Raw genomic sequence first — 461,373 nt, 5'->3', positions numbered from 1 at the left:
GATGTAGCGCGCCGACAGCTCCACCGCCGCCTTGATCGCGTCGGGGGTATATTTGACGTGGTGATGCTCCTCGAACGCGGTCCGAAGCCCGGCGAGGATCTTGATCGTATCCTCGACCGATGGTTCGTTGACGTCGATCTTCTGGAACCGGCGCAGCAGCGCGCGGTCCTTTTCGAAGTGATTACGGAACTCCTTGTAGGTGGTCGATCCGATACAACGGATCGTACCGCCCGACAGAGCGGGTTTCAGGAGGTTGGACGCATCCATTGCGCCGCCGCTGGTCGCGCCCGCGCCGATCACGGTGTGGATTTCATCGATGAAAAGCACCGCGTGCGGCATCTTTTCCAATTCGGTGACGACCGCCTTCAAACGCTCCTCGAAATCGCCGCGATAGCGGGTGCCGGCCAGCAGCGCGCCCATGTCGAGCGAGTAGATGACCGCTTCCTTGAGGACATCCGGCACTTCGCCTTCGATGATCTTGCGCGCGAGGCCTTCGGCGATCGCGGTCTTGCCCACGCCCGGATCGCCCACATAAAGCGGGTTGTTCTTCGAGCGGCGGCACAGAATCTGGATGGTGCGATCCACCTCCGCCGTGCGGCCGATCAGGGGATCGACCTTGCCGCGACCCGCCTTTTCGTTGAGGTTGACGGTGAACTGGTCGAGGGCACTGTCCTTCTTGGCCTTTCCGTCCTGCACCTTTTTTTCCTCCTCGGCGGCGCCCTTCGTCTCCTGACGCTCGGGCGTGGGCGTGCCCTTGCCGACGCCGTGGCTGATGAAGCTCACGGCATCGAGACGGCTCATATCCTGCTGTTGCAGGAAATAGACGGCGTAGGATTCGCGTTCGGAGAAGAGCGCGACGAGCACGTTGGCGCCCGTCACTTCATCCTTGCCGGACGACTGGACATGGAGGATGGCGCGTTGGACGACGCGCTGAAAACCGCTGGTGGGGGAGGGGTCGCTGGCCCCTTCGACCTTCAGGCTGTCGAGTTCGGTGTCGAGATAATGGGTGACGGCGTCGCCCAGCTCGCCCAGCTCCACGCCGCACGCCTGCATCACCTTTGACGCATGTTCGTCATCAATCAATGCCAGGAGGAGATGCTCCAGCGTGGCATATTCGTGCTTGCGCTCGGACGCGTGCGTCAGAGCGTTGTGCAGCGTGGTTTCAAGAGCGGGTGCAAATGAAGGCATGTCTGTTCTACTCCTGGCCCCAAAGAGGGGCGGTATCGAACCATATGTCGGCATTGCTCGACGCAGGATCAAGATGCGCATGTCGCGCGGCCCGACCAGCGGAATTGCCTGACTGCCAAAGCCCGGTGGAGCCGATCACGGCGCAGGGGGCATGGCGCGGGTTCATCGCCTGAATAACGCCTCGGCACTTGCCTTATGGTTAACGGCGTTTTCCTTCGTCCGTCTGGTCCGCGCCATTTCCGTTTCCAGGGCGGCGATGCGGGCATCCAGTTCGGCTACGGACAATGGCCCCAGATCCTGTTGCAACAGGCGGGTCAGCGGATCGTCGCCCTTGTTCGGCAGATCGTCATCCAAGTCCATGACGGCAATGTTGACCCTGCGGGCCACTCTGTCAATAAGGGCGCAAGCTCCGTCCGTCGATTTCTGGTGCGGTGCAATATAGTTAACGACCGGGGGCGGTATTATGTCTGATTTGGGCGCACTTGCTGGCGAGATGACGGCGATCGGGATTCCGGTGCCCGGCGGGCCGGACGCGCTGGTGGTGCAGCGGCGGTCGGTGCCGGTGCCGGGCGAGGGCGAGGTGTTGATCAAGGTGGCCGCAGCGGGCGTGAACCGGCCCGACGTGCTGCAACGACAGGGCAAATATCCGCCGCCGCCGGGGGCTTCGGACATTCCGGGGCTGGAGGTGTCCGGCACTATTGTTGCGGCGGGCGGCGGCGCGGACAAGCTGGTCGGGCAGAAGGTGTGCGCGCTGCTGGCAGGCGGGGGCTATGCGGAATATGCGGTCGCGCCTGCGGGCCAGTGCCTGCCGCTGCCCGACGATTATGATCTGGCGGAAGCGGCGGCGTTGCCCGAGACGCTGTTTACGGTTTGGACGAACCTGTTCGAGCGCGCCTATGTGGTCGCGGGCGACACGGTGCTGGTCCATGGCGGCACCAGCGGCATCGGGACGATGGCGATCCGGCTGTGCAATCTGTTCGATATCCGGATCATCGTGACCTGCGGGTCGGACGAGAAATGTGCGCAGGCCAAGGATTGGGGCGCGGATCATGCGGTCAATTACAAGACCCAGGACTATGTCGAGGAGGTGAAGCGCATCACCGGCGGGCAGGGTGTGCAGGCCGTGCTGGACATGGTCGGCGGCGATTATGTGCCGCGCAATCTGAACTGCCTGGCCGAGGATGGGCGGCATGTGTCGATCGCCGTGCTGGGCGGGGCGAAGGCGGAGATCTTCATTCCCGCGATCATGCAGAAGCGGCTGACGATCACCGGATCGACTCTGCGGGCGCGATCGGTGGGGTTCAAGAGCCTGGTAGCCGATGAGTTGATGCGCAATGTCTGGTCGTTCGTGAGCGAGGGCAAGCTGCGCCCGGCGATGGACCGGCAATTCGCGCTGGCGGACGCGGCCAAGGCGCATGCGCGGATGGATGCGGGCGAGCATTTCGGGAAGATCGTGCTGGTGGTTTGACGGGGTGCTTCATTGCCTGTCACCCCAGCCTTCGCCGGGGTGACGGGGCAGTGAAAATCCCGCAAACCGTAGCATTTCCGTCATATTCTCTGCGGTTTTGTAACATTGTCACGCTAGAGAATTGGTCCCGAGGACACACGTCTTGGGGATCGCACCATGAATGCCATCACGCGCCTGCCCTTTCTGAGCGATTTGGAAGAGGGCGTCGACGACCGCTTTCACATTCCCGAGCGCGAGGGGAAGCGGCGCCGCTATCGCACGATCTGGATTTCGGACATTCATCTGGGCACGCGCGGCTGCAACGCGGCGATGCTGATCGATTTCCTCGACAATGTGGACAGCGACACCATCTATCTGGTCGGCGACATCATCGACGGTTGGCGGCTGAAGAAGCGCTTCTACTGGCCGGCCAGTCATAATGACGTGGTGTGGCGGCTGATGAAGCGGGCCAAGCGGGGCACGCGGGTCGTCTATATCCCCGGCAATCATGACGAAATGTTCCGCCAGTTCACCGGCATGAATTTCGGGGGTGTGGAAATCCGTCGCAAGGCGATCCACCAGACGGCGGACGGGCGCAAGCTGCTGGTGCTGCATGGCGACGAGTTCGACACGATCATGCTGGCGCATCGCTGGCTCGCCTTCGTGGGCGACGCGGCCTACACGACGCTGATGCAGCTGAACGTGGTGGTGAACGCGGTGCGGCGGCGCATGGGCCTGCCTTATTGGTCGCTGAGCAAGATGGCCAAGCACAAGGTCAAGAACGCCGTGTCCTTCATCTCCCGCTTCGAAGAAGTTGTGGCGCATGAAGCCGGGGCGCGGGGCGTCGACGGCGTGGTGTGCGGCCATATCCACAATGCCGAGATGCGCGAGATCGAAGGCATCGACTATTATAATGACGGCGACTGGGTGGAAGGCTGCACCGCGCTGGTCGAGCATGGCGACGGTCGGATGGAAGTGCTGCACTGGGCCGATGAGATCACCAAGCGGGAAGAGGCGGAACAGGCCGAACGAGCGCGGATCGCGGCCTGAGGTGAAGACAATGGATGATCGTCATGGCTTCGCGCCGCGCGCAATGACGGATGAGTGAAAGGCTATTCTCATGCGCATAGCGATCTTCACCGATGCCTGGACGCCGCAGGTCAATGGCGTGGTCCGCACGCTCCAGACCATCCAGGGCGAACTGGAGCGGATGGGGCATGTGGTGAAGATCATCTCGCCCGATCTTTACGGCTCCATTCCCTGTCCGACCTATCCGGAAATCCGGCTGGCGCTGGTGCGGTCCGCCACAGTGGGGCAGGCCATCGCGGCGTTTCGGCCCGATGCGGTGCATCTGGCGACCGAAGGGACGCTGTGCCTGGCGGCGCGGCGCTGGTGCCTGCGTAGCGGAGTGCCGTTCACCACCGCCTATCACACCCATTTCCCCGATTATGTGGCGCAGCGCACAGGGCTGCCCGCTGCCTGGTTCTGGCGCTATATCCGCTGGTTCCATGGTCCCGCGCAGGCGGTGCTGGTGTCGACCCGATCGGTGCGCGAGCAGTTGCGCGCCCATGGGCTGCCCAATGTGCGGCCATGGGGCAGGGGGGTGGACCTGGCGGCCTTCACGCCCGATGCGCCACCGCCTGAACAGTTCGCCGATCTGCCGCGCCCGATACAGCTCTATGTCGGTCGCGTGGCGGTGGAAAAGAATCTGGAGGCTTTCCTGGCCACCGATCATCCGGGGACGAAGGTCGTGGTGGGCGATGGGCCGGCGCGCGCGGCGTTGGAGCGCGCCTATCCGCAGGCGCTGTTCATGGGGCCCTTGTTCGGCGAGCAGCTAGCGGGCGCCTATGCCGGGGCAGACGTCTTCGTCTTTCCCAGCCGCACCGATACGTTCGGCCTGGTGATGATCGAGGCGCTGGCGTGCGGCACGCCGGTCGCCGCCTATCCGGTGACGGGGCCGATTGATATCGTGACGGCGCAGAGCGGGGCGCTGTCGGACGATCTGGGGCAGGCCATCGCGCAGGCGCTGCGATGCGACAGGGATGCGTGCGCCGACTATGGGCGGAGCTTTAGCTGGGAACGGAGCGCACGCGAATTTCTATCAGGACTGCATGCCATTGCGGCGTCGCTGATCGAAAGCGCGGCCTGACGCGCCACCCTATGCTATTTTCTTGCCGGACGCGGCGGGATGCTCTATCTCCAAACGGTCGCGGCCGCCCTGATTGGGCGGCCCTTATCGTTTTTACGTGCCGGAGAAACCCCGTGTCCCAGCCCCTTATGCCCCATGCGACCGCCAGTTGGCTGGTCGACAACAGCGCTCTGAGCTTCGACCAGATCGCGGAATTCTGCGGGCTTCACATCCTGGAAGTGCAGGCGATCGCCGACGATACCGCCAGCATCAAGTATACGGGCCGCGACCCGGTGCGCGCCCATGAAATCACCATGGACGAAATCCACAAGGGTGAGAGCAATCCCGACTATCGGTTGAAGATGCTCAAAGGCCCCGAGCCGGTTCGCCGGACCAAGGGCCCGCGCTACACCCCGGTCAGCAAGCGCCAGGACAAGCCGGACGGCATCGCCTGGATCCTGCGCCATCACCCCGAAATTTCGGACGGGGCCATCGGCAAGCTGATCGGCACGACGCGCACGACCATCGCCGCGATCCGTGATCGCACCCATTGGAATATCTCCAACATCACGCCGAAGGATCCGGTGACGCTGGGCCTGTGTTCGCAGCGCGAACTGGATGCCCTGGTGGCAAAGGCCGCGAAGAAGGCGGGCATCGAGGCCCCGACTGATTCGCGCCTGGATGGCGACCGCGAGGCGCTGATCGAGGAACTGCGGCGTGAGCGTCAGGACACTTTGCGTCGCGCCGAGGAAGCGTTGAAGAGCGAAACCGACCTGATTTCCGCGACCGCCACGATCATCGACCCGTTCAGCAACAACAAGGGCGAGGTGTGATGCCGTAGCGTCATCGGCGGCTTATGCTAAGTCGCTGCGATGCAGCATTTTTAAGGGCCGCGTGGCGCACGTCACGCGGCCCTTTTTGCTGTGCTTGACGCTTGCGTAAAGCGGGCCGTGCCCATACACTTCGGGCATGGAGAGCATAGAAAAAACCTGGAGAGAGCGGTACCAGCACCCTACGGTCTGGGACCAGACATTCCCCCCGCTGTCGATGGGCGACATGGTCGTGAACAGCGCGACCGCCCATCCTGACGCGCCGATGATCGACTTCATGGGGCGGCGTTTCAGCTATGGCGCGATGCTGGAGCAGATACGCTCCGTCGCCTGCGGTTTGCAGCAGAAGGGCGTGCAGAAGGGCGACCGGGTCGGCCTCTACCTGCCCAACACGCCCCATTATGTCGCGGCCTATTATGGCGCGCTGATGGCCGGTGCGATCGTCGTCAACTTCTCCCCCCTCTACAGCGCCGCCGAACTGGAGCATCAGGTCGAAGATAGCGGCACTAAAATCCTTTTCACCCTGTCGGCGAAGGCGCTGCTGCCCACCGCGCTGGAGGTGCTGGAGGACAGTACGCTCGAAACCCTGGTGGTCGGATCGGTCGCCGAAGTGCTGTCGCCGGTGAAGTCGCTGCTGTTCCGCTGGTTCAAGGCCAGCGAGAGCGTCGCCCTGCCGGACGATCCACGCGTGATCCGCTACGACCGGCTCATCGCCAATGCGGGCGCCTGTTCGGTGCCGGAGATCGATCCGGTCAACGACGTGGCGTTGCTGCAATATACCGGCGGGACAACCGGCACGCCCAAGGGGGCGATGCTGACCCACCAGAATTTGACCGCCAATGCGCGGCAGGCGCAGGCCATCGACCCGCATGCGAACGAGGCCGACCGGATCATCGCGGTGCTGCCTTTCTTCCACGTCTTCGCCAATACCTGCACGCTCAACCGCACGGTCATCAACGGCGGCGAAATGGTGATGCTGCCACGGTTCGACGCGGCGCAGGTGCTTGCAGCGGTGCAGCGGGTGAAGGCGACGTCGCTGCCGGGCGTACCCACCATGTTCCAGGCGCTGCTGGATCATCCCGCGATCCGGAACATCGATTTTTCATCGCTGCGCGCCTGTATTTCGGGCGGCGCGCCGCTGGCGCTGGAACTGCGGCAGAAGTTCGAGGCGGCGACCGGAGCCAAGCTGATCGAAGGCTATGGCCTGACCGAAACCAGTCCGATCGTCTGCTCCAATCCCTATGAGGGGTTGAACAAGACCGGGACGGTGGGCCAGCCGGTGCCGGGGACGCGCGTGAAGCTGGTCGATCGCGAAGATCCGACCCGTCCCCCGCCCGAAGGCGAGCCGGGCGAACTGCTGTTCGCAGGGCCGCAGATCATGAAGGGCTATTGGAACAGGCCGGACGCCGATGCGGAAGTGTTTATCGGCGAGTTTGTGCGGACGGGCGATGTCGGCCTGATCGACGAGGACGGCTATGTGAAGATCGTCGATCGGTTGAAGGACATGATCGCGGTCGGCGGGTTCAAGGTCTTCCCCAGCCAGGTGGAGGCGGTGCTCTACCACCATCCCGCCGTCAAGGAGGCGTTGGTGATCGGGGTGCCCGATCATTATCGGGGCGAACAGCCCAAGGCGTTCGTGACCCTGAATGAGGGGGCGGAGATCGACGGCGCGGCCTTGAAGGACTGGGCCAACCCGCAACTAGGCAAGCATGAGCGGGTCTGCGAAGTGGAAGTGCGGCTGAACCTGCCCAAGACGTTGGTCGGCAAATTATCGCGCAAGGAACTGGTGGCCGAGGAGCGTGCGAAAGCGGATGCGGCGCGGCAGCAGGCTGGAACCGACGCCTGATCCTTCCTATCTGTGTTGGCAACATGGATAAGGACATGAATATGGCGCAGGAAATCGCGACGCTGGCTGGAGGATGTTTCTGGTGTACCGAGGCGGTGTATCAGAACCTCCGGGGTGTAGAGGGTGTGGAGAGCGGCTATATCGGCGGGGAGAGGCCCAATCCGACCTACGAGCAGGTATGTTCGGGCACGACCGGACATGCCGAGGCGATCCGTATAACCTATGACCCGACGGTTATAACTTATGCCGATCTGCTCGACATTTTCTTCGCCACGCATAATCCCACGACGCTGAACCGCCAGGGCAACGACGTCGGCACGCAATATCGGTCGGCTATCTTCCCGCATTCGCCCGAGCAGGAGGCAGATGCGCAGGCGGCGATCGAGCGGGCGCAGGCGGATCAGAGCGATCCGATCGTGACCACGATCGAGGCGGATGCGCCCTGGTATCCGGCCGAGGATTATCATCAGAAATATTGGGACCGGGTCGGCGACCAGAACCCCTATTGCATGGCGGTGATCCCGCCCAAATTGGCCAAGTTGCGCAAGGGCTTTGCCGCGCGCATCGAGGACTGATTTTTCCACCGACTTTTGTGTTTCGCGCCGTCCTTAGTGGGCGGTTCATCCGTCCCATGCTAAGGACGCGCGAACGCACAAGTCGGGGATGAACCATGAAGATGAAGTTGTTGCTGGGCGCGCCGTTGCTGCTGTTGACGCTGCCGGGCTGCGTCCGCACGGTTGCAAGCGTCGTGACCGCGCCGGTGCGCGCGGGATCGCAGGTCGTGGACTGGTCGACCACCAGCCAGGAAGAGGCCGACCGCAACTATGGGCGCAAGATGCGCAAGCAGGAAGCGCGCGAAGGCAAGGAACGCAAAAAGGCGGACGAGGCGCGACGTCGGCAATGCCGCGATGCGGGCTATGATAACTGCCGGTGAGATAGGGGGCAGGGCTGACGGGTGCTTGGCCCTTTATGGGCGTTTGGGCGGGAAGTGGCTCGACCATTGCATGCCGTTCGCGCCGAGCCTATCCTGAGCGCCTTTCTGGCAGGACAGTCAAAGGGTGTCTCTCTTACTAAAAGAGTAATGGGCTTCGACAAGCTCAGCCCGAACGTATGTTTGATGTTGGTAACTACCGAAACCACCAATCCCGTGCTCAAGCCGCCGCGCGTTTCAACCGGTCGTTAATGGCCGCGCCGATCCCGTTGTTCGGGATGGGGGCGACCGCGATGCGGGCGGCGGCGCTGGCGTCCGCGACATGCAGGGCCGCGAACAGATGAGCGGCGGCTTCCTGGATGTTGGCCTCCTGGCTCAGGTTGATGTGGCAGGGCATCAGGCCGAAGCCGATCAGATATTCGTCCTTCTCCGCTCGCAGCGCGTTTAGCCGCACCGGTTTTGACGGGGCGTAATGGCTTTCGAGCTGGCCCGGCGCTTCGATCTTTGCGTCATCGCCGACGATGACGGGCAATCCCGTCGCGTCCTCCAGCATGGCGGTGGTCACCGGACCGGGGCGGAGCAGGCGGATGCGATCCGCTTCAGGGGCGGCGATGGTGGATTCCAGCCCCTCGCTGGTCGGTCCTTCGTCCAGGATCATGCGGATCTTGCCGTCCAGGCTGGCCAGCACATGCTCGGCGCGGGTGGGGCTGATCGATCCGCTGCGATTGGCGGACGGGGCGGCAAGGGGGCAGCCGCTTGTCCGAATGAGCGCGCGCATCGCCGGATGGGCGGGCAGGCGCAGCGCGACGGTCGGCAGGCCGGCGGTGACAAGCGGGGACAGGCCGCTGTCCGCGCGGACCGGCAGCACCAGGGTTAGAGGCCCCGGCCAGAAGCGGTCGGCCAGAAGGTCCGCCACGGTAGAAAAATCGGCCAGCCGCCCCGCCATGTCGCGATCGGCGACATGGACGATCAGCGGATTGAAGCTGGGTCGCCCCTTTGCGCTGTAGATGGCGGCGACGGCGTTGGTGTCAGTGGCGTCGGCGGCCAGGCCATAGACCGTCTCGGTCGGCACGGCCACGGGTTCTCCCGCACGGATGAGCAAGGCTGCTTCCCGCAAGGACTCTGTGCCATAGCGGCAGGATCTGGTGGAAAAGACTGGATGAGCGATAGTCACAACCCCCGCGATATAGACCCCCATGTCCGCGAGTAAAAGGCCATTGCGTCAGGGGCATGACATCAGCCGCAGGCGCTAGTCCCGCCGCACCTTGCCGCCGACCCTATCCATGGCTAATCCCCCGGCATGACCGACGCACTTCTGACCCGTATCGCCGAGGCGCTGGAGCGGCTCGCGCCGCCGCCGCCCGTGTCCGCTGACCTCGACGCGTTCCCGGCCTATGTCTGGGACGGGCGCGCGATCCAGGCGGTGGAGGCGTTCGCGCCGGTGGACTATGCGCTGTTGGCCGGGATCGATGCGCAAAAAGGCGCGCTGCTGGACAATAGCCGCCGCCATGCGGCCGGGCATGCGGCGCATGATGTGCTGCTATGGGGCGCGCGCGGGACGGGCAAGTCGGCGGCGGTCGCTTCCGTCGTCGGTCTGTTGCAGGGGGAAGGGCAGGACATCGCCCTGATGCAGTGCGCGATCGACGAACTGGCGAGCCTCCCCGCGCTCTTTTCCTTGCTGCGGGGCACGACGCGGCCCTTCATCCTGTTTCTGGATGACCTGGGGTTCGAGGAGCAGGGCGTGGGCGACGCCCGCGCGCTGCGATCGCTGTTGCAGGGCGGGACGGCGGCGCGGCCGACCAATGTCCGGCTTTATGTGACGTCCAACCGCCGCCATATCGTGCCGCGCCACCTGTCGGAACAGGACGACCCCATCAATCCGCGTGACGTGGTGGACGACAAGATGGCCTTGTCCGACCGGTTTGGCCTGAGCCTTGGCTTTCATGCGCTGGATCAGGACGCCTATGTCGCGATCGTCAGCGGCTATGCGGGCAGGCTCGGCATCGCGTTCGACCCGTTGGAAGCGATCCAGTGGTCGACCCAGCGCGGCAGCCGATCGGGCCGGGTCGCGTGGCAATATGTCGTGGAACTGGCCGGGCGGAATGGGCTGACGCTTTAAAGCCGCCCGCCCGGCCCCGATTATTGCCCCTTCGTCACGCGCCAGATCACGCCGCCGACATCGTCGCTGACCAGCAGCGCGCCCTTGGCGTCGGCGGTGACGTCGACCGGGCGGCCATGGGCATCGCCATCCTTGTCGAGGAAACCGGTCAGCAGGTCCACCGGCTTGGCCTTGCCCGCTTCGCCATCAGCAAAGCCGACATAGACGACCTTGTATCCGGCGGCAGGCTTGCGATTCCAGCTGCCATGCAGGCCCACGATCGCGCCGTCGGTGAAGGGTGCGCCCAGTTGCAGCTTGTCGGCGAAGGTCAGGCCAAGCGGGGCGACATGATTGCCTAGCGCATAATCGGGGCGCTTGGTATATTCGCGAATTTCGGGGCGCTGCGGCTGGACGCGGCGGTCTTCATACCCGCCCCAATAATTCCAGGGCCAGCCGTAGAAGGCGCCGAATTCGACCCGGGTCAGATAGTCGGGGACGAGGTCTCCGCCCAGCATGTCGCGTTCGTTGACCACGCCCCAGAGCGCGCCGCTTTTGGGTTCGAAGGCCAGGCCCACGGGATTGCGCAGGCCCGAAGCGAAGATGCGATAGCCGTTGGTCTTGGGGTTCACTTCCAGCACCAGCGCGCGGTTGGCTTCGCTCTCCAACCCATTTTCGCCGATATTGCTGTTGGAGCCTACGCCCAGATAGAGCAGCCCCTCGGGGCTGGCGGTCAGGCTTCTGGTCCAGTGCATATTGGGGGCCTGGGCGGGCAGGTTCAGGATCTTGCGGCCCTTGGCCGTGATCGCCGTTTCGCCCGCCTTATAGGGGAAGGCCATCAGCGCATCGGTGTTCGCGACGAAGAGCGTGTCGCCAATGAGCGCCATGCCATAAGGCGAATTGAGACCGGTGAGGAACGCCGTCTTGGTTTCGGCGCGGCCGTCGCCATCGGCGTCGCGCAGCAGGGTGATGCGATTGGCCGACGGGACGCCCGCGCCCGCCTTGTTCATCAGATAGCCCATCACCTTGTTCACGATGCCGCCCTGCGGGCGGGGCGGGCTGTTGGTTTCGGCGACCAATATGTCGCCATTGGGCAGGCGCAGCATCGAACGCGGATGGGCAAGGCCGTTGGCATAGCGCGCGACGACCAGCCCCTTGGCCGCAACCGGCTTTTCGTTAGCGGTCCACGGCTTCACGTCGGCGATGTTGACGGTCGGAAACATCTCGTTGCGCGGGGTCGTGAACACCGGCTCCTTGCCCGTATCCGCGCCCGGGGGCAGTTGCGCGGTATTGCCCTGCGCGAGATACAGGAAAATACCGCCGCCGATCAGGAGGAGGATAAGGGCGAGGGCCAGGATATGCTTCTTCATGCGCCCACATCTATGCGGAGCCATGGCTGTGGGCAAGGCGGTCTCGGCGGCTTATTTACCGCGTTCGCGCAGCCATAGCAGCAGCGCGATCAGCACGCCCGCGCCCGCGCCGACCAGCAGCCCGATGCTGGGCTGGCCCAACAATCCACCGCCGATCGCGCCGCCCAGAATCAGGAAGGCGATGATCGCGCCAGCGCCGGTCGGTTCTTTCTTCCCCTTGGTCATCACCGCCCCTTGCCATGGACCGGCGAACAAGGCTAGCGCCTTGGGGCGTGATGCGCCTGTCACGGGCGATGGCCCGTTTCGGGATCGATCGTCCCGGCGCGGGACCGATGTGTCATATCGGGATTTGGCTAACGACCGATTCACCCTGTAATCCGGCCAGTGCCGCCAAAGCCCTGAAATGGCACGGCGATTGAAGGGCATGCTTCATAATAAGGTCGCCAAATAAAAGTCGGGGTTTGCTATGCAGTTGCCATATCTTTCGGGTCGAAAGAGCTATGATGATGCGGCCGAGTTGATCGCCGCTTTCGGCGACGACGCCGGCTATGAAGCCGCGGCGCGGGCCGACCGCAGCCTGGACATGGGCAATCACATCCATTTCTGCCATTGGCGGCAAATAGAGCGGCTGATCGTGTTGTTGACCCACGATCAGGCGCTTGGCACCATTCACTGAAAGACGCGTTAGAGGCGCAGGCCCGCTATTTCGGGCAGGCCCGCCAGGATGTTGAGATTCTGAACCGCCGCGCCTGCCGCGCCCTTGCCCAGATTGTCGAGGGCGGCGACCAGTCGCGCCTGACCGCTTGTCTCGCTGCCGAACACGAACAGCGCCAGCCGGTCAGTTGCGCCGACATGCTCCAGCGTTACCTGGCCCAGGGCCGCGCTATCCTCCAGCGACGCGACGCTGACGATCGGCGACCCGGCATAGGCAGCCGTCAGTGCGGCGTGGACGTCGGCGACCGTCGGCGAACCGTGCATTGCGCTCAACTGGAGCGGCACTTCGACGATCATGCCGCGATAGGCGTTGGCGACCGCCGGGGCGAACAGCGGCGGATGCGACAGGCCCGAATAGCGCGTCATTTCCGGCACATGCTTATGTCCCATCGACAGGCCATAGGGGCGGAAGGCGCTGGGCGCGCCACTGTCGCCCTCATATTCGGCGATCATCGCCTTGCCACCACCCGAATAGCCCGACGCGCCCGATACCGTCACCGGCCAGTCGACCGGTAGCAATCCGCCCAGCACAAGCGGACGGACGAGCGCCAGAAAGCCGGTCGGCCAGCAGCCGGGATTGGCGACGAAGCGGCTGTTCGCCAGAATGTCGCGATGGCCCGGCTCCAGTTCGGGGAAGCCATAGGTCCAGCCATCGGCCACGCGATGCGCGGTCGACGCATCGATGACCCGGCTATGGTCGTTGTCGATCAGGGACACGGCCTCGCGTGCAGCGTCGTCGGGCAGGCACAAAATCACGATATCAGCGGCGTTGAGCGCATCGCGGCGAGCGCCTGCATCCCGGCGCTGTGCTTCCGCCACGGTGAGCAGCGTCAGTTCAGGGCGACCGGCCAGCCGGTCGGCAATTTCGATGCCGGTGGTGCCATGACCGCCATCAATGAAGACGTTGATGCTCATGCGCTGATCCTCCGCCGCGCGATGATGGGCTGCGGATGGCTGTCGGCCAACCGCGCGACGACGTCGGCCAGAGGCTCCGCCACCACCGCCATCCAGTGGGCATTGGCGTGCAGCAGGGTCTTGGCGTCGGCCATGATGCCGACATGGCCGGAGAAGAAGATCAGGTCGCCGCGCGTGAGCGCCGCGTCGCTGTCGATCGGCATGCCAATGCCTTCGCATTGCAGATCGGTGTCGCGTGGGACGGCCATGCCTGCCTGGCCCAGCGCCACCTGCACCAGTCCCGAACAGTCGATGCCGCGATGGCCGCGTCCGCCCCAGATATAGGGCTGGCCCAGATAGCGTTCCGCGATGGCGACCCAGTCGGCTGGCTTGCTGTCGACCGGTTCGGCATGGCGGGCATGAATATAGCCTTCGGCGCAGGCGATGAAGGCGCCCTGCGTTTCGCCGGAGAACAAGGCACCGCTCGGCCAATGGTCGGCGATGGCAGACTTGATGTCCGGCGCGCTGAACAGCGGCGCGCTTGCCACCTTGATGCGGTGGTTGTGCGGCTCCAGCAGATCGAGCGCGTCGCGGCGGATATAGCCGACATAGCCGTCATGCCCGCAAAAGCCCCAGGCCCATTCGGTCATGACGTCGAGCGCGTGGAACGTTTCGCCGCGCAGTAGCTCGCTGACCGCTTCGGCCGTAGGCGCAGCGGCCGACAAGATAGTGGTGCCCGCCGCGACGCAGGTCAGCGGCACGGCGCGGGCATAGTGGGCGGAAAACAGAACCCCGGCGAGCGACAGATCGGCTAGGTCGCCGCGCGCGGCATGCGTGCGCCGATCCAGCGCGACCGAACGGCCGCCCAGTTCGAAACGGGTTCTTTCAGGCGGTGCGTTCCGCGCGGATGTGATCGTGCCTGTCATCGCGGGCGGTTCCTGCGATGAAATGGTGAAAGGCGTCAAGAAATTCCGCCCCTTTTGGCGTTCGGGTGATAAAAATATTGCGACGATCCGCCGCATCCCGCTCGCGGCGAAGATAGCCGAGCGCCGAAAGCTTGTTCAACGCGCGGGTGATAACGGGCTTTGACACATGCAGCGCTTCGGCCAGGCCGCGCACCGTATGCGGCCCTGACACTATATAGACCGTCATCATCAACGCCATCTGGCGATTGGTCAGATCGGGTTTTCCCGACCGAACATAATCGACGAGAGTGCGCATCCATTGGCCAATGGATTGAAGGCCGGAGCGATCGGGTTCGGTGGCGGAAAGCGCGTTCATGCAAGCTCTAACGCACGATTCACAATCCGGTTGCGTAACGGATAGCGCGCAAATTTCCCCGCTTATCCGGTACGTCCGTACCGATCCTGCAAGAGGCGGAAGACGGCCCGCAGCCCCAGCGCCTCGCCGCCCTTGGGACGGCCCGGCCTGGACGCGGGACGCCAGGCGAACGTGTCCAGATGCAGCCAAGGCGTATCGTCGGGCACGAAGCGCTTGAGGAAGAGCGCTGCGGTGATCGCGCCGGCAAAACCGCCTTCCCCGGCATTGTTGATATCGGCCAGGTCGGATTTCAACATATCGGCATAGCCATCCCATAGCGGCAGCCGCCAGCTCGGATCGTCCACGGCGCTGCCTGCCGCCGCCACATCGGCCGCCAGCGCGTCGTCATTGGCGAACAGGGCGGGCAGATCGGGGCCGACAGCGACGCGGGCAGCGCCGGTCAGGGTCGCGAAATCGATGATGAGGTCCGGCTTGTCTTCGCCCGCGCGGGTCAGCGCGTCGCCCAGAACCAGCCGCCCTTCGGCGTCGGTATTGCCGATCTCCACGCTCAACCCCTTGCGGCTGCGCAAAATGTCGCCGGGGCGAAAGGCATTGCCGGCGATCGCATTCTCCGCCGCGGGGATCAGCAGGTGCAGTCGCACCGGCAGGCGCGCCGCCATGACGAGCTGCGCCAGCGCCAGCGCATGGGCCGCGCCGCCCATATCCTTCTTCATGATGCGCATGCCCGACGACGGCTTGATATCCAGCCCGCCGCTGTCGAAGCAGATGCCCTTGCCCACGATCCCGATGCGCGGCGCGGTGGTGTCGCCCCAGAGCAATTCTATGAGGCGCGGCGCGAAGCTCTTGTCGGCAGCCTTACCCACGGCGTGGATCATGGGATAGCCCTGCTCCAGCGCATCGCCGCGCGTCGTGGTGACGCTTGCCCCGAAAGCCGCGCCGACCTTTTCCACCGCCGCTTCCAGATCGGGTGGCCCCATGTCGGCAGCGGGGGTGTTCACCAGATCGCGGACCAGCGCGACCGCCTGCGCCAGTTGCACGGTGGGGGCGATGCGGGCGACGTCTGTGGTCAGCAGGATGCGCGGGCCGACAGGGCTGTCATCTTTGCGATAGCGGTCGAAGCGATAATGGGCGGTCAGCCAGCCCAGCGCCGCCGCGCCCACCGAAACATCCGCTAGCCGATAGCTGCCCTCCGGCAGGGTCTCGGCCAGCCGCGCCAGGCACCAGGGGCCAAGCGCGTCGCGCGCCGCGACGCCCGCAACCACCAACCAGTCGTCGCCATTCTCACCTGGCAGGATCGCATGTTCGTGCGGCTGTCCCTTGAATTTCTGCGCCGCGATCATCGCCCGCACCGGCGCCGGTCGGCTCCCTAGCCAAACGTCATAACCCTTGGCGTCGATCAGTTGGATCGTTCGGGCTGGCTGCTGGTTATCGGCTTTGAGCAGGTCGGAAAAATCGGTCATTGCGCGGGTGTAAGGGAAAGGCGTCGGTCATGGAAAGCGCAATTTTTTCATCGCTCAACCGCCACGCCCGGCCCTGTCTCCATTTGCACCGTGCGTTTGCCGGGCCTACTCTTGATAGCATAATGATATAGGAGATGGACGATGACCTTAGGTAATGATCGCGGCCTTCAGGCCGCCAGGGCGCGGGCCTACACGCTCGCCGAAACCGGCAAGTTCGACAACAGTAATGCGGTGCAGCAGGCGCTGATCGCCGAAGGCTGGTCCAATGCCGGCGCGGCGCTGGATAGCGACTATGCGCGCAAGGCGATCGGCGAACGCTGTCGCGCTGCGCAGGCGCATTGATGCGAGGCAGGCAATGGATTCCGGCGGCGGCGTTGCTGTTTGCTGCCGCCTGCGCACCGTCGCAGGATGGTCGCAGCGACGCCGCTGGCAACAACGCGGCGGCAACTCGCTTTGCGGAAAAGATGACGGGCGCCGAAGAACCGCTTCCGCCCGCCAAGCCCTTTGCCGAGAAGGACAAGAGCGCTCTTCTCGAACAGGCCTATTCCTACCCGGCGCAAGCGGCGGCGATCCCGTTCCTGGTTGCCAAGTTCGACAAGGCGCGGGCGGCGGACAAGGCCGATGCGCTGAAAATGGCGCGGGAAGACAGTGCGGCCGCGAAGGAAGCGGGCTTTCCTTTCCGTCCTCACAGCCTGGAAACGGAATGGCACGTCACCGCCGACACGCCCCGTTTCCTGGCGCTGCAATCGCAGACTTATGTCTATACCGGCGGGGCGCACGGCATGACCGCCTATGATGCGCTGCTATGGGACAGGGCACGCAAGCGCGAGACGAGCATGAAGGCGCTGATGACGTCGCCCAACGCCTTCGCCGCTGCGATCGGTGATCGCTTCTGTGCGGCACTGGACAAGCAGCGGGCGGAAAAACGCGGTGCGCCGGTGGTGCGCGGCGACGACGAATTCACCCAATGCATCAACCCGATGGAACAGGTGCTGGTGCCGACATCGAAGGACGGAAAGCTGATCGACAGCGTGACCGTGGTCGTAGGTCCCTACAATGCCGGGCCTTATGCGGAAGGCAGCTATGACGTGCCGGTGCCGGTGGACGCGGCCATGCGCAAGGCGATCAAGGCCGAATATCAGGATGCTTTCGTGAAGCCTTGAAACAAAGCCCGTTCGCCCTGAGCTTGTCGAAGGGCCTTTCTTCTGAGCAGAGAAGGGCTTCGACAGGCTCAGCCCGAACGGGGGCTAGCTAAACAGGCACCCCGTACAGGTCATGTTCGTCGGCATCCTCGATCACCACGTCGAAGATGTCGCCCGCCTTGCGGCCTTCGCCGACATCGCGCAGGAAGACGCTGCCGTCGATTTCCGGTGCGTCGGCCTGGCTCCGCGCGGTTGCGCCGATGCTGCCGTCTTCCTCGTCCGGCTCGCCCACTTCGTCGATGATGACGGGCAGGACGCGGCCGACCTTCGCCTGCAACTTGGCCGCGCTGATCGCGGCGGTCTTTTCCATGATGCGCTGGTAGCGTTCTTCCTTGACCTCTTCGGGCACCGCACCGTCGAGCAGGTTCGCCGCCGCGCCTTCTACCGGTTCGAACCGGAATGCGCCGACGCGGTCGAGTTGCGCCTCGTCCAGCCAGTCGAGGAGATATTGGAAATCCGCTTCCGTCTCACCCGGGAAACCGACCACGAAGGACGAACGGATCGCGATGTCCGGACAGATATCGCGCCATTTGGCGATGCGGCTCAACACCTTGGCTTCGTTGGCGGGGCGCTTCATCGCCTTCAAAACCGACGGCGCAGCATGCTGAAACGGGATGTCGAGATAGGGCGTCAGCAGTCCCTCGGCCATCAGCGGGATGACCTGATCGACATGGGGATAGGGGTAGACATAGTGCAGCCGCACCCATGGCGCGATGCCCTCGGCCGTGCGCAACTGCCCCAGTTCGCGCGCCATGTCGGTCATGTGCGCGCGGACTTCGCGGCCCTTCCACATGCGGGGATCGTGGCGCGTATCGACGCCATAGGCCGACGTGTCCTGGCTGATGACCAGCAATTCCTTCGTGCCCGCCGCGACCAGCTTTTCCGCTTCGCGCAGCACCGCGTCGATCCGGCGCGACACCAGGTCGCCGCGGATCGAGGGAATGATACAGAAGGAGCAGCGATGGTTGCAGCCTTCGCTGATCTTCAGATAGCTATAATGGCGCGGCGTCAGTTTCAGGCCGCCCTCGGGCACCAGGTCGACAAAGGCGTTGGGCACCGGCGGTGATGCGTCATGCACCGCATTGACCACCTGCTCATATTGATGCGCGCCGGTGACGGCCAGCACCTGCGGGAACTTCGCGCGGATCAGTTCCGCCTCGTCGCCCATGCAGCCGGTGACGATGACCCGGCCATTTTCCGCCATCGCCTCGCCAATGGCCTCCAGCGATTCTTCCTTAGCGGAATCGAGGAAGCCGCAGGTATTGACCAGCACGACGTCGGCGCCGGCATAGTCGGCGGACATCAGATAGCCGTCGGAGCGCAGCTTGGTGAGGATGCGTTCGGAGTCCACCAGGTTTTTGGGACAGCCGAGCGACACCATGCCGACTTTCGGCGCTTCGGGAAATTTGGTTGCCATGATCGCCGCGCACATAGGGATAAATGCGCCAAATGTCACGTGCCGCCATCGACGGCGTCGATTCAGTCGGACGGCTGTGTCTTTGCCGCCCCGTCCCCTTCGGTCACTTCGATGATGAGGTCGCCGGTCTGGAGCGTGGCCGCGCCCGCTTCCCAAAAGCCGATCGGCTGATCCTGGCGATAGATGCGCAAGCCGATGCCGCTCCTGATCGCCGACAATGGCCTGCCGATTTCCTCCGGCATGACGGGGCGTTCGTTGAGCTTCACCCGCCCGCCCGACGCGGCGAGATCGGTCATATAATCGGCGATATGCCGTCCGCTGGTGCTGCCCGCCAGCAGCAATCCGGCGAAGCTGGTCGGGTTGATGACCGTCGTCGCGCCCGCCTGCCGCGCGGGCAGTTCATTATCCTCGTTGCGCACCACGATGCTGATCGGCAGGCGCGGGGCCAGATGCCGCGCCGTCAGCGTGATGAGGATGGAGGTGTCGTCGCGCCCCGCCGACACGATCATGCTGCGCGCGCGATGGATCGCCACGTCCTTCAGCGTCTTGTCGCGGGTGGAATCGCCGCACAATATGTTGCACCCCTGCGCTTCGGCCAGGGCGAGCGCCTTTTCGCTGCCGTCGATGACGACGATTTCGCGCGGGTCGGTGCCGCGCGCCAGCAGTTCGTTCACCGCTTCCTGCCCGCTTGTGCCGAACCCGGTGACGATGATGTGATTGTGCAGATCGGCCTGAATACGTGCCATGCGCCACCTGTAGAGGATGTTGCGGAGAAAGAGATTATAGGCCGTGCCCAGGAAGATGAGCCAGACGAACAGTCGGATCGGTGTGACCAGCAATGCTTCGAACAGGCGTGCTTCCGGGCTGACAGGGACGATGTCGCCGTAGCCGACCGTCGTCACCGTGACCGTGGTGAAATAGAGGACGTCGACGAAGCTGATCTTGTTGTCGAGATTGTCTTTCAGGCCGTCGCGCCCGACCCAGTGGATCAGCAGCACCAGTGCGATCAGGCCGAACACCACCCCGACCCGCCAGACCAGATCGACCCAGAGCGGCAGCGACGACCGCCGTCGCAGGAAGCCCGCCGTCGGCGACGCGGCGGTCGGCTGGGCGACCCTCATGTCGGGGGCAACTGGCCGATCGGGTTGACCGGCACACGGTCCTTGCGCAATTCGAAATGCAGCTTGGGTTTGCTGGCATAGCCGGTGTCGCCGACCAGGCCGATGACCTGCCCCTTTGTCACCTTCTGCCCGCGCACCACATCGACGCGCGACGCATGGCCATAGGCGCTGACCCATGCGCTGCCGTGGTTCAGCAGCACCAGTCCGCCGAACACTGCCACCTTGTCACCTGCATAGGCGACCACGCCATCGGCCGCCGCGCGGATCGGCGTGCCGGCGGGCGCAGAAATATCGATGCCATTATTCTTCGCGCCGCTTTCACCGGGGCCGAAGCGCGACAGGATCGTGCCCTTGACCGGCCAGGCGAAGCTGCCGGTCAGCTTGGTCGGCTGGGCGATCGGCACGTTGGAGGGGAGGGGCGTCGGCGCGCGCGATGCGACGGCCTTGGGCGCATGTTCGGCGGCGGCGGGCTGGCCGCCGGTCAGCACGTCGTCGATGTCGATGCGGAAGGCGGCGGCGCGCTGCTCCATATTGGGTGCGCGGGCAGGGGTGTCGCCGGGCAGCAGCAGCCGTTGCCCGCGCCGCAGGGTATAGGGTTCCTGCAATCCGTTGACGTCGACGATCTGTCGCCATGGCACGCCATAGGCCGACGCGATGGCGATGCCCGTCTCCCCCTCCGCCACCAGATGATAGCGGCCGCCGGGGATGGAGAGGCTCTGTCCGGCGCGGACGCTGTAGGGCGGCGTCAGGGCGTTGGCGCGCGCGATCGCCTCCGATCCCGCGCCGGTGCGATTGCCGATCCCGCGCAATGTGTCGCCGGCCTGCACGACGTAGGTGGATGCGGCCACCGTGCGCGCATTGGCGACGACCTGCTGCGCGGTCCAGACCGGCTGGGTTTCGGCCAGTTCCACGGTTCCGGCGTCCGCCCCCATCTGCGGCGGGGGCGTCGCAGCAGCGGCGGGCGGTTCGGCCTGATTGGGAATGCAGGCCGCCAGCAGGAGCGAGCCAAGCGGCAGCATCAGAAGAGACAGGCGCATCATCGCGCCGTGTGTATCCGATCCATCCATGGTTTCCAGCATTTTCAGCCTGAGAGCAGGTACAGTCATGCGTTTCGACTGTCGCGTTCGCTGTCTCAAAACCCCGTTCGTACGCGTTGTTCCCCGGTGACGGCTTCGATGAATCGCTTATGACAAAGTCCGGCAAGGATAGCGTCATGCAACTTCAGGCATGCGCGCCCGCATGGGCAGACGCTTATTTCGGCGTCAGCCTAGTAATCCCGCCCATATAGGGCGCCAGCACAGCCGGCACGGTCACGCTGCCATCGGCCTGCTGGTAATTTTCCAGCACCGCGACCAGCGTCCGGCCCACGGCCAGCCCCGACCCGTTGAGCGTATGCAGGAAGCGCGTCTGCTTCTCCCCCTCCGGCTTGTAGCGAGCGTTCATCCGCCGCGCCTGGAAATCGCCGCAGTTGGAAACGGAACTAATTTCCCGGTAGGTCTTCTGGCTGGGCAGCCAGACTTCCAGATCCCATGTCTTCCTCGCGCCGAAGCCCATATCGCCCGTGCAGAGCAGCATCTTGCGATAAGGTAGCCCCAGCGCCTGCAATATACCCTCTGCGGCCCCCACCATGCGCGCATGTTCCGCATCAGACTCCTCCGGTGCGCAGATCGCGACCAGTTCGACCTTCTCGAACTGATGCTGGCGGATGAAGCCGCGCGTGTCGCGCCCGGCGGAACCCGCTTCGGACCGGAAGCAGGGGGTCAACGCGGTCAGCCGGATCGGCAGACTGTCCGTCGGCACGATCTGCTGCGTGACCAGATTGGTCAGCGACACTTCGGCGGTCGGGATCAGCCAGCGGCCATCGGTGGTGCGGAACAGATCCTCGGCGAACTTGGGCAACTGCCCCGTGCCGAACAAAGCCTCGTCGCGCACCAGCAGCGGTGGGTTGGTTTCCTCATAGCCGTTCACGCCAGACTGAGTGTCCAGCATATATTGCGCCAGCGCGCGGTGCAGACGCGCCATCTGCCCGCGCAGCGCGGTGAAGCGTGCGCCCGACAGCGTCGCGCCGCCTTCGAAATCCAGGCCCAGCGCCGGACCGAAATCGGCATGGTCTTGAGCCACGAAATCGAAGTCGCGCGGTGTGCCCCAGCGGCTCACCTCGACATTATCCGCCTCGTCCGTACCCTGCGGCACATCGTCGGCGGGCAGGTTGGGGATGGCGGCCAGCATCGCCGTCAGCGCGTCGCCGACTTCCTTGTCCTGCGCCTCCAGCGCGGGCGTCCCTTCCTTGAGCGCTGCGACTTCGGCCTTCAAAGCTTCGGCTTTGTCCTTGTCGCCAGCGGCCATCGCCTGGCCGATCGCCTTGCTCGCCTCGTTGCGGCGAGCCTGCCCCTGTTGCAGTTCCGTCTTGAGCGCGCGGCTCTTCTCATCGATCGCCAATATCTCGACGGACAGCGGCGCCAGCCCGCGCCGGGCGAGGGCGGCGTCGAAAGCGGCGGGGTTTTCGCGGATGAAACGGATGTCGTGCATGGGGCAGTCCTATGCCGTCGCGCGACGGGCTGCGCAACCCTGTGCGCCGCCAGTTCGTTAGGCCTGAACCAATCATAAAGAAAAGGATCGAGCGATGCAGATCGAACATGACGCGATGGTGCTGGTGGCGGATGGCCGCAAGATGCTGTTCTTCCGCAACAAGGGTGACGAGGCCTATCCTCAACTGGAAGCCGAAGAGGTAAAGGTGCAGGATAATCCGGCCGACCGCGACCAGGCGTCCGATGCGGCGGGTCGCTCCTCTTCGCCCATAGGCGGTCGTCAAAGCTCGATGGAGCAGGTGAACTTCCACGACCTGGAAGAAGCCCGCTTCGCCACCGAAGCCGCCGACCTGTTGAAGCGTCGCGCCTTTGCGCAGGATTATGAAAAGCTGATCATCGTCGCGCCGCCGACTGCGCTGGGCGAGATGCGCAAACATTACCACAAGGAAGTGCAGAGCCGCCTGGTGGGTGAGATCGCCAAGGATCTGACCAATCACCCGGTGCTGGAAATCGAAAAGATCATCGCCGCCGCATAAGCCAGCGACCCAGGTCAAAGAAAAGGGCGACCCGGATGGATATCCGGGCCGCCCTTTTTCATGCGTGGCGCTGCACTTAAGCGGCGGCCTTCACCTTACGTTCGGCAAAGCGACGGCGGGCGACGAGCGCCACGGAGGCCGCGCCGAAGAGGAGCACCATGGGCGGCGCCGGCACGTCGGTGCCGCCGGTGCTGCTGCTCGAGCCCCCGCTCGAGCTGCTGGACGACGAGCTGCTGCTCGAAGAGGAAGAGGACGAACTGCCGCTCGATCCGCTGCTGCCCGACGAGCCACTGGAACCGCTCGACCCGGAGCTGCCGGTGGACCCGTTGCTGCCGAAGCTGGACGACCCGCCCGAAGACGAGCTGCTGGAAGAAGACGAGCCGGACGAGGACGAACTGGACGATCCGCCATCCGAGGACGATCCGCCGCTCGAGCCGCTGCTGCCGGACGAGCCGCTGGAGCCGCTCGAACCCGAACTGCCGCTCGACCCGGAACTGCCACCGTTCGAACTGCCATGGCCCGGCTTGTCCGGCTTGCCGCCGCTCGATCCGCCCGAACTGCTCGACGACGAACTGGACGAGGAGGAGGAAGAACTGGAGCTGGACGACGAGGAGGAACTGCTGACGCCCGAAGAGGTCGAGACGTTACCGCTCGACGTCGAGACATTGCCCGACGAGGTGGACACGTTGCCGCTGGAAGTCGACACCCCACCGGTCGAGGTCGACACCCCGCCCGTCGACGTGGAAACGCCGCCTGTTGTCGAGCTGGTCGAGCTGCTGATGCCGCCGGTCGAACTGCTGGTCGAAGAGATCACGACCGATCCACCGCCGCCACCGCCACCGCCGCCGAAGAAGCCGCCGATGAATCCGCCGCCGCCAAAGCCGCCGCCACCGCCCATCACGACCGGCACGGCCCCGCCGCCGCCCGACATCATCGGCATTTCGGCCATTGGCGCGGGCAGGGGAATGGGGGCGCCCTGGGTCGTGACGGTCACCACCTGCGGCGCGGCCGCCGTCCTGACGGTCTTGACCACCTTGCGCTTCACGGTGCGGACGGCAAGCCGCTTCTTGGGCGCTGCCTTCATGCTCTTGGTGCTCAGCACCACTGCGGGCCGCGCATTTTCGGCGACATGGACAGCGCCACCACCGATAATCGCCCCGCCGCACGTACAGGCGCACAATTTCGCCAAAGCCATCCGAACCGACATAGGATATTCTCTTCTCTCGTTACCCCCGTACCCGCAACCGGATGATATCCTGGAGCGGGCTGACGGGAACTTCCTATGCATATGAACGCAAAAGAAAGGGTTAACTGCAATCCCGTTAACCTTCAATATCAGGTTCAAGTCGCAGGAAAAGCTACTGTTTGTTGAAAGGACATGGTTAACGTCCCACTATGAAACGGCTGGCGGGGCAGGTCTGAACAACATGGTTGGAGAGCTGTATGGAAACGGCGCATATGAAGGCGTTGTGCGGCGCACGCTCTTTCTGACGAAAAAAATGGCCCGGATCAAGGCGAAAGCGGCATATTGCCCGCTTGTATCGGCCTGCGGCCATGGCTATGAGGCGGTCATAATCCAGTTTGGGCGCCCGGATCAATAAAGCGCCGGGGCCTTACGAGTTGGAGAGCCAGATGGCATCGGTCCTGAATCCCGATAAAGACGGCGTAAAGCCGCCCAAATCGACTGTGACGCTTCCCGCCGACTATCGGCCGTCGCCTGACGAAGAGTTCATGAACCCGTTGCAGCAGGAATATTTCCGGCTGCGCCTGTGGGACTGGAAGAAGCAGATACTGGCGGAAGCCGAAGGCACGCTCGCCGTCTTGCAGAACGAACCGCTGCGCGAACCCGACCTCAACGATCGCGCATCGAGCGAAACCGACTGGTCGATCGAACTGCGCACCCGCGACCGTCAGCGCAAACTGATTTCGAAGATCGACGCCGCGCTGCGCCGAATCGACGATGGCGAATATGGCTATTGCGAAGTCACTGGTGAGCCGATCTCCCTGGGCCGTCTGGAGGCGCGGCCGATCGCCACGATGACGGTCGAAGCGCAGGAGCGTCACGAGCGCCAGGAAAAGATTTCGCGCGACGATTAACGATTTTGCCATCACCTTGCGGCTAGGATATCGGCGTGTATCGCTATCTTAACCGCGGGTTTTTTCATGGACAAGAAACAGGATATCTCTGATCGGGGACCGGCACGTGCCGCGCCGCGCGACAGTCTGTTCCTGTTGACCACGCTCAGCACGCCCGAAGGCGCGCAGTTGGGCAAGGCCCGCGTCCGCAACCTCTCGGCCACCGGGCTTATGGCCGATTGCGAACGGGCCGTGCCCGCGGGCATCCAAGTCATCTGCGATCTGCGCGGCATCGGACCGGTGACGGGGACGATCGCCTGGTCGCGCGATGACAAGGTCGGCATCGCCTTCGACGCGCCGATCGATCCGCAATTGGCCCGCAAGCCGGTGGGTGTCGCGTCGCAGCAAAGTCTGGTGCCCGATTATCTGCGGGACCATCAGAGTGTCGTGAAGCGTCGTTAATATCTGTTGGCCGGGGCCGGTAGGGCTATCGGCAAATGCTGGTTTCGGTGACGACAGGCGCGCCACAGCCTATTGAATTCGGAGGGGACGGGTCGGACTGGCGGTCTGCGCCGCCACGTCCTGACCTCCTCCCAGAAAGACTAGGGTCAGCGCTTAATGCTGCGCCGACATTTCCTCTTTCAATCGCAATTTCTGCTTCTTGAGTGAGGCCACCAGAATGGCGTCGGGCATGGGCCAACTCGTTTCGGCCTTGAGTCGCGCATCAAGACCGGCATGCTTGGCCGAAAGAGCTGAAATATGGCTATTTTCCATGACATTCTCCTTACGAGGGCGATGGACAACCAAATAAATCATGATTCGCATGGCTTGTCTCGCGGCGATTCGCGCTTTGCGGTGGACTGCGCATAAATTTGCGATGGTCCGCATGGCCCCGCCGCGTTATCAGACGCTGATTGGACGTCTAAGTGGAGGCAAGGGGCGCAGTGAGCCGGGAAGACATCATGCGCCGACTGGAACTGCTGCGGGTCGAGCATCGCGATCTGGACAGCGCGATCGCCGCGCTCGTCATGGCGGGCGGCGGCGATCAGATGCAGGTGGCGCGCCTCAAGAAACGCAAGCTGCGTTTGCGCGACGAAATATCGATGCTGGAAGATGCGCTGGTGCCGGACATCATCGCCTGAGCCGATCGCCAACCGGAAATTTCGATTAACGCTGCGCTAACCGATCCAAAAATGGACAGGCGGCATGCAAAGCGGTGCAACGGGACTGACAAGGTTGCGAAAATATGGCAGCTAAATGCGATGCAAAGTCCCGCCTTTCTCGATCCCGGCCTTCATCGCCGACTGGTGGACGGCCTCTATATGGAAGCCATGGTCATGGCGGACGAGGCGCGATCCTATTTCGACGGCCGGGCTTCGCTGGACGATGGGGTGGACGATCCGTTGCGCCGCGTCGCGTTCGCCTGCGAATCGTTGAAGGTCACGACCCGGCTGATGCACATCATCGCCTGGCTGCTCAGCCAGCGGGCATGGCAGCGCGGCGAGATCGAGCAGATCGACCTTTCGGACGAAAAATATCGGCTGGGTCGCGCGTCGCACACCGATGAAGGCCTGGCCGCCAGCTTCCCCTTCGCCGCCCGCGCACTGATCGACGCCAGCCAGGAATTATACCAGCGCGTCGCACGGCTTCAGGACCGGCTGGACACGATGAGCAGCTCCGCAGCGACCGCCGTCGCCAGCCCCGCGCGCGCCCTGCTCGACCGGTTGAACACGGCATTCTGACGATTGACCGGCAATAGTCGGCAGTCCGGCTTTTCTAGGGCTGGCCTTTGCGCGTGAATCTGGTCTAGACCGGCCGCATGACCGATGGTTTGCGGACCTTACGCCGCTCTTCAGGCTGCCCGCATGCCGCCCGGCTTTTTCTTGCGCCGCTGCTGCTGGCCGCGCCCTGTGTGGCGCGGGCGCAGGACGCGCCATCGCAGGCTGTCGCCCAGCCCGAAACAGCCCCCAATCCGGCGACTGAGACGGCACCCGACCCATCGCTCGACGCCATGCCCGATATCGGCGTCGCCTGGCCGGACATGGGCCAGCCCGACAGCATCGCGCCCTTGCCGGAAGACCCGACTGACGGCCAGGCCCAGGCGAACGATCCCACCGCAAGCCTTGGTGCGGACGCCGCCATCGTGCCGACAGATGGCGTCGATCAGGCCCTGCCGATCGAAGATGCCGCCAGCTTCGCCGACGCGAGCGAGGAACGGCGCTACACCGTCCAACTGAACGGTATCGACGCGATTGCCGACGCGCAGTTCACGCAGCGCTTCGACGAATTGTCGGTGCTGCGGCAGGGGCAGGGCAAGCCCGCCAACCTCGCCCAGATCAACCGGCGCATGAAGGAGGATGGCGAACTGCTCGACCGGCTGCTGCGCGCGAAAGGCTATTATGCCGCCCGCATTCGCAGCGCAGTGGGCGCGCCACCGTCGGGCAGCGATCGATTGTCCGTCCGTTTCGACATTGTGCCCGGCACGCAATATCTGCTGGAATCGGTCGATGTCACCGGCCTCGCCGAAACCGGCGAGCGCGAGGCGAAGTTGCGCGCCGCCTTTCCGCCCAAGGTCGGCGACCCGGTGGACGCGGACAAGATCCTGGCCGGGCGCGACACGCTGGCGACGGCGCTGTCGGAAAGCGGCTTTCCGTTCGCGCGCGTGGACGAGCCGGAGGTGCGGATCGATCATGAGGATCGCAAGGGCGATCTGGACATCATCGTCGCGCCCGGCGGTTTTCGTCGCTTCGGCGCGATCCGTATGACGAACGACCGGCTGTTCGACGCGCATCATGTGCGGGAAATCGCGCGCTTCGATCCCGGCGACACCTATATGGCGTCGGATGTCGAGGATCTGCGCCGCGCCATCGTCGCCACTGGCCTCGTCTCCTCGGTGGCGCTCAAGCCGGTCGACGCGGGCGATGGCGAGCATGTCGATCTGGACGTCGACCTGCGTCCCGCACCGCTGCGCACCATCGCGGGTGAACTGGGCTATGGCACGGGCGAAGGCTATCGCGCCGAAGTCAGCTGGCAGCATCGCAATTTCTTCCCACCCGAAGGAGCGGTAACGTTACGCGGCGTCATCGGTACGCAGGAACAGACCGCGTCCTTCACCTATCGCCGCAGCAATTTCAAACGGCGCGACAATGTGCTGACCGGGCTGCTGTCCGTCAGCAACATCCGGCGCGACGCCTATGATGCGCGCACCGTCACCCTGTCGGGCGGCCTGGAGCGGCAGACCAGCATCCTGTTCCAGAAGAACTGGGTGTGGCGCGTCGGCGCGGAACTGGTCGCGTCGGATGAAGCCGACGCCTTTTCCGGCGGGGCAAGGCGCACATTCCTGATCGGCGCGATCCCGCTCAGCCTCACCTATGATGGCAGCGACGACCTGCTCAATCCTAGCAAGGGGTTTCGCCTGGGCGGTCGGATCAGCCCGGAACTCTCCTTCCAGAACAAGACCTTCGGCTATGCCAAGGTGCAGCTGGACGGCAGCCTGTACCAGCCGATGGGCGAGAAGGTGGTGGTCGCGGCGCGGGCGCGATTCGGCACGATCCTGGGATCGACCGTCGAGCAGATCGCGCCGTCGCGGCGCTTCTATGCCGGTGGTGGCGCATCGGTGCGCGGCTATGGCTATCAGGCGATCGGCCCGCGCTTCGGCGAGAATGACGATCCGGTCGGGGGCAAGAGCCTGGCCGAATTCTCGCTCGAAACCCGCATCCAATTCGGCAATTTCGGCGTCGTGCCCTTCGTGGACGCGGGCAATATCTCGACCAGCTTCCTGCCGCGTTTTCGCGACCTGCGGATCGGGGCGGGCATGGGCCTGCGCTATTACAGCAATTTCGGGCCGATACGCGTCGATGTCGGCACGCCGCTGAACCCGCAGTCGGGTGATCCCAAGATCGCGGTCTATGTGTCGCTGGGGCAGGCCTTCTGATGGCCGACGAAACTCTGCCCCGGTCGTTCCGCCGCCGCCTTCCCCCAGCCGCGCCATCGCCGCGCTTGGGATGGCCGCTGGCAGCGCTGGCTGGCCGGATTGCTGGCGACGCTGCTGCTGATTATGGTCGCCACCGTCGCCTGGCTCGACACCAGCGCTGGGCATCGTTTCCTTGCGAGCCGCATCGCCGCGATCAAATCGTCTTCGGGCCTGCGCATCGATGTCGGCGGGATCGAGGGCAGCATCTATCGCAAGGCGGTGTTGCGCAACCTGACCCTGTCCGATTCCAAAGGCAAATTCCTGGAAGCACCGCGCGTCGAACTGGACTGGTGGCCCTTCGCCTGGCTGTCCAACCGACTGGACATCGACCGGTTGGTCATTCCGCGCGCCACCCTGCACAAATTGCCGCAGTTCAACCCGACCCAGCGGCGCGGGCCGATCCTGCCCGGCTTCGACATCCGCCTGATGCAGTTTTCGGTCGGCCAACTGGATATCGCGCCATCCATCACCGGGCGAATGCAGCACGCGACCCTGTCTGGCGATGCGGACATTCGCGGTGGCCGCGCGATCATCGACCTGTCCGCGCGGACGCTGGACGGCAGCGATGCGCTGACCGTCGCGCTCGACAGCCGACCGGACCAGGATCGCTTCGCGCTGGACGTGACGGTCAACGCGCCCAAGGGCGGGATATTGGCCGCGATGGCCGGGCTGAAACAGGACGGCAATCTGCGCATCGATGGCAAGGGCAGCTGGCGCAAATGGGATGGCCGTCTGTCTGCCACGCTAGACGCCGCGCCGGTCGCCGACTTCGTCCTTGCCGCGCGCAGTGGCGCTTATTCGGCGCGTGGCACTGTTGAAGGGAATGCGATCGCCGGCAATGGCCTGCTTCGGCGTATGGCTGCCCCGCGTCTGGCCGTGCGCGCAGATGGTACGATGGTGGACCGGGTGATCGACGGGCGGCTTTCGTTGCGGTCGGCCGCGCTGGATCTGGTCGGCGACGGGGCGATCGACCTGCGCAACAATGCGCTCGACAATATGCGCGTGGACGTGAAGCTGGCCCGCCCCGAAGCGCTGCTCAAGAATATGCGGGGCCGGGAGGTGGTGGCGAAGATCCGCCTGGACGGTGCGCTCCCGACGCTCGGCTATGAATATCTGCTCACCGCACGGCAGATCGCCTTCGACAAGGCGGTCATCAGCGACGTACGGGCGGAGGGCAAGGGGCGCCGCGCAACGCGTGGTCCCGCGCTCATCCCGCTACGCCTGCGCGCCCGCCGCCTGGACGGGCAGGGCGATCTGGTCGAAGGGATCGTGCGCAATTTCCAGCTGGACGGCGTGTTGCAGGTGCAGGGGCAGCAGATCGTCAGCAATCCCATGCAGTTGCGGTCCGACAAGCTGCGCGGCAAGCTGGCGGTCATCGCCGACCTAGCGACCGGCCGCTATGATGCGGGCCTGGACGGTCAGATCGTGGGCCTGTTCATCCGGGGCCTGGGCGTCGTCGACCTGACGTCCAAGCTGCGCGCGGTCCCGCGATCCGATGGCGGCTTTGGCCTGTCGGGCAATGCGCTGGCGCGGGTGCGGCGGCTGGACAATGATTTCCTGCGGACATTGGGCGGCGGCCTGCCAACCCTGCGCACCAGGCTGGACCTGTTGAAGGACGGACAGGTCGCTTTCACCGACATGCGGCTGGAATCCCCGCTGCTCACCTTGTCCGCGCATGGCGTGCGTCACCGAGACGGATCGCTTCATCTGGAAGGCAGCGGTCGGCACGGCCGCTATGGCCCCGTCACCCTGACGCTGAATGGCATGATCGAACGGCCGGCAATCGACTTGGTGCTGGCCCGGCCGATGGATTCGCTCGGCCTGCGCGATGTGCGGGCGAAGCTGACCCCGAATGCCGAGGGCTATAGCTATACCGCCGATGGCGGATCGACGCTTGGCCCCTTCACCGGGCGCGGTGTCATCCTGTTGCCGCAGGGCGGGCAGGCGGTCGTACGCGTCGCCAACCTCGCCGTGTCGGGCGTCACTGCCAGCGGCGACATCCGGCCGGTTTCGGGCGGCCTTGACGGGCAACTCGCCGTGGTAGGGCCGGTGACGGGCTATATCAGTTTCAAGCCGGTGGACGCCAATCAGCAAATCCAGCTGAAGCTTGCGGCAAACGACGCCAGCTTCGAAGGGCCGACCGTCATAGAGGTGCGGCGCGGCACTTTGGACGGCACGATCCTGCTCGATCCGGCGGGCACCACCGTCAATTCGACGGCGCAGGCGCGGGGCTTACGCGTCGGCGGCGTGCTGCTCGGCCGCTTCGCCGCCAATGCCGAACTGGTCGATGGCAAGGGGAAGATACGCGGCAGCCTGTCGGGCCAGCGCGGTCGCCTCTTCGACCTACAGGGGGAGGCGCAGGTCGAACCCGACCGTATCCGCCTGACGGCCGGCGGCACGATCGACAAGCGCTCGATCCGCCTCACCCGGCCTGCCGTCCTGACGCGCGCCGACGCTGGCTGGCGGCTGTCGCCCGCGACCATCGCCTATGCGGGCGGATCGCTGCAACTGGCGGGCGAACTGGGCGGGGAGGCCACCCATATCGAAGCGCGGATGCAGAAGCTGCCGCTTGCCCTGCTCGACATCGCTTATGACAATCTGGGCCTGGGCGGGATGGCGACTGGATCGTTGAGCTATGCGCAGCCACGCGGCGGCGCGCCGACCGGCAAGGCGGAACTGCGTATTCGGGGCCTGTCGCGGTCCGGCCTGTCCTTAAGCTCCCGCCCGGTCGATGTCGGCGTCAACGCGGTGCTGACCGGCGAACGGCTTGCCACGCGCATGGTCTTCGTCGCCGATGGCAAGACGATCGGCCAGGCGCAGGCGCTGCTCAATCCACTGGGGACGGAGGGCGGCCTTGCCGCGCGTCTCAACCGTGCGCCCTTCTTCGCCCAGTTGCGCTTCAACGGCACGGCCGACACGCTCTGGCGGCTGACGGGGGTGGAGATCGTCGATATCGCGGGGATGGTGGGTGTGTCGGCCGATATGCGCGGCACTTTGGGCCAGCCGGTCATCACCGGCACCTTCGCCACGGACGACGCCGCGATCAATAGCCCGGTCACGGGCATGCGGCTGAAAGGCGTCAAGGCGCGCGGGCGCTTTTCCGGCGCGCAACTGGTCATTTCCAGCTTCGCCGCGACTGCGCAAAATGGCGGGAGCGTCAACGGCACCGGCCGCTTCACCTTCAACGGCATCGCCGGGGTCGGCATGGACCTGGCGCTCCAGGCCGACAATGCTGCCTTGCTGGATCGCGACGATATCGCCGCGACCGTCACCGGTCCCATCACGCTGAAATCCGATGGCGTGGGCGGCACGATCGGCGGCGACCTGGTCCTCAACAAGAGCCGCTTCACCATGGGCCGCGCCGCCGCCGTGGCGCAGATCCCCGAACTCAAGGTGGTGGAGGTCAACCGCCGCGGCGACGAGATTGAGCGGCCGCGCACCAACGTCCCCTGGGCGCTGGCGATCAAGGCGCGGGCGCGCAATCGCCTGACCGTGACCGGCCTTGGCCTCGACAGCGAATGGCGCGCCGATCTCGACATCGGCGGCACCGTCACCAGTCCCGCCATCGCGGGCCGGGCGCAACTGGTGCGTGGCGGCTATGAATTTGCCGGCCGCCGCTTCGAACTGCGCGAAGGCAATATCCAGTTCGATGGCAGGACCCCGGTCAACCCGACGCTCGACATCACGGCGGAGGCGGACGTCAGCGACCTGTCCGCGACCATCCATGTCGGCGGCACGGGCCTCAAACCCGACATCACCTTCAACAGCGTGCCCGCCCTGCCGCAGGATGAACTGCTGTCGCGCATCCTGTTCGGCACGTCGATCACCAACCTGTCCGCGCCCGAAGCGCTGCAACTCGCCTCAGCGGTGGGATCGCTTCAGGGCAATGGTGGCCTCGACCCGATCAACGCCGTGCGCAAGGCGGCGGGCCTCGACCGGCTGCGCATCATCGCCGCCGACCCGACCCAGGGGCAGGGCACGTCGATCGCGGCGGGCAAATATCTGACCCGCAAAACCTATGTCGAACTGATCACCGACGGGCAGGGCTATAGCGCCACCCGCATGGAATATCAGGTCACGCGCTGGCTATCGCTGCTGGCCGCCATCTCCACCCTGGGTCGCGAAAGCGCGAACGTGCGGGTTTCCAAGGATTATTGATGTGACGAAAAGCCGGATCGACGCGGCCGCCGCGATCAGCGTGATGGACCTTTTCACCATCGGCATCGGCCCGTCCAGCTCGCACACGGTGGGGCCGATGCGCGCTGCATTGATGTTCATGGACACGCTGCCGCAGACACCGGTACGGGTACAATGCGAATTGTTCGGATCGCTGGCGCTGACGGGCAGGGGCCATGCGACCGACAGCGCCATATTGCTGGGCCTGTCGGGCTATCGCCCCGAAAGCGTCGATCCCGATGCGATCGGATCGATCCTGGCCGCGATCCGCACCGACGGTCGCATCCGCGCAGGCAGCGCGGTGGATCACTGGGTGCCGTTCGAGGAGGCACGCGACCTCCTCTTCCGCATGGGCGAATTTCTGGAAGCGCATAGCAACGGCATGCGCTTCACCGCCTGGCTGGACGGGCGCGACGAACCGGTGGTGCGCGACTATTATTCGATCGGCGGCGGCGCGGTGTTGCCCGGCACCGTTCCGTCTAGCGACGCTGCACCACTTGGTCACAATGTCGTCCAGCCGCACCCCTTCTCCTCCGGCGCGGAAATGCTGGCGCAGGGGGACGCGACCGGCCTGTCGATCGCCACGCTGGTGCTGCGCAACGAAGGCGCATGGCGGGTCCAGAGCGAGACGGACGCCTTCCTCGACAGCGTCATCGACGCGATGACCGCCTCGATCGACCGGGGGTTGGAACAGGAAGGCCTGCTGCCCGGCGGCCTCAAGGTGCGCCGCCGCGCCCGCGCCATCCACCAGAGGCTGCGGTTGCAGCAGGATGCGTTGGGACCAGCACAGATTTTCGAATGGGTCAGCCTGTTCGCGCTGGCGGTGAATGAGGAGAATGCGGCGGGGGGGCGGGTCGTCACCGCGCCGACCAATGGCGCGGCGGGCGTCATCCCGGCGGTCCTGCACTATTATCGCCGCTTCGTGCCTGGCGCGGATCGTGATGGCGAGCGGCGCTTCCTGCTGACTGCCGCCGCCATGGGCTTCCTCTACAAGAAGCGCGCCTCCATCTCCGCTGCCGAAATGGGCTGTCAGGGGGAAGTCGGCGTCGCCTGCTCGATGGCTGCCGCCGGGTTGGCGGCGGTGCTGGGGGGCACCAACGGACAGATCGAAAATGCCGCCGAAATCGGGATGGAACATAATCTGGGGCTCACCTGCGATCCCATCGGCGGCTTGGTGCAGATCCCCTGTATCGAACGCAACACGATGGGCGCGGTGAAGGCGATCAACGCCGCCTATCTCGCGCTCCAGGGCGACGGCCGCCATATCGTCAGTCTGGATGCGGTGATCGAGACGATGCGCCAGACCGGCGAGGATATGGCGAGCCGCTACAAGGAGACCTCGCTGGGCGGCCTGGCTGTCAATGTCGTGGAATGCTGAAAAAAAAGATCCCGGCATTTCGTCGTCCGATCTGCACGGCAGCCGGGCGAATGGAGCCGATTTCGTGACATTAATGGCACATAATCAAGCGTTTATCTCCGGTTCATGAAACTATTGCGTTGGTGCGGGCTTCATCGCCTCACCCCGTGAGAGGGGCATGAATGAACGGAGAATAATCATGCGTAAGTTGATGGTCGCAACCCTTCTGGCCGGCGCTGCCGTCGCTAGCCCCGCTCTGGCGCAGGATGTCGGCCCCACCTTCACTGGCCCGCGCGTCGAAGCCATCCTCGGCTATGACCGCACCGGTGCAGGCAGCGATGTGGATAACGACAATGGCAATGACGATCAGAAGATCGACGGTCTGCTCTATGGCGTCGGCGCTGGTTACGACGTGAACCTCGGCAGCGCGGTCGTCGGCGTCGAAGGCGAATATACCGACTCCACCGCCAAGAGCAGCCGCCGCGACTTTTCCGACCAGTTCGGCTTTGGCCGCGTGAAGCAGGGCCGTGACCTTTATATCGGCGCGCGCGCCGGTATCCTCGCTGACCCCGCCACGCTGGTCTATGTGAAGGGCGGCTACACCAACACCAAGCTGGACGTGCTGGCCGGTGACAGCAACCAGGAAACCGACACCAATTTCAAGCTGGACGGCTGGCGCATCGGCGCGGGCGTGGAACGCGCGATCAACGCCAACACCTTCGCCAAGATCGAATATCGCTATTCGAAATATCAGGACGCCCATATCGACTTCGCCAATGGCGCGAACAGCGACGAATTCGGCATCGACACCGATCGCCATCAGGTTGTCGGCAGCGTGGGCTGGCGCTTCTAACGGTTAGTCGGGGAAAGGGGCCGGTTCCTGGGATCGGCCCCTTTTTCCATGCCCCCTGTTGGATTGCGGGCATAGCTGTTATTAACATCGCTGTGAGTAACGCGATTCCCCATAGCTTTCCGATCGGCATCGATCCGACCGACATCGACTTCATGGGTCATGTCAACAATGCCAGCTACCTGAAATGGGTGCAGGAAGCGGTGCTGGACCATTGGCGCGCCCTGGCGCCTGCCGAAGCGGTCGCCCAGCATCTTTGGGTCGCGCTCAAGCATGAAATCACCTATCGCAAGCCCACGTTCCTGGACGACGACGTGATCGCCACGGTGCTGTTGGAAAAGGTACAGGGCGCGCGCGCCTTCTACGAAACCATCATCAAGCGCGGTGAGGAAGTGTTGGCCGAAGTCAAGTCCAGTTGGTGCTGCATCGACGCCAGCAGCCTGCGCCCGGCCCGATTGACCCGCGATGTCATCCAGCATTTCTTCGCCGGGGATGAGGGCGAGGCGAAGCCGTAGGTTGCTTGTTTCCAAGGCCTCCGGTTGACCGCGATACCACTATTGTCATGCTGAACGTGTTTCAGCATCCATCGGGCGGCAACAAGCTATTGCTGTATTCCGAGAAATGGACCCTGAAACAAGTTCAGGGTGACGATGAAGTATAGAACAGAAGTTATACCAGAATGCGATGATGCTGACCCATAGGGCAGTTCCCCGGCGAAGGCCGGGGTCCAGTTCTGGGCGCGGGACTGGGCCCCGGCCTTCGCCGGGGAACAACTGGCTATAGGTTCCTATCAATGCATCTTGATATTACTTGATGCAGGTGGCGCGCCTCCTACAAGGTCGCCTCGATCTCCCGCGCCGCCAGATCCGGGTTCTCCGCCAGGCTGATCGGCCGCCCTACCACGAGTATCGACGCCCCCCGATCCAGCGCCTCACGCGGGGTGACTGGGCGTTTCTGGTCGCCCACCGCACTACCGACCGGCCGCACGCCCGGCACGACGAAGAAACCATCGGACCACTGTTTCTTCACCGCCGCGACTTCCTCGCCCGAACAGACGATGCCGTCCAGCCCCGCACTCTGCGCCAGATCGGCCAGGCGACGGACCTGATCCTCCGCTTTACCCCCAACGCCGATGTCCAGCAGGTCCGCATCGTCCAGGCTGGTCAGCATGGTGACGGCCACGACCTTCGTATGGATGCCGGCCGCCGCCTTCGCATCTTCCAGCATCGCCCGGCCGCCAGCGGCATGGACGGTCAGGATCGCAGGTTCCAGCATGTGCAGCGCCTGCACCGCCTTCGCCACAGTGTTGGGAATGTCGTGCAGCTTGAGGTCCAGGAAGATCGGCAGGCCGAACTTCGTCATTTCATGCACGCCATGATGGCCATGGGCGCAAAAAAATTCCAGGCCTAGTTTCAGCCCGCCGACATGGTGCCGCACCTGTCCGGCGAGCGTCTGCGCCTTGCCAAGGTCGGGCGTGTCGATGGCGACATAGATGGGGCTGCTCATGCTGGTCCTGTTGGATTGGGCGTGGGGTTAGGGACGTCGGGCGAAACACTGGGGGTGATGGCAGGCGCTGCGGGCGTATCCGGGAACGCCGCGCCCGGCGCCAGCGTCGGCGGCGGCGCTGCGGCGGCGGTGGCGACCACCAGAGCTTTTTCCGTGCTGTGAAGCCGACGCTTCAATCGCCAGCGCGTCGCCCGCGCCATGATCCAGAAGGGCAGCGCGCCCAGCAGGAACGCGCCGATCAACAGCACGGGCAGCTTGGTTTCCATCACCATGTCGCCCCACAGGCGCACGGTCACGGGGACGTAGTTCGCCATGCAGAAGAAGGCGAGACCCACGGCGATGACGACCCAGAAGGCTGTCCGCAAAAATTGCATAGGCTGAACCCTTTATGCTGTTTGGGACAGCTTAGAGCATTTTAGCGCCAAGTGGAAACAGCTGGTCGTCAGTAAATGCGCAAATCATGTGTCGACGGCCATAGCTGTCGATGATCGCCTATCGCGCCCGGTCGATGGCGATGGTCATCGACAGCCGCGCCGTGTCACCCGCCGCCAGAATCGGCATGCCGCCCCGATGGATCGCGTCGGGCATATGGCTGACCGGCTCCACGCAGAAGAACGCTTCACCGGGCGGGCGATAGACGTGCAGCCAGTCGGCACCGGTCGCCGTCAGCGTCAGGCGCAGGCCATCGCCGCGTTCGATCGTCGCTATGCCGTCCCAGTCGCTATAGGGATTGTCGATCAGGCTGTCCCCGCGGACAGAAGCCAGACGGGACCAGTCGCCCAGCGCGTCGGCGCGCGCTTCCCGGTCGGGCAGCATGTCGGGCGTGGACAGCCAAAGGCTGTGCGCGCCGAACTGGAGCAACGTCTCCGAATCCGCCAGGAAATAGGGGTGAAAGCCAAGGCCGATCGGCATCGGCGCATCGCCGACATTCGTCGCGGACAGCGACATGGACAGTTGTGACGGCGTCAGCATGACGCGCTGTTCGGCGCGATAGGGCCAGGGCCATCCGGCGTCGCCACCATGCTCGTGGACCAGCAATGCCGCCGTTTCAGCTGTCTCACTCGCTGTCCATGACGTCTGCCAGCCAAAGCCATGGATGCTGTGCGGGTGGTCGCCGAAATTGCGCGGCAGCTGATAATCCGCCCCGTCGAAAGTGAAGCGCCCGTCCGCGATGCGATTGGCATACGGGACAAGTGGAAAGCTCGCCATCGCCAGCGGATCGATGGCGTCGTCCGGCGCGCCCCGCATCAACTCCACGCCGTCCAGCGACAGCCGTAGCAGCGACCCGCCGACAGCGGGCGACAGGGCCGCTTCCAGCCCGCCCGCCCGCATCAGGATGATGTCGTTACTCAGCCTTCCATATCCTCAAGCTCGCGCCCCTTCGTTTCATGCACCATCTTGCGCACGAAGAAGAAGCTGATCGCCGCGAACAGTGCGTATCCGGCATAGGTCACGACCAGGCCCGGCGACACGGCGAGCGCCGGGAAGCTGACGGAGATCGCCGCATTGGCGATCCACTGCGCAAAGCCCGCCACGGCCAGACCCGACCCGCGAATCTGGTTGGGGAACATTTCGCCCAGCATCACCCACATGATCGGACCCCAGCTGAGATTGAAGAAGATCACATAGAGGTTCGCCGCAACTAGCGCCATCAGGCCGTTATGGCCGGGCAGGGTGACCGCGCCGTTCGCGCCCGTGACGGCAGTCGAGAAGGCGTAGGCGACTACCGCCAGCGTCACGGCCATGCCGGCCGATCCGACCAGCAGCAGCGGCTTGCGGCCGATCCTGTCCACCAGCATGATCGTGCCCAGGCACGCGCCGATCGACAGGACGCCCGACAGGATGTTGATCTGCAACGCATTGTCTTCGGAAAAGCCGACCGCTTCCCACAAGGTCGCGCCATAATAGAAGACGACGTTGATGCCGACCAGCTGCTGGAAGACGGCCAGGCCGATGCCGGTCCACACGATCGGGCGGATCTTGCCCGTGGTCTTGCTGATAAGGTCGGACAGTTTGGGGCGGTGATGGTCGGTGGCCAGGCTGGCGCGGATTTCGGCGACCTTGCGCGCCGCTTCCTGCGGTCCGAACAGGCGGGTCAGCACCACCAGCGCGCGATCGTCATGGCCGCGCGCGACCAGATAGCGGGGGCTTTCGGGGATGACGAGCAGCGCCAGGAAATAGATGGCGGCGGGGATCGCCTGCAACCAGAACATCCAGCGCCAGGCGGGGAAGTCCAGCCATAGCGGCGCGGTGGAACCACCGGCATAGCGAGCCAGCACGAAATTGGCGACGAACGCGCCGGTCAGACCCGAAATGATCATGACCTGCTGCACGCTCGACAGGCGCCCGCGCACATTGGCGGGGGTGACTTCGGAGATGTAGACGGGCGAAATCACGCTCGCCGCGCCGACGCCCAGGCCGCCGATGATCCGTGCGATGATGAAGATTACCGAGGAACCGGCCGCGCCCGCGACCAGCGCGCTGACCAGGAACAGGACCGCCGCCAGCATCATCACGCCGCGCCGGCCGATGATGTCGGCCATGCGCCCCGCACCGAATGCGCCGATGGATGAGCCCACCAGGATCGCACCGACATTGATGCCGATGCCCAGCTTGCCCAGGTCGAAGGCCGCCTCCAGCCCCTTCTGCGTCCCGTTGATGACGCCCGAATCATAGCCGAACATGAACCCGCCGATCGTCGCTACGGCGACGATGGCGGCGATAAAGGCCATGTTGACCCTTTCCGCGCTCCCCTCAGTCATCTCTCTTTCGTCCTTCCTGCTTTTATATCGTTGCGACATGCCCTGGCAGCCCGGCCACGCCGGGGTCGAAGGCGAAGAGATCGCCCGCCAGAGGTTGCTGTTCCAGTGCTGCGCTGTCCAGCCCCTTGCGCGCGGTCGTCGCATAGGCCGTGGTCAGGGCGTCGCCGCCAAAGGCGATCTTTGTGATGTTGGCGACAGGGAAGCGGATGTCGCGCATCAGCTTGCCGGCCGGATCGTAGCGGCGCACCGCCCACCCGCCGAACAGGCCGGTCCACAGGCATCCTTCGGCATCGACCGTAGGACCGTCCGGATAGCCCGCGCCATCCTCTATCTTCGCGAACAACCGGGTGTTGCCGACTGCGCCGTCGTCGGCCAGGTCCGTGCGCCAGATGCGCTTGCCCAGCGTGTCGGTGTGGTACAGCGTCCGCCCGTCGGGCGAGAGGGCAGGGCCATTGGTGATCGACACGGCAGGCAGGCCGCTTTCGACGCACACGCCCTTGTGGAAGCGATAGAAATAGCCGCTATCGGCTTCCTCCGCATCGTCCATCGACCCGAACCAGAGCGCGCCGTCGGGCGCGACGGTCGCGTCATTCTGCCGGTTGCCCGGTAGGTGCGCTTCGGGGGCATGGAGCAGCGCGAAGCTGCCCTGCTCGGGATCGAAGCGATGCACACCCGATTGCAGGCCCACGGCGAACAGCCCGTCGTCGGTCGGCACGATCCAGCCGACCTGGCCCGGCGCGGTCCAGCTCCGCGCGACGTCCAGCGCAGGATCATAGCGATGGATGCGATGACCCTTGATGTCCACGAACCACAGGGCAGCCTCGCGCGCGACCCAGACCGGCCCTTCGCCCAGCGTCGCGCCGACCGACACTATGCTTTGCGGATCGGCGGTCAGCATGTCATCGCCAGCCCGCGTCGATGAAATAGTCATGCGCGGTGCAGTAACGCGCATCGTCCGACGCCAGGAACATCGCCAGCGCGGCAACATCCACCGGCAGGATGCGGCCGTCCAGGCATTGCGCCGCCACGATCTCCGCTTCGCCTTCTGGCGTGTACCATTTTTCCTGGCGCAGCGTCTTCACATTGCCCGGGATGATGGTGTTGACGCGGATATTGTCGCGACCCAGGTCACGGGCCAGGCTGCGGGTCAGCCCCTCGATCGCGGCCTTGGCGGTCTGGTACAGCGTCAGTTCGGGCAGAGCGAGGTGCCAACTGATCGATCCGAAGTTCAGGATCACGCCGCCGCCCGCGCGCTTCAACGCGGGCACCGCCGCCTGCGCCGCGAAGAAGAGGTGGCGCAGATTGACCGCCATCCGCTCGTCCCAATAGGCCGGGGTCACTTCCGCGATCGTGTGGCGATCGTCATTGGCGGCATTGTTGATCAGTATGTCGATCCCGCCCAATTGCTGCTCGACCGTGCCGATCATCGCCTGCACCGCGTCGATATCCCGCAGATCGACGGGGTGGAAGATCGGCGTGAAATCCGCGCCGGACAGGCGGGCAACCAATGCCTCGCTCGGTTCCACCGCGATATCGCAGAAGGCGACATGCGCGCCCTGCGCCACGAATCCTTCGACCAGGCCCTCGCCGATGCCGCTGCCGCCACCGCTGATGAAAACCCGCTTGCCCTTCAGGCTGAGGTAGATGGCACGGCTCATGCGGTTTCTTTCTCTTGCACGGTCAACAGGCCGCGCGCTGCGAGATTGGTCATCAGGGCGGTGAGGCCCCAGGTCCAAGGCGCAGCGTCCTTCGAGGTGACGACCCTGTTGACCAGCTTGCCCAGGCGGGGGGTGGAGATGGCGACCACGTCGCCGACTTTGTGCGTGAAGCCGCGGCCCGGATCGTCGCGATCCTGCACCGGCGCGAAAAGGGTGCCCAGGAACAGCGTGAAGCCGTCGGGATATTGATGTTCCGACAGCGTCTGGCGCACCAGTTCCAGCGGATCGCGGCTGATTTGGTTCATGCTGCTCGCGCCCTCCAGCCGATAGCCTTCGGGGCCGTCGATAGTCAGCTTCACTTCGGCATTGCGCACGTCATCAATCGTGAAATCGGCGTCGAACAGGCGGATGAGCGGGCCGAGCGAGCAGGAGGCATTGTTATCCTTCGCCTTTCCCAGCAGCAGCGCGGAGCGCCCTTCGAAATCGCGCAGATTGACGTCGTTGCCCAGCGTTGCGCCAATGGCTTGCCCGGCGGCATTGACGATCAGCACGACTTCGGGTTCGGGGTTGTTCCAGGTGGAGTCGGAGCGGATGCCGATGTCCGCGCCCAGGCCGACGGTCGACAGGACCGGCGCCTTGGTGAAGACTTCCGCGTCGGGACCGATCGCGACTTCCAGATATTGCGACCAGAGGCCGTCTTCGATCAGCGCGGCTTTGAGGGCGGCGGCTTCGGGCGAGCCGGGGACCACGGCGCGGATCGATCCGCCCACGCGTTCCTCCAGGCGGCCGCGAATCTCCGCCGCAGCGCTCGAATCGCCGCGTGCGCGCTCTTCGATCACGCGCTCGATCGCCGACAGGGCGAAGGTCACGCCGCACGCCTTGACGCATTGCAGGTCGACCGGGCTGAGCAGCGGCAGCGTCAAGGTGTCGAGCGGGCCGAGCGCCTCGCCCACGTCACTGGCGACCGGCAGCTTTTCGACAAGCTGGGCGACCGTTGGCGCGACCGCGCTCATATCATGGGCGATGCCGTTGCGCACCAGGACCGGGCTGGGACCGGCGGCCGTGAGGATGCGGCCGACAAACAGGCCCGTCCGCCAATCGGCAGGCAGGCAATCAAGCAAGGAGAAGTCCCCCGGCATCATCAACTCCTAAAACAATGGTTGTTCATTGATAGCGCTACCAACATGGATAGGGGCGCTGAGTTAAGAGGGGACCGCAAAATGCAAAAGCGCAGGCGTACGACCAGTTCCGGCTTTTCCCCGCGCCCGCTTTGGGGCATAGCTATAGGGGTCATGAGCAAGACCGAAAACAGTCCGTCGGATACCGACGCAGCCGCCCCCGTCTCACCAACGCCCGCCACCGACAAGGGGCCGGACAAGAGCGGAACGCAGGATAAAAGCAAAGTGGATCTCGCCACCGCCGCGATAAAATCGGCAGGCAAGGGTGTGTGGGCCGGTGCGGCCGTGGGCATTGGTTCCGCCGCTATCGTCGCCGCGTTGCTCTACACGCGCAAGAAGGGCTGAACGGTCCCGCCTGATGGAAGCGGCGGGCGGCCTGTTCCGCCGCGCACCTGCGCCAGCGGCAAAACAACCCCACAAAGAAAAGGCGGCATGGCCTTCGCTCCATGCCGCCTTTCCGGGTGCGACCCCAGGCTCTACGCCCCGCCTTCGTGACAGGAGGGGATAGGTCTTCTTACCCTGCGCCGCCGCTCAGATAGCTGACCAGTTCAGGCTTGCTGATCGACGTGCTTTTATCCTTGTCGGCGGTCGCGAATGCGCCATTGGCCCAGGCCGTGACCTGCTCTGCGGGCAGGGTGGATCCGGTGGCTTTCATTTCCTGCCCCTTCAATGCGACCATCCAGCGGGTAAATTCCGGCTGATCCAGCTGCCCGTCGCTGTTGGCGTCATAAGCGGGGAATTCGCTGTCGACGATGGTGGCGACCGATGTCGCGGGATTGGCGGGTGTCGCCGGGGTTGCCGATTGCGGCGCGGTCGGCGCTGCGGGAGTTGCGGACTGCGGCGCGGCGGGCACCGTGCCCTGGTCCGGCGCCATGGTCTGCGCCATGGCAGGCGCGGCGACCGCTATGGCAGTCGAGAATAGGAACGTGCGGATCATGATAATCTCCTGACGCCGTGAATAGGTCGGGACGTCGAGCGCCCGATGAAGTCGTTATGATAGGATAATAATGAACCGGAACTGGCAATGTTCCTGAACATGCGTTCATGTGGGCGCATTCGTCTTGAAAACAACGTCGGTTCATCGAACTTCTTCATAGTGGCGGGAAAAAATAGCCGCCTGCGTCGATCGGTCTGCACTGATTTGCCCCGAGAGGGCGACGCTGCTAGGCGCGCGGCAACATTTCTTCTCCAACCGCAGGATTCGCTCATGGTCCCCCGCTATTCTCGCCCCGCAATGACCGCGCTCTGGGAACCGGAGGCGCGGTTCAGGATCTGGTTCGAAATCGAGGCGCACGCGACGCAGAAGCTGGGCGAACTGGGCGTCGTGCCGCCATCGGCGGCCAAGGCGTTGTGGGACTGGTGGGCGACGAACCCCGCCATCGACGTACCGGCAATCGACGCGATCGAGGCCGTCACCAAGCATGACGTCATCGCTTTCCTGACCTGGGTCGCCGAACAGGTAGGCGACGAAGCGCGCTTTATGCATCAAGGTATGACCAGCTCCGACGTGCTCGACACCTGCCTGGCCGTGCAACTGGCCCGCGCCGCCGACATATTGATCGACGACCTCGACAAGCTGCTGGAGGTCATCAAGCGCCGCGCCTTCGAACATAAGCTGACGCCGACCATCGGCCGCAGCCACGGCATCCATGCCGAACCGGTGACGTTCGGCCTCAAGATGGCGGAAGCCTATGCCGAGTTCAGCCGCTGCAAGGCGCGCCTGATCGCCGCGCGCGAAGAAATCGCCACCTGCGCCATTTCCGGCGCGGTCGGCACCTTCGCCAATATCGATCCTGCGGTCGAAGACTATGTGGCGGAGAAGCTGGGCCTGGTCGTGGAGCCGGTTTCCACCCAGGTGATCCCGCGCGATCGCCACGCCATGTTCTTCGCGACGCTGGGTGTCATCGCCTCGTCCATCGAGCGCCTTGCCGTGGAGGTCCGCCACCTCCAGCGCACCGAAGTGCTGGAAGCGGAGGAATATTTCTCGCCCGGTCAGAAGGGCAGCAGCGCCATGCCGCACAAGCGCAACCCGGTGCTGACCGAGAACCTGACCGGCCTCGCCCGCGTCGTGCGCGCCGCCGTCGTCCCCGCGCTGGAAAATGTCGCCCTGTGGCATGAACGCGACATCAGCCATTCGTCGGTGGAGCGCTTCTTCGGTCCCGACGCCACGATCACGCTCGACTTCGCGCTCGCCCGCCTGACCGGGGTGATCGACAAGCTGCTCGTCTATCCCGAACGGATGATGAAGAATCTCGACAAGATGGGCGGCCTCGTCCACTCGCAGCGCGTGCTGCTGGCCCTGACCCAGGCGGGCGTCAGCCGCGAGGACAGCTATCGCTACGTTCAGCGCAACGCGATGAAGGTGTGGGAATCGGACGGGAAACTGTCGCTGCTCGAACTGCTCAAGGCTGACGCAGACGTCACCGCCGCGCTGCCCGCGCAGCAGATCGAGGAGAAGTTCAACCTCGATTATCATTTCCGCCAAGTCGACACGATCTTCAAGCGCGTGTTCGGCGAAGCGTAACACTATCTTTTTAAGCCCGTTCGGGCTGAGCCTGTCGAAGCCCTGCTCTTCCTCAAGAAGTGCGGCCCTTCGACAAGCTCAGGGCGAACGGGTCCGATCCCGGGCGCGGCCGCAAGCGTGGCGCGGCGTCCGACTGTCGCCGGATCAGCGCATGGTCCAGCACCAGATGCTCGGCCGCGTCGGCGGCGCGCCCGCGGCGGCTTTTTACCTGTCGCACCAGCACTTCCACCGCCGCGCGCGCCATGGCGCTGATCGGCTGGCGTATCGTAGTCAATTCCGGCCATATCGTGGTGGCAAGCGATGTGTCGTCGAACCCGCACACGGTCAGGTCGCCCGGCACGTCCAGCCCGCTGCGATGCGCGATCGCGACCGTGGCGGCAGCCATATCGTCGTTGCTGGCGAAGATGGCGGTCGGCGGATCGGCCAGCGCCAATATATGTTCGGCCGCATCCAGCCCCGATCGATAGGTGAAATAGCCCTGCGCGATCAGCTCGTCATCTATCGCCAGGCCAGCTTCCTGCAACGCCGCCACATAGCCTTCGAACCGCCTTGTGCTGGCGCTCTGGTTCGGGTTGCCCCTGATGAAGCCGATGCGCACATGACCCAGCGCGATCAGGTGCCGCGTCATTTCATAGGCGGCCTGTCGGTCGTCGATGCTGACGGCGGACAAAGCGGATGGTGGGCGTCCGGTGGCGACCGCGACGGCGGGAATGCCCGCTGCGTCCAGCGCCGCCACCATTTCGTCCAGGTCGCAGAGCGGCGGCGGCAGGATCACCCCGTCGATCCGCCCACGCTGCAAGTGGGCGACGACTGACGGGATCGACGTTTCCTCGTCCCATTTTTCGACGACCAGATCGACGCTGCTGCGGCTGGACTGGTCCAGGCTGCCGACCAGAAATTCGCTGAGATAGGAAGAGGATGGGTTGGAATAGAGCAGGCCGATCCGCGTTTCTTCCCCACCCGCCAATGTCCGCGCGGCGGCGCTGGGCGCGTAGTTGAGCGCGGCGATCGCCGCCTCCACCTTTTCCCGGGTGGCCGCGCGCACGACCTGCTCGCCATTGATGACGCGCGACACCGTCATCGGCGACACGCCCGCATGGCTGGCGACGTCGTTGATGGTGGGCGCGTTACGCTGGCGGCGGGCCGATCGGGTGTCGCTCAATGCGGCTATGCTTTCGCTGGGATGATGTCGGTGCCGAAATGGGTGCGACATCATCCTGTAAAATTAAAGCAAATAATCAATTATGGCCCGGTGCATAGGGGAATTTCTGCGCCTTGTACCAGTTCAAGTCATGCGCGGGCGCGGCCGATCCGGCGGGCAGGGGGCGTTGCGACACCGACTGGAAATAGGCGATGCTGGCGTCGCGCCACCATTGGGCCTCGCGATGCTGGATCGTCAGGAACGTCTGCGTCTGCGCGAACCGTTCGGGGTCGACATAGGGTTTGAGCGACGCCCATGTCGTCTGCATGTCCGCGACATGGGTCACGCCCGCTTCATAGCGATGGACCAGGCCATTCCACAGCGTCTCGCCTGATCGCAGGCGATAGTCCCAGGGGACATGATGGAACCAGAGCAGGTTGCGCTCCGGCGTGGTTTTCACATTGGCCCACATATTGGCGATCGGCGGCGCATATTGGCTGACGGCGTCGCTGCCCGTTTTCGTGCGGTCGAAACCGATGCCGTTCGCATCCGCCTTATGATAATAGACCGGGTTCCATTCGGGCCGCGCCAGATCGGCGACCCATGGCCCCGGCCCATAATGGTGGCCGGTGTCCATGACATGGGCCAGCCCCAGCGGCGTCATGTAGTCGACCGCCGCCTCGCGCGAACCCATCATCATTTTGACCACCGGCTGCACCAGCCTGGGATCGGGGGAGAAGGTCATCTCCGCCCATTCCTTCGCGATTTCCTCCGCCGACAGGCTGGTGTCCCAGGCAAGTCGACCGAAAGCATACCAGTCCGCCTGATTGAAGATCGACCCGCTCCAGTCGCGATCCACCCCGATATTGGCGACGCCCGCAATGCCGGTCAGCCTGTGCCCGTCCAGCGATCCGTCGATCACCTTGGCGACCGTCGATCCTTTGCCTTTCGCGTAAGTATCGGCGTCCAGCGTCTCCTCGAACAGCGGGCCGAGATAGGTCAGGTGTGTCGACTGGCCCAGATATTCCTTGGTGATCTGGAATTCCATCATCAGCGGCGTCTTGGGCATCGCGCCGAACAAAGGATGGAAGGGTTCGCGCGGCTGGAAATCGATCGCGCCATTCTTCACCTGCACGATCACATTGTCGGCAAACTGCCCGTCCAGCGGCTTGAAGTCGCTATAGGCCTGCTTCGCGCGATCGTCGGGATTGTCGTGCGCATAGACGAAGGCGCGCCACATCACGATGCCGCCATGGGGCTTCACGGCCGCCGCCAGCATGTTCGCGCCATCGGCATGGGTGCGGTTATAATCCTGCGGCCCCGGCTGGCCCTCGCTGTTCGCCTTGACCAGGAAGCCGCCGAAATCGGGAATCGCCTTGTAGATTTCGTCGGCCTTCGCCTTCCACCAGGCCGCGACGGACGGGTCGAGCGGATCGGCGGTCTTGAGGCCATCCAGTTCCATCGGCGCGGTCCATTTGACCGAGAGGTAAACCTTGATGCCATAGGGGCGGAACATATCCGCCAGCGCCGCCGCCTTGGCGATATAGGGCGCGGTCAGGCTGTCAGACTTGGCGTTCACATTGTTGAGGACGGTGCCGTTGATGCCGATCGACGCATTGGCCCGGGCATAGTCGGTATAGCGCGGCCCCTTCCAGTCGGGCAGCCGCCACCAGTCCCAGATGGATTGCCCCGCATAACCGCGCTCCACCGTGCCATTGAGATTGTCCCAATGGTTGAGCAGGCGCAGGCCGATCTTCGGCGCGCTGCGGATGTCGAGCCTGTCCAGGCTCGCGCCGCTCTGCGCCAGCCGCAGCCAGTGATAGGCGCCATGGAGCAGGCCGATATCGCTGTTCGCAGCGATCAGCGTCACCGCCTTGCCATCAACGATGGTGGAGCGAATCGCATAGCCCTCCGCGCTCAGCCCTTCGGTCTTGACCGGTAGGGCAGGGGTGGACGTAGGGGTTGCGAGCCACAAGGCGCCCTGCTGGACCGTCGGCGACACAGTGGGCGACGTGCCGGTCATGCCGCCTATGCCGCGCTGCAATTCCCGGGTCGCAATCGCCAGGGTCGGGCTGTTGTCGGCCGCCACGATTCCCGTGGCGTGCGCCGCCAGCGCGGCTGCGCGCGATGAGTCCGCCGGGGCGTAGCGCAGCCACAGATCATAGCCGTCCTCGGCCTGCGCCATGGGGGCCGCCAACGGCGTCAGCGCGGTTCCGGCCGCGGCAATCATCCAGCAAAACAGGCGCGCTTTCACTTCCGTCCTCTCCCTTGGTCCCGACGGTCAAAGCCCATGCAACGGGCATTGACAAGTCTCTCTTATCGCATCAATGGTAACGTTATCAGTTGTAAGGCGGCAAGCGGAAAGATCGTCGCACGGTAAAAACTTGTGGAGAGGGGCCCCGTGATCCGTACCAGTAAAGTCCTCGCCGCCGCGTCGGTGCTGGCGCTTGGTTTCGCCTTGCCGATGGCCGCCGCCCAGTCCGCGCCGTCCGCCGCCGCATCTGCCAAAGCCGTCTATAAAGACGCCGGTGCACCGGTCGAAGCGCGCGTGGACGACCTCCTGTCACGGATGACGCTGGACGAAAAGATCGCCCAGATCACGACCGTTTGGACCGACAAGGTCAAGATTTTCGATGACCGGCTCCAGCTTGATCCGGCAAAGCTCGCCGCGCAATATCCCCATGGCCTCGGCCATTTTACTCGGCCCTCCGATGCGAAGGGTGCTTTCAGTCCCCGGGTTGCGCCAGGACGCAATCCGCGCCAGACGGTCGCGCTGGTCAACGCCCTGCAAAAATGGGCGACGACGCAGACGCGGCTCGGCATCCCGATCCTGTTTCATGAGGAAGGGCTGCATGGCTATGCGGCCGTCGGCGCGACCAGCTTTCCTCAATCGATCGCCATGGCGTCTTCCTTCGACACCGCCATGCTGCGCGACGTGAACAGCGTGATCGCGCGCGAAATCCGGTCGCGCGGCGTGCCGATGGTGCTGTCGCCCGTGGTCGATATCGCCCGCGATCCGCGCTGGGGCCGGATCGAGGAAACCTATGGCGAAGATCCCTATCTGGTGGGCGAAATGGGCGTCGCGGCGGTCGAAGGCCTGCAAGGCGTCGGCCGCAGCCGCACCCTGCGCCCCGGCAAGGTGTTCGCCACGCTCAAGCATCTGACCGGCCACGGACAGCCCGAAAGCGGCACCAATATCGGCCCCGCGCCGGTGTCCGAACGCGAACTGCGCGAAAATTTCTTTCCGCCTTTCGAACAGGTGGTGAAGCGCACCGGCATCGAAGCGGTGATGGCATCCTATAACGAAATCGACGGCGTCCCCAGCCACGCCAATCGCTGGCTGCTGGAAAATGTGCTGCGCGAAGAATGGGGCTTCAAGGGCGCGGTCGTGTCCGACTATTCGGCGGTCGACCAGTTGATGAGCATCCATCATATCGCCGCCAATCTGGAAGAGGCGGCGATGCGCGCGCTGGATGCGGGCGTCGACGCCGACCTGCCCGATGGCCTGTCCTATGCGACGCTGGGCAAGCTGGTGCGCGAAGGCAAGGTGAGCGAGGCGAAGGTCGATCTGGCCACCCGCCGCATGCTGGAACTGAAATTCCGCGCGGGCCTGTTCGAAAATCCCTATGCCGACGCCGCCGCGTCGGAAAAGATCACCAATAATGCGGACGCCCGCGCGCTGGCGCTGAAGGCGGCGCAGCGATCCATCACCCTGCTCAAGAATGACGGCATGCTGCCGCTCAGGCCCGAAGGCACGATCGCCGTCATCGGGCCGAGCGCCGCCGTCGCACGTCTGGGCGGCTATTACGGCCAGCCGCCCCACAGCGTCTCGATCCTGGAAGGAATCAAGGCGAAGGTTGGGGGCCGCGCCAATATCGTCTTCGCGCAGGGCGTGAAGATCACCGAGGATGACGACTGGTGGGCGGACAGCGTCACCCAGTCGGACCCCGCCGAAAACCGCAAGCTGATCGCGCAGGCGGTCGAGGCGGCGAGGGGCGTGGACCGCATCGTCCTGACGCTGGGCGACACCGAACAGTCGAGCCGCGAAGGCTGGGCCGACAATCATCTGGGCGACCGCCCCAGCCTAGACCTGGTCGGCGAGCAGCAGGCACTGTTCGACGCGTTGAAGGCGTTGGGCAAGCCGATCACCGTCGTCCTCATCAACGGCCGCCCGGCATCGACCGTCACGATCAGCGAACAGGCCAACGCCATATTGGAAGGCTGGTATCTGGGCGAGCAGGGCGGCAATGCCGTCGCGGACATACTGTTCGGCGATGTGAACCCCGGCGGCAAGCTGCCCGTCACCGTGCCGCGATCGGTCGGGCAATTGCCGATGTTCTACAATGTAAAGCCCTCGGCCCGCCGTGGATATCTGTTCGATACCACCGACCCGCTCTATCCCTTCGGTTTCGGCCTCAGCTACACGAGCTTTGCCCTGTCGCCGCCGCGACTGGCCGCGACGACGATCGGCACCGGCGGTAAAACGACGGTCTCGGTCGATGTCCGCAACAGCGGTGCGCGCGAAGGCGACGAAGTCGTCCAGCTCTATATACGCGACAAGGTCAGCAGCGTCACCCGTCCCGTCAAGGAATTGAAGGGCTTCCAGCGCGTGACGCTGAAACCCGGTGAAGTACGTACGGTGACATTCACCATCGATCCCGACCGCCTCCAGATGTGGAACGACGCCATGCATCGCGTGGTGGAACCGGGCGATTTCGAGATCATGACCGGGAACAGTTCGGTCGCGCTCCAGTCCGCCACGCTGACGGTGACGCCATGACGCTCGCCCGTCGGCAGGCGCTGGGCCTGCTCGCCTCCACATCCTTTCTCGCTGCCGCCCCGGCGGTCGCGGCGAAGAAGGACGGCCCGCTCTACAAGGATGCGTCCGCCCCCATCGACCTGCGCGTCCGCGACCTTCTGGGCCGCATGACGCTGGAGGAAAAGGTCGGCCAGATCATCGCGCTCTGGGCGACCAAGGCCGACATCATGGACGACCTGACCTTTTCGCCTGCCAAGGCGAGCGCGGCCTATCCACACAGTTTCGGCCAGATCACGCGCCCGTCCGACCGGCGCGGCGCGCCCAACGGTTCCAATCAGGCGGGTGGCGTCGGCGCGCGCTGGCGCACCCCGGCCGACACGGTCGCCTTCATCACCGCAGTCCAGACATGGGCGACGCAGGAAACCCGCCTCGGCATCCCCGTTCTCTTCCATGAAGAATTGCTGCACGGCTACATGGCGACCGACGCGACCATGTTCCCGATGGCGATCGGCCTGGCGGGCAGTTTCGACCGCCAGTTGATGCACGACGTCCAGTCGGTCATCGCCCGCGAAGTCCGCGCGCGCGGCGTCCATCTGGCCCTGTCCCCGGTGGTCGACATCGCCCGCGATCCGCGCTGGGGCCGGATCGAAGAGACGTTCGGCGAAGATCCCTATCTTTGCGGCGAGATGGGTGTCGCGGCGGTGCTGGGCCTGCAAGGGGAGGGCAAGCAGCTCGGCCCCGACAAGGTGATGGCGACGCTTAAGCATATGACCGGCCACGGCCAGCCCCAGAGCGGCGAGAATATCGCGCCCGCGCCCATCAGCCAACGCGAATTGCGGGAGAATTTCTTCCCGCCCTTCCGCGAAGTGGTAAAGCGCACCGGCATCGCCGCCGTCATGCCAAGCTATAACGAGATTGACGGCGTCCCGTCGCATCAGAATATATGGCTGCTCGGCGATATCCTGCGCGGCGAATGGCATTTCGACGGCGCGGTGGTCAGTGATTATGGCGCGGTCGAGGAACTCGACACCGTCCACCATGTCCAGCCCGACCCGCAGGCCGCCGCACGCGCGGCCCTGCGCGCCGGGGTCGATTGCGAACTGCCCGATGGCAAGACCTATCGGACGTTCGTGGAACAGGTCCGCAGCGGAAAAGTCCCCGTCGAGGCGATCGACATCGCCTGCACGCGCATGTTGACGCTGAAATTCCGCGCGGGCCTGTTCGAAAATCCCTGGCCGCGCAAGGATTATGACGCGCTGACCGGCAACCGCGAAGCGCGCGCGCTGGCGCTCAAGGCCGCGCACAGGTCGATCGCGCTACTCAAGAATGACGGCACGCTGCCGCTCAGCCCCGGCGCGCACAAGCGGGTCGCGGTTATGGGTCCCAACGCCGCCATCGCGCGACTGGGTGGCTATTCGTCCATCCCGCGCCAGAGCGTTTCCCTGCTGGAAGGCGTTAGGGCCAAGCTGAACGGCAAGGCGGAGGTCGTCCACGCCCAGGGCGTCTTCATCACCCGTAGCGAGGATCGGTCGGTGGACGAAGTGCTGCTGGCCGACCCGGTGAAGAACCGCCAGCTAATCGCCGAGGCGGTGGAGGTGGCGAAGGGCGCGGACATCGTCATCCTCGCCATCGGCGATACCGAGCAGACCAGTCGCGAAGGCTTTGCCAAAAACCATCTGGGCGACCGCACCGACATCGATCTGGTCGGGGAACAGAATGATCTGTTCGCGGCGATCAAGGCGACCGGCAAGCCCGTCATCGTCTGCGCGATCAACGGTCGCCCGCCCAGCTATCCGGCCGTGGCGGACGGCGCGAACGCACTGCTGAAATGCTGGTATCCGGGGCAGGAGGGCGGCACCGCCATGGCCGACATCCTGTTCGGCGATGTCAATCCGGGCGCGAAGCTGCCCGTCACCGTCGCGCGCGACGCGGGGCAGGTGCCGATCTTCTACAACCGCAAGCCGTCGGCCCGGCGCGGCTATCTGTTCGCGGATAACGCACCGCTTTTTCCTTTCGGATATGGCCTCAGCTACACGCAATTCGACATTGGAAAACCACGGCTTTCTTCCGCGCGTATCGGCGTCGGCGGCACCGTGACGGTGCAGGTCGAGGTCCGCAATGTCGGGAACAGGGCAGGGGACGAGGTCGTCCAGATCTACGTCCACGACCAGACCGCCAGCGTCACCCGCCCGATCAAGGAACTCAAAGGCTTCGAGCGCGTCACGCTTGCCCCCGGCGAGACGAAGACCGTGCGCATCGACATCGGCCCCGACGCCTTTTCCTTATGGAATCTCGACATGAAGGAGGTGGTCGAACCCGGCCTCTTCGACATCATGGTCGGGCCCGACAGCCAGAATCTTCAGACCATCACGCTCGAAATCATCTGAACAGGACTGCACATATGCCTAAAATCATTGATGCAAAAGTTATCGTCACCTCGCCCGGCCGCAATTTCGTCACGCTCAAGATCATCACCGAAGACGGTGTGTACGGCCTGGGTGACGCGACGCTCAACGGCCGCGAACTCTCGGTCGCCAGCTATTTGCAGGACCATGTCATTCCCTGCCTGATCGGCCGGGACGCGCACCGGATCGAGGATATCTGGCAGTATCTCTACAAAGGCGCCTATTGGCGTCGCGGCCCGGTAACGATGTCGGCCATCGCCGCCGTCGACACCGCGCTCTGGGACATCAAGGGCAAGCTGGCCGGCCTGCCGGTCTATCAGCTGCTGGGCGGCGCGAGCCGCGAGAGCGTGATGGTCTATGGTCACGCCAACGGCACCACGATCGAGGATACGGTCAAGGTCGCGCTGGAATATCAGGCGCAGGGGTACAAGGCGATCCGCATCCAGTGCGGCGTGCCGGGCATGGCGTCCACCTATGGCGTGTCGAAAGACAAATATTTCTACGAACCGGCCGACGCCGACCTGCCGACGGAAAATGTCTGGAACACCAGCAAATACATGCGTGTGGTGCCCGAACTGTTCAAGGCTGCGCGCGAAGCGCTTGGCTGGGACGTGCATCTGCTGCACGACATCCACCACCGCCTGACCCCGATCGAGGCCGGTCGCCTGGGCAAGGATCTGGAAGAATATCGCCCCTTCTGGCTGGAGGACGCGACGCCCGCCGAAAATCAGGAAGCCTTCAAGCTGATCCGCCAGCACACCACCACGCCTTTGGCCGTGGGCGAAATCTTCAACTCAATTCACGATTGCCGCGAACTGATCGAAAACCAGCTGATCGACTATATCCGCGCCACCGTGGTCCATGCGGGCGGCATCAGCCACCTGCGCAAGATCGCGAACCTCGCCGACCTGTATCAGGTGCGTACCGGCTGCCATGGCGCGACCGACCTGTCGCCGGTCTGCATGGCCGCCGCGCTCCATTTCGACCTGTCGATCCCGAATTTCGGGGTGCAGGAATATATGCGCCACACGCCCGAAACCGACGCGGTCTTCCCCCACGCCTACACCTTCGCCGACGGGGCGATGCATCCGGGCGAAGCGCCGGGCCTGGGTGTCGACATCGACGAGGAACTGGCCGCCAAATATGAATATAATCGCGCCTTCTTGCCGGTGAACCGGCTGGAAGACGGCACCATGTTCAATTGGTGATCGGGGTGATTGGGGCGTCCGTTGATCTGTCGTTTTTCACGGCATCCATATCCGTTCGTGCTGAGCCTGTCGAAGCGCGCGCGCGCCCTTTGGCAGGCGCAGGGCGAACGGATATGGGTGGTATGGGCGGGTGACTGAGCCAATGAATAGCGCCATCCCCAAACCCTCCGGCAAAATCCGCTGGATCGTCTGCGGCCTGCTCTTTGCCGCGGTCGTGCTGAGCTATGTCGACAGGTTGGTCCTGCCGACGCTCAAGCCCGACCTTCAGTCCCGCTATAACTGGAGCGAGAGCGGCTATGCCGACCTCGCCATCTGGTTTCAGGCGGGCTACGGCATCGCCTATGTCTTTTTCGGCCGCCTGATCGACCGGATCGGCGCGCGGGCGGGCTATGCGCTCGCCGTGTCGCTATGGACGATCGGCCATATCGCGCACATCTTCTTCACCTCGACGGCCGGGATGCTGATCGCCCGCATCCCGCTCGCCATGGGGGAGGCGGGGACGTTCCCCGCCGCCATCGCCGCCACCAACGAATGGTTTCCCAAGAAGGAACGGGCGCTCGCCATCGGCATCTTCAACGCGGGGTCCAATGTCGGCGCGATCCTGACGCCGCTGGTCGTGCCGATCATCGCGGTCACGCTGGGCTGGCGTTGGGCCTTCATCCTGACCGGGTTGTTGACGGTGGTGTGGCTGGCCGCCTGGCTGACCTTCTACCGCACCCCGCGTGAGAAGAAGAACCTGTCGCCCGAGGAACTGGCCTGGATCGAAACCGATCCCGTAGAACCGCAGCGTCCCGTCAAATGGGCGACCCTCTTCCGCCATCGCCAGACCTGGGCCTATATGTCGGGTCGTTTCCTGATCGATCCGGTCTGGTGGACCTTCCTCTTCTGGCTGCCCGATTTCTTCAACAAGCAATATGGCGTGAAGATGCTGGACTTCGGTCCGCCGCTGATCGCGGTCTACCTGCTCGCTGATGTCGGATCGGTGGCGGGTGGCTGGGCCTCGTCGCGCTTCATGGGGCGGGGCTGGAGCCTCAACCGCGCGCGCAAGAGCGCCATGTTCCTCGCTGCACTATGCGCCGTGCCGATCGCCTTCGCCGCCCACGCGCCGTCTATGTGGATCGCGGTCGGCCTGATCGGCCTGGCCTGTGCGGGGCATCAGGGCTTCTCCGCCAATCTCTATGCCTTGCCCGGCGACGTCTTCCCGCGCTGGATGGCCGGGTCGGTCGTCGGCCTTGGCGGCCTGTCCGGTGCGATCGGCGGCATGATGATGGCCAAGTTTGCCGGCATGATCCTGGAAACGGTCGGCAGCTTCGGCCCTATCTTCATGGTCGCTTCCGTCGCCTATCTGATCGCGCTCGGCGTGATCCACCTTCTCCTGCCGCGCTACCAGCCGGTCCTCGCGCCTCTTCCTGGAACCCCCGCATGACAAAGCCCCTGCATCTGCACCCCGATCGCCTGTTCCCCTCGGACCCGGCCACGCGCGACATCGCGCGCAGGCTCTATGCGAGCGTCAAGGATCTGCCGATCGTGTCGCCGCACGGCCACACCGATCCGCGCTGGTTCGCCTATGACGAACCCTTCGCCAATCCCGCAGACCTGCTGATCGTGCCGGATCATTATGTGTTCCGCATGCTCTACAGCCAGGGCGTGAAGCTCGACGACCTCGGCGTCCCCACGGTCGACGGCAGCGCGACGGAAAGCGACCCGCGCGCCATCTGGCGGCGCTTTGCCGAGCGCTATCATCTGCTGCGCGGCACGCCATCGCGCATGTGGCTGGACTGGGTGTTTGCCGAAGCCTTCGGCATCGACGTGCGGCTGGAAGCGGCCACCGCCGACCATTATTACGACATCATCGACGCGGCGCTCAAGACCGACGCCTTTCGGCCCCGCGCCCTGTTCGAACGCTATAATATCGAAGTGATCGCCACGACCGAAGGGCCGCTCGACCCGCTCGACCATCATCGCGCGATCCGCGCGTCGGGCTGGAGCGGCAAGGTCGTCACCGCCTATCGCCCCGACCCGGTGCTGGACCCCGACGATCCGCGCTTCATCGATAATGTCCAACGCTTCTGCGCCATGGCCGGTGAAGATCCCGCCAGCTTCGACGGATACCTGCGCGCGCACGAAAAGCGCCGCGCCGATTTCCGCGAAGCGGGCGCAACCTCGACCGATCATGGCCACCCCAGCGCCTTTACCGCCAACCTGCCGCGCGCGGATATCGAGGCGCTCTACGCCAGGGTCACGACCGGCCCCGCCACCGCGCGCGAAGCCGAACTGTTCCGTGGCCATATGCTCACCGAAATGGCGCGCATGTCGATCGCGGACGGCATGGTGATGCAGCTCCATCCCGGCGTCCACCGCAGCCATAACGCCGCCGTGCTGGCCCGTTTCGGCAAGGATAAGGGCGGCGACATCCCGACCGCCGGGGAATTCGTGCAGGCATTGAAGCCGCTGCTCGACCTCTATGGCAACGACCCGCGCCTGACGCTGATCCTCTTCACCCTGGACGAGGATGTCTATTCCCGCGAACTCGCTCCGCTGGCGGGCCATTATCCCGCGCTGCGCCTGGGGCCGCCCTGGTGGTTCCACGACAGTCCGGAAGGCATGCGCCGTTTCCGCGAGCGCACCACCGAAACCGCCGGCTTCTACAATACGGTCGGGTTCAACGATGACACCCGCGCCTTTCTGTCGATCCCGGCGCGCCATGATGTGGCCCGGCGCATGGATTGCGGCTGGCTCGCCCAGCTGGTCGCGGAACATCGGCTGGAGGAGGACGAAGCTTTCGAGGTCGCCAGCGCGCTGGCCTATGATCTGGTCAAGGCGGCCTACCGACTGTGACCCGCCTGTCCACCGCCACGCTGGCGGCGCTGCCCGCCGACATCATTCGCCCCGCCTATGATCGCGCCACCGTCACCTGCGGCGTCGTGCATATCGGCATCGGCGCTTTCCACCGCGCGCATCAGGCGGCGGTGTTCGACGATGCGCTCAACGCAGGCGACCTGCGCTGGGGCATCGTCGCCGCGTCGCTGCGATCGCCGGGCGTGCGCGACCAGATGGCGCTGCAGGACGGCCTCTACACCATACTGGTGCGCGACGGTTCGGCAGAGGAAGCGCGGATCATCGGCGCGGTGCAACGTGTCATCGTTGCGCCGGAAGACCCGCAGGCGCTCATCGCCGCGCTGGCCTCGCCCGACACCCATATCGTCACCCTGACCATCACGGAAAAGGGCTATAAGCTCGATCCCGCCACCGGGGCACTGATCGCGGGCGATCCGCAGATGGCCGCCGACCTCGCGTCGCTCGACAGCCCCCAGACGGCGCCCGGCTATCTGGTCGCGGCACTTGGCCTTCGCCGCGCAGCGGGCTTGCCGCCCTTCACCGCGATCAGTTGCGACAATCTGCCGCATAACGGCGCGCGTCTGCGGGGCGCGGTGCTGGCACTGGCGCGCCGTCATGACGCCGCCCTTGCTGACTGGATCGCGCAGCATGGCGCGTTCCCGCAAACCATGGTCGACCGCATCGTGCCAGCGACCACGCCCGAAGACATTGCGGCGCTCTCAGCGCGCATCGGTGTCGAGGATCAGGCGATGGTGAAGACCGAACCCTTCCTGCAATGGGTGATCGAGGACCGTTTCTGCGGCCCCCGCCCCGATTTCGGCGCGGGCGTGCAAATCACCGCCGCCGTCGCGCCCTGGGAGGAAGCCAAGCTGCGTTTGCTCAACGGCGCGCATAGCGGCATCGCCTATCTCGGCGGCCTTGCCGGGATCGACCATGTCCATGAGGTGCTGGCCTTGCCAGAAGCGCGCGCGTTCGTGGAATCGACCTGGGACGAAGCCCAAACCACGCTGTCGCCGCCCCCCGAACTCGACGTCGCCGCCTATCGCCACGCCCTCATGGCCCGTTTCGACAATCCCACGCTCCGCCATCGCACCCGCCAGATCGCGATGGACGGATCGCAGAAGCTGCCGCAGCGCCTGCTGGCCCCCATCGCCGCGCGGCTGCAGGCGGGGCAGGGGATCGACGCCCTGTCGCTCGCCGTCGCCGCCTGGATCCACTGGCAGGGCGGCCGGGACGACCATGGCGCGTCCTATCGGGTGGACGATCCGCTCGCCACGCCCATCGCCGCCGCCTTGGCCGATAGCGCAAACCCGGCCGATCGCGTCGCGGCGATTCTCCGTTTCGAAGCGGTCGTGCCGCCCGCGCTGGCGCAGGACGACGTGCTGCGGGCGTCGCTCGAACGTTGGCTCGGCATATTGGAAACCCAGGGCGCGCGTGGCGCTCTGGCCGCTTTCCGGGACTGACAACGTAGTCACCTATATCGTTACCATCTTCCTCCCTTCGATGTCTTGACAAAGTCGATGCCGGGTTTATTGAAGTCTTAGTGATAGCGCTACCAGTTACCGCCCACCGGATAGTCGGGGGCTGCGCTCAGGAGAGGGGTTTGTTCATGTCTTCACGCACCCATATTTTTCGTGCCGCCTTGTTCGCGGCGTCCGCGATCGGCTCGCTGAGCCTGGCGCAGGCCGCGTTCGCCCAGGACGCAGCGGCCCAGCCCGATGCCGCCACGGCCGCCGCGCCGCAGGATGGCGACGTCGCCGACATCGTCGTGACCGGCATCCGCGGATCGTTGCAGAGCGCTACCAACGCCAAGAAGGCCGCCGTCGCTTTCGGCGACTCGATCTTCGCCGAAGACATCGGCAAGCTGCCTGCGACCAACCTCGCCGAAACCCTGAACCGCATGCCCGGCGTCCGCCTCAACCGCGACATTACCGGTGAAGGCACGCAGGTCGCGATCCGTGGCCTTGGTCCCAGCTTCTCGAAGGTGCTGCTCAACGGTTCGCAGATCGCGGTCGCGTCCGACGGCGGCACGACGGGCGGCGGTGGCGGCAACCGCGAAGTCGATCTGGACTTCTTCCCGTCCGAACTCTTCACCCGGCTCGATCTTGCCAAGTCGGCGACCGCGTCCACGATCGAAGGCGGCATCGCGGGCACCGTCAACCTGCGCAATGCGCGCCCTTTCGACAAGCCGGGCACGCATGTCACGGTCGTCGCGCAGGGCCAATATACCGACACCAATGATCGTATCGGCCCGCGTGGCGCGCTGGTCGCCAGCCACACCACCGACACGTTCGGCATCCTGCTCGGCGTCGCAGGCGTGAAGACCAAGACCCGCGTCGACGGCTTTGAATTGGTTGGCTGGACCGACGGCGATCTGGGCACCGTCAATGGCGTCCGCAACGCTGGCGGCAACAATTTCAGCTACGCCTCGGTCGTGCCGCGCAACACCGGCCACGGCCTGGTCGCCGGACAGCCGGTCGATGTCGTCGCGACGTCGGGCCTTACCCGCGATCAGCTCAGCACCGCGCTGATCCCGCGTCTCGGCCGCAACACCCTGACGCAGGGCGATCGTTCGCGTATCTCGGCGCTGGCTTCGGTCGAATGGCGCCCCAGCGACGAACTGCACTTCGCGATCGATGGCATCTGGGCCAAGTCGAAGCGCGATTATAGCAAGGTCAACATGAACTGGCAGGTCCGCAATTCCGGACCCGGCACCAGCCCGCAATCGACCGGCGGCATGGTCCCGATCGGTCTGACCGTGGACGAAAACAATGTCGTCACCAGCGGCACCTTCGCCAACTCGTCCTTCTTCCTGGAATCCAGCCTGTTCAAGCAGACGACCCATTTCTGGAACATCAACCCCAGCGTCACCTGGCAGCCGACCGAAAAGCTGACGGTCGTCGCCAACCTCAACATGTCGAAGAGCCGCTTCTTCCGCGAACAGCCGACCTGGGGGTTCCAGACCACGCCGCAATCGGGCGTCGACGTCTATTATGACAATAGCGACGGCTATTACCCGTCGATTACGACGAATATCGATCTCAACAGCCCCGCCGCTGGTTGGCAATGGTATCGCCAGAACGTCCAGAACGTCCGTCGCAAGACGGAAACCCAGGGCGCGCATCTGGACCTGACCTATGGCGACGAATATCTGAACGTGAAGCTGGGCGGGGCCTATGACCGCGCCAAGCGTTTCGTGCGCGCCTTCGACAACAGCGCAGCCTATCAGCTGACGGTGTGCGGCACCAACTGCGCGGGTCTCACCGGATCGATCACCAACGCGCAGGTCTCGCAATATCTGCTGCCCATGTCGGTCAGCAACTTCGGTCATCTGGCGAGCGGCGACATCGGCTATACGTCCTTCATCCGGCCCGATTTCCAGAAGATCATCGACGCCACCAACTATAACCAGTTCCGCGACAATGCGCCCGAAGCCCGCGGGGCCGTCACCGGCGGCGCAACGGGTGACGTCGATGAAAAGGTCTGGGGCGCCTATTTCGAAGTCAACGGCAAGACCACCTTCCTGGGTCGCGATCTGGATGTGAATGCGGGCATGCGCTACGCCCGCACCCAGCAGAATGTCGTCGGCCCGAGCCAGGTCGGCACCGCGATCGTCGATATCGTGGCCAACTCCACCTATGAAAATTTCCTGCCCGCGCTCAACGTGACCTGGAGCGCGATGGACAATCTGAAGCTGCGTTTCTCCGCATCGCGCACGATGACGCGGCCGGAAGCGGGCAACATCCTGCCCGGCGTCACCTTCTCCGATCCGTCCGCGCTGGAGGCGGCCGCCGGCAATCCGGGCCTCAAGCCCTTCCTGTCGGATAATATCGACATTGGCGGCGAATATTATACCGGCGGGATCGGCTATGTCGGCGTGACGGGGTTCCAGAAAAATATCGATGGCTTCACACAGAACCAGCTTAGCGTCGTCAATTTCGGTTCGCTCAACATTCCGCTGGAGAGCCTGCAATCGACGCAATTGGGCGCATTGCGTGATCGCGCGACGCGAACCGGGGTAGCGATCGAAAATCTGCCGATCAACGTCAATCGCCCCGTCAATCTCCAGGCGCTCAGGCTGCGCGGCCTGGAAGCGACCTGGGTCCAACCGCTCGATTTCCTGGTGAAGGGCTTGGGCTTCTCGGCCAACGGCACCTATATCAAGCAGTCTTCCAATTCGTTCCTCAACGGGGTTCGGCTGGTGGCGACCGGCGTTCCGAAATGGTCGTACAACTTGCAGGGCTTCTACGAAAATGGCGGTCTGTCCGTCAGCCTGAACTATGTTTGGAACGACAAGACGGTAACGACCGGCCCGAACCAGAACGGCATCAGGACCGCAGCCCTGGGCAGCGACGCCCGTGGCCAGCTCGATCTGTCGGCCGGCTATCAGCTACCCTTCTTCAACAAGGCGCTGCGCCTGACGGTCGATGTGCTCAACATCACCAACGAGCCGATCCGCACGATCTTCGCCTACGACAATGCGGCCTATTCCATCTTCTATCCCGGCACCTCGGTCCTGGCCGGTATCCGGGCGAACTTCTGATCCTCCCCCAAGGACACCTCATGGGGTCGGCGGCGACGCCGACCCTTTTCTTGGGTGGATCGCCGGATGCAGGGTGAAGATTGCACCAGAAAAACCTTCCAATGTTGGATTTAATTTGGTCAACCCTGGCTATGAAACCGCATGTTCGCGGCGCCGCGTGACGTGAGTGGCGCGTCGGCGTGACCCGGGTGGCGCGTCATTGGTGCGTCGCTGTGGCGTAACAGGCGCGCAAGCGGTGCGTCGCTGGCGCGTCCCCGGCGCCTGTCATGGGAAAATGGCCGGGAAAGGCAAAGCAGCGACGGTGTGAACTTTCAACCCGTGACCCGACCGTGACCCTGATGAAAGCCAACGCGATGATGCGTCTCTCTCTCCTGTCCTGCCTCCCGCTCGCGCTGATCGTCACGCCGGTGCAGGCCAGGACCTGCGCGCCCGTCTGGGTCGCGGGCTGGGCCTCCGCACAATTTCAGCCCACCGGCGACGCGGCGCTGCCCGCAGGCACGCTGGCCGACCGGACGCTGCGGCAGATCGTGCGGCCCTCCATCGCCGGCAATCGCCTGCGCGTACGCATCTCCAACTTCGCCGGAACCCGGCCGCTGGCGCTGGCGGGCGTCAGCATCGCCAAGGCGATCGCGCCGTCGTCCGCCCGGATCGATCCCGGCACGCTGATATCGCTGCGCTTCGACGGGAAGCCCGACGTCATCGTGCCTCCCGGCGCGGACTATCTGTCCGACCCCGCCTCGCTCCCCGTCGCGGCGCTGGACGATATCGCCATATCGATCCGCTACGACGGCGACCCCGAACAGACGTCGCATCCCGGTTCGCGCGCGACATCCTGGCATCTGCCGGGCGATCACCTGACCGACCTGGCGATGGACGGCGCGGCCAGTTTCGACCATTGGTTCAACCTCGCCGCGCTGGAGGTCGAACGCTGCGCGCCTGCGAAACTGATCGTGGCTATCGGCGATTCGATCACCGACGGCAAAGGCTCCACCACCAACGGCAACGACCGCTGGACCGACATTCTCGCCCACCGCCTCCAGAGCGATGCCCGGCATCGCGACACTGCCATCGTCAATCAGGGCATAGGCGGCAACCGGCTGCTCGACGATGGCCTTGGCCCCAATGCGCTGGCGCGGCTGGACCGCGATGTGCTGGCCGAGCCGGGCGTCACGCATATGATCCTGCTGGAAGGGGTCAACGATCTGGGCATGCTGACCCGCGACGCGCCGGTCGGCGCGGCGGCGCATCAGGCGCACGTCGCCCGCATCATCGGCGCCTATCGTCAGATTATCGCCCGCGCCCATGCCCGGGGGATCAAGGTGATCGGCGCAACCGTCATGCCCTTTGTCGGCAACGGCTATTATCATGCCGATGCACAGAATGAAGCGGATCGGCAGGCGGTGAACGCGTGGATCAGGACGCCCGGCCATTTCGACGCGCTGATCGATTTCGACCGCCTGACCCGCGATCCCGCCCGGCCCGACAGGCTGCTGCCCGCCTACGACGGAGGTGACGCCCTGCACCCCTCACCGATCGGCTATAGGGCGATGGGGGAATCGATCCCGCTGAGCCTTTTCGACTGACATCGAAAAGTCATGATGCGCACTTGCCTTTCCGTTCCCCGGCGCAGGCCGGGGCCCAGTTAGGAGCGTGGGACTGGACCCCGGCCTGCGTCGGGGAACGCATCCCAAGAGGCTATTTCCCCCGCATCCGCCGGTGCCCTGCCTCCAGCACCGTCTCCATCGCCACGAAGGTCGATGTGCTGGCGACATGGGGCAGGGCGCTGATCTTTTCGCCCAGCACTACCCGATAACGCCGAATGTCCGCCGTCCGCACCTTGAGCAGATAGTCGAAATTGCTTGCCAGCATATGGCATTCCTCGACCTCCGGGATGCGCCGGACCGCCGCGTTGAACTCGCCGAGCGCCTTCTCCCGCGTGTCGCTCAGCTTCACTTCGGTAAAGGCGATATGGTCCATGCCCAACTTCGCCGGATCGACGATGGCGCGGAACCCGCGAATGACGCCCGCCTCCTGCAATCGCTTGAGCCGGACCTGGCAGGGCGTCTTGGACAGGCCGACCTGCGCCGCCAGGTCGGTGACGGTCATCCGCCCGTCTTCGACCAAAGCGGCCAGGATACGACGGTCGAAGTCGTCCAGTTCGACTGTTATCGGCTTGTTTTCCATCCAGATGAACTAGCAAAGTCCGATTAATAAGTCACTCCGTCCAGAATAGTGGCTGTCATAAGGCGGAACGATAAAGCGATGTGGATTATTCTGCGATCATGACCGACCAGCCCTTCGTCCGCTTCGCCCCCGCCATCCGCCAGCCAACGCCCCTGCGCGAAGCGATCACCGCCGCCTATCGCCGTGACGAGGCGGCGGCGCTTGCCCCCCTGATCGACGCGGCGACGCTGCCGGACGACACGCGCACCGCCATCGCCGCCACCGCCCGCACCCTCGTCACCGCGCTGCGCGCCAATCACAAGGGCAGCGGCGTGGAGGGTCTGGTGCAGGAATATGCGCTCTCCAGTCAGGAGGGCGTGGCGCTGATGTGCCTGGCCGAAGCGCTGCTGCGCATCCCCGACACCGCCACCCGCGACGCGCTGATCCGCGACAAGATCGCCGATGGCGACTGGGGTTCGCATCTGGGCGGCGACAAGTCGCTGTTCGTTAACGCCGCCACCTGGGGGCTGGTCGTCACCGGCAAGCTGGTGGGCAGCGTGGATGACCGGGGCCTGGGCGCAGCGCTCACCCGCCTGGTCGCCCGGGCGGGCGAACCGGTCATTCGCCGTGGCGTGGACCTTGCCATGCGGATGATGGGCGAACAGTTCGTCACGGGCGAAACGATCAAGGACGCGCTGAAACGCGCGAAGGAACTGGAAGCGAAGGGATTCGCCTACAGCTACGACATGCTGGGGGAGGCCGCGACGACGGCCGCCGACGCGGCGCGCTACTATGCCGATTACGAACAGGCGATCCACGCCATCGGCAAGGCGTCGGCCGGGCGCGGCATCTATGCCGGGCCGGGCATCTCGATCAAATTGTCGGCGCTCCATCCCCGCTATGTCCGCGCGCAGGCCGACCGGGTGATGGGCGAATTGCTCCCCGCCGTAAAGCGCCTCGCCTTGCTGTCGAAGGGCTATGACATCGGTTTCAACATCGATGCGGAGGAGGCCGACCGGCTCGAACTCTCGCTCGACCTGCTCGAAAGCCTGGCGACCGACCCGGACCTTGCCGACTGGAACGGTCTGGGCTTCGTGGTGCAGGGCTATGGCAAGCGCTGCCCGTTCGTCATCGACTGGATCGTGGACCTGGCCCGCCGCGCCGGTCGCCGCATCATGGTGCGGCTGGTCAAGGGCGCCTATTGGGACGCGGAGATCAAGCGTGCGCAGGTCGACGGCCTGCCCGGCTTTCCCGTCTATACGCGCAAGGTCCATACCGACGTCGCCTATATCGCCTGCACTCGCAAACTGCTGGCCGCCCCCGACGCGGTCTTCCCGCAATTTGCGACCCATAATGCGCAGACGCTGGCGACCATCTACCAGCTTGCCGGACCGGACTTCGCCATCGGCCAATATGAGTTTCAGTGCCTGCACGGCATGGGTGAGCCGCTGTACGAACAGGTCGTAGGAGCGGCGAAGCTGGATCGTCCCTGCCGCATCTATGCGCCCGTCGGCACGCATGAGACGCTGCTCGCCTATCTGGTCCGCCGCCTGCTTGAAAATGGCGCCAACAGCAGCTTCGTCAACCGCATCGCCGATCCCGACGTCTCGATAGAGGAGATGATCGCCGATCCGGCCGATGTGGTGCGCGCCATGGCACATCCCGGTCATCGGCACGACCAGATCGCGTTGCCTGCGGACCTCTATCCCGACCGGCGCAATTCCGATGGCCTCGACCTCAGCGACGAAACGACGCTCGCCATGCTGGGCGAAGCACTGGCGCACAGCGCGACTTTGGACTGGACAGCCGCACCGGCGGGTGGTGGTGGAGAGGCGCGGCCGGTCCTCAACCCCGCCGATCATCGCGATATCGTCGGCACCGTCTGGGAAGCAACGGTCGACGACGCCCGCGCCGCCGCCATCCGTGCGGCGGAATCCCGCTGGCCCAACACCTCGGTCGCCGATCGCGCCGCTGCACTGGATCGCGCCGCCGATGCGATGCAGGCGCGCATGCCCATACTGCTGGGCCTCATCGTCCGCGAAGCGGGCAAGTCGCTTCCCAACGCCATCGCGGAGGTGCGCGAGGCGATCGATTTCCTGCGCTATTACGCCGCGCAGGCGCGGTCGACCTTCGGCCCGGTGCAGGTCGCGCTCGGCCCCGTCACCTGCATCAGCCCGTGGAACTTCCCGCTCGCCATCTTCACCGGGCAGGTCGCCGCCGCGCTGGTTGCGGGCAACCCCGTGCTTGCCAAACCGGCCGAGGAAACCCCGCTGATCGCCGCCGAAGCCGTCCGGCTGCTGCATGAGGCGGGCGTGCCTGCCGACGCGCTGCACCTGCTGCCCGGCGATGGCAGCATCGGCGCGGCGCTCGTCGCGGCCCACGAAACCGCCGCCGTCATGTTCACCGGATCGACCGAAGTCGCCCGCCTGATCCAACGCCAGCTTGCCACACGGCTGTCGCCCGCCGGTCGGCCCATCCCGCTGATCGCCGAAACCGGCGGCCAGAATGCGATGATCGTCGACAGTTCGGCGCTGGCCGAACAGGTGGTGGCCGATGTCATCGCGTCGGCTTTCGACAGCGCGGGCCAGCGCTGTTCGGCGCTACGCATCCTCTGCCTGCAAGAAGAAGTCGCCGACCGTACCTTGACGATGCTGAAGGGCGCGCTCGCTGAGCTCAGCATCGGCCGCACCGACGCGTTGAAAGTCGATATCGGGCCGGTCATCACCGCAGAGGCGCGCGACGGCATCGCCCGCCATATCGACGCGATGAAGGCGCTGGGCCGCCAGGTCGATCAAAGCCCGCTGCCGCCCGAAACCGCGCTGGGCACCTTCGTCGCGCCGACGATCATCGCGATAGACAGTATCGCGGAAGTGAGCCGTGAGGTTTTCGGCCCGGTGCTCCACGTCCTGCGCTTCAAGCGGGATCGGCTCGACGCGCTGGTCGATCAGATCAACGCCACCGGCTACGGCCTGACCTTCGGCCTGCACACCCGACTAGACGAAACCGTCGCGCGCGTGACGCGGCGAGTGAAGGTCGGCAACATCTATGTGAACCGCAACGTCATCGGTGCGGTCGTAGGTGTGCAGCCCTTTGGCGGTTGCGGCCTGTCGGGCACCGGTCCCAAGGCGGGCGGGCCACTCTATCTTGGTCGCCTCGTCGCGACGCCGCCGGTCTTCGCCGCCCGCGTCAGCCATCTGCGCTCGCCGCTGCATGGCTTTGCCGACTGGCTTGACGCGCAGGGAGAGGGGGAGGCCGCCGCCCAAGCTCGCCGCACTGGCGACGCGTCGGCGCTCGGCGTGCAATTGGCGCTGCCGGGACCGGTGGGGGAAAGCAACCTCTACGTCTTGCACCCGCGCGGGCGCATCCTGCTACGCCCGGCCACGCGCCAGGGCCTGTTCCGTCAGATGGCGGCGGTGCTGGCGACCGGTAATCACGGCGTGGTGCAGGGAATGATGATCCCGCCGGGGCTGCCCGCCGATGTCGCCGCCTGTTTCAGCACGGACGCCACCGGCCATTATGGCGCCGCGTTGGTGGAGGGGGACGCGGCCAAGGTCGTGGCGACCGCCCAATGTGTGGCGGATCTGCCCGGCCCGATCGTGTCGGTGCATGCCGACGATCGCGGTCATGGCTACTGCCTCGACTGGCTGCTGGAAGAACAGTCCCTGTCCGTCAACACCACGGCGGCAGGCGGCAACGCCAGTTTGATGATGATCGGATAGGCGGTCGCTCAGTCCATGTCGGACAGGTCGTGGAGCGGCCTGATTTCGATCTCGCTGGGGCCGGGCATGGGATTGGGGCATCGCTTCACCCAGGCGATGGCCTCATCCATGTCCTTGACCTCCCAGAGCCAGAAGCCCGCGACCAGTTGGCGTGGCTCTGCGAAAGGCCCGTCGATGACTGTGCGGTCAGATCCGTCGAACGCGACCCTCTTGCCTTGGGACGAAGGTGTCAGGCCGTCGGCCATCACCAAAATCCCGGCCTCTTCCAGCGCGTCGTTGAAGCGGCCCATCGCCGCCATCATCGCGTCCGTCTCGGGCGAGCGATGATAGCCTTTTTCGCTATCCTCGGTCGCCTTCACCAGCACCATCACCCGCATCGCATCCCTCCTTTGACGGCGAAATAGTCAACGTAGCGGCGAAGATCGTTGCGCCTTCGCGTCCGATGCAGCGCGCAGCAATGCATGCGCCGTACCTTCTGCGGCTTCCGGCGTCATGCTGATCGCTATCCCGTCCGGCCCGTCGAGCATGACCTGTCCCTGCTCGGCAACAGCCTTGCCAGCTTCCTCATAGACGCCTTTCTCGCGCATCGTTCATCCTTATATTTGTCGTTCGCAGAGGGACGCGCGGCTGTGCGCGCGGTTCCGTCATTCTTCGATAAACAGATAGGATGGGTCGAATTCGCACAGTTGACGCAGTGCTGGCAGATTATCGATCGTCACTTTCGCCCGCTGAACGTGCAGCAGTTCTCGCTCCCGCAGTTCCTTCAACATGCGATTGATGTGAACGGGGGTCATGCCGCACACCTCGCCCAGATCGGTCTGGGTCAGGGGCAGGTCGAAGCTGCGACCATCGCTGCGGCCTACAGCGCGCAGCTTCGCTTCGATCTCGCAGAAGAAATGCCCGAGTTGCGAGACGCCATCCAGCCGCCCCATGCGGAATATCCATTCGCGATGCATCGCGGCATCCAGCAAAGTGCTGAACCACATCAGCTTGGTCAAATTAGGTCGCTCGTGCAACAACATGTCGATCGTTTCGTGGCGAACCAGCGCCACCTTGCATGTTCCCAGCGTGGCGACGTCATGATCCAGCCGGCCCAGCGGATAGCCATGAAGGTCGACGAAATCACCCGGCACATGCACCGCAACAAGCTGACGACCGCCGTTTCGGTCGTCCATATATCGGCAGATGAAGCCGTCGATCAGATAGGTGCTGACGCCGATCGGTTTCCCGGCGATGGCAAGCGGCTGGCGCGGCGCGACCGTCCGCACGTCGGCGACGGCCTGCTCCAGCGCCGCCAGGTCGCCGTCGGTCAACTGTTCGCGGCGGCGATTACGCAGGAAATCGGTAAAAATCATCTATTGGCCCCCGTTTGTGAAGCGCATCGGTTTGCGCTCCGAACACATGAGAGGCACCCCATGGGTCGGTCGGATCGGATATGTAATGATCCTCGGCCCGCATGGTTCCCCTGGCTTAGAAGGCTGGGAGCACCGCGCCCTTGTAGTGATCGGCCATGAAGCGCTTCACATCGTCGCTTTGCAGCGCCGCAACCAGCTTTTCGACGCGTGGGTCCTTCTCGCTGCCGGGCTTGCCGACCACGAAATTGACATAAGGCGATTTGCCATCCTCGATCGCCAGCGCGTCGCGCACCGGATTAAGCTTGGCGTCCAGCGCGTAATTGGTGTTGATCAGGGCCAGGTCGACCTCACCCAACGTGCGGGGCAGGGTGGCCGATTCCAGTTCGCGAAACACCAGCTTCTTGGGGTTGTCGGTCACATCGCGAATGGTCGACAGCGGGTTGGTCGGGTTCTTCAGCTTGATCATCCCCACCTTTTGCAGCAGCAGCAGCGCACGGCCGCCATTGCTCGGTTCGTTCGGAATGGCGACGGTCGCGCCATCGGGGAGTTGGGCCAGACTCTTCCACTTGCGCGAATAGGCGCCCAACGGCTCGATATGGATGCCCGCGATCGGTTTCAGACTGGTGTGCTGCGCCTTGTTGAACTCGTCCAGATAGGGGCCGGTCTGGAAATAGCTGACATCGATCTGCCCCCGTTCGACCTGCAGGTTGGGCTGCACATAATCGTTGAAGACGCGGATGTTCAGCGTCACGCCCTGCTTCGCGAGCGCCGGTTTGATATGGTCCAATATTTCGGCATGCGGCACGGCTGTAGCGGCGACGCTCAGCGTCGCGCCATCGGCGGGCGCAGCCTTGTCCTTCGCCCCGCCGCAGGCGGCCAGCAGCAGCGCAGGAAACAGGATGAGAAGCGAGCGGCGCTGCATGGGCGAAATCCTAACGATGGTCGATCCGGCGGGCAAGCCAGTCGCCGGACCATTGGATGAGTTGAACGAGCAGCACAAGAAGCACGACCGTCACCAGCATGACGTCGGCCTGAAAGCGCTGATAGCCGTAGCGGATGGCGAGGTCGCCCAGCCCGCCTGCGCCGACCACGCCCGCCATCGCCGTGAATGACACGAGCGCGATGGCGGTGACGGTCGCGCCCGACACCAGGCCGGGAAGCGCTTCGGGCAGCAGCACCTTGCCGATGATCTGGAGCCGCGTCGCGCCCATCGCCTGCGCCGCTTCTATGGTCGCGCGCGGAATGTCGCGCAGCGCGGTTTCGACCAGGCGCGCATAGAAGGGCGCGGCCCCCGCCACCAGCGGCGGGATCGCCCCCGCGACGCCCAGAGAGGTTCCCATGACCAGCAGGGTGAAGGGGATCATCATGATCAGCAGGATGACGAAGGGGATGGAGCGCAGGATATTGACCACCACGCCCAACACCCGGTTGAACGCCACGCTTTCGCTCATCTGCCCCCGGTTCGTCAGAAACAGCAGCACGCCCAGCGGAATGCCCAGCAGCAGCGTCAGCACCAGCGAAGCGCCCAGCATGAACAGCGTGTCCATCGTCGCCTGCAGGATGTCGGGCCAGACGATATTCTGGAAAAAGCCGTCCTGCATCAGCCGTCCTCCCCCAGCAGGGCCAGTGTCGCCTGCTCGCGCGATCCTATAAATATGCTGTCGACCGGGCCGGTTTCGACCAGGCGGCCCTGATCCAGGACGGCGACATGATCGCAGATCGCGCGAACGACCGACATTTCGTGGGTGATGAGGATGATAGTCAGCCCCATCTCGCGGTTGAGATCGGCCAGCAGCGCCAGCACCGAACGCGTCGTTTCCGGGTCGAGCGCGCTCGTCGCCTCGTCGCACAGCAATATGTCCGGCCGGGTGGCCAGCGCGCGGGCGATGCCGACGCGCTGCCGCTGTCCGCCGGACAGGCGCGCAGGATAGTCGCCAGCCTTGTCCGCTATCCCGACCCGGGCCAGCAATTCCGCCACCCGCGCGTCACGCGCCGCCTTCGCCACGCCCGCCAGTTCCAGCGGCAGGGCGACATTGCCCGCAACGCTGCGGTTGGCGAGCAGGCCGAACGCCTGGAAGATCATCCCGATGCGCCGCCGCAAGCCGCGCAGATCGGCCGCCTTCATCCCCGACAGCGCGACACCGTCGATCGCGACGTCGCCGGCGCTGGGCCGCTCCAGCCCGTTGATGAGGCGCAGCAGGGTCGACTTGCCCGCGCCGGACCGGCCGATGATGCCGAAGATCGATCCTTTGGGAATGGAAAGGCTGACGTCGGTCAGCGCCGCCGTCCCATCGGGAAAGCGTTTGGATATGGATGTCAACTCGATCATGCCGTGCCCATAGCCTGTATGGTGAACCGTTCCATCCCTTCTTCCTGCGGACTCATGCGAAGCAGCAGCAGGTCGAGGCCAGCCGCCTCATATTCGGCGATCCGTTCGCGGATCTGTTCGGGCGTGCCGATCAGGTTGGGGTTAAGACCGCGGTTGGATACGGCATATGCCTGCAACGGGAGATCGCGTTCCAACTGGGTGCCCGACAGCCACTGGTCGAAATTGGCATAGCCCGTTTCCAGCCGCGCATAGGCCATACCGCGCCTGTCCGGCGCGTCGAAAAGAGGGGCGAACCAGGGCGGATGTTCATGGAGAATGGCAAGGTCGGTCACGATGGCCGCGACGGTAAACGCTATTGTCGACCGATCAAGTAGGGAATGGCCATTTCGGCATCCTTGCTCGTTTGAAGGCAAAGCGCTCTCCATTTGCAGAACTCATCGCCTCGCATTATTTCCTGTGGAGGCCAAGCAAATTGGTCTTGAGCAGGCGAGCGCTGCGAGCGCATGAGCCGAAGCGTCATAGCGACCCAGGTCGGCAGGCTAAATTTGGGGGGTTACGGCGCCCACCGCTACGCTGTAATCGGCCGACCCAACGCTCGATCGAACAATAAGCAAGAGAGACACACATGCCAACACCGCCCTTCCGTGCCGATCATGTCGGCAGCCTCCTGCGTCCCCGGGGTATCGCCGACGCTCGCGCAGCCAAGGTCGGCGATGCCGAACTGCGCGCGGCCGAAGACCGGGACATCCCCGGGCTGATCCGGATGCAGGAAGACGCTGGCCTCAAGGTCGTCACCGACGGTGAAGCGCGCCGCGCCTTCTGGCATTTCGACTTCATGGGCATGCTAGACGGCATGGACATGGAAGTCCGGGGCGAGGGCGTCCAGTTCCACGGCACGCAGATCCCGCCGGTCCATCCGGTGATCAACGGCAAGCTCGGCTTTCCCAAGGATCATCCGATGCTGGAGCATTTCACCTTCGTGAAGGATCACACGTCGGTCTGCCCGAAAATCTCGATCCCCGGCCCGTCCTGCGTCCATTTCCGCACCGATCCTGCGGACATCAGGCCGGCGATGTACCGGGATCCCGACCTGCTGTTCGCCGACATCGCCCAGACCTACAAGGAGGCTGTGCAGGCCTATTATGATATCGGCTGCCGCTATCTCCAACTGGACGACATCTTCTTCGCCTATCTCGGCGATCCCAACCAGCGCGAACAGCGCAAGGCGATGGGGCAGGATCCCGACTGGCTGATCGACCGCTATGCCTGGATGCTGAACGAAGCGATCAAGGATCGCCCGGCCGACATGATGATCGGCATGCATATGTGCCGGGGCAATTTCCGGTCCACCTTTGCCGCGTCGGGCGGCTATGATGCGGCCGCCGATGCAATTTTCAACAAGACCGACGTCGATATCTATTTCATGGAATATGACACCGACCGGTCCGGCGGGCTGGAGCCGCTCAAGCTGCTGCCCAAGGGCAAGAAGCGCATCATGGCGGGCTTCATCACCTCCAAGACCCCGGAACTGGAATCGATGGATTGGCTGACGCGCCAGTTCGAGGCGGCGTCCGCCTATGTCGACATGGATCAGCTGGGGATCGCGCCGCAATGCGGCTTTGCCTCCACCGAACATGGCAATGCGCTCACCGAAGATGACCAGCGGCGGAAGCTGGAACTGGTCGTCGCTACCGCCGAAAAGCTGTGGGGCGAAGCCTGATCCAACGCGGAGCGGGTTTTCCGTAAAAGCGACGGCGTGGAGAATGCGTCCACGCCGTTACTTCAATGGCCGATATAGCGGCCGGGTCGGTGATTGACGATCAGCACCGCATTCATCGCGGCGGCGGACAGCACCGACAGGCCGAACCGCTCGAAACTCAGCAACGGCAGCGACGACAGCAGGATCGCGATATCGCACAGCATCTGCGTGCGCCCGGCGTTCCACCCGCGGGCCCGTTGCAGGATCAGCGCCACGACGCCGACGCCGCCCACGCCCGCACCGTGGCGGGCGATGGCCAGGATGCCGAAGCCGATGATCGAGCCGCCGAACAGGGCGGCGAACAGGGGGCTGATCCTGGCGATCTGCAACGCAGTCGGCATGGCCAGCCCTGCGCCCATGATCGCTATATTGGCGAACAGGGTCTTAAGGCCGAACGCGACCCCCATGGCCCGTCCGGCAAAGAGGAAGAAGGGGATGTTGATAAGCAGGAACAGGGCCGCTGGCGACCAGTGAATCAGATAGGATAGCAGCAGCGCGATCCCGGCCATCCCGCCCGTCACCAGATTGGCCGCCTTCAACAGCATCAGCCCCATGGCGATGAACGCACAGCCTATCGCAATGGCATAGCCGTCTTCGGCCAGGCTATGGGGGCGGGGCGGCGGTATCGGGATGGTAGCGGCAGGCGGCATGGGCGAAATCCGTGATGAGCAACGCCCCGGCCATCCTCCTGTTATTTAATTACCTATTCTTATAACGACATTACGCGGTGCTGCAAAGGCTTAGGTGGAGACGACCCGATCGGATCAACGACCGATGATGCCTTATTCCGCCGGGGCGAAGGCGACCGTTGGCCGCCGCCGCTCCAGGCTGATCGCGACCAGAAAGACCGCAAGGCCCGCCAGCGCAAGTGCGCTGCCGATCCAGCCGGTCGACACCAGCCCATAACCCGCCGCGATCGCCAGGCCGCCCAGCCACGGGCCCAGCGCATTGGCGAAGTTGAAGGCGCTATGGTGCAACGCCGCCGCCAGCGTCTGCGCATCGCCCGCCACGTCGATCAGGCGCGCCTGCAACGGCGTGCCCAGGCCCCCGCCGATCCCGATCAGGAAGATGTTGAGGCCCAGCGTCCAGATATTGCCCGCCATCAATGGGAACAGCGCCAGCGACACCGCGCTCCACAACAAAACGCCGATCACCGTGCGGTTACGCGCTTTGTCCGCGGCCCAGGCGGCGACCAGATTGCCCAGCGTCAGGCCCACGCCGAAAATGACCAGCACGAACGGGACGTAGGTTTCCGAGACATGGGTCACGTCGATCATGGTCGACGCGACATAGGTGTAGACAGCGAACATGCCGCCGAAACCGACCGCGCCGGTCAGCAGTGTCAACCACACCTGCGATTTGCCCAACGCGGTCAGTTCGCGCATCGGGCTGGCCTTGGCATCGCCCGCGTCGCGCGGGGCGTAGAGCGCGACCAGGGTCATCGTCGCCACCGCCAGCGCGGCGACGACGAAGAAACCCGACCGCCAGCCCAGGACCTGCCCCATCCAGTTGGCGACGGGCACGCCGATCACCGTGGCGACGGTCAGGCCGGACATGACCTTCGCGATCGCCAGCGTCCGCTTCTCGAACGGCACCAGATTGGCGGCCACCAGCGCGGCGACCCCGAAATAGGCGCCATGCGGCAGGCCGCTCAGGAACCGGAACAGCAGCATCCAGTGATAGCTGGGCGACAAAGCGGACAGGCCGTTGGCGATGGCGAACATCGCCATCAATCCGATCAGCAGCGTCCGGCGCGGCAGACGCGCGCCGAAGGCAGCGATCACCGGCGCGCCCGCGACCACGCCCAGCGCATAGGCGCTGATCGCATGGCCGGCCGTCGGCACGTCGATGCCCAGGTCGCGCGCGAAAAAGGGCAGCAGGCTCATCGACGCAAATTCGGTCGTCCCGATGGCGAAGGCGCCGACCGCAAGGGCGAACAGGACGAGCGCGGGATTCGCGGTCTGGGGGCGGATGCCCATGGCAAGCTCCATGCTGCGATGCAGAAAAATACGGAAGCCCGCCAAATGGTCCTGGTGACAGCGCTGGTCAAGGCGTGCGGCAGATTTGCCGGTTGCAAATGACGCCCCGCTACGTGCGCCCCGTGCATGTGCGAAAGCTCGAAATCATGGTCGACGCGCCGATGCGCGGAATAGCTACAGGCTAGCCCCGCGCCGGTCGCGACCATAGTAGCGTCGCTGTTTGCAGCATGAACTGCTGGGCCTCGTCATCCAGCGCGTTGAACAGATTGACCAGTTGCTCCTCGTCGGTCGCCCCGCCATTGCCGACCCGGGTGGCGCTGCCTTCGCCGGTGATCAGCCATTCGGCATCGACGTCCAGCACCCGCGCCACGGTGAAGAGATGACGCGCCTCGGGTAAGGACTCGGCATTCCGATAGCGGCTGATCGTGTTTCTGGGCAGGCCACTGCGCCGCGACAACTCCGCATCGTTCAAATCCAACCTTTTGATGAGAAAGGACAAACGTTGCGCGAAGGCAATTTTTTCGCCTTCACGATCTTTTCTCGATTGAACTGTTCCGAATTTGGAACTATTGATCCGTTTATGGGATGATTCAGATTGTGCCATTATTGTCTGTGGTTGGAGTGCGGCTCAGCATCGATCGAGGACATGAAATTGGTGTGAGAGTTAATGGTTTAGGCGCGGTTTTGCTCCTGCTCGGCCCAACCTTTTGATTTAGCCTTGAGCCATGGGTTGATTTTTAAGCCCTTCACGCAACAATTTGCCGAACGCAATTGCTATCATCCTCTGATAGCCAGTTCATCAAGATTTTAGGTTTCAAACCACACCGGGGGCCGTTTGCCTGATGAAAGTCGCCACGACGACGCGTCCATAACGCAAAGCCCCGAGAAGCAAAGCGTCACGCCGCCGTTCGAATTGCTTGGTATCCCGTTGCCGGTAATATGGTCGCGCTGGTCCCGGTTCGTCGACACGCGCCTGCGCAGGCGCGTTCAGGCGTCGGCGGAGGGTGAGCGCTTTGCCGCCGCGCTGGTTCTTGGCCTGTGCATATCGACCCTGCTCTGGATCGCGATCCTGGCTGCGGTCTATTGGTTGTTCTGGGGATAGCCAGCCTCAGCCGACTTGGGCCTTGCTGACGTCCAGCATCTTGCCGTCGGTAATCACCACCATGTCGCCCAGCTTAGTGACGCCGAACAGCTTCTGGGCAAATTCCTTCGGCACGCCGATGCAGCCATGGGTGCCGCGCCCCCATTGCACGTCGCTGCCATGGATGAAGACGCCGTCGCTGGTCAGCCGCTGTGCGAAGGGCATGGGCGCATTATTGTAGGTGCGCGAAAAATAGTCGGCATGTTTCGCCATGATCGGGAAAGCGCCCTTGGGGCTGGGCTTGTCGGTCGCGCCATAAAGGATCACCGCTGCGCCGATCTCGTAACCGTCGCGGAACACCGATAGCGTCTGCGCGCGCAGATCGACGGTGATGATCACCGGCCCCGTCTTGGGCGCGCCATTTTCGTCCCAGGCATAGTCGCCATGGCGGAACGGCCCGTCGATCTTGAGCACGCGCTTGACGCGCAGCGCAGCCGGATCGATCGCCATCCCCTGATCACTGCGGCGCTCCACCGCCTTTGCCGGGGCAGGGGGCTGTGCGGCCGCAGGGGTCGTGGCGGTTTCCGTGGCCGTTTCGGGGGCGGCCTGTCCTTCGAACGCCGACCGATCGATCGACGCGAATATGATCAGGCCGGTCATCGCCACTATGCCGCCGATCGCCAGCTTCGGCCCAAAGCCTTTCAGGAAACCCGCCATTGCTATCCTCATGCCTCCACGCCCGATCAGCATAGGGATGAAAAGTTAAGTTCAGCCTTCGCGCGCGACTTCCGCCGCTGCGATCGCGGTCAGGTTCAGAATGCCGCGCGACGTGACGCCCGGCGTCAGCACATGGATCGGCTTGGACAGTCCCATCAGCATCGGGCCTACCGTGGGCGAGCTGGACGACGCCGACAGCGCCGTCAGCGTGATGTTCGCCGCGTCCAGGTTCGGCATCACCAACAGGTTCGCCGGCCCCTCGAACCGCGAATCAGGGATCAGCCGTTCGCGCAATGCCTGGCTTAGCGCGGCGTCCGCATGCATTTCGCCATCGACCGCCAGGTCGGGCGCGGCGTCGCGCACGATCTTGAACGCCCGGCGCATCTTGCGCGCGCTGTCCGTATGCGACGCGCCGAAGTTCGAATGCGACAGCAGGGCCGCCCGTGGCGTCAGCCCGAAATGCTTGAGTTCGGCCGCGGCGGCCAGCGTCATTTCAGCGATCTGTTCGGGCGTCGGGTCCGGCACCATATGGGTGTCGGTGATGAACAAAGCGCCCGCGTCCAGGATCAGGCCCGACAGCGCATAGACGCGGCTGTGGCCCGGCACCCGGTCGATGATGCGCAACACATGTTCGACCTGGCCCCAATATTCGGACCGGCCACCGACCAGCGCGGCGTCGACGCGGCCGGTCTGCAACAGCATGGCGGCGGTCACGGTGGGGCGGCGATAGACATGCCGCAATATTTCGTCGGCGGGCACGCCCCGGCGCGATGCGACCGCGCGATAGGCCTCGACCAGTTCGCCCATCACAAGATGGTCGGTTTCCGGATCGATCAGTTCGACATCCTTGTCGAGGTTGAGACTGAGACCCAGTTCGGGCAATTTCTGTTCCAGGATGCGACGACGCCCGACGATGGTCGGCCGCACGATCCCTTCGTCCAGCGCGTCGCGAATGGCGCGCAGCACGCGGTCATCCTCGCCCTCGCCATAGGCGATGCGGCATTCCGTGCCGCGCGCGGCTTCGAACACCGGCAGCATCAACTGACCCGACCGGGCGTTATGGCGCGACAGGCGGCGCCTATATTCGTCCAGGTCCAGCATCTTCTTGGCGACGCCGCTGTCCATCGCCGCCCGGGCGACGGCGACCGCGATCTCGCCGATCAGGCGCGGATCGAACGGGGTGGGGATGATATAGTCCGCGCCGAATACCAGCCTGCGTCCGCCATAGGCCTGCGCGACGCTGTCATGCGCGGGCATGCGGGCGAGCGCCGCGATCGCGTCGGCAGCGGCGACCTTCATCGCCTCGTTGATCTGCGTCGCGCCGACGTCCAGCGCGCCGCGGAAGATATAGGGGAAGCACAGGACGTTGTTGACCTGGTTGGGATAGTCCGATCGGCCGGTCGCGATGATCGCATCGGGGCGCACCTCGCGCGCGGCCTCCGGGCGGATTTCCGGCTCCGGATTGGCCAGCGCGAAGATCAGAGGATTGGGCGCCATCAGCGGCAGCCATTCGGGCTTCAGCACGCCCGGCGCGGACAGCCCCAGGAACAGGTTCGCGCCCGGCAGCACGTCGGGCAGCGTGCGCGCATTGGTGTTGCGGGCATAGCGCGCCATGTTGGGCAGCATGCCTTCGCGACCCGAATGGATGACGCCATCCTTGTCGGTCATGGTGACGTTTTCGATCGGCAGGCCCATCGACACCAGCAGGTCGACGCAGGCGAGCGCCGCCGCGCCCGCGCCCGATGTCACCAGTTTCGCGTCGGCCAGCGTCTTGCCCTGCAACACCAGCGCGTTGCGGACGGCGGCGGCGACGACGATGGCGGTGCCATGCTGGTCGTCATGAAAGACCGGAATGTTCATCCGTTCCTTCAGGCGACGCTCGATCTCGAAACATTCGGGCGCTTTGATGTCTTCCAGGTTGATGCCGCCGAAGGTCGGCTCCATCAGCGCGACGGCGTCCACGAACGCGTCCGCATCGGTCGTGTCGATTTCGATGTCGAACACGTCGATATCGGCGAATTTCTTGAAGAGGACCGCCTTGCCCTCCATCACCGGCTTCGACGCCAGCGCGCCGATCGCGCCCAGGCCCAGCACGGCGGTGCCGTTGGAAATGACAGCGACCAGATTGCCGCGCGCGGTATAGTCCATCGCCTTGTCGGGATCGGCGGCGATCTCGATACAGGGGGCGGCGACGCCGGGCGAATAGGCCAGCGCCAGGTCGCGCTGGTTCACCATGCGCTTGGTCGGCTCGATGCGGAGCTTACCGGGCTGAGGATAGCGGTGATAGTCGAGGGCGGCGCGGCGGGTGTTATCGTCCATGCGATGCGCCTTAGTGACTGCGTTCCGTCAGGGCAACCCAATGTGGTCCCAGGGCGGCGTCGGGACATAAAGTGTAACAAGAAAATCGATGAAGGCGGTGATCGCGGCGGGGGGATTATGCTGCGGCAATTGCACCGCGAACAGGCCGACATCGGCGGAACCCCCATAATCCGGCAATATCTGCCGAACTGCTCCAAGGCCAAGCGCCTCGCTGATGTCCCAGAGCGACCGCAGCGCGATGCCGCCCCCCGCCAGCGTCAATTCGCGCACGACTTCGCTGCTGTTGGTGCGGACATGGCTTTGCCCTTCCACGGCGACGGGACCCTTGGGGCCGACCAGTCGCCAGGGCATCTGCCCGTCGGCAGCCAGCAGGCGATGGCTTTTGAGATCCGCGACCCTTTGCGGTGCCCCGAAACGGTCGAGATAGGCGGGGGAGGCGCATAATATCCGTCGATTGGTCGCCAGCCTCTTGGCGGTCAGCCCCGGCCCCGGATCGGCGGTGATGCGGATGGCCAGATCCGCGCGGCTGTCGATCAGATCGGCGAAATCGTCCGACAGGTCGATGCGCAGATCCACCTTGGGATGCGCATCGATGAAGCGCTGGAGATAGGGCGCCAGGTGCATGCGGCCGAACGATGTCGGTGCGGTGATGCGCAACACGCCCGATGGCACCGCCGACAGCCCGGACACCCGTCGTTCCGCATCGTCCAGCGCCGCCAATATGCCGCGCAGATCGGCATGCAGCCGCTCGCCCGCCGGGGTCAGCGCCAGCCGTCGCGTGGTGCGATGCACCAGCTTCGCGCCCAGCCGCTCTTCCAGCCGTGCCAGACGCTTCGACATCATCGCAGGCGATATGTGCAGCCTGCGCCCTGCCGCCGCCAGTCCACCTTCATCCACTACGGTCACGAACAATTCATGGTCGGGGTCCATCATATTCGTTCACCACAAGAATGACTATCTTCGCATAATAGCGTCTACACCGCATAATGGAAAAGGTCTACAAGGTGCGTAATCAAGGAGTGGACCCATGAACGACCGCATGATCGAAAAGGCTGGTTTGCACGTCGCGCAAGAGCTGGCCGATTTCATCGACCATCTCGCGCTGCCCGGCACCGGCATCGCGCCCGAGGCCTTTTGGGCTGGCACGGCCGCCGTCTTCGCTCGTTTCGCACCGGAAAACGCCGCCCTGCTGCGCAAGCGCGACACGCTCCAGGCGCAGATCGACAGTTGGCATGAGCAGCGCCGGGGCCAGCCGCATGACGCCGTCGCCTATCAGGCGTTCCTGCGCGACATCGGCTATCTGGCCCCCGAACCCGCGCCGTTCCAGATCGCCAGCGAAAAGGTCGATGATGAAGTCGCGCGCCTGGCCGGGCCGCAACTGGTCGTCCCGATCCTCAACGCCCGCTTCCTGCTCAACGCCGCCAATGCGCGCTGGGGTAGCCTCTATGACGCGCTCTATGGCACGGACGCCATTCCGGGCGCGGCCTCCGGCAAAGGCCATGACGCAGCGCGCGGCGCGCAGGTCATTGCCTGGGCCAGGGCGTTTCTGGACGATGCTATCCCACTGGCGCGTGGAAGTTGGAGCGATCTGAACAGCGACGAGATCGTTCTGGCCGATCCGGCGCAGTTCATCGGCACCAGCAAGAAGGGCAGGCTGTTTCGCCACAATGGCCTGCATATCGAGGTCATCTTCAATTCGACCCACCCGATCGGCGCGACCGATCCGGCAGGCATCGCCGACGTCATCCTCAAATCCGCCCTGACCGCCATCTGCGATCTGGAGGACTCCGTCGCGGCCGTCGACGCGCAGGATAAGGTCACGGCCTATGCCAACTGGCTGGGCCTGATGCGCGGCGATCTGACCGACACGTTCGAGAAGGGCGGCGCGATGATGACCCGCGCCCTCAACCCCGACCGCAGCTATACCGCGCCCGACGGCAGCGCCTTCACCCTGCCGGGGCGCAGCCTGCTGTTCGTCCGTAACGTCGGCCATCTGATGACCAACCCGGCAATTCGCCTGCCCAATAGTGACGAAGCGCCCGAAGGCATATTGGACGGCATCGTCACCAGCCTGATCGCGATCCACGACCTGCAACGGGGCGGCGGCAACAGCCGCGCGGGCAGCGTCTATATCGTCAAGCCCAAGATGCACGGCCCCGACGAAGCCGCCTTCACCAATCGCCTGTTCGATGCGATCGAAGACATGCTGGGCCTCGCCCGCCACACGATCAAGGTCGGCGTCATGGATGAGGAGCGCCGCACCTCGGCCAACCTCGCCGCCTGTATCAAGGCGGTGAAGGACCGCATCGTCTTCATCAACACCGGCTTCCTCGACCGCACCGGCGACGAAATGCACACGTCGATGCAGGCCGGCCCGATGATCCCCAAGGGCGAGATGAAGACGAGCGACTGGATCGCCGCCTATGAGGATCGCAACGTCCAGATCGGCCTCGCCTGCGGGCTGTCGGGCCGCGCGCAGATCGGCAAGGGCATGTGGGCCGCGCCCGATCGCATGGCCGACATGCTGGACCAGAAGGTCGGGCATCCCAAGAGCGGCGCCAACACCGCCTGGGTGCCGTCACCCACCGCCGCGACCCTGCACGCAACCCATTATCACCGCATCGACGTCTTCGCCCGCCAAGCGGAGCGCCAGGCGGAGGGGGTCGCCCCGCTGGAAAAACTGCTGACCATCCCCGTCGCGCTTGGTCGCAACTTTTCCGAAGCGGAAATCGCGCAGGAACTGGACAATAATGCGCAGGGCATCCTTGGCTATGTCGTGCGCTGGATCGATCAGGGCGTCGGCTGCTCCAAGGTGCCCGATATCCACGATATCGGCCTGATGGAGGACCGCGCGACCTTGCGCATTTCGTCCCAGCATATGGCCAACTGGCTGCTGCACGGCGTCTGTACGGAGGCGCAGGTCGACGCGGCGTTCCAGCGCATGGCGGCCAAGGTCGATGCGCAAAATGCCGACGATCCGCTCTATCAACCGATGCACGGTCGGGAAGGGGAGAGCCTCGCCTGGCAGGCCGCTCGCGCCTTGGTGTTCGAAGGCGTCGAACAGCCCAACGGCTACACCGAACCTCTCCTTCACGCCTTCCGCGCGAAGGAGAAGGCGCACGCGCTGGAAGACGCGTAACTAGATGTTCCCCGGCCCTGAGCGCCTGCCTTGGCAAGCAGTCGAAGGGCCGGAGAACGTCAGCCGCCTTGGCAACCTTCCCATGCTGCGTTAGCCCTGTACGCCACGCAGCATCGGAGCCGCCATGACCATCATCGTCCATCATCTGAACAACAGCCGATCGCAGCGCATCCTCTGGCTGTTGGAAGAACTGGGCGAACCCTATGAGGTCCGCTGCTACGAACGCGACGCCAAGACGATGCGCGCGCCCGCCGCACTGCGCGCCGTCCACCCGCTCGGCCGCTCCCCGGTGGTGGAGGTGGACGGCCACCGCCTGATCGAGACCGGCGCAATCATGGAGCATCTGGTCGCCCGCGCCGGCAACCGCTTCGGCGCGCCCGCCGATGCCGAAGGCGCGATCCGCTATCGCCAATATATTCACTATGCCGAAGGATCGATGATGCCGCCGCTGTTGGCGCTGCTCATCATCGGCAAGCTCGGCCTGCTCGGCCGTCCCGCGCGCCCGACGGTGCAGCGCATGCTGGACGACCATCTCGACTGGCTCGAAACCGAACTGGCGTCGCGTCCCTATTTCGCGGGCGATGCCTTCACCGCCGCCGACATGATGATGAGCTTCCCGCTGGAAGCCTCCCGCGCGCGCGGCGGCCTGGACGAATCGCGCCCCAACATCATCCGCTGGCTGAGAGAAATGCATGCGCGCCCCGCCTATCAAGCCGCACTCAAGACCGGTGGCACCTATGCTTACGCCTGACCGCCGCACATTGCTGCGCTACGCCGCCGCGACCCTCGCCACGTCGCTCGTCACTCCGCGCCTCTTCGCGCAAGAGAGGGCGGGAGAGGCGCTGAAATCTCTCACCACCACGGCCACCCCGATCGGCAAGGCCGAACGCGCCGACCGCCTCACCCGCGCGCAGGCCATGATGCAGGCCCAGGACATCGACGCATTGCTGATCGAGCCGGGAGCCAGCCTCATCTATTATACCGGCATCCGCTGGCGCCGCTCCGAACGCCTCACCGCCGCGATCATCCCCGCGACCGGCGCGCCGCTGATCGTCTGTCCCTTCTTCGAGAAACCCTCGATCGACGAATTGCTCGCCATTCCCGCAGAGGTGCGCGTCTGGCAGGAGGATGAAAGTCCCTACGCCCCGATCGCCGATTTCCTGACCGCAAAGGGATTGGCGACGGGCCGCATCGGCATAGAGGAAACGGTCCGCTATTTTGCGGTCGACGGCATCAAGGCTGCGCTCCCTGCGGCGACCCTCGTCAAAGACCCCGTCACCCGGGCCATCCGCATGCGCAAGACGGCGGCTGAAGTCGCCCTGATGCAGGTCGCCGCCGACGTCACCATGGCCGCCTATCGCTGGACCTACCCGCAGGTGAAGGCGGGCATGACCCCAGCCGATATCGGTGCGTTGATGAGCGCCGCGACGAAGCAACTGGGCGGGCAGGTCGAATTCAACCTCGTCCTGCTCGGTGAAGCGGCAGCCTATCCTCATGGCTCGGGCAAGCCGCAGGCCGTCCGCACGGGCGAAGTCGTCCTCATGGACTGCGGCTGCACGGTCGAGGATTATCAGTCCGACATCAGCCGCACCTGGGTCCATGGCGCGACCCCCACCGCCCAGCAGCGCAAGGTCTGGAACGCGGTGGCGGAAGGGCAGACAATCGCCTTCGGCAACGCCATGCTGGGCGCGCCTGCGGGCGTGGTCGATGGCGCGGTCCGCAACTATTATCAAAAGCTTGGCTACGGTCCCGGCTACGCGCTCCCCGGCCTGTCCCACCGTACCGGCCATGGCATCGGCATGGAGGGGCACGAGCCGGTCAACCTGGTCCGCGGCGAAAAGACGAAGTTGGACGTCGGCATGTGCTTCTCCAACGAACCCGGCCTCTATCTGCCGGGCGTGATGGGCATCCGTTTGGAAGACTGTTTCCACATGACCGCGCAGGGACCGGCCTGGTTTTCCAAGCCGCCCGTGTCGATCGAAGAGCCTATCGGTTAACTCGCTTCATCTCCGCCGTTCGGGCTGAGCTTGTCGAAGCCTCTTTCTTCTTCGTGGCGTCGGAGAAGACAGAAAAGCCCTTCGACAGGCTCAGGGCGAACGGATCGAGAGGAGAGTGAAAGATCATTCGTCACCTCCCGGTTTCAATCGACCAAATCCCCCGCTTGTGCGGCGGGCCGCTTCCCACTAAATCGCCCCCATGACCTCGACCAACGACATTCGCCGCTCTTTCCTCGACTATTTCGGGGCCAACGGCCACACCATCGTCCCGTCCGCGCCGCTGGTGCCGCACAACGACCCGACGCTGATGTTCGTCAATGCGGGCATGGTGCCGTTCAAGAATGTCTTCACGGGTCTGGAAACGCGCCCCTACAAGACCGCGACGTCATCCCAGAAGTCGGTCCGCGCGGGTGGCAAGCATAACGACCTCGACAATGTCGGCTATACCGCGCGCCATCATACCTTCTTCGAAATGCTGGGTAATTTCAGCTTCGGCGACTATTTCAAGGAACAGGCGATCACCCACGCCTGGACCCTGCTGACCAAGGAATGGGGCCTGCCTGCGGACAAGCTGACGGCGACCGTCTACCATACGGACGACGAGGCGTTCGACCTGTGGAAGAAAATTGCCGGCCTGCCCGATCACCGGATCATCCGTATCCCCACCAAGGATAATTTCTGGGCGATGGGCGACAGCGGCCCCTGCGGCCCTTGCTCGGAAATCTTCTACGACCATGGCGATCATATCTGGGGCGGCCCTCCGGGTTCGCCGGAGGAAGATGGCGACCGCTTCGTCGAAATCTGGAACCTCGTCTTCATGCAATATGAGCAGGAAGCCAACGAGATCGTCTCTGAACTGCCCAAGCCCAGCATCGACACCGGCATGGGTCTGGAACGCATCGCCGCCGTCATGCAGGGCGTGCATAACAATTACGACACGGACACGTTCAAGGCGTTGATCGAGGAATCCGCTGCGATCACCCGCACCGCCACGGATGGCGAGTTCCAGGCCAGCCACCGCGTCATCGCCGATCACCTCCGCTCGACCAGCTTCCTGATCGCGGACGGCGTCCTGCCCGCCAGCGAGGGGCGCGGCTACGTACTGCGTCGCATCATGCGCCGCGCCATGCGCCACGCGCACATCATCGGCGCGAAAGACCCGCTGATGTACCGTCTCGTCTCCAGCCTCGTCTCCGAAATGGGCGGGGCCTTCCCCGAACTCGTCCGCGCCCAGCCGCTGATCGAGGAAACATTGCTGCGCGAGGAAACCCGCTTCCGCAAGACGCTGGAAAACGGCCTGCGCTTGCTGGACGAAGCGACCACCGGCCTGTCCGAAGGCGCGTCCCTGCCGGGCGAAACCGCGTTCAAACTCTACGACACCTATGGCTTCCCCTATGACCTGACCGAAGACGCGCTGCGCACCCAGGGCCTGTCGGTCGACCGCGCCGGTTTCGACGCCGCCATGGCCGAACAGAAGGCCGCCGCGCGCGCCGCCTGGAAGGGGTCGGGCGAAAAGGCGTCGGATGAAATCTGGTACGACATCGCCGAAACATTCGGCACGTCCGAGTTCGTCGGCTACGCCTCCACCCAGGGCGAAGGCGAAGTGCAGGCCATCGTCAAGGACGGCGCGCGCGTCGATAGCGCCACGGTGGGCGACACGGTCGCGATCATCACCAACCAGACGCCCTTCTATGGCGAAAGCGGCGGCCAGAATGGCGACGCGGGCACGATCACGTCGCTGGGCGGCCTGACGGCGCAAGTGTCGGACACCGCCAAGCCGCTCGGTCGCCTCCACGCCCATCAGGCGACGATCAGCGCAGGCAGCATCAAGGTCGGCGACACCGTCCAGCTGACCGTCGACGTCGAACGCCGCGACCGCATCCGCGCCAATCACAGCGCTACCCATCTGCTCCATGCCGCGCTGCGCAAAGAACTGGGCGGCCATGTGACGCAGAAGGGCAGCATGGTCGCCGCCGAGCGCCTGCGCTTCGACTTCTCCCATCCCGAAGCCCTGACCCACGCCCAGATCGCGAAGGTGGAGGCGGACGTGAACGCGCAAATCCGCCATAATGAGGAGGTCACGACCCGCCTCATGACCCCGGACGACGCGATCGGTGCAGGCGCGATGGCGCTGTTCGGCGAAAAATATGGCGACGAAGTCCGCGTCCTTTCGATGGGGAAGGGGGACGACAATCATTATTCGGTCGAACTGTGCGGCGGCACCCATGTCCGCGCGACCGGCGACATCGCCCTGTTCAAGATCGTGTCGGAAAGCGCCGTCTCCAGCGGCGTCCGCCGGATCGAGGCGCTGACCGGCGAAGCCGCGCGCCTGTGGCTGATCGATCGCGACGACAAGCTGCGCCAGACCGCCGCTGCGCTCAAGACGTCGCCGGACGAGGTCCCCGCCCGCATCGCCGCGCTGGTGGAACAGAGCCGCAAGCTGGAGCGGGAGCTCGCCGACGCGAAGAAGGCGCTGGCCCTTGGCGGCGGATCGGGCGCGGCCCCGGTCGGCCCCGAACAGGTCGGCGCGGTCAGCTTCCTCGGCCATGTCATCGATGGCCTCGACCCCAAGGAATTGCGCGGTATCGTGGACGGCAACAAGAAGACGCTCGGCAGCGGCATCTCCGCCGTCCTCGCCGTGGTGGAAGGCCGCGCGACGATCGCGGTCGGCGTGACCGACGATCTGGTCGCCAGCATCAGCGCGGTCGATCTGGTCCGCGTCGGTGTAGAGGCGCTGGGCGGCAAGGGCGGCGGCGGCCGTCCCGATATGGCACAGGGTGGCGGTCCCGACGGCGACAAGGCGCAGGCCGCGATCGATGCAGTCAAGGCGGCGCTCGCCAGCGTCCCGGCCTGACTGCGCAGGGTAGGCGCATGGCCGATGCGCCCTCCCATCTCGCCACCGCCCATGATGCGATCCTTGTCTTTGGCCCTGATCGGCCAGCTCTGCGTCACGGCGCCTGCCATCGCGGCCGATGCGCCGATGGCCGTGACGGTGACGTCGCCACAGCCTCTGCCAGCGACCCATGACCGCGCTCGCCTGTTCCTCGGCGGCAGTATCGACATGGGCAAGGCGTCCGATTGGCAGCGGGACATGATCGCCGCCCTTGCCGCAGAACGTGTCACCATCCTCAACCCGCGTCGCCCGGACTGGAATCCGGCCTGGAAGCCGGAGGCCAGCGATCCCAACTTCCGCAGCCAGGTGGAATGGGAACTGGCTGCGCTGGATAGCGCGGACATCATCATCCTTTATTTCGCGCCGGGATCGCAAAGTCCGGTCAGCCTGCTAGAAATGGGGTTGCACGCCCGTTCGGGCAAGCTCGTCATCTTCTGCCCGGACGGCTACTGGCGGAAGGGCAATGTGGATATCACGGCGGAGCGCTACGGCGCTAAACAGCTGTCATCCTTCCGCGCATTGATGGTGGAGGTTCGGTCGCGTATCCATGGCATCAATCGCGCCCTGGTGGCGGATTGATGGGCGTCGGTGCGTTCGGCCTTTTGCGAAGGGGGATTACATGACCGGCATTGCATCGACAACGCAAGCGAACGCGCTTGCGCCAGACCGTTATGAAAGGTTCCTGACCGTCTGTTCGATCATCCTTCTGGCGGTCGTCCTGACCGCCATGGGACGGGGCTACGGGCAGTGGTCGCATGTTCACCCCGTCATCTGGCTGCATCTGCTGACCATATTGGTGGCGCTGGGACTGACACCGATCATCCTGTCGGGCCGACGCGGGGACAGGCTGCATCGTTGTCTGGGCTGGATATGGAGCGCGTCGCTGTTTATGACGGCGATAGACAGTTTTCTGCTGCGTGCGCCCGGTGGCGGCTTCGGTATCATCCATCTGCTGTCGGTTTTCACCCTGATCCAGGTGCCCGTCATCATCATCAGCGCACGGCGACACAATGTGAAGCGTCATCGCCGCGCCGTGCGTGGCATGGTGACGGGCGCCTTGCTGATCGCCGGATTTTTCACCTTTCCGTTCGATCGACTGTTGGGCCATTGGCTGTTTTCCTGATTGCGGCTTAAAGTCGGCGGCATGGACCTTGCGCATGTGATCGAAGACATCGTGGCCGCCATCGCGCGGCAGGACGACCGCGGCACGGTGGCGAGCTACATTCCCGAACTCGCCAGCATCGATCCGGCCCAATTCGGCATCGCCATCGCAACGGCGGATGGCCGCCTCCTGACCGGTGGCGACGCCGACACCGGTTTTTCGATCCAGTCGGTGTCGAAGGTGTTCGCGCTGACCCTGGCACTGGGCAAGGTCGGCGACCAGCTATGGAGCCGCGTCGGGCGCGAGCCGTCAGGCAACGCCTTCAACTCGATCGTCCAGCTGGAGCGGGAGGAGGGCATCCCGCGCAACCCCTTCATCAATGCAGGGGCTATCGTGGTCGCGGACGTCAATCTGGGCGGCCATCAGCCCCGCGTCGCCATCGGCGAGATGCTGCGCTTCGTCCGCTATCTGGCGGGCGACGACACGATCGCCATCAACGAAGATGTCGCCGCATCCGAAACTGCCACCGGCTATCGCAACATGGCGCTCGCCAATTATATGCGCGCCTTCGACAATGTGCGTCATCCCGTCGATCTGGTGCTGGGCAATTATATCCATCAATGCGCGATCGAGATGAGCTGTCGGCAACTCGCGCTCGCCGGTCGCTACCTGATGCTGGATGGCCGCCATCCCGATGGGGGCAGGGTGGTGTCGCCCAGCCGCGCCCGCCGCATCAACGCGCTGATGCTGACCTGCGGCCATTATGACGCCTCGGGCGACTTCGCCTTTCGTGTTGGCATTCCCGGCAAGTCCGGGGTGGGCGGTGGCATCCTCGCCATCGTGCCCGGCCGCGCGTCGATCGCGGTCTGGTCGCCGGGCCTGAACGAAAATGGCAACAGCATGCTTGGCACTCAGGCGCTGGAGATATTGGCGCGCCGCACCGGCTGGTCTGTCTTCAGCCCGCCGGAAGAGGGAGATTAGAGGCCGCTCTAGGGCACCTCGTCCGCTCGCAACCGCCGCAGCTTGGGCGCGGTCTCCATCTGCGCCGCATCCTTGATGCCCACGCGCAGATACTCGCGCATCTGGTGGATCGACGCGATCACCGGTCCCATCGCCACGCCCAGGTCGACCAGCGCCGTCTCCGCCAGTTGCAGCGAGCTTTCCAGCGTCTCGGGCACCGCATCGCTCGCGCCCGCGCGGTAGAGTTGCGCCGCATGGTCGGTGTCGCGTGCGCGCGCGATGATCGGCAGGTCGGGCACCCAGCCGCGCACCCGCTGGGTCACGCGCACCGACAGGACCGGATCGTCCATCGTCAGGATCAACGCCCTGGCATGGCCCAGACGCAAACGGTCCAGCATCTCCGCCCGCGCCACGTCGCCGAACAGGATCGGATAGCCCAACCGCCGCGCTTCGGCGACGATGTCGGGGTCCGATTCGACCACGACGAAGCGCTGCTTGTGCGTCTTGAGCAGGTCGCACACCATGCGGCCCACCCGGCCGAAGCCGATGACGACCGCCGCCGCTTCGGTATGTTCCTCCGCCGCTTCGATCCGCTCCTCGCCGATCGCCATTTCCAGTCGCCGGGCGACGTCGTGGCCGATCCGCGCCAGCAGCGGCGTGATGGTCAGGCCAATGGCGGTCACGATCTGCCAAAAGGCGGCGGTGGACGGCAGGATCAGTTGCGCCGCCGCGGCGGTCGATAGCACGATCAGCGTGGTTTCCGACGGGCTGGACATCAGCACCCCGACCTCCAGCGCCACCCCCTTGCGCACGCCCGACAGGTAGAGCAGCGTCGATGTCACCAGCGTCTTGGCCAGCACCACGCCGACCACCGCCATCACCAGGCTGGGCCAGTTGGCCAGGATGACGCGAATGTCCAGGCTCATGCCCACAGTGATCAGGAACACGCCCAGCGCCAGCCCCTTGAACGGGGCGGTCATCACTTCCACTTCGCTGTGATAGTCCGTTTCGGCGATCAATATGCCCGCCAACAGGGCACCCACGATCGGCGACAGGCCCGCGATCGACGTCGCCAGGCTGGAAACGATCACCACCAGCAGGCTGGCGGCCAGGAACACTTCCGGGCTTTTCGTGCGCGCCGCCTGGCTGAATATATGGGGCAGGACGATGCGGCCCAGCACCAGCATCACCGCAATGGTGATGCCGCCCTTCAACAATGTATTGGCCATCTCGCTCCATGCGCCGTCGGGACTGGCGGCCACAGACGGGGCGAGCGCGCCCAGCATGAAGATGATCGGGACCAGCGCCAGATCTTCGAACAACAGCATGGAGAAAGCCGCGCGGCCGACCGCGCTCTGCGTGCCGACCATCGGCAGCACCACCGCCGTGGACGACAGCGCCAGCGCCAGGCCCAGGCCGATCGCGCCGGCCGTCGGCTGCCCGAGCAGATACAGCCCCATCGCGATCAGCAGCGCGCCGCCGATCAACTCGGTCGCGCCCACGCCAAACACCTGCGCCCGCATCGTCCATAATCGCCGGAAACTCAGTTCCAGTCCGATGGAAAAGAGCAGCAGGATCACGCCCAGTTCGGCGAACGGCTCTATCGCCTCGCCGTTTGAAATGGTGACATGATAGAGCCAGGGATATTGCCCGACGAGCGACCCCAGACCGGCCGGGCCGACGGCCAGCCCGACGAGTATGAAGCCGATGACCGGGCTGATCCGGAAACGCGCGAAACCGGGGATGACAAGCCCCGCCGCGCCCAGGATGACGAGGGAGTCGCTGAAACTATTGGGATTGATTGCACCGGCCATGCCGCATCATCGCGGCAACCGGTCGCAATATCCAGCCTTTTGGCAGAAAAAAGCTTGCATATCGCCTTGGTGCGGACGGCGGGACTTGAACCCGCATTTCCAGGGGAAGGCGGATTTTAAGTCGATATTTGGAGCATTCCGGATGATGCCGGATAGTTCCTATTATTGCTTATTTTCAGTATCTTACGGCAAAATCGTTTTTGCCGAATTGCCGTAAGGTACCTGCCTTTTCTGGCTGTTTCCCTGTGCGATTACACAGGAATTACACAGGCGAGGAGGCATCTCCATAATTTCTGGAGGCCGATTTCATCACCTTCGCGAGGTTCGATTCAAGCTGATTGGTCGCTGCATTGAAGGGATGGGAACACCACGGTGCCGGAACTCCTCGTCTTGAACTTTCTTCCTGAAGTGGACTGTAAAGCGACGACATATAATCGAAAAAGGCTCTTACCCGCGCTTTTCTCAGGCGAACCTTTTTAACGACGTCTCTCTCTGAGTAAATTTCAGATGTCTGCGCCTTCAATTCATTCCAAATATTTTCATCTGGAATGAACGTATCCATCATGACATTTTCAAGAAACATCATATCGCTTAGAAAATATCTAACTATGTACCCACCCAGTCTGCTTACGATATAATTAGACTCATAAGATGGCTTGTTATGGGATGTGGTGTGGATAAACCTGAACCTACAAAGATCCGATAGAACCTGCATTGTTATTGCATCGCCGAAACCAATATTCCGCAACACCTTCTGTATTTCGCTTCCTTCCACATATCGGAAACTTAAATCGCTGCTCATGTTAACCATAGCGGACAGAATATACAGGCGAAGCATTTGAGCCTCGGTCTTGGCGATCCTGCTATCGAATGGATTCGCTAGGACGGAATGGCTCTCAAAATATTGCTGTTGTGTACCAAGCATAATTGCTCGGAGGGCTTCATGCGGGGGCATGACGTATTTTCCGGTCCTTTGGAAAATGCTCAAAGCTTTGCCGGAGGCAGTCCATCCTGATTGAAGAAATTCACGCGTCATCCGTAAGGCTAAGCGGATATCAGATGTAGCTAAAACTTCCACTAATGTGCCTATAGACGTTCCCAAGACTGATGCCTGAACCATGTCGATAATTCGAGCGAGATTATCCACTTGGACCTTGGCACCGTTTTCTGCGGTAAAGGAGCCGGATTGATCTTCTAGCATCTGTTTTGCCACGAAGAAACGCCGTGATAAAACGGCGTCCACTTTCGGAGGCTCTATCGCGATTGGATCGAAGTCAAATGCATCAAAAATCGGACTGTTTCGATGATGAATATAAGTTGCTTCACGCATCGAGCAAATTAAGTTCGCGCCGACCTTGCGCGCTATCGCCATCGAACTCGAGAAAATTTCTGACTGAATTACATCGTCTTCAAATTGATCTATGTTATCTATAACCAGAAATATTGAAGCGTTGTTTGACGCGTAACTCAATAGCTTCTCGACGTAGGGCTGCTTCTTAACATAGTCTGCCATGAGCATTTCTGTGGCGCGACGCTTCCGCTCGGTTTCGTCGCCAGCCAAAAGATGCATCGGGCCTCTGAACAGGGCATCCATTTCATCTTTATAAGCATGGCGAACGCATCGGTCATAATCAGATAAGAAACCGTCTAGCGATATCGATTGCAAAAGATGGTCTATGATGAATTCAAATGAGCTTTCTTCTTTTGAATACGAGCGGAAATCTATATAGAACCACTGAGGGTATGGTTTGCTATTATCTGGTTTGAATACATCAGCAGCAGTGATCTTTCTCACATGCTCGAGAAATGTTGTTTTTCCCGCACCAACCTGACCAAGCACTAGCATAGCCAAGGGCTTTGCTCTTTTTCCGGCTAGAGATATTAAGCTTTTGACTTCCTTTTCGCTTTTCTCTCTTATGCCACGAAGAGGGGATTTGGTTGAAACCCCTTCTCTTTTTAAGATGTGCATATTGACACGCTGATCAAATCTTATCCGATCCGGCGTTTTCACATAAAGTTTTTCAAGTAAATATGGGTCAGAATTAACAATATTCTCAGAAAATGCTGTCACAATTGCATCCTCTATTAAAGGATATAAACTATGACGGCTTATTCTTGAGAAGCCTCGTGGGTAGAAACGATTAAGCCGCCTTTCTTCCGTTTGATTTTCTACACGACCTAACAAATCGTTCTCTAAGCTGCCATTAATTACAGCTTCTCGCGATAGTAAGTCGTAGAATTCAGCATAATCATCTTCAAGAACTGATTTTATGCTGGGAAATATTATGGCAGAAGAGTCGGAGAATTTTACCTGATCCGTCCTTGTTGCAGGAAATATAATCCAAACATTACCGTTAGTGATAACCGAAAAGGGGGTTGCTAATTTTCTGGCATAATCACGGGCTTGAATAATTGCCGATCCGGTTTCGCCAGCCATTATCTTGCCTCTTAGGGCAGACCTTCTGGTATCGGGGACTTCAGAAAATGGAATGCCAACCTTCTTTGCTTCGATTACGACAGCGGTCATGCCCGTTTTTAACGTGTAATCAGCCCATGTCGTATTGCCGTCTTCCGACACGCGTTCTTCAACGCTCACATCTGCGTGCGTCCAGCCCAGAATATGGTAAATTATATCATTTATCACCTTAAGCCTGGTTTCGGCCTCGTTGGCGCTAGCTTCAACCAAAGCAGCGTATTGAGCGAGAATGGTCTGCGGAGTCGGGGCTTCGATTTCATGCATAGTTCCACCATATTGCCTAAGCGGACCCTAAGATAAAGAAGTGTCGTGTAGGGCTCGAATTCGACCCTTTGCGATCCGTCCCGACCATCTGTATCTGAAATTAGGCTAAGCCATCCTAGACGGGATCGCATTGCCGATGCACAATTTTGATACGAAGATGGGGAGGGCAATCGATGAACGAACAGTTTGTGCGTCACGCAGAGCGGATGCCATCACTCTACAAGCTGTTGATGCAGAGCGATGAGCTTCCGTTAGTGCCGCAGGCCTCATGGAAGAAGCTAGGTGCAATCTATGTGTTCTTTCATAACAAAAAAGCTGAGCATGTGGGCCGCACCCGGAACCTTCAAGCGAGGATAAGGGGACATCTGGCTGCGAGCCACTATTCGGCATCTTTTGCTTTCAAAAAAACTCGTTCGATTATGAATGCTAAGGCCACATATAAGCCGGAAGGATCGCGGGCGAAGCTCTTTGCCGATCCAGATTTTAGAGCGGCTTTCGATGCTGAGCGTTTGCGATTAAAAGGCATGACGATGCGCTACCTCGCTGTGAGTTCACCCGTCGACCAATATTTGTTGGAATTGTACGCCGCGATGGAGATGGGCCTTCCATTAGACGAGTTCGACACTCACTAGGCTAAAGCGCAGTATCGCTTGACCGTAGCGTCAGACAAACCGAACTGTGCTGCCGTCTTACTGATGCTAGCCGCGTTGTCTTTGCGCCACGTTGCTACAGCAGCAGCATCAGCAGCCTTGGGTCTGCCCATACTTACCTTGCCTCTATGGGTGCGCCCTGTGGCTTTTAAGGACGCCCTAGCGGCGCTTCTGCCTGCATCACAGCGCTCTTTGATCCTACCTCGCTCCATGTCGGCAATCTGAGCAAGTACGGCGACAATCAGTTCGCCTACTCCTTTGCCGATGGGGCCAAGGCCGAGAACATCGACCGTTACGCCACGCTCGATAAGCTTGCGGACGGTAGATTGGACATCAAGTGCATCGCGCCCAAGGCGATCGATGGCGGCTATATAAAGAGTGTCGCCTTCACGGACGTAATTGAGCAAGGAGGCAAAGCCGGGCCTCTCTGCTGCCATGGTCGCACCTGATACGCCCTCATCGGCAAACTCTTTATCGAATGGACCGGCAAGGGTCTGGCGCTGGGCTTCGATGCTCTGCCCGCCCGTTGATACCCGGTAATATGCAATGCGGCTCATATCTGCCCCTCGACTCGCTCAAAAGATATAGCAATATTTATGATCTAGATCGAAATTGAGTCAATATATCTTTTGATCTATTCCGGCTGGACTTCCGATGGGTAGGCCTAAAGCTACAAGTTTTGAGCCGTGCCATGCTTCCTTGTGATGATGCAGGTATGTCGAGCAGTGCGCCACGGCGGTAGCGGTGAAATTCCATTCCCTGATAATGTCGAAGTCCTAGAAGATACCGGAATACGTCAGTCTATCCCATGCAGTCATAAGTGAATTAAAAGACGTATCCTCACACATGACAAATCAGTCAATTAAGCCTATGTCTATCAAACTCTATAAAATGGGACGCAAATGAATGACCGACGAAACTGCACAAAATGAACTTCTAATCACTTTAACCAGTGATATCGTTGCGGCCCACGTTGCCAACAACAGTGTATCGGTTGGCGATGTCGCCAATCTCATCACCAGCGTTCACAGCGCACTTACCGGTTTGAATGCTTCGGTAGAACCTGTTGATGAGAAGCCCAAAGGGGCAGTTTCGGTTCGGGCTTCGATAAAGCAGGACCATCTTGTGTCGATGATCGATGGCAAGCCCTACAAGATGCTCAAGCGCCATATCCAGCAGAATGGATATACACCGGAAAGCTATAGGGAGACTTTTGGCCTTCCGAAAGATTATCCCCTGACTGCCCCGTCCTATTCTGCGCAGCGGAAGGAACTGGCTGTTAAGATTGGTCTTGGTCGCAAGCCGGGACAGAGCAAGAAAGCCGATGCGCCAGCGCCCAAGGTGTCTGCAAAGAAGGCTGCTTCCAAGCCGGTAACTCCCGAGTAATATGGAACAGGATCATGTCGTTTGGGGAGCCGCCTTCATGCTCCTTAAACGGCATGAGGATGGTGCGCCTGCCGTGGTCGCGGCCCGGATCGGCGAACTTGCATCAGCTGGTGACATGGAAGGGGTGGAAATCTGGAAATCCATCGCTGCTTGCATGGGCCAGCTAATGCGCTCGCCTGATGGTAGCGTGAATTGATACCCCGCCCGAAATTGGTTGAGGTTGAATTCTTCCTGCTGGCAGCATTGTCGTTACCACTAATGTTATGGGGCATCGGGCAAGCCATAAGAACGCTGACAGGGCTATGGTGAAATCCCATCAAACAAAGACCCCGCCAGCGGGGGGGTGCTGACGGGGCCGTTATAGGTTATCGAACGCTTGATGCGGGGGGCAAAAGAATGCGTCCGATGTAAGCCTAACGACCATTTCAGCAGACGGTTCCATCTAGCGCCCGCAAGCGATAGGTACGCTGCCCTTCCGCTAACGACCAGAAATGGACGATCGCAATTCAAAGATAGATGCCTACTTGCGGACATGCAGGAATATGTAGGAGGCTGCGAACATGAGGCCTTATTTAACCCTCCCAGCGATGCTTTTAACAGTCGGTTGCACATCATCCGAGCAACAACGGCATTTAGAAATTATGGATGCCATTGAACATGCTGTTCAAATCCCTTCAGGGGCGGGGCCGATGAGCCAGTTTGCCCGAACATATAAATATGCTTCACCTACTCGCGTGGCAGCTTTTTATTTTATTCCAGATGAAACGACCGATAAGCTTTTTTGCGAGGGCGCTAAAGAAGGCGGGCCAAAAAACGGACAAGTATTGTTAGGCTGCCCACCTCCTGATGGGATGAAGGCAGGGGAGCGGCGCTGGTTGAACAACGACGTTTTTCTGCCAGACGTTAATGATGGAGGATGTAATTACATAGACATTGAATATGATCTGAAATCGAAATCATTTATTCGTGCGGAATGCCACGGCGAAGCGTAGAGTGTCACTCTGGCAAGTTTCCTTTAGAAAGCTGCCATTCCGCTTATCCCCACTTTTGCCTGAAACCGGACCGTCGCCTACCCACCCGTCGCCGCCGTACCCGGCGCATATATCGATCCGCGCACCCACTATGCTGCCCGACCGGTTCCGGGTTGGATAGCTGTCCGGCATCAGGCGACCAATTTTCGCCATTCAAATAATTATAGCACATGCTTGCTAGCGGACATCCAAAGTTTGCCTTAAGCTACTGGCTGGAAGGATTGCCATGATGAAGTCGATCATCAGATGGATGGATCGAGATTGGGCCGTCCGGCGCTACAACCCCGTCTTTGCGTTTGCTCAGCGGTTCGTTTGGGGCGTTCCGGTCATGTTGAGCATCGCGCTAATTGAGATACTTGAGATCATCGGCTTGCCTAGCGATGGGCCAATTTCCACGATCATTTTGGTCCTAGGGGGGGCGGCATGTTCGTCGTCATGCTCGTCTCAATGTATCGTTGGGCCAAAGGTTACGGTCAGACAAGTTTTCAAGAGGGGCAAGCGAACACCCACGGTGACAAATTGTCGGAGCGGTAGGCATCGATCCGAAATTGGATTTGGCCAAACGGCAGCTAACCCCGATTTTTCGCTCACTGCCGGACATTCCGCCATCCACCCGTCTGCATTTTCCATGGTGCCGATCGCCGCTAAGCGTTCCCAGCAGCGTACGCATCCGATAGCCGCCGCGAGTTGTCGCGGTACCGTGGTTCAGGCGGCGATTTCTTCGGCGGCCTGCTGCTGAGCAGCTTTCCAATGCCAAGGGAGGAGTTCGTGAAGGCGGTTCTGTGGGATGTCGGCGATCCGGGCGAGGACGTCGGTGAACCAGGCGAGCGGATCAACGTCGTTGAGCCGAGCCGTGCCGAACAGGCTGAACATCATCGCGGCGCGCTGGCCGCCGCGATCTGAGCCCACAAACAACCAGGCTTTTCTTCCCCGAGCAACGCTGCGCAGTTGGCGTTCCGCGGCGTTGTTCGAGAGGCAGATCCGGCCATCGGCGAGGAATGTGGTGAAGCCCGCCCAGTCGTTCTGAAGGTAGGCGATGGCCTTGGCCACGACATCGTGACGAGAGAGCTTGCTGCGCGTCTCGTGCATCCATGCCTCCAGTTCGGCAACGATCGGAGCGGACAGCTCCTGGCGAACGGCCAGGCGCTCGGCGGAAGGCTTGCCGTTGATGTCGCGCTCGATGGCAAAGAGCCGATCAATGATCTCGAGCGCCTCGGTCGCCAGCGGCGAGATGAGCGGCGCGGTGCCCTTTTTCTTGTTGCGCTTGAGCTGCTGCCGGATGTCGACGAGCTTGAAGAATTCCCGGCGTGCATGAACCCAGCAATTTGCGCGCGTCATGGGCTTATCGGCCCAGCCTTCCTCGAACAGGGCATTGAAGCCGGCATACCTGTCGACCTGGAGAATACCGGTATAGCCGGCCAGGTGGGCGCGCGGATGCTCGCCCCTGCGATCGCTGGAGTAGTAGCACAGCGCCACTGGCGGCGCCGGGCCGCCGAACGGGCGATCGTCGCGCACATAGTCCCATATCCGCGCCACGCTGGTTTTCAGTTTGGCCAGAAGTGGAACGGTGGTGTCGTCGGCATGCAGGCGGTCAGCGGCGAGCCCATGAGCCTCCAGCAGCAGGAACAGGGGTTTCACCGCCACGCAGATCGCGCCGATCTGATCCGCGAGCGTCGAGAGGCTCAAGGGGATGCCTTCGGCCTCGAGCCGATCACGCTGGCTATTGAGGGGCTGGTGCAGACCGTACTTCTGGAAGGCCAGGTTTGCCAGGAAGTGCGGCCCGAACATCCCGCGCGGCGTCACGTGGAAGGGTGCCGGTGGGTGGCTGATCTTCTCGCACTTACGGCATGAGACCTTTTCCCGGACCGTCTGGATCACCTTGTGGCGGGCGGGAACTCTCTCGAGCGTTTCGGTGATCGCCGGGGGCAGATGGCTCAGATCGTCCGAGCCGCAGCACGGGCAAAGTTCTGGCGCCGGGATAACGACCTTCTCGCGCGGCACGTCGGCCGGGAAGTCGCGGCGGGTGGAACGCTTGCGGGTGAACGCTGCCACCGTGCTGGTCTTGTCGGCTGCAATTTGGCCAAGCAGTTCGGCCTCGCTGGCATTGGCCTCGAGTTCCTCGAAGGTGAGTTCGAGCTGACCCAGCAGACGCCGGCTGCGCTCGGAACTCGCGCCGTATTTGTCGCGGCGCATCGTCTCGTTCATCAGTTCGAGGTGGGCGTTGCGGGCCAGCAGATCAGCGTTGATCGCCCAAACTTTCGCGACCTCGGCCTCGGCTACGAACAGCTTTACCTGGGCCTGCTCGGCCCGCTCCCGAACGACGGCAACCTCAGCGCGAAGCTGGACGAGCTCGTCGGATGGGTCGCTTTCGGCCATGCTCTTTTATAGCACGAACTTGCCGAAAACCCCAGGATTTAAGCCAGTTTTCCAGCACATTTTGCCCGCCAAAGTACCCGGACAGGTGCGCTTTTTCTCACCTTGATTGACGCCGGGGATCAGCCAACCTGTGTCGGGCGCCAGGTCTCCTGAGGGTTACGCCAGTCTATGCCCTCGAGCAGGCAAGCCATCGCTGAAGCCGAGATCGCGACCGTCCCGTCCTTTGCGGCGGGCCACACAAAACGCCCTTTTTCCAGACGTTTTGCGTATAAGGACATCCCGAGGCCGTCATGCCACAGAATTTTGCAAAGCGACCCGCTCCGGCCCCGGAAGACATAAAGGTCACCAGCATGGACGTCCTTGTTCAGCGACTGCTGAACCTGCAAGGCCAGCGACCTCATTCCCCGGCGCATGTCTGTATGCCCTAGCGCGAGCCAGACCTTACCGCCGCTCGGGACCGGGATCATCGGATCAGCGCCTTCAGAACAGCAGCAGCCACATCCGGCGGCGCCGAGGCGAAGATGTTCACGCGTCGCCCGCCAGGCAAATCCACCACAACAGCTGGCGCAGATGACAACTGGTTGCCGTCTGCCTCGTCAAGCACGACAGCTTCGACGAAGCCGACCTCCGCCGGCGACGCAGCGGCCTGCACTTCAGCTTTGCGGCGCCAAGTGTAAACCAACGCCGTCGACACATCATACTGCCGGGCTATCCGTGCCACGCAGGCACCCGGTGAGAATGCCTCGGACAGAATCTTCGCCCGCTCGTCCTCACGCCAGCGTCGCCGACGCTCAGGCCCGCCGAAAACCGTGATCTGACCCACAAAACCGCTCCTACGACCGCTCTCAAGAGCGAACTTAAGAGCGGTCCATCACGCCCGGGGGAAGGCGACTCTCAACGGAGGCGTACCCAGCAGCGGCCTGTCCGCTTACAGCCGTAAAAGCTGCCCGGCGCGACACGACCAATGCAGGTCATCTAATTTGCCTTTCTTCGCACTCCGAAGCGGACACAGATCCAAAACACCTGACTGTCGGCAAGCGAACTGTCTGGACTATTTTCGATACCCGACAACTATACGGACGCCCGGTGCCTCGGGCGTGCCAGTCGTTGCCAACTCAACAATATGCCCTTCGGGAAACCAGTACGCAGGAATAGCTTTGCCATCTTTGCCTCTACGGGCGGTCTTGAGGGCACTGTCCATAGCGCCTACGATTTGACGTAGAGCAGGAACATTTGGAATCTTCGCCATAATGGCACATATCGGCGTAGGCGTCCCTCCTTGCTGAACTAGTAGCAAATTTCCTTTAGAGAATATGGGCATTGGGGATGGTACTGGCTTCCCATCCTCCGACGCCGACATTGCAGCCCATCCATCAGCCCGTAGCTTCTCTGCATCGACTCCCATGCTGCTCGTCACTGCAAGGCAGGATTCAACACCAGAAATGATTTCTGTTGTTCCTGCCGAGGAAAGAGGTGCGGCGAACGCAGAGCCTGAAAATATACTGGCGATCAAACACACATATAAAATTTTCACGATTGCTCTTCCTCGCAGCACGAACGTCGGCCTTCGTTTCTTTTCGTCTGAAAGCGGCCTGTCCGCAAGCCACACACCCGTCGCCGCTGTACCCAGCGCATATTGTGGCCCTTGCCCCGACATGCTGTCCGTCTGGTTTCGGGTCGGATAGCTGCCCGGCATCAGGCGACCATTTTTGACATTCCACCGCTAAATGATGGTCACCAATTGCGGACATTCGGGTGAGGCATTAGCGTCAACGCATGGCCCCTGTTTTTCAGACCGTTTTCGATCTCACCGGCCAACCCGATATCATCCGCCCGGCATATTGGTTCATCGCCATTTTTGTAACAGCGGGCATTGGTCTTGCTGGCCTTGCGTGGTTAGCATTCAGAAAACGCTGGCGCTGGCGACGCTCACTTCCGATTTTTGCAGCTGCATGGATCGGTATCTGCGGTTATGCGATTGCGACAGACGTTCGCGACACAGCCCATATTCGCGCAGCCGTTAAATTAGGACACGTCGAAAAGACGGACGGCTGCTTGACCTATTTTCGTCCCGGCTATCCGACCGGAACTAAAACCACGGCAGGGAATGAAGAGTGGAGCCTCAACGGTCTAGTGTTTAGCTATGGGGCAGGAGAGGTGCGTCCGGCTTTTCATTCAGTTTCAACAGGTGAAGGTCCGGTACGAGGGGACTCGCGCGTGCGTGTCTCTTTTGGTGTGAGCCCTGCATATGGCCGACGCGAGATCGTTAAGCTCGAACTTGCCCCTCACGCTTGTCCAATGGCACGTCGTGTTGATACGTTCGATCAACCGTAACCTGCCGTTCCGCTATCCACCCTGATCCGCAATTGAGCTTTTCGATTTTTCAACGGTGCTATATCAACCCAGCATGAAGCCTATTGTCCCCATTGCAGCGATAGCGGTGGCTTGTTTAGGTGCGGCTGCTGGCTGGACATTGCGGGATCATGCCGAAGGCAAAAAATGTTCGTATTTGGCTGACGGATACCGGCCCTTTGCCGGTGAATATTATCGACTACCAGCGTTTTCTGACGATCAAATTCCTGATGCAATTGTTGCGAATGTTCAACAATGCTGGGCCGCGCACCCTTATTTCGGGCCTCACCATTCCATTCAAATGGTGGATGCAAGAAAGGTGTCCGAGACCCGTTACTATCTGGCCTTTGAACCTGCCGGAATAACTGACATTAATCTCGTGTTTTTGGTCGACAAGGATAATGGCGTAATTGACGCGCTACAGCGGAGCACGATGTGATCGGCCAGCGGAACGTCTGCTAATCGGCAACCGCTCCCAAAAACCGGACAGTCCGCCTTCCACCCTTGCCTGGCGACGGGTGGGCGGTGAAGCGTTTGCCGGAAGCGGACCGGGCAAAATCGACCATTTCTTGCCAGTCGTCTCGTGTGCCGTAATTGTTGATTGCCGACGTTCTGTGCATAGTTCAAATTCAGATAATGGCCGATCTGTCTAAATCTGAGCGCATGGAACTGCGGCGAGCGGTGGGAAACCGAGTTGTTCATGAGCCATATGTGCCGCCTCGGTATCGTGGCCCGGAATGCCTTTGGCCACATGCTTGCTTCGAATGCCGGAAGTCATGGAAGTTGGCAGAGGAAGCGAGCGCCATATGCCCGGAATGCAGGGCTAACCTCCATTGGATGGGGCGTGCATTTAAGGTGCCTCGAAAATCAGACGTTGAACAATGGGCCAAGGTCCAAGCGCTCTGGAACGCGGGATTTCGCTTCATCAATCATACGCGATGGCGAGATATCGAGGCTATGCCAGAGCGGCTACGCGACGTTGAAGATTTCATTCTGCGCAATCCCCAGCATCCGTTCCGAGTAAGCGGGTAACGTCTGCTATCGGTGAATTTCTCCGAAAACCGGACTGTCGCCTGACCACCCGTCGCCGCTGTACTGGGTGCATATTTCGATCCGCAGAGCCGATATGCTGTCCGTCCGGTTTCGGGTCGGATAGCTGCCCGGCATCAAGCGACCATTAGCGGACGTTTTGAACGCGCCTCGCCAATAAGAAAGTCGAATACCATGCGATTGTCCACAAAACGCCTGCTAAAACGCCGGGAAGCACTCTGTCGAAATTGGTCAGGCCCAAACTATCAATATGCATTGCAGTTACTAAGCCACTGAACATCAGTCCGGGGACCGCTATCTGAAAGGGCGCTCTGTCCCCATAATTTCGTTCTAGAGCTAACAGAATTGCGGTCAAAATAGCTCCCGGAATTGCTCCGAAAAACACAGCATATCCTAGCGCGAGCAAAAAGTTCTGCATGTCGTGGCCACCGGCAACGAGAGAAGCGCAAAGTAGCAGAATTCCGGTTAGAAATACCCATCTGCAAATGGTGAAAGCAATCCGCAAAAATCCCCCTCTCGCGAACAGACGCAATCGGCTTGATGTGCTCAATTGAAAACATCCTAATCAAAAACCGGACTGTCGGCTACCCACCCAAGGCAGACGAAAATACCTTCGTAACGCTGTCATTCGACAAAGCGGATGGGGTGGCACATGAAATATGCGTTTCTAGGCGATTGAAGGTACCGTACAGCGCCAATAAATAAAAATATGTAGTTGGGTAGCCAAATAATTTTTAGGCTCTTCACGGGGCTTAAAATCAAATAAATTGATAATAATCGATTCTGGCTGTGTCTCTATCTTCTTACTATTTAGCCTCTTCTTTCAATTTATACTACCTTCTATTCCTAATTCTGGAAATAGCGGCATGGGTTGCGGATCGGCTGGCTCCACTACATTTGCGTCATAGGCTGATACCGTAGCCCATTCGATGCCCCTCCATTCAACCACTGCTGCGCCCTTCTCGATCTTGACGAACCCAGCGCCATAACGGGCAACGTCGAACTGGCATCGCAGGTCTTCGTCATAATTGCCGACAAGTAGGGTGCCATCAGACAGGCCAATCATAAACCTATCATCGTCATCATATGGAACGGCGATGGTTGTTTCTACATCGCCCGACACACGAAGCCGAACACTTTCAGGGATGGATTCAATTTTGACGCCCACACCAAAATCCTTTCCTACACCGACTCAAGAAGAACATATGGGGAACATAAATTGGAACGATGGAGGCTGGCAATGGGTAATATCGGTGCGCCGACCCTTATGGGTATGGCTGCAATCTTGAACGCTGTTGCTGCCATTATCGGCGCGCTGAGGGCATGGAGGCGGTAGGAATGCCTTATGAGATAGCGTCCAAGACTTTCATGCTGACATCTAAGGTGCGAGCGATGTCCACAAATTCAACGACATCTAAACGGCGTTCGCCTGTTTCGTATCGGGATACAAACTGCTGATGGCGACCAAGAGTTTTGGCTAACCCCTCTTGGCTTAACCCTTTTTCTTTCCGCGCTTGGACCAGTTTGTCGATCAAATCCTTATATCGTGGATCGTGGGCTTTTCCGCCCTTTGCCGACTGTATTGCGCTCATGACAAGTCATTCGGACGCCTTGCCTTTTACACAAAAACCGTGTGAATAATTCAACACGGATTCTGTGTATTTTTTGGATAGGGCGGCATGAAAATCAATCGGTGCATAGCAATCGGGCTATCAATCGCCTTTGCGGCTGGCCTTTCATCCTTGGCTTATGCTCGCGCCAAGGCGGTTGAGCGCTATCAAGCAACGGTAGATAATCAGGGCTTCAAGATCATCCGTTACGACAATGGCAGCGCCAAGGTTTTACAGTCGGGCATGTTTGGCGACGGTATTAGTTTCAACCTTCGGGATCGTATGCGTCGGGCGGCAAAGCAAGCAACCGGATGCGATATGGCTGATGATTTTTGGCTGGACGGAAAACTTGTCGGCACCCTTGTTTGTGATGCCGCTGCGCCGGGGGCTTCGTCATGAACGCGGACGAAAAGCTATGCCCGGCTTGTGCTGAAACAATCAAAGCCGCTGCAATTCTATGTAAGCACTGCGGCACCAAGCTTGATGTAGGAGCCGATGAGGCCCAGCCCACATCATCAGCCTACCACGAAGCACTAACCCAATCTGGTCCACCCAAATGGGCCATAGCGGTAGGGTTGATCGCTGTAGCCTTAGTTTTGGTGGGCGTCATGGTCATGCGGACAACAAAACTGAAAAGTGAGCATGACGCACCTATTGCTGCCGAAAACGAAGAGAAGTCCAAAGCTGAAGATGTGGCCCGCCGCTATGTCACCAAGGACTTCCTTGATCCAAAAGGCGCTGAGTTTCGCGGCGTGAGCGTTCTCTCAACCTGCGTCACAGGGGAGGTCAATGGTAAAAACCCGTTTGGAGCTTACACCGGGTTTGTTGGGTTCTACTACTCTGTTAAAGATAAAGTTGCCGGTTTCGATCCGGGTCATTCCACTACACCGACAACAGCGGAAAATCTTAAAAGAGAATATAAATTATCCGATGAGTATCGGCAGCGATTGAACAACTGCATCATGGGCAAGCCGTTGGATACGCCTGAACTGACGGCGGCGACTTCCAATCCCTGATAGGTTTTGAAGTGCCGCCCGAAAGCTCTTTATGAAGGTGTGATGCGAACAAACCGATAGGTTTCGATGTCGATGCCCTCTGCCTTTAGTCGTTCCCTGACTCCAGGAATCCTGAGCAAGTTTGACATGGTGCCTTTACTGCCTATGGCACTGAGGACTTCGCTCTTTGGCGCAATACCATGGCTACCGGCTGGCAGGCGGCACAGTACCTCTTCTACTAGCCGCGCAGCCTGCCCTTTTAATGCTTTTGTCACTGGCGACCAGTGTTTGACTACGGCACCCGGAAACATCTCTTCCATAGAGGCTTTGGACGCCTGATTGATAGGTGCAACGATGTAGACCTGAGCGACGCCACAAATTCCCGTGATGGGATCGGCATTGCGCACGTAGGATCGGCATATGCCCTGTAGATAATGATCCATATGCTCGCCCTGCCTGATCTGGGCCAGTTGCGTCTTATCAATATGTCCGCCCATGACGCCGGTGCAAGCTCGATACAACGCCCTGTATGTCCCATGGGTGTAGGTGTAGCCTCCGATGACCATCACCTTCTTAATATGGGCAAATTCATTGGTGGCTTTGTGCTTGCCCCAATGAGTAAATTCGAGCCTGTGGGGATTTAAAACCTGATCTTCGATTTCACTCCTGAGTAGATAGCCATATTTTGCTGCATTATCTTTCCGATTGATAATCAACCACTGATCTTCATCAGCATTAATGATTTCGGAAATGCAACGAATTGTTTCTTCCCGATAAGCGGCGTTATCAAGCGCCTTCTTGCCCGCCGACCGCTTCCACAGGTTTATCTCTAGGTTGGCATAATCATGAACGCACGGTGGCAGGCGCATAAAGTCTGGCCGCGACTTTTCCAAAACCTTGTAGGCATGTCGGACCCTAGCCGAACCATCCAAGATAACGGCTGGGGCGAAATCGTCCGGCAACGGTCTTGGGCAAGCAACAATGCACAGCCCTTTGTCGTCGTCATCAGCGATTTCCACCTCCAGCCCTTCCAAGGTGGCAAGGTGCCGTAAGGTAGCAATTTCATCATCGGTGATAGCCGGTATCCGCGCCTTCAATTCCGACTCATTTGGATATCCCATTCCATTAGGAAACCGGACCACATCTCCATCAGCAGCCGTGTATGCGGGTACAGCCCCTTGAAGCGCTACAACTAGACCGGGATATTTAGGACGGAGTTTTCCGTAAAGCCCAAAGATATCATCCAAAGGCACACAGACAAATTCAGAAGGCAAAAATCCTTCATCAATAACTTTAAGAGTGCGAACGCTACCCTTATAAAAGAAATCAGACGATAGGTTGAAACTTAATCCAGCCCTTCGCCGGATCATTTCATGGGTTGTAAAAAGAACCCTTGCCTCATTAACTTTTCTATCAGTGAGTCCGAGTTCAGAAATCCTGTTATCACTGCATAATACAGCATAATCAGAATTTGATAGACCGGACTGTGTAGAGAATCTTCTATCTCACTGAGGTTAGGAAGAATGATTAGCGCCCCCTCATCAGGGGTAAATCCCGTATCTTTCCATGCCTTTATATAGCTGAGGAGGGTAGTAGACTTCCCAACTCCGGGATCATATGAAGCTATATAGAAATATGGATCAGATGATTTATTATGGATTGATTTTAATTTATCTAACAAAGATTGTTTTGATAGAACTGATAGAAGAGAAATGGATCTTGAAATTTCTTTATATTCTTTATCAGATTCATTAAATTCAAATTTATCAGACGTTAAATTAAGTTTAAATAAGTTTACTAAATTCATATAATAAAATATCTCCTATGTAAGTTGGTAGGAGATTCTTTGAAGAATATACTTTCAAACTTTGTCCTACCAGTAAGTTGAGGTGGTGATGGATAATGAGTTGGGGTTCCAATGTCAATCCATCAAAAATCCCCCAGAAAACCGTCGATTTTACAGATATTCCCGGATGATTGAGTGGTTCTGCTTCACGAGTTCGAGTTAATTATTAATGACATATGTAAGGGGATGAGACGTTGATTTACATAGTCCTATGTGGAATCAATTTATCTTAGTGAGATAGTTTAAAGGGATAGTCTTCGGTTCTGAGATAATTTTTCTCAGGAACTCATTCATCGTCCGGCCTGCTCCCTGATGTAGGCCCGTAGATCAGCGACATAGTAGAAGCATTGCCCACCCAGCTTATGGGAGGGCGGCCCCATGCCTGCGCTTTTCCATTCAGCAAGGGTCTTGCTGGTAACGCCAAGGTAGCGCCCAGCGTCGGTTCGATTGAGTCTGCCATCTGCTCCTGCGGCAGCGGCATCATAGGATATGCGTGGCATTTATGGCCCTCCAAGTGATTGAGGGGCAGCCACATAGACGATAATCGTCTTGATGCAACAACAAAATTATTAGAAAAGCTTTAAACTAAAGTACTTGTTAAAGATACTATTGTATAAGAGTTATTTCGTAGAATTAAATTATAGTAGATATGTCGGATAGGATAGGAAAGCTGGCAAAATCTGCTGATATTGACTCCGTATCGCTTAATGTAATACTTTGGTGGGCTATGGAGTCGCCAATGATCATCACCAAGCCCCTTAACGGCAAAAACATCCGCGCCCTGCTCAAGGGGCAGAAAATTACCAAGAAGGGCATCAAAGCCGAGAAACTGACTGATGGAGCCGAAGGCGATGTTCGGTACAGCATAAACGTCATGGTGGACGGAGAGCGCCATCATCGGATCATCGGCAAGGCGTCTGACGGCGTAAAGCTCACGGATGCGCACAAGGCTCTGGAAACGCTGCGTACGAGGGCGAGGGAGGGGCGCTTGGACCTTCCTAAAGGGCGTAAAACCCATATGTCTTTTGCGGAGGCTGCTACGTCTTATTTAGATCGTTTGGTGAAAACGGGCGGCAAGGGAATACACGACAAGCGTAGGCATCTGGAATTACGGTTGATCCCATACTTCAAAAATTCGAGATTGGATCGAATCAGCGAAGTGCAGGTGCAGGAGTATGTTCAGGCGCGATTGGCGGCTGGCATAGCCCTAGGAACAGCAAACCGTGAATTGGCGACCCTTAGTCATTTCCTTCGTCGTGCGGCGGCGTGGAAGTGGATCAAGCGAGACGACATACCTACGATTACCAAGGCAGCAGAACCGCGCAAAGCGATTACAGTTCTGTCTGACGAAGAGGCGACGTTATTAATGGAAGCCGCTCAAGAAGACTTTGATGATCTTTTGCCGCTGTTCGTATCATTCGGGCTAAACACCCCTATGCGTCATGGGGAGATTTTGTCTGTTCGTTTCGAGCATATCGATTTCGAATCACGTAGAATTTTTATCCCGCAAGCTAAGGCCGGTGAGCGCGAGCAGGTCATAACGCCTTCGTTGGCAGCGGCGCTTTTAACGAGGCGTGATCAGGTCGGCAGAACGGAAGGCTGGGTATTCCCTGCCAACGGCGCAGCTAGGACCGGTTCAAGGCGCTGCATGTGGAAGCAGTTCAAACGTACAGTTGAACGTGCGGGCCTCTCTCCGTCGCAAATCACTCCGCATGTAATGCGCCACACTGCTATTACGAACCTTGTTCGGGCGGGTGTTGACCTGCCCACCATACAGAAGATTAGCGGGCATAAGACGTTAGCCATGGTGCTGCGCTATACGCATGTCCATGGCCCTCATCTGGATCGCGCAATCGCGGTGCTAGATCGAACTCCGGCAGTAATTACACAGAAATTACACACGATTAATTCGGTGGACGAAAGTTACATCGCATTATGCTCGTAACCCATTGATTTTGTTGGTGCGGACGGCGGGACTTGAACCCGCATTTCCAGGGGAAGGCGGATTTTAAGTCCGCTGCGTCTACCGATTTCGCCACGTCCGCCCGCATGGCAGGCAGCGCTTTCACTGACGACCGACGGCCATCAGGTCAAGGTCGATTCAACTTGGGTTCAATCCTTCGCGTTCAACCGCTCGCGCATTTCCTTGCCCGGCTTGAAATAGGGTACGCGTTTGGCGTCCACCGGCACCTGCTCGCCCGTGCGCGGGTTGCGCCCCGTGCGTGCGTCGCGCGCGCGTGTCGTAAATGCCCCGAAACCCCGCAATTCGACACGGCCGCCGGTGGAAAGGCGATCGACGATCTCCCGGAAGAAAAGATCGACGATCTTCTCCACTTCCGGCAGGCTCAGCCCCGGATTTTCGTCGGCCAGTTTCTGGATCAGTTCCGAACGGATCATAGCTTCCCCAGCCCCCTCTGCCGTACCCCAACACATTGCATAGAGCGTCCGCAAGGCGTTGACAATCGGGCAACATCAATATCGTTACGTTTACAAAAGGACGGGCATATCGGAGCCCAAGAAAAACCCGCCGGACATCGGTCCGGCGGGTTTCCTATGCATTCGAAGCTGAGGAAGGCTCAGCCTTCGGTCTTCGCCTTGAGCGCTTCGCCCAGGATGTCGCCCAGCGACGCGCCGCTGTCGGACGAACCGTATTGCGCCACGGCCTGCTTCTCTTCGGCGATCTGCATCGCCTTGACCGAGAAGGTCGGCTTCTTGGCGCGGTCGAAACCGGTCACCATCGCGTCGAACTTCTGGCCGATCTGGAAGCGTTCCGAACGCTGCTCGTCGCGGTCGCGACCCAGGTCGCTGCGCTTGATGAAGCCGGCCGCGCCGTCTTCGCCAGCCTGGACTTCCAGGCCGCCGTCGCGGACTTCAAGGACGGTCACGGTGACGATCGCGTTCTTGTTGAGGCCAGCCGATGCTGCGGCGGTGCCGCCAGCGGCCGGGCCGCCACGCTCAAGCTGCTTCATGCCCAGGCTGATGCGCTCCTTCTCGACGTCGATGTCGAGAACGACGGCCTGAACGGCCTCACCCTTGCGATGCAGCGCCAGCGCGTCTTCGCCCGAAATGCCCCATGCGATGTCGGACATGTGGACCATGCCGTCGACGTCGCCGTCCAGGCCGATGAACAGGCCGAACTCGGTCGCATTCTTGACTTCGCCTTCGACGGTCGAACCGATCGGGTGACGTTCGGCAAAGCTGTCCCAGGGGTTCGACTGGGCCTGCTTGAGGCCAAGGCTGATGCGGCGCTTTTCGGGATCGACTTCCAGCACCAGGACTTCGACTTCCTGGCTGGTCGACACGATCTTGCCGGGGTGGACGTTCTTCTTGGTCCAGGACATTTCGCTGACATGGACCAGACCTTCGATGCCCGCTTCCAGTTCCACGAACGCACCATATTCGGTGATGTTGGTGACGCGGCCCGACAGCTTGGCGCCGATCGGATATTTGGCGGCGGCGCCTTCCCACGGATCGCTTTCCAGCTGCTTCATGCCGAGCGAGATGCGCTGCGTGTCGCGGTTGATGCGGATGATCTGCACGCGAACCGTGTCGCCGATGTTGATCATTTCGTTGGGGTGGTTGATGCGCTTGTACGACAGGTCGGTGACGTGCAGCAGGCCATCGATGCCGCCCAGGTCGACGAACGCACCATAGTCGGTGATGTTCTTGACGACGCCTTCGATGATCTGGCCTTCGGCCAGCGTCTGGATGAGACCCGAGCGCTGTTCGGCGCGGGTTTCTTCCAGAATGGCGCGACGCGACACGACGATGTTGCCGCGACGACGATCCATCTTCAGGATCTGGAAGGGCTGCGGAATGTCCATCAGCGGGGTGACATCGCGCACGGGGCGGATATCGACTTGGCTGCCGGGCAGGAACGCCACGGCGCCGTCCAGGTCGACGGTGAAGCCACCCTTGACGCGACCGAAGATGACGCCTTCGACGCGGGCGCTTTCGGTGAACTCGGCTTCCAGCTTGTCCCAGGCGGCTTCGCGACGGGCGCGGTCACGCGACAGCATGGCTTCGCCATGGGCGTTTTCGACGCGGTCGACATAGACTTCGACTTCGTCGCCGACCTTCAGGTCAGCCTTCTGGCCGGGAGCGGCGAATTCGCGCAGCGGCACGCGGCCTTCGGACTTCAGACCTACGTCGATGACGGCCAGGTCGTTTTCGATGGCGGTAACGGTGCCCTTGACGACGCGGCCTTCAAAGCCGCCGTCCTCACCACCGAGAGAATCATTGAGAAGCGCGGCGAAATCGTCGCGCGTGGGGAATGCCGTAGAGGCCATGGTTAGTCCTTCACTCATCATTGCTGGCCAACCGGTTGTGTCCGATGGTCTTTGGCCAAAGCACGTTCAGGACCGAATATCCTGAACGTATCCCGCGCGTTAGAGAACAAGGGAACGCGCGGCTTTGAAAAGCGAAAAGGGCGCGCGGAACAACCGGGCGCCTTGACGGGTCAGCTTATGCAGCGACCTTCAAGCTGGGCGTCCACAAGCGCAACAGCCCGCTGGACGGCCGCGTCTATAGTCAAATCGCTGGTGTCTAGCAAGTCCGCGCCGTCGGCCTGCTTAAGGGGGGCATGGTCGCGGCTCATGTCGCGCGTGTCGCGCGCCTGGATGTCGGCTATTAGGCTGTCCATGTCGGGATGGCCGCCATGGCTCAGCGCATCCTTGAACCGGCGCTCGGCGCGGACATGGACGCTGGCCGTCACGAAAATCTTGGCGTCGGCGTCCGGCGCGATTACCGTGCCGATGTCGCGCCCGTCCAGGATCGCGCCGCCCGGTTGCGTGGCGAAGTCCCGCTGTCGCGCGACCAGCGCGTCGCGCACGCTCTGATGCACCGACACGCGCGACGCCAGGCTGCCGACCGCCTCGCTGCGCAGCGCCGGATCGGCCAGGATGGCATCCGCGAACCCGGCAGCGGCCAGCGCGTCGGCCTCCACATCCGGGTCGCCACCGGCCTTCAGCACCGACAGCCCGACCGCGCGATACAGCAGCCCGGTGTCGAGTACGGGCAGGCCATAATGGCGGCCCAGCGCCTTGGCGATGGTGCCCTTGCCCGATGCGGCAGGGCCGTCGACCGCGATGATCATGCGATCGCCCCCAGCGACCGGAGCAGCGGCACGAAGGTCGGGAAGCTGGTCGCCACCGGGCGCATGTCGTCGATGGTGACGCCGCCCTTCGACACCAGCCCCGCCACCGCGAAGCTCATCGCGATACGATGGTCCAGCCGGGTTGCGATCGGCCCGCCACCGGCCAGCGGCGCGCCGCCCGTCCCCTCGATGACGATGCCGTCCTCCAGTTCCTCCACGGCAACGCCGATCGCCCGCAATCCTTCGACCATGGTGGCGATGCGGTCCAACTCCTTGACGCGTAATTCCTCCAGCCCCCGAAACACGCTGCGTCCCTGCGCGAAAGCAGCCGCGATGAAGGCGACCGGATATTCGTCTATCATGCTCGGCGCGCGCGCCGGGTCGGGCTCCACCCCTTGGAGCGCGGAGGCGGTGACGACCAGATCGCCGACCGGCTCGCCGCCGACTTCGCGGGCGTTCACGACCTCGATCGATCCGCCCATTTCACGCAACAGGTCGATCAGGCCCGCGCGCGTGGCGTTCAGCCCCACATTGGCGATCGTCACGCGCGATCCGGGCACCAGCAAGGCCGCGACCATGGGAAAGGCGGCAGAGGAAGGGTCGCCCGGTACGACGATATGCTGCGGCTGCAATTCCGCCTCGCCGACCAGCGTGATGATCCGCGTGCCGTCCGCTTCGACCTTGACGGTCAGGTCCGCGCCGAATCCTTTCAACATGCGTTCGCTATGGTCGCGGGTCGGGATCGGCTCGACCACGCGGGTAATGCCGGGCGTGTTGAGGCCCGCCAGCAGGATCGCGGACTTCACCTGCGCCGACGCGACGGGCAGGCGGTAGTCGAGCGGCACGGCGGGGCAGGCGCCCTTCATCGTCAGCGGCAGGCGGTCACCGGGGCTGCTGGTGAAGCTGGCCCCCATGCGCGACAGCGGCTCGGTCACGCGCGCCATCGGCCGCTTGCTCAAGGATGCGTCGCCCACGAAGGTCGCGGTCAGGTCATGGCTGGCGAGCAGCCCCATCAACAGCCGCGTCGACGTGCCGCTATTACCCATGTCCAGCGCCGTCTCAGGCTGGAGCAGTCCGCCCACGCCCACGCCATGGATATGCCACACGCCATCGGCATCGCGCTCGATCTGCGCGCCCATCGCCCGCATCGCGGTGGCGGTGGCCAGCACATCCTCGCCCTCCAGCAGCCCTTCGACCCGGCTTTGCCCGATCGCCAGCGCCGACAGCATCAGCGATCGATGGGAAATGCTCTTGTCGCCCGGCACGGTCACGCTGCCCGACAGGGGCGGTGCGGCGGTGAAGGTCATCGGGGCAGGCTGATCGCTATGCTGTGTCACGGGCTATCCGTTGTCATGAAATCGAAAAAATGCGCCCGGCTTTTGACAGCGCGATCCCGCTATGGCAAGGCGCGCCACGTTTCGCGGGCAACAAGCGTTGCGCCGTGTTATTTTACGTTTTGAGCATCGAATAAAGGAACAGGCCGGACATGGTGAAGGCTGAATGGGGCACGAAGCGGACCTGCCCGAAATGCGCGACTCGTTTCTACGATCTGGGCAAGGACGATCCGGTAACCTGCATCAACTGCGGCAGCGCCTGGGAACCCGAGCCGGTTTTGAAGTCGAAGCAGCCGCTCCCCTATGAGGAAGCAGCGCCCAAGAAGGTGATCGAGACCGCCGATGGCGAGCTGGAAACCGCTGATGACGATCTGGACATCGACGTCGACGACGACGGCGATTCGCCGGATAACGACGTCGATCTGGGTGGCGACGACGACCTCGGCGTGGAAGCCGCGAGCGACGACGACAACGACGACAACTAAGTGAAATTTATGCTTGCCAAGGAGATCGCTGCCACCTAATGGCAGCGACCTCCGAAGCGCCGGACCCAAGCGGCGCTTCAATGGTGACGGGGCCTTAGCTCAGCTGGGAGAGCGCCTGCATGGCATGCAGGAGGTCAGCGGTTCGATCCCGCTAGGCTCCACCAGTTTTGCCGATCAAAAAGCTGTCCGGGGGACGGCTTTCGGCAAAACTCCCAAGCGTAAGCGAAGGGGTGTCGGGAGGCTGGAAATGACCTCTCATGATGCGCCCTGAATGTACGCAGCGGACATGACATATGGCCGACGGCATAGCCGGACATGGCCCGATCCATTGGGACGCGGCCAGCCCGTAAACGATGGGGCCTTAGCTCAGCTGGGAGAGCGCCTGCATGGCATGCAGGAGGTCAGCGGTTCGATCCCGCTAGGCTCCACCAATTTCGCCGGAAGCCGTCCGGGGGACGGCTTCCGGCGAAATTCCCCGAGCGATAGCGAGGGTGGCACAGCCCCGATATCCGGGACATCTGCAACAAGCGCCCGCCCAGCGCGCCGACATCACCCCATGTCCAACCTACGCTTCGCTCTCTATTCACGGCCCACGCTGCGGACTCGCCAAAACCATCATTTCCTGCCATGAGAACGGCATGAAGGACGAATTGGCCGCCCAGGCCGCTGATGAGGGCGATGACGACGCGATCCGCGCCATTCTGGCCCAGCTATGCGCCGTTACCCAGATGGGTTTCGCGGCGGTCGCGCGCGTGACGGAGGATCGCTGGATCGCCTGCCAGGTGCTGGACAAGATCGCCTTCGGCCTCGAGCCCGGCGCGGAGCTTGAGGTGCAGATGACGATCTGCAACGAAATCCGCCAGACCGGCGACTATGTGGTCATCGATCATGTCGACGCCGACATCGGGTGGCAAAAGCACCCGGTTCCGATCTTCTATGGCTTCAAAAGCTACGTGTCTTTCCCGGTGATACTCGCGGACGGCAGCTTTTATGGCACGCTTTGCGCCATTGATCCTGCGCCCCGCCTGATCGACAACGCCGAAACGATCGCCCTGATCGAAAGCTACGCACACGATATCGGCGCGCTTCTCTCCGCCCGCATTCTCGCGCACCCGGCGTCGATCGCCGGGTTGAATGCAGCATCGCAACACCATCAGGCCGGCTGAACGAAGCTGTCCATCACCCGCTTGCGCCCGGCCGTCTCGAAATCGATTTCCAGCTTGTTGCCCTCGATCTCCGCCACCGCGCCATAGCCGAATTTCTGGTGGAACACGCGCAGGCCGACGTGCATGTCGCTGCGCCCCTTATTGCCCAGCGACACGGCCGACGCCCGCGCTTCCACGATCCGCACCGGTTCGCGGTTGAACTGGCCGGTGGACTGCGCCCGCTGCCAGCCCGGCCCACGGCCCGTGCCACGCGCGACATCGGCGAAGGGATCGTCGCGCTCCGACCAGTTGGCCCGCCATAGCGACGCGCCGCCGCTCATGCTGCTTTCCGATTCGACATGCTCGGGCGGCAATTCGCCGACGAAGCGCGACGGGATGCTGCTGGTCCACTGTCCATAGATGCGGCGATTGGCGGCATGCACGATGGTGCACCGCTTGCGCGCCCGCGTGATCGCGACATAGGCCAGCCGCCGCTCTTCCTCCAGACTGTTGAGGCCGCCTTCGTCCAGCGCGCGTTGCGACGGGAAGATGCCTTCCTCCCAGCCCGCCAGAAACACGGTGTCGAACTCCAGCCCCTTGGCCGCGTGGATGGTCATGATCGTCACCTTGGCGGTTTCCGCCTGCGCCTCATTGTCCATGACAAGGCTGACATGCTCCAGGAACGCGCCCAGCGTCTCATATTCCTCCATCGCGCGCGCCAGTTCGGACAGGTTCTCCAGCCGCCCGGCGCTTTCGGTCGTGCGTTCCGCCTGCAACGTCGCGGTATAGCCGCTTTCGTCCAATATCTGCCGCGCCAGTTCGGCATGGGGCAATTGCGTCGCCCGATCGCGCCAGCGCGCCAGATCGCCGATGAAATTACCCAGCGATCGCCGCGCCTGCGGCGTCAGTTCGTCGGTGTCCAATATGCGCGCCGCCGCCATCGCCAGCGGTATGCCTTCCGCCCGGGCCAGCCGATGCAGCTTCTCCACCGCCTTGTCGCCCAGACCCCGCTTGGGCACATTGACGATCCGCTCGAACGCCAGGTCGTCGGCCGGTTGGTTGACCAGCCGCAGATAAGCCAGTGCATCGCGGATTTCCGCGCGCTCGTAGAAGCGAAAGCCGCCCACGATCCGATAGGGCAGGCCGATCTGGATGAAGCGGTCCTCGAACTCGCGGGTCTGGTGCTGGGCGCGGACCAGGATCGCGACTTCATCGATCGACCCGCCATTGCGCTGGACGGCCTCGATATCGTCGCCGATCCGTCGCGCCTCTTCCGGTCCATCCCAAACTCCGACGACCTGCACCTTGTCGCCCACGTCTATGTCGGTCCACAACGTCTTGCCCAGCCGATTGCCATTTTCGGCAATGACCCCCGACGCCGCCCCCAATATATGCGGCGTGGATCGGTAATTCTGCTCCAGCTTGATGATCCTAGCGCCAGGAAAATCCTTTTCGAACCGCAGGATATTGGCGACCTCTGCGCCGCGCCATGAATAGATGGACTGGTCGTCGTCGCCCACGCAGCAGATATTCTTGCGTGTCTGCGCCAACAGCCGCAGCCACAGATATTGGCTGCTATTGGTGTCCTGATATTCGTCCACCATAATATAGCGGAACCGCTGCTGATATTGCTCCAGCACGTCACGATGCTTCTTCAATATCGTCAGAACATGTAGCAGCAAGTCCCCGAAATCGCAGCCATTCACTTCCCGCAAACGCGCCTGATAGGCGGCATAGAGCGTCTGCCCCTTGCCATGGGCATAGCCCTCGGCCTCACCCGCACCGACATCGTCGGGCGTCCATCCCTTATTCTTCCACTGGTCGATCAGGCCCGCCAGCTGGCGCACCGGCCAGCGCTTCTCGTCCACGCCCTCCGCCTGCACCAGTTGCTTGAGCAGTCGCAACTGGTCGTCGGTGTCGAGGATGGTGAAATTGGATTGCAGCCCGACCAGTTCGGCATGGCGGCGCAGCATCTTGGCGGCGATCGCATGGAACGTGCCGAGCCAGGGCATGCCCTCCACCGCGTCGCCGATCATCCGCCCGACGCGCGCGCGCATTTCCCGCGCCGCCTTGTTGGTGAAGGTGACCGCCAGGATTTCCGACGGCCAGGCCCGGCGCGTCGCGATCAGATGCGCCAGCCGCGCGGTCAGCGCCGCCGTCTTGCCCGTTCCTGCGCCCGCCAACACCAGCACCGGCCCCTCGGTCGTCAACACCGCCTCCCGCTGGGGCGGGTTCAGGCCGTCGAGATAGGGCGGGTCGTTGGGGGTGGGCACGGATATGGTCATGGCTGGACAACTAGGCATGGGGTGGTTCGGGGGCAAGGGGCGCACCCTCTTGCAGCGATGGCCCTTCTATGAGAACAAAAGGCGAATCATGCAAGGGAGCAAGGGTGATGGCGACAGGCCGATGCCAATGTGGTGCAATCCGTTACGAAACGACCGGCGATCCGGCCTATAGCGCCGTCTGCCATTGCAAGGACTGCCGCGCCAGCGCGGGCGCGCCAATGGTCGGCTGGGCGCTTTTTCCGGAGGATGCGGTGACGATAGTGGGGGAGGCGGCGCGCTACCAGTCGTCGCAAAACGCCACGCGCCATTTTTGCGGCACGTGCGGAACGGGTCTTTTCTACACCAACTCGGTCAGTTTCCCCGGCATGATCGACATCCAGACTGCCACGTTGGACGATCCTGCCGCCTTCCCGCCGCAGGCGCAGATTCAGATGGACGATGCGCTGCCATGGATCGCCGATACGCATGCACTCCCCACATTCGCCCGCTATCCCGAGGGGCCATAGGCGCTAGCCAGCACTCGGCTGGCCGCGCTATCGCCACGCCTCGTCTTCGTGACGGAACGGGGGCGTCATCAGTCCGGTTTTTCCCGCGCCCATCTGAGAAATGGGCGACCGAACGGTCGAAGAACAGTGGAAAGGATGTCCCATGAAATCCATCATGCTTGCAGGCGCTGCATTGCTCAGCTTCACCACCATCAGCGGCATGGCCGTGGCGCAGGATATGCCCGCGCCCGGCAGCCAGCCGCCCGGTGGCGCCATGACCCCGCCCACGGAGCCAGCCCCGCCCGCTGATCCGGCGGCGACGCCGCCTGCTGCGCCCGTGCCCCCGGCCGCCCCCGCCGCACCGGAAACCGACCCCAATGCCGGACAGCCGACCGGCGCGGTGCCGGCCGATCCGGGCATGGCACCCGCCCCCGCAGGCGTGCCCAAGGATCCGGCCGCGCCTATGGGATCGTCCGCCAATCCCGTCACCATGGGTGGCAACATGACGCCTCCGCCGACCGAAGCGAAGGATTACCCCATCTGCACGCGCACGGTGCAGGATAGCTGCATCAATCGCAGCGAAGCGCCGAAAAAGCGCAAGCGCTGAATATCCTACATGCCCGGCGGCGCGGCGCTTAGCGTCGGCCGCCGGGCATGTCTGCGCATCATTTTACGCAGAAATGCGATACAGCGCCACTCTAGAAAATATCTAAGTATTTGAAAAATATATATAAAATCAAACGCGATACGCAAAAACGCCTTACAACTGTCTACTTCGCTGTCTCATTGTCCGGCCGAGAATGCCTGGTCTTCCGCCCGCAGCAGCGTGATCCGCGCCTTGCCGACATCCCGCACCGCGTCGACGGCAAAACCCTTTACCGCCACATCCTCGCGTCGGTCTGTCTCGATGCTGATCCAGGTCGCGCTACCGGTCCAACCCAGCCGCCCCAGCTTGTCGAGCGCCACTTGTCCCGCGCCTGTTCCATAGGGCGGGTCCATGAAGATGAGGTCCAGCGGCTTGGGCGCGGACCCCAGCGACAGGACGCTGGACGCGCGCACGTCCGGCCGGATGCCCAGCCGATCGCCATTGGCGCGGATCGCGTCCAGCGCCGCCTTGTCCTGCTCCACGAACAGGCAGGACGCCGCGCCCCGGGACAGCGCCTCGAACCCCAGCGCCCCTGACCCGGCGAAGAAGTCGGCCACGCTCAACCCCTCGAACGATCCGATCCGGCTCACCAACATGGAAAACAGCGTCTCGCGGGTCCGGTCGCCGGTCGGTCGCGTCGCGTCGCCCTTGGGTGCGGTCAGCGGCCGCCCGCGCCATTGGCCAGAAATGATCCTCATGCGTCCTTGTTCTTTCCTGCGTCCTTCAAGCTCTTCCGGAAATAGGCCAGGTCATGCTCGCGCACCTCCTCGACCGCGCCGACCGGCAGTTCGCCCAGAAGGAAAGGTCCATAGCTGGTCCGGATCAGCCGGTTGACCTTCAGGTCCAGATGTTCGAGCACCCGCCGCACTTCGCGGTTCTTGCCTTCGGTCAGCGTCATCTCGATCCACTGGTTGCGCCCGGTGCGCCGTTCCAGATTCGCCTCGATCGCGCCATAGCGGATGCCATCGATCTCCAGTCCGTCGAACAGATCCTCCAGTTGCTGCTGGCTCACCTCGCCAAAGGCGCGGGCGCGATAGGTGCGCGGCACGCCGGTCGCGGGCAATTCCATCGCGCGCTTGAACTCGCCATCGGTGGTCAGCAGCAGCAGCCCTTCGGTATTCATGTCCAGCCGCCCGATCGGCATGACGCGCGGCAGGTCCGCGGGCAGCCGGTCGTAGATGGTCGGTCGCCCGGCCGGATCGCGCTCGGTCGTCAGGAAGCCGGCGGGCTTGTGAAACAGGAACAGGCGCGTGGGCGCGGGTGCTGCCACAGCGACGTCATCCACCGTCACGCCATGGAGCGACGTCAGCAGCGTGGCCGGCGTATCGATCACCACGCCATCCTTGGCGATGCGGCCATCCTCGATCATCCGCTCGATCTCGCGGCGGGACGCCACGCCTGCGCGCGCCAGCAGCTTGGCGATGCGTTGCGGCTCGCCCTTGCCGTCGCTCGCCGTGGCGTGCGCCGGATGCGGATTGGTGGTCGGGGTCGGCCCTTTCCCGCGCGGCCGACGCGGCGGATAGATTTTGGCCTCGTTATCACGCGGGCGGACGGTCCGGCTCCGCTCCGGCCGTGCGCCGTTCGGGCGAAAGCCATCGCTACCGGCGCGCTCGCTTTTGGGACGCTCGGCGCGGACGCGGTCGGTGCGTTCGCCTGCGCTGCGGGGATTATGTGGTTTGGCTGTGGCATCCCGCGACCCCGCGCCGCGGGCCGGGCGCGCACCCGGTGCACTGCCCTCGGTCCTGCCTCGATCGTCCCGCGCGCGGCTCGTTCTGCCCGGCTCGCCCTTGTCGAACCGGGGTTTGCCGTCGCCGTCCCCAGATCGCGGCGACACGCCCCGTCCAGCAGGCGCGCCCGGACGCTTTCCCGGGCCACCGGGGCGTTTTGGACCGCCTGGTCCTGCCCGGCGGGGCGGTCCTGATTTTTTCGGCGGTTCCAACGGTCCGTTCCTTTTCGTGGGCACCGGCTATTCCCATATGAGATAAAAGCCAGCAACAGGCTGAAATGTGCCGCTCCGGCGCTTGGGCGAGGTGGACTGATCGTCCATCGGGCAACCCGGTGCGGGGGCGCGGCGTTTCATCGGGTGCATGGCGGAATCAGGGCGGATCGGCAAATGTTTTTCGGGCTGGTGAAAGAGGCAGACGCGCGTACCACGCGCCGCAAGGCGATCCGCACCGTGCTGGTGGTGGAGGATGAGCCGCTTGTCGCCTTCGACAATGAACATGCCCTGGTCCAGGCCGGCTATCGCATCGCCGCCACGGTCGACGATCACGCCCATGCGGTGCGCGTCATGGACTATGGCGGCGTAGACCTGGTGATCGCTGATGTCGCGCTGCATGGCGACAAGACCGGAATCGACGTCGCCCGCCACGCTGCCTCGTGCGGGTTGCCAGTCCTGTTCGTAACCGGCCACTGCCCTGTCGAAGCGCGGACATTGGCAGTGGGATGCCTCGCCAAACCCTATGCCCCGCGCGATCTGGTCGCCGCGATCGGCGTGGTGGACGCCGTGCTGCGCGGCGCCCGCCGACCCAAATCGCCGCCCGGCCTCAGCCTGTTCGTGCCAGAAGGCTGATTGCCCCATAGCAGACTTGCGCCGCGCCCATCTGGCCATATGGTGGCGCGCTATTCGACGCCACCCGGGGGACGCGCGCACTTATGACCGATGCCATTCAGGGCAGCCGCAAATGGCTGGACGCCATGAAGCCTTATGGACAAAAAGGGCCTCTTGCCGCCTTCTTCCTGGGGGTTTCGTCCGGCTTTCCCTATGCGATGATCGGCGCGACGCTGACGACGCGGCTCGCGCAGGACGGCATCGACAAGAAGGCCGTGACCGCATTCACTCTGGCTTTCCTCGTCTATAATCTCAAATGGCTCTGGGCCTGGGTCGTGGACGGCGTCCGCCTGCCGATCATCGGACGTCTGGGGCAGCGCGTATCCTGGCTGCTGCTGGCGGGCATTCTCGTCATGGCGGCGGTCGCCAATCTGGCGCTGGTCGATCCGACATCCAGCCTATTGCAGACGGCCTATGCCGCCATCCTCGTCGGCGCGGCCGGGGCGACCTATGATATCGTGATCGATGCCTATCGCATCGAAACATTGAAGCCCGAACAACTGGGCGTCGGATCGGGCATGTCCCAATATGGCTGGCGTATCGGATCGGTGGCGGCCGGTTCCCTGGCGCTCATCCTGGCGGCCCGGATCGGCTGGCAGGGCGCCTATCTCGCCTGCGCGGTCTTTGCGCTCCCGGCGATGCTCACCGGCCTCATCCTCGGCGAACCGGAACGGCATCGCGATCCCATCGTGCGGCGTGGTGTGGGGGAGGTGATGGCGTCGATCACCGGGCCGCTGGTCGAGTTCTTCCGGCGCAAGGGCGCCTTTCTCGTCCTTTTGTTCATCCTGCTGCACAAGATCGGCGACACGCTGGCGAACCTGACTTTCCGCCTGCTGTTCGATGACATGGGGTACACGAATGACGAAATCGTCATCTATGATGTCGGCATGGGCTTCTGGGCCTATCTGGTCGGCATCTTTGTTGGCGGCATCCTCTACGCCCGCATGGGCATGAAGCGATCCGTGCTGCTCAGTCTCGTCCTGATGGGCGTGTCCAATTTCAGCTTCGCCGCACTCGCTGCCTTGGGAAAGAGTAATTGGGGCATGGCAGGCGCGATCGGGTTTGAGAATTTCGCCAGCGGCATCGGCGGCGTCACGGTTGTCGCTTACTTTTCCGCCCTGTGCGACCTGCGCTTTACCGCCGCCCAATATGCGCTGATCTCGGCCGCCGCCAGCATCGTCGGGCGCTTCCTGACCGGCACGACAGCGGGTAGCCTGATCGAACGGTTCGGCTATGTCGATTTCTACCTGCTCACGACCGCATTGGCGGTGCCGGGCATCCTGCTCTTCTGGCTGATGATGCGCGCGGGCCTGATCGACGCCAGCGTGGGGTCGGCCGCAACCGACCCCGGCGATCAGCCCCCCGCGTAGAGGTCCAGCGGACGGCCCAGGTCGCTATGCGCCTGCGCCACCGCCTGCAAACAGGTGAGCGCGCCCAGCGCATGATCGTTGCCCAGCAGTTCGCTCACCTGATCATAGGCGGCATTGGGATCGCGCAGCGCCTCGCCGGTCGCCTGCATCATCAGCGCCTCGTCGGCGGTCATGCGCGCGCAGCAGCAGGGGGCAACCAGTATCTTGCGGCTCGACGCGCGCGCCAGTTCCAGCATCATCGCGCGCATCAGCACCAGCGGGCGGCGATAGCTGCGCCCGAACGCGCCCAGCATCGCATTGGCGGCATGAGCGTCGTTCACCCCTGCCGTCGCCATGCGGCGCATGACGAACAGGAACAGGCGGTTGCCATATCCGCCCGGAATGGGCCGGGGCAGGTCGAGGGGGGAGGTCTCTCCATATGCCATAGATTCGCGCCTTCTGCGGTGGTTCGAGGCGCCATGGTACGCTATTGCGAGTCAGTCGCAAGTTAAATCAGTCCGGTAATTGATCGTTCAGTCGCAAAATTTCGCCTGCCAGATAGAGCGAGCCGCCGATCAGCAGCTTGGGCGCGGTGTCGTCGATCGCGGCGCATCGTGCCGCTATGGCCGCGATCGCGCCGTTGACGTCGTCATGGGCGGTGCAGCCGATGCCCCATTTTGCCGCTATGGCGGCGAAACGCTCGGCGGGATGATGCTCGTGGCCTGGCACCGGCAGCGCATGGATATGGGCGATCTTGCCCGCGAAGGGGGCGAGGAAGGCGTCCACTTCCTTGTTCGCCAGCATGCCGATGACCAGCTGGAGCCTATGCCCTTCCAGCCGGTCGGCTGAAAAATAGGCGCCGATCGCTTCGCCAGCCCCTGCATTATGCCCGCCGTCGAGCCAGGCCGTGGTGTCGTGCGGCAAGGGCGCCAGCAGCGGACCATGGTCCAGCCGTTGCAGGCGGGCGGGCCAGTGCGCCCATAGCGGCGCGGCTTTCAGCGCCGCTTCGGACAAGGGCACGGCGTCCTGATGCCGCAACATGGCAAAGGCTAGCGCGGCATTCTGCACCTGATGCGCCCCGGCCAGTCGCGGTAGCGGAGTTTCCAGCCGGCCCAGATCGTCGCGATAATGCAGCCGGTCGCGATAGACCGCCGCGTCCCACGCGTCGCCCTGGCCGATCCAGCGCGTCGGTGCGCGCGCAACGGCGTCCATGATGACGGGGAAGAGCGATTCGGCGTAACGCTGCGTCACCAGCGCCGCACCCGCCTTGGCGATGCCCGCCTTTTCCGCCGCGATCTGCGCCAACGTGTCGCCCAGGAAGGCCTGATGATCGATGCCGAGTTGCGCGATGCCGCACACCGCCGGATTGGCGATCACATTGGTTGCATCCAACCGCCCGCCCAAACCAACCTCGATGATGCAGGCATCGGCTTCATGCTCGGCAAAGGCAAGGAAAGCGGCGGCCGTCGTCACTTCGAAGAAGCTGGCGTTCACGCCCTCCGCAATGTCCAGCACCCGTTCCAGATAGCGGGCGAGTTGCGTGTCGGACACCAATTGTCCCGCGATCCGGATGCGCTCGTTGAAGCGCACCAGATGGGGCGAGGTGAAGACATGCACGCTCTTGCCGTCCGCCTCCATAGCCGCACGCAGGAAGGCGCAGGTCGATCCCTTGCCATTGGTTCCCGCCACGTGAAAGACCGGGGGCAGGGCGCGATGCGGATCGCCCAGCCGCTCCAGCAGGCTGGTGATGCGCTCCAGCCCCAATATGTCCGCGCCGGGCGACAACGACCAGAGCCGGTCGAGTTGCGCCTGGACTTGCGGATCATCCGAAACGGCGTGGTCGGCCATGGCGCGCTTTCTCCCCCTGCCGCGCGACTATATCTGGGTCAGTCCGCCGCGCGCGGCGTCAGATAGCCGATCACCCGCGCCAGCGTATCGCGCAATGCGTTGCGATGGACCACCATGTCGATCATGCCATGATCCAGCAGATATTCGGCGCGCTGGAACCCTTCGGGCAGCTTTTCGCGGATCGTGCTTTCGATCACGCGCTGTCCGGCGAAACCGATCAGGGCGTTCGGCTCGGAAATCTGGATATCGCCCAACATGGCGTAGCTGGCCGTCACGCCGCCCGTGGTCGGATCGGTCAGCACGACGATATAGGGCAGGCCGGCCGCATGCAGCTTCTGGATCGCGACGGTCGCGCGCGGCATCTGCATCAGCGACAATATGCCTTCCTGCATGCGCGCGCCGCCAGCAGCGGTGAAGATGACATAGGGGCATTTGTGGGCGATCGCATCATTGACGCCCTGGATGAAGGCCGCGCCCACAACCATGCCCATGGACCCGCCCATGAAGGCGAAATTCTGCACGCCCATGACCAGCGGCACATCGTCGATCGCGCCGCGCGCGTTGATCAGCGCATCCTGGTCGCCGGTCGCGGCGCGGGCGGCCTTGATCCGGTCGGGATAGCGTTTGCTGTCGCGGAATTTGAGCGGGTCTTCCTGCACCTGCGGCGTGGGCAGCAGGATGAACCCGGCGTCGAGTATCTGTTCGAACCGTTCGGACGGGCCGATCCGACCATGATGGTCGCAGCGTGGGCAGACGGAGAGGTTTTCCTCCCACTCCTTGATGAAGATCATCTCCGTGCAGGACGGGCATTTGTGCCACAGCGTTTCGGCGGTGGTTTCCTTCTTGGTGAAGGGCAGGGCGTTACGAACGCGGTTGATCCAGCTCATGCGGCGGTCTCCCGAATAGAAAGGGCGTCGCGCAGGGTGGCGACGAAATCCTGGACGAAGGGGGCGGAGGCGTCGCCATGCGACCCGATGATATCGACGATGGCGGAGCCGACGACCACGCCGTCGGCGATCCGGCCGATGGCTGCGGCCTGTTCGGGGCCACGCACGCCAAAGCCCACGGCGACCGGCAGGTCGGTGGCGGCCTTGAGTTTCTCGACCGCCATGTCGATCGACGTCTGGGCCGCCTGTTGCTTGCCGGTGACGCCTGCGACCGAAACATAGTAGAGGAAACCGCTGGCCCCGTTCAGTACCGCAGACAGGCGCCCCGCATCGGTGGTCGGGGTGGCGAGGCGAACGAGATGCACGCCGACCGCGCGCAGGGCCGGACCGACCTCGGCATCTTCCTCCGGCGGAATATCGACGCAGATCACGCCGTCGACACCGGACGCCTTGCACTGCGCGGCGAACCAGTCGCCGCCGCGGATCAGCATCGGGTTGGCATAACCCATCAGCACCAGCGGCGTGTCAGGGTGGCGCGCCCGGAAGTCGGCGGCGAGCGCGAAGATGTCCTTCGTCTTCGTGCCCGAACCCAGGCTGCGCAGGTTCGCCAGTTCGATCGCCGGACCATCGGCCATCGGATCGGTAAAGGGCATGCCCAATTCGATGATGTCCGCGCCGCCCGCGACCAGCGCGTCGAGGATAGCGGGCGTCGCGGCGACATCGGGATCACCCGCAGTCACGAAGGTGATGAGCGCGGCGCGGCCCTGCGCCTTGCAGGCGGCGAAGCGAGTGGAAAGGCGATCCATACTCACATCTCCACTCCCAGCGCGTCGGCGACGGTGAAGATATCCTTGTCTCCCCGGCCGGACAGGTTGACGACGATGATCTTGTCCGCGTCCAGCGTCGGCGCGACCTGCTCGGCGGCCGCGACCGCATGGGCGGATTCCAGCGCCGGGATGATACCCTCCAGCTTGCTGAGCGTCTGGAAGCTGGTCAGCGCCTCGTCATCCTTGATCGGCATATATTGGACCCGGCCGATTTCGTGCAGCCAGCTATGTTCCGGCCCGATCCCGGGATAGTCGAGGCCAGCGGAAATGCTGTGCGCTTCGGTGATCTGACCATCCTCGTCCTGGAGCAGATAGGTACGGTTGCCGTGGAGGATGCCCGATGCGCCCCCTGCCAGCGATGCGGCATGCTTCCTGTCCAGGCCTTCGCCCGCCGCCTCGACGCCGATCATCGCGACCTCTGGGTCGTCCAGGAAGGGGTGGAACATGCCGATGGCGTTGGACCCGCCACCGACCGGCGCGATCAGCAGGTCGGGCAGGCGACCCTCCGCTTCCAGCATCTGCGCGCGGGTTTCCTTGCCGATGATCGACTGGAAATCGCGCACCAGTTCGGGATAGGGGTGCGGCCCGGCCGCCGTGCCAATGATGTAGAAGGTGTCATGCACGTTCGACACCCAATAACGCAGCGCGTCATTCATCGAATCCTTGAGCGTGGAAGACCCGGAATGGACAGGGATGACCTCGGCACCCAACAGCTTCATGCGGAAGACGTTGGGCTTCTGCCGCTCGACATCCTTCGCGCCCATGAAGATCTTGCATTCCATGCCGAACAGGGCGGCGACGGTCGCGGTGGCGACGCCATGCTGGCCCGCCCCGGTTTCGGCGATGACCTTCTTCTTGCCCATGCGGCGGGCGAGCAGCGCCTGGCCGATGCAATTGTTGATCTTGTGCGCGCCGGTATGGTTCAATTCTTCGCGCTTCAGGTAGATTTTGGCACCCTTGCCCGGCTGCGCCTTGGCGCGCAGCGCTTCGGTCAGCCGCTCCGCATAATAAAGCGGATTGGGGCGGCCGACATAGCTGCGCAGCAATTCGGCAAATTCGGCGTCGAAGGCGGGATCGGCCTTCGCTTCCTTATAGACCCGCTCCAGTTCCAGGATCAGCGGCATCAGCGTTTCGGCGACGTAGCGGCCACCGAACGCGCCGAAATGGCCGTTGGCGTCGGGCTGGCTGCGCAGGCTGTTGGGCAAGGTAGGGGTATCGGTCATGATGTCGGTCTTTCCAGGACAAAGTGGGGCGTTCGCTTCGACAAGGGGAGAAGCGATCAGCGCCATCGTTGTCCGATGCGCATGGGACGGGGCTGGAACGTCTGCGTCAACATGGCTGAACCGCTTTGCAGAAGGCCATGATCTTGTCCACACTCTTGATGCCGGGCGCGTCCTCCACACCTGACGAAACATCGACCAGTGGCGCGCCGGTGACGCGGATCGCCTCGGCCACATTATCGACGCCCAGCCCGCCAGACAGACCCCAGGGCGCGGCGATCGACACGCCTTGCAGCAACGTCCAATCGAACCGCAGGCCCATGCCGCCGGGCAGCGCCGCGCCGTCGGGCGTCTTGGCGTCGAACAGAAGGAAGTCGGCGGCCCCGGCATAGGCATTGGCCGCATCGATATCGGCGCGGGTCTTGACCGATATCGCTTTCCAGACGGGCAGTTTGAACCGCGCACGTACGGTGGCGACGCGTTCGGGCGTTTCCTTGCCATGCAATTGCAAGGCGGTGAGCGCACCGGTCGCGACAAGTTCGCTCAGCATCTCGTCCGCCGGATCGACCAGGATCGCAACCCGCTCGACATGGGATGGCACCAGCGCGGCCAGCGCTTTCAGTTTGCCCACTTCGACATAGCGGGGACTTTTGGGGAAATGGTTGAGGCCCAGATGGGTCGCGCCGCCCATGATGGCGGCGCCGATCGTATCGGGGGTCGACAGACCGCAAATCTTGATACCGAGTCGTGACATGGCCGAGCCTTTAGACCGTTCGATGGGCCAAGTCACACCCGGCCGGACACGGGATCGGTCAGGTCCATGTCATGCAGGCCCAGCCATTGGTCGGCATGGGCGATGCAGGCGTCCCCGAGGAAGCGGTCGAGGACGGCGACGATCTCTTCGTCACGCATCGTCGCGGGATCGAGCGGAGGATGCCAGTGCAGTTCGAAATGCGGGCCGCTGGTGCGCAGGAGGTAGAAGGGCAGGAACTTCGCCCCGACCTTGCGCGCCAGGCGCAGGGCGATGGACAGGTTGCCCGACGGCTCGATCGTGCGCCCGAAGGTCGGGAACCACACCTGTCGCTCGCGCCGTTCGTCCGCCAGGATATAGAGCGTCGCCCGATCCTTTTGCGTCAGATGCTTGAGCACGCCGCGCGCCGCGCCGCCGCCGCCGATCGCTTCGCCCATATAGCTGGATCGCGCTTTCTTGAGTTGCGCGGCGATCTTGGGATCGTCGGGATCTTCATAGACGCCAAGGCCGGGCCGGTCGGTCGACCATTTGATATAGGCGGCCAGCAGATCCCAATTGCCCAGATGGCAGGTGAAGGCGACCATCGGACCCGGGCCGTCCAGCACGGCCTTATAGCCCGGCTGATCGATCACCGTCACATGGGCGTCGTTCACCAGCCGGTCGATATTGGCAAGTTCGCCCATGGTGCGGCCGATATTGATCCAGCGTCGGGTCAATAGGGCTTCCCGTTCCGCCTCCGGCAGGTCGGGGCGCAGCAGGGCGAGATTGGCGCGCGCGCGGGCGTCGCGCAGTTTCATGTTCCGTCGCGCGACATGGGCCGACAGCACGCCGCCGGTCCAGGATGCGACCGGCGCGGGAAGGACGCGCATCAGGAAGAAGAGAAAGGGGTTGGAGAGCATCGGCCAAGCGTCATACAGCAGCGGCCGAGACGGTAAAGAGGGTGCGCGCGCTTGTGATGATGCTTTGGGTCTGGTTCGGGTTGCAGGCGCTGACCGTGCTGGGTGTCGTCAACTATTGGCGCAACCTGCCGGCCGATCGCAGACAGGAAGCGCCCGATGGCGTGGTCGTGATCCTGAGCGTTCGCGATGATTGGGATGGCGGCGCGGCCCTGATCGCCCGATTGAAGGCCCAAAGCGTGCCCTTTCGCCTGCTGATCGCGACATCGGGGGCCTGCCCGGCGGCGGATGCGCTGGCGGGGGGAGAGGGGGACTGGGTGCAACGCGTCGCGGCGGGCGTGGCGCAGGATGAAGGGCAGAAGGTGCATAAGCTGCGCGCTGCACTGCGCGCCTTGCGGCCGGACGATCGCTATCTGCTGTTCATCGACGCGGACATTGAGCCGCCCGTACGACTGGTTGGACGCCTGCTCTTCCCGCTGGTGCGCGGGAAAGCGGATATAGCGACAGGCTATCGGCTGTTGCTGCCGGGGCCGGGCGTTATGGCGGCGCTGGTCGGCGCGGTGGAGATGCAGTTGGCGACGCTTCCGCGGTCCGCCAGCGCGACGATGCCCTGGGGTGGCGCGATGGCGCTGACCCGCGACGTGGCGGAGCGGCTGGACCTGGACGAGGCGCTGGCGGGTCGATTGTCCGACGATATGACGATCGGCCTGGCCGGATGGCGGGCGAAGCTGCGTCTGCGTCCCGTGCGCGACCTGCTGGTCGCCAGCCCGCTGGCAGGATCGACGGGCGATCTGTTGGGCTTCGGTGTCCGCCAATATCGGCACATCGTCACCAACAGTGTCGGCATGTGGGCGCTGGCGACGGTTGTGGTGGCGGTGCAGGCGGGGGCGTGGCTCTGGGCGCTGGGCTGGGGTGGCTGGGGCGGCATCGCGATCGGCTATGGCGCGGCGTGGAGCCGGGCGCTGGTGCGGCGGCGGATCGTTGCTTCGGTGCTGGAGTCGGAGCAGGCCGAACGCGCAGGGCGATCGCTAAGCTGGGATATCGTCGCGCCGTTCGCGGTGACATGGGCGCATCTGGCGGTGCAACTGATGGCGGCGACATCGAACCGCATCCGATGGGGCGGATGGGACTATCGGGTCAGGCGTGGCAGGGTGGTGAATATGGCGCGATGCCGCCTGTAGATGACGCCGGTTTGATCTTTGGCAGACGCCCGGCGGTGACGCTTAACTTCACACATTTCCCGCACATTTTGAAATTTCGAAACAAAAGTAGGAAATTTTCTAACGAGTCGCTGCGTGTATAACGAGACTGTCAGGGTCTATCCTGCTTCCCGCCAGTAGGACAGGCACCGCAGAGCGAGCTTTCGGTCAAAAACCCGCCGGGAATAGATGCCGACCATCGTCGCCGATACGCAGCACGACCTTCCCGGCCACCGCACGCATCGGCAGATCGCCATAGAGGTGCGGGAAGAGCGCACCGCCGCGCGACTCTTCCCATTTCACCGCATCGCCAAAGGGGGCGAGATCGATCATCAGCATGACCAGCCGGTCCTGTCCCGCGAAATGCTTGGCGACCGTTTCGGCCGCCTGATCGCGGGTCGACATATGGATATAGCCGTCGCTCAGGTCGATCGGCGCGCCCTGGAACACGCCGTCGGCCTTGAACTGGTCATATTGCGCTGCCGTCAGCACCTTGTAGGCGAATAGATCGCTCATGCCTCGGGCGGGGTTTCTGCATCGGGCGCGTTTTCGCTTTCGTCGATCCGGGCGGCGCTGACGACATGCTCGTCCTTGGCGACGTCGAACAGGCGGACGCCCGCCGAATTGCGGCTGATGACGCGCAGGCTGTCGAGGCCCATCCGGATCAGCTTCGCCTGGTCGGTGACCAGCATCAGCTGATTGGCCTGCGTCGCGGAGAAGCTGGCGACGACTTTACCGTTGCGGGCGATATTGTCGATGTTTGTGATGCCCTGACCACCACGCCCGGTGCGGCGATAGTCATAGGCGGAGGACAGCTTGCCATAGCCGTTGGTGCAGACGGTCAGGATGAACTGCTCCGCCGCCGCAAATTGCGCGGCCCGTTCGGCAGGCAGGGTCGATTCCGCGTCATTATCCTTCCACGGCGCGGCGCGCAGATAGGCTTCGCGCTCGTCCGGGGTGGCGTCGAAGCCCTTGAGGATCGACAGCGAAATCACTTCGTCGTCGTCCTTGAGCGTCATGCCGCGCACGCCGGTCGACGTGCGGCTCTGGAACTCGCGCACGTCGGTGGCGGCGAAGCGGATCGCCTTGCCCTGCCGCGTGGCGAGCAGCACGTCGTCCTCTTCGGTCAATAGCGCGACGCCGATCAGGCGATCGTCGCTGCCTTCGTCGAAGCGCATCGCCAGCTTGCCGTTGCTCGGCACATTGGCAAAGGCGTCCATGCTGTTGCGACGCACTGTCCCGTTCGCTGTCGCAAACATGACGTGCAGGTCTTTCCAGCTATCCTCATCCTCGGGCAGCGGCAGGACGGTGCGGATGGTTTCGCCCGGACCCAGCGGCAGCAGGTTGACCATCGGCCGACCGCGCGTCGCAGGACCACCTTCGGGCAGGCGCCACACCTTCATGCGGTAAACCTTGCCGGCGGTGGAGAAGAACAGCACCGGCGTATGGGTCGACGTCACGAACATTTCGGTGACGGCGTCCTCATCCTTGGTCGCCATGCCCGACCGCCCCTTGCCGCCGCGCGCCTGGGCGCGGAAGCTTTCGAGCGGGGTGCGCTTGATATAGCCCTGCACCGTGACGGTGACGACCATGTCTTCGCGTTCGATCAGATCCTCGTCCTCGATCCCGTCGGCGGCGGCGGTGATCTCCGACAGGCGCGGCGTCGCAAATTCCTTTTCGATCGCCTCCAGCTCTTCGCGCATCACCGCATAGAGCTTCACCCGGTCGCCCAGGATGGCGAGATATTCGGCGATCGCCTCGGCCAGTTCGGCCAGTTCCTTGCCGATCTCGTCGCGGCCCAGCGCGGTCAGGCGATGCAGACGCAGGTCCAGGATTGCGCGAACCTGAATGTCCGACAGCTTGTAGACGTCGCCATGGACATCCGTCTCGATCGCTTCGACCAGACGCAGATAGGGGGCGATTTCACCGATCGGCCATTCGCGGGCCAGCAGCTTTTCGCGCGCTTCGGCGGGGCTGGACGACCCCCGGATGATCTTGACCATCTCGTCCAGATTGCTGACGGCGACGACCAGACCCAGCAAGATATGCGCCCGGTCGCGCGCCTTGTTCAGTTCGAACTTGGTACGGCGGGTAATGACCTCTTCCCGGAACTTGACGAAGGCCTCGATGATCTCGCGCAGGCCCAGCAGTTCGGGGCGGCCGCCACGGATGGCGAGCATGTTGGCGGGGAAGCTCGATTGGGCAGGCGTGTTGCGCCAGAGCTGGTTGAGGACGACTTCCGGCGTCGCGTCGCGCTTCAGGTCCATGACGATCCGCACGCCTTCGCGGCTGGATTCGTCGCGAATGTCGCTGATGCCCTCGATCCGCTTGTCCTTGGCGGCTTCGGCGATCTTTTCAACGAGGCCGTTCTTGCCGACCTGATAGGGAATGGCGGTCAGGACGATGGATTCACGGTCACCGCGTCCGCTTTCGACCACATGGCGCGAACGCATCATGATGGAGCCGCGTCCGGTGTGATAGGCGCTGCGTGCGCCCGACTGGCCCAGGATCAGCGGCGCGGTGGGGAAATCGGGGCCGGGGACGATGGCGATCAGTTCGTCCGTCGTGATGCCGGGATTGTCGATATAGGCGAGGCAGGCGCGCAACACTTCGCCAAGGTTATGCGGCGGGATGTTGGTCGCCATGCCCACCGCGATGCCGCCAGCGCCATTGACCAGCAGGTTGGGGAAACGCGCGGGCAATACCTGCGGCTCGCTCTCCGACGCGTCATAGTTGGGCGTGAAGTCGACCGTGTCCTTGTCCAGGTCGTCTAGCAGCGCGGTCGCGACCTTCGCCAGGCGCGCTTCTGTGTAACGCATGGCCGCTGGCGGATCGGGGTCCATGGAACCGAAGTTACCCTGACCGTCGATCAGCGGCACGCGCATCGACCAGTCCTGCGTCATGCGGGCCAAGGCGTCGTAGATCGAGCTGTCGCCATGGGGGTGATATTTACCCATGACCTCACCGACCAGTCGGGCGGACTTGCGATAGGGGCGGTTGTAAACGAAGCCCGATTCCTGGGCGGAGAAGAGAATGCGGCGATGGACCGGCTTCAACCCGTCGCGCACGTCCGGCAGGGCGCGGGCCACGATGACGGACATGGCATAGTCGAGATAGCTGGCCTTCATCTCGTCGACGATGGAGATGGGGCTGATGTCCGAAGGGTCGGCGAGGACAGTCTCGTCGGTCAATGCGATTCTCTTTTTCAGGATGGATTTCTGTTGCTCAACCCCTAGCCGAGCGAAACAAATCTGTCACCCCTCGCGCAGGCACACGGGCCCGCACGTGCAGCGCAGGGGTTATGCCGCCGGGATAAGTTCGCGAACGGAACGAACCGGGCGCATGAGGGTTGCAAATTCCGACGATTTAGGCTGTTCAATGCCCGTTCACGCGCCGCCCCCTAATCGGCGCACAACCGCGAAACGACGCCTGTTGTTGCCCAGCAGGCGCGCAAAGGAGATAAGGATCATGCGTTTTGTTACCCCGGTGGCGCTCGCTTTGGCTCTGGCGATGACGAGCGGCGCCGTTTGCGCCCCCGCCTTTGCCGCGAAGAAGGAAGAGAAGAAGGCCGGACCGAAACTCAACGTCTCGCCCGACGTCATCAAGGCATTGCAGACTGCGCAGAAGGCCGCAGAAGCGCAGGATTTCGCCGGCGCCAAGGCCGCCCTGGCGGAAGCGGACAGCAAGGCGACGTCCAACGACGACAAATATCAGATCGGCGCGATCAAGCTGAACACCTCGATCGCATCGAAGGACACCGCGCTGCAAGGCGAAGCGCTGAACCAGATGCTGGATAGCGGCCTGACGCCGCCCGAACAGGCTGGTCAGTTCAACGCGATCGCCGCCGACCAGGCGATGGCCGCCAAGAATTACGACGTCGCCATCCAGCGTGCCGAAGCGGCCCTGGCTGCTGGCTACAAGGCGGAATCGGTGCAGCCGACTTTGGCCCAGGCCTATTTCGGCAAGGCGGGCACTGCCAACGGATCGGCGGAACCGGCTCGTGGCTTCAACCAGAAGGGTCTGGCCGCGTTGAAAGCGGGCGCGGACGCCATGAAGGCGGCGGGCCAGCAGCCGCCGGCCCAATGGTATGCCATCGGCGTCAGCCGCGCGGAAGCCGCCAAATTGCCCGAAGTCACCGAATGGGCAAAATGGGCCTATCAGGCGGAACCGAGCGGGCAGAATCTCCGTACGCTCGTGCGCCTGTTCCAGCGCGCGAACCCCACCATTTCCAACCGCGAGAAATCTTGACGTGCTGCGCCTTCTGGGTGCCTCCGACGGTCTGGTGATCGCGGCCGACTATACCGAATATGCTGAGATGGCGTCGAAGACCGGCATCTATGGCGAAGTGAAGTCGGTGATCGACAAGGGCCGGTCGAAGGGCGTGCTGAACGCGAGCGCCGGTGGCGACATATATCAGCCTGCGGTAGCTAAGATCGCGGGCGACAAGAGCACGCTGGGTGCGGCCGAAGCCGACGCGAAGAAGGCTGCCAATGGCAAGATCGCGGCGGCCACCGCCGACGCTTATCTGGGCTATGGCGATTATGCCAAGGCTGTCGCCATGTTCGAACTGGCCAAGCAGAAGGGCGGCGTCGACGCCGACGAAGTCAATAGCCGCCTGGGCATCGCCAAGACGCTGGCTGGCGACAATGCCGGTGCGAAGGCTGCGTTCGAAGCAGTGCAGGGCGGATCGCGCAAGCAGGTCGCTGGCCTGTGGCTCGCCTATCTCAGCACCAAGGGCGCCTGATCGCCTGAACCTGTTGGCGCGGAAGCCCCTGATGTCGGGGGCTTCCGCCTATTTTTTTTGAAGATTTGTTTTGGGGGAGGCCGGGGCGGCCATGCGTATCAATATGATTGTTTCTCGTTTGCCGTTGGCGGCGCTGGTGGTTGCGGTCGCCATGATCGCCGCGCCGGTTTCCGCCAAGAAAAAGCCCATAGTCGTAGGCCCGCCGATTGCGTTGGCGGATGGTTTCCGGGCGGACGTCCAGGCGGCCGAGGCAGCGCTCAAGGCGCGTGACACGGCCACCGCCAGCGGTCGTATCGCCGCCCTCAATCCCACGACAGATTTCGAATCCTATATCGCCGCTGGCCTGCGGTTCCAACTCGCGGCGCAACGTCGCGACGTACAGGCGGAACGGGTCGCGCTGACCGACTTGTTCAAGACATCCGCGCTGCCGAAGGGCGAAGCGCCCAGGCTGCGTTTCATCGCGGCCTATCTGTCCTACACGGTCGGCAATTACCAAGATGCGACGGCGCAGCTCGATTACGCCAAGACGCTCGGCTATGACGGCGTGGACGCCACGATGCTGCGCGCCGACATCGCCCTGCGCCGCAACAAGCCCAAGGAAGCGCGTCCCTTCGTCCAGGCGGCGATCGCGCAGCAGAAGGCGGCCGGACAGCCCGTGCCGCTCGCCTGGACCGATCGCGCCATTTCCATGGCTTATCAGGCTGGCGACTGGACCGAGGTCGGGCAGCTGTATCGGGAACGGCTAAATCAACAGAATGGCAAGGAACAATGGCGATCGGCGCTGGTGAATTACCAGTCGGCCGCCGAATTGGAGCCGCAGCTGCAACTCGATCTCTATCGCCTCCAGGCGGCGAACGGGGCGATGGCCAGCGAACGCGACTATCAGAATTATGCGCAGGCGGCTGAGAAGTCGGGCTATTATGCGGAGGCGAAGGCGATCATCGAAGCGGGGCGGAGCGCCGGCAAGCTGACGCCGACGCAAAGCGTGACGAGCCAGTTGCTCAAGAGCGTTACGCCCAAGGCGACCAAGGAAATCGCCGCCTTGCCCGCGCAGGCCAAGAAGGCGGCCACGTCCAGCAATGGCAAGGACGCGCTGGCCGTAGCGGACAGCTATTTCTCGCTCAGCCAATTTCCACAGGCGGCCGAACAATATCGTTTGGCGCTGGCCAAGGGCGGGATCGACACGGGCCGCGCCAATGCCCGGCTGGGCGTGGCGCTGGCGCGGTCCGGTGACCTGACCAATGCGCAGGCCGCCTTGGCGCAGGTGACCGGCAACTGGACGGCGATTGCCGGCTTCTGGACCCTGTGGGCCAATCATCAGGACCGCAAGGCAGGCTGAACCGGGAAGACCCTGCCTGTATGTGTCAGACGGGCAGGGGAACGCCGGGCAGATTTTTCGACGTGCGAATGGTCAGCGATGTCTTGACGCTCACGACATTGGGCGCAGGCGTCAGGTGCGATGTCAGAAATTGCTGGAAGCTTTGGAGGTCAGGGGCGACCACCTTCAGGATGAAGTCGATTTCACCGTTCAGCATATGGCATTCGCGCACTTCGGGCAGGGACGCGACATGGTCCTGGAACGCCTTGAGGTCCGCTTCCGCCTGGCTCTTCAGGCTGACCATCGCGAACACCGTGATCGTATAGCCCAGCATCGCCGGGTCCACGACGGCGTGGTAGGATTTGATCGCCCCCGCTTCTTCCAGCGCGCGAACGCGGCGCAGGCATGGCGGTGCGGTCAGTCCCACTTTGCGCGCCAATTCCACATTGGTCATCCTGCCGTCCTGCTGCAGTTCGCCCAGGATATGCATGTCGATATCGTCGATGTTGGGACCGGCCATTATTTCGCTTATTTCCTGTCTTGTTTGTACGGGTCATCATAATAATGTTTCAGAGCATTGCAATTGTCCCACTATGCGACGATTGCTTTCGTTCGCGGGATGGGGGCCTTTTCCTTTCGGCGCCAAGCGCCTATCGATGATCCCGACGGCTTCGACATCGTGTCGATCACCAGCTTTCAACCCGCATAAATTGGGGATTTTCGTGCGTTTCAACGATCTCTTGCAGACAGTGCTGGCGGCCGATGACCGCAGCGGGCTGGGCGCGGTGACGTTGTGGCGGCAATGCGTCGACCTGATGGCGCAGCGGGACAGGTTCGACCAGACGATCATGACCGTTTCGGAGCGGGGCGCTCTGCTCGACCGCTTGTCGCAACTGCGACCGCAGTTGAGCGAGACGCAGCGAATCGCGACCGTCGTGGAATTGGGTGGCCGTTTGCGTTCGCCCGGGCTGGTCGCTTTCTTCGCCAATGATCGCCCTGCCATCGCTGCGGCCGCGACGGCGCGCGCGCAACTGCCCGACGCGGCCTGGGTCGACCTGCTCCCGCATCTGACGCCGACCGCGCGCGGCGTATTGCGCGGGCGGCGCGATGTCGGCCCGGCCACGCGCAAGGCGCTGGAGGCATTCGGCGCGCACGACCTGGTCCTGTCCACCGTGCGGCGCGACATGGTCGGCGACGACGACATGATCCTGACCCCGGACATGCGAGCGGACGCCGACACGGGACCGGTCGAGGCGGCTGCGTCCGCGACGGTCACACTGCTCCGCACGCAACCGGCGGACGAAGGGCAGATCCGCAATCTGGTCGATCGGATCGCGCGCTTCACGAGCAATCGCAAGCCGCTGGAAGCGGCGAACTCCGACACGGACACCCCGCCAGCGCCACGAGAATTTGCGTTCGAGACCGATGCCGAAGGCGTCATCCTCTGGATCGACCAAGGGCCGCGCGCCGCTTTGATAGGCCTGTCCCTGGGCGATGTCGCGCTGGAAGGCGGCAGTGGGCCGGACGCCCATGTCACAGGCGCCTTCGCGCGCCGCAGTGCTTTCCAGAACGGTCGCTATACCATCGTAGGCGGCGCGATGGCGGGCGAATGGCGGTTATCGGCAACCCCCTATTTCGATAGCCGCTCGGGCCGGTTCCAAGGCTATCGCGGGCAGGCCCGTCGTCCCTTCCTGCATGAAGTCGCCAGCGAACCCCGGCCCTCATCCATGGCCATTGCGGGTCTGTCGGCAGATTCGCTGCGCCAACTGGTGCATGAACTGCGGACGCCGCTGAACGCCATATTGGGCTTTGCGGAAATCATCGAACAGGAATTGTTCGGTGCGGCGGGCGTCGCCTATCGCGACATGGCGGGAAAGATCGCCGTCGACGCGCGCCACCTGCTCGCGGCCTTCGATGATCTGGACCTGGCGGCAAGGGTATCGCGCGGCGACGGCGCGACCGTGCCGCAACTGATCGACCCGGCCCTTCTGGTCACGCAGGTCGCCACGCGCTTTGCCGAGCAGGGCGATATAGGTGTCGACATCGCTGTCGCACCGGGGTTGCCGCAGGTGCGGATAGACCCGGTCCAGGGCGAACGAATGGTCCAGCATCTGCTGCGAACCGCCATTTCCGTTACGCCGCCGAGCGACATCGTGACCGGGGCCTGCTGGTTCCAGCCGGATGGCGCGGCCGGGCGCGTGGCGTTCGCGATCGATCGCCCATCCGCCCTGTCCGGGATGGACGAGGCGCAATTGCTCGATCCGGGTTATGACGCCAGCGGCGACTGGGTCGATGGGCCGCTGCTGGGCCTTGGCTTTTCCCTGCGGCTCATCCGGGGATTGGCGGCGACCTGCGGCGGTGGACTGGCTATCGAGCCTAACCGCCTCCTGCTCACCATTCCGGCGGTTGCGGCGGTTGGCGATATCGCCGATCAGGCCTGACAGGCAGGGAAACCCTATCGCAACCATTGCGCGATAGGGACGAGGCATGACCGCATCTCATCATGATGGCAATCTGCTCCTGCCACCACTGCCGCAGGACAGGATCGTTCTCGACGCGTCCTTCGGCACGCGATTCATGCTGTTCGTGGATACGGAGGAAGAGTTCGACTGGGACGCGCCTTTCAGTCGGTCCGACCATGGGGTAACCGCCCTGGCGGGCATGGCGCGGGGCCAGGCCTATTTTGCGGCCGCAGGGGTCAAGCCCATATATGTCACCGACTATCCGGTGATCGACAGCGATGCCGCCGCCGCAATGATGGGACAATGGGCCGCCGATGGCGCGGCGGACATCGGCGCGCATCTTCACCCATGGGTCAATCCGCCACATGTCGAAGCGGTCAATGCCGCCAACAGCTATGTCGGATTTCTGCCGGAGGAGGTCGAACGCGCCAAGATGGAAGCCTTGTGCGCGCGGATCGAGGCGCGGTTCGGACGCAGGCCGATCGCCTATCGTGCGGGGCGTTACGGGGTTGGCCCCAACAGCGCGCGCTTGCTGGAAGAATCGGGCTTCCGCCTCGACAGTTCGGTGCGCAGCCGGTTCGACTACAGCCATCAACACGGGCCGAATTTCCAGGGCTTGCCGCAACATCCCTACTGGGCGGGGCCGACGCGATCGCTCATCGAATTGCCACTGTCCACGGCCTTTGCCGGATTGTTGCGGGGCGGCGGCGAGCGGCTGTATCGCGCCGCCCAGGCCATGGGGCCATTGGCCGGCGCCCTGTCGCGGGCCAGGCTGCTCAGCCGCATACCGCTCACGCCGGAAGGCGTCACTTTGGCGGAGGCTATCATCGCCATCGATGCCCTGATTGCTGAGGGCGTACCGGTGCTCAATTTCAGCTTTCATTCGCCCACATTGGAGCCGGGGCACACGCCCTATGTGCGGGATGAGAGTGATCGAACGGCGTTCTATCATTGGTGGGATGGGGTATTGACTCATTTGGCCCATCGCGGCGTGTATGCCGCCACGCTGGATCAATTGATAACCGCCGTTCCAACGCGCGTAGAGGCTTGCAAAGCGGCTTAATGCTGCCTATCGGCAGCGCAGGTGGGGCCTGTAGCTCAACTGGTTAGAGCTGTCCGCTCATAACGGATAGGTTGCGGGTTCAAGTCCTGCCGGGCCCACCAAAACCACCATCCATGCTATCGTGCGGATCATCGTGCTCGGATCACGATTGTGACCGTTTCGACATTGCCCTTGCCGACGCTCCGGAAACGCCAACGCGATTGCATACGTTCATTTCGAAGCGCAGCTTAAAACGCCACGCTGTATAAGAACCAGCCGACTATAAGCAGGCAGGTTACAGAACAAATACGGTCACCCAATAGATCGACGCGAGACATGCCAGTTCTCCTTCCCCAAAAGAGCGGTTTTCCGCAGGTCACGAGCAGATAGGATTCGCACTGACCCGGCCAGGAAAGTTCTATTCCATCCGACTGTCGGATATTCGATGGGGGTGGGATGCATTTGCCGATAGGTATTGAAGGCAGGAACGCGTCCCAACATGCAATCCGTGACGCCTTGATGGCGAAGGGGGCGTTATCCGCATGCCGGATAGTATCTTACCCGACATCGTGGGGTGCCAAAACGCCGTTCAAATGCCAGGATGTCCCTGTGATATAATGGTGAAAAATGGCTGCTTCTGAACATATCGTGATCGTTGGCGGCGGGATCGGCGGGATGACCGCTGCGACCGCGATCGCCAGGGCCGGGTTTCCCGTCACCCTGCTGGAAGCAGCGCCCCAATTCGGGGACATAGGGGCGGGCGTCACCTTGTCGCCCAATGCGATGAAGGGGCTGGACCATATCGGCATTTGCGAAGACGTCGCTGCGGCGGGGGTCGAACCGACGCGCCAACGCATCCAGCATTGGGAGGATGGCCGCACACTCATCCCGATCAATCGGGAAAGCCAGCGGGGAAAATACGGCGCACCCTATGTCACCGTGCACCGGGCCGACCTGCACGCGCTGTTGCTCAAGGCGGCGCGTGATGCTGGCGTCACGTTGCGCAACGACGCGGCGGCCGTATCCACGGAGGGGGCCAGCGTCATCCTGAAGGACGGAACGCGGATCACCGGGGACGTGATCGTGGGCGCGGATGGCGTGAAGTCGGTCGTGCGCGAAAGGTTCGAAACCAGGCCTGCCCACTTTACCGGCCATGTGGCGTGGCGGGCGCTCGTCCCGGCGGAAGGCGCCGTGAAGCCGCTGGCGGACTATCCAGGGATCCATATCGGGCCTGGGCGGATGGTCACCCGCTACCCGGTGCGCGGAGGCAAGTTGCTCAACATCGTCTTTTTCGCGCGGCAATCGGGCTGGACCGATGAGGGCTGGACCATCCCGGCAAATCCCGCCGATCTGGGGGCGGTCTTTGCCGGTTGGTGCGAAGACGTGCAGGCGTTGATCGGGGCGGCGTCGCAGGTGCCGCTGTTCAAATGGGCGATCAATGCAAGAGCGGCGTTGCCCGACTGGATAGTCGACGGCAATGTGACGCTGCTGGGCGACGCCGCGCATGCCATGACGCCGTTTCTGGGGCACGGCGCGGCCTGCGCGATCGAGGACGCCGTCGTTCTGGCGCGCGCGCTGGCGGCGGGCGGAACGGTCGAGGAGGGCTTGCGCCGTTACGTCGCGGCGCGCCATGACAGGGCAAGCTTCATCCAGGCCGAATCCAATGCCAATGCTGACCGGATGCAGGGTCAGGAAACCAAAAATTTCGGCCTGGGTGAGATGCGTGATGAGGAGTCTCTCGGGTTGTTCGATTATGATTGCAGGACGGTGCCGGTATGAATGACCGCGTGAAAGCGTTCGACGGCCACGCGATCGCGCCGGAAACGACAGCGTTTTTGAAAGGGCCACACCAACTGCTGATCGACGGGCAATGGGTGGACGGGCAGGGCGGCACGCGCGTAACCACCGACCCCGCGACCGGCATGCCATTGGCGACGGTACAATTAGGGGACGCGTCCGACATCGATCGCGCCGTCGCGGCGGCACGGCGCGCGTTCGACGGGCCGTGGCGCCGCATGACCGTGGCACAGCGAACGGCTCTGCTGTTTCGCCTGGCGCGGGTGATGGAAAGCAACAGCCAACTGCTCGCAGAACTCGACGTGCTCGACAATGGCATGCCGATGTTCATCGCGGGGCTGACGGTCGCCAACTGCGTCGAAATGGTCGATTATTATGCCGGTGCGATCATGCGGATCGAAGGGACGACCATCGCCCCACCGCGCCATGTCGCGGCCGAGACGGAGGCGCTGACCTATACGCTGCGCGAACCGGTGGGGGTGGCAGGACAGATCGTGCCGTGGAACGTCCCGCTGTCTACCGCTATCCTGAAGCTTGCGCCTGCCCTGGCGGCCGGATGCACCGTGGTGATCAAGCCGTCGGAGGAAACACCGCTGTCGATCCTTGCGCTGGGCGCGATGATCGGGGAAGCCGGCTTCCCCGACGGCGTGGTCAATATCGTCAATGGCCTGGGCGCCACGGCGGGCGCGCGGCTGGCCGAACATCCCGACGTGGACAAGATCAGCTTCACCGGATCAACCGCCACCGGCAAGCGGATCGTGCAGGCGGCCCTTGGCAATCTCAAGAAGGTATCGCTTGAACTGGGTGGCAAGTCGCCGGTGGTCGTCATGCCCGATGCCGACCTGGCGCTGGCCATCCCCGGCGTCGCGCTCGCTACCTTCTTCCTGCAGGGCCAGAACTGCATGGCGGGTACGCGCATCTTCGTGCACGAATTGATACATGATCAACTGATCGAGGGACTGGCTGCCTTTGCCGGGTCCATGGCGCTGGGCCACGGCCTGGCGCTGTCGACGCAGCAGGGGCCGATGATCTCCGACGCGCATACCGCCAAGGTGATGGGCTATATCGAAGGGGCAGTCGCCGCGGGCGCAAGGCTGGTCGCGGGGGGCAAGCGGCTCGACCGGCCGGGCAACTTCATTCAGCCGACGATCTTCACCGACACGACCCCCGACATGGCGGTGGTGCGTGAGGAGATTTTCGGCCCGGTCATGGCGGTGCAGCGCTTCGCCACCACCGATCTGGACGCCATTGCGGCGCTCGCCAACGATACGCCCTTCGGCCTGTCGGGCAGCGTATGGACCCGCGACCTGTCGACTGCCCACCGGCTGGTCGCGCGCATCCGCTCCGGCCATGTGTCGATCAACTGCCATGGTGCTGTCGGCACCAATATCCCGTTCGGCGGCTATGGCCAGTCTGGCTGGGGCCGGGAGTTCGGCAAGGAAGGGCTGGACGCTTATCTGGAAACGAAAGCCGTTACCGCTCGGCTTTAGACCTGCTGCAACCTCAACGAAAAGAGCCTGCATCCGACGCGAATGCAGGCTCTTTTCGTTTGGCGAAGGAAGACCTCAGCCTCCGATCAGTTCGATTGCTTTCGCTTCGCTCACCACTTCGGCATATTTGGCCTGAAGGTCGAACAGATTGGCCTCATGCGGGGCGGGGTGACGGTCGCCACAGGCTTCGCGCACCACGAAGGGCACGAACCCGTGCTGAAGCGCATCCAGAGCCGTCGCGCGGACGCAGCCGGATGTGGAGAAGCCGGTAATCAACAGCGTGTCGATCCCCTGCGCCGCCAGGGTAGAGGCGAGCGACGTGCCGAAGAAGGCCGACGCATATTGTTTCGACACGATCGTATCCGCATCGGCCGGTTGCAACGTATCAGGAAATGCGCCCATCGCCGACCCGCGCTGGAAGGCGGACAGGGCGGGCACCTTGCGGTAGAACAGCCCGCCGTCCGCGCCGCCGGGTTGATAGACGACATTGGTGAAGATCACCGGCATGCCCGCCGCCCGCGCTGCCGCGACCAGCCGTTCGTTGGATTCCAGCGCCACCTGGAACGCCGGGTCGTAGAGCGGCGATCCGGGCGTCAGATAGGCGACGACCACATCGACGATCAGCAGCGCGGGCTTGCTGCCGAAGCGGAGCGCGCCGTCAAACGCGCCCCGGTAGTTTTCATTGAGATCATCGGCCATGGATCACTCCGCCGCGATGGCTTCGGGAACGGCCCACAGGCGCTGGCGCGGCGCGGGGAGGCCGGTTTCCGCTTCGCAGTTGGCGCGCAGCTTTTCGATGTCCGGTCCGAAGTCGAACAGCATGTCGGGATCGCGCAGGTTGGACGCGACCATGCTGGAACGCAGGGCAGCGGTTGCCCCTTCGTCCACCTCGCCATCGACGATGACGACGCCGTAGACGCGCGCGCCCTGCACCGTCACCAGGCCCTGGCGGACTTCCTTCGCCACCAGTGCCGGGTCGCGCTTGAGCGGATCGCCCCAGCCGCCGCCGCCCCAGGTGATGAAATGGAGGATATCGCCTGCCTCGACCTCGAAATCCTCCAGCTTGTTGCCCAAGATCGTCTGGGTGCCATCGGGCTTTTCCAGGATCTTGCGCGCGCGGGCGCCCGGATGGCCGCCATTGACGCCCCATGGCGGCACGAACCAGCGGTCGTCATGGATGGCGATCGCGCCGGGTTCCAGGAAGCGGTAGGACATTTTGATGCCGTTTCCGCCCCGATGCAGCCCGGCGCCGCCCGAATCCGCGACGGTCTCGTAATTTTCGATGACCAGCGGAAAGTAACGCTCCAGAAACTCGTTGGGCACATTGGTGAAGCCCGGCCAGAGCGAATGGCCGTCCGGCCCGTCACCCAGCGGTCGGCCCGGAATGCCGCCGAAGCCGATCTGGAACAGCTGGAAATATTTGCCGTTCCTGTCCGTGCCCGAATAGAAGAGATGCGGCGAGGACGAGAAGCCGGCGGCGTTCAGGAATTCCGGCGTCTTCTGACCCAGCAGTCCGCCCAAAATGTCGAAGATGCGGCCCAGCGCATGGGTGCGGCCCGACAGGGCGGCGGGGAAATCGGGCTTGAGCAGCGACCCTTGGGGAATACGGACGTCGATCAGTTCGTAGAACCCGTCGTTGAACAGGATCTGCGGATCGAACACCATGATCATGTAGATGCCGAAGAACATCTTGAGCATGTTTTCGTTGAGGAAGAAGTTGATGGATGCCGGGCTTTGCGGATCGGTGCCGTCGAAATCCAGGATCACCCGCTCGCCTTCGCGCCGCATGGTGCAGCGGATGCGGTAGGGGCCGTAACCCATGCCGTCGTCGCAGATATAATCCTGGAAGCTGACCGGTTCCTCACCCACCGACGTGGCGATCAGATGCTTCATCGCGCGATAGTTGCGGGCGAGCAGTTCGTCGGTCGCCGATACGAACACATCGTCGCCGAAGCGTTCGGCCATTTCCACCACCCGGCGCGCAGCCACGCGGCAGGAAGCGATCAGCGCGTTCAAATCCGCCGAGCACCATTCGGGGGTGCGGACCTGGGTCATGATCAGCTTGATCAGATCGGCATTATATTCGCCGCGCCGATAGATTTTGATCGGCGGAATGCGCACGCCTTCCTGGAAGATCGAGGTGGCGTCGATCGGCATGGAACCGGCCACCTTGCCGCCGATGTCGGACTGATGCCCGAACATGGAGGTATAGGCGATCAGGCGCCCATCCTTGAAAACGGGCAGCAGGACGAGCCAGTCGTTGCAATGGCTGATCGCGCCGCCGACCGAATAGGGATCGGACAGCATGATCATGTCGCCATCCTCGATCGTGCCTTCGAACCCTTCCAGGAACGGGCCGATATAGGAGCCGAACTGGCCCACGATCATGCGCCCCTTGTGATCGGCGATCAGGGGGAAGGCGTCGCCCTGTTCGCGGATACCCGGCGACATGGCGGTCCGCACCAATGTGGCGTCCATTTCGACGCGGGCGTTGCGCAGGGCGTTCTCGATCACCTCCAGCGTGACCGGGTCGATGCGACCCGGGTTGAAGGGGGCGTCGTTGCTCTGAATGATGGTTGCAGGCATCGCTAAATCCTTCAGGCCTGGGTGGTCGGGTTGATGAGGATGTTGCCGACGCGGTCGACGGTGGCGGTGCAATCCGCCTCGATCAGCGTGGTGGAGTCCATCTCGGTGACGATGGCCGGGCCGGGGATGATGTCGCCCTGGCGCAGCTTGGCGCGATCGTAGATAACGGCAGGCCGGATTTCCCCGTCGATCCAGAGCTGGTGATCGCGAATCTTAGCGTCGATCGGGTCGCCATTGCCGACCGGCAGTTCGGCGGCCGGCAGGTCGAGCGCCTGACCCAACGCCACGGCGCGCAGGTTCACCAGTTCGTGCGCGGAGTCCATGTTGAAGGTGAACAGCCGCTTATGCTCCGCGTCGAACCGTGCGGTGATGCCAGCCAAGCCGTCCTTCGCCAGCGTTTCCGGATCGATCGACAGTGGCACTTCGAAGGCCTGGCCTTCATAACGCACGTCGATTTCGAACAGGCTGCTGATTTCCGATTCCGGCACGCCGTCCGCGATCAGGGCTTCGCGGGTCTGCGCTGCCATCTCGTCCAGGATGGTGCGGACTTCGGATTCCTGCGTCTCGCTGAACCGGCGGGAGAAGGAGCGGGCGGTTTCCGCGCGCATCTGGGTCGTGGCGTCGCCCAGCGCACACAGCACGCCGGGTGATACCGGCGATACGGCGGGCCAGCTGCCCATCAGGCGGGCGACCGCGTTAACGTGGATCGGACCGGCCCCACCAAAGCCCATGAGCGCGAAATCGCGGGGGTCATAGCCTTGCTGCACCGAGATCATGCGCAGCGCGCCGAACATATTCTCGTTCACGATGTCGATGATGCCGCGCGCGGCTTCGTAAAGGCCGATGCCCAGCGCGTCGGCGATGGTCTGTACCGCCTTTTCCGAACCGGCCTTGTCCAGCTTGAACGTGCCACCCAGCAGCGCTTCGGGCAGATAGCCCAGCACGACGTTGGCGTCGGTCACGGTGGGCAGCGTGCCGCCCTTGCCATAGGCGACGGGACCGGGCACCGCGCCCGCCGATTGCGGACCGACACGCAGCGCCTTGGTCAGTTCGGGCACATAGGCGATCGACCCGCCGCCCGCGCCCACGGTCTTGACGTCCAGGGCGGAGGCGCGGACCGACAGATGGCCCACCTCCGTCGTGCGAACGCGGCGCGCTTCCAGATTTTCGATCAGCGCCACGTCGGTCGATGTGCCGCCGACGTCTAGGGTCAGAATATTGCGGATGCCCGCATTCTTGCCGACCCAAAGCGCGCCGGTGACGCCGCCTGCCGGGCCGGACATGAGCAGCGCAACCGGTTGTTCTTCCGAGCTTTCCGACGACATGAGGCCGCCGTCGGACCGCAGCAGCGACAACTGACCCGCCATGCCGGAGTCACGCAGGCGGTCGCGCAGGTTGCGGACATAGCGGCTGACGACCGGACGCACCGATGCGTTGGCGACCGTGGTCAGGGTCCGCTCATATTCCTGCATTTCCGGCAGGACGATATGGCTGAGCGAGATCGGAATATCGGGCAGGATTTCGGCCGCCAGTTCGCCCACCCGCTTTTCATGCGCGCCGTTGATATAGCCGTTGACCAGGCTGACGGTCAGCGCTTCGACGCCGCGCGCCTTCAGCGCTTCCAACACGGCGCGAATGTCGGCATCGTCGATCGGGCGCAGTTCGTTGCCCTTCGCGTCCATGCGCCCCTTGATCTCGAACGTGTCCTCCAGCGCGGCGAGAGGGACGGGCTTGGGCCATACGATCCAGCCCGCCAGGCCGCCGGGGACGAAGCTGCGTGCGATCTGCATGATCTGGCGATAGCCTTCCGTCACGATCAGGCCGACGCGCGCGCCTTTGCCTTCCAGGATGGCGTTCGTCGCGACGGTGGTGCCGTGCAGGAAGATCTCGATGTCGGCTGGCGTGATGTCCGCCTTTCCGCAAATGGCGGTGACGCCATTGAGGATGCCTTCGGAACTGTCATGCGGGGTCGATGGCGTCTTGTGCCGCCAGAACGCGCCGCTTTCCTCTTCGAACAGCAGCAGGTCCGTGAATGTCCCGCCCACGTCAACGCCCAACCGATAGGCCATAAGCACCCCATATCAAGCGGCCACCGGATAGGGGCGTCATCCATGACAAGGATGCAGCGCTATACCGTGAGGCCGGATTACCGAAATCGTCGCGGTCCCGTGGGACCATCGCCTGAGCACAACCGACTGCATTGTCAGGGGCGGAGCCAGTGTCCGGCGATATTTGACCGCCATGCGAGCAGGCGGGGCGATTTGACGCAAGAACGCAACGGCCCGCGCCCCTGTAGGAGGTGCGCGGGCCGAAGATGGGACTCTAGTCGCCGGGGTTCAGATGACGGCGCAGACGGTCTTCCACTCCAGATAGCTGTCGAGCGCTTGCCGTCCGCTGTCGCGTCCCCAACCGGATTGCTTGATGCCGCCGATCGGCAAGGTGGCGTCATACATGGCGTGGCAGTTGATCCAGACGGTCCCGGCATGGATCGCGCTGCTCATACGGTGTGCCGTCGAGAGCAATTCGGTCCACACGCTGGCGGCCAGGCCATATTGGCTGTCGTTGGCCGCCGCGATCACTTCGTCCGTGTCGTCGAAGCTTTGGGCGACCAGCACGGGGCCGAACACTTCTTCCTGCACGATCGCCATGTCGGGGCGGACATCGGTAACGAGGGTGGGGGTGATGAATGTACCTGCGTCGCCCAAGCGCTCGCCGCCCGTCACGATGCTCGCCCCGTCCGCGCGGGCGCCGTCGATGAAGCCCGCCACCCGTTCGGCATGGCGGGCCGACACCAGCGGCCCCATCTGCGTCGCCGCATCCAGGCCATGGCCCAACGCCAGGCCTTTTGCATAGGCGGCGACACCCTCGATCACCTGATCCCGGATGCTGCTATGCACGTAAAGGCGCGATCCGGCGATGCACACCTGGCCGCCATTGAAGAAGATCGCGTTGGCGACCCCGGGAATGGCGAGGCTGAGGTCGGCGTCGGGCATGACGATGGTGGGGGATTTGCCGCCCAGTTCCAGCGTCACGCGCTTGAAATCGATCTTGGCCGCGTCGAGGATCGCGCGGCCCGTGGCGGTGGAACCCGTGAAGGCGATTTTGTCGACGCCCCTGTAGGTGGACAGCGCCGCGCCGGTGGTGGCGCCAAGGCCGGTGACGATGTTGAGCACGCCCGCAGGCAGGCCCGCCTCCATCATCAGTTCGCCCAGCCGCAGCGCGGTCAGCGACGTGTCTTCCGCAGGCTTGAGCACAAGGGTACAGCCTGCGGCCAGCGCCGGGGCCAGTTTCATCGCGGTCAGCACCAGCGGGGAGTTCCATGGCACGATGGCGGCGACCACGCCCACCAACTCGCGCACGGTCCAGGTCGACACCTGCTTGCCCTGCGGCTGATAGTCGATCGAACTGTTGAGCGTCTGCCCCTCGATCGCCATCGCCTGTCCTGCAAAGAAGCGAAACTGGTTCACGGCGCCGGGGATCTCCGCCCAACGGCCTACGAACAGGGGTTTGCCCTGATCCAGCGTCTCCAGTTCCGCCAGTTCGTCGATATGCGCTTCGATCAGGTCGGCGATGGCCCAGAGGATGCGTGCGCGCGCGACGGGCGTGGTGGCCCGCCACCCCGGCAGCGCCTTGCGCGCGGCCGACACGGCTTCATCGACGTCGGCGGTCGACGCATCGCTGATTCGCGCCAGTTCCTTGCCGGTTGCGGGGTCCAGCGTAGCGAGCGTGCCGCTCCCTTGGGCGTCCCGCCAGCTGCCGTCGATCAGCAAGCCGCTGCCCGCACCGCGTCGCGCAAGGAAGGCCTCTGTATCGGGGCGTAGGGCCGGGCGGGAAATGTGCAGCATGATCATGTCCTTGCAGATGGGGCGGAGATCGCGGTGGAGACTGCAACAGCTAGACGGACAGCCCGCCACCCTCACGCCATGCGTTGCAGAGCTTCGGCAGGCGAACAACGCTGTTGGTTCCATAAGGCGGCGACAAAGAGACAATCTATCCGACAGGCGGATAAACGTTGCCGCACTATCCGATCTATGAGAATTTCATGATCCCTTATCTGCAACGGAAATGTCATACGGGAGTCGCATATATGGAAAAGGGTGTCCCTATCCGGTCTATCAGCCGGTCCATTTCAGCGTTGCGGGCCATCAATCAGCATGGCTCGCTTTCCATGATGGAAATTTCTCGCGCATCCAAAGTGCCTTATCCCACCGCATGCCGGATCGTGCAGACCTTATTATATGAAGGTCTGATCGAACAGGAGCCATCGCGTAAACGCTATCGCGCCACCGCCATGGTCCAGACATTGGCGCAGGGTTTCCAGCATGGCGACCATCTCGTCAACATCGCCCGCCCGCATATCTTGGCGCTGACGCAGGAGGTGGGCTGGCCGATTTCGATCGCCATTCGCGTGGGCCGCCGCATGATGCTGCGCGACAGCACCCACGCGAACACGTCGCTCACGTTCGAAAATTACTATCCCGGCTTCACCTTGCCGATCCTGGACAGTGCGTCTGGCAAATTGTCGCTCGCCTTCGCACCGGATGAGGACCGCGAAATGATCCTCAACTGGATGCGCGTGTCGCAGGATATCGACCTTGATTATCTGAGCACGGCAGAGGCTAGTCTGGACGTGGCGAAAATCCGGCAGAATGGCTTTGCCGTCCAGGGTCGCAATCATTTCAACCGCACGCCTGGCAAGACCAGTTCCATCGCCGTGCCGATTTTCTGCGACGGCGTGTTCGAAGCGGCGATGACGATGGTGTTTTTCGTGACCGCCATGAAAATCGATGCCGCGCTGGAGAAGTATCTGCCGGTGCTGACATCCTACGCGGCGGCCATCAGCCGCGACCTGAGCGAACCGACAGGGCTGGCTTAAGGGCGCGGCCGCAAGCAGTGGTCGCCTGCCGGACAAGCGCCGCTTGCCACTATGGCCGGTGCGTCGCCCGGATAGGTTGCCGATCATGAGCTTCGACCGTTCCCGGCGCGAGATTTTGGCGGCAACCATCGCCAGTCTCGCTTATGCGCATCCCGCGATTGCGGCGTCGACCGCTACGGCCAGACAGTTGACGCTGGATGGCCCGGATGGCAGGGCGATCCCGCTTTGGCACTGGACGCCGCGCGGTCGGCCGATCGGCACGATCGCCTTTTCCCATGGCGCTGCATCCGCGCCTTGGAAATATGATCGGTTGATCGGCCCGTGGGTCGAGGCAGGCTATGCAGTGTTCGCGCCGCTTCATGTGGATTTAACCAACCATCCCCGCACCGCCGAATTCAAGGGACTGGCGAGTTGGAAAGCGCGGATCGAGGATATGCGCGCGGTGTCGCGTCATATCGGTGGACCCTATATCGCGGCGGGCCACAGCTATGGCGGGCTGACCGCTCTTACCTTGGGCGGCGCGGAAGCGGTGGTGCCGGATGGCGTAAAAGCGCCCTTGCGTGATCCTTCGGTCATGGCGGTCGTCGCCTTCTCGCCGCCCGCGCCCATTCCGGTTCTGATCACGGCGGCAGGCTATGGGGCCTTGGCGGTGCCCGCGCTAGTCCAGAGCGGGACCGCCGACTTCCTGCCGGGTATGGATCAGACCGGCGAGGGATGGCGCGGACATCTGGCGGCTTATGATGCAGCGGCGCCGGGCGGGAATCGCTATGCGATGGTTCTAGACGGGGTCGACCATTATTTCGGCGGTGCGATCTGCGAACCCGATCGTCCCGGCCCGCCCAAATTTCGTGAAATAGCGGATGCCGCCCAACTGTCCGCTTTGTTCATGCAGGCGTTCGGCAACCGGTTGCAGCCCGCCCGACGCAAGCTGGATGCGCGGATCGGGCGGCGCGATGGCATTGAAATCAGTCGCAAATAGCGGGCTTTTCTGCCCGGATCGTTTCATGTGAGTAGGGGAATATAGACCATGACAATGGATGGAATCACGCGCCGCCAAGGCTTAGGTCTGGCGGCTGTCGCTGCCGGTGCAATCGCCGCACCGCGCGTCGCTGCCGCGGCAAACTCAGTGCCTTCGTTCGTGACGAAAATCGATTTCAAGGATCCCATCTGGAATCGCGACACCTATGCCCGCCTGGACGGCGATCTCGATCCGTCGAAGGAGAAGATCGGCTGGCTCAAGGGCAAGGCATGGGGCGTGCGCGACAATGAAAAGGTCCGGCCGCTGTTCGGCGTCGAAGGGTTCAGCGTCGTGCGCGTCAAGAAGCTGGAAGACGGCGGATGGCGACGGATGCTGCGCGAGATCGTCTTCTATCGCGATCTGGAAAGCGGCGAAATTCTGAAGACCTGGCGCAATCCCTACACCAATGAAGACGTTCGGGTCGTTCCGATCGCCAACGATCCGTTCAACTTCACCATCAGCGAATTCGTGCCAGAACCGCCATCTTATGGCGGGTTGCAGAAGGGCGCGCCTGTCCGCAAGCCGTTCCTGCTCGACTGGAGCACCGGACCGGACGATACGCTGGTGTGCCAGACCGGCATCGACATGATGTATCCCAACGCGCTCCAGCCGGACAAATGGCCGCGCGAAAGCTCGGGCGTCATGAACCGCGTGTCGGAACAGTTCATCTATTCGGTCAAGCGCGCCGACGTGCTCAACCCCCGTTTGACGCATCTGCCGCATGTCGGCGCATGGCAACGCATTACCCCCTGGCTGCCATGGATGCTGATGGGCCAGGCGCCGGGCCATATCAGCTACCTGACCAGCTTCGGCACCATGCCGTCCATCGAATCGCTGCCCGCCGATCTGGTGGCCACAGCGCGGGCAATGGACCCCAAATGGCTGTCCGCGCCCACGACCGATTACGGCCCGTCCCTGTCCAGCCTCGAAAACTACGCGCGCGAACAAAAGCCCGCGCCCGTGCCCGCCGGCTGGTCGCCGCCGCAGCCACCCGCCGCACCTACAGCCGGTCCGGGCGCACGATGACCGGCGCGGCCGCCATTGAGGGGATCACACCTGCCGGGAAAAGCGAAAACGCGCTCGGCCTTGGCGGCCAGCTGGCCTATGGCGCAGGACAGGTTGCGGGGCAGGTGTTCCGCGATCTGCCTTCGCTCCTGCTGTTATTTTTCATGACGACGGTGCTGGGTATCCAGCCCGCCGTTGCCGGAGCGGCGATCTTCGTGCCCAAGATGATCTGGGGCATCGGCAGCGACATCGCCGTGGGTGTCCTGTCCGATCGCTGGCAAAGACGCATCCACCGACGCTGGTGGCTGCTGGCGGGCGCGCTGGGCGCCCCGGTCGCCATGCTGCTGCTGTTCCATGTGCCCGAAGGCTCCACCAGCCTGCGCATCGCCTATGTCGCTGCCACGTTCAGCCTCTACATGATCGTCTTCGCCAGTTTTTCAGTGCCCTATCTGGCGCTGGCGGGCGAACTCACCGCATCGCCACGGGAACGCAACGTCCTGATGGCGTGGCGGTTGGTCTTCACTGCCGTTGGCGTCATGGTGTCGGGCGGATTGGCGCCCGCGCTGGTCCAGCATTGGGGCGGCGGGCAGGCGGCCTATGAATCCATGGCGCTGGTGCTGGCCGTGATCTGTCCGGTCGCCTTGCTTTGCGCCTTTTTCGGCGCTAGCCGCGCTGCTCGAATACAACGCAATGCCCCGCCTTCCGCGCCGCGCATTCGGTTGACCGTGCGGGAAGCGATGACGGTGCTGTCGCACCGGCGCTTCTCCGTACTGCTCTCGGCTAATCTGCTGCAACTGATCGGGCAGGGCATGTCCTATGCCTCGATGCTCTATTTCCTGTCCTACAATATGGCGCGAACGGATGCGCTGACGCTGATCGGCGGCTTGGTCCTGACCGCTTGCGCCGGGATCGTGGTCGCCCAGCCGATCTGGGTCGCAGCCGCGGCGCGTTTCGGCAAGCCGCGCTGCTATGCCGCTGGTGCGATCATCCATGGCGCTTTCTACGGGCTATGGGCGTTGGGCGCGCATTGGGGCGCGGCGGCGGCGCTGTTCTTCTCCTTCGCGTCCGCCATCGGCAATTCGGGCTGGGCGATGCTCGGCTTTTCGCTTGTCGCGGATATTTCGGCGGAAGATGAGCGCCATGCCGGTCTCTATTCCGCCGTGTGGATCGCGGCCGACAAGATCGCGTTCGCGCTGGGCGGCACCCTGTTGACCGGGCTTATCCTGTCGGGCTTCGGCTTCGACGCGGCGCGCGCGGTTGCCGGACTGCCGCAATCGACCAGCGCGTTGACGGGCGTCATGATCGCCTTCGGCCTGCTGCCCGCTCTTCTCAATTTCAGCGGTGCGATCATCATGGGTCGTTCGAGCCTTTCGCGCGCCGTTTGAGGCGCGCTCCTTTCATCCTGATATTTCGGAGACTGGCCATGGCTGGCATGATCCCTCGCTTGGTGTCGTCCTGTGCGCTCGGCGCGCTGCTGTTCGCGTCCGCGCATGCGCAGGAGGTGGGGCAGACGCCCGATCAGCGCGCCGAGGCGGCGCTGAAGCAGATGACGCTCGATGAAAAGATCGCGATGCTGCACGGCAATTTCGGGTCGGTCTTGCGCAAGACGCGGCCGGACGAAAAGCGCATCGGCGCGGGCTATGTGCCGGGCGTCGCGCGTCTGGGCGTACCCGAATTATATGAAAGTGATGGTGGCCTGGGCGTCGGCAACGGCGGATCGATGCGGCCGGGCGATGTCGCCACGGCCCTGCCGTCGGCGCTGGCGATCGGCGCAAGTTTCGATCCCGCCATCGCCCATGCGGGCGGTGCGATGATCGGTGCAGAGGCGCGGGCGAAGGGTTTCAACGTGCTGCTGGCCGGTGGCGTCAATCTGACGCGCGACGCCTGGGGCGGCCGCAACTTCGAATATTTCGGCGAGGATGTGTTGCTCAGCGGCGTCATGGGTGGCGAAAGCATCCGCGGCATCCAGTCCAACAACATCATCGCCACGGTGAAGCATTTCGCGCTCAATTCGCAGGAAAGCGGCCGCTATGTTCTCGACGCGCGTATCGGCGAAGCCGCGCTACGCGAAAGCGACCTGCTCGCCTTCCAGATCGCGATCGAACGCGGCCAACCCGGTTCCGTCATGTGCGCCTATAACAAGGTGAATGGCGATTGGGCTTGTGAGAACCCGTTTCTGTTGACTGACGTGCTGCGCCGCGACTGGAACTATCCAGGCTTCGTCATGTCGGATTGGGGCGCGGTTCATTCGACGGTCAAGGCCGCCAAGGCCGGGTTGGATCAGCAGTCGGGACAGGAGCTGGACAAGGCCGTCTATTTCGGCCCTGCGCTGAAGACCGCCGTCGAAGCGGGGGATATCTCGCTGCCGACCATCGATACGAAGGTTCGCCGCATCCTGCGCACGATGTTCGCCAGCGGGATCGTCGATCGTCCGGCACCTACCACGCCGCAACCGATCGACTATGCCGCCCACGCCGTCGTAGCCCAGCGCGCGGCCGAAGCGGGGATCGTGCTGCTGAAGAACGACCGCGATACGCTCCCGCTCGCCCGTAACGCCAAGAAAATCGTCGTCATCGGCGGCCATGCCGATATCGGCGTTCTGTCGGGCGGCGGATCGTCGCAGGTGCAGGCGGTCAGCGGATCGCCACTGCGCGTGCCGATCCCTAACGGGCCGAAGAATTTGAGTTTCATCAAGACGACCTATCAGGGCAACGCCCCGCTCGCCGCGATCCGCGCGCGCCTGCCGCAGGCCGATGTGATCTATCTGGATGGCCAGGACATCGCCGCTGCCGCTGCCGCCGCGCAGGGGGCCGACGCTGTGCTGGTCTTTGCCGAACAATGGCGCACCGAGGCGCTGGACATCGAAACGCTGGCGCTGCCCGGCAATCAGGACGCGCTCATCAAGGCCGTCGCCGTCGCCAACCCGCGCACGACCGTCGTCCTGCAAACCGGGGGCGCGGTGCTGATGCCGTGGCTGGGCCAGGTCGCGGCAGTAGTCGAAGCCTGGTATCCCGGCGATCGCGGCGGCGAAGCCATCGCCCGTATGCTGCTGGGCGAAGTCGATGCTTCAGGCCGCCTCCCGCTCAGCTTTCCTGCGCATGACCGGCAGCAACCGCGCCCGGACATACCGGGTCTGGCGAACGTCAAGGCGGCGATGATAGCCGAAGCTAGCAAGCCGCCGACGCAGGGTGCGACGACCATCGACATCAGCGGCGGGGTGGAGGGCTTCCCGGTCGATTATGCCGAGGGTGCGGATGTGGGCTATCGCTGGTTCGAGCAGAAGGGGGAAGTGCCGCTTTTTGCCTTCGGTCATGGACTGTCCTACAGTCGCTTCACCTATTCCGGTCTGACGGTGAAGGGCGGTGCGCAGCCGACATTGCGTTTCACCGTACAGAATGTCGGGAAGCGCGCCGGGATCGACGTGCCCCAGGCTTATGCCGCCGTTGCCGACGCTGATGGCAAGTCGATCCGCCGACTGGTAGGTTTCGAACGGGTGAAACTCGATCCAGGCGAGCGCCGTACGGTGACAGTGGTGGTGGATCCCCGGCTGATCGGCCATTTCGATGCTGACGCCCGGGTCTGGAAGATCGGTGGGCAAGCAGTGACGTTTAGCATCGGGCGCGACGCGACGAGCATGGTCCTTAATCGCAGTATCAAAATCCCTGCATTCACGCGTAAACCCTGAACCTCGATAAGGCGTTTGCCTGCATGAAAAAGGGGGAGAGCCGGTGGTCCGGTTCTCCCCTTTTTCGTCTCGCCGGAACAGGCCGGTCGCGCCAAACGATGCGACATCTCGTCCGGCAAGGCTTCAACAAACAAAGGAAAGGGCGCGGCTGCTTTCGCAACCGCGCCCGTCCTCCTGCGATTATGCTTATATCTTAGAACTTAAACTTCGCCTGCACACCGGCAGTCCGCTTTTCACGCAGACCCACGATCACCGCAGAGAAGGTGCTGGTATATTGGAAGCTCGGCGTGAACAGGAACTGGTCGCCGATCGAGGTATAGGCATCGTTGTTGAGCGCGTTGTTGACGAACGCTTCCAGCGAGAATGCGCCGATGGTCACCCCGGTCCGCAAGTTCACATTATAGAATTTGGGCGTGCGAACGATGTTAGCCGCGTTGGAATAGACGCCTGACTTATAGACATAGTCCGCACGGGCGAACCAGGTCGAGGCGTCCTGACCGCGAATGTCGCCGCCAAACTGGATGCCGGCGCTCGCCGACCATTTCGACGTGTTGGGCATCTCATTGCCGCTATAGTCGAAAATGCCCGACAACTGGCTGACCGTCGGCGAGACATAGTCGTTCAGCTTGGAGTCGTTGAGCGAGCCTGCGCCATTCAGGGTGATGAGGTCGTTGACGGCGAAGCTGCCCTCGAACTCGATGCCCTTCATGTCCACGCTGCCGGTGTTCGCCGTACCCTGGACCAGCTGGGGCGTACCCGTGTTGGGGTCCAGAATAGCAAGGGCGATCGAGTTGATCTGGTCCTTCCATTTGGCGAAATAGCCGTCCAGCGCGTAGCGAATTCGACCGTCGAGCAGCTTGCCCTTGATGCCGATCTCGTAGTTGGTGACCTTCTCAGGCTTGACCGAAACGCCGATGCCAGCGGCGATGGCCGCGTTGACCGTTGCGGTTGGCGCAGTGAGGAAGCTGGTATTGAACCCGCCCGGGTTCACGCCCTTGGCCCAGGAAGCATAGACCATCGTGTTTCGATCAAAGTCATATTGGGCGATGAGGCGGGGCAGGAAATTCTTGTAGGTGCCGCTCAGCAATTTGTCGCCAAAAGCGTAGAAGCCTGGAGGGGCGATCGCGGCGTTGGTGACATTCAGACCGGTCGGCTGGGCATAGGCATAGAGCTTGTCGATCTGGTAACGGCCTTCGGCGTTGATCGTCAGCTTGTCGAAGAATTTATAGGACAGGGCAAAGAAGGCGCCCTTGGTCCGCGACTGGGTCTTGCCTGCCGTGCTGGCGACGACATTGGTCAGCACACCGGCATTGCCGCCCAGGTCGCTCGTGACCCAGTTGTTCAGATAGCTGGCGCCGATCGTTGCGCGCAGCGGGCCGCCATTGTCGAAGGACAGACGGCCTTCCTGCGAGAAGTCGCTATTCTTGCGTTCGATCAGGAACGGGAAGTTCCAATAGTTGACGCCAGCCGCTGCCGCTGTTGCCGTCGCTGCCGGAGTGGCGAAGTTGACCTGATCGGAACCCCAATTGTCCAGATCCACCAGCGTGCTGTAGAGTTCGCGGTTCATCGACGTGATCGACGACAGCGTCAGGCCGGTGTCGCCAATTTCATAGTCGGCGGCCAGATGCAGATGGTAGAATTTGCGGTAAAGGCCGAAATTCTGCACGCCTTCATCGCCATCAAGGATGCGGCCGGTCGATTTGGCGAGCCAGCTCTTGATGTTGGGGGTCAGTTCGTTGTTGATCGCCGGACCGGTGGCGCTCAGCTTGGGCGTAACGCCGCAGATGAACGGACGGTTGACCCGAATGCTGGCGCCCGCCGATCCGACGGTCCCGGACTGCACGCCGCTGATCGTGCAGTTGGATTGGTTGGTCACGACCGTCCTGCCGTTCTTGTCGGTCAGGCCATAGGCCGCGATCAGCCCCTGTGCCGCTGGACCGTCATGATCCTCCGAATAGAGGCCGAATGCCTTGATGGTCAGGCCGGTGACCGGCTTTGCGACGATCAGGGCGTTGATGCTCTTGCTGGATTGGTCGCCCAGCGTGTTGGTCTTGACCGGACCGTTCCGGCTGCCATTATATTTGTTGGTGTAGGATCCGTCCTTGGCGAACTTGTCGGCGCCGATGCGGAAGGTAAGGGCTTCGCCAAAGATCGGCCCTTCAAGGTCGGCATGGAAACGATAATTGCTGCGCGTGCCGCCCATGGCCAGGATCGACCCGTGCCATTCGCCGGTCGGTTCCTTGTTCACCACATTGACCGCGCCGGCAAAGGTGTTACGGCCGAAATAGGCGCTCTGCGGGCCTTTGAGGACTTCAATACGCGCCGGGTCGGTGATCGAGCTGAAGGCGGTCGGCGACGATACCGGCGCGCCATCGATGAAGGTCGATACCGTTGTCGACAGCGATGTCGAGGGCGTGAAGCCGCGGACGATGATCTGCTGGAAGGAGCGATCGGCCCGGCCCGAACTATTGTTGTTGACGTTCATGCCGGGGGTGTTGGCGGCCAGATCGGCGACCGACGCGATGCCCTTCTTGGCAATGTCCTCGCTGGTCACGACCGACACGGCGACAGGCGTCTTCAGCACGTCTTCGGACCGCTTGCGCGCGGTAACGACAATCTCACCGGCTTCGGGGGCGTCAGCGGCCACCTGTGCCTGCAGTGGTGTCGTCGCGCACATCAGTGCCATGGCCGAGCACATCGTAGCTCGGATGACCGACTTCTTCCCCATCTCAATCATTGCCTTCCCCTTATGGAATACGAATAGAAAATCGAAAATTATGAATGCACCAAATTTGTCCTGATGCCGTATTCGATACCTAATCGCGCTAGCCATTGCTTCGCGCCCGTCGCGTCCATGATTCCTGCTCGGGCCGACATGTCTTTGCACATCTGTTCCCGCATATGAGATGCAGGTTTTTGACCTGTCCCATATATCCGTTGGACGTGAGGCAAGACTTTAGGAAAGGCAGGCTGGCGGCAATTTGCATCCCCTGATTCTCCGCCACGCGGACACAGGTATCGGCTCGTACAGCGCGTCATGATCGCGTAACATTGCCATGACGCAACCGGCCCCGACATCGGGTTGATGACGGGGCCGGATATAAGATAGGCGCGTATGAATCGCCGCGATTATCTGCGGGTCGACAGGCCCAGATGATTACGCAGCGTGGTCCCTTCATAGTCGGTGCGCAGCAGGCCGCGCTGCTGAAGCAGCGGCACGGTATGATCGACGAACAGGCGCAATTCCTCCGGCATGAACCCAGGTTGCAGGGTGAAGCCGTCGCACCCGCCTTCATCGATCCAATGGCCCATGCGGTCGGCCAACTGTTCGGCCGTGCCGACAAAGATGGCATGGCCGCGCGGCTGGCGCGCATAGCCACGGCAATAATCGGCGATCGTTTGGCCGCGTTCGACGCCTGGGGTCAGCATCCGCCGAATGTCCTCGGCCGGGAATTCGCATTCGGCGACGATGGTATCGATCGGGATCAGGTCCGACGCCGCGTGACGGGTCAGGTCGTAGCCGATGGATTCGCTCAGATATTCGATGCACAGGCCATCGTCCGCCATTTCCAGCAGTTCGCGCTCCTTGCGCTGCGCCGCCTCTTCGGTGTCCGCCAGGACGAAGGCGAGGCCGGGCATGATCTTGACGCCATCGGGATCACGTCCGGCGCGCGCCACGCGTTCGCGAATATCGTCGCGGAACGCCTGGCCCGCTTCCAACGTGGCGGCGGGGCAGAAGATCGCCTCTGCGGTACGTGCGGCGAAATCGCGCCCGTCGCCCGACTGACCGGCTTGCACCAGCACGGGTCGGCCCTGCGGAACATAGGGTGTGTCGAGTTGCCCTTCGACATCGAACCATTCGCCTTTGTGGCGAACGATCGGACGCGCCGGATCATCCACGGCATCCCATAATTGCGTCGTGACGTTCACGAACTCTTCGGCGCGGCGATAGCGCAGACCTTTTTCCATCAGGTCGCGTTCGCCGAAATTGGGTGCCGCATTGGGATGGGCGGTGGTGACGATGTTCCAGCCCGCCCGGCCGCTGCTGGCCAGATCCAGGCTGGCGAAGCGTTCGGCCACGCCCATCGGCGCATTGTAGGTCGTGGAAACGGTGGCAACCAGCCCGACCCGCTCCGTCACAGCGCCCATGGCCGACAAAAGAGTGAAGGGGTCCAGCGTCGGAATCGCCAGCCGTTCGGGCGTGCGCCCGGCCGCGTCGCGTCCCTGCAACTGGTCGCCAAAGACGATGGCGTCGAAGCGGCCCCGTTCGGCGAGGCGGGCGACATCCTCATAATAGGCCCGGTCGAATACCGAGCGGGGCTGCGCCAGTGGATGGCGCCAGCCGCCGGGATAGAAACCGATGCCTTGTAAGAAAGCCCAGATATGCAATTCGCGCGCGGGTTTGCTCATGCTGCGATGCTCCTGTTCGCGCTATGGGGCGTAGCCGGGACGGCCAGCGAAAGGCGCTCTCGCAGGGTCGCGCCGGTCGGCGGTGTGCCGGACGGACGCAGCGCCGCAAGGGCGGATGGCGCGTCGGCGGCGATGACATGGAAGCCGTCGGCGCCGATGATGGCGCCGGCCTGATCGATGGGACAGGCGCCTGCCACGACAGCGCTCGCCACCTTCGCCAGGATGCGCCCGCTAAAACCCCGCTCGCGCCAGGCGGCGATCGCTGAAGAAGTGCCGACTGCATCGTCGCCGCCGACCAGCAACAGGTCGGGCCGATAGTCCGGCGCGCGCAGGATGGCGTCCTGTTCATCAGCGACCAGTACCGGATAGCCTTGCGGAGGGCGCGCGGCGTTGAGCGGTCCCATCACATCGAAATGGGTGCCGCGATAATCCACGCGCCGCACCCGGCTCGTGTCCAGGTAACGGCCCGTTGCCTTGTCGATCACCAAAGCGTCGCCGTCCCAGCTGTCCCACAAGGCTTGTGTCGCGCGCACCATGTCGGCGGCTTTGGCCGGGATGTCGCTTGCGTCGATCGCATATTCCGCGCCGAAGCCGGTCGTGCGCAGCGATGTCGTGACCGCGCTGGGCAACCAGCCCATCGTGCCGCCCGTCAGGAAATCGGCTGCGGAGAGACCACGCGCGACATGGAAGGGCAGGCTGAACAGCGTCGGCAGCACCGCGACCAGCGCGACACCCTGCGCATCTCCCGCCAGGCTGGGCGCGCCGATCAGGGCGTCCAGCCGACCCGGCACGACCAGCGCGCCGTCCTGTCGCCCGAGCAAAAGCATATCGGCGCCCGCAGCCTTGCAGGCGGAAAGGTCGGCGCGCAAGCGCGCCATCAACTGGGGACCGGCGACGTCGGCGGCCAAATCTAGGCAAGTGGATAGGATCATAACAGTGTCCCGGTTCAGACTGTGACCAGATGGTCGGAAATGCTGTGGATCGGTTCGGCGCCATCGGCCGTGATAAGCATCAGGTCTTCGACATGGGCCGATCCGCCCAGTCCGGTTTCGACCACGGGGCAATCGACGCTCAGCACCATATTGGGTTGCAGCACCAGATCGTCCTTGCGGTAGAAGCCGCCACCGTCGAGCGATGGCTCGTCGGAATGCATCAGACCCACACTATGCGGACCGAAACCGATCAGATGGTCGAAGCCTGCCTTGCGCACCGCGTCAGCGCCGATCGCCACAATTTCTGAATAGCGCATGCCGGGCCGCAAGGCTTCGCGGATCGCCTGCCAACCGGTTTCCACCGCTCCCGCCGCCCGCCGCGCACTGGCCAGCGGTTCGCCCACGAAGACGGTGCGCGCATAGTCGCCATGATAATGCTGGAAGTGCCCCACGCCGTCCAAGAACAGGGTCTGGCCGTCGCGAACATGATCGCCGTCGATCAATTCGGTCGATACCCGATCGACGGTCATGAATACCGCCTGATTGTCGCGCCGCGCGCTTTCGATCGCAAACTGGCGACGCAACTCGCCATAGCCAGCGCCCGCCCGCACGCTGGCCATCACCGCGTCGACGGCGTCGGCATTGGCCTGGGCCGCGCGCCGCATCAGCGCGATCTCCAGCGGAGACTTGATGATCCGTATCTCGCGCAGGATGGTGTCGGCCGGACCGTAAGTGCCGGGCCGACCATGCCGATCGCATACCGCGGCGATCACGTCATGATCGATCGCGATCCGTCCGTCCCAAAGGCCCAGTTCGCGCATCGCTCCGGCCAGCGCGCCGCCCGCATTGCGGAAACGGCGGGTCGCGCCCACGCCGTCCATCCCGGCACGTCGCCGCTGTTCCACGTCGCCCCCGGCCTGCTCGCGCCGGTCGGTAAAGCCCCACATCGGCTGGAGATTGACCTCCGCCGTCCCGTCATTGTCGGTATCGGCGAACAGGAACGGCTGGAGCGCCGGTTGCAGCGCGCCATCGGCAAAGCTGTAATAATAGATGAAATCCGACGTTACGATGGCGGTCGGCCGCGCCGGATCGCGGGGCAGCAGGGCGAAAGTCGTAGGCGGATGACCAAGCTTGGTATTGGCGATCTGCGGCCAATAGCCCAATATGTGGAAGACGTTGATGGCGTCCCCCACGACGATGCCGTCCAGCCCGTGCCGGGCCATCACGTCCCGCGCGCGGTCCAGATTGATCGGGCCGCCATGCCGCAAAGCCATGCGCAGAGCCTCGTCGCCCGGATAGCCGATCGCGCTGATGGAAGCCATGATGCGTCCCGTTTCCTTCGCCATTTTTCCGATCCGTCCTGGATAGACCTGATCGCCCGACCCGCCGAAAGCGCCATCGTCGCTATCCGCCTGTCGGGAATCGGGGTGTGAAGGGCTGCGATAGGCTTTGCGGCGTCGCACTGTGTCAGCATGCACGAAATGGGAGCAGCATTGCAGTGAGCCAGCCGGTGGACAGGGCGTTTGTTCGCATTGCCGAAGGGCAGGTGCATCTGCATCGCATCGACGCGCCGGACGCGGACAAGCCGCCGGTGCTGCTGCTGCATGCCTCTCCCGCCTCGTCGCGCTTCATGGTGCCGCTGATGCAGGCGCTGGCCGACAGCCGCCGCATGGTGATCGCGCCCGACACGCTCGGCAATGGCGACTCGCCAGCACCGGTGGGCGATGCGCCCGATATCGGCTATTTCGCGAACAGCATGATCCGGCTGGCCGATGCCATGGGGATCGATCGCTTCGACGTCTATGGCAGCCATACCGGCGCGCGCATCGCGTGCGAACTGGCCGCCGCCTATCCGGACAGGGTGCGGCGCGCGGTGTTTGACGGCATTACCGAATATGATTCGGACGTGCGTCAGCGCATATTGGACAATTATGCCCCCACGGTCGCGCCGGATGATTATGGCCAGCATCTGGTCTGGGCCTTCAACTTCGTGCGCGATCAGGCGCTCTATTTCCCCTATTTCGACCGTCGTGCCGAAAACCGGCTGCCCGGCGACATTCCGCCGGCCAGCGTGCTGAACGATGTGGTGATCGATGTGCTCAAGGCGCTCGGCACTTATCACAAGCCCTATCTGGCGGCCTTTACCTACCCCGCCTTCGAGCGGATGAAGGCGATCGAGCGGCCCGTGCTCTTGCTCCGGGCGGCCAAGGAACTGGCGGTTTTGAACAAGGCGATCACCACCGCGCTGGAATCGCTGCGCAACGGCCGCAGCGTACCCGTTGAGTCGGACGCGGCGGCCAAAGCGGCCGCCATGCGCGAATTTTTCGATGCGGCCGACTGATTGCGGCCTACGATCGATGGCAAAGGACGAACAGGATTTTTATGACGCGCTCCACCAAAAGGCTGATGCCGATCCCCGGCCTCGACAAGGCCGACGAACAGACGATGGCGATGATCGTCGCGCTCACCAGCGAAGTCACCGTGTTGCGGGCGAGACTCGACGCGTTCGAGCGTATCGCCGAAGCGGCGGGACTCGTCAGCCGGGCCGACATCGACGCTTTCACCCCGGGGCCGGAAGCCGATGTCGAGCGCGCGGCGCAACGCCGCCGCACCCTGTCGCGCGTGTTTCGCGCGCTGCGCGAAGCGGGCGAGGCGGATCTTGCCGCCCAGCAAGCCGTTTGATCCTTTGCCTCTCCAGGAGCGAGCCATGAACGCACCCCACCCGATGATCCCCGAACCTTCGCACGACGAAATGGCCGAACAGCTGTTCGTGCGCGACCTCAAGCTGTTCGTCATGGGCGATCTTGAGCCGGTCCAACGCGAGATGGCGATGCAGGTCGCCGACGCCGTCGATGTCCGCGCCACCAACGATCCGGTCGGCAATCTGCGCAGCGAAATGATGGAGCGGCCCAGCTTCCGTCAATGGCTGGGCCTGCGGCGCGAATCGCAGCGGTTGCTGTGGGACGTGGTGGGCGACAGCCTCGATCGCCGCGCCGGTGAACTGGCCCAGCGCGCCGCCATCGCCGAACCCAAAGGATCGGTCCGCACCAACCCTGATTTTCGCGCGCCCGGCTATCTGGTCGATGGCGACGTTCACCTGATGCCCGGCGGCTATGAAGCCGATCCCGGTGAAGGATCGGTGGCGCAGGGCGCGCTGATGGACCGTGGCGGCGCGATCTACATGTTGGGGCGCAACGGCGGCTATCTCAACGACTTTCGCGGCCAGACGGCGATGGCCCATGTGCTGACCTGCTATCCCGATCTCGATCCCAAGCGGATCGTGGAACTGGGCTGCGGCGTGGGGTCGAGCACCGCGCCGGCCGCCGCCTGCTTCCCGGACGCAGAGGTGCATGGCGTCGACGTCGGCGCGTCGATGCTGCGCTATGCCCATGCCCGGTCCGAACGGCTGGGCGTGGCGGTCCATTATTCGCAGCAGAATGCGGAAAGCACCGATTTCCCCGATGGCAGCTTCGACCTCGTCTACACCTGTGCGGTGCTGCACGAAACGTCGCAGTCGGCGGTCATCAACATCCTCAAGGAAAGCCGTCGCCTGCTGCGGCCCGGCGGCGTCGCGGTGCATCTGGAAGTGCCGCTGCTGATGACGATCGGCTCGCTCTGGGACGAATTGTCGGCGGAGCTGGAGGCGGATTATAATAATGAGCCCTATTGGCGCGGTGCACTGACGGCGGATTATGAGGCGCTGATGCGCACGGCGGGTTTCGCTGAGGTTCGCACCGGCTACCAGCGCGCATCGATGGGCGCGGCGCGCGACGCCAACCTGCATTTCGGTCCCGACAGTGAAGGCGTCTTCCGCAGCTGGTTCGTCGCGTCCGGCCGAGCGTAACGATCACAGTATGATGTAAAAAGACCCGCCCTCTCGATAGGAGAGGGCGGGTCTTTTTATGCCATAGCCATCAGCGCGTAACGCGGTGGCACACCGTATAGAGCAGCGCCGAAGCGATGAAGGCCGGCACCGCGACATAAACGATGGCCGGACCGACCATCGTGGGATCGGCGAAAAGCCGGTCGGTCAGCAGCGCCACCAGCAATGGTCCCAAAGCCGCGCCGATGATGGTGTTCAGCAGCCCCGTCGCGGATACAGCGACGCCACGCATGTCGGCGGGCATCGTCGCCTGGAGCCAGGCCAGCGTCATCGTCCCCATGATCGCTGCCGCGCCGCCCAGCGTGCCGACCAGCAGGACGCAGGTCCACAGCGATGGCAGGGCGACCGAAAGGCAGAAAAGCAGGCCCAGCAGCGGGGCGAAGCGCAACAGGGACAATATGCCCCGCGTGCCATCCCGCTTGACGGCGGCATCGACCAGCGCGCCGCCGACCAGCGGCCCGGCGATCCCGAAGGCGAGCGATACTGGGCTGAGCATGACGGCGACGCTGGCGGCATCGACCGCGAACCGCCGCGACAGCATCACGACCTGCCAGCCGAATGCGGCGTAGGAGCCGAGGAAGAAGAGCGCGAAGCCGCCGTATAGCGACGCCAGCGACAGGCGATGCGCATTGAAATGGCGCGCGACCCCGCGCAACTGGCTGGTGTCGGCGGCGACGGCGACGCCCTTGCGCCTGGGTTCGCGGACGGTCAGGCAAGCCAATACCACGACAATGCCGGACAGACCGCACAGCACGAACATGGTGCGCCAGGGCGCAAGGCCGTCCAGCACGGGCACCCCGGCAAAGCCGTCGGCACCGGCATGTTTCAGCACCATGCCGGCGATCAGGAAGGACAGGCCCTGCGCGATCGACTGCCCCATCAGATAGACGCCGATCGCCCTGCCGCGCTTGGCCGAAGGAAACAGGTCGGCGATCAGCGAAATGGCGGCCGGCGCCAGCGCCGCCTCGCCAAGGCCCACAAGGATGCGGCACAGGAACAACGCGCCGAAACTATGGGTGAAGCCGCTGGCGGCGGTGGCGACGCTCCAAAGAGCGATGCCCGCCGCGACGAGGTTGCGGCGCGACATGCGGTCGGCGATGAAGCCCAACCACACGCCCACGACCGCATAGAACAGGCCGAACGCCAACCCCTGCAACAGGCTGATCTGCACGTCGCTCAGGCCGATGTCGGCTTTCACCGCATCGACCACGATCGACAATATGCCACGGTCGACCACCGACAGGATGGACGCGACGAACAGCAGGGCGACCGCCCACCAGGCGCGGGCGGGGCGATAGTCTTCCACGCCATGGGCGGTCGTCGCATCCATCATGCCGCTCATGCCCTTACAGCAGGCCCAGCGGACGGGCGCGCGACTTGATATAGTCGGACAGCCAGTCCATTCCCTGGAAGCGCAAAGTCCCCCGACCGACGGCGTTGGACGAATGGGCCATGCCCGCAACCAGGCGGAATGCCTTGGCCAGCAGGAACAGTTCCTTGCTTTCCTTTTCGCGCGCGCTGAACGGACGGACGGTGTCGTAGCCCGCCTCGAACGCTTCGCCATAGGAAGGGGAGAAGCCGTAGAACAGGTTGCCCCAGACGAAATTCTGCACGTCCTGCATCATATAATCCTCGCCCAGACCATCGAAGTCTAGGAAGGTCATGCTGCCGTCTTCGGCGACATGGATGTTGCTGGGGTGGAAATCGCAATGACAGATGCCCATCGGCACGTCGTCGCCCTGAATCTCGCGCAGTCGCTCAGCCAGGGTGCGACCGATGATCTCATAATCGCGCCGGTCGTCGGGCCGGTCATAGGTGAAGTCGAGCAGCGCGGGCACGGTCACCTGGAAACGCACGGCATTGTCCGTGGTGAAGACATGGTCGGGACCGGCATATTCCAGGCCCAGCAGGTGCATCTTGGCGAACAGCGCGCCCATGCGATGCGCGGTGTCGACGTTCAGGCAGTTGCCGAACTTGGTACCTTCCGCCCAGTCATACAAGGCGACCGCGCGCTCGCCCTCCGGCGCGTCCAGCTTGAAATAGAGCGATCCGTCGCGAGCGTGGATCGGCGTGGAGGCGGGGAAGCCGCGCTGCCGCAGATAGTCGAGGAAGTTCAGTTCATAGCTGACCTCGTCCGCGTCGCGATAATCCTTGCGCCATACGCGCAGGGCGTAGCGGGTGTCGGCGGTCTGGATAATGTAGACGTCGTTCATGCCGCGATAGAGCAGCAGGCCGGTGACCGGCCCCTTGATCGGATAGCGTTCGGCGACTTCGCGCGCCAGGAAGCTGGCGTCGACGACGGAATGGGCGATCTCCGCCCGAACTAAGGTAGTGGTCATGCTTGGACTCCTGATGAAAGAGGGTGATCGAGATAACGACGCATCGCCACGGCGATCGCGGCGACGCTGTCGGGAAGGTGGAAGATGTCGCGGTCGAACCCGGCCAGTCGCTCGACCAGTGCGGACGGGATCAGGCCCGCCGCCGCGATTGATGCAGCGGCGATCTCCTCATCGGGCTGGAGCAGCAGGACGGGATGGGCGACCATCGGCAAGCGCGCCTGATAGTCGTAGCTCCAGACGCCCAGATAGGCCCAGGCCGCACGGTCGAGGGGTTTGAGCTTGTCGACCCACAGGGCGGCCGCCTCGTCGAGCGTCACGCCCGGCCGCCGCGCGGCCACGACATAAGCCCAAAGCTTGGTTGCAAGGTCGATCGCGACTGTGCCGTCCTCGTCAAGCGGTGCGAAATCCTGCGCGGCGCGATAGCGCTCGGCCTGTTCCTCGGGCGGCCGCATGGGAATGCCCGACAGGACCAGGCGGCGTATCTGATGCGGCGCCGCCAGCGCCAGTTCCAGCGCCAGCAAAGTGCCGGTATGATAGCCGTAGAGATCGAACGGGCCGGGCAACAGGGGGGCGAGGGCATCGATCGCATCAGCGAAGCAGGCCGCATAATCCGCCATGCCGACCGGCGCGGGCGGCGCATCGGACATGCCATAACCCGGCGTATCGAACGCCAGCACCGTGCGGTCGCTGCGCATCGCGTCGATCAGATGGCGATATTCCAGGCTGGACGACGGGTTCTGGTGCAGCAGCAGCAAAGGCGGCAGCGCGCTGTCCTGCGCTGGACGGGACAGGCGATAATGCAGCTGGCCATAACGCCCCGGCACATAGCCGCGCTGGGTGTCGTGAACGACGAAGGGGACGCCGGACATACCGACGGATAGGCCATGGGCCATGGATCAAGGCTCCGTTGGAGCGCGGCCAAAACGGGACAAGTCCCACCGCGTTGTTAAAAGCCTATGACAAGACCGGGAGCGGGCAATTGAGCACCGCACCCTATCCGTCAGGCGGATAACGGTGCGTGATGACGCCAGGCTGCAACTTCCACGATGATCGCGCAGCGGATAATGATGGGGCCGCCGATGCCGTCGCTCTGCGTGCGCAGCACGATCCGCTTTCACGGGAGGCCCAAGACCAATGATGAGATCCGCCATTTCGACCCTTTTGATGGCGCTGGCCATCGCCCCTGCCGCCCATGCCCAAGGCGCGTCGGCAGCGGGAGCGACTGCTACCGAAACCGTGCCGCAGCGGCTTTCGCTGGCTGAGCTGCGCAAACGCTATCAGAAGCCGGGCGACCGCTATATCGATGTCGGTGGCGTGGAACTGCGCTATCGCGACGAGGGCAAGGGGCCGGTACTGCTGCTGCTCCACGGATCGCGCAGCACGCTCAATGCCTGGGACGGCGTGACGGCGCGGCTCAAGGACCGCTACCGCATCATTCGCTATGACTTCGCGCCGACCGGCCTGTCCGGCCCGGTCAGCGATGCGGCGCTCAAGGCGATCGGTGCGCCGGAGAATGTGCCGCTGGGCATCCTCGACAAGTTGGGGGTCGACAAGGCGATCGTCGTCGGCGTGTCGAGCGGCGGCACGCTCGGCTATTATCTCGCGGCCGCCCATCCTGAACGGGTGAGCGCGCTGGTGCTGTCGAACACCCCGTCCGATCCGGTGCCGAACCTGAAAGTCGAGTTGACCCCTGCGCTTCAGGCCGCAGTCGACAAGTTCAAGCGCACCGGCGTGGAGGGCATCGATTTCTGGACCGAATATCTGCGCGGCCTCTATGGCGAGCCTGCCCGGGTAAAGCCGGGGCTGGCCGAATATTATTACACCATCAATCTGCGCCAGAAGGAGCCGAACCAACTGAGCCTGCTGGCGCTGACCGCCAATAATGAAAAGACGATGGCCAATTTGCGGGCGGTCAAGGCACCCACGCTGATCCTGTGGGGGATGCGCGATCATGTGTTGAAGCCAGAAAACGGGCAGGCGCTTTACGGTTATTTGACCGGTGCGAAGAGCCGTTCCTTCGTCGCCCTCGACGATGTGGGGCATTATCCGCCGATGGAATCGCCTGAGCGGATTGCCGATCTGATCGATACTTATCTGCGCGATGGCTTGAACCTGTTCAAGGCGGCGAAGTGATGCGCAGGGCGTTGCGCTTTGTCGGCCTGTTACTCGGCGTCGTGCTTGTGGCGTTCCTCGGCTGGTTCGGCGCGGCGAAGGCGGGCTGGCTGGATAGCGACCGGGCGGAAATGGTCGCCCGCTATGCCGCGCCGCCATCGCGCTTCATCACCATCGATGGCGTGCCGATGCATGTGCGAGAGGAAGGGCGGGGCTTCCCCGTTCTGATGCTGCATGGCTCCAACCAGAATATGCAGCAATGGGACCGGGTGGTGGAACGCCTGCGCGGCCATTACAGGATTATTCGGGTCGACTGGTCGCCCTATGGCCTGAGCGGTCCCGATCCCAAGGGCGACTATAGCAATGCCCGCGCCGCGCAACTGGTGGGCGGCGTGCTGGACGCGCTCAAGGTCGACAAGGTTGCCGTCATTTCCACGTCGAACGGCGCGAATGTCGCGTTGCAGCTCAACGCCGATCGACCCGACCGCATCGCCGCCCTATCCTTTTCCATCCTGCCGCTGGAACGTCCAAGCCAGACGCGCAAGATCGACTGGAAGATACGCTGGGCGCTCGCCTTTCACGAAAATCTGCTGCCCTATCACCACCCCAAATTCTATTATCGCTGGATATTGGAGGACACGTCCCATCCCGGCTGGCAGGTGCCCGACGATGCCGTTCAACTGGCCTATGACATGGCGAACCTGCCAGGCGCCATTCCCCGGCAAAAGGCCTATATCGCGTCCAACGTGAAGCTGTTCAAAACGACCGATGTCGGCGCGATCGCCGAAACGGTGAAGGCCCCGACCCAGTTGATCTGGTGCGAACTGGATACGGTGATATCGCAGGGACCCGAAGCGACGACGCGCCGCTTCACCAATACGAAGGTCGATGTCGTGCGCTATCCCGATGTCGGTCACTGGCCGATGTGGGAACAGCCCGAACGGTTCAGCAGGGATGTGAAGGCGTTTCTGGACCGCACCGTCGGCCCTGCCGCGCCGGTTCAGGCGGGCAGATAGACCCAGGGGCGGCGGCCAGCGTCGGCGGCGCGGAACGCTTCGATCTCGCCGCGTCGCTTGAGAGTCAGTTCGATGGCGTCGAGGCCCTCCATCAGCATTTCGCGCGGCTCGTCACCCAGCGCGAAGGGCCAGGATGCTGCGCCGACTAAGACATGCAGGGTGGCGAGGTCCACGGTCACATCGGTGTCGAGCGCGGCGATCCGCGCGATGGCCTCTGGCGGAAGAACGACCGGGGCCACCCCGTTGCGGATGCAATTGCCCTGGAAGATCGGGTTGAAGGACGGCGCGATGATCGCGCGAAACCCATATTCGGCCAGCGCCCACACCGCATGTTCGCGGCTGGACCCGCACCCGAAATTGGGACCGGCCAGCAGGATTTGCGCGTCACGATAGCGCGGCTGGTTCAGCACGAAATCCGGGTTCGGTTCGCGCCCGCCGACGGCGGTGTAGCGCCAACCGGCGAACAGCCCATCGGACAGACCCGTCTTGGACACCGACGTCATTTCGCGCGAGGGGATGATCGCATCGGTATCGATATTCTCCCGCAGCAGTGGCGCGGCGATGGCGGTCAGGCGGACGAGCGGTGTCATGCTATCGTCTCCAGCATGCGGGGATCGGTTATGCGCCCGGCCAGCGCCGACGCGGCGACGGTTTCGGGCGAGGCGAGGTGGGTGCGCGTGTTCGGCCCCTGGCGGCTCTCGAAATTGCGATTGGTGGAACTCACGACGCGGTCCTGCGGCCCGAAGCTTTCGCCACCGGCAAAAAAGCACATCGAACAGCCCGATTCCCGCCATTCGAAACCCGCGTCGGTAAAGATGCGATCCAGCCCCTCGGCCTCCGCCGCCAGCTTGACCTGTGTCGACCCCGGCACGCAGATCGCGCGTATGCCCGGCGCGACCTTGCGCCCTTTCAGGATCGCGGCGGCGCGGCGCAGGTCGCTGATCCGGCTGTTGGTACAGGAACCGATGAACGCGGCGTCGATGGCCAGATCTGCCAGAGGCGTGCCCGCCTCCAGCGCCATATAGGACAAGGCCCGGTCATAGGCGTCCCGGCTGTCGCGCCCGGTCGTGGCGAAGTTGGGGACGCAGGCGCCCAGCGGCACGGCATGTTGCGGGCTGGTACCCCATGTCACCATCGGCGTCACCGCAGCCGCGTCGATCACATGCTCGACCGCGAAGACCGCGCCATCGTCGCTGCGCAAGGTGCACCAGAGCGCGACCGCCTGCTCCCATACAGCGCCCAAAGGCGCGTAGGTTCGCCCCTTCAGATAGGCGAAGGTCGTGTCGTCGGGCGCGATCACCGCGCCGAAGGCCGCCAGTTCCGTCGCCAGATTGCACAATGTCATGCGCGCTTCCATGTCGAGCGCCTCGACCGCCGACCCGGCGAACTCCACGACATGACCCTTCGCGCCCGCCGACCCCAGCGCTGAAACGATATGCAGCGCCAGATCCTTGGCCGTGACGCCCGGCGACAGGCGATTGTCGACGCGAATACGCATGTCATGCGGGCGGGCGACGCGCAGCGTCATCGTCGCCAGCGCATGTTCCGCCTCGGTCGATCCGATGCCCCAGGCGAGCGCGCCGAACGCGCCCTGCGTGCAGGTGTGGCTGTCGGGACAGACCAGCGTCAGGCCGGGCAGCACGATGCCCTGTTCGGGCGATACGACATGCACGATGCCCTGACGCGGATCATGCAGATCGAACAGGGTAATGCCCGCCGCATGCGCGGCCTCGCGCGTGGCCGTCAGAAACGCGGTGCCGGTGGGCATCAGCGTCTTGTCGGACCGGCCGGGCAGGGTGTCGACGATATGATCCATCGTCGCGAAGACCTGCTGCGGGGCCATGACGCTACGCCCGGCATTCGCCAGGCTCTTGAGCGCGACACCGCCGGTGCGTTCGTGGAGCAAGATGCGATCGATCAGCAACAGGTCGGTGCCGCCGTCCAACTGCGCGACGCTATGCGCGCGCCAGAGCTTTTCGGCGAGGGTCAGCGGTGACGCGGGGGAGGTCATGCCGTCGCATCCGCCTGCGCCGCGCCGATTACGCCGCTGGCGCGCAGCGCGTCGATCTCGGCCGCGTCCATGCCGATGCCTGCCAGGATCGCCGCCGCGTCGCCGCCCGCACGCGGCAGGCCATGGGTGCCATGCGGTCGCGCGCCGTCCATCTCCAGCGGCAGGGCAGGGAGGCGGGTGCGCGTGCCATTCTCCAGCTCCACATCGACCAGCCCACCGCTCTGGTTCAGGTGCGGGTCGTCGAACAGATCCTCCGGCCGGGCGATCGGGGCGAAGGCCACGCCGGATTCTTCCAGCCGGGGCACCAGCGTTTCGCGCGTGTGCCGCGCGAACAAGGCGCGGACCACCGGAAGGATGATGTCTCGGGCGCGCACCCGGTCGTTATTCTTCGCATAGGCCGGATCGCGGCCGATCTCGCCCAGGTCGAACGCCTTGACGAACGACGCCCATTGCCCGTCGCTCACTACGCCCACAAACAGTTGCTCGCCCAGATTGGCGGTTTCGAACACGTCGTAGATCGCCCAGGCGGAAATGCGCACCGGCATGGGCTGCGCCGCGACGCCCGTCACGGCCATCTGCGCCATATGCTGCCCGACCAGGAAAGCGGTGGTTTCATAGAGCGAGGATTTGACCGCACCGCCCACGCCGGTGCGATGGCGGCGCTCCAGCGCGGCCAATATGCCGATGACGCCGAACATGCCGCCAGCGACGTCGATCACGGACGCGCCCGCGCGCAGCGGCCGTCCGGGCGGACCGGTCATATAGGCAAGCCCCCCCATCATCTGGGTCACTTCATCCAGCGCGGTGCGCTTTTCATAGGGGCCGGACAGGAAACCCTTGGCCGAATAATAGATGAGGCCGGGATTGCTCTCCCGAAAGCGATCGACGCCCAGGCCGATCTTTTCCAGCGCGCCCGGGCGGAAATTCTCCACCAGCACATCGGCCAATTCGACCAGCCGAACAGCGAGTTGGACACCTTCTGGCGTTTTCAGGTCGATGTAGATGCTCTGTTTGTTGCGGTTGAACATCGGGAAATAGCCCGCGCCCGATCCCAGCAGCCGCCGGGTCTGGTCACCGCCGATCGGTTCGACCTTGATGACCTCCGCCCCCAGATCGGCCAGGATCACGCCGGTGGACGGTCCCATCACCATATGGCTGAATTCCACCACGCGGATACCGGCCAGCGGCAGCTCCCCATTCGTTATCATAGCGTCCAACCTTGTCTCGACAGATATAGCATAATTGGTATATCAATATATCAAATGAAGCAAGCAGGAGCGAAGACGCGATGACGGACGTGCTGATTAGCGAGGTCGGGCCGCGCGACGGATTGCAGAGCATCAAGCGGATCATGGCGACCGCCGACAAGAAGGCGTGGATCGACGGCGCGGTCGCGGCAGGCGTGACGGAGGTCGAAGTGGGCAGCTTCGTACCCGCCAAGCTGCTGCCGCAGCTAGCCGACACGGCGGAAGTCACGGCCTACGCTGCGACCATCCCCGGCCTGACCGTTGCCGCGCTCGTCCCCAACCTCAAGGGTGCGCAGGCCGCGATCGAAGCGGGGGCGCACAAGATCACGCTGCCGCTGTCGTGCAGCGAAACCCACAGTCTCGCCAATCTGCGCCGCACGCATGATCAGGTACTGGCGGAGGCGAAGGCGATCGGCGACCTGATCGCCAGCCTGCCGCCCGAACGCCGCCCCCATTTCGAGGGTAGCCTGTCGACCGTCTTCGGCTGCACGCTGGAGGGCGCGATTCCCGATGCGCAGGTCGCGCGCCTGGCCGAAGCCTTGATGGCGGCGGGCTGCGACGAAGTGGGGCTGGCCGACACGACCGGCTATGCCGATCCCCGCGCTGTGCGGGCGATCGTCGGCCTTGTGCGCGGCGTGGTGGGCGATGCAGCGCTGACCGGCATCCACCTGCACAACACGCGCGGCCTGGGTCTCGCCAATGTTTTGGCCGCGCTGGATGCCGGGCTGACGACATTCGACAGTTCGCTCGGCGGCCTCGGCGGCTGTCCCTTCGCGCCGGGCGCAAGCGGTAATATCGTGACCGAGGATCTGGTCTTCATGTTCGAAGCGATGGGCCTGCGCACCGGCATCGACCTCAATGGTCTGTTCGCCGTTCGGAGACTGGTGGCCGCCGCCCTTGAGGACGAGCCGCTCTACGGCTTCACCCCGGAGGCGGGCCTGCCGCTTGGCTTCCACCCGGCAAGCGCCCCCAGCGAAGGAGTAGCGGCATGACGATTATCGGCACCCATATGGTCAGCGACGGCCGGACGGCCCGCCAGATCTTCGAAGATGTGATGGCGAACCCCGCCCGCACGAAATTCGGGTTCGGATCGAAGCTGGCCATCGTCAATGTCGATTTCCAGAACGCCTATACCCGGATCGACGCCTACAAGACCGCCTATGAAACCGATCCGCGCCAGATCGAGCACACGAACACCATCTCTCGCCTGGCGCGCGAGAAGGACATGCCGGTCATCTGGACGCATGTCGGCTATATGGACAATGCCGCCGATGCGGGCGTGTGGGGCACACGCACGAATACGCCAGACTCGCTCCAGAACATTAAGGTGCCCAGCGACCGCCACGCCTTCGACGATCGCTGCCAGATCGATGCGTCGGTCGACGCCATCTACGTCAAGCGCATGCCGTCGGCCTTTTTCGAAACGCCGCTGAACAGCTATCTGCGCTGGCATCAGGTCGATACGGTGGTCGTCACCGGCGGATCGACATCCGGCTGCGTCCGTGCGACCGCCGTCGACGCCTTGTCCTACGGTTTCCGCACGATCGTCCCCATCGAAACCTGCGCGGACAAGCATGAAAGCTATCATTTCGCGAACCTGACCGACCTTCAGCTGAAATATGCCGATGTGGAGCCGGTGCAGACCGTGATCGACTGGCTGGAGGCGCGCTGATGCGTGAAGGCGCCGCCGATCCCGGCCTCTATCCCTACAGCCCCTATCGCGGACGGCCCAAGATCGAATGGCCGGACGGCAAGACGGTCGCCGTCTGGATCTCGCCGAACCTGGAATTTTACGAACTCGATCCGGCGGTCAATCCGCATCGCAAGAGCTGGGCGAAGCCGCATCCCGACGTGGTCGGCTACAGCCACCGCGACTATGCCAATCGCGTCGGCCATTGGCGCATGGCGGAGATGATGGAGAAGCATGGCTTCAAGGGATCGGTGTCGCTCTCCGTCGCCCTGTGCCAACATGTGCCGCAGGTGGTGGAAAGCGCCAACCAGCTGGGCTGGGAGTTTTTCAGCCACGGCATCTACAACACCCGCTACAGCTACGGCATGGATGAGGCGCAGGAACGCGCGATCATCGAGGATTTCGATCCGCACCGTGCGCGAAGCGACCGGTCAGACGATCAAGGGCTGGCTCGCCCCTGCATTGACGCACACGCCGCGCACGCTGGACCTGATCGCCGAATATGGCCTGACCTATACGTGCGACCTCTATCATGACGACCAGCCGGGGCCGGTCTCGGTCGCGCAGGGGCGCCTCATCTCCATGCCCTACAGCCTGGAGGTGAACGACCATTATGGCTTCTTCATCTACAATATGAGCCCACGCGACTATGCCGAAACGCTGATCCGCCAATATGATCGGCTGGCCGAGGAAGGCGAACAATCCGGCACGGTCATGTGCATCCCGTTGCACAGCTATCTGATCGGCCAGCCCCATCGCATCGGCGCGTTCGAACGGGTGCTGGAACATATCGCGGCGGACGGCCGCGCCTGGATCACGCGCAGCGGCGACATCGCCGACCATTATCTGGCCCATTATTATGACGCGGCGGAGGCGCAAAGCGCATGACCCTGGATCCCGCCTATCTGGACTATCCGCATCGCAGGGAAGGGATGGACCATGACCTCTATCGCTGGTCCAACATCTTCACCCGCCCGCCGGTGCAGTGGGCCGACGGCAAGCGCGTCCTGACCTGGATCGTCGTGGACCTCGAATGGTTCCCGATCACGCCCGCCGACAAGCCCTTTCGTGCCCCCGGCCATATGCAGACCGCCTATCCCGACTATCGCCATTACACCGCGCGCGATTATGGCAGCCGGGTCGGCATCTACCGTTTGCTGGACGCCGCCGAAAAGGTCGGCGCGCGCATCTCCGTCGCCGCCAATGGCGCTATCGCAGAGCGCTATCCCCAACTCATCCGCGACATCGTGGCGGGCGGGCATGAGATCATCGCGCATAGCACCGACATGAACGGTACGATCGCGACCGGTATCGGCGAGGATGCCGAGCGTGCGCTGATCGCCGGGGCGCTCGACGCGATCGAGGCGGCGGCGGGCGCACGGCCGACCGGCTGGCTCTCCATCGCCCGGTCGCAAAGCTTCGACACGCCCCGGCTGCTGGCGCAAGCGGGCCTGTCCTATATGTGCGACTGGGTGAATGACGACCTGCCCTATGCTATGCAAACGGCGGCGGGCAGCATCCTCAACCTGCCGCTCAACCACGAACTGTCCGACCGCCAGATATTGACCGTGCAACAGCAGTCGGTGGACAGCTATGGCGAGCAGATTCGCGACGCCTTCCACTGGCTGGATGGCGAGGCGAAAGCGCATGGCGGGCGCATGCTGCCGCTCAACATCACCCCCTATATCATAGGGCTGCCCTACCGCATCGACGCGTTCGAGCGGCTGCTCGGCTGGCTGGCGGCGCAGGACGGCCATGGCTTTGCCCGCGGCGACGATATCGTCGCGCAGGTGTCCTGATGGCGCGCACGCTCTATGACAAATTGTGGGACGCCCATGTCGTGGCGCAGGGCGCGGACGGCCAGACATTGCTCTATGTCGACCACCATCTGCTCCACGAAGTCAGCACGCCGCAATCCTTCGAACTGCTGCGTGAGGATGGCCTGACCGTCCACCGGCCCGCGACCCAGCTTGCGGTGGCGGACCATAGCGTGCCTACGCATGACCGGGACGCGGCGATTGCCGATCCACAGGCCGCCGCCCAGGTCGCGCTGCTGGAAAGCAATTGCGCGCAGTTCGGCATCGAATATCTGTCGCTGACGGGGCAGGGCCAGGGCATCGTCCATGTGATCGGCCCGGAACAGGGCTTCACGCTGCCCGGCATCACCCTGGTCTGCGGCGACAGCCATAGCGCGACCCATGGCGCGTTCGGCACGCTCGCCTTCGGCATCGGGGCCAGCGAATGCGGCATCGTCATGGCCTGCCAGGCGCTGTGGCAGACGAAGGCGCAGCGGATGCGCGTCACCTTCACCGGTGCGCTGCAACCCGGCGTCACGGCCAAGGATATGGCGCTCGCCCTGATCGGCAAAATCGGCGCATCCGGGGCGGTCGGCTACGCGATCGAGTTCACCGGTGAGGCCGTGCGGGGCCTCTCGATGGAAGGCCGCATGACTTTGTGCAACATGGCGATCGAGGCCGGATCGCGCACCGGCCTGGTCGCGCCGGACGACACGACCTTCGCCTATCTCAAAGGCCGCCCGCGCGTGCCGCACGGCGCGGACTGGGACGCGGCGCTCGCCTATTGGCGGACGCTGCCCAGCGACCCGGACGCGCCGTTCGATGCCGAGGTCATAATCGCTGCCGACAGCATCGCGCCGCATGTCACCTTCGGCACCAGCCCGGATCAGGTCCTGCCCGTCACCGCCATGGTCCCGGCGGGCGAGGCAAAGCTGACCAAGGCGCTGGCCTATATGGCGCTCACCCCCGGCGATGCGATCGACGGCCTTGCCATCGACCATGCCTTTATTGGCAGCTGTACCAATGGCCGGATCGAGGATCTGCGCGCCGCCGCCGCGATCGCTGCGCGGGGGCATGTCGCCCCCGGTGTCCGCGCGCTGGTGGTGCCGGGGTCCGGCGCGGTCAAGCGGCAGGCCGAAGCCGAAGGGCTGGACCGCATCTTCATCGATGCAGGGTTCGAATGGCGCGATCCGGGCTGTTCGCTGTGCGTCGCCATGAACGACGACCGACTGCCGGCGGGCGCGCGCTGCGCCTCCACCTCCAACCGCAATTTCGAGGGGCGGCAGGGCGCGGGCGCACGCACCCACCTGATGAGTCCCGCCATGGTCGCCGCCGCCGCGCTGGCGGGCCATATCGTCGATGTGAGGGTATACGCATGACGCCGCTCGTCACCGTCACCGGCCAAGCGCTGTCGCTGCCCGACGCCGATGTCGATACCGACATCATCTATCCCGCGCGCTTCCTGCTGATCACGGAGAAGAAGGGGCTGGGCCGCTACGCCTTTCACGATCGCCGCGACGCGCCGGGCTTTCCGCTCGCGCCCGGTGTGGAAACCGCGCCGCCGATCCTGATCGCCGGTCCCAATTTCGGCTGCGGCTCCAGCCGGGAACAGGCGCCATGGGCGCTGGCGGGGCTGGGAATCCGCGTCATCATCGCGGAAAGTTTCGGCGAAATCTTCTTTTCCAACTGCTTCAAAAATGGCCAGCTGCCCATATGTTTCGATAGTGAAACAATAGAGAGGCTGCGAAGCGCAGCCGATGCAACTGTCCATTTCGCTGTCTCACTGGACGCGAAAACCGTGACGGTGGGTGACGCTGCACCGATCCCGTTCGAGGTGGACGACGGGCGGCGCGAAGCGCTGCTCAACGGTTGGAACGACATTGCGCGCATCCGCGCGCTGCACGGGCACGACATCGCCGCGTTCGAAGCGGCGCAGCAGGCGAGCGCCCCCTGGCTCTGGACTAAAGGATAGATACATGACCGACACCCGCCTGCGCGACAAGCTCGCCGCAAAATCCTTCTTCGTCGTGCCCGGCGTGCAGGACATGATTGCCGCCGTGACCGCCGACCGGGTCGGCTTCGACGTGATCTACGGCACCGGCTACTGGCTGACGGCGTCCGCCTACGGCCTGCCCGACGCGGGCATTGCGGGCTATTCCGAGATGATCGATCGCATGGCGACGGTGAAGCGCACGTCGAAGGCGGCGCTGATCGCTGACGCCGATACCGGCTATGGTGGCCTGCTCAACGTCCATCATACGGTCAAGGGCTATGAGGCGGCCGGCATTTCCGCGATCCAGATCGAGGATCAGGAATTTCCCAAGAAATGCGGCCACACCCCCTATAAGCGGGTCGTGTCATCTGAGGATATGGCGCAGAAGGTTCGCGTGGCGGCCGACGCGCGCGAAGAGATGCTGATCATCGCCCGCACCGACGCGCGCCAGTCCGAAGGGCTTGACGGCACGCTCCGTCGCCTCGAAGCCTATGCGAAGGCGGGGGCGGATGTGCTGTTTCCCGAAGCGCTTCAGAGCGAGGAGGAAATGCATCTGGTCTGCAACGCCTTCGACCTGCCGGTGATGGCGAACATGTCCAATGGCGGCCTCACCCCGCCCCTGGCGGGCAATGTCCTGTCGGATATCGGCTTCGCCTTCGCCATTTACCCCTCGCTCACCAGCCTGGTCGCGGTGACGGCGATGGAAAAGGCGCTCATCCGCCTGAAGGAAGAAGGCATCGGCGAACCCGACGCGTCCGAACTGTTCGACTTCAAGACCTTTTGCTCGATGATCGGGTTCGAGGATGTCTGGGCGTTCGACAAGAAATGGGGGCAGGCCGGCTGATGCGCATCACCGCCGCCGTTCTCGATCGTTCGGGCGACAATGTGCGCCCCTATGGCGATACGCCGCCGCTGCGCCTGGCGGAGCTGGAGCTGGATGCCCCGCGTCCGGGCGAACTGCTGATCCGCATCGATGCGGCGGGCCTGTGCCATTCGGACCTGTCGGTCGTGAATGGCGATCGGCCCCGCCCGATGCCGATGGCGCTGGGGCATGAAGCGACCGGCATCGTCGAGGCGCTGGGCAGCGCGGACGACGCGACCTTCGCCGTGGGCGACCGGGTCATCCTGGCCTTCCTGCCGTCCTGCGGCGAGTGCGTGCGCTGCCGGTCGGGCGAACCCTATATGTGCGGCGTCGGCGCGGCCGCCAATGGCGAGGGGCGGTTGTTGAACGGCGGTCGCCGCCTGCATGACGGCGGCTGTGAGGTGCATCATCATCTGGGTTGTTCCGCCTTCGCCACCCATGCGGTGGTCGATCGCCGGTCGGCGGTGAAGGTCGATCGCGACCTGCCGCCCGAAATCGCCGCCCTGTTCGGTTGCGCGGTGCTGACGGGTGCGGGCGCGGTCATGAATTCGGCGCAGTTGCGGCCGGGCGAAACGGCGTTGATCTATGGTCTGGGCGGGGTCGGGCTGTCGGCGCTGCTGGCGGCGCGAGCGAGCGGGGCCGCGACGATTCTGGCCGTCGATCCCTCCGCGGACAAGCGCGCCATCGCCATCGATCTGGGCGCACAGGCCTGCGCGCCGGAAGAGGCGACGGCGATGCTGCCGGATGTGTTTCCCGATGGTGGTCCCGATATCGTCATCGAAACCGTGGGCAAGGGCGTCGTCCTGAAGGCCGCATGGGCCGCCGCCCGTCGCGGTGGCCGCATCGTCACCGTAGGCTTGCCCAACCCGGCCGACATTTTCGACATTCCCGCCATCTCCCCCGTCGCCGACGGCAAGACGCTGATTGGAAGCTATATGGGATCATCCGTGCCCGCCCGCGACATCCCGCGCTATATCGCATTGTGGCGAGCGGGGCGCCTGCCGGTGGAAAGGCTGCTCACCTCCGTCAGTCCATTGCGCGACATCAACGGCCTGCTCGACACGCTGGCCGATGGCCAGGCGATCCGCCAGGTGATGGTGCCATGATGCGCCGTGGCTATGTTGATGGCCGGTTCGGCCAGATCCACTATCAGGCGGCGGGGGCGGGGCGACCGCTCGTGCTGCTGCATCAGGCGATCATGACGTCGGACCAGTTTTCCAACGTCTTCGCGCCGCTGATCGCCCACGGCCTGCGCCCGATCGCGATCGACATGCCAGGCTTTGGCATGTCCGATGCGCCCGACGCCCCTCCGACGATCGCAGACTATGCCACCTGCGTCGTGCCGGTGCTCGATGCGCTGGGGATCGATCGCGCGGCGGTGGCGGGGCATCATACCGGCGGCCTGGTTTCTACCGAAGCCGCGATCGCCCATCCCGACAGGATCGACGCCGTCATTCTGCACGGCGTGATGATCATGGAAGAGGCGGAGCGCGAAGCGCTGACCGCCGACATCGTCGCGCGGGAAAAGGCGTTCAGGCCGCTGCCGGGCGCGGCGCATATGGTCGAGATCGCCCGCATCCGCGATCATCTGTCGAATGGCGAACTGGGGCCGGAACGGATCAGCGACTATGTGGTCCAGGCGATGATGGCGTGGGATCGCGGCGCCTATTGGTACGGCCATGCCGCCGCCTTCGCCTATCGGCACGAAGAGCCGCTGCAACGGATCACCCAGCCGGGCCTCATCCTGACGAATACGGGCGACATGATGCACCAGTCCGCGCTGGCGGCTCATGCTCTGCGACCTGATTTCGCCTATGCGGAAATAGCGGGTGGCGGGATCGATATCTGCGATCAAGACCCGCAGGGCTGGGCCGACGCGATCGCCAGCTTTCTGGCGACGGTCGTTTGAAGACGGGGGCCGTGTTTGCGGCCCCCGCTTGTCATCAGGCCGGATCGACCAGCAGACGGCTGATCACCGTACCGGCGCCTTCGCGCAGCTTGGCGCCTGCCAGATATTCGGGCGACTTGGCATAGCCACGCGCGGCTTCGGCCGTCGGAAAACGGCTGACGACGATGCGTTCCTCGGCGTCGATGTCGCCTTCCAGTACCTCGAACACCTTGCCACGCACCAGATATTCGCCGCCGTGCGCTTCGGACAGACCGGCGATGGCTTTGACATATTCCCCGAATTTCGCGGGGTCGTCGATCCGCACGGTGGCGACGATATAAGCGGCCATAGAACACTCCTCATGTTGGGATGATGTGACCGGGAACCTAACCGGTCGGACGCCATCGCCACGCGGCCCTTCGCGCACGACCGTCAGTCGGATAGGCAGGTGGTCGCTGCTCGATCCATCGGTCCTGCGTCTATCCTGTCGCGGAAATCCAGACAGGAGAGCCGCGCATCATGCCCGTCGAAATCAATGGCTTGCTCAACCACAATCTTGGCAGCGAATTATCGCCGATGCCGGTGTCGCATTTCGACATGGAGGCGATCGCGACGCAGGCCCGCCTGCATGACGAGGGCGGCTATGACCGTGTGCTCATCGCCAACGCCGCTACCATGCCGGACAATATCAGCATCGCCGCCTATGTCGCGGCGATCACGCAGCGGCTGGGCGTCATGCTGGCGCACCGTCCCGGTTTCATCGCGCCGACCATGGGCGCGCGCGTGCTGGCGACGCTCGACCATCTGCTCGAAGGGCGGCTGGCGGTGCATATCATCAGCGCGGCAAGCGATATCGAGACGCAGGCCGATGGCGATTTCCTGACCAAGGCAGAACGCTACGCCCGCAGCGGCGAATATATATCCATCCTGCGCGGGATCTGGGGCAGTGAAGCACCGTTAGACCATGACGGCGCCTTCTACCGTTTCCGTGCCGGTTTCGCCGAAGTGAAGCCGCTGCAAAAACCGGGCATTCCCGTCTATTTCGGTGGCATGTCGCCTGCGGCGTTGGCCGTCGGCGGGCAATATGCCGATACCTTCGCGACGCTCAGCGACACGGTCGAGGGGATGACGCAGGTGGTGAACACCGTTCGCGCCGCCGCTGCCCCGCATGGCCGCGACCCTGCGTTCCTGATGTCGATCCGGCTGATCGTGGCCGACACCGAGCAGGAAGCCTGGGCGCGCGCGGACAAGGTGCGCGAACAGATCATCGCCGCGTCGCCCCGCCTCGCCCAGAATGTCGCCGCGGCGAAGGCTGACGGCTTCCAGCGCACCGCCGAACTGGCGGCGCGAGGCGATCGCCTGGAAAAATGCTTCTGGAACGGCATCAACCAGCTGCGCGGCGGTCAGAGCAACAGTGGCACGCTGGTCGGCGATCCCGAACAGATTGTCGATGCACTGATGGATTATTATGACGCGGGCGTCGCCAAGTTCATCCTGCGCGGTTTCGAACCTGTGGACGACACGGTGCTGATCGGTCGCGACGTCATCCCGCTGCTGCGCGCGCGCGTCGCGGAGCGTGATGCCGAGACGGTCGCCGCCTGATGCCGTGCGAGATCGTCGGCCTGCATTTCTTCGCCAATTCCTCCGAAGTGCATCCGCTCAAGGGCGTGTTCGATCCCGCCTTCATCCGCGACTACGCCATCGCGCATGAAGAGGCGGGGTTCGATCGCATCCTGATTGGCCAGACCGCGACATGGCCCGATGGCCTGGCGACCGCCGCGCATGTCGCCGCCGTCACCACGCGGCTTAAATTCATGGTGGCGCATCGCCCCGGCTTCGTCGCGCCGACCATGGCCGCGCGCATGTTCGCGACGCTCGACCGGATCAGCAACGGGCGCGTCGGCGTCCATATCATCACCGGCGCCAGCGATGTCGAAACCCAATGCGACGGCGATTTTCTGACGAAGGACGAGCGCTATCGCCGCAGCCGCGAATATGTCGATATCCTCCGCGCGATCTGGACCGGCGCGGCTCCGATCGATCATGACAGCGACCATTATCGCTTGAATGGCGGCTATGCGGAGGTCAAGCCGGTGCAGGACGCGATCCCGATCTTCTGGGGCGGCGCGTCGGACCTCGCGATCGAACTGGGCGCACAATGCGCGGACGTCTATGCCGTAGGGCCGGGCACGCTGGCGCAGACCGATGCGCTCGTCTCCCGCTTCAAGGCGGAGGCTGCGCGCCATGGCCGCAATCCCGGCATCTCCATGTCGATGCGCGTCATCCTGGGCGATAGCGAGGAGGCCGCCTGGGACAAGGCGGCGGCGATCCTGGAAACCGTCACCGGTATCCAGGCGGGCGGCACGGTGATCGGCCGCGACAAGGGAGAGGGCGATAGCGGCACACAGGGCGCGCTGGACCTCGCCGCGCAGGGCGCGCGCGTGGACGAGCGGCTTTGGACGGGAATCACGCAGGCGACCAAGGGGCGGCTTCACGCCACGGCGCTGGTCGGCACCGCTCGGCAGGTCGCCGATGCGCTGCTGTCCTATTATGATATCGGCGTCGATCGCTTCCTGCTGAACGGCTTCTACACGATCGATGACGCGCGGCTGTTCGGCCGGGAACTGATCCCGATGATCCGCGCCGGCGTGGCCGATCGCGACGCCCGGCGCTGAAAAAGCATCCGTCCCGGCCCCATATCGGCCGGGACGGTGGAGGCATCACGTCACGCGCTTCAGCGACAATTCGCCCAGCGTATAGCGGCCATTATAATTGAGATAATGCCCCTGCGCGCCGTCGCCCGCCGCATCGAATACATAGCGCACCAGCCCGAAGAAATCATGGCTCGCCGTCCCTTCATGCGTGGGGTCGGCGATATAGTCGTACAGCAAAGTCGTCCGCCCGTCAGGCATGGTACGCACCTGCGCGCCTGCGCTGATGGCGCGGGATTTGGAATGTTCCGAATCCACCGTCATCTGCACGCTGCCGTCGCCGTCCGGTTCGATTTGCACGCGCGCGTCCCAATCATAAAGCAGCGATCCGTCCTGATTGAGCGCTTTCGCGGTCAAGGTCCAAAGCCCGCAAATATCGCTCATCGCGCCGCCCCTGCATGGACACGATCGAGAAAGGCTTCCAGGTCCTGCCCGGTCTTTTCCGGCAGTTCGATCATCGGATAATGGCTGACGTCGGGATAATGGATCAGCGTCACCGGTGCATTGCTGAACTGCGCCACAGCCTTGTCGGCAAGCGGGGCCGCCAGCACGGGATCGCGATCGCCCCATTGCAGCAGCACCGGCACCGTGATGGAGGCGGCTTCCTTGCCCGCGCCCTTCGACCAGACGGCTTTCTGGTTGGCGGCATAATATTCCCGCACACGGGCAAAGCCGCCTGGCAGGTTGTTCGTCTCATAATACCAGTCGACGGTTTCGGGCTTCAGCCGCGACGGTTCGCCATAAAGGCTAGCGAGAACGGCCGAATAATAGAATTTGGGATAATAGGTGGGCACCAGCTTTTCGTGCGTCCACGTCATCGCCATTTCCCAGCGCGAAAATTTGGTGGGTGGCGGTGCGGCCAGGGGCAGGGTGGACAGCGCCAGCGCCTTCACCCGATCGGGATGCGCGGCGGCATAGAGAACCGACAGGGTCGCGCCACTCGAACTGCCGATCAGGGTGAACTGGCCCAGTTTCTCCTGATCGACGAAACGCTCGACCAGCTTTACGACGCCATGCAGTCCCGTCGACGGCTTGGGATCGATGCTCAGGCCATAGGGCGGCCAATCCAATCGAATGACGCGATAATGGCTCTTGAGCCGATCGGCATAGGCGTCCCAGATGCGCAGGTTGCTCATCGAACTGTGAAGCATCAGCAGCACCGGACCCCGCCCTTCGTCGCGCACATGCAGCAATGTGTCGCCGACCTTCACGAATTTGGATGGGGGCGTCGCCTGCCGCGCCTTCACCGTTTCATAGCTGGGGTTCCACAGGCCAAGCCGCATCGACCCCAGCCATAGCGCCAATATCAATAGTAGCGCCCCGATCCCCAGGCCCGTCCATCGCAAGATCTTCATGCCGATGCTCCCCAATATGTGATGGCGCAGACTATGGCGCGCACCGCATGGAGCGACCGGCTGTCGGCGTCTCCCCGCTTGCCGGATAAATCGCAAGCCGCGCGCGGCACGCCGTGTCGCTGTGCCAGCCTGATGATCAGAAAATGGCGGGAGCATCGGCATGAGCGGGACATTTCAACAGGGCGCCGGGCGGACAGCGCCGCTGACGCGGCCCAACTGGTCGTTGCGATTCGGGTTCATCCTCATTCCGATCAGCCATTCGGCGGGGATGAACATCATAACCCTGCTCGCCTTTCGGTTCCTGACCGACAATCTGGCGATTTCCGCGGGTGCGGCAGGCATCATGTTCGCGCTGGTCAAAATCTACGACGGCCTGCTCGATCCGGCCCTGGGCGCCTGGAGCGACAATGCGCGCACCCGCTGGGGCCGTCGCCTCCCGTTCCTGTTTGCAGGCGGCATAATGATGCCGCTGGGCATCGCGATGGTGTTCAACACACCCGATTTCGGGTCGATCATCGCCGCGCAGGTCTTCGTGACGGTGGCGCTGATGCTGCATGCCAGCGCCTATACCGCGCTTACCATTCCCAGCATTGCGATGCTGGTGGAGGCGTCGGACGATTATAATGAGCGGACCACGCTGATGGCCTATCGCGTGTTCGGCAATTCGCTGGGCGTGCTGATCGGTTCGACATTGCCGGCGATGCTGCTGGGCCTGTGGGGCGCGACGCGCAGCGGCCACGCGGCGATGTCGCTCGTGGTCGCGGCGATCACCTTGGTCATGGGCCTCACCGGCATATGGTTGCTGCGCAACGCGCCGCGCACCGCGCCCGAACAGAGCGACGGCCCGCGCAAGCGCTACAGCATGATCGACCAGGCCAAGCTCGCCTGGGCGAACCGTCCGTTCCGCATCCTCGCCATCGCCCATATCTTCGTTCTGTTCGGCACCGCCGTCACCTCGATCGGCAGCGCCTATTTCAGCAAATATGTGCTGTTGCTGCCCGATGGCTGGCTTGGCACCTATTATATGATCGCGACGGTTGGATCGGTCGGATCGATGCCGCTCTGGGTCCGTCTGTCGAAGCGGATGGGTAAGAAATGGGCCTATATCGCGTCGATGACCGCCTTCGGCCTGTTGCACCTTGCCTGGTTCACTGCGCTGCCCGGTGAAGCGGACTGGCTGCTGTTCGCCCGCGCCATTGCCATTGGCATATCGTCGGGTGGCGTCATCCTGTGCGCCTATTCGATGATGTCGGACGCGGTGCGCTACGATTACATCCAGACCGGCCTGCGGCGGGAAGGCGCCTTCGCCGGCTTCACGACCCTGTTCGACAAATTGTCGGCCGCCGCCGGTATCGCCATCATGGGCGCGTTCCTCAGCGGCATGGGCTATGTCGCGTCGACCACCGGCAAGGTGCAGCAACCCCCAAGCGCGATCATGGCCATCTACATCTGCCTTGCCATCGTGCCGGCGCTGGCGATGCTCTGCGCGATCATCGCGTTGACCCGCTACGATCTGGATGAAGCAAAGCTGGTCGAACCGATCTGATGCGCGCCGGACCAGCAATCGCGCTGGCGCTGATGCTGGCGGATGCGACGGGGGCATCGGCGCAGGACGGCGCGATCCGTTTCGGCCTGACAGGCGACTATCCGCCCTATGCGCAGCGGCTTCCCGATGGCTCGTTCGAGGGCGCGGATGTCGTGACTGCACGCGCCGTGGCGAAGCGTCTGGGTAAGCGTGCGATCTTCGTGCCGACCAGTTGGCAGACGTTGTCCAGGGATTTTATCGCAGGCCGGTTCGACGTCGTGATCGGCGGCCTGACCATCACACCGGAACGCGCCGCCATCGGCACCTATTCCTTCGCGCTGGTGGACGATGGCAAACGTCCCTTGGCACGCTGTGCCGACCGGCACGCCTATGCCAGCCTGCGTGCCATTGAGCGACCGGGCGTGCGGGTGCAGATCAATACAGGTCAAACCATCGGCGCCCTGGCGAAGCAATGGTTCAGCAAGGCCAACGTGACCATCAACCCGGACGACGCCGATCTGCCGCAGGCGCTGCTCGACGGACGGGCCGATGTGTGGATCACCGACGGGGTGGTGGTGGACCATATGGCGCGGCGCTATGCCGGCCGCCTGTGCGCGACGACGCGCAAGCCCTTCACCCATCAGGAAAAGGCGTGGCTCATCCGGCGCGACGCCGGGCTGGTCGCGGCGGTCAATGCCGCGCTGCGTCGGGAAAAGGCGGGGTGGGAACGGGCGTTGCGCGCCGTTCCCTGATCGGTCAGGCCGACAGCAGTTCCAGCACGGCGCGCTCCGAGGATTCCAGCGCGCCTTCCAGCCCGCGATTGCTGGTCGCGGTATGTTCGCCGCAGAAGTGCAGGCGTCCGGCGGGCGCCGCCATCGTCTGGCCGAAACTGCTCACCTGACCCGGCGAGAAATAGGCCCAGTCGCCCCCGTTGAACGGCTCCAGCCCCCAACTGTGGAAGGCCGCGCCCGTGACCAGTCCCCTGGACGCCTGACGGACCCGCTCCAGTTCCTCGACCACCAGTTTCAGCACGGCGTCCTTGCCCAGCCGATCCCAATATTGCGCCAGTCGCCCGCGTGCGAAGAGGCTGAGGCCGGTCACTTCCGAAACCGTCTCGCCATAATGCTGCGCCAGCACCGTGCCCATCGGCCCATCGGTCCACATCGACGCGGGCAGTTGATCCTTTTCCCAATAGGGTTCGCGCACGGTCAGGAAGGCGATGGAGAGCGGCTGATAGGGCAGGGTCATCACCGCCTGCGCCTGCGGCCCGGTCAGGGCGGGGGTCAGGCTGATGTTGCGCAGGGTTGAAAAGGGCAGGGTGGACAGAATCTTGCCGCCCCTGAACCGGCTGCCGTCGCGGCAGGTAACGGTCGCGCCACCCGGACCGCTTTCGATGCCAACCACTTCCTTGCCGCGCAGCAGGTCGCCCTTGACCATGGTCGCCATCGCGTCGGTCAGCTTCTGGTTGCCGCCTTTCACCGCGAAGCTTTGCGGCCCGATCTCGCCCTGCGCCTTGGCCCAGCCGAAATTGAAGTCATAGTTGAGCGCGGCGGAATCATAGGCATTGGTGCCGGCATAAGGCGCGGTGTCGAACACCAGTCGGATGGCGGCATCGTCGAGGCCCTGCGCGGTCAGATAGGCCTGCACCGAGATATCCTGCGCCGCCGTGGCGCGTATCCATTCGTTCCAGTCGGGCAGGCGCGGCGACTTCATGAACAGCGATGGCAACACTTCCCACGGCATCATGCCTTTCATCGCGGCGGGCAGGGGGTTGCGCGGCGACGCCTTCCACTGTTCGGGTGTGAAGCTTTCGCCGCCCAGCACCAGTTGTTGCCGCGGATCAGCCAGATATCGCGGCGTGACATCGACCAGTTCGACGCCCGCGCGCTGCGCTGCGTCGATCCCCCGGCCATAGCCGGCCGCCATCGAATTGAAGCCCATTTCAGGGTAGCCCGGCTGATCCATCAGCGTCAGCACCCGGCCGCCGACCCGCTGCCGCGCTTCCAGCACCAGCACCTTGGCCCCTTGCTGCTCCAGCAGCCATGCGGCGTTGAGGCCGGAAATGCCTGCGCCCAGGATGATGACGTCGGGGTCGGACGGACCAGCGGCCTTTTTGACCGCAGCGCCCAGCGGCGACGCGGCAAGGCCCGCCAGCGCGGCTCCGGCCATCATGTCACGACGATTGATCTGCATGACTTACCCCTTTGTCGGTCTTCTTCTGATGGTGCGATCATGGCGCAGGATGACGGGCTATGACAGTCCTGCGCGCCAATGTCCGACTTGCGGTCATCCGACCTTGATGAGCACCTTGCCGACATGCGCGCCCGAATGGAGATAGGCATAGGCCTGCGGCGCTTCGTCGAAGGAGAAGGTGCGATCGATGACCGGCTGGATATCATTGGCCTCGACCGCACGGATCAGCCGCGCCAGCATCGCCCGGCTGCCTTCCGCAATGCCCTTGAGCACCAGATTCTTGCCGATGATCGCGCCATAATTGGCCAGGCCGTCGCCGTTGGCGCCCGCCAGCGCGCCGATGATGACGATCCGGCCATTGACCGCCGCCGCCGTGATCGACTGGCTCAGCGTCGCCTGACCGCCGGTTTCCACGACGATATCCGCGCCCTTGCCGCCCGTTTCCTTCAGCACCTGCGCTTCCCAGTCGGGCGTCGTGCGATAGTTGATGGTGATGTCCGCGCCCAGCGAGCGGGCCAGCGCCAGCTTGTCGTCGCTGGACGAGGTGATGACGACACGCGCGCCATTGGCCTTGGCGATCTGAAGCGCGGCGATCGATACGCCGCCCGTGCCCAGCGCCAGAACCGTGTCGCCCGCCTTCACCTTGCCGACTTCCACCACGGCATGCCACGCAGTCAGCCCGGCGGACGCCATCGGTGCGACCTGTTCATCGCTCAGAGTTTCGGGGACGGGGACCAGCGCGGCGGCGGGCACCTTGACCTGCTCCGCCAGCCAGCCGTCATGGGTGATGCCCAGGTCGTTGCCGAACGCGGCGGGTGAAAAATCACCGTCGATCCAGGTGACGAAATGGGCGAAGACGGCGCGATCGCCGATCTTCACAGTGTTGACGCCTTCGCCGATGGCGATGACCTCGCCCACGCCTTCCGACAGGGGGATGCGGTCTTCGGGGCGGCGGGGACCGTAGCGGCCTTCCAGCACCAGCATGTCGCGATGGTTGAGGCAGACCAGCTTGACCTTCAACACGACTTCGCCAGGCCCGGCGACGGGGTCGGGCCGCGTGGTCGCGGTCAGGGAGTCGAGGCCGGTCTGCGGTCCGATCTGATAGGCTTTCACGTCTGTCTCCCGACGGCTTGGTCTGGCGAATATGCTCTGCCACAGGGCAAAGCCCGGACCGCGCCGTCAGGCAAAGCCTCACCCGATCTTGTTCGCACAGCGAGCAGGCCGGGTATGGAAGGCTGCGATATTATCGGTGCGACAGATCGAGCCGCACATGGAACCGGTCCGACCGATAATGGGCGAATGTCAGCAGGATCGGCGCGCCGGTAAGGTCATAGCTGGTGCGCGTGATGCGCAGCAGCGCTGCGGGTGGCTCGATACCCAGCGCCTGCGCCATGGCGCTGTCGGCCAGCATCGCGCCGATCGTCTGTTCGGCGGTTTCCGCCTTGTGCCCCGCCTGTTCCAGCAGGCGCAGCATCGGCGTGGTCGCCAGCGCGTCGGCATCGACGACGTCGGCCAGACGGGCGGGGACATAGCTCAACACATAGCCGAGCGGCATGTCGTCCAGCGACCGGACACGCACCGCGCGCACCACCTCATCCCCAGGCTCCAGACGCAGGGCGTCGGCGACACCGGGCGGGGCGGCTTCGCGCGCGACCGTCAACACGGTCACGCTGGTATTGTCGCCCAGCGCCAGCAGCGAATCGAGCGCCTGATCGATATTCGCCTCGATCGGGCTGGCCGGGGAATGGAAGGTGACGGTGGTGCCGATACGCCGCCTGCGCGCGACATAATGCTGACGCGCCAGATCATCGAGCACCCGTCGTGCGGTGATGCGCGACACGTCGAACATCGCCGACAGATCCAGTTCGGTGGGCATCAGGCTGCCGTGAGGGCGCTGTCCGCTCACGATTTCGTCCCTCAGCTGAAGATAGATTTGATGATAGAGCGGCATTGCCGCTGCGCGATCGACCAAGGCGGCCCCTTCCTGTTCATGCCTGGGATCGTCGTAGAGCGAATGCGGTGCCTGCTCAACGCCCGCATGCCGGTCGACACCGCCTTGCGTCAGGGAAAAGCCGTCTGCCGAACAATTTCGTCTCCGGTCGCGTCATCGGTCTGCCCGCCATGTTCATGAGGATAGCGACGCGGCGAATCGCCGCTGGAGACTGACGACCATGACGATCCGCCGTGCCTTTCTCGATCTGCCGGATGGACAGATTCACTATCGGCAGGCGGGTGACGGCCCGCCGATGCTGCTGCTGCATCCGTCGCCGGGCAGTTCGCGCCAGATGGTGGGACTGATCGACGCGTTGAAGGGCGATTTCCGCCTGATCGCGCCCGACACGGCGGGCAATGGCGACAGCACGCCGCTGGCGATCCCACAGCCCGACATCGCCGATTATGCCGCGCGCCTGCCTTTCCTGCTCGACGCGCTGGGGCTGGACCGCGTGGTCGCCTATGGATCGCATACCGGTGCGGCCATAGCCTGCGATCTGGCGATCCTGCACCCCGACCGCGTGAGCCATGTGGTGCTGGACGGGATCGGCCTCTGGTCGCCCGAGGAGCAGGCCGAACTGCTGGAGCGCTACGCTACGCCCTTCACGCCCGACGTCGAGGGCGCCTACCTCATGCGGGCCTTCCATTTCTGCCGCGATCAATATCTCTTCTATCCCTGGTACGACCGCAGCGCCGCCGCACGGCGCGATGGTGGCGTCCGGCCTGCGCCGGACCTTCACGCCTGGTTCGTGGAAGTGTTGAAAGCTGCCGAAACCTATCACCTCGCCTATCGCGCGGCCTTTTCCTGGGACGCGGCGGGCCGTCTGACGCAGGTGCCTTGCCCTGCCTTGCTGATGGCCGCGCAGGACGATCCGCTGTGCGCCATGACCCGCGCGGCGGCCGACCTGCTGCCCGATGGCCGCTTCGCGCCGTTGCCGCATTTCGGCGCACCCGACTTTTCGGCCGTTCGCGCGGCCGCCATCACCCGATTTTCAAAGGACTGACTGTCTCGTGGCCATTACCCTGCTGACGCTCCTTCATGTGCTGGTTCTCGTCTATTGGCTGGGCGGCGACCTGGGCGCTTTCTACGGCTCCAACTTCATGGTCGATCCCAAGCGCACCGTGGTGGAGCGAAGGATGGCGCTGACGATCCTCAACAATATCGACATGGCGCCGCGCACGATGCTGATCCTCGCCTTGCCGACCGGCCTGGCGCTGGCCTGGGTCAAGGGCTGGCTGGACCTGCCGACCTATGTGCCGGTGCTGGTGGGCGTCGCCAGCCTGGGATGGCTCGTTTTGGCCTGGGCGGTGCATCTCAACCATGGCGGCGGCGCGGCCATCAAAAGGATCGACATCGCAATCCGTTGGGTCGTGCTGATCGCCCTCTATGGCTTTGGCCTGGCTGGCTTTTTCAAGGCCATCGAACTGCCGCTGTTCATCGCGCTCAAGATGATCGTGCTGGCGACCTGCATCAGCCTCGGCCTCGTCGTCCGCAGGCAGTTGGTCCCGCTCTTTCCCGCCATTCGGGAGATGATCGCCACCGGCCCCACGCCGCAGACCGATGCGACCATCGCCCAGGTCAACAGCCGCGCCCGTGTATCGGTCGTCACGCTCTGGCTTTTGTTGCTGGTCGCCGCCTGGCTCGGCATCGCAACCCCGGTCTGATATCGTAAAAGGCCCGCGATCCTTCCGGACTGCGGGCCTTGCGCATTACCCCTCCATCACTTCCAGCAGCGCGCCTTCGGGCGTCTTCAACACGCCGACCCGCCGCCCGGCATAGAGCGGACCGTCCCGCACCACCGGCGCTGTAAACCAATCGGCATCCAGCGCATCGAAATCCGGGTGGAACAGGGTGCAGATCGACACGCCCGGCGGCAGTGCGCCTTCATGGGCCGGACGCGACACCGTACCTTGCGGATATTGGTCGAACTCCAGGAAGACGTCGCCCTGATATTTGGCGGTGACGATCTCATGCAGGTCGCTGATCGGCAGGCCGAAGGCGAGCGAGATCATGGAGTATCGGATCGCCATCGGGCTGGTCATGTCGAGCTTCAGCGTGCGGGCGAACCAGTCCGCCGTCGCGCGCATGTCGGGGCAGGCCAGCACCAGGATGAACAGCTTGTCGATCAACGATCCCGCCCTGGGCAATCCGCTGTCGGGGGCGTCGGTCAATATCTGGGTGAAGTAGAGCGTTTCCTGATCCGGGCCGCGCACCTGCATAGGATAGATGGTGTCGATGCCCGCGATCTTCGTCGGCGGACCGATGACGGGGAAGGGGGCTTGGGGCGACAGCATCCGGTCGTTCACCGCGAGCACATCCTGCACGCAAATCTCTATCGCCGCCCAGCCATAGCTGCGGATCGGCAGATAGTCCGACACCGGATCGCCTTCCACGAAGCGCAGGAAGACCTCCGCCCCCGATGCGGGCTGCATCACGGCATAACGCCGCCCGGCGCTCGCCGGCGCGCCCCAGGCGGCGGCCAGGTCGGCGGGAACCGTGCCTTCTTCGACGACGGCATAATCCAGCCATTGGCCAAAGCGCGCCTTGGCGGCATCCAGATCGACCACGCTATGCGTGGCGCAACGCAACAGGTTCATGCTGTCTCCATGTCTTGAGAGGAAAGGGAAAATGGCTGCTGTGCGGACAGGTGCGTCATCACCGGTCGATCAGTCCATCGGCTCTGTCACCTTTGCGGCGATCCCATTCGCACGAAAGGCAGACGATGCAGCATCGGACCATCACCGGCAAAATCCTCTACACATCGCGTAAACCCGAGCGCATGGGCGAGGAGCGCGGTCGCGAAAATTTCACCTTCACCGTGCATGCCGACGGCAAGCGCATCCTGCGCGCCCAGTGCGAGATCGAGGAACCCAGCCCCACGGTATTGCGCGACATTACTTATGCGCTGGACGAAAATGACATGCCGATGGACTGCTTTGTCCGCCTGACGATTGGCGACCGCTTCATGGGCGCTGGCCTGTTCATCATCCGCGACGGCTATGTCGAGTGCGAAAGCTATGGCCCCTCGATCGGTCGTCTGTCGCAGACGGTGAAGATCGTTGGCGACTATGACGGGTTCGGGACCCACCCCATTCAGGGCGACGCCTATATCACCAAGAAGGTCGACGTCTCGAAGGGGCCGCATACCCATCAACTGCGCACCTTCCTGCCCTCCACCGATCATCGCGGCGCGACCCCGCCGATCATCGCCGAAGCGAATATGCAATTGGCCTATGTCGGCGAAGAAACCGTGACGGTTGCGGCGGGCACCTTCGCCTGCCGCCATTTCCGCTTTACAGACGAACATGGCGGCATGGCGTCGGACAAGGGCGCGCATCCCGACTACGACCTGTGGGTCACGGCGGACGAAGACGCGATCTTCGTACAGGGGGGCGTGGGCGGCTATATGCAGACCTGGTACGAGCTGGTCGAACTGACCCGCTCATGATCGGGCGCGGCATCGGGCGCATGGCGGGGCTTTGGCTGGGCATGGCCTCGGCAGGCCTTGCCGCTTCGCCAGCGGGGGCGGACGACCCGCTGCTCCGACCGGTCGCGCCGGACCTCGCCCCGCTCTGGCTCGACCGGCAGACGCCTTTGCGCGTACATGGCACGACCTGGCTGGTCGGCTTCACCCGCATGAACATCGTCCTGATCGACAGCGGGGCTGGCCTGATCCTGATCGATGCAGGCCTGCCGCAGGGCGTCCCGTTGCTGGAACGCACCATCAAGGAGGCGGGGTTCGACATCCGCGACGTCAAGCTGATCCTCAGCAGCGAGCCGCATTACGATCATGCCAGTGGCCTTGCGGCTCTTTCCCGGGACAGCGGTGCGACCGTGCTGGCAAGCCAGGCGGGCGCGACCGTGCTGCGGGCGGGACATAGCGGGATGGACGATCCGCAGCGCACGACCCTCTTCGCTTATCCGCCTGTATCCCATATACGGGCAGTGCGGGACGGGCAGGTGGTGCGGCTGGGCCATGTTCGGATCACGGCCCACGCGTCGCCGGGGCATACGCCCGGCAGCATGAGCTGGTCATGGCAATCATGCGACGCCGTGCGCGGCTGCGCGTCGATGCTGTTCGCCGCCAGCCTCAATTCGCTGACCGACGGTCACTATCGCTATGTCGCCCATAAGGATGTGGGGCGCCGCTTCCGCCGCACCTTCGCCACGATCCGCGCGCTGCCGTGCGACATGCTGCTTACCGGCCATCCCGAACATTCGGACGGGGCGGCGAAACGCGATGCCCTGGCGGCGGCTCCGAACGGCGACGCATTCCGCAGTCCCGACGCCTGTCGGAAACTGGCCGATCGCTACGAGGCGGCGTTCGACGCGCGCCTCGCGCAGGAAGCGCAATGATCCATCGGAGAGCCGCGCCAATGGCCCCGGCTCTCCGACTATTCAAACGTTCGGCATGCCGGGATCGACGAAATTCCGCCAGTCGCGCGTCACCAGCGTCTCGTCGATCAAGGTGCGCTGATAGCATTCGCCGTTGCGGAACCATTGCCATGTGCGGGCGCGCTTGGTGCGATCCTCGTTCACCTGGATCATCTCGTAGAGATAGATGTCGGGTTCGTCGTGGCGGGTCCAGTTGAGGCAGGTGGACCGGTTATAATCGTCCGGCTGCATCGCGGCCGCCCACCCCTTGATCAGGTCATTGTCCCACCAGATGCGGCCATTTTCGTACCAGGCCGGAAAATCGCGGACATCGGTACGCCCATCGTCCCAATAATAATGGTTGGTCTGATGATATTCCTCATGCCCCGGCTCGCCGATCAGGCGGCAATAGAGGCGCGAGCGATGCTGATCGGTCAGCTGCCCGGTCTTCGCGTCATAATAGCGATACCAGCCTTCCCAGACGCCCTCGTTGCTGACCAGCAGCGGCATGGCTTCCCGGATGCCCGGCTGAGACGGTTTATGTGGCATATCTATCTCCCGAATTGGCGCAATGTTTCAAAGGTCCACGACGACCTTGCCCATCGACTGCCCCGACAGCAGCCGTTCCACCGCGTCATAAATACCAGGTAGACCTGCGAATGGCCTATCATCGAAAGTGACCGCGATGCGGCCATCGGCATAAAGCTGGAACAGGCGCGCGCGCGCGTGGTCCCAATGCGGCGTCAGCAGGCCGTTCATGAAGCCCCGGACCGACGCGCCCTTATAATAGATGCTGTGCGCGATGCGCGGCGCGGTCACGACTTCGGGCCGTCCTTCCAGGTCGGACGCAGCGCCGCCCACCACCAGACGGCCATGATAGGCGATGTTGGCGAGGAACGCGTCGAAGATGGCGCCGCTCACCGTGTCGATTGCGACATCGATCCCCTTGGGATATTCCGCCGCCAGCACGGCGCCGACATCCTCGCTGCGATAGTCGATCACGCGCTGCGCGCCCAGCGACGCCACGAAGTCGCATTTGCGCTTGCCCCCGCATACCGCGATCACATGGCATCCACGCAGCAGCGCCAGTTGCACCAGCATATGGCCCAGCCCCCCGGCCGCAGCGGAAATCGCCACCGTCTCGCCATCCCTGACCTGCCCGATCTGCTCCAGCGCCAGCAGCGCCGATACCCCTGTGGAGGCGAGCGCCAGATAGTCGCGACTGACCGAAGGGGCCTTCGCAAACTGGCTTTCCGGTCCGATATTGGCTTCGCGATAGCCACCGGTGAAGCGCACCGTCACGGCGGCGTCGCCGACCGCAAAGCCGGTGACGCCGTCGCCCACGGCGTCGACCAGCCCGATCGCCTCGACCCCGGTAAAGGTCGGCAGCGTGATCGGCACATAGTCGACCGCGTTGCGCGCGATCTGGGTGTCGAAAATGCCGTTGATGCCGCAATGGCGATTGCGCACGCGGATTTGGCCCGGCCCCGGCTCGGTCAATGGCAGGTCCACGATATCGGCGGCGGCGCGGAAACTCTCGGCGATGCGCTCCAGTCGGATCGCGCCATAGGTTTCGCTCATGCCGGAAAGCCCAGCGCACCGGGGTTGAACTGCCGCGCCGGATCGACCAGCGCCTTGATCGTGTCGAGCAGCGCCTTGGACGCCTCGTCCCGGCTGTCGCGATAGGCATAGGCGCGGCCGATCTGGAAATGCGCCGCGCCATAACGCTGCGCGATCGCCTTCACGCCTTCGCGCGCCGTCGTTACCACTGCGGTCGCTGCGGGATTTTCCGGCAGCAGCGGCAGGCGCGCCAGATGGGCCGGCTCGACCATGGAAGCGTGGACCGGGCGATAGCCATGCGGCCAGAAGAAGACCGGCTCGATCGTGATCGCATTGGTCGACAGCGACGTGAAGAGGAAGCCGGTGTGAATCTTGTGGAACGCGAACTGGTCCGCCATTTCGGCGAACAGCGCCTGGATGTCGGCGAACATGGCCGGGGCATTGGACAGCGACACATGGCCATGCACCGGCACCCAGCTTTCGCCCTCCGGCCCCAGCATGGAATTGGGGGCGGGGAAGGGCATGGCGCGGATCACCTTGGCGATCGTATTTTCGATCTCCGTGCCGTCATACTGCCTGGCGATGGCGCGGGCGCTCGCCATGTCGGCGGCGACGCCTTCCTTCGACCGGCCCTCCGCCGTCATGTGCAGCGGATAGTCGTCCGGCTCGATGAAATCGCGCCCGCCCAGCGCGATCTTGGCCGCCGCCATCAGCCCCTTGCCCAGCGACTTCTGCTTGGTGATGACCGCGCCCAGTGTCTTGACGTCGCTCATCAGCGACAGGCGCTTCATCCGCACCTTCGTCAGGCCCGGATCGAAGGCGCAGGTTTCCGCCGCGATCCCCGCTCGCGCCATTTCCGCCAGCGCCTTCAGCATCGCTTCGCCGCTCTTGAAGGAGAAGGACGCCGAATCCTCATGCGCGGGCGTCCGCATCAGCCGCATCGTGACTTCCGCCTTGATGCCCAGCGTGCCGCCATCGCCGCAGAAGAGTCCGGCCAGATCCGGGCCATAATGGCGATAGAAGGGGGTGTCGCCATCGGGACCGCGCGCGCCGGTCCGCAACAGCTGGCCATCGCCCAGCACGACCGTGAGCGCGATCACGCTCTCGCTCGACGTGCCATGATGGCCCGCGCCGAACATGGCGTTGAGGTTGGACAGGCCGCCCCCGATGGTCGAGTAGATGCCCGACATCGGTCCCCAGAAGGGCGTGCGAAGCCCGTGGGGCGCCAGCGCCTCGTTCAGGGCGAGCCAGGTGCAGCCCGCTTCGACCGTCACCGTCATGTCGTCCGGGCTGACGCGCAGCACGCGGTTCATCCGCGCCATGTCCAGCGTGATCGTGCTGTCGGTCGCGGGTAGGTAGCCGCTGGTATAGCTCATGCCCGCGCCGCGCGGCGCCAGTGCGACGCCTGCCTCGTGCGCTGCGGCGATGACGGCGCTCAGTTCCGCCGTCGATCCCGGCGCGACGATCAGCATCGCGACATGGGCGCTCGCTTCCCAGACATCCTCGCTGAACAGCTTGCGCCGGTCTTCGTCGTCGCTGACATGATCGACGCCGACGATCGCCTCGAACCTGGCCTTGAGCTGCAAGGCGGCGGGATGGGTCGGGACGGTCTGGGCGTCGGCCTGCATTGCACTATCCTCCTGTCACGGCCGTGGCCGCATCATCGTGGGCCCGGCTATGACAAAAGAGCGCGGTGCATCCTGCCCCGTCGCATCCGTCTATCCGCCCTGCGGATCATGATCCGGCTCGGGTTGCAGGCAGCCTGCGGTCCGCGCCCATTCACGGTCTGTCAGGGAATAAGGAAGCGTATCGATGGACCTTGCCGTGGAGCAACCACAGGGCCGCCCGGCATCGGGCTATGGCGAGTTCCGGCGCGGCTGGCAGGTGGTGCTGGCCTCTCTGCTCGGCATTGGCCTGGGGTTGTCGCCCATGCCCTTCTACACCATGGGCATGTTCGCGCCGCATCTGGCGCGGGAGTTCGGCTGGTCGATGGGCCAGATCATGGGCGGGATCAGCGTCACCACCATCATGACCCTGTGGGCGGGGCCTGCCGTTGGCATATTGGCGGAAAGGCTGGGCGTGCGCCGGGTGGCGATGACATCCCTTGTCCTGTTCGGCCTGGCTTTCATGTCGCTCGCCTTTTCCACCGGGTCGCTGGTGCAATATTATCTCAGCTGGGCGCTGATCGCGTCCCTGGGGGCCGGCACCTTGCCGATCACCTGGACAAAGGCGGTCAATCACTGGTTCGACCGGCGAAAGGGGCTGGCGCTGGGCCTGTCGCTGATGGGGACGGGTCTGTTCGGGATATTTTCCAAGCCCTATCTTGGCTGGCTGATCGCCGATTTCGGTTGGCGGGGGGCCTATATCGGCCTTGGCCTGCTGCCGCTGCTGATCGCGCTGCCCACCGCCTATTTTCTTTTCCGCGACACGGACGAGCATCCCGATGCGATCGTCCGCACCACGACCCCCGGCGGGTTGACGTTGCGGCAGGCTTTTCGTGAATGGCGATTCTGGTTGCTGGCGCTTTCGCTGATCCCGATTTCCTTCGCCCTGGGCGGGCCGGTGCCGAATATGGAAGTGATCCTGACCAGCAAGGGCGTCGCGCCCGACATGGTCCTGTCGCTGACGCCGATCATCGGCCTGTCCGCGCTGACGGGGCGGATCGCGGGCGGCTGGTTGCTCGATCGCTTCTGGGCGCCTGGCGTGTCCTTCATCATCCTGGCCGTGCCGGGCCTGTCCTGCTGGTTGCTGACGATGGACGGCATCAGTTTCGGAGTGGCGGCGCTGTCCATCTTCCTGATCGGCTTCGCGCTGGGGATCGAATATGACGTGATGGCCTATTTCGTCGCTCGCTATTTCGGCCTGCGCAGCTATGCCGCGATATACGGCATCCTCTACGTCTTCTTCGCTATGGGATCGGGCTTCGGTCCGCTCGGCTTCGGCTGGGATTACGACCTGCATGGCAGCTACGATCTGGCGCTCAAGGCGTCCTTCGTCATGCTGCTGCTGGCGGCTGCATCCTTCCTGCTGCTGGGCCGCTATCGCGACTTTGCCGACGAACCGATCGTAAAATAAGCAATCAGGCGGGCGTCGTGCCCGCCTGCGCCCGCACCTGCGCCGCCGCCGCTTCGCCTGCAACCCGGCCGAGCGTAACGGCGGTGCAAAGCCCCATGGCGGGGAGATAGCCCCAGCTCGACGGCCCCGACACGCTGCGTGCCGATCCGCCACCGGCAAAGACGTTGGGCAGCGGGCTGCCGTCCGCGCGCAACACGCGCGCCGATCCGTCGATCTGTAATCCGCCCTGGGTGTGAAAGATCGCGCCGACCACCTTGAGCGCGCGTAAAGACCCCGATGGCGGCATGTCCGCGCCCCAGTCCCGGCCGAACCGATCGGGCGTCCCGGCCCTTTGGGCATCATGCGCCTGCGTCAGCGTCTGCGACAGCGCCGCCGCATCCACGCCGATCGCCTGCGCCAGGGCCACGACCGTATCGCCGCACTTGGCCGCATTCAATTCCATCAGCGCCTGCGTCTCGGGAATATAGGCGCAGCGCGCTTCGATCGCGGCGTCGAATATCACCCAGCAATGCGTGCCCGGCTGCGCCATCACCGGATGGCACATGCCTGCAATGTCCGCGCTTTCATCGGTGAAGCGTTCGCCCGCCATGTTGACGATCATGCCGCCCTCGACCAGCACACCGGGCGGCACGGGAATGCCCTGCGGCTCGGTCAGCATGGCGTAACCCTGATAGGCGCCCATGTCGCCCAGCGCAGCGCCGATCCGTTGGCCCAGCTGCACGGCGATACCCTGGCTGCGCTCGTGACCGTTGTTCCGCGCGTTCGCCACGGCGGGCATGAAATGCGCGACCATCGCATGATTGGCCGCAAAGCCGCCTGCGGCAAAGATGATCGTTTCGCATCCGACACGATCCTGCGATCCATCGGGACGCTCCAGCACGACGCCTGATACCCGGCCGTTGGCGTCCGCGACGACATCGATCAACCGCGCCTCCAGCAGCACGTCGATACCTTCCTCGGCCAGCTTCTGGTGCAGCAGGTCCACCATGTCCTGCCCGCCATGGCCGCGCCAGCCATGGACGCGGAGCCGGCTGTTGCCATAGACGGGGCGGAAGCCGGTATCGACATCCCAGGGCAATCCATGGCGTTCGACCATCCAGTCGATCGTCGGGCCCGATTGCTCGGCCAGCGTCCGCGCGATCACCGGATCGGTCTGGCCATGCGTCTTGGCCATGATGTCGGCGAAAAAGGTGTCGGCATCATCCTCAATCCCCAGCGCGGCCTGTGCCTGCGTGCCCGCGGCGCAGATCAATCCCTGCGACATGCCGCTCGACCCCATCGGCCGGGCGTCCACCTCGATCAGCAGCGGATCGACGCCCGCATCCTTGGCCGCCAGCGCGGCGATGCAGCCGCATGCGCCACCGCCCACGACCAGGACGGGCACAGTGAATTCGAAGGTCTCGCTCATCACCGGATCACCCCTGGGCCGCGATCTCGTCGCCGACATCGCCCGACGCCATGTCACCTCCGGCGACCGCCGCCTCATTTTCCTGCTGCACGATGCGCAGGATGCGGGCGATATATTCCTGGTTCCACATGGCGCGTTCGGCCGCCTCCTGTTGCGACGGCGAGAAACTGTCTATTTCGCTGTCCGCCAGCACGCCCTTGGCCACCAGAAGCCGCTCCAGCGTATCCACCCGCTGCCGCGCGACGGCAAGTTCCTGCGCGATCGTCATGGTGATCGCCAGCACCCGTTCGACCTGCGGTTCCAGGAAATAGGGCCGCTTGCCTGCGGGCTTCGCGCCCGCTTCGTTCAATGCATCCGCAAAGCTCATCAGACCATCGCCCCGATCACGTGCCAGGCCGCCTTGCGACCATAATCCTCGGTGTCATCCTCCTGCGCGTCGGGGAACAGGTCGCGATCGACCACGCCCGTCACGCCGCCATGGATCAGGCTGTCGGGATCGAACCCCGCCGCGACCATCGCCGCGTCCAGGTCCATCTCGTGCATCCGGCTCCAAAAGGGTTCGTTGTTGTAGAAGGCGTCCCAATCGCGCATCGCCTGTTCGAACAGCGGCATGTCGGCCGCATATTGCGGCTGTTCGACATGCAGCACGATGCCGCCCGGACGCAACAGCCGCCGCGTTTCGGCAAAGATGTTGCGCAGCGCGCTGGTCGACAGCTCATGCAGGAACATCGTCGTCTGAACCCAGTCGAAGCTCTGGTCGGGAAAGATCGACAGATCCTCCCCGCTGGCCTGCACGAAGCGGATATTGTCGACGCCCAGCGACTTCGCCCGGCCTAATCCATAGCGCAGCATCGGCGCGCCCAGATCCGCGATCGTCATCTCCGCGTCGGGGAAGGCCTGCGCCAGCGGCAGGCTGCTATGGCCTACCGTTCCGCCAATTTCCAATATGGCGCGCGGCTGGAAATCGGGCAGGTTGCGCTTCACCCATTTGACCACGGCATGCCCACCGCCATCCGAATATTTGCCGAGCAGCCCGCCGGTCGTGACGAAGCCTGCATGATCGTAATTCGCGCCGTTGGTGACGTCGCCTTCGAAGGCCTGCTGATGATAGCTGCCGGGCATGCAGTGATGATCGACCGCCGATACATAGCGCGGGATGGGCAGCGCGGGATCGAGCGACAGCCTGTCGTCCGCGTTCGTCAATGCGTCCGCGATTTTCGCCAATCGTTCGCGCTGGCGGATGGTGGTCCAGCGGCCTGCCTGTTGCCGCTGCTCCATCGTCATGCGGCGCAGCGCCGACCAGGTCTGGAACGCGGGATCGCGCAGCAGCGCCTTGCGCGCTTCATGCCGGTCGCCGATCGGGCGGCCCTGTTCGGCCTCGAAGCGGGGCGCGACGCGCTGGTCATAGGCCGCCTTCACGCCCGGCACGACGCGCGCGGCGAGGTGGCGGTTCATCTGCGCGAGGAAGTTGATCCGTTCGATCTCATCATGGCTGGTCTGGGGAAACAGGGCATGGCGGCCGACGACGCGATAGTCGGGCGGGCCGTCATATTGGGCTGCGGGATCGTTGCTGCGGCTGTCGTCCACCACGGTTTCCTCACTCTGGCAGGGCAAGATGCAATTCTGCGCACAGGCATGATGGTGGACAAGATGCGCGCAGACATCTGCCCGCTTCGCGGACAAAAGCGGCGGGGATGCTGATCGTGACCGCGCGCTCGCGCTAGCCCATCGGCTCCATCCCTTCGCAAGGAAGACGCCATGCGCCTCATCGCCCTGTTCAACCTGAAGCCCGGCATTTCCGTCGAAAGCTACGAGCAGTGGGCGCGCACCGTCGACCTGCCCACGGTCAACGGCCTGTCGTCGATCGAGCGGTTCGACGTGTTTCGTGCCACGGGCCAGCTGGGCAGCGACGCGCCCGCGCCCTACCAATATGTCGAGATCATCGACGTCGCGGACATGGACCAGTTCGGCCAGGACGTGGCGACCGACGCGATGCAGGCAGTCGCCGCCGCCTTTCAGGACATGGCCGACGTGACCTTCCTCACCACCGAGCAGATCAAGCCATGAGGTTCGCGGGCAAGACGGCGGTCGTAACCGGATCGGGCCGCGCGGGCGGGCTGGGCGAAGCGATCGCGCGACGGCTGGCGGCGGAAGGTGCGGCCGTCGTCATTTCCGACATCGGCGCTTCGCGGGACGCCGCCACGCCAGATGGCATGATCGGCGGCACGGAAGAGATGCAGAAGATCGCGGCCTCGCTCGATACGCCCGGCTCCACCTTCGCCTGCGACGTGCGCGATCCCGATCAGGTTCGTGCGCTCGCCGCCCACGCCCAGGCCACCCACGGGTCGCTGGATATATGGATCAATAACGCAGGCATCGGCTACATCATGAAGCCGATGATGGACGTGTCCGCCGACGATTGGCGCGCGGTGATCGACGTCAACCTGACCGGCGCCTTCTTCGGGCTTCAGGCGGCGGCGGAAATCATGATCGCGCAGAGCAAGGGCGGACGCATCGTCAATATCGCCAGCCAGGCGGCCAAGTCCGGCTTCCCCCACGCGCAGGCTTACACCGCATCCAAACATGGGCTGGTCGGCCTGGTCCGGTCGGCGTCGATCGAACTGGGCGGGCATGGCATCACCGTCAACAATGTCTGCCCCAACCATGTCACCACTGGCCTTGGTCAATGGCAGAACGAACATTTCGCCGCCTTGCAGGGCATTTCGGTGGAAGAGTATCTTAAGCGTATGGCTGGCCGCATTCCCATGGGCCGCCCCGGCCTGCCGGAAGACACCGCCAGCGCCGTGGCTTTCCTCTGCTCGGACGAAGCCGTCTATATTACGGGCGAAAGCATGAACGTGTCGGGTGGCGAGGAACCGCATTGAGCGTTTCGGCGACCCTGATCGACCATGCGCTGGGCATCGAATGGGCCAATGTCCCCGGTGCCGCGCAGGACGCCACCCGCATCTTCCTGCACGACAGCCTGTGCGTCGGTGTCGCCGGGCGCAACGCCGCCCATGCCGACGCCGTGCTGGCGATGGCGCAGGGTTGGGGAGAGGGGGGCGGCGCGTCGTTGCTGGGCCGTCCTGGCATCATGCTGCCCGCCGCATCGGCCGCCTTCGTCAATGCCTTCCAGATCCATGGCCAGGAATATGACTGCGTCCATGAACCGGCCGTGCTGCACCCGATGGCGACGGTCCTTGCCGCCTTGCTGGCCGAAGCGGAGCGCGGCGCACCCGTCAGTGGGGCGGATTTCCTGTCCGCCATCGTCGCGGCCGTCGATATCGCGGTGACGCTGGGGCTGGCCGCCACCGGTCCGCTCAGCTTCTTCCGCCCCGCCACAGCCGGTATCTTCGGCTGCGTCGCCGCCATTGCCCGGCTACGCCGCATGGATCGGGAGACGGCGATCGACGCGTTCGGCCACGCGCTGGCCTTCGCGTCTGGCACCATGCAGGCCCATGTCGAGGGCAAGCCCGCCTTGCCGGTGCAGGTCGCCAATGCCGCGCGCGCGTCGCTCGTCGCGGTCGATCTCGCCCGCCTGGGCATGCCCGGCATCGCCGCGCCGATCGAGGGGCCATTCGGCTATCTGGCTTTGCAGGAAGTCAGTCACGATCTGCCTGCCGCGCTCGCCCTGCTGCAACAGGGGCATCGGATCACCGACGTCAGCTGGAAACCCTTTCCCACCGGGCGAGCGGGTCATGGCGGGATCGTCGCGACCCAGCGGCTGATGGAAGAACAGGCTGTCCGCGCTAACACGCTGCAAAGACTGGACTATCATGCGCCGTCATTGATCCACCGTCTCGTCGGGCGTCCGGCCAAGCCCGGTATGGAGCCGGGCTATGCGCGCCTGTGCCTGCCCTGGCTGATCGCCGTGACGTTGACGCGCGGTAAGGTGTCGCTGGCCGATTTCCGACGCGAAAGCCTGGACGATCCGGCACTGTTGGCGCTGGCGGCTCGCATCATGGTAGTGAACGACGGCAATCCCGACCCGGCGGCCTTCGTGCCCGCACGAGCGGTGGCCCGGCTGTCTGATGGGCGCAGCGCGGACATCGCGATCGACGCCCAACTGGGTTCGCCGCAATGGCCGCTGACCCGCGAGCAGCATGACGCCAAGGCGTTGGGCTGCCTCAGCTTCGGCGGTCTGGCCGCCGCGCATCAGCCGCTGATCGACGCGATCGCCGGGCTGGATGACAGCGCCGACGCAATGACCAGACTGCGCGCCACCGGCATCATGGGCGCGCCATAAGAAAGGGGAGCATCGCTGCTCCCCTTTGTCCGGTTCAGCCAAGCTGGCCGGGAATATGATCCTCATGATTCTGGAGATACCATTCGGCGATCTCCTCGCGCGTCGCCCACCACACGCCGGGTAGCGACTGGGCATGTTCGATGAATTCGCGGATCGCCCGGATGCGATGCGCGCGGCCCGACACATGCGGGTGCAGGCCGACATTCATGATCCGCCCGCTGGTCGCGCCTTCCTCGTACAGCACGTCCAGTTCCTCGATCAGCGCCTGGGCGAACTGGTCGGTCGTGAAATTCTTGCGCGTGATGAAGGTGAAATCGTTGATCTCGTTGGAATAGGGCACCGACACGATCGGCCCATGCGGCGTCTTCAGCAGATAGGGCTGATCGTCGTTCATGATGTCGCAGTAGAAGGTCGCGCCATATTCGGCGAGGATGTCCGCCGTCTGCAAAGTCCCACGCAGCGACGACGACAGCCAGCCCTTCGACTTGCGGCCGGTGAACGTCTCGAACTGGTCGAGCGTGCGCATCACGATCTCGCGCTCCTTGGCCGGATCGCCCGCGAAATTGGTGAGCAGTTCGCCCTGTTCCCAATTATGTGTCAGCAATTCCCAGCCGCGTTCCAGCACCGCGTCGGTCATCGCCTTGCGCCGCTCGAACGTCACCGCGTTGGTGGTGCAACTCGCCTTCGCGCCCAGCTTGTCGAACAGGTCGAACAACCGCCAGATGCCGACGCGCTGGCCATATTCGCGCCAGGTGAAGTTGGGGAAATCGGGAATGTTCCCCGGTAAAATGTCGGGCAGAATCGCCGGGCCACCGGCATAATAGGGCTTGTCCGTATCCTTGGTCAGATCCCAGGTTTCCAGGTTGAACGTCAGGATCAGCGCCACGCGCGCGCCGTTCGGCCATTTCAGCGGCTTGCGCTGGGGCAGGGGGATATAATCATAGTCCATGTCGTACGACCCTTATGCTTAGAAGCGGCTGAGCAGCGCGCCGAACCCGTCCATCTGGTCCTGGATGCCCATCGACCGCAGTGCGTGCCAGTAGGTAGCGGTATTGATCGCGATCACCGGCTTTTCCAGCCAGAATTCGGCGATGGCGGCAACTTCGGCGAAGGCCAGGTTGGTGCCTGCCTGGATGATCGCATCGACGCCTTCGGAAACTGCGATGGCAGTGCGTTTCAGCGTCTGCTTCGATTCATGCGCGATCATCATGGGCGACGGCGATTTCAGGCCGATGATATGCACGACCTCATAGCCCTGGTCCTCGAAGAATTTCTTGACGTTCCGGTCGCCGACCGGGGCGTAGGGGGTAAGGATGCCGATCTTCTTGATCGGGCCGGTTTCGCTTTCATAGGCCTTGATCGCGGCATCGACGGCGGTCGATCCCATGATGACCGGTACGCCGCCGGTGCGCTCCAGCATCTTCTTGTGCAGGCGGTCCGCACCCTCCGCACCGTCCCAGAAGGTTTCGGCCGACATGCCCATGATGACGCAGCCCGGCTCCATCGACATCGACACGTCGACCGCGTCGAACGTGGCGGCGCGGATATTTTCCAGCATCACCATGAAGCTGTCGTCATCCGTCACCTTGGTGTCGGGAATGGCGATGCGCGAGAAATGGTTGGTGACGCCGCGCGGCTGCATCAGCGCATATTCCGGCTCCACGCTGGTGTTGGTGGACGGCGCCACCACCGCGAATTTCATGCGGTGGCCAAGCGAATCAGTCATGGGATGAGCCTTTCGGGGTCTATGATCTGGAAAGATTCTGGGATCACGCCATCCGGCGTAGGGGTCGAGAACAGGCGGGCGCGCCCGATACCCGCGATAGCCATGTCACAGGGCTGGCAATATAACGCCGCGCAGGCGCGGTCGATGTCGAACACGCTCCACAGCATTTCGGCCATTCCCGACACGGCATTTCCCTTAAGAACCGGACGCGGGGCGCCCTGCTGACGGGCGAGACAATGGCGGTGCGACGCTTTGCCGGAACACAGAGGCGCGGGGATGCTCGCCTGTCGGTCAGCATTTACAGCAAGGCAGGACAGAAGGGCGCGCCGGTTAGCGTCCTTGCCCATGACCTTTGCACCTGCCCTGTCGCGTCGCCTATCCGGCCGGATCGCCTATCGCGTGGCCGATGGCAGTGAAACCGGTCACGAACATTTCGACCTGTCGTCCCATCCGGGCGGCCATATATTGCGCGCGCTGTGCGTGCTGGACGATGCTGCCTTGCTGCGCGATGTCAGCCTGTCGATGGGGGCGGATTGGCGGCCGCGCGATGGCTATTGCCGCCTGACGCGTGACGGTCGCGAGGAAGCGGCGCTCTGGTTCGACGTGGGTGTTGACGCGGTGCGGGTCGAAGGACGCGTCGCGGGTGCGGCGCTGCCGTCCCACCGCATCGCCACCGACGGCCCGCTCGTCTATCTGGGGCTGCACCCGCTACAGGGCGATGCGCTGATCGTTCAGGCGCGCGGCATCGACCGGCCGGGGACGTTCGTGCCGATCGATGCGATCACCAACAGCATATCGCCCAATGGCGACGAGGCCGTCGGTGCCTGTCCGGTGCGGATCGACGTCGCCTATATCGGGCAGACGGACATCCACGTCACCGCAGGCACCTTCGCCGCGCGTCATTATCAGTTGCGTTGGCGGGACGATTGGCCCCCGGCGGATCTTTGGGTGCGACAACAGGACTGCCTGTTCCTGGCCATGCGCTGGAGCCATGTGCCCACGACCTACGAACTCACCGATTTCGCCGAGGAGCCGCTGCCATGACCGTCCGCCCGGTATCCGCGCTGATCCGTGGCACCATCTTCGTGCGCGATCTGGATCGCGCTGCGGCCTTCTACGCCGCGCTGGGTTTTATCGATGTCTATTATGCGGGCGTCCTGACCGATCCGTCGGCTTCCACCATATTGGGCTTTGCCGACCATGGCCCGCTGGCCGTTCGCATCGTCAAAAGTGGCGGCCCCAATTACGGGATGATCGGCCTGTTCCTGATCGATCCAGCGCTGAGGCCCGATGCCGTGCCCGCCGCCACCGGACCCGCGCGTATCGGCGAAGTTGCCCTGGTTTTCTACGTCCGCTCCATGGACGATACGCTTGCAGTCCTGCGCGCGGCCGGGGCAAGCTGGTCCCCCGAACCGGAATTGTTCGTCATGCCCCACCGCGCCCAGCAGGAAGTCTGCCTGCGCGATCCCGACGGGATATTGATCAATCTGGTCGAAACGGACCCTGCGGAGCAGGAGAGAACGGGGCGAGAAGGGGCCTAAAGCCCCAACCCGCCCGGCGTCAGCCGCCCGTCCGGGTCCAGCGCCGCCTTGATCGCCTTCACCAGCGCCAGCGGCTCAGCGCTCAGCCGCTCTGCATAGGGATAGGCCCGGCCGAGCTGGAAATTGGTCGCGCCATGCGCCACGAACAGGCTCGTCATATCGGTCTTGAGCTGATGGACATAATCGCGCGCTTCGGCATTGGCGGGATAGACCGGCAGGCTTGCCAGATAGTCCGCCGGGACGTTCGCGCGGTGATAGGGCGTGATGGCGTCGGGCCAGTAGATCGCGATCTCATACAGGAAGCCACCGGAATTGACCGTCGCATACATGCCGCCGGTCCAGACGCCCAGCCGCTGCATCTCGGCCGACCGTTCCGCCAGGAAAGCGTGGAATGCCTTGTCGAAGCCCGCCACGGCGCTGTGCGGCAGGATACCGTGCAACGGCACCCACCGTTCCCCCGCCGGACCCAGCGTGTTGAACAGCGGCGCAAAGGGCATGCCGCGCACGACCGCCGCCACGGTCGCGGGTATCTCCCGACCCAGGCCTTCGACCAGCTGGCGCAAGCGATGCAGGCGCGCCTTCACTTCCGCATCGTCGAACCCCTCGACGATATAGTGGGTCATATAGGCCGAACTGCCGATCACCTTGCGCGCGGACAGTCCCGCGCGCACGACCTGCTTGACGCCCGCTGCCAGCGATGGCGAACTCTTTACGATGGACAGCGCCATGTCGAGCGACGCGCCCGCCCGGTCCTGCCGCGCGATCTGCCCTTGGGACAGGGCGGCGTCGAGCGCGAAATGCGTATCCTCGATCCGTTCGATCGCGATCCGCCTCATCGATTTATGCATCGACGCGAAGTCGGTAAAGGCGAAGGAGATCGGCCGATGCGCGGGCCGCCGCCGAATGACGGGCAGGGTGATCCGCGCCTTGATGCCCAGCGTGCCGCAGTCGCCGGTGAACAATCCCGTCAGGTCCGGCCCGAAATGCCGCATGAAGGGGACGGCACCTGCCGTCGCGGTGCCCGTGCGCAGCAATGCGCCATCGGCAGTCACGATGTCGAAAGAGAGAGCCGAGTCTGCCGAAATCCCGTAGGCGCCCGACCCATGGCTGATCGTGTTCTGCGACATCGACCCGCCAATCGTCGCGGCAAGGCCCGAAAACGGTCCCCAAAAGGGCGTGCGCAAATCTTTTGCGGCCAGCGCATCGCGCAACGCCGCCCAGGTGACCCCGGCCTCCACCGTGACATGGCCATTCGCCTCATCGATCGCCACGATCCGGTTCAGCGCGCCCATGTCGATCAGCAACTGGCCTGCATCCCGCCCGATATAGCCATCGGTATAGGATGCGCCGCCGCCACGCACGCTCAGCGGCAGCGCGAAACGCGCCGCGACCCTGGCGACGTCCTGCAACTGTTCCACGCTCTGTGGACGCACCGCCGCGATCGGCAGCGCGCCCTGGCGATAGACGTCGGTGGCGATCGGCAGCAGGGCGTCGCCGGTCAGGACATTGTCCGATCCGACGATGGCGGTGAAGGCGGCCAATGCCGAGGAATCCTGGGTCACAGCGACGGTCATCCCTGTGCGATCTCGTCTATGACCTTGGCATAGCCTTCGCTGGTTTCGCTGGCGGTGGCTTCGTCGGCCTCCTTGCGCATCAGGTAGAACAACCGGCCCAGCATCGCCTGCCGCCGCGCCTCGCGCTCTTCCAGGGCGTCCTGGTCCAGCACCAGCTTTTCCATGCCGCCTTTCAGGTCCAGGCCATTGGCGGCGGCGACCCGCTGCATGCCGTCGATCTGGTCGGCCAGGACGGATACTTCGCTCGACAACACCATGATCATCGACATCATCTGATCCAGGGCGGGCGTTTCGTAAAAGGCGGGGCGCTTGCCACGGGCGCTGCGCTGCATCGGTTGGGTCATTATCAAGTCTTTCCTATGCGGTCCGTTCACGCGGCCTTCTGGGCGATCAGCACTTCCCAACCACCGCCCGGCGCAAATTCGCCTGCGGTGAAGTCGCGCTCGGCGACGCTGTCGGCCGCATCCTGGCTATATCCCGCCGCTTCGCTGGCGGCGAACTCCATCACCGCCATGGGCGCGGTGTCGAACCTGATGGTCTCGACCGGGAAGCCTGCGTCGGTGGCCAGTTTCACCTGATCCATGTCGCGCATCGCGCCCCAGAAAGGCTCGTTATTATAATAGGTTTCGTTATCCAGAATGAACTGGGTGAACGGGTCCATCAGGTCGAAGGGCGGCAAGTCGGCATGGATCATGTAGCCGCCCGGCGACAGCAGGCGGTGACATTCCTTGAAGATCTTCGGCATCGCCTTGCCCGATGTTTCGTGCAGCAGGATGTGGCTGACCACCAGGTCGAAATGACCGTCCGGGAAATCGATGCTTTCCGCGTTCATCTGCGCGAAATTGACGTCCAGGCCCATCGCCCCGGCGCGGGCATGGGCGTAGCGCACCTGCGCGCCCGCCACGTCGACGCCCCAGATTTCGGCGTCGGGGAACAGTTCCTTGTACGGCAGGGTCGAATGGCCGACCGTGCAGCCCATATCGAGGATACGCTTGGGGCTGAACCCGTTCAGCCGCCGCTTGATGTAGTTGCAGACGGAACGGCCCATATCGTCATTGTCCGGCCCGGTATAACCCATCGCATAGAGAAACACGCCCCGATCGTAGAGGGCGCCCAGAGCCGGGTCATTGCCCACGCCATGACCGGCATAGCCGCCCGGCATGCAGTGGATATCAAGGGCGCTGACATAACGCGGGACATCGAAGGCGTCGGGCAGGCGCAATTCGCCCTGGTTGCGCTGCGATGCCGCCTCCGCCCGCGCGCGGAGGCCTTCCGAATCCCGATCGATGCTGTCGATGACGCCATCCCACAGCAATTCCTGGCTGATGCGATTGACCGCCGCATAATGCTGGAAATAGCTGTCGGGCACCATCGCCTTGCGAATGTCGTGCCGGTCCACAGGTGCGCGGCCCGTCTCCCGCTCGAACCGCTGGGTCGCGCGGGTGCGATAGATGGGACCAAGGCCGGGGAGCAGTCCCTGCTGGACGAACTGCTTCAGGCTCTTGGAAAATTCCTGACGCGCGGCTTCGTCCGGTGTGGCCTGGGGCAATGCGGCGTGGGGCGCCTGCTGAAAGGTATTGAGCACGACCATGATCTCCGTTTAGGGCTGGGCAACTGCCCATGGGCTGGGACCAGAGCGTATCGAAGCGCCCGGATCAGCTCTGCAAGGATAGGCTAGATCGCACGCCGTCGCCAAGGCAGACGTGCGCATGGCACTGTTCGGCAGGCGGATAGGCGGCACCAGAAACGCTGACGGATGGCTGACAAGGTGGCGTTCTGATGGACGCAAAGTGCGACGGACGGCGAAGACCGCCGCGCGCGGCAGGCAGGGAACATCCGCAAGGGCATAGGCGCGCACAATCGCAAATGTCCGACACGTCGCTCAAAGGGTCCGCATTCATGTCCTTACATCACACCACCTCGGCGCTCGCCTTGCTGGCCGCCTTCGCCAGCAATGGCGCTTTTGCGCAGGATGGGCAGGCCGACAGCGGCATGCTCCAGGAAATCACCGTCACGGCGCAGCGCACCGGGCAGCGGTTGCAGGACGTGCCCGTCAGCGTCACCGCGATCGGCAGCGAAGCGATCGACCGCTTGCAGATCCAGTCGCCGATGGACCTCAACCGCATGGCGCCCAATGTGAAGTTCGATGGCGTCACCGGCGGAACGGCGGGGCTCAAGCCCTTCATCCGTGGCGGCGGCGTCACGGACGGCGCATTCGTGACGTCCGAATTGGAAGTCGCCATCTATGTCGATGACGTCTATCGCGCGCGCCTGGCCGGTTCGATGCTCGAATTTGTCGAGCTGGAACGGATCGAAGTGCTGCGTGGACCGCAGGGCGTATTGTACGGCCGCAACAGTTCGGCCGGCGCCGTCAACATCATCACCCGCGCGCCAAAGGACGAGTTCGGCGGCTCCGTCCAGCTGGGCTATGGCAGCTGGAACGAGCGCCGGGCCAAGGGCTATGTCACCGGCCCGCTGTCCGCCGACGGACGCTGGCGCGCCTCGCTCAACGGCATGGTCCGCGCACGCGATGGCGGTCGGCAATATAATGCGACGCTCGACCGGAAGGTCGGCAAGGACAGTTTCGAGGGCGTCCAGGGCGACATCGCTTATGTCGGCGATGCGATCGAAGGCCGCCTGACGGGCTATTATATGCATGGCAAGTCGGATGGCCAATATGCCGTGTCCACGACCATAAATGCGGCTGGCGATATCGTGCCGGTCAGCGGTTCCTATCGCACCGTCCTGTCGCCGACGCCTTCGGCGACGCGGCTGGAACAATATGGCGGCACGTTGCGGCTGTCCGCCGACATGCCCGGCGGAAAGCTCACGTCGATCACCGCCTATTCGGAACTCAAGGACAGCTGGACCGAGGATTTTTCGGGCGGCGTTCCGCCTTCCTTCCTTGGCCTGCCCGGCACGACGCCGCTGGCCTTGTTCAATCGGACGGCGGGCGGCAACCAGCATCAGTTCAGCCAGGAATTGCAGGCCACCGGCAGCGCTGCCGACGGGCTGATCGATTATGTGGCGGGCATCTATTATTTCAATGAAAAGGCCGGGCAGACCGTCGATTTGGCGATCTTCTTCACCCCCAGCCGCACCATCTACAATATCGAAACGAACAGCTTTGCAGGCTATGGCCAGCTGACCTTCAACCTGACCGATCAACTCGCCCTGATCGGCGCGGGGCGTTACACGATCGATGACAAGCGTCTGGATTCGGTCATCAACGGTGTGCCGGTGCTGCTCGCCAATCGCTATGAGCGGTTCACCCCGAAACTCGGCGTCAACTACAAGATCACGCCCGACATCCTGGCCTATGCCTCCTATAGCGAAGGCTTCAAGGCGGGCGGCTATAACGGTCTTGCGTCGAACGCCACCGAATTGTCCCAGCCGTTCAAGCCGCAAATTACGAAGGCCTATGAAGTCGGCCTCAAGTCCGACCTGTTCGGGCGCAAAGTGCGGATCAACATTTCCGGCTTCTACAACAAGATCAAGGACAGGCAGCAGCCCTTCAACACCAATGACGGCGGCTTCCTGGTCGAAAACTACAACGCCACGCTCAAGGGGCTTGAAGCGGAACTGTCCTGGCGTGTGGTGCCGGGCCTGACCCTGTGGGGCAATGGCTCCATCAACGACGGCAAATATGACGGCGCCGCCAATGGCGGATCGCTGGTCGGCAAGGAACTGCCCGTCTTCCCGAAATATCAGGTCAATATGGGCTTCGACGGCGACATAGCGGTCGGGCCGGGCAAGCTGATCTTCGGGTCGGACTACAGCCTGCGCGACGCCTATTATTCCACGCCCGACAATGCGATGATCGGCTGGATCGACAAGCAGGACATATTGAACGGCTATGTCGGCTACGAACTGGGTCAGTGGAAGCTACAGGTAACGGCCAAGAACCTGTTGCAGGAACAGGGCTGGCAGACCGGCTTCGGCTTTTCGGTCATCCAGCCGCGTTTCGCCATCGATCCGCGCACCGTTCTGGGGACAATTCGCTACAGCTTCTGATCGCCATCCCGCGTAATGCCGAAATGGGTCTGCCCGCCGGGGCAGGCCCATTTTTTGTTTCTAGAGCAAAGGTTTCGCGGCCTTCACACCCCGCACTCTCCGCAGCGCGGACAAATGGTGCGTCGTGCCCCGCGCCTGAAGGGCTTCGCCTACCTTGCCTCAATGCATAGACAGGGAGCGGGCATGACAGCCGAATTTCGCATGACAGCCGGGGAAAAGGTGTTCCGGGGACCGCGCGCGACGATGCGGTCGGGGGCTTCGGCATGAGCAGTGTCGATCATGTGCAAGTCCTGATCGCGGGGGGCGGTCCATCGGGCATGGTGCTCGCCTACGCGCTGGCGAAAAAGGGGATTAGCGTTCGCGTGCTGGAAGCGGCCGCGACCTGCCTGGAGGATATGCGCGCCTCGACCTTCCATCCGCCGACGCTGGAGATGATGGACGAGCTTGGCCTGTTGCCGATCCTGGAAGAACAGGGGTTGAAGGCGCCAAGCTATACCTACCATAACCGTCAGACCGGAAAGAGCTTCTCGCTCAGCGTCAGCGAACTGGGCGACGTCACCCAGTTTCCCTACCGCCTCCAGTGCGAACAGTTCAAACTGACCCGCCTGGTGGCCGAACGGCTGGCCGATATGCCCCATGCGGAGGTCGAGTTTTCCCGCCGCTTGGTGCATATGGTCCAGGACGACGGCGGCGTCACGGCGACGGCGGAGGGGCCTTTCGACCTCAAAACCTATCGCGCCGACTATCTTGTGGGTGCCGATGGCGCCAATTCGATGGTGCGCAAATGGCTGGGCATCGAATTTGACGGATTTACCTATCCCGAAAGCTTCCTGACGCTGTCCACCGCCTATCCGATCGAAAAGCATCTGCCATGGTTGTCGGACGTCAACTATGTCGCCGATCCGCCGGGCTGGTGCGTATTGCTGCGCGTCCCGGGCCTGTGGCGCATCCTGCTGCCCCAGGCGGACGACGCCAGTTCCGCCGACGTGCTGAGCGACGCGCGCAAGGACAAGGTGTTTCGCGATCTGCTTGGCCCGGACGCGCCGGAGATCCAGACGGAGCATCGCACCGTGTACCGGGTCCATCAGCGAGTGGCGAAAAGCTTCCGTGACGGCCGCGTGGTGCTGGCGGGGGATGCGGCGCATCTCAACAATCCGCTGGGCGGCTTTGGCATGAACTCGGGCATTCACGATGCCTGGAGCCTGTCGCAGAAGCTGTCGGCGATCCTTCTCGAAGGGGCCGATCCCGACGAACTGCTCGACCGCTACGACCGTCAGCGTCGCACCGTGACCACCAGCTTCGTCCAGGCCCAGACCATCGCCAACAAAAAGGCGATGAGCGAGAATTTCGCGGATCGCGAAGCGCATCTGGAAATGCTGGCGGGTGATGAAGAGGCGCGGCGCGACTATCTGCTCACCCAATCCATGTTCAACAGTCTGGCATATGAGGCGTCGATTCCATGATTGCACGCATGATGATCCTGATGGCCGCGACAGTGTCGGCCGCTCCTGCCATGGCCGCGCCGTCGCCGGATGCAGCGAAGGGCAAGATGCTGTTCCTGCAATGCACAGCCTGCCACAGCGTTGCGAAGGGCGCGCCCAACAAGGTGGGGCCCAATTTGAATGGTCTGTTCGGAGCGAAGGCGGGGAGCCGCGCGGGCTTCGCCTTTTCACCGGCACTGGCGAAGGCGGGCTTCGCCTGGGACGAAAAGCGTCTCGACGCCTTCATCGCCAAGCCGCAGGCCGTCGTGCCGGGCAATCGCATGGCTTTCGGCGGCGTGGCCAATGCCGACTCCCGCCGTGCGATCATCGCCTATCTGCGCGACGCGGCGAAGTAGTCCGCCGATGCGCGACGCCCCGCCCGTCGATCGCATCGTCGCTCTCGATCGTCGGGGCTTCCTCGCGCTGGGCGGCGGCCTGGCTGTCGGCGTAGCGATCGGTGGAGCCGCGCGGGCGGAGGCGCAGGGGGCGAGCGGCGCGCTGAACGCCTATGTCGCCATCTCCCCGGACGGCAATGTGGAGATCGTGACGCCCGGCGCGGAAATGGGGCAGGGTATCGCCGACGCCCTGCCGCGCATCGTCGCGGAAGAACTGGATGCGGACTGGAGCCGCGTCACGGTGCGGCTGTCAGGCGCGAGTCCTGCCTTCGCGGCGAAGAACAAGCGCCAGCGCAGCGCCAACAGCGACGGCATTACCAGCTATTACGACCTTCTACGCCAGGTCGGTGCCAGTGCCCGCGCGATGCTGGTCACGACCGCCGCCGCGCGATGGGGCGTCGATCCTGCCACGATCACGACGCGCGACAGCCGGCTGATCCACGCGGCAAGCGGCCGGACCCTGGGCTATGGCGATGTCGCCACCGAAGCGGCGAAGCTACCGGTTCCGACGGGTGTGCCGCTGAAAGACGCCGACAGCTTTCGGCTGATCGGCAAAAATTTCCCGCGCAAGGACATCCCTGCCAAGGTGCGGGGCGCCGCGCCCTTCGGCATGGACCTCGTTCTGCCCGACATGCTCTATGCCGCCGTGCGCCATGTGCCGGTCGCGGGCGGCACTCTGGCCCCCTTCGCATCGGAACCGGCGCTTGGCATTGCGGGCGTGCGCAAGGTCGTGACGCTGGACAATGCGGTGGGCGTGATCGCCGACCGCTACTGGCAGGCGCACAAGGGCGCGCTGGCGCTCGACCTCGCAGCGCAGCCGGGGCCGCGCATCGATAGCGCCATATTGCGCCAGCGGATCGTCGCGGGACTGGAACGCCAGGACGGCATATTGCCCTTTCCGGTCGGGTTCGACGGCCAGAAGCCTGATATGGGCGCAAGCGCCGACGTCGTGGACGCGGCCCTCGCCGCCGCGCCGATCAAGGTCGAGGCGACCTACGAAGTTCCCTATCTGGCCCATGCCACGATGGAGCCGCTCTGCTGCACCGCGCTGGTGCGGGCGGATAGCTGCGAAATCTGGGGACCGCTCCAGTGCGCCGATGTGGTTGCGCCTGAGCTGGCGAAGATCACCGGGCTTGCCGCCCAGGCCGTCACGGTCAACCGCACCTATCTGGGTGGCGGCTTCGGCCGGAAGAACGAGCGCGACTTCGTGCATCAGGCGGTGCGCCTGGCCATGGCGGTGCCGGGCCGCCCCGTCATGCTGATCTGGCCGCGTGACGAGGATATGCGCAACGATTTCTACCGCCCCGGCTTCGCCGCGCGCCTGACCGCCGGGGTGGAGCAGGACGGCCGGATCAGCGCCATGCGCGGTCGCATTTCTGGTCAGCCGCTATCGACCATGTCGCAATTCCGCTTTCCGGGCCTGGCCGATGGCGCGGTCGCAGGGGGGCTTTTGTCGCCCGATTATCGATTGGGCGCGCAGCAGATAGAAGGCGTCGAGATCGAAGGGCCGGTCCGTACCGGCTATTGGCGCTCCGTGTCCGGGTCGCAGAACGGCTTCTTTTCCGAAGCGATCATCGATGAGATTGCCGCGAAGCTGAAGCGCGATCCGCTCGAATATCGCCTTGCCATAGCCAAGGATGATCCGCGCACGCATGCAGTCCTGAAACTGGTGGGTGAGAAATCAGGCTGGGGCAAGCCGATGGCCAAGGGGCAAGGGCGTGGCGTCGCGCTCGCCACGGGGTGGGGTTCCCGCTGCGCCATGGTGGTCGAGGTCGCGGTGAAGGATAAGGTGCTCCGCGTCACGCGTATCGTCTGCGCGTTCGACTGCGGGCAGCAGGTCGCCCCCGACAATATCGTCTCGCAGTTGGAAGGCGCGGCGATCTTCGGTCTGTCGGCTGCCCTGTTCGGAAAGATCACGCTCAAGGACGGGGCCGTCGTGGAAGGCAGTTTCGGCGACTATCCGGTCGTCCTGATGCGATCCACGCCGCAGATCGAGGTGCATCTGGTCGATAGCGGCGCGCCGGTCGGCGGCGTGGGCGAGGCAGGCGTTCCCGCGATCGCCCCTGCACTATGCGGCGCGATCCACGCCGCGACCGGCCGCCGTATCCGCGCCCTGCCGATCATCGACGCCGGTTTCGAGGTGACTGCATGAAGATCCTTATCCTTGCCTTGCTCGCTGTTTGCGCTTTGGCGCAGTCGCCTGTGCAAGCGAAGACATCCAGCCCCTCGAAGCCCGGCACGATCTTCCGGGACTGCGCCGATTGCTCGCAGATGGTCGTGGTCGGTCCCGGTCGCTTCACCATGGGGGCGGACGGTGGCGAGGCGGGACGCTATGAAGGTCCGGTGCATGACGTCACGATCCGCAAGGCGTTCGCCATCGGCGTCGTGCCCGTCACATACGCCCAGTTCGCCGCTTTCGTCAAAGCGACAGGCCACAAGGCTGCGACCGATTGCATATTGCCGCGCAGCGGCAGCTATGCGGTAGCGAAGGGGGTCGGTTGGGCCGATCCCGCGCTCGGACGCAAGCCGCGCGCCCATGATCCCGTGGTCTGCATCGACTGGCGGGATGCGACCGCCTATGTCGCCTGGATCGCCAAAAAGACCGGCAAACCCTATCGACTGCTCAGCGAAGCCGAATGGGAATATGCCGCACGGGCGGGGGCCAAGTCCCTCTATCCATGGGGCGAGGATCCTGCCGACGCCTGCCGCTATGCCAATCTGCTCGACGCCAGCGCCGCGCCCAGCGCGGTGGTGGAAGGAAAAGCCAATAGCTGTTCGGATGGCTACCCAACGCTGGCGCCGGTCGGCAGCTTCGCGCCAAACGCCTTTGGCGTGCGCGACATGATCGGCAATGTCTGGACCTGGACGCAGGATTGCTATGTCATGCCCTATCCGGCCGTGGCGGTGGACGAACGTCCCTATGAGGCGGGCGCCTGCGACCGGCGTTCGGTGCGCGGCGCAAGCTGGGCCACCAATGTGACCCGCGCCCGGCCGACCTTCCGCGGGCGTGATCCGGTCGACCGCGTCAGCCAGTTGTTCGGCCTGCGCATCGCGATGGACCTGCCATGAGCATCAGCCTGACCGTCAACGGCGTGGAGCGTCAGATCGATGTTCCGGCGGACACGCCGCTCCTATGGGTGATCCGTGACGAGGTGGGCCTGAAAGGCACGAAATTCGGCTGCGGCGTCGGCATTTGCGGCGCCTGCACGGTGCATGCCGATGGCGTCGCGGTCCGCAGCTGCTCGGTCGGCGTCGGCGATATCGGCGAAGCGAGGATCACCACGATCGAAGGGCTTGACGCCGGGCAGGGCGATCATGCCGTACAAGCTGCGTGGATCGCCGAACAGGTGCCGCAATGTGGCTATTGCCAGCCGGGCATGGTGATGGCCGTGGCGGCCATGCTGTCGACAATTCCCAAACCCACCGACGCCGACATTGACGATCAGATCACCAATATCTGTCGTTGCGGCACCTATCCCCGCATCCGCCGCGCCATCCATCGCGCGGCCGCGACCCTTTCATCCTCTTCGGGAGATACACGATGACCAGCGCCACCATCACGGGGGCAGCGGCGGACCGGCTGCCCGTAAAGCTCTGCCTGGGCTTTGGCGTCGGTACGGTCGGCGTGTCGATCATGCTCAATACCGTGACCGCCTATTTCCCCGCTTTCTGTTCGACGGTCCTGGGTAAATCACCGGAGATCGCCGGCTATCTGCTGATGATTTCCAAGCTGTACGACGTGCTGGCCGACATCGCGGTCGGCATGATGAGCGATCGGACGCGCAGTCGCTGGGGTCGCCGTCGGCCCTACCTGTTGGCAGGGGCGCTGGTATCGGCGCTGTCCTTCCTGATGATCTTCGCCCCGCCCGAAATGAGCGATAGTGCGATCACCCTCTACATGCTGGCGGCGCTGGTCCTCTATTCCACTGGCTATTCGCTGTTCAACGTACCCTATATGACGATGCCGTCGGAAATGACCGGGTCGCGCTACGAACGATCGCGGCTGTTGTCCTTCCGCACGGTCTTCGTATCCATCGGCCAGTTGCTGGCCGTCGCCGCGACCGCCAGCATCATTTCGGCGGGCGGTGGTGGTCGCACCGGCTATATGGTCATGGGCGTGGTGATGGCGCTCATCATCTTTTCGGCGATGGTGGCCTGTTTCTTCGGGACGGCCAAGGCCCGCCAGCTCGAAGCGACCCGGCCGGAAATCCATGCCGACGCCGGACAGTGGCGTCTCCTGCTGCGCAATCGTCCCTTCATGCTGCTCGTCGGTGCGAAAATCTTCCAGTTCCTGGCCTTCGCCAGCACCGCCACGACGACTTTGCTGTTTATGCTCAACGTGCTGGGCGTGGGCTATACCGGACAGATGATCTATTCGATGAGCGCCAATCTCATCGTCGCGCTGTCCATGCCGCTCTGGCTGTGGCTGGAACGCCGCTTCGGCAAGCGTAACGCCTATCTGCTCGGAATCGCCGTCATGTGCGCCGTGTCGCTCAGCTGGTTGCTGACCGGCAAAGACGTATCGACCACCGAACTGCTGGTGCGCGGCGTGATCTTCGGCTTCGGGTCGGGTGGCATGATCCTGCTGTCGATTTCGATGCTGGGCGATACCATGGCTTATGATCGCGAACTGACGGGGCAGGGGCGCGAAGGCCTGCTGTCCAGCGTCATCGCGATGATCGAAAAAATCTCCTTCGCCGGTGGCGTCGCGGTGGTGGGCTATTATCTCAAGACCGCGGATTATCTGCCGACCCGCAACGGCGCGCTGGTCGAACAGCCCGCCTCGGCGGTGGCCGCGCTCTATATCTGCTATGCGGTTCTGCCGGTCGGCCTGTTTCTGCTGAATGCGCTGTGCATCTGGTTCTACACGCTGGGCGGCCGCACCCCTGCGCCAGCCGTGATCGATCCAGAACCAGCAGGCATGTAAGCCATGCGCCCGATATGTCTTGCAACCCTGTCCGCCATCGTCCCGCTGACGGCTCACGCGGCGCCTCAACCCGCATGCGTGGAAACGACGCCGCTCCAGCGCCGGCTGGAATATGACTCGGTCGAGGTCGACGGGGATCGCCACGTCCTCTTCCGTCTTTGCGCGCCGCGCGCATTGGCTGTGAAGCTGACCAGCAGCGAACTGCCCACGGTGCCCAACGGCTATGACGGCAAGCCTGCCGGTTTGCCGATGGAAAAGGACGCGCAGGGCTATTGGTCCGTACGCATAGCCACCCCGGTGAAACCTGGCCCCTACCGCTTCGCCTTCAATGTCGACGGGATCGACATGGCCGACCCGCAGGGCAAGCAGTTCGCCGAAGATTTTCGCGGCGTCCGCTCGGTCGTGGACGTGCCGGGCGCGGATGCCGCTTTCCAGGCGTGGCGCGCCGATGTGCCGCATGGCCTCGTCTCGACGCTCGACTACAAATCCGAAGCGCTGGGCATCATGCGACGCGCGCATATCTATACGCCGCCAGGCTATGAAGCATCGGACGGCAGGCGCTATCCGGTACTCTATCTCGTCCACGGCGCGGGCGATAGCGACGATAGCTGGACGTCCATCGGCCATGCGCACCTGATCCTCGACAATCTGATCGCGGCCGGGAAGGCCAAGCCGATGATCGTCGTCATGCCGTTCGGTCATACCCCAGCGCATGCAGGCGTCGAACGGATGCGAAACACGGATTTCGGCGCGGACCTCACCGATACCCTCATTCCCCATATCGATCACCATTTCCGCACGCTGAAAGACCCGAAGAACAGGGCGATGGCAGGATTGTCCATGGGTGGCGCGCACACCATCCATTTCGGCCTGACGCGGCCGGACCTGTTCGGATCGATCGGTATTTTCAGCCTGGGCCTGACCGAAGGCGCGCAGGTGGCGGACTATCGCGCGGCGAACGATGCCGCGCTCAAGGCGCGGGCCAAGGGTCGTCAGCCCGTATTCTACGCCTTCGGCCGCGATGATTTTCTCTTCGCCATGTCGGCCCCGACGCGCAAGCTGATGGACGATTACGGCATTCGCTACGTCTATCGCGAAAGCGGCGGCGGTCATGACTGGCCCAACTGGCGCAATTATCTGACTGAATTTGCGCCAACGCTTTTTCGCTGAACGCTTCGGACCGACGATCGTTGATCGGGCGGAGCGCTTGGCCGCGCCGCCTGCCTTACCCTGCCTAGGATAAACCCATGCCTTTTACCGATTTCCTCAAACAATCCGCCTATATCGATGGACAATGGGTGGCAGCCGATGATGGCGGGACGCTGTCGGTCACCAATCCTGCCACGGGTGAGGAGATCGGGACGGTGCCCAACATGGGCGCAGCCGAAACCGATCGTGCGATCGTCGCGGCGCAGGCCGCCATGCCCGCCTGGGCCGCGCGGACGGCGAAGGAGCGCTCGACCATATTGCGCCGCTTCTTCGACCTGATGATGGCGAACCAGGATGCGCTGGGCGAATTGCTGACCCGCGAACAGGGCAAGCCGTTGGCGGAGGCCAAGGGCGAAATCGCCTATGCGGCCAGCTTCATCGAATGGTTCGCGGAAGAGGCCAAGCGCGCTTACGGCGACGTCGTGCCCGGCCATGCCGCCGACCGACGCATCGTCTGCCTGAAGCAGCCCATCGGTGTCGTCGGTGCGATCACCCCCTGGAATTTCCCGGCGGCGATGATCACGCGGAAAATCGGCCCGGCACTTGCCGCCGGTTGCACGGTGGTGCTGAAACCCGCATCCCAAACCCCCTTTTCCGCGCTCGCCCTTGCCGTTCTGGCGGAAGAAGCGGGGGTGCCAAAGGGCGTGTTCAACGTGCTGACCGGCAGCGCGCGGGCGATCGGCGGCGCTCTGACCGCCAGCCCCGTCGTGCGCAAGATCAGCTTCACCGGGTCGACCGAGGTCGGCCGCGAACTGATGCGCCAGTCGGCCGACACGATCAAGAAATTGAGCTTGGAACTGGGCGGCAACGCGCCGTTCCTGGTGTTCGACGATGCCGATATCGACGCGGCGGTCGACGGCGCGATCGCATCCAAGTTCCGCAATGCCGGCCAGACCTGCGTATGCACCAACCGCTTCTACGTGCAGGACGGCGTCTATGACGCGTTCGTCGGCAAATTGGCTGAGCGCACCAAAGCACTGAAACTGGGCAACGGCATGGAAAGCGGCGTCGATACCGGCCCCTTGATCGACGCCGCTGCCGTCGAAAAGGTGGAGGAGCATGTCGCCGACGCCCTGGCCAAGGGCGCGACGCTGGTGACGGGCGGCGACCGCAGCGCACTTGGCGGCACCTATTTCACACCGACCGTGCTGGCGGACGTGACCGCCGACATGAAGATCGCGACCGAGGAAACCTTCGGCCCGCTCGCCGGCGTCATCCGTTTCAAGGAAGAGGCGGATGCCATCGCCCAGGCCAATGATAGTGAATTCGGCCTCGCAAGCTATTTTTACAGCCGCGACCTGTCGCGCGTATGGCGCGTCGCCGAAGCGTTGGAGGCGGGCATAGTCGGCATCAACACCGGCCTCATCTCCACCGAAGTCGCGCCCTTCGGCGGCGTCAAGCAATCCGGCCTCGGCCGTGAAGGCTCCAGCCATGGCCTGGACGACTATATGGAGATCAAATATCTTTGCATGGGCATTTAAGCCCATGGGAGACGGGGATGCGCCTGATGGCGTCCCCGTCTCGCACTTTATATCGCGTCGGCCTCCCGCAAACGGGCGATCTCCGCATCGTCCATGCCCAGCAGGTCGCGATAGACTTCGTCGTTATGCGCGCCGATCTCCTGCGGCGCGAGCGTACGGATGCCGCCGGGCGTATCGGAAAATTTGGGAAAGCTGTTCTGCATCTTGAAGCGTCCCCAGCGCGGACTGTCCACTTCGACCAGCGCTTCGCGCGCCGCATAATGCGGATCGTCCAGCATTTCGGCGGCGCGGTAGATCCTACCTGCCGGAATGCTATGGTCGATCATCAGTTTTTCGACGGCCTCGACCGTCAAGCTGCGGGTCCAGTCAGCGATTAGATCGTCCAGTTCGCCCTGTCGTTCGCCGCGCGCGACATGGGTGGCGTAACGCGGATCGCTGGCCAGTTCGGGGCGGCCCATCGCCACGCATAGCCGTCCGAAAATCGCATCCTGATTGGCGCCGATCAGATAGTCTCCGTCGATGCAGGGGTAGACGTTGGATGGCGCGACGCCTTCCAGTATCGACCCGGTGCGTGCGCGAACATGGTTCGACACCATATATTCCGGCACCATGCTTTCCATCACCTGCAACACGGCTTCGTAAAGCGCGCTGTCGATCACCTGGCCCTTGCCGGTACGCTCGCGCGCGTGCAGCGCGGCCAGCGCGCCCATGCAGCCATAGGTCGCCGCCAGGCTATCGCCGATGGACACGCCCATGCGACTGGGCGGCCGGTCGGCATCGCCCACGATGTGACGCCAACCGCCCATCGCCTCGCCGATGCCGCCAAATCCAGCGCGCGACGAATAGGGGCCGGTCTGGCCATAGCCGGATACGCGCACGATGATGAGGCGGGGGTTGACCGCATGCAGTTCGTCAGGCCCCAGACCCCATTTCTCCAATGTGCCGGGCTTGAAATTCTCGATCAAAATGTCGGCGCTCGCCGCCAGCCTGCGGACGATGTCCTGCCCTTGCGGAATGCGCAGATTGGCCGACACCGACTTCTTGTTGCGGGCGACCACTTCCCACCACAGCTTTGCGTCGCCATGCCCCCACACACGCATCGGGTCGCCCTGACGGGGCGGCTCCACCTTGATGATTTCCGCACCCATGTCGCCCAGCAACTGGCCGCAAAAGGGTCCGGCAATCAATTGCCCCAACTCGATCACGCGAATACCCGCAAGGGCGCCGTTGTTCGTCGTCATATGCTGTCTTTCGTCAGAGGGGGGTGGCCGACGAGGGGCGCGGGAAAGGCCCGGCCCTGCTCACCATGGCGGGAAGGGGACGCTCCATCCGGCTTTCCAGCCAGCCAGCCGCCTCGATGGTGCGGGACAGGTCGATCCCAGTTCTTATATGGGACCGGTCCAGCATGTAGAGCAGATCTTCGGTCGCGATATTCCCGGTCGCCGCCGGGGCGAAGGGGCATCCGCCGATGCCGCCCAACGCGCTGTCCAGCGTCGATGCCCCCGCCTGCACCGCTGCCCAGGCATTGGCTATGCCCGTGTTGCGCGTATTGTGTAGGTGGACGCGCACCGGAATGTCGCCGATCGCCGCGCGCACCGCTGTCACCAGTTCGAAGACATGGTGCGGCACCGCGACGCCGATCGTGTCGGCCAGCCCGATTTCCACCGGTCCTGCCTCCGCCAGGCGACGCGCCATCGCCACGACATGCGCGGGATCGACTTCGCCCTCGAACGGGCAACCGAAGGCCGCGCCGATCATCACCTGCGCGCTGCGTCCTTCGCCCCGGGCGAAGCGGACGATGTCGTTCGCCACATCCAGAGATTCCAGCGACGTCTGCCCCTGGTTGCGCTGGGCGAAGCTATCGCTCGCGACGCAGACCGCGCCGATCTGACGGATGCCGGTGTCTAAAGCGCGCAGCGCGCCGCGTTTGTTCATGACCAGGCCGATGGTGGTGATATCGGCGGGCAGATCGCCCAGACCCGCAATCACGGCCTCCGCATCGGCCATTTGCGGCACCCGATCGGCGCGCACGAAACTGGCGATCTCCAGCCGTTTGGCGCCGGCCGCCACCATATGGCGGATCAGCGCAATCTTGCTGTCGGTCGGAAAGACCATCTTCTCGTTCTGAAGGCCGTCCCGGGCCGACACCTCGACCACTTCGATAACAGATGGACGCTCCAGCATCAGATACTCCAGCCCCGGCCATATGCTTGCGCGCGACATTGGCCCTTGAAACGGAGGCTATGTGGTCGATCCTGATCCTATTGCTATGGGCTCGGACTTATTTCTCCGTGGTTCGGAGAAAGCGTGCGCGGCTATCCCGTCGCCATGGAGTGTGGGTTGGCGATGCCCCACGCGATCACGCCGCCAGCCTGGGCGCCTCATTGCTGGCTTCGGCCGCATCGACCTCATCGGTGCGCACCTTGAAACTGGTCAGCCATACCGGCCCGAAAGCGGTTGTCAGCGCGGTGTCTGCCGCATCGCGGCCTGCCGCCATCAGGATGCGTCCGATGCGCGGCACCCGATGGCGGGCGTCGAAACTATGCCATTCACCGCTCAGATACACGTCGAACCAGGCATGGAAGTCCATCGCGATATCCACCGGCGGGATGCCGATGTCGCCCAGATAGCCGCTGCAATAGCGCGCCGGGATGTTCATGCAGCGGCATAGCGCGACCGCCAGATGCGCAAAGTCCCTGCACACCCCCACCCGTTCCTGATGCGCTTCGAAAGCGGTGCGGGTGGAGCGCGCATATTGATAGCCATATTGCAGATGCCCGTGGACATAATCGACGATGGCCTGAACCCGCGGCCAACCCGGTTCGATATGCCCGAACAGGGACCATGCGATGTTGGACAGGCGATCGGTGTCGCAATATCGGCTTCCCAGCAGATAGACCATCACGGCGGGGGCAGCATATCGGCCGAATGCTGATCGGCATCTAATGCCTGACGGTCAGGGCGGCCGCTATCGGACACCACGAAGTCGCACGACAGCGTAACCCCGCCGGGCGGAACGGTCATGCGGGTGCAGATATTGCCAAAGCTGTCGGCATATTCCTCCATCGCGACAGGCCTGCTTGTCACCACCTGATGCGATGTTCTGAGATCCGGAACGCGGGAGGGGTGAAGGTTGAGCATGGTGACCATGGGGGTCGCCACATGGGTCATGAATCCGATTTCGTAGCCGGCCCGAATGAACATCCCGGAATCCCTATCCTGCATTGCCGCGCCTGCTTACGGTCTTTCATGATCGGGCGTCGTAACCCTTCCGTGTAAACTGCCAAGGCAGCCCAATGTGGTCACGCAAAACGCTGTCATGATCGTCGCAAACGGCAGTCGTTCTGAAATCGAAAGCGCGGCAATTCGTTCCGTCCAGGTCTGGGAAACACACTAACCTGGATTGCTATCCGGCCATATTTGTTGACGCCGGGACGGCACGTCACCCGCAAAATCGAAATGTGACATTATGGTGACACCGTCGATATATATGTCGGCCTGTGAAACTCCCTATCCGATCGCTGGTTCTGCTGCCGACCACATCGTGGCGACTAAAACGAAATAGGGATTTGAAAATGAAGAAGTTTCTGGCTGCAGCAGCAATTCTCTGCGCTCTTCCGGTTGCGGCAATGGCGCAGGAAACCGCGCCCGATGGCACCGACGCATTCGGCGTCGAGCCCTATGTTGGCGTTCTCGGCGGCTATCATTCGTTCGACCGCGACAGCGAATTTGGGTCGCCCCGTGGCGGCCGCATGAACGGCGCGCTCATCAGCGGCATCGCCGGCGTGAACATCCCGCTCGGCCCGGTCTTCGTCGGGGCCGAAGGCAACGCGACCAAGGGCTTCAGCGACATCGACTGGGAATATGGCGTTCGCGGCCGCGTCGGTGCGCGCGCTGGTGAAAGCGGCATGATCTTCGCATCGGCCGGCTACCAGTGGGTGAACGGCAAGCGCGGTTACAGCGACCAGAAGGACTGGATCTATGGCGTCGGCGTCGAAGTCGGCCCCAAGGACATCGGCCTGGGCGGCGTGACCGGCAACAGCGGCATCCGCATCCGTCTGCAGATGGAAACCTATGATTTCGACAGCCTGCGTCCGATGGGCGGCGTCGTTTTCCACTTCTGATCCGCTAGTTTTCGATCGGACTAAGAAGGCCGCTGCCAGCCATGGCAGCGGCCTTTCTTATGAAACCACTCCCGCAGTTCGCCGCTTAAGCGAATTGCGGCTCGACCGCAGGGGCTTGCGCCGGGGCATCGTCTTCGGACCGGGCTGCGCTGTAGCGATTATCGGGAACCGGCAGGCCCAGATGCGCACGGAAGGTCGCACCCTCATAGTCGGTGCGGAACAGGCCGCGCGCCTGCAAGATGGGAATGACCTTGTCGACGAACAGGTCCAGTTGCCCCGGCAGCGGCTCGAAGATGACGAACCCGTCAGCCGCGCCGCTTTCGAACCAGTCCTGCAACCTGTCCGCGACGGTTTCCGGCGATCCGACGAAGGCGCCGCGCGGTGTCGCAAGCCGTTCCGCCGCCTGCCGCAACGTCAGATTGTTCGCCCGCACATCCGCCAGAATGCGCAGCGTGCTGCTCTGCTGGCTGTTGAGGCCGATATGTTCGACATCGGGGAAGGGCGCGTCCAGATCATATTGGCGGAAATCATGGTCGTTGAAGGTGCGCGAAAGGAAGCCAAGACCCGTGTCGATCGATTCCAGCGCCGCCAGTTCGTTATAACGCGCCTCGGCTTCCTCGTCCGTGTCGCCGACGATCGGCGCAACACCCGGCAGGATCAACAGGGTGTCGGCGTCCCGGCCGAAACCCCTGGCCCGCGTCTTGACGTCGGCATAATAGGCCTGCCCATCCTCCTGCGTTGGCGCATGGGTGAAGATCACCTCCGCCCGGCGCGCGGCGAAATTGCGGCCGTCGTCCGATGCACCTGCCTGGAATATGACCGGCTGTCCCTGTGGCGTGCGCTTGATATTCAGCGGCCCGCGAACCTGGAAAAATTCGCCGTCATGATCCAGCCGATGCAGCCTGTCGGGATCGACGAACTGGCCCGTCGCCTTGTCTGCGACATGAGCGCCGTCTTCCCAACTGTCCCACAGGCCCTGGACGACATCCAGATACTCGCCCGCGATGCGATAGCGCACGGCATGGGCGGGATGTTCGGCCTTGCTGAAATTGGCGGCAGTGTCGCCCAACCAGGATGTCACCACATTCCACCCCGCGCGCCCGCCGCTCAGATGATCGAGCGATGCGAACTGGCGCGCCACGTTGAAGGGTTCGGAATAGCTCACGGTCAGGGTAGCGACCAGGCCGATATGCGAGGTCGTGGCCGCCAGCGCCGACAGGATCGTGATCGGTTCGAACCGGTTGAGATAATGCGGGCTGGACTTTTCCGTGATCGACAGGCTGTCGGCGACGAACAGGAAATCGAACTTGCCGCGCTCCGCACTCGCCGCCTGGCGTTGATAATGGGCCAGGCTGGTGCTGGCGTTCCCGTCGCGATCGGGATGGCGCCAATCGTTCCAGGTGCGTCCCACGCCATGCAGGATGAAGCCAAGCTTGATGTGCCGCTGTCGGGGCATGGAGCGTCCTTTCCATGAAAATTGAAGCCCATGGAATAAAGGCCGACAAACTGGCCGACCAACGCGCACTGTCGTGCCACTTATGATTTAGTCAAATAGGTGAAGGGTTAGACTACAGCCCCTCCGCCTCCACCCAATGGGCACTGGTGATCTGGCGCGCCAGAGTCCAGACCTGTCGCCTGATGTCGGGAACCGCGACGATTTCCCAATGCGCGCCCCGCGTCATCGGCCCGACGACGTACAGCCGTTCCTGGGCCTCGCCATCGGCGGCGATGGCGCGGCACTGGCGATCCACATCGATCCCGATCGCCAGCGGATCGGCCCTGATGTCGCCCCGGTCCGACAGGTTGCGCAACAGCGCGTCGGTCACCCGGCGCAGGTCGCCCAGCGGCCCGGTGCAGTTGATCACGCGCGCGACTGTGATCGTCTCGCTGTCGCTTGCCCCGCGCGGTCGCAGGCCGATGGCCAGGCCGTCGCCATGGGGTATGGCAGTCGAAACCTTCGCCGCGCGTACCTCCAGTCGTCCTTGCGTCCTCAGCGTGTCGAGCCGCGCCGCCACCTGCGGCGCCAACCGATGCCGATGCACATCCCAATAGGGGCGCAGGTGGCGCAGGAAGCGGCTGCGCTCGTCCGGACTGGCGGCGCGCCACATGTCGGGGGTGAAAGGCCGCAGTTCATCGACGGCGTTGCGCCAGCCGATCTGCGCGGCGCGTTCGCGAACGGCGCGGATCAGCGCAGACGCCGACCCCACCGGCCGCTCGTTCCGCACGGCATAGGGCTGCGCGGGCGCATGCGCCTGCGGCATCAGGCCGCGCCGCGACAAGGCGATGATCTTGCCCTGGAAGCCCGCGCTGTCCAGGCTGAGCGCACAATCGACGGCGGTCAGCCCGCTGCCGAGCAGCAGGACGCTATCCTGCGGCCCCAGTCCGGTGGCGATATCGGCGGCCCAGGGGTTGTTCACATAAGCCGGGTTATCTAGCGCGGCAAAGGCGGGCAGATCATGTGGCGGCAGGTTGCCGGGCGCTATCACGGCGACGTCCGCGACCAGCGTATAGCCGGATTGCAGCGCGACGAAGGCGCCGTCCTGCGCCACGACCAGGTCGATCGCCTCGTCGCTGATGACGTGGAACCGGTCCCCGGCCGCCGCGCGCGCGGCATCCAGCATCGCGCACAGATAAGCGCCATAGTCGCGCCGCGTGGCGAAGCTGCCTTCCTGCCCCAATCCCTGCGACGTCAGCCATTCCACGAAATGACCGGGCTGATCGGGCAGCGCGCTCATATTGGCGGCGCGGACATTGAGGATATGGTCGGCCTGCGCCGCGCCATAGGCAAGGCCGCGACCCAAGCGGTCCGGACGCCGTTCCACCAGTGTCACCCGCACGCTGCCATGCCGCAACAGGTTGATCGCCAGCAACACGCCGCTGAATCCGCCACCGATGATGGCGACATGGTCGACCCTCAGCATGGATCAAGCATTTCTAATGGTTCCCCCAGCATTGCTTGTGAGACATATCTCTACTGATAAAATAGATAAATTCCTATCTGTATCGAAGGAAAGACGATCATGACCCTGCTGCGTTCCCTTGGCCAGCGATGGATGCGATTGCGCGCGTCCGCGCAGCGCGAATTTCTGCGCGACCCGAATGTCATCCTGTTCGAGCGCACGGCCGAACCGGTGCGTAACAGCGCGCATGGTCGCTGATCTGCTCTCCCGGCGGCTGTTCATGGGCGCTGGCGCAGCGTCCTGCCTGATACTGGCAGGATGCGGCGCCAATCAGGCAAGTCGCCCGAAACTGCGCGTGTCCATCACCGGCAAGGGGGAGGGCGACACACGCCTGCTGTTCAAGGCGGCAGGCATACAACCCGAAGGCTTCGACCTCGCCTATAGCGAATTTCAGTCCGGCCACCTCGTCGTGGAAGCGTTGAACGGCGGTTCGCTCGACTATGGCGGGATGAGCGAGATCCCGCCGATCTTCGCCGCGGCCTCCACCATCCAGAGCTTCCGCCAGATCGCGGTCGCCCATGGCGACGTCAACAACCAGGTGGTGCTGGTGCCCAGGGGGTCGAAGGCGAAGACGATCGCCGACCTCAAGGGCAAGCGGGTCGGCTATGTCCGCGCGACGACCTCCCAATATTTCCTGATCCGCATGCTGGAGGACGTCGGCCTTACCTGGGACGACATAACGCCGGTGGCAATGGGCGTGTCCGATGGCGCCGCCGCTTTCTCGCAGGGCGCGCTGGACGGCTGGGCGATCTACGGCTTCCCGATCCAGCGGGCCATCGCGACCGAAGGGGCGCGCATCCTCAAGACCGCCTATGGCATCTTGTCGGGCAACTATCTGGTGTCGGCCCATGTCGACGCGCTGGCCGATCCGGAAAAGGCGAAGCTGATCGGCGAGTATCTGGCGCTGGTGCAGAAAGCCTATGGCTGGGCTGCCGCCCATCAGGATGAATGGGCCACGATCATCGCGCAGGATATCGGCGTGCCGCGCGCCTATGTCGTCGACCAGTTCAAGCGCAAGAGCGCCACCTATGAACTGCGGCCCGTCACGGACGAGGCCATCGCATCGCAGCAGCAGGTTGCGAATCTGTTCTTCCGGCAGAAGCTGCTGCCCAGGGCGGTCGATGTGCGCCCCCTCTGGGACGCACGCTTCAACGACGCCATTTCCAAGAGAGGCTGAAACGCATGGCGACCCAGGCAATGCACCGCGACGATGGGCTGCGAGCTTCAACGGGACCGGTCAGCGCTGAGCAACTTGACCGGCTGACCCGGCGACTGGCCGAAACCGCCGAGCGCTATGACCGCAGCGGCGAATTTCCCCGCGCCAACTTCGACCTGCTGGCGGACGAAGGGCTGATCGGCCTCACCGTGCCGCGCGAACTGGGTGGTCGCGGCGCGGGCCTGGGCGAAGCGTTGCGGGTGCTGGGCGCCGTGGCGAAAGGCGAGCCGTCGACCGCTCTCATCCTGTTCATGACCTATCATTACCACGCCACGCCGACCCGCGCACGCACATGGCCCCAGGCCATCTATGAGGAACTGGCGCGCGATGCGGTGGCGGGCAGGGGGCTGATCGGTGGCCTGCGCGTGGAACCGGAACTGGGAACCCCCGTGCGCGGCGGCCTGCCAGCCACCATCGCGCGGCGCACGGCCGATGGCTGGGCGATCAGCGGCACGAAAATCTATTCCACCGGCTCGACCGGGCTGGACTGGTTTTCGGTCTGGGCGAAGACCGACGAAGATGAGCCGCGCGTCGGCAATTTCCTGGTACGATCGGATGCGCCCGGTATCGATATCGAACCGGCCTGGGATCATCTCGGCATGCGTGCGACGGTCAGCCATGCCGTGCATTTCACGGACACGTCGACGCCCCTCGACCATGCGGTCGATATCCGCCGTCCCGAACAATGGGCTGCCGGGGCAGGCGATCCCAGTCTCGCCATCTGGAACGCGCTGGCGATTGCCACCATCTATGATGGCGTCGCCCGCGCGGCGCGCGATTGGCTGCGCGCCTATCTCAACGATCGTGTTCCGACCAATCTCGGCGCATCGCTCGCCACCCTGCCGCGCGTGCAGGAAAAATTCGGCGAGATCGAAACCCTGCTCCAGGTCAACCGGACGCTCATCCGCGATGCCGCCGCGCGACATGAAGCAGGCGATCCGCCCGGCGCGGTGGAGGTCAACAATATCAAATATCTCGCCACCGCCAACGCCATCCGTTCGGTCGAGATCGGCCTCGAACTCACCGGTAATCCCGGCATCAGCCGGAAAAACCCGCTCGAACGCCATTATCGCGATGTGCTGTGCAGCCGCATCCACTCGCCGCAATCCGACACCATATTGGTCGCCGCCGGTCGCGCGGCGCTTGGGAACTGACATGTCGCTCATCATCGCCAGCCAGCTGGACGCAGAATTCAACCGTGGCCTTGGCCAGCATCCGATCGCACCCATATTGATCGACGTCGCGGACGACGAACCGTGGAGCGCGGCCAGCGAAGCGGACGTCCTTCTGGTACGACCGACGCCCGCCTGGCGGCAATCTGCGGTGATGCGTCCACCCGCGTGGCCCGGCCGACTGAAATGGGTCTATAGCGCGTCCGCCGGGATCGACTTCTATCCCCCATGGTTGCTCGACGCGCCGATCGTTACCTGCGGGCGCGGCGTCGCGTCGGACGAGATCGCCGATTATGTCGTCGCCGCTATCTATGCCTATGCCAAAAATCTAGAAGCGATCACCGCGCGGTCCCGTGCGGAATGGATCAACGTCCCGCTCGGCCGTGTGTCCGGTACGACCATCGGCATAGTCGGCCTCGGCGCGATCGGCCAGGCCGTGGCCCGGCGCGGTCTGGCGTTGGGCGCGCAAGTCCTGGGCTTGCGCCGCACCGGCGCGCAGTCGGGGATCAGCGGCGTCGAACATGTCGGTGACATCGAAACGCTCGTGGCGCGCGCCGACCATATCATCATTGCTGTGCCCGCCACGCCGCAAACCTATCGGCTGTTCGATGCCGCCCTGCTGGCGAAGGTCAAACCCGGCGCGCACATCATCAATGTCGCGCGCGGCTCGGTGATCGATCAGGACGCCCTGATCCAGGCGCTCGATGCGGAAGGCGGGCCGGGCTTCGCGACGCTGGACGTCACCGATCCCGAACCGTTGCCCGAAGGCCATCCGCTCTACAGCCACCCCCTTGTGCGATTGACCCCGCATGTGTCGAGCAACCACACGCTGGTGCGCCATCGCCTGCTGGAAAAGATGCGCGACGATATCTCCCGCTTCGCGCGCGGCGAAGCGCCGAGCGACATCGTCGATCCCGCACGCGGTTACTGACAACGGTGCGGGCGGGAAGAATTTAAAGCGCCAGCACCGTTTCCCGCGCCAGTTCGGCCAGACGATGGGCGGCCTTATCCAGTTTCTCGCCGGATCGCAGGATCGCCGCCACGCGCGGCAGCGCGGGCAAGCGTTCATCCTCCAGTGCGGCGCTATCGTCCAGAAACAGATGGGTGCGGCAGGTAATGCCCAGTCCGGCGCCCACGGCTGCCTTCAGCGTCGCCAGATTGGGCGTCTCCACGGTGATGCGCCATTGCAGCCCCGCATCTTCCAGCGCCCGGATCGCCGCTTCGCGAAAACGGCACGGCTCCTCCAGCACGGCCAGCGGAATGATCTCGCGATCGACCAGCGCCGGGTCGCCATACCAGGCCATCGGCGCGACCGTCACGGCATGCGCGTCATTGGGCGCAGCAAAGCCCAGCACTATGTCCAGCTCACGCCGATCCAGCAGGGCCTGCAATTCCGCCGTGCCCGCCACCCGCGCATAGATTTGCGCATCCGGATGCAGTTCGGCGAAGCGCGACAGCAGGCCGGTCAGCAATGTGTCGGCAAAATCCTGCACCATTCCGATACGCGCCGGACCGGCAAAGCGCCCCGCGCTCACCGCGGCCACCGCCTCGTCGTGCAGCAGCAACACCCGTCGGGCATAATCGAGCAGCACCGTGCCCGCCGACGTCAGGTTGAGCCGACGTCCCTCCCGCAGGAACAGCGTCTGTTGCACCAGTTCCTCCAGCCGCTTGATCTGAAGGCTCAGGGCAGATTGCGTCACGAACACCTGTTCCGACGCATTGAGCATCGACCCGGTGTCGACGATGGCGACAAAGCTGCGCAGCAAGTTGGTCGGCAGATTGACCGGCACGATGAACCTCACGGGGTTGAAGGGGGAGGAGCCGATCCGAAGCCGGAAACGGAGAGGGACTTATCGCCCATGCTTATATATCAATCAAAATAGTAGAGATTTGTGAGAGCAAGGAAAAACTTGGCCGAAACGATCGACGCGCGGAAAGCCGCCGGTTTTGGCGTCAATCCGCGCCGCAGCAGCGACGAAATGAAACCTATGACGAACGCTGATAGGTCCGCCAAGAAAAACTTAATTGAATAGGTAGACAATTCATGGTGGCTTGTCCGCAGCTTCATAAAGGGCCGGACATGGCGGTTTTGACGATCAATGACAGTAACGGCGCACCGCGAGTTCGCCCGGCGTCCACGGCGCAGCGTTTCTCCATTTCGCGCTTCGGTGGCCGCTGGCTTTCGCCGGTCCTGCTGCTGCTGCTGTGGGAAGCGGGGTCGCGCATCGGCCTGATCCCCGAACGGACGCTGGCTGCGCCGTCGGCCGTGCTGGGCACGCTGCTTGAAATGGTGATATCGGGCGAATTGCCCTCCAATCTGCTGGTGTCCTTCGCCCGTGTCGCGGTCGGTCTGCTCATCGGCGTGGGGCTGGGCCTGGTGCTGGGCCTGATCGCCGGCCTGTCCCGTTCCGGCGAACTGGCGGTCGATCCGCTGATGCAGATCAAGCGCACCATTCCTGCGTTGGCGCTCACCCCGCTCTTCATCGTCTGGTTCGGCATCGGTGAAACGCCCAAGGTCGCGCTGATCGCCTTCGGCACCATCTTCCCCGTCTATCTCAACCTCTACAGCGGCATCCGCAGCGTCGATTTGCGCCTGCTCGATGCGGCGAAAAGCTTCGGCCTCAGCCGCTGGGAGCAGATCTGGCACGTCGTGCTGCCCTCGGCCTTGCCCTCGCTGCTGGTCGGCCTGCGCTACGCCCTGTCGGTGTCGATCCTGGTGCTGGTGGTGGCGGAGCAGATCAACGCCTCGGCCGGCCTTGGCTACCTCATCAACAATGCTCGCGATTTCATGCGGACCGACATCATCGTCGTCTGCCTCATGGTCTACGCCATTCTCGGCCTTGGCGCCGACTGGCTGGTCCGCACGGTCGAAGCCCGCGCCCTGATCTGGCGCCCCAGCATAGTGGAGCAATAAGCATGGACGCTCGCCTCGGTTTTTCCAAAGTGGACAGTGCTGCCCACCCGTCCCACCCCGAACCCGTCGTGCGCCTGCGCGACTTTACCCGGCGCTTCGGCGCCAACACCATCATCGACGGCCTGGACCTCGATATCGCGCCCGGCGAGTTCATCGCCCTGCTGGGCCGCTCCGGTTCGGGCAAGACCACGCTGCTGCGCACGCTGGCCGGTCTGGACGAAGTGCGCGACCAGGATGTGGAGGTCCCCGACTCCCGCGCCGTCGTGTTTCAGGACGCCCGGCTCCTGCCGTGGAAACCGGTCTGGAAAAATGTCTCGCTGGGCCTGAAGGGCGACAAGGGCCGCGACCGCGCCGAAGCCGCGCTCAAGGAAGTCGGCCTCGGCCATCGCCTCGACGCCTGGCCGCTCACCCTGTCCGGCGGCGAAGCGCAGCGCGTGGCGCTCGCCCGGGCCCTGGTGCGCGAACCGCAACTGCTGCTGCTGGACGAACCTTTCGCCGCGCTCGACGCGCTGACCCGCTACCGCATGCATGATCTGGTGTTGTCGCTCTGGCGCAGGCATCGGCCCGCCGTCCTGATCGTCACCCATGATGTGGAGGAAGCGATCGCGCTGGCCGATCGCGTGCTGGTGCTCGACAAAGGCCGCATCGTCGCCGAAGAACGCATCACCGCGCCGCGCGGCGAGCGCGCGAGCTTCGCTGGCCGCCTGCGGGAAAAACTGCTCTCCTATCTGGGCGGCGACGATCATGGCGAGGGCGTGTTTCCCTTCGCGGTCGCCGCCGAATGAGCACAGCCATCGCCATCGACCGCCCGTTGGCGGCAGCGCCGGACATCAGCCGCCTGCGCGGCTTCGTCACCGCCTTTGCCGACCTTCTCGCCGCCACCCGCGACGAACAGGCGATATTGGAAAGCGGCCGCGCGCTGCTCGGCCGCCTGATCGCCACCGACGACTGGCTACCCGAGCCATTCGCCCGGCCCAATCCCGATCGCTACCAGCAATATCTGCTCCATTGCGACAGCCGCGAGCGGTTCAGCGTCGTCAGCTTCGTCTGGGGACCGGGCCAGTCCACCCCCATCCACGACCATAGCGTCTGGGGCCTGGTCGGCATGTTGCGCGGCGTCGAGAAGGTGGAGCGCTTCCGTCGCCTGCCCGACGGGGCGCTGGTCGAAGAGGGTGAGGAGTTTCTGCACGAAGGGGCGGTGGACGCCGTCTCCCCGTGCATCGGCGACATCCATCGCGTCACCAACGGCCTTTCGGACCGGCCGTCCGTCAGCATCCATGTCTATGGCGCCAATATCGGCGCGGTCGAGCGCGCGACCTACGCTCTCGACGGCACATCCAAAAGCTTCATCTCGGGTTACGCCAACCGCGTGATCCCCAACCTTTGGGACAGATCGAAAACCGCATGACTATTCAGACCCTTGATCGCATCGGCGACCGTATCCAGACCGCCACCCCGCAGGACATCCGCCGCGCCCTGCTCGTCGGGAGCGAGATCGCCATCATCGACGTGCGCGAAGAGCATGAATTTGCGCAGGGCCATCCTCTCTTCGCCGCGCAGATCCCGCTGCGCCGCATCGATGCGGAGGCGCGCTGGCGCATCCCGCGTCTGGCGACGCCGATCATCGTCTACGACAATGGCGAAGGACTGGCGCACAAGGCCGCCATAAGGCTCGAGGGATTGGGCTATACCGATGTCCGCGAACTGGACGGGGGCCTGTCCGCCTGGGCGGCGGCCGGTTACGAACTGTTCGAAGACGTCAACAGCTACAGCAAGGCGTTCGGCGAACTGGTCGAACATCGCCGCCATACGCCCAGTCTTGCGGCGGAAGATGTGCAGGCGCTGATCGACGAAAAGGCTGATATCAAGATCGTCGACGCCCGCCGCTACGACGAATATAACACGATGAGCATCCCCACCGGCACCAGCGTGCCGGGCGCGGAACTGGCGCTGCGCGCGCGCACGATCGCGCCTGATCCCGACACCACCATCATCGTCAACTGCGCCGGTCGCACCCGCTCCATCATCGGTGCGCAGTCGCTGGTCAATGCCGGCGTTCCCAACAAAGTGTTCGCGCTGCGCAACGGCACGATCGGCTGGACGCTGGCGGGTCAGCAATTGGAAACCGGCCAGACCCGCGCCGCGCCCGAAGTCGATAGCGCCGCGATCGAGGAAGCGCGCGTTCATGCCCGCGACGTCGCCTATCGCGCAGGTGTCAAGCGCATCGGCTGGGACGAACTCGCACAGTTCCAGGCGGATACCGACCGCACCCTCTATCTCTACGACGTGCGCCAGCCGCGCGAATATGAAAGCGGCCATCTGCCCGGCTTCCGCAATGCGCAGGGCGGCCAGTTGGTGCAGGAAACCGACCATAATGCCCCGGTGCGTGGCGCGCGCATCGTCGTCACCGACAATGTCGGCCCGCGCGCGGACATGACCGCGTCCTGGCTGGCCCAACTGGGCTGGGACGTGTCGATCCTCGACATCGACTGGTCCGCGGTCGCGCTGGAAAAGGGGCCGGACGGCGCACCCACGCCACGCGGACCGGAGGGGCGCTATAAGCGGCCCTACGAAGGCACGGACAACAAGGCCGCTGCGATGCAGGCCTATCTCGAATGGGAATATGGCCTCGTCGCCCAGCTGGAGCGCGACGGCACCCACGGCTTTACCGTCATCTGAATTTTCAGGAGAATTTCCATGAGCGTCAAGTTCATCGGCTATATCGGTTTCAACAACGGGTCCGAAACGCAGGCTGCCGTGCGCAGCCGCGTGCTCGACACCGACTATGTCAACGCGGCGGCCAAAGCGCAGGAAGAGGGCGGCTTCGACCGCGTCCTCATCCCCTTCGGGTCCAACAGCCCGGAAAGCCAGATCGTCGCGGCGCATGCCGCAGCCATCACCACGAAACTGGGCTTCCTGGTTGCCCATCGCCCCGGCTTTACCCAGCCGACCGTGGCAGCGCGCCAGCTTGCCACGCTCGACCAGCTGTCGGGCGGCCGCGTCGCGGTCCACATCATCACCGGCGGCGCGGATGAGGAAATGGCGCGCGACGGCGACACCAAGACGGTGAAGGCGGAACGCTATGCCCGCACGGATGAGTATCTCAATATCCTTCGCCAGGAATGGACGCAGGCCAAGCCCTTCGACCATCAGGGCACATATTATGACATCCGCCAGGCGTTCAGCGCGATCAAGCCCGACAATCTGCCGGTCTTCTTCGGCGGCTCGTCGGATGAAGCGATCGACGTCGCGGGCCGCCATGCCGATGTTTATGCGCTTTGGGGCGAAACGCTCGAAGCGGTACAGGACACGGTGCGCGCCGTGCGCAAGTCCGCCTCGCGCTATGGCCGCGATCCCGGCTTCTCGCTCTCGCTGCGCCCGGTGATCGCCGATACGGAGGAAGCCGCCTGGAAACTGGCGGCGGAAATCGAGGAACAGGTGCGCGAAAACCGCGTCGCCGCAGGCCTGCCGATCACCGGCCATCGCCCGCCCAATGTCGGCGCGCTGCGCCTGCTGGAAACCGCCAGCGCCAATCGACAGGACAAGCGTCTGTGGACCGGCGTCGCCGCACTGACCGGCGCGGCGGGCAACAGCACCGGCCTGGTCGGCACGCCTGAACAGGTGGCCGACGCCATGCTCGATTATTATGACATCGGCATCGACCATTTCCTGATCCGGGGCTTCGATCCGCTGGCGGACTCGATCCTTTACGGCCGCGAACTGCTGCCCGTGGTGCGTCGCAAGGTCGCCGAACGCGACGCTGCCAGCTTCGCACTGGCGGGCTGATCCATGTCCAAGAAGACCGTCGTCATCCTGTCGGCGTCCCTTATCGCGGTGGCGGGCCTCGGCCTTGCCGCCGCGACCTTTAGGGGCGGCGATGACAATGTCCTGCGCGTCGCGAACCAGAAGGGGCAGGTCAGATCCATGATGATCGCGTCGGGTGTGCTGAAGGGCGCACCCTATAGGGTCGAATGGTCGGAATTTCCGGCGGCCCAGCCCTTGCTGGAAGCCGTAGGCGGTGGCGCGGCGGATCTTGGCCTGGCCGCCGACGCGCCGTTCATCTTCGCCTATCAAAGCGGCAGCCCGGTCAAGGCGATCGGGGTGCAGGCCCTCGCGAAGCAAGCGGGAGAAGCGCTGGCCATCCTCGTCAAGAACGGATCGCCGATCAAAAGCGCGCAGGATCTGATCGGCCAATCTGTTGCCACCACGCGCGGTTCGATCGGCCATCATCTCCTGCTCCAGGCACTGGAGCGAGCGAAGATACCGGCCGACAAGGTCCATGTCACCTTCCTGCCGCCGGGCGACGCCAAGGCGGCCTTCGACAGCGGCTCGATCGACGCCTGGGCCATCTGGACGCCCTATACCAATGTCGCGATCAAGGAAGGCGCCCGCGCCGTGGTCGACGCCAAGGATTATGGCTTGCCGCTTTATATCGACATCGCCAACGCCGATTCCATTCAGCCCAAGCGCGCGCTACTGGCAGATTTTCTACAACGTGAAGCCAAGGCGGTGGCCTGGGCGCGCGCGCATCCCGATCAGTTCGCGCAGGTGCTGGCAAAGGAAACAGGCCTGCCGTTGGATATCGCCCGCGCCAGCTTCGACCGGAACAACCGCATAGCCCAGCCCATCGACGCAAAGATGATCGCGCACGAACAGGCGATCACCGCTCGTTTCCAGAAGGCGGGCCTGACGGACGGCAAGCGCGACGTGGCGCAGGCCTTCGACACCAGCTTCGCCAGCACGCAGAAACAATAAGTTGGCGTAGGCAAAGACCATCTAAAGTTCACTAAAACTCATCGATCGGCGTTGGAAGTCATTTCTCAACTATATAAGTAGAAAATAGATCAAGCCCCAATGTTTCTTGGGGATATATATTCATGAAAACCGTCGCCCGCTATCTTTCCTCTACAGCGCTTGCAGCTGTCGCTTTCGGTGTCGCACCTGCGGCGGCGCAGACCGCTATCGCCCCGCAGGTGGCGGCCGACGCGGCGGCCGACGCCGGGACGATCATCGTCACCGGCGTCCGCGGTGCGCCCCGGACCGTGGCGGAAAGCCCGGCTCCGATCGACGTCGTCGGCGCGGATAAGCTCCAGGCGACGGGATCGGCCGAATTTGGCGAAGCGCTGTCGAAACTGCTGCCCTCGCTCAATTTCGGCTCGACCCATGCCGGCGTCTTTTCGATCGGCCGTCCCGTCACCAATCGCGGCCTGGCCCCGGCCTATACGCTGGTGCTGGTCAACGGAAAGCGCCGCCACAATGGGGCGTTCCTCAGCAATTCGACCGCCGATACATCGGGGTCCAACCCGGTCGATATCGACCTCATCCCGACCAGCGGCATCGACCGGATCGAAATACTCAAGGACAGCGCCGCCGCCCAATATGGCACGGACGCGATCGCGGGCGTCATCAACATCCAACTGGCCGAAAAGGAAGGGCTGAGCGGCGACTTCACCTATGGCACGCTCTATTCGGCCAATGGCAAGCCGGACAGCTGGAAGGGCACGATCCGCTACGGCACGAAGATCGGCGACGATGGCGGTTTCCTCACCGTCAGCGGCGACATCCGCAAGCGCGGCGGCGCGTGGTGGAATCTGCCCGCGACCGACACCAACCTTTATGGCCTGCCCGCAGGCCGCACCATCGATCAGGTCGTGGCGACCAGCGGCCTGACTCGCGCGCAGGTGGAAGCAAACGTCGCCGCCGCAAACGTCCGCAACGCGGCGTGGAACCGCGACGGCGCGCATAATGGCGACCCGCAGATCGAGGCGTTCAACCTGGGCTACAACGCCCAACTGCCGGTGACCGAGAATGTCACCCTCTACAGCTTCGGCACCTATGGTGAGCGCGACGCCCAGATCGGCAACAACTTCCGTCGGCCCAACAGCACCGCCAATTTCACGGCGCTGTTTCCCGATGGCTATTATCCGCTCAACAATATTGACGAAACGGATTTCCAGTTCGTCGGCGGGCTGAAAGGGACGTTGGCGGGCTGGGACTATGATCTCTCCTCCTCCTTCGGCCGCGACGCCAGCCGCCAGTTTTCGAAACTCTCCATCCGCCCCTCGCTTGGTCCCACCAGTCCCACCAACTGGCCCAATCTCGCCAATTTCGAATTTCGCCAATGGACCCATAATGTCGACCTGCATCGGGAATTCGACATAGGCCTGGCCCGGCCGCTCCAGGTTTCGGTCGGTGGCGAATACAGGCTTGATCGCTTCCGCACCTTCGCCGGCGATCCGTTGGCCTATCAACCCGCGACCTACACCTTCCGGCCGGGCGACCAGCAATATGACTGGAATGTCGGCCGTATCGCCTCGCCGGTGGTGCAGGGCGCGATCGTCCTGTCGCCCGCCGACGAAGCCGATATCAGCCGCAAGGTTTATGCCGCTTATGTCGACCTCAGCATCTATCCGCTCGACGCCTGGTATATCGGCGCCGCCCTCCGCGCCGAACATTATAGCGACGGGTCGGGCAGTCCGATCGGCCTGAAGCTCAACAGCCGCTATGAATTCAGCCCAACGCTCGCCCTTCGTGGTACGGTGGGCACCGGCTTCCGCGCGCCCTCGCTGACGCAGATCGGCTATGCCCAGACGGACGGCCGCACCTCCTCCTTCTTCAACGCCGAAACCGGCCAGACCGAACTGCGCCCCACTGTCGCCAAGCTGGTGACGGCGGACAGCACGGTCGGCCAATTGCTGGGCGCCAAGCCGCTCAAAGCGGAAAAGACCTGGAATGCAGGCCTCGGCCTCGTCTTCACGCCGTTGCCTTCGCTCTCCATCACGCTCGACGGCTATTATATCAAGATCAAGGATCGGATCGAACGCACCGGTCGCCTGTTCGGCACCGGCATTTCCGCGATCCTCGCCGCCAACGGCCTGTCGGACATCGAGCAGGCGGAATATTTCATCAATGCCGCCGACACCGAAACGAAGGGCTTCGACCTCGTCGCCGATTATGCGACCGGCCTCGGCGATTTCGGCAAGCTGGGCGTCACCTTCGCCTTCAACTACAGCAGGACGAAGGTCACCGACATCGTCGCCACGCCGTCCCAGCTGTTCGGCGCCAATGGCGCGTCGCTGCTCGGCGCAGGCTCTGTCTTCTTCGGCGGCGACAAGATCGGCGAACTCGAAGTGCTCCAGCCCCGCACCAAGCTGGTCAGCACCCTGAACTGGTCCAGGGGCATCTTCGGCGTCAGCATCACCAACACCCGCTACGGCAAATATACGCAGCGCACCGCCGCGGGCGACGATCGCTATTTCGGCGCGAAGATCATCACCGACGCCAGCATCAGCGCGAAGGTGACGGATTTCGCGACCCTGTCCGTCGGCGCCACAAACCTGTTCGACGTCCGTCCCGAAACCAACGGACCGGGCAATCCCCAAACGGGCCAAGGCTATTATGGCCCGTCGCCCTTCAATCCCGCAGGCGGTTATTATTATGGGCGCATCGCTCTTGCTTTCTGATCGCCGGACGTTCCTTGCCGGCGCCGCCGCGCTGGGCCTCGCCGCTTGCGGCGGGGGCGGGAAGGGCGGCCGCACGAAACTGGTCCTGGGCGATCAGGTCCACCTGCTCCAGTCGAAGGCGGAAGCGGCGGGCGCGCTCAAGAACCTGTCCTACGATATCGAATGGGCCAATTTCGTGGGCGCTGCGCCACTGCTCGAAGCGCTCAACGCCGGGGCGGTCGACACCGCACCAGCGGGCGATCTTCCGGTGATATTGGCGGCGGCGGCGGGCGCGCCGCTCAAGATCATCGCGGGAACACGCTTTTCCACCCGCGATATCGGCATCATCGTGCCCAAGGGATCGAACCTGCGCCGCATAGCGGACCTGGCCGGGCATCGGGTCATCGTGTCGAGCGCGCGCGGCAGCATTGCCCATTATCTGCTGCTCGAAGCGCTCAAGGAAGCGAAGGTCGACAGGCGCAAGGTCGACATCGGCTTCATGTTGCCCAATGATGCCGCCGCTGCCTTCGCCACGGGACGGGTGGACGTGTGGGCGACGTTCGGCACCTATCAGATCGCGGCGGAACTGAACGGCGCGCGACTGCTGCGGGACGGGGATGGCATCAACAGCCCCTACGCCCTGATCGCCGCATCGCAGGAGGCGCTTGACGATCCGGCCAAGCGCGCCGCGTTGCGCGACGTTCTGGCGCGTCAGCAGAAGGCTGCGCTGTGGGGAGTGGACCATGCCGAAGAATATGCCGCGATCATCGTCAAACTGACGAAGGTCGATCCCAAAGTCGCCGCCATCATGGCGCAGCGTCAGCGGGGGATACTCGTCCGGCCCGATGCATCCGTCATCAAACCGCTCCAGCATGTGGTCGACCGCTTCCACGCCGATGGCGAACTACCTGTCCATGTCGATGTCGCACGCATCGTCGATCCCGGCATTTTCCCGGCATGAGCGACACGCGCCCATCCTTCAGTTTTTCTCATTGGGCGGCCCGTCGTCCCCGCATTAGATTTGCCTGCAAAGGAGCATTGCTATGGCCACTGTCCTGAAAGACGATCGTTTCCGTCAGAACGGCATCAGCGAGGCGGAATGGAAGGTCCGCGTCGACCTCGCCGCCTTCTATCGCCTGTCCGCCCTCTATGGCTGGGACGATTTCATCTATACGCATATCTCCGCCCGCGTGCCGGGGCCGGATCATCATTTCCTCATCAACCCCTTCGGCCTGATGTTCGATGAAATCACCGCGTCCAGCCTGGTCAAGGTCGATCTCGACGGCAATGTCATCGGCGAAAGCGACTATGGCATCAACTATGCAGGCTATGTGATCCACTCGGCGATCCACGGCGCGCGCGACGATGCCCATTATATCGCGCATTTTCACAGCGCCGACGGCATGGCCGTCTCCGCCCATGCGGAAGGGCTGTTGCCTTTGAACCAGCGCGCGCTCGCGCTGATCCCGCGCCTGTCCTATCATGATTATGAAGGCGTGGCGCTCAATCTGGACGAGCGCGAACGGTTGGTCGCCGATCTTGGCGATACCAAGGTCATGCTGCTGCGCAACCACGGCACGCTGGCCTTGGGCGCATCGCCGGGCGAAGCGTTCAGCGGCATCTATCATCTGGAGGAAGCCTGCAAGGCGCAGGTCCGCACCCTCTCCATCGGCCGCGACAAGATCCTGATCGCGCCGGAAGAGGCACAGGAGGAAGTCCGCCGCCAGATCAGCCGGGAACGCAAGCCCGTGGAAGGCGGCAAGTCCCATTACGACCTCGTCTGGGAAGCCGCGCTGCGCAAGGCGGCGCGCCAGTCCCCCGGTTTCGACGCCTGATCATCAAGGAATCGCCATGTCCCAACGCCAATTGAAACTGGGCCTGGTCCCGACCGGGGTCGGCGGCCCCGGCGACAGCAATCGGTGGCTCGACACGGATATTCCGGTCGATGCCAGCGTCAGCATAGACTGGTATATCGATGTCGTGCGCCAGGCGGAGGCGGCGAAGTTCGACCTCGTCTTCATCGTCGATAGCCAGTTCATCACCGCGAACTCGCCGCCCCATTATCTCAACCGGCTGGAACCGCTCACCCTCCTGTCGGCATTGGCCGTGGCGACTAGGCATATCGGTCTGGTCGCCACGCTCACCACATCCTACAACGATCCGTTCAACCTCGCCCGCCGCTTCGCCTCGCTCGATCTCATCAGCAAGGGGCGCGCGGGCTGGAATGTCGTCACCAGCGGCGACGCGGGTACGGCAGGCAATTTCAGCCAGCCCGAACATTTCGACTATGACACCCGCTATCGCCGCGCCGTCGAATTTCTCGATGTCGCACGCGGCCTGTGGTCCAGTTGGGAGGAGGGCGCGCTCGTCCGCGACCGCACCACCGGCCAGTTCCTGGACGCGGACAAGCTCCATAGCCTCGACCATCGCGGCGAATTTTTCCAAGTGGCGGGACCGCTCAATCTCCAGCGATCGCCGCAGGGTGAACCCGTCATCTTCCAGGCGGGGGATAGCGACCAGGGTCGCGATCTGGGCGCGACCGTCGCCGACGCCATCTTCACCCACGCCGCGACGATCGAGCAGGGACAGGCCTTTTACGCCGATCTGAAAGGCCGCGCCGCGCGGCAGGGCCGTAACCCGGACAATATCGTTATTCTGCCCGGATTCTTCGTCACGGTCGGCGATACCGATGCGCAGGCAAAGGAGATCGAAAACCACTATCGCCAGCTCGACCAAAGTTTCGATCAGGCGCTGGCGGAATTCGGTCGCCCCTTTGGCTGGCATGATTTCCGACAATATGATCCCGACGCGCCTTTCCCGGTGCAGGCGCTGGAATATGCCAAAAGCAGTTTCTACACCCAGGCCAGGAAGATCACCGAACAGGCCGTCGAGCAGGGATTGACCTTGCGCCAGGCGGTGGAGCGACTGCGTGCCGGGCGCGGCAGTCCCTTCGTCGGCTCGGCCGAAACGGTAGCGAATACAATCCAGCGCTGGTTCGAAGGACGCGCGCTCGATGGCCTCAATGTCCATCTCGGCCATCCGGCGCAGTTCAGGCGCTTCGTCGCGGAAGTCGTGCCGATCCTGCAGGAACGTGGGCTGTTCCGCACCGACTACACCGCTGATACGCTGCGCGGCAATCTGGGGCTGCCTATCCCCGAAAGCCGCCACAAGCCCGCACCCGCCCGACGCGATGCCGCATGATCGGATGAAAATTCTTCCTATCTTTTGATGGCTATATCTTGCCCCGATGCGGCAGCGTCGGGACGGCGTGGGATCGATACCGCACCGCCCCGATCACGGGAAATCACGCTACAGGATCAGGCTGCGGAACAACCGCACTGTCAACCTCGATCCGACGCCGTCCGCCATAGCGCGCATAGAGCGTCGGCAGGACGAACAGCGTCAGCAGCGTCGCGGAAATCAGGCCGCCGATGACCACCGTGGCCAGTGGCTTCTGCACTTCCGCCCCGGCCCCGGCGCCGATCGCCATCGGCACGAAGCCAAGGCTCGCCACCAGTGCGGTCATGATCACGGGGCGAAGCCGCTGCGTTGCCCCGACGCGGGCGGCCTCCATCCGGTCCATGCCCGATCGCATCAGATCCTGGATCGAAGACAGCATGACCAGCCCGTTCAACACCGCGATCCCGGACAGGGCGATGAACCCCACGGCGGCGCTGATCGAAAAGTCCATGCCGCGCAGGAACAGCGCCAATACCCCGCCCACCAGCGCCATCGGCACGCCGGTGAACACGATCGCCGCATCCCGCACCGATCCCAAGGCAAGATGGAGCAGCAGCAATATCAGGATGAAGCAGGCCGGCACCACCAGTTGCAACCGTTCCCGCGCGGACGCCAGATTTTCGAACTGGCCGCCCCATTCCAGATAACTGCCCGCAGGCAACCGAACGTCGCGCGCAATGGCGGCCTGCGCGTCCTCCACCACGCCTGCGATGTCGCGCCCGCGCACATTGGCCTGAACGACGACGCGACGCTTGCCATTTTCCCGACTGATCTGGTTGGGACCATCGATCACGCGGATATGCGCGACACTGGCGAGCGGGACGAAGCGACCGCCCGGCACCGGCATCTGGATCTGGCCCAATGCCGCAATGTCGGCGCGCTGCGCGTCGGACAGGCGGATCACCACCGGAAAGCGCCGGTCGCCTTCGAAGATCATCCCCGACACCCGGCCGCCGATCGTGGCCGTCACCATATCCTGCACATCCTGCGCAGTGACGCCGACGCGCGCCATTGCGTCGCGATCGACCCGAATGTCCAGCATGGGAAGGCCTGCCGTCTGCTCGACCTTCACATCGGTCGCGCCTTCCGTGCGGCGCAGCACGCCCGCAATCTTCGCTGCCGTCCTGTTCATGGCGTCGAAATCCTCGCCGAAGACCTTGACCGCCACATCGCCACGCACCCCTGCGATCAGTTCGTTGAACCGCATCTGGATCGGCTGGGTGATTTCATAGGCATTGCCGGGGAAATGGTGGAGTTTCGTCTCCAGCCGCTCGACCAGTTCCGCCTTGGGCAAGGACGGATCGGGCCACTGGTCGCGGGGTTTCAGGATCACGAACATGTCGGTGGCGTTGGGCGGCATGGGGTCGGACGCCAGTTCCGCCGTACCCGTCTTGGAAAAGACGAAGCGGACTTCCGGCTGCTGGCCGATCATGCGTTCGATCGGTCCCTGCATCGCCTGGCTCTGCTGCACCGATGTGGCGGGAATGCGCAGCGCCTGGATCAGCAGATCACCCTCGTCCAGTTGCGGCAGGAATACCTGCCCCAATGACAGGAAAGCGGCGACAGCAACGGCGCACCCGGCCAGCCCTGCGCCAATCGTCACCTTCGGCCGTTGCATCGCGCGTTCAAGGCCGGGTTCGTATCGGGCCTTGAGCCAGGAGATGATCCGCCCGTCCTTCTCCTCGATCCGCTTCGAGAGCCATATGGCGATCGCGGCGGGCACGGCGGTCAACGACAGCACGAAGGCGAAGGCCAGTGCGATGATGACGGTCAGGGCCATCGGCACGAAGCTTTTGCCCTCGACCCCGGTCAACGTCAGCAACGGCACATAGACGAGCATGATGATGGCCTGGCCATAGACGGACGGGCGGATCATCTCCCGTGCGGCCGTGGCCACGGTATCGAGCCGTTCGTCCGTCGTCAGCAGTCGGCCTTGCCGATGCTGCGCTTGCGCCATGCGGCGTAGCGCATTTTCCACGATGATGACGGCGCCGTCGACGATCAGTCCGAAATCCAGCGCCCCCAGGCTCATCAGGTTCGCGGACACACCGATCTGGAGCATGCCAAAGCCGGTGAGCAGCATCGTAACCGGGATCACCATCGCCGCGATCAACGCCGCGCGCCAGTTGCCCAGCAGGACGAACAGAACGACGATGACCAGCAACGCGCCTTCGGACAGGTTCTTGGCCACCGTGCCGATCGTCGCGTTGACCAGCGCCGTGCGATCCAGCACCGGCTCCACGATGACATCGGGCGGCAGCGACGCGTTGATCGACTTCAGTCGATCGGCGACGGCAGTGGCGACGGTGCGGCTGTTTTCGCCGATCCGCATCACCGCCGTGCCGACGACAACCTCAGTGCCGTTTTCCGAAGCCGACCCCATCCGCACCGCCTGTCCCGTCTTCACGGTCGCGACCTGGTTCAACGTGATCGGCACGCCTTCGCGCGTCGCTACGACGATGCGCGACAACTCGGTCGCATTGCGCACCAGCGCATCGGATCGCACTGCCAGCCCTTCGCCATTCCGATCGATGACGCCGCCGCCCACGCTGCTGTTGTTGCGCTCCAGCGCATTGCCGAGGTCCGTCAGCGTCAGCCCCAGCGCGGCCAGGCGCTGGACATCGGGTATCACCATATATTGCTTGGAATAGCCGCCGATGGAATCGATCCCCGCCAGACCCTTGGTATTCTTCAGCAGGGGCGCGACGATCCAGTCCTGCGCGGTGCGCAGATAGGTCGCCTTGTCGATGTCGGTGGTCAGCCGGTCGCCTTCCGGCGTGATATAGCTGCCATCGGGCTGCATCCCCGGTTCGCCGGGCAGATGCGTGTCGTCCCGGCGATGCTCCAGCCGGACGGTCCACATATAGACTTCGCCCAGGCCCGTGGCGATTGGTCCCATTTCCGGCGCGACCCCGTCGGGCAGGCTTTCGGTGACCCCGCTCAGCCGTTCGCCCACCTGCTGCCGCGCGAAATAGATGTCGGTCGCCTCATCGAAGACGGCCGTGATCTGGGCAAAGCCGTTACGGCTGATCGATCGCGTATGGTCCAGACCCGCAATGCCTGCCAGCGCATTCTCGATCGGAAAGGACACCTGTTTTTCGACCAGTTCGGGCGACAGCGCGGGCGCGCGGACATTGATCTGCACCTGATTGTTGGTGATGTCCGGCACCGCGTCGATCGGCAGGCGATGCAGGGCGAAGCCGCCAATGGCGGCGGCGATGGCGGTCAGCAGCAGGACGAGCCAGCGCCTGCGGACCGCCCAGTTGACGATAGGGGCGATCATCGCTCAATGATCCTCATGTGTCGCTTCGCCCTTGCCGAGTTCGGCCTTGAGCGTGAAGCTGTTGGTCGTGGCGATCCGTTCGCTGCCGCGCAGGCCCGATCGTATGATCACCATGGCGCCGCTCGACTGCCCCAGCGTCACGGGCGTCGCCTGGAAACCACCGGCGGTCCGCACGAAGATCATGGGCTTCCCCTCGACCGTCTGCACGGCGGTAGAGGGCACGCGGATCGCCTTGTCGCCCCCTTCGCCTGAAAGCTGCACGGCGGCCATGACCGGTTCGCCTGCGCGCCATTGGCCCCCTCGGTTGTCCAGCATCGCGACCACGGGCACCAGCCGCGTCTGTTCGTCCAGCACCGGCGACACGAAGCGCACGCGCGCGGTCGCCTGACGCCCCGACGCGGTTACCTGCACGCTGTTGCCCGGCTTCACCTGCCCGGCATCGCCCGGCTGAAGCTGGAGCGAGAGCGACACCGTCGTCAGGTTGGCGATGCGATAGAGTTCGGCATTGGCGTCGACCGTCTGGCCAAGCGCGACGCTGCGCGCAATCACCTGCCCGGCGGCGGGCGCGCTGATACCGATCCGGTTGAGGCCGCCGCCACCGCCGCCCGCCGCCGACAACTGGCCGATCGCCTGGTTGTAGGCGATACGCGCCTCCGCTGCCGCCGTCCGTGCGGCGATCAGATCCTGCTCGGGCGACACGCGCTGCGCGAACAGCCTTTGTTCACGGGCGAGGTTGGAATTGGCCAGCGTCATGCGCGCGCGCGATGCCTCGACCTCGCCCTTCATCTGCGCAGCCTCGCGGCTTTCGATCACGGCGAGCGTCTGGCCGCGACCGATCGTTTCGCCCAGATTGCGCGTCAGCGACACGATGCGCCCCCCGATCGCAGCGGACACGACATGCATGGCCTGCGGATCGCTTTCGATGGTGGCGGGCATTTCCAGCGTGCCGGACCCTCCGATCGTCGGGCCGCCGATCTGGATGCCCGCCGAAGCGATCTGGTCGTCCGTCAGGACCACCTTGCCTTCATCCTCATGGGCGGCGTTTTCGGCATGCTCCTTGTCTTCACTCGGGGCGGCTGTATTGCCCGCATCCCCGCCGCCGCCACAGGCCGCCAGCATCAGGGCAAGGGGCAGCGGCAGCAGGGCCGCATGGATTTTCATCATCGTCATCGATCAATTATCCTGTTGCGGCGCGGGAGCGGTCAGGCGCTCCAACCGGGCCTTGGCATTCTGATAGGCGGCCAGCGCATCGATCGCCGCGAGCCGTGTGTCGGCCAGCGTGCGCTCCGCATCCAGCAGGTCGAGTTGGCCGAACTTGCCCTCGCGATAGCCGATGCGGGCAATCCGGGCGGCCTCCTGCGCGGCGGCAAGGGCAGGGCCCTGCGCGTTGCGGGCCATGGTCGCGCCGATATCCGCCTGCGCCTGCGCATCGGTGATCGCCTGCTCGACATCCAGGGCGGTCATACGCCGCTCGGCTTCGACCTTGCGTCGTTCGGCATGGGCCTGCGCGATGCCCGCCCGACCCGCATTGAAGAGCGGGATCGGCATGGAGATGCTGAACACCGCCGCCACATCGTTGGTCGCGGACAGGCGGCGAACGCCTGGCCCGACCGTCAGGTCGGGGATGCGTTGCGAGCGGGCGAGCCTTATGCCCGCATCGGCCGTCGAAAGATCCGCATCCGCCGCCGCCAGCGCCAGCGTCCCGCGACTGTCCACGGGCGATGGTCCCTGGATCGCTGCGGGAAGTTGATCGATCATATCGGCGTCCAGCGGCGCGTCGATCGGTTGGCCTATTCGCCGGGCCAGATTGGCCTGCGTCGCATCGGCCAAACGCTTCGCCTTGTCCGCATTGGCCTGCGCGTTGAGGCGGGCGACGGCGGCACGCTGTTCTTCGATCGGCGACGCCCGTCCGGCTCGGACCCGCAGCGCGGCGGCGTCCAGCGCATTTTGCGCGATGCGCAACTGGTCGTCGGCAATGGCCACGCGCCTCTGCGCCGCGACCGCCTCTATATAGAGCGCGGTGATTTGCAGGCGGACGTCGGCCTCCACGATCGCCGCGCCCAACCGTGCGCGATGCGCCTGCGCGTCCGCCACCGCCATGCGCGCGGGGCGTTTGCCGCCCAGTTCGATGGGGATGCTGAGGCCAACCGTGGTTTCGGCCTGGCTGAAACCGTCATAGGGGCCAGACCCGGCAATATTCTCGACCTCGGTCTGGACGGTGGGGTTGGGGCGCAGGCCCGCCACCGCGCGCGCGGCTCGGGCGGCGTCTATGTTCGCCTTTGCAGCGTCGGCGGCAGGCGCGCTGGCGCCAGCCGCAGCCAACGCCTGGTCCAGTGTAAAGCGCGCGCGGGCAGGGTCGGATGCCACGGCGGCACCCTCCTGCGCCTGCGCGATGATGACGCAATGCGCAGCGGCCAGAAAGACCGCGATGATTTTATGCATGGATGACATCCTGATCGAATCGCATCGGGCCGCGCCCTGCAAAACAGGCCGCGACCGGTGGAACGTCGATCAGGCGATAGGGGGTCTCAGGTCCGGCCCGGCAATCCAGCGACCCATCGCTGACCTGTCCTGCGGCTTGGCCGGCGTGCTGAGGAAGGCGAGGATATTGGGCGCCACGCTTCTGGCAGGCAGGAAAGCGGCGGCGCCATGGCAACTGCCATGGTGATGCGTGACCGCCCTGTCGCTGTCGCCGGGCGCACGATCGTCATCGGTTTCGCTATGCACATAGCCCGAACATTCGATGTCGAACGCCCCGGCCAGTTCGCGCGCATGAATGGCCGTCGCCGTGGTCAGCGACGCCAGCAGCAAGCAGACAAACAGGAAGGTGCCACGAAACATCGGCCCTGCCCTAACCGATTTGCCGATCCTTGTCATGGTAAACTGCGACGCTTGGCCCATAGGGAATTTCCAACTGGACGCTTGGCAGGCGATGGAACATAAAGGGAACATAGTGAGCGATTCGAGATATGACTGGCAGTTTCCCCATCAACGCCGCGCATCCGGCCGAACGGCATGCGTCGGATATGCAGGCGTCCTTTCCGACGCTTGAGCAGGGATATCTGCATGAAATTCACTGCCGCAGCGAGGATAAGGCCGCCGCGCTCGCCTTTGCCCTGACCCAGGGACAGGCCGTTCGGCCAGGGGCGATATTTGCCCTGCGCGCCTTGCATCGCAAGCGCCTGTCGACACTGTTTTCCGGCGATGGATTGGCCTTGCTGGGTATCCAGCCGGACAGGCTGACGATCGTCGAAACGAAAACCGATGTGGACATGCTGCGCGCCGGGCTGGAGGCGGCGCGCTGTCCGGGCGTGTCCACGGTGCTGATGGAAAGCGAAGGGCGGTTCGCCGACTATGATCTGACGGCCAGCCGTCGGCTCGTGCTGGCGGCCGAAGCATCGCGCGCCTGTATCCTGCTGTTACGGAACGAGGCCGAACCGCGATCCAGCGGCGCGCAGACCCGCTGGGTGATCCAAAGCGCGCCATCGGTCGCCCTGGAAGCCGATGCCCCTGGCTGGCCCGCACTGGATGTCGAATTGCTCCGCTGCCGCAGCGGCCCTGCGGGTGGCCGCTGGCGGCTGATATGGGATGGCGAACATGGATGTTTCAGGGATGCAGACTGGAGAGCGCCTGTGCCTGGCGCTGTGGTTCCCTTTTCTCGCCTGCGAACGGATGCGGGCGACGATGGCGACGGCCGGCGAAAGGTCGCCTGAGGATGGCGCGCAGCCGCTCGCCCTTGTGGCGCGGGTCGGCAATGCGTTGCGTCTGGCGGCGGTGGATGGGCTGGCGGCCGGGCAGGGGCTGTCGTCCGGCATGACGCTGGCCGATGCACGGGCGCGTTGCCCTACGCTGACCACGCGTCCGGCCGATCCCGTCGCCGATGCGGATGCGCTCGACCGGCTGCTGGAAAAGATGCGGCATTTCACGCCCATGGTCGCACTCGACGCCCCCGATGGACTGGTTCTGGACATCAGCGGTTGCACCCATTTGTTCGGTGGCCAGCGCGCCTTGGCGCGACAGGCGCGGGCGATGGCGGGCCATGCCAGTCGGCATGGTTTCGGTCCCAACGCCATGGCAGCGCGGGCGATGGCGCGGCACGGCGGCCGGTCGAACGATGTCCAGGCGTTGCCGGTCGCGGCGCTGGAGCTGGACGATGGCGCGCTTGCCGCCTTGCGCCGTGCCGGACTGCGCAGCATCGGCGACCTTGCCCGACGACCGATGGGGATGATCGCCGCGCGGTTCGGCGAACAGGCCGTCACCCGCCTGCGCCAGATATTGGGCGAAGCGCCCAGCCCGATCACGCCGCGCCGTCCCGTCGTGGCGATCCGCGCCGAAGCCCGCTTCCCCGAACCGATCGCCCGCACCGAGGATGTGATGGACGTGATCGAGGATCTGCTGGGCCAGGCCGTGCGACAGATGGAGGCGCGCAAGCTTGGCGGGCGGCGCTTCGTCATCCGCTTGCTGCGCAGCGATGGCGCGCGGCAGGGGCTGGCAATCGAAACCGGACAACCGGTGCGCGATCCCTCCGCCATATTGCGCCTGCTGCATGAGCGGATCGACACGATGGCCGACCCGCTCGATCCCGGCTTCGGCTTCGACGCGGTGCTTCTGGCGGTGCCACGGGTCGAGCCGATGGTCGAACGGCAACAGGTGATGGAAGGAGAGGAGGCGCAGGCGAGAGAGGATGGCATCGTCGCCTTGATCGACCGGCTCGGCATCCGGCTCGGCCCGGACAATGTGCGCCGCTTGCAGCCCTGCGACCGCCATCTGCCCGAAGGTGCGCAGCAACTGGTCCCCGCGACCCAGGCGCAATCCCGGCCTTGGCCTGCAACGGTGGATCGTGCGCCCCGACCGCTGCTGCTGTTCGACCCGCCCCAGCCCGTATCGGTGATCGCCGGGGTGCCCGATGGCCCGCCCCAGCGTTTCCGCTGGCGCGACCGCCTGCATGAGGTGCGGCTGGCCGAAGGGCCGGAAAGGATCGCGGCGGAATGGTGGCGCAGGCGCGACGGGCATCAGCCGGGAGGGGCCGGTCGAACGCGCGACTATTACCGGATCGAGGATGGCGATGGCCGTCGCTACTGGATGTTTCGCTACGGGCTGTTCGGGGAAGAGGCCGATATCGGCTGGTATCTGCACGGCCTGTTCGCATGAGCGGCCTGCCCGGCCAGATACCGGCCTTTGCGGAGGTCGTGGCCGCGACCAATTTCAGTTTCCTGCGTGGCGCGTCCCATCCTGGCGACATGGTGCGTCAGGCCGCCCATTTGGGCATGACCGGCATCGGCATCGCCGATCGCAACAGCGTGGCGGGGGTCGTGCGCGCGCATCAGGCGCTCAAGGATCTGAAGCCGCTGGGTGTCACGATGCGCCTCATCGTCGGCGCGCGACTGGTCTTTACTGATGGCACGCCGGATATCGTCGCCTATCCCCGCACTCGTTTCGGCTGGGGACGGCTGACCCGCCTGCTGACGCTGGGCAACCGCCGTACGACGAAGGGCGCATGCGCACTCGGGCTTTCCGACCTGATCGACCATGCGCAGGACATGGCGCTGATCGCAATGGATGGCGATCCCGCTCTGCTGGCCCGATTGCGCGCGCTGACACCGCATCTCTGGCTAGCCGCGACGATGGGACGGTCCGGGCGCGACGCCCGGCTGCTGGCGCGGCGCATGACGCTGTCCGCACAAAGCGGCGTGCCGCTGATCGCCACCAACGATCCGCTTTATGCGCAAGCGGCGGATCGGCCGATGCAGGATGTGCTGACCTGCATCCGCGAAGGCCTGACCATCCAGACCGCGGGCCGCCGCCTTGCCCCCAATGCCGAGCGTCACCTGAAACCGCCCACCGAAATGGCGCGCCTCTTTACCGCCTGTCCGCAGGCGATCGCCGCGACGCAGGACGTGCTGGACTGCATCGATTTCACCCTCGACCAACTCGTCTACGAATATCCGCACGAGCCTGTGCCCGATGGCTGGGCGCCGCAGGACTGGCTGGAACATCTGGTGGAGGAAAAAGCGAAAGCCCGCTTCCCCGACGGATTGCCTCCCGCCTATCGCAAGATACTGGATGAAGAGTTTCGCCTGATCCGGCACAAGAATTACGCCTATTATTTCCTCACCGTCCACGACATCGTCGCCCATGCCCGCAGCCTCGATCCGCCGATCCTGTGCCAGGGGCGCGGGTCCGCCGCCAATTCGCTGGTCTGTTATCTGCTCGGCGTCACCCCGATCGACCCGGTCGAACAGAAACTGCTCTTCTCCCGTTTCCTGACCGAAGAACGCGCAGAACCGCCCGACATCGACGTCGATTTCGAACATGAGCGGCGCGAGGAGGTGATGCAATATATCTACCGCCGCTACTCGCGCGAGCGGGCCGGGATCGCCGCGACCGTCATCCGCTACCGCCAGCGCAGCGCGCTGCGCGAAGTCGGCAAGGCGCTGGGCCTGACGGAGGATGTGACGGCGCGCCTGTCCGGCACGGTCTGGGGCAGTTGGGGCGGCGACGAAGTGCCCGAAGCGCGCCTGACCCAGGCCGGTTTCGATCCCGCCAACCCCGAACTCGCCCGGCTGCGCGACATGGCGAGCCAATTGCTCGAATTCCCCCGCCACCTCTCGCAGCATGTCGGCGGCTTCGTGCTCAGCCAGGGGCGGCTCGACGAACTGGTGCCGATCCACAATGCCGCCATGCCCGACCGCACCTTCATCGAATGGGACAAGGATGATCTCGAAACGCTCAGGCTGATGAAGGTGGACGTGCTGGCGCTCGGCATGCTGACCGCGATCCGCAAGAGTTTCGATCTGATGCGCCTCCACGGCCTGGGCGACCTGACCCTCGACACCGTCCCACTGGAAGATCCCGACACCTACGCCATGCTGCAAAAGGGCGACAGCATCGGCACCTTCCAGGTCGAAAGCCGCGCGCAGATCGCCATGCTGCCCCGGATGAAGCCCAAGGAACTCTACGACCTCGTCATCCAGGTCGCGATCGTGCGACCCGGGCCGATCCAGGGCGGCATGGTCCATCCCTATCTGCGGCGACGAAACGGCGAGGAGGACCCCGAATTGCCCGGACCGCCCGGCAGCCCGGATGAATTGAAGGACGTATTGGGTAAGACGATGGGCGTGCCCCTGTTCCAGGAACAGGCGATGCGGCTCGCCATCGTGGCGGGTGGTTTCACGCCCGTACAGGCCGATGGCTTGCGCCGCGCCATGGCGACCTTCCGCCGCACCGGCAAGGTCAGCCTGTATCAGGGACAGTTGATCGAGGGCATGGTGGCGCGCGGCTATCAGCGCGATTTCGCCGAACGCTGTTTCAAACAGATCGAAGGGTTCGGCGAATATGGCTTCCCCGAAAGCCATGCGCAGGCGTTCGGCTGGCTCGCCTATGTTTCCTCTTGGCTGAAATGCCATTATCCCGCCGTCTTCGCCTGCGCCCTGCTCAACAGCCAGCCGATGGGCTTCTACGCCCCCGCCCAGTTGGTGCGCGACGCGCAGCAACATGGCGTCGAAGCCCGGCCGATCGATGTCCAGGCAAGCCTATGGTACAGCAGTCTGGAAGGCGAACGGATACTCCGCCTCGGCCTCAACCGGATCGATGGTTTTCGCGAGGAATGGGCGAAGGCGCTGATCGCGGCGCGGGCGGACGCGCCGATCCGCGACATGGAGGATCTGGCCCGGCGCGCGGGGATGCCCGCGCGGGCGCTCCATCTACTGGCGGATGCCGACGCGCTGCGCTCGATCGGCAGCAACCGGCGCGCAGCGGGGTGGGAGGCGCGCCGCGTCCCGCCCGCCCAATTGCCGCTCTTTGCCGCGCAGGATCTGCCGGAACTGGGGCAGGAGCCGGACCCGGCGCTGCCCACCATGCCGTTGTCCGAAGAGGTCGCCATCGATTATGCGACCCACCGCCTGTCGCTCAAAGGGCATCCGATGCAGTTTCTGCGTAGCCATTTTGCCGAGCGCGGCGCGATCGATTGTGCGTCGATCAATGCGGCCAAGGATGGGACGAAGGTGCGCGTGGCGGGCGTGGTGCTGATCCGCCAGCGACCGGGCAAGGGCAATGCGGTCTTCATCACGATCGAGGATGAAAGCGGCATCGTCAATGCGCTGCTCTGGGCGCGCGAGATGGAAAAACAGCGCCGCGCGGTGATGGCCTCCCGCCTGATGCTGATCGATGGGGAAGTCCAGCGCAGCAAGGAGAATGTCGTCCACCTGATGGTCGACCGCGTCATCGACGCCAGCGCCGCGCTGGAATGGCTGAACGAACAGCCGATGATGCGCGGGGACGAGGTGACGCATCCGGGCCGCCCGCGCGCGGCCCCATCCCCCCGCCGCCATCCGCGCGATGTGCGGATATTGCCCAAGTCCCGCGATTTTCATTGAACGAAGCCGGGATGACCGTCCTCCCGGCGCATGGGGGAATAGTGGAAATGGGCGGACACAACAAAAGCCCCTCCCTTCCAAGGGAGGGGTTGGGGTGGGTGCGAGCGAAGCGAGCGGCGAACCATCCTCTCGCCTCGATTGCTTTCCCGCCCAAAACTGCACAGCAGCCTAATGCCGAAGCGCTATTGTCGATGGCCTGAAGGGGTGGGAAGCAGCTAGGCGGTTTACGGATGCAATTTCCGCATAGCTGACATAGATTTATCGTCACCCCAGCGAAGGCTGGGGTCTCAGGCGGCGGTGCGATACCATGGAATATGACGCAAGGCGGCTACACCTACATCATGACAAACAAGCCGAGAGGCGTTCTTTATATCGGCGTCACAGCCGACATCGTTGTGCGCGCCGAACAACATCGAAACGGCACCGGCTCCGCCTTTTGCAAGAAATACGGGTTGACCCGCCTTGTGCTGGTCGAGCCACATGAAGACATCAGGCTCGCCATCGCCCGGGAGAAGGCGCTCAAAGCCTGGAAACGCGAATGGAAAATCCGGCTTATGGAAGAAGGCAATCCAGATTGGCGCGATATTTCATACGTTATCTTCTGACGCCTGAGACCCCAGCCTTCGCTGGGGTGACGATAAAGGGAATGGCCGCTTCCAAGTCATCGCACAGCATATTCTAGAGGCGACTTCTGGTCGTCATCTACCGAGTGAGAAACCGAGCCAATTGCTCAGATCGCCAATCAAAAGAAAAGTAGCGATCATAGTGAGCCATCCTGCAAAGCCGCCAATGGCTGACCACTTCAATGCGCTTTTGTAGGTTCCCGCGCGACTGCGGAAAATTCTCCACGCTACAAACTGTCCCGCAAAGAACGTGAGTGCCAACACGCAGAAAAGGGAAAAAGTCATAATCGATGTATGATGGGCTATCGTTGAAACGCCAAGAGCCTACGTCTGCTATCAGATGGGACTTCTCATGTCGCGAATGGCAACAAATGGTCGGTGCACGAACCGCTGCGCGGAGTGGCGTTTGCTGTGAGGTAAGGTCAGGCACTCGAGCGCTTCGCCTGGATTGAGCGGTGCAGGTCTTGGGCAGAACATTTCGACTCCTTCAACACGAGGAGTCGAACGATGAACGACCTGATACCCGTTATTGCTGCCAGCCCGCTGCGTCAGCGGCTGATCGACGACATGACCATGCGCCGGTTTTCACGCGAGACGCAGCGCAACTATATCCGCGACGTCGGGCGGTTCGCAACGTGGCTGGGGCGCTCGCCGCATACCGCGACGGCAGAGGATCTTCGCCAGTTCCAGATCGAGCAGCAGGATGCTGGCGTGCCCGCCCCGACGATGAACAGCATCGTCGCGGCGCTGCGGTTCTTCTTCACGCACACGCTCGACCGGCCCGACCTCGCGCGCAAGCTGGTCCGAACCGCGCATGCCCGCAAGATCCCGGTGGTCTTGACGCTTGAGGAGATGAAGCGGCTGCTCGAAGCAACCACGTGCCTGAAGCATCAGGCCGCCTTGTCAGTCGCCTATGGCTCAGGCCTGCGCGTCGCCGAGGTGTCGCATCTCAAGGTCCGCGACATCGACAGCGAGCGCATGCTGCTCCGCATCGAGCAGGGCAAGGGCGGACGATACCGCAACGCCATGCTGCCCGAAGGTCTGCTCGTGCTGTTGCGCGACTGGTGGCGCGCCGGGCGACAGCAGGGCGTGTTGTACCCCGATGGCTGGCTCTTTCCGGGGCAAAGCGCAATGGTGCCGATCAGCACACGGCAGCTGTACCGGGTCGTCGTCGAGGCAGCCGAAGCGGCCGACATCACCAAGCGCGTCGGGCCGCACACCTTGCGGCACAGCTTCGCCACGCATCTGCTCGAGGACGGCGTCGATATCCGCGTCATCCAGGCGCTGCTCGGCCATGCCAAGCTCAACACCACCGCCTTTTACACGCAGGTGGCGACCAAGACGATGCGCGCGGTGACCAGTCCGCTGGACCGGCTACTGCTGCCTGGCGGGGGAACGCCCGACGGTTGAGGGCCGATGCCCGCCATCGAGGTCGCCGACATCTTCCGGGCGGCAGGCCCTGCGTATCGCGCGGCGCACGCCGGGCATCTGAGCCTGCACCAGCTCAAGATCATGTCGGCGGTCGAGCAATGCCGCACCGATGCGATGGGTGGTCATGTCGAGGCCTGCAACGACTGCGGCCATTGGCGGATCGCCTATAACAGCTGTCGTAACCGGCACTGCCCAAAGTGCCAGGGTGCGGCCGCGCGCATCTGGTTGGCCGAGCGCGAGGCCGACCTGTTGCCGGTCGGGTACTTCCATGTCGTGTTCACGCTGCCAGCCGAGATCGGCACCATCGCGTTCCAGAACAAGGCGCTGGTCTACGATCTGCTGTTCAAGGCCGCGTCCGAGACGATGCAGATCATCGCCGCCGACCCGAAGCATCTCGGTGCGCGGATTGGCATCACCGCCGTGCTGCACAGCTGGGGCTCCGCGCTCACCCATCATCCGCACATCCACATGATCGTACCCGGCGGCGGTATCTCGCTTGACGCAGAGCGCTGGGTCTCCGCGCGACCGGCGTTCCTCCTACCCGTGCGGGTGCTCGGCGCGCTGTTCCGTCGCCTGTTCCTGACGCGGTTGATCGCGCTCCATCAGGCCGGTCGGCTTGGCTTCTATGGCAGCATGGCACCTCTCGCCGAACGCCGCGCGTTCCTACGTCACCTGTCGCCGGTGCGAAAAAAACGCTGGGTGGTCTATGCCAAGCCGCCGTTTGCCGGGCCCGAGGCGGTGCTCGCCTATCTAGCGCGCTACACCCACCGCGTCGCCATCTCGAGCAGTCGCCTCATCGGCTTCGACGAGGCGGGCGTCACGTTCCGCTACAAGGATTATCGCCGCAGCGGCACCGAGCGTCAGCAGGTCATGACGCTCAGCCCCGACGAGTTCATCCGCCGCTTCCTGCTACATGCTTTGCCGCGCGGGTTCCACCGCATCCGCCACTATGGTCTGCTCGCCAGCGGCACGCGCAAGGGCAACCTCGAACGCGCCCGCCAGTTGCTCGCGATCGCGCCACCTGCCACCGCCGACATGTCCGTCGAGCCGACAGATACCCGACCGCCATGCCCGTGCTGCGGCGGCCAAATGATCATCATCGAGATACTCAAACGTCGATATCAACCGCGCGCCCCGCCGCCCTTCGTAACCGCAACCGGGAGATCGGCGTCGTGACCCGGCACGGCTCAGTACGGATCGCCCTCGCAGCAACCATGCGTCGGGGAACGGGAGTGCTTGCACCCAACCCGCCCCAAAACGGACGCAGACCCGCCAAAATCGGACCTTCTGCATTTACGCAACGTCATCGCCGTCCAAAAAGCAGGCCGTCCGCTCTCAAATACGTCCGCATTTCGGCAACCCTCACCAGCGCCTCGACCCGCCTAAAACCGAAATCCCCATAGACCACCTCCCGAGGCCCGCGGTTCGGGCATCGCCGACTTTCCGACACCTCACGGCGTCCGAAACCCTAAACGATGCCCGACCGACAGCTTTTCGTCCCATCCCTCCATCACGGACTGCCATCGCCGCCTTCACACAGCCCGCAATTCCCGCCCAAAGTTACCCTTTCAATGTAGGATTTTCTCTGATTTATCCTGGGCGATGACAGCGCGTTCGACAGCCAGCATCGCCGATCCGTGGCACCCCATCCAAATAACCATGCCCCCGGCGCGTCTGCGGCGCGTGGCCGTGACCATGGTGGCGCGTCACTGTCGCGTCGGTGACGCGTGGATGAGGCTTCGCGAACGCATCGCGCGCGCTTTGGGGACGCAAAGGCCGAAAACCGCTGACGACGCCGTGAACTTCGGGTTGCCGCGTCGGTGTGACCTCAAAAGCGGCGCCAGCCTGTCATCCAAGGTCCGCCCGCACCGACCGGCCCGGACCGACGCGCCCGCCTCAGCGCTTCCGCGCAAACCAGATGACGTGGCGCGGCCCCTTGCCATTGTCGCGCGCCTTCACTACGACCTCATCGACATCGAACCCGCTGCTGCGCAGGCGGCGGGCAAAGACGTCGTCCGATCCGGCCGACCAGACCGCCAATATGCCGCCGGGCTTCAGCGCCGTCTTGGCCACTGCCAGCCCGCTAGCCGAATAGAGCCGGTCGTTGGCGGCGGCGGTCAGTCCGTCCGGACCATTGTCGACGTCCAGCAGGATCGCGTCATAGGTCGCCCGTCCCGCAGCGATCAACGGCACGACATCGTCTATGACCAGCTCGACGCGCGGATCGTCCAGGCATCCGGCCATCAAATCCACCATTGGTCCCCGCGCCCACGCGATGATCTCCGGCACCAGTTCGGCGACGGTGACGCGCGCCGATCCATCCAGCACGCCCAGCGCCGCGCGCAGGGTAAAGCCCATGCCGTAACCACCGATCAACAGATGCGGGGCCTTGCGCCCGTGCAGCCGCTCTATCGTCATCAACGCCAGCTGCTTTTCGGACCCGCTCATCCGGCTGCTCATCAACTCGTTGCGGTCCAGCACGATCATATGGTCGTTGCCGCGCCGATAGAGTTTCAGTTCCTGCCCGCCCGGCACCTGCGCCGAACCCAGATATTCGCGGGGGATCATGGTCTGCTTCCTTCCATCTGTCGCACGGCGTTCATCACGTCGCCGTTTATCGGACGGCCCGTCGCGCGGCATGCGCATGGCAGCTTGGCATCCGTCGCGCAAATGCTACAGGCACCGACAACCCCGCGTCATGTCTTTTGGCGCGCTTCACAGGCAGGCAGTTTTCCTCTTCATGCGCTATTTCCTCGACACCGAATTCAACGGCTTTGGCGGCACGCTCATCAGCGTGGCGCTGGTCCCGGAACATGGCGACCAGGAATTTTACGTGACCCTGCCGCTTCCCGACGCGATCGAACCCTGGGTCGAAAAGCATGTCATTCCCTATCTGCGCCATGTGCCGCCCGGCATCGATCTGGAACTCAACCGGGTGGAGGCGGCCGATCATGTCGCCTCCTATCTGGAGGGGGACAGCGATCCGGTCATCATCGCCGACTGGCCGGAGGATCTGTCGCATTTCTGCGCGCTGTTGGTGACGGGGCCGGGGAAAATGGCCGGTGTCGATTTCGGCTTGCGGCTGGAACTCATCAACGCCGCGGGTTTCAGCGCCGCCGCCAACAGCCGCGTGCCGCACAATGCCCTGCACGACGCCCGGGCGTTGCGCGACTTCTACATGGCCGACTGAGGACGCCGCCCCAGCCGCGATCGTTCCAGCCACCACAGCAGGGCGCTGACGGCAAGCCAGGCCAACCAGAAAACCCAGTTCGATCCCGATCGGACAGACACTACTTTCGTGGTGGCCGGGGCGTCGAACTGGTGCAACATAGCTGTCGCCTGCCGGTCACGAGCGCCACGCATGGTCGTCAGCGCTGCGCGAGGCTGAACGTAGAAGGGGCGCAATGCTCGCCCATCACGCAGATAATGCCATCCTGCGGTCACGGGCCAGAAGGCCGCGCAACCCGCCACCGGCAACATGTGGGCCTGTCCGCCATCGGGCGTCTCCACCCGGCTGTCGGAGCCCAGTCCGCACATGGTCATCCGCTCTCCGGCCCAGACCATGTCCGTCACCATGTGGCTGGCCGCCGCCGGTCGAGCCACAGCGCCCAGTATCGCGCTCCACCAGTCGCCATACAGATCGCCACGCCCGGTCAGGCTCAGGCCGTAGCTGTCGATCGCGGTGAACAACGCCACCCGCCCCGAACCCAGGGCGTGCCATGCCGCCAGGCTGGCCCCACCCGCATCCCGGAGCAGAGAGACGGCGTCCGCCCCGCCCGGGATCAGCCCAAGCCGATTGACATCAGGCACCATGTCTTCGGGCGACGCGATATCCACCGGTATGTCTGCGCTGCCTATGCCATGGCGTGTCTGCGCGATCGCCCGGTCCGGCGCCTTGGGCAGGGCCAGCGGAACGACCCCGCCTGGTCCAGCCAGATCGAACCCGATGCTCCGCCACTGCGAGAGCGTAGCCCCATCGATCGGACCGCCAGTGCGTAAAACCAGCCCCATGCCCCCGCGCACTGCCGACAATAGCGGTCCCCGTAGCCCGGGCCAGCGTCGATCATCGACGATCGCCACATCGAACCGGCGCAGGCTGGCCGCCTCCAGCGCGATCGGCGCGTCGCCCAGCGCGATCCCGCCGCCCGCGCTCATCTGGGTCGTGACGTCGAACCCGGCATCGCTCGCCCATCGGCGCAGATATTTGACCTCCGGCCCCGGCGCGCCCGCCACGATCAACAGGCGCGGGCGGGCGCTGTCCGCAACCCAGACCGGCACGGCGGCCTGTTCGACAAGGGCTTTGCCCGACCGCACCTGTAGCGTGAATATGACCGGACCGGCCGCCCGCGCGGTGCCGACCAGCATGAAGCGTCCGTCCTTGTCCGCCGTCCCGCTATCGGTGATCCGTCCCGCCGGGTCCAGCAACGCGACAGTTGCGCCCGGCAACCTGGCCACCGCCCCCCCACAGCGAATTGCGCACCTGGCGCAACGATCGGTGGCGGCGCGATATCGACCATGCCAGCCTGCAAGGGCGGCGGATCGAACCGCACATCCAAATTGCGTGCCGCATCGATGTCGCGGGGACCAAGGCCTTCGCCCAATATGGCGATCGACGTGACGCCGTGATGCCGGCGCAAGGCGGTGGCAAGATCCGGCACGGCTTCGCCCCCGCTCATTATCGGGGCTTCCGGCAGCAGCACCAGCGGCGCGCCGCCATTCGCGCCTGCCAGACGCGATGTCCCGGCCGTAGCCACGCGAAGGGATGTCACATCGTCGCTCGCCATGGGCGGAAACAGGGCGAGGTGGAGCAGCGCCGCACTGACAGGCTGGAGTAGCCCGAGTAGCGCAAGCCGCCGGATCGCTCCCTGTCCCAGTGCCCGCGCTGTGCGATGCCACCGCCATAGCCGCGCCCAGGCCAACAGCGTGGCGAGGCCCAATATCACCGCGATCGCAGCTTGCATGGTCATTGCGCACCGCCGATCGAATCGAGATAGCGCGCACCGATGGCATCGGCCGGGCGACGCCGGGCCAGCCGCGCCGGCCGCTCCATCGCGGTCCACAGCAGCGCACGCAGTTTCGTGCGGCAGGGCTGGCAGGCGGGATCGCTGCGCGGCGTATCGATCGCGCCGATCAACGCCAGCGCATCGGGCAGGCGCGTGGCGTTGCGTCTTACCCAGTCTTCCAGGGCGCCTAGCGCGATGGGTCCGCGGATTGCGTCCGGCCCATCGCCCAGCGCACGCCAGGCGGCCGCTGCCGGACCGTCATCCCCTTCGACTGGCGCGACCGCCAAGGCGCGGCTCTCCAAGCCGTCCCGCTTGCCCGTCATGCGCCGGGTCGCGTCGATCGGCGGCAGCTCTGGCCCGACGCGCGACAGGAATATCCGCGTCGCCTGCTGCACCTCCTTGATGAACCGCAGCGCCTTATAGGCGAAGGGCAGCGCCAAGTCGGGCCGCCCCTGTTTCAATTCCCGTTCGGACTGCCACATTTCATCGACCGCCTGTTTCAGGATCGCCCGCGTTTCAGGGGCCAGGCTCGATGCCGGAGACTTGTCATGCGGATGCCCGAAATCCGCCAGCACATCTTCGGGCGCGCCAAAGCCTGCGCTCGGTTGTGTGGGTGCCCCGCCATGGTCGTGGCCATCACCGTCATGATGACCGTCCGCGTCAGCGGTCGGCAAGTCAGGCTCGCCTTCCTCTTCACCGCCCAGAAACTGACTGTAGCGCCCCCGTAAAATCTGCTGGTCCCCGCCGATCGCGGCCGACCGTGCGACATAGCGGGCCGGGGCTAAGGCGCGTTTCTGCTTGATGAGGGATTCTGCGTCGATGATGATCTGCCGCTGGCTGCGGAAATAGGCGGGCAAGGTGGTGTTGACCATGCCCTCCATCCCGCCGCTTTCAGACTGTTTGGCCGACGGCCAGCGCAGGATCATACTGGGACCGCGCACCTCCTGCGGCGTAGGGGATCGGTTGTCACGAACGATCAGTTGTACCACCATGTCGCCGCCAGCCGCAACACCGAAGCGGGCAAAGTCGAGTGGCGGGGCAAAGCGCCGGTCGCGCGCCGGGCCACTGCCTGATACCGCTATCTCCCGCTCGCTGAAGGTCACATTCTCACCTTCGCCGATCGCCAGCGTCACGCGCAAGCGGGCGGTGGCGGCAACGCCATAATCGTCGGTAGCGGCAAAGACCGGGGTCCAGCTTCGCTGACCAGCCTTTACCATCGACAGGCTGGTCATGGGTGCCACCGCCTTCACCTGCGGCGGCATGTCCGCGATGGCGTCGATACGATGCAGCGGCGGCGTCGTCCCCCGGCCTCCCGGATTGACGCGATAGAGGAAGGACGCATCGAGCATCCGGCTGGCGATCCAGTTGCCTCCGTCGCGTCGCAGGGCCAGCGGCGGCCCCGCGACCATAGCAAGTGCAGGCGCGGTCGCCTGCGGATCGAACCGCAACGTCCACTCCAGCCGGGAACCCTGCGGTGCGCGGGTGTCGAGTGCGGCGGAATCGCGAACCGGCAGGCCGGTATAAGGCGGCGGAATGATCCGCAAATTCTGCGCGACGAGGCGAGGGACGCCGGGCCGGACCGGCAGGCCTTCGCGGCTGGGCGCAAGAGCGGGCGGACCCGCGCCCTGGCGAGGCCACAGCAATGCGGCTGCAACGAGCGTCAGGCCCAAGATGCTGAACAGCATCAGCATCCGCCGCGACCAGCCGGGCGCCATATCCTGCGGGCTGGCCTGATCGAGGCGCCCAGCGATGCGTGTGCGCTGAAGCATTTCCAACGCCGTGCGGGGCGGGTCGTCTGCGAACAGCAGGGCGCTGCTGTCCTCCAGTTCCGGGCGGCTGTTATCCAGGCTGCGGATCAGCCAGTTGCGGTCGAAACGCGCGGCACGTCGGCGGGCGATCAGCAGCGCTAGTGCCACACCCATTATGACCAGTATCAGCGCCGTGACCAGTCCCAGCAGACGCCACCCGGCCACGCCGACCGCGACAAGTAGCGGGAACGCGAGAGCCAGTGTGTCCGCCAGCGCGCGACGCCGCGCAGGCGCGACCCAATGGGCCAGCAAAGCGCTCCCGTTCAAGGCGCGACGCTCCGGCTGCGGCGGGTCGCCATCCAGCGTTCCACGACCAGCAGCACGGCGATCAGGATGCCTAGCCAGTCCTGTAACGAAAGAGGCGGTTGGTCATAGCTGCGCGCGCCGGTCAAAGGGCGATAATCGGACGCTGTAACGCGGGTTGGCGAAGCAACGGGTCGGAGCAATGTCCTGAACTGGTCAGGAAAATCCGCGTCCAGTAATACGGGCATCTGCGCGGGCGACAGCACGCGAGCAAAGCGCAGCATGCGGCCTTTTCCCAAAGTCCCACCCTCGGCCAGCGGCGCGCCCAGATCGTCACGCCAGACCGGCACCGCAGGACGATCTCCGGGCAAGCGCACATCGTTGGCTGCCAGCAACGTGCCGCCTTCCTTCACCCAGCGCAGGACGCTGTCCGGCAAACTCCCGCCGACAAGCCAGACCAATATCCGCTGGCGATTCGGCATTGGTGCATCAGGAGCGGCCGTTTCGATATCCCCGGCGCGTCCGGCCGGTTGCCAGGCGAAGGCGGCTGCACGCAGATAGCGCAATCCGCCACGATGGTCGGCATCGAAGCGGACGGACAGGGCAGGGGGCGGTACAGTCCTGTTGCCCGCTGGCGGCATGGCGCCGCTCGTGATCCGCCAATTTGCTTTGTGTGAGAGATGCAGCCGATCCGCATCGGCGCCGTCGATAACGGCAGGCGTGATGATGGTAAGCGGCGTTCCTGTCGGTAATTCCGCGTCGATCTGCCGGATCAGGCTGGCAATCGGCAGGACGCCGGTGGGTCGCGGCGCGTCGATGGGCGGGAAGCCCGGCGCGATCCAATGCGCACGATCGTTTTCGAACGCCGCCGCGTCGAACTGCGCGCCAGGGACTATAGCGACATAAGGTTCCCGATCGGCCGCGCCGAACAGGACGGGCTGCGCCAGCCACAACGCCGCCAGCGTCAGCAGGGCCAGCCGTACCAGCAGCAAGGGCCATTCGTCGAAACGCAGCCGGGATCGCGGACGGGGCTTCTGCCGCAGCCAACGCAACGCCGCGAAATCGGTCGGGCGTTGCTCGCTCTTGCGGGCGATATGGATGACCAGCGGCACGACCAGTGCAAACAGCGCCACCAACGCTGCCGGGAACAGCAATCCCATGCTCATACATGGTCCGCCGCGCCATGGGCGGCAAAGAGGCGGCGCAGCGGCAGGTCGATCGGCTCGTCAAGCATATGGGCGGCATGGCGGATGCCCGCGCCATCCAGTCGCGCATGCAGTGCTGCGCGCGCCTGCGCGAAGCGGGCGAGAAACTCCGTTCGCAGCGCCGCGCCATCGGCCAGCAATTCCTCGCCCGTTTCGGGATCGCGAAAACGATAACCACCGTCGAACGGGAAGTCCCGCTCGGCCACCGTCAGCATCTCGATCACCAGCACTTCGCGTCCGGCGGCGGCCAGCTTTTCTGCCAGCGCCACCGCCCCTTCATCGAAACAATCGCTCAGCAGGATCACCAAGTCACGCGCGCCGATCCGTTCCCATAACGGACCCAATTGTGCGTCGGCGGCAAAGCCGCGCGCTGGGCTTATGGTCAGCAGGTCGAGCAGCAAACGGTCGCGGTGCCGCGCCCCGGTCGCGGGTGGCAACAGGGCCAGCCCCCCGTCGCTCAGCGCCATGAAGCCGAAACGATCGCCTTGTCGCAAGGCCAGATCAGCAACGGCGGCGGCGATAGCCTTGGCGGCGTCCAGGCGGCAATAGTCGGGTCGCGCGGTATCCGCCTGGCCCATGGAGGCGCTGGCGTCGATCAATATCCACACTGCTACCGGGCTTTCGCGCTCGGCCTCGCGCACGAAGAATTTGTCCGAACGGGCGTAGAGTTTCCAATCGATCTGCCGCAGTTCGTCGCCCGGTTCATATGCCCGATATTGGGCGAACTCCAGTCCCGCGCCGCGGCTGTGGCTTTGATGCAGGCCCAAACCATGCGCCCCCACCGCCCGGCGCGTTACGAGGCGCAGGCCGCGCAGGCGGTTGCGCACATCGGGGGGAGGAGGTCGACCATCGATGCCGAATGCTCAGGCGAGGGGGACAGCGCGGATCAGGGCGGCCACGACGTCATCGGCGCCTCGTCCCTCCGCCTCCGCAGCGAAGGACAGCAGCAGGCGATGCCGCATCACCGGCGCGGCGAGCGCCGCGATGTCGTCGCGCGTCGCGCTCAGCCGACCGTGGAGCAGTGCGCGCGCCTTCGCGCACAGGATCAGTGACTGGCCCGCGCGCGGACCTGCGCCCCATTTCACATATTTGCGGATATCTTCCGGTGCGCCGTCGCCGGGGCGGCTCGCCCGCACGATCCGCGTCACCCAATGGAGCAAGTCGTCGCTGAAATGCACGTCGCGCACCAGCTGCTGGAGCGCCAACACCTCTTCGCCTTCCATCACCATCGGCACCACGCCGACCTTGGCGCCGGTGGTCTGGGCCAGGATGGCGCGCTCCTCTTCCTCGGTCGGATAATCGACCCGGACATGGAGCAGGAAACGGTCGAGCTGCGCTTCGGGCAGGGGATAGGTGCCCGCCTGTTCCAGCGGATTTTGTGTTGCCAGCACGAAGAAGGGCGCGGGCAGGCGATGGGTCACACCGCCATAGCTGACCGTCTTCTCCTGCATCGCCTCCAGCAGCGCGGCTTGCGTCTTGGGCGGCGTGCGGTTGAGTTCGTCGGCTAGCAACAGGTTGGTGAAGACCGGACCTTGCTGAAAGCGGAAACTGCGATGGCCGGTGCCATGGTCCTCCTCCAGCAATTCGGTGCCCAATATGTCGCTGGGCATCAGGTCGGGCGTGAACTGGACGCGTCGGAAATCGAGCTTGAGCGCCTCGCCCAACGATCGGACGAGCAATGTCTTGCCCAGGCCCGGCACGCCTTCCAGCAGACAATGGCCGCCAGCCAACAGGCCGATCAGCAATTGCTCCACCACCTCCGCCTGACCCACGATCGCCTGGCCGATTGCCGCACGCAATGTGGTCAATCGCGCCAGGCGGCTCTGGATTTCGGCTTCGCTGATTTCGGTCATGTCATGTCCCTTGCTGGACGAGAGGCGGGAGTGGGGGAAGGGGCGTCGTCACACCGACAGCGCGTACATCACGATATTGACCGCAAACTTGGTATTATCTTCGGCCAGAAAGCGCTTGTTGCGCCAGTCATAATCCCACTCGCAGCCATAATCCTTGTTGCTGTAGAGAAGGCCGAGCCGCCCGTTCACTTCTATCCCTTTCAGATAGTCGTGGACCAGGTCGTCGCCCCAGCCATTCAGTTCCAGCCCGGTATTGGGCGGCCCATCATCGAACTTGAAGAAGCTGCGGTAGAGGCCATGGCTCTTGGGCAGCGTCTTCAACGCCTTCGGCCCGAAGATCTTGGCCATTTGCGCTTCGAAGGAGCGGGCGAACAGGCCGTCTATGTCATGATTGCAGTCATCGACCATGACGAAGCCGCCATTGCGGACATAGCGCTCGAAATTGCGCCGCTCGGCCGCCGAAAATTCGACCAGCTTATGCCCCGCCATGTAACAGAAGGGGGCGGTCAGCATCCTGGGGTCCGACAAAGCGACGACATGCTCCTTCGGGTCGACCCGCAACGTCGTATAGTCGATCAGCGACGTAATCATGTTCGACGGCATACGCTGGTCGACATCCCAGTCGCCGGAATCGTAACGCAGCCGGGTGAACCAGAAATCATAGCCTCCGGCAGCGGCGAGCGGCCGGGCCAGCAACCCGCTGGCCAGACCACCCGCCATCAACCGAAGAAAGTCGCTGCGCGTCATGATTAGATCGTGAAAAGCTGAACATATGATTCCCCGGCGAAGGCCGGGGTCCAGTTCCAACGCATCAACCGGACCCCGGCCTTCGCCGGGGAACAGTTTACTGGCGCCATCCCTTGGCTCACACCGCGTCCGACAAAGAGGTGAAGGTGAAATCGCGCAGCTTCATCGGCGGGATCACCATGACCATGTCCAATTCGTCGCTCTTCACCCGTACCGGCTTGCCGAATTCCTCGACATTGTTGAGCATGATGACCGGGCTTTCGTTGAAGCGGAAATTCTTCACCGGATATTTGATCTGGCCGTTCTCAATATAGAAGGTGCCGTCGCGGGTCAGGCCGGTCAGCAGCACCGTCTGCGGGTCCACCATGCGGATATACCAGGTGCGCGACACCAATATGCCGCGTTCGGTGGTGCGGATCAGGTCGGCGGTCGACTTGGTGCCGCCTTCCATGATGATGTTACCGAACTGCGCCTGCTGCGGCTTGCCCTGCTTTTGCGCCCAAAAGCGGCTATAGTTCATGTTCGCCAGCTTGCCGCCCTGGATGATGGGCAGCCTGGCACGGGGCAGGCCTTCCTCGTCCCAGGGCAGCACCGCCGCGCCGGGATAGGCCGGGTCGGTGAACATCGTCACCTGCGGCCCGTAAACCTGTTCGCCCAGCTTGTTGCCGCCGCCCTTCTTGGACAGGAAGCTGCGCCCTTCGTCGGCTGATCGCGCGTCGAAGAAGAACATCATGAACGCGACCAGCCCGGCGGCAGCGGCGGGTTCCAGAATCACGGTATATTTGCCTGGTTCTAGCGCCTTGGCGTCGGCTGATGCGCTCGCCTTGCGCATGGCGACGCGGATGTCCTCGCCCGCCTTGAACGTTGCGACATCCTGCACATTATGGCCGACCCAGCCCGATCCGCGCCCATCCTCGGTCCGGACGGTGCAGGTGTAGTCGGAACTGGTGGAGGTCTGGTAGCCGTAATTGCCCTTGCTGTTTAGGAACGCGACGAAGCCTGCCTGATCCTCCAGATAGCCTGCCGCGATCAGCTTTTCGGTGCGGCACGGACCGATCGAATTGGTCGCGACTTTCGCGCGATAGGCGGCGTCGATCCCGGCCGTCGATGCGCTGAACGTGTCGGTGGGCTTATAGGCCTGCTTCGTCACCGCCGGCATGAACTCGGGATTTTCCGGCGCCAGCTTGGCCAGTTCCTCGGCCCGGCGCACGACGCGTTCCAATGCGGCGTCGTCGAACTGGTTGATCGTCGCGGTGCCCACGCGCTTGCCGAACGCGACCTGGACCGACAATTCGATATTGTCGGTGATGCCGGCGGTCGACACGTCGTTGCGCGCGAAGCGCACGTTGCCCCGGATCGCCCCGGTCAGTTGCGCGGTGCATTCGTCCGCCTTGGAAAAGCCCACGACTTTGGTCAGGATCGCCTTGGCCTGTGCTTCGGAAAGGATGCTCATTATTCTTTCTCCCCTAACCGATCAACCGAGCGAACGGGCGGTGTTGATGACGTTGATGCCGTTGAAGCGCGCGGTGGATGACCCATGCGACACGGCGGATACCTGCGCAGGCTGCCCCTTGCCGTCGAAGAAGGAGCCGCCCAGGCGATAGTCGCTGGCGTCGCACACGCCAGCGCAGGCGTTCCAGAATTCCGGCGTGCGGATCTGGTAGGCGACGTCTTCGACTTGCTGGGTGATCTTACCGTTCTTGATCTCGTAGAAGAGCTGCCCGCCGAACTGGGCATTATAGCGCTGCTGGTCGATCGAGAAGCTGCCGTCGCCGATGATGTAGATGCCGTCCTCGACGCCCGCGATCATGTCCGCCACGCTCTGCTTGGCCTTGCCCGGCTCCAGGCTGACGTTGGCCATGCGCTGGAACTGCACGTTGGACCAGCTGTCGGCATAGGCGCAGCCGTCCGACGCGGTCTTGCCCTCGATATGCGCCTGATCGCGGATCGCCTGATAGCCGACCAGCTTGCCGTCGCGGATCAGGTCCCACTTCTTGGTCTTCACGCCTTCGTCGTCGTAGGACACCGCGCCCAGGCTGCCCGGCTGCGTCTTGTCGGCGACGATGTTCACCTTGTCGCTGCCATATTGGAAATGGCTTTGCAGCTTGTCCATCGTGGCGAAGCTGGTCCCGGCATAATTGGCCTCGTAACCCAGCACGCGGTCCAGTTCGAGCGGATGGCCGACCAATTCGTGGATCGTCAGCCAGGTGTGCGACGGGTCGAGCACCAGATCATATTTGCCCGGCTTGACCGACGGCGCCTTGATCTTTGCCATCGCCTGCTTGGCGGCAGCCACGGCGTCTTCCTTCATATCGTAGGACTGGCCGTAGACGACGACGCCATTGGGCAGCACGGTCTTGCCGCTGGCTGCCCCGTCCAGATATTCATAGCCCAGCCCCATCGGCGCGGACAGGCCTTCGCGCACGCGGAACTTACCGCTCGCCTTGTCGACGGCGGTGACTTCCATCGGCGCCCAGATGCGATGCACGTCCTGGTCGATATAGCTGCCGTCGGTGCTGGCGAAATATTTCTGCTCGTTCACCAGGAACAGGATGGAGCGGATGAAGCTGGCCCCGGCATCCAATGCCGCAGCGTTGACGCCCATCAACAGATCGACCTTGTCCTTGATAGGCACGGTCATGCTGTTCTTGACGATCGGCGTGCGCCAGCTGACCTCGCCCACGCCCTTGACCGGGGCAAGCTGGACCGGCGCGCTCTGGCCCGGCGCATTGGCCTTGGCGATGGCGACGGCCTGCGCCGCCGCCTTGGCCACTGCCTCCTTCGTCATTTCATTGGTGGCGGCAAAGCCCCAGGCGCCGTTCGCGATCACGCGGATGCCGACGCCGGTCGATTCGGTGTTTACCACATTTTCGACATTGCGTTCGCGGGTGATGACGAACTGGCGCAGGTAGCGGCCCACGCGCACGTCGCAATAGGATGCGCCCGCGCTTTTGGCCGCGTTCATCGCCGCGTCAGCCAGCGCTTTCTTGACCGCCACGTCGATGGCGCTGTGCAATTCCTCGGCGGCAATCACCTTGCCGAACATGGAGGGAAGGACGAGTTCCCCTACGCCCATGGCCCCAAAAGCCAGAAAATCGCGTCTGTGCAAAGCTTGTCTCCCGCCTGACGATGCCCGCGTGGCGCGGGTCGGATTATGTTTGGATCACGATCCTATGATCGTACCGGTTTGATAAGGCGGGATCATTGCCGCGTGGACGGGCGCGGTCAAACATCTTTTACAGATGCGCAAGAAGCCGAGCGGCCCTTTCGACACATGTCATCTGTCGAAAATCACTGGTCGAAGGAGACTGCACTGACACGAGAAATCGGCGGAAATGGCTAGGCCATCCCGCTGATCAATCGTCATATACGCTATGCAAAATGTGGTCGGGGAAAGAGGATTCGAACCTCCGGCCCCTGCCTCCCGAAGACAGTGCTCTACCAGGCTGAGCTATTCCCCGACCGATGCCGAAACCGCTTTTCAGGGCGGCTCCGTAAGGCAGGAGTGCGCCTATAGAGAGGGGTTTGTAGGCTGGCAAGCGGGCAGTGACGCTTTTTTTGCAGTCGCCCTATCGGCGTCTATAAAAGGCCTGCCGAGCGGAAGCTGAAGCGGGTTTCACCGGCATGGATGATATGGTCGGCCAGTTTCATGTCCAGCGGCCTGAGCCGCCGCGCCAGTGTGCGGGTCAGCATGATGTCGTCCGGGCGGGGTTTGGGGCAGGCATGGACCGGTCTCTGCTGGATCAGCGCCAGCCAACGGCCATCCGCATCCAGCAACCGGCCGAACGCCCCGCGCCAATCCTGCCGCAAGGGGACGATGTTGTAAGGCCGCCAATCCTCATCCAACAGGGCAAGCAGGAGCATGTCGCGATCGGTCATCGCGCGATCTTGGCGTTGCGCCATCGGCCCGCGCCAGCGCAATCGGGTCCATTGCGGCGTCAACCGAACCTGTTGCCCCCATAATGACGGTAACATTGGCGCAGGTGCGGCGCTCGGCTACAGCCGTCGCCATACAAACTCACGATCGCAGGAACCTGCCTTGACCGACATGCCGTCTTCTTCCCCTCATTATGAGCAGCAATATCTGGACCTGATGCGGCACATCTGGCGCCATGGCGACGAACGGGTCGATCGTACCGGTGTGGGCACCCGATCGATCCTGGGCGCGACGATGCGATTCTCGCTGGCCGACGACGCGGTGCCGCTGCTCACCACCAAGCGCGTCTATTGGAAGGTCGCCGCGCGGGAGATGCTGTGGTTTCTGACGGGTGATACCAATATCCGAGAACTGGTGCGGCAGGGCGTCCATATCTGGACCGACTGGCCGCTGGACGCCTATCGCAGGGCGACGGGCGAGGATCTGGATCGCGACACGTTCGAGATGCGCATTGTGGGCGACGATGATTTCGCCCGCAAGTGGGGCGATCTGGGTCCGGTCTATGGCGCGCAATGGGTGAACTGGCCCCGCTACGAAGCGGCCGGTGACGGCCTCTATCGCAAGGCGGAGAAGGGGTACGACCAGATCACGGCGCTGGTCGACGCGATTCGCACGACGCCCGGATCGCGCCGCCTTCTGTTCACCGGATGGAATGTCGCGGAAGTGGCGCAGATGGCGCTGCCACCCTGCCACATGACCTATCAGTTCCAGGTTTCGAACGGAAAGCTCAATGGCCTGCTGTTCCAGCGCAGCTGCGACCTGGGGCTGGGCTTTGCCTTCAACATTTTCGGCCTGTCGATGATCACCCGCATGCTGGCGCAGCAGTGCGATCTGGAGCCGGGCGAAGTGGTCTGGCAGGGGGGGACGTCCATCTCTATCTGAACCATGCCGATCTGGTGGAAGAGCAGATGCGCCGGATCCCCTCGGGCGCCCCCAGGTTGCGGATCAATCGGCGGCCTTCGAGCATTTTTGACTACAGGATCGAAGATTTCGAAGTGCTGGATTACGCCCCCCAAACCCATATTTCCGCGCCCGTCGCCGTATAAAGAGACAGCGAGTTGGACAGTTGAAACGGAAAATCGAAATGGGAATGGGTCAGTAAGGCTTGCCCTTCGAGGCTTTGTAATTTAATAATTGCTTTAAGCAATATTATTGCAATGCATCATAGGAGGCAGGATGAGCGATCCGACTGGATCAGGCGGCATGGAAGGGCAGGCGGGGCGCAACCTGCCGCCGCTTAGACTGCATGTGCCGGAGCCGCCCGCGCGGCCCGGCGAGAGCGCCGACTTCACCCATTTCGATATCCCCGCCGCCGACGCGGCCCCGCGGCCCGACGAAGCGGCCCGGCCCAGCGATATGCGTGACCTGGCCTATGGCCTGATCCGGGTGCTGGATGACGATGGCGCAGCGGTCGGTGCGTGGAACCCCAAGCTGTCGCCCGAAACGTTGCTGCGGATGCTGCGCACTATGGCGCTGACGCGCGCCTTCGACGCGCGCATGTTCCGCGCGCAGCGGCAGGGCAAGACCAGCTTCTATATGAAGTCGACCGGCGAGGAGGCGGTATCGATCGGCGCGGCGCTGGCGCTGTCGCGCGACGACATGTGTTTCCCCAGCTATCGCCAGCAAGGCATCCTGCTCGCGCGCGACTGGCCGCTGGTCGACATGATGAACCAGATCTATTCCAACACCGGCGACCGTTTGAAGGGCCGCCAGTTGCCGATCATGTATTCGGCGCGGGAGGCTGGCTTCTTCTCCATTTCCGGCAACCTCACCACCCAATATCCACAGGCGGTCGGCTGGGCGATGGCGAGCGCCGCGCGGGGGGACACCCGTATCGCGGCGACTTGGTGCGGCGAAGGATCGACGGCGGAGGGCGACTTCCATTCCGCCTGCACCTTTGCCAGCGTCTATCGCGCACCAGTCATCATGAATGTCGTCAATAATCAATGGGCTATCAGCAGCTTCTCAGGTTTTGCGGGAGCAGAAGCGACGACTTTCGCCGCGCGCGCCGTGGGCTATGGCATCGCCGGATTGCGGGTGGATGGCAATGACGTGCTCGCGGTCTATGCCGCGACGCGTTGGGCCGCCGACCGGGCGCGGGCCAATGGCGGGCCGACGCTGATCGAGCATTTCACCTATCGCGTCGAAGGGCACAGCACGTCGGACGATCCGGCCGCCTATCGCTCCGCCGAGGAAAGCAGCCTCTGGCCGCTGGGCGACCCGATCGCGCGGTTGAAACAGCATTGCATCGGCCTAGGCATCTGGGACGAGGATCGCCACGCCGCGATGGACAAGGAACTGGCCGAACTGGTCCGCGACGCCGCGCGCGAAGCGGAAAAGAATGGCATCCTCGGCCACGGCCTCCATCATCCGATGGAAAGCATGTTCGAGGATGTGTTCGAGGAGATGCCCCGGCACCTCAAGGAACAACAGCAACAGATGCTGGATGAATGGAAGGCGGCCGGGCTGTGATGGGGTTCAATCACCGCCTCTCCCCGGCGGGGAGAGGATACCGCAGCCTGACGGCTTGCCGTCTGGCGAAGGTTGGAGAGGGGGCTGCGTCCGCTCGTTCCTCAATCGCTGTTCCCCCTCTCCCAGCTTCGACTAGGCAGCACGCTGCCAAGTCTGCGCAACCCTCTCCCTGCTGGGGCGAGGGAAGGATGTGCCATGACTGAAACGACACATATGAACATGATCCAGGCGATCAACAGCGCCATGGACGTGATGATGGAGCGCGACCTGACCGTGGTCGTGATGGGCGAGGATGTCGGCTTTTTCGGTGGGGTGTTTCGCGCCACCGCCGGGCTGCAACAGAAATATGGCAAGAACCGGGTGTTCGACACGCCGATCACCGAATGCGGGATCATCGGCGTGGCGGTGGGCATGGGCGCCTATGGTCTTCGGCCAGTGCCGGAAATCCAGTTCGCCGACTATATCTATCCCGCGCTCGACCAACTCGTGTCGGAGGCGGCGCGGTTGCGCTATCGATCGGCAGGCGAGTTCATCGCGCCGATGACAGTGCGCTCGCCCTTTGGCGGCGGCATCTTCGGCGGGCAGACGCACAGCCAGTCGCCCGAAGGCATCTTCACCCATTGTTCGGGGATCAAGACCGTGATCCCGTCCACCCCCTATGATGCCAAGGGGCTACTGATCGCCGCGATAGAGGATAATGATCCGACGCTCTTCTTCGAACCCAAGCGTATCTATAACGGCCCGTTTGACGGCCATTATGATACGCCGGCGAAAAGCTGGGCGGGTCACGCGGATGCGCAGGTGCCGACCGGCTATTATCGGATAGCATTGGGAAAGGCGCGGATCGCGCGTGCGGGCGAAGCGCTGACCATCCTCTGCTATGGCACGATGGTCCATGTGGTCGAGGATACGGTCAGGACGCTGGGCATAGACGCGGAGATCGTCGACCTGCGCAGCCTGGTCCCGCTCGACATCGACACGATCGAAGAGTTGGTCAAGAAGACCGGCCGCTGCCTGATCGTGCACGAAGCGACCCGCACCAGCGGTTTCGGCGCGGAATTGATGGCGCAGGTGCAGGAGCGTTGCTTCTACCATCTCGAAGCGCCGATCGAGCGCGTCACAGGGTTCGACACGCCCTATCCGCACAGCCTGGAGTGGGCGTATTTTCCGGGACCGGTGCGTATCCGCGAAGCCATCAACAAGATCATGAAGGACTGACCAGTCATGGCGCTGTTCACATTCAAGCTGCCGGACATCGGCGAAGGCATCGCACAGGCTGAGATCGTCGGCTGGCACGTCCAGGTCGGCGACCGGGTCGAGGAAGACCAGCCGATCGCGGACATGATGACCGACAAGGCGACGGTCGAAATGGAAAGTCCCGTGGCGGGCACCGTGGTCCGCCTGGCGGGCGAGCCGGGCGATCAGATCTCAATCGGTGCGATGCTGGTGGAGATCGAGATGGAGGGTGGGGCTGTCGCCGCGCCGCCGCCGTCGGACGCGGTGATCGAAGCGGAAACGCCGGGGGAGGCGGTGGTTTACGATCCAGTCTCCCAACCCGTTCGCCCTGAGCCTGTCGAAGGGCTTTCCTTATCCTCGCGATCCGACTCCTCGACAGAAGAGGGGGGCTTCGACACGCTCAGCCCGAACGGGGGAGAGGCTAAACTTGCATCTCTCCATATTGATCCCATCCTCGCATCCCCCGCCGTCCGCGCACGCGCGAAGGAACTGGGCGTCGATCTCAGCCAGGTTAAGCCCAGCGGCGACCATGTCCGCCATTCCGACCTCGACGCCTATCTGCTCTACGGTCAGGGTCAGGGCTATCGCCCCGCTGGTCGCGCGCCCAAGCGCGCCGACGAGGCGATCAAGGTCATCGGCATGCGCCGCCGGATCGCGGAGAATATGGCCGCCTCCAAGCGTCATATCCCGCACTTCACCTATGTTGAGGAAATCGACGTCACGGCGCTGGAGGCGTTGCGCGAGCAATTGAACGATCATCGCGGGGACCGGCCCAAGCTGACCATGCTGCCGCTGCTGATCGTGGCCCTGTGCAAGGCGTTGCCGGACTTTCCGATGCTCAATGCGCGTTATGATGACGAAGCGGGCGTGGTGACGCGCCATGGATCGGTGCATCTGGGACTGGCGACCCAGACCGATGCGGGGTTGATGGTGCCGGTGATCCGCGATGCGCAGGATCGCAACGTCTGGCAGTTGGCGAGCGAAATCCGCCGCCTGGCCGACGCCGCGCGCACCGGCAAGGCGAAGTCGGACGAACTGTCCGGTTCCACGCTGACGCTGACATCGCTCGGGCCGCTCGGCGGGATCGCGACCACACCGGTCATCAATCGCCCGGAAGTGGCGATCATCGGCCCCAACCGCGTGATCGAACGGCCGGTCTTTCGGGGCAAGGACATCGTCGCTGCAAAGCTGATGAACCTGTCGATCAGCTGCGATCATCGCGTGGTGGATGGATGGGACGCGGCCAGCTTCGTGCAGGCTGTCCGCAAGCTGCTGGAGGCACCGGCTTTCCTGTTCGTGGACTGAGCGGCTCCTGTATCGGATGGCATCATCGTCACCCGATATCAATAACCTATGCTGCTATCTTATGATCGCGCGATAGCTGAAGCGTCCGGCGCGGCCGGGCTGGGCCATGTCCTGCACTTGCCAACGGATATGGGTCACATCCTCCGGAACGGCACGGCGCACGCCGCCCAGAGGCGTCGGCAGCCATAGCTGGTCGATCCTGCCCCAGTGTGCGCCCCCGTCGATCGACACCTGCATCGTCGGGTCACTCAGGTCCGGGCGTACGCCGCGCGGGACCGGGCGCGTGACGGCGAAGTCGCGTACAGGATGCGGGCCTTCGTTGCGCCAATGGACGATCACGATCAGCGCATCCCCGGGGCCGACGCGGTCCGCGCTCGCCAATGTCCGTCGTGGACGACCGTTGATATCGGTCGACACCCGCTCCACAAACATCTGCGTGCCCAGCCGCATGACGGGCTGAGAAAGGGCAGGCTGGGCCAGGGCGGGCGATATCGCCGCCGTCATGCCCGCCGCCAAAGCCAGCCAAGGCACGATCCTACGCATCATCATCTTACCCCGTCTTTGTCCCCTGAAATCCCGCTAGCAAGGACGCGCAAATATTTGGTTAAGCCTGCCTTTTCCTTTCTCATCAAAGGTTCGACGTCCTTTGTAAATTGACGCTGCGGGGCTGGCGGCGCACATCGGGGTGAACGAAAAGGGAATCGAGCGGGCGTGACAGCGACGGAACAGCAAGAGGTAAACCGGCGGCGCGACCGGCTGCTCGCGTCGATCGCGCTGACATCTGGCATCGGCCTGGCCATCGCGCTGCCCTTCGCCCTGCGCGCCGGGTCGGAATTCTTCCTGCCGCTCACGGCCGCGCTGGTGGTCGCCATCGCTTTGGTGCCGCTGCTCGAATGGATGGAGCGGCGCGGATTGCCTTCGGCCTTCGCGGCGCTGCTCGCGATGGTCGGCTTTCTGCTGGTGGCGAACACGGCGCTGGTGCTGATCGTCGTGCCAGCGACCGACTGGTTCCGCATCCTGCCCCAGCGCCTGCCGCAGATACAGGCGAACCTGGCGCCGGTGATCGACTTCTACGCGAACCTTCAGCGGTTCGTGGATGAAACGGTGCAGATGCTGGCGACCGGCCCGGTGGCCGCTGCACAGACAGCGGCGGTCGATGCGCCCCGGTCGCTGCTGCAATTCGCCGCGACGTCGGCCCCCGCCGCCATCATCCAGATGGTGTTCGCGCTGCTCATCATCTATTTCTTCCTGGCCGGATGGACCCGGCTGCGGCGGCGCACGATCAACAGTCGGGGCAGCTTCGACGGGGCGATGGCGGTGGCGCGGGTGATCCAGAATGTGGTCGACGCGACATCGGCCTATGTCATCACCATCGCGGTCATCAACCTGTGTTTGGGCCTGGCGGTCGCGCTGGCGCTGTGGCTGATCGGCATGCCCTCGCCCCTGATGTGGGGCGGGATCGTCGCACTCCTCAATTTCATCCCCTATTTCGGCCCGATGCTGGCTGCGGCGCTGCTGGGGCTGGGCGGGCTGATGGTGTTCGACGATGTCTATGTCGCGCTGCTCCCCGCCGCGTTGCAGGTGGGCTTTCACCTGGTGGAAGCGAACGCCATCACGCCGATGCTGCTGGGGCGGCGGTTGACGATGAACCCGTTGCTGATTCTCGTTTCGCTCGCCTTTTGGGGGTGGGTGTGGGGGACGCCGGGCGCGCTGCTGGGCGTGCCGCTGCTCATCATCATCCAGACGGTCGTGGCGGCGGCGGGAACCCCGGATATTGCTGGTTTTCTGTTCGAGCAGGGCACGTTGACGGTGGCCCCGCGCAAAGAAAATGACGAGAAAGCGGAAAGTCCCGTTGCGGACGGTTGACAGCATCGCAGGACGCTCATAGACGGCGCTTCCACACCAAACGCGGGTGTAGCTCAGTTGGTTAGAGTGCCGGCCTGTCACGCCGGAGGTCGCGGGTTCGAGCCCCGTCACTCGCGCCACTTTCCTTGACCGGAAGGTGGAAATGGTGTTCCAGACTACATCGTCTGGTGACTGAAAAGTCACGAAAGATGTCGCCCTGCGCGGGTGTAGCTCAGTTGGTTAGAGTGCCGGCCTGTCACGCCGGAGGTCGCGGGTTCGAGCCCCGTCACTCGCGCCACCTTCTCTGACCGGAAGGTGAATTTCTCCCAGATTTCGCTTCGTCTGGCGGCCCCTTGGGGTCGGCAGGGATGCAAACGCCTTACGCGGGTGTAGCTCAGTTGGTTAGAGTGCCGGCCTGTCACGCCGGAGGTCGCGGGTTCGAGCCCCGTCACTCGCGCCACCGCTCAGAGCGGTGGGAATGTGGCGTCAGCGCCAGCGCCCGGTTTCCATCCAGGCAAGCAGCCGCCGCAGCGGCAGTACCCAGATCCATATGATCCCCAGCACGACATAGACCGGCGCCTGCGCCCACATGGGCAGTGCGCCGATCAGGCCCGACAGGCTGCCCACCATCACCGCCCATAAAGCGATCAGCCCGACGATGGCGAACATGCCGACGGGCTTGCGCCAGCTGGGCTGGTGATAATGGCGCGGGTCGATGCTCATGCCATTGGTCCTTCGATCAGTTCGACTTCGGTCATGATGATGTCCAGCGGCAGATCCCACGGGTCGGCGGGCAGGGCGTCCATTTCCTGCGCGGACCAGGCGATGCCCACGCGCAGCGCATCGGGAAAGCGGGCGAAGGCGCGATCATAATAGCCGCCACCCTGGCCCAGCCTGTTCATCGCCCGGTCGAACCCGACCAGCGGCGCGAAGATGACGTCGGGGTTGACAATGCCACCGCTCGGTTCGGGGTGGCTGGTGCGGAAAAGGCCGGGGACAAGCAGTTCGCCATCGTTCCAGGCGATGAAGTCCATGCTGCCCAGCCGGTCGAGCACACGCGGCAAGGCCACGGCCTTCCCCATCGTCTGCAACTGCGCCGCCATCCGCTGGGCAGGCGCCTCGTCATCCACCGCCATATAAAGCGCCACGACCTGCGCATCCTCCATCCGGCGCGCTAGAGGCGAGGGCACGGCCTTGAACGCCAGCCGGTGCGCCAGCGGATCGAGCGCCGCGACGAAGCTGCGCCGCCGTTGCCGCGCGATGTCGCGCAATGTCGTCTTGTCGGCGCCGGGCGTCTCGTCGCTCATGGGAACCTTCGGTGGAGAGGGTTTGAAGGAGGGGGAGGGTGACGGGACCGCCTCGGCCGTGTGCTGGAATATCCTCTGACGCCTCAACGTCAGGTGGGGACCATTTAGAACGGACCGGAGCCCGCCCAGGGACAGCCCCCTTGGATGTGATTATCGCCTCAGGGATGTTCGCTAAAGCTCGTACCGCGCAGTGCCCGTCGCAATCAATCTAGGCGTTCGTGGCCCGTGCGGCAAGCCGGTCGCGCAGCTTTTCTATCCGTCCGGCCAAAGCCTCGATCGCCTGGGCGCCCGGCTCGTCCGCATCGTCCAGTGGCAGTTTCTCCTGCCGACCGGCGATGTCGCGCCGCAGGTCGCCCAATTCGTCCGCCAGGAACAGGGCGGCGAACAATAATGTCCGCACCTCCGTCAGGCCCGGCGTGCTTTGCTGCGCCACCCGCGCCTTTTCCTCGATCAGGGTGGCGAGGTGGCCCAGATGCGCCTCTTCGCCATCGCGGCAGCGTATCTGATAATGGCGACCGGCAATGACCAATGTCGTTTCAGCCATGGGGACGCTCTTTCAACATGTCGATCAGATCGTCGAGCGATCGGAGCGCGGCGCGCGCGGCGCCCTGGTCCATAGCGGGGAGGGGATCAGCCGGGACTGACTGGATCAGCCCCGCCACATCCTGTTCAAGCCGACTCACGGCACGCTCCAGCGTACCAATCGCCTGCATCATGCGGTCGCTTGCCATGGTCCACTCATAGCGAAAGTCGGGGCCGCGCAAAAGCGGTCTTTGGGGGCAGCCGCGGTTGACGCATCGGACTTGACACGACAAAGGATGCGCGACCTCGACTCGTCCGCGCGCGCGGACCCATGTCATAGCCAGTTCAGGAAAGACGCCCGCCCCAGATGACAGTTTCCGAAAAGTCGCTCGCCAACGCCATTCGGGCGCTTTCCATGGATGCGGTGCAGGCCGCCAATAGCGGCCATCCGGGCATGCCGATGGGCATGGCGGACGTCGCCACCGTGCTGTTCAGCGACTATATGAAGTTCGATCCGACGCAGCCCAAATGGGCGGACCGCGACCGTTTCGTCCTGTCGGCTGGCCATGGATCGATGCTGATCTATTCGCTGCTGCACCTGACCGGCTATGCGCGCCCCACGATCGAGGACATCAGCAATTTCCGCCAGTTGCACAGCCCGTGCGCCGGTCATCCGGAGAATTTCGAGCTGGCAGGCGTCGAGGCGACCACCGGCCCATTGGGTTCGGGGCTGGCAACAGCGGTCGGCATGGCAATCGCCGAACGGCACCTGAACGCGCAGTTCGGCGACGATCTGGTCGATCACCGCACCTGGGTGATCGCGGGCGACGGTTGCCTGATGGAAGGTATCAACCATGAGGCGATCGGCCTGGCAGGCCACCTGAACCTCGGCCGCCTGATCGTGCTGTGGGATGATAACAAGATCACGATCGACGGCGCGGTCGACCTGTCGAGCAGCGAGGACGTGCTGGCCCGCTATGCTGCGACCGGCTGGCATGTCGTGTCGTGCGACGGCCATGACGTCGCCGACGTGCGCCGTGCGCTGGCGGAAGCGGTGGCCGATACGCGACCTTCGATCGTCGCCTGCGCGACCAAGATCGGCTATGGCGCGCCGAACAAGGCCGGCACATCGGGCGTCCATGGCTCTGCGCTGGGTACGGACGAAGTCGCGGCGGCCCGCGAATTTCTGGGCTGGGCCGACGCGCCCTTCGTCATTCCCGAAGACATCGCCGCCGCCTGGCGCGCGATCGGTGCGAAGGGCAAGGATGTTCGCGCGGCATGGGATGCCCGCCTTGCAAGCAGCGAGAATAGCGCGGAATTTACCCGCCGCATGGCTGGCGAACTGCCCGCCGACTTCTCGCTGACCGCCTATATCGACAGCCTGATCGCCAATCCGCAGAAGGTCGCGACCCGCAAGGCGAGCGAACTGGCGCTCGGCGCGATCAACGATCTGCTGCCCGAAACGCTGGGCGGTTCGGCGGACCTTACCGGCTCCAACAACACCAAGACGAAGTCGACCGGGCCGCTGACCAAGGACGATTATGCGGGCCGCTACGTCTATTACGGCATCCGCGAATTCGGCATGGCCTGCGCGATGAACGGCATGGCGCTGCATGGCGGCGTGATCCCCTATGGCGGCACCTTCCTGGTCTTCTCCGACTATATGCGTGGCGGCATTCGTCTCGCCGCGCTCCAGCAGCAGCGGGTCATCCACGTCCTGACCCATGACAGCATTGGCCTCGGCGAAGACGGCCCGACCCATCAGCCGATCGAGCATGTCATGTCGATGCGCATGATCCCGAACCTGGACGTCTATCGCCCGGCCGACATTGTCGAGACGGCGGAATGCTGGGAACTGGCGCTGAAGGATGCGACCGGCCCATCGGTGCTGGCGCTGACCCGCCAGAACCTGCCGCAACTGCGCCTGGAAAAGAGCGACAATCTGTCGGCCAAGGGTGGATACCGCCTTGTAGCGGCGACGGCTGCGCGCAAGGTCGTCATCGTCGCCACCGGATCGGAAGTCGAGATCGCCGTCGCCACCGCGAAGCTGCTGGAAGAACAGGGCATCGGCGCGGACGTCGTCTCCATGCCCAGTTTCGCGCATTTCGATGCGCAGAGCGCCGCCTACAAGGCCGACATCCTGCCCGCCGACGCGCTGCGCGTGTCGATCGAGGCGGGCACGACCTTCGGCTGGGAACGCTATACCGGCATTGACGGGCTGCGTTTCGGCATCGACGGCTTCGGCGCGTCGGCACCCGCCGAAGATCTTTACGACCATTTCGGCCTGACCGCCGCGAAGATCGCGCCGCAGATCGCGGCCGCGCTTTAAATTCATAAACAACCGAACAACAACACCTTAAGGAGGCTAGTGCAGTGGCGACGAAGGTAGCAATTAACGGTTTCGGACGTATCGGACGCCTGGTGGCGCGCGCAATATTGTCGCGCACCGACCATGACCTGGAACTGGTCAGCATCAACGATCTGGGCGACGTCAAGTCCAACGCCCTGCTGTTCAAGCGCGACAGCGTCCATGGCAACTGGAAGGGCGATGTCAGCGTGGATGGCGATTTCCTCGTCGTCGACGGCAAGAAGATCAAGGTAACGGCTGAGCGCGATCCCGCCAACCTGCCGCACGCCGCCCTTGGCGTTGAAATCGCGCTGGAATGCACCGGCATCTTCACCACCAAGGACAAGGCGAGCGCGCATCTGGCTGCAGGCGCCAAGCGCGTCATCATTTCCGCGCCCGGCACCAACGTCGATCGCACCGTCGTGTTCGGCGTCAACCATGACGCGCTGACCGCCGACGACATCGTCATTTCGAACGCCAGCTGCACCACCAACTGCCTGGCCCCGCTCGCCAAGGTGCTGAACGACGCCATCGGCATCGAAAGCGGTTTCATGACGACGATCCACAGCTATACCAACGACCAGAACACGCTGGATCAGCTGCATAGCGACATGCGTCGCGCTCGCGCCGCCGCGCTCTCGCAGATACCGACTTCCACCGGCGCCGCTCGCGCGGTGGGTGAAGTTCTGCCCGAATTGAAGGGCAAGCTGGATGGATCGTCGATCCGCGTGCCGACGCCCAATGTCTCGGTCGTGGACCTCAAGTTCATTCCCAAGCGCCCGACAACGAAGGACGAAGTCAACAGCCTGCTCAAAGCTGCGTCGGAATCCGGCCCATTGAAGGGCGTGCTGGGCTATTCGGACGAACCGCTGGTTTCGATCGACTATAATGGCGATCCGCGCAGCTCGACCGTCGACAGTCTGGAAACCGCCGTTGTCGACGGCAAGCTGGTCCGTGTGCTTAGCTGGTACGACAATGAATGGGGCTTCTCGAACCGCATGATCGACACCACCGGCGTCGTCGCGAAGTTTCTGTAATCTAACGAACGGATAGTTTCCGTTCGCCCTGAGCTTGTCGAAGGGCTGTTCTTCTTGAAAAGAAGTGCAGGGCTTCGACAGGCTCAGCCCGAACGGGGCTGGGTAATCAGGGGAGAAGACATGACCAAGCCGTTCAAGACGCTCGACGATATGGGCGACATCACCGGCAAGGTGGTGCTGGTGCGCGAAGATCTGAACGTACCGATGCAGGATGGCGCGGTCAGCGACGACACCCGTCTGCGCGCGGCGATGCCGACGGTGCTGGAACTGGCCGATCGCGGCGCGAAGGTGCTGATCCTGGCGCATTTCGGCCGTCCCAAGGGGCAGAAGAACCCCGAATTTTCGCTGTCGAAGATCACCAGGCCGCTTACCCAGGTGCTGGGCCGTGAGGTGCAGTTCATCCCCGATTGCCAGGGTGAGGCGGCCGTTGACGGTATAGCGGTGATGCGCCCCGGCGACATCGCCATCCTGGAAAACACGCGCTTCCACGGTGGCGAGGAGAAGAACGATCCTGCGCTGGTCGATGCGATCGCGGCGATCGGCGATCTCTACGTCAATGACGCCTTCTCCGCCGCGCACCGCGCCCATGCCTCGACCGAAGGGCTGGCGCACAAGCTGCCCGCCTTCGCCGGTCGTTCCATGGAAAAGGAACTGGACGCGTTGCAGGCGGCGCTGGGCGAACCGGTCAAGCCGGTTGCGGCCGTGGTCGGCGGCGCGAAAGTGTCTACCAAGCTCGACGTGCTCAACAATCTGGTGAAACAGGTCGATCACCTGATCATCGGCGGCGGCATGGCCAACACTTTCCTCCACGCGCGCGGCGTCGATGTCGGCAAGTCGCTATGCGAAAAGGATCTGGCCGACACGGCCGAGGCGATCTTCGACGCGGCGGAAGCGGCCGGTTGCATCATCCATCTGCCCTATGATGTGGTCGTCGCGAAGGAATTTGCGGCCAATCCGCCCAGCTTGCGCACCTGCAACGTGCATGAAGTCGCCGAAGACGAGATGATCCTGGACGTCGGCCCCGCCGCCGTAGAGGCGCTAGGCGATGCGCTCAAAAACTGCCGGACGCTGGTGTGGAACGGGCCGCTCGGCGCGTTCGAGATCGCACCGTTCGACGCTGCGACCGTCGCGCTGGCGAAGACGGCGGCGGCGCTGACCAAGGAAGGGCAGTTGACCTCCGTAGCGGGCGGCGGCGATACCGTGGCGGCGCTCAACCATGCGGGTGTGGCGGCCGACTTCACCTTCGTTTCGACCGCCGGCGGCGCTTTCCTGGAATGGATGGAAGGCAAGGAACTGCCGGGCGTCAAGGCGCTGATGGGCTGACCCGATAGCAATGCGGGGCGTCAGCGCGCGATGCTGGCGCCCCGGTCGAACAGCAGGAAGACGATCGTGGCGACGCCGCCGATCGCGGCCCCCGCCAGCGCGCTGGCGCTCCACCCGCCCGCTTCATACGTGACCGACCCGATCACCGATCCCAATGCGCCGACCAGGAACATCACGGTCACATAGGCCGCGTTGATGCGCCCCCGCGCGTCGGGATCGAGCGAGAAGATCAGTTTCTGCCCGGTGATCTGGCTCATCTGCACCGCCCCGTCGATCAGTACGGCCATGATGGTGAAGCCGATAAGGCTGCCCGCCGCCACGGTCCAGTCGGCGAGCAGGAAACCGATCGTAAGGCCACCCAAGCCGATGAGCGAGGCGGGGCGGGTGAGGCGGCGATCCGCCAGCCACCCTGCGATCGGCGCGACCAGCGCCCCGCCTGCGCCCGCCAGCGCGAAAGCGCCGATCCCGGCATGGCCCAGATGAAATTCGTGGATCAGCGCCAGCGGCGCGGCGGTCCAGAACAGGTTGAACGCCGCGAACATCGCCGCCTGATAGAAGGCGCGCATCCGCACCACCCGATGCTTGCCCAGTTGCGCGAAGGTGGACGCCAGCACCTGTCCATAATGCATGCCGCCCTGGGGCTTGCGCTTCGGGCAGGCCGCGATCAGCGCGGCACCGACCGCCGCCATGACGACCGCCGACAGGATGAAGGTGGCGCGCCAGCCGACCGATCCGGCCAGGAAATTGGCGATGGGCCGCGACAGCATGATGCCGAACAGCAGGCCGCTCATTACCGTACCCACCACGCGGCCCTGTTTTTCCGGCGCGGCGAGGTGCGAGGCGAGGGGGACCAGCACCTGCGCGCCCGTCGCGCCGACGCCGGTCAGGATCGACGCGACCAGGAAGCTCGTCGGGCCATTCGACAGGGCAATGGCGATGCAACCCACTATGGTGGTCGCGATCGACGTCAGGACGATGGTCCGGTTTTCGAACAGATCGGCCAGCGGTACGACAAGGAAAAGGCCCGCGCCATAGCCCAGCTGGGTCAAGGTCGTGATCAGCCCCGCCACACTGGCCGACATCCCGATTTCCGGCCCGATCACGTCGATCAGCGTCTGGGCATAATAGAGGTTGGCGGCCATCACGCCGCACGCCACGGCCATCAGCAGGATGGCGCCGTGGGGCAGGTCGGGACGGTCGGAAGCGATGGCGGGATCGGTCATGTGCTGCCTAATGGGCCGCCGCGCCTACCCTTTCAATCGCCGCCGTCCGATTTATTATGTGGCGCATCAGGTCCGGCCGCCCTTTGTGGCGCCACATGCCGCGAAGCCAGCCATAATGGCACGGTTCCGCCGGGGTCGATCGGGAACGCGTCTTGCAGTGCGGCATGGGACTGGCTAACAGCCCGAAGATCGGCGATCATGATGCCGAGGCCGCACCCGGCGGGCAGGCGATTGGAGCGCCTGCCATCAGTCTATTTTGCCGCCAACGGGCGGCGCCCAAGGGAAGGTATGTGCAGATGCTGGATCAGGAAATGAAGCAGAAGATCGCGACGGGCGAAGGCTTTATCGCCGCGCTCGACCAGAGCGGCGGTTCGACGCCCAAGGCGCTCAAGGGCTATGGTATCGAAGAAGACGCCTGGACCAGCGACGAGGAAATGTTCGGCCTGATCCACGCTATGCGCAGCCGCGTCATCACCTCGCCCGCCTTCACCGGCGACAAGGTGCTGGGCGCGATCCTGTTCGAGCGCACCATGGACGGCACGGTCGATGGCAAGCCGACCCCGCAGGCGCTGCTGGAGCGCGGCGTGGTGCCCTTCATCAAGATCGACAAGGGTCTGGAGGAAGAGGCGAACGGCGTGCAGCTGATGAAGCCCAATCCCGATCTCGACATCCTGCTCCACCGCTCGAAGGCGCTGGGCGTATTCGGCACCAAGGAACGCTCGGTCGTCAACCTCGCCAACCGCGAAGGCATCGCCGCCGTGGTCGCGCAGCAGTTCGAAGTCGGCAAGCAGGTGCTGGCCGCCGGTCTGATGCCGATCATCGAGCCGGAAGTGAACATCAAGTCGCCCGAGCGCGCCGAAGCTGACCAGATATTGCTCGAAGAAATCCTCAAAAATCTCGATGCCTTGCCCGACGGCGTTCAGGTGATGTTGAAACTGTCTCTGCCGACCAAGCCCGGCCTGTTCGATCCGCTGGTCGATCATCCCGCCGTGCTGCGCGTTGTCGCCCTGTCGGGTGGCTTCGCCCGTCCCGAGGCCTGCGTCGAACTCGCCAAGAATCGCGGCATCATCGCCAGCTTCAGCCGGGCGCTGCTCAACGACCTTCGTCACCAGATGACCGACGCGGAATTCGACGCATCGCTGGGCGAAGCGATCGATGAAATCCATGGCGCCTCGACCGCAAAGCAGCCGGTAGCGGCCTGATTGGGAGATGCCGGGCGGATCAAGCCGCCCGGCATTCATCGCTATTTATAACCCCGTTCGCCCTGAGCCTGTCGAAGGGCTTCCCTTCCCCGTTAAAAAGGAAAGGACTTTAACAGGCTCAGCCCGAACGGACGAAAAGTATGGGGCGCATTCGGTCATAGCGCCCTTGGCGTAACAGTCCGAATGGCTATAAAGCGCCCATGACCGATTTCACCGATGAAGAGCTGGCGCTCGATCCGCATTTTGCCGACCAGTTCGATGCGGGCTTCCGCCCCGCCTGCCAGCTTTACCTGATTTCGCCGCCCGCCATCGGCGACGATTTCGTCGAGCAACTCGCGGCGGCCTTCGATGGCGGCGGCGTCGCGGCGTTTCAGTTGCGGCTCAAGGGGCTGGATGATCATGCCATCGCTGCGCTCGCCCCGCCGATCCAGGCGCTGTGCGCGGAGCGGGGCGTCGCCTTCATCATCAACGATAGTATCGGCCTGGCTAAGCGCCTGAACGCGGACGGCGTCCATCTGGGGCAGGAGGATGGCGACCCGCGCGATGCGCGCAAGCAACTGGGTCCGAAGGTCCAGATCGGCGTCACCTGCCACGACAGCCGTCATCTGGCGATGGAAGCGGGAGAGGCGGGGGCGGACTATGTCGCTTTCGGCGCTTTCTATCCCACCACGACGAAGGAAACCTTCCACCGCCCCGAACCCTCGATCCTGGGGTGGTGGACCACCCTGTTCGAACTGCCCTGCGTTGCGATCGGCGGCGTCACGGCGGACAATGCCGGACCACTGGTGGCCGCCGGGGCGGATTTCCTGGCGGTCAGCAGCGCGGTGTGGAACCATCCCGAAGGCCCGAAGGCCGGGGTAGCCGCCTTCGCGGAGGTGCTGGCCAGCAAGCCGCCACCGCCGCGCTGACGCGGCGCGCACCCTTCCGCCCGCTCATGCGTTTCTTCCTCGCTCGAAGAGGGAGAGAATGTCTTGAAAACCCGTATATTGTTTGCGGCTTTGCTGTGCAGCGCCTGCAATGTCAGCGTGACCGACGCCAATAGCAGCGCGCAGCCGAACAGCGCCGCGCCGAGCGATAACGGGGCGGCCGCGGCGGTCGCGGCCAAAAACGAGGCCTATACCTTCACGATAGAGCCGGAACATAACGCCTTTCTCGCCAGCAAATTTCTGCAGGCACAGGTCGCGCTCGACCGCTGGGGCTTTTCCCCTGGCGTGCTGGACGGCAAGGACGGCATGAGCTTCAAGGCGGCGTTGCGCGGTTTTCAAACGGCGCATGACCTGCCCGTGACGGGCGAATATGACCAGAAGACCGCCACTGCTTTGTTGGAGGGCGAAGCGCGACCCACCACCTATCTGGTCAGGATTCCCGAAGATTTCGCGCGCGGTCCCTTCTTCGATATGCCCAAGGGGTTGAACGCCCAGGCGGGCCTGCCCGCGCTGACCTACCGCAATCTGCTGGAAAAACTGGCCGAGCGTTTCCACACGACGCCCGAAGCGCTGACGGCGCTCAACCCGCCGAACACGAAGGTCGGGGCCGGGACGACCATCCGCGTGCCCGCGATCGACAATCAGCCGGTCGCGCAGATCGAAGGGGACGAGCGAGGCTGGGGCGAGACGCTCGCCGGTCTGGGCGTGGCTAAGGACCAGCCGCAAGCCGACCATATCGTCGTCGACAAATCCGAAGGCCTGCTCAAGGTCTATAATGCGGAAAACCGCCTGATCGCGCAATTCCCGGTGACGACCGGGTCGCAACATGATCCGTTGCCGCTGGGCGAATGGACCATCAAGGGCGTCAGCCGAAACCCGGTTTTCCATTATAATCCCGACCTTTTCTGGGACGCGTCGTCCAAGGACGAGAAGGCGGTGCTGAAACCCGGTCCCAACGGTCCCGTCGGCGTGGTGTGGATCGACATTTCCAAGGATCATTATGGCATCCATGGCACGCCCGAGCCGCAGACGATCGGGCGCACGGAGAGCCATGGCTGCATCCGCCTGACCAACTGGGATGCCGCGCGGCTGGCCCAGATGGTGAAAAGCGGGGTCAAGGCGAAGTTCCAGGCATGAGGGCGAGGCCGTGAGGGTGCGGCGATGGGGCGGCGCGGCGCTGGCGGCGCTGCTCTGCGTCGCCTTCGCGCATTTTTGCGTGCGGATCGTCCCGGCCGACGCGCCGGGGTCGGCGCCCGCACCAGCGCCGAATGAGGCCGAGCGGGATCGCCCGGACAATGGCGTCCTGCTGATCCCGGCGGACGGCGTTCCGGCGTCCGCGCTCACCGACACCTTCACCCAGGCCCGCGCCGGGGGCGCACGGCCGCATGACGCGATCGACATCATGGCGGCGCGGGGCAGGGCGGTGCTGGCGGCGACGGATGGCAGGCTGGAGAAAATCTTCTGGAGCCAGGGTGGCGGACGCACCCTCTATCAGCGTTCGAAGGACGGGCGTCTGATCTATTATTACGCACATCTCGACAGCTATGCGCCGGGCCTGCACGAAGGGCAGATGCTGCGGCGCGGGCAGCGCATCGCGACGGTCGGCAGCACCGGCAATGCCGATCCGTCCGCGCCGCATCTGCATTTCGCGATCCACGCCATGCAGGTCGGAGAACCCTGGTATGGAGGCAGGGCCATCAATCCCTATCCGCTGCTGGCGAAGCGCTGACCTGTCCTATGATCGGCCCGTTTGCTATGCCTTGGATATAGCCGATCGTCGGGCACGCCGACTTTCCGAAAATATCCTATTTAGGAAACACAATGTCGCGATCGGCGGGAAAAGTGCGAAGTTAAGGGTCGACCCGCGCCCCCTTGCCCTTGGCGTCGTCCCGCTGTAAAGCGCCGCGCAGCCTCCAAGAGGCCGGCTCTTTTCCACCTTCAGACATATAGGCAGGCTCTTCCCATGGCGAAGATCAGCGGCGTGGACATTCGTCCCGGCAACAATATCGAATATGAGGGCGGCCTGTGGCGCGCCGTCAAGATCCAGCACACCCAGCCCGGCAAGGGCGGCGCCTATATGCAGGTCGAACTCAAGAACCTGATCGACGGCCGCAAGAACAACGTCCGCTTCCGCTCCGCAGAAAGCGTCGAGCGCATCCGCCTCGACACGAAGGATTTCCAGTATCTCTATGCCGAAGGCGACATGCTCGTCTTCATGGACAATGAGAATTACGAGCAGATCAACCTGCCCGCCGAATTGCTGGGCGACGCCGCCGACTTTCTGCAGGACGGCATGGAAGTGACCCTGGAAATGTATGAGGAACGGCCGATCTCGGTCCAGCTGCCCGACACGATCGAAGCGACCGTGGTCGAAGCCGACGCCGTGGTGAAGGGCCAGACCGCCTCTGCCAGCTACAAGCCCGCAATTCTTGACAATGGCGTGCGCGTCATGGTCCCGCCGCATATCGTCAGCGGCACCCGCATCGTCGTGGACGTCTATGCCCGCGAATATGTGAAGCGCGCGGACTGATGACCGTGGACCGCAGCACGGCATCGGCCGCCATCCTCGCGATCGCAACCCTGTCGGCTGCGGTCCCCACACAGGCCGTGGCGCAGACGACCGCGCCGTCCAAGGCGCAACTCGACAGCGCAGCGCATGTGCTGCGCGTGGTGACGACCGCGCTCCAGTCCGACCAGGTCGAACAGCCGGTCAAGAACGCGCTGTTCGAATGCCTCTATTCCAATTCGGTCGCCAAGATCAGCGAAGCGACCGACAAGGTGATCGCCGCCAACGCTGGCAAGGTCGATCGCAAGGATGCGTCGCAGATGCTGGCGGTCATCGCGGGGGTGTGCGGTTATCGCCCCGCCGCCCCGGCCGCCAAGCCCGCCCCCAAGAAATAACTTACTAGACCGCCCTATGGGGCGGCGGAGACACTATATGGCATCGCATTCCGGCCTCCTCACCGTCATGGAGCGCGCCGCGCGCAAGGCTGGCTCGAAACTGCGCCGCGACTTCGGCGAAGTCGAGCATCTTCAGGTCAGCCGCAAGGGGCCTGCCGATTTCGTGTCCAAGGCCGACCAGCAGGCGGAAAAGACGCTGGTCGAAGAGCTTCAGAAGGCGCGCCCGGACTGGGGCTTTCTGGTGGAAGAGGCGGGCGAGATCCCGGGCGATCCCACCAAGCCGCGCTGGATCATCGATCCGCTCGACGGCACGACCAACTTCCTGCACGGCATCCCGCACTTTGCCATTTCGATCGCGGTCGAAGAACCACAATATGGCAGCGGCAAGCGCGAGATCACGACCGGCCTCATCTATCAGCCCGTCACCGACGAAAGCTATTGGGCGGAAAAGAGCCGTGGCGCATGGCGTCATGACCAGCGCCTGCGCGTGTCGGCTCGCCGCGACATGGCCGATTGCGTCATCGCGACCGGCATTCCGTTCATGGGGCATGGCAACATGGCCGAATGGACGCGCATCTTCGGCGCGGTCGCGCCGTCGGTCGCGGGCATCCGTCGTTTCGGGGCCGCCTCGCTCGACCTCGCCCATGTCGCCTCCGGCCGCTACGACGGCTATTGGGAAAGCGGATTGCAGCCCTGGGACGTTGCCGCCGGGCTGTTGCTGGTCCGTGAAGCAGGCGGCTTCGTCAGCGATTTTCGCGGTGGCGATCAGGTCATCGAACGCAAGGAAGTGATCGCCGGGAACGACGCGATCCATTCCAAATTGCACAAGCTTGTTGCTGGCGCATTGCGCTAAAGTCCCATGAGGCCAAGCGGTTCAACCACTTGGCCTTTTTGCGATTCATTCTCACGTCCTTGGGGCCTTGCTTCGCATATGCAGCAGGCCTAAAGCGCGCCCCAAGACACAATTTTCGCCCAGGGGATTCCATTGGTCGATCTCGCCCAATATCTGCCGATCCTGATTTTTCTCGGGGTCGCCTTGCTGCTCTCAGGCACCTTTGTTTTCCTGCCCATGCTGGTAGGTCGCCTGACGGGCGCGCATAAGCCTGATCCGGCCAAGCTGTCCGAATATGAATGCGGCTTCCCCGCGTTCGAGGAACCGCGCAGCCAGTTCGATGTGCGCTTCTATCTGGTCGCCATCCTCTTCATCATCTTCGATCTTGAAGCGGCGTTCCTGTTCCCCTGGGCTGTTAGCCTCGACCAGATCGGCTGGGCCGGCTGGGCGACCATGATGATCTTCATAGCGGAGCTGGTGCTTGGCCTCGTCTATGCGTGGAAGAAGGGAGCACTCGATTGGGAGTAGAACTCTATAACCCTGCGCCCGGCACCTTGCCCCCGCAGGGCACGCAGCCCGACCAGGACTTCTTCAACTCGCTCAACAGCGAAGTGAACGACAAGGGCTTCCTCGTCACCTCGACGGAGGATTTGTTTACCTGGGCGCGCACCGGCTCGCTCTGGTGGATGACCTTTGGCCTCGCCTGCTGCGCGGTCGAGATGATCCACGTGAACATGCCGCGCTACGACATGGAGCGTTTCGGCGCCGCGCCGCGCGCGTCCCCGCGCCAGTCGGACGTGATGATCGTCGCGGGTACGCTGTGCAACAAGATGGCGCCTGCGCTGCGCAAGGTCTATGACCAGATGTCCAACCCGAAATATGTGATTTCGATGGGCAGCTGCGCCAATGGCGGCGGCTATTATCACTACAGCTATTCGGTCGTGCGCGGCTGCGATCGCATCGTGCCGGTCGACATCTATGTGCCCGGTTGCCCGCCGACCGCCGAAGCGTTGCTCTACGGTGTGATGCAGTTGCAGCGGAAGATCCGCCGCATCGGGACGATCGAGCGCTGATATGGCCCATTCCGCACCCAAGATCGCGACCATCGACGGGATTGCCGATGAAATCGGCGCCCTGCTGGGATCGATGCTGATCGAAACCATCGATCATGCCGATGAGCTGACTTTCATCGTCGTGCGCGACGATCTGGTAAATGCCATGGTCGCGCTGCGCGACATGGCGCATTACCAGCAGTTGATGGAAATCGCGGGCGTCGACTATCCCGATCGCGCCGAACGTTTCGAGGTCGCCTACCATCTGCTCAGCGTCACGCGGAACCACCGCATCCGTGTGAAGGTGTCGACCGACGAAGATACGCCGGTCCCCACCGTCACGCATCTCTGGCCGGTCGCAGGCTGGCTGGAGCGCGAAGTGTTCGACATGTATGGCGTCGTGTTCGACGGCAACACCGACCTGCGTCGCATCCTGACCGATTACGGCTTCAAGGGGCATCCCCAGCGCAAGGATTTTCCGCTGACGGGCTATGTCGAGCTGCGCTATTCCGAAGAGGATAAGCGCGTCGTCTATGAGCCGGTGAAGCTGGCGCAGGACTTCCGCAGCTTCGACTTCATGTCGCCGTGGGAAGGCGCGCAATATGTGCTGCCGGGCGACGAAAAGGCGGCCGTGCCGCCGCCGCCTGCCGCCGCCCCCACGCCCAAGGCGACCGACAGCAAGGCTGACACCGGCGCTGGCGAAGCCGCGAACAAGAAGGCGGAGGAAAAGTCGGCAGACGCGCCGACCAAGCCCGCCGCCGCCACCGATGAAGGCAAGGGCGCAGCCAAGCCGGAGGACAAGGCATAATGTCCGACTATCTGGAAAAGCTGGACCATCATGTCGACGCGGCCGACCCGGCCTATGGCGACACGGAAATCCAGAATTACACGATCAACTTCGGCCCCCAGCATCCCGCCGCCCATGGCGTTCTGCGTCTGGTGATGGAGCTGGAAGGCGAAATCGTCGAGCGTTGCGATCCGCATGTCGGCCTGCTGCACCGCGGCACCGAAAAGCTGATCGAATATAAGACCTATATGCAGGCGCTGCCTTATTTCGATCGGCTGGACTATTGTTCGCCGCTCGGCATGGAGCATAGCTATGTGCTGGCGATCGAAAAGCTGCTGAATCTGGAAGTGCCGCTGCGCGCGCAATATCTGCGCGTGTTCTTCGCGGAACTGACCCGCATCTGCAATCACATGCTCAACCTTGGGAGCCATGTGATGGACGTCGGCGCGATGACGCCGAACCTGTGGCTGTTCGAAATTCGCGAGGATTGCCTCAACTTCTTCGAACGTGCGTCGGGTGCCCGCATGCATTCGGCCTATTTCCGGCCGGGCGGCGTGCATCAGGACGTGCCGCTCAAGCTGCTGACCGACATCGCCGACTGGCTCGACACGCGCCTGCCGCGCCTGTTCGAAGACGCGATTAGCCTGGTGGCCGACAACCGCATCTTCAAGCAGCGCAATGTCGATATCGCCATCGTGTCCAAGGAAGATGCGCTGAAATGGGGCTTTTCCGGTCCCATGATCCGCGGCTCCGGCATCCCCTGGGATATCCGCAAGTCGCAGCCTTATGACGTGTATGATCGGATGGAATTCGACGTTCCCGTCGGCACCCAGTTCGACTGCTACGACCGCTTCATGGTCCGCGTCGAGGAAGTCCGCCAGTCCGCGCGCATCATGAAGCAGTGCCTGAACGAGATGCCTGAAGGGCCGATCGCCAGCTTCGATCGCAAGGTTTCGCCGCCCAAGCGCGGTGAGATGAAGCACTCGATGGAAGCCCTGATCCACCATTTCAAACTCTATACCGAGGGCTTCCACGTGCCTGCCGGCGAAGTCTATGTGGCAACCGAAAGCCCCAAGGGCGAATTCGGCGTCTATCTGGTCAGCGACGGCAGCAACAAGCCCTATCGCTGCAAGATCCGCCCGACCGCCTTTTCGCATTTGCAGGCGATGGATTTCATGATGAAGGGCCACATGCTGGCCGACACCACCGCTGTCCTCGGCGCCATGGACATCGTGTTTGGAGAGTGTGACCGCTAATGGCTGACGCAGTGCATATCCCGGACGAGGCCGAAACCCGCGCGCGCTGGGGCGCGTTCGAGTGGACGGCCGACAATGCCGAGCAGGCCAAGAAGGTGATCGCGCGCTATCCCGCCGGTCGCCAACAGTCGGCGGTGATGCCGCTACTGGATCTGGCGCAGCGTCAAGTGGGTGCGGAAACGCAGACCAATGGCTGGCTGCCGGTGCCGGTAATGGAGTATATCGGGCGTCAGCTCGACATGCCCTACATGCGCGTTTATGAAGTCGCGACCTTTTACACCATGTATAATCTGGCCCCCGTGGGCCGCTATCATGTGCAGGTGTGCGGCACGACGCCCTGCATGCTGCGCGGATCGGACGATGTCTTTTCGGCCTGCAAGAACAAGGGGCTGATCAAGGGCGGCACGACGCCAGACGGCCTGTTCACCCTAACCGAAGTCGAATGCCTGGGCGCCTGTGCCAACGCGCCGATGGTCCAGATCAACGACGATAATTACGAAGATCTGACCTATGACAGCATGAGCGCGGTGCTGGAGACTTTGGCCACCGGCGGCCAGCCCAAGATCGGCCCGCAGATCGATCGCCAGACCAGCGCACCCGAAGGCGGTCCCACGACCCTCAAGGAGATGGTCACGGAAAATCACGACTATCGGGGAGAATGGTGATGCCAGAGGCCTCCGCACCGGCACCCGCACCTTTTGTCGGCCCGTTGTCCGACAAGGACCGCATCTTCACCAACGTCCATGGCTTCCAGGATTGGGGCATCGACGCGGCGATGAAGCGCGGCGATTGGGACAATACCAAGAAGCTGATGGAAATCGGCCAGGACGCGATTATCGACACCATCAAGGCGTCGAACCTGCGCGGCCGTGGCGGCGCTGGCTTCCCGACCGGCATGAAGTGGAGCTTCATGCCCAAGGAAAGCAAGGACGGCCGTCCCAGCTTCCTGGTCATCAACGCCGATGAATCCGAACCCGGCTCCTGCAAGGACCGAGAGATCATTCGCCACGATCCGCACAAGCTGATCGAAGGTGCGCTGATCGCCGGTTTCGCGATGCGGGCGCGCGCCGCCTACATCTATATCCGGGGCGAGTTCATCTATGAGGCGAAGGTGCTCTTCGCTGCGGTCGAGCAGGCCTATGAAAAGGGCTTCATCGGCAAGAATGCCTGCGGTTCGGGCTATGATTTCGACGTCTTCGTCCATCGTGGCGCGGGCGCCTATATCTGCGGCGAGGAAACCGCGCAGATCGAAAGCCTGGAAGGCAAGAAGGGCCAGCCGCGCCTAAAGCCGCCTTTCCCGGCGGGCGCGGGCCTCTATGGCTGCCCGACGACGGTGAACAATGTCGAGAGCATTGCGGTTTCGCCGACGATCCTGCGTCGTGGGGCGGCCTGGTTCAATGGCTTTGGCCGTGAGAATAATCGCGGCACCAAGCTGTTCCAGATCAGCGGCCATGTGAACAAGCCCTGCGTCGTCGAGGAATTGATGTCGATCCCGTTCCGCGAACTGATCGACCGCCATTGCGGCGGCATTCGCGGCGGTTGGGACAATCTGCTGGCGGTGATCCCCGGCGGCTCCTCGGTGCCGCTAGTCCCTGCGCGGGAAATCATGGACGCGCCGATGGATTTCGACGGGTTGAAGGCGGTCGGTTCGGGCCTTGGCACCGCCGCCGTCATCGTCATGGACAAGTCCACCGACATCGTCCGCGCCATTTCGCGTCTCTCCTACTTCTACAAGCATGAGAGCTGCGGCCAGTGTACGCCGTGCCGCGAAGGCACCGGCTGGATGTGGCGGGTGATGGAGCGGCTGCGCACCGGCGACGCAGACCTTTCCGAAATCGACATGCTGCATCAGGTCACCAAGCAGGTCGAAGGCCACACCATCTGCGCGCTGGGCGACGCGGCGGCTTGGCCGATCCAGGGCCTCATCAAGCATTTCCGCCCGGAAATCGAGCGCCGGATCAATGAAAACAAGGGTAGCGCCCCCGTCATGGAGGCAGCGGAGTAATCATGCCGAAGGTCAAAGTTGACGGCGTAGAACTCGAAGTCCCGGCGGGCGCGACAGTCCTCCAGGCGTGCGAGCTGGCGGGGAAGGAAATCCCCCGCTTCTGCTATCATGAGCGGCTGTCCATCGCGGGCAATTGCCGCATGTGCCTGGTCGAGGTGAAGCCCGGACCGCCCAAGCCGCAGGCCTCCTGCGCGCTCCCGGCGGCCGAGGGTCAGGACATTCGCACCGATAGCGAGATGGTCAAGAAGGCGCGCGAAGGGGTGATGGAGTTCCTGCTCATCAACCACCCGCTCGACTGCCCGATCTGCGATCAGGGTGGTGAGTGCGACCTTCAGGACCAATCTGTCGCTTATGGCCGTGGCTCGTCGCGCTATGACGAAAACAAGCGCGCCGTCACCGAGAAGAATATGGGTCCGATCGTCAAGACGGTCATGACCCGCTGCATCCAGTGCACCCGCTGCGTGCGCTTTGCAGAGGAAGTCGCGGGGGTACCGGAAATCGGCGCGATCTATCGCGGCGAAAATATGCAGATCACGACCTATCTCGAACATGCCGCCAAGAGCGAGCTGTCGGGCAATGTGGTCGACCTGTGCCCGGTCGGCGCGCTGACCGCCAAGCCCTATGCGTTCGAAGCGCGTCCGTGGGAATTGAAGAAGACCCACGCGATCGACGTGATGGATGCGGTCGGCACCAATATACGCCTCGACAGCCGTGGTCGTCAGGTGCTGCGCGCCGTGCCGCGCATCAATGACGACGTGAACGAGGAATGGGCGAGCGACAAGACCCGGCATAATGTCGACGGTCTGGTCCGCAAGCGCCTGGACAAGCCCTATGTTCGCAAGGACGGCAAGCTGGTGCCTGCGACATGGGCGGAAGCCTTTGCCGCCGTCGCAGCGGTTCAGCATGGCGGCAGCGTAGCCGCGATCGCGGGCGACCTGCTCGATTGCGAGACGATGTTTGCGGGCAAGCTGCTGGTCGAAAAGCTGGACGGTACGCTGCTCGAAGGGCGTCAGACGGGTCTGTCCTACGACGTGTCGAGCCTGTCCTCGGTGAACTTCAACACCACGTTGAACGGCATCGAGACGGCGGACGTCATTCTGCTGGTCGGCACCAATTTGCGCTGGGAAGCGCCGCTGGTGAACACGCGCATCCGCAAGGCGATCAAGAAGGGCGCGAAGGTCTTCGCGGTTGGGCCCGAAGTCGACCTGACCTACAAGGTCGAATGGCTGGGCAACGACGCGTCGCTGCTCGCCGAGCTGCCGGAAGCGGTGATCGAAGCATTCGGCAAGGCGGCCCGTCCCGCGATGATCGTGGGCGGCGGCGTGCTGGCCAAGGACGGCGCGCATGGCGACACGCTGGCGCTGGTCGAGACGCTGGGCCTGATCAAGGACGACTGGAACGGCTATAACGTCCTGCACTTCGCGGCGGCCCGCATGGGCGGCCTGATGCTGGGCTATGCGACGCAGGGGGGCATCAAGGCGGTTGCAGCGGCCAAGCCCAAGCTGCTCCTGTCGCTGGGCGCGGACGAAGTCGATTACGCGGCGTTCGAAGACAGCTTCAAAGTCTATGTCGGTCATCATGGCGACAAGGGCGCGCATGCGGCGGATGTGATCCTGCCGGGCGCAAGCTATGCCGAAAAGGCGGGCACCTACGTCAATCTGGAAGGCCGGGTGCAGTTCGGTGAAAAGGCCGTGTTCGCGCCGGGCGATGCCCGCGAGGACTGGTCGATCCTGCGCGCGCTTTCCGAAGCGCTGGGCGCGACGCTGCCGTTCGACAGCTTCGACGCGCTTCGTGCCGAAATGGCGAAGGCGGTTCCCGCATTGGGTGTCGAGGGCTTGGCCGATTATGGCTGGTCCATCCCCTCGCTGCCCACAGGCGCGACCGGTGAACTGGGTTCGCCGATCAAGGATTTCTACCTGACCAACGCCATCTGCCGCGCCAGCCCGACGATGCAGCAATGTTCGGCCGAGCTGGTCCACGGCGTGACCTACGCGGAGGCCGCAGAGTGACCGCTTTCTTCCAAAATCTGGGCGTGCCGTTCGAAGGCGCCTGGTTCCTGTCGACCATCATCGGCATCCTGGCGATCGCGCTGCCGGTCATGCTGGCAGTCGCGATGATCATCTATGCCGACCGCAAGATCTGGGCGGCGATGGCGCTGCGCCGTGGTCCCAACGTCGTTGGTCCCTTCGGTCTGCTGCAAAGCTTCGCGGACGGTCTCAAGGTCTTCCTGCAGGAAACCATCGTTCCATCGGCGTCGAACAAGGCCCTGTTCCTGATCGCGCCGATCATTACCTTTACGGTGGCGCTGATGGCTTGGGCCGTCATACCTTTCCAGGTCGGCGTGGTCCTGGCGAACATCAATGTCGGGTTGCTCTACATCCTCGCGATTTCCTCGCTGGGCGTCTATGGCATCATTCTGGCGGGCTGGGCCTCCAACTCCAAATATCCCTTCTATTCCGCGATCCGCGCCAGCGCGCAGATGATCAGTTACGAAGTCTCGATCGGCTTCGTCATCATCACCGTGGTGCTGTGGGCCGGCAGCTTCAACCTGACCGCGATCGTGGAGAGCCAGAAGGGCTATTATGGCTTCCTGAACGGCAATGGCTTCAATCCGCTGCTTTTCCCGATGGCGATCATGTTCCTGATCTCGGCTCTGGCCGAAACGGCGCGCGCGCCCTTCGACCTGACCGAAGCGGAAAGCGAGCTGGTCGCGGGCTATCAGACCGAATATTCGTCGATGGCCTTCGCGCTCTACTGGCTCGGCGAATATGCCAACGTCATCCTGATGTGCGCGCTCAATGCGATCCTGTTCTGGGGTGGTTATCTGCCGCCGTTCGACTGGGCGCCGCTCTATCTGGTGCCGGGCATCTTATGGCTGTTCGCCAAGATCCTGTTCTTCTTCTTCGTCTTCTCCTGGGTGAAGGCGACGGTGCCCCGCTACCGTTATGACCAGCTGATGCGGCTGGGCTGGAAAATCTTCCTGCCGACCTCGCTCCTCTTCGTCTTCCTGGTATCGGGCTTCCTCATGCTGACGCGCTATGGAGGCGCACAATGAGCCTCGCTTATTATATCAAGAGCTTCACCCTCTGGGAGTTTGTGAAGGCGCACGCGCTGACCTTGAAATATTTCTTCAAGGCCAAGGCGACCATCAACTATCCCTATGAGAAGAACCCGATCTCGCCCCGTTTCCGTGGCGAACATGCGCTGCGCCGCTATCCCAATGGGGAAGAGCGCTGCATCGCATGCAAGCTGTGCGAAGCGATCTGTCCTGCGCAGGCGATCACCATCGAGGCGCAGCCGCGCGACGATGGCAGCCGCCGCACCACGCGCTACGACATCGACATGACAAAGTGCATCTATTGCGGCTTCTGCCAGGAAGCCTGCCCGGTCGATGCCATCGTCGAGGGACCGAATTTCGAGTTCGCGACCGAAACCCGCGAGGAGCTGATCTATGACAAGAACAAGCTCCTGGAAAACGGCGACAAATGGGAACGCGCGATCGCCGCGAACCTTGCCGCCGATGCCCCCTATCGTTAAGCCGCGCGCGTCAAAGGGAATATGAACCTGTGATTCACGTCCTCGCCTTCTACGTGTTCGCCATCATGGTGGTGAGCAGTGGCGCGCTCACCATCCTGTCGCGCAACCCCGTTCATTCGGTGCTGTGGCTGATCCTGGCCTTCTTCAACGCGGCGGGCCTCATGATCCTGCTCGGCGCGGAATTTATCGCGATGCTGCTCGTCATAGTCTATGTCGGTGCAGTCGCGGTGTTGTTCCTGTTCGTCGTCATGATGCTGGACATCGATTTCGCCGAACTGCGGGCCGGTTTCGTCAGCTATCTGCCCTTCGGTCTTCTGATCGCGCTGGTGCTCCTGGCCGAGATCATTCTGGGCATCGGTTTGTGGAGCGTGGGGCCAATCGAACTGGCGCAGCGCGCAGCGCCTGCTGCGCCTGACGTGTCGAACATCAAGGCGGTCGGTACGCTCCTCTACACGCGCTACATCTTCCTGTTCGAAGCGGCGGGCGTTGTCCTGCTGGTCGCGATGATCGGGGCGATCGTCCTGACGCACCGCGCACGTGGCGGCGTGAAGGGCCAGAATATCGCCAAGCAGAACCGGCGCCGTCCGGAAGATGCTGTGCGCAACATCAATCAGCCCATCGGGCAGGGGGTGGAGCTGTGATCGGCCTTCAACATTATATGGTGGTCAGCGCCATCCTCTTCGTGATGGGGGTGCTGGGCATCTTCATCAATCGCAAGAATGTCATCATCATCCTGATGGCGATCGAGCTGATCCTTTTGAGTGTGAACATCAACCTGGTCGCCTTCAGCGCCTTCCTGGGCGATCTGGTGGGCCAGGTCTTCGCGATGTTCGTGCTGACCGTCGCGGCGGGTGAATCGGCCATCGGCCTTGCCATCCTCGTGATCTACTTCCGCGGTCGCGGCACCATCGCCGTCGATGACATCAATCAGATGAAGGGCTGAGCCAAGTTCCATGATCCAGCTTATCGTCCTTCTACCGCTGCTGGCTGCTGCCATTGCGGGCCTCGGCAACAAGGCCCTTGGCAAGCTGCCGGCCAAGATCGTCACCACCGGCGCGCTGTTCGCAGCCTGCGCCATGAGCTGGGCGATCTTCATTCCCTTCCTGACCGGCAGCGCGGAAGCGCATGTCACGCCGCTGTTCACCTGGATCGAAAGCGGCAGCTTCGATGCGCAGTGGGCGTTGCGCATCGACACGATGACCGCCGTTATGCTGGTGGTCATCACCAGCGTATCGAGCCTGGTCCACCTGTATAGTTGGGGCTATATGGACGAGGAGCCGGATCAGCCGCGCTTCTTCGCCTATCTGTCGCTCTTCACCTTCGCGATGCTGATGCTCGTGACCGCGAACAATCTGCTCCAGATGTTCTTCGGTTGGGAAGGCGTGGGCCTGGCCTCCTACCTGCTCATCGGTTTCTGGTTCCGTAAGCCGTCGGCCAACGCGGCCGCGATCAAGGCGTTCGTCGTCAACCGCGTCGGCGACCTCGGCTTCATGATGGGCATTTTCGGCACCTATCTGGTGTTCAACACCATATCGATCCCGGAAATCCTGGAAGCTGCGCCCGCCATGGCCGGTTCGACCATCGGTTTCCTGGGCTATCGCTTCGATACCATGACGGTTCTCTGCCTGCTTCTGTTCGTCGGCGCGATGGGCAAGTCGGCGCAGCTTGGCCTGCACACCTGGCTGCCGGACGCGATGGAAGGCCCGACGCCTGTGTCGGCACTGATCCACGCGGCAACCATGGTTACCGCAGGCGTCTTCATGGTGTGCCGCCTGTCGCCGATGTTCGAAACCTCGGCGACGGCGCTGACGGTGGTCACTTATGTGGGGGCCGCAACCTGCCTGTTCGCCGCGACCGTGGGCACGGTGCAGACCGACATCAAGCGCGTCATCGCCTATTCGACCTGTTCGCAGCTGGGCTACATGTTCTTTGCAGCGGGCGTCGGTGCCTATGGCGCGGCGATGTTCCACCTCTTCACGCATGCCTTCTTCAAGGCACTCCTGTTCCTGGGCGCAGGTTCGGTGATCCATGCGATGCACCATGAGCAGGACATGCGCTATTATGGCGGCCTGCGGAAAAGCATCCCCATCACTTTCTGGACGATGACGCTCGGCACACTTGCCATCACCGGTGTCGGCTTGCCGATCGTCGGCGTGGGTTTTGCCGGTTTCTATTCGAAGGACGGCATTCTGGAGGCTGCTTATGCCGCTGGCGGCGCTGGCACCGGTGCGTTCATCGTGGGCGTATTCGCCGCGTTGCTGACCAGCTTCTACAGCTGGCGTCTGGTCTTCCTGACCTTCTTCGGAAAGCCGCGCTGGACCCAGTCGGAGCATATCCAGCACGCGTTGCATGACGCGCATGGGCATGACGCGCACGGTCATGACGCGCACGGTCATGACGACCACGCGCACGACGCGCCGTCGCAGGAAGATGCTGGTCATGAGCCGCATGCCCATGCAGCGCATGGTCACGACCATCATCATGCCCATGATGCAGGCGACGGCACGGGTGGTTACCATCCGCATGAAAGCCCGCTGGTCATGCTGATCCCGCTGATCGTGTTGAGCCTGGGGGCCGTGTTCGCCGGCTTCGTCTTCCACGACCAGTTCATCGGGCCGGAAGGCGGCATAGAGTTCTGGAAGGGCGCGCTATCGTTCGACAGCCACCTGATGCACGCGGCGCATGAAGTGCCGACCTGGGTCAAGTTCGCGCCGTTCACGGTGATGCTGACCGGTCTGCTCGTCGCCTGGTTGAGCTACATCAAGAACACCGACTGGCCGCAGCGTTTCGTCGCGACCTTCACCGGCCTCTACACGTTCCTGCTCAACAAATGGTATTTCGACGAGCTGTATAACTTCTTGTTCGTCAAGCCTGCCTTCGCCATCGGCCGCTTCTTCTGGAAGTTCGGTGATGTGGGCTTCATCGACCGCTTCGGGCCGAATGGCCTGGCTGCTCTGGTCGTGCAGGGCAACAAGATCACCCGTCGGCTTCAGTCCGGCTACCTCTACACCTACGCGCTGGTGATGCTCATCGGGCTAGCCGCGGCCGCAACCTGGGCGATGACACGATAATGGACGGCTTCCCCATCCTTTCCCTGATGATGGCAGTGCCGATGGCCGGGGCCATCGCCTGCCTGTTCGCGGGCGCCAACGCGGCGCGCTGGATCGCGTTGATCGCCACGCTGGTGGACTTCGTCCTGGGCATCGTCCTGTGGATGAATTTCGACCAGGGCGGTCTGCAATGGCAGTTCCAGGAATATGCGCCGGTCTTCGGTCGCTTCGCCTGGGCGCTGGGTATCGACGGTATCGCCCTGATGCTGATCGCGCTGACTGTATTCCTGATGCCGATCTGCATCGGCGCTAGCTGGAACGCGATCAACAAGCGCGTCGGCGAATATATGGCGGCTTTCCTGTTCATGGAGGTGCTGATGATCGGCGTCTTCACGGCGCAGGATCTCTACCTCTTCTACATCATGTTCGAAGCTGGCCTGATCCCGATGTATCTGATCATCGGCATCTGGGGGGCGCAGACCGGATCTACGCCTCTTACAAATTCTTCCTCTACACGTTGCTCGGCTCGGTTCTGATGCTGATCGCGATGATGTGGATGGTGCACGAAGCGGGCACGACCGAAATTCCGGTCCTGATGGCCTATAATTTCGATCCCCATGTCCAGACCTGGCTGTTCCTGGCCTTCTTCGCCAGCTTCGCCGTGAAGATGCCGATGTGGCCGGTCCACACATGGTTGCCCGATGCGCACGTTCAGGCGCCGACGGCGGGGTCCGTGATCCTGGCGGGCGTGCTGTTGAAGATGGGTGGCTATGGCTTCATCCGCTTCTCCCTGCCGATGTTCCCCGAAGCCTCGGCGCAGCTTGCGCCGCTGGTCTGGGGCCTGTCGATGGTCGCGGTGGTGTATACTTCGTTGGTCGCCCTTGTTCAGTCGGACATGAAGAAGCTGATCGCCTATTCCTCGGTCGCACATATGGCGATCGTGACCGTCGGTCTGTTCGCCTTCAATCAGGCAGGTATCGAGGGCGCGATGATGGTCATGCTGGGTCACGGCCTGGTGTCGGGCGCACTGTTTTTGTGCGTAGGTGTCATCTACGATCGCCTACATACCCGCGAGATCAGCCGCTATGGTGGCCTCAGCATCAACATGCCGCGCTATGCAACGCTGTTCCTGCTGTTCACCATGGCGTCTGTCGGTCTGCCCGGCACCAGCAACTTCGTCGGCGAATTCCTCTCGCTGATGGGCATCTATCAGGCGTCGAGCTGGGTGGCGCTGGTCTGCACCACGGGCATCATCCTGGGCGCGGCCTATATGCTCTACCTCTATCGCCGCATCTGCTATGGCGATCAGGTCAATGCCGATGCCGCCGCCATGCCCGACCTGTCGGGCCGGGAAATCTGGTTGCTCGCGCCGATCGCTGCCGCCGTGTTGTGGATGGGAGTCTATCCCGAAAGCTTCCTCGCCCCGATGCGGTCCGACATTCGCGCGCTCGAAGCGCGCCTCGCCCCTGCGGCTCCCGCAGGAGATTCCAAGATCAAGATGGGTGCGCCCAAGCCAGCAAGTGAGGGCCATCATGAAGAAGCACCGGCGCACGGGGAGGCGCATTAATGGTTGACTCCGCTTCCCTTCTGGCGGTCCTGCCGGAACTCGTTCTGACGGTGGGCGGGCTTGGCCTGCTGCTCGTCTCAGCCTTTGCTGGCGAGGGTTCGGCCCGTGTCATAAACTGGCTTTCGGTCGTTACCTTAGTGATCGCTGGCCTGACCTTGTCCGTCTCTCTCGCCCATGGGCCTGATGCTTTCGATGGCCTCTATCGTGCTGATGCCTTCGCGGCCTTTGCCAAGGCGTTAATCTATGGCGCCGCCGCGGCGGCCATCCTGCTGGCCCCGCGCTTCTTCGCGGTGGGCGGCAACCCCCGTCCCGAATATCCGGTCCTGATCCTGTTCGCCGCCATCGGCATGGGCATGATGGTGTCGGCGGGCGACATGCTGACGCTGTATGTCGGCCTGGAGATGAACAGTCTCGCCTCCTATGTTCTGGCCAGCTTCATGCGGCAGGACGAACGCTCTTCCGAAGCGGGCCTCAAATATTTCGTGCTGGGTTCGCTCGCCAGCGGCATCCTGCTCTATGGTATCTCGTTGCTGTATGGCTTCACCGGCAGCACCGCGTTCGACGGCATTGCCGTGGCGGTGGGCGATGGCGTGTCGAAGGGTGAACTGTTCGGCTTGGTGTTCGTGCTGGCTGGCCTTGCCTTCAAGATCAGCGCCGTGCCGTTCCATATGTGGACGCCCGACGTCTATGAAGGCGCGCCGACCCCGGTCACGACCTTCTTCGCCAGCGCGCCCAAGGTCGCGGCGATTGGCCTCACCGTACGCGTCGCGATCGAAGCGCTTGGCCCGGCAGGATTGGACTGGCAGCAGATCGTGATCTTCGTGGCGCTCGCATCGATCCTGCTCGGTGCGGTGGCCGCGATCGGCCAGACCAATATCAAGCGCCTGATGGCCTATTCGTCGATCAACAATGTCGGCTTCGCGCTGATCGGCCTGGCCGCCGGCACGCCCGCTGGCGCTGCCGCTACGATGAGCTACATGGCGATCTATGTCGTCATGACGATCGGCGGCTTTGCCTGCATCCTGCAAATGCGCGATGCGGACGGCAAGCCGGTAGAAACGATCGCCAGCCTGGCTGGCCTGTCGCAGTCGCGCAAGGGCCTGGCTGCCGCGCTCGCCATCTTCATGTTCTCGATGGCCGGCATCCCGCCGCTCTTCGGTTTCTGGGCGAAGTTCCTGGTGTTCGATGCGGCGGTGGCGTCGGGCCTGACTGCGCTGGCCGCCTTCGGTATCGCGGCCTCGGTGATCGGTGCCTTTTATTACCTCAAGATCATCAAGACGATATATTTCGACGAACCGGCCATGGCGTATGAAGCGAAGGGCGGCCCGGTCGAAAATGTCATCCTGACCGCCTGCGCTGTCGTGATCGTGCTGGGCTATCTGCTCAACCCCGTGCTGGATCATGCGAGCGCCGCCGCGGCGGCGTCGCTCTTCTGACGCTGCTTCGCTACGTCGAGGAAACCGGCTCCACCAACGCCGACATGCTGGCGTTGGCGGGGCAGGGCGCAGCCGACGGCAGCTGGCTGCGCGCCGGACGCCAGACCGGGGGCAGGGGCCGCATGGGCCGCACCTGGGACAGTCCGGACGGCAATCTCTATTGCTCCACGCTGGTTCGGCTTCTGCCGAACGATCCGCTGCCCCACACACTGGCGCTGGTCGCCGCCAATGCCGTTCACGCGTTGATCGCACCGCTATGCGACGGGCAGGCACGGATCAAATGGCCCAACGATATATTGGTCGACGGCGCCAAAATCGCCGGCATCCTGCTGGAGAGGGCGGGCGACGCGATCATCGTCGGGATTGGGATCAATGTCAGTTATCATCCGATGGGCCTGGACCGTCCGGTCACCAGCCTTGCCGAACAGGGCGCAGCCTATGCGCAGGCGGCAATTCTCTATGATCGGCTTGCCCAGATTTTCGGGCATTGGCTGTCCATCTGGCGCGCGCAGGGCCTCGATCCCGTCCGCACCCATTGGCTGCTGAACGCCCATCCGACCGGCACGACGATGCGGGTCATGCTGCCTGATGGCGGTATGGTGGAAGGCATGTTCGACACGCTCGACCGGCAGGGCATGTTGATCCTGCGCTTGGCGAATGGGCAGAGCCATGCCATTCACGCGGGCGATATCATTCTCAGTTGAGGAACGGGCCATGCTTCTCGCGATCGACGCGGGTAACACCAATGTCGTTTTCGCGCTGCTTGACGGGCGCGATATCAAGGCACGATGGCGGATCGCCACCGATCCGCGCCGCACCGCCGACGAATATGTCGTGTGGTTGAACCAGCTCTTGCAGTTGGAAGGCTATGCCATCAGCGATGTCGATGCAGTGATCATCGCCACGGTGGTGCCCCGTGCTTTGCATAATCTTCAGGTGCTGGCCGACAAATATTTCAAGACGACGGCGCTGGTCGCGGGGCAGGCCCCGGTCGAATGGGGCATCGAACTGGATGTCGCGGAGCCGGGTTCGGTCGGCGCGGATCGGGTTGTAAATGCGATCGCCGCCCACCATCTCTACGACGGCGACCTGATCATCATCGATTTCGGTACGGCAACGACATTCGATGTGGTGGATTATTGCGGCGCGTATAAAGGGGGCATCATCACCCCGGGCATCAACCTGTCGCTCGATGCGCTGGTCGCAGCCGCGGCAAAGCTGCCCAAGATCGCCATTGCGCCGCCGGAAAGCCGGTCAGTGATCGGCCGAACGACGGTCGACGCCATGCATATCGGCGTATTCTGGGGCTATGTAGCGATGATGGAGGGGCTGGTCGCCCGCATGAGGGCGGAGATCGGCCGACCGACCAGAGTGATTTCGACAGGAGGCCTTGCGGTCCTCTTCAATGACAACAGCGATATTTTCGATGCGATCGCGCCGGACCTGACGGTTCAGGGCCTCGCGCTGATGCACGAACGGAGTTTGAAAACATAATGACACCCAAGGATGAACTGATCTTCCTGGCCCTCGGCGGGTCTGGCGAGATCGGCATGAACGTCAATCTTTACGGCTGCCAGGGCAAGTGGGTCATGGTCGACCTAGGCATGACCTTCGGCGACCCCACCTATCCCGGCATCGAACTGGTGCTGCCCGACCTCAGCTTCATCGAAGAACGGCGCGACGACCTGCTTGGCATCGTCCTGACGCACGGGCATGAGGATCACATCGGCGCGATACCCTATCTGGCCGCCGACCTGGGCGTGCCGCTCTACGCGACGCCTTTCACAGCAGGACTTATCCGTCTGAAGCTGGAAGAAGAAGGCCTCTCGAAGGAGGTCAAGCTGCATGTGATCCAGAATGAAGGCAGCTTCAACCTTGGCCCATTCGGGTTCCGCTATGTCCCGCTCGCCCATTCGATTCCCGAAGGCAATGCGGTGCTGATCGATACGCCCTATGGCCGCATCTTCCATACCGGTGACTGGAAACTGGACGAGCGACCACTGCTGGGCCAGCCTTCCACCCCGGCCGAATTGACCGTCATCGGTGATGAAGGCGTGCTGGCGCTGGTGTGCGACAGCACCAATGTCTTCAACGACAAGGCTAGCGGGTCCGAAGGCGATGTGCGCGAAGGGCTGATGAAGACCGTCGCGGACGCCAAAGGCCGCGTGCTGGTCACGACCTTTGCCTCCAATGCCGCGCGCGTTCAGACGCTGGGCGAAGTCGCTGCGGCGACAGGGCGCAAGGTCTGCGTTGCGGGCCGGTCGCTCGATCGCATCATCAGCACGGCCAAGGCCGCTGGCTATCTCAAGGATTTCCCGCCGACGGTCGATTGGGACGATGTGATGCATCTGCCTCGCGACGAAGTCATGATCATCGCCACCGGCGGCCAGGGCGAAGTGCGCGCGGCATTGGCCCGTATCGCATTCGACAGCCATCCGATCAAACTGGCCGAAGGCGACACGGTCGTCTTTTCTTCCAAGCAGATCCCGGGCAATGAAATCGCCATCGGTCGCATCCAGAATGCGCTGGCGCAGAAGAACATATTGATGGTCACCGACCGGCAGGCCGAAGTCCATGTGTCCGGTCATCCGGGCCGTCCCGAACTCGAAGCCATGTATCGCTGGATACGGCCCGAAATCCTGTTACCGGTCCATGGCGAGCGTCGCCATATGGCGGAACAGGCGCGGCTTGGTATCACAAGCGGCATTCGCCATGCCGTCGTGCAGTCGAACGGCGACGTGCTGCGGCTTGCGCCCGGCGCGCCCGCCATCATCGGGCAGCAGGATACTGGACGCCTCGTTCTGGACGGCGACGTCATCCTGCCGGCCGACGGCGCGACGATCAACGAACGGCGCAAGCTGGGCTTGCACGGCCAGATCAGTGTCGCCGTGGCGATCGATCGCAAGGGCAAGCTGATCGGTGAACCGGCGCTGCGGACGCAGGGCGTTCCGGTCGAGGAGGACAAGGCGGCGTTCCTGGCCGAGGCGGCCGATGAAGCCGCGGCTGTCATCCCCAAAGGATCTTTGGAAGATGAAGCGCTGCGGGAACGCGTCCGCCTGGCCGTGCGCCGCACCGCGACGCGCTGGACAGGCAAAAAGCCTATAGTGGACGTTCTGCTCGTTCGAGCGTAATTACGCCGCATGAACCTTTATGCCGTTTTCGCCATCTATTTCCTGATGTGGGTCATCAGCGCCTTCATCATGCTCCCCTTCGGCATACGCACGCCCGATGAAACGGGCGAATTGCTGCTGAAGGGGCAGGCGGACAGTGCGCCCAGCAATTTCCGCCCCGGTGTCGTGATGCTGCGCGCTACGATATTGGCGACGATCCTGTTCGCGCTCTATTACGCTAATTATGTGCAGGGCTGGCTCACCCTGGACATGCTGCCCGGCTATCGCGCCGGTCGATGACCTGGCCGGCAGCGCGGATCGTTCGTGGGACAGCGGTCCATTTGGATCGCTGGTCGCAATTGCGGGCGCTTCTGTGGTCGGATGGAAGCGAAGCCGAACATCGGGACGATATCGCCGCCATGGTCGCGCATGGAAAGGGGCATGTCGCCTTCCTGGCGCTCGACGTTTCGGGGGACGCCATCGGCTTCGTCGAAGCGGCATTGCGCCATGACTATGTCAATGGCTGCGACACCAGTCCGGTCCTGTTCGTGGAAGGCCTGTATGTCGAGCCGGATGCGCGGCGATCAGGCGCTGCCCGCGCATTGATCGATGCCGTAACGGCATGGGGACGGGCGCAGGGCTGTTCCGAAATGGCGTCGGACGCTGATATCACCAACCTGTCGAGCCACGACTTTCACAACGCGCTCGGTTTCCTGGAAACCGAGCGCGTTGTTTATTTCCGCAAGGTAATCGCCTGAACGCGACGACCTGGCTTCATTGCCGGAGCCGCTCGATCGCCTGAGCCAGCGCGACATAGAGTTTGCCCATGTCGGACGACAGGATGGCAACGCCCAGCGCATTGCCGTCGCGCGCGGACAATATGATCCGCAACATCCCTTCGAAATCATGGATGTAGCGGTTCACATGATCCCGGAACTCGGCGTCATTATCATAGTGGAGCGCGATTTCGCGCGATTCGCCTGCGTCCAGCAGTTTCACCGCACGGCGCGTAAACACGCCGCGATCGCCCTTCAAATAGGCGGACCAGGCAGAGTTGGTAACGTCGTTGGACAGGATCTTGGCGACATCGATCGCCGTGCTGTTGAGCGATTCGATCAGCAAGGCCGAACGACGGGCGAAATGATCGCGATCCCGATCTTCCGAAGCCCGTTCGGCTTCCACGATCCGCTGCTCCACATTGGCGCTGGTATCGGCGATGGTCAGCAATTGGCGGGTCAGACGCTCCGACGCCTGATGCGCGGCCTTGACTGCTTCCTCCGCGACCCGAGCAACCTGTTCGATCTGCGCCGTGACCTTCTGGCCGATCACAGCCTGCATCGCCTCGTCGCTGGCTTCGGCCAGTTGTTGCGCGGCGTCGGGGATGGCACGGCCCAGCGCCTGACGCGCGCGTTCCGCGGCCTGATCCGCCGTGTCCTTCACCCGCAAGAGCGCCGTGACCAGCAGCGGGCCTGCCCCTTCGGTGATGCGTGTCGCGTCCTGATGCGCGGCATCCAACGTCGTCCGCAGCTTCTCCACCAGCTGGCGATTGGCTTCCAGTCCGCCCTGCGTGCTTTCCAGCCATTCGGTCAGGCGGCGGCCCTGGCCGCGCAGCATTTCTTCCGCCTCTTCGGTACGACCTACTAGAGCCTCCGATATCGCCTCCAGTCGCTCCATCTCCGGCGCGGCGCTGCCCAACAATGTCCGACTCTGTTCCAGTCGCGCATCGAATTGTTCGAGCGCCGCCGGATAGGTTTCGTCCAATTCCCGCACGCTCGAATCAAGCGCCACGAGCAAGGTTTCCGCACAGCCGATCAGCTTTTCGGCAGTCATGCCTCCGGCGGCGAGCGCCTTGTCGATTCGCTGCGTTTCCTCGGTCATGCGCACCAGAGCACCGGTCAGCCGCTCGCCGCGCGCCAACGCATTGTCCTCCAGCGTTGCGAAGCGTCCTTCGGTCGTGGTGATCGTATCGTTAAGGCTGTCGTGCAGGCTGGACATCAGGCTGCGCTGGCCCTCGATCATGTCGTTGACATGATGCAGGCGGCTTTCGACATCGCTAATCGTATCGCTCAGACCCGCGACAGTCTCGTCGCCGATTGCCGTCAGGCTTTCGCGCGATCGCGCGATCAGGGCATCGAGCGACGCCGTCTGGCTGCTCAGGCCGCCATCGGTAATCGCCAGCGTTTCCTGCGCCCGCTGCAACGCGGCGTCCAGTCGCCGACGCAGGTCGATTTCCATCGCCTCCATGTCGCGTTCGAGCACCGCCAGGGCATTTTCGCTTGCCTGCCCGATCCCCTTTTCCGCCGCAGCGACAAGCACTTCGAGCGCCTCGGCGCGGCGGGACAGGGCTTCGTCGGTCGTCGCCAGCCCGCTCTGGATAGCGCGGTGGGCGCGTTCCAGACGGCTTTGCAGATCGCCTTCGGCAGCATCCAGATCCTGCGTGAGCGTCTGTCGCACCTGCGCGCTGGTGTCGGCAAGCCCGATCTGCGCCGATTCGACCAGCGTCGACAATGCGCTTGCATGGGATTCCAGATCCTGACGGCTGCGGTCCATCGCCTGCCGTGCATCCTGCGCGGTCGCATCGATCCGGCCCGACGCGATTTCGGCCATGCCGGTCACTTCCTGCGACGCGGATCGTGTGGCTTCCTGCAACTGCGTCAATTGGCTAGCCAGGCTCTTGGTCGCCGACATGGTGCGTGCGCGCGCGTCGTCGGACAATTCGCCCAAGGCATGCAGCCGCGCCTCTAGCGTATCGATCCGCTCGGCCAGGGCATGGCCATTATCCATCATCTGCGCGGTCATGCGACCGGTGCGGTCCTCCAGTTCCGGGATCGATCCGATCAGCATGTCCATTCGCGCGACCAATGCCATGGCGGCGCGTTCGGCGGTTTCGGCCTTGTCCGCGGTGGTCTGGGCGCGCCCGGCGATCAGTTCGGCGGACGCTTCCATATTGCTGCTGGCGGCCGCGCCATAGCTGTCGAGCAGTTCTGCCTGATCCTGCATCGCCTGGCGCGCGGTTTCGAGTTGATTGCTGATCCGGGCAAGGCGGAGTTCCAGCACGTCGGCTTCGGTGCGCAGCGCACGCGCCGTATCGAGATAGCGACGCGATTCGGTGCGGCTATTACGGACCAGAAGCAGGTAGCAGACGGCAAGCAGGATCAACGGGATGGTCAGCGTGACAAGGGCATCGGCCCAGGCGGCCGGCCCGGCGGCCAGATCGCCGGACGAGACGATCGCCCAACCGGCAAAGCCCAACCAGGCGACGCCGACCAGCGACAAGGCCCAGCGTATCCGCTTCACCCCGCTTTCGTCGACGCCCTCGACTTGGCCATCTTCGTCTATGTCCAGGACGGCTTGTTTCAAAAGCAAAATATCGTCCATCTGCAACTCGTTGCCGGTCGCGGTTTGTTCGTCTCGCCAGAACTCGACGATGGTGCTGCCCCCTGTCATGCTTCCATCCTAGCATCTTTTCCGCCCGCGGAAATGCCCTGTTACCAAAACTTAACGCAAGCCCGATAGCGTCTGTCGCCATGTCCTATGATCCTGGCGCCCTTCATGCCGCTCTGGCGGCCGCCGTCGGCGAAGACAGCGCACTCATCGCCGATCTGCGCCTCGCCTTTCTGGAAAGCGCCGAACGGCAGGTCGATCTGCTGAGCCGGGCGCGGTGCGACGCGAACTGGGCACTGGCGGCCTGGCGTTTGAAGGGGCTGGCGGCGAGCTTTGGCCTGACCGCGTTGATGGCGCTCGCCGATGAGGCTGCGGCTGCGGCGCCCGGCGATCCACGCGCATTACGCAAACTGCGCGCCGCGCTGGCTGGCCTGGATCAGGCCTCACCGATTTAGGTGCTTGGCGTGGCTTGCGCGAACGGCGCGGCCTTGCGAAAAGGTCGCCCCACAACAACCGGGTCCATTAGCGCCACGACATGAGTTTCGCCGCAATTCTGAGCGCCAATCGCGCATCGGGCGATTCGCCCGCTGGTTTACGTGCGAGCCTTTATTTCGCCGGTCAGACGCTGGTGGAATATCAAGCGCGACAGGCGGTCAGGGCTGGTGCCGATCGCGTCATGATATTGGTCAGCGTCATCACCCCCGCACTATCGCAAGCGGTCGATCGGCTAAGCGCCGACGGAATCGCGGTGGCCTTGGTGCGCGATATGGTGTCGATGGTGCGCGACGCGCCGCGCGACAGCGACATAGTATTGGTGGCGGACGGCGCGATCGTATCGCAGGCGCATGTCGACGCCATCGGCGGGACAGACGGCAATGTCATGCTGGTCACCGACGACAGTCGCGCCAGTGCGCCGTTCGAACGCATCGATGCGGGCCAGCGCTGGGCCGGTCTGGCGCGGATCAGCCCCGATCTGCTGTTCGGGACGCTGGACATGATCGGCGACTGGGATCTGGCGCTGACGCTGGTGCGGACGGCGGTGCAGAAAGGCGCGCGGCGGATTACGGTGCCGCAGGACGACCTGCTGGAAGGGCGTGTTGCCCTGGTGGAAAGCCAGACGCAGGCGGATCTGGTGGCGCAGGCGGTCACGGCGGTCGGCGCGGGGCGGGCGCGATCGCGTGGCGGCATCGAACATTATTTGCTGGCGCCCCTGGCACGGATCATCAGCCCGCCGCTTATGCGGATGCAGGTGCCCGGACTGCAAATCCGGATCGCCGCCATCGCGCTGGGCGCGGTGGCGCTGGTTCCCGTCGCGCTGGGCTGGCCTTTGGCGGGTTTCTTCCTCCTGATTGGCGCATTGCTACTGTCGGAAGTCAGCGACCGGCTGGGCGACCTGGCGTTGCGCGCGCCGGTGAAGGGATGGTTCGGCTTCGTCGCGCCGACGACCATATTGGCGGGCATCCTATTGGCTGGCGGCAGCCCATTGGCGGCCGATCTGGTGTTGTTGCTGGCAATCCTGATGGTCGCCGATCGATGGGGCCGGACCGGATCGGCACGGCCATGGATGATCTTCACGCCGGGTACAGCGCTGTCGCTGTTGATCCTGAGCGGCGTTGCGGGCGTGATGGCGAACGGGTTACGCGTGGCAATCCTGCTGGCGATCGCCTCTGTCGGCGTCATTCTCCTGAAAAAGCCGGATTAAGCGATTTTCGTCCGCACGGTTTAGTGCATTTTAAGGACGTGCGATTATTCTGACCGGTATGAGCGCCCCTTCGTTTTCCACAGGCTTGACCAACAACGGGTCGATGGCGCGCGCCGTGTCGGGCCTGACCGCCGTTCCGCTTAGCCATGCTATCGATCTGGCCTTCTTTTTTCCTGACGAAGGGCAGTCGCGTTCCGACGCGCTGATCGCCGAGACGCGCCGCCATCTGGGTGGTTGCGTCACCGCGATCGAGATCGCCTTGCGCCTGTCGCTCGGCCATGCGCCCGACGTCGCAGCGGCGCTCGACCGCTGGCCCGCGCCGCTGGCCTGGTCGATGATCGCTTCCAACTCCAGTCTGATCGGTCCCGATCTCTTGGCTCATATGCAGATGCGGGCCGGTGTGACGCTGATGCTGCGGCAGTTCGGTCAGGGTGATAGCGAGCAACTGGACGACGGTGACGACGGCGTCCTTCCGCCTGCGGACGACCCCCGACTGGGCGAGGCCGTGTCGGCTCTGGCGCTGGCCGAGGGGCGCTGGCTCGCCACGGGCGGAGAAGATGCCCCGATGAAGCCGGACCTTCCGGCCGAACATTTCGCCGACCTGATGTGGAGCGTCGCTGCATGCGTAGGCGTCGTGGCGGAGCGGACCATGACGGATGGCGGCGATCGGCCGCTGGCGGCGTTCGATCGATCGGGCTGGGCGCTTTTGCGTGACCATGACGAGGCATCCTCGCCGATCATACAGGCCGATCGCCTCGTGCGTCTGATGGGCAGCCAAGCGGATGCGCCAGAATTGCTCGGCGGGTTGCTGGACAGGCGGCGCTTCCTGCTCTTTGCCGCAGTCGCTGCGCGACGGTTGCGCATCGATATCATGCAGACGCTCACTCTGCTGGTTACGGGACCGGTATCGCAACTGCCATCCTTATGCCGGGCCCTGGGGGGATCGGCCGCCGATTACCGCCATCTATTGTTGGCCCTGCGCCCGGTGCGGCCCTTCCTGTCCGACGCGGCGATCATCATCGAGTCGGAGCGCTATGAAACATTGACCGAGGCACAAGCGGACAGCGCCATGCGGGCGTTTCGCACATCCCCCGTCCTGCGCACGAAACTGGATCATCTACGCGGAGTGACGTCCGCATGAACATGCCTGCCCATCCTGCGATCATCCGCGCTGCCCTGTCCAATGACGGTCGCCTGCTGAGCGCCGACGCGCCGCTGCTGGCGTTGCAGCGCGAGGCGGGGGCGGACCTGGGGGCGCCGTTCGCCGTCCCGCAATTGGCGGCGATCGCGCGATTGGCGGCGCGGCTGGGAGTCCTCGTGTCGCGACCGGTTGTCGCGGCGGCGCAGCGTGGCGACATCGACATGTGGGTGCGGGCGAAGCCGGACGACAAGGGCGTCAGCCTGTCGATCGTCGACTGGTGCGAGCGGCCGACGCCGCCGGTAACGGCCGTCGATGGTCGGCGGGAGGCCGATATCGCCGCTCTCGCCGATGGCTGGACCTGGCAAATCGATACGCAGCTACGATTCGAGATGGTGCTGGAAGGAGAGGGCGAGGGCGGTATACTGCCGGACAGCCCACCGGTGCCAGGTACGCGCTTCTCCGCCTATTTCCAGTTGGAAGCCGATAGTGACGGCGACATGGCGATGCTGCGTGGCCTGGCGCAACGCCTTGCCTTTCGCGACCAGTTGGCCATAATGGCGAGTGACGCGAACGCCCGCTATCGCCTGTCGGCCTTCCCGATGTTCGACCATGCCGGACAGTTGACCGGCTATCGCGGCACGGCCTTCCCCATGGAGCGGGCCGTGGCTGCGCCTTTGGTCGAAGAGGCGCCGCTGTCGCTCTATCCTGCGGAATTCGGGCGGAGGCTGGACCGGTCGCTGCGTCAGCCACTAGGGCGGATCATCGCCAACGCCGATACGATCAGCGCCCAGTTGGAAGGGCCGCTACGTCCCGATTATGCAGGCTATGCCCATGATATCGCCGCGGCGGGCCGCCATCTGATGGCGTTGGTCGACGATCTGGCCGATTTGCAGGCGATCGATCGGCCCGATTTCAGCGTCGCGGTGGAAGAGATCGACTTGGCCGACCTGGGTCGTCGCGCCGCTGGCCTGCTGACGGTCAAGGCGCTGGACCGCCGAATCACGATCGTCGCCCCCGCGCCGGACGCCACGTTGCCCGCCATTGGCGAATTTCGCCGGGTTCTCCAGATCTTGGTCAATCTGATCGGCAATGCGGTGCGCTATTCGCCGGAAGGAACGCAGGTCCGCATCGCGACCGAATGGGAAAGCGGCCAGGCGCGCATCGCGGTGATCGATCAGGGCGCGGGCGTCGCGCCGACGGATCGGGAACGCATCTTCGAAAAGTTCGAACGACTGGGCCGCGACGATGCCGGTGGCAGTGGGCTTGGACTCTATATTTCCCGCCGCCTTGCCAGAGCGATGGATGGCGACATTTGTATCGGCGGTGCGCCGGGGAAGGCGCACGCTTCATCCTGTCGCTGCCCGTCGGCGGCTGATCCCGGCTTAAAAAACGGCGCCTGATGGACGCCGTTTTCTGTATTTCAGTATCGGTCAGTTCCGTATCGATCAGCGCTGACCGACCGGAACATAATCGCGCTCGGTCGGGCCGGTGTAGAGCTGACGCGGGCGGCCGATTTTCTGCGCTGGGTCCGAAATCATTTCGTTCCACTGCGCCACCCAGCCAACGGTCCGGGCCAGCGCGAACAGCACGGTGAACATTTCGGTCGGGAAGCCGATCGCCGACAGGATCACGCCCGAATAGAAGTCCACATTGGGATAGAGCTTCTTTTCGACGAAATAAGGATCGTTGAGGGCGATCTGTTCCAGTTCCTTGGCGACATCGAAGACCGGGTCGTTGACGCCCAGCTTTTCCAAAACGTCCTTCGCGGTCTTCTGCATCACGGTCGCGCGCGGATCGTAATTTTTATAGACGCGATGGCCAAAGCCCATCAGGCGGAACGGATCGTCCTTGTTCTTGGCGCGGGCGATATATTCCGGGATGCGATCGACGGTGCCGATTTCGCGCAGCATGTTGAGCGCCGCTTCGTTCGCGCCGCCATGCGCCGGACCCCACAGGCAGGCGATGCCAGCCGCGATGCAGGCGAAGGGGTTGGCGCCCGAAGACCCTGCCAGACGCACGGTCGAGGTCGACGCATTCTGCTCATGGTCGGCGTGAAGGATGAAGATCTTGTCCATCGCGTCCACGATCACCGGATCGGGAATATAATCTTCTGCGGGGACGGAGAAGGTCATGCGCAGGAAATTGGCGGTGTAGGACAGGTCGTTGCGCGGATAGACGAAGGGCTGACCCGCCGAATATTTATACGCCATGGCCGCGATCGTCGGCATCTTGGCGATCAGGCGATGGCTTGCGATACGGCGCTGTTCCGGATCGTTGATGTCGGTCGAATCATGATAGAAGGCCGACAGCGCGCCAACCACGCCGACCATGATGGCCATGGGATGCGCGTCGCGGCGGAAGCCGCGGAAGAACGCAGTCAACTGTTCATGCACCATCGTATGGCGCGTGATCGTGTTGGTGAAATCTTCCAGCTCGCCCTTCGACGGCAGTTCGCCGTTCAACAGCAGATAGCAGACTTCCATGAAGCTGGACTGTTCGGCCAACTGGCCGATCGGGTAACCGCGATGCAGCAGGACGCCCTGATCGCCATCGATATAGGTCAGGCCGGATTCACAGCTGGCGGTCGACGTGAAACCGGGATCGTAGGTGAACATGCCGGTATTGGCGTAAAGCTTGCGCACGTCGATGACCTGCGGGCCGACCGTGCCGTCCATGACGGCATAATCCTTCGCTTCTCCCCCGACGGTCAAATTGGCTGTATTATCCGGCATATTGTTCTCCTTGAGTGCCATCAACCGATTGATGCGTGCCCTACACCGTTCAGTCGTTCCAAGCTCTCCTCTTTCCCCAGAAGGAAGAGGACATCGAAAATCCCCGGCGAGACCGTATGGCCGGTCAGCGCCGCACGAAGCGGTTGCGCCACCTTGCCCAGTCCCAGACCGGCATCCTCTGCCACACGGCGTATCGCGTCTTCGATCGCTTCAACCGTCCAGGACTGAACGGGCTGGAGAGCGTCGGCTGTCTTTTGAACCAGCGCGCGCGCGGAATCATCTAGCAGAGCGGAAGCCTTCTCGTCAAAATCGAGCGGGCAATTTTTGAACAGAAATTCTGCACCTTCCGCAATTTCATTAAGGGTCTTGGCGCGCGGCTTCAGCGAAGCCATGGCCTGTGTCAAGACGGACAGATTGGTATCCGAAAGAGTGATATCAAGCCGTTTTTCCACACGAGGCGCGACAAGCTTCGACAAGCGGACATCATCGGCTTCGCGTAGATAATGGCCGTTCAGATTTTCCAGCTTCTTGATGTCGAAGCGGGACGGCGACCGGCCGACGCCATCGATGTCGAATAGTTCGATGGCGCGAGCGATCGAGATGATCTCCTCGTCTCCATGGCCCCAACCCAGCCGCAACAGATAGTTCAGCACCGCTTCGGGCAGCATCCCCATCTCGTCGCGATAGGCGTCGACCCCCAGCGCGCCGTGGCGCTTGGATAACTTCGCCCCATCCGATCCGTGGATCAGCGGGATATGCGCGTAGATCGGTTCTGCCCAACCCATCGCCTTGATGATGGTCAACTGGCGGAAGGCGTTGTTGAGATGATCGTCGCCCCGGATGACATGGGTCACGCCCATGTCGTGATCGTCGACGACGACGGCCAGCATATAGGTGGGCGTACCGTCGGACCGCAGCAGGATCATGTCGTCCAGTTCGACATTCTGCACGACTACGCGGCCCTGCACGGCATCCTCGATCACCGTTTCGCCTTCACGCGGCGCCTTGATGCGGATGACGAAAGGCGCACCTGCGGGCGCTTCCTCGGGTGCGCGATCGCGCCAGCGGCCGTCATAGCGCATTGGCTGCTTGGCGGCGCGCTGCTGCTCGCGAAGTTCGGCCAGTTCTTCTGGCGTGGCGTAGCAGCGATAGGCGTGACCAGCGTCCAGGAGCTGGTTGGCGACCTCGGCATGGCGCGGCGTGCGCGCGAACTGGAACACGGCAGGCTCATCGCCGCCCAGGCCCAGCCAGTCCAGTCCGTCGAAAATCGCGGCCACCGCGTCGTCGGTGGAACGGGCGCGGTCGGTGTCCTCGACACGCAGCAGGAACTTGCCGCCATGGTGACGGGCGAACAGCCAGTTGAAAAGCGCAGTGCGGGCGCCGCCGATATGCAGGAATCCAGTCGGAGACGGGGCGAAACGGGTCACCACCTGCTTGTTCATTCCCGTTGCACTTGCCGTCATATTGCCTGACATTCGCCTTGCTGAACCATGGATGCGACGCCCCCTAGCATGGCTTTTGAGCCACGACAAACCTCGCTTGGCGCGAGGCCGCTCGCGTTGGCGCGCAGCGGGGTGGCGCTGCTGGAAAGCTGGCTGGAGCGTGAGCGCGAACAGATCGGCCTTTGGGTGCCGATCGCGCTGGGCGGCGGCATATCCGCCTGGTTCATCCTACCCCATGCGATGGCATGGCTGGCCTTTTGCTGCGGGGCGTTGGCGATGGCCTGCATGGGGGCGATGCTCCCGGCCGGCGGGCGGTTGCGGCGGATCATTGTCGCGGGTGCAATATTGGCTTGCATGGGCTGCCTGCTGGTCTGGGGGAAGGCAGTGATTCTGGGACAGCCCCCGCTTGCCCGCGCAACCTTCGTCCAGTTGACGGGCGAGGTGACGGGGGTGCGACCGGTCCCAGCGCAGGCGATGGTGCGCGTGATGCTGCGTCCGGTCGATGCGCCCGATCTGCCGACAGTGGTGCGCGTCAACATGGCTGAGGCCGACGTGCCAGTGGGACTGGGGGAGGGCGCGCGGATCCGATTTCGGGTCCGCTTGATGCCGCCTGCACCGCCGAGCGTGCCGGGCGGCTACGACTTTGCGGCGCGCGCCTATTTTCAGGGGATCGGCGCGACGGGGAAAGCGCTCAAGCCGATCGAAGTGCTGCATCCATCCACGGTCTCACCGTCACTGCGGGCCAGATTGTTCGAGCACATACTTGATCGCGTTGATGGCCCAGCGGCAGGCATAGCGGTTGCGCTCGCGACCGGGGATCAGGGCGCGATATCCGACGCCGATGCAGAGGCGATGCGGCGCAGCGGCCTTGCCCATCTGCTCTCGATCAGTGGGTTGCATGTGACGGCGCTGATCGGCGCGGTCATTTTTCTATTGATGCGCGTGATGGCGCTGAGCCAGCGGGCGGCGTTGGGCTGGCCGCTGATGCTGATCGCGGCGGCGGGCGGAGCGCTGGCAGGGATCGGTTATACATTGCTGACAAGCGCGTTATAGGAGTCAAACCCTGATTTATCCGCAGTTTTGAGCGATTTTAGGGCAGAATGGCATTCAGCACGTTGAACTGATGGGCCAGCCCGTTTTGTCTCGCTTTACCTTGCAACGCTTTTCGATCGGACCGAAAATGACCGATGCCCGCTCTCTCATGTATTTTGCGGCGGCAAAAATGTCGTCCAGTTGAGAGCTTATTCCTCCTGCCTGTCCTCCTTGTTGCTTTGAACAGCCGCTCTCGGTCGAAAGCACTTTGGATAATGACTTTTTGGTCCGCAAATCGTCATAAGAGACATAGTATCGACCGATACATTTTTCGTTCTTGTGGATGACGATCAGTTCGTGTCCGATGTCGTAGATGTAGAACGGAGGGGCAGAAATGCCGACCCTCGTGTCTTTGTTCTCGCAATGCCTTTGACGATGATTTTCACATATCGCTTCGGAGTATGTCACCGCTCCAAACATGCGGGTGATTGGCTCATCCACGGTTATGTCTGAAGTGGCTGCTGCCAGAACAAATGCGATGTATGATAGCATTACAGATACCTACGGAACGATTGCCGTGCGATGATACCCAAAGATCGTGAACAGGATGTTTCGTTCGCTAATGCTGGCCCTTGTTCGGCATTAACCATAGGCCTTAACCACACCTACCGGGGCCGAGGTTCCCACGGTGCGGTCATGCGTTGCTGCCTTGTTGGTGCTGGGCGGACTGGCGATGGGCCGGGATGCCGTGACGCTGCGCCTGGTGGCGACCGGCGCGCTGGTGGTACTGGCGCTATGGCCCGAAGCGCTGGCGGGGCCGAGTTTCCAGATGAGCTTCGCGGCCGTCACCGCGCTGGTGGCGCTCGCCGAACATCCGCGGTTTCGCGCCTTCGCTGCGGCGCGGGATGAAGATCTGGCGCGCAAGATCGGGCGCGCCCTGGCCGTGACATTGGCGACCGGCATTGCCGTCGAACTGGTGCTGATGCCCATCGCCCTGTTCCATTTTCATAAGGCGGGCCTGCTGGGTGCATTCGCCAATCTGATCGCGATCCCGCTTACCACCTTCGTCGTCATGCCGCTGGAAGCGTTGGCGTTGCTGCTGGATGTCGTGGGCCTGGGTGCGCCTGCCTGGTGGCTGACCGCGCAGGCGTTGAACCTGTTGCTGCTTCTGGCCCACAGCGTCGCCGCCAGTCCGATGGCGAGCCTGCTGGCGCCGACCATGGGCATGGCGTTGTTCGGGTTGACGGTCGTCGGGCTGCTGTGGTGCCTGCTGTGGCGAACCGGATGGCGCTGGCTGGGCGCTGGGCCGGTCCTGATCGGGGTGGTCGCGACATTTGTGGCTTCGCCGCCGGATATTCTGGTGACGGGCGACGGGCGGCATGTGGCGGTGCGAACGGGTGACGGTATGGCCATACTGCGCGACCGGGCGGGCGAATATGTGCGGGATGTCCTGTCCGAAAGCGCGGGTTATGATGGCGAACTGGCGGCGATCGCGGATTTGCCGGACGCGCGATGTTCCCGCGATCTGTGCGCTGTCCGCCTGACCGATAGAAAAGGGCGACCATGGCGGCTGCTGTTCACCCGCAGCGATGCGCTGGTCGCGCGGCGCGACTTCGCCCGCGATTGCGCGGCGGCGGACATCGTCGTCAGCGATCGCCGCCTGCCACGCTGGTGCAGCCCGCGCTGGATGAAGATAGACCGTCGGCTGCTGGCGCGCACCGGCGGGCTGTCGATCAGCCTGGATAGTGGCGAAGTTCACACCGTCCACACGCCCGGTGACGCGCATCCGTGGATAGTTCGGTCCGTTCGCAGGCCATGGCGACCAAAGCCTCAATTATAGCGGCGCAGCAGCCCCGCCAGCTTGCCTTGGATGCGGACCTGCCGTGGATCATAGACCTGGGGTTCATAGGCGCTGTTGGCCGGATCGAGCCGGACCCGGCTGCCTTCGCGGCGGAAATATTTGAGCGTCGCTTCCGCCTCGTCGATCAGGGCGACGACGATCTGGCCCTCGCGAGCGACATCGGTACGCTGGATGAGCGCAAAGTCGCCATCGAGTATGCCCGCTTCCATCATCGAATTGCCCGAGACTTCCAGCGCATAATGGTCGCCCGCGCCCAGCAGGGCGGCGGGGACGGACAGCATCGTCTGCCCCTCCATAGCCTCGATCGGGACGCCGGCCGCGATTCGACCGTGCAGCGGGATTTCGATCACGTCATTGGCGGCGATCGGAATGGCGGGCGCAGCCTTGGGCTTGAGCGCGATCACGGGTGCTGGCGGGCGATGCATCGCGTCGGGCAGCTTCAACACCTCCAGCGCGCGGGCACGGTTGGGCAGGCGGCGGATGAAGCCGCGTTCTTCCAGAGCGTTGATCAGGCGATGGATGCCGGACTTGGACCGCAAATCCAGAGCATCCTTCATTTCTTCGAACGAGGGCGACACGCCGCCTTCGTCCAATCGGGTCTGAATGAAGCTCAGCAATTCCTGCTGCTTGGGGGTCAACATCGCGGTCCTCCGTGGAACGTATGAGGAACGCATAGGAAACAGATGAAGGTTAGTCAAGCACTCCCGAACACATCATAGCGGCAGGATGACGACGCGTGTTCCTGGTTGTGCGGGTGGCGATCCGGCAGGGCGCAGGATCACGCAATCGGCTTTCGCCATGGCGGCCGTGGCGGCGCTATCCTGCGACGTTACCGACACAATGCCATCAGGCGCACGCCAGGCGCGCAGATAGTCGTCACGGTCGCCCGTGGCAGGCAGATGAGAGGCCAGCGATGCGTCGGTCGCCAGCGGCAGCGGATGGGTCGCGCCGCCGACATGGCGGACGAGTGGCAGGAGGAACAAGGTTGCCGTCACGAAGGCGGAGACAGGGTTGCCCGGCAGGCCAAGGAACATCGCGTCGCCCAATCGTCCTGCCATGAGCGGTTTGCCCGGCCGCATCCTGATCTTCCAGAAATCGAGCGTCCCGCCAGCGCGGACGAAAGCGGGGCGCACCAGATCATGGTCGCCGACGGACGCGCCGCCGGTCGAGACGATGACATTGGCGCTGCCGGCGCGTTCCATTGCGGCGACCATGGCGTCCATATCGTCCGGCACGATGCCGAGGTCGATCACGTCGCAGGGCAGGGCCGCCAGCAGCGCCGCCAGCATCGGCGCGTTAGACGAGGGGAGGAAGCCGGGCGGGGTAGGCGCGCCGGGCGGCACCAGTTCATTGCCCGTAGATAGCAGCGCGATCCGCGGACGGCGGCGGACCGGCACCGTGCCATGCCCCCCCAGCACCGCGAGAGCGACCTGCGCCGGGCCAAGGTGGCTGCCCGCGTCGAGCAAGACCGAACCGCGCGCGAAGTCGGATGCGGCGGCGCGGATATGCCTACCGGTCGGCAGGGGATCGTCGCTGGCCGTCAGAAGGTCGCCCGCGCGTATGGCGTTTTCCTGGATCAATATGGCGTCCGCGCCCGGCGGCAGGGGCGCACCGGTGAAGATGCGGCAGGCGTCGCCGGGGGCGAGCGGCGATGGCGCGGCAACCCCTGCCGCGCTTTTCCCCGTCACCCGCCACGGGCCGGGATGTTCGGCCGCGCGCACGGCATAGCCGTCCATCGCCGACAGGTCGGCCCAGGGCTGGTCACGCATGGCGAGCAGATCGTCCGCCAGCCAGCGGCCGGTCGCGTCGGCGATGGGAACCGTTTCGACCGGCAGGCGCGTGGCGAGGGCGAACAGGCGCGCCTGCGCTTCGGCGACCGGCAGCAGGCTCATGAAGCGCGGCGCCAATCGCCGGATTTGCCGCCGGTCTTGGCCTCCAGCTGCACACCGCCGATGACCATCGCCTTGTCCAGCGCTTTGGCCATGTCGTAAATGGTGAGCAGGGCCACGGAGGCGGCGGTCAGTGCCTCCATTTCCACCCCGGTCTGGCCTGCCGTGCGGGCCGTGGCGGTCACGGTGACGCCGCTATCGTCCAGATCGAAATCGACCGTCACGGCGCTGAGCGCGATCGGGTGACAAAGCGGGATGAGGTCGGCGGTGCGCTTGGCGGCCATGATGCCCGCCACCCGCGCCACGGCGAGGACATCGCCCTTCTTGACCAAACCGTCGGCGATCGCCTTCGCCGCGTCGCCGCGCATGTCGATGCGGCCGGAGGCGACAGCTTCGCGCGCGGTCGTCGCCTTGGCCGAGACGTCGACCATGCGCGCCGCGCCGTCTTCGTCCAGATGGGTAAGACCCGTCATTGCCCCGTCAGCAGGTTGCGGGTCGCCGCTTCGACATCGGCCTGGCGCATCAGGGTTTCGCCGACCAGGAAGCAGCGCACGCCATGATCGGCCATGGTGGTCAGGTCGGCATGGCTGGTTAGGCCGCTTTCGGCGACGAAAGTGCAGCCTTCGGGCGCCTTGCCCACCAGTTCATAGGTGCGGGCGAAATCGACGGAGAAGTCGCGCAGGTCGCGATTATTCACGCCGATCAGGCGCGAGCGGAGGTTCAGGGCGCGCTCCAGTTCGGCTTCGTCATGCACTTCGATCAGGGCGTCCATGCCCAGGCCCAGGGCCGCATCCTCGATTTCCTGCATCTGCCCGTCGTCCAGCGCGGCGACGATGATGAGGATGGCGTCGGCACCCAGCGACCGGCTTTCCAGCACCTGCCAGGGATCGACGATGAAATCCTTGCGCAGCACGGGGATGGCGCAGGCCGAACGGGCGGCCATCAGATAATCGTCATGGCCCTGGAAATAGGGCTCGTCGGTCAGGACCGACAGGCAGGCTGCGCCGCCCGCCGCATAGGCCTGCGCATGGGCGGGCGGATCGAAGTCGGCGCGGATCAGGCCCTTGGAGGGGCTGGCCTTCTTGACTTCGGCGATCAGGCCGAAGCCCGAGCGTGCCGCGGCATCCAGCGCCTGGCGGAAGCCGCGCGGCGGAGTTTGCTCGCTGGCGCGGGCATGAAGCGATGCGACAGTGGTCGCGGCGCGGCGGCGGGCGACATCCTCCCGCTTGAAATCGCAAATCTCGATCAGCTTGTTGGTCATGAATAGGCAATCCAGCAATTCAGAAGGGCGTTGGCAAGCCCGCGGTCGATGGTCTCGGCGGCTTCCTCCACCCCTTCGCGCATGTCGTGCGCCGCGTCGGCCACGACAAGGGCGGCGGCGGCGTTCAGCAGCACGGCGTCGCGATACGGCCCTTCCTCACCCAGCAAGAGGGCGCGCAATGCGGCGGCGTTGTGGGCGGCATCGCCACCCCGGATGGCTTCGACCGGGTGGGTGGAGAGGCCGAGGTCCGCAGCGCTCAGACGCCGCATCGCGATGACGCCATCGGCCGAGACTTCGGCAACGTCGTTGCCGCCCGCCAGCGAGAGTTCGTCCAGCCCCTCGTCGCCCGATACGATCATCGCCCGGTCCGCGCCCAGTTCCGCCAGCGCCTGCGCATAGATGGGCACATAGGCCGGGCGCGCGATGCCAACCAGTTGGCGGCGGACGTTGGCGGGGTTGGCGAGCGGGCCCATCAGGTTGAAGATCGTGCGCTCCCCGATAGTCCGACGGATCGGGCCGAGCCGTTTGAGCGCGGGGTGATAATTTTGGGCGAAGAGGAAGCAGATGCCGAGGTCCGCCAGCGTCGCTTCGGCGGTGGCGGCGGCCTTGTCGAGATTCAGGCCCAGCGCTTCGAGCGTGTCGGCAGCACCGGCCTTGGACGATGCGGCGCGGTTCCCATGTTTGGCGACCGGGACGCCCGCTGCTGCGACGACGAGGGATACAGCCGTCGAGACGTTCAGCGTGTGATGCCCGTCGCCGCCGGTGCCGCAAACGTCGATCGCGCCCTCAGGGGCGGTAACTGAGATCATGCGGGCGCGCATGGCGCGGGCGGCGGCAGCGATCTCCACTGCGGTTTCGCCGCGCCGGGCCATCGCGACGAGGAAGGCGGCGATGTCCGCGTCTGTCAGGTCGGCGTCGAACAGCAGGTCGAACGCCTGGGCGGCGGCGTCTGCCGACAGCGGCGAGGAAGGATCGGGCAGGCGGTTCATCGCGTCGCCTTAATCGGCGGGGGGCGGCGGAGTCGAGGGGGTGTCACCGCTTAACTTCGCACTTTTCCCGCACATCCTGAAATTTGATTTCCTATTCCCGCAACATTCGGGAAGCGACTGGCGCAGGATAGGTCGAACCCGCCCGATAGGACAGGTCAGGCCGCTTCACGCGTCCGTACCGGCAAGCCCGCTAGGCGCAAGAAATTCGCCAGCATGTCATGCCCATATTCGGTGGCGATGCTTTCCGGGTGGAACTGCACCGAATGGATCGGCAGCGTAGCGTGGCGGAAGCCCATGACGGAGCCGTCTTCACTGGTGGCGTTCACGACCAGCGTATCGGGAATGTCCTCTACGATCAGCGAATGATAGCGGGTCGCCGTGAAGGGCGAAGGCAGGCCTTCGAACAGGCCGGTGCCATCATGCGTGACCGGCGATGTCTTGCCGTGCATCAGCCCGCCGCGCACGACCTTGCCCCCGAAATGCTGGCCGATCGCCTGATGGCCCAGGCACACGCCCAGCAGCGGCGCGTGCGCATCGGCGCAGGCGGCGACGAGATCCAGGCTGACGCCCGCCTCATTGGGGGTGCAGGGGCCGGGCGACAGCAGGAACGCCTTCGCGCCGCTGGACAGGGCCTGGCCCGCCGAAATGGCGTCGTTGCGGACGACTTCCACCTCAGCGCCCAGTTCCATCAGATAATGGACCAGGTTCCAGGTGAAGCTGTCATAATTGTCGATGACGAGGATCATGGGCAAGGCCTTAGCGCGGGATCAGCGCGGGGGGAAGTGGGGGATATCGCGCATGGCGCGTCAGCGGGTCGCCCGTCTATAGCGATGCACCAGCCAGAGGGCGGTGAGGACGGCGACCGTCAATATCCGGGGCGGCAATTTATCCAGCGCATGCGGCACGCTCCACAACAGCGCGTCGCCCGTGGTGACGATCAGCAACAGCAGCAGGCCCAAGATCACCGGGGGCATGAAGAGACGAGCTTTCATACAGGGAGCATAACATGCAGTTCGAATGGCTGCCAATGATCGCCGTCTGTCACCATGCGAAACGGAGAGCGGTCTCGCCCGCATGACCGCCGTCGCGGTCGAATTGTCGTTCCAGGATGCAGCCTTGCCCGTGCCGATCCACCGCGATCACGGTGCTGCACCGGGTGCCATAAAGCGGGTTGCGGATGAAGATGGGCGAGGCGGCCGCTTCGTCCGGCGCGTCGGAGGGCAGGGCAGGCGCGATGCCGGCGGTGGGCAGAGTTTCTTGCCGCAGCGGATCGAACAGCAGGGCGGGGTCCTGCGCATCCTGCGTCAACCAGGACAGGAGCGCCGCCTTGAGCGCCAGCGTCTTGGGCCAGGGCGCATCGAGCGCGCCGTTGGACAGGCCGTAAAGCCCCGGCGTCAGCGCGGTGCGCAGCGGTTCGGGGCGGTTGGTGAGGAAGTGGGCGCGGTCGCCCTCTATCGCGATCAGGTTGAACGGGTTGAAATCGGCGAGCGCGGCCTGCGCAATGTCGGCATAGTCTCCGTCTCCGGCCAGCAGGTCGGTTACCAGCGCGCCGCGCGACGCCCGGTCGGGCCGGGGCGCGCCATAGCCGCGCAAGTTGGTGACGATCGCCGCGCGCCCTGCTTCCGACACGCCGATCCAGGTGCCGCCCGATTGCAGGTCGCGCCCGGCGATGAGGCCGGGGCGATCATTCCAGCGCGCGAGCGGTGCTGCGGGGCGCGCATGATATTCGTCGCGATTGCCGATCAGGATCAGCCGCCAGCGCGGATGGGCCGCCCATGCCATGGCCATGATGCACATGGGTTGCTGTATCGCCGTCTGCGTCCTGTAAGTCCATGACTTGAAAAAGGATGCGGACCGGGCCATATGGGTCGGGCCGGGTTCGCCCGGCTATGGTGATAAATTGTGTCGTATAATAGACGCAGCGGACCCGGGGGCAGTACCCGGCGGTTCCACCACATGTCCCGCGACGGCCAGTCCGTTACGGGGCGTCTGACGGGGCCGAACTAGGATCGACGTGTGTTCAAAGGCGATATTTTTACCCGGCCCGTGTAAGCCGTTAAACTGTGCAAAACTCACAAGTGCCAACGATAACGAAGCACTCGCCATTGCAGCGTAATTGAGGGCCTCACGGCCTGACATTACTCTAAAATAGCGCGGTTGAACCCACCGGGCAACAGAAGGGAATTCAGCGGCCCCCGGAGGCGCCGGGCAACAGAAGCCTCCGGACCCTTATCCCATGCATCGAAAATATGCGTATCCGGCGCGTCCTTGCGTCGTCCGCGGATGCAATTCGTATGATTCGAATCGAAAGGCATTTGACCTGTTTTTTCGATTACGCTTTTATGACATTATCGCGTAAAAATCATAACCTATTGATATATTGAGATAGAAAGTCTTTTCTCCGTGTGAGATGCGCTCTTGTTCTGATGTCATCTAAATGAAATACTTCTCGCTATCGTAGGAAGTTTTTTCAGGAGATCGGGAGATGACGAAGGCCGCTGTAATGATAGGGCTGGTGCTGGCCGCCATGGCGCCGGGCATCGCTCAGGCGGCCCCCGAAGAGATGGTCGTGGTAGGCGTGGCCGATGGCCAGCTGGCCGCCAAGGCGCTGACCGCCGGGCGCTTCGCCGATGCACAACGCAAGCTGGCGACGATGCCGGTCTATGGCGAGAATGATCCGGCGCGACTGATCAATTTGGGCAACGCCTATGCGGGTCAGGGCAAGATGGCTCAGGCGCGCGAAGCCTATCGTTCGGCGCGTTTCGCGCCCGAGGTGACGCTGGTGCTGGCTAACGGCAATGAAGAATCGTCGCGCGATGTGGCGATGCGGGGGCTGGGTCGCCTGAACCCGGCTTATGCGATGCGCTGATTTCACCCGAAAAGGTGCAGGGAGCCGAGGAGGCGTCGTCCGGCAAGGGCGGCGCCTCTTCGTTTTTGTGGATAGCAAAACGGCCGGGTCGCCCCGGCCGTTTGCATGTCTTTACATAGAATAACCGGGCCAGTGCTTACTGTTCCCCGGCGCAGGCTTGTCCTTATCTTCATTAATCCGAAGCTGGTCGGCGTGCGTCAGAAGGCGACGGTCATCGAGGCCGCGATCGTCGTGCCGATCTTGTAGCGGTTATAATAGACCCGGTTGTCCCCGGCCTGCTGGAATTCCTGGAACTTGCGGCCCAGGATGTTGCGCGCTTCGAACTTGAACTCGCTGTTGATCCCGCCGGGCAGCTTCACGCCCTGACGGGCGACGAAGTCCAGCTGCACGCCCGGCCGTTCCTTGATATCGGGTTGCAGGTTGGGACCACGGCTGGTGACGCGGTCGCTGGCATAGGTCAGCAACAACGTCTGCTGCGACAGCTTTTCCGTATCTTCCAGGCCCAGTTGCAGGTTGACCAGATGGTCCGACTGACCGGTGAGCGGCACGCCGTTCAGGAAATAGTCCGACGCGGCGGGCAGGTCGCCTGCGGTGTAGGTATAGGGAATGGTGGTGTCCCCGTCCTTCACCTTCAGCTTCGACTGGGTATAGGTATAGTTGCCGATCAGCGCGATGCGGCGGGTCGCAAAGAAATCGGAGTTCGCCCAGCCGTCGATCGGCACATATTTCTGCGCTTCCAGTTCGAACCCGTAAAGCGTCGCTTCGGGCGCGTTGGCGAAGCTGGTCGTCACATTATAGGTGTCGTTGATGGTGGTGAAGGTTTCGATCGGATTGTCGATCTTCTTGTAGAAGGCCGCGCCGATCAGCCGCTCGTCACGGCCCATATACCATTCGGCGCGGATATCCGCGTTCCACAGCTGGCTGTCCTTGAGGAACGGGTTGCCGCGGAAGAAACGGTTGGAGTCGGTGTCGAGATAGGGCTGGGCGATGAGTTCGCGGAACTGTGGGCGCGCGATGGTCTTCGACGCGCTGGCGCGGAATTGCAGGCCCTTCGCCGCTTCGAGCGTGACGGTGACGGCGGGGAGCCAGTAATCCTTCTTGATCTGGTTGAAGGGCGTGATGCCGGTATTGTAGACGTCGACGCCCGTGACCGACTGGTCGCCCTTTTCATAGCGGACGCCCGCATTGAAGCTGAGGCCCTGGACGACCTGCGCCTGCACCTGCGCATAGCCGGCATGGACGCGCATCGCCGCGTCATAGACCGGGTAATTGCCCGAAAACTCCAGCAGGCTGATGTCGTACAGCTGGATCGTGGCGTCCGACGTCAGATAGTCGGGCCGCAACTGCTGCACGGCGAGCGGCAGGTTGGTGGCGTCATAATGGAGTTCATAACGCGAGGAGGTGCGCTTGGTATCGGTGAAGGCATAGCCTGCCGTCAGCGTGAAGTCCGGCGAGAATTTGTAGCTGAGGTCCGCGCCCGCCGACCAGAGATCCTCATTGAGGTCGCTGAACGTGGTCGAGGCGTCGCCGCGCTGGCGATTGAGCGCGTTGATGAAGCGGTTGCCGACCGGGTCTTCGGTCAGGGCGCGGTTGGTGCGGACGTAGACGAATTCGCGCTCATAGGGCGCTTCACGCTGCGAGTTGGAGAAGCCGCCGCGCATGTCGAGGCTTAGCGCATCGCTCAGCTTGAACTCGCCGACCAGATGGCTGTCGATCAGCTGCCGTTCGTACCAGGCGGTATTCTGCGTCATATAGTCCGCGCCCTGGATCTGGCCGTCATTCTGGCCGACCGACAGCGCGCTGCGCTTCAACGTGTCGCGGATATAGAGGTTGGTCCAGCGCAGCTTCTGCTCGCCCAGTTCCAGCCCGAAGCCCAGCAGAGCGTTGACCGTAACGTCGTTGTCGGTGCTGATCTGCTGCGTATTCTTGCCCGCGCCCCTTGATGGGTCGAGCGAGGCCTGCTGCAACGTGTCGCGGGTGCGCCACTTGTTGCTGTAGGAGGCCGTGGCGATCACGCCCAGTCGGCCGTCGCTGCCGACATCCGTCGCCGTGCCCGCATTGACCGAGCCGGAGAAGTTGAACGGCAGGCTGTTGGTGCGCTGAAGCACCGTGGTGTCGGCGTTCAGGAACTGCATCGCGATGGCGCGCAGGTCGGCGCGCGGTATGTTCGGGAAGGGCGTGCCGCTCTTGATCGCGTCCTGCAACAGCGGCGGTACGTCGCGCGAGCTGTCGTCGAAGCCGGTCCAGTCGGACTTGGCGCCATAATGGGTATAGCCCATCTGCCCCGAGGTTTCGGTGTTGGCCGAGCTGCCGACGCCGATTTCCAGATAGGATTCGGTCGGGATCGCCTTGGTCGTCAGGTTGATGACGCCGCCGCCGAATTCACCGGGGAAGTTGGCGGAAAAGCTTTTCTGCACCAGCGTCGAGGCGATGACGCTGGTCGGAAAGATATCCAGCGGCACGACGCGCTTGAGCGGTTCGGGGCTGGGCAGTGGGGAGCCGTTCAACAGGGCGAGCGAATAGCGATCGCCCAGGCCGCGGACATAGACGAACCCGCCCGACACGACCGACAGGCCGGTCACGCGCTGGAGCGAGCCGGCGATGTCGCCTTCGCCCGTCCGCTTGATGTCGGCGGCGGACAGGACGTTGACGACCTGCGGCGCGGCCTGGGAGATGTTGGCGGTGCGGCGACCGGTCACGACGATGTCCGCGCCGGGGATCGACACGTCGACATTGCCGGTCTGGGCGTCGGACTCGTCTGCGGCGCTGGGCGTCGTGCTCATGCCGGCGTCGCCGCCGCTGGGCGAAGCGGTCGAGCTGGTCTGCGCTGTCGCCATCGGGGCGACCAGTGCGGTGGAAATCAGGAGCAGGCGCGCCAGGCTGAGCGGCTTCGACATGCTATTCGTCCCCCTTGGGAAAATTCAGTGCAAAGAAGGCGGGGAAGCGCAACGCACGCTCCCCCGCCCCTGTTGAGGTCAGGTGCCGATCAGCGCGGAATGACGGTGCAGTTGCCGCTGGTCGTGCCGAAGCTGGCGGTGACCGAGTTGCAGGTCCAGCCGGCATACCAGGTGTCGCTGCTGTCCTTCACCGCACCGATATAGTTGGTGGTGGCGAAGTTGCTGTCGATGGTCTTGGGGTCGACGGCGGTGCGGGCGGTTTCGGTCGCGCCGTTGATGAACAGGCTGGTCAGCGACGGGGTGTAGCTGATCGTGCTGTTCGGGCCGGCTTCGAAGATCGACTGCACGACCGTGGGGTCGACGCCGCGGCTGCCCTTGTACGGAGTGCTGTTGCACTGCATCACGACCGAGATGTAGCGCGGCTTGCCGGCATCCTGAAGCGCCGTGTCGGCGTCGCGGACGGTCGGCGCGCTGTCGATGCGCAGGCAGCTCTGGGTCGGGCTGACGATGATGCCGTTGACCAGCGCCAGGTCCGCGCCGCCGCGCAGCAGCATGGCCGCACCGTTCGACCCGGTGGTCGAGCGGTTGATGGCGGTGAAGTTGGCGACCTTCAGATACTGACGCGGCAGGGCGTCTTCGCTGGCGTTGCTGTTGGTGCCACCGTTCGAATCGGTTTCGAGGAAGGCGTCGCCGATGTCATTGTTCGCGCGCTGGATGCTCAGCAGGAACTGGACGGTGCCGCGATAGCCCATGTCCGTGTCGAGATTGTCGTCTTCGTTGCCGGTCAGGACCAGGTAGCGCGGGTGGACCGAGCCGCCGAAGATTTCGATGCCGTCGTCCGAGCTGTTGTGCACCTGGATATGGTCCAGCTGCGTGCCGGTGCCGACGCCCGAGGGGGTCAGGCCCTGCAACTCGCTGGAACCCGACAGGACGAAGCCCGAATAGCGGATCTGGACATAGGACATGCGGCCCGAATTGTCGGCGTCGTCGATACCGCCATAGAGCGCGCCGCTGGCGCCTTCGGTGTCGCGTTCGCACGCTGCCGTGCCCGGAGCGGCGGCAGGCGCAAGACAGTCGGTGATGCGCGCGCGGCCGAGCAGCACGACGCCGCCCCACTGGCCCGACGACTGGTCGGTGCTGGTGCCCAGCACGTTTTCACGGCTGGTGAAGACGATCGGCTGGGTCGCGGTGCCGACGGCGCTGATGCGGTTGCCACGGTTGACGGCCAGGAAGGTGTTGCCGGTGGCGGCGAAGATGGTGACGCCCGGATCGATCGTCAGCGTGACATTGTTGCCGGTGCTGCTGGCGCCCTGATCGGTGCCGACATCGACGCGGCCCGGCATCGAATAGATCACGCCGGCCTGCTTGGAGATGGCGGTCGAGGCGGTGAAGCGCGCTGGGAAGGCGCAATTGCGCCAGGTGTTGGTGCCGTCCGTGATGGTGCCGGCGTCGGTCAGCTGGACGGGGCCAGCGATCGTCGGGCAGCTGGCGGCGGGGGTCACGGCGGTCGGGGTCGGCGTGGGCGTGGGGGTCGGCGTGGGGGTTGGCGTCGGCGTCGGAGCCGGAATGACGATCGTGCCTTCGCCCGGCGAAGCGATGTCGTCGGCGCCGCAGGCGCTCAGGCCCACGCAGGCGCAGCTCGCCATCAGGATCGTTTGGATACGGTTAATCTTGGCCATGTCGTCTCCGCTCCGGTGCTCGCCGGTATGGTTGATGTGCGGAGCGCAGGGGAATTTCGATTCGGACAACGCCCCCTGTCGCCCTCGAAGCGGGCAGTTAGGCGCGGTAGATGACATGGTGATGCTGCTTCTGTGACAATGGCGGGTCATTGATATGACAGTTCAGAGACATGGTTTGCATTTTCATGATCGGGCTGGACCATGCTAAGGAGCATGCCGTCGACGGGGGCGCTGGCAGGAGCAAGGCTTGCAACCGGAAATCGAACTGAAACTGGACCTGTCGCCGCAATCGGCAGACCTGTTTGCGACCTGGCCGCCGCTCCAGGCGCTGGAAAGCGAAAAGGCCACGCTGCTGGCCACCTATTTCGACACACCCGATCACCGATTGGCGGAGCATGGCGTAAGCCTGCGCATTCGCCGGTCGGGCCGTCGCCGCATCCAGACCGTCAAGGCGAACGGACAGGGTGGCGCTGGGCTGTTCAGCCGTGACGAGTGGGAGAGGCCGGTGCGCGGCAGTATCCCGATACTCGACGACAGCACGCCCGTCGCGGCGCTGCTGGGCGCAGCGGTGGCGGATATCGCCCCCGTCTTCGAGGTTGAGGTGCAGCGCCGCACCTGGCTGGTGTCGCAGGACGACGCCGTGATCGAACTGGTGCTGGATCAGGGGGTGGTGCGCGCGGGCGGCCGTGAACAGGTGATTTGCGAAATCGAACTGGAATTGAAGTCGGGCGCGCCCGCCGCGCTGTTTGCGCTGGCCCGGCGGATCGACGCGGACATCGCGGTGCGGCCAGGCGTGCTGAGCAAGTCGGAACGCGGCTATCGGCTGACCGATGCGCTGCCGTCCGCCTATAAGGCGGAACGGGTGGCGCTGGACCCCGACGTTTCCATCGGTGCAGCATTCCGGCAGATCGTCGCCCTGTGCCTGCGCCATTATCGCTTGAACGAGGCGTTGCTGCTCGACGGCTACGCGCCCGAAGCCCTGCATCAGGCACGGGTGGCGATCCGCCGCCTGCGCACGGCCCTGACCCTGTTCAAGCCGCTGCTGCGCACGGAGGATGTCGCACGATTTCAGGACGAGTTGCGCTGGTTGGCCGGCATCATGGGCGACGCTCGCGACCTGGACGTGCTGGCGGTGCGTGTGACGGACGCTGCACAGCGGCAGGCGCTGGAGGCGGCGCATGGCGTCGCGCGCGACCGGGTGATGCAATGGCTGGCGTCGGCGCGTGTGCGCATGCTGCTGATCGATCTGGCGGAATGGCTGGCGGATGGCGCCGGGCTATTGCCATCGGCCGATCGACCGGCCGCGCCCTTCGCGGCGGAGCGGTTGCGCAAGTTGCGCAAGCGGATCGCGAAACGGGGCAAGGGCATGAAGCGGCTGAGCGATGCGGCGCGCCACGGCGTGCGCAAGGATGCCAAGAAGCTGCGTTATGGCGCCGAATATTTTGGTGCATTGTTCGAGGGCAAGAAGGCGCGCCGTCGGCACAGGGCGTTCGTGGGCAAGCTGGAAAGGATGCAGGACGCGCTGGGCGCGCTCAACGATCTGGTCAATGTCCCTGCGACCTTGGCGCGCCATGGACTGGAGATGGCGGCTGGAGAAGGCGACAAGGCCACATTGCTGTCATCCGCCGCCCACGCCCATGCCGACTTCGTGGACGCTCGGCGCTTCTGGGCCTGATCTTTGCGTTCAGCCCCAGGGGCGCTCGCGATACCATTTGGTGATGACATGCTTCACCCCCGACCGCACCTTCATGCCATGATGGATGCTGGCCGGGTTCGGCTGGCCCGACGCGATCCGATTGTTCCAGGCGAGCAGCTTACCGCTTTCGGGCTGCACCGTCTTGCCGATCTTCGTAAAGCGGGTCGCGCCGCCTGCCGCCGGTTGGTCGAGATAGACCATCAGCGTCCAGGTGCGATTGCCCGCCACCGAACAATAGCGGGCATAGTCCGCGCCCTTCGGGTCGAAATAATCGGTATGCGCCTTGAATTCCTGCCCCACATCATAGCGCTGACCCTGAATTGGTTCGCCATGGGCGGTGGCGATGCCGACGAAATCGTCCAGCCGGGCATTGATCGCAGCGACGAAGGGTTCGGCATGGTCGAGATCGCAGGTTTCGCTGGTGCGGAAATAGCCGTCGCCATTGGCGTCCGCGATGGTGGACGGGCGGCGCTTTGCATCGATCAGGGCGACCAGCGCCGCACATTCCTGCCCGTTCAGGAAATCGCGCTGGATGAACAGCGTCAATTCCTTGCTCGGCACGCGTTGGATGCGGGAATGCGCCGCGATCCGGGCCGGGTCGGCGTCTATATCGGGGGCCGTCATGGAAACACTCGAATGAAACGGGGAATGTAGCGAAGACGGCGCCGTTGCTATCGCGCCATCTGCGAAATGCAAGCTGCGATACCCATGTCATATTACAGTCATATAAATGTCATTCGGTGGTAAGATCGCAGGCCTAGCTGACCCTGACACATATCGGGGGCGTTTTTCACCATCATGCGGGTGCCATTGGGCCATAATCTGCGAAGTCTGGGACGCGGCTTCAGGCGCGATCGACCTGCGCCGTCGATCGATTGGCTGGCGGTGTTCGAGCGCTTATTGCTGGTCCTGCTGGCGCTCCAACTGGTGCGGCTGGTGTGGACGGTCGTCGCACCGGTCGGCAGCTTCGGTCCGTGGGAAGGGCGGCAGGCGCAGCTCTTGTCCCCCGGCGCGCGTCAGGCGCTCTTCGCCAGCTTCGATCCCTTCTTCCGCACCGGTGCGCCGCAACAGGCAGGCAGCGGCGTCGTCACGTCGCTCGCGCTGACGCTGTATGGCGTGCGACTGAACGAAGGGTCTGGGCTGGGATCCGCCATCATCGCGTCGCCCGATGGGGTGCAGAACAGCTTTGCCGTGGGTGACGAGATCATGCCCGGTGTCGTGCTGAAAGCCGTCGCCTTCGACCATGTCACGATCGATCGCGGCGGGGCGGAAGAACAGATTTTCATCGACCAGTCGACCCCCGCGCCCGAAGCCGCGCCGCCCTCTTCCGGCGAGGGCTGGCAAAGCGCTGCTCCGCCACCGCCCGCAGCGCCAGCGGCCGGGCCGACCGTCGACAGCCTGAAACGCGATATCGGCTTTGCCCCCCGGTTGCAGAATGGCCGCGTCACCGGCCTGGCCGTCCTGTCCAAGGGGCCGGGCTTTACCGGCGTCGGCTTCCGGCCCGGCGACGTCGTGACGCAGGTCAATGGCCAGCCGATCGGATCGACCGGCGATCTCCAGACCCTTCAGAACCAGATCGCGCCCGGCGCGCGCCTGTCCCTGACCGTAGAGCGCGGCGCCGCCGTCGCATCGGTCAACATCATAGTGCAAGGCCCATGACCCGCAAATTCCTCCTTACCGCCGCCACGGCCCCGATTGTCTGCATTCTGGCCCTGGCCACGCCGATCGCCGCGCCGCTGCAGGCGCAACAGACGCTGAACGTGCGCGACGCCGATATCCGCGCCTTCATCCAGGATGCCGCGCGGGTGACGGGGCGCACCTTCATCATCGACAACAAGGTGCAGGGGAAGGTTTCGGTCGTGACCGATCGCCCCCTGTCCCGGTCCGAATATTTCGAGATCGTGCTGTCGACCCTGCGCGCCAACGGTCTGGTCGCCGTACCCGCGCCGGGCGGGGCCTACCGCATCCAGCCCGCCGATGGCGCGGCGGGCCAGCCCAGCAGCGTGGGCAGCGCGGCCAACCGCAACAGCTTCGTGACGGAGGTGTTTCGCCTGCGCTCCATCGATGCGGCGAGCGCGCTGGAAACGCTGCGCCCGCTGGTAAGCAAGGAAGGCTCCGTCACGGCCAACCGCGCAGGCAACAGCGTGGTCGTGGCCGACTATGCCGACAATATCGCGCGCATCCGGCAGGTGATCGCCCGGATCGATCGCGACACGTCCGCCACGCAGATGGTGATGCTGAAAAATGCAGGCGCGCGCGAAATCGCGACCTCGCTCCAGGCGCTGGTGGCTAGCAAGGGCGGCGGCGAGAATGCCGCGCCGTCCGATGCGACCGTGGTGCCGATCGACAGCAGCAACGCCGTCGCGATCCGGGGCGATGCCGGCACGGTCGCGCGTCTTGTCGCGATGGCCCGTCAACTGGACCAGCAGGCGGCGAGCGGCACGGAAATCCGGGTCTATTGGCTGGAACATGCCGATGCGGAGAAGCTGTTGCCCGTCTTGCAGCAGCTGGTCGGCCAATCGACCAGCCAGCCCGTGACGGCCTCTACCCCGGCAGCAGGCGGGGCGAGCGCCGCGCCCGCTTCGCAGGCGGCCGCGCCGGTCGCGGCGGCATCCGCCTCCGCCTCCTCCAGCGGGGGCGGCATATCGACGCGCGGCCCCGCGATCGTAACCCGCTACGAAGGCGCGAACGCGATCATCGTGGCGGCCAACAGCGACGTGCAGCGGATGCTGGGCGAAACGATCCGTCAGGTCGACACGCGGCGCGAACAGGTATTGGTCGAGGCGATCATCGTAGAAATCAGCGACGCGGCGGCCAAGAAGCTGGGCGTGCAATTCCTGATCGGCAGCACGTCGACCGGCTTTGCCGCGACCAACTACAGCAATGCGTCGCCCAATCTGCTGACGCTGGCCGGGGCCTATGGCGCGACGCAGCTTGGTACGACAACGACGACCGTCGTCGCGCCCGACGGTACGCGGACCACGACCGAAGTGCAGAATAGCGGCGAGCTGGCGAGCACGCTGCAACAGGCGGCGATCAACAGCCTGCAAAGCGCGACCGGGATCATCGGGGGCCTGGGCACGCAGATCGGCAAGAACGGCATTTTCGGCGCGATCATCAATGCGGTGAAATCCGACACGGAAAGCAACCTCCTGTCCACGCCGTCGGTCATGACGCTGGACAATCAGAAGGCGTCGATTTTGGTCGGCCAGCAGGTGCCGGTGACGACGGGCGAAGCGCTGAGCCAGAATTTCGACAACCAGTTCCGCACCGTCCAGCGGCAGGATGTCGGCATCAAGCTGGAGGTGAAGCCGCAGATCAATACCGGCGGCGCGATCAAGCTGTTCCTGAAGCAGGAAGTGTCGAGCGTGGCGGGGCCGGTCAGCAACTCTAGCAGCGACCTCATCATCAACAAGCGCGAGATCGAGACGACCGTTACCGTGGACGATGGCGAGATATTGGCGCTGGGGGGCCTGCTGGACGATAACGAGCGCAAGACGATCGAGCGCATTCCGCTGCTGTCCGATATTCCCGGCCTGGGCGAATTGTTCAAGTCGCGCAGCCGCAGCCGGTCCAAGACCAACCTGATGGTCTTCATCCGCCCGACCATATTGCGGACCAAGGAAGACGCCCAGCGGCTGACGCAGCAGCGCTACGGCTACGTCCGGGGCATGCAGTTGCAGCGCAATCCCGACATGGAGCCGACGATAGACGAGCTGGTGCGCGACTATATGGGCGCGCAGCCGCCGGTCGCGGTACAGCCCGGCGATGCGGTGGTGGCCCCGGTCGCCGGTGCGGTGGCTCCCACGCAGGTCATCGAGCCGACCGTCCGTCAATCGAGCGGCGTGGTGCGGCCGGTCGAGATACCGGCGAGTGGAGCGCGCAAGTGACGCGCCGTCCTCTCCATCCGCTCATCCTGAGCGTGTCGAAGGATGGTCCTTTTCTTCAAGAAGGCGAGGGCTTCGACAAGCTCAGCCTGAACGGGGGTTGGTGTGAGTGACGTTCCGTTGGTGGCGGGTCCCATCCTGCCGCCCCCCGCCCCATCGACATTCCCTATGTCTTCGCGCGCAAGCATGGCGTCGTCATGCTGCCGGTGGAGGGGGACCGCCTGGCCATTGCCGTGCGCGAAGGCAGCGACCCGCGCATCCTGCTGGAGGTACGCCGCCATCTGGCGCGCAGTTTCGACGTGATCTTCGTCGAACCGGCGCAGTTCGACCGGCACCTGTCCAACCATTATGCGATGGAGGGCAGCGCGGCGGCCATGGCTGGGTCGCTGGAGGTCGGCGCGGATGAACTGGACATCCTTGCCGCCGACATCCCGACTGCCGACGATCTGCTCGACAGTGCAGACGATGCGCCCGCCATCCGCCTGATCAATGGCATCATCGCCGAAGCCGCGCGGCAGGGCGTGTCGGATATCCACATCGAACCCTATGAAACCGGCCTGATCGTGCGCATGCGCGTGGACGGTGTGTTGCGCGAAACGCTGCGCATGCCGCCGCATGTCGCGCCGGTGGTCGTCAGCCGCATCAAGGTGATGGCGCGGCTCGACATCGCCGAACGGCGCGTGCCGCAGGATGGGCGCATCGGCCTGACGCTGGGCGGCAAGCTGCTCGACGTCCGCGTATCGACGCTGCCCAGCCGCGCGGGCGAGCGGGTGGTGCTGCGTATCCTGGACAAGGAAAATGCCGGGATCACGCTCGACCTGCTGGGCATGACCGGCACGCCCGATCGCATCTTCCGCGAAGGATTGAGCGAACCCAACGGCATCATCCTGGTCACGGGGCCGACGGGTTCGGGCAAGACGACGACGCTTTATGCCGGACTGCGTCAGTTGAACGATGGCAGCCGCAATATCCTGACCGTCGAAGACCCGGTCGAATATGCGATGGAGGGTGTCGGCCAGACCCAGGTCAATGCCAAGGTCGGACTGACCTTCGCGGCCGGGCTGCGCGCGATCCTGCGGCAGGACCCCGATGTCGTGATGGTCGGCGAAATCCGCGACCGGGAAACGGCAGAGATCGCGGTGCAGGCGTCGCTGACCGGGCATCTGGTGCTGTCGACCGTCCATACCAACGATGCTGTCGGCGCGATCACGCGGATGCGCGACATGCGGGTCGAACCCTTCCTGATGGCGTCCACGCTGCGCGCCGTGATCGCCCAGCGGCTGGTGCGGCGTCTGTGCCAGCATTGCCGCGAGCCGGTGCAGGCGGACAAGTCGGCCAGTGCGCTGCTGGGTTTCGACCCCGGCACGATCATCTACAAGGCGCGCGGTTGCACCGAGTGCAATGGCACCGGCTATAAGGGGCGGATCGGCGTGTTCGAGGCGATCCGGGTGGACGATACGATCCGCCGCCTGATCAATGACGGGGGCGATGAATCGCTGATCGCGCGCCACGCTTTCCTGAACGCGCCCAATCTGGGGTCGGCCGCGCGCGCGCTGGTGCGCGACGGGCAGACCACGGCGGAGGAGGCGATCCGCGTATCGCGCCGCGACACGGTGGATGCGGAAACCATCGCCGATGGCTGATTTCGACTATAGCGTCATCGATCCTACGGGCCGGGAGCGCAGCGGCAGTATCAAGGCCGCAACGATCGAGGATGCCCGCGCCAAGCTGGATGCGCGCAAGATGTTCATCGTGCGGATCGAGCCGGGCGCGGTGGAAACGGCGCGCCAGCGAGCGGGCCTGTCGCTGCGCACGCCGCGCCTCAGCCCCAAGGAACTGACGCTCTTCACCCGCCAGTTGGCGACGCTGACCCAGGTCAGCCCGCTGGAGGAATCGTTGCGCACCATCGGCCGCCAGAGCGAGCAGGATCATGTCCGTGCGATCGTGGGCAAGGTGCATGGCGGGGTCATGGAAGGGCGGCGTCTGGCCGACGCGCTGGGCGCGGAACCCAAAAGCTTCCCACCGCTCTATCGCGCGATGATTTCCGCCGGTGAAAGCTCCGGCAGCCTGCCGACGATCATGGAACGATTGTCCGATCTGATGGAGCGGCAGGCGCTGATGCGCTCCAAGGTGCTGACCGCGATCGCTTATCCCTCGGTGCTGGCGACCTTCGCCGTGTTCGTGGTCGCGGCGCTGATGATCTTCGTCGTGCCCAAGGTGGTCGAGCAGTTCGACACGGTGGGGCAGGAATTGCCACTGCTGACGCGGATCGTGATGGCCGTGTCCGCTTTCCTGGCCGCCTATTGGTGGCTGTTGCTGATCCTGATGGTGCTGGGGGGCGTCGGCTTCTGGCGGGCGTTGCAAAATGACGGCTTTCGCTATCGGTTCGATGCGATGCTGCTGGGCCTGCCGCTGCTGGGCCGGTTGATCCGCGACCTTCATGCCGCGCGGATGGCGCGGACGTTGTCCACCATGGTTGCCAGCCGCCTGCCGCTGATGGAGGGGCTGACGCTGACGGCGAACACCGTCCACAACCGGGTGCTGCGCAAGGCGTCGGACGAGATCGTGGAAGCGATCCGGGGCGGCGGCAGCCTGTCGGCGGCGCTCCGCCGGGCCGGCGTGTTCCCGCCGCTTCTGGTCTATCTGGCGGCGAGCGGTGAAAGCGCCGGGCGGCTCGACACCATGCTGGAGCGCGCGGCCGACTATCTGGAGCGGGAGTTCGACAGCTTCACCTCCACCGCGCTCGCCATGCTGGAGCCGGTCATCATCATCGCGATGGGCGGCATCGTCGCCGTCATCATCCTGTCCATCCTGCTGCCGATCCTGCAGCTGCAAAGCCTCACCGGGGCTTGAAGGAGTTGAATATGCGCATGTTGAAATCCGTTCGGGCTGAGCTTGTCGAAGCCCTGTTCTTTCGCCAAAGACAATGAAGCCCTTCGACAGGCTCAGGGCGAACGGTGACCAGCGGTCGGGAGAAGAGGGCTTCACCCTGGTCGAACTGATGGTCGTCATCGTCATCATCGGCTTGTTGGCGACGATCGTGGCGATCAATGTCATTCCTGCAACCGACACGGCGCGCGTCGAAAAGGCGAAGGCCGACATCGCCACCATCGAACAGGCGCTGGAGCAGTATCGGCTCGACAATCTGACCTATCCGGCCGGATCGGACGGGTTGCAGGCGCTGCTCAATCCTCCGGCATCCCTCGCCCAGCCGCAGCGCTATCGCCGCGGCGGCTATATCAAGAAGCTGCCCGACGATCCGTGGGGCCGCGCCTATGTCTACACCGTGCCGGGCCGCAAGGGCGCGTTCGACATCAGTTCGCTGGGCGCGGATGGCCAGCCGGGCGGAGATCAAGAAAATGCGGATATCTATTCCAGCGAGTTGTGACTGGTTCTCCGGCGCAGGCCGGGGTCCGCAGTTCGATAGACACTGGGCCCCGGCCTGCGCCGGGCGCGCTCGCGGACGTGCGAACGTGGCTTCAATGCCTTTGCGCGTTCCGCCCAACAGGGCTTCACGCTGATCGAACTGATGGTCGTGCTGACGATCATCGGTTTCATTTCCGCTGCCGTCGTCATGGCGATCCCTGATCCGCGCGGGCGCGTGATCGATGATGCCGACCGCTTTGCCGCGCGCGTTGCCGCCGCGCGCGACGAAGCGGTCGTGACTGCGCGCCCAATGGGCCTGTGGGTGTCGGCCTCCGGCTATGGCTTTCAGCGCCGCGAGGGCGGGCAATGGGTCACGCTGCAGGACAAGCCCTTCGTGACCGCCAACTGGAAAAGCGGCACTCGCGCGCTGGTGGGCAAGGATGGGCGGCAGCAGATCGGCTTCGACGGCACGGGCCTGCCGACCGATCCGCTGACCGTGACGCTGGCGCGCGAAGGCGAGCGCGTGTCCGTGACGGTCGACATGGCGGGAAAGGTCATGGTCGGTGGATAGGCGCAAACATGGCTTCATGCTTTCAAAGCGTTCCGCCGAACACGGCTTTACGTCTTTTCAGCGTTCCGCCGAACACGGCTTCACGTTGCTGGAAATGCTGGTCGCGCTTGCCGTGTTCAGCCTCGCCGCATTGGCGCTGGTGCGGTTACAGGGCGTGACCTTGCGAACCGCCGCCGACCTCGACAGCAAGGCGCTGGGCCAGATCGTCGCGCGCAACCTGATGGTGGAGACGCAGACCGATCCCCTGACGCCTTCGGTCGGCCAGGAAGAGGGGCAAGCGGACAATGGCGGGCGGCGCTGGCACTGGAGCCGCACCGTCAAGCCCACGGACGACCAGCGGCTGTTGCAGGTGGACCTGACCGTCGACGGCCAGCCCGGCGCGTCGCCTGTGGTCCTGAGCTTCGTGCGGGTGGTGGAGTGATGGCCTCGTCACTTAATCCGTTCGGTTCGAGCCTGTCGAGAACCATTGCGCGTGCCCCTGTGCTCGACAGGTTCGAACCGAACGGGGAGAGGGGAGAGCAGGGCTTCACGTCTCAAGCGCGTTCCGCCGAACACGGCTTCACGTATCACGCGCGTTCCGCCGAACACGGCTTCACGCTGATCGAACTGCTCGTCGCGCTGATGATCTTCGCCATGCTGGCGAGCGCGGGCGTGCTGCTGCTGGGCAACAGCGTGTCGGCGCAGGCGCAGATCAAGGCGCGGCTGGATGATATGGCCGCGATCCAAAGAGCGGGCGGCGCGCTGGCAGGCGACCTGGGGCAGGCGGTGCCGCGCATCACCCGTACCGAGGCGGGCACGTTGGCCCCTGCCTTCTGGGCGCATGGCGAGGGTGAGAGCCAGCCGGTGATGCAGTTCGTGCGCGGCGGATGGGACAATCTGGGCGATCTGCCCCGGCCATCGCTGCAAAAGGTGGAATATTGGGTGCGGCAGGGGCGGCTGGAGCGGCGCACCTATGCGCAATTGGATGGCGCGGCCGGGGACGATCCCGCCGCCTTGCTCGATCATGTCGAGGCGGTGGTGCTGCGGTTCCGCGATGCACAGGGCAAATGGCGGGAGGATTGGACCCCGACCCAGCCCGACCTGTTGCCGCGCGCGGTCGAAATGACGGTAACGCGCGCCGGCGAGCCGCCGGTGATGCTGCGTTTCCTGGTCGCGCCCGGTCCGCCGGAAAAGCTGGACGTGGCGCAAGGAGCGGCCGGTGTCTGATCCCCGCAAGAGGCCTGACCCCAGAAATAGAAGCGAGCGCGGCGCGGCGCTGCTGACCGTATTGCTGCTGGTCGCGGTCATGGCGGTGGTGGCGGCGACGGCGCTGGAGCGGGTGGCGCTGGCGACGCGGATGACCGGCAACGGTGGCGCAGTCGATCAGGGACGTGCCTATGCCGACGCCGCGACGGAGATGGCGCGGCTGCGCATCGCCGATCTCACCGCCTCTAACCCCGCAAAGATCACGCTGGCGGGCGGATGGATGGGTACGCCGCAATCTATTCCCTTGCCGGGCGGCGTGGCGACGGCGCGCGTGACCGATGCGGGCAATTGCTTCAACCTCAACAGCGTGGTCAGCGGCGAGACTGACGCCAGCCTGAAGCTGCGCCCCATTGGCGTGCTGCAATTTCAGGCTTTGCTGGAGGCGCTGGGCGTCGATGCGGGGCAGGCGCAGGGCGCGGCCGCCAGCCTGGCCGACTGGATCGATACCGACAGCGTGCCGCAGCCGGGCGGGGCGGAGGACGAAACCTATGCCCAAATGGCACGCCCTTATCGCGCCGCCAATCGCATGATGGTGGACGCCAGCGAATTGCGCGCGGTCAGCGGCGTCAGCCCCGCCATATATGATCTGGCGCGGCCCTGGATTTGCGCCCTGCCTGTCACGGATTTGTCGCCGATCAACATCAATACGCTGCTCCCCGGGCAGGCGCCTCTGTTTGCGATGCTGCTGCCGGGGCAATTGACCGTCGCGCAGGCGCGGCAACTGCTGGCGCGGCGGCCAGCAGACGGCTACGGCAGCGTGAACCAGTTCTGGCAGACGCCGTCGCTGGTCGGCCTGTCGCCGGACGCGGAAGTCAGTGCGCAGGTCAAGATGACGACGGGATTTTTCGGAGTGGACGTGTCGGTGAATGTCGGGGGAACGCAGGTAGTGGAGCGGGCGCTGATCGACGCGCGGCAAAGCCCGGCCACGCTGGTGCGCCGCAACTGGGGGGCGGGCGCATGAGCAGTCTTGACGCGCTGATCGTCTTTCTGGCCGAGGCGGCGGACGCCGAGCCGCGCTGGATGCGCGTCGTGGACGGCGCGCTGGTGCAGTCGGGCGTGGGCGCGAACTGGCTTGCGGCCTGCGGCATCGCAGAATTGCCGCCGCAGGCGCGCGTGATGCTGGTCCCGCCCGCGGCCTTGGTGACGCTTTACTGGACCACTCATCCCGACCTGCCCGTGCGGCAGGGGCGGGCGGCGGCACGTCTGGCGGCACTGGCCGGGGGGCTTGTACCGGCGGACCACCTGTTTGCGGTCGCCGACGCGCAGGACGATCCCGCGCGGCCGCACATCGTCGCGGTGGCGGCCCGGGCCGACATGCAACATTGGCTGCTTCAGGCGCAGCATCACGGGCTGGACCCCGATATCATCATGCCTGCGCCCCTGCTGCTGCCGGAACCGGAGGAAGGCTTCACGCGCGGCGCGATCGGCGGCGAGACCGTGCTGCGCGGTGTGGATCTGACGCTGACCGCCGACATGGCGCTGCCTGGGTTGATCGGCGATGCGGCGATCCTGGATGTGCCTGCCGGTGTGGTCGAAGGGCGCGCGATCGCGGCGCTGGATGCGCCGCCGCTCGATATGCGGCAGGGCGACTTCGCCAAGCGCGTGCGGCGGGCGGCCGTGGACAGCCGCGCCGTCGGGCGTATCGCGCTATGGAGCGGCCTGATCCTGCTCGCCAGCCTGATGATCGCGCTGATCGGCATCGCCAAACAGCATATGGAGGCGAGTCGGCTGGATCGCGAAAGCCTGGCGCAGGCGCAACAGGTTCTGCTGGGCGCCACCGACCCGGCCCAGGCGCTGGTCGAGATGGAGGGCAAGCTGGCAGCGCGTGGCGCGGGCGCGCGCGCCTTCACCGCGCCGGTCGCGGGCCTTTTGAGCGCGATGCAGGACGCGCCGGGCGTGGTGGTGACCAGCCTGTCGCGCGATGCCGACGGCATGGTGCGCGCGACCCTGGCTTCGGCCAAGGCGGACGACATCAATCTGGTTCTGCTGGCCTTGCAGGCGGCGGGCTTCACGATCACGGCCACGCCCTCGCAGGATCCGGGCGGGCGGACGCTGGCGGACATTACGGTGCGGTCATGATGGAACGAATGGCAACCTATTGGTCGGAACGATCGACCCGCGAACAATGGATGCTGGGCGTCATGTTCGCGCTGCTGGCGTTGGTGATCCTGTGGCTGGGCATCGCCATGCCGCTCGACCGGGCGCAGCGCAGTGCGCGCGAGACGCTGCTGGCGGCGACGGATCGCAACGCGGCGGTCCGCGCGGCGGTGAAGCAGCTCAAGGCCTTGCCCCGCGATGCCACCACCACCGGCCCGGCCACGCCGGTCGACCAGTTCGTCGGCCAGAGCGCGGGCGAAGCGGGACTGACGCTCGAAAGGGCGCAGGCACAAGGGAGCGACCGGATGGAGATCGCCATTGCCTCCGTACGGCCGGTTGCGCTGCTATCCTGGCTGGCGACGCTGGAAGCGCAGGGCGTTCGCGTCGAAACCATGAGCGCGCGACCATCCGCCACGGCTGGCAGCGTCGCGGTGCAGGCTGTGCTGATGCGGGGCGCGGGCCAATGATGGGCCTGTCCCTGTCGCGGCGGATGCGGATCATCCTGGGCGTGACCCTTCTGGCTGGCATGCTGCTGTTCCTGCCGATGCGGGTGGCGCTGGGCCTGGCCGGTCTTGAGCGGTTGGGCATCGCCGCACGGGATGTGCGCGGGACGGTGTGGAGCGGGCGGATCGACCAGTTGATGTTGGGCGAGATGCCGATGGGCAGCGTGCGCGCGGGCCTGTCCCCCCTGTCGCTGCTGGTTGGCCGCGCCCGTTTCGACATCGCCCGTACCAAGGGCCTCGCCGACGATATCAGCGGCGCGCTGACCGTCGGGTTCGGGCGCATCGGCGTGGACGATGTGACCGGCGCGGTGCCGCTTGGCCGGACCTTCGCCCCGCTGCCGATCGGCAGTCTGATGCTGGAGGATGTGAGCGCCTATTATGCGGGCGAGCGCTGCGGCCATGCTGAAGGCCGCGTCCGCGCGCGCATGGCGGGGCAGTTTCCCGGCCTGAACCTCAGCCAGGGCCTGTCGGGTGTCGTCAGTTGCGATGGCGACGCGCTGCTGCTGCCCCTGGTGAGCCAGTCCGGCATGGAAAAGATCAGCCTGCGCATCTGGCGATCGGGCCGCTACACGGCAGAGATGCGGGTCGAAACCGCCGATCCGACCTTGGCCGCAACGCTGGGGCAGGCGGGCTTTGCGGGTTCGGACGGTGTGCAGTTGCTCAAGGCCGAAGGCACATTGTGATCCAGCCGGTTGCGGCCCTGATCGGTGCGCTGGCCGGCGCGATCGCGGGCAGTTTTCTCGCCACGCTGATCCTCCGCTGGCCCGCCGGGCGCAGCATCATGCGTGGACGATCGGCCTGTGACGGCTGCGGCCGAACGCTGGGCGCGCGTGATCTTATTCCCCTGTTCAGCGCAATGGCGCAACGCGGACGGTGCCGGACCTGCGGCGCCCGGATTGATCCCTTGCATGGCCGGGTGGAGGCCGCGTGCGCGATCATCGGCGCGCTGGCGCTGGGTGGCGCGGCCGATGTTGGGGGTGTCGCCTGGGCCGTGTTGGGCTGGATGCTGTTGACGCTGGCGATACTGGATTGGCGGCATTTCTGGTTGCCGGACGCCCTGACCCTGCCGCTCGCCTTCATTGGCTTCACCGCAGGCATGTGGGCGACCGACGTCATACTCATCGATCGCATCATCGGCGCGGCGATCGGCTACGCAGCGCTGGTCGGGATCGCCCTTGGCTACCGCGTTCTGCGTGGGCGTGACGGTCTGGGATTGGGCGACGCGAAGCTGCTCGGCGCGCTGGGCGCATGGTTCGGCTGGCAGGCGCTGCCCTTCATCCTGCTCATCGCATCGCTATCGGGATTGATGGTGATGCTGGCCAGTGGTCGGGCAAGACGGCGCACCGCCCATGTGCCGCTCGGCACCTTCCTCGCGCTTGCCGCATTGCCGGCCTGGCTCGTCGTCCTGCGCGTGATGTGACGCGGCGGCAGGCTATCAATCGCTTATTTCAGATTGCCCGACACGTTGTTGAACGTGCGACCCAATTTTGTGCCCAGGCTCGTCATCGCGCCGATGGCGGCCACCGCGATCAGCGCGGCGATCAGACCATATTCGATGGCGGTGGCACCCTTATTGCTACGTAATATATTTTGGGCGAAGCGACGCATCGTTTCTACTTCCTTCATCGATCTTGGAAGTGTCGCATAATATGCCAATAGCGTTCGCGTCTGGTTAACGCACCGGTAGCCCGAAGCACCTGAGCGCCAAAAAGTCGAAAATAGGCAAAATGGAGCATTTTCGCACTCTTTGGCTGCCTGCTTGTCCAGCGATGTGGGAAGTGGTCGGGGAGACAGGATTCGAACCTGCGACATCCTGCTCCCAAAGCAGGCGCGCTACCAGACTGCGCTACTCCCCGACGAAGGGCGGCCTTAGCGGGGAAGCGCGCGTCCCGTCAATCGCCGATCACATGATCAGTGAAAGAATAACCAAAGCAGCAGGATGATGGGAATAGGCACACCCAACAGCCACAATAAAATGCCCTTGCCCATCACGATCTCTCCTTGTTTCGCAAGGGGTCAACCGGCGATGCAAGCTGGATGTTCCGTAGGGCAGGGTGGCGCGGCCCATGGGGCACAAACAAAAAGGGCGGACCATATAGGCCCGCCCTTCGAGAATCTCGCTAGTGCGAAGATTACATCGCGTTCGCAGCGTTCTCGGCAACGTTGGCAGCGTTAGCAGCAACATTTGCAGCGTTCGCAGCATTGTCGGCAGCGTTAGCGGCGTTTTCGACAACGTTTTCGACAACGGCGTTCGAAGCGTTCGCGGTTTCGTTGGCAGGCTTCTCACCGCAAGCGGCGAGGGCCAGCAGGCTGGCCGAAGCGAAAACAACAGCGATCTTCTTCATTGTGTACGGCTCCCATAGCATTATGCCGCGTCAGGCACGTTTGAAATGTAACCCTACGCGAGCGACCCGCATTAACGTGTGCGATGCACAAATCAATGCTTTTCTGCGCCGGTGAACCGATGGAATCACGCGGCAGGGCGTTGTCTACTATAAAAGTTCAGTTAACGCCCATAGATTCTGGCGCATTGGCGACGGTATCGAGCGTCACAGCCCAGGCGGCTACATTTTGTCGCAACTGCGCTGCATCGACCTTGTCCAGCGTGTCGTCGGGCGTGTGGTGCAGGTCGAAATAGCGGGTGCCGTCCTGTTGCAGGTCGATCACCGGCACCCCGGCCTTCACCAACGGCGCGATGTCGGCGCCGCCGCCCGCCTCTTGTGTGCTGGCCGCGACGCCCAAGGGCGCAAGCCCGGCCGTGATGCGCTTGGCCAAAGCCTCATGACCCTGCGGCAATTTGAAATCGACGCGCCAGATGCGGTCCGCGCCGAAATCCGATTCGATCGCCAACGCATGCTTCTCCGCCCCATGCGCCTTATAATAGGCACGCGCGCCGTCGCCGCCGACCTCTTCCGCGCCTGCCATCAGGACGCGAATGGTACGGCGGGGTTGGCCCGCCTTGGCCACTTGCAGCGCAGAGGCTGCCGCGATGCCGCACCCGGTCGCATCATCGATCGCGCCGGTGCCCTGGTCCCAGCTATCGAGATGGCAGGCGGCCACCACGATGCCGACCGTCGGATCGCTCCCGGGAATTTCGGCGATCACGTTGCCCGAAGGCTGGTCCTTCAACATCCTGGACGTCAGCGTCAGATGCACCTTCACCGGCTGACCGCGCGCGATGACGCGGGCGAGCTGTTCGGCGTCAGGCACGGACAGCGCAGCCGCCGGGATCGGCGTCGCGCCGTCCGCCCACATCTGCACGCCGGTATGGGGCACACGATGATGGTCGGTGCCGATCGACCGGATCAGGATCGCGATCGCGCCTTTCTTCGACGCGATGCTCGGCCCCTGCCGCCGCGCCGCCCCGAAATAGCCGTAGGACGATCCGTCCTGCGTCGCCTTCATGCCATGGTCGACGAAGGCGATCTTGCCTTTCAGCGCCGCAGCGGGCGCGGCCTCCAGATCGGCAATGCTGGGGAAATAGACGACGTCGCCCTCTATGCCTTTCTCGCCCGTAGATCCGCTATTGCCCAGCGCGGCGAGCACCAGATTTTGCGGAAAGGGGGACAGGATGCGGGCTTCGTCGCGCCCGCGCACCCATACCGGCATGGTATAGGGTTCGGCGCGGACGTTGGAAAAGCCCAGCGCTTTCAGCTTCGCCACCGCCCAGTCGCGAGCGCGCGCCTCCTGCGGGGTGCCAGCGGGTCGGGGGCCGACCTCTGTCGTCAGCCCTTCGGTGAAGTCCCAGGCGACGTCGTCCTTCAATGCCGCCGCGCGAATCGCTGCGCTGTCGGTCGGCGCGGCCATGGCGAGGGGCGGGGTGAAAATGCTGCCTAGGAGAAGGGCGGCCAGCGTGCCCGATCGGATTTTCTGCATGGGTGGGAGCGTAGCGGGCCATCACTCATTTGCCAATGCGTCCCGCCTCCGCTAACTCCGCGCCAAATCCTCTTATCCTACCGTTGGAGCTGCCCGAACATGTCCGCCTCCTCGCAATATGCCTATGTCATGAAGAGCATGACGAAGACCTTCCCCGGCGCGGCCAAGCCGGTGTTGAGCAACATCAATCTGCAATTCTACCGCGGGTCCAAGATCGGCATCGTCGGTCCCAACGGCGCGGGCAAGTCGACCCTGATCAAGATCATGGCCGGCATCGACACCGATTATAGCGGCGAAGCCTGGCCGGGCGAGAATATCACTGTCGGCTATCTGCCGCAGGAGCCGCAGCTCGACCCCAGCAAGACTGTGCTGGAAAACGTCAAGGACGGCGCGCGCGACATCGCGGACAAGATGGACCGCTTCAACGAGATCAGCACCATCATGGGCGACCCGCCCGAAGACGTCGATTTCGATGCGCTGATGGAGGAAATGGGGACGCTCCAGGAACAGATCGACGCGGTCGACGGCTGGACGCTCGACAACCAGCTCGAAATCGCGATGGAAGCGCTCCGCTGCCCGCCGTCCGACTGGTCGGTGGAAAGCCTGTCGGGCGGTGAAAAGCGCCGCATCGCGCTCACGCGCCTGCTGATCCAGAAGCCCGACATTCTGCTCCTCGACGAACCGACCAACCATCTGGATGCCGAAAGCGTCACCTGGCTGGAAAATCACCTCAAGGAATATGCCGGGTCGGTCCTGATGATCACCCATGACCGCTACTTTCTCGACAATGTCGTCGGCTGGATTCTGGAACTCGATCGCGGAAAATATTTTCCGTACGAAGGCAACTACTCCACCTATCTGGAGAAGAAGGCCAAGCGTCTGGAGCAGGAAGATCGCGAAGCGACCGGCCGCCAGAAGGCGATCAATGACGAATTGGAATGGATTCGGGCAGGGACCAAGGGCCGCCAGACCAAGTCCAAGGCGCGTATCAAGAAGTTCGAGGAACTGGTCGCGGGCCAGAACAACCGCTCGCCCGGCAAGGCGCAGATCGTCATCCAGGTGCCCGAGCGCCTGGGCGGCAAGGTGATCGAATTCAAGAACATCACCAAGGCCTTCGGCGACAAGCTTCTGTTCGAAGATCTGTCCTTCCTGCTGCCGCCGGGCGGCATCGTCGGCGTGATCGGGCCGAACGGCGCGGGCAAGTCCACGCTGTTCAAGCTCATCACCGGCCAGGAAGAGCCCGATTCGGGCGAGATCGACATCGGCACGACGGTCCGCCTGGGCTTCGTCGACCAGAGCCGCGACCATTTGGACGGATCGAAGAACGTCTGGGAAGAAGTGTCCGACGGCCTCGATTATGTGAAGGTCAACGGCCACGACATGTCGACGCGCGCCTATGTCGGCGCCTTCAACTTCAAGGGGCAGGACCAGCAGAAGAATGTCGGCAAGCTGTCGGGCGGTGAGCGCAACCGCGTCCACATCGCCAAGATGCTGAAAAAGGGTGGCAACGTCCTGCTGCTCGACGAACCGACCAACGACCTCGACGTCGAAACGCTCGGCGCTTTGGAAGAAGCGATCGAGAATTTCGCGGGCTGCGCCGTGGTCATCAGCCATGACCGCTTCTTCCTCGATCGCCTCGCCACCCATATCCTGGCGTTCGAAGGCAACAGCCATGTCGAATGGTTCGAGGGCAATTTCGAAGCCTATGAGGAGGACAAGCGCCGCCGTCTGGGCGACGCCGCCGATCGGCCCACGGCGCTGGCATATAAGAAGCTGACCCGCTGACGGTCACGTGGTGATGCTACGGTTGCAACTTTTGCAATCGTAGCATCACCTTTCGCACTTGCGATGATGACGCTAACATTTCAAACGGAACGGGCCTTTCAGGCATCCTCTCCTAAAACTTTCAGAGCTGGTCCTTACGGATCGGCTCTTTTTTTGTGCTTTGCAGAGGGGGGTGGGGCCTAAAGCATAATCCGATCATAGCGGATCGGATTATGCTTTAGTTATTGTTTGTTTTCCGCATTTTCCAAGCCAGCAGATGACGCCATCTGCTTCGAAAATGCTCTAGGCGGTCGGGCGCTTCTCGAACGTGCCCAGGCCTTCGGCGGCCGCTACGTCTACATCTATCCGATCGACCTTGGCGGCAGGCGGCCCCTCATGCGCCAGTGCGATGAAGCGATCGATGGCGTCCGCCGCACCCTCTACCAGCGCTTCGACGCTGCCGTCGGCACGGTTACGCACCCAGCCGGTCAGCCCCAGCCCGCGCGCCGTCTCGACCGTCGAGGCGCGATACCATACGCCCTGGACCCGGCCGTGGATCATCAGATGGCGGGCCATTGGCACCTCATTTCACGCGCTTGATCCAGGTCTGCCCGCCTTCGCGCACTTCGGTGATGAAATTGGGGATGGCGGCGATCAGGTCCGACAGCCGCTTGAACCCATAGTTGCGTACGTCGAAGCTGGACCGGTTGCCGACGCGCTGGCCCACCGGACCCAGCGCCACGAATCCGCGTTCGTCGCGCTTCGCCTCATCATAGGCGTCGATCAGCAGGCGTACGACTTCGGCATCGACCGTCTTGCCGGTTGTCGGCGTGGCAGGGACGGGCGTCGGCGTCGCGGCCTTGGCTGGCGCCGCCTGTGGCGCGGCCGCCTGGGTCGGAGCAGCCTTCGCTGGCGCTGCGCTTTTGGCCGGCGCCTTGGTCGCGACGGGCACTTCGGCCGGTTTCAAGGCTGCGACATTCAGGAACCGGGTGCAGGCCCGGCGAAATCCCTCGGGCGTATTGGCGGAGCCGAAGCCATAGACCGGGATGCCCTGTTGCCGGATGCGCGTCGCCAGCGGGGTGAAGTCGCTGTCGCTCGACATCAGGCCGAATCCATCGACGCGGCCCGACGCCATCAGGTCCATGGCGTCGATCGTCATCTTCATGTCGGTGGCGTTCTTGCCCTTGGTCAGGTCGAACTGTTGCTGCGGCTCGATCGCATGGGCCACGGACAGCGCCGCCCAGGTCTTGAGCGTCGTCTTGCTCCAATTGCCGTAGGCGCGGCGGATATTCACCGTGCCCAGTTCCGCCAGCACGGTCATCACCGAATTGAAATGCGCCGCCGACGCATTGTCCGCATCGATCAACAGGGCGATATTGCCCCGACCTTCCTGTAACAACGCCATGACGCCTGCTCCCTTCATGCGGGCGAGAAGACGCCGCTATCCTCGTCCAATATATTCAATACGCCGTCGGCGATGGCGAAGAAACTGCCGACCAGCTTCAATTCGCCCTTACGCTCCTTCGACCGGACGCAGGGGAAGCTGCGCAGGTTGGCCAGGCTGACCTTCACCGCTTCCTGCTCCATCGCGCGTTCCACCGTGCGGTCGCGCTGGTCGCCATAGTGCGCGACCACCACGTCGCGCGCGCCGTCCAGCAATTCGATCCAGTTATGGATGAACCCGCCTTCGCCCGGCGGCGCGTCCTTCAGATCCTGGCTCAGCGCGGCCTTGCACCCCCCGCATTTGCCGTGGCCCATGACGACGATCTCGCCGACCTTGAGCACCTGCACGGCAAATTCCAGCGCGGCCGACACGCCATGATAGCCCGGATTGGTCTCGAACGGCGGCACCAGCGCCGCGACATTGCGCACGACGAAGATCTCGCCGGGGCTGGTGTCGAAAATCTGGGCCGGGTCGACCCGGCTGTCGGAACAGGCGATCACCATCACGCCTGGGTTTTGCCCTTCGTTCAGTTCGTCCCACCGCTCACGCTGTCCGCTCCATCCGATGCTGCGGAAACGGCGATAGCCTTCGAGCATGTCGGAAAAATCGGTCATGCGCGGGGATGTGCCGCACAAATAGGGGGCTGGCAAGAGCGGCCTTGCATCGCTATCTGGGGGTCATGAACGACATCAGCCCGATCCCCGTGCCCGGTCAGCCCGCCAGTCCCGAACGCGCCCGCAAGCCCGACTGGATTCGCGTCAAGGCGCCGACCAGCCCCGCCTATCATGAGACGCGCAAGCTGATGCGCGACAAGGGCCTGAACACGGTGTGCGAGGAGGCGGCCTGCCCCAATATCGGGGAATGCTGGACGAAGAAGCATGCCACGGTGATGATCCTGGGCGACGTCTGCACCCGCGCCTGCGCCTTCTGCAACGTCAAGACCGGCATGCCGCGCAAGGTGGATGTCAACGAACCCCAGAACCTGGCCGACGCCTGCGCGCAGATGGGTCTGGAACATATCGTCATCACCTCGGTCGATCGCGACGACCTGCCCGATGGCGGCGCGTCGCAATTCGTCAAGGTGATTGAGGCGCTGCGCCGCACGACGCCGAACACCACGATCGAAATCCTGACGCCCGACTTCCGCAACAAGCATGAGCGCGCAGTCGAAATGATCGTCGCCGCCCGGCCGGACGTTTATAATCATAATCTGGAGACGGTCCCGCGCCTCTACCCCACCATCCGCCCCGGCGCGCGCTACTATGCGTCGCTGCGGTTGCTCGAGTCGGTGAAGAAGCTGGACCCGTCGATCTTCACCAAGTCCGGCATCATGCTGGGCCTGGGCGAGGAGCGGCTGGAGGTCCATCAGGTTATGGACGACATGCGATCGGCCGACATCGATTTCCTGACGATGGGCCAATATCTGCAACCCACGCCCAAACATGCCAAGGTGATGGAGTTCGTCACCCCCGCGGCCTTCACCGCCTATGCCGGGATTGCCCGCGCCAAGGGCTTCCTGCAAGTCGCCTCGTCGCCGCTGACCCGGTCCAGCTATCATGCCGGCAAGGATTTCGCCGAAATGCGCGCCGCGCGCGAAGCGAAGCTCGCCAAGGTTGCGGCGAAGGCCTGACATCTCGATGCCCAGACATAACGAGACGCGCCAGCTTCCATACACCCCGACGCAGATGTTCGACCTGGTGTCGGACGTTGCCGCCTATCCGCAGTTCCTGCCCTGGATCAGCGCGATCCGTGTCCGCTCCGACAGCGACAGCGAAATGGTCGCGGACATGATCGTGGGCTTTAAAGGGGTGAAGGAAAGTTTCACCTCGCGCGTCGTCAAGCATCGCCCCGATCATGTGCGGGTGGATTATCTCGACGGCCCGCTCAAGCATCTCCACAATGAATGGGCGTTTCGCGACGACGGGCAGGGCGGGGTGCTGGTCGATTTCGAGGTGGAGTTCGAATTCAAGAACCGCCTGTTCGAAATGCTGGCCGGCCAGTTTTTCGACAAGGCGCTGCGCAAGATGATCGGCGCGTTCGAAACCCGCGCGGCGCAGCTTTACGCGGCCGATTCGGGCAGCAGCAGTTCCAGCGCGCACAGCGCCGCCTGAAGGCGTACGCCGCCCCGGCCATTATTCTCGAAATGTCGCATGTCGGCGACGACCTTGTCGGCGCTGGCACCGCGTTCGGCGCGGGCGAAGACGACCGTGCCGACCGGCTTCTGCTCGCTGCCGCCGCCCGGCCCGGCGATGCCCGTGATGGCGACCGCGACATGGGCATGGCTTTTCTTGAGCGCGCCCTGCGCCATCGCCCAGGCCGTGGCGATCGACACCGCCCCGAACGTGTCCAGCACATCGTGCGAAACTTTTAGGAGTTCCGCCTTCATATCATTGGAATAAGTAATAAATCCGGCTTCGAACACGTCGGATGATCCGGCGATTTCGGTGAGCGCCGCCGACACCAGTCCCCCGGTGCAGCTTTCCGCCACGGCGATCGTGCGCCCCGCGCGCCGGTTGGCGATGATGACGCGCTCGGCGAGGTCGACGAGCTGGGCGGGCAATAGGGTGTCGGGCATGGGATCAGGATAGCGCGGGGAGGGACAGGGTGGCAACCGCTTGCGCCGCGATACCTTCGCGCCGCCCGGCAAAGCCCAGCCGCTCGGTCGTCGTCGCCTTCACGCTGACCCGATCGATCGGGACAGCCAGTATCTCTGCGATCCGCGCGCGCATGGCGTCGCGATGCGGGCCGATCTTGGGCGCTTCGCAGATGATGGTGAGGTCGATATGGTCGATCACGCCCGCGCGTGCCGCCACCCGATCCCGCGCATAGGCCAGGAATTGATCGGACGCCGCGCCGCGCCATTGCGGGTCGGACGGCGGAAAGTGGCTGCCGATATCCCCCTCCGCCAGTGCGCCCAGCATCGCGTCCACGATCGCATGCAGCGCCACGTCAGCGTCGCTATGGCCCGCCAGCCCACGGTCATGTGGCACCAATATGCCGCCCAGCCAAAGTTCCTCGTCGGGCGCAAGCCGATGGACGTCATAGCCCATGCCGACCCGCGTCGTGCGCGGCGTCGCCAGCCCCGCTTCGGCACGCGCAAAGTCCTGCGGATAGGTCAATTTCTCCAGCCTTTCATCGCCTTGCACCAAAATGACGTCATGACCCCACGCCTTGAGTATCTGCGCATCATCCGTGGCGTCCCGCGCAATGTCCCACGCCCGATGCGCCGCCCATATGGCGTCGAATCGAAAGGCCTGCGGCGTCTGCACACGATAGAGGTCGGCGCGATCGACACCATCGCCCATAACGCCGCCCTTACCGCGCACCAGCGTGTCGGCCACGGGCAGGGCAGGGATCGCCCCCGGCGCATCCTGAAGCGCCGCCAGCAACCGGTCGATCACCGCAGCGGGCAGAAAAGGGCGCGCGGCGTCATGGATCAGCACGACATCCGCGCCGCCAGCCGCCGCAATCGCCTCCAGCCCGGCGCGCACCGATCCGCGCCGACTCTCCGCGCCCGTCACGAACCCGGCCTCTCGATCGCCCAGCAGGCCGCGCGCCGTCGCATCCTGCCCTTCCCCCAGAACGATATGGATCGCGTCGATCCCGCCATGCGCCGCCAGCGCGTCATAGGCATGCGCCAGCACCGCTTTGCCGCCCACCATGCGGAACTGCTTGGGCACCTCGCCGCCCGCCCGGCTGCCCTGGCCTGCCGCGACGATCAGCGCGACGATCTTGCTGTTGGATGTCATGGTCCGGCGCATAGCGGGTCGCGGCACGGACCGAAAGGGGGAGCGCCTTGCCGCAGCCGTCCTTTTCCGCTAAGGGCTGCCTGTTTTTTAGGCAGTTTCATAGTCTGGTCATGCGCAAACTTTCTCCCATCTCCATCGGTCCCGTCACCATCGACATGCCGGTCGTCCTGGCGCCGATGACCGGCGTCACCGACATGCCCTTCCGCACGCTGGTCCGCCGCTACGGCTCGGGCCTTAACGTGACGGAGATGATCGCGTCGGCAGCGATGATCCGGGAGACGCGCCAGTCCTTGCAGAAGGCCGCCTGGCATCCGCTGGAAGAGCCGGTGTCGATGCAGCTGGCCGGTTGCTCGCCCACAGAAATGGCCGACGCGGCGAAGCTCAATGCCGATCGCGGCGCGGCGATCATCGATATCAATATGGGCTGCCCGGTGAAGAAGGTCGTCAATGGCGACGCGGGCAGCGCCTTAATGCGTGATCTGCCGCTCGCCGCTTCGCTTATCAAGGCGACGGTGGAGGCGGTCGACGTGCCCGTCACGGTCAAGATGCGGATGGGCTGGGATCATGCCAGCCTCAACGCCCCGGAACTCGCCCATATTGCCGAGGATCTGGGCGCAAAGCTCATCACCGTCCACGGCCGTACCCGCAACCAGATGTATAAGGGCAGCGCCGACTGGGCCTTCGTCCGTTCGGTCAAGGATGCGGTCAAGCTACCGGTGATCGTCAATGGCGACATCTGCTCGATCGAGGACGCCGACACGGCCCTGGAACAGAGCGGCGCGGACGGCGTGATGATCGGGCGCGGCGCTTATGGCCGCCCTTGGTTGATCGGGCAGGTGATGGCCTGGCTGACCGACGGCACACGCCTGGCCGACCCATCGCTGGAGGAACAATATCGCGTGATCGTAGGACATTATCACGCGATGCTCGATCATTATGACAGGCACACGGGCGTCAATATGGCGCGCAAGCATATCGGCTGGTACACCAAGGGGTTGACCGGTTCCGCCGAGTTCCGCAACACGGTAAACCAACAGCCCGACGCCGATGTGGTGCTCGACATGCTGGCCCGCTTCTACGAACCGCTGATTGCCAGCGGCCTCGAAGCGGAGGCCCTGCGCGCCGCCGCCTTGCGCAAGGCGGCATGACCAATCTCCTGACGTCCGTTCCACCGCTTCGGGTGGCGCAGGACGGCCCCTCGCTCGGCGAGCAGATGACGGCGCTTCCGGTCGCGACGCTGATCGTGCGGCCGGACAACCAGATCGCCGAAGCCAATGTGCGCGCGGAAACCCTGCTCAACATGGCGCGGTCCGCCATCGTCGGCAGCGACGTGGCGCGCACCATCCGCATCGCGGAAGCGGGCGCGCGGTTCGACATCTGGCACAGCAACAAGCCGATCGCCGCCTATGACATAAAGGTTCATGCCGGGCGCACCGCCGAGATGGAAGTGGACCTGATGATCGCGCCGATCGTGGATCATGACGGCTGGCGCGTCGTGTCGCTGCATAGCCAGAGCCAGGCGCGCAAGATCGGCCATCGCGGCACGTCGGGCGGCGCGCGATCGGCGATGGGCGCGGCCGCCATCCTGGCGCATGAAATCAAGAATCCGCTGTCGGGCATCCGTGGCGCAGCGCAACTGCTGGAATTTAGCCAGGGCGGCCGTGATGCGGCGCTCACCCAACTCATCTGCAACGAAGTCGATCGCATTGCGGCCCTGATCGACCGGATGCAGGACTTCACCACGGACCGGACGCTGGAATGCCATGCGGGCAATATCTATCCGTTGATCGATCGTGCGGCGGGTATTGCGGCTGCGGGGTTTGCAAAAAATATAAAGATCATAAAACATTATGATCCATCCCTCCCATTCGCCAACATCAACGACGATGCGCTGGTGCAGGTCATGATAAACCTGCTGAAAAATGCCGCAGAAGCGCTTGAATATAGGGAAAAGCCGCGCATCCGCGTGGAAACCGCCTTTCGCCATGGCGTGTCCGTGGTCGTGGGTGATGGCAAGGGCAGCGCCATGCTGCCGATCGAGATACTGGTGATCGACAATGGTCCTGGCGTACCCGAACATATTCTGGACCATCTGTTCAATCCCTTCATCACCGGCAAGCGGGACGGGCAGGGGCTGGGCCTGGCGCTGGTCGACAAGCTGGTGCGCGACATGAGCGGCTTCGTTCAATATTCGCGCGATGGGGAGGCGGGCGAATCCACCTTCCGCATCCTGCTGCCCATGGCGATCGCCTGATGGCCGCGACCGGCGCGATTTTGGTCGTGGACGACGATCCCGCCATCTGCGTGGTGGTGGGTGAAGCGTTGCGGCGGCAGGGGCACAGGGTCAAGACCGCGACATCGATCCGCGAACGCAGCGCGCTCATGGACAGTTTCGCACCCGACGTGCTGATTACCGACGTCATGCTGCCCGACGGCGATGGGCTGGACGGCGTGGCGGACATATTGGCAATAAAGCCGGACCTCAACGTCATCATCATGTCGGCGCAGAACACGCTCAACACCGCCATCCGCGCGACCGAAAAGGGCGCGTTCGAATATCTGCCCAAGCCGTTCGACCTTAACGAACTGACGCGCGCCGTGGCGGATGCGTTGGGCACCCGGCTGAGCGCGGACGACCCGGCGAGCGACGTCGAACTGCCCCATGACGGCCTGCCGCTGGTGGGCCGCTCGCCTGCGATGCAGGAAGTGTATCGCACCATCGCCCGCGTCCTCTCCAACGACCTCTCCATCCTGGTGCTGGGCGAATCGGGTACGGGGAAGGAACTGGTGGCCGAAGCGATCCACAGCCTGGGCCAGCGCCGCACCAAGCCTTTCATCGCGATCAACATGGCCGCCATCCCGCGCGAATTGATCGAGGCGGAACTGTTCGGTTATGAGAAAGGCGCTTTCACCGGCGCGCATGCCCGCACCGCCGGCAAGTTCGAGCAGGCGCAGGGCGGCACGCTCTTCCTCGACGAAATTGGCGACATGCCGATGGAGGCCCAGACGCGGCTGCTGCGCGTGCTGCAGTCGGGCGAGGTGACGACGGTCGGCGGATCTAAGCCGGTGCGGGTCAATGTCCGTATCATTGCTGCGACGAACAAGGATCTGCCGCAGCTGATCGATGACGGTCGGTTTCGCCAGGATCTCTATTACCGGCTCAACGTCGTCCCGATCGCGCTGCCTGCGCTGCGCGAACGGCGGGAAGACGTTATTCTGCTGGCCCGGCATTTCCTGGAACGCGCTGCGCAGGAAGGGCTGCCGCGCAAGGCGCTGGCGGATGATGCCGCGCAGTTGCTGATGGCCTATCACTGGCCGGGCAATGTGCGCGAACTGCAAAATATGATGCAGCGTCTGTCCGTATTGAGCCGCGAGAATGTCATCACCGGCGAGATATTGCGCCATATGCTGCCGATGGACGCGGTCCCGGCGGACTATGCCGCGCCGACCGACCAGTTGGCGCATGCCGTGCGCGATTGGGCCAAGCGTCAGCTCGGCATCGGCCTTGCCCAACCCCATCGCGCGCTGCACGACGATATGCTCGCCGTGGTGGAGCCGATCCTGTTGCAGGAGGTGCTGGCCAGCGTCGATGGCAACCAGATCAGGGCAGCCGGATTGCTTGGCATCAATCGCAATACGCTGCGCAAGAAACTGACCGATTACGGCCTGGACCCGATGCAGCTGCGGTTGACGGATTGACGGTCTCTACCGGCAATTCAGGATGAAACGACGCTGGGGATCGACCAGCGACAGGGTTTTAACCAAATACTGTGTTTGAACGGGCACGGTGGTTGTTGTAACAAAGCCACTATGAATGGCGCAACCACACTCCCCAGGCGAGCATCGGCATGGCGGAGGCAATTACCCGCTTTCCTGCGCCATGGCCGTCTGGCCGCTTTGGTGGAAGGGTTCACGCTGGCCCTGTTCCTGGGGATGGCGGGCCTCACTTATTATATCCTGTCGGGCAACGGCCAATCCTACACGCTGCTGACGCCCCCCATCGTCGCACTGTTGCTGGTCGCCAATCTCGTGCCGGCCATCGCTTTGCTTATGTTGCTGGGTCGGCGCGTCGCGCGGCGGCGGGCGGTGCATTCCGCGATCGGCAGCGATGGCCAGTTGCACGTTCGACTCGTCGCCATCTTCTCGATCGTGGCCAGCGTGCCCATGCTGCTGGTGGTGATCTTCGCCTCGCTGCTGTTCCAATATGGCGTGCAATTCTGGTTTTCGGACAGCGCCCGCGGCCTGCTCCAAAATGCCAGCGATCTGGCGCGCGGCTATTATGAGCAGAATTTGCGCGAGGTCGGCGACGAAACCGTCACCATGTCGGGCGACCTGCGCGATTATCTGGGGCAGTCGAAGGTCAGTAGCCCGCAATTCGCCGAAGGCTTCATCTATCAGGTGGTCGGCCGCAAGCTCAACCGCTCGGCGATCATCGAGGTTGGCAAGGACGGCATCGCTCGCACCGCCGCCACCGTCGATCCCGAAAACCGGCCAGCAGCGGAGATGCTGTCGGCGGAGGCCGTCAAGCGGCTGGCTGCGGGGGAAAATGTCGTCGTCCAGACCCGCCGCAACCAGATCGAGGCGGTGACGCTGCTCTATCCCAATTCCAAAATCTACCTCTACGCCGCGCGCAACGCGGACAGTTCTTCCTTCTCCAACGTCGCCCGCGCGCAGAAAGTCTTGTCCGATTACGACCTGTTCGCGGCGCAATCACGCGCGTTGCAACTGCGCTTCAACATCGCCTTGTTCGTGGGATCGCTGCTGCTGGTCGGCATTGCCGTCTATATCGCCCTGGCGGTCGCCGACTGGATGGTGCGGCCGGTCAATGAACTCGTCACTGCGGCGCGGCGGATCACGGCGGGCGACCTGTCGGCGCGCGTCACCGGGCCGAAGTCGCGCGACGAAATCGGGACGCTGGCCGCCGCCTTCAATCGCATGACCCAACGGCTGGAGGCGCAGACCGGCGCGCTGGTCGCGGCCAATAGCCAGTTGGACGAGCGTCGCGCCTTCATCGAGGCGATTCTGTCGGGCGTCAGCGCCGGTGTCTTGTCGGTCGATCTCAAGGGCGTGGTGCAACTGCTCAACAGCTCGGCTGCGGCGATATTGGTGGACGAAGGCGACGATCCGCTCGGTCGCCCGCTGGCCCAGGTGTCGCCGGAACTGGCCGAATTCGTGGCGTCAGACGAAGGCGCGGGCATCGTTCAGGTCCGCGCCCATGGCGACCTGCGCACGCTGGCGGTCAAATTGTCGCGCGATGTGTCCGGCCACATCCTGACCTTCGACGACATCACCCAGCAACTGTCCGATCAGCGCCGCGCAGCCTGGTCCGACGTCGCGCGGCGCATCGCGCATGAGATTAAGAACCCGCTGACTCCGATCCAGCTTGCCGCCGAACGGCTGCAACGCCGCTATGCCGAGGAAGTGACGAGCGACCGCGCCACCTTCACGCGCCTGACCGGCACGATCATCCGGCAGGTGGGCGATCTGCGCCGTATCGTGGACGAATTTTCCTCCTTCGCGCGCATGCCCAAGCCCGTGTTCCGCCGGGAAGAGGTGGGCGACATCGCCCGCCATGCCCTGTTCCTGCATGAAGTCGCCCATCCCGACATCCGCTTCGATTTCACCAGTGGATCGGATGATCTGGAGATGGTGTGCGACCGTCGGCAATTGGGTCAGGCGCTCACGAACATCGTGAAGAATGCCGTGGAAGCCATTGAACCCAAACCACCAACCGAGGATGGCAGCCCGCGTGGTCATGTCTCCATGCGCCTGACGCAGGAGGAGGGCGGCGACGTTCTCATCATCGTGCGGGACGATGGCATCGGCCTGCCGCCCGAGCGGGAACGGATATTGGAACCTTATATGACGACGCGGACCAAGGGCACGGGCTTGGGCCTCGCCATCGTCAAGAAGATTGTCGAGGAGCATCTGGGGGAGATCCGCTTCGACGATGCCGAAGGGGGCGGCGCGCGCGTCACCCTGCGTTTTGCCGCGGGGGCGCTGGAAAAACTGGAAGAGGGGCAGGTTATCGCCCTGCCAAAAGGAAAAGTGACGGCCAATGGCGCTTGATATTCTGATAGTGGACGATGAAGAGGATATTCGCGATCTGGTCGCGGGTGTGCTGGAAGACGAAGGTTTCACCACCCGCACCGCCGCCAATAGCGACAGCGCCATCGATGCGCTGGACGGTCGCCGTCCCTCGCTGGTGCTGCTGGACGTCTGGTTGCAGGGGTCGCGTATGGACGGCCTGGAATTGCTGGATGAGATCAAGCGGCGCGATCCCACCATCCCGGTGCTGATGATTTCAGGCCACGGCAATATCGACACCGCCGTCGCTGCGATCCGCAAGGGTGCGGCCGACTTCATCGAAAAACCGTTCGAGGCCGATCGCCTGCTGCATCTGGTATCTCGCGCGACCGAAACCGAACGGCTGCGGCGGGAAAACCAGGTCTTGCGCGCCCGTTTCGGCCAGGACGACGAACTGACCGGCACGTCGGCGTCGATCAACGGGGTGCGCGCCACGATCAAGAAGGTCGCGGGCACGGGCAGCCGCGTCCTCATTTCCGGTCCCGCCGGCGTCGGCAAGGAAGTCGCCGCGCGCATGCTGCACAGCTGGAGCGGCCGCGCCGATTCGCCCTTCATCATCGTCGCCGCCGCGCGCATGGACCCCGACCGGGTCGAGGAAGAGCTATTCGGCGTGGAAGATCCCAGCGGCCTCGTCCGCCCCGGTTTCCTCGAACAGTCGCATGGCGGCACCCTCTATATCGACGAGATCGGCGACATGCCGATCACCACGCAGGGCAAGATATTGCGCGTGCTGACCGACCAGAGCTTCACTCGCGTCGGTGGCCAGCGGCAGGTGAAGGTCGACGTGCGCGTCATATCCTCCACCGCGCTCAACCTGGCGGGCGAGATCGAGGAACGGCGTTTCCGCGAAGATCTGTTCTACCGTCTCAACGTCGTGCCGCTCGCCATCCCGCCCTTGTCCGAACGGCGCGATGATATTCCCGCGCTGGTCGAACATTATCTCGCCCGGTTCGCCGCCGAACGCCGCGTGCCGCCGCCGGAGATCGCCAGCGACGCCATGGCTGCGCTCCAGGCCAATGAATGGCCGGGCAACGTCCGCCAGCTCCGCAACGTCATCGAACGCACGATGATCCTGGCGCCGGGCGACCGGATCGGGCGGATCGAACTCGACATGCTGCCCGCCGAACTCACCAGCGGCGGCGGCGGGGAGGGGATGGGCCAGTCCGCGATCATGGGCGCGCCCCTGCGCGAAGCACGCGAGAGTTTCGAGCGCGAATATCTGCGCATCCAGATCCGGCGCTTTTCGGGAAACATATCGCGCACCGCGACGTTCATCGGCATGGAACGGTCTGCATTGCACCGCAAACTCAAGCTGCTGGGCATTACCGAGGGCAAGGATTAGCGTTTCATCGCGCCACTGCGTCGGTCGGTTGCCAAAGCATTGCACAAGCGTATCTGCGCCATGGACGCCTGTTCGCAATTGCGATAGGACCATGGTGGCTCCCGGCTGGCGGGGGCAAGCAAGACATCCTGCTTAAGGGTGCGAGAGCGGGCAACGTCCCGCCAAGAATAAAGGACTGGCGACGACCATGGCCGACAAAGTGAACAATCTTCAGGATATCTTCCTCAACAGCCTGCGCAAGACCAAGACCCCGGTGACCATGTTCCTGGTCAAGGGCGTGAAGTTGCAGGGCATCATCACCTGGTTCGACAATTTTTCCGTTCTGCTGCGCCGCGACGGCCAGTCGCAGCTTGTCTACAAGCATGCGATTTCCACCGTCATGCCTGCCCAGTCGATGGACCTGACCGACCTGCGCAAGGCCAGCGACGGCAATGGCAAGGGCAAGCTGCTCCAGGAAATCTTCCTGTCAGCCGTCCGCAAATCCGGCAGCCCGGTGACGATGTTCCTGGTGAACGGCGTCATGCTTCAGGGTGAAATCGCCGCCTTCGACCTGTTCTGTATGTTGCTCGAACGCGACGGCATGGTGCAGCTCGTCTACAAACACGCCATCTCGACGGTCCAGCCGCTCCATGCGCTCGACCTGACCGGCGAAAACGAACAGGACGATTGATCGTCCAAGCAGCGTCCGGTTCGCCCTTTGGTGGACCGGACCGCCGCGGGATGCTTTAAACATACATGGCCATATTCAACCGCGACTCCGATGATGAAGTGGCGCGCGGCGCGCGCGCCGTCGTCGTCCATGCCGAAACCCATAACGGCGACAGGCGCGATAGCGATGCCCGGCTCGAGGAAGCGCGCGGCCTGGCGCTCGCCATCGGCATCGACGTGCGCGCCGCCCAGGCGTTCCGCGTCCGCGACCGTAAGCCCGCCACCCTGTTCGGCAGCGGTCAGGTGGAGCAGATCGCGACCCTCGCCCGGCAGGAAGAGGCCGAACTCATCATCGTCGACAACAGCCTGTCGCCGGTGCAGCAGAGCAATCTGGAAAAAGCGTGCGAGGCCAAGGTCATCGACCGCACCGGGCTGATCCTCGAAATCTTCGGCGAGCGCGCCGCGACCAACGAAGGCCGGCTTCAGGTCGAACTCGCCCATCTCGATTATCAGGCGGGCCGACTGGTGCGCAGCTGGACCCACTTGGAACGGCAACGTGGCGGCTTCGGCTTCCTGGGCGGTCCGGGTGAAACCCAGATCGAGGCGGACAGGCGCATGATCCGCGATCGCATGGCAAAGATCCGCAAGGAACTGGACCAGGTCACGCGGACCCGCGGCCTGCACCGGGCCCGGCGCCAACGCGCGCCCTGGCCGGTGATCGCGCTCGTGGGCTATACCAATGCCGGGAAATCGACGCTCTTCAATCGCATGACCGGCGCCACCGTCATGGCGGAGGATCTGCTGTTCGCAACGCTGGATCCCACCATGCGCCAGATCGCGCTGCCCGGCCTGGACAAGGCGATCCTGTCCGACACCGTGGGCTTCGTATCCGACCTGCCGACCCAGTTGATCGCTGCCTTTCGCGCGACGCTGGAGGAGGTGCTGTCGGCCGACCTCATCGTCCATGTCCGCGACATCGCCCATCCCGATAGCGACGCGCAGCGCGACGACGTGCTCGACGTGCTGGGCGAACTGGGCGTGGCGGGCGAAGCGGCGTTGGACCGCAGGGAAGGGGAGCCGGATGCCCCACCGATCCTGGAAGCCTGGAACAAGCTGGACCTGTTGAACGACGATGATGCCGCCCTGGCGCGCGAAACAGCGGCCCGCCGCGACGATGTCGTGATCCTGTCGGCCCTGACCGGTGAAGGGGTGGATACGCTCCAGCGCGCCATCAGTGACCGCATGACTCGCGGCGCGAAAGTCTATGGCCTGCGCATCCCCGTGTCGGACGGCGCGACGATGGCCTGGCTTCACGAACATGGCGAAGTGCTGTCCAGTGCCGTCGAGGGCGAGGAAAGCCGGGTCGACGTGCGCCTGTCGGACGCCGCCTTTGCGCGCTATGCGAAGCGGAGTGAAGGGTAGATCGATCGTCTTTAGCTTGCCCTCCTGTTGGGGACGCACATCTTGAAAGTCGCCGTTTTCAGTACCCATGCTTTCGATCGCCGCTTTCTCGATCAGGCTAATGAAGCGGCCGGGCACAGGCATGACCTTGTCTATCTAGAAACCCGGCTCGACGCGCGATCGGCTTCTTTGGCGGCAGGGTGCGGTGCCATCTGCGCCTTCGTAAATGATCGACTCGATCGCCCCGCAATGGAGATATTGGCCGGACTGGACGTCCGCTTTCTCGCGCTGCGCAGCGCGGGGTTCAACCATGTCGATCTGCATGCGGCGGCTGCGTTGAATTTGGCGGTAGGGCGCGTGCCAGCCTATTCGCCCGATGCGATCGCGGAACATACCGTCGCGATGATCCTGACGCTCAACCGTAAGACCCACAAGGCCTATGCCCGGGGCCGCGAAGGCAATTTCGCATTGGATGGCCTGCTGGGCTTCGATCTGCGCGGACGCACGGTGGGGATCGTGGGTACTGGTAAGATCGGCCTGAATATCGCCCGCATCATGCGTGGCTTCGATTGCCGGGTGATCGCCTATGATCCTTTTCCAGATGCCCATGCGCTGACGGAAATGGGCGCCGCCTATGTGTCCTGGCATGAACTGCTGGACCGATCGGACATCATCTCACTCCATTGTCCGTTGACGCCCGATACGCATCATCTGGTGGATGCGGATGCGATCGCCCGCATGAAGGCAGGCGTCATGCTGATCAACACAAGCCGCGGCGGCGTGGTGGACACGCATGCCGTGATCGACGGGCTGAAACAGAGGCGGATCGGCTATGTCGGTCTGGATGTCTATGAGGAGGAAGAGTCGCTTTTCTTCGCCGATTTTTCGGACCAACCCATTCAGGACGATATGTTCGCCCGGTTGCTGACCTTTCCCAACGTCCTCATAACCGGGCATCAGGCCTTCTTCACCGCCGAGGCTTTGACTGCCATCGCCGCTACCACAATCGCCAATATCTCGAGATTTGAAGCGACCGGCGAAGCGCTGCATCCCGTCACGCTTTAACGGCTGCTCGCTTTTTCCCGCTGCTTGGCGCGCTGCCACAGGGCTTCCTTGTCATCCAGCGCCAGCCCAGCGAACGCGTTACCCGCCATGTCCTCCATGGCCCGAAACCGCCGATCGAATTTCTCATTGGCCTTGCGCAGAGCTGTTTCCGGATCGACCTTCAGATGCCGTGCGAGGTTGACAACGGCGAACAACAGGTCGCCAACCTCTTCCTCGCGCTCATCCTGCGTGATGGCGTTCTGCACCTCATCCAGTTCCTCGGCGATCTTGTCGACTACGCCGACCGTATCGGGCCAGTCGAAGCCCGTCCGCGCGGCGCGCTTCTGTAATTTTTCGGCGCGCAACAACGCGGGCAGGGCGATCGCCACGCCGGCCAGTGCGCTGGGATCGGGGTCTTTCTCCGCCCGTTCAGCCGCCTTGATCGTTTCCCACTGCACATGCCCATCTTCGCGCCGCGCGCCTTCGCCAAAGACATGGGGATGGCGACGGATCATCTTCTGCGTGATGGCGTCGATCACATCCTGCAACGCGAAATGCCCGGCCTGTTCGGCGATCCGGCTATGAAAAGCGACCTGGAGCAGCAGATCGCCCAGTTCGTCGCGCAGACCGTCCATGTCCTCACGCGCGATCGCGTCAGCGACTTCATAGGCTTCCTCGATCGTATAGGGCGCGATCGACGCGAAATCCTGCTCGATGTCCCAGGGACAGCCCGTGTCGGGATCGCGCAGTCGCGCCATGACGTCGGCTAATGGCATGATGTCGGCGGGGCTGGCTGTGGACATGGATATCCTGACGCAGATGGAAAAAGTTGATCGGTTCGATAGGTGTTACACAGCGCGCTGACCACCCCCGCGCATCATGATAATAAAAGTTCGATAATATATATTATGTTAAATAGTTTGCGATACGAAAAACGCTCACAACTGTCCAACTCGCTGTCTCATGGCCCGATCAATCCTCCCGGATCAGGCTATGTTTCCCGCTGTCCCGCATCTTCACATAGACGCTCAGCGATATGGCGATCATCACCGTCACATAGATATAGAATGCCGGTTCCATGCCCGCCTGCTTGAACCACAGCGCGACGAACTCCGCCGTTCCGCCGAACAATGTGTTCGCCAACGCATAAGGCAACGCGACGCCCAGCGCGCGGATATGTGCGGGAAACAGCTCCGCCTTCACCACCGCGTTGATCGATGTGTAGCCGCTCACGATCACCAGGCCCGCCATCACCAGCAATCCGGCGACCAGCGGGTCTTTCGTCACCGCCAGCGTGGCAAAGATCGGATAGGTGCACAGCACGCCCATCACGCCAAAGCCGATCATCAGCGGCTTGCGTCCGATCCGGTCGGACAGCGCGCCCGCCACCGGCTGCAACAGCATGAACAGGAACAGCGTTACCGCATTGATCTGCGACGCCACCTCGCGGCTCAGCCCGCTCGTATTGACCAGGAATTTCTGCATGTAAATGCTGTAGGCATAGAAGGCGATCGTGCCACCGGCCGTCAGCAGCATCACGGTCAGCGTCTCGCGCGGATGGTTGGTGATGAGTTCGACGAAGCCCGATTTGGGCGCGCCTTCCGCCTTGGCCACCGCAAAGCTCTGCGTCTCCGCCAGCCCCCGCCGCAACCAGAAGACGATGACCGCCAGCGCCCCGCCGATGAAGAAGGGAATACGCCAGCCCCAGTCATCCAGCTGCGCCTCGCTTAACGTCGCCTGCAATATCAGCAACACGCAGATCGCCACCAATTGCCCCGCGATCAGCGTCACATATTGAAAGCTGGAAAAGAAGCCGCGCCGGTTCTTCCCCGCCATTTCCGACAGATAAGTCGCGCTCGCGCCATATTCCCCGCCGATCGACAGGCCCTGCATCAACCGCGCCAGCACCAGCAGCAAAGGCGCGGCGACGCCAATCGTCTCATAACCCGGCGTCACCGCGATCAGCAGCGACCCCGCGCACATCAGCGCCACCGACAGGGTCAGCCCGCTCTTGCGCCCATGACGATCGGCATAGACGCCCATCAACCACGCCCCGATCGGCCGCATCAGAAAGCCGACTGCGAAGATCCCCGCAGCGCTCAGCAACTGCGCGGTGCGATCCTCGCTCGGGAAGAAATGCGGCGCGAAATAGAGGGTGAAGGCGGCATAGGCATACCAGTCATACCATTCGACCAGATTGCCTGCGGACCCGCCGATAATGGCCTTGAGCCGCTGGCTCTGCGTCGGCGCACCCGGCGTCGCGGTCTTGCCCGTCATGGCGTCAACACCATGGCGCTATCCTGGACGCCCCAGCTTTTCAGGCGCGAAAGCATGTTCATGCCGATCACATTGACCTCTCCGAAAGCGGGCGAAACGACGACGGGCAGGTCGCTCGCCCTTATGGGACCGATGACCAGCGTCGCGATGCTGGATCGCTTTGCCTCGACCTTGCCGTTCGCCGTCGTCATGACGACGCCCGGTTCCCCGACATCATAGTTGAGGCCCGCAGCACGTGCACTATTTTCCGACAAAGCGGTGATGGTCGCGCCGCTGTCGATCAGGAAGCGGGCGGGTGTGCCGTTGATCGTGGCCTCGACCCAATAATGGCCGTCTGCCGCCACGGGCACGCGCAAAGCCTGCCCTTCCGCGCGGGCGGTCGGCACGGAAGCGGGGGTGTCGTCCACCGTGACCACATCGCCCTGCTCCGCCCAGCGCCCGGTCAGCAGGCCCTGGCTCTGCGCGAACTTGAACAATCCCAACAGCCCGGCAAAGATCGCCACCCACAGCAACGCCATGCGCAAAACGCTGCCCCAGGCCATCCGCCGCCCGATCAGCGCGGACCCGACCAGGACGATCGCCAGCACATACCAGAGGGTCGACGCGGCCTGATCCGTGCCGTCCATTCAGACCCCCTGCTCTTTCGCGTCCAGTTCCACCACCATCCCGTCATAGCCCGGCTCGACGCCGGTGGGGAGGACACGGCGCAACGTCGCATAATCCATGCTCTGGTCCATATGGGTCAGGATGGCGCGCCCGGGCCGCACCGCCGCCACGCCGTCCAGCGTCAGCGCCAGATGCGGATGGGTCGGATGCGGCTTTTCCCGCAAGGCGTCGACAACCCAGACGTCCAGACCGTCATAGAGCGCCAGCATATCGGGCGTCAGCGCGTGGAAATCGGTGGCATAGCCGATCGACCGCCCGCCATGGCCGAACCGGAAACCGGTCGAGAAAATCTCGCCATGCGGCTGATCCACGCAGGCAATGTCGATATCGCCGATCCGCAACCCGTCGGGCAGGACATGCGGCTCGATCGTCGGATGATAGCCGTTGCGCCCCTCGAACGCATAAGCAAACCGTTGTTTCAACAGCGTGAGCGTCTGCGCCCGCGCATAGCCTGGAACCGGCGCGCGGCGATGGTGGAACAGTTGCCGCACATCGTCGATGCCATGGCTGTGATCCGCATGGTCGTGGGTCCACAGGATCGCATCGATCCGGACGACGTCCGCCGCCAGAAGCTGCGCCCGCATATCGGGCGACGTATCGACCAGGATGCGCGTCGTTGGACTTTCGACCAATATGGACACCCGCGTCCGCCGGTTTTTCGGCTCGGCCGGGTCGCAGTCGCCCCAGTCGTTGCCGATCCGGGGCACGCCCGAAGAGGTGCCGCTGCCCAGGATCGTGAGCTTCAGGCTCATGCGACTTTGGAGAATAAGGTACGGAAATTGGCCGACGTCGCCGCCGCCAATTCTTCGATGCTTTCCCCGCGCAGATTTGCCAGGAACCGGGCGGTGTCTGCGACATAGGCCGGCTCGCAGGATTTGCCGCGATGCGGCACCGGCGCCAGGAACGGCGAGTCCGTTTCCACCAGCAGTCGGTCGAGCGGCAGGCGCGCCGCCGTCTCCTGCAAATCCTTCGCGCTCTTGAACGTCACGATGCCCGAAATGCTGATGTAGAAGCCGAGTTCCATCGCCGCATCGGCAAAGGCGCCGCTGGCGGTGAAGCAGTGGATGACGCCGGGATAGGCCCCCTTCCCCATTTCATCGCGCATGATGCTGAGCGTGTCCTCTTCCGCATCGCGGGTGTGAACGATCAGCGGCAGGCCGGTGTCGCGGGCCGCAACGATGTGCGATCGAAAGCTTTTCTGCTGCCGATCCCGGTCGCTATGGTCGTAATAATAGTCGAGGCCGGTTTCGCCGATGCCGACCACGCGCGGATGCGCGGCGCGCTCGACCAGTTTGGCGGTATCGATATGGGGATGCTCGTCCGCCTCATGCGGATGGATACCGACCGTCGCCCACACGTCCGGCTCGCGGATCGCGGTGCCCAGCACATCGTCCCATTCGCTCTCGCGCGTCGCGATGTTGAGCATCAGGTCGACACCCGCCGCGCGCGACCGTTCCAACACATTGGCCTGATCCTCGATCAAGCCTTTGTAATTTAAATGGCAATGGCTGTCGATCAGCATGGGATCAGGCCTCGGCTTCCGTCAGTTCCAGGCGCGGGAAGAGCGGCTTGGGTGCGCTCAGCGTGAAGCCCGACGCACGAAGGGCGGCATAAAAGTCGCTGCCGATAACGCCATAGCCGCGCCCTTCCCCATCGATGCCCATCTGGTCCAGCAGGGACGTGGCGCTCGCCGGAATGACGGGCTGGATCATGATGGCCAGGCTTGCGATCGCCTCGTAGAGCGTGGCGAGCACCGCCTCCATCCGCGCCGGATCGGTCTTGCGCAAGGCCCAGGGCGCCTGCGCATCGATATAGGCGTTGCAGGCGAACACCGCGCGCATCCACGCCTCGATCGCGACCGATGGCGCGAGGTCCGCCATTGCGGACTGGAAGGTCGTCGCAGCTTCGCTCACGGTAGCAAGCAACACGCTGTCGACATCCTGCGCCGCCGATTCAGGCAAGCGACCTTCCAGATTCTTGGCGATGAAGCTCAGCGTCCGCTGCGCCAGATTACCGAAGCTGTTGGCAAGGTCGCTGTTGGACCGCGCGACGATCGCCTCAGCGCTGTAACTGCCGTCATTGCCGAACGTGACTTCGGACAACAGGAAATAGCGCAGCTGGTCCATCCCGAAACGGTCGGCCAATTCGATCGGATCGGCGACGTTGCCGACCGACTTGGACATTTTCTCGCCCCGGTTCAGCAGGAAGCCATGGCCGAAGATCCGGCTGGGCAAAGGCAGCTTCGCGCTCATCAGGAAGGCTGGCCAGTAGACCGTATGAAAACGCACGATATCCTTGCCGATGATGTGCGTGATGTCGCCACCCTCGGCCCAATAGCGCGCCATCCGATCCGGGTCGTCGGGATAGCCGCAGCCGGTGATATAGTTGGTCAGCGCGTCGACCCACACATACATGACATGGCCGTCCGCGCCCGGCACCTTCACCCCCCAGTCGAAACTGGTGCGCGATACGCTGAGGTCAGACAGGCCGCCCTCCACGAAGCGCAATATCTCATTACGGCGGCTGTCGGGCTGGATGAAGTCGGGCTGGCTCTCATACAGCGCCAGCAGCCGGTCCTGATAGTTGGACAGGCGGAAGAACCAGCTTTCCTCGACCGTCCATTCGACCGGCGTGCCCTGCGGGGAAAGGTTGATGCCCCCTTCCCCTTCGACGATTTCCTTCTCGTCGTAAAAGGCCTCGTCGCGAACCGAATACCAGCCTTCGTAGCGGCCCAGATACAGGTCGCCATTGGCCTCCATCGCCTGCCAGATCGCCTGGCTGGCGCGGTGATGATCCGGTTCGCTGGTGCGGATGAAACGATCATGGCTGATGTTCAGCCTCTCGTTCATCGCCTTGAAATAGGACGCCATTTCGTCGGCCAACGCGCGCGGTTCGATATCGCGTCCGCGCGCGGCCTGGACCATTTTCAGCCCATGTTCGTCGGTGCCGGTCTGAAAGAAGACGTCGCGGCCCATCATCCGCTGGAACCGCGCGATCGCGTCGGTCGCGATCACTTCATAGGCATGGCCGATATGGGGGTGGCCATTTGGGTAGGAAATGGCGGTGGTGATGGTGAAAGGCTTGGACATGGGCCACTCCCTAGCCGCTCATCCGCCCGTCGCAAAGCCGCTTTTCAGGTCAGTGGGTGGAAGCCAGCGCCGCAACATGCCCGGCGAGTTCGAACACGACCGCCGCCGGATCGAGCGACAGGATCACCGCCCCCCGGCCAGATGCCGCGCCTTTTCCCAACGGTCCAGCGCCTCACCCAGCGCAGGCCCCTGCCGGGACCGCGCCGCCTGCGCGATATAGGCAGGCGCCCGCTCCAGAAACGCCTCGTAGCGTGGTTTGGCCGACTTGAGCGCCAGCGCCTTCGCCAGCGCCAGCCTTTGCCGATTGGACGGATCGCCCTGCGTCGCCAGCACGCCCAGCGCCTGCTCGATCTCCGACAGGTTGAGGCCCGCATAGCGCAGGGCCTGCCCCGGCGATCCCCCGCCTGCGCGCACCAGCGTGTCGACTTCGGGCGGCGACAATGTGGCGTCGTTCGCTTTCAACACCATGCGCATCGTCGCATCGTCCAGCGGATCGAAGCGCAACGTGCGGCAGCGTGACCGGATCGTTGGCAGCAGCCGTCCCGGCGCATGGCTGACCAGCAGGAACAGCATGTCGGCGGGCGGCTCCTCCAGCGTCTTGAGCAGGGCGTTCGCCGCCCCGCGCTCCAGATCGTCGGCGCTGTCGATCACCACGATGCGGCGGGATGACAGGGACGGGGCGGACTGGATCAGCCGCCCCAGCCCACGCACCTGGTCGACGCTGATGTTCCGCGCGGTCACGCCATCCTTTTCCAGCGGCGCCAGCTCGGCATAATCGGGATGGGCGGCCGCCTCGATCAGTCGGCGGATCGGATGATCGTCCGGTACGGACAAGTCGTCCGCATCGATGGCCGGTCCAGCCGCGTCCGCCATAAGGCGTAGCGCCAGCGCGCGGGCGAAAGCGCCCTTGCCGATGCCTCTGGGGCCAGCGAGAATCCAGCCATGATGCATCCGTCCGCTGCGCGCTGCCGCTATCAGCGTGCGCGCCTGTGCATCATGCCCCAGCAGCAATGTCATGGCAGCAGGTCTTCGATCGCATCCAGCAGGCGCACGGTCACGACCTCCGCAGGCCCGGAAGCGTCGACGCCGCGAACCCGATCAGCCTCGTCGCGCGCGAAACGGGCGAAGGCGTCCGCGACCGAGCGGTGGAAATCGCTCGCCCGTCCGCCGATCCGGTCCGTCAAATCGCCATCCCGCGCCCGCGCCCTGTCGCTGGCTTCCTGTTCGGGCAGCGTCAGCAGCAAGGTGCGATCGGGCAGGAACCCGCCGCTGCCGATCCGATGCAGCGTCAATATGTCGGCGTCGGTCAACACGCCCTGCCCCTGATAGGCCCGGCTCGAATCCAGGAAACGGTCCGACAATATCCACGCGCCGCGTTCCAGCGCCGGGCGAATCGTCTTTTCGATATGGTCCGCCCTCGCCGCCGCGAACAGCAACGCCTCCGCCCTTGCGCTCCATCGATCCGCGCCACCGGTCAGCAACAGGGCGCGGATCGCCTCCGCGCCTTCGCTGCCACCCGGCTCCCGCGTCTCGATCACGTCCAGGCCGCGCGCCCGCAGGGCGGCGGCAAGCGCGCGCAACTGGGTCGATTTGCCCGCGCCCTCGCCGCCTTCCAGTGTTATGAAACGCCCTGCGCTCAAGCGAACAGCGACTTCAGGCCATTCCACAACCGGCCGAAAATGCCCGCCTCGGCGATATCCTCGCCCGCGACCAGCGGCATGATCTGCGGCGGGGTGTCGGGCGTCTGGACGATCAGCTGGGCGATCTGCTGTCCCTTGGCGATCGGCGCCTTGATCGGGCCGGTATAGACGACCTTGACCTGCACATTGGCCGACGCCGTACGCGGCAGCGTGACCGCCAGGTTCTGCGGTGCGACCAGAGACACGCTCGTCGCGCTACCCAGCTGGACGGCCGCCGTCTCGACGGTCTGGCCCTTCTTGAACAGCGGCTGCGCCTTCCACGCCCGGAAACCCCAGTCCATGAAACGCACTGCTTCGGTCGCCCGGCCGTTGAAGCTGGTGGACCCGGCGGTGACGATCACCAGTCGGCGACCATTCTGCTCCGCCGATCCGGTAAAGCCATAGCCCGCTTCTTCGGTATGACCGGTCTTGAGGCCATCGGCCCCTTCGATCTTGCCCAGGATCGGGTTGCGGTTGGCCTGCGCGATATCCGACCCGCCCATGGTCTTGCCCCAGGTGAAGGACCGAGTGGCATAGAAACGCTTGTAGAGGTCGGGCGTCTCGACGATCGTCGCCTCGGCCAGCTTCGCCAGATCCGCCGCCGTCACATAGGTCACGCCTTCATCGGGCCAGCCATTGCTGGTGCCGAAATGGCTGTTCTTCAGGCCAAGCCGCTTCGCTTCCTCGTTCATCAGCGCGACGAAGGCCTGCTCCGTCCCGGCGATCCCTTCGGCCAGGACGACGCAGGCGTCGTTGCCCGAGAGGGTGACGATGCCGTGCAGCAGATTTTCGACCGACACCTGTTCGCCCACCGACAGGAACATGGTCGAACCGGCCTGCGGCCCGTGCCACTGCTTCCAGGTTTCCGGCCGCACCGTGAACTTGGTGTCCAGCTTCAATTCGCCCTTCTGAATCAGGCGAAAGGCGACGTGCGCCGTCATCATCTTCGCCAGCGACGCCGGCGGCATCCGCGTCTCGCCACCCTTGTCATAAAGGACCGCGCCCGAAGACAGGTCCTTCATGTAAGCGATAGGCGCTTCGCTGGTATAGGGCGGGGCGGCCGCGATCAACGGCTGGGACAGCAGCCCGACGGCCAGGAGGACTGCAACGCTTTTCTTCATCGGAACACTGCCTTCGATTAATATGGAATCGCACTTACAACCGCGATCTCTATCGCGCGTCATTAGCCATGATGCGGGCATTCTCAAAGCCTTTGGCGGCCGCGGCCTTCACGCCACCCTGGGCTGCCTGTTGCGTAGGATAGGGGCCAAGGCGTACGCGCCACAATCCGCCGCTCGCTTCCGCTCGCGCGCCCAGCGTCTTCGCCAGCGCCTCGGCTCGTGCTTGCGCGCTGAACGCGCCGACCTGCACGACATAGCCGCCCTTGCGCGCCGGTGCCTGGACCGGCGGGGCGGCGACCGGGGCAGCCACGGCCTTTGCTGGTTTGGTCGCCACACGCGCGGACGGCGGCGACGGGTCGAAATCCGCGCCGGGCCGCGCCGTACGGACGGCTTTGGGCTGTACCGCGATCGCTTTGGGCTTACCAGCAGCCGACGGACGCGTTGGCGGCGGAGCGGCAGCGGTGTGGATCGGCGGAAGCTTGGTCCGCAACACTTTGAGAAGCGCAGCCGGTGTTTCCAGCCGCTCGGCCGCCCGCCCTTGGCGACGCAGCACCGCGCGCTCCTGCTCGGGCGGATTGACCCGCCGGACACGCACCGGCACTGCGCCCTGCCCCTCGACGCCCAGTTGCGCCGCCGCGCCGGGCGACAGCGAGATCATCCGGTCGCCCCGCATCGGCCCGCGATCATTGACTCGCACCAGGATCGTGCGCCCGCTGTCCAGCGCCGTCACCTCGACATAGCTGGGCAAGGGCAGCGTCTTGTGCGCGGCGGTGATGGCGGCGGGCAGGAACGCTTCGTCATTGGCGGTTGTCCCACCCTGGCTCGCGCCGTCGCTTTCGCTGGCATAGCCGACCTCGTCATAGGACAGCGGATCGGCAGGCGTGTAGGTGACGCCGCCTATCGCATAGGGTTCCCCCAGCACGACCGGCCCATCGCTGACCGCCGCGCTCTGCCCGATCGCGCCCGCCTTTTCCGGTTGGGCGGCCCACCCGCCACCGGCGACGAGCGCCAGCGCGGCCGCCGCCATCAACCACCTCTTATTGTTTGACAGCATCCGCCAGCAACCCCACCGACAAGGCATAGAAATTGGAACAGTTATAATCCAGTATCGCCCGATAGTTGCTGGTCAACAGATAGGCGGTCTTGCCCGGCCCATCCGGCTCCAGCAACGTCGCCATCACGCTATCGGCGGGCCAGACGCCGCTATTGGGAAACAGGCCCAGCTTGCGCCACTCAGCCATCGACAGCCAGCGGCTATGCCGGTTGAACACGCGCGGGCAACGGGCAGGCTCCGTCTTGGCAACCACTGCAGCGCGGTTGAAGCTGGCCGGTACGCTGACCGCCACGCCCCAGGGCTGCCCCTTGCGCCAACCCGACTGCACGAAATAATTGGCGATGGAAGCGAGCGCGTCCGCCTCGCTGGTCCAGATATCGGCCTTCCCATCGCCATCGCCATCCTTGGCGATCCGCAGGTAGACCGACGGCAGAAACTGGGGATAGCCCGTCGCCCCGGCCCAGCTGCCGACCAGCTGGCTGCGCGGCACGCCATTGTCCAACATCTTGAGCGTCGCGAGCAATTCCGGCTCGAACAGGGCACGTCGACGCCCTTCATGCGCCAGCGTCGCCAGCGACCGGATCAGGTCGAAATCGCCGGTATAGGAGCCATAGTTGGTTTCATGGCCATAGATGGCGACCATGATCTCTTCGGGCACACCCGTCTCCGCCTCGATCCGCGCCAGGCGCGAACGGTTCGCCTGATAGGCGGTACGACCCCGGCTGATGCGCGCGGCGTCGACATGCTGTCGGCGATAGGGTTCGAAATTAGGAATTGGCGAATAGGCGCCGCCGCCCGGCTGGCTCTGGTCGAGCTGAACCACGCGCGGATTGGGCGTCAACGTGGGATAGACGCTGTCGAGCGTCGCATCCCTGATCCCCATATCGCGCGCCTTGGGCCGCAGGCTTTCCAGATAGGCACGGAAATCCGCGCTATCCTGCGCTTGCGCAGGCGCGACGGCGACGTTGCCACCGGTGACGGCAGTCAGGCCCAGCAGCAAGGACAGGACGGATGAACGCAAAGAATCTCCCATGCCCTTGTTGTTGCACAGGCAGAGCGGCAGGTGAATCCCCTTATTACCAATGGCGGTCGCATAAGGCGACGAACCGTGGACAGGGCGTCCTTTGCACCGGCTCGCTAGGGAGATATCGCGATATCCTTATTCGGCTAGGCCGCGGATGATCAGCCGCGGACGGGGTGGGATTCGAACCCACGGTAGACGTAAATCTACGGCGGTTTTCAAGACCGCTGCCTTAAACCACTCGGCCACCCGTCCAAAGCTGTGGCTCCCTAGCGCGCACATGGCGATAACGCCAGCCCTCAAAAAGGGGCAGAGACCTCATATCTGTGACAACTGGTTTTTACGTCGCCAAATAACAAATGGACGCTCCAGCCAACGCGCCAGAACCGGACTGATAATTTTCGTCACTGGCGCCTCGACCAATCGATCGAAGATCATGGCAACTGCGGTAGCCATGATGATCAACATAAGTATCACCAGTTCCGTCGATATGCCCGTACCTTTAAGGATGCGGCTTGATATGTTCGTGCCGACACTCAGAAATACCGGGTGGACCAGGTAGATGCTGTAGGATGCGGCACCAAATGCCAGCAAAACAGGCGGGAAGGCGATGGGTCTGCGTTTCTCCATACCGACCAAGCCGATCAGCAGGATGCAAGTCGACACACCGTAGATCGTCTGATCGAGAAAAGGATGTAGGCTCACCGCACCGCCCATGAAGATAAACAGGATGTAGATAGTCGCGCCTGCAAAAGCCCATAGATGCGGCTTGTCCGGTAACCACCGCACCAGCAGTCGACTAGTGGCAATGCCGAGCAGAAACTGGAAGTTCGCGCCGTTCAGCAGCACCGTCGCTGGATAGACATGAGGCAAATGGGTGAACTGCGCTATAGCGACAGTCAGCCCCCACAGAGCCAACAACCAGATGCCCCGCGGCCCGATCGCGATCACAATCGCCATGACGATACAGAAGAGCAATTCCTGCACCAAAGTCCAGGCAACACCATAAATGGGCGGATCGACATAGGGGAGAAGGAAGAAGGACAGCAGGATGTTGATCGGATCCCGTTGCCAGGGCTTTCCCGCGCTGGGGATCAGCAAATAAAGGATGATGTGCGGGATCAGGACCAGCCAGTAAACCGGATAGATGCGGGCCATGCGTTTCGCAAAAAAACGGCCGACTTGTCCAGTTTCGCCGATATTTTTCCAGCTTAGCCAGCCGATGAAAAATCCGCTCAGAACGAAGAAGTAATTGACCCCGGTGAACCTATCGTAAACTCCGCGGAATGCTTCTTCTCCGAAAAAGCGTTCTTGTGCAGCCATCCGGCCCGCGTGATGAAAGACCACGAACAGAGCAGCGACGCCACGCGCGAATATAATGCTTTGCATCCGTACCGACTTGGTCGGCTGAGGCACACTTTCGTCGATCATGTCTTGTGATTTCAAAACGGTGCCCCCATCCCCACAGGTTGACAGATCATCGATTCATCGCATCGACTATATGTAAACCGCGTAATCCAGGATAGTTTGGCAGCGAAGCACGACATTTGCTATTGGTAAATCGAACGATCCGCTCAGTCGGCGATCTGTTATCGACGCCGAATGTCGGGCGCCTGCTCTATTCAATCTGTTCTGGCTATGACCAGGTAGCTAGTTTTTCCACCGAACGGGTACGCGCTTCCGCGATCACGGCCAGCGGATCGATGGCGTGGCTCAGCAGGAGGCCGCATCGATCCGGCCTTTTCCAGACCACCGTGGCCCATACTTCCAGCCCGTCCGCGATCAAGGTTACGCGGTCGCCTATGTCGGGCAGCCATAGGCCTGTGACCAGCGCGCCATAGAGGGATATATTGCGGATCATTACCGGCTGGCTGACGCCATCCCAATGCAGCATGGCCCCGACTTCGGCGGCGAAGCGGGTTTCACGGCGCTGTTCCATGCGCGCACGATAGGAAACACTGTCCATGGCGCTTTTTCCCGGCTTCCCCGGGCAAAAACGACAGTCGGCCGCCGATATTGAAGAACCGCTAAGGCCGCTGGTTAACGGCCCAACAGCCGCGAAGAAGCCGAGTTATGCCCGGCCTCTTTCGTCAGTTTCAGGCCAGCGCGCCGTGGCAATGCTTGTATTTCTCACCCGAACCGCAGGGGCAAGGCGCGTTGCGGCTGATGTCGAGATTGGCGAACTCGCCCGGCTGGGACGCGCCGACCGGGGCGCGCGGGATGGTGGTGGTGATGCCGCCGAACGTCCCGGCATCGATATCCGCGCTATTATCTTCGCCCGAGAAGGGGTCGATATGCGTGGTGATGAAGTCGGGCAGGACCGGCAGATCATAATCCTCCAGCGCGGGCTGCTCCATGCGGAACTGGACGCGGGCGATGGAGCCGGTCACATCCTCGCGGATATTCTCCAGCATCCGCTCGAACAAGGCGAAGGCTTCCTGCTTATATTCGTTGATCGGCGTCTTTTGCGCATAGGCGCGCAGATGCACCACCTGGCGCAGCGCGTCGAGCGTGCAAAGATGTTCCTTCCAATGATGATCCAGGCTCTGAAGCAGGATCGACTTCTCGATCATGTGCCAGTCGGACGCGTCGATCTCCCTGACCTTCTCTGCGACCGACTCGTCGGCCAGCGCCGACAGCCGTTCCTCGATCAGTTCGGGGTCGACGGCATCCTCGGCCAGCCAGGCATCGAAATCGGGTTCCAGACCCAATATCTCGGCGGCACGGACCTTGAGCCTTTCCATGTCCCACTGTTCGGGATAGCTGCCCGGAGGGCAGGACGCACCGACCAGGTCGTTCACCGTTTCGCGGCGCATGTCGGCGACCACGTCGTCGACCGTATCGGCGTCCATGATGTCGCTGCGCTGCTCGTAGATGACCTTGCGCTGGTCGTTCATCACGTCATCATATTCGACGACCTGCTTGCGGATGTCGTAGTTGCGTGCTTCGACCTTGCGCTGGGCCGTTTCGATCGCTTTGCTCAGCCATTTGGACGGGGGCAGCGCTTCGCCGTCTTCCAGGTTCGACCGGATCATCTTGGCGAACATCGTGTCCGGGCCAAAGATGCGCATCAGATCGTCGTCAAGGCTGAGGTAGAAGCGCGACAGGCCCGGGTCGCCCTGACGGCCCGAACGGCCGCGCAGCTGGTTGTCGATGCGGCGGCTTTCATGCCGTTCCGTCGCCAGCACGAACAGGCCGCCCGCTGCCAACACTTCCTGCTTCTCGACCTCGATCTCGGCTTCGATCCGGGCGATGGCGGCGTCGCGTTCCGGCCCTTCGGGCATATCGCGCAGTTCGTCCTCGACCCGCATTTCCAGATTGCCGCCCAGCTTGATGTCGGTGCCGCGGCCCGCCATGTTGGTGGCGATCGTCACCGCGCCCTTGCGGCCCGCCTGCGCGACGATATGCGCTTCGCTGTCATGGAAGCGGGCATTGAGGACGGCGTGGGGCACGCCTTCCTGCGTCAGGAATTCCGACAGCATCTCGGACTTTTCGATCGACACGGTGCCGACCAGCACGGGCTGTCCCTGCTCCGCATGGACCTTGATCGTCTTGGCGATGCCGCGGAACTTGTCGTCCAGATTCTTGTAGAAACTGTCTTCCTCGTCGATCCGCTGCACCGGCTTGTTGGTCGGGATGGTGACGACGTTCATCTTGTAGATTTCGAAGAATTCGGCCGCTTCGGTCGCCGCCGTCCCCGTCATGCCGCCCAGTTTGGGATACATGCGGAAATAATTCTGGAAGGTGATGGATGCGAGCGTCTGGTTCTCCGGCTCGATCTGGACGCCTTCCTTGGCCTCCACCGCCTGATGCAGGCCGTCCGACCAGCGGCGGCCGTCCATCATGCGGCCGGTGAACTCGTCGATGATGACGACCTTCCCGTCCTTCACGATATAATCGATGTCGCGGCGGAACATCACGACCGCGCGCAGCGCCTGGTTCACATGGTGAACGACGGCAGTATTCTCGAAATCATAGAGGTTCGCGCCCTGTAGCAGCCCGGCATCCTCCAGCAGGCGCTCGATCTTCTCCGTCCCGTCCTCCGTCAGCGTGACGGTGCGCTGCTTCTCGTCCTTCTCATAATCGACATCGACGATCTGCTTCACGATCGCATCGACGGCGACATACAATTCCGACTTGTCGTCGGTCGGCCCGGAAATGATGAGCGGCGTGCGCGCTTCGTCGATCAGGATCGAGTCCACCTCGTCCACGATCGCATAGTTGAACGGCCGTTGAACCATCGACGCGCGGTCATATTTCATATTGTCGCGCAGATAATCGAAGCCAAGCTCGTTGTTCGTCGCATAAGTGATGTCGGCGGCATAGGCTTCGCGGCGCTGATCCTCGCTGATGTTCGGCACGATGACGCCGGTGGTCAGCCCCAGGAAGCGATAGACCTGTCCCATCCATTCGCAGTCGCGGCTGGCGAGATAGTCGTTCACGGTGACGACGTGGACGCCCTTCCCTTCCAGCGCGTTCAGATAGGTGGCGAGCGTCGCGACCAGCGTCTTGCCCTCACCCGTGCGCATTTCGGCGATTTCGCCGCGATGCAGGACGATGCCGCCCACCATCTGGACGTCGAAATGCCGCATGCCCAGCACGCGCACCGCCGCCTCGCGCACCGTGGCGAAGGCCTCGGGCAACAGATCGTCCAGCGTTTCGCCATGGGCCAGCCGTTCGCGGAACCTGGCGGTCTGGCCGACCAGTTCCTCGTCGCTCATCGCCTGGACCGCGCCTTCGAACGAGGCGATCTGGTCTACGATCCTGCCCAGCGACTTTACATAACGTTCGTTGGACGATCCGAAGATGGACTTGGCGAGTGCGCCGAACATGCAAATTCCTAAGTTACCGAGGGGCGCGCGCCTCGGTTGAAAAGGACGCGCGCAGATATGCGCCGCGATTTAGGCACGGCACATCCTTTAGTCAATCAGACTGCAATGCAACCCGGCCTGTCTCCACCCTGTCATGCAACTGCGGCAGGCGGCTTTGGCCGCGTCGTGGCGTCATGGTGGCGCGCGCCGCTTTGCGATGCGCGCCCACTGCGCCACAAGGGCAGCATAATAATCGAAGGTCGTCATAGTGTATCGTTCGTTCGTCCTGGCGTCGCCACGCAGCCGCCGAGTGCCGATCGCCATTCTGGTGGCGATGGCGTTGATCCTCTGGTTCGGCCTCACCGCGATCGCGACTCCGTTCGACCATGACGAAAGCCAATATGTCGCGGGCGCCTATTTCAGCAGTCGGCTGCTCATCTTCCGCGATTTCCTCTATCTGCAACCGCCGCTGCATAGCTGGACATATGCGCCGATCGCCTGGCTGTTCCCCGATCACATGGTGCTGGCGATGCGGCTGGCGACGGCGGCCACCGCGCTCGGGACGCTCGCCGCCCTTTGGGTCGCCCAGCGTATCGCGGGTGTGTCGCGCGACAGTGCCGCCATCGCCACCTTGCTCGCGGCTTCCACCGCTGCCTTCCAGTTTACCGGAGCGGTCGTGCGCAACGACATGCTGCCGACCCTGTTATCGTCCCTGGCGTTGTTGGTCAGCCTGATCGCCCTGCGCCATTGCCAGCCGCGCTATTGGTTCGCGGCCGGATCATTGTTCGGCCTTGCGATCGCGACCAAGCTCAACTTCGCGCCGCTGGGGTTGATGACTGGCCTGTTCGTCATCAGCGCGGGCGGAAGGTGCGGGGTGAAGGCGGCCTGCTGGCTGGCGGCGGGTGCGATGGCGGGCATGACGCCGATGCTGCTGGCATGGATGCTGGCGCCCGACGCCTTCTTCTACGGCGTGCTGACCTTCGGCGCGACGGCGCCTCATGCCTGGTATGCCGCCAATGGCGCGTTCGACGAACTGGCGACGCTGGAAAAACTGACCGACCTGCTCAAATATCTCTGGAAGGGGCCTGCGCTCGTCGCGCTGATGCTGCTATTCGCCAATTGGATAGCAACGCGCGGGCGTGTCCGTTCCCCCGGTCGCCGCTTGGCCATATGGATGACCGCTGGCGCGTTGATCGGCGCGGCGCTGCCGACGCCTTCCCAGGTTCAGTATGTCATGCCTTTGCTGCCGCCCCTAGCGCTGGCACTCGGCTATCTGCTTGATGACGCGCGCCGCTGGCCCGTCGTGCCGCGGCAAACCCTGCTCGGCTTGCTGTGCCTGGCCGCCATACCGGGCATGCTGGCGGCGACGCGCCATGTCGCGACGATGCTGCGCACCGGATCGCCGGTGATGGCGGCTGACGCGGCGGCCCATTGGGCTGGCGCGACCGTCCGTGCGGAGGGCGGTGGAGACGACATCGCTACCCTCTCCCCCATATGATCCTGGGCAGCGGCCTGGCCCTCGACCCACGTTTCGCTGCCGGCCCCTTCGCCTGGCGCACCGGATGGACGATGGGACCGGTCTTGGCGCGGCAGGTCCATGCCATGATCCCCGCGACGCTGCACGACATGGATCGCCATCCGCCCGCCGCCATCCTCACCGGCTATGAAGGCGGCACCCGCAAGCTGCCCCTGCGTCCCGACGATCCGCTGATCGCCTTCGCCCGCCGCCACGGCTATCGGATGGTGCACATGCCCGACGGCGTGGGGCGGCTCTATCTCAAGCCCCCGCAGGCTTCAGCAGCGCGCGGCGATTGACCCTTGGCGGATTTTGCCGCATTTCGCCGACCATGACCGATCGCTCCCCCTCGCCCCCGCTTCCTTCCCCCACCTGCCCGCCATCGCCGGGGTGACGCTGCGCACCGCGCGCGCGGGATATAAAACGTGGACGCGTAGCGACCTGACCTATGTCGAACTGGATGCAGGGACAGCCGTGGCGGGTGTGACGACCCAGAGCCAATGTCCCTCCCCCGAAGTCGAATGGTGCCGCGACGCCATTCCGCTGGGTTCCGCGCGCGCGCTGGTGGTCAATGCGGGTAACGCCAACGCCTTCACCGGCCATCGCGGCCGGGCGGCGGTAGAGGCGATCGCGGCGAAGGTCGCCAATCACCTGTCCTGCCTGCCCTCCGATATCTTCGTCTCCTCGACCGGGGTGATCGGCGTGCCGCTGCCGATCGACAAGGCCGAAGCAGGTCTGGAAGCCGCCTTCGCCGCCGCGCCGTGCGGTTGGGAGGACGCGGCCAACACGATCGGCACCACCGACACCTATCCCAAGGGCGCGCATGTCTCCGCCATGATCGGCGACCAGCGGGTCGACCTGGTCGGCATCATCAAGGGATCGGGCATGATCGCGCCGGACATGGCGACGATGCTCGGCTATATCTTCACCGACGCCGCGATCGAACCCGCCCTGTTCCAGCAGATGCTCTCGGCCGCCAACAAGCGCACATTCTCCTGCATCACGGTTGATAGCGATACGTCGACCAGCGACACGGTGCTGGCCTTCGCCACCGGCAAGGCCGGCAATGCGCCGCTGTCCAGCATGGACGATGCCGGGGCCGACGCCTTCCACGCGGCGCTCCATGACCTGTGCCGCCAACTTGCGCATCTGGTCGTGCGTGATGGGGAAGGCGCGACCAAGTTCATCGACATCAGCGTGGAGGGCGCGGAAAGCGACGCCAGCGCGCATCGGATCGCCCTGTCCATCGCCAACTCGCCGCTGGTGAAGACCGCCATAGCAGGCGAGGACGCCAATTGGGGCCGTATCGTCATGGCCGTCGGCAAGGCGGGGGAGCCGGCCGATCGTGATAAACTGTCGATCCGCTTCGGCGCGACGCAGGTGGCAACCGGCGGCCTGGCGGTGGAGGGCTATGATGAAGCGCCGGTGGCTGCGCATCTGAAAGGCCAGGATATCCTGATCGGCGTCGATCTGGGCCTGGGCGAAGGGCGGGCGCAGGTGTGGACCTGCGACCTCACCCATGGCTATATCTCGATCAACGCGGATTATCGCAGCTGAGAGCGCAAAACTGATGCTCGAACTCCATGATCCCGTCGTCGCCCTGATGCGCGCAGTGGGGCGCGACATCGTCATGCCGCGCTACCAGAACCTGACCGGCGACCAGATCAGCGAAAAGGCGGCGAACGACTTCGTCACCATCGCCGACAAGGAAAGCGAGATCCGCCTCGCCGAAGGTCTGGCGGCGATCCTGCCCGAAGCCGGGATCATCGGCGAGGAAGCCTGCGCCGCCGATCCCGCCATCCTCGATCGCGCGGGCGAAGGGTTGAACTGGATCATCGATCCCATCGACGGCACCGGCAATTTCGCGGCGGGCAAGGCGCCCTTCGGCATCATCATCGCGCTGGTCGATGGCGGCACGACGCTAGCCGGATGGATACTCGACCCGCTGACCGGAAGGCTGTGTCATGCGATGCTCGGCGGGGGCAGCCATATCGATGGCGAGCGGGTGCAGGCCCGCGAAAGCGGCGGCACCCTGCCGATCGCCGCGCTGGCGGTCTATTTCATGGACCCGCAGGAGCGCGCCGCCATGCAGCGCCGCTCACAGGACAGCTTCACGCTGGTGGACATTCCCCGCTGCGCCGCCGAACAATATCCCCGGCTGGTGCTGGGGCAGAATGACGTATCGGTCTTTGCGCGGACGCTGCCATGGGATCATGCCGCTGGCACCCTGTTCGTCAACGAAGCGGGCGGATGTTGCCAGCGCATCGACGGCACCCCCTATGTCGTGGACGACCTGCGACGCGGGCTGATGGGCGCGTCTTCCCCACGGCTATGGGACAAGGCGGCGGCGACGCTGTTCGGATGACGTAGAAGCCGTCAGTCCGGCGCTCGTTCGACCAATTCCGAACAGCGAGTTGGACAGTTGCCGACGCGTTTCACATATCCGTTTGGCAACGACTGGGCGTAGGTCGCCAATCGCGCACAACTGTCCAACTCGCAGTCTCACACAGGATACAGGACCGGCCGTTTCACCAGCCGGCCCATAGGTTTACAGGACGCTTTCAATCCAGCCCTTGAGCGCGCTCTTGGGCGCGGCGCCGACCTTGGTCGCGGCCGCTTCGCCATTTTTGAACAGGATCATCGTCGGGATGCCGCGCACGCCATATTGGCCCGGCGCATCGGGATTTTCGTCGATGTTGATCTTCGCGATCGTCACCCGGTCGGCCAGTTCCTCGGAGATTTCCTCCAGGGCCGGGCCGATCATCTTGCACGGACCGCACCATTCCGCCCAGAAATCGACAAGGACGGGCTTGTCGCTGTTGATGACGTCATCCTTGAAGCTGAGGTCGGTAACTGCCTTGGTGGCCATATGTGTCTCCTTTACGTGAACGCTATCTAGGATGGGTCCGCATCCCGCTCAACGGGCGAGAGCGGCAAATTCTCCTGCGCGGGGACAAAGCCCGGCTTGTGCGCCGCGAGCATCGCGGGCGGCAGGATGATGAGGCGCGGCGCGCTGGTGTAGAGCAGCCCCGCCTCGATCGTGCGATCGGGGAAGATGACACCCAGCGCGGCGACATAGGCCGCCATCTGCCGGACATGGGCGGTCGGCACGTCCGCCACCGTCAGCGGCGCGATCCGACCGGTCTTGAAATCCACCAGTTGCACGCGATCCGGCCCGACGCACAGCCGGTCGACCGTTCCGGCGATCACCGCCTCCCCCACCACGGCCGCGATCGGCGCCTCGGCCAGCGCGTCGGGACCGAACAGCGCGGCAAAGTCCGGGGCTTCTATAACCCGGATCGCCTGATCGATGACGTCATGTCGTTGCGCCACGTCGCCCACGCCCTGCTGCGCCAGCCAGCGATCCGCCGCGTCGCGCCGCCGGTCGGCAGGCAAGTCGGGCAACCGTTCGAACAGGGCATGGAGCCAGCGGCCGCGCTCCGCTGCGGCGCGCATCGCCTGCGTGGGCGGTGGATAGGGTATGTCGTCCTCCACCTGCGCGGATGGCGCGAGTGGCCGGGGTGGACGGGATTCGACCGGAGCGGGTTGTCGCAGCCAGTCCGGTTCGGCGACCGCGACATTCGCCGTCGCGCTTTCCGGCTCCGCTACTCTGGCGGTCAGGACTTCCGTGCCGTGCCAGCGCCGGGTCGCGCCCCAGAGCGGATCGGCATCCCATTCCGCGCCGAGCGAGATCATCGCGCCCTCGACCGCCGCATACCAGCTTTCGGGTTTCACCTCACCCTTGGCACGCGGCCCCAGCGATCCGGCCACGACCAGCTTTTCCTCGGCCCGCGTCAGCGCGACATAGAGCAGCCGCCAATGTTCTTCCCGCTCCACCTGCGCCGCCGCTTCGGCCACGTCGCCGATCGGTCCCTGTCGCTCGGGCTTGCGCGGGGCCAGGATCGGCACGCCGTTCCAGAGCAGCGAGTCCGTCCGGTTGCCCGCATCCGGGTCCAGGCAGGCATCGGCCAGGATCACGATCGGCGCCTGCAACCCCTTCGCGCCATGGACGGTCAGCAGGCGCAGCATGTCGCCCTGCGCCGCCGCGTCGCGCACGATCTCCACCTCGCCCCGGTCGAACCAATCGATGAACCGCTGAAGCGAGGGATGATCGTCGCTTTCGAAGGCGAGCGCGGCGTTCAGCAATTCCTCGATCGGATCGGCGGCCTCGGTCCCCAGTCGCTCGACCAGCCGCCGCCTACCATCCATCGGCCCGGACAGGATCGCCTCCAGATAGCGATAGGGCGTGGAGAGGTCCGCCATCGCCAGCAGATCGCGCAACGGCTTGAGCAGGCCATCGTCCAGACTGTCCCGCAGATGCCGCCACAGCCCGCACTTGCGGCCGATCAGGCGGGTCATGAGGTCGTCCTGCGTCCAGCCGATCAACGGCGACACGAGCAGCGACGCCAGGTTCAACTCATCCTCCGGTTGGACGGCGAAGCGCAGCGCCGCCAGCAGATCGCGCACCGCCAGCGGCGCGTTCAGCCGCAGCCGGTCGATGCCCGCCACCGCCACCTGTTCTTCATACAGCCGCGCGACGATGAGCCGCGCCAGTTCGCTGCGGCGGCGCACCAGGATCATGATGTCCCCCGCCCGCACCGGCCGCCCCCGGCTTTCGAGCATAAGCCCGTCGTCGATCCACTGCTTGATCTGCCGCGCAATCCTGCCCGCCAAGACGCGTTCCTGATCGGCTGCCCAATCCTCCTCGCCGTCCGCATCCTCGGACAGACCGGCGACGACGGGCTTCCATAGCTGGACCTCGCCGGGATGGCGGTTGGCACTGACATGGCGCACTTCGCTCGGTTCCATGCCCAGCCGTTCGGCGCGCAATGTGGCGATCGTGCGATCCACCACTTCCAGCACCGCAGGCGTGGACCGGAAGCTTTGATGCAGCGACAGGTTGAAGAAATCATGCCCCGCCTGCCCCGCGTCGCGTTCGAACAGCAATTGCGCGGCGGCGAAATTCTGCGGACTGGTGCCCTGGAACCCGAAGATCGCCTGCTTGAAATCACCGACGGTGAAGATGGTGCGGACCTTCTGCCGCTCCTCCCACTCCACGGTGAAAAATTCCTCCGCCAGCGTGCGGACGATACGCCATTGGGCGGCATTGGTGTCCTGCGCTTCGTCCACCAATATATGATCGATCCGCTGGTCCAGCTTATACCGTATCCATTCCGCGATCCCTGGCTGCTCCAGCAGCGACGCGGTCCGCGCAATCAGATCATCGAAATCGACCGCGCCCGCCAGCCGTTTGGCTTGGGCGTAATCGCGCGCATAGATCCGCCCGGCATGCAGCGCCTGCGCCAGAAGCGCCGCATAATCGGCGCGCAGCTTCATCGCGATCAGCCCGCCGGTCCGGTCGTACAGTCGCGCCGCCATTGCGATATAGTCATCGGCAGGCGGCACCCATCCCTTGGCGTCGATCAGGTCGCCGTCGGCCTTGGCCCAGGCGCGATGCAGGTCGGTCAAGCTCGCCGCCCGCCCAGCCGGGTCCAGCCCACGCCATGCGGCGATCCGATCGCACCGCTCCAGCCCGCGTCCTTTGCCCCAGTCGACATTGGCGCGCACGATCCCGTCCAATGTTCGCATGTCGAACATCGCATCGGAACATTGGTCGGCCAGCCATTGATCGATATCGCCTTCGGGCAGTTCCAGTTCCCGCGCCAGCCACGGACCTATCGCATCGGGCAGTGCGCCCAGCGCGTCGCCCCGCGCCGCGCAGCGTAACAGAAATTGCTCCGCCCCGCCCTCGCCAAGCCGCAGGCTCATCGCCTGCAACGCCCCGATCAGGGCATCGTCGCCCAGTTCATGCGCGCGCACGACCATGTCGGCCAGCGTCTGCCGCGCCAGGCTGGATTGCTCGCGCTGGTCGAGCGGGCGGAAGCCCGGCGTCAGGTCCGCTTCTAACGGGAAAGCGGTCAGCAATTGCTGGCAGAAGCCATGGATAGTCTGGATACGCAGTCCGCCGCCGGTCGATTCCAGCACTTCGGCGAACAGCCGCCGGGCATAATCCCGCTCGTCCGGCCCGGACGCTTCACCCAGCGCCTCCAGATCGTTGAACAGGTCCCGCTCGTCCATCTGCACCCAGGCGGCGAGCCGGTCGTGGATACGATCGGCCATTTCCGCCGCGCCCGCCTTGGTGAAGGTCAGGCACAGGATATTTTCCGGCCGCACCCCCTGCAACAACAGGCGGAAGACGCGCGCGGTCAGCACATGGGTCTTGCCGGTCCCAGCCGACGCGGACAGCCAGACATGCGCATCGGGCGCGGCGGCGCGCGCCTGATCGCCCAGCAGCCTCTGGAGTGCGCGCGCCTTAACCATCGTCGCGGCCATACCATTCCTCCAGCCGCATCAGCTGGTCATAATCGCCATAATTGGCGACTTCGGGATTGATCTCGGCACGAAACGCCTTCGATCCCAATAGATATTCGCGCGCCAGGTCGGCAAACTGGTCATAGGCATGGGCGGTAAAGTCCGCCGTCACGATCTTGTCGCGCTTGCCCAGCGGATCGACCGGTCGTTCGCGGTAACCGAACTGGTCACCCTTCTTGGCGAGCGACCAATATTCGAAGTCGCCTGCGATCCTCTTCCCGTCCACGCCCGCGAACCCGCCATGTTCGGCGATCAGGCCCAGCAGCCCCAGTTGCAGTGCGAACCCGGCCTTCACCTGCCGCGCGCTGGGCGGCTTGCCGGTCTTGTAATCGATGATGCCCAATGTCCCGTCGGCCAGGCGATCGATGCGATCGGCCTTGCCCATCAATTCGACCTCGGCAATCTCCGCCCGGCCCTCCTGCTCCACCGCCAGGATCAGCCGCCCCTCGGCCTTGTCGCGCGCCACCTCCGCCGCGATCCAGCGGATCGCCTCGATCAGGCGGGGTTGCCACAGGGCCTTGAGCAGTGGGTGGACTTCCGGTCGGTCGAACATCGCGCGGGCGCGCTTTTCCAGATCGGCGGGATCGAGCGCTCCCGCTTCGGCCCAGCGTTGCAGCACGTCATGCACCGCCGTGCCGCGCCAGGCCGGACCGGCATCGGCATCGACCGGATCGAGCCGCGCCAGCCGCAGGACGCGGCGGGCATAGAAAGCATAAGGATCGGCCTTCAAGCGATCGACGTCGGTGACGGGGATCACACGGGGTCGCGCCGCTGCGGGCGGCACGGGTGCAGGCCGCTCCGCCGGACGATGCGCAGCGGGCCTGTCGATCGCCTGCGCCAGCACGCCATAGCGCTCGGCCGATTTCCACTGCGGCCCGGCCATCGCCTTCAATCGCAACCAGAAGCGCGAGGCTACCGCCGGGCCGCCACTCCCCCGCCGCGCGCGCGTAATCAGGACATGCGGTGCGCCCAGCGCGCTGGCGAAATCATGGGCGGCCAGGCCGATGCGCGTCTCCAGCCCCGGCAGGCCCAGTTCGCGGCGAATGCGCGGCGCGAGCCAGGGGTCGGGCGACGGCAGCCCCGGCCAGGTGCCTTCGTTCAGGCCACCCAGGATCATGAGGTCCGCCTGCGTCAGCTGCGCCTCGATCAGCCCCAGAATTTGTATGCGCGGATGGCCGCCCTGTGGCGGACGGACAGACACGCCGCCCAGCATATGGTCGAGCAAGACCGGTAGCGCGCGCGGATCGGCCTGGCGCGGCCCTTCGGGCGCGGCCGCCTCCATCTCCGCGAACAGGTCGGCGGCGGCATGGCCCTGATGCCCCGCCCAGACGGCGTCACCCGACAGCGCTCCGGCCTGTTCACGCAGCGCCGCCAATTGTCCGCCCAGGTCAGCGGTGGAGGCGAACGCGCTTTCCAGTGGTTCCAGCAGCGCGCGCGCTTCGGGCCACCACGCCCGCACAGATTCGCGCAACACACGCTGCCGGTCGTCCTCACGCGGGATCAACAGCAGGTCGATGCCGCACAGCCCCGCCTGCGGCCGTGGCCCGCGCAACAGCAAGTCGAGCGCGCGCACCTGTTCAAGCCAGCCGAGCCGCCGTTCCCCGCGCATCACCAGCGGATGCTTGAGCAAGGTCAGCAACGCCACCGGCGCAAAGCTCTCCGCCACAGCCTCAGCCATGGCGATCAGCAACGTACCCGGCAGCAATCGGGACAGCGGCACACCCGCCGAATCGTCAGCCTCTATCCCCCAGCGCCGCAAATGCGCGGACACGCGCGTCGCCAGTTGCCGGTCGGGCGTCACGAGGGCGGCGGTGCGCGCGGGTGTTTCCAGCGCCTCGCGCAGGGCAATTGCGATCGCCTGCGCCTCGTCCCCCGGCGTCGCCACCTCCAGCGCCTCGACTCCGGCCAACGACCGGTCGGCGGTCTTCAGGTCGCGCCAGCGGCTCGTCAGCTTGGGCGGCAGCATGGCGTTGGAGATATTGCGTCCACGCACCGCCCGCGCATCATGCTCGCTGCCCCAGCGCCAGTTCGCGACATCGTCTCGGGTCGCACTCATGCCGTCGAGCAGGCGCTTCAACGCATATTGGGGATGGCTTTCATGACCGGCAGGCGCACGGCCGGTGACGGGATCGGGATCGAACGGGCCGATCGCCTGCCACGCATCCTCGTCCATATTCTGGTCGAGGCCCGCAAACACCACCATGCCGCCCGAGATCGTACCGATCCGGCGCAGCAGGGCAGCGACGGCGGGCGCGGTGGTCGAAATCCCTGCCGCCACGACGAAACCGCCCGGAGGATGGGCCGCCCAGCGCGCTGCCAGCCGATCGAACAGCCGGTTGCGCCTGTGGGCCAGGTCGATGCAGCCGATCCGCCCCAATTCGACCGGCCAGCGCGCGATCAATATCTCGAATATCTCCAAGGATGTCTGCCAATGCCTGGACAGGTCCTCCGACAACTCCAGCTTGCGCAGCGCCGTCGTCGGCACTCGCTCCACCTGCATCTGGTCCAGCACCGCGCCCAGCGCCTGTCCCAGCAGCAACGCCTGGCCCGCGTCGATGTCGGGCTTCGCGTCCTGCACCATGCGCGCCAGGATCATCTGGCGTCGCATCGGCGCGACGGACGGCGGCACCGCGTCCGCTTCGCCGAGCGGATCGAGCGCGCCGCCCACCTGTTCGCCTAGGTCCGGGTCGCCGATCGCCACCAGCCGGGGCAGCAGAAGTCCCCCGCCTGATTGCCGGACGAACGCATCGCTGACCGCCCGGATCGCGCGATTGTTGGGCAGCAATATCATGCCCTGCGCCAGCATCAGGGGATCGCCGCGGTGCTGGGCCAGCAAGCCCGCCACCAGCGAGTCGGCAAAGGCGCGATGCGCCGGGATAGTGAAGAGCGCGGGGCGCTGCTTCTCACCCATGGGCGAGCATGGTTTCGACCACCGGAATGGCTTTTGGCGTACCGACGTCGAACCAAAGCCCCTGATGCGACACGCCATAGAGCCGCCCGGCCTCGATCGCACGGTTCCAGAAGATGTTGGTGGAAAATACGTCGCCCGGTGGATCGATCAGCAGCGAAGGCGACAAAATCTGTACGCCGGTAAAAACGAAAGGCGCGACATGCGCTGTCTTGCGCCGGGACAGGCGGCCGGTCGCGTCCATGTGGAAATCGCCCGGCCCGCTATGGCAGGTCGCGCGCGCCAGCGGCACCAGCAGCAGCAATGCGTCCATCCGGTCGGGATTCCAGAGCCGCCGCATCATGCCCAGCGTTTCCTGCGGCCCGTCGATCCACAGATTGTCGCTATTGGCGCAAAAGAAGGGCTGGTCGCCCAGCAACGGCTTGGCTTTTATCAGCCCGCCGCCGGTTTCCAGCAGCTTGGGTCGCTCGTCGGATATGGCGAAGTCCAGCCCGCATCGGCGCGCTTTCAGATGCGCCTCGACCGTGTCGGCCAGATAATGGACGTTCACCACGACCTTTTTGATACCACCCGCTTCCAACCGATCGAGCGCGTGATCCATCAACGGTTTGCCTGCGACCTTCACCAGCGGCTTGGGCCGGGTGGCGGTCAACGGGCGCATCCGTTTGCCCAGCCCTGCGGCCATCAGCATGGCGGTGTCGATCATTCCGGAGCGAACTCCTGCAACGCATTGTGGCGTTTGTCGGCGGGGATATGGGCGGCGAACCATTCGGCGACGGGCGCCAGCGCCGGATGCGCCAGATCGCGTTCCAGCAGGCTCCACATGCGCGGCAGGTAGGACAGGTAGCGCGGCTTGCCGTCCCGCTTCCACAGGCGGGTGAAGATGCCGATGATCTTGGCATTGCGCTGCGCGCCCAGTACCGCATAAGCGGCGTCGAAATCGGCGGGGGGCGAGGCCGCCGCCTTGTAATGGGCCAGCATCGCGGCTTCCACCTCGACCGGCACGTCGCGGCGCGCATCCTGCAACAGGGACACAAGATCATAGGCCGGGTGGCCCGCCAGCGCGTCCTGAAAATCGAGCAGCCCCAGACCATGAGACGCATCCCGGTCGATCAGCATGATATTTTCGGCATGATAGTCGCGCAGCACCGTCACGATGGGACTGGCTGACTGCTCCACGAGCGGCAGCACCGCGTCCCATGCGCGCGCATAGGCGTCGACATCGACATCCAACCCGATCGCCGGGCAATACCATTCGGTGAGCAGCCCGACCTCGCGCTGATAGACGGCGCGGTCATAGGGGGGCACGGTCGCAGCAGGCAGGCGATGGAGATCGGCCAGCAGGTCGATCGCGCGGGCATAGGTCGCCAGTTCCGCGGCCGGATCGGCGTCCAGATGCTCCTTGACCCGCAGGTCGCCGAAATCCTCGATCAGCACCAGCCCCTGTTCCAGGTCGCGGGCCAATATCTGCGGCGCGGCAAAGCCATCGGCCAGCAGATGTTCGGCAATGGCGATGAAGGGGCGCGGATCTTCATGCGGCGGTGGCGCGTCCATCAGCACGGCGCGGCGTCCCCCGTCGATGACGCGGAAATAGCGGCGGAAGGATGCGTCACCGGCCAGCGGGACAATGGCGGCCTCTCCCCATCCCGCTTCGGCGAGGAAGGCGGGCGCGGCGGCGGGAGGGATCATATCTGTGACCATCGCTCCGTCCAAGCGTCCGGCACGGTCGCTGTCAAGCGCCGCGCGTCCTGCTCGGCAAAGTCGATGGTCAGCCGCAACGCATGCGGCCATAGCGCGTCGCCCAGACGGTCGGGCCATTCGATGATGAGCAGGCTGTCCATAAGGTAATCGCCCAGCGCCAGTTCCTCCGCCTCCGCCGCGTCATCCAGCCGATAGAGATCGACATGCGCGACCGGCAAACGCACTTCGGGCACGTCATAGGGCTGGACGATGGCGAAGCTGGGACTGGGCGCTTCGCCCTCCAGCCCCAAAGCCTCCAATATGCCCCGCGCCAGCGTCGTCTTCCCCGCGCCCAGCCCGCCTTCCAGAGCGATGACATCGCCGATCCGCGCATGGACCGCGATCCGTCGGCCGAGGTCCAGCATCGCCGATTCGCCGTCCAGCGGCGTCACCGCATCAGCCACGGGGCAGCTCGATCACGGCCATCGTGCCGCGTCCGGCTTCCGATACCAATTCCAGGGTGCCGCCATGCGCTTCGGCCAGTTGACGCGCCAACGGCAGGCCGATGCCCGCCCGCCCGCCGTTGCGCGCCTGACCCGCGCGCGCGACGGGGTCGAAAATCGCCGACTGTCGCCCGGCCGGGATGCCGGGGCCATTGTCCGACACGACGATGCGCGCCTTCTCTCCCGTACCATCGCCATGCAGCAGGATGCGCGTGCCCTTCCCGCAATAGCGGATCGCATTTTCCAGCAGATGGTCGATCGCCTGTCCGATGCGCCGGGCATCGCCCTGCACCGCGCCCAGGCTGTCCTTGACCGTCACCTCGATCTCTATGCCTTTGGCGGTGGCGTCTATCATCGTTCGGCTGGCGCTGGCCCGCACCACCTGGGTCAGGTCGACGCGTTCATGGTCGATCGGCAACGTGCCGACCTCCCCCTGGGTCAGGTCCAGCACATTGTCGATCAGCATCGACAGGCGCGCCGTGCTTTGCAGGATGCCATCGACATAATCCTTCGCCGACGCGCTGATCTCCCCCGCATAGCCCGCGCTCATCATTTCCGCGAAACCAGAAATGGTGGTCAACGGGGTGCGCAATTCATAGCTCATGTTGGTGACGAAGGCGGTCTTGACCTTGTCCGCCTGCTCCAGCGCCTCGTTCCGGTCGCGCAGCACCTGTTCCACCCGGCGGCTGTCGGTCACGTCCAGCATGGTGAACAGCGCGTTGCCGTCCGGCAAGGGGATTGCGGCAAATTCGAAGATCCGTCCGTCCGCGAAGCCGACATGGCCCACCCGCTGCTTGCGCTCCACCGTGGCGGCGCGGACGAGTTCACGCACCAGATTGGCCTGTTCCGGCTTCGTCAGCTTCGCCTGCACTGCGCGCATCAGATCGTCGATGCGCGGATGGCCGGCCAACAATTCCTCATTGGCGCCCCAGATGGTGCGGAAGCGGCTGTTCCACATCTGCAACCGCCCGTCGGACGAAAAGACGCCGATCGATTCGAACAGATTGTCGAAGGTTGCGGTGCGCACCCGCAGCAACGTATCGCGGGCGCTCGACAGATTGACCTGTTCGGTGCGATCCTCGAAGATCAGCAACAGCCCGCCATCGGGCAGAGGCTGGGCATAGACGCGCAGATGCGTGCCGTCCTGCAAAAGCCAGTTCTCTTCCAGCGGGTGGGGTGACAGGAACCATTGCCGCCTTTCCCCGCGCCATGCCGGGAAGTCGCGATGCTCCGGAATGCGGCGCGCGTCGCGCATCTGGTCCAGCACCCGTTCGAACAGTGGCGCATCGGCCAGCGCATCCTGGCGCAGACCGAACAGGCTGATGAAGGGCTGGTTCCAGAAGCGCAGCGCCCGGTCCGGCCCGAATTGCGCCACGCCCGCCGACAGTCGATCGAGCAGGTCGCGCTGCGCCGCCTCCAGCCGCCGATGCTCGACCCGCGCCTGTTCCAGTTCATGCTGGTCGACGGCATAGCCCGCAACCCCCGCCGCCCCCAGCGGCACGTCCACCACCCGCATCGTGCGCCGTTCGCCATCGATCGTGGCGGGCACCATCCGTTCCACCGGCTCGTCGCGCGCGATCGCCTCCGCCGCTGCCGCTTCGGGAGTCAGGCCCGCCACCGTCTCGACCAGTTCGGTGCCATGGCCGATGACATCGCCCGCGCCGGACGCATCGACCGCCCGCACATAGGCGCTGTTGACCAGGCTCAACCGCAGGTCAGGGGTGCGGTGCCACATCGGGAAGGGCGCGGCTTCGACCAGGCCCGCCAGCGCCTCCAGCGCATCGCGCAACTGCTCGACATGCGCACGCAGCGACTGGATTTCCGCCTGGCTGTCGGTCGCGTCGAAAATCCACAAAATGACGCCGCCACTCTCGGCAATGCCAGGACCGGCGGGCGCACCCCGCACCAATAGCAGGCGGGATGAACCGATGCCGCGCACCGGCAGCGCGAAACTCTTGCCCGCGCGTTGCGCCGACGCAATCTCCTGCGCCAGCGCGGCGGCGTCTTCCGGTTCCAGCCCGCCATCGGGCGCGGTCAGTTCCGATGCGAAGGTCGGCACGCGCGGCTTGCCGAGCCATTTGGCCAGCCGATCGGCCGCCTCCAGCCGCCCGTCGGGATGGATGATGATGGGCGCTGCCGGCGCGGACGCCAGCAGCACGGTCAGTCGGTCGAGCTTGCCCTGCGCATGGGTGCCTTCGCGCCGCATGCGCTGGCCGCTGAGCAGCGCCCATACGGCCGCGCCCAGCCAACCGGCCAGCACCATGCCGAAGATGATTGCGGCATAGGGGGACATTGTCGTCATGACACCCGCCCTCCGGCCCGCCGAACCTGCCTGTCCCTGTTCATAAGCCGACCGGGCCTAACCCAGATCGGTCGCATCGGAAAGGCGGGGCACAAGAAAAAGGGGAAGCGTCGCCGCTTCCCCTTTTTATAACGCCCCTGACAATTCACTCCGTTCGTCCTGAGTAGCCGCTGAGCGAAGTCGAAGCGGCGTATCGAAGGATCAGGCGAAGCACTTCCCCTTCGATACGGGACTTCGACTTCGCTCAGTCCCTACTCAGGGCGAACGGTTATGGTTTGAGACGGACTGCTTTTAGTAGCGATAATGGTCGGGCTTGAACGGGCCTTCGACCGGGACGCCGATATAGTCGGCCTGGCGCTGGCTCAGCTTGGTCAGCTTGACGCCCAGCTTGGCCAGATGCAGTTCGGCGACCTTTTCGTCCAGATGCTTGGGCAGGACATAGACGTCGTTGCCGTATGTCTCGCTCTTGGTCCACAACTCGATCTGCGCCAGCGTCTGGTTGGTGAAGCTGGCCGACATCACGAAACTGGGGTGGCCCGTGGCGTTGCCCAGATTGACCAGACGGCCCTTCGACAGGACGATGATCTTCTTGCCGTCGGGGAATTCGACTTCGTCGACCTGCGGCTTGATTTCCGTCCACTTCATGTTGGACAGGCCCGCAATCTCGATCTCGCTGTCGAAATGGCCGATGTTGGACACGATCGCCATATTCTTCATCGCGCGCATATGATCGACGGTCAGGACGCCTTCATTGCCGGTCGCTGTGACGAAGATATCGGCGCGCGGGGCGGCCTCTTCCATCGTCACGACTTCATAGCCTTCCATCGCCGCCTGCAACGCGCAGATCGGATCGACTTCGGTCACCAGCACGCGCGCGCCGCCGTTGCGGAGCGAGGCGGCCGAACCCTTGCCGACATCACCGAAGCCCGCGACGCAGGCGATCTTGCCCGCCAGCATGACGTCGGTGCCGCGGCGGATCGCGTCGACCAGCAATTCTTTGCAGCCGTACAGATTGTCGAACTTCGACTTGGTGACGCTGTCGTTAACGTTGATCGCGGGGAAAGGCAGCTTGCCCTTCTTCGCCAGTTCATACAGGCGATGGACGCCGGTGGTGGTTTCTTCCGACACGCCCTTGATCGACTGGACGGTCTTGGTCAGGAAACCGGGACGCTCGGCCAAGACGCGCTTGAGCACCGACACGAAGATTTCTTCTTCCTCGTTCGACGGCGTGAACAGTTCCTCGCCCGCCTCGACGCGGGCACCCCACAGGGCGAACATGGTGGCGTCGCCGCCATCGTCCAGGATCAGGTTGCACACGCCGCTGTCGTCATTGTGCCAGTCGAAGATGCGCTCGACATAGTCCCAATATTCCTGGAGCGTTTCGCCCTTCACGGCGAAGACCGGCACGCCCGACGCGGCGATCGCGGCGGCGGCATGGTCCTGCGTCGAATAGATGTTGCAGGTCGCCCAGCGGACCTGCGCGCCCAGCGCCGTCAGCGTCTCGATCAGGACGGCCGTCTGGATCGTCATGTGCAGCGATCCGGTGATGCGAGCGCCCTTCAGGGGTTGCGACGCGCCGAATTCCTCGCGCAGCGCCATCAAGCCCGGCATTTCGGTTTCCGCGATGTCCATTTCCTTGCGACCAAAGGCGGCAAGGCCGATGTCGGCGATCACATAATCCTGCGCCTGGGTGGCGGGTGCGGTGGCCACGATCGTATCTCCGTCAGCTTAGAATTGTGCCCCGCCAGCGGCATGCCGGGCGGTGACGATGGGATGCGCCTTACCAATCGACAGCGCGCATGGCAACTTATATAAAGATTTCTTTATGTGCCATCCGCTCAGGCGGAGCCTGCGCCGGACACCAGATGCGACGCGTCCACGCCCGCCAGGGCATAGGCGGCGGCCCATTTGCCCTGTGCCGGAACGTCGAACAGCAGGTCGGGATCGCCATCGGCCAGGAACCAGCTGTCGCCCCGCATTTCCTGCTCCAGTTGGCCCGCGCCCCAACCGGCATAGCCCAGCGCGACGAGGTAGCGGCTAGGCCCCCGGCCCTCCGCGATCGCCTTCAATATGTCGAGCGATCCGGACAGGCCCCATCGGCCATCGACATGCACCATATCCTGCCCGCCCCAGTCGAGCGAATGCAGCACGAAGCCGCGCCTCGGTTCGACCGGGCCACCGCGCAGCACCGGCATGTCGGGCACCTGGCTGCCGTCGATATCGAAGCTTTCGAGCAACTCGCGCAAGGTGACGCCCTCCATCTCTTCGCCCACCGCGATGCCCAGCGCGCCATGTTCGTCATGCACGCACAGGGCCACGATCGAATGGTCGAACCGCTGGTCCGCCATGCCGGGGAGAGCGAGCAGGAATTGCCCGCCATAGAAGATCGCTTGGGTCATGGTCCGAATATAAGCGGCCGTACCTGCTTGCCAAGGACGGCGTGTCGCAGCGGCGGGGCGGCACGACATATTCATGCCCGCACGCCTTGACAGCGGAGCGGCCAGCCCCGACCTCCCGCGCACCACAGGTCAGGAGACAGACTATGACGATTTCCAAGGGCGATCGCCTTCCCAGCACCACCTTCACCCAATTGACCGACAACGGCCCCGAAGCCGTCGCCTCGGACGACTATTTCGCTGGCAAGACGGTCGCGATCTTCTCGGTGCCGGGTGCCTTCACCCCGACCTGCTCGGCCAAGCATCTGCCCGGCTTCATCGACAAGAGCGAAGCGCTCAAAGCCAAGGGCGTGGACGAAATCGCCTGCACTGCAGTCAACGACGCTTTCGTCATGGGCGCCTGGGGCAAGTCGGCCGGCGCCGATGGCAAGGTCACGATGCTCGCCGACGGCAATGGCGATTTTGCGCAGGCCGTCGGCCTCACCATGGATGGCAGCAAGTTCGGCCTGGGCCAGCGCGGCCAGCGATTCTCGATGATCGTCAAGGACGGCGTCGTGGCGGAACTCAATGTCGAGGCGCCCGGCGACTTCAAGGTGTCTTCGGCTGACCATATGCTCGAACAGCTCTGATTTTTCAGCAGGATGGGCGGCGGACTTAAAATCCGTCACCCATCCTGCACAGCGCGTCTTCCTTCCGTCATGCAAAGACGGTAACAAGGGGCGATGACACAAAGCATCGGCAGCGCAACGGTCACGCAACTTGACCGTATCTATCAGACATCCATCGAAAATCTGCGCGACGCGATGCGGGCCTATGCCCGCGACGGCAGCGTGCCTCCGGCGACCGCAAAGGCCGACCGGCGTTACTGCTACCCCGAACTGCGCATCACCTATCATGGCGACAGCGATGCGCCGCCGCCGGGCCGCTCCTTCGCCCGCCTGTCCAAACCGGGCCGCTATGCCACGACGGTCACCCGGCCCGCCATGTTCGCCGACTATCTGGCCGAACAGATCGATCTGCTCGTCCGCGATTATGGCGTGGATGTCGAAGCGGGGTTGAGCGAACAGCAGATACCCTTCCCCTATGTGCTCGACGGGCTGGACACCAGCGTGCTCGACGGCACGCCGCCGACCGAGCTGGCGCGCCATTTCCCCGCGACCGAACTGGCGGAGATCGGGGACGAGATCGCCGACGGCCTCTTTACGCCCGACGCCGATGGCGACCGGCCGCTCGCCCTATTCGACGGGCTGCGCACCGATTTCTCGCTGGCGCGCCTCAAACATTATACCGGCACGCCGGCCGAGCATGTGCAGCGCTATATCCTGTTCACCAACTATCACCGCTATGTCGATGAATTCGTCGCCTGGGCCTGCGACGAGTTGCAGCGAGAGGGCAGCCGTTACACCGCGCTGTCCGGCGCGGGCGGCGTCTATGTCACGCCCGAAACCGCCGACCCCGCGCGGATGATCGCCGACAGTGCGTGGCGCAGGCACCAGATGCCCGCCTATCACCTGATTGCGCCGGACCGCAGCGGCATCACCCTGGTCAATATCGGCGTCGGCCCGTCCAACGCCAAGACGATCTGCGACCATCTGGCCGTCGTCCGCCCGGAAGCCTGGCTGATGATCGGCCATTGCGGCGGGCTGCGCCCCAGCCAGCGGATCGGCGACTATGTGCTGGCCCATGCCTATCTGCGCGACGATCATGTGCTGGACGAAATGCTGCCGCCGGAAATTCCCGTGCCGGCCATCGCCGAAGTGCAGGTCGCCATGGCGCAGGCGGCCGAAACGATCTTGGGCCATAGCGATCCGGAAGATTTCAAGCGCCGCCTGCGCACCGGCACGGTCGTCACCACCGACGATCGCAACTGGGAACTGCGCTATTCCAGTTCCGCCCTGCGCTTCAGCCTGTCGCGCGCGGTCGGCATCGACATGGAATCGGCCACCATCGCCGCACAGGGCTATCGCTTCCGCGTTCCTTACGGCACCCTGCTGTGTGTATCGGACAAGCCGATCCATGGGGAACTCAAGCTGCCCGGCCAGGCCAACCGCTTCTACGAAGAAGCCATCGCCAGCCATTTGCGCGTCGGCCTGATGACCTGCGAACTGCTGCGCGAGGAAGGGGCGAAGCTGCACAGCCGCAAGCTGCGCGCCTTCAATGAGCCGCCGTTTCGCTGATCGCGTGGCCGGTCATGCCGCGTCGCGCCAGATGTTGATGCGATCCTTGCCGTCCTTTTTGGCGGCATAGAGCGCCGCATCGGCGCGCGCGACCAGATCTTCCAACTGCGCGTCGGCGGGGGCGAGTTCGGACACGCCGAAGCTCGCGCGCAGCCATGCTTCGGGAAAGCGCGGTAGCATCAGATGGCCGACTTCGGCGCGTACACGCTCCATCACCTCGGCGGCGGCGGTCGCGTTGGTGTCCATCAACAGCAGGCCGAACTCGTCGCCGCCCATGCGCCCGACCACGTCGCCGCGTCGTACCGCATTGGTGAGCAACTGGGCAAAGCCCCTGAGCGCCTGATCGCCCGCGATATGGCCGTGACCGTCGTTCAGCGCCTTGAAGCCATCCAGGTCGCACACCACCAGCGCCAGCGGGCGACGATGCCGCCGCGACAGCGCCATCGCCCGTGCAGCCGCCTCGTCCAGGCCCCGGCGGTTGAGCACCTGCGTCAGCGGATCATGCCGCATCTGGGTGCGAAGCTGTTGCGCCAGGTCGCCTGCGACCACCAGCACCGCGGTGACAGCGGTCGCGACATAGATGGTCGGCATGAAGATACTGAAAATCAGCCGATACAGATCCTTGCCATTCTCGGCTCCGCGAATCATCATCGCCGATCCGGCCAGCGTCAGCTGGACCAGCACGAACGCCACGAGCGCCAGGAAGAACGCCAGTTCGGGCGGCGTGAACGACCGACCCTTCGGCCAGAGCGAGCAGGCGCTGACGGCGAGCAGCACACTGACATAGATCGGAATGATGGCGCCCTGCATGATCTGGCTGCCGATCGACCCGATGGAGATCGCCATGGCGATCGTTGCGATCGCGGCGGGCACGGCAAAGGCCGCCAACCGCAACGGTTTGCCCGACCGTTGACGCACCCCGATCGCCAGCAGCGAACCGCTGATGATCAGTCCAATGCCGGTGACGATGAACCAGCCGGGGCTTTTGAGGAAGAAGCCGCCCGCATTGGCCACCCATTGCAACATGCCGACCGCGTAAGATGCCGTCCAGGTCAGGACATGCCTTTGCCGTCCAAAATGCAGCCACGCCACGGTCAAAGCCACGGTCATTACGGCTGCGGTACCAAATAACAGGGATAGGAGAATGGCTGCCGCGTTCATACGGCAGCCATTTACCAACTTTTACTCTGGCTTACCAGCCGCAAGACTTGCCTTTATTCTGTTTAACCAACCACTTCTGCAATGGTGCGAAATAATTGACCAGCGCTTTGCCCGACATCTCGCGGCTGCCGGTAAAGGCCTGCAACGCGTCGGGCCACGGCTTGGAAGCCCCCATTTCCAGCATGGCGTTCAGTTTCGCGCCAACCGCCTTGTCCCCGTAGAAGGAACAGCGGTGCAGCGGTCCCTTCCATCCCGCCTGCTTGCACGCCGCTTCGTAGAACTGGAACTGCAACACGCGCGCCAGGAAGTAACGGGTGTAGGGCGTGTTGCCGGGAATGTGGTATTTCGCACCCGCATCGAACTTCGTCTCGTCGCGCGGTGCCGGGGGCACGATGCCCTGATATTGCCGCCGCAGATCGTCCCAGCCCTTTTCATACTGGCCCTGCGGGATCGACCCGTCGAACACGCCCCAGCGCCATTTGTCGATCAGCAGGCCGAAGGGCAGGAAGGCGACCTTGTCCATCGCCTGGCGCAGCAGCAGCCCCATATCCTTGTCCGCGCCCGGCACCTTCGATGGATCGAGCAGGCCGATCTTCACCAGATAGTCCGGCGTGATCGACAGGGCGACGAAATCGCCGATCGCTTCATGGAAGCCATCATTGGCGCCATCCAGATAGAGCGGTTTCTGTACCTGATAGGCGCGCTGATAATAGTTGTGGCCCAGTTCGTGATGGATGGTAACGAAATCGTCGCCATTCACCTTGGTGCACATCTTGATGCGGATGTCGTTCTTGTTGTCCAAGTCCCAGGCAGACGCATGGCAGATGACTTCGCGGTCGCGCGGCTTGGTGATCTGCGACCGATCCCAGAATGTCTGCGGCAACGGCTCGAAGCCCAGCGAGCTGTAGAAACCCTCGCCCGCCTTCACCATCTTGACCGGGTCATAGCCCTTGGCCTTGAGCAGATCGGTCGTGTCGAAGCCCAGATCGCCCGCGCCCGCCGGAGCCACGACGTCATAGATGTTGCCCCATTCCTGCGCCCACATATTGCCCAGCAGGTCGGCACGGATCGGCCCGGTCTTGGGCTGCACCGCATCGCCATATTTTTCGTTCAGCTTGGTGCGGGTATAGCAATGCAGGTCGTCGTAGAGCGGCTTCACTTCCGCCCAGATCTTGTCGGTCAGCTTCGCGAAATCGTCGGCGGGCATGTCATATTTGGACCGCCACATCGCCCCGGTATCAGCAAAGCCCAGTTCCTTGGCCCCTGCATTGGCGATCCCTACCAGTTTGGTATAATCGGCCCGCATCGGCGCGCCGACATTGTCGTGCCAGCTGACCCACATTTCCTTCAATTCTTCGGGGTTGCGATTGACCCCCATCTGCTCTTCGATGTCGCTGCCATTGATCGGCTGCCCCTTAAGCGTCCCCTTCCCCTTGCCATAGGCGGACTGGAGCTTCGTCGCGAGGTTGTTGAGTTCCTCGGCTGCGCCCGGCGTCGTGGGTGCAGGCAGCGTCAGCGCGGTGCGCAGCAGCGTCAGGCGGCGCGTGGTTTCTGCGCTCAGGCCCGGTGCGGCGGCATATTTCGCCGCCTCCAGCGCATAGTCGACCCGTTGTTTGGTATCGATCGCCCCGAAATAGGAGGCGATGGCATCGGTATCGTCGGTAATATAGGTCGCGTTGATCCACGATGCACGGCTGCTGATGATCGACTGGTCGAACAGCGCCTTCTCCGCCTTGGCCAGGAAAGCATCCGCTTCGGCGGCGGTCGGCGCGGCGGTCGGCGCCGCGACAGGCGCATGCTGCGCCATCGCCGGCGAAGCGACAAGGGCGGCCGCAAGCGCGGCGAACGAGATAGCGATTTTCATGGGATTCCCCTTATCGGTGTATGGCGGGGAAGGTGGCTTTCTCCGGCGATACAGTCAAGCGGTCAGGAAATCGACCATCGCCTGCCCCAGTTCCTTGCGGGTGACGGCGTTCATGTGATTGCCCGGGATCTCGACATAACGGCCATTGGGCAGCGCATCGGCCAGTTCGCGGGCATTGCCATTGCTGTCGTCATCCGCGCCGCAGATCACGTCGGTCGGCTGCTGGAAACCCGCGATCACGGCTTCGTCGGTATCCACGAACGTATTGAGAATGTTGAGCAACGCAACCGGATCGCCCTTGGTCGTTTTCAGGAACGCCTCGGTCATCCATTCCGACGTACCGCGCTCGAACGTGCCAAGGTTGGTCAGGACGTTGCGATAATAGCCGCCATTGTCCAGCGTCTGGACCAGTCCGCGCAGTCCCATGCCGCTCAGGATCACGCGCCTCGGGGTCGCGCCTCGCGCCAGCATACGCACCGTCGTCCGCGCGCCCAGCGAATAACCGCCCAGATCATAGTCGGTCAGCCCCATCTGCTCGACCAGCGCCAGATTGTCGTCGGTCAGCGCATCGGCCGGATAGGCGGCAGGATCATGCGGCTTGGCGCTTTCACCATGGCCGCGCAAGTCTGGCAGGATCAAGCGGAACCCGGCCTCCACCATCTTGGCGGCATGGCCATAGCGTATCCAGTTGGTGAAGGCGTTGGAGAAATAGCCGTGGATCAGCACCAGGTCGCGGCCTTCTCCCACGACATGCACCGCGATCGGCAATCCGTCCCGCCCCTTGATGTCGTGGCGTTCGATCTTGAGGTCGGTCATCGCGGCAATTCCTTTTGGGCTGGGACCGCCCGCCGATATGGCCTCAACTCCCGCGACGCAAGAGCACGATTAGCGCCAGCGCGCTACCGACCTGCGCGGCGGCCATGTCCTTCTGCGCGTCCCAGACGTCGCCTTGCTGACCATTATAATAGTCCGCCGTCTCGCCCGCCGCGATGATCGTCAGCAGCCATTCGAATATCTCATAAAGCGCGCTGCCAAGGCCGATCGCGGCAAAGCCAAAGGCGAGGCTCCAGCCGCACGACACCCCCCCACGCCGCAGCGCGCTTTCCGCGATTGGCAGCGTCAAAAGCGCCCCGAAGGCCAAATGCACCAGCCGGTCATAGCCGTTGCGCGTGGTGCCGAAGAGGCTGGAGATAGCATGGCCGCTCACCGCCCGCGCCCAGTCGTCATAGGGCACATAGCTGTAGATCCATCGCGCCCCCAACGTATGGAGCAGCAGGAACAGCCAGATACAGCCGACGGCGGATGTGGAAAGCGGCCAGCGCCGCAGCAGCCACGGCGCGGTCAGGACCAGCGCGACGGTCGGCCCATGTTGGAGCGGCGCAAGATCGGGATAGGGTTGCGCAACATTGGCCAGCCCAATCGCGCATGACAGTGCGACAATCATCCGGCGCTGCGCGATCGGAAGAGCCTTCCACATCGCCACAGCGCCGGGGATCACAGCATTTTCACTGAAAGAAGAAGCGACACCGACATAGTTTCTGCCGTTCCCCGGCAAAGGCCGGAGTCCAGTCGAGAGCGTGGGACTGGACCCGGCTTTCGCCGGGGCGCCCCATGATCGTCGTCATGACCACTATCAGCGCAATCCTGCCTCAGCCCTTTTTTAGGTGACGACGGCCCAGCAGTTCGGCGATCTGCACCGCGTTCAGCGCCGCGCCTTTGCGCAGATTGTCGCTGACGCACCACAGGTTGATGCCATTCTCGATCGTGGAATCCTCGCGCACGCGGCTGATGAAGGTTGCGAAATCGCCGACACATTCGATCGGCGTGATATATCCGCCATCCTCGCGCTTATCGACCAGCATGATACCCGGCGCTTCACGCAATATGTCCTGCGCTTCCTTGGCCGAAATCTCATTCTCGAACTCGATGTTGATCGATTCCGAATGGCCGACGAACACCGGCACGCGCACGCAGGTCGCCGTGACCTTCACTTTGGGATCGAGGATCTTCTTCGTTTCCGCGACCATCTTCCATTCTTCCTTGGTCGAACCATCGTCCAGGAACACGTCGATATGCGGGATCACGTTGAAGGCGATCTGCTTGGTGAACTTCTTGGGTTCGGCCGGATCGCCGACGAAGATGTTGCGGCTCTGCTCGAACAGCTCGTCCATGCCCGCCTTGCCCGCGCCCGACACCGACTGATAGGTCGACACGACCACGCGCTTGATCTTCGCCGCGTCATGCAAAGGCTTCAACGCCACGACCATCTGCGCGGTCGAGCAGTTGGGGTTGGCGATGATATTCTTCTTCTTGTAGCCGTCGATCGCGTCCGGGTTCACTTCGGGCACGATCAGCGGCACGTCCGGGTCCATGCGATAGAGCGAGCTGTTGTCGATCACGACGCAGCCGGCCGCAGCCGCCTTGGGTGCATATTCGGCCGTCGGGCCGCTGCCCGCCGCGAACAGGGCGATATCCCATCCGGTGAAATCGAAATGTTCGATATTCTGGCATTTGATGGTTTTGCCGGTCTCGCCGAAATCGATGGTCAGACCTTGCGAGCGCGACGATGCGACCGCCGCAATCTCGTCAATAGGGAACTCGCGCTCGGCGAGAATGGTCAGCATCTCGCGGCCCACATTACCGGTGGCTCCCACGACGACGACCTTATAACCCATGACTATAAACTCCAATCAATGCACATGTTTGCGGGGTGGCGCATAGCGGCCTTGCGCCATTTGTCCAGAGACAAGCCCTTTGTTGCGCGCAAGCGGTGCTTTGCGCGCGCGACATTACTTCGACGCGATGTCCGGCGACACATCGTGCCGCGCCAGAAACCCCTCGATCGTCTTCCACAGATGCACGCTGATGCCCGGACCGCCGACGCGATGGGTCTGGCCGGGATAGGCCATCATCTCGAACGGCACCGCCGCGCCCTGCATCTTGGCCATTAGCGCGGTCGCATTGTCGAACACGACATTGTCGTCGGACATGCCATGGATCAACAGCAACGGATCGGCGATCTTCACTGACTCGTCCACCGCGCCGGACGCCGGGTAGGCGCTGGGCTTGTCCTGCGGCTTGCCCAGATAACGTTCGGTATAATGGGTGTCGTACAATTCCCATTTCGTCACCGGCGCGCCCGCGATGGCGGCGGCGAACACGCCCGGTGCCTTTTCCAGAAGCTTCAACGACATATAGCCGCCATAGGACCAGCCAAAGGTCGCGATCCGCTTGGGATCGACGAAGGACTGGGCCTTCAGCCATTCCACGCCCTTCAACTGGTCCTCGACCTCCACCGTGCCCATGGCGCGATACAGATGATCCTCGAACGCCTTGCCACGATCGGGCGTGCCGCGATTGTCGATGGCAAAGACGATCCAGCCCCGATCCACCAGATATTGGTTGAGCGCGCCGGACCATGTATTCGTCACCACTCGGCCGCCACCCGGACCGCTATAATGGATCATGAAGACGGGATAGCGTTTCCCCGGTTCCATCTTCGGCGTCATGATCTTGGTGTAGAGCGTCGATCCGTCCGCCGCCTTCACCGTGCCGAATCTCGTCTTCACATGGCTGGCGACATAGGGCGCATAGGGATGGTCGCCCGTCAGCGCATTTTCCGACAGCCATTGCAACTGCTTGCCGCCACTGTCGGCCAGATAGACCTGCTTGGGCTGATCCGCATTCTGCCGCGTCACCACGACCCGGCTCGCCGCGCCGTCCATCACCGCGTCGTTCCACCAGCCTTTGGCGGTCAACGCGCGCGCCTGACCCGGCTTCCCCAGCGATGTAACGTACAATTGCTGCTCCAGCGGCGTTTCGCGATTGCCGGTGAAATAGACCAGCCCCTTGGCCTCATCCACGCCCACCACGTCGCGCACGTCCCACTCGCCGCTGGTCAGCGCGGTCCACTTGCCGCCATTCACGCGATACAGATGTCCATGGCCACTTTTTTCCGACCACCAGAGCAAACCGCCGTCCTTCAACGCATGAAAATTGTTCGACAGGTTGATCCAGCTCTTCGCCGTCTCGGTCAGCACAACCTTCGCCTTGCCCGTCGCGGGATCGACCGCCAGCAGGTCGAGCCGCTTCTGGTCGCGGCTCTCGCGCTGGACATAGAGCGTCCTGCCATCCTTCGACCAGTCGACGCGGGCCAGATAGACATCCTTGTCCGCGCCTAGATCGACCTGCACCCGGCCTGAGCCATCGGGCTTCATCACGAACAGATCGACTATGGCGTTGGGCGTCCCGGCCGCGGGATAGCGCTGCTGATAGACCTTGGTCCCCTCCCCGCCGATCGCGGTGCGGGTGACGATGCCGACCGGGCTTTCATCGACGCGCGCGACGGCGATCCGTGCATCGTCGGGCGACCACCAATAGCCCGTGCGCCGATCCATTTCCTCCTGCGCGACGAACTCGGCCGTCCCCCAACTCAGCGTATCGCTTGCGCCCTGCGTGACCTGTCGTTCCGTTCCCCGATCGGCTGGGTAAACAGATTGCCGCCGCGCACGAAGGATACATAGCCGCCCTTGGGGCTGACGACGCCGTTCAACTCGCCATCGGGGGTATCGGTCAGCCGCGTGACCTTCCCGTCCAGCCCGGCGAGATAAAGATCGCCATCGACCGGCACCAATAGACTCTTCCCATCGGGCGCCCAGTCATAGCTGGTAATCCCCGTGCTGCCCGCCACGCTGCGATCGCGTTCGCGCTGCATCTTTTCCGCTTCGGACAGGTCCGCCCCGCTGCCGGTCTTCTTCGAATCCACCAGCATCCGCTCCGCGCCCGTGCGGCTGTCGATCGCCCACAGGTCCAGCCGCTCCTTCTCGTCCGGGCGCGGTTTCAGCAGCGTCACCAGCGATCCGTCGGGCGACAATTTCAACGCGCGCGGCTGCGGCCCTGCCAGGTCGGGGCTGGCGAAGACGCGCTCCAGCGTCAGCTTTTCCTGCGCCATTGCGGGAAGAACGGGAAGCAACAGGAGCGCGCCGAGGGCAGCGCCGGTTTTCAGAATGGGGGCCATGACGATCCTTTGTCGGCCGACGCGCAGACAGACGAAATGGGCGCGCCGCATGAAGCAGCAGGCTTAGCGCGAGCCATTAGAAAAGATCAATGCCGGGAAATAATCTGTCCTGCCATGATCGCCGGGATCATGGTGGGCGCGACAGGGATTGAACCTGTGACCCCACCCGTGTGAAGGGTGTGCTCTACCGCTGAGCTACGCGCCCCCTGTAAGGAGGAGGCGGCCATTGGCATCGGCGGCGCGGCCTGTCAACATCCGGCGGTCGATTTGATGCAAAATCCTCTTTCCTCGATCGGGTCGCTGGCTATAGACGGGCATCGAACAGGAAAGGGAATGTCCCATGCGTCAAACCATCGCTCTCGTCATCGGCAGCCTGCTTCTGACCGCTTTGGCCGCCTGCAACACGGTGCAGGGCGTGGGCCGCGACATCGAATCGGTCGGCCGCGCGGGCAAGGACGCCATGCGCTGACGCGTCGCTATTGAAGGACGTTGCCGATCGGCAATATATTCTTGTTCAGGCGAACGCCGTCACATTCCGGTTCGCCGCATTCGCAGAATTCGATCGTATAGCGCACGCCGCACATGACCAGCACGTCCTGGTCGAACGTATAGTTGGAAATCCCCGCGCGTTCGACTTTCTCCTGTGCCCTGGCCTTGAGAGACATCGTGCGTTCTCGCTTTCTTATTGAGAGTATGATCATTGATTGTGCGCTGCACAATGTCAATTGATCGACATTTGTTCCTGAACGATTTGTAAAGAAATTGTCCCGGGAATGACACGTTTCGGCCTGTGGTCGGGATCGACTTGCACCACGCGACACGGCGTCCCATATGCCGCGCCATGAACGACCAACGCAGCGCCTCCATGCCGGTCTGGCATGGCACCACCATCATGTCCGTCCGCAAGAATGGAAAGGTCGTCGTCGCCGGCGACGGCCAGGTTTCCATGGGCCAGACGGTCATGAAGCCCAATGCCCGCAAGGTCCGCCGCCTGCATGACGGCAGCGTGATCGGCGGTTTCGCGGGCGCCACCGCCGACGCCTTCACCCTGTTCGAACGGTTGGAGGCCAAGCTGGAACGCTTCAATGGTCAGCTGATGCGATCGGCAGTGGAACTGGCGAAGGACTGGCGCACCGACAAATATCTCCGCAACTTGGAAGCGATGATGATCGTCGCGGACAAGGACGTGACCCTGATCCTGACGGGTAATGGCGATGTGCTGGAACCCCTTGGCGGCGTGGCCGCGATCGGTTCGGGCGGCAACTACGCCCTCGCCGCCGCCCGTGCGCTGGTGGAATATGAGGAAGACGCCGAAACCCTCGCCCGCAAGGCGATGGGCGTCGCCGCCGACATCTGCGTTTACACCAACGACCAGCTGACGATCGAAACGCTGGATTCTGCATCTTAACAACCGTTCGGGCTGAGCCTGTCGAAGCCCCTTCCTTTCTTCAAGAATAGCCCTTCGACATTGGCATGAGCCCTATGGCTCTCGAAAACAGGGCGAACGGACTTTTGGAACCTTATGAACGACAACCTGACCCCCAAAGCCATCGTGGCCGCGCTCGACGCCCATATCATCGGCCAACATGACGCCAAGCGCGCCGTCGCCGTGGCGCTGCGCAACCGTTGGCGCCGCCAGCACCTGCCCGCCGACCTGCGCGACGAGGTGACGCCCAAGAATATACTGATGATCGGGCCGACGGGCTGCGGCAAGACGGAGATCAGCCGCCGCCTTGCCAAGCTGGCGGACGCGCCCTTCGTCAAGGTCGAAGCCACCAAGTTCACCGAAGTCGGCTATGTCGGTCGCGACGTCGAACAGATCGTGCGCGATCTGGTCGAGGAAGCCGTGCGCCTGGAAAAGGACCGCCGCCGCGAAGCCGTGCGCGAAGCGGCCTCCGAAGCCGCGATGAACCGCTTGCTCGACGCGCTCACCGGCAAGGAAGCGAGCGAGGCCACGCGCCTGTCCTTCCGCCAGAAGATCGAAAACGACCAGATGAACGATGTCGAGGTCGAGGTGGAGGTCGCCGACAGCCCCTCCATGCCAATGGAAATTCCCGGCATGGGCGGTCAGGTCGGCATGATCAACATCAGCGACATGATGTCCAAGGCGTTCGGCCAGCAACAGAAGAAGCGCCGCAAGATGCGCGTCGCCGAAGCATGGGACAAGCTGGTCGAGGAAGAGCAGGACAAGCGCCTGGACCAGGACGACGTCGCCCGCGTCGCCATCACCAGCGCCGAACAGAATGGCATCGTCTTCCTGGATGAGATCGACAAGATCGCGGTCAGCGACGTGCGCGGCGGCTCCGTCAGCCGCGAAGGCGTGCAGCGCGACCTGCTGCCCCTGATCGAAGGCACGACCGTCTCGACCAAATATGGCCCGCTCAAGACCGACCATATCCTCTTCATCGCGTCGGGCGCCTTCCATGTCGCCAAGCCGAGCGACCTGCTACCCGAATTGCAGGGCCGCCTGCCGATCCGGGTGGAGTTGAAAGCGCTGACCGAGGAGGATTTCGTCGCGATCCTCTCCGACACCAAGGCCAGCCTGGTCGCGCAATATCGCGCGCTGCTGGCGACTGAAGAAGTGACGATCGACCTGACGCCCGAAGGCATCCGCGCCGTTGCGAAGATCGCCGCCGACGTGAACAGCGAGATCGAGAATATCGGCGCCCGCCGCCTTCAGACCGTCATGGAAAAACTGCTGGAGGATGTGAGCTTCGAAGCGGAGGACCGCCGCGGCGAAACGCTGGTTATCGACGCCGCCTATGTCGAAAAGCAGCTGTCAGCCGTCGCGCACGACACCGACCTCAGCAAATATGTGCTGTAATTGAATGACGCTCCCCGCCTTGACCGGGGAGCGTCATGGGCGCGCGACCATCGACCTGATGGAGAGTTTCAGGCCGCCGGGCGGTCGAGCGCGCCGACAGGATCGGCGGCGATGGCCGGGTAATATTGCGCCAGCATGGCGCGCCAGTCTGCTGGCAGATCCTCGAACCGGCTGACTTTGCCGCCATTGCCGAGCAGCGCCAGATGACCGACCCGGTCGTCCATCTTGAGCCAGGAGGGCCAACTGCGCATATCGTTCGCCTGAAGGCGCGCGTTGATCGTCGTGACCGACGGATCGAGAACCAGCGCGCGCGGTCCGGACAATGTGCTGACCTCGTTCAGCATCGACACGGACCCGTCGGGCGCCGTCACGCGGGAATGCGACCGGTCGCGCAGCACGATTTCATCATTGAGGGCAAAGACGCGGGTCGGCGGGTGGCTATGTTCGTAGCGCGTACCATTGGGCAGCGAGGAGATCTGCACTTCATTGTTGCGCGTCACCGATATCCGGTTTGGTCCTTGCGGCCGTGTGACGACATCGATGGTCTGCTTGGTGACCGGATTGACCATCTGCTTCATCGGCTCACCCGTATCCACATCGACACGGAAGCTGATTTCCAGATCGACAAGGTCGAACCCGCCATCGGGGCGCTGGGTCACGCGCTGGATCGCCCCCAGGTTGATGGCGTACATCGGGATCAGGTCGCCGTCGATCACCGCGACATACGGCCCCTTCACCCAGGAAAAGAGCAAACCACTGTCGGTGCGATAGCGCAGCTTGCGATAGATGAGGCGCTGATCTTCCTCACTATTCAGGTCGAGTTGACGCTTGCCCACTGCGGCGGTGGCAGGCAGCGCCGCCAGGGCCGCCGCGCCAAGGCCCAGCGTCAGCGCTCCGCGGCGTCCCATCGTCATGGCAGGTTCGTCGTCATTCTGTGCATCGGACATGGTTTCCACCCTCTCTTTCCCCCACATCGTGGGTAAAGAGCGGGACCGGCCCTATGGCAATGCGCAACCTATCCGACGCGCGGTGAAAGCTTAGTAGCTGCGCCCCACCAACACCCGTTCCACCGCCTGCCCGCCGGTGAAGATGCATACGCCATCCGCCGCATCCGCATCCAGCGGCACGTTGCGCAGGGTCAGCTTCTCGCCCTTGAGCCAGGCGACGACCTTTTCCAGTTCCGCGCCGGTCGGCTTGGCCCACTGCACCAACGCCCAGCCCGGCTTGGCGCTCGCGTTGAAATAGGCCTTGAGCGCGTCGATGTCGCCGATCGAACGATCGATGCTGCCGTCCAGCCGCGCCTTGGCATCGGCAAACAGGGATTGCTGGATGCTTTCCAGCGTCGCCATCGCCGCCGCCACGAAATTGCCCTTCGCGACGATCTGGCTGTCGAGCTTGCCATCCTCGCGATACAGACGGTCGCGGCGAATGACCGACACATTGCCGCCCGCAACATCGCGACCGCCCACTTCGATCACGATCGGCGCGCCCTTCTTGACCCAGCCCCAGCGTTTGGTCGCCGCCTTTGCCGGGCGTTTGTCGAGCAGCGCGCGCACCGGCTCGCGGAACACGTCCAAGGCGTTGAGCGACGCCACCAGTTCGCCGCAATAGTCCAGGATCGCGCCATCCTCGTCATTGTCGCGCAGCATCGGCACGACGACGATCTGATAAGGCGCGACGCGCGGCGGCACGCGCAGCCCGTCATCGTCGCCATGGACCATGATCAGGCCGCCGATCATCCGGGTCGACACGCCCCAGCTGGTCGTCTGCGCCAGTTCCTGTTGACCCTCGGCATTCTGGAACTTGATGCCCTGCGCCGAAGAAAAGGTCGTGCCCAGGAAATGCGACGTGCCCGCCTGCAACGCCTTGCCGTCCTGCATCATCGCTTCGATCGAATAGGTCGCGACCGCACCGGGGAAGCGTTCATTCTCCGGCTTTTCGCCCGCCACCACCGGCAGGCCAACGCAATCTTCCGCAAACGCGCGATAGACTTCCAGCATCTTGAGCGTCTCTTCCATCGCCTCGTCCACGGTGGCGTGGGCGGTATGCCCTTCCTGCCACAGGAATTCGGCGGTGCGCAGGAACATGCGCGTGCGCATTTCCCAGCGCACGACATTGGCCCATTGGTTGATGAGGACGGGCAGGTCGCGCCAGCTCTGCACCCAGCGGCTGAACGCCGCGCCGATCACCGTTTCCGACGTAGGCCGCACGACCAGCGGCTCTTCCAGCTTCGCGTCGGGATCGGGCACCAGACGGCCGTCCTTCTGGATCAGCCGATGATGGGTGACGACCGCCATTTCCTTGGCGAAGCCGTCGACATGCTCGGCCTCCTTCTCGAAATAGCTGAGCGGGATGAACAGCGGGAAGTAGCAATTTTCATGGCCCGTCGCCTTGATCTGCTCGTCCAGCAGCTTCTGCATCCGCTCCCAGATGCCATAGCCCCATGGCCGGATGACCATGCATCCGCGTACGCCGCTTTCCTCGGCCATGTCGGCTTCCGAAATGACGGCCTGATACCAGGCGGAAAAATCCTGTTCGCGGGTGACGTTAAGGGCGTGCTTCACGTGGGTCGAGCCTTGGCTAAATCGGGAAGGAAGAATGGCGCGCCATAGGCCAGAGCCGCCATGGCTGTCGACCCCTGTTGCCGCGCGGCGACATGGTCAGTCGTCAGCGCCCAATCGTTCCAGCCATGCCTTCGCCTGTTTTGGTTCGCCCACCGCATCGGCTGCGGCAGGACCGCGCGCTGCCATGAACTCTTGATGCAGGGCAAATGGCTCCAGCCCCAACGTATCGCGCATGGCGTCGATCTCGTCTGCCAGTTCGCTCAGCGCCTCGATCACGGGCGCCGTCCGGGCACGTGCGGCCTTGTCCTTCTGATGATCGAACAGGCCCCATCGCCCCGCGGCAGCGACACGCAGCGCCGCGACCAGCGCATCGCGATAGTCCGTTTCCACCTCTTCCCGGCGGACGTCGAGCCGCTCCAGCCGATCCGCCTTCGCCATGGATCAGGTCAGCTTGTCGATCTTGGCGTTCAGCGCAGCCAGCTGTGCTTTCAGGTCGCTAATCTCTTCATCCTTGCTGCCGTCCGATGCTGCGGGTGCTGCGGGCGCAGCAGGCGGCGTCATGCCGGGGATACCGGGCATGCCTGGCACGCCGTTGCCGAACGCGCTGGCGGCGGCTTCGAACATCTCCAGGTTACGTTTGGCGATATCGGCCAGTGGCCCGCCGCCGAACGCACCCTTCATCGCTTCCTGGAACTGCTGCTGGTTCTTGCGGAACGCATCCATCGACAATTCCAGATATTGCGGCACCATCGACTGCATGGAATCGCCATACATGGCGATCAGCTGGCGCAGGAAGTTGACGGGCAGCATATTCTTGCCGCGCTGTTCTTCTTCCATGATGATCTGCGTCAGGACATTATGGGTGATATCCTCGCCAGTCTTGGCATCGACCACGACGAACTCGCGCCCCTCGCGCGTCATCTGCGACAGAAGGTCCAGCGTGATGTAGCTCGAAGTTTCGGTGTTATAAAGTCGCCTGTTGGCGTACTTCTTGATGACGACCGGTTCCGATTCATTGACGGTCTTGGACTTGGCCATGGATTCCTCTCCCACACCTGATCATGTTGCATTAGCACAGAGCAATGTCGCACCGCAACATGGACCGCGGCCTTTACCCCTTTTCCTCAATATTTTATGGCGCGAAACGGAGGCCGATCCGGATCTTCGGCAGCGCGCCTTCTTGGGTCTGCGCAGATATCAAGACGCCATACGTCCGCCTGCCCCGCCGCAAGCGCCGTGCGTAGCGCGCGAAGGGGCCGCCCGTTTGCTGCAACATCGCGCAGTAAATGGCACGAAAAACGACCGTTTTCCTGTCGTTTTCATCCCCTCTCTCATCAATCCGCCGCAGGTTCTGGACCTGTCCGAAAGCCGATCTTTGCTGCGCCACATGGCTGCAGCAGGCCATGACGCCTATCTGGTCGACTGGGGCACGCCGACACCGCAGGACGCAGCGCTGGGCCTCGACGGCCATGTCACGCAAAGACTGTTGCCGCTGATCGCCGCCCTTCCCCGCCCCCCGATCCTGGTCGGCTATTGCCTGGGCGGGACGCTGGCACTGGGTGCAGCGATGCTGCGCGACTTTCCGGCCGTCGCCACCATCGCCGCCCCCTGGCGGTTCGACGCTTTTTCCGCTGCCGACCGAGACAGGATCGCGGGGCTTTGGCGGGGGGCGAAGGCGATGTGCGAGCGGATCGGCTACGTCCCGATGGAGGTGTTGCAATCGGGCTTCTGGGCTATGGACCCCGCCCGCACCATCGCCAAATATGCCGCCTTCGCCGACGCTCCGTCGGGGTCGGACGCCGAACGCGCGTTTCTGGCGGTAGAGGATTGGGCCAATGGCGGCGCGCCGCTCACCTATGCGGCCGGACGCGACCTGTTCGACGATTTCTATGCCGCCAATATCAGCGGGGCGGGCCGATGGCGCATCGACGGACGGCGTGTCGATCCCTCCGCGCTCGACTGCCCGACGCTCTCCTTCGTGTCGTCCAGCGACCGCATCGTCCCTGCCGCCGCCGGCCCCCGCTTGCGCGAAGAACGCAGCCTTTCGCTCGGTCATGTCGGCATGGTCGTGGGCGGCCGCGCCCGCTCTATGCTGTGGGAACCCTTGTCCCTTTGGCTTTCCACCCACGGCGGTTGATGTTATGTGCGCCTGCGAAAACAACCACTGGAATCGAGGATCACGCCTTTGTCAGACATCGTCATTACAGCCGCAAAGCGCACCGCCGTCGGCAGCTTCATGGGCGCCTTTGGATCGACTCCCGCGCATGAACTGGGCCGCCAGGCGATCATCGCCGCGCTCGCGCAGGCCGGCGTCGCCCCGGATGAAGTGGACGAAGTGATCCTGGGCCAGGTGCTCACCGCAGGCCAGGGGCAGAACCCCGCGCGTCAGGCCGCCGTCAACGCCGGCATCCCGGTCGAACGCACCGCCATCGGCCTCAACCAGCTCTGCGGTTCGGGCCTGCGCGCCGTCGCGCTCGCGGCGCAGGCGATCCGCGCCGGTGACGCCAGCATCATGGTCGCGGGCGGCCAGGAAAGCATGTCGCTCGCCCCCCACGCCCAATATCTGCGCGCTGGCAGCAAGATGGGTAGCGTCAGCCTGATCGACACGATGATCCATGACGGTCTGACCGACGCCTTCAACAATTATCATATGGGCATCACCGCCGAAAATCTGGCGGAGAAGTACCAGATCACGCGCGAAGCGCAGGATATCTTCGCCGTCGCCAGCCAGAACAAGGCCGAAGCCGCGCGCGCATCGGGCCGCTTTGCCGACGAAATCGTGCCTGTCACGGTCAAGGGGCGCAAGGGCGACACGATCGTCGACACTGACGAACATATCCGCGCTGGCGCTACCATCGAAGCGATGGAAAAATTGAAGCCCGCCTTCAAGAAGGACGGCACCGTGACTGCCGCCAACGCCAGCGGCCTCAACGACGGCGCCGCCGCGCTGGTGCTGATGACGGCCGATGCCGCCGCCAAGCGCGGCGCGACCATCCTGGGCCGTATCGCCGGCTTCGCGACCTGCGGCGTCGATCCGTCGGTCATGGGCATCGGCCCAGTTCCGGCCAGCCGCAAGGCGCTGGCAAAGGCCGGCTGGTCGGTCGCCGACCTCGACCTGATCGAAGCGAACGAAGCCTTCGCCGCGCAGGCGTTGACGGTCGGCCAGGAACTGGGCCTCGATCCCGAAAAGCTGAACGTCAACGGCGGCGCGATCGCCATCGGCCATCCGATCGGCGCATCGGGCGCGCGCGTGCTGACCACTCTGCTGTACGAAATGGCCAAGCGCGACGCGAAGAAAGGCCTCGCCACCTTGTGCATCGGCGGCGGCATGGGCGTCGCCATGTGCATCGAACGCTGATCGCGCGCTAACCGAAAAAAGGCCGTCGCTCCCAACGGAGCGGCGGCCTTTTGCCTGTCATCCTTTGCGCGCTGCGCTCCGGCATCGGTCGGAACAATAGATCACATTCTCCCAGTCCCGCTCCCATTTCTTGCGCCAGGCGAAGGGGCGCTGGCAGACCGGGCAGGTCTTGCTGGGCAGATCGCGCTTGGCGACACCACGCGGCATCAGTTCAACGCGCCGAACGTCGGGAAGGCATCATTCGCAACGGGACGCCCGCAAAGATCAAAACAGTCGCGCGCCATTGGGCACTACCTTGTACGGGGCAAACAGCGTCACCGCGCCCGCCGCGTCGGCAAAGCCCAGCGTCAACACCTCCGACATGAACTTGCCGATCTGGCGCGGCGGAAAATTCACAACGGCGGCGACCTGCCGCCCCGTCAGCGCCCCCACCGCATAATTTTCGGTGATCTGCGCACTGGACCGCTTCTGCCCGATCGCAGGCCCGAAATCGATCAATAGCTTGTAAGCGGGCTTGCGCGCCTCCGGATAACGCTCCGCCGAAAGGATGGTGCCGACACGAATGTCCACCTTCAGGAAATCGTCAAAGCCGATCGCGTCTGCGGCAGAGGTACTGGGGTCATGATCGAGATGCACGAAACCTCCGTTCGGGCTGAGCCTGTCGAAGCCCCTTCTTCTCTACGAAAAAGGATCGCCTTTCCACAAGTGCGCCGCGAACATGGCTATCACTCCATCTCCAATATCACCGCGTCGACCGCCAGGCTTTCGCCCTGCGCCGCCGACACGCTCTTGACCGTACCCGCCTTTTGCGCGCGCAGGATATTCTCCATCTTCATCGCCTCGATCACGGCGAGCGGCTGCCCGGCCTCCACCTTGTCGCCCGCGCCAACATGCAGCGCGACCAGCAGGCCGGGCATCGGACAGATCAGGAAGCGCGACAGGTCCGGCGGGATCTTTTCGATCATATGGCTGGCATGGACCGCCGCATGGGCGGGCAGGATGCGCAGCTTATGGCTCGCCCCATGCGCCGTCAGCACGAAGCCCGATCGCACCGGCGCGATCCGCACCGCCAGAGCCTCCTCGCCGAACTCCGCCTCGATCAACCGGTCGCCCGGCGTATATTCCAGCGCCAGGTCGATCGCTTCTCCATCCACCGTCACGTCGTCGCCGTCGATCGCGACCGCATGGATCGCATCCCCGATCTTCACCTGCCAGCCGGTCGGCGGGGCGAGGCGCTTGCCCAACTGCCCCTCGATCCGCCGCGCGCGATCCGCCTGCGCCATCGCGGCGAAAGCACCGATCGCCGACAGCCGCTTGAGCAACTCCGGCGACGCGGGCGCCCCCTGGAACCCGTCGGGATATTCCTCCGCGATGAAACCTGTCGTGATATTCCCCGAGCGGAACCGCGCATGCTGCATCAGCGCCGACACGAAATCGATATTGTGGCCCGGCCCTTCAATCTCGAACCGGTCGAGCGCCTCGATCTGCTTGTCGATCGCCTCCAGCCGGGTCGGCGCCCAGGTAATCAGCTTGGCGATCATGGGGTCATAGAACATGGAGACTTCGCCGCCCTCCTCCACGCCGTCATCGACGCGGATCAGCGCGCCGCTCTCGTCCGTCCCCGTCTCGGGCGGATTGTAACGGATCAGGCGGCCGGTGGACGGCAGGAAGCCGCGATAGGGGTCTTCGGCATAGACGCGGTTCTCGATCGCCCAGCCGTTGATCTTGACGTCATCCTGGGTGAATGACAGCTTTTCGCCATTGGCGACCCGGATCATCTGCTCGACCAGGTCGACGCCCGTGATTTCCTCGGTGACAGGATGCTCGACCTGCAACCGGGTGTTCATCTCCAGGAAGTAGAAGCCGTCCCCGGTCTTGTCCTCGCCGCTGACGATCAGCTCGACCGTCCCGGCGCTGAAATAGCCGACCGCGCGGGCCAGTGCGACGCACTGTTCGCCCATCTTCTTGCGCATCTCCGGCGACACGAAGGGCGACGGCGCTTCCTCGACCACCTTCTGGTGCCGACGCTGGATCGAACATTCGCGTTCGTTAAGGTATACGATATTGCCATGCTGGTCGCCCAGCACCTGAATTTCGATATGGCGCGGGCTTTCAATGAACTTCTCGATGAAGACGCGATCGTCGCCGAAGCTGTTCAGCCCCTCGCGCTTGGTCGCCTCAAAGCCTTCGCGGACATCCTGCTCGCTATAAGCAAGGCGCATCCCCTTGCCGCCGCCACCCGCGGACGCCTTCATCATGACCGGATAGCCGATCTCGTTGGAGATGCGCACGGCATGTTCGGTATCGTCGATCACGCCGACGAAACCCGGCACGACATTCACGCCCGCTTCCAGCGCCAGCTTCTTGGACTCGATCTTGTCGCCCATGGCGGCAATCGCATTGGCGGGCGGCCCGACGAAGATGATGCCCTCTGCGTCCAGCGCGTTGCGGAAACTCTCCCGCTCCGACAGGAAGCCATAGCCCGGATGCACCGCGTCCGCGCCGGTCTGCTTGCACGCCGCGATGATCTTGTCCGCGATCAGATAGGATTGGGCCGCGGGCGACGGGCCGATATGCACGGCTTCATCGGCCATCAGCACATGGGGCGCGCGGGCATCGGCATCGGAATAAACCGCGACGGTCTTGATGCCCATCTTCTTGGCGGTGCGCATGACACGACACGCAATCTCACCACGGTTCGCGATCAGGATCTTGGTGATTGCCATATTATTCCCTGTCCCAGTCCTATTCCATTATCTCTCACCCCGTTCGGGCTGAGCCTGTCGAAGCCCCGTCCATCTTCTCGAAAAGAAGAGTGGCCCTTCGACAAGCTCAGGGCGAACGGGGGTTTTATGTGTCAGCGAGAAGTTTGCCGCCGAAGAATGACATAGATGCCGGTCAGCCACAGGAGCAGAACAGGCACAGCAACATACCAACCAAACCAAGCCGACCCGCCGCTCAGGATAAGCGCAGTGAAAGTCAGCCAGGAAAGAGCGATGACTTGACCGCCAGTCATGCGCTCACCCTACCCCCCTTCGTCATGCCGGAATTGATCCGGCATCCCGCTATCTTCCAGCGCAACGCCAGAGAAGAAGCGAGACCCCGGATCAAGCCCGGGGTGACGAGGATGGACGCATAGCTCATTCCGCCGCCACAGCCTCCATCGCCACCTTCACCTCGGCCTGCATCGGCACGACGCCCAACTTCGCGAACAGCGCCGTATCCGCATTGTCGCCCGCATTGGCGGTGGTCAGCAGCTTGTCGCCGGTAAAGATGCTGTTCGCGCCCGCCATGAAGCACAAAGCCTGACAGCTATCCGACATGCTCTCACGCCCCGCCGACAGTCGCACCATGCTCTGCGGCATCACGATCCGCGCCACGGCCACCGTCCGCACGAACTCGATCTCATCGATCTTCGCGAGCGGCGTATCGGCCAGCATATCGCCCAGCACCGTGCCCTTGACCGGCACCAGCGCGTTGATCGGCACGCTCTGCGGATGGGTCGGCAGCACCGCCAGCGCGTGCAGGAAGCCGACGCGATCCTCACGCGTCTCGCCCATGCCCACGATGCCGCCCGAACACACGTTTATCCCCGAGTTACGCACATTCTCCAGCGTTTCCAGCCGATCATCGAACGTCCGCGTCGTAATCACCTTCTCATAATGCTCAGGCGAAGTGTCGATATTGTGATTATAATAATCCAGCCCCGCGTCGGCCAAAGTCTTGGCCTGCCCTTCGCTGAGCATCCCCAAGGTCATGCAGGTTTCCATGCCCATCTGGCGCACGCCCTGCACCATCTGGACGATGGCGGGCATGTCGCGATCCTTGGGATTGCGCCACGCCGCGCCCATGCAGAAGCGCGAGGAGCCTGCGTCCTTTGCCTGCGCCGCCGCCTGCATCACCGCCTGCACGCTCATCAGCTTTTCAGCCTTCAGCCCGCTTTCCGCCGACGCCGACTGATTGCAATAGCCGCAATCTTCCGGGCAACCGCCGGTCTTGATCGACAGCAGCGTCGATAGCTGAACCTCGTTGCGCGGGAAATTCGCACGATGGATCGCCTGCGCCTCGAACATGAGGTCGTTGAACGGCAGGTCGAACAGCGCCGCGATCTCTTCGCGGGTCCAGTCGGTGCGGGCGGAAAGGGTGGAGGGGGTCGTCATTACGCAGCGTCCTCTAGCCCCGCCGGGGGCATGTTGTGGCCGAGAAGGCGCAGCACGTCGGCCGCACACTCCACGACGTTGGAACCCGGCCCATAAATCCCCTGGACCCCTGCGTCACGAAGATAGTCATAATCCTGCGGCGGAATGACCCCGCCCGCGATCACCTTGATGTCGGTGCGGCCGTGCTCGCGCAGCTTCGCGATCAATTCCGGGATCAGCGTCTTGTGCCCCGCCGCCAGCGAAGACGCGCCCACTACATCGACCCCGCTGTCGAGCGCCAGTACGACCGTTTCCTCCGGGGTCTGGAACAGCGGTCCCGACACCACGTCGAAACCCAGGTCGCCAAAAGCCGACGCGATAATGTTGGCGCCCCGGTCGTGGCCATCCTGTCCCATTTTTGCGACGAGCAATTTGGGTTTCCGACCGAGGCGCCGCTCGACGGCCTGCACGCCGTCGAGTACCTGTTGCCACCGACTGTCGCCGGCATAGGGCGCAGCATAGACGCCCTTCACAGGCGTAGGCTGGGTTCCGTAACGATCGAAACTATCCTCCATGGCGGAGGAGATTTCGCCCAGCGTCGCGCGCGCCCGCGCGGCTTCGACCGCGAGCGCCAGCAAATTATTCTCGATACTGGCAGGCGCTGCCGCGCCATCGCGCAACGCCTGCAAGGCCGCTTCGCACCTGTCCGCGTCCCGCTCCGCCTTCACCTTGTTGATCCGCGCGATCTGCCCCTCGCGCACCTTGGCATTGTCGATATCCAGCGTTTCGAGCAGATCCTCGGTCGCCAGGCGATATTTGTTGACGCCCACGATCACGTCGTCGCCGCGATCCACCCGCGCCTGCCGCGCCGCCGCCGCCGTCTCGATCATCGCCTTGGGCCACCCCGCCGCCACGGCCTTCGCCATGCCGCCATCGGCCTGCACCTTGTCGATGATCGCCTGCGCCGCATCGACCAGTTCCTGCGTCAGCGCCTCGACATAATAGCTGCCGCCCAGCGGATCGACCACCTTGGTCATGCCGGTTTCTTCCTGGATCACGATCTGCGTGTTGCGCGCGATCCGGGCGGAAAAGTCGGTGGGCAGCGCGATCGCCTCGTCCAGCGCATTGGTATGCAGAGACTGCGTGCCGCCCAGCATCGCGGCCATCGCCTCGATCGTGGTGCGCATGACATTGTTGTACGGGTCCTGCTCGGTGAGCGACACGCCCGACGTCTGGCAATGGGTGCGCAGCATCTTGGACCGCTCGTCCTTGGCCCCCAGCGTCGTCATCGCCCGATGCCACAGCACGCGCGCCGCGCGCAGCTTGGCGATCTCCATGAAGAAGTTCATGCCGATCGCGAAGAAGAAGCTCAGGCGGCCGGCGAACTTGTCGATGTCGAGGCCGCTGGCCACGCCATATTTCACATATTCCATGCCGTCCGCGATGGTGAAGGCCAATTCCTGCACCTGCGTCGCGCCCGCTTCCTGCATATGATAGCCGGAAATGGAGATGCTGTTGAACTTGGGCATCTCGCGCGAAGTATAGCCGAAAATGTCGCTGATGATCCGCATCGAGGGTTCGGGCGGATAGATATAGGTGTTGCGGACCATGAACTCCTTGAGGATGTCGTTCTGTATGGTCCCGTCGAGCAATTTGCGGTCGACGCCCTGCTCCTCGCCCGCCACGATGAAGAAGGCCAGGATCGGGATCACCGCGCCGTTCATGGTCATGCTGACCGACATCTTGTCGAGCGGGATCCCGTCGAACAGGATCTTCATATCCTCGATCGTGTCGATCGCCACGCCCGCCTTGCCCACGTCGCCGGTCACGCGCGGATGGTCGCTGTCATAGCCGCGATGGGTGGCCAAGTCGAAGGCGACGCTCAGGCCCTTCTGCCCCGCCGCCAGATTACGCCGATAGAAGGCGTTGGATTCCTCGGCGGTGGAAAAGCCCGCATATTGGCGAATGGTCCAGGGCCGTCCCGCATACATGGACGCGCGCACCCCGCGCGTGAACGGCGCAAAGCCCGGCAGTCCCGGATCGACGGACACGTCGTCAGCCGTATAGAGCGGCTTGACGGCGATCCCCTCCGGGGTCTCCCACGTCAAATCCTTACCCTTCACTTCCTTGGCGGCAGCGGCGGCCCACTGGTCCAGCGTCGGCTTCTCGGTCATCTTTGCTCTACCCTTATTCCTCTCCCGCAGGCGGGAGAGGATACGCAGGCTTGCCAACGTGTTGGCTAGCCGAAGTTGGAGTGGGCTGTCCCGTGCCCGCCCCGCTGCGACTGAGCGGCAGAGCCGCCAAGTCTCGCTGCCCCTCCCGCTTGCGAGAGGGGTGGTATCAATGCGCCTCCTTGGGCGTCTCCATGATCTCGGTCAGCACGCCATTCATATCCTTGGGATGCACGAAGAAGATCGGCGTCCCATGCGCCCCGATCCGCGGCTCGCCCAGCACCCGCGCGCCCCGTGCCTCGAACCAGGCCTTCGCCTCGTGAATATCGGCCACTTCATAGCACATATGATGCTGCCCCCCGGCCGGGTTCTTGGCGATGAAGCCGTGGATCGGGCTGTCCGCCCCCAGCGGCTCAATCAGTTCGATCTGCGTGCCATTGGTGCCATTTTCACCCGGCGTATCGACAAAGCACACCTTCACCCCCTGCGCGGGCAGATCGAACGGTTCATGCGCAATCGTCGCGCCCATGACATCGCGATAATAGGCGATGCTCTGTTCCAGCGACGGCGTGGCGACGCCGATATGGTTGAGACGACCGAGTTTCATCCTGCGTTCCTAATCCGTCACCCCAGCGGAGGCTGAGGTCTCAGGCCTCGTGGCCCGACTTGGCTGCACGTGATCCCAGCCTTCGCCGGGATGACGACCCTTCGGCCCGTCACAGCGGAATATTGTCATGCTTCTTCCACGGGTTCTCGACGCTCTTGTTGCGCAGCTTGCGCAGGCCCAGCGCGATCCGCTTCCGCGTCGAATGCGGCTGGATCACCTCGTCGATGAAGCCCTTGCTTGCCGCGACGAAGGGGTTGGCGAAGCGGTCCTCATATTCCTTCGTCTTTTCGGCAATCTCGTCGGCCGTCTTGCCGCGGAAGATGATCTCCACCGCACCCTTCGCGCCCATCACCGCGATTTCCGCAGTCGGCCAGGCATAGTTCAGATCGCCGCGCAGATGCTTGGAACTCATCACGTCATAGGCCCCGCCATAGGCTTTGCGCGTGATGACGGTGATCTTGGGCACTGTCGCCTCGCCATAGGCGAACAGCAGCTTTGCGCCGTGTTTGATGATCCCGCTATGCTCCTGCGCCGTCCCCGGCAGGAAGCCCGGCACGTCCACGAAGGTCACGATCGGTATCTCGAACGCGTCGCAGAAGCGCACGAAGCGGCCCGCCTTCTTCGATGAGTTAATGTCCAGCACGCCCGCCAGTACCATCGGCTGGTTCGCGACGATGCCCACCGTCTTGCCCTCGATCCGTCCGAAGCCGCACAGGATATTCCCCGCATGGGCGGGCTGCACCTCGAAAAAGTCGCCCTCGTCCACCACCTTGCGGATAAGTTCGTGCATGTCGTAGGGCTGGTTGGCGTTGGCCGGGATCAACGTGTCCAGGCTCGGTTCGATCCTGTCCCACGCATCGGCAGTCGGCCGCTCGGGCACCGGCTCCTTGTTGGACGCGGGCAGGAAATCCACGAAATCGCGCGTCGCCAGCAGCGCCTCGATATCATTCTCGAACGCCACATCCGCCACGCCCGACTTGGTCGTATGCGTCACCGCGCCGCCCAACTCTTCCTGCGTCACGACCTCGTTCGTCACCGTCTTGACCACATCCGGTCCGGTCACGAACATGAAGCTGCTGTCCTTCACCATGAAGATGAAGTCGGTCATCGCGGGCGAATAGACCGCCCCGCCTGCGCACGGCCCCATGATGACGCTGATCTGCGGCACCACGCCCGACGCCAGCACGTTGCGTTGGAAAATCTCCGCATAGCCCGCCAGCGACGCCACGCCCTCCTGGATGCGCGCGCCGCCACTGTCATTCAGGCCGATCACCGGCGCACCCACTTTCAGCGCCATGTCCATGATCTTGCAGATCTTCATCGCGTGCCGTTCGGACACCGCGCCGCCATAGACGGTGAAATCCTGGCTGAACACGAACACCAGCCGACCGTTGATCGTGCCCGATCCGGTGACGACGCCGTCGCCTGGAATATGCGCTTCGTCCATGCCGAAATCGACGCAATTATGCTCGACATACATGTCCAGCTCTTCAAAGCTGTCTTCGTCCAGCAGCACGTCCAGCCGCTCGCGCGCGGTCAGCTTGCCCTTGGCGTGCTGCGCGTCGATGCGCCGCTCGCCGCCGCCCATGCGCGCACCTTCGCGCTTGGATTCCAACTGTTCGATGATGGCGAGTTTCGACATATTTTCTGTATCTCTCCAAAGCGGTCGAACGGTTATATGCGACCTTTCCCAGCCTTTGTCGCTTTGCGCAAATGCGAATTTGCTAAGTTGCAAATCACCACTTCGCAAATTACAGACCGGTATATGGCACGCGGCAACCGTATCTTCGCAGGTCCACGCCTGCGCCAACTGCGTCTGGACCATCGCATGGACCAGGCGACGATGGCGCAGGCGCTGGGCATATCCGTATCCTATCTGTCCCAAATGGAAAATGACGATCGCCCCCTGACCGCCAAGGTCAAGGCCGCGCTCGCCAGCGCCTTTCCCACCGACTGGGCCAGTTTCGACAGTCGGGAGGAGGAGCAGCTTCTGGGCGCCTTCACCTATGCGCTGGGCCATCCCGAACTGCCCGGCACGCAGATGGAGCCGGAGCGGATCGAGAAGCTGCACCTGCAATTCCCCGAATTTGCGGCTCGCTATGTCGACCTCTACAACGCCCATATGCGCGCCAACGAACGCATCAACATGATCGAGGAGGCGATCGCCAACGACCATGAGGTGCAGGCCCGGCTGCCGTGGGAGGCCGCGCGCGACTGGTTTCACGAAGCGGGCAATTATGTCCACAGCCTCGACTGCCTGGCCGAAGACATGGCCGAAAGCTTCACCGCCGGTCAGACTTTGGACGAAGGCATGTTGGTGGAGGCACTGGCCCGCCGCCACGGCATCGAAACGCTGATCGCCGACACCCCCGACAGCGCACTGCGATCCTACACCAGCAGTACGAAGAAACTGTTCGTCAACGCCGCGCTGCCGACCGAAAGCCGCAAGTTCATGCTCGCCCACCAGCTCATGATGCTGGAGGGGCAGGCGGTCATCGCCGACGTGGTGAACAAGGCCGCCCTGCCCGTCCCCGGTGCGGACCGGCTGCTGGCGATCGGCCTGGGCAATTATGCCGCGGGCGCGCTGCTGATGCCCTACGCCGCCTTCCGCGAAGCCGCCCGTGCGATGCGGCACGATATCGACCGGCTCGCCCGCACCTTCGGCGTCAGCTTCGAACAGGCCTGCCACCGCCTCTCCACGCTCCAGCGACCCGGCCTGCGCGGCATCCCCTTCTTCTTCTGCCGGGTCGACATGGCGGGCAACATTACCAAACGCCACAGCGCCACCCGCCTGCAATTTGCCCGCTTCGGCGGCGCGTGCCCCTTATGGAACGTCCACGAAGCCGTCGCCGTACCCGACCGCATCAACGTCCAACTGGGCGAAACGCCCGACGGCGTCCGCTACGTCTCCATGGCGAAAGGGCTGGTGAAACCCTCGGGCAGCTATAAACGCACCCCGCGTCGTTTCGCCGTGGTGCTGGGCTGCGAAATCGCCCACGCCGCTAACTTCGTCTACGCCGATGGCCTGCATCTGGCGGAAGAGGGTGCAGCCACCCCCATCGGCATCACCTGCCGCCTATGCCCCCGCCAAAGCTGCGACCAACGCGCCTTTCCGCCAGCGGATCGGCCGATCCATGTCGACCCGGATAACAGGCAGATCGTGCCTTACTGGATCGGGTGATAGCAAGCCATTCAATCAGGCCTCTCGCTCAGCACGCGCTTCCAGCGTGAAGACGATCCGACGCGCCATTGTCAGCCCCGCGCTGTCAATCCGGCCGTGACATCGTCAATCGACACGCCCCGCGCCGGATCGGCGCGACAGGCGTCGTAGGCAGGCAAAGCGACATTACCAAGCCACGCCTCGACAGCGCGATCGCGTGCTTGCAGCGCGCGCAGTCCATCGCGAATGACCTCGCTTTCGCTGGCGTAAGCGCCGGACTCAACCTTGGCCCGGACATCGGCTGCCATATCGTTGGGCAATGTCACGATAAATTGCTGAGTGGACCGCATGGCAAGCTCCTTTCCGATAGGATTCAATCCCATCAGTTGCCGCATGCAATTGAGGGCCTTCACCCCTCCACCACCAACGCCTCGTCCAGAAAGTCCAGAAACGCGCGCACCCTTGCCGCACCCCGATCCTCTGCCGCGTAAAGCGCGTGGATATCCTCCCCGTCCCCCGCATCATAATCGCGCAGCACCTCGACCAAACGCCCTTCGCGCAGATCGCTCGCCACATGAAAGCGCCCATGCCGCGCGATGCCGCCACCGGCGATCGCCATCTGCCGCACCACTTCGCCCGAATTGCCGAAGAAGCGCCCCTGCACCGGCCGCTGCACTTGCTTGCCCTCTACCAGGAACGGCCAGCTATCCACCGACCGGCGGAAACTGAACCGCAGGCAATCATGCCCATCCAGATCGTCCGGCGTCGCGGGCGTCCCCCGCCGCGCCAGATAGGCGGGGCTGGCGACCAGCACCATGCGGCTATGCCCCAGCTTCTTGGCCCGCAATCGGGTATCCCGCAAAGGCCCGATGCGGATCGCGATATCCGCCCGCTCCTCGACCAGATCCACGATCGCGTCGGTCAGCGTCAGGTCCACCGTCACCGCGGGATAGAGTTCGCCAAAGCGCGGCAGGATCGGGATCAGGCATTCGATCCCGAAGGAGGGCGAGGCATTGATGCGCAGCAACCCTCGCGGCCCCTGCCCCTCGCTCCGCAGGCTGTTCTCCGCATCGAACATGTCGCCCAATATCGCGATCATCTTGTCGTGATAGACCTGCCCCTCCCGCGTCAGCGCCAGCGCGCGGGTGGTCCGCCGCACGAGCGTGACGCCCAGCCGCTGCTCCAGCCGCGCGATCGACCGGCTGACGGCGGACGGCGTCAGCCGCAGCATCTTGGCAGCAGCGGCAAAACTGCCTTCGCCCGCCACCATCAGGAAATTTTCGACGTCTCCGAACCGGTTATCCATGATTCCAATGCACTTCTGAAATGATATCGTTCCATCTAATCATCAATGCAAAAATGTCTATCTACTGTCTCATTCGTTGTCTCATTTCGAAGGAAACAGTCATGGACCTGAAGCTTGAAGGCAAGAGCGCCATCGTCACCGGATCGACCGCCGGCATCGGCCTCGCCATCGCCAAACGCCTGGCGCAGGAAGGCGTCGCCGTCACCATAACCGGGCGAGCCCAAGCCAAGCTGGACGCTGCCGCCGCCGAGATCGGCCACCCCGTCAACGCCGTCCTCGCCGACCCCGCCACGGCCGAAGGCGCCGCCGCCCTGATCGCCGCCGTCCCTGCCACCGATATCCTCGTCAACAATCTGGGCATCTATGAAGCGAAGGATTTCGCCGACATCAGCGACGAAGACTGGCATCGCTTGTTCGAAGTCAATGTCGTCAGCGGCGCGCGCCTTTCCCGTCATTACTTCCCCAACATGCTGGAGAAGAACTGGGGCCGCGTCCTCTTCATCGCCAGCGAAAGCGGCCTGCTCCCGCCCGCCGAGATGATCCATTACGGCATGACCAAATCGGCCCAGCTATCCATCTCGCGCGGCCTGGCCGAACATACGCGCGGCACCGGCGTGACCGTCAACAGCGTCCTGCCCGGCCCGACCCGTTCGGAAGGGATCGTCGATTTCATTCGCTCGGTCGTGGACAACAAGGACGCCTCGGAAGCCGAGCGCGAAGCCGAATTCTTCACCAAGCTTCGCCCCCTCTCGCTCATCAAGCGCTTGATCGAAGCAGACGAAGTCGGCGCCATGGTCGCCTATCTCGCCAGCCCCTTGGCAGCCGCCACCAATGGCGCGGCGGTCCGGGTGGAAGGCGGCATGGTGCCGACGATCGCTTAAACCACCGCCCTCGCATCCGTTCGGTTCGACCCTGTCGAGAACCACGCGCCAAGCCCCGTTCTCGACAGACCCGTTGGAAACCCACCCTGCGGAAACTGGCCCTGTCGCTCGTCTCTTGCCTCCATTAAGGAAGCGAAGATGCGCGACACGGACAGCCTATCCCCGATTGACTACGCCCTGCTGAAGGATGGCTATGCCCGCCTGCCCGGCGCGACGCTGTTCGACCGGCTGAACATCGCCCAACCGGACTGGGACAGCCTGGCCGCAAGCTGGAACGATCTTGGCCCCGACCTCTACATGGCCGATGGGGGCCGCTACCGCCGCCGCCGCCACGCCGCCTTCGCGCTCGAACAGGGCCGCTTCACCCGCAAGCCGCACCAGCCCCACTATCAGAGCCGGGACTATAATGTCCTGAACGGCGACGTGCAGCGCTGGTTCGATCCGGTGGAGGACGCCACCGTCGCCAACCCGGCACTCCAGTCGATCTTCGCCTTCTGCGCCGACAGCTTCGATCCCGCCGGTGCGGGCGGCTGGCATGTCGAAATGCACCAGTTCCGGATCGAGGCGAAGGCGAACGAGACCGGCCAGCCGACGCCCGAAGGGATGCATCGCGACGGCGTCGACCATGTGCTCGTGATGCTGATCGAACGGCGCAACGTCCGCGAAGGCGTCACCCGCATCGGCGCGCCCGACGGCACAGCTTTGGGCGAGTTCACCCTGACCACGCCCGGCGACACGATGTTGATAGACGACCACCGCATCCTGCACGGCGTCACCGAAATCCACCCCGTCGATCCGGCCCAACCCGCCTGGCGCGACGCGCTGGTGGTGACGTTCGTAGCCGATCGCTAAGATATCCTTCCGTTCGCCCTGAGCCTGTCGAAGGGCTCTTCTTCTTTGTTGCGGAAGAAGAACGGGGCTTCGACAAGCTCAGCCCGAACGGCGGAAGATCGTTCTTACTTCAGCAGCACCAGTTCTTCCGCCATGCTCGGATGCAGCGCGACGGTGTCGTCGAAATCCTGCTTGGTCAGCCCCGCCTTCACCGCGATCGCGGCCGCCTGCAATATCTCCGGCGCGTCCGGTCCGATCATGTGCAGCCCGATCACCTTGTCCGTCGTCGCATCCACGATCATCTTGTAGAGCGCCCGCTCGTTCCGCCCGGCCAGCACATTCTTCATCGGCCGGAAGTCGGACGTATAGACCTTCACCGTCCCGAACTTGTTCTTCGCCTGCGCCTCGGTCAAGCCGACCCCCGCCAGCGGCGGATGGCTGAACACGGCGGACGGCACGCATCCATAATCGACCTTGCGCCGGTTGTTCCCGAACACGGTATCGGCAAAGGCATGCCCCTCCCGAATGGCGACCGGGGTCAGTTGCAGCCGGTCGGTGACATCGCCCACCGCATAGATGCTTTCGCAACTGGTCTGGCTATACTCATCGACCTTGATCGCACCCTTGTCCGTCAGTTCGACCCCGGCATGCTCCAGCCCAAGCCCCTCGGTCAGCGGCTTGCGCCCCGTCGCGAACAGCACGATGTCGGCCGCAACCGGATCGCCTTCCTCGAAACGGATGCACAATGTGCCATCCTCGTTCCTCTCGATCTTCTCCATCTTCGCATTGAAGCGGAAATTGATCCCCTTGGTCATGGAAATCTGGAGCAGCCGGTCGCGGATCTGCTCGTCATAACCGCGCAGCAGGTCGCTGCCGCGATTGACCATCGTCACATGGCTGCCGAACTGGTGGAAGATGCCCGCAAACTCATTGGCGATATAGCCGCCGCCGATAATCACGATCCTGCTCGGACACGCGTCCAGATGGAACACTTCGTTGGAGGTGATGCCATGTTCGGCGCCCTCGACTTCGGGAACGACCGGCCAGGCGCCGGTGGCGACCAGGATCACCTTCGCCGTCACCTCGCGCCCGCTCGCCAGCTTTATGCCATGCGGCCCGGTGATGGTCGCGCGCTCGGGAATGACCTCGACTTTATGGCTATTGAGCGTATTGGTATACAGTCCCTCCAGCCGATCGACATCGGCCAGCACATTGTCGCGCAGCGTCGTCCATTCGAACCCGCAGTCCGGTACGTTCCAACCAAAGCGACGCGCGTCCTTCAGATCCTCGGCAAAATGCGCGCCATAGATCAGCAGTTTTTTGGGCACGCAGCCACGAATGACGCAGGTGCCGCCGACGCGATATTCCTCGGCCACCGCAACCTTCGCGCCATGCGCCGCCGCCACCCGCGACGCCCGCACACCGCCCGATCCCGCCCCGATGACGAAAAGGTCGAAATCATAGTCGCTCATGCCTGGCCTCCGATTAAGTGCCGGGGATATGGCGGGTGCAGGCGCTAGTTACAAATGGGAATATTCTTCCCATTGCTTTCAAGACCGCCGTTCAGTTCGAGTAGCCTTCGAGCATAGCCGAGAAGGCGTATCGAGAAGGGTTCTCGACACGCTCGAACCGAACGGCGAATGAAGTTACGCGGTCCCCAATGCAATCTTGATCAGCGCCATGGTCGACGGATCGAATCCCGTGGCCCCATCCGCCTCGATCGACTTGGCGATCTCCTTGCCCAGTTCCACGCCGAACTGGTCGAACGGGTTGATCCCCATCAGCACGGCATTGGCGAAGGTCCGATGCTCGTAAAAGGCGATCAGCGCGCCCAGCGCTTCGGGCGTGACGTCGTCCAGCAGGATGGTGGTCGACGGCCGGTTGCCCGGATAGGACCGCGCGGGATCGTCCGCATTGTCCTTGCCCCGCATCAGCGCCGCGCCCTGCGCGAAACAGTTGACCAGCAGCGCGCGATGATGCGCCGGGTCCAGCACATGCCCCGGCTCGATCGACGCGATGAACTCGACCGGCGACACGATCGTCCCCTGGTGCAGCAACTGGAACACCGCATGCTGCGCATCGGTGCCTACGCCACCCCAGGTGATCGGCGCAGTCGGCCCATCGACCGGTTCGCCATCGCGGGTCACGCTCTTGCCGTTGCTCTCCATCTCCAGCTGCTGAAGGTAGAAGGGCAGCAGCGCCAGCCGCTCGTCATAGGCGAACAGCGCGCGGGTCTGGCATCCCATCACGCGGGTATAATATTGGTCGATGAACGCCGCGATCAGCGGGGCATTCTCGGCAGGATCGGACAGGCGGAAGTGGCGGTCCATCGCCGCCGCGCCCTCCAGCAGGCTTTCGAACGCATCCCAGCCCAGCGCCAGCGCCGCGGGAAAGCCGATCGAGGACCAGAGCGAATAGCGCCCGCCCACGCTTTCCGCGAAGGGCAGGATGCGCGTTTCATCGACGCCCCACTCCATCGCCTTTTCGGGCGCGGCGGTCAGCGCGATCACCTTGCCATAGGGATCGTCCACCCCGGCTTCGACCATCCAGTTGATCGCGCTCGCCGCGTTCAGCATCGTCTCGCTGGTGGTGAAGGTCTTGGACGCGATCGCGATCAACGTCGTGTGCGGATCGAAATCGGCGATCGCGCGCTCCAGTGCGGTGCCGTCGACATTGGACACGATCCCTACGTCGTACCGCACGCCGTCGCCGTCCAGCGCATCCACGATCAGCTTCGGTCCCAGCGCCGACCCGCCGATGCCGATATGCAGGATATGGCGCACCTCGCCCAGCGCGCCCGCCTCGATCGCGTCGATCAGGCCGCGCATCCGCTGATGCAGCATCTTGGCATGGGCGACGCTGTCGGCATTGCCCTCCCCCGTTCGGCGGGATGTTCGGCGGCACGGCCCTCGCTGTTATTGACGGCCTGGCCCGCGAACAGCGCGTCGCGCCATTTGCCAAAGCCCCGTTCTTCCGCCAGCGTGAGAAACTGCGCCAGCAGATCGTCGGTCAGATGGGTCTTGGACCAGTCGAACCGGATCGGCCCCTGGGTCAGGACCAGCTTGGACAGACGATCGGGGTCGGTGGTGAAGATGGTCTTCAGGTCGGCTTGCGGAAGCGCGGCAATGGCCGCCAAAGAACTTGGCAGTGCAGGACTGGGCATGGATATATCCCTCATGACGTTGGTCGATATCGACGCTGCACCGGTCGATTCCCGCTATGCTTAGCCCAAAGCCTCGTCTTTTGCATCGTTAAGGACTGCTTGACGCGCATCACATCAGGCCCCAAAAGCCGCCACGGCCGCTTTGTGGGCATCTCCAAGGGAATAGACGACAATCCATGACTGCCAAATCGGAAACGCGGGACTTCATCTGGTTTCTCGCCAAGCTCGGGCTGTTCGTCTTCATCCTGCGCAGCTTCATCATATCACCGTTCAACATCCCGTCGGAATCGATGCAGCCGCGCCTGCTGATCGGCGACTATCTGCTGGTCGCCAAATGGCCCTATGGCTATTCGCGCTATTCGCTGCCCTTCTCGATTCCTTTGATCCCCGGCCGCATCCTGGCGTCCACGCCCCAGCGCGGCGACGTGGTGGTGTTCAAGGCGCCACCGAACCAGAAGAACGACTATATCAAGCGCGTCATCGGCCTGCCCGGCGACATGATCGGCGTGCGTGGCGGGACCGTCTATCTGAACGGCCAGGCCATCCCCAAGCAGAAGGTCGCCGACCTCGTCATCCCGGTGACGCCGAACATGGTCGAAGCGGCCGCCCGGGAAGGCGCGGCATCCCCCTGCTACCGCCCCGATTTCGAGCAGGCTGCACCGGGCGGCGGCAAGCAATGCCGCTATCCCCAGTTCCGCGAAACGCTACCCGGCGGCAAAAGCTATAACGTGCTCGACCTGCTGCCCGACGGCGCAGCCGACGACCGCGACACGGTGCTGGTGCCGCAGGGGCATCTGTTCATGATGGGCGACAATCGCGATCGCAGCGCCGACAGCCGCTTTCCCGCGGTGGAAGGCGGCGGCATCGGCCTCGTCCCCGAAGAAAATCTGGTGGGCAAGGCGATGATCTCGGTCTTCTCGACCGACGGCAGCGCCAACTGGCTGCTGCCTTGGACCTGGTTCACGGCTGCACGCTGGAGCCGTATCGGGGAAGGCTTTTGAGCAAACCCGATACCGCATCCTGGTTGAAGGCCCTGATCGGCCGGGCACCTGAAAATCCGGCCCGCTTCGAACAGGCGCTGACCCATGGCAGCGCCAAGGCGGTCAATTATGAGCGGCTGGAATTTCTGGGCGACCGTATCCTGGGCCTGCTGGTTGCCGAATGGCTGTTCGAACGCTTCACCGACGAACCCGAAGGCAAGCTGTCCCGCCGCTTCAACGCGCTGGTGTCGGGCGAAACCTGCGCCGAAGTGGCGCGCACCGCCGGCGTCCCCACCTACCTCGTACTGGGGAAACAAGCACGCGACGACGGCGCGGCCGACAGCGACAATGTGCTGGGCGACGTCATGGAGGCGCTGATCGGCGCGCTCTATCTGGAGGGCGGCCTTGACGAAGCCCGGACGCTCGTCCGTCGCCTCTGGAACGACCGGGTCGACACCCAGACCAGTGCCCCGCGCCATCCCAAATCCTACCTCCAGGAATGGGCCGCCGCCAACAAGCGCAAGCCCCCAGAATATATCCTGACCGACCGATCCGGCCCGCACCACGCTTTGCGATTTACCGTGACGGTGTCGATCAAGGGCGCAGGCGAAGCGGTCGCGACGGGCGGATCGAAGCAGGAAGCGGAGACGGCGGCTGCCAAGGCGCTGCTGGAGAAGCTGGCGGGTTGAAAACAACCTCTCAATCCGTTCGCCCTGAGCCTGTCGAAGGGCCTTTCTTCTCTTGAAATAAGGAAGAGGCTTCGACAGGCTCAGCCCGAACGGTTTCTCTCGAAAGCTTGTTTTTCCGATGACATTCTGGACCTACATGCTGCATTGCGCAGACCGCAGCTTTTACGTCGGTCATACCGATAATCTGGAAGTCAGGATTGGCCAACACGAAGTCGGACAAATCACAGGCTACACCCAATCCCGCCAACCGATAAAACTGGTCTGGTCGCAGGCGTTCGGCACGCGTATGGAGGCACTTGAAGCCGAACGGCAGATCAAGGGATGGAACCGAGCGAAGAAACTGGCTCTCATCCGCGAAGACTGGTCCCTGATTTCCACATTGGCGCGATCGAATCAAGAAAGTAAAGCGCTTCGACAGGCTCAGCGCGAACGGAGTTATTTTTGGAAGACAACATCAATACCCAGCGCTGCGGCGTCATCGCCGTCGTCGGCGCCCCCAATGCGGGCAAGTCCACGCTGGTCAACGCGCTCGTAGGGCAAAAGGTGGCGATCACCAGCCCCAAGGCGCAGACCACGCGTACCCGCGTCATGGGCGTCGCGATAGAGGGCGATGCGCAGATCGTGCTGGTCGACACGCCCGGCATCTTCGCGCCCAAGCGGCGGCTGGACCGCGCGATGGTGCAGGCAGCCTGGGGCGGCGCGCAGGGCGCGGACCTGATCGCGATGGTGGTGGATGGCAAGGCCGGGCGTGGTCCCAAGCTGGAACCGATCATCGAAGCGCTCAAACACCGCACCGAACGCAAATGGCTGATCCTCAACAAGGTCGATATCGCGATCAAGGAAAAGCTGCTGACCCATACCCAGGTGCTGAACGACACGCTGGGTTTCGACGAAATCTTCTTCGTCTCCGCCGCGACCGGCGACGGCCTGCCCGAACTGAAGAAAGCCTTCGTCCAGGCGATGCCGCAAGGACCGTGGCATTTCCCCGAAGATCAGGTGTCGGACGCCACCGACCGCATGCTGGCCGCCGAAATCACGCGCGAGCAGCTCTATCACCAGCTGCATGCCGAACTGCCCTATGCCGCCGCCGTCGACACCGAACAATATAAGGAACGCGACGACGGATCGGTCGAAATCCACCAGCAGATCCTGGTCGGTCGTCCGACGCAGCGCGCTATCGTGCTGGGCAAGGGCGGACAGCGCCTGAAGGAAATCGGGTCGAAGGCCCGCGCCGAACTTGCAACCCTGCTCGGCGTCAAGGTCCACCTCTATCTGCACGTCAAGGTGAAGGAAGACTGGGAGGACGATCGCGGCATCTATCGCGACATCGGCCTCGACTGGGTCGAATGATCTATGTCGCCAGGGCCGACGGGCCGCAACCAGATGCGGCCCGCCACCGGGCGACACGGCCTACTCGGCCGCCGCCTTCTTCTTCGCAGGTGCCTTTTTAGCCGCCGGCTTCTTTACGGTCTCGCCGTCCTTCTTGGCGGCTGGTTTCTTTGCCGCAGCCTTTTTAGGGGCAGCTTTCTTCTTCGCCCCCTTCTTGGCCGGGGCCGCCGCCGCACGTGCGTCGATCAGCTGCGCCGCTTTCTCCAGCGTCAACTGGTCCTTGTCCACCGTCTTGGGCAAGGTCGCATTGGTCGTACCGTCGGTGACGTAAGCGCCATAGCGGCCTTCCATCAGCTTGATCTCCGCCTCGGTGCGGGGGTGTGCGCCCAGCACCTTCAACGGCTCCCGCCCGGCGCTGCGCGGCCCACGGTTGGCCGCCTCGGCCAGCTTCACCACCGCGCTGTTCATGCCGACCTCGAAAATCTCGGCCGTGTTCGCCAGTCGCCCATATTTGCCGTCATGCAGCAGATAGGGACCAAAGCGCCCGATATTCGCCACGATCGGCAAGCCGGTTTCGGGATGCAGCCCCACCTCGCGCGGCAGGCTCAGCAACTTCACCGCCCAATCCAGCGTCATCTCGCCATCGGGCAGATCCTTGGGGATGGAGCCGCGCTTGGCCTCCTTGCCCTCGCCCATTTCGATATAGGGACCAAAACGACCGGACTTCTTGACGATGTCCTGCCCCGTCTCGGGATGCTGGCCCAGAACCTCCGGCCCCGTATCCTCGCCGTCCTTGCCGCCCGGCTGGCCGAACTTGCGCGTATATTTGCACTCGGGATAGTTGGAGCAGGCGATGAACGCCCCGAACCGTCCGCCACGCAGGGAAAGCTGACCGTCGGCGCAGAGCGGGCAGGCGCGCGGGTTGCTGCCGTCCGCCTTGGGGGGAACAGCATCGGTTCCAGAAACTTGTCCAGTTCCGCCGTGATGTCGCTCGGCTTCTGCTCCATGATCTCGGCCGTCTTGGGCTTGAAATCACGCCAGAAGGCTTCCAGCACCGCCTGCCACTGCGCGCGCCCGCCGGAAATCTCGTCCAGCTCATCTTCCAGCCCGGCGGTGAAGTCGTAGGACACATAGCGTTCGAAGAAACGCTCCAGGAACGCCGTCACCAGCCGCCCGCTCTCCTCCGCGAAGAAGCGGTTCTTCTCGATCCGCACATAGTCGCGGTCTTTCAGCACCTGCAAGGTCGAAGCATAGGTGGACGGACGCCCGATGCCCAGTTCCTCCAGGCGCTTGACCAGGCTCGCTTCGGAATAACGCGGCGGGGGCTGGGTGAAATGCTGGTCGGCGCTCACCTTCTTCTTGGCGGGGGCATCACCCTCGCTGATGCGCGGCAGCAGCTTGCTGTCGTCATCCTCACTGTCGTCGCGCCCTTCCTCGTAGAGCGCCAGGAAGCCGGGGAAGATCACGACCTGCCCGGTCGCGCGCAGCGTATGGCTACCGCTGCCATCGACCAGGTCGATCGTCGTCCGCTCCAGCCGCGCCGACGCCATCTGGCTGGCCAGCGCGCGCTTGAAGATCAGGTCGTACAGGCGCGCATGATCGCCCGACCCCACCTTATCGCGACCGAATTCTGTCGGGCGGATAGCTTCATGCGCTTCCTGCGCATTCTTCGCCTTGGTCTGATATTGGCGTGGCTTTTCGGGCAGATAGCCACCGTCATAGCGCTCCGCGATCGCCTTGCGCGCAGCGGAAATGGCGCTGCCGTCCATCTGTACGCCATCGGTACGCATATAGGTGATCGCGCCATCCTCGTAGAGTTGCTGCGCGATCCGCATCGTATGGCTGGCCGAGAAACCCAGCTTGCGCGCGGCTTCCTGTTGCAGCGTCGACGTCGTGAACGGTGCGGGAGGATTACGGGTGAGCGGCTTCGTCTCGACCTTGTCGACGGTAAAGCGCCCGGCTTCCACATCCGCCTTCGCGGCCATGGCGTCGCCTTCCTTGCCGATGGTCAGGCGCTCGATCTTCTCGCCCTTCCAGCGGACGAGGCGCGCGGTGAAGCCCTGCCCGTCCTGCTCCATCTCGGCCGCGACCGACCAATATTCCTGGGGCGTGAAGCTTTCGATCTCGCGCTCGCGCTCCACCACCAGCCGCAGCGCGACCGACTGCACGCGGCCCGCCGACTTCGCCCCGGGCAGCTTGCGCCACAGCACCGGCGACAGGGTGAAGCCCACCAGATAGTCGAGCGCCCGGCGCGCCCGATAGGCGTCGATCAGATCCTCGTCCAACGCCCTCGGCTTGGCCATAGCGTCCAGCACAGCCGCCTTCGTGATCGCGTTGAACGTCACGCGCTCGACCACCGACGGCAGCGCCTTCTTGGCGCGTAGCACTTCCTGCACATGCCAGCTGATCGCCTCCCCTTCGCGATCAGGGTCAGTGGCCAGGATCAATCGCGTCGCCTTCTTCGACGCATCGGTGATGGCTTTCAGCTGCTTGCCCTTGTCGCCATAATTCTCCCAGGACATGGCAAAGCCGTCGTCGGGATCGACCGATCCGTCTTTCGCCGGCAGGTCGCGGATATGGCCATAGCTGGCCAGGACGTGGAAATCGCCGCCCAGATATTTCTCGATGGTCTTCGCCTTGGCCGGCAATTCTACGATGACAAGCTGCATTATGGCCCCGAAATTATATGCCTCACACGTACGCGCGATTTTGGCGGCGAAGTCGCTATCGCGTCAAGCGCCGCCATATGCCAGTCTTTCCCGCTCCATTTCAGGCGAAAATCTCCGCCAGCGACCGCCCGCTTTCATCCTCCCGCGACAAGGTGAGATAGGCCTCGGTCCAACATACCGAACTCAGGATCGATGCACCGCCCGCCGCCAGGTTGACCAATATGTTGAAGAGGAGCGAGTCCAGACTCGCTTCTCCAGCAAAGGCGGCGGACAGGCCGCCGATCGCCACCATCACGATCAGGAACGGCACCCAGATCAGCAGGCCGAGGCCCAATATCCGCCAGCGATTGCCCTGCGTCAGCACGCTGCTGCGCCGCATGGCCTCCGTGATGCCCAGATTTTCGCGCAACAGCGCGGGCAGTCCCACCGCCCAGCGAACGAACAGCAGCACGCCCGGCACGATGAGCAGCACGAACCCCAGCGCCATAGCGAGGCCGGAGACCAGGCTGAAACCGAAGGCCGCGCCGAAGCGGGGCGATATCTCGACCGCGCCCAGTCGCGTCCGTAGCGTATGATAGACCGCCAGCACCGAAAGGAAGAAGAGGGCGATATTGCTCGCCATGTTTCCGGCCTGCGGAAGATAGGTGTCCGTCAGGCCGCCCAGCACTCCGATCACGACCGCAAACCCGCCATAGCGGGCGATGTCCCGACCGATATCGCCCAGGGCCGCGGAAAAAATGCCGCCGATCTCGATCCGTCTTGCCGTTTCGTTCATGATGCTTCGCTCATATCAGTGACACCTTACCCCCTGAATGCCGGTCCGTCCGTCCGGCCAGCTCCAGTTCCAGCAATATCGTCTGCACCACGGCGGGCGACAGGCCCGACAGCCGGATCAGTTCGTCGATCGGCACCGCCACCGGCCCCAGCAGGGCGATCACCGCCTCCCGCTCCTGCGCGGCGACGTCGCTCGACACCGGTTCGCCGACGAACCCGAAGCTGCCCTGCCGCACCATACGCGGATCGATGCTACCCACCGCCTCCAGCACGTCGGCGGCGTTCTGGATCAGGATCGCGCCCTCGCGGATAAGCTGGTTGCACCCCTGCGCGCGCGGATCGATCGGCGATCCCGGCACCGCCATGACCTCCCGCCCCGCCTCGCCCGCCAGCCGCGCGGTAATCAGCGAACCGGATCGCGGCGCGGCCTCCACCACCACCGTGCCGACGCTCAGACCCGCAATGATGCGATTGCGCGCGGGGAAATGCCGCGCCAGCGGCTGGGTGCCGGGCGGATGCTCCGTGACCAGTAGCCCTTCGCCCGCAATCTGTTCCTGCAAGGCCGCATTGTCCGGCGGGAAAGCGACGTCGATCCCGCTCGCGATCACGGCGATCGTCCCGCTGGCGATCGACCCGCGATGCGCCTCGGTATCGATGCCGCGCGCCAGCCCAGACACGACCACCGCGCCGCGTTGTCCCAGATCCTGCGCCAGGCTGCGCGCAAAGCGACAGGCGGCGGCGGACGCATTGCGCGCACCGACCATCGCGATGCACTGCCCGCCTGCCAAAGCTAAGTCGCCGCGCAGGATCAACGCGGGCGGCGCGCCGTTGAACTGGTCCAGCAGCGCGGGATAATCGGCATCGCCCATCAGCAGATAGCGCGCGCCTAATGCCCGGCTCTGCGCGATCTCCTTCTCCACCGCGCTCGCATCCGCCACGCGCGCCTTGCCGCCGCCGCGCGCGGCAAGATCGGGAATGGCGCGCAACGCTTCGCCAGCGGTCCCGAACCGCGCGAGCAATTGCCGATAGCTGACCGGACCGATCCGGGGAGAGCGGATGAGCCGCAGGCGATCGAACCGCTCCCGCTCGCTCATTCGGCGGAAGGCTCGGTCTTGGATCTGCCGATCTTCGGTTCTTCGCCCTTCGTCAACCGCGCGATATTGGAGCGATGCCGCCACAACACGATCAGCGCCAGCGCCAGGGCGACGGGCACCAGGTCGATCCGGCCGAAGGCGCCCATGGCGATCGGCGCGCTGACCGCCGCCGTCATGCCGCCGACCGACGACCAGCGCGTGCCGAACAAGGCCGTCAGCCACACCGCTGCAAATATGCACCCGGCAGGCCAGAACATCGCCGTCACCACGCCCATCATCGTCGCCACGCCCTTGCCCCCGGCAAAGCGCAGCCAGACGGGATAGCAATGGCCGATAAACGCCATCGCACCCGCCATCGGCCCACCGCCATCGACCAGGGCCGCGCCGATCAGCACCGCCGCAGCGCCCTTCAGCAAGTCCAGCAGCAAGGTCGCCGCCGCCAGCCCCTTGCGCCCGGTGCGCAGCACGTTGGTCGCGCCGATGCTGCCCGATCCGATCTGTCGCAAATCGCCCGCGTTGGTCAGCCGGGTCAGGATCAGGCCAAAGGGGATGGAGCCGAGCAGATAGCCCAGCAGCAGGACAAAGACAGGAAGAAGCCAGGGAGGTGTCATATTATTCGCCGATAAGGGGTGTGCGCGACCATAGAGTGACAGTCGTCAAGGGCAAGACCCGCCGTCGCCCTTTCTTAGCGACCCCGCACCACAGCGCCGACCGTCTTTCCGCCCGCTGCCGCGTCCCGTTTCACGATGCTCCCCGTTGACAGCGTCCCGCCATGCCGCGACACAGCTGCCATGAAGGTCGCGCCCGATGCTCCCATCCTCTTCTTCGATTCCGGCGTCGGGGGCCTTTCCATACTCGCCCCTGCGCGGGCCGCTTTGCCCACAGCGCCAGTCGTCTATGCCGCCGACAGCGCTGGCTTTCCCTATGGCACGAAGAGCGAGGCGGAAATCGCCGCACGTGTCCCCGCGCTGCTGGGCCGCCTGGTCGAACGCTATCGCCCGCGCCTAGCCGTCATCGCCTGCAACACCGCCTCGACCATCGCGCTTGCAGCGGTGCGCACGGCGCTCGACATCCCGGTAGTCGGCACCGTCCCGGCGATCAAGCCCGCCGCCCTCCTCTCCAAAAGCCGGGTCTTCGGCGTCCTTGGCACCGACGCCACGGTGCGCCAGCCCTATGTCGACCGCCTCGCGGCCGAACATGGCGCGGACTGCACCGTGCTGCGCCACGGGTCTGCCGCGCTGGTTCAGCTGGCCGAGGCCAAGCTGCGCGGCGATCCGCTCGATCCCGCCATCGCCCGCAGCGCGCTAGCTGGCCTGCTCGATCAGCCGGGGGGCGACGCCATGGACATGGTCGTCCTCGCCTGCACCCATTTCCCCTTGGTGGAGCAAGAACTGGCGGCCGTCGCGCCGCGTCCGATGGGCTTCGTCCATGGCGGAGAGGGGATCGCGCGCCGTATCCAATATCTGACGGAAGGGCAGGCCTGGCCCGACGCGCCATCGCCCGGCCTTGCCATATTCACCCGCGTCGATGCGAAGGTAGAGGCGCTGCGTCCGGCCTTAGCCGACTATGGCCTGCAAGAGATTGTTGGGCTGTGAAGGGGTAGGCCATTTGTCCAATGGTCAATGCGATCGATCAGAGTGATAGGCGTTTCTCCCCGGCGTTGCGAACGGTTATCGCTGGTAATGGCGCGGCTGCGCGGTTAAACGCGGCTTCGGGCAAGAGGATGGCGCAGCGATAGAGAATAAGCGCGCGACGGAAACGGGAAGAAGCCTAGTGAACTACAAGCACATCTTTTCGCAGGCGATCGACCGGCTTCACGAAGAAGGCCGCTATCGCGTGTTCATCGATATCCTGCGCAATCGCGGCTCCTATCCCAATGCCCGCTGCTTTCACGGCCATAACGGGCCGAAGCCCATCACCGTCTGGTGCTCCAACGACTATCTCGCCATGGGTCAGCATCCCAAGGTCGTCGCCGCGATGGAAGAGGCGCTGCACGATGTCGGCGCAGGCTCCGGCGGCACGCGCAATATCGGTGGCAACACCCATTATCATATAGATCTGGAAGGCGAACTGGCCGACCTGCATGGCAAGGAAGCGGCCCTGCTCTTCACCTCGGGCTATGTCTCGAACGAAGCGACGCTGTCCACCCTTGCCAAGCTGCTGCCCGGCTGCATCGTCTTTTCCGACGAGCTGAACCACGCCTCCATGATTGCGGGCATCCGCAATTCGGGCTGCGAAAAGCGTGTCTTCCGTCATAACGACGTCGATCACCTGCGCGAACTGCTCGCTGCCGAAGATCCCGAAGCACCCAAGCTGATCGCCTTCGAAAGCGTCTATTCGATGGACGGCGACGTCGCGCCGATCGCGGACATTTGCGACCTGGCGGACGAATATAACGCGCTCACCTATCTGGACGAAGTGCATGCCGTGGGCATGTATGGCGCGCGGGGCGGCGGCATTTCGGAACGCGACGATGTTGCGGGCCGCCTGACCATCATTGAAGGCACGCTGGGCAAGGCGTTCGGCGTGATGGGCGGCTATATCGCGGCCGACCAGATGATCGTCGACGTGATCCGCAGCTATGCGCCCGGCTTCATCTTCACCACCTCGCTGTCGCCGGTGCTGGTTGCGGGCGTTTTGGCCAGCGTCCGGCACCTCAAAGGCTCCAGCGAGGAACGCGAAGGCCAGCAGGCCTCCGCCGCCAAGCTCAAGGCGCTGATGGCCGAAGCAGGCCTGCCGGTCATGCCGTCGGTCACGCACATCGTTCCGCTGATGGTCGGCGACCCGGTCAAGGCCAAGCGGATCAGCGACATATTGCTCGCCGAATATGGCGCCTATGTGCAGCCGATCAACTATCCGACCGTCCCCCGCGGCACCGAACGCCTGCGCTTCACCCCCGGCCCCGCCCATAACGAAGAGATGATGCGCGACTTGGTGTCGGCGTTGGCGGAAATCTGGGATCGGTTGGAACTCGAAAAGACGGCGCGGCAGGCGGCGTAGAATGATTGGGTGAGGGATACGCAGCGCTGTCCTACGGTCGTGTGTCGCACTAGGTTATAGACGCTCTTTCCCATCGTCAGCTTCGGCGCCACAGCGTCATAAAATTTCCCACATTCGTTTTGAAATTTCAGAATCTATGGGAAATGTGTGAAGTTAAGAGGCAACGTCCCAACACATCGCCTTTTTCAAACCCGGATCAACCCACCCCGCACCGCATAGCCCCGATATAGCGTCCGACTATGCGAAAAGCCGCCGGTGTCCTGCGCCAGCCGCGCGATCGCCGTCGCCAACTCCCGGCGCGGCGACACGTGGAAGCGACCGAGCCATCCGAACAGCGCCCGCTTCCACAACGATGGCAGCCGATCCTGCTGGCCAAAGTCCACAATCTCCAGCTTGCCGCCCGGCGCCACGCAGCGCGCCGCCTGCGCCAGCGCCATTTCCCATTCCGGGATCATCGACAGGGCGTAGCTGATGAACACCCGCTCGAACCGCTCACGCCCGAACAGCGCTCCGGCGTCGAACCCGCAGGCATCCCCTTGCACCAGCGTCACCCGATCACCCAGCCCCACCTTGGCCACCGACGCCCAGGCCGTCTCCAGCATCGCCTCGCTGATATCGACGCCATAGAGCCGCGCCTTGGGCCAGACCTTCCCGACCGCGATCAGGTTGCGCCCAGTGCCGCAACCGATCTCCAGAACCCCGCCGCCGACCGGCGGATCGAGGTCTGCGATTAGCCCGTCGCGACCCAGTAGATAATATTTGCGGGTCAGGTCATAGATATGCCGTTGATAGCGATAGACCCCATCCATCAACTGGCGATGGCCGCTCACGGCCGATCCCTCAACACATAGAGGTGGACGCCGCCATAGATGGCCGACCGATCGCGCGCCGTATAATCCAGCGACGCCTCCGCCCGATAGTCCCAGCGATCCAGCACGGCGTCGGCGATGCGGCCCGGCAAGATGCTCGGTTCGCCCGCCGTGCGGAACAGCACCCGCGCGCCCGGCTTCGCCGTCCGCGTAATCTGTGCCCACAGCGCGTTCAACTGATCGTCGTCCATCCAGTCCTGCGCATCGAGCAGGACATAGCGGTCGCACGACGCATCCCCCTGGGCAGCGAGAAAGTCGGTGAAATTGACATGCCGTACATCCACACGATCGGCCCGCGCGCGCACTGCGTCATGGTTCGCCGCCTGCAGATAAGGCGGCAACGGCCCTTCGATCTGGCCGTCTCCGGCTGCATAGCCGCGTCCGAACGCCTGCACCGCGAAATAATTGTCTTTCAGGTCGAAGTCGCAGGCCAGCTTTTCCAGCCGCGCCTTGAGCACACTGTCCATCCGCTCGTCACCCGCCAGCGCCTCGAACTGGGCGGGCGGAATGCCCAGGCCGAACAGCGAGGCGGGCTGGCTGGTCAGCCAGCGCACGAACCCCTTGTCGAAGATCGGCGCAAGTTCCCGCTCGAAAATCTCGCGTTGTTCCTCGCGGCTTTGCGCGTCCAGCATCCGCTTGGGATTCACGCCATGCAGCCGCGCCAGCAGATGCGCCGCACCGATGAAGCGACCGAGCAGCCCATGCTTGTAGATGCCTCGCGCGAAGCCCCCGATGCGCCGCCGCCCGATCAGGTCGCGCCCCTCCCAATAACGCCGCGTCGCCTCGTCCAGATGCGGCGCGACGATGCTGCGATAGGCCGCGATATTCCGCTTGTCGTCCGCTTGGGCAAAGAAGCGGTGAAAGGCCGCATGGTCGGGCAGTGTCCGCGCTGCCGCCAGCTTCAGCCGGTTGAGCGCGATATGCGCGGTGTTGAGGTCGACCGCCGTAATCTTTGCCGGATCGGCCGTCAGATAGGACAGGACGTTGCAGCCGCCCGATGCGATCGTCACCACATGACAGTCGGACGTGATCGCCAGCGCTTCCATGTCCACCGCCGGGTCTTCCCATATCTGGGCATAGACCAGGCCGCGAAAGGCGAAGGTGAAGGCCCGCTCCAACAGCCCCTGTTTGGACAGATGCCGGTGCCGATGCACCGCGTTGGTGACTTTGTCATGCGCCGTCGCTGTCATGTCCGCACTCCTCGCTGCCGGGTGGTCATCGCGCCATTAGGGCAGTGGCGTGTCGGCTGCATGACGCGGGCATGACGCCGCGATGACTCGCCCTTGCGGAACCCGGACGGCCCATCCCATCTTCTGCACCTATGACCCATTGGATCGAACCACACCCCACCGGCATCTATGTCCGCCCCGCCGATGCCTGGATCGATCCGTCGCTGCCGCAGGAACGGGCGCTGGTGACCCATGGCCATGCCGATCACGCGCGCGGCGGGCACGGCCATGTCTGGGCGACGCGCGAAACGCTGGCGATCATGGCGCTGCGCTATGGCACGGCCAGCGGCACAGCCGTCGACTATGGCGACGAGGTGCGGATGGGCGGCGTCACCATCCGCTACGTGCCTGCCGGTCATGTGCTGGGATCGGCGCAGATCATCCTCGATCATGCTGGGGAGCGCGTGGTCGTGACCGGGGATTACAAGCGGCGTCCCGACCCGACCTGCCTGCCTTTCCAGCCCGTGCCTTGCGATATCTTCGTAACCGAAGCGACCTTCGGCCTCCCCGTCTTCCGCCATCCCGACACCGGCAGCGAGATGGACCGGCTGCTCGTCGCGCTCCACGCCAACCCCGATCGCTGCGTGCTGGTCGGCGCCTATGCGTTGGGCAAGGCGCAGCGGGTCATCTGCGAATTGCGCGCCCGGGGCCATCATGATCCCATTTACATCCATGGCGCGATGGAGCGGATGTGCGCCCTCTACCAGGAATTCGGCGTCGACATGGGCGAACTGCGCCCAGCGACCGGCGTTGCGGCCAAGGAAATGCGCGGCCACATAGTGATAGCGCCGCCGTCCGCGCTCAACGACCGCTGGAGCCGCCGCCTGCCCGATCCGATCACCGCCATGGCCTCCGGCTGGATGCGCGTGCGCCAGCGCGCCCGGCAGAAGAATGTCGAATTGCCGCTGGTCATATCCGACCATGCCGACTGGGACGAACTGACCGACACGATCCGCGAAGTCGCGCCGACCGAAACCTGGATCACCCATGGCCGCGAGGAAGCGCTGCTCCATTGGTGCATGACCCACCAGATTCGCGCCCGCGCCCTGGCCCTGGTCGGCCGCGAAGACGAGGATGAGGGATGAAAAGATTTCGCACCCCACATCCGTTCGGTTCGAGCTTGTCGAGAACCACTATGCGCGGGTTTTCGACACGCGCGAACCGAACGGGACGGATCGCATGAGGCAATTCTCCCAACTCCTCGACGGCCTGGTCTATACCCGCTCCCGCAACGGCAAGCTGGACCTGATCGCCGCCTATATGCGCGAAGCGCCGGACCCCGACCGAGGCTGGGCACTCGCCGCGCTGACCGGCAATCTGGATCTGAAGGCCGTCAAATCCTCTGCCATCGGCGAGATGATCCGCGCGCGCACCGATCCGATCCTCTACGAGATGAGCCGCGACTATGTCGGCGATCTCGCCGAAACCGTGGCCCTGCTCTGGCCCAAGCGCGAAGATCAACCCGCCGAACTGGACGACGGCTCGCTCAGCCTTTCGGCCGTGATTGACCGCCTCCATGGTGTCAGCCGGGCCGCCGCGCCCGATGCCCTGGCGCAGATGATGGACCATCTCGATTCGTCCGGCCGTTTCGCGCTTCTGAAACTCGCCACCGGCGGCCTGCGCGTCGGCATCTCCGCGCGCCTTGCCAAGACCGGCTTCGCGCTCGCCTTCGGCCTGGACGTCGATGATGTCGAGCAGGTCTGGCACGCCCTCGCGCCACCTTATACCGCGCTGTTCGATTGGGCGGAGGGTCGATCGGGTCGCCCCGATCCGGAAGGCACGCCCTATTTCCGTCCCTTCATGCTCGCCCACCCGCTGGAGGCGGATAGCGTGGACCTGACCGACTATGCCGCCGAATGGAAATGGGACGGCATCCGTATCCAGATCGTCGGCACAGGCAGCGAAACCCGCCTCTACAGCCGCGCGGGCGACGATATCAGTGGCAGCTTCCCGGAAATCGCGCAGGCCTTTACCGGCCACGCCGTGCTGGACGGCGAATTGCTGGTAAAGGGCGAGGTGCAGGGCGCGGCGGAACATGGTGGAGCCGCCGCCAGCTTCAATGCCCTGCAACAGCGTCTCGGCCGCAAGGCGGTCAGCGTCAAGATGATGGCCGACTATCCCGCCTTCGTCCGCCTCTACGATCTGTTGATCGAAGGCGACGACGATCTGCGCGCCCAGCCCTGGACCGATCGCCGCGCCCGCCTCGAATCCTATACGGCGCAGCTGCCGTCGGATCGGTTCGACCTGTCCGCGCTTATAGATGCCCCCGACTTCGACGCCTTGGCCGATATCCGCGCCGGTGCGCGCGATGCCGCGATCGAAGGCGTCATGCTCAAGCGTCGCGACAGCCCCTATGTCGCCGGACGCAAGGCGGCACTCTGGTACAAATGGAAGCGCGACCCGCTGACCGCCGACTGCGTCATGATGTACGCCCAGCGCGGCCATGGGAAACGCTCCTCCTTCTATTCCGACTATACGTTCGGTTGCTGGACGGAAGACGGCGAACTGCTGCCGGTGGGCAAAGCCTATAGCGGCTTCACGGACGAGGAACTGAAATGGCTCGACCGCTTCGTCCGGGGTAACACGCTCAATCGTTTCGGCCCCGTCCGCGAAGTGGAAAAGACGCTGGTGCTGGAAGTCGCGTTCGATTCCATCCACGACAGCAAGCGCCACAAATCCGGCCTCGCCATGCGCTTCCCCCGCATCGCGCGCATCCGCAAGGACAAGCCTGCGGCGGAAGCGGACACGGTCGAGGGCTTGAAGAAGCTGATAGCCTAGGGCAGCATGGTCGGGAGGAGATCATGCCATGGCCTATGAAGGAAGCTGCCATTGCGGCGCAGTGACGTTCAGCGTCTCAGCCGAACCGCCGACTGAAGGGATGACCTGCAACTGCTCCCACTGCAGCCGCAAGGGCCTCGTGCTGACCTTTGTCGCCGCGGATCAATTTACGATTGAAAGCGGCGAAGACCATCTCACCGATTACCTCTTCTACAAACATGCGATCACGCATCAATTCTGCAGCATCTGCGGCGCCCAAGCCTTCGCGCTTGGCAAGTCACCCGATGGAGAAATGCGCGCCATCAACCTGCGCTGCGTGCCGTCGATCGATATCGACGGGTTAGCCATACAGAAAGTGGACGGGGCCGGCTTCTGACACTGTGACTTTGCTCTGTCACGCGACGTCCCTATATGGGCGCTTTCGCGCGTCAGGCGCGGCACGGATATGGAGAAGCAATTGAGCAAGGTTCTGGTCATCGGCGCAGGCGGCGTCGGGTCTGTCGCGGTCCACAAGATGGCGATGAACCCCGATATTTTCAGCCATATCACGCTCGCCAGCCGCCGGATCGTCAGCTGCGAAAAGGTCGCCGAATTGGTAAAGGCGCGCACCGGTGTGACCATCGACGTGGCGCAGGTCGATGCTGACAATGTCGCAGAGACGATTGCGCTGATCGAAAAGGTCCAGCCCAAACTGGTCGTGAACCTGGCCCTGCCCTATCAGGATCTGGCGATCATGGACGCCTGCCTCGCTACGAAGACGGACTATCTCGACACCGCCAATTACGAACCTCGCGACACGCCCAAGTTCGAATATAGCTGGCAATGGGCCTATCAGGAACGGTTCAAGGAAGCGGGCATCATGGCGTTGCTGGGTTCTGGTTTCGACCCCGGCGTCACCAGCGTCTTTGCCAGCTATATCAAGAAGCATCTGCTCGACACCATCGACACGCTCGACATTCTCGACTGCAATGGCGGCGACCATGGCCAACATTTCGCCACCAACTTCAACCCGGAAATCAACATCCGCGAAGTGACCGCCCCGTCGCGTCACTGGGCCAATGGCGAATGGGTCGAAGGCCCGGCGCTCAGCCACAAGCAGCAGTTCGACTTCGATCAGGTGGGGCCGAAGAACATGTACCTCATGTATCATGAGGAACTGGAAAGCCTCGCTAAATTCTACCCCGAAATCAAGCGTATCCGCTTCTGGATGACGTTCGGCGACGCCTATCTCAAGCATCTCGAAGTGCTCCAGAATGTCGGCATGACCCGGATCGATCCGGTCATTTACAATGGGCAGGAAATCATTCCGCTCCAGTTCCTCAAAGCCGTGCTGCCTGAACCGTCGAGCCTGGGTTCCACCACCAAGGGCAAGACCAATATCGGCGACATCGCCACCGGCCAGAAGGATGGTCAGGAAAAGACCGTCTATGTCTATCAGGTCTGCGACCATGAGGATGCCTATGCCGAAACCGGCAATCAGGCCGTCAGCTACACCACCGGCGTCCCCGCGATGATCGGCGCGGCCATGATGCTGACCGGCGCGTGGAAGGCCCCAGAAGGCGAAGGCGGCGGCGTGTTCAACATCGAACAGTTCGATCCCGATCCGTTCATGGACATGCTGAACAAGCACGGCCTGCCCTGGCAGGTGAAGGAACTGGACGCGCCGCTGGCGTTCTAAGCCACCTTCACCGTACGAACATACGTCATCCCGGCCTTGAGCCGGGGTCCCGCTTCTTTTCCACCGTTATTTAAGGCAGCGGGACCCCGGGTCAGGCCCGGGGTGACGGTGGTGCATCAGGAGTGGAACGACCTATGGAAACCCGCGCCGGCGATCCCGCCGCCTTCGCCCGCTTCGACCTCTACCGCGTCCCCTCGCCCGCCTTCGTGGTGGATGAGGCCGCGGTGCGTCGCAACCTGTCCGTCCTGCGGGACATAGGCGATCGCGCGGGGATCAAGGTGCTTGGCGCGCTCAAGGCCTTTTCCATGTGGTCGCTCGGCCCCGTGCTGGGCGAATATCTCGACGGCGTCTGCGCATCGGGCATCTACGAGGCGCGTCTGGGGCGGGAAGAATATAAGGGCGAAGTCGCCACCTATTGCGCCGCCTACAAACCCGACGATCTGGCCGAAATCCTCAAGATTTCCGACCATGTCATCTTCAACAGCCCCGGCCAGATCGCGCGGCTCAAGCCCGTCATTGACGCGGCGCGCGCGGAGGGGCGCGTCTTCGACATCGGCCTGCGCCTCAATCCGCTCAACCCGGAAGGCGAGGTGCCCAAATACGACCCGTCTCAGCCGCACAGCCGCCTCGGTTTCCCGATCGACCAGCTGCGACCTGAGCATCTGGCGGGCGTTGACGGCCTCCACGTCCATAATCTGTGCGAACAGGATTTCCTGCCGCTCGAACGGACCTGGGCCGCGATCGAACCCCATGTCATGCCCCATGTCGGAAACCTCAAATGGCTCAACTTCGGCGGCGGCCATCATGTCACTCGCGCCGACTACCAGATCGATGACCTCATCGCCTTCCTCCAACGG

The 461,373-nt window shown here is 63.9% G+C and carries 410 protein-coding genes, 11 tRNA genes, 1 other RNA gene and 11 pseudogenes (2 of these 433 only partly in view); 229 read left to right on the top strand and 204 right to left on the bottom strand.

The genetic code is table 11. The features are described from left to right. Together clpA and U5A82_RS14420 are read right to left on the bottom strand one after the other, a co-directional pair. Positions 1–1,188 carry the 5' portion of an ATP-dependent Clp protease ATP-binding subunit ClpA gene (clpA, locus tag U5A82_RS14425; RefSeq protein WP_326291534.1) on the bottom strand. Its footprint begins 1,131 nt before the window's first position, so 1,188 of the gene's 2,319 nt are visible here — the first part of the coding sequence; the start codon lies at positions 1,186–1,188; its stop codon lies off the left edge, out of view. Between the two features lie 162 nt (positions 1,189–1,350). Further along, positions 1,351–1,548, bottom strand: coding sequence for a DUF1192 domain-containing protein (locus tag U5A82_RS14420; RefSeq protein ID WP_326292947.1), 198 nt, complete (start codon positions 1,546–1,548; stop codon positions 1,351–1,353). Between the two features lie 103 nt (positions 1,549–1,651). Here U5A82_RS14420 and U5A82_RS14415 point away from each other — a divergent pair, with 103 nt between their 5' ends. From U5A82_RS14415 to U5A82_RS14385, 7 genes are all read left to right on the top strand, one after another. After that, a complete protein-coding gene (locus tag U5A82_RS14415) occupies positions 1,652–2,656 on the top strand; it encodes an NAD(P)H-quinone oxidoreductase (RefSeq protein ID WP_326291533.1) in 1,005 nt (334 codons plus the stop codon). 156 nt (positions 2,657–2,812) lie between these two features. Then, positions 2,813–3,685, top strand: a complete 873-nt coding sequence (locus tag U5A82_RS14410) for a UDP-2,3-diacylglucosamine diphosphatase (RefSeq protein WP_326291532.1) — start codon at positions 2,813–2,815, stop codon at positions 3,683–3,685. A 70-nt stretch (positions 3,686–3,755) separates the two neighbouring features. Continuing rightward, positions 3,756–4,784 carry a glycosyltransferase family 4 protein gene (locus tag U5A82_RS14405; protein ID WP_326291531.1) on the top strand — a complete coding sequence of 343 codons (1,029 nt, stop codon included), beginning with the start codon at positions 3,756–3,758 and terminating at the stop codon, positions 4,782–4,784. A 128-nt stretch (positions 4,785–4,912) separates the two neighbouring features. Next, positions 4,913–5,596: a DUF1013 domain-containing protein gene (locus U5A82_RS14400; protein WP_326292946.1), complete on the top strand. Its 684-nt coding sequence runs from the start codon at positions 4,913–4,915 to the stop codon at positions 5,594–5,596. 136 nt (positions 5,597–5,732) lie between these two features. Then, complete coding sequence (locus U5A82_RS14395) at positions 5,733–7,439, top strand: long-chain-fatty-acid--CoA ligase (protein WP_326291530.1); 1,707 nt, start codon at positions 5,733–5,735, stop codon at positions 7,437–7,439. Positions 7,440–7,480: 41 nt separating this feature from the next. After that, positions 7,481–8,014, top strand: coding sequence for a peptide-methionine (S)-S-oxide reductase MsrA (gene msrA / locus U5A82_RS14390; protein WP_326291529.1), 534 nt, complete (start codon positions 7,481–7,483; stop codon positions 8,012–8,014). A 95-nt stretch (positions 8,015–8,109) separates the two neighbouring features. Continuing rightward, positions 8,110–8,373, top strand: a complete 264-nt coding sequence (locus tag U5A82_RS14385; protein WP_326291528.1) for a hypothetical protein — start codon at positions 8,110–8,112, stop codon at positions 8,371–8,373. A gap of 217 nt (positions 8,374–8,590) precedes the next feature. On the opposite strand, the gene U5A82_RS14380 is transcribed toward U5A82_RS14385, so the two are convergent. Further along, on the bottom strand, positions 8,591–9,544 hold the full coding sequence (locus U5A82_RS14380; RefSeq protein WP_326291527.1) for an L-threonylcarbamoyladenylate synthase: 954 nt from the start codon (positions 9,542–9,544) through the stop codon (positions 8,591–8,593). A gap of 126 nt (positions 9,545–9,670) precedes the next feature. Between U5A82_RS14380 and U5A82_RS14375 the strand changes: the two genes are divergently transcribed. Then, positions 9,671–10,489, top strand: coding sequence for an ATP-binding protein (locus tag U5A82_RS14375; protein WP_326291525.1), 819 nt, complete (start codon positions 9,671–9,673; stop codon positions 10,487–10,489). 20 nt (positions 10,490–10,509) lie between these two features. Here the strand turns inward: U5A82_RS14375 and U5A82_RS14370 are convergent, their stop codons facing one another. Both U5A82_RS14370 and U5A82_RS14365 read right to left on the bottom strand, forming a co-directional pair. Beyond that, a complete protein-coding gene (locus tag U5A82_RS14370) occupies positions 10,510–11,835 on the bottom strand; it encodes a PQQ-dependent sugar dehydrogenase (protein WP_326291524.1) in 1,326 nt (441 codons plus the stop codon). 51 nt (positions 11,836–11,886) lie between these two features. After that, on the bottom strand, positions 11,887–12,060 hold the full coding sequence (locus U5A82_RS14365) for a hypothetical protein (RefSeq protein WP_326291523.1): 174 nt from the start codon (positions 12,058–12,060) through the stop codon (positions 11,887–11,889). A 241-nt stretch (positions 12,061–12,301) separates the two neighbouring features. On the opposite strand from U5A82_RS14365, the gene U5A82_RS14360 reads away from it, so the two are divergent. After that, positions 12,302–12,511, top strand: a complete 210-nt coding sequence (locus U5A82_RS14360; RefSeq protein WP_326291522.1) for a hypothetical protein — start codon at positions 12,302–12,304, stop codon at positions 12,509–12,511. A gap of 8 nt (positions 12,512–12,519) precedes the next feature. Here the strand turns inward: U5A82_RS14360 and argC are convergent, their stop codons facing one another. The 4 genes from argC to U5A82_RS14340 all read right to left on the bottom strand — a co-directional run bounded on the left by argC (position 12,520) and on the right by U5A82_RS14340 (position 16,184). Continuing rightward, positions 12,520–13,464 (bottom strand): N-acetyl-gamma-glutamyl-phosphate reductase, encoded by a 945-nt coding sequence (gene argC / locus U5A82_RS14355; protein ID WP_326291521.1) that lies wholly within the window; start codon positions 13,462–13,464, stop codon positions 12,520–12,522. Beyond that, positions 13,461–14,369, bottom strand: a complete 909-nt coding sequence (locus tag U5A82_RS14350) for a C40 family peptidase (protein WP_326291520.1) — start codon at positions 14,367–14,369, stop codon at positions 13,461–13,463. Before U5A82_RS14350 ends, argC begins: the two co-directional genes overlap by 4 nt. Then, on the bottom strand, positions 14,329–14,724 hold the full coding sequence (locus tag U5A82_RS14345) for a MarR family winged helix-turn-helix transcriptional regulator (RefSeq protein ID WP_326291519.1): 396 nt from the start codon (positions 14,722–14,724) through the stop codon (positions 14,329–14,331). Before U5A82_RS14345 ends, U5A82_RS14350 begins: the two co-directional genes overlap by 41 nt. A gap of 62 nt (positions 14,725–14,786) precedes the next feature. Beyond that, complete coding sequence (locus U5A82_RS14340; protein ID WP_326291518.1) at positions 14,787–16,184, bottom strand: leucyl aminopeptidase family protein; 1,398 nt, start codon at positions 16,182–16,184, stop codon at positions 14,787–14,789. A gap of 141 nt (positions 16,185–16,325) precedes the next feature. On the opposite strand from U5A82_RS14340, the gene U5A82_RS14335 reads away from it, so the two are divergent. Together U5A82_RS14335 and U5A82_RS14330 are read left to right on the top strand one after the other, a co-directional pair. After that, on the top strand, positions 16,326–16,526 hold the full coding sequence (locus tag U5A82_RS14335) for a hypothetical protein (protein WP_326291517.1): 201 nt from the start codon (positions 16,326–16,328) through the stop codon (positions 16,524–16,526). Next, the gene (locus U5A82_RS14330; protein WP_326291515.1) at positions 16,526–17,347 is read left to right on the top strand and encodes a DUF4163 domain-containing protein; all 822 of its coding nucleotides are present in this window, start codon (positions 16,526–16,528) and stop codon (positions 17,345–17,347) included. The genes U5A82_RS14335 and U5A82_RS14330 overlap by 1 nt, the downstream gene beginning before the upstream one ends. 88 nt (positions 17,348–17,435) lie before the next feature. Here the strand turns inward: U5A82_RS14330 and rimO are convergent, their stop codons facing one another. The 4 genes from rimO to serS form a co-directional block, all read right to left on the bottom strand. Next, on the bottom strand, positions 17,436–18,818 hold the full coding sequence (gene rimO / locus U5A82_RS14325) for a 30S ribosomal protein S12 methylthiotransferase RimO (protein WP_326291514.1): 1,383 nt from the start codon (positions 18,816–18,818) through the stop codon (positions 17,436–17,438). Between the two features lie 47 nt (positions 18,819–18,865). Beyond that, positions 18,866–19,924 carry a potassium channel family protein gene (locus tag U5A82_RS14320; protein ID WP_326291513.1) on the bottom strand — a complete coding sequence of 353 codons (1,059 nt, stop codon included), beginning with the start codon at positions 19,922–19,924 and terminating at the stop codon, positions 18,866–18,868. Then, positions 19,921–20,961 (bottom strand): peptidoglycan DD-metalloendopeptidase family protein, encoded by a 1,041-nt coding sequence (locus tag U5A82_RS14315; protein ID WP_442802215.1) that lies wholly within the window; start codon positions 20,959–20,961, stop codon positions 19,921–19,923. The genes U5A82_RS14320 and U5A82_RS14315 overlap by 4 nt, the downstream gene beginning before the upstream one ends. Positions 20,962–21,175: 214 nt before the next feature. Continuing rightward, positions 21,176–22,453: a serine--tRNA ligase gene (gene serS, locus U5A82_RS14310; protein WP_326291512.1), complete on the bottom strand. Its 1,278-nt coding sequence runs from the start codon at positions 22,451–22,453 to the stop codon at positions 21,176–21,178. A gap of 94 nt (positions 22,454–22,547) precedes the next feature. Here serS and U5A82_RS14305 point away from each other — a divergent pair, with 94 nt between their 5' ends. The 4 genes from U5A82_RS14305 to U5A82_RS14290 all read left to right on the top strand — a co-directional run bounded on the left by U5A82_RS14305 (position 22,548) and on the right by U5A82_RS14290 (position 25,526). Then, positions 22,548–22,988, top strand: coding sequence for a host attachment family protein (locus U5A82_RS14305; RefSeq protein WP_326291511.1), 441 nt, complete (start codon positions 22,548–22,550; stop codon positions 22,986–22,988). Between the two features lie 158 nt (positions 22,989–23,146). Further along, on the top strand, positions 23,147–24,280 hold the full coding sequence (locus tag U5A82_RS14300; RefSeq protein ID WP_326291510.1) for a hypothetical protein: 1,134 nt from the start codon (positions 23,147–23,149) through the stop codon (positions 24,278–24,280). Positions 24,281–24,620: 340 nt separating this feature from the next. Beyond that, entirely contained in the window at positions 24,621–25,085 is a 465-nt protein-coding gene (dksA, locus tag U5A82_RS14295; protein WP_326291509.1) for an RNA polymerase-binding protein DksA, read from the top strand. 66 nt (positions 25,086–25,151) lie between these two features. Beyond that, positions 25,152–25,526, top strand: a complete 375-nt coding sequence (locus U5A82_RS14290) for a PilZ domain-containing protein (RefSeq protein ID WP_326291508.1) — start codon at positions 25,152–25,154, stop codon at positions 25,524–25,526. A gap of 153 nt (positions 25,527–25,679) precedes the next feature. Here U5A82_RS14290 and U5A82_RS14285 read toward each other — a convergent pair whose 3' ends face one another. Beyond that, on the bottom strand, positions 25,680–25,838 hold the full coding sequence (locus U5A82_RS14285; protein ID WP_326292944.1) for a YdcH family protein: 159 nt from the start codon (positions 25,836–25,838) through the stop codon (positions 25,680–25,682). A gap of 188 nt (positions 25,839–26,026) precedes the next feature. Here U5A82_RS14285 and U5A82_RS14280 point away from each other — a divergent pair, with 188 nt between their 5' ends. From U5A82_RS14280 to U5A82_RS14250, 7 genes are all read left to right on the top strand, one after another. Then, complete coding sequence (locus U5A82_RS14280; protein ID WP_326292943.1) at positions 26,027–26,206, top strand: YdcH family protein; 180 nt, start codon at positions 26,027–26,029, stop codon at positions 26,204–26,206. Positions 26,207–26,326: 120 nt separating this feature from the next. Then, positions 26,327–26,806 (top strand): DUF1465 family protein, encoded by a 480-nt coding sequence (locus tag U5A82_RS14275; RefSeq protein ID WP_326291507.1) that lies wholly within the window; start codon positions 26,327–26,329, stop codon positions 26,804–26,806. 77 nt (positions 26,807–26,883) lie between these two features. Then, positions 26,884–28,998 (top strand): autotransporter assembly complex protein TamA, encoded by a 2,115-nt coding sequence (locus tag U5A82_RS14270; protein WP_326291506.1) that lies wholly within the window; start codon positions 26,884–26,886, stop codon positions 28,996–28,998. 99 nt (positions 28,999–29,097) lie between these two features. After that, positions 29,098–33,195 (top strand): translocation/assembly module TamB domain-containing protein, encoded by a 4,098-nt coding sequence (locus tag U5A82_RS14265; RefSeq protein ID WP_442802173.1) that lies wholly within the window; start codon positions 29,098–29,100, stop codon positions 33,193–33,195. Position 33,196: 1 nt separating this feature from the next. Next, on the top strand, positions 33,197–34,591 hold the full coding sequence (locus tag U5A82_RS14260) for an L-serine ammonia-lyase (RefSeq protein ID WP_326291505.1): 1,395 nt from the start codon (positions 33,197–33,199) through the stop codon (positions 34,589–34,591). 178 nt (positions 34,592–34,769) lie between these two features. Next, a complete protein-coding gene (locus U5A82_RS14255) occupies positions 34,770–35,423 on the top strand; it encodes an outer membrane protein (RefSeq protein WP_326291504.1) in 654 nt (217 codons plus the stop codon). 92 nt (positions 35,424–35,515) lie between these two features. Further along, the gene (locus tag U5A82_RS14250) at positions 35,516–35,935 is read left to right on the top strand and encodes an acyl-CoA thioesterase (protein WP_326291503.1); all 420 of its coding nucleotides are present in this window, start codon (positions 35,516–35,518) and stop codon (positions 35,933–35,935) included. A gap of 316 nt (positions 35,936–36,251) precedes the next feature. Here U5A82_RS14250 and pyrF read toward each other — a convergent pair whose 3' ends face one another. The 7 genes from pyrF to U5A82_RS14215 all read right to left on the bottom strand — a co-directional run bounded on the left by pyrF (position 36,252) and on the right by U5A82_RS14215 (position 42,485). Next, positions 36,252–36,926 (bottom strand): orotidine-5'-phosphate decarboxylase, encoded by a 675-nt coding sequence (pyrF, locus tag U5A82_RS14245; protein WP_326291502.1) that lies wholly within the window; start codon positions 36,924–36,926, stop codon positions 36,252–36,254. Then, a complete protein-coding gene (locus tag U5A82_RS14240) occupies positions 36,923–37,300 on the bottom strand; it encodes a LapA family protein (protein ID WP_326291501.1) in 378 nt (125 codons plus the stop codon). Before U5A82_RS14240 ends, pyrF begins: the two co-directional genes overlap by 4 nt. 118 nt (positions 37,301–37,418) lie before the next feature. Further along, the gene (locus tag U5A82_RS14235; RefSeq protein WP_326291500.1) at positions 37,419–38,258 is read right to left on the bottom strand and encodes an aldose 1-epimerase; all 840 of its coding nucleotides are present in this window, start codon (positions 38,256–38,258) and stop codon (positions 37,419–37,421) included. 17 nt (positions 38,259–38,275) lie between these two features. Continuing rightward, positions 38,276–39,688: a sugar porter family MFS transporter gene (locus U5A82_RS14230; protein ID WP_326291499.1), complete on the bottom strand. Its 1,413-nt coding sequence runs from the start codon at positions 39,686–39,688 to the stop codon at positions 38,276–38,278. A 22-nt stretch (positions 39,689–39,710) separates the two neighbouring features. Next, positions 39,711–40,586 carry an SMP-30/gluconolactonase/LRE family protein gene (locus tag U5A82_RS14225; RefSeq protein ID WP_326292941.1) on the bottom strand — a complete coding sequence of 292 codons (876 nt, stop codon included), beginning with the start codon at positions 40,584–40,586 and terminating at the stop codon, positions 39,711–39,713. A gap of 1 nt (position 40,587) precedes the next feature. Continuing rightward, positions 40,588–41,346, bottom strand: coding sequence for a D-xylose 1-dehydrogenase (gene xylB / locus U5A82_RS14220; RefSeq protein WP_326291498.1), 759 nt, complete (start codon positions 41,344–41,346; stop codon positions 40,588–40,590). After that, entirely contained in the window at positions 41,343–42,485 is a 1,143-nt protein-coding gene (locus U5A82_RS14215; RefSeq protein ID WP_326292940.1) for a fumarylacetoacetate hydrolase family protein, read from the bottom strand. Before U5A82_RS14215 ends, xylB begins: the two co-directional genes overlap by 4 nt. Positions 42,486–42,638: 153 nt before the next feature. Here U5A82_RS14215 and U5A82_RS14210 point away from each other — a divergent pair, with 153 nt between their 5' ends. Further along, complete coding sequence (locus U5A82_RS14210) at positions 42,639–42,869, top strand: hypothetical protein (RefSeq protein WP_326291497.1); 231 nt, start codon at positions 42,639–42,641, stop codon at positions 42,867–42,869. Between the two features lie 169 nt (positions 42,870–43,038). Here the strand turns inward: U5A82_RS14210 and U5A82_RS14205 are convergent, their stop codons facing one another. Next, complete coding sequence (locus U5A82_RS14205; RefSeq protein ID WP_326291496.1) at positions 43,039–43,461, bottom strand: EF-hand domain-containing protein; 423 nt, start codon at positions 43,459–43,461, stop codon at positions 43,039–43,041. 270 nt (positions 43,462–43,731) lie between these two features. Here U5A82_RS14205 and purB point away from each other — a divergent pair, with 270 nt between their 5' ends. Beyond that, positions 43,732–45,048: an adenylosuccinate lyase gene (gene purB, locus U5A82_RS14200; RefSeq protein ID WP_326291495.1), complete on the top strand. Its 1,317-nt coding sequence runs from the start codon at positions 43,732–43,734 to the stop codon at positions 45,046–45,048. Positions 45,049–45,100: 52 nt separating this feature from the next. Here the strand turns inward: purB and U5A82_RS14195 are convergent, their stop codons facing one another. Further along, complete coding sequence (locus tag U5A82_RS14195) at positions 45,101–46,210, bottom strand: LacI family DNA-binding transcriptional regulator (RefSeq protein WP_326291494.1); 1,110 nt, start codon at positions 46,208–46,210, stop codon at positions 45,101–45,103. A 76-nt stretch (positions 46,211–46,286) separates the two neighbouring features. After that, positions 46,287–48,419: an alpha-glucuronidase family glycosyl hydrolase gene (locus U5A82_RS14190; protein WP_442802214.1), complete on the bottom strand. Its 2,133-nt coding sequence runs from the start codon at positions 48,417–48,419 to the stop codon at positions 46,287–46,289. Between the two features lie 171 nt (positions 48,420–48,590). Between U5A82_RS14190 and U5A82_RS14185 the strand changes: the two genes are divergently transcribed. The 8 genes from U5A82_RS14185 (at position 48,591) to U5A82_RS14150 (ending at position 63,525) form a co-directional block, all read left to right on the top strand. Continuing rightward, the gene (locus U5A82_RS14185) at positions 48,591–50,969 is read left to right on the top strand and encodes a glycoside hydrolase family 3 N-terminal domain-containing protein (RefSeq protein WP_326291492.1); all 2,379 of its coding nucleotides are present in this window, start codon (positions 48,591–48,593) and stop codon (positions 50,967–50,969) included. Then, on the top strand, positions 50,966–53,335 hold the full coding sequence (locus tag U5A82_RS14180) for a glycoside hydrolase family 3 N-terminal domain-containing protein (RefSeq protein WP_326291491.1): 2,370 nt from the start codon (positions 50,966–50,968) through the stop codon (positions 53,333–53,335). Before U5A82_RS14185 ends, U5A82_RS14180 begins: the two co-directional genes overlap by 4 nt. 14 nt (positions 53,336–53,349) lie before the next feature. Then, positions 53,350–54,561, top strand: coding sequence for a D-mannonate dehydratase ManD (gene manD / locus U5A82_RS14175; RefSeq protein ID WP_326291490.1), 1,212 nt, complete (start codon positions 53,350–53,352; stop codon positions 54,559–54,561). A gap of 142 nt (positions 54,562–54,703) precedes the next feature. Then, positions 54,704–55,987: an MFS transporter gene (locus U5A82_RS14170; protein ID WP_326291489.1), complete on the top strand. Its 1,284-nt coding sequence runs from the start codon at positions 54,704–54,706 to the stop codon at positions 55,985–55,987. After that, on the top strand, positions 55,984–57,399 hold the full coding sequence (gene uxaC / locus U5A82_RS14165; protein ID WP_326291488.1) for a glucuronate isomerase: 1,416 nt from the start codon (positions 55,984–55,986) through the stop codon (positions 57,397–57,399). The genes U5A82_RS14170 and uxaC overlap by 4 nt, the downstream gene beginning before the upstream one ends. Beyond that, positions 57,396–58,862, top strand: coding sequence for a mannitol dehydrogenase family protein (locus tag U5A82_RS14160; RefSeq protein ID WP_326291487.1), 1,467 nt, complete (start codon positions 57,396–57,398; stop codon positions 58,860–58,862). Before uxaC ends, U5A82_RS14160 begins: the two co-directional genes overlap by 4 nt. 146 nt (positions 58,863–59,008) lie before the next feature. Beyond that, on the top strand, positions 59,009–61,942 hold the full coding sequence (locus U5A82_RS14155; protein ID WP_326291486.1) for a TonB-dependent receptor: 2,934 nt from the start codon (positions 59,009–59,011) through the stop codon (positions 61,940–61,942). A 356-nt stretch (positions 61,943–62,298) separates the two neighbouring features. Then, a complete protein-coding gene (locus tag U5A82_RS14150) occupies positions 62,299–63,525 on the top strand; it encodes an SGNH/GDSL hydrolase family protein (RefSeq protein ID WP_326292939.1) in 1,227 nt (408 codons plus the stop codon). A 112-nt stretch (positions 63,526–63,637) separates the two neighbouring features. Here the strand turns inward: U5A82_RS14150 and U5A82_RS14145 are convergent, their stop codons facing one another. Continuing rightward, positions 63,638–64,126 (bottom strand): Lrp/AsnC family transcriptional regulator, encoded by a 489-nt coding sequence (locus U5A82_RS14145; RefSeq protein ID WP_326291485.1) that lies wholly within the window; start codon positions 64,124–64,126, stop codon positions 63,638–63,640. A 98-nt stretch (positions 64,127–64,224) separates the two neighbouring features. On the opposite strand from U5A82_RS14145, the gene putA reads away from it, so the two are divergent. Continuing rightward, positions 64,225–67,824 (top strand): trifunctional transcriptional regulator/proline dehydrogenase/L-glutamate gamma-semialdehyde dehydrogenase, encoded by a 3,600-nt coding sequence (gene putA, locus U5A82_RS14140; protein ID WP_326291484.1) that lies wholly within the window; start codon positions 64,225–64,227, stop codon positions 67,822–67,824. Between the two features lie 8 nt (positions 67,825–67,832). Here putA and U5A82_RS14135 read toward each other — a convergent pair whose 3' ends face one another. From U5A82_RS14135 to U5A82_RS14105, 7 genes are all read right to left on the bottom strand, one after another. Further along, entirely contained in the window at positions 67,833–68,201 is a 369-nt protein-coding gene (locus tag U5A82_RS14135; protein ID WP_326291483.1) for a YciI family protein, read from the bottom strand. 27 nt (positions 68,202–68,228) lie between these two features. Then, on the bottom strand, positions 68,229–68,411 hold the full coding sequence (locus tag U5A82_RS14130; protein WP_326291482.1) for a hypothetical protein: 183 nt from the start codon (positions 68,409–68,411) through the stop codon (positions 68,229–68,231). A 57-nt stretch (positions 68,412–68,468) separates the two neighbouring features. Continuing rightward, a complete protein-coding gene (locus U5A82_RS14125) occupies positions 68,469–69,179 on the bottom strand; it encodes a Crp/Fnr family transcriptional regulator (RefSeq protein ID WP_326291481.1) in 711 nt (236 codons plus the stop codon). A 115-nt stretch (positions 69,180–69,294) separates the two neighbouring features. Then, positions 69,295–70,101: a MetQ/NlpA family ABC transporter substrate-binding protein gene (locus tag U5A82_RS14120; protein WP_326291480.1), complete on the bottom strand. Its 807-nt coding sequence runs from the start codon at positions 70,099–70,101 to the stop codon at positions 69,295–69,297. A 10-nt stretch (positions 70,102–70,111) separates the two neighbouring features. Continuing rightward, positions 70,112–70,780 carry a methionine ABC transporter permease gene (locus tag U5A82_RS14115; RefSeq protein WP_326291479.1) on the bottom strand — a complete coding sequence of 223 codons (669 nt, stop codon included), beginning with the start codon at positions 70,778–70,780 and terminating at the stop codon, positions 70,112–70,114. Continuing rightward, positions 70,780–71,508: a methionine ABC transporter ATP-binding protein gene (locus U5A82_RS14110; protein ID WP_326291478.1), complete on the bottom strand. Its 729-nt coding sequence runs from the start codon at positions 71,506–71,508 to the stop codon at positions 70,780–70,782. The genes U5A82_RS14115 and U5A82_RS14110 overlap by 1 nt, the downstream gene beginning before the upstream one ends. After that, the gene (locus U5A82_RS14105) at positions 71,505–71,840 is read right to left on the bottom strand and encodes a hypothetical protein (RefSeq protein WP_326291477.1); all 336 of its coding nucleotides are present in this window, start codon (positions 71,838–71,840) and stop codon (positions 71,505–71,507) included. Before U5A82_RS14105 ends, U5A82_RS14110 begins: the two co-directional genes overlap by 4 nt. Positions 71,841–72,133: 293 nt before the next feature. Between U5A82_RS14105 and U5A82_RS14100 the strand changes: the two genes are divergently transcribed. Continuing rightward, complete coding sequence (locus U5A82_RS14100) at positions 72,134–73,228, top strand: 5-methyltetrahydropteroyltriglutamate--homocysteine S-methyltransferase (RefSeq protein ID WP_326291476.1); 1,095 nt, start codon at positions 72,134–72,136, stop codon at positions 73,226–73,228. 62 nt (positions 73,229–73,290) lie between these two features. Here the strand turns inward: U5A82_RS14100 and U5A82_RS14095 are convergent, their stop codons facing one another. From U5A82_RS14095 to U5A82_RS14085, 3 genes are all read right to left on the bottom strand, one after another. Then, entirely contained in the window at positions 73,291–73,917 is a 627-nt protein-coding gene (locus U5A82_RS14095; protein WP_326291475.1) for a YitT family protein, read from the bottom strand. Positions 73,918–74,049: 132 nt separating this feature from the next. After that, positions 74,050–75,258: an MFS transporter gene (locus U5A82_RS14090; RefSeq protein WP_326291474.1), complete on the bottom strand. Its 1,209-nt coding sequence runs from the start codon at positions 75,256–75,258 to the stop codon at positions 74,050–74,052. Positions 75,259–75,427: 169 nt separating this feature from the next. Continuing rightward, positions 75,428–75,850 carry a helix-turn-helix domain-containing protein gene (locus tag U5A82_RS14085; RefSeq protein ID WP_326291473.1) on the bottom strand — a complete coding sequence of 141 codons (423 nt, stop codon included), beginning with the start codon at positions 75,848–75,850 and terminating at the stop codon, positions 75,428–75,430. 231 nt (positions 75,851–76,081) lie between these two features. On the opposite strand from U5A82_RS14085, the gene U5A82_RS14080 reads away from it, so the two are divergent. After that, entirely contained in the window at positions 76,082–76,348 is a 267-nt protein-coding gene (locus tag U5A82_RS14080) for a hypothetical protein (protein WP_326291472.1), read from the top strand. A 6-nt stretch (positions 76,349–76,354) separates the two neighbouring features. Here U5A82_RS14080 and U5A82_RS14075 read toward each other — a convergent pair whose 3' ends face one another. Genes U5A82_RS14075 through U5A82_RS14065 form a run of 3 tightly spaced genes read right to left on the bottom strand, consistent with a single transcriptional unit; the run spans position 76,355 to position 80,296 of the window. After that, the gene (locus tag U5A82_RS14075; protein ID WP_326291471.1) at positions 76,355–77,044 is read right to left on the bottom strand and encodes a L,D-transpeptidase family protein; all 690 of its coding nucleotides are present in this window, start codon (positions 77,042–77,044) and stop codon (positions 76,355–76,357) included. A 51-nt stretch (positions 77,045–77,095) separates the two neighbouring features. Continuing rightward, the gene (locus U5A82_RS14070; RefSeq protein WP_326291470.1) at positions 77,096–79,363 is read right to left on the bottom strand and encodes an NADP-dependent malic enzyme; all 2,268 of its coding nucleotides are present in this window, start codon (positions 79,361–79,363) and stop codon (positions 77,096–77,098) included. 27 nt (positions 79,364–79,390) lie between these two features. After that, the gene (locus U5A82_RS14065; protein WP_326291469.1) at positions 79,391–80,296 is read right to left on the bottom strand and encodes a LysR family transcriptional regulator; all 906 of its coding nucleotides are present in this window, start codon (positions 80,294–80,296) and stop codon (positions 79,391–79,393) included. 94 nt (positions 80,297–80,390) lie between these two features. Between U5A82_RS14065 and U5A82_RS14060 the strand changes: the two genes are divergently transcribed. From U5A82_RS14060 to U5A82_RS14030, 7 genes are all read left to right on the top strand, one after another. Beyond that, positions 80,391–82,502 carry a malate synthase G gene (locus U5A82_RS14060; protein ID WP_326291468.1) on the top strand — a complete coding sequence of 704 codons (2,112 nt, stop codon included), beginning with the start codon at positions 80,391–80,393 and terminating at the stop codon, positions 82,500–82,502. A 124-nt stretch (positions 82,503–82,626) separates the two neighbouring features. Further along, complete coding sequence (locus U5A82_RS14055) at positions 82,627–83,253, top strand: glutathione S-transferase family protein (protein WP_326291467.1); 627 nt, start codon at positions 82,627–82,629, stop codon at positions 83,251–83,253. Next, positions 83,240–84,499 (top strand): M24 family metallopeptidase, encoded by a 1,260-nt coding sequence (locus U5A82_RS14050; RefSeq protein ID WP_326291466.1) that lies wholly within the window; start codon positions 83,240–83,242, stop codon positions 84,497–84,499. The genes U5A82_RS14055 and U5A82_RS14050 overlap by 14 nt, the downstream gene beginning before the upstream one ends. 199 nt (positions 84,500–84,698) lie before the next feature. Then, entirely contained in the window at positions 84,699–87,353 is a 2,655-nt protein-coding gene (alaS, locus tag U5A82_RS14045; RefSeq protein ID WP_326291465.1) for an alanine--tRNA ligase, read from the top strand. A 63-nt stretch (positions 87,354–87,416) separates the two neighbouring features. Then, a complete protein-coding gene (locus U5A82_RS14040) occupies positions 87,417–87,971 on the top strand; it encodes a nucleoside 2-deoxyribosyltransferase domain-containing protein (protein WP_442802172.1) in 555 nt (184 codons plus the stop codon). A gap of 40 nt (positions 87,972–88,011) precedes the next feature. After that, complete coding sequence (locus U5A82_RS14035) at positions 88,012–88,515, top strand: DUF2306 domain-containing protein (RefSeq protein ID WP_326291464.1); 504 nt, start codon at positions 88,012–88,014, stop codon at positions 88,513–88,515. A gap of 21 nt (positions 88,516–88,536) precedes the next feature. Continuing rightward, positions 88,537–89,475: a glutaminase gene (locus tag U5A82_RS14030; RefSeq protein ID WP_326291463.1), complete on the top strand. Its 939-nt coding sequence runs from the start codon at positions 88,537–88,539 to the stop codon at positions 89,473–89,475. 8 nt (positions 89,476–89,483) lie between these two features. On the opposite strand, the gene U5A82_RS14025 is transcribed toward U5A82_RS14030, so the two are convergent. Both U5A82_RS14025 and U5A82_RS14020 read right to left on the bottom strand, forming a co-directional pair. Next, entirely contained in the window at positions 89,484–91,268 is a 1,785-nt protein-coding gene (locus tag U5A82_RS14025; protein WP_326291462.1) for a cation:proton antiporter domain-containing protein, read from the bottom strand. A gap of 262 nt (positions 91,269–91,530) precedes the next feature. Continuing rightward, positions 91,531–94,008 carry a hypothetical protein gene (locus U5A82_RS14020; protein WP_326291461.1) on the bottom strand — a complete coding sequence of 826 codons (2,478 nt, stop codon included), beginning with the start codon at positions 94,006–94,008 and terminating at the stop codon, positions 91,531–91,533. 173 nt (positions 94,009–94,181) lie between these two features. On the opposite strand from U5A82_RS14020, the gene U5A82_RS14015 reads away from it, so the two are divergent. Further along, positions 94,182–94,640, top strand: a complete 459-nt coding sequence (locus U5A82_RS14015; RefSeq protein WP_326291460.1) for a hypothetical protein — start codon at positions 94,182–94,184, stop codon at positions 94,638–94,640. On the opposite strand, the gene U5A82_RS14010 is transcribed toward U5A82_RS14015, so the two are convergent. Beyond that, on the bottom strand, positions 94,637–95,215 hold the full coding sequence (locus U5A82_RS14010; protein ID WP_326291459.1) for a recombinase family protein: 579 nt from the start codon (positions 95,213–95,215) through the stop codon (positions 94,637–94,639). The two genes, U5A82_RS14015 and U5A82_RS14010, sit on opposite strands and share 4 nt — an antisense overlap. A 349-nt stretch (positions 95,216–95,564) precedes the next feature. Between U5A82_RS14010 and U5A82_RS14005 the strand changes: the two genes are divergently transcribed. The 3 genes from U5A82_RS14005 to U5A82_RS13995 all read left to right on the top strand — a co-directional run bounded on the left by U5A82_RS14005 (position 95,565) and on the right by U5A82_RS13995 (position 97,036). Continuing rightward, positions 95,565–96,044, top strand: a complete 480-nt coding sequence (locus tag U5A82_RS14005; RefSeq protein ID WP_326291458.1) for a Ros/MucR family transcriptional regulator — start codon at positions 95,565–95,567, stop codon at positions 96,042–96,044. Position 96,045: 1 nt separating this feature from the next. Continuing rightward, positions 96,046–96,240, top strand: a complete 195-nt coding sequence (locus tag U5A82_RS14000; RefSeq protein WP_326291457.1) for a DUF6961 family protein — start codon at positions 96,046–96,048, stop codon at positions 96,238–96,240. Positions 96,241–96,604: 364 nt separating this feature from the next. Beyond that, positions 96,605–97,036, top strand: a complete 432-nt coding sequence (locus tag U5A82_RS13995) for a hypothetical protein (protein WP_326291456.1) — start codon at positions 96,605–96,607, stop codon at positions 97,034–97,036. 744 nt (positions 97,037–97,780) lie between these two features. Here U5A82_RS13995 and tnpC read toward each other — a convergent pair. The 4 genes from tnpC to U5A82_RS13975 all read right to left on the bottom strand — a co-directional run bounded on the left by tnpC (position 97,781) and on the right by U5A82_RS13975 (position 101,147). Then, positions 97,781–99,451: an IS66 family transposase gene (gene tnpC, locus U5A82_RS13990; protein ID WP_326288042.1), complete on the bottom strand. Its 1,671-nt coding sequence runs from the start codon at positions 99,449–99,451 to the stop codon at positions 97,781–97,783. 119 nt (positions 99,452–99,570) lie between these two features. Beyond that, positions 99,571–99,918: an IS66 family insertion sequence element accessory protein TnpB gene (gene tnpB / locus U5A82_RS13985; protein ID WP_043149800.1), complete on the bottom strand. Its 348-nt coding sequence runs from the start codon at positions 99,916–99,918 to the stop codon at positions 99,571–99,573. Next, complete coding sequence (gene tnpA, locus U5A82_RS13980) at positions 99,915–100,274, bottom strand: IS66-like element accessory protein TnpA (protein WP_326288038.1); 360 nt, start codon at positions 100,272–100,274, stop codon at positions 99,915–99,917. Before tnpA ends, tnpB begins: the two co-directional genes overlap by 4 nt. A 228-nt stretch (positions 100,275–100,502) precedes the next feature. Beyond that, complete coding sequence (locus U5A82_RS13975; protein WP_326291455.1) at positions 100,503–101,147, bottom strand: hypothetical protein; 645 nt, start codon at positions 101,145–101,147, stop codon at positions 100,503–100,505. Between the two features lie 80 nt (positions 101,148–101,227). On the opposite strand from U5A82_RS13975, the gene U5A82_RS13970 reads away from it, so the two are divergent. Both U5A82_RS13970 and U5A82_RS13965 read left to right on the top strand, forming a co-directional pair. Beyond that, positions 101,228–101,785: a hypothetical protein gene (locus U5A82_RS13970; protein ID WP_326291454.1), complete on the top strand. Its 558-nt coding sequence runs from the start codon at positions 101,228–101,230 to the stop codon at positions 101,783–101,785. A gap of 73 nt (positions 101,786–101,858) precedes the next feature. After that, entirely contained in the window at positions 101,859–102,242 is a 384-nt protein-coding gene (locus U5A82_RS13965; protein WP_326291453.1) for a hypothetical protein, read from the top strand. A 1,434-nt stretch (positions 102,243–103,676) separates the two neighbouring features. Here the strand turns inward: U5A82_RS13965 and U5A82_RS13960 are convergent. Both U5A82_RS13960 and U5A82_RS13955 read right to left on the bottom strand, forming a co-directional pair. Further along, positions 103,677–104,021: a hypothetical protein gene (locus tag U5A82_RS13960; protein WP_326291452.1), complete on the bottom strand. Its 345-nt coding sequence runs from the start codon at positions 104,019–104,021 to the stop codon at positions 103,677–103,679. Positions 104,022–104,196: 175 nt separating this feature from the next. Beyond that, positions 104,197–104,445, bottom strand: coding sequence for a helix-turn-helix domain-containing protein (locus U5A82_RS13955; RefSeq protein WP_326291451.1), 249 nt, complete (start codon positions 104,443–104,445; stop codon positions 104,197–104,199). 87 nt (positions 104,446–104,532) lie between these two features. On the opposite strand from U5A82_RS13955, the gene U5A82_RS13950 reads away from it, so the two are divergent. Further along, on the top strand, positions 104,533–104,862 hold the full coding sequence (locus U5A82_RS13950; RefSeq protein WP_326291450.1) for a hypothetical protein: 330 nt from the start codon (positions 104,533–104,535) through the stop codon (positions 104,860–104,862). Further along, on the top strand, positions 104,859–105,479 hold the full coding sequence (locus tag U5A82_RS13945; protein WP_326291449.1) for a hypothetical protein: 621 nt from the start codon (positions 104,859–104,861) through the stop codon (positions 105,477–105,479). The genes U5A82_RS13950 and U5A82_RS13945 overlap by 4 nt, the downstream gene beginning before the upstream one ends. A 29-nt stretch (positions 105,480–105,508) precedes the next feature. Here U5A82_RS13945 and U5A82_RS13940 read toward each other — a convergent pair whose 3' ends face one another. After that, a complete protein-coding gene (locus U5A82_RS13940; RefSeq protein ID WP_326291448.1) occupies positions 105,509–106,828 on the bottom strand; it encodes a hypothetical protein in 1,320 nt (439 codons plus the stop codon). Continuing rightward, a complete protein-coding gene (locus tag U5A82_RS13935; RefSeq protein ID WP_326291447.1) occupies positions 106,825–107,265 on the bottom strand; it encodes a hypothetical protein in 441 nt (146 codons plus the stop codon). Before U5A82_RS13935 ends, U5A82_RS13940 begins: the two co-directional genes overlap by 4 nt. A gap of 778 nt (positions 107,266–108,043) precedes the next feature. Here U5A82_RS13935 and U5A82_RS13930 point away from each other — a divergent pair. After that, positions 108,044–109,249 carry a tyrosine-type recombinase/integrase gene (locus tag U5A82_RS13930; protein ID WP_326291446.1) on the top strand — a complete coding sequence of 402 codons (1,206 nt, stop codon included), beginning with the start codon at positions 108,044–108,046 and terminating at the stop codon, positions 109,247–109,249. 14 nt (positions 109,250–109,263) lie between these two features. On the opposite strand, the gene U5A82_RS13925 is transcribed toward U5A82_RS13930, so the two are convergent. The 5 genes from U5A82_RS13925 to aroA all read right to left on the bottom strand — a co-directional run bounded on the left by U5A82_RS13925 (position 109,264) and on the right by aroA (position 113,736). Beyond that, positions 109,264–109,349: transfer RNA gene (locus tag U5A82_RS13925), tRNA-Leu, on the bottom strand. A gap of 67 nt (positions 109,350–109,416) precedes the next feature. Continuing rightward, positions 109,417–109,701, bottom strand: a complete 285-nt coding sequence (locus U5A82_RS13920; protein WP_326291445.1) for an integration host factor subunit beta — start codon at positions 109,699–109,701, stop codon at positions 109,417–109,419. A gap of 179 nt (positions 109,702–109,880) precedes the next feature. Beyond that, positions 109,881–111,593 (bottom strand): 30S ribosomal protein S1, encoded by a 1,713-nt coding sequence (rpsA, locus tag U5A82_RS13915; protein ID WP_326291444.1) that lies wholly within the window; start codon positions 111,591–111,593, stop codon positions 109,881–109,883. A gap of 170 nt (positions 111,594–111,763) precedes the next feature. Next, positions 111,764–112,399: a (d)CMP kinase gene (gene cmk / locus U5A82_RS13910; protein WP_326291443.1), complete on the bottom strand. Its 636-nt coding sequence runs from the start codon at positions 112,397–112,399 to the stop codon at positions 111,764–111,766. Further along, positions 112,396–113,736, bottom strand: coding sequence for a 3-phosphoshikimate 1-carboxyvinyltransferase (gene aroA / locus U5A82_RS13905; RefSeq protein ID WP_442802171.1), 1,341 nt, complete (start codon positions 113,734–113,736; stop codon positions 112,396–112,398). Before aroA ends, cmk begins: the two co-directional genes overlap by 4 nt. A 149-nt stretch (positions 113,737–113,885) precedes the next feature. Here aroA and U5A82_RS13900 point away from each other — a divergent pair, with 149 nt between their 5' ends. The 4 genes from U5A82_RS13900 (at position 113,886) to U5A82_RS13885 (ending at position 115,384) form a co-directional block, all read left to right on the top strand. Continuing rightward, the gene (locus tag U5A82_RS13900; RefSeq protein WP_326291442.1) at positions 113,886–114,218 is read left to right on the top strand and encodes a TIGR02300 family protein; all 333 of its coding nucleotides are present in this window, start codon (positions 113,886–113,888) and stop codon (positions 114,216–114,218) included. 88 nt (positions 114,219–114,306) lie between these two features. Next, a tRNA-Ala gene (locus U5A82_RS13895) sits at positions 114,307–114,382 on the top strand. A gap of 191 nt (positions 114,383–114,573) precedes the next feature. Further along, positions 114,574–114,649: transfer RNA gene (locus U5A82_RS13890), tRNA-Ala, on the top strand. 219 nt (positions 114,650–114,868) lie between these two features. Further along, entirely contained in the window at positions 114,869–115,384 is a 516-nt protein-coding gene (locus tag U5A82_RS13885) for a GAF domain-containing protein (protein WP_326291441.1), read from the top strand. Here the strand turns inward: U5A82_RS13885 and U5A82_RS13880 are convergent. Beyond that, positions 115,372–117,648, bottom strand: coding sequence for an ATP-dependent helicase (locus tag U5A82_RS13880; protein ID WP_326291440.1), 2,277 nt, complete (start codon positions 117,646–117,648; stop codon positions 115,372–115,374). The genes U5A82_RS13885 and U5A82_RS13880 overlap by 13 nt on opposite strands. A 107-nt stretch (positions 117,649–117,755) precedes the next feature. Between U5A82_RS13880 and U5A82_RS13875 the strand changes: the two genes are divergently transcribed. Together U5A82_RS13875 and U5A82_RS13870 are read left to right on the top strand one after the other, a co-directional pair. Continuing rightward, positions 117,756–118,154, top strand: coding sequence for a GFA family protein (locus U5A82_RS13875; protein WP_326291439.1), 399 nt, complete (start codon positions 117,756–117,758; stop codon positions 118,152–118,154). A 142-nt stretch (positions 118,155–118,296) separates the two neighbouring features. Then, a complete protein-coding gene (locus tag U5A82_RS13870; RefSeq protein ID WP_326291438.1) occupies positions 118,297–118,740 on the top strand; it encodes a Fe-S oxidoreductase in 444 nt (147 codons plus the stop codon). A gap of 176 nt (positions 118,741–118,916) precedes the next feature. Here U5A82_RS13870 and rsmD read toward each other — a convergent pair whose 3' ends face one another. Together rsmD and U5A82_RS13860 are read right to left on the bottom strand one after the other, a co-directional pair. Further along, positions 118,917–119,477: a 16S rRNA (guanine(966)-N(2))-methyltransferase RsmD gene (rsmD, locus tag U5A82_RS13865; RefSeq protein WP_326291437.1), complete on the bottom strand. Its 561-nt coding sequence runs from the start codon at positions 119,475–119,477 to the stop codon at positions 118,917–118,919. After that, entirely contained in the window at positions 119,474–120,718 is a 1,245-nt protein-coding gene (locus U5A82_RS13860; protein WP_442802170.1) for a pseudouridine synthase, read from the bottom strand. Before U5A82_RS13860 ends, rsmD begins: the two co-directional genes overlap by 4 nt. A gap of 174 nt (positions 120,719–120,892) precedes the next feature. Here U5A82_RS13860 and U5A82_RS13855 point away from each other — a divergent pair, with 174 nt between their 5' ends. Together U5A82_RS13855 and U5A82_RS13850 are read left to right on the top strand one after the other, a co-directional pair. After that, positions 120,893–121,351, top strand: coding sequence for a response regulator (locus U5A82_RS13855; RefSeq protein ID WP_326291435.1), 459 nt, complete (start codon positions 120,893–120,895; stop codon positions 121,349–121,351). An 83-nt stretch (positions 121,352–121,434) separates the two neighbouring features. Continuing rightward, positions 121,435–122,760 (top strand): AmpG family muropeptide MFS transporter, encoded by a 1,326-nt coding sequence (locus U5A82_RS13850; protein ID WP_326291434.1) that lies wholly within the window; start codon positions 121,435–121,437, stop codon positions 122,758–122,760. Here U5A82_RS13850 and U5A82_RS13845 read toward each other — a convergent pair. The 7 genes from U5A82_RS13845 to U5A82_RS13815 form a co-directional block, all read right to left on the bottom strand. Then, complete coding sequence (locus U5A82_RS13845) at positions 122,745–123,185, bottom strand: DUF6628 family protein (RefSeq protein ID WP_326291433.1); 441 nt, start codon at positions 123,183–123,185, stop codon at positions 122,745–122,747. The two genes, U5A82_RS13850 and U5A82_RS13845, sit on opposite strands and share 16 nt — an antisense overlap. A gap of 67 nt (positions 123,186–123,252) precedes the next feature. Next, positions 123,253–124,587 (bottom strand): bifunctional folylpolyglutamate synthase/dihydrofolate synthase, encoded by a 1,335-nt coding sequence (locus tag U5A82_RS13840; protein ID WP_326291432.1) that lies wholly within the window; start codon positions 124,585–124,587, stop codon positions 123,253–123,255. 38 nt (positions 124,588–124,625) lie between these two features. Then, on the bottom strand, positions 124,626–125,474 hold the full coding sequence (accD, locus tag U5A82_RS13835; RefSeq protein WP_326291431.1) for an acetyl-CoA carboxylase, carboxyltransferase subunit beta: 849 nt from the start codon (positions 125,472–125,474) through the stop codon (positions 124,626–124,628). Continuing rightward, a complete protein-coding gene (gene trpA / locus U5A82_RS13830) occupies positions 125,471–126,280 on the bottom strand; it encodes a tryptophan synthase subunit alpha (RefSeq protein WP_326291430.1) in 810 nt (269 codons plus the stop codon). The genes accD and trpA overlap by 4 nt, the downstream gene beginning before the upstream one ends. 2 nt (positions 126,281–126,282) lie before the next feature. Beyond that, a complete protein-coding gene (gene trpB, locus U5A82_RS13825; protein ID WP_326291429.1) occupies positions 126,283–127,524 on the bottom strand; it encodes a tryptophan synthase subunit beta in 1,242 nt (413 codons plus the stop codon). 106 nt (positions 127,525–127,630) lie between these two features. Then, positions 127,631–128,275, bottom strand: a complete 645-nt coding sequence (locus U5A82_RS13820; protein ID WP_326291428.1) for a phosphoribosylanthranilate isomerase — start codon at positions 128,273–128,275, stop codon at positions 127,631–127,633. Between the two features lie 32 nt (positions 128,276–128,307). Next, complete coding sequence (locus U5A82_RS13815; RefSeq protein ID WP_326291427.1) at positions 128,308–129,171, bottom strand: lysophospholipid acyltransferase family protein; 864 nt, start codon at positions 129,169–129,171, stop codon at positions 128,308–128,310. Positions 129,172–129,230: 59 nt separating this feature from the next. Here U5A82_RS13815 and U5A82_RS13810 point away from each other — a divergent pair, with 59 nt between their 5' ends. Continuing rightward, complete coding sequence (locus U5A82_RS13810) at positions 129,231–130,349, top strand: glycosyltransferase family protein (protein WP_326292936.1); 1,119 nt, start codon at positions 129,231–129,233, stop codon at positions 130,347–130,349. Positions 130,350–130,535: 186 nt separating this feature from the next. On the opposite strand, the gene U5A82_RS13805 is transcribed toward U5A82_RS13810, so the two are convergent. Further along, entirely contained in the window at positions 130,536–130,883 is a 348-nt protein-coding gene (locus tag U5A82_RS13805) for a DUF952 domain-containing protein (protein WP_326291426.1), read from the bottom strand. After that, positions 130,880–133,558: a DNA gyrase subunit A gene (gene gyrA / locus U5A82_RS13800; RefSeq protein WP_326291425.1), complete on the bottom strand. Its 2,679-nt coding sequence runs from the start codon at positions 133,556–133,558 to the stop codon at positions 130,880–130,882. Before gyrA ends, U5A82_RS13805 begins: the two co-directional genes overlap by 4 nt. A 277-nt stretch (positions 133,559–133,835) precedes the next feature. Here gyrA and U5A82_RS13795 point away from each other — a divergent pair. Further along, positions 133,836–135,111, top strand: a pseudogene (locus U5A82_RS13795) (hypothetical protein). 91 nt (positions 135,112–135,202) lie between these two features. Then, a complete protein-coding gene (locus U5A82_RS13790; protein ID WP_326291424.1) occupies positions 135,203–136,450 on the top strand; it encodes a hypothetical protein in 1,248 nt (415 codons plus the stop codon). Between the two features lie 25 nt (positions 136,451–136,475). Here U5A82_RS13790 and U5A82_RS13785 read toward each other — a convergent pair whose 3' ends face one another. Further along, positions 136,476–136,949, bottom strand: a complete 474-nt coding sequence (locus U5A82_RS13785) for an Lrp/AsnC family transcriptional regulator (protein ID WP_326291423.1) — start codon at positions 136,947–136,949, stop codon at positions 136,476–136,478. Between the two features lie 202 nt (positions 136,950–137,151). On the opposite strand from U5A82_RS13785, the gene U5A82_RS13780 reads away from it, so the two are divergent. The 5 genes from U5A82_RS13780 (at position 137,152) to U5A82_RS13760 (ending at position 143,220) form a co-directional block, all read left to right on the top strand. Beyond that, complete coding sequence (locus tag U5A82_RS13780; protein WP_326291422.1) at positions 137,152–138,870, top strand: sensor histidine kinase; 1,719 nt, start codon at positions 137,152–137,154, stop codon at positions 138,868–138,870. 46 nt (positions 138,871–138,916) lie between these two features. Then, complete coding sequence (locus U5A82_RS13775; protein WP_326291421.1) at positions 138,917–139,954, top strand: polysaccharide deacetylase family protein; 1,038 nt, start codon at positions 138,917–138,919, stop codon at positions 139,952–139,954. Positions 139,955–139,978: 24 nt separating this feature from the next. Further along, positions 139,979–140,055: transfer RNA gene (locus tag U5A82_RS13770), tRNA-Ile, on the top strand. Between the two features lie 505 nt (positions 140,056–140,560). Further along, positions 140,561–141,712 carry an FAD-dependent monooxygenase gene (locus tag U5A82_RS13765; protein ID WP_326291420.1) on the top strand — a complete coding sequence of 384 codons (1,152 nt, stop codon included), beginning with the start codon at positions 140,561–140,563 and terminating at the stop codon, positions 141,710–141,712. Then, complete coding sequence (locus tag U5A82_RS13760; protein WP_326291419.1) at positions 141,709–143,220, top strand: aldehyde dehydrogenase family protein; 1,512 nt, start codon at positions 141,709–141,711, stop codon at positions 143,218–143,220. The genes U5A82_RS13765 and U5A82_RS13760 overlap by 4 nt, the downstream gene beginning before the upstream one ends. A 75-nt stretch (positions 143,221–143,295) precedes the next feature. On the opposite strand, the gene U5A82_RS13755 is transcribed toward U5A82_RS13760, so the two are convergent. From U5A82_RS13755 to U5A82_RS13740, 4 genes are all read right to left on the bottom strand, one after another. Next, positions 143,296–143,919: an isochorismatase family protein gene (locus tag U5A82_RS13755; RefSeq protein ID WP_326291418.1), complete on the bottom strand. Its 624-nt coding sequence runs from the start codon at positions 143,917–143,919 to the stop codon at positions 143,296–143,298. A 3-nt stretch (positions 143,920–143,922) separates the two neighbouring features. Further along, positions 143,923–145,806 (bottom strand): hydantoinase B/oxoprolinase family protein, encoded by a 1,884-nt coding sequence (locus U5A82_RS13750; RefSeq protein ID WP_326291417.1) that lies wholly within the window; start codon positions 145,804–145,806, stop codon positions 143,923–143,925. A gap of 11 nt (positions 145,807–145,817) precedes the next feature. Beyond that, positions 145,818–147,875 carry a hydantoinase/oxoprolinase family protein gene (locus U5A82_RS13745; RefSeq protein WP_326291416.1) on the bottom strand — a complete coding sequence of 686 codons (2,058 nt, stop codon included), beginning with the start codon at positions 147,873–147,875 and terminating at the stop codon, positions 145,818–145,820. Positions 147,876–148,142: 267 nt separating this feature from the next. Then, positions 148,143–149,651 carry an aldehyde dehydrogenase family protein gene (locus U5A82_RS13740; RefSeq protein ID WP_326291415.1) on the bottom strand — a complete coding sequence of 503 codons (1,509 nt, stop codon included), beginning with the start codon at positions 149,649–149,651 and terminating at the stop codon, positions 148,143–148,145. A gap of 197 nt (positions 149,652–149,848) precedes the next feature. Here U5A82_RS13740 and U5A82_RS13735 point away from each other — a divergent pair, with 197 nt between their 5' ends. The 5 genes from U5A82_RS13735 (at position 149,849) to U5A82_RS13715 (ending at position 156,390) form a co-directional block, all read left to right on the top strand. Further along, positions 149,849–150,682: an IclR family transcriptional regulator domain-containing protein gene (locus U5A82_RS13735; RefSeq protein ID WP_326291414.1), complete on the top strand. Its 834-nt coding sequence runs from the start codon at positions 149,849–149,851 to the stop codon at positions 150,680–150,682. 85 nt (positions 150,683–150,767) lie between these two features. Next, positions 150,768–151,661 carry an alpha/beta hydrolase family protein gene (locus U5A82_RS13730; RefSeq protein ID WP_326291413.1) on the top strand — a complete coding sequence of 298 codons (894 nt, stop codon included), beginning with the start codon at positions 150,768–150,770 and terminating at the stop codon, positions 151,659–151,661. Between the two features lie 159 nt (positions 151,662–151,820). Next, positions 151,821–152,726, top strand: coding sequence for a DUF1838 family protein (locus tag U5A82_RS13725; RefSeq protein ID WP_326291412.1), 906 nt, complete (start codon positions 151,821–151,823; stop codon positions 152,724–152,726). Then, positions 152,723–154,090, top strand: a complete 1,368-nt coding sequence (locus U5A82_RS13720; protein ID WP_326291411.1) for an MFS transporter — start codon at positions 152,723–152,725, stop codon at positions 154,088–154,090. The genes U5A82_RS13725 and U5A82_RS13720 overlap by 4 nt, the downstream gene beginning before the upstream one ends. A 47-nt stretch (positions 154,091–154,137) precedes the next feature. Continuing rightward, entirely contained in the window at positions 154,138–156,390 is a 2,253-nt protein-coding gene (locus U5A82_RS13715; protein ID WP_442802213.1) for a beta-glucosidase family protein, read from the top strand. A 193-nt stretch (positions 156,391–156,583) separates the two neighbouring features. Here U5A82_RS13715 and U5A82_RS13710 read toward each other — a convergent pair whose 3' ends face one another. The 4 genes from U5A82_RS13710 to U5A82_RS13695 all read right to left on the bottom strand — a co-directional run bounded on the left by U5A82_RS13710 (position 156,584) and on the right by U5A82_RS13695 (position 163,054). After that, positions 156,584–159,127, bottom strand: a complete 2,544-nt coding sequence (locus U5A82_RS13710) for a TonB-dependent receptor (protein WP_326291409.1) — start codon at positions 159,125–159,127, stop codon at positions 156,584–156,586. Between the two features lie 392 nt (positions 159,128–159,519). After that, positions 159,520–160,800, bottom strand: a complete 1,281-nt coding sequence (locus U5A82_RS13705) for an NtaA/DmoA family FMN-dependent monooxygenase (RefSeq protein ID WP_326291408.1) — start codon at positions 160,798–160,800, stop codon at positions 159,520–159,522. Next, entirely contained in the window at positions 160,797–161,732 is a 936-nt protein-coding gene (locus U5A82_RS13700; protein ID WP_326291407.1) for an LLM class oxidoreductase, read from the bottom strand. The genes U5A82_RS13705 and U5A82_RS13700 overlap by 4 nt, the downstream gene beginning before the upstream one ends. A gap of 14 nt (positions 161,733–161,746) precedes the next feature. After that, positions 161,747–163,054: a M24 family metallopeptidase gene (locus tag U5A82_RS13695; RefSeq protein WP_326291406.1), complete on the bottom strand. Its 1,308-nt coding sequence runs from the start codon at positions 163,052–163,054 to the stop codon at positions 161,747–161,749. Between the two features lie 176 nt (positions 163,055–163,230). Here U5A82_RS13695 and U5A82_RS13690 point away from each other — a divergent pair, with 176 nt between their 5' ends. From U5A82_RS13690 to U5A82_RS13680, 3 genes are read left to right on the top strand one after another with little or no spacing between them, the layout of a single operon-like run. Next, positions 163,231–164,073: an alpha/beta hydrolase gene (locus tag U5A82_RS13690; protein WP_326291405.1), complete on the top strand. Its 843-nt coding sequence runs from the start codon at positions 163,231–163,233 to the stop codon at positions 164,071–164,073. Positions 164,074–164,114: 41 nt separating this feature from the next. Then, positions 164,115–164,414, top strand: coding sequence for a hypothetical protein (locus tag U5A82_RS13685; protein ID WP_326291404.1), 300 nt, complete (start codon positions 164,115–164,117; stop codon positions 164,412–164,414). A 25-nt stretch (positions 164,415–164,439) separates the two neighbouring features. Continuing rightward, entirely contained in the window at positions 164,440–165,576 is a 1,137-nt protein-coding gene (locus U5A82_RS13680) for a class I SAM-dependent methyltransferase (RefSeq protein ID WP_326291403.1), read from the top strand. Between the two features lie 70 nt (positions 165,577–165,646). Here the strand turns inward: U5A82_RS13680 and U5A82_RS13675 are convergent, their stop codons facing one another. Genes U5A82_RS13675 through U5A82_RS13665 form a run of 3 tightly spaced genes read right to left on the bottom strand, consistent with a single transcriptional unit; the run spans position 165,647 to position 168,847 of the window. Further along, positions 165,647–166,957, bottom strand: a complete 1,311-nt coding sequence (locus U5A82_RS13675) for an MFS transporter (RefSeq protein WP_326291402.1) — start codon at positions 166,955–166,957, stop codon at positions 165,647–165,649. Positions 166,958–166,961: 4 nt separating this feature from the next. After that, positions 166,962–167,954: a phosphotransferase enzyme family protein gene (locus U5A82_RS13670; RefSeq protein ID WP_326291401.1), complete on the bottom strand. Its 993-nt coding sequence runs from the start codon at positions 167,952–167,954 to the stop codon at positions 166,962–166,964. Then, complete coding sequence (locus tag U5A82_RS13665; RefSeq protein ID WP_326291400.1) at positions 167,951–168,847, bottom strand: alpha/beta fold hydrolase; 897 nt, start codon at positions 168,845–168,847, stop codon at positions 167,951–167,953. Before U5A82_RS13665 ends, U5A82_RS13670 begins: the two co-directional genes overlap by 4 nt. Before the next feature lie 241 nt (positions 168,848–169,088). Between U5A82_RS13665 and U5A82_RS13660 the strand changes: the two genes are divergently transcribed. Together U5A82_RS13660 and U5A82_RS13655 are read left to right on the top strand one after the other, a co-directional pair. Then, positions 169,089–170,087 carry an alpha/beta fold hydrolase gene (locus tag U5A82_RS13660; RefSeq protein WP_326291399.1) on the top strand — a complete coding sequence of 333 codons (999 nt, stop codon included), beginning with the start codon at positions 169,089–169,091 and terminating at the stop codon, positions 170,085–170,087. Next, positions 170,087–171,082 carry an alpha/beta fold hydrolase gene (locus U5A82_RS13655; RefSeq protein ID WP_326291398.1) on the top strand — a complete coding sequence of 332 codons (996 nt, stop codon included), beginning with the start codon at positions 170,087–170,089 and terminating at the stop codon, positions 171,080–171,082. The genes U5A82_RS13660 and U5A82_RS13655 overlap by 1 nt, the downstream gene beginning before the upstream one ends. Here the strand turns inward: U5A82_RS13655 and leuD (U5A82_RS13650) are convergent. From leuD (U5A82_RS13650) to U5A82_RS13640, 3 genes are read right to left on the bottom strand one after another with little or no spacing between them, the layout of a single operon-like run. Next, complete coding sequence (gene leuD / locus U5A82_RS13650) at positions 171,067–171,672, bottom strand: 3-isopropylmalate dehydratase small subunit (protein ID WP_326291397.1); 606 nt, start codon at positions 171,670–171,672, stop codon at positions 171,067–171,069. The genes U5A82_RS13655 and leuD (U5A82_RS13650) overlap by 16 nt on opposite strands. Then, the gene (locus tag U5A82_RS13645) at positions 171,669–173,093 is read right to left on the bottom strand and encodes a 3-isopropylmalate dehydratase large subunit (protein ID WP_326291396.1); all 1,425 of its coding nucleotides are present in this window, start codon (positions 173,091–173,093) and stop codon (positions 171,669–171,671) included. Before U5A82_RS13645 ends, leuD (U5A82_RS13650) begins: the two co-directional genes overlap by 4 nt. After that, positions 173,090–174,301 carry a CaiB/BaiF CoA transferase family protein gene (locus U5A82_RS13640; RefSeq protein ID WP_326291395.1) on the bottom strand — a complete coding sequence of 404 codons (1,212 nt, stop codon included), beginning with the start codon at positions 174,299–174,301 and terminating at the stop codon, positions 173,090–173,092. Before U5A82_RS13640 ends, U5A82_RS13645 begins: the two co-directional genes overlap by 4 nt. Positions 174,302–174,381: 80 nt before the next feature. Between U5A82_RS13640 and U5A82_RS13635 the strand changes: the two genes are divergently transcribed. Genes U5A82_RS13635 through U5A82_RS13590 form a run of 10 tightly spaced genes read left to right on the top strand, consistent with a single transcriptional unit; the run spans position 174,382 to position 182,590 of the window. After that, positions 174,382–175,332, top strand: coding sequence for a hydroxymethylglutaryl-CoA lyase (locus U5A82_RS13635; protein WP_326291394.1), 951 nt, complete (start codon positions 174,382–174,384; stop codon positions 175,330–175,332). After that, on the top strand, positions 175,329–176,012 hold the full coding sequence (locus U5A82_RS13630) for an isochorismatase family protein (protein WP_326291393.1): 684 nt from the start codon (positions 175,329–175,331) through the stop codon (positions 176,010–176,012). Before U5A82_RS13635 ends, U5A82_RS13630 begins: the two co-directional genes overlap by 4 nt. Beyond that, positions 176,012–176,566: a polysaccharide deacetylase family protein gene (locus tag U5A82_RS13625; RefSeq protein WP_326291392.1), complete on the top strand. Its 555-nt coding sequence runs from the start codon at positions 176,012–176,014 to the stop codon at positions 176,564–176,566. The genes U5A82_RS13630 and U5A82_RS13625 overlap by 1 nt, the downstream gene beginning before the upstream one ends. Beyond that, a complete protein-coding gene (locus U5A82_RS13620) occupies positions 176,493–176,918 on the top strand; it encodes a polysaccharide deacetylase family protein (protein WP_326291391.1) in 426 nt (141 codons plus the stop codon). The genes U5A82_RS13625 and U5A82_RS13620 overlap by 74 nt, the downstream gene beginning before the upstream one ends. After that, positions 176,915–177,829 carry a polysaccharide deacetylase family protein gene (locus tag U5A82_RS13615; RefSeq protein ID WP_326291390.1) on the top strand — a complete coding sequence of 305 codons (915 nt, stop codon included), beginning with the start codon at positions 176,915–176,917 and terminating at the stop codon, positions 177,827–177,829. Before U5A82_RS13620 ends, U5A82_RS13615 begins: the two co-directional genes overlap by 4 nt. After that, positions 177,829–179,205, top strand: a complete 1,377-nt coding sequence (gene leuC / locus U5A82_RS13610; protein ID WP_326291389.1) for a 3-isopropylmalate dehydratase large subunit — start codon at positions 177,829–177,831, stop codon at positions 179,203–179,205. Before U5A82_RS13615 ends, leuC begins: the two co-directional genes overlap by 1 nt. Beyond that, positions 179,202–179,798 (top strand): 3-isopropylmalate dehydratase small subunit, encoded by a 597-nt coding sequence (gene leuD, locus U5A82_RS13605; RefSeq protein WP_326291388.1) that lies wholly within the window; start codon positions 179,202–179,204, stop codon positions 179,796–179,798. Before leuC ends, leuD (U5A82_RS13605) begins: the two co-directional genes overlap by 4 nt. Positions 179,799–179,802: 4 nt before the next feature. Continuing rightward, entirely contained in the window at positions 179,803–180,663 is an 861-nt protein-coding gene (locus U5A82_RS13600) for an isocitrate lyase/PEP mutase family protein (protein ID WP_326291387.1), read from the top strand. Beyond that, positions 180,663–181,787, top strand: a complete 1,125-nt coding sequence (locus tag U5A82_RS13595) for an alcohol dehydrogenase catalytic domain-containing protein (protein WP_326291386.1) — start codon at positions 180,663–180,665, stop codon at positions 181,785–181,787. Before U5A82_RS13600 ends, U5A82_RS13595 begins: the two co-directional genes overlap by 1 nt. Continuing rightward, complete coding sequence (locus U5A82_RS13590; protein WP_326291385.1) at positions 181,784–182,590, top strand: alpha/beta fold hydrolase; 807 nt, start codon at positions 181,784–181,786, stop codon at positions 182,588–182,590. Before U5A82_RS13595 ends, U5A82_RS13590 begins: the two co-directional genes overlap by 4 nt. A gap of 34 nt (positions 182,591–182,624) precedes the next feature. On the opposite strand, the gene U5A82_RS13585 is transcribed toward U5A82_RS13590, so the two are convergent. Then, on the bottom strand, positions 182,625–182,918 hold the full coding sequence (locus U5A82_RS13585) for a DUF1330 domain-containing protein (protein WP_326291384.1): 294 nt from the start codon (positions 182,916–182,918) through the stop codon (positions 182,625–182,627). A gap of 170 nt (positions 182,919–183,088) precedes the next feature. Here U5A82_RS13585 and U5A82_RS13580 point away from each other — a divergent pair, with 170 nt between their 5' ends. Beyond that, a complete protein-coding gene (locus U5A82_RS13580) occupies positions 183,089–184,171 on the top strand; it encodes an LLM class flavin-dependent oxidoreductase (RefSeq protein ID WP_326291383.1) in 1,083 nt (360 codons plus the stop codon). Further along, complete coding sequence (locus U5A82_RS13575) at positions 184,171–185,244, top strand: LLM class flavin-dependent oxidoreductase (RefSeq protein ID WP_326291382.1); 1,074 nt, start codon at positions 184,171–184,173, stop codon at positions 185,242–185,244. Before U5A82_RS13580 ends, U5A82_RS13575 begins: the two co-directional genes overlap by 1 nt. 45 nt (positions 185,245–185,289) lie before the next feature. Here the strand turns inward: U5A82_RS13575 and U5A82_RS13570 are convergent, their stop codons facing one another. Both U5A82_RS13570 and U5A82_RS13565 read right to left on the bottom strand, forming a co-directional pair. Continuing rightward, entirely contained in the window at positions 185,290–185,664 is a 375-nt protein-coding gene (locus tag U5A82_RS13570) for a Cap15 family cyclic dinucleotide receptor domain-containing protein (RefSeq protein ID WP_326291381.1), read from the bottom strand. Continuing rightward, positions 185,661–186,635: an alpha/beta fold hydrolase gene (locus U5A82_RS13565; protein WP_326291380.1), complete on the bottom strand. Its 975-nt coding sequence runs from the start codon at positions 186,633–186,635 to the stop codon at positions 185,661–185,663. Before U5A82_RS13565 ends, U5A82_RS13570 begins: the two co-directional genes overlap by 4 nt. 160 nt (positions 186,636–186,795) lie before the next feature. Between U5A82_RS13565 and U5A82_RS13560 the strand changes: the two genes are divergently transcribed. Continuing rightward, positions 186,796–188,181, top strand: a complete 1,386-nt coding sequence (locus U5A82_RS13560; RefSeq protein ID WP_326291379.1) for an MFS transporter — start codon at positions 186,796–186,798, stop codon at positions 188,179–188,181. Further along, on the top strand, positions 188,181–188,912 hold the full coding sequence (locus U5A82_RS13555; protein WP_326291378.1) for a transporter substrate-binding domain-containing protein: 732 nt from the start codon (positions 188,181–188,183) through the stop codon (positions 188,910–188,912). Before U5A82_RS13560 ends, U5A82_RS13555 begins: the two co-directional genes overlap by 1 nt. A 4-nt stretch (positions 188,913–188,916) precedes the next feature. On the opposite strand, the gene U5A82_RS13550 is transcribed toward U5A82_RS13555, so the two are convergent. From U5A82_RS13550 to U5A82_RS13540, 3 genes are all read right to left on the bottom strand, one after another. Next, positions 188,917–190,353: a flavin monoamine oxidase family protein gene (locus U5A82_RS13550; RefSeq protein WP_326291377.1), complete on the bottom strand. Its 1,437-nt coding sequence runs from the start codon at positions 190,351–190,353 to the stop codon at positions 188,917–188,919. Positions 190,354–190,446: 93 nt separating this feature from the next. Further along, on the bottom strand, positions 190,447–191,466 hold the full coding sequence (locus U5A82_RS13545) for a zinc-dependent alcohol dehydrogenase family protein (RefSeq protein ID WP_326291376.1): 1,020 nt from the start codon (positions 191,464–191,466) through the stop codon (positions 190,447–190,449). Between the two features lie 130 nt (positions 191,467–191,596). Then, positions 191,597–192,304 (bottom strand): GntR family transcriptional regulator, encoded by a 708-nt coding sequence (locus U5A82_RS13540; protein WP_326292935.1) that lies wholly within the window; start codon positions 192,302–192,304, stop codon positions 191,597–191,599. 220 nt (positions 192,305–192,524) lie between these two features. Between U5A82_RS13540 and U5A82_RS13535 the strand changes: the two genes are divergently transcribed. Both U5A82_RS13535 and U5A82_RS13530 read left to right on the top strand, forming a co-directional pair. After that, positions 192,525–193,349 carry an alpha/beta fold hydrolase gene (locus U5A82_RS13535; protein WP_326291375.1) on the top strand — a complete coding sequence of 275 codons (825 nt, stop codon included), beginning with the start codon at positions 192,525–192,527 and terminating at the stop codon, positions 193,347–193,349. 7 nt (positions 193,350–193,356) lie between these two features. Then, positions 193,357–194,010: a hypothetical protein gene (locus U5A82_RS13530; RefSeq protein WP_326291374.1), complete on the top strand. Its 654-nt coding sequence runs from the start codon at positions 193,357–193,359 to the stop codon at positions 194,008–194,010. A gap of 45 nt (positions 194,011–194,055) precedes the next feature. Here U5A82_RS13530 and U5A82_RS13525 read toward each other — a convergent pair whose 3' ends face one another. Continuing rightward, on the bottom strand, positions 194,056–194,943 hold the full coding sequence (locus U5A82_RS13525; protein WP_326291373.1) for a VOC family protein: 888 nt from the start codon (positions 194,941–194,943) through the stop codon (positions 194,056–194,058). Positions 194,944–195,068: 125 nt separating this feature from the next. Between U5A82_RS13525 and U5A82_RS13520 the strand changes: the two genes are divergently transcribed. Together U5A82_RS13520 and bla are read left to right on the top strand one after the other, a co-directional pair. After that, entirely contained in the window at positions 195,069–195,794 is a 726-nt protein-coding gene (locus U5A82_RS13520; protein ID WP_326291372.1) for a DUF3108 domain-containing protein, read from the top strand. Further along, complete coding sequence (bla, locus tag U5A82_RS13515) at positions 195,791–196,702, top strand: subclass B3 metallo-beta-lactamase (RefSeq protein WP_326291371.1); 912 nt, start codon at positions 195,791–195,793, stop codon at positions 196,700–196,702. The genes U5A82_RS13520 and bla overlap by 4 nt, the downstream gene beginning before the upstream one ends. Before the next feature lie 42 nt (positions 196,703–196,744). On the opposite strand, the gene U5A82_RS13510 is transcribed toward bla, so the two are convergent. From U5A82_RS13510 to U5A82_RS13500, 3 genes are read right to left on the bottom strand one after another with little or no spacing between them, the layout of a single operon-like run. Next, positions 196,745–197,269, bottom strand: a complete 525-nt coding sequence (locus U5A82_RS13510; RefSeq protein ID WP_326291370.1) for a DUF3598 domain-containing protein — start codon at positions 197,267–197,269, stop codon at positions 196,745–196,747. A 27-nt stretch (positions 197,270–197,296) separates the two neighbouring features. Then, on the bottom strand, positions 197,297–198,301 hold the full coding sequence (locus U5A82_RS13505; protein WP_326291369.1) for a zinc-binding dehydrogenase: 1,005 nt from the start codon (positions 198,299–198,301) through the stop codon (positions 197,297–197,299). Continuing rightward, entirely contained in the window at positions 198,298–199,908 is a 1,611-nt protein-coding gene (locus U5A82_RS13500; RefSeq protein WP_326291368.1) for an FAD-binding oxidoreductase, read from the bottom strand. The genes U5A82_RS13505 and U5A82_RS13500 overlap by 4 nt, the downstream gene beginning before the upstream one ends. 184 nt (positions 199,909–200,092) lie before the next feature. On the opposite strand from U5A82_RS13500, the gene U5A82_RS13495 reads away from it, so the two are divergent. Further along, a complete protein-coding gene (locus tag U5A82_RS13495) occupies positions 200,093–201,355 on the top strand; it encodes an MFS transporter (RefSeq protein ID WP_326291367.1) in 1,263 nt (420 codons plus the stop codon). A 4-nt stretch (positions 201,356–201,359) separates the two neighbouring features. On the opposite strand, the gene U5A82_RS13490 is transcribed toward U5A82_RS13495, so the two are convergent. The 3 genes from U5A82_RS13490 to U5A82_RS13480 are packed head-to-tail and all read right to left on the bottom strand — an operon-like array spanning position 201,360 to position 204,350. Further along, positions 201,360–202,763: an FAD-dependent oxidoreductase gene (locus tag U5A82_RS13490; RefSeq protein ID WP_326291366.1), complete on the bottom strand. Its 1,404-nt coding sequence runs from the start codon at positions 202,761–202,763 to the stop codon at positions 201,360–201,362. 7 nt (positions 202,764–202,770) lie between these two features. Continuing rightward, on the bottom strand, positions 202,771–203,130 hold the full coding sequence (locus U5A82_RS13485; RefSeq protein WP_326291365.1) for a hypothetical protein: 360 nt from the start codon (positions 203,128–203,130) through the stop codon (positions 202,771–202,773). Next, positions 203,130–204,350, bottom strand: coding sequence for a class I SAM-dependent methyltransferase (locus U5A82_RS13480; protein WP_326291364.1), 1,221 nt, complete (start codon positions 204,348–204,350; stop codon positions 203,130–203,132). The genes U5A82_RS13485 and U5A82_RS13480 overlap by 1 nt, the downstream gene beginning before the upstream one ends. Positions 204,351–204,521: 171 nt before the next feature. On the opposite strand from U5A82_RS13480, the gene U5A82_RS13475 reads away from it, so the two are divergent. Genes U5A82_RS13475 through U5A82_RS13465 form a run of 3 tightly spaced genes read left to right on the top strand, consistent with a single transcriptional unit; the run spans position 204,522 to position 207,009 of the window. Continuing rightward, entirely contained in the window at positions 204,522–204,830 is a 309-nt protein-coding gene (locus tag U5A82_RS13475) for an REDY-like protein HapK (RefSeq protein WP_326291363.1), read from the top strand. Next, the gene (locus U5A82_RS13470; protein WP_326291362.1) at positions 204,827–205,648 is read left to right on the top strand and encodes an SDR family NAD(P)-dependent oxidoreductase; all 822 of its coding nucleotides are present in this window, start codon (positions 204,827–204,829) and stop codon (positions 205,646–205,648) included. Before U5A82_RS13475 ends, U5A82_RS13470 begins: the two co-directional genes overlap by 4 nt. Beyond that, positions 205,645–207,009, top strand: a complete 1,365-nt coding sequence (locus tag U5A82_RS13465; RefSeq protein ID WP_326291361.1) for an MmgE/PrpD family protein — start codon at positions 205,645–205,647, stop codon at positions 207,007–207,009. Before U5A82_RS13470 ends, U5A82_RS13465 begins: the two co-directional genes overlap by 4 nt. Positions 207,010–207,043: 34 nt before the next feature. Here the strand turns inward: U5A82_RS13465 and U5A82_RS13460 are convergent, their stop codons facing one another. Genes U5A82_RS13460 through U5A82_RS13450 form a run of 3 tightly spaced genes read right to left on the bottom strand, consistent with a single transcriptional unit; the run spans position 207,044 to position 208,911 of the window. After that, positions 207,044–207,958 (bottom strand): polysaccharide deacetylase family protein, encoded by a 915-nt coding sequence (locus tag U5A82_RS13460; protein ID WP_326291360.1) that lies wholly within the window; start codon positions 207,956–207,958, stop codon positions 207,044–207,046. A gap of 18 nt (positions 207,959–207,976) precedes the next feature. Beyond that, complete coding sequence (locus U5A82_RS13455) at positions 207,977–208,735, bottom strand: maleate cis-trans isomerase family protein (RefSeq protein ID WP_326291359.1); 759 nt, start codon at positions 208,733–208,735, stop codon at positions 207,977–207,979. After that, complete coding sequence (locus U5A82_RS13450; RefSeq protein WP_326291358.1) at positions 208,732–208,911, bottom strand: hypothetical protein; 180 nt, start codon at positions 208,909–208,911, stop codon at positions 208,732–208,734. The genes U5A82_RS13455 and U5A82_RS13450 overlap by 4 nt, the downstream gene beginning before the upstream one ends. Positions 208,912–209,080: 169 nt before the next feature. Here U5A82_RS13450 and U5A82_RS13445 point away from each other — a divergent pair, with 169 nt between their 5' ends. Then, entirely contained in the window at positions 209,081–209,779 is a 699-nt protein-coding gene (locus U5A82_RS13445) for a hypothetical protein (protein ID WP_326291357.1), read from the top strand. Next, positions 209,776–210,276 carry a VOC family protein gene (locus U5A82_RS13440; protein ID WP_326291356.1) on the top strand — a complete coding sequence of 167 codons (501 nt, stop codon included), beginning with the start codon at positions 209,776–209,778 and terminating at the stop codon, positions 210,274–210,276. Before U5A82_RS13445 ends, U5A82_RS13440 begins: the two co-directional genes overlap by 4 nt. Here the strand turns inward: U5A82_RS13440 and U5A82_RS13435 are convergent. From U5A82_RS13435 to U5A82_RS13425, 3 genes are read right to left on the bottom strand one after another with little or no spacing between them, the layout of a single operon-like run. After that, entirely contained in the window at positions 210,273–211,838 is a 1,566-nt protein-coding gene (locus U5A82_RS13435; protein WP_326291355.1) for an FAD-binding oxidoreductase, read from the bottom strand. The genes U5A82_RS13440 and U5A82_RS13435 overlap by 4 nt on opposite strands. 8 nt (positions 211,839–211,846) lie before the next feature. Further along, positions 211,847–212,194 carry a hypothetical protein gene (locus U5A82_RS13430; protein ID WP_326291354.1) on the bottom strand — a complete coding sequence of 116 codons (348 nt, stop codon included), beginning with the start codon at positions 212,192–212,194 and terminating at the stop codon, positions 211,847–211,849. A 26-nt stretch (positions 212,195–212,220) separates the two neighbouring features. After that, on the bottom strand, positions 212,221–213,441 hold the full coding sequence (locus U5A82_RS13425; RefSeq protein ID WP_326291353.1) for a class I SAM-dependent methyltransferase: 1,221 nt from the start codon (positions 213,439–213,441) through the stop codon (positions 212,221–212,223). A 308-nt stretch (positions 213,442–213,749) separates the two neighbouring features. On the opposite strand from U5A82_RS13425, the gene U5A82_RS13420 reads away from it, so the two are divergent. From U5A82_RS13420 to U5A82_RS13380, 9 genes are all read left to right on the top strand, one after another. Next, positions 213,750–215,864: a TonB-dependent receptor gene (locus U5A82_RS13420; RefSeq protein WP_326291352.1), complete on the top strand. Its 2,115-nt coding sequence runs from the start codon at positions 213,750–213,752 to the stop codon at positions 215,862–215,864. A 263-nt stretch (positions 215,865–216,127) separates the two neighbouring features. Continuing rightward, positions 216,128–217,327 carry an FAD-dependent oxidoreductase gene (locus U5A82_RS13415; RefSeq protein ID WP_326291351.1) on the top strand — a complete coding sequence of 400 codons (1,200 nt, stop codon included), beginning with the start codon at positions 216,128–216,130 and terminating at the stop codon, positions 217,325–217,327. An 8-nt stretch (positions 217,328–217,335) separates the two neighbouring features. Next, entirely contained in the window at positions 217,336–217,701 is a 366-nt protein-coding gene (locus U5A82_RS13410; RefSeq protein ID WP_326291350.1) for a c-type cytochrome, read from the top strand. A gap of 7 nt (positions 217,702–217,708) precedes the next feature. Continuing rightward, a complete protein-coding gene (locus U5A82_RS13405; RefSeq protein ID WP_326291349.1) occupies positions 217,709–219,892 on the top strand; it encodes a xanthine dehydrogenase family protein molybdopterin-binding subunit in 2,184 nt (727 codons plus the stop codon). Next, complete coding sequence (locus U5A82_RS13400; RefSeq protein ID WP_326291348.1) at positions 219,889–220,809, top strand: formylglycine-generating enzyme family protein; 921 nt, start codon at positions 219,889–219,891, stop codon at positions 220,807–220,809. Before U5A82_RS13405 ends, U5A82_RS13400 begins: the two co-directional genes overlap by 4 nt. Then, positions 220,806–221,285 (top strand): (2Fe-2S)-binding protein, encoded by a 480-nt coding sequence (locus U5A82_RS13395; RefSeq protein ID WP_326291347.1) that lies wholly within the window; start codon positions 220,806–220,808, stop codon positions 221,283–221,285. The genes U5A82_RS13400 and U5A82_RS13395 overlap by 4 nt, the downstream gene beginning before the upstream one ends. Continuing rightward, positions 221,282–222,667 (top strand): MFS transporter, encoded by a 1,386-nt coding sequence (locus tag U5A82_RS13390; protein WP_326291346.1) that lies wholly within the window; start codon positions 221,282–221,284, stop codon positions 222,665–222,667. The genes U5A82_RS13395 and U5A82_RS13390 overlap by 4 nt, the downstream gene beginning before the upstream one ends. A 3-nt stretch (positions 222,668–222,670) precedes the next feature. Continuing rightward, positions 222,671–223,837 carry an alpha/beta hydrolase-fold protein gene (locus U5A82_RS13385; RefSeq protein ID WP_326291345.1) on the top strand — a complete coding sequence of 389 codons (1,167 nt, stop codon included), beginning with the start codon at positions 222,671–222,673 and terminating at the stop codon, positions 223,835–223,837. Between the two features lie 77 nt (positions 223,838–223,914). Continuing rightward, entirely contained in the window at positions 223,915–225,357 is a 1,443-nt protein-coding gene (locus tag U5A82_RS13380) for an NAD-dependent succinate-semialdehyde dehydrogenase (RefSeq protein ID WP_326291344.1), read from the top strand. A 47-nt stretch (positions 225,358–225,404) separates the two neighbouring features. Here the strand turns inward: U5A82_RS13380 and U5A82_RS13375 are convergent, their stop codons facing one another. From U5A82_RS13375 to U5A82_RS13365, 3 genes and pseudogenes are all read right to left on the bottom strand, one after another. Then, on the bottom strand, positions 225,405–226,598 hold the full coding sequence (locus U5A82_RS13375; RefSeq protein WP_326291343.1) for a CaiB/BaiF CoA transferase family protein: 1,194 nt from the start codon (positions 226,596–226,598) through the stop codon (positions 225,405–225,407). Positions 226,599–226,611: 13 nt separating this feature from the next. After that, complete coding sequence (locus U5A82_RS13370; RefSeq protein WP_326291342.1) at positions 226,612–227,580, bottom strand: hydroxymethylglutaryl-CoA lyase; 969 nt, start codon at positions 227,578–227,580, stop codon at positions 226,612–226,614. 136 nt (positions 227,581–227,716) lie between these two features. After that, a pseudogene (locus U5A82_RS13365) lies at positions 227,717–228,561 on the bottom strand (transglutaminase-like domain-containing protein). Between the two features lie 371 nt (positions 228,562–228,932). On the opposite strand from U5A82_RS13365, the gene U5A82_RS13360 reads away from it, so the two are divergent. Next, entirely contained in the window at positions 228,933–229,481 is a 549-nt protein-coding gene (locus U5A82_RS13360; protein WP_326291341.1) for an opacity protein, read from the top strand. Positions 229,482–229,566: 85 nt separating this feature from the next. On the opposite strand, the gene U5A82_RS13355 is transcribed toward U5A82_RS13360, so the two are convergent. After that, positions 229,567–230,937 (bottom strand): LLM class flavin-dependent oxidoreductase, encoded by a 1,371-nt coding sequence (locus U5A82_RS13355; RefSeq protein WP_326291340.1) that lies wholly within the window; start codon positions 230,935–230,937, stop codon positions 229,567–229,569. Between the two features lie 112 nt (positions 230,938–231,049). Then, a complete protein-coding gene (locus tag U5A82_RS13350) occupies positions 231,050–232,402 on the bottom strand; it encodes an FAD/NAD(P)-binding protein (protein WP_326291339.1) in 1,353 nt (450 codons plus the stop codon). A 99-nt stretch (positions 232,403–232,501) separates the two neighbouring features. Here U5A82_RS13350 and U5A82_RS13345 point away from each other — a divergent pair, with 99 nt between their 5' ends. The 4 genes from U5A82_RS13345 to U5A82_RS13330 are packed head-to-tail and all read left to right on the top strand — an operon-like array spanning position 232,502 to position 235,760. After that, positions 232,502–232,639, top strand: a complete 138-nt coding sequence (locus tag U5A82_RS13345) for a hypothetical protein (protein ID WP_326291338.1) — start codon at positions 232,502–232,504, stop codon at positions 232,637–232,639. Then, a complete protein-coding gene (locus U5A82_RS13340) occupies positions 232,629–233,618 on the top strand; it encodes an ABC transporter substrate-binding protein (protein ID WP_326291337.1) in 990 nt (329 codons plus the stop codon). The genes U5A82_RS13345 and U5A82_RS13340 overlap by 11 nt, the downstream gene beginning before the upstream one ends. A gap of 5 nt (positions 233,619–233,623) precedes the next feature. Continuing rightward, a complete protein-coding gene (locus tag U5A82_RS13335) occupies positions 233,624–234,811 on the top strand; it encodes an acyl-CoA dehydrogenase family protein (protein ID WP_326291336.1) in 1,188 nt (395 codons plus the stop codon). Position 234,812: 1 nt separating this feature from the next. Continuing rightward, positions 234,813–235,760, top strand: a complete 948-nt coding sequence (locus U5A82_RS13330; protein WP_326291335.1) for a D-isomer specific 2-hydroxyacid dehydrogenase family protein — start codon at positions 234,813–234,815, stop codon at positions 235,758–235,760. A 22-nt stretch (positions 235,761–235,782) separates the two neighbouring features. Here U5A82_RS13330 and U5A82_RS13325 read toward each other — a convergent pair whose 3' ends face one another. Then, complete coding sequence (locus tag U5A82_RS13325; RefSeq protein WP_326291334.1) at positions 235,783–236,619, bottom strand: LysR substrate-binding domain-containing protein; 837 nt, start codon at positions 236,617–236,619, stop codon at positions 235,783–235,785. Between the two features lie 120 nt (positions 236,620–236,739). Here U5A82_RS13325 and U5A82_RS13320 point away from each other — a divergent pair, with 120 nt between their 5' ends. From U5A82_RS13320 to U5A82_RS13270, 11 genes are all read left to right on the top strand, one after another. Next, the gene (locus U5A82_RS13320; RefSeq protein ID WP_326291333.1) at positions 236,740–236,862 is read left to right on the top strand and encodes a hypothetical protein; all 123 of its coding nucleotides are present in this window, start codon (positions 236,740–236,742) and stop codon (positions 236,860–236,862) included. Positions 236,863–236,909: 47 nt separating this feature from the next. Continuing rightward, a complete protein-coding gene (locus U5A82_RS13315; RefSeq protein ID WP_326291332.1) occupies positions 236,910–237,743 on the top strand; it encodes an ABC transporter permease in 834 nt (277 codons plus the stop codon). Between the two features lie 2 nt (positions 237,744–237,745). After that, positions 237,746–238,528: an ABC transporter ATP-binding protein gene (locus U5A82_RS13310; protein ID WP_326291331.1), complete on the top strand. Its 783-nt coding sequence runs from the start codon at positions 237,746–237,748 to the stop codon at positions 238,526–238,528. After that, positions 238,525–239,151, top strand: coding sequence for a cysteine dioxygenase family protein (locus U5A82_RS13305; protein WP_326291330.1), 627 nt, complete (start codon positions 238,525–238,527; stop codon positions 239,149–239,151). The genes U5A82_RS13310 and U5A82_RS13305 overlap by 4 nt, the downstream gene beginning before the upstream one ends. Then, entirely contained in the window at positions 239,148–240,422 is a 1,275-nt protein-coding gene (locus tag U5A82_RS13300; RefSeq protein ID WP_326291329.1) for a rhodanese-like domain-containing protein, read from the top strand. The genes U5A82_RS13305 and U5A82_RS13300 overlap by 4 nt, the downstream gene beginning before the upstream one ends. A gap of 18 nt (positions 240,423–240,440) precedes the next feature. Next, positions 240,441–241,529, top strand: a complete 1,089-nt coding sequence (locus tag U5A82_RS13295; protein WP_326291328.1) for an LLM class flavin-dependent oxidoreductase — start codon at positions 240,441–240,443, stop codon at positions 241,527–241,529. Between the two features lie 3 nt (positions 241,530–241,532). Beyond that, on the top strand, positions 241,533–242,498 hold the full coding sequence (locus tag U5A82_RS13290; protein WP_326291327.1) for an ABC transporter substrate-binding protein: 966 nt from the start codon (positions 241,533–241,535) through the stop codon (positions 242,496–242,498). Positions 242,499–242,620: 122 nt separating this feature from the next. Further along, positions 242,621–245,206, top strand: coding sequence for a TonB-dependent receptor plug domain-containing protein (locus tag U5A82_RS13285; protein ID WP_326291326.1), 2,586 nt, complete (start codon positions 242,621–242,623; stop codon positions 245,204–245,206). Next, on the top strand, positions 245,181–246,146 hold the full coding sequence (locus U5A82_RS13280; RefSeq protein ID WP_326291325.1) for an ABC transporter substrate-binding protein: 966 nt from the start codon (positions 245,181–245,183) through the stop codon (positions 246,144–246,146). The genes U5A82_RS13285 and U5A82_RS13280 overlap by 26 nt, the downstream gene beginning before the upstream one ends. 82 nt (positions 246,147–246,228) lie before the next feature. Then, positions 246,229–247,020 carry a class II aldolase/adducin family protein gene (locus U5A82_RS13275; RefSeq protein ID WP_326291324.1) on the top strand — a complete coding sequence of 264 codons (792 nt, stop codon included), beginning with the start codon at positions 246,229–246,231 and terminating at the stop codon, positions 247,018–247,020. Between the two features lie 16 nt (positions 247,021–247,036). Continuing rightward, positions 247,037–248,386 (top strand): LLM class flavin-dependent oxidoreductase, encoded by a 1,350-nt coding sequence (locus tag U5A82_RS13270; RefSeq protein WP_326291323.1) that lies wholly within the window; start codon positions 247,037–247,039, stop codon positions 248,384–248,386. Positions 248,387–248,489: 103 nt separating this feature from the next. Here U5A82_RS13270 and U5A82_RS13265 read toward each other — a convergent pair whose 3' ends face one another. The 4 genes from U5A82_RS13265 to U5A82_RS13250 all read right to left on the bottom strand — a co-directional run bounded on the left by U5A82_RS13265 (position 248,490) and on the right by U5A82_RS13250 (position 254,549). Next, positions 248,490–251,708: an efflux RND transporter permease subunit gene (locus U5A82_RS13265; protein WP_326291322.1), complete on the bottom strand. Its 3,219-nt coding sequence runs from the start codon at positions 251,706–251,708 to the stop codon at positions 248,490–248,492. 3 nt (positions 251,709–251,711) lie between these two features. Beyond that, complete coding sequence (locus U5A82_RS13260; RefSeq protein WP_326291321.1) at positions 251,712–252,878, bottom strand: efflux RND transporter periplasmic adaptor subunit; 1,167 nt, start codon at positions 252,876–252,878, stop codon at positions 251,712–251,714. Between the two features lie 3 nt (positions 252,879–252,881). Beyond that, the gene (locus U5A82_RS13255) at positions 252,882–254,150 is read right to left on the bottom strand and encodes a TolC family protein (protein WP_326291320.1); all 1,269 of its coding nucleotides are present in this window, start codon (positions 254,148–254,150) and stop codon (positions 252,882–252,884) included. Between the two features lie 69 nt (positions 254,151–254,219). Next, positions 254,220–254,549 carry a hypothetical protein gene (locus U5A82_RS13250; protein ID WP_326291319.1) on the bottom strand — a complete coding sequence of 110 codons (330 nt, stop codon included), beginning with the start codon at positions 254,547–254,549 and terminating at the stop codon, positions 254,220–254,222. A gap of 128 nt (positions 254,550–254,677) precedes the next feature. Between U5A82_RS13250 and U5A82_RS13245 the strand changes: the two genes are divergently transcribed. From U5A82_RS13245 to U5A82_RS13220, 6 genes are all read left to right on the top strand, one after another. After that, positions 254,678–255,421, top strand: coding sequence for an ImuA family protein (locus U5A82_RS13245; RefSeq protein ID WP_326291318.1), 744 nt, complete (start codon positions 254,678–254,680; stop codon positions 255,419–255,421). After that, positions 255,393–256,859, top strand: a complete 1,467-nt coding sequence (locus U5A82_RS13240) for a Y-family DNA polymerase (RefSeq protein ID WP_326291317.1) — start codon at positions 255,393–255,395, stop codon at positions 256,857–256,859. The genes U5A82_RS13245 and U5A82_RS13240 overlap by 29 nt, the downstream gene beginning before the upstream one ends. Further along, positions 256,856–260,083, top strand: a complete 3,228-nt coding sequence (locus tag U5A82_RS13235; protein ID WP_326291316.1) for an error-prone DNA polymerase — start codon at positions 256,856–256,858, stop codon at positions 260,081–260,083. Before U5A82_RS13240 ends, U5A82_RS13235 begins: the two co-directional genes overlap by 4 nt. A gap of 314 nt (positions 260,084–260,397) precedes the next feature. After that, on the top strand, positions 260,398–260,688 hold the full coding sequence (locus tag U5A82_RS13230; RefSeq protein WP_326291315.1) for a GIY-YIG nuclease family protein: 291 nt from the start codon (positions 260,398–260,400) through the stop codon (positions 260,686–260,688). Positions 260,689–261,213: 525 nt separating this feature from the next. Further along, positions 261,214–262,116: a tyrosine-type recombinase/integrase gene (locus tag U5A82_RS13225; protein ID WP_326291314.1), complete on the top strand. Its 903-nt coding sequence runs from the start codon at positions 261,214–261,216 to the stop codon at positions 262,114–262,116. A 6-nt stretch (positions 262,117–262,122) separates the two neighbouring features. After that, positions 262,123–263,313: an IS91 family transposase gene (locus tag U5A82_RS13220; RefSeq protein WP_326291313.1), complete on the top strand. Its 1,191-nt coding sequence runs from the start codon at positions 262,123–262,125 to the stop codon at positions 263,311–263,313. 720 nt (positions 263,314–264,033) lie between these two features. On the opposite strand, the gene U5A82_RS13215 is transcribed toward U5A82_RS13220, so the two are convergent. Then, on the bottom strand, positions 264,034–264,705 hold the full coding sequence (locus tag U5A82_RS13215; protein ID WP_326291312.1) for a spermidine synthase: 672 nt from the start codon (positions 264,703–264,705) through the stop codon (positions 264,034–264,036). A gap of 172 nt (positions 264,706–264,877) precedes the next feature. Between U5A82_RS13215 and U5A82_RS13210 the strand changes: the two genes are divergently transcribed. Beyond that, positions 264,878–265,327 (top strand): hypothetical protein, encoded by a 450-nt coding sequence (locus tag U5A82_RS13210; RefSeq protein ID WP_326291311.1) that lies wholly within the window; start codon positions 264,878–264,880, stop codon positions 265,325–265,327. On the opposite strand, the gene U5A82_RS13205 is transcribed toward U5A82_RS13210, so the two are convergent. Further along, positions 265,312–266,592 (bottom strand): carboxypeptidase regulatory-like domain-containing protein, encoded by a 1,281-nt coding sequence (locus U5A82_RS13205; RefSeq protein ID WP_326291310.1) that lies wholly within the window; start codon positions 266,590–266,592, stop codon positions 265,312–265,314. The two genes, U5A82_RS13210 and U5A82_RS13205, sit on opposite strands and share 16 nt — an antisense overlap. A 17-nt stretch (positions 266,593–266,609) precedes the next feature. Between U5A82_RS13205 and U5A82_RS13200 the strand changes: the two genes are divergently transcribed. After that, positions 266,610–266,972 (top strand): hypothetical protein, encoded by a 363-nt coding sequence (locus tag U5A82_RS13200; RefSeq protein ID WP_326291309.1) that lies wholly within the window; start codon positions 266,610–266,612, stop codon positions 266,970–266,972. A gap of 128 nt (positions 266,973–267,100) precedes the next feature. On the opposite strand, the gene U5A82_RS13195 is transcribed toward U5A82_RS13200, so the two are convergent. The 9 genes from U5A82_RS13195 to U5A82_RS13155 all read right to left on the bottom strand — a co-directional run bounded on the left by U5A82_RS13195 (position 267,101) and on the right by U5A82_RS13155 (position 276,899). Further along, positions 267,101–269,215, bottom strand: a complete 2,115-nt coding sequence (locus U5A82_RS13195; protein ID WP_326291308.1) for a DUF4175 domain-containing protein — start codon at positions 269,213–269,215, stop codon at positions 267,101–267,103. After that, positions 269,212–270,357 carry a BatA domain-containing protein gene (locus U5A82_RS13190; RefSeq protein ID WP_326291307.1) on the bottom strand — a complete coding sequence of 382 codons (1,146 nt, stop codon included), beginning with the start codon at positions 270,355–270,357 and terminating at the stop codon, positions 269,212–269,214. Before U5A82_RS13190 ends, U5A82_RS13195 begins: the two co-directional genes overlap by 4 nt. Beyond that, positions 270,354–271,163, bottom strand: a complete 810-nt coding sequence (locus tag U5A82_RS13185) for a DUF58 domain-containing protein (protein ID WP_326291306.1) — start codon at positions 271,161–271,163, stop codon at positions 270,354–270,356. The genes U5A82_RS13190 and U5A82_RS13185 overlap by 4 nt, the downstream gene beginning before the upstream one ends. A 96-nt stretch (positions 271,164–271,259) precedes the next feature. After that, positions 271,260–272,249 (bottom strand): AAA family ATPase, encoded by a 990-nt coding sequence (locus U5A82_RS13180; protein ID WP_326291305.1) that lies wholly within the window; start codon positions 272,247–272,249, stop codon positions 271,260–271,262. A 48-nt stretch (positions 272,250–272,297) separates the two neighbouring features. Next, a complete protein-coding gene (locus tag U5A82_RS13175) occupies positions 272,298–272,996 on the bottom strand; it encodes a DUF4159 domain-containing protein (protein ID WP_326291304.1) in 699 nt (232 codons plus the stop codon). A gap of 118 nt (positions 272,997–273,114) precedes the next feature. Beyond that, positions 273,115–274,449: a TldD/PmbA family protein gene (locus tag U5A82_RS13170; protein WP_326291303.1), complete on the bottom strand. Its 1,335-nt coding sequence runs from the start codon at positions 274,447–274,449 to the stop codon at positions 273,115–273,117. A 21-nt stretch (positions 274,450–274,470) separates the two neighbouring features. Then, the gene (locus U5A82_RS13165) at positions 274,471–276,072 is read right to left on the bottom strand and encodes a TldD/PmbA family protein (RefSeq protein WP_326291302.1); all 1,602 of its coding nucleotides are present in this window, start codon (positions 276,070–276,072) and stop codon (positions 274,471–274,473) included. 308 nt (positions 276,073–276,380) lie between these two features. After that, positions 276,381–276,457 (bottom strand) — tRNA-Pro (locus U5A82_RS13160). A gap of 118 nt (positions 276,458–276,575) precedes the next feature. Then, positions 276,576–276,899, bottom strand: a complete 324-nt coding sequence (locus U5A82_RS13155) for a JAB domain-containing protein (protein WP_326291301.1) — start codon at positions 276,897–276,899, stop codon at positions 276,576–276,578. A gap of 145 nt (positions 276,900–277,044) precedes the next feature. Between U5A82_RS13155 and thyA the strand changes: the two are divergent. From thyA to U5A82_RS13135, 4 genes and pseudogenes are all read left to right on the top strand, one after another. Next, a pseudogene (thyA, locus tag U5A82_RS13150) lies at positions 277,045–277,979 on the top strand (thymidylate synthase). Between the two features lie 130 nt (positions 277,980–278,109). Beyond that, the gene (locus U5A82_RS13145; RefSeq protein ID WP_326291300.1) at positions 278,110–279,405 is read left to right on the top strand and encodes a 3-methyl-2-oxobutanoate dehydrogenase (2-methylpropanoyl-transferring) subunit alpha; all 1,296 of its coding nucleotides are present in this window, start codon (positions 278,110–278,112) and stop codon (positions 279,403–279,405) included. A gap of 213 nt (positions 279,406–279,618) precedes the next feature. After that, positions 279,619–280,623: an alpha-ketoacid dehydrogenase subunit beta gene (locus tag U5A82_RS13140; protein ID WP_326292934.1), complete on the top strand. Its 1,005-nt coding sequence runs from the start codon at positions 279,619–279,621 to the stop codon at positions 280,621–280,623. Between the two features lie 6 nt (positions 280,624–280,629). Further along, entirely contained in the window at positions 280,630–281,946 is a 1,317-nt protein-coding gene (locus U5A82_RS13135; RefSeq protein ID WP_326291299.1) for a dihydrolipoamide acetyltransferase family protein, read from the top strand. Positions 281,947–282,000: 54 nt separating this feature from the next. Here the strand turns inward: U5A82_RS13135 and U5A82_RS13130 are convergent, their stop codons facing one another. Then, a complete protein-coding gene (locus U5A82_RS13130) occupies positions 282,001–282,492 on the bottom strand; it encodes a hypothetical protein (RefSeq protein WP_442802212.1) in 492 nt (163 codons plus the stop codon). A gap of 165 nt (positions 282,493–282,657) precedes the next feature. Between U5A82_RS13130 and U5A82_RS13125 the strand changes: the two genes are divergently transcribed. From U5A82_RS13125 to U5A82_RS13110, 4 genes are all read left to right on the top strand, one after another. Continuing rightward, positions 282,658–283,812 carry an AI-2E family transporter gene (locus U5A82_RS13125; RefSeq protein WP_326291298.1) on the top strand — a complete coding sequence of 385 codons (1,155 nt, stop codon included), beginning with the start codon at positions 282,658–282,660 and terminating at the stop codon, positions 283,810–283,812. Between the two features lie 42 nt (positions 283,813–283,854). Beyond that, positions 283,855–283,931: transfer RNA gene (locus tag U5A82_RS13120), tRNA-Asp, on the top strand. 81 nt (positions 283,932–284,012) lie between these two features. Continuing rightward, positions 284,013–284,089: transfer RNA gene (locus U5A82_RS13115), tRNA-Asp, on the top strand. A gap of 85 nt (positions 284,090–284,174) precedes the next feature. Next, positions 284,175–284,251, top strand: a tRNA-Asp gene (locus tag U5A82_RS13110). A gap of 26 nt (positions 284,252–284,277) precedes the next feature. Here U5A82_RS13110 and U5A82_RS13105 read toward each other — a convergent pair. The 4 genes from U5A82_RS13105 to U5A82_RS13090 all read right to left on the bottom strand — a co-directional run bounded on the left by U5A82_RS13105 (position 284,278) and on the right by U5A82_RS13090 (position 285,829). Beyond that, positions 284,278–284,514: a DUF2842 domain-containing protein gene (locus tag U5A82_RS13105; protein ID WP_326291297.1), complete on the bottom strand. Its 237-nt coding sequence runs from the start codon at positions 284,512–284,514 to the stop codon at positions 284,278–284,280. Continuing rightward, positions 284,511–285,098: a 5-formyltetrahydrofolate cyclo-ligase gene (locus U5A82_RS13100; RefSeq protein WP_326291296.1), complete on the bottom strand. Its 588-nt coding sequence runs from the start codon at positions 285,096–285,098 to the stop codon at positions 284,511–284,513. The genes U5A82_RS13105 and U5A82_RS13100 overlap by 4 nt, the downstream gene beginning before the upstream one ends. A 208-nt stretch (positions 285,099–285,306) precedes the next feature. Beyond that, positions 285,307–285,642, bottom strand: a complete 336-nt coding sequence (locus U5A82_RS13095; protein WP_326291295.1) for a cell division protein ZapA — start codon at positions 285,640–285,642, stop codon at positions 285,307–285,309. Next, complete coding sequence (locus U5A82_RS13090; RefSeq protein ID WP_326291294.1) at positions 285,635–285,829, bottom strand: hypothetical protein; 195 nt, start codon at positions 285,827–285,829, stop codon at positions 285,635–285,637. The genes U5A82_RS13095 and U5A82_RS13090 overlap by 8 nt, the downstream gene beginning before the upstream one ends. Positions 285,830–285,987: 158 nt before the next feature. Between U5A82_RS13090 and tkt the strand changes: the two genes are divergently transcribed. The 3 genes from tkt (at position 285,988) to U5A82_RS13075 (ending at position 290,327) form a co-directional block, all read left to right on the top strand. Then, the gene (gene tkt / locus U5A82_RS13085) at positions 285,988–287,949 is read left to right on the top strand and encodes a transketolase (protein WP_326291293.1); all 1,962 of its coding nucleotides are present in this window, start codon (positions 285,988–285,990) and stop codon (positions 287,947–287,949) included. Between the two features lie 44 nt (positions 287,950–287,993). Further along, a complete protein-coding gene (gap, locus tag U5A82_RS13080) occupies positions 287,994–289,004 on the top strand; it encodes a type I glyceraldehyde-3-phosphate dehydrogenase (RefSeq protein WP_326291292.1) in 1,011 nt (336 codons plus the stop codon). A gap of 120 nt (positions 289,005–289,124) precedes the next feature. Next, on the top strand, positions 289,125–290,327 hold the full coding sequence (locus U5A82_RS13075) for a phosphoglycerate kinase (protein WP_326291291.1): 1,203 nt from the start codon (positions 289,125–289,127) through the stop codon (positions 290,325–290,327). A 20-nt stretch (positions 290,328–290,347) separates the two neighbouring features. Here U5A82_RS13075 and U5A82_RS13070 read toward each other — a convergent pair whose 3' ends face one another. Further along, on the bottom strand, positions 290,348–291,550 hold the full coding sequence (locus tag U5A82_RS13070; protein WP_326291290.1) for an MFS transporter: 1,203 nt from the start codon (positions 291,548–291,550) through the stop codon (positions 290,348–290,350). Positions 291,551–291,846: 296 nt separating this feature from the next. Here U5A82_RS13070 and U5A82_RS13065 point away from each other — a divergent pair, with 296 nt between their 5' ends. The 26 genes and pseudogenes from U5A82_RS13065 (at position 291,847) to aac(6') (ending at position 315,969) form a co-directional block, all read left to right on the top strand. Continuing rightward, a complete protein-coding gene (locus U5A82_RS13065; RefSeq protein ID WP_326292932.1) occupies positions 291,847–292,752 on the top strand; it encodes a fructose bisphosphate aldolase in 906 nt (301 codons plus the stop codon). Positions 292,753–292,952: 200 nt separating this feature from the next. After that, on the top strand, positions 292,953–293,660 hold the full coding sequence (gene thiE, locus U5A82_RS13060) for a thiamine phosphate synthase (RefSeq protein ID WP_326291289.1): 708 nt from the start codon (positions 292,953–292,955) through the stop codon (positions 293,658–293,660). 63 nt (positions 293,661–293,723) lie between these two features. Beyond that, a complete protein-coding gene (locus U5A82_RS13055) occupies positions 293,724–294,815 on the top strand; it encodes a L,D-transpeptidase family protein (protein WP_326291288.1) in 1,092 nt (363 codons plus the stop codon). 10 nt (positions 294,816–294,825) lie between these two features. Continuing rightward, positions 294,826–295,407, top strand: coding sequence for a M23 family metallopeptidase (locus U5A82_RS13050; protein WP_326291287.1), 582 nt, complete (start codon positions 294,826–294,828; stop codon positions 295,405–295,407). Between the two features lie 234 nt (positions 295,408–295,641). Then, positions 295,642–296,208, top strand: a complete 567-nt coding sequence (gene efp, locus U5A82_RS13045) for an elongation factor P (protein WP_261934514.1) — start codon at positions 295,642–295,644, stop codon at positions 296,206–296,208. Next, a complete protein-coding gene (locus U5A82_RS13040) occupies positions 296,208–296,579 on the top strand; it encodes a hypothetical protein (RefSeq protein ID WP_326291286.1) in 372 nt (123 codons plus the stop codon). The genes efp and U5A82_RS13040 overlap by 1 nt, the downstream gene beginning before the upstream one ends. A 37-nt stretch (positions 296,580–296,616) precedes the next feature. After that, positions 296,617–297,432 carry an inositol monophosphatase family protein gene (locus U5A82_RS13035; RefSeq protein ID WP_326291285.1) on the top strand — a complete coding sequence of 272 codons (816 nt, stop codon included), beginning with the start codon at positions 296,617–296,619 and terminating at the stop codon, positions 297,430–297,432. A 132-nt stretch (positions 297,433–297,564) separates the two neighbouring features. Continuing rightward, the gene (locus U5A82_RS13030) at positions 297,565–297,939 is read left to right on the top strand and encodes an NADH-quinone oxidoreductase subunit A (protein WP_326291284.1); all 375 of its coding nucleotides are present in this window, start codon (positions 297,565–297,567) and stop codon (positions 297,937–297,939) included. Then, positions 297,930–298,484, top strand: coding sequence for a NuoB/complex I 20 kDa subunit family protein (locus U5A82_RS13025; protein WP_169573700.1), 555 nt, complete (start codon positions 297,930–297,932; stop codon positions 298,482–298,484). Before U5A82_RS13030 ends, U5A82_RS13025 begins: the two co-directional genes overlap by 10 nt. Position 298,485: 1 nt before the next feature. Beyond that, positions 298,486–299,271 carry an NADH-quinone oxidoreductase subunit C gene (locus U5A82_RS13020; RefSeq protein ID WP_326291283.1) on the top strand — a complete coding sequence of 262 codons (786 nt, stop codon included), beginning with the start codon at positions 298,486–298,488 and terminating at the stop codon, positions 299,269–299,271. Then, positions 299,271–300,506, top strand: a complete 1,236-nt coding sequence (locus tag U5A82_RS13015; RefSeq protein WP_326291282.1) for an NADH-quinone oxidoreductase subunit D — start codon at positions 299,271–299,273, stop codon at positions 300,504–300,506. The genes U5A82_RS13020 and U5A82_RS13015 overlap by 1 nt, the downstream gene beginning before the upstream one ends. Then, positions 300,506–301,171 carry a complex I 24 kDa subunit family protein gene (locus tag U5A82_RS13010; protein ID WP_326291281.1) on the top strand — a complete coding sequence of 222 codons (666 nt, stop codon included), beginning with the start codon at positions 300,506–300,508 and terminating at the stop codon, positions 301,169–301,171. The genes U5A82_RS13015 and U5A82_RS13010 overlap by 1 nt, the downstream gene beginning before the upstream one ends. Then, entirely contained in the window at positions 301,171–302,511 is a 1,341-nt protein-coding gene (gene nuoF, locus U5A82_RS13005; protein ID WP_326291280.1) for an NADH-quinone oxidoreductase subunit NuoF, read from the top strand. The genes U5A82_RS13010 and nuoF overlap by 1 nt, the downstream gene beginning before the upstream one ends. 2 nt (positions 302,512–302,513) lie before the next feature. After that, complete coding sequence (gene nuoG / locus U5A82_RS13000; RefSeq protein ID WP_326291279.1) at positions 302,514–304,520, top strand: NADH-quinone oxidoreductase subunit NuoG; 2,007 nt, start codon at positions 302,514–302,516, stop codon at positions 304,518–304,520. Further along, entirely contained in the window at positions 304,517–305,566 is a 1,050-nt protein-coding gene (nuoH, locus tag U5A82_RS12995) for an NADH-quinone oxidoreductase subunit NuoH (protein ID WP_326291278.1), read from the top strand. The genes nuoG and nuoH overlap by 4 nt, the downstream gene beginning before the upstream one ends. After that, complete coding sequence (gene nuoI / locus U5A82_RS12990) at positions 305,563–306,048, top strand: NADH-quinone oxidoreductase subunit NuoI (protein ID WP_326291277.1); 486 nt, start codon at positions 305,563–305,565, stop codon at positions 306,046–306,048. The genes nuoH and nuoI overlap by 4 nt, the downstream gene beginning before the upstream one ends. Positions 306,049–306,077: 29 nt before the next feature. Continuing rightward, positions 306,078–306,689, top strand: a complete 612-nt coding sequence (locus tag U5A82_RS12985; RefSeq protein WP_326291276.1) for an NADH-quinone oxidoreductase subunit J — start codon at positions 306,078–306,080, stop codon at positions 306,687–306,689. After that, entirely contained in the window at positions 306,686–306,991 is a 306-nt protein-coding gene (nuoK, locus tag U5A82_RS12980) for an NADH-quinone oxidoreductase subunit NuoK (protein WP_326291275.1), read from the top strand. Before U5A82_RS12985 ends, nuoK begins: the two co-directional genes overlap by 4 nt. A 10-nt stretch (positions 306,992–307,001) precedes the next feature. Further along, a complete protein-coding gene (nuoL, locus tag U5A82_RS12975; RefSeq protein ID WP_326291274.1) occupies positions 307,002–309,119 on the top strand; it encodes an NADH-quinone oxidoreductase subunit L in 2,118 nt (705 codons plus the stop codon). Then, positions 309,119–310,665: pseudogene (locus tag U5A82_RS12970) on the top strand (NADH-quinone oxidoreductase subunit M). Before nuoL ends, U5A82_RS12970 begins: the two are co-directional and overlap by 1 nt. Next, positions 310,665–312,101: an NADH-quinone oxidoreductase subunit NuoN gene (gene nuoN, locus U5A82_RS12965; protein WP_326291273.1), complete on the top strand. Its 1,437-nt coding sequence runs from the start codon at positions 310,665–310,667 to the stop codon at positions 312,099–312,101. Before U5A82_RS12970 ends, nuoN begins: the two are co-directional and overlap by 1 nt. 2 nt (positions 312,102–312,103) lie before the next feature. Continuing rightward, positions 312,104–312,805, top strand: coding sequence for a biotin--[acetyl-CoA-carboxylase] ligase (locus U5A82_RS12960; RefSeq protein WP_326292931.1), 702 nt, complete (start codon positions 312,104–312,106; stop codon positions 312,803–312,805). A 10-nt stretch (positions 312,806–312,815) separates the two neighbouring features. After that, complete coding sequence (locus U5A82_RS12955) at positions 312,816–313,595, top strand: type III pantothenate kinase (protein ID WP_326291272.1); 780 nt, start codon at positions 312,816–312,818, stop codon at positions 313,593–313,595. Continuing rightward, positions 313,595–315,232 carry a ribonuclease J gene (locus tag U5A82_RS12950; RefSeq protein WP_326291271.1) on the top strand — a complete coding sequence of 546 codons (1,638 nt, stop codon included), beginning with the start codon at positions 313,595–313,597 and terminating at the stop codon, positions 315,230–315,232. Before U5A82_RS12955 ends, U5A82_RS12950 begins: the two co-directional genes overlap by 1 nt. Before the next feature lie 9 nt (positions 315,233–315,241). After that, positions 315,242–315,511, top strand: coding sequence for a DUF1467 family protein (locus tag U5A82_RS12945; protein WP_326291270.1), 270 nt, complete (start codon positions 315,242–315,244; stop codon positions 315,509–315,511). Next, positions 315,508–315,969: an aminoglycoside 6'-N-acetyltransferase gene (gene aac(6') / locus U5A82_RS12940; protein ID WP_326291269.1), complete on the top strand. Its 462-nt coding sequence runs from the start codon at positions 315,508–315,510 to the stop codon at positions 315,967–315,969. Before U5A82_RS12945 ends, aac(6') begins: the two co-directional genes overlap by 4 nt. A 16-nt stretch (positions 315,970–315,985) precedes the next feature. On the opposite strand, the gene U5A82_RS12935 is transcribed toward aac(6'), so the two are convergent. Further along, on the bottom strand, positions 315,986–318,658 hold the full coding sequence (locus U5A82_RS12935; RefSeq protein WP_326291268.1) for a coiled-coil domain-containing protein: 2,673 nt from the start codon (positions 318,656–318,658) through the stop codon (positions 315,986–315,988). 80 nt (positions 318,659–318,738) lie between these two features. Here U5A82_RS12935 and U5A82_RS12930 point away from each other — a divergent pair, with 80 nt between their 5' ends. The 4 genes and pseudogenes from U5A82_RS12930 to U5A82_RS12915 all read left to right on the top strand — a co-directional run bounded on the left by U5A82_RS12930 (position 318,739) and on the right by U5A82_RS12915 (position 322,813). Continuing rightward, positions 318,739–319,050 (top strand): Hpt domain-containing protein, encoded by a 312-nt coding sequence (locus U5A82_RS12930; protein WP_326291267.1) that lies wholly within the window; start codon positions 318,739–318,741, stop codon positions 319,048–319,050. 80 nt (positions 319,051–319,130) lie between these two features. After that, positions 319,131–320,297 (top strand): hypothetical protein, encoded by a 1,167-nt coding sequence (locus U5A82_RS12925; RefSeq protein WP_326291266.1) that lies wholly within the window; start codon positions 319,131–319,133, stop codon positions 320,295–320,297. Between the two features lie 58 nt (positions 320,298–320,355). After that, positions 320,356–321,438, top strand: coding sequence for a hypothetical protein (locus U5A82_RS12920; RefSeq protein ID WP_326291265.1), 1,083 nt, complete (start codon positions 320,356–320,358; stop codon positions 321,436–321,438). Further along, positions 321,435–322,813, top strand: a pseudogene (locus U5A82_RS12915) (sensor histidine kinase). The gene U5A82_RS12920 and the pseudogene U5A82_RS12915 overlap by 4 nt, the downstream one beginning before the upstream one ends. 70 nt (positions 322,814–322,883) lie before the next feature. Here U5A82_RS12915 and gltA read toward each other — a convergent pair. Together gltA and gltX are read right to left on the bottom strand one after the other, a co-directional pair. Continuing rightward, positions 322,884–324,170 (bottom strand): citrate synthase, encoded by a 1,287-nt coding sequence (gltA, locus tag U5A82_RS12910; RefSeq protein ID WP_326291264.1) that lies wholly within the window; start codon positions 324,168–324,170, stop codon positions 322,884–322,886. A 20-nt stretch (positions 324,171–324,190) separates the two neighbouring features. Beyond that, on the bottom strand, positions 324,191–325,612 hold the full coding sequence (gltX, locus tag U5A82_RS12905; RefSeq protein WP_326292930.1) for a glutamate--tRNA ligase: 1,422 nt from the start codon (positions 325,610–325,612) through the stop codon (positions 324,191–324,193). A gap of 69 nt (positions 325,613–325,681) precedes the next feature. Between gltX and U5A82_RS12900 the strand changes: the two are divergent. Continuing rightward, positions 325,682–326,659: pseudogene (locus U5A82_RS12900) on the top strand (ComEC/Rec2 family competence protein); the annotation flags it as partial. A gap of 60 nt (positions 326,660–326,719) precedes the next feature. Here U5A82_RS12900 and U5A82_RS12895 read toward each other — a convergent pair. Beyond that, a complete protein-coding gene (locus U5A82_RS12895) occupies positions 326,720–327,196 on the bottom strand; it encodes a hypothetical protein (protein WP_326291263.1) in 477 nt (158 codons plus the stop codon). 106 nt (positions 327,197–327,302) lie between these two features. On the opposite strand from U5A82_RS12895, the pseudogene U5A82_RS12890 reads away from it, so the two are divergent. After that, positions 327,303–328,484, top strand: a pseudogene (locus tag U5A82_RS12890) (ComEC/Rec2 family competence protein); the annotation flags it as partial. On the opposite strand, the gene lexA reads toward U5A82_RS12890, so the two are convergent. The 8 genes from lexA to U5A82_RS12850 all read right to left on the bottom strand — a co-directional run bounded on the left by lexA (position 328,475) and on the right by U5A82_RS12850 (position 334,441). Further along, the gene (gene lexA / locus U5A82_RS12885; RefSeq protein ID WP_326291262.1) at positions 328,475–329,146 is read right to left on the bottom strand and encodes a transcriptional repressor LexA; all 672 of its coding nucleotides are present in this window, start codon (positions 329,144–329,146) and stop codon (positions 328,475–328,477) included. The pseudogene U5A82_RS12890 and the gene lexA overlap by 10 nt on opposite strands. 72 nt (positions 329,147–329,218) lie before the next feature. Beyond that, complete coding sequence (locus tag U5A82_RS12880) at positions 329,219–330,397, bottom strand: molybdopterin molybdotransferase MoeA (RefSeq protein ID WP_326291261.1); 1,179 nt, start codon at positions 330,395–330,397, stop codon at positions 329,219–329,221. Continuing rightward, entirely contained in the window at positions 330,394–330,867 is a 474-nt protein-coding gene (gene moaC, locus U5A82_RS12875) for a cyclic pyranopterin monophosphate synthase MoaC (protein ID WP_326291260.1), read from the bottom strand. The genes U5A82_RS12880 and moaC overlap by 4 nt, the downstream gene beginning before the upstream one ends. Continuing rightward, complete coding sequence (gene trpC, locus U5A82_RS12870) at positions 330,864–331,655, bottom strand: indole-3-glycerol phosphate synthase TrpC (RefSeq protein WP_326291259.1); 792 nt, start codon at positions 331,653–331,655, stop codon at positions 330,864–330,866. The genes moaC and trpC overlap by 4 nt, the downstream gene beginning before the upstream one ends. Then, entirely contained in the window at positions 331,652–332,644 is a 993-nt protein-coding gene (gene trpD, locus U5A82_RS12865; RefSeq protein ID WP_326291258.1) for an anthranilate phosphoribosyltransferase, read from the bottom strand. Before trpD ends, trpC begins: the two co-directional genes overlap by 4 nt. 155 nt (positions 332,645–332,799) lie before the next feature. Continuing rightward, positions 332,800–333,390, bottom strand: coding sequence for an anthranilate synthase component II (locus U5A82_RS12860; RefSeq protein WP_326291257.1), 591 nt, complete (start codon positions 333,388–333,390; stop codon positions 332,800–332,802). Positions 333,391–333,450: 60 nt separating this feature from the next. Next, positions 333,451–333,636, bottom strand: coding sequence for a hypothetical protein (locus U5A82_RS12855; protein ID WP_326291256.1), 186 nt, complete (start codon positions 333,634–333,636; stop codon positions 333,451–333,453). A 49-nt stretch (positions 333,637–333,685) separates the two neighbouring features. Further along, the gene (locus U5A82_RS12850) at positions 333,686–334,441 is read right to left on the bottom strand and encodes an NRDE family protein (RefSeq protein WP_326291255.1); all 756 of its coding nucleotides are present in this window, start codon (positions 334,439–334,441) and stop codon (positions 333,686–333,688) included. A 36-nt stretch (positions 334,442–334,477) separates the two neighbouring features. On the opposite strand from U5A82_RS12850, the gene ssrA reads away from it, so the two are divergent. Both ssrA and U5A82_RS12840 read left to right on the top strand, forming a co-directional pair. Next, positions 334,478–334,832, top strand: a transfer-messenger RNA (tmRNA) gene (gene ssrA / locus U5A82_RS12845). Positions 334,833–335,129: 297 nt separating this feature from the next. Then, complete coding sequence (locus tag U5A82_RS12840) at positions 335,130–335,513, top strand: tetratricopeptide repeat protein (RefSeq protein WP_326291254.1); 384 nt, start codon at positions 335,130–335,132, stop codon at positions 335,511–335,513. 197 nt (positions 335,514–335,710) lie between these two features. On the opposite strand, the gene U5A82_RS12835 is transcribed toward U5A82_RS12840, so the two are convergent. Next, the gene (locus tag U5A82_RS12835; protein ID WP_326291253.1) at positions 335,711–338,410 is read right to left on the bottom strand and encodes a TonB-dependent receptor domain-containing protein; all 2,700 of its coding nucleotides are present in this window, start codon (positions 338,408–338,410) and stop codon (positions 335,711–335,713) included. 89 nt (positions 338,411–338,499) lie between these two features. Beyond that, on the bottom strand, positions 338,500–340,089 hold the full coding sequence (locus tag U5A82_RS12830) for a hypothetical protein (RefSeq protein ID WP_326291252.1): 1,590 nt from the start codon (positions 340,087–340,089) through the stop codon (positions 338,500–338,502). Positions 340,090–340,336: 247 nt separating this feature from the next. On the opposite strand from U5A82_RS12830, the gene U5A82_RS12825 reads away from it, so the two are divergent. After that, positions 340,337–341,764 (top strand): CYTH and CHAD domain-containing protein, encoded by a 1,428-nt coding sequence (locus tag U5A82_RS12825; RefSeq protein ID WP_326291251.1) that lies wholly within the window; start codon positions 340,337–340,339, stop codon positions 341,762–341,764. Positions 341,765–341,773: 9 nt separating this feature from the next. On the opposite strand, the gene U5A82_RS12820 is transcribed toward U5A82_RS12825, so the two are convergent. Continuing rightward, positions 341,774–342,409, bottom strand: a complete 636-nt coding sequence (locus tag U5A82_RS12820; protein ID WP_326291250.1) for a prolyl hydroxylase family protein — start codon at positions 342,407–342,409, stop codon at positions 341,774–341,776. Between the two features lie 174 nt (positions 342,410–342,583). Between U5A82_RS12820 and U5A82_RS12815 the strand changes: the two genes are divergently transcribed. From U5A82_RS12815 to U5A82_RS12755, 13 genes are all read left to right on the top strand, one after another. Next, entirely contained in the window at positions 342,584–343,444 is an 861-nt protein-coding gene (locus tag U5A82_RS12815; protein WP_326291249.1) for a type II secretion system protein N, read from the top strand. Next, positions 343,441–345,675, top strand: a complete 2,235-nt coding sequence (gene gspD / locus U5A82_RS12810) for a type II secretion system secretin GspD (RefSeq protein WP_326291248.1) — start codon at positions 343,441–343,443, stop codon at positions 345,673–345,675. The genes U5A82_RS12815 and gspD overlap by 4 nt, the downstream gene beginning before the upstream one ends. Before the next feature lie 152 nt (positions 345,676–345,827). Beyond that, the gene (gene gspE, locus U5A82_RS12805) at positions 345,828–347,315 is read left to right on the top strand and encodes a type II secretion system ATPase GspE (RefSeq protein ID WP_326292929.1); all 1,488 of its coding nucleotides are present in this window, start codon (positions 345,828–345,830) and stop codon (positions 347,313–347,315) included. Next, positions 347,308–348,525 (top strand): type II secretion system inner membrane protein GspF, encoded by a 1,218-nt coding sequence (gspF, locus tag U5A82_RS12800; protein WP_326291247.1) that lies wholly within the window; start codon positions 347,308–347,310, stop codon positions 348,523–348,525. Before gspE ends, gspF begins: the two co-directional genes overlap by 8 nt. Before the next feature lie 73 nt (positions 348,526–348,598). Next, complete coding sequence (gene gspG / locus U5A82_RS12795) at positions 348,599–349,060, top strand: type II secretion system major pseudopilin GspG (RefSeq protein WP_326291246.1); 462 nt, start codon at positions 348,599–348,601, stop codon at positions 349,058–349,060. Between the two features lie 54 nt (positions 349,061–349,114). Next, positions 349,115–349,609, top strand: a complete 495-nt coding sequence (locus tag U5A82_RS12790) for a GspH/FimT family pseudopilin (protein WP_326292928.1) — start codon at positions 349,115–349,117, stop codon at positions 349,607–349,609. Between the two features lie 16 nt (positions 349,610–349,625). Further along, positions 349,626–350,030, top strand: coding sequence for a type II secretion system minor pseudopilin GspI (gspI, locus tag U5A82_RS12785; RefSeq protein ID WP_326291245.1), 405 nt, complete (start codon positions 349,626–349,628; stop codon positions 350,028–350,030). Beyond that, the gene (gene gspJ, locus U5A82_RS12780; RefSeq protein ID WP_326291244.1) at positions 350,030–350,815 is read left to right on the top strand and encodes a type II secretion system minor pseudopilin GspJ; all 786 of its coding nucleotides are present in this window, start codon (positions 350,030–350,032) and stop codon (positions 350,813–350,815) included. Before gspI ends, gspJ begins: the two co-directional genes overlap by 1 nt. Continuing rightward, entirely contained in the window at positions 350,808–351,815 is a 1,008-nt protein-coding gene (gene gspK, locus U5A82_RS12775; protein ID WP_326291243.1) for a type II secretion system minor pseudopilin GspK, read from the top strand. The genes gspJ and gspK overlap by 8 nt, the downstream gene beginning before the upstream one ends. After that, on the top strand, positions 351,812–352,933 hold the full coding sequence (gene gspL / locus U5A82_RS12770; RefSeq protein ID WP_326291242.1) for a type II secretion system protein GspL: 1,122 nt from the start codon (positions 351,812–351,814) through the stop codon (positions 352,931–352,933). The genes gspK and gspL overlap by 4 nt, the downstream gene beginning before the upstream one ends. After that, the gene (locus tag U5A82_RS12765) at positions 352,930–353,418 is read left to right on the top strand and encodes a type II secretion system protein M (protein ID WP_326291241.1); all 489 of its coding nucleotides are present in this window, start codon (positions 352,930–352,932) and stop codon (positions 353,416–353,418) included. The genes gspL and U5A82_RS12765 overlap by 4 nt, the downstream gene beginning before the upstream one ends. Then, positions 353,415–354,137 (top strand): type II secretion system protein N, encoded by a 723-nt coding sequence (locus tag U5A82_RS12760; protein WP_326291240.1) that lies wholly within the window; start codon positions 353,415–353,417, stop codon positions 354,135–354,137. The genes U5A82_RS12765 and U5A82_RS12760 overlap by 4 nt, the downstream gene beginning before the upstream one ends. Then, complete coding sequence (locus U5A82_RS12755) at positions 354,134–354,874, top strand: prepilin peptidase (protein ID WP_326291239.1); 741 nt, start codon at positions 354,134–354,136, stop codon at positions 354,872–354,874. The genes U5A82_RS12760 and U5A82_RS12755 overlap by 4 nt, the downstream gene beginning before the upstream one ends. Positions 354,875–354,897: 23 nt before the next feature. On the opposite strand, the gene U5A82_RS12750 is transcribed toward U5A82_RS12755, so the two are convergent. The 4 genes from U5A82_RS12750 to U5A82_RS12735 all read right to left on the bottom strand — a co-directional run bounded on the left by U5A82_RS12750 (position 354,898) and on the right by U5A82_RS12735 (position 357,330). Further along, entirely contained in the window at positions 354,898–355,062 is a 165-nt protein-coding gene (locus U5A82_RS12750) for a Flp family type IVb pilin (RefSeq protein WP_326291238.1), read from the bottom strand. 171 nt (positions 355,063–355,233) lie between these two features. After that, positions 355,234–355,310 (bottom strand) — tRNA-Pro (locus tag U5A82_RS12745). Between the two features lie 276 nt (positions 355,311–355,586). Then, a complete protein-coding gene (locus U5A82_RS12740; protein ID WP_326291237.1) occupies positions 355,587–355,799 on the bottom strand; it encodes a hypothetical protein in 213 nt (70 codons plus the stop codon). A 157-nt stretch (positions 355,800–355,956) separates the two neighbouring features. Further along, complete coding sequence (locus tag U5A82_RS12735) at positions 355,957–357,330, bottom strand: M20/M25/M40 family metallo-hydrolase (RefSeq protein WP_326291236.1); 1,374 nt, start codon at positions 357,328–357,330, stop codon at positions 355,957–355,959. A gap of 99 nt (positions 357,331–357,429) precedes the next feature. On the opposite strand from U5A82_RS12735, the gene ettA reads away from it, so the two are divergent. After that, on the top strand, positions 357,430–359,115 hold the full coding sequence (gene ettA / locus U5A82_RS12730) for an energy-dependent translational throttle protein EttA (protein ID WP_326291235.1): 1,686 nt from the start codon (positions 357,430–357,432) through the stop codon (positions 359,113–359,115). 282 nt (positions 359,116–359,397) lie between these two features. Here the strand turns inward: ettA and U5A82_RS12725 are convergent, their stop codons facing one another. Genes U5A82_RS12725 through U5A82_RS12715 form a run of 3 tightly spaced genes read right to left on the bottom strand, consistent with a single transcriptional unit; the run spans position 359,398 to position 361,152 of the window. Then, positions 359,398–359,670, bottom strand: a complete 273-nt coding sequence (locus tag U5A82_RS12725; protein WP_326291234.1) for an acylphosphatase — start codon at positions 359,668–359,670, stop codon at positions 359,398–359,400. A 7-nt stretch (positions 359,671–359,677) separates the two neighbouring features. Beyond that, positions 359,678–360,499 (bottom strand): NYN domain-containing protein, encoded by an 822-nt coding sequence (locus U5A82_RS12720; protein WP_326291233.1) that lies wholly within the window; start codon positions 360,497–360,499, stop codon positions 359,678–359,680. A 14-nt stretch (positions 360,500–360,513) separates the two neighbouring features. Next, complete coding sequence (locus tag U5A82_RS12715) at positions 360,514–361,152, bottom strand: carbonic anhydrase (protein ID WP_326291232.1); 639 nt, start codon at positions 361,150–361,152, stop codon at positions 360,514–360,516. 8 nt (positions 361,153–361,160) lie between these two features. On the opposite strand from U5A82_RS12715, the gene lipA reads away from it, so the two are divergent. Together lipA and U5A82_RS12705 are read left to right on the top strand one after the other, a co-directional pair. Further along, complete coding sequence (gene lipA / locus U5A82_RS12710; protein WP_326291231.1) at positions 361,161–362,168, top strand: lipoyl synthase; 1,008 nt, start codon at positions 361,161–361,163, stop codon at positions 362,166–362,168. Between the two features lie 7 nt (positions 362,169–362,175). Continuing rightward, positions 362,176–362,649: a type II toxin-antitoxin system RatA family toxin gene (locus U5A82_RS12705; protein WP_326291230.1), complete on the top strand. Its 474-nt coding sequence runs from the start codon at positions 362,176–362,178 to the stop codon at positions 362,647–362,649. Here U5A82_RS12705 and U5A82_RS12700 read toward each other — a convergent pair. Together U5A82_RS12700 and U5A82_RS12695 are read right to left on the bottom strand one after the other, a co-directional pair. After that, a complete protein-coding gene (locus U5A82_RS12700) occupies positions 362,598–363,113 on the bottom strand; it encodes a CinA family protein (RefSeq protein ID WP_326291229.1) in 516 nt (171 codons plus the stop codon). The genes U5A82_RS12705 and U5A82_RS12700 overlap by 52 nt on opposite strands. A gap of 4 nt (positions 363,114–363,117) precedes the next feature. Continuing rightward, positions 363,118–364,299: a bifunctional 2-C-methyl-D-erythritol 4-phosphate cytidylyltransferase/2-C-methyl-D-erythritol 2,4-cyclodiphosphate synthase gene (locus tag U5A82_RS12695; protein WP_326291228.1), complete on the bottom strand. Its 1,182-nt coding sequence runs from the start codon at positions 364,297–364,299 to the stop codon at positions 363,118–363,120. A gap of 98 nt (positions 364,300–364,397) precedes the next feature. Here U5A82_RS12695 and dusB point away from each other — a divergent pair, with 98 nt between their 5' ends. The 8 genes from dusB to U5A82_RS12655 all read left to right on the top strand — a co-directional run bounded on the left by dusB (position 364,398) and on the right by U5A82_RS12655 (position 374,830). Beyond that, positions 364,398–365,435 carry a tRNA dihydrouridine synthase DusB gene (dusB, locus tag U5A82_RS12690; RefSeq protein WP_326291227.1) on the top strand — a complete coding sequence of 346 codons (1,038 nt, stop codon included), beginning with the start codon at positions 364,398–364,400 and terminating at the stop codon, positions 365,433–365,435. After that, positions 365,432–366,541 (top strand): two-component system sensor histidine kinase NtrB, encoded by a 1,110-nt coding sequence (locus U5A82_RS12685; protein ID WP_326291226.1) that lies wholly within the window; start codon positions 365,432–365,434, stop codon positions 366,539–366,541. Before dusB ends, U5A82_RS12685 begins: the two co-directional genes overlap by 4 nt. Beyond that, a complete protein-coding gene (ntrC, locus tag U5A82_RS12680) occupies positions 366,541–367,986 on the top strand; it encodes a nitrogen regulation protein NR(I) (protein ID WP_326291225.1) in 1,446 nt (481 codons plus the stop codon). Before U5A82_RS12685 ends, ntrC begins: the two co-directional genes overlap by 1 nt. Positions 367,987–368,097: 111 nt before the next feature. Continuing rightward, positions 368,098–370,356, top strand: a complete 2,259-nt coding sequence (locus U5A82_RS12675; protein WP_326291224.1) for a sensor histidine kinase — start codon at positions 368,098–368,100, stop codon at positions 370,354–370,356. Then, positions 370,346–371,716, top strand: coding sequence for a nitrogen assimilation response regulator NtrX (gene ntrX / locus U5A82_RS12670; protein ID WP_326291223.1), 1,371 nt, complete (start codon positions 370,346–370,348; stop codon positions 371,714–371,716). The genes U5A82_RS12675 and ntrX overlap by 11 nt, the downstream gene beginning before the upstream one ends. A gap of 175 nt (positions 371,717–371,891) precedes the next feature. After that, positions 371,892–372,386, top strand: coding sequence for an RNA chaperone Hfq (gene hfq, locus U5A82_RS12665; RefSeq protein WP_326292927.1), 495 nt, complete (start codon positions 371,892–371,894; stop codon positions 372,384–372,386). 65 nt (positions 372,387–372,451) lie between these two features. Next, positions 372,452–373,786 (top strand): GTPase HflX, encoded by a 1,335-nt coding sequence (gene hflX, locus U5A82_RS12660; RefSeq protein ID WP_326291222.1) that lies wholly within the window; start codon positions 372,452–372,454, stop codon positions 373,784–373,786. Positions 373,787–373,828: 42 nt separating this feature from the next. After that, complete coding sequence (locus tag U5A82_RS12655; protein ID WP_326291221.1) at positions 373,829–374,830, top strand: 2-hydroxyacid dehydrogenase; 1,002 nt, start codon at positions 373,829–373,831, stop codon at positions 374,828–374,830. On the opposite strand, the gene mazG is transcribed toward U5A82_RS12655, so the two are convergent. The 15 genes and pseudogenes from mazG to secA all read right to left on the bottom strand — a co-directional run bounded on the left by mazG (position 374,827) and on the right by secA (position 390,548). Then, positions 374,827–375,612: a nucleoside triphosphate pyrophosphohydrolase gene (gene mazG / locus U5A82_RS12650; protein ID WP_326291220.1), complete on the bottom strand. Its 786-nt coding sequence runs from the start codon at positions 375,610–375,612 to the stop codon at positions 374,827–374,829. The two genes, U5A82_RS12655 and mazG, sit on opposite strands and share 4 nt — an antisense overlap. A 169-nt stretch (positions 375,613–375,781) precedes the next feature. Then, positions 375,782–377,086 carry an MFS transporter gene (locus U5A82_RS12645; RefSeq protein WP_326291219.1) on the bottom strand — a complete coding sequence of 435 codons (1,305 nt, stop codon included), beginning with the start codon at positions 377,084–377,086 and terminating at the stop codon, positions 375,782–375,784. Continuing rightward, the gene (locus U5A82_RS12640; RefSeq protein ID WP_326291218.1) at positions 377,083–377,712 is read right to left on the bottom strand and encodes a retropepsin-like aspartic protease family protein; all 630 of its coding nucleotides are present in this window, start codon (positions 377,710–377,712) and stop codon (positions 377,083–377,085) included. The genes U5A82_RS12645 and U5A82_RS12640 overlap by 4 nt, the downstream gene beginning before the upstream one ends. Continuing rightward, positions 377,713–378,504, bottom strand: coding sequence for an MBL fold metallo-hydrolase (locus U5A82_RS12635; RefSeq protein ID WP_326291217.1), 792 nt, complete (start codon positions 378,502–378,504; stop codon positions 377,713–377,715). It lies immediately after the preceding gene. Then, complete coding sequence (locus U5A82_RS12630; protein ID WP_326291216.1) at positions 378,501–379,274, bottom strand: TatD family hydrolase; 774 nt, start codon at positions 379,272–379,274, stop codon at positions 378,501–378,503. Before U5A82_RS12630 ends, U5A82_RS12635 begins: the two co-directional genes overlap by 4 nt. Before the next feature lie 4 nt (positions 379,275–379,278). After that, positions 379,279–380,841, bottom strand: a complete 1,563-nt coding sequence (metG, locus tag U5A82_RS12625) for a methionine--tRNA ligase (RefSeq protein WP_326291215.1) — start codon at positions 380,839–380,841, stop codon at positions 379,279–379,281. A gap of 49 nt (positions 380,842–380,890) precedes the next feature. Continuing rightward, positions 380,891–381,858: pseudogene (locus U5A82_RS12620) on the bottom strand (AAA family ATPase). Then, positions 381,855–382,481 (bottom strand): dTMP kinase, encoded by a 627-nt coding sequence (gene tmk, locus U5A82_RS12615; RefSeq protein WP_326291214.1) that lies wholly within the window; start codon positions 382,479–382,481, stop codon positions 381,855–381,857. Before tmk ends, U5A82_RS12620 begins: the two are co-directional and overlap by 4 nt. Then, positions 382,478–383,641 carry a D-alanyl-D-alanine carboxypeptidase family protein gene (locus U5A82_RS12610; RefSeq protein WP_326291213.1) on the bottom strand — a complete coding sequence of 388 codons (1,164 nt, stop codon included), beginning with the start codon at positions 383,639–383,641 and terminating at the stop codon, positions 382,478–382,480. Before U5A82_RS12610 ends, tmk begins: the two co-directional genes overlap by 4 nt. Before the next feature lie 49 nt (positions 383,642–383,690). Then, the gene (locus U5A82_RS12605) at positions 383,691–384,668 is read right to left on the bottom strand and encodes a septal ring lytic transglycosylase RlpA family protein (RefSeq protein WP_326291212.1); all 978 of its coding nucleotides are present in this window, start codon (positions 384,666–384,668) and stop codon (positions 383,691–383,693) included. Positions 384,669–384,678: 10 nt separating this feature from the next. Then, on the bottom strand, positions 384,679–385,728 hold the full coding sequence (locus U5A82_RS12600; RefSeq protein ID WP_326291211.1) for a lytic murein transglycosylase: 1,050 nt from the start codon (positions 385,726–385,728) through the stop codon (positions 384,679–384,681). Between the two features lie 156 nt (positions 385,729–385,884). Further along, positions 385,885–385,971 (bottom strand) — tRNA-Ser (locus U5A82_RS12595). Between the two features lie 63 nt (positions 385,972–386,034). Beyond that, positions 386,035–387,147, bottom strand: a complete 1,113-nt coding sequence (locus U5A82_RS12590) for an acyltransferase family protein (RefSeq protein ID WP_326291210.1) — start codon at positions 387,145–387,147, stop codon at positions 386,035–386,037. Between the two features lie 205 nt (positions 387,148–387,352). After that, a complete protein-coding gene (locus U5A82_RS12585; RefSeq protein WP_326291209.1) occupies positions 387,353–387,682 on the bottom strand; it encodes a PilZ domain-containing protein in 330 nt (109 codons plus the stop codon). A gap of 130 nt (positions 387,683–387,812) precedes the next feature. Further along, positions 387,813–390,548: a preprotein translocase subunit SecA gene (gene secA / locus U5A82_RS12580; RefSeq protein ID WP_326291208.1), complete on the bottom strand. Its 2,736-nt coding sequence runs from the start codon at positions 390,546–390,548 to the stop codon at positions 387,813–387,815. A gap of 247 nt (positions 390,549–390,795) precedes the next feature. On the opposite strand from secA, the gene U5A82_RS12575 reads away from it, so the two are divergent. The 4 genes from U5A82_RS12575 to U5A82_RS12560 are packed head-to-tail and all read left to right on the top strand — an operon-like array spanning position 390,796 to position 394,408. After that, entirely contained in the window at positions 390,796–392,025 is a 1,230-nt protein-coding gene (locus tag U5A82_RS12575) for a glycosyltransferase family 39 protein (protein WP_326291207.1), read from the top strand. Then, a complete protein-coding gene (locus U5A82_RS12570) occupies positions 392,022–392,342 on the top strand; it encodes a hypothetical protein (protein WP_326291206.1) in 321 nt (106 codons plus the stop codon). Before U5A82_RS12575 ends, U5A82_RS12570 begins: the two co-directional genes overlap by 4 nt. Before the next feature lie 13 nt (positions 392,343–392,355). Continuing rightward, entirely contained in the window at positions 392,356–393,600 is a 1,245-nt protein-coding gene (gene argJ / locus U5A82_RS12565) for a bifunctional glutamate N-acetyltransferase/amino-acid acetyltransferase ArgJ (protein WP_326291205.1), read from the top strand. Positions 393,601–393,613: 13 nt separating this feature from the next. Next, entirely contained in the window at positions 393,614–394,408 is a 795-nt protein-coding gene (locus U5A82_RS12560; RefSeq protein ID WP_442802169.1) for an inositol monophosphatase family protein, read from the top strand. Between the two features lie 183 nt (positions 394,409–394,591). Here U5A82_RS12560 and trxA read toward each other — a convergent pair whose 3' ends face one another. From trxA to U5A82_RS12515, 9 genes are all read right to left on the bottom strand, one after another. Beyond that, positions 394,592–394,912, bottom strand: a complete 321-nt coding sequence (gene trxA / locus U5A82_RS12555) for a thioredoxin (protein ID WP_326291204.1) — start codon at positions 394,910–394,912, stop codon at positions 394,592–394,594. A 26-nt stretch (positions 394,913–394,938) separates the two neighbouring features. Then, complete coding sequence (gene addA / locus U5A82_RS12550) at positions 394,939–398,376, bottom strand: double-strand break repair helicase AddA (RefSeq protein WP_326291203.1); 3,438 nt, start codon at positions 398,374–398,376, stop codon at positions 394,939–394,941. Further along, the gene (gene addB, locus U5A82_RS12545; RefSeq protein WP_326291202.1) at positions 398,357–401,326 is read right to left on the bottom strand and encodes a double-strand break repair protein AddB; all 2,970 of its coding nucleotides are present in this window, start codon (positions 401,324–401,326) and stop codon (positions 398,357–398,359) included. Before addB ends, addA begins: the two co-directional genes overlap by 20 nt. Then, positions 401,319–402,029 (bottom strand): nucleotidyltransferase family protein, encoded by a 711-nt coding sequence (locus U5A82_RS12540; RefSeq protein WP_326291201.1) that lies wholly within the window; start codon positions 402,027–402,029, stop codon positions 401,319–401,321. Before U5A82_RS12540 ends, addB begins: the two co-directional genes overlap by 8 nt. After that, positions 402,026–403,012 carry an aminoglycoside phosphotransferase family protein gene (locus U5A82_RS12535; RefSeq protein ID WP_326292925.1) on the bottom strand — a complete coding sequence of 329 codons (987 nt, stop codon included), beginning with the start codon at positions 403,010–403,012 and terminating at the stop codon, positions 402,026–402,028. Before U5A82_RS12535 ends, U5A82_RS12540 begins: the two co-directional genes overlap by 4 nt. After that, on the bottom strand, positions 403,009–403,428 hold the full coding sequence (gene tsaE, locus U5A82_RS12530) for a tRNA (adenosine(37)-N6)-threonylcarbamoyltransferase complex ATPase subunit type 1 TsaE (protein ID WP_442802211.1): 420 nt from the start codon (positions 403,426–403,428) through the stop codon (positions 403,009–403,011). The genes U5A82_RS12535 and tsaE overlap by 4 nt, the downstream gene beginning before the upstream one ends. Before the next feature lie 31 nt (positions 403,429–403,459). Further along, positions 403,460–405,808: a sensor histidine kinase gene (locus U5A82_RS12525; RefSeq protein ID WP_326291199.1), complete on the bottom strand. Its 2,349-nt coding sequence runs from the start codon at positions 405,806–405,808 to the stop codon at positions 403,460–403,462. 291 nt (positions 405,809–406,099) lie between these two features. Then, the gene (gene ahcY / locus U5A82_RS12520) at positions 406,100–407,518 is read right to left on the bottom strand and encodes an adenosylhomocysteinase (RefSeq protein ID WP_326291198.1); all 1,419 of its coding nucleotides are present in this window, start codon (positions 407,516–407,518) and stop codon (positions 406,100–406,102) included. Between the two features lie 128 nt (positions 407,519–407,646). After that, the gene (locus tag U5A82_RS12515; protein ID WP_326291197.1) at positions 407,647–408,207 is read right to left on the bottom strand and encodes a YqgE/AlgH family protein; all 561 of its coding nucleotides are present in this window, start codon (positions 408,205–408,207) and stop codon (positions 407,647–407,649) included. Between the two features lie 143 nt (positions 408,208–408,350). Between U5A82_RS12515 and U5A82_RS12510 the strand changes: the two genes are divergently transcribed. Then, entirely contained in the window at positions 408,351–408,833 is a 483-nt protein-coding gene (locus U5A82_RS12510) for a peroxiredoxin (protein ID WP_326291196.1), read from the top strand. 93 nt (positions 408,834–408,926) lie between these two features. Then, complete coding sequence (locus U5A82_RS12505) at positions 408,927–410,381, top strand: AMP nucleosidase (RefSeq protein ID WP_326291195.1); 1,455 nt, start codon at positions 408,927–408,929, stop codon at positions 410,379–410,381. A 12-nt stretch (positions 410,382–410,393) separates the two neighbouring features. Here U5A82_RS12505 and U5A82_RS12500 read toward each other — a convergent pair whose 3' ends face one another. The 7 genes and pseudogenes from U5A82_RS12500 to U5A82_RS12470 form a co-directional block, all read right to left on the bottom strand. Further along, positions 410,394–411,491 carry a GGDEF domain-containing protein gene (locus U5A82_RS12500; protein WP_326291194.1) on the bottom strand — a complete coding sequence of 366 codons (1,098 nt, stop codon included), beginning with the start codon at positions 411,489–411,491 and terminating at the stop codon, positions 410,394–410,396. A gap of 82 nt (positions 411,492–411,573) precedes the next feature. After that, positions 411,574–413,406 carry a M2 family metallopeptidase gene (locus tag U5A82_RS12495; RefSeq protein ID WP_326291193.1) on the bottom strand — a complete coding sequence of 611 codons (1,833 nt, stop codon included), beginning with the start codon at positions 413,404–413,406 and terminating at the stop codon, positions 411,574–411,576. A gap of 54 nt (positions 413,407–413,460) precedes the next feature. Beyond that, positions 413,461–414,222: an alpha/beta fold hydrolase gene (locus tag U5A82_RS12490; protein WP_326291192.1), complete on the bottom strand. Its 762-nt coding sequence runs from the start codon at positions 414,220–414,222 to the stop codon at positions 413,461–413,463. A 43-nt stretch (positions 414,223–414,265) separates the two neighbouring features. Continuing rightward, positions 414,266–414,904, bottom strand: coding sequence for a DUF2238 domain-containing protein (locus U5A82_RS12485; RefSeq protein ID WP_326291191.1), 639 nt, complete (start codon positions 414,902–414,904; stop codon positions 414,266–414,268). A 151-nt stretch (positions 414,905–415,055) separates the two neighbouring features. Continuing rightward, positions 415,056–416,081: an aspartate-semialdehyde dehydrogenase gene (locus U5A82_RS12480; RefSeq protein WP_326291190.1), complete on the bottom strand. Its 1,026-nt coding sequence runs from the start codon at positions 416,079–416,081 to the stop codon at positions 415,056–415,058. 114 nt (positions 416,082–416,195) lie between these two features. Continuing rightward, positions 416,196–418,423: pseudogene (locus U5A82_RS12475) on the bottom strand (S9 family peptidase). Between the two features lie 130 nt (positions 418,424–418,553). Then, positions 418,554–418,628 (bottom strand) — tRNA-Val (locus tag U5A82_RS12470). Positions 418,629–418,763: 135 nt separating this feature from the next. On the opposite strand from U5A82_RS12470, the gene U5A82_RS12465 reads away from it, so the two are divergent. Then, a complete protein-coding gene (locus U5A82_RS12465; protein ID WP_326291189.1) occupies positions 418,764–418,892 on the top strand; it encodes an entericidin A/B family lipoprotein in 129 nt (42 codons plus the stop codon). Positions 418,893–418,899: 7 nt separating this feature from the next. On the opposite strand, the gene U5A82_RS12460 is transcribed toward U5A82_RS12465, so the two are convergent. Beyond that, a complete protein-coding gene (locus U5A82_RS12460) occupies positions 418,900–419,088 on the bottom strand; it encodes a hypothetical protein (RefSeq protein ID WP_326291188.1) in 189 nt (62 codons plus the stop codon). Between the two features lie 176 nt (positions 419,089–419,264). Between U5A82_RS12460 and hslV the strand changes: the two genes are divergently transcribed. Together hslV and hslU are read left to right on the top strand one after the other, a co-directional pair. Beyond that, entirely contained in the window at positions 419,265–419,831 is a 567-nt protein-coding gene (gene hslV, locus U5A82_RS12455; protein WP_326291187.1) for an ATP-dependent protease subunit HslV, read from the top strand. A 114-nt stretch (positions 419,832–419,945) separates the two neighbouring features. Continuing rightward, complete coding sequence (hslU, locus tag U5A82_RS12450; protein ID WP_326291186.1) at positions 419,946–421,247, top strand: ATP-dependent protease ATPase subunit HslU; 1,302 nt, start codon at positions 419,946–419,948, stop codon at positions 421,245–421,247. A 68-nt stretch (positions 421,248–421,315) separates the two neighbouring features. Here the strand turns inward: hslU and U5A82_RS12445 are convergent, their stop codons facing one another. From U5A82_RS12445 to phaR, 4 genes are all read right to left on the bottom strand, one after another. Next, entirely contained in the window at positions 421,316–422,194 is an 879-nt protein-coding gene (locus tag U5A82_RS12445) for a DUF1838 family protein (protein ID WP_326291185.1), read from the bottom strand. 90 nt (positions 422,195–422,284) lie between these two features. Next, positions 422,285–423,811 (bottom strand): proline--tRNA ligase, encoded by a 1,527-nt coding sequence (gene proS, locus U5A82_RS12440; RefSeq protein WP_326291184.1) that lies wholly within the window; start codon positions 423,809–423,811, stop codon positions 422,285–422,287. A 96-nt stretch (positions 423,812–423,907) separates the two neighbouring features. After that, positions 423,908–424,249 carry a hypothetical protein gene (locus U5A82_RS12435; RefSeq protein WP_326291183.1) on the bottom strand — a complete coding sequence of 114 codons (342 nt, stop codon included), beginning with the start codon at positions 424,247–424,249 and terminating at the stop codon, positions 423,908–423,910. A gap of 3 nt (positions 424,250–424,252) precedes the next feature. Further along, complete coding sequence (phaR, locus tag U5A82_RS12430; protein WP_326291182.1) at positions 424,253–424,849, bottom strand: polyhydroxyalkanoate synthesis repressor PhaR; 597 nt, start codon at positions 424,847–424,849, stop codon at positions 424,253–424,255. Between phaR and U5A82_RS12425 the strand changes: the two genes are divergently transcribed. Both U5A82_RS12425 and U5A82_RS12420 read left to right on the top strand, forming a co-directional pair. After that, on the top strand, positions 424,848–425,948 hold the full coding sequence (locus U5A82_RS12425) for an alpha/beta hydrolase (protein WP_326291181.1): 1,101 nt from the start codon (positions 424,848–424,850) through the stop codon (positions 425,946–425,948). The two genes, phaR and U5A82_RS12425, sit on opposite strands and share 2 nt — an antisense overlap. 48 nt (positions 425,949–425,996) lie before the next feature. Continuing rightward, positions 425,997–427,169, top strand: coding sequence for an acetyl-CoA C-acetyltransferase (locus tag U5A82_RS12420; protein WP_326291180.1), 1,173 nt, complete (start codon positions 425,997–425,999; stop codon positions 427,167–427,169). A 57-nt stretch (positions 427,170–427,226) separates the two neighbouring features. Here U5A82_RS12420 and U5A82_RS12415 read toward each other — a convergent pair whose 3' ends face one another. From U5A82_RS12415 to U5A82_RS12385, 7 genes are all read right to left on the bottom strand, one after another. Beyond that, the gene (locus U5A82_RS12415; protein WP_326291179.1) at positions 427,227–427,376 is read right to left on the bottom strand and encodes a DUF2256 domain-containing protein; all 150 of its coding nucleotides are present in this window, start codon (positions 427,374–427,376) and stop codon (positions 427,227–427,229) included. A 57-nt stretch (positions 427,377–427,433) separates the two neighbouring features. Beyond that, entirely contained in the window at positions 427,434–427,805 is a 372-nt protein-coding gene (locus U5A82_RS12410; protein WP_326291178.1) for a tRNA-binding protein, read from the bottom strand. An 89-nt stretch (positions 427,806–427,894) separates the two neighbouring features. Next, positions 427,895–429,895, bottom strand: coding sequence for an acetyl/propionyl/methylcrotonyl-CoA carboxylase subunit alpha (locus tag U5A82_RS12405; RefSeq protein ID WP_326291177.1), 2,001 nt, complete (start codon positions 429,893–429,895; stop codon positions 427,895–427,897). A 414-nt stretch (positions 429,896–430,309) separates the two neighbouring features. Continuing rightward, positions 430,310–431,329 carry a biotin synthase BioB gene (gene bioB, locus U5A82_RS12400; protein ID WP_326291176.1) on the bottom strand — a complete coding sequence of 340 codons (1,020 nt, stop codon included), beginning with the start codon at positions 431,327–431,329 and terminating at the stop codon, positions 430,310–430,312. Next, the gene (scpA, locus tag U5A82_RS12395; protein WP_326291175.1) at positions 431,329–433,482 is read right to left on the bottom strand and encodes a methylmalonyl-CoA mutase; all 2,154 of its coding nucleotides are present in this window, start codon (positions 433,480–433,482) and stop codon (positions 431,329–431,331) included. Before scpA ends, bioB begins: the two co-directional genes overlap by 1 nt. Before the next feature lie 166 nt (positions 433,483–433,648). Continuing rightward, complete coding sequence (gene mce / locus U5A82_RS12390) at positions 433,649–434,086, bottom strand: methylmalonyl-CoA epimerase (protein ID WP_326291174.1); 438 nt, start codon at positions 434,084–434,086, stop codon at positions 433,649–433,651. A gap of 109 nt (positions 434,087–434,195) precedes the next feature. Beyond that, positions 434,196–435,728: an acyl-CoA carboxylase subunit beta gene (locus U5A82_RS12385; protein ID WP_326291173.1), complete on the bottom strand. Its 1,533-nt coding sequence runs from the start codon at positions 435,726–435,728 to the stop codon at positions 434,196–434,198. A 123-nt stretch (positions 435,729–435,851) separates the two neighbouring features. Between U5A82_RS12385 and U5A82_RS12380 the strand changes: the two genes are divergently transcribed. Further along, a complete protein-coding gene (locus U5A82_RS12380) occupies positions 435,852–437,267 on the top strand; it encodes a helix-turn-helix domain-containing protein (protein WP_326291172.1) in 1,416 nt (471 codons plus the stop codon). Positions 437,268–437,338: 71 nt separating this feature from the next. Here U5A82_RS12380 and U5A82_RS12375 read toward each other — a convergent pair whose 3' ends face one another. Next, a complete protein-coding gene (locus U5A82_RS12375) occupies positions 437,339–437,641 on the bottom strand; it encodes a ribbon-helix-helix domain-containing protein (RefSeq protein ID WP_326291171.1) in 303 nt (100 codons plus the stop codon). 14 nt (positions 437,642–437,655) lie between these two features. Further along, complete coding sequence (locus U5A82_RS12370; protein ID WP_326291170.1) at positions 437,656–438,552, bottom strand: LysR family transcriptional regulator; 897 nt, start codon at positions 438,550–438,552, stop codon at positions 437,656–437,658. Positions 438,553–438,653: 101 nt separating this feature from the next. On the opposite strand from U5A82_RS12370, the gene U5A82_RS12365 reads away from it, so the two are divergent. After that, complete coding sequence (locus tag U5A82_RS12365; protein WP_326291169.1) at positions 438,654–439,433, top strand: SDR family NAD(P)-dependent oxidoreductase; 780 nt, start codon at positions 438,654–438,656, stop codon at positions 439,431–439,433. A gap of 138 nt (positions 439,434–439,571) precedes the next feature. Continuing rightward, complete coding sequence (locus U5A82_RS12360) at positions 439,572–440,285, top strand: 2OG-Fe dioxygenase family protein (protein ID WP_326291168.1); 714 nt, start codon at positions 439,572–439,574, stop codon at positions 440,283–440,285. A gap of 104 nt (positions 440,286–440,389) precedes the next feature. On the opposite strand, the gene gor is transcribed toward U5A82_RS12360, so the two are convergent. Beyond that, on the bottom strand, positions 440,390–441,736 hold the full coding sequence (gene gor, locus U5A82_RS12355; protein WP_326291167.1) for a glutathione-disulfide reductase: 1,347 nt from the start codon (positions 441,734–441,736) through the stop codon (positions 440,390–440,392). 174 nt (positions 441,737–441,910) lie between these two features. After that, positions 441,911–443,427 (bottom strand): annotated as a pseudogene (gene pgi, locus U5A82_RS12350) (glucose-6-phosphate isomerase). Between the two features lie 176 nt (positions 443,428–443,603). On the opposite strand from pgi, the gene lepB reads away from it, so the two are divergent. The 4 genes from lepB to era all read left to right on the top strand — a co-directional run bounded on the left by lepB (position 443,604) and on the right by era (position 446,446). Further along, positions 443,604–444,428 carry a signal peptidase I gene (gene lepB, locus U5A82_RS12345; protein WP_326291166.1) on the top strand — a complete coding sequence of 275 codons (825 nt, stop codon included), beginning with the start codon at positions 443,604–443,606 and terminating at the stop codon, positions 444,426–444,428. Beyond that, positions 444,425–445,096: a ribonuclease III gene (gene rnc, locus U5A82_RS12340; protein WP_326291165.1), complete on the top strand. Its 672-nt coding sequence runs from the start codon at positions 444,425–444,427 to the stop codon at positions 445,094–445,096. Before lepB ends, rnc begins: the two co-directional genes overlap by 4 nt. A 118-nt stretch (positions 445,097–445,214) precedes the next feature. Next, on the top strand, positions 445,215–445,631 hold the full coding sequence (locus tag U5A82_RS12335) for a GIY-YIG nuclease family protein (protein ID WP_326291164.1): 417 nt from the start codon (positions 445,215–445,217) through the stop codon (positions 445,629–445,631). After that, complete coding sequence (gene era / locus U5A82_RS12330) at positions 445,538–446,446, top strand: GTPase Era (RefSeq protein ID WP_326291163.1); 909 nt, start codon at positions 445,538–445,540, stop codon at positions 446,444–446,446. The genes U5A82_RS12335 and era overlap by 94 nt, the downstream gene beginning before the upstream one ends. Before the next feature lie 60 nt (positions 446,447–446,506). Here the strand turns inward: era and topA are convergent. The 4 genes and pseudogenes from topA to plsY all read right to left on the bottom strand — a co-directional run bounded on the left by topA (position 446,507) and on the right by plsY (position 451,573). Then, positions 446,507–449,094 (bottom strand): annotated as a pseudogene (gene topA, locus U5A82_RS12325) (type I DNA topoisomerase). A gap of 100 nt (positions 449,095–449,194) precedes the next feature. Further along, positions 449,195–449,869 (bottom strand): glycerophosphoryl diester phosphodiesterase membrane domain-containing protein, encoded by a 675-nt coding sequence (locus U5A82_RS12320; protein WP_326291162.1) that lies wholly within the window; start codon positions 449,867–449,869, stop codon positions 449,195–449,197. A 10-nt stretch (positions 449,870–449,879) separates the two neighbouring features. Continuing rightward, positions 449,880–450,962 (bottom strand): DNA-processing protein DprA, encoded by a 1,083-nt coding sequence (dprA, locus tag U5A82_RS12315; RefSeq protein ID WP_326291161.1) that lies wholly within the window; start codon positions 450,960–450,962, stop codon positions 449,880–449,882. After that, on the bottom strand, positions 450,959–451,573 hold the full coding sequence (gene plsY / locus U5A82_RS12310; RefSeq protein WP_326291160.1) for a glycerol-3-phosphate 1-O-acyltransferase PlsY: 615 nt from the start codon (positions 451,571–451,573) through the stop codon (positions 450,959–450,961). The genes dprA and plsY overlap by 4 nt, the downstream gene beginning before the upstream one ends. 180 nt (positions 451,574–451,753) lie before the next feature. Between plsY and murI the strand changes: the two genes are divergently transcribed. Both murI and hemA read left to right on the top strand, forming a co-directional pair. Continuing rightward, on the top strand, positions 451,754–452,557 hold the full coding sequence (gene murI / locus U5A82_RS12305) for a glutamate racemase (protein ID WP_326291159.1): 804 nt from the start codon (positions 451,754–451,756) through the stop codon (positions 452,555–452,557). A 178-nt stretch (positions 452,558–452,735) separates the two neighbouring features. Continuing rightward, positions 452,736–453,962, top strand: a complete 1,227-nt coding sequence (hemA, locus tag U5A82_RS12300) for a 5-aminolevulinate synthase (protein WP_326291158.1) — start codon at positions 452,736–452,738, stop codon at positions 453,960–453,962. A 185-nt stretch (positions 453,963–454,147) separates the two neighbouring features. Here the strand turns inward: hemA and U5A82_RS12295 are convergent, their stop codons facing one another. Further along, positions 454,148–454,792 (bottom strand): class I SAM-dependent methyltransferase, encoded by a 645-nt coding sequence (locus tag U5A82_RS12295; RefSeq protein ID WP_326291157.1) that lies wholly within the window; start codon positions 454,790–454,792, stop codon positions 454,148–454,150. Next, the gene (locus U5A82_RS12290; protein WP_326291156.1) at positions 454,789–456,021 is read right to left on the bottom strand and encodes a BtaA family protein; all 1,233 of its coding nucleotides are present in this window, start codon (positions 456,019–456,021) and stop codon (positions 454,789–454,791) included. The genes U5A82_RS12295 and U5A82_RS12290 overlap by 4 nt, the downstream gene beginning before the upstream one ends. Positions 456,022–456,152: 131 nt before the next feature. On the opposite strand from U5A82_RS12290, the gene U5A82_RS12285 reads away from it, so the two are divergent. The 5 genes from U5A82_RS12285 to U5A82_RS12265 all read left to right on the top strand — a co-directional run. Then, on the top strand, positions 456,153–457,145 hold the full coding sequence (locus U5A82_RS12285; protein WP_326291155.1) for a ligase-associated DNA damage response exonuclease: 993 nt from the start codon (positions 456,153–456,155) through the stop codon (positions 457,143–457,145). A gap of 94 nt (positions 457,146–457,239) precedes the next feature. Continuing rightward, a complete protein-coding gene (locus tag U5A82_RS12280) occupies positions 457,240–458,838 on the top strand; it encodes a cisplatin damage response ATP-dependent DNA ligase (RefSeq protein ID WP_326291154.1) in 1,599 nt (532 codons plus the stop codon). Positions 458,839–458,866: 28 nt separating this feature from the next. Then, on the top strand, positions 458,867–459,214 hold the full coding sequence (locus U5A82_RS12275; RefSeq protein WP_326291153.1) for a GFA family protein: 348 nt from the start codon (positions 458,867–458,869) through the stop codon (positions 459,212–459,214). Between the two features lie 81 nt (positions 459,215–459,295). After that, a complete protein-coding gene (locus U5A82_RS12270) occupies positions 459,296–460,516 on the top strand; it encodes a saccharopine dehydrogenase family protein (protein ID WP_326291152.1) in 1,221 nt (406 codons plus the stop codon). 134 nt (positions 460,517–460,650) lie between these two features. Then, positions 460,651–461,373: the 5' portion of a carboxynorspermidine decarboxylase gene (locus U5A82_RS12265; protein WP_326291151.1), read on the top strand. Its footprint extends 450 nt past the window's final position; only the first 723 of its 1,173 coding nucleotides appear in the window; the start codon lies at positions 460,651–460,653; the stop codon falls past the right edge of the window.

The organism is Sphingobium sp. CR2-8 (assembly GCF_035818615.1).
Classification (GTDB): Bacteria; Pseudomonadota; Alphaproteobacteria; order Sphingomonadales; family Sphingomonadaceae; genus Sphingobium.
The sequence above is the reverse complement of the archived record's forward strand: the minus strand, read 5'-3'. Positions and strand labels throughout refer to the sequence as shown.

Bases quoted from the DNA above. Each gene is read 5' to 3' on its own strand.
- U5A82_RS13840 (WP_326291432.1), bottom strand. From the start codon at position 124,587: ATGGCCGACCACGCCGTTTCGGATGATCCGCAAGTCCAGGCGCAACTC.
- U5A82_RS12505 (WP_326291195.1), top strand. From the start codon at position 408,927: ATGACACAAAGCATCGGCAGCGCAACGGTCACGCAACTTGACCGTATC.
- U5A82_RS12360 (WP_326291168.1), top strand. From the start codon at position 439,572: ATGCGCGACACGGACAGCCTATCCCCGATTGACTACGCCCTGCTGAAG.
- U5A82_RS14400 (WP_326292946.1), top strand. From the start codon at position 4,913: ATGCCCCATGCGACCGCCAGTTGGCTGGTCGACAACAGCGCTCTGAGC.
- U5A82_RS14415 (WP_326291533.1), top strand. From the start codon at position 1,652: ATGTCTGATTTGGGCGCACTTGCTGGCGAGATGACGGCGATCGGGATT.
- U5A82_RS13705 (WP_326291408.1), bottom strand. From the start codon at position 160,800: ATGAGCAAACCCGCGCGCGAATTGCATATCTGGGCTTTCTTACAAGGC.
- U5A82_RS13785 (WP_326291423.1), bottom strand. From the start codon at position 136,949: ATGGCCGGTCCCAACATCGACGATATCGACATGCATATCCTGGGCGAA.
- gspF (WP_326291247.1), top strand. From the start codon at position 347,308: ATGGCTGATTTCGACTATAGCGTCATCGATCCTACGGGCCGGGAGCGC.
- U5A82_RS13355 (WP_326291340.1), bottom strand. From the start codon at position 230,937: ATGCCCCGACAGCGGCACATCAAGCTTGGCTTCATCCTGCATGGCGTG.
- U5A82_RS13240 (WP_326291317.1), top strand. From the start codon at position 255,393: ATGGCGACGGCCGGCGAAAGGTCGCCTGAGGATGGCGCGCAGCCGCTC.
- U5A82_RS12945 (WP_326291270.1), top strand. From the start codon at position 315,242: ATGAACCTTTATGCCGTTTTCGCCATCTATTTCCTGATGTGGGTCATC.
- U5A82_RS14035 (WP_326291464.1), top strand. From the start codon at position 88,012: ATGACCGGCATTGCATCGACAACGCAAGCGAACGCGCTTGCGCCAGAC.
- U5A82_RS14205 (WP_326291496.1), bottom strand. From the start codon at position 43,461: ATGATCCGCACGTTCCTATTCTCGACTGCCATAGCGGTCGCCGCGCCT.
- U5A82_RS13810 (WP_326292936.1), top strand. From the start codon at position 129,231: ATGCTTTGGGTCTGGTTCGGGTTGCAGGCGCTGACCGTGCTGGGTGTC.
- U5A82_RS14150 (WP_326292939.1), top strand. From the start codon at position 62,299: ATGCGTCTCTCTCTCCTGTCCTGCCTCCCGCTCGCGCTGATCGTCACG.
- U5A82_RS13015 (WP_326291282.1), top strand. From the start codon at position 299,271: ATGTCCGACTATCTGGAAAAGCTGGACCATCATGTCGACGCGGCCGAC.
- U5A82_RS14395 (WP_326291530.1), top strand. From the start codon at position 5,733: ATGGAGAGCATAGAAAAAACCTGGAGAGAGCGGTACCAGCACCCTACG.
- U5A82_RS13420 (WP_326291352.1), top strand. From the start codon at position 213,750: ATGTCCTTACATCACACCACCTCGGCGCTCGCCTTGCTGGCCGCCTTC.
- accD (WP_326291431.1), bottom strand. From the start codon at position 125,474: ATGAGCTGGATCAACCGCGTTCGTAACGCCCTGCCCTTCACCAAGAAG.
- U5A82_RS13695 (WP_326291406.1), bottom strand. From the start codon at position 163,054: ATGGCTTCCATCAGCGCGATCGGCTATCCGGGCGACGAGGCTCTGCGC.
- leuD (WP_326291397.1), bottom strand. From the start codon at position 171,672: ATGACACCGCTCGTCCGCCTGACCGCCATCGCCGCGCCACTGCTGCGG.
- U5A82_RS13265 (WP_326291322.1), bottom strand. From the start codon at position 251,708: ATGATCGCCCCTATCGTCAACTGGGCGGTCCGCAGGCGCTGGCTCGTC.
- gspI (WP_326291245.1), top strand. From the start codon at position 349,626: ATGCTTTCAAAGCGTTCCGCCGAACACGGCTTTACGTCTTTTCAGCGT.
- U5A82_RS13360 (WP_326291341.1), top strand. From the start codon at position 228,933: ATGAAGAAGTTTCTGGCTGCAGCAGCAATTCTCTGCGCTCTTCCGGTT.
- U5A82_RS13655 (WP_326291398.1), top strand. From the start codon at position 170,087: ATGCGCAGGGCGTTGCGCTTTGTCGGCCTGTTACTCGGCGTCGTGCTT.
- U5A82_RS13670 (WP_326291401.1), bottom strand. From the start codon at position 167,954: ATGACCACTACCTTAGTTCGGGCGGAGATCGCCCATTCCGTCGTCGAC.
- U5A82_RS13755 (WP_326291418.1), bottom strand. From the start codon at position 143,919: ATGGCCGATGATCTCAATGAAAACTACCGGGGCGCGTTTGACGGCGCG.
- U5A82_RS13875 (WP_326291439.1), top strand. From the start codon at position 117,756: ATGGCGACAGGCCGATGCCAATGTGGTGCAATCCGTTACGAAACGACC.
- U5A82_RS13190 (WP_326291307.1), bottom strand. From the start codon at position 270,357: ATGAGCATGGGATTGCTGTTCCCGGCAGCGTTGGTGGCGCTGTTTGCA.
- U5A82_RS12600 (WP_326291211.1), bottom strand. From the start codon at position 385,728: ATGGGAGATTCTTTGCGTTCATCCGTCCTGTCCTTGCTGCTGGGCCTG.
- nuoL (WP_326291274.1), top strand. From the start codon at position 307,002: ATGATCCAGCTTATCGTCCTTCTACCGCTGCTGGCTGCTGCCATTGCG.
- U5A82_RS14360 (WP_326291522.1), top strand. From the start codon at position 12,302: ATGCAGTTGCCATATCTTTCGGGTCGAAAGAGCTATGATGATGCGGCC.
- U5A82_RS14180 (WP_326291491.1), top strand. From the start codon at position 50,966: ATGACGCTCGCCCGTCGGCAGGCGCTGGGCCTGCTCGCCTCCACATCC.
- rimO (WP_326291514.1), bottom strand. From the start codon at position 18,818: ATGTGCGCGGCGATCATGGCAACCAAATTTCCCGAAGCGCCGAAAGTC.
- addA (WP_326291203.1), bottom strand. From the start codon at position 398,376: ATGGCCGCGACGATGGTTAAGGCGCGCGCACTCCAGAGGCTGCTGGGC.
- gspD (WP_326291248.1), top strand. From the start codon at position 343,441: ATGACCCGCAAATTCCTCCTTACCGCCGCCACGGCCCCGATTGTCTGC.
- U5A82_RS14385 (WP_326291528.1), top strand. From the start codon at position 8,110: ATGAAGATGAAGTTGTTGCTGGGCGCGCCGTTGCTGCTGTTGACGCTG.
- U5A82_RS13880 (WP_326291440.1), bottom strand. From the start codon at position 117,648: ATGACCATATCCGTGCCCACCCCCAACGACCCGCCCTATCTCGACGGC.
- U5A82_RS13415 (WP_326291351.1), top strand. From the start codon at position 216,128: ATGAGCAGTGTCGATCATGTGCAAGTCCTGATCGCGGGGGGCGGTCCA.
- putA (WP_326291484.1), top strand. From the start codon at position 64,225: ATGACCGACCAGCCCTTCGTCCGCTTCGCCCCCGCCATCCGCCAGCCA.
- tkt (WP_326291293.1), top strand. From the start codon at position 285,988: ATGACAGTTTCCGAAAAGTCGCTCGCCAACGCCATTCGGGCGCTTTCC.
- U5A82_RS14005 (WP_326291458.1), top strand. From the start codon at position 95,565: ATGACCGACGAAACTGCACAAAATGAACTTCTAATCACTTTAACCAGT.
- U5A82_RS12735 (WP_326291236.1), bottom strand. From the start codon at position 357,330: ATGCAGAAAATCCGATCGGGCACGCTGGCCGCCCTTCTCCTAGGCAGC.
- U5A82_RS14060 (WP_326291468.1), top strand. From the start codon at position 80,391: ATGAACGACCGCATGATCGAAAAGGCTGGTTTGCACGTCGCGCAAGAG.
- U5A82_RS13775 (WP_326291421.1), top strand. From the start codon at position 138,917: ATGACCGCATCTCATCATGATGGCAATCTGCTCCTGCCACCACTGCCG.
- U5A82_RS12760 (WP_326291240.1), top strand. From the start codon at position 353,415: ATGATGGGCCTGTCCCTGTCGCGGCGGATGCGGATCATCCTGGGCGTG.
- trpA (WP_326291430.1), bottom strand. From the start codon at position 126,280: ATGGATCGCCTTTCCACTCGCTTCGCCGCCTGCAAGGCGCAGGGCCGC.
- U5A82_RS14370 (WP_326291524.1), bottom strand. From the start codon at position 11,835: ATGAAGAAGCATATCCTGGCCCTCGCCCTTATCCTCCTCCTGATCGGC.
- purB (WP_326291495.1), top strand. From the start codon at position 43,732: ATGGTCCCCCGCTATTCTCGCCCCGCAATGACCGCGCTCTGGGAACCG.
- U5A82_RS13520 (WP_326291372.1), top strand. From the start codon at position 195,069: ATGCAGCATCGGACCATCACCGGCAAAATCCTCTACACATCGCGTAAA.
- U5A82_RS13935 (WP_326291447.1), bottom strand. From the start codon at position 107,265: ATGAATTTAGTAAACTTATTTAAACTTAATTTAACGTCTGATAAATTT.
- U5A82_RS13100 (WP_326291296.1), bottom strand. From the start codon at position 285,098: ATGAGCGACGAGACGCCCGGCGCCGACAAGACGACATTGCGCGACATC.
- U5A82_RS13540 (WP_326292935.1), bottom strand. From the start codon at position 192,304: ATGCCGCTCTATCATCAAATCTATCTTCAGCTGAGGGACGAAATCGTG.
- U5A82_RS14235 (WP_326291500.1), bottom strand. From the start codon at position 38,258: ATGCGGGCGGGCGGGCTGGAAGCGGCCCTGTCGCCCGCTGTCGGCGGG.
- U5A82_RS13090 (WP_326291294.1), bottom strand. From the start codon at position 285,829: ATGGCAAGCGACCGCATGATGCAGGCGATTGGTACGCTGGAGCGTGCC.
- gltA (WP_326291264.1), bottom strand. From the start codon at position 324,170: ATGCCGGATAATACAGCCAATTTGACCGTCGGGGGAGAAGCGAAGGAT.
- U5A82_RS12860 (WP_326291257.1), bottom strand. From the start codon at position 333,390: ATGATCCTCGTCATCGACAATTATGACAGCTTCACCTGGAACCTGGTC.
- U5A82_RS13645 (WP_326291396.1), bottom strand. From the start codon at position 173,093: ATGACCTCCCCCGCGTCACCGCTGACCCTCGCCGAAAAGCTCTGGCGC.
- hslV (WP_326291187.1), top strand. From the start codon at position 419,265: ATGAACGACCAACGCAGCGCCTCCATGCCGGTCTGGCATGGCACCACC.
- U5A82_RS13410 (WP_326291350.1), top strand. From the start codon at position 217,336: ATGATGATCCTGATGGCCGCGACAGTGTCGGCCGCTCCTGCCATGGCC.
- U5A82_RS13820 (WP_326291428.1), bottom strand. From the start codon at position 128,275: ATGTCACGACTCGGTATCAAGATTTGCGGTCTGTCGACCCCCGATACG.
- U5A82_RS13740 (WP_326291415.1), bottom strand. From the start codon at position 149,651: ATGCTGCACATTTCCCGCCCGGCCCTACGCCCCGATACAGAGGCCTTC.
- U5A82_RS14050 (WP_326291466.1), top strand. From the start codon at position 83,240: ATGCTTACGCCTGACCGCCGCACATTGCTGCGCTACGCCGCCGCGACC.
- U5A82_RS13430 (WP_326291354.1), bottom strand. From the start codon at position 212,194: ATGACCCAACCGATGCAGCGCAGCGCCCGTGGCAAGCGCCCCGCCTTT.
- U5A82_RS14095 (WP_326291475.1), bottom strand. From the start codon at position 73,917: ATGCCGCCTGCCGCTACCATCCCGATACCGCCGCCCCGCCCCCATAGC.
- U5A82_RS13455 (WP_326291359.1), bottom strand. From the start codon at position 208,735: ATGACTGATTCGCTTGGCCACCGCATGAAATTCGCGGTGGTGGCGCCG.
- U5A82_RS14125 (WP_326291481.1), bottom strand. From the start codon at position 69,179: ATGATTTTTACCGATTTCCTGCGTAATCGCCGCCGCGAACAGTTGACC.
- U5A82_RS13625 (WP_326291392.1), top strand. From the start codon at position 176,012: ATGCGTGAAGGCGCCGCCGATCCCGGCCTCTATCCCTACAGCCCCTAT.
- U5A82_RS12630 (WP_326291216.1), bottom strand. From the start codon at position 379,274: ATGCTGATCGACAGCCATTGCCATTTAAATTACAAAGGCTTGATCGAG.
- U5A82_RS14070 (WP_326291470.1), bottom strand. From the start codon at position 79,363: ATGGACGATAACACCCGCCGCGCCGCCCTCGACTATCACCGCTATCCT.
- U5A82_RS13330 (WP_326291335.1), top strand. From the start codon at position 234,813: ATGTCGCTCATCATCGCCAGCCAGCTGGACGCAGAATTCAACCGTGGC.
- U5A82_RS12435 (WP_326291183.1), bottom strand. From the start codon at position 424,249: ATGGCGAAGGCGGATCGGCTGGAGCGGCTCGACGTCCGCCGGGAAGAG.
- U5A82_RS13270 (WP_326291323.1), top strand. From the start codon at position 247,037: ATGTCCCAACGCCAATTGAAACTGGGCCTGGTCCCGACCGGGGTCGGC.
- U5A82_RS12510 (WP_326291196.1), top strand. From the start codon at position 408,351: ATGACGATTTCCAAGGGCGATCGCCTTCCCAGCACCACCTTCACCCAA.
- U5A82_RS13070 (WP_326291290.1), bottom strand. From the start codon at position 291,550: ATGACCGATCCCGCCATCGCTTCCGACCGTCCCGACCTGCCCCACGGC.
- U5A82_RS14280 (WP_326292943.1), top strand. From the start codon at position 26,027: ATGCGCCGACTGGAACTGCTGCGGGTCGAGCATCGCGATCTGGACAGC.
- U5A82_RS13565 (WP_326291380.1), bottom strand. From the start codon at position 186,635: ATGAAGATCTTGCGATGGACGGGCCTGGGGATCGGGGCGCTACTATTG.
- U5A82_RS12955 (WP_326291272.1), top strand. From the start codon at position 312,816: ATGCTTCTCGCGATCGACGCGGGTAACACCAATGTCGTTTTCGCGCTG.
- U5A82_RS13900 (WP_326291442.1), top strand. From the start codon at position 113,886: ATGGTGAAGGCTGAATGGGGCACGAAGCGGACCTGCCCGAAATGCGCG.
- U5A82_RS12380 (WP_326291172.1), top strand. From the start codon at position 435,852: ATGGCACGCGGCAACCGTATCTTCGCAGGTCCACGCCTGCGCCAACTG.
- U5A82_RS14375 (WP_326291525.1), top strand. From the start codon at position 9,671: ATGACCGACGCACTTCTGACCCGTATCGCCGAGGCGCTGGAGCGGCTC.
- ntrX (WP_326291223.1), top strand. From the start codon at position 370,346: ATGGCGCTTGATATTCTGATAGTGGACGATGAAGAGGATATTCGCGAT.
- U5A82_RS13445 (WP_326291357.1), top strand. From the start codon at position 209,081: ATGACCTTTGCACCTGCCCTGTCGCGTCGCCTATCCGGCCGGATCGCC.
- U5A82_RS13615 (WP_326291390.1), top strand. From the start codon at position 176,915: ATGACCCTGGATCCCGCCTATCTGGACTATCCGCATCGCAGGGAAGGG.
- U5A82_RS12765 (WP_326291241.1), top strand. From the start codon at position 352,930: ATGATGGAACGAATGGCAACCTATTGGTCGGAACGATCGACCCGCGAA.
- U5A82_RS13815 (WP_326291427.1), bottom strand. From the start codon at position 129,171: ATGCTCTCCAACCCCTTTCTCTTCTTCCTGATGCGCGTCCTTCCCGCG.
- U5A82_RS13940 (WP_326291448.1), bottom strand. From the start codon at position 106,828: ATGATCCGGCGAAGGGCTGGATTAAGTTTCAACCTATCGTCTGATTTC.
- U5A82_RS12695 (WP_326291228.1), bottom strand. From the start codon at position 364,299: ATGCGCCGGACCATGACATCCAACAGCAAGATCGTCGCGCTGATCGTC.
- U5A82_RS12720 (WP_326291233.1), bottom strand. From the start codon at position 360,499: ATGGCGTTGTTACAGGAAGGTCGGGGCAATATCGCCCTGTTGATCGAT.
- U5A82_RS13735 (WP_326291414.1), top strand. From the start codon at position 149,849: ATGATCCCTTATCTGCAACGGAAATGTCATACGGGAGTCGCATATATG.
- U5A82_RS14420 (WP_326292947.1), bottom strand. From the start codon at position 1,548: ATGGACTTGGATGACGATCTGCCGAACAAGGGCGACGATCCGCTGACC.
- metG (WP_326291215.1), bottom strand. From the start codon at position 380,841: ATGTCCAAGCCTTTCACCATCACCACCGCCATTTCCTACCCAAATGGC.
- U5A82_RS13945 (WP_326291449.1), top strand. From the start codon at position 104,859: ATGAACGCGGACGAAAAGCTATGCCCGGCTTGTGCTGAAACAATCAAA.
- U5A82_RS13235 (WP_326291316.1), top strand. From the start codon at position 256,856: ATGAGCGGCCTGCCCGGCCAGATACCGGCCTTTGCGGAGGTCGTGGCC.
- U5A82_RS12700 (WP_326291229.1), bottom strand. From the start codon at position 363,113: ATGCCCGACACCCTATTGCCCGCCCAGCTCGTCGACCTCGCCGAGCGC.
- U5A82_RS13300 (WP_326291329.1), top strand. From the start codon at position 239,148: ATGACTATTCAGACCCTTGATCGCATCGGCGACCGTATCCAGACCGCC.
- leuD (WP_326291388.1), top strand. From the start codon at position 179,202: ATGACGCCGCTCGTCACCGTCACCGGCCAAGCGCTGTCGCTGCCCGAC.
- U5A82_RS14300 (WP_326291510.1), top strand. From the start codon at position 23,147: ATGGGCGGCGCCGGCACGTCGGTGCCGCCGGTGCTGCTGCTCGAGCCC.
- U5A82_RS12500 (WP_326291194.1), bottom strand. From the start codon at position 411,491: ATGACCGTGGCTTTGACCGTGGCGTGGCTGCATTTTGGACGGCAAAGG.
- efp (WP_261934514.1), top strand. From the start codon at position 295,642: ATGGCGAAGATCAGCGGCGTGGACATTCGTCCCGGCAACAATATCGAA.
- U5A82_RS12585 (WP_326291209.1), bottom strand. From the start codon at position 387,682: ATGGACAGTGTTTCCTATCGTGCGCGCATGGAACAGCGCCGTGAAACC.
- U5A82_RS14240 (WP_326291501.1), bottom strand. From the start codon at position 37,300: ATGCAATTTTTGCGGACAGCCTTCTGGGTCGTCATCGCCGTGGGTCTC.
- U5A82_RS13350 (WP_326291339.1), bottom strand. From the start codon at position 232,402: ATGCTGAGGGTCGACCATGTCGCCATCATCGGTGGCGGATTCAGCGGC.
- scpA (WP_326291175.1), bottom strand. From the start codon at position 433,482: ATGACCGAGAAGCCGACGCTGGACCAGTGGGCCGCCGCTGCCGCCAAG.
- U5A82_RS14405 (WP_326291531.1), top strand. From the start codon at position 3,756: ATGCGCATAGCGATCTTCACCGATGCCTGGACGCCGCAGGTCAATGGC.
- U5A82_RS13845 (WP_326291433.1), bottom strand. From the start codon at position 123,185: ATGGCATATGGAGAGACCTCCCCCCTCGACCTGCCCCGGCCCATTCCG.
- U5A82_RS12335 (WP_326291164.1), top strand. From the start codon at position 445,215: ATGACATTCTGGACCTACATGCTGCATTGCGCAGACCGCAGCTTTTAC.
- U5A82_RS13405 (WP_326291349.1), top strand. From the start codon at position 217,709: ATGCGCGACGCCCCGCCCGTCGATCGCATCGTCGCTCTCGATCGTCGG.
- U5A82_RS14110 (WP_326291478.1), bottom strand. From the start codon at position 71,508: ATGATCGAGTTGACATCCATATCCAAACGCTTTCCCGATGGGACGGCG.
- murI (WP_326291159.1), top strand. From the start codon at position 451,754: ATGAAGGTCGCGCCCGATGCTCCCATCCTCTTCTTCGATTCCGGCGTC.
- U5A82_RS13210 (WP_326291311.1), top strand. From the start codon at position 264,878: ATGCGCTATTTCCTCGACACCGAATTCAACGGCTTTGGCGGCACGCTC.
- U5A82_RS12880 (WP_326291261.1), bottom strand. From the start codon at position 330,397: ATGAGCCTGCTGCCGGTCGCCGAAGCGCAGGCGCGCCTGTTCGCCCTC.
- U5A82_RS13390 (WP_326291346.1), top strand. From the start codon at position 221,282: ATGACCAGCGCCACCATCACGGGGGCAGCGGCGGACCGGCTGCCCGTA.
- U5A82_RS12490 (WP_326291192.1), bottom strand. From the start codon at position 414,222: ATGACCGACCTCAAGATCGAACGCCACGACATCAAGGGGCGGGACGGA.
- uxaC (WP_326291488.1), top strand. From the start codon at position 55,984: ATGACAAAGCCCCTGCATCTGCACCCCGATCGCCTGTTCCCCTCGGAC.
- U5A82_RS13295 (WP_326291328.1), top strand. From the start codon at position 240,441: ATGAGCGTCAAGTTCATCGGCTATATCGGTTTCAACAACGGGTCCGAA.
- U5A82_RS12375 (WP_326291171.1), bottom strand. From the start codon at position 437,641: ATGCGGCAACTGATGGGATTGAATCCTATCGGAAAGGAGCTTGCCATG.
- U5A82_RS12290 (WP_326291156.1), bottom strand. From the start codon at position 456,021: ATGACAGCGACGGCGCATGACAAAGTCACCAACGCGGTGCATCGGCAC.
- U5A82_RS13340 (WP_326291337.1), top strand. From the start codon at position 232,629: ATGGTCGCTGATCTGCTCTCCCGGCGGCTGTTCATGGGCGCTGGCGCA.
- U5A82_RS12835 (WP_326291253.1), bottom strand. From the start codon at position 338,410: ATGTCGAAGCCGCTCAGCCTGGCGCGCCTGCTCCTGATTTCCACCGCA.
- U5A82_RS14330 (WP_326291515.1), top strand. From the start codon at position 16,526: ATGCGAGGCAGGCAATGGATTCCGGCGGCGGCGTTGCTGTTTGCTGCC.
- U5A82_RS13580 (WP_326291383.1), top strand. From the start codon at position 183,089: ATGCCCGTCGAAATCAATGGCTTGCTCAACCACAATCTTGGCAGCGAA.
- U5A82_RS13680 (WP_326291403.1), top strand. From the start codon at position 164,440: ATGAACGCACCCCACCCGATGATCCCCGAACCTTCGCACGACGAAATG.
- U5A82_RS14090 (WP_326291474.1), bottom strand. From the start codon at position 75,258: ATGGAGCTTGCCATGGGCATCCGCCCCCAGACCGCGAATCCCGCGCTC.
- U5A82_RS14290 (WP_326291508.1), top strand. From the start codon at position 25,152: ATGGACAAGAAACAGGATATCTCTGATCGGGGACCGGCACGTGCCGCG.
- U5A82_RS12370 (WP_326291170.1), bottom strand. From the start codon at position 438,552: ATGGATAACCGGTTCGGAGACGTCGAAAATTTCCTGATGGTGGCGGGC.
- U5A82_RS14130 (WP_326291482.1), bottom strand. From the start codon at position 68,411: ATGCGCGAGAAAGGCGTCTATGAGGAAGCTGGCAAGGCTGTTGCCGAG.
- U5A82_RS12935 (WP_326291268.1), bottom strand. From the start codon at position 318,658: ATGACAGGGGGCAGCACCATCGTCGAGTTCTGGCGAGACGAACAAACC.
- U5A82_RS12635 (WP_326291217.1), bottom strand. From the start codon at position 378,504: ATGAGCCTGAAGCTCACGATCCTGGGCAGCGGCACCTCTTCGGGCGTG.
- U5A82_RS12280 (WP_326291154.1), top strand. From the start codon at position 457,240: ATGAGGCAATTCTCCCAACTCCTCGACGGCCTGGTCTATACCCGCTCC.
- phaR (WP_326291182.1), bottom strand. From the start codon at position 424,849: ATGGCCAAGTCCAAGACCGTCAATGAATCGGAACCGGTCGTCATCAAG.
- U5A82_RS12415 (WP_326291179.1), bottom strand. From the start codon at position 427,376: ATGCCGCGTGGTGTCGCCAAGCGCGATCTGCCCAGCAAGACCTGCCCG.
- U5A82_RS12895 (WP_326291263.1), bottom strand. From the start codon at position 327,196: ATGCTATCATACATCGCATTTGTTCTGGCAGCAGCCACTTCAGACATA.
- secA (WP_326291208.1), bottom strand. From the start codon at position 390,548: ATGTTCGGCGCACTCGCCAAGTCCATCTTCGGATCGTCCAACGAACGT.
- U5A82_RS13470 (WP_326291362.1), top strand. From the start codon at position 204,827: ATGAGGTTCGCGGGCAAGACGGCGGTCGTAACCGGATCGGGCCGCGCG.
- U5A82_RS13505 (WP_326291369.1), bottom strand. From the start codon at position 198,301: ATGAGCGAAACCTATGGCGCGATCCGACTGGAGCGCATCGCCGAGAGT.
- U5A82_RS14345 (WP_326291519.1), bottom strand. From the start codon at position 14,724: ATGAACGCGCTTTCCGCCACCGAACCCGATCGCTCCGGCCTTCAATCC.
- hflX (WP_326291222.1), top strand. From the start codon at position 372,452: ATGGCCATATTCAACCGCGACTCCGATGATGAAGTGGCGCGCGGCGCG.
- leuC (WP_326291389.1), top strand. From the start codon at position 177,829: ATGGCGCGCACGCTCTATGACAAATTGTGGGACGCCCATGTCGTGGCG.
- U5A82_RS13105 (WP_326291297.1), bottom strand. From the start codon at position 284,514: ATGAGCATCGACCCGCGCCATTATCACCAGCCCAGCTGGCGCAAGCCC.
- U5A82_RS13660 (WP_326291399.1), top strand. From the start codon at position 169,089: ATGATGAGATCCGCCATTTCGACCCTTTTGATGGCGCTGGCCATCGCC.
- U5A82_RS13965 (WP_326291453.1), top strand. From the start codon at position 101,859: ATGAAGCCTATTGTCCCCATTGCAGCGATAGCGGTGGCTTGTTTAGGT.
- U5A82_RS13560 (WP_326291379.1), top strand. From the start codon at position 186,796: ATGAGCGGGACATTTCAACAGGGCGCCGGGCGGACAGCGCCGCTGACG.
- U5A82_RS13485 (WP_326291365.1), bottom strand. From the start codon at position 203,130: ATGAGCTTTGCGGATGCATTGAACGAAGCGGGCGCGAAGCCCGCAGGC.
- trxA (WP_326291204.1), bottom strand. From the start codon at position 394,912: ATGGCCACCAAGGCAGTTACCGACCTCAGCTTCAAGGATGACGTCATC.
- nuoI (WP_326291277.1), top strand. From the start codon at position 305,563: ATGAGCCTCGCTTATTATATCAAGAGCTTCACCCTCTGGGAGTTTGTG.
- U5A82_RS14210 (WP_326291497.1), top strand. From the start codon at position 42,639: ATGAGCAAGACCGAAAACAGTCCGTCGGATACCGACGCAGCCGCCCCC.
- U5A82_RS14190 (WP_442802214.1), bottom strand. From the start codon at position 48,419: ATGATTGCCGCGGCCGGAACCGCGCTGACGCCGTTGGCGGCCCCCATG.
- U5A82_RS13535 (WP_326291375.1), top strand. From the start codon at position 192,525: ATGACGATCCGCCGTGCCTTTCTCGATCTGCCGGATGGACAGATTCAC.
- U5A82_RS13170 (WP_326291303.1), bottom strand. From the start codon at position 274,449: ATGAGCATCCTTTCCGAAGCACAGGCCAAGGCGATCCTGACCAAAGTC.
- U5A82_RS14305 (WP_326291511.1), top strand. From the start codon at position 22,548: ATGCAGATCGAACATGACGCGATGGTGCTGGTGGCGGATGGCCGCAAG.
- U5A82_RS13750 (WP_326291417.1), bottom strand. From the start codon at position 145,806: ATGCCTGCAACCATCATTCAGAGCAACGACGCCCCCTTCAACCCGGGT.
- U5A82_RS14225 (WP_326292941.1), bottom strand. From the start codon at position 40,586: ATGCTGACCGCCGATCCGCAAAGCATAGTGTCGGTCGGCGCGACGCTG.
- U5A82_RS12750 (WP_326291238.1), bottom strand. From the start codon at position 355,062: ATGCGTCGCTTCGCCCAAAATATATTACGTAGCAATAAGGGTGCCACC.
- U5A82_RS14230 (WP_326291499.1), bottom strand. From the start codon at position 39,688: ATGACTGAGGGGAGCGCGGAAAGGGTCAACATGGCCTTTATCGCCGCC.
- U5A82_RS12465 (WP_326291189.1), top strand. From the start codon at position 418,764: ATGCGTCAAACCATCGCTCTCGTCATCGGCAGCCTGCTTCTGACCGCT.
- U5A82_RS14270 (WP_326291506.1), top strand. From the start codon at position 26,884: ATGACCGATGGTTTGCGGACCTTACGCCGCTCTTCAGGCTGCCCGCAT.
- U5A82_RS13975 (WP_326291455.1), bottom strand. From the start codon at position 101,147: ATGCCGGGCAGCTATCCGACCCGAAACCAGACGGACAGCATGTCGGGG.
- U5A82_RS13950 (WP_326291450.1), top strand. From the start codon at position 104,533: ATGAAAATCAATCGGTGCATAGCAATCGGGCTATCAATCGCCTTTGCG.
- U5A82_RS12920 (WP_326291265.1), top strand. From the start codon at position 320,356: ATGAGCGCCCCTTCGTTTTCCACAGGCTTGACCAACAACGGGTCGATG.
- U5A82_RS13385 (WP_326291345.1), top strand. From the start codon at position 222,671: ATGCGCCCGATATGTCTTGCAACCCTGTCCGCCATCGTCCCGCTGACG.
- U5A82_RS13490 (WP_326291366.1), bottom strand. From the start codon at position 202,763: ATGAGCGAGACCTTCGAATTCACTGTGCCCGTCCTGGTCGTGGGCGGT.
- U5A82_RS13290 (WP_326291327.1), top strand. From the start codon at position 241,533: ATGTCCAAGAAGACCGTCGTCATCCTGTCGGCGTCCCTTATCGCGGTG.
- U5A82_RS13175 (WP_326291304.1), bottom strand. From the start codon at position 272,996: ATGACGCGCAGCGACTTTCTTCGGTTGATGGCGGGTGGTCTGGCCAGC.
- U5A82_RS12830 (WP_326291252.1), bottom strand. From the start codon at position 340,089: ATGGCCAAGATTAACCGTATCCAAACGATCCTGATGGCGAGCTGCGCC.
- U5A82_RS13035 (WP_326291285.1), top strand. From the start codon at position 296,617: ATGGCATCGCATTCCGGCCTCCTCACCGTCATGGAGCGCGCCGCGCGC.
- U5A82_RS13425 (WP_326291353.1), bottom strand. From the start codon at position 213,441: ATGGTCGTGCTCAATACCTTTCAGCAGGCGCCCCACGCCGCATTGCCC.
- U5A82_RS13700 (WP_326291407.1), bottom strand. From the start codon at position 161,732: ATGATCCTATCCACTTGCCTAGATTTGGCCGCCGACGTCGCCGGTCCC.
- nuoN (WP_326291273.1), top strand. From the start codon at position 310,665: ATGGTTGACTCCGCTTCCCTTCTGGCGGTCCTGCCGGAACTCGTTCTG.
- U5A82_RS12285 (WP_326291155.1), top strand. From the start codon at position 456,153: ATGACCCATTGGATCGAACCACACCCCACCGGCATCTATGTCCGCCCC.
- U5A82_RS12715 (WP_326291232.1), bottom strand. From the start codon at position 361,152: ATGACCGATTTTTCCGACATGCTCGAAGGCTATCGCCGTTTCCGCAGC.
- U5A82_RS13335 (WP_326291336.1), top strand. From the start codon at position 233,624: ATGGCGACCCAGGCAATGCACCGCGACGATGGGCTGCGAGCTTCAACG.
- U5A82_RS13245 (WP_326291318.1), top strand. From the start codon at position 254,678: ATGACTGGCAGTTTCCCCATCAACGCCGCGCATCCGGCCGAACGGCAT.
- ntrC (WP_326291225.1), top strand. From the start codon at position 366,541: ATGGCCGCGACCGGCGCGATTTTGGTCGTGGACGACGATCCCGCCATC.
- U5A82_RS13375 (WP_326291343.1), bottom strand. From the start codon at position 226,598: ATGACGACGAACAACGGCGCCCTTGCGGGTATTCGCGTGATCGAGTTG.
- U5A82_RS13460 (WP_326291360.1), bottom strand. From the start codon at position 207,958: ATGGACTATGATTATATCCCCCTGCCCCAGCGCAAGCCGCTGAAATGG.
- U5A82_RS13500 (WP_326291368.1), bottom strand. From the start codon at position 199,908: ATGCAGGCCGACGCCCAGACCGTCCCGACCCATCCCGCCGCCTTGCAG.
- U5A82_RS13450 (WP_326291358.1), bottom strand. From the start codon at position 208,911: ATGGCCGAAATGCTGTGGAGCGTGTTCGACATCGACCGCGCCTGCGCG.
- U5A82_RS13665 (WP_326291400.1), bottom strand. From the start codon at position 168,847: ATGGCCCATGGCCTATCCGTCGGTATGTCCGGCGTCCCCTTCGTCGTT.
- U5A82_RS12685 (WP_326291226.1), top strand. From the start codon at position 365,432: ATGACCAATCTCCTGACGTCCGTTCCACCGCTTCGGGTGGCGCAGGAC.
- U5A82_RS13870 (WP_326291438.1), top strand. From the start codon at position 118,297: ATGAAATCCATCATGCTTGCAGGCGCTGCATTGCTCAGCTTCACCACC.
- moaC (WP_326291260.1), bottom strand. From the start codon at position 330,867: ATGACGGGTCTTACCCATCTGGACGAAGACGGCGCGGCGCGCATGGTC.
- U5A82_RS13345 (WP_326291338.1), top strand. From the start codon at position 232,502: ATGACCCTGCTGCGTTCCCTTGGCCAGCGATGGATGCGATTGCGCGCG.
- U5A82_RS13710 (WP_326291409.1), bottom strand. From the start codon at position 159,127: ATGATTGAGATGGGGAAGAAGTCGGTCATCCGAGCTACGATGTGCTCG.
- U5A82_RS13955 (WP_326291451.1), bottom strand. From the start codon at position 104,445: ATGAGCGCAATACAGTCGGCAAAGGGCGGAAAAGCCCACGATCCACGA.
- U5A82_RS13260 (WP_326291321.1), bottom strand. From the start codon at position 252,878: ATGACGATGATGAAAATCCATGCGGCCCTGCTGCCGCTGCCCCTTGCC.
- U5A82_RS13140 (WP_326292934.1), top strand. From the start codon at position 279,619: ATGAACATGATCCAGGCGATCAACAGCGCCATGGACGTGATGATGGAG.
- gor (WP_326291167.1), bottom strand. From the start codon at position 441,736: ATGAGCGACTATGATTTCGACCTTTTCGTCATCGGGGCGGGATCGGGC.
- U5A82_RS14335 (WP_326291517.1), top strand. From the start codon at position 16,326: ATGACCTTAGGTAATGATCGCGGCCTTCAGGCCGCCAGGGCGCGGGCC.
- U5A82_RS12425 (WP_326291181.1), top strand. From the start codon at position 424,848: ATGGATTCCTCTCCCACACCTGATCATGTTGCATTAGCACAGAGCAAT.
- U5A82_RS14135 (WP_326291483.1), bottom strand. From the start codon at position 68,201: ATGCGGGTGATGGTGCTGGTGAAGGCGACCGAGGATAGCGAAAAAGGC.
- U5A82_RS14215 (WP_326292940.1), bottom strand. From the start codon at position 42,485: ATGCCGGGGGACTTCTCCTTGCTTGATTGCCTGCCTGCCGATTGGCGG.
- U5A82_RS14340 (WP_326291518.1), bottom strand. From the start codon at position 16,184: ATGACCGATTTTTCCGACCTGCTCAAAGCCGATAACCAGCAGCCAGCC.
- U5A82_RS13790 (WP_326291424.1), top strand. From the start codon at position 135,203: ATGCGTATCAATATGATTGTTTCTCGTTTGCCGTTGGCGGCGCTGGTG.
- mazG (WP_326291220.1), bottom strand. From the start codon at position 375,612: ATGTCCACAGCCAGCCCCGCCGACATCATGCCATTAGCCGACGTCATG.
- lipA (WP_326291231.1), top strand. From the start codon at position 361,161: ATGTGCCGCACAAATAGGGGGCTGGCAAGAGCGGCCTTGCATCGCTAT.
- U5A82_RS13155 (WP_326291301.1), bottom strand. From the start codon at position 276,899: ATGGCGCAACGCCAAGATCGCGCGATGACCGATCGCGACATGCTCCTG.
- U5A82_RS14115 (WP_326291479.1), bottom strand. From the start codon at position 70,780: ATGCAGGACGGCTTTTTCCAGAATATCGTCTGGCCCGACATCCTGCAG.
- argC (WP_326291521.1), bottom strand. From the start codon at position 13,464: ATGAGCATCAACGTCTTCATTGATGGCGGTCATGGCACCACCGGCATC.
- U5A82_RS12460 (WP_326291188.1), bottom strand. From the start codon at position 419,088: ATGTCTCTCAAGGCCAGGGCACAGGAGAAAGTCGAACGCGCGGGGATT.
- trpB (WP_326291429.1), bottom strand. From the start codon at position 127,524: ATGACCGATACCCCTACCTTGCCCAACAGCCTGCGCAGCCAGCCCGAC.
- U5A82_RS12535 (WP_326292925.1), bottom strand. From the start codon at position 403,012: ATGATCCCTCCCGCCGCCGCGCCCGCCTTCCTCGCCGAAGCGGGATGG.
- U5A82_RS14170 (WP_326291489.1), top strand. From the start codon at position 54,704: ATGAATAGCGCCATCCCCAAACCCTCCGGCAAAATCCGCTGGATCGTC.
- nuoG (WP_326291279.1), top strand. From the start codon at position 302,514: ATGCCGAAGGTCAAAGTTGACGGCGTAGAACTCGAAGTCCCGGCGGGC.
- plsY (WP_326291160.1), bottom strand. From the start codon at position 451,573: ATGACACCTCCCTGGCTTCTTCCTGTCTTTGTCCTGCTGCTGGGCTAT.
- U5A82_RS14075 (WP_326291471.1), bottom strand. From the start codon at position 77,044: ATGGCGGGTTTCCTGAAAGGCTTTGGGCCGAAGCTGGCGATCGGCGGC.
- U5A82_RS13275 (WP_326291324.1), top strand. From the start codon at position 246,229: ATGGCCACTGTCCTGAAAGACGATCGTTTCCGTCAGAACGGCATCAGC.
- U5A82_RS13555 (WP_326291378.1), top strand. From the start codon at position 188,181: ATGCGCGCCGGACCAGCAATCGCGCTGGCGCTGATGCTGGCGGATGCG.
- U5A82_RS12560 (WP_442802169.1), top strand. From the start codon at position 393,614: ATGCTCGAACTCCATGATCCCGTCGTCGCCCTGATGCGCGCAGTGGGG.
- U5A82_RS13400 (WP_326291348.1), top strand. From the start codon at position 219,889: ATGAAGATCCTTATCCTTGCCTTGCTCGCTGTTTGCGCTTTGGCGCAG.
- U5A82_RS12515 (WP_326291197.1), bottom strand. From the start codon at position 408,207: ATGACCCAAGCGATCTTCTATGGCGGGCAATTCCTGCTCGCTCTCCCC.
- rpsA (WP_326291444.1), bottom strand. From the start codon at position 111,593: ATGGCCTCTACGGCATTCCCCACGCGCGACGATTTCGCCGCGCTTCTC.
- msrA (WP_326291529.1), top strand. From the start codon at position 7,481: ATGGCGCAGGAAATCGCGACGCTGGCTGGAGGATGTTTCTGGTGTACC.
- U5A82_RS14285 (WP_326292944.1), bottom strand. From the start codon at position 25,838: ATGGAAAATAGCCATATTTCAGCTCTTTCGGCCAAGCATGCCGGTCTT.
- U5A82_RS14120 (WP_326291480.1), bottom strand. From the start codon at position 70,101: ATGCAGCGCCGCTCGCTTCTCATCCTGTTTCCTGCGCTGCTGCTGGCC.
- U5A82_RS14255 (WP_326291504.1), top strand. From the start codon at position 34,770: ATGCGTAAGTTGATGGTCGCAACCCTTCTGGCCGGCGCTGCCGTCGCT.
- manD (WP_326291490.1), top strand. From the start codon at position 53,350: ATGCCTAAAATCATTGATGCAAAAGTTATCGTCACCTCGCCCGGCCGC.
- U5A82_RS12855 (WP_326291256.1), bottom strand. From the start codon at position 333,636: ATGAAAGCTCGTCTCTTCATGCCCCCGGTGATCTTGGGCCTGCTGCTG.
- U5A82_RS12590 (WP_326291210.1), bottom strand. From the start codon at position 387,147: ATGATCGACGAAAGTGTGCCTCAGCCGACCAAGTCGGTACGGATGCAA.
- U5A82_RS14275 (WP_326291507.1), top strand. From the start codon at position 26,327: ATGCAAAGTCCCGCCTTTCTCGATCCCGGCCTTCATCGCCGACTGGTG.
- U5A82_RS14020 (WP_326291461.1), bottom strand. From the start codon at position 94,008: ATGCATGAAATCGAAGCCCCGACTCCGCAGACCATTCTCGCTCAATAC.
- tnpB (WP_043149800.1), bottom strand. From the start codon at position 99,918: ATGATCCCGGTCCCGAGCGGCGGTAAGGTCTGGCTCGCGCTAGGGCAT.
- U5A82_RS13575 (WP_326291382.1), top strand. From the start codon at position 184,171: ATGCCGTGCGAGATCGTCGGCCTGCATTTCTTCGCCAATTCCTCCGAA.
- ettA (WP_326291235.1), top strand. From the start codon at position 357,430: ATGTCCGCCTCCTCGCAATATGCCTATGTCATGAAGAGCATGACGAAG.
- U5A82_RS13440 (WP_326291356.1), top strand. From the start codon at position 209,776: ATGACCGTCCGCCCGGTATCCGCGCTGATCCGTGGCACCATCTTCGTG.
- U5A82_RS13805 (WP_326291426.1), bottom strand. From the start codon at position 130,883: ATGAGCGATCTATTCGCCTACAAGGTGCTGACGGCAGCGCAATATGAC.
- U5A82_RS12705 (WP_326291230.1), top strand. From the start codon at position 362,176: ATGCCCAGACATAACGAGACGCGCCAGCTTCCATACACCCCGACGCAG.
- U5A82_RS13715 (WP_442802213.1), top strand. From the start codon at position 154,138: ATGATCCCTCGCTTGGTGTCGTCCTGTGCGCTCGGCGCGCTGCTGTTC.
- U5A82_RS13585 (WP_326291384.1), bottom strand. From the start codon at position 182,918: ATGGCCGCTTATATCGTCGCCACCGTGCGGATCGACGACCCCGCGAAA.
- U5A82_RS14065 (WP_326291469.1), bottom strand. From the start codon at position 80,296: ATGATGGACCCCGACCATGAATTGTTCGTGACCGTAGTGGATGAAGGT.
- U5A82_RS14015 (WP_326291460.1), top strand. From the start codon at position 94,182: ATGAACGAACAGTTTGTGCGTCACGCAGAGCGGATGCCATCACTCTAC.
- U5A82_RS14010 (WP_326291459.1), bottom strand. From the start codon at position 95,215: ATGAGCCGCATTGCATATTACCGGGTATCAACGGGCGGGCAGAGCATC.
- dksA (WP_326291509.1), top strand. From the start codon at position 24,621: ATGGCATCGGTCCTGAATCCCGATAAAGACGGCGTAAAGCCGCCCAAA.
- bla (WP_326291371.1), top strand. From the start codon at position 195,791: ATGATCGGGCGCGGCATCGGGCGCATGGCGGGGCTTTGGCTGGGCATG.
- U5A82_RS13685 (WP_326291404.1), top strand. From the start codon at position 164,115: ATGACGCGCTCCACCAAAAGGCTGATGCCGATCCCCGGCCTCGACAAG.
- U5A82_RS13395 (WP_326291347.1), top strand. From the start codon at position 220,806: ATGAGCATCAGCCTGACCGTCAACGGCGTGGAGCGTCAGATCGATGTT.
- U5A82_RS13145 (WP_326291300.1), top strand. From the start codon at position 278,110: ATGAGCGATCCGACTGGATCAGGCGGCATGGAAGGGCAGGCGGGGCGC.
- U5A82_RS14030 (WP_326291463.1), top strand. From the start codon at position 88,537: ATGGACCTTGCGCATGTGATCGAAGACATCGTGGCCGCCATCGCGCGG.
- gspJ (WP_326291244.1), top strand. From the start codon at position 350,030: ATGGCCTCGTCACTTAATCCGTTCGGTTCGAGCCTGTCGAGAACCATT.
- U5A82_RS13180 (WP_326291305.1), bottom strand. From the start codon at position 272,249: ATGACCGAAATCAGCGAAGCCGAAATCCAGAGCCGCCTGGCGCGATTG.
- U5A82_RS13010 (WP_326291281.1), top strand. From the start codon at position 300,506: ATGGCTGACGCAGTGCATATCCCGGACGAGGCCGAAACCCGCGCGCGC.
- U5A82_RS12365 (WP_326291169.1), top strand. From the start codon at position 438,654: ATGGACCTGAAGCTTGAAGGCAAGAGCGCCATCGTCACCGGATCGACC.
- U5A82_RS13600 (WP_326291387.1), top strand. From the start codon at position 179,803: ATGACCGACACCCGCCTGCGCGACAAGCTCGCCGCAAAATCCTTCTTC.
- U5A82_RS14025 (WP_326291462.1), bottom strand. From the start codon at position 91,268: ATGGCCGGTGCAATCAATCCCAATAGTTTCAGCGACTCCCTCGTCATC.
- gspG (WP_326291246.1), top strand. From the start codon at position 348,599: ATGAAGCCCTTCGACAGGCTCAGGGCGAACGGTGACCAGCGGTCGGGA.
- U5A82_RS14320 (WP_326291513.1), bottom strand. From the start codon at position 19,924: ATGAGGGTCGCCCAGCCGACCGCCGCGTCGCCGACGGCGGGCTTCCTG.
- U5A82_RS12275 (WP_326291153.1), top strand. From the start codon at position 458,867: ATGGCCTATGAAGGAAGCTGCCATTGCGGCGCAGTGACGTTCAGCGTC.
- U5A82_RS13495 (WP_326291367.1), top strand. From the start codon at position 200,093: ATGGACCTTGCCGTGGAGCAACCACAGGGCCGCCCGGCATCGGGCTAT.
- U5A82_RS12610 (WP_326291213.1), bottom strand. From the start codon at position 383,641: ATGAAGAAAAGCGTTGCAGTCCTCCTGGCCGTCGGGCTGCTGTCCCAG.
- alaS (WP_326291465.1), top strand. From the start codon at position 84,699: ATGACCTCGACCAACGACATTCGCCGCTCTTTCCTCGACTATTTCGGG.
- U5A82_RS13225 (WP_326291314.1), top strand. From the start codon at position 261,214: ATGAACGACCTGATACCCGTTATTGCTGCCAGCCCGCTGCGTCAGCGG.
- U5A82_RS13635 (WP_326291394.1), top strand. From the start codon at position 174,382: ATGACGGACGTGCTGATTAGCGAGGTCGGGCCGCGCGACGGATTGCAG.
- U5A82_RS12320 (WP_326291162.1), bottom strand. From the start codon at position 449,869: ATGAACGAAACGGCAAGACGGATCGAGATCGGCGGCATTTTTTCCGCG.
- tsaE (WP_442802211.1), bottom strand. From the start codon at position 403,428: ATGCTGGACCTCGGCCGACGGATCGCGGTCCATGCGCGGATCGGCGAT.
- U5A82_RS13595 (WP_326291386.1), top strand. From the start codon at position 180,663: ATGCGCATCACCGCCGCCGTTCTCGATCGTTCGGGCGACAATGTGCGC.
- U5A82_RS12815 (WP_326291249.1), top strand. From the start codon at position 342,584: ATGCGGGTGCCATTGGGCCATAATCTGCGAAGTCTGGGACGCGGCTTC.
- U5A82_RS12385 (WP_326291173.1), bottom strand. From the start codon at position 435,728: ATGTCGAAACTCGCCATCATCGAACAGTTGGAATCCAAGCGCGAAGGT.
- gspL (WP_326291242.1), top strand. From the start codon at position 351,812: ATGAGCAGTCTTGACGCGCTGATCGTCTTTCTGGCCGAGGCGGCGGAC.
- U5A82_RS13970 (WP_326291454.1), top strand. From the start codon at position 101,228: ATGGCCCCTGTTTTTCAGACCGTTTTCGATCTCACCGGCCAACCCGAT.
- U5A82_RS12725 (WP_326291234.1), bottom strand. From the start codon at position 359,670: ATGGCCCGCCATCTGATGATCCACGGCCGGGTCCAGGGCGTATGGTAT.
- U5A82_RS12525 (WP_326291199.1), bottom strand. From the start codon at position 405,808: ATGACGACAATGTCCCCCTATGCCGCAATCATCTTCGGCATGGTGCTG.
- U5A82_RS12950 (WP_326291271.1), top strand. From the start codon at position 313,595: ATGACACCCAAGGATGAACTGATCTTCCTGGCCCTCGGCGGGTCTGGC.
- U5A82_RS12675 (WP_326291224.1), top strand. From the start codon at position 368,098: ATGAATGGCGCAACCACACTCCCCAGGCGAGCATCGGCATGGCGGAGG.
- U5A82_RS13920 (WP_326291445.1), bottom strand. From the start codon at position 109,701: ATGATCCGTTCGGAACTGATCCAGAAACTGGCCGACGAAAATCCGGGG.
- addB (WP_326291202.1), bottom strand. From the start codon at position 401,326: ATGGGTGAGAAGCAGCGCCCCGCGCTCTTCACTATCCCGGCGCATCGC.
- pyrF (WP_326291502.1), bottom strand. From the start codon at position 36,926: ATGAGCAGCCCCATCTATGTCGCCATCGACACGCCCGACCTTGGCAAG.
- U5A82_RS12570 (WP_326291206.1), top strand. From the start codon at position 392,022: ATGATCCTGGGCAGCGGCCTGGCCCTCGACCCACGTTTCGCTGCCGGC.
- U5A82_RS13075 (WP_326291291.1), top strand. From the start codon at position 289,125: ATGACCAAGCCGTTCAAGACGCTCGACGATATGGGCGACATCACCGGC.
- U5A82_RS13065 (WP_326292932.1), top strand. From the start codon at position 291,847: ATGCTGGATCAGGAAATGAAGCAGAAGATCGCGACGGGCGAAGGCTTT.
- U5A82_RS13760 (WP_326291419.1), top strand. From the start codon at position 141,709: ATGAATGACCGCGTGAAAGCGTTCGACGGCCACGCGATCGCGCCGGAA.
- U5A82_RS12445 (WP_326291185.1), bottom strand. From the start codon at position 422,194: ATGTCCGATGCACAGAATGACGACGAACCTGCCATGACGATGGGACGC.
- rsmD (WP_326291437.1), bottom strand. From the start codon at position 119,477: ATGAGGATCATTTCTGGCCAATGGCGCGGGCGGCCGCTGACCGCACCC.
- gltX (WP_326292930.1), bottom strand. From the start codon at position 325,612: ATGAACAAGCAGGTGGTGACCCGTTTCGCCCCGTCTCCGACTGGATTC.
- U5A82_RS12405 (WP_326291177.1), bottom strand. From the start codon at position 429,895: ATGGCAATCACCAAGATCCTGATCGCGAACCGTGGTGAGATTGCGTGT.
- U5A82_RS13850 (WP_326291434.1), top strand. From the start codon at position 121,435: ATGACCGATGCCATTCAGGGCAGCCGCAAATGGCTGGACGCCATGAAG.
- bioB (WP_326291176.1), bottom strand. From the start codon at position 431,329: ATGACGACCCCCTCCACCCTTTCCGCCCGCACCGACTGGACCCGCGAA.
- thiE (WP_326291289.1), top strand. From the start codon at position 292,953: ATGACCGATTTCACCGATGAAGAGCTGGCGCTCGATCCGCATTTTGCC.
- U5A82_RS12740 (WP_326291237.1), bottom strand. From the start codon at position 355,799: ATGAAGAAGATCGCTGTTGTTTTCGCTTCGGCCAGCCTGCTGGCCCTC.
- U5A82_RS14365 (WP_326291523.1), bottom strand. From the start codon at position 12,060: ATGACCAAGGGGAAGAAAGAACCGACCGGCGCTGGCGCGATCATCGCC.
- U5A82_RS13675 (WP_326291402.1), bottom strand. From the start codon at position 166,957: ATGAGCGGCATGATGGATGCGACGACCGCCCATGGCGTGGAAGACTAT.
- U5A82_RS12930 (WP_326291267.1), top strand. From the start codon at position 318,739: ATGTCCTATGATCCTGGCGCCCTTCATGCCGCTCTGGCGGCCGCCGTC.
- U5A82_RS14350 (WP_326291520.1), bottom strand. From the start codon at position 14,369: ATGACAGGCACGATCACATCCGCGCGGAACGCACCGCCTGAAAGAACC.
- U5A82_RS13525 (WP_326291373.1), bottom strand. From the start codon at position 194,943: ATGAACCTGTTGCGTTGCGCCACGCATAGCGTGGTCGATCTGGATGCC.
- U5A82_RS14410 (WP_326291532.1), top strand. From the start codon at position 2,813: ATGAATGCCATCACGCGCCTGCCCTTTCTGAGCGATTTGGAAGAGGGC.
- U5A82_RS13510 (WP_326291370.1), bottom strand. From the start codon at position 197,269: ATGCCACATAAACCGTCTCAGCCGGGCATCCGGGAAGCCATGCCGCTG.
- U5A82_RS12820 (WP_326291250.1), bottom strand. From the start codon at position 342,409: ATGACGGCCCCCGATATAGACGCCGACCCGGCCCGGATCGCGGCGCAT.
- dusB (WP_326291227.1), top strand. From the start codon at position 364,398: ATGCGCAAACTTTCTCCCATCTCCATCGGTCCCGTCACCATCGACATG.
- lexA (WP_326291262.1), bottom strand. From the start codon at position 329,146: ATGTTGACCCCCAAGCAGCAGGAATTGCTGAGCTTCATTCAGACCCGA.
- U5A82_RS13475 (WP_326291363.1), top strand. From the start codon at position 204,522: ATGCGCCTCATCGCCCTGTTCAACCTGAAGCCCGGCATTTCCGTCGAA.
- U5A82_RS14100 (WP_326291476.1), top strand. From the start codon at position 72,134: ATGCCAACACCGCCCTTCCGTGCCGATCATGTCGGCAGCCTCCTGCGT.
- U5A82_RS13215 (WP_326291312.1), bottom strand. From the start codon at position 264,705: ATGATCCCCCGCGAATATCTGGGTTCGGCGCAGGTGCCGGGCGGGCAG.
- U5A82_RS14085 (WP_326291473.1), bottom strand. From the start codon at position 75,850: ATGGCACAATCTGAATCATCCCATAAACGGATCAATAGTTCCAAATTC.
- cmk (WP_326291443.1), bottom strand. From the start codon at position 112,399: ATGATCATCGCGGTCGACGGCCCTGCCGCATCGGGCAAGGGCACCATC.
- U5A82_RS12925 (WP_326291266.1), top strand. From the start codon at position 319,131: ATGAGTTTCGCCGCAATTCTGAGCGCCAATCGCGCATCGGGCGATTCG.
- U5A82_RS12840 (WP_326291254.1), top strand. From the start codon at position 335,130: ATGACGAAGGCCGCTGTAATGATAGGGCTGGTGCTGGCCGCCATGGCG.
- U5A82_RS14000 (WP_326291457.1), top strand. From the start codon at position 96,046: ATGGAACAGGATCATGTCGTTTGGGGAGCCGCCTTCATGCTCCTTAAA.
- U5A82_RS12605 (WP_326291212.1), bottom strand. From the start codon at position 384,668: ATGGCGGCGGCCGCGCTGGCGCTCGTCGCCGGTGGCGGGTGGGCCGCC.
- dprA (WP_326291161.1), bottom strand. From the start codon at position 450,962: ATGAGCGAGCGGGAGCGGTTCGATCGCCTGCGGCTCATCCGCTCTCCC.
- mce (WP_326291174.1), bottom strand. From the start codon at position 434,086: ATGAAACTCGGTCGTCTCAACCATATCGGCGTCGCCACGCCGTCGCTG.
- U5A82_RS13995 (WP_326291456.1), top strand. From the start codon at position 96,605: ATGAGGCCTTATTTAACCCTCCCAGCGATGCTTTTAACAGTCGGTTGC.
- U5A82_RS13305 (WP_326291330.1), top strand. From the start codon at position 238,525: ATGAGCACAGCCATCGCCATCGACCGCCCGTTGGCGGCAGCGCCGGAC.
- U5A82_RS13570 (WP_326291381.1), bottom strand. From the start codon at position 185,664: ATGAGCGATATTTGCGGGCTTTGGACCTTGACCGCGAAAGCGCTCAAT.
- U5A82_RS13930 (WP_326291446.1), top strand. From the start codon at position 108,044: ATGATCATCACCAAGCCCCTTAACGGCAAAAACATCCGCGCCCTGCTC.
- xylB (WP_326291498.1), bottom strand. From the start codon at position 41,346: ATGAGCCGTGCCATCTACCTCAGCCTGAAGGGCAAGCGGGTTTTCATC.
- serS (WP_326291512.1), bottom strand. From the start codon at position 22,453: ATGCACGACATCCGTTTCATCCGCGAAAACCCCGCCGCTTTCGACGCC.
- U5A82_RS14315 (WP_442802215.1), bottom strand. From the start codon at position 20,961: ATGCGCCTGTCTCTTCTGATGCTGCCGCTTGGCTCGCTCCTGCTGGCG.
- U5A82_RS13550 (WP_326291377.1), bottom strand. From the start codon at position 190,353: ATGCAGATCAATCGTCGTGACATGATGGCCGGAGCCGCGCTGGCGGGC.
- U5A82_RS13020 (WP_326291283.1), top strand. From the start codon at position 298,486: ATGGCCCATTCCGCACCCAAGATCGCGACCATCGACGGGATTGCCGAT.
- trpC (WP_326291259.1), bottom strand. From the start codon at position 331,655: ATGACCAACAAGCTGATCGAGATTTGCGATTTCAAGCGGGAGGATGTC.
- lepB (WP_326291166.1), top strand. From the start codon at position 443,604: ATGACTGCCAAATCGGAAACGCGGGACTTCATCTGGTTTCTCGCCAAG.
- U5A82_RS13730 (WP_326291413.1), top strand. From the start codon at position 150,768: ATGAGCTTCGACCGTTCCCGGCGCGAGATTTTGGCGGCAACCATCGCC.
- U5A82_RS13630 (WP_326291393.1), top strand. From the start codon at position 175,329: ATGACGATTATCGGCACCCATATGGTCAGCGACGGCCGGACGGCCCGC.
- U5A82_RS12850 (WP_326291255.1), bottom strand. From the start codon at position 334,441: ATGTGCATCATGGCCATGGCATGGGCGGCCCATCCGCGCTGGCGGCTG.
- U5A82_RS13370 (WP_326291342.1), bottom strand. From the start codon at position 227,580: ATGTCGCGCGCAAGCATATGGCCGGGGCTGGAGTATCTGATGCTGGAG.
- U5A82_RS12645 (WP_326291219.1), bottom strand. From the start codon at position 377,086: ATGACGGGCAAGACCGCGACGCCGGGTGCGCCGACGCAGAGCCAGCGG.
- U5A82_RS12495 (WP_326291193.1), bottom strand. From the start codon at position 413,406: ATGAAAATCGCTATCTCGTTCGCCGCGCTTGCGGCCGCCCTTGTCGCT.
- U5A82_RS13280 (WP_326291325.1), top strand. From the start codon at position 245,181: ATGGGCGCATCGCTCTTGCTTTCTGATCGCCGGACGTTCCTTGCCGGC.
- U5A82_RS13130 (WP_442802212.1), bottom strand. From the start codon at position 282,492: ATGATGCGTAGGATCGTGCCTTGGCTGGCTTTGGCGGCGGGCATGACG.
- U5A82_RS13220 (WP_326291313.1), top strand. From the start codon at position 262,123: ATGCCCGCCATCGAGGTCGCCGACATCTTCCGGGCGGCAGGCCCTGCG.
- U5A82_RS12540 (WP_326291201.1), bottom strand. From the start codon at position 402,029: ATGATCGACACCGCCATGCTGATGGCCGCAGGGCTGGGCAAACGGATG.
- U5A82_RS13255 (WP_326291320.1), bottom strand. From the start codon at position 254,150: ATGCATAAAATCATCGCGGTCTTTCTGGCCGCTGCGCATTGCGTCATC.
- U5A82_RS13315 (WP_326291332.1), top strand. From the start codon at position 236,910: ATGGCGGTTTTGACGATCAATGACAGTAACGGCGCACCGCGAGTTCGC.
- U5A82_RS13285 (WP_326291326.1), top strand. From the start codon at position 242,621: ATGAAAACCGTCGCCCGCTATCTTTCCTCTACAGCGCTTGCAGCTGTC.
- U5A82_RS12480 (WP_326291190.1), bottom strand. From the start codon at position 416,081: ATGGGTTATAAGGTCGTCGTCGTGGGAGCCACCGGTAATGTGGGCCGC.
- trpD (WP_326291258.1), bottom strand. From the start codon at position 332,644: ATGAACCGCCTGCCCGATCCTTCCTCGCCGCTGTCGGCAGACGCCGCC.
- U5A82_RS13380 (WP_326291344.1), top strand. From the start codon at position 223,915: ATGCCTTTTACCGATTTCCTCAAACAATCCGCCTATATCGATGGACAA.
- U5A82_RS14055 (WP_326291467.1), top strand. From the start codon at position 82,627: ATGACCATCATCGTCCATCATCTGAACAACAGCCGATCGCAGCGCATC.
- U5A82_RS13310 (WP_326291331.1), top strand. From the start codon at position 237,746: ATGGACGCTCGCCTCGGTTTTTCCAAAGTGGACAGTGCTGCCCACCCG.
- U5A82_RS13720 (WP_326291411.1), top strand. From the start codon at position 152,723: ATGACCGGCGCGGCCGCCATTGAGGGGATCACACCTGCCGGGAAAAGC.
- hslU (WP_326291186.1), top strand. From the start codon at position 419,946: ATGAACGACAACCTGACCCCCAAAGCCATCGTGGCCGCGCTCGACGCC.
- U5A82_RS13095 (WP_326291295.1), bottom strand. From the start codon at position 285,642: ATGGCTGAAACGACATTGGTCATTGCCGGTCGCCATTATCAGATACGC.
- U5A82_RS13765 (WP_326291420.1), top strand. From the start codon at position 140,561: ATGGCTGCTTCTGAACATATCGTGATCGTTGGCGGCGGGATCGGCGGG.
- U5A82_RS13165 (WP_326291302.1), bottom strand. From the start codon at position 276,072: ATGGGCGTAGGGGAACTCGTCCTTCCCTCCATGTTCGGCAAGGTGATT.
- U5A82_RS14145 (WP_326291485.1), bottom strand. From the start codon at position 64,126: ATGGAAAACAAGCCGATAACAGTCGAACTGGACGACTTCGACCGTCGT.
- U5A82_RS13250 (WP_326291319.1), bottom strand. From the start codon at position 254,549: ATGTTTCGTGGCACCTTCCTGTTTGTCTGCTTGCTGCTGGCGTCGCTG.
- tnpC (WP_326288042.1), bottom strand. From the start codon at position 99,451: ATGGCCGAAAGCGACCCATCCGACGAGCTCGTCCAGCTTCGCGCTGAG.
- nuoF (WP_326291280.1), top strand. From the start codon at position 301,171: ATGCCAGAGGCCTCCGCACCGGCACCCGCACCTTTTGTCGGCCCGTTG.
- U5A82_RS13230 (WP_326291315.1), top strand. From the start codon at position 260,398: ATGACGCAAGGCGGCTACACCTACATCATGACAAACAAGCCGAGAGGC.
- U5A82_RS13640 (WP_326291395.1), bottom strand. From the start codon at position 174,301: ATGATAACGAATGGGGAGCTGCCGCTGGCCGGTATCCGCGTGGTGGAA.
- U5A82_RS13745 (WP_326291416.1), bottom strand. From the start codon at position 147,875: ATGGCCTATCGGTTGGGCGTTGACGTGGGCGGGACATTCACGGACCTG.
- U5A82_RS13855 (WP_326291435.1), top strand. From the start codon at position 120,893: ATGTTTTTCGGGCTGGTGAAAGAGGCAGACGCGCGTACCACGCGCCGC.
- U5A82_RS13135 (WP_326291299.1), top strand. From the start codon at position 280,630: ATGGCGCTGTTCACATTCAAGCTGCCGGACATCGGCGAAGGCATCGCA.
- U5A82_RS12640 (WP_326291218.1), bottom strand. From the start codon at position 377,712: ATGGACGGCACGGATCAGGCCGCGTCGACCCTCTGGTATGTGCTGGCG.
- U5A82_RS13040 (WP_326291286.1), top strand. From the start codon at position 296,208: ATGACCGTGGACCGCAGCACGGCATCGGCCGCCATCCTCGCGATCGCA.
- U5A82_RS14155 (WP_326291486.1), top strand. From the start codon at position 59,009: ATGTCTTCACGCACCCATATTTTTCGTGCCGCCTTGTTCGCGGCGTCC.
- U5A82_RS13590 (WP_326291385.1), top strand. From the start codon at position 181,784: ATGATGCGCCGTGGCTATGTTGATGGCCGGTTCGGCCAGATCCACTAT.